The 458,467-nt window shown below is 58.9% G+C and carries 425 protein-coding genes, 2 pseudogenes and 1 riboswitch (1 of these 428 cut by a window edge); of the genes and pseudogenes, 218 read left to right on the top strand and 209 right to left on the bottom strand.

Annotated elements, in window-relative coordinates; all coding sequences use genetic code 11:
- The 3 genes in view from AC1Q5O_RS17265 to AC1Q5O_RS17255 are tightly spaced (each overlapping or abutting the next) and all read left to right on the top strand, a layout consistent with a single transcriptional unit that may run on beyond the window.
- Window positions 1–1,444 carry the 3' portion of a glycosyltransferase family 4 protein gene (locus tag AC1Q5O_RS17265; protein WP_492564574.1) on the top strand. It extends 878 nt beyond the left edge of the window, so 1,444 of the gene's 2,322 nt are visible here — the last part of the coding sequence; the start codon falls outside the window, past its left edge; its stop codon occupies window positions 1,442–1,444.
- Window positions 1,422–2,402: a hypothetical protein gene (locus AC1Q5O_RS17260; protein ID WP_492564572.1), complete on the top strand. Its 981-nt coding sequence runs from the start codon at window positions 1,422–1,424 to the stop codon at window positions 2,400–2,402. Before AC1Q5O_RS17265 ends, AC1Q5O_RS17260 begins: the two co-directional genes overlap by 23 nt.
- On the top strand, window positions 2,399–3,238 hold the full coding sequence (locus AC1Q5O_RS17255; RefSeq protein WP_492564570.1) for a tetratricopeptide repeat protein: 840 nt from the start codon (window positions 2,399–2,401) through the stop codon (window positions 3,236–3,238). Before AC1Q5O_RS17260 ends, AC1Q5O_RS17255 begins: the two co-directional genes overlap by 4 nt.
- Before the next feature lie 30 nt (window positions 3,239–3,268).
- Here AC1Q5O_RS17255 and AC1Q5O_RS17250 read toward each other — a convergent pair whose 3' ends face one another.
- Window positions 3,269–4,330: a KpsE/RkpR family capsule polysaccharide export protein gene (locus AC1Q5O_RS17250; protein WP_492564568.1), complete on the bottom strand. Its 1,062-nt coding sequence runs from the start codon at window positions 4,328–4,330 to the stop codon at window positions 3,269–3,271.
- Window positions 4,331–4,604: 274 nt separating this feature from the next.
- Here AC1Q5O_RS17250 and AC1Q5O_RS17245 point away from each other — a divergent pair, with 274 nt between their 5' ends.
- Both AC1Q5O_RS17245 and AC1Q5O_RS17240 read left to right on the top strand, forming a co-directional pair.
- The gene (locus AC1Q5O_RS17245; protein WP_492564565.1) at window positions 4,605–5,414 is read left to right on the top strand and encodes an ABC transporter permease; all 810 of its coding nucleotides are present in this window, start codon (window positions 4,605–4,607) and stop codon (window positions 5,412–5,414) included.
- A 52-nt stretch (window positions 5,415–5,466) separates the two neighbouring features.
- A complete protein-coding gene (locus AC1Q5O_RS17240) occupies window positions 5,467–6,225 on the top strand; it encodes a class I SAM-dependent methyltransferase (protein ID WP_492564563.1) in 759 nt (252 codons plus the stop codon).
- A 17-nt stretch (window positions 6,226–6,242) separates the two neighbouring features.
- Here AC1Q5O_RS17240 and AC1Q5O_RS17235 read toward each other — a convergent pair whose 3' ends face one another.
- Entirely contained in the window at window positions 6,243–6,989 is a 747-nt protein-coding gene (locus tag AC1Q5O_RS17235) for an ABC transporter ATP-binding protein (protein ID WP_492564561.1), read from the bottom strand.
- Window positions 6,986–8,188 carry a KpsE/RkpR family capsule polysaccharide export protein gene (locus AC1Q5O_RS17230; RefSeq protein WP_492564559.1) on the bottom strand — a complete coding sequence of 401 codons (1,203 nt, stop codon included), beginning with the start codon at window positions 8,186–8,188 and terminating at the stop codon, window positions 6,986–6,988. The genes AC1Q5O_RS17235 and AC1Q5O_RS17230 overlap by 4 nt, the downstream gene beginning before the upstream one ends.
- Before the next feature lie 476 nt (window positions 8,189–8,664).
- On the opposite strand from AC1Q5O_RS17230, the gene AC1Q5O_RS17225 reads away from it, so the two are divergent.
- The 5 genes from AC1Q5O_RS17225 (at window position 8,665) to fae (ending at window position 14,911) form a co-directional block, all read left to right on the top strand.
- Window positions 8,665–9,912, top strand: coding sequence for a capsular polysaccharide export protein, LipB/KpsS family (locus AC1Q5O_RS17225; protein ID WP_492564557.1), 1,248 nt, complete (start codon window positions 8,665–8,667; stop codon window positions 9,910–9,912).
- Window positions 9,909–12,032: a capsule polysaccharide biogenesis protein gene (locus AC1Q5O_RS17220; protein WP_492564555.1), complete on the top strand. Its 2,124-nt coding sequence runs from the start codon at window positions 9,909–9,911 to the stop codon at window positions 12,030–12,032. Before AC1Q5O_RS17225 ends, AC1Q5O_RS17220 begins: the two co-directional genes overlap by 4 nt.
- An 11-nt stretch (window positions 12,033–12,043) precedes the next feature.
- Window positions 12,044–13,294: a glycosyltransferase family 4 protein gene (locus tag AC1Q5O_RS17215; protein WP_492564553.1), complete on the top strand. Its 1,251-nt coding sequence runs from the start codon at window positions 12,044–12,046 to the stop codon at window positions 13,292–13,294.
- Window positions 13,295–13,348: 54 nt separating this feature from the next.
- On the top strand, window positions 13,349–14,356 hold the full coding sequence (locus AC1Q5O_RS17210) for an FkbM family methyltransferase (RefSeq protein WP_492564551.1): 1,008 nt from the start codon (window positions 13,349–13,351) through the stop codon (window positions 14,354–14,356).
- Window positions 14,357–14,428: 72 nt separating this feature from the next.
- Complete coding sequence (fae, locus tag AC1Q5O_RS17205) at window positions 14,429–14,911, top strand: formaldehyde-activating enzyme (RefSeq protein WP_223614787.1); 483 nt, start codon at window positions 14,429–14,431, stop codon at window positions 14,909–14,911.
- Between the two features lie 14 nt (window positions 14,912–14,925).
- Here fae and AC1Q5O_RS17200 read toward each other — a convergent pair whose 3' ends face one another.
- The 4 genes from AC1Q5O_RS17200 to AC1Q5O_RS17185 all read right to left on the bottom strand — a co-directional run bounded on the left by AC1Q5O_RS17200 (window position 14,926) and on the right by AC1Q5O_RS17185 (window position 19,631).
- Window positions 14,926–16,032, bottom strand: a complete 1,107-nt coding sequence (locus AC1Q5O_RS17200) for a (5-formylfuran-3-yl)methyl phosphate synthase (protein WP_492564549.1) — start codon at window positions 16,030–16,032, stop codon at window positions 14,926–14,928.
- 102 nt (window positions 16,033–16,134) lie between these two features.
- Window positions 16,135–17,172, bottom strand: coding sequence for an L-threonine 3-dehydrogenase (gene tdh, locus AC1Q5O_RS17195; RefSeq protein WP_223614785.1), 1,038 nt, complete (start codon window positions 17,170–17,172; stop codon window positions 16,135–16,137).
- Window positions 17,173–17,182: 10 nt separating this feature from the next.
- Complete coding sequence (locus AC1Q5O_RS17190) at window positions 17,183–18,373, bottom strand: glycine C-acetyltransferase (RefSeq protein ID WP_492564547.1); 1,191 nt, start codon at window positions 18,371–18,373, stop codon at window positions 17,183–17,185.
- Between the two features lie 79 nt (window positions 18,374–18,452).
- Window positions 18,453–19,631, bottom strand: coding sequence for an ROK family protein (locus AC1Q5O_RS17185; protein WP_492564545.1), 1,179 nt, complete (start codon window positions 19,629–19,631; stop codon window positions 18,453–18,455).
- A gap of 124 nt (window positions 19,632–19,755) precedes the next feature.
- Between AC1Q5O_RS17185 and AC1Q5O_RS17180 the strand changes: the two genes are divergently transcribed.
- The 3 genes from AC1Q5O_RS17180 to AC1Q5O_RS17170 are packed head-to-tail and all read left to right on the top strand — an operon-like array spanning window position 19,756 to window position 22,736.
- On the top strand, window positions 19,756–20,493 hold the full coding sequence (locus tag AC1Q5O_RS17180; protein WP_492564543.1) for a glucosamine-6-phosphate deaminase: 738 nt from the start codon (window positions 19,756–19,758) through the stop codon (window positions 20,491–20,493).
- Entirely contained in the window at window positions 20,490–21,509 is a 1,020-nt protein-coding gene (locus AC1Q5O_RS17175) for an N-acetylglucosamine-6-phosphate deacetylase (protein ID WP_492564541.1), read from the top strand. The genes AC1Q5O_RS17180 and AC1Q5O_RS17175 overlap by 4 nt, the downstream gene beginning before the upstream one ends.
- A gap of 30 nt (window positions 21,510–21,539) precedes the next feature.
- Window positions 21,540–22,736 (top strand): ABC transporter substrate-binding protein, encoded by a 1,197-nt coding sequence (locus tag AC1Q5O_RS17170; RefSeq protein WP_492564539.1) that lies wholly within the window; start codon window positions 21,540–21,542, stop codon window positions 22,734–22,736.
- Between the two features lie 4 nt (window positions 22,737–22,740).
- On the opposite strand, the gene AC1Q5O_RS17165 is transcribed toward AC1Q5O_RS17170, so the two are convergent.
- Together AC1Q5O_RS17165 and AC1Q5O_RS17160 are read right to left on the bottom strand one after the other, a co-directional pair.
- A complete protein-coding gene (locus AC1Q5O_RS17165) occupies window positions 22,741–24,591 on the bottom strand; it encodes an ABC transporter ATP-binding protein (protein WP_492564538.1) in 1,851 nt (616 codons plus the stop codon).
- A gap of 40 nt (window positions 24,592–24,631) precedes the next feature.
- Window positions 24,632–25,843 (bottom strand): aminotransferase class V-fold PLP-dependent enzyme, encoded by a 1,212-nt coding sequence (locus AC1Q5O_RS17160; RefSeq protein ID WP_492564536.1) that lies wholly within the window; start codon window positions 25,841–25,843, stop codon window positions 24,632–24,634.
- A 113-nt stretch (window positions 25,844–25,956) separates the two neighbouring features.
- Here AC1Q5O_RS17160 and AC1Q5O_RS17155 point away from each other — a divergent pair, with 113 nt between their 5' ends.
- On the top strand, window positions 25,957–26,790 hold the full coding sequence (locus tag AC1Q5O_RS17155) for an IclR family transcriptional regulator (protein ID WP_374042759.1): 834 nt from the start codon (window positions 25,957–25,959) through the stop codon (window positions 26,788–26,790).
- A gap of 2 nt (window positions 26,791–26,792) precedes the next feature.
- Here the strand turns inward: AC1Q5O_RS17155 and AC1Q5O_RS17150 are convergent, their stop codons facing one another.
- From AC1Q5O_RS17150 to AC1Q5O_RS17120, 7 genes are all read right to left on the bottom strand, one after another.
- The gene (locus tag AC1Q5O_RS17150; protein ID WP_288194274.1) at window positions 26,793–27,290 is read right to left on the bottom strand and encodes a RidA family protein; all 498 of its coding nucleotides are present in this window, start codon (window positions 27,288–27,290) and stop codon (window positions 26,793–26,795) included.
- 9 nt (window positions 27,291–27,299) lie between these two features.
- Window positions 27,300–28,511 carry an amidohydrolase/deacetylase family metallohydrolase gene (locus tag AC1Q5O_RS17145; protein WP_492564533.1) on the bottom strand — a complete coding sequence of 404 codons (1,212 nt, stop codon included), beginning with the start codon at window positions 28,509–28,511 and terminating at the stop codon, window positions 27,300–27,302.
- A 2-nt stretch (window positions 28,512–28,513) separates the two neighbouring features.
- Window positions 28,514–29,383, bottom strand: a complete 870-nt coding sequence (locus AC1Q5O_RS17140; protein WP_105733398.1) for an ABC transporter permease — start codon at window positions 29,381–29,383, stop codon at window positions 28,514–28,516.
- Window positions 29,383–30,324: an ABC transporter permease gene (locus tag AC1Q5O_RS17135; RefSeq protein ID WP_492564530.1), complete on the bottom strand. Its 942-nt coding sequence runs from the start codon at window positions 30,322–30,324 to the stop codon at window positions 29,383–29,385. Before AC1Q5O_RS17135 ends, AC1Q5O_RS17140 begins: the two co-directional genes overlap by 1 nt.
- A gap of 87 nt (window positions 30,325–30,411) precedes the next feature.
- The gene (locus tag AC1Q5O_RS17130) at window positions 30,412–31,941 is read right to left on the bottom strand and encodes an ABC transporter substrate-binding protein (RefSeq protein WP_464664471.1); all 1,530 of its coding nucleotides are present in this window, start codon (window positions 31,939–31,941) and stop codon (window positions 30,412–30,414) included.
- 143 nt (window positions 31,942–32,084) lie between these two features.
- Window positions 32,085–33,377: an L-rhamnose catabolism isomerase gene (gene rhaI / locus AC1Q5O_RS17125; protein WP_492564527.1), complete on the bottom strand. Its 1,293-nt coding sequence runs from the start codon at window positions 33,375–33,377 to the stop codon at window positions 32,085–32,087.
- 22 nt (window positions 33,378–33,399) lie between these two features.
- On the bottom strand, window positions 33,400–35,490 hold the full coding sequence (locus AC1Q5O_RS17120; RefSeq protein WP_492564526.1) for a bifunctional rhamnulose-1-phosphate aldolase/short-chain dehydrogenase: 2,091 nt from the start codon (window positions 35,488–35,490) through the stop codon (window positions 33,400–33,402).
- Window positions 35,491–35,704: 214 nt separating this feature from the next.
- On the opposite strand from AC1Q5O_RS17120, the gene AC1Q5O_RS17115 reads away from it, so the two are divergent.
- The 7 genes from AC1Q5O_RS17115 to AC1Q5O_RS17085 all read left to right on the top strand — a co-directional run bounded on the left by AC1Q5O_RS17115 (window position 35,705) and on the right by AC1Q5O_RS17085 (window position 42,842).
- Window positions 35,705–36,517 carry a DeoR/GlpR family DNA-binding transcription regulator gene (locus tag AC1Q5O_RS17115; RefSeq protein ID WP_223614771.1) on the top strand — a complete coding sequence of 271 codons (813 nt, stop codon included), beginning with the start codon at window positions 35,705–35,707 and terminating at the stop codon, window positions 36,515–36,517.
- A 44-nt stretch (window positions 36,518–36,561) separates the two neighbouring features.
- A complete protein-coding gene (rhaS, locus tag AC1Q5O_RS17110; protein ID WP_223614770.1) occupies window positions 36,562–37,557 on the top strand; it encodes a rhamnose ABC transporter substrate-binding protein in 996 nt (331 codons plus the stop codon).
- A gap of 68 nt (window positions 37,558–37,625) precedes the next feature.
- On the top strand, window positions 37,626–39,146 hold the full coding sequence (locus AC1Q5O_RS17105) for a sugar ABC transporter ATP-binding protein (protein WP_492564523.1): 1,521 nt from the start codon (window positions 37,626–37,628) through the stop codon (window positions 39,144–39,146).
- A gap of 11 nt (window positions 39,147–39,157) precedes the next feature.
- Window positions 39,158–40,156 (top strand): ABC transporter permease, encoded by a 999-nt coding sequence (locus tag AC1Q5O_RS17100; RefSeq protein ID WP_492564791.1) that lies wholly within the window; start codon window positions 39,158–39,160, stop codon window positions 40,154–40,156.
- Window positions 40,153–41,154 carry an ABC transporter permease gene (locus AC1Q5O_RS17095; protein ID WP_492564521.1) on the top strand — a complete coding sequence of 334 codons (1,002 nt, stop codon included), beginning with the start codon at window positions 40,153–40,155 and terminating at the stop codon, window positions 41,152–41,154. Before AC1Q5O_RS17100 ends, AC1Q5O_RS17095 begins: the two co-directional genes overlap by 4 nt.
- The gene (gene rhaM, locus AC1Q5O_RS17090; RefSeq protein ID WP_492564519.1) at window positions 41,151–41,474 is read left to right on the top strand and encodes an L-rhamnose mutarotase; all 324 of its coding nucleotides are present in this window, start codon (window positions 41,151–41,153) and stop codon (window positions 41,472–41,474) included. The genes AC1Q5O_RS17095 and rhaM overlap by 4 nt, the downstream gene beginning before the upstream one ends.
- Window positions 41,475–41,480: 6 nt before the next feature.
- Window positions 41,481–42,842: an FGGY-family carbohydrate kinase gene (locus tag AC1Q5O_RS17085; protein ID WP_492564517.1), complete on the top strand. Its 1,362-nt coding sequence runs from the start codon at window positions 41,481–41,483 to the stop codon at window positions 42,840–42,842.
- A 49-nt stretch (window positions 42,843–42,891) separates the two neighbouring features.
- On the opposite strand, the gene AC1Q5O_RS17080 is transcribed toward AC1Q5O_RS17085, so the two are convergent.
- Window positions 42,892–44,217, bottom strand: a complete 1,326-nt coding sequence (locus tag AC1Q5O_RS17080; protein ID WP_223614765.1) for a dicarboxylate/amino acid:cation symporter — start codon at window positions 44,215–44,217, stop codon at window positions 42,892–42,894.
- A 232-nt stretch (window positions 44,218–44,449) separates the two neighbouring features.
- On the opposite strand from AC1Q5O_RS17080, the gene AC1Q5O_RS17075 reads away from it, so the two are divergent.
- On the top strand, window positions 44,450–46,321 hold the full coding sequence (locus tag AC1Q5O_RS17075; RefSeq protein WP_492564514.1) for a sensor histidine kinase: 1,872 nt from the start codon (window positions 44,450–44,452) through the stop codon (window positions 46,319–46,321).
- Between the two features lie 2 nt (window positions 46,322–46,323).
- Complete coding sequence (locus AC1Q5O_RS17070) at window positions 46,324–47,688, top strand: sigma-54-dependent transcriptional regulator (RefSeq protein ID WP_492564512.1); 1,365 nt, start codon at window positions 46,324–46,326, stop codon at window positions 47,686–47,688.
- Here the strand turns inward: AC1Q5O_RS17070 and AC1Q5O_RS17065 are convergent.
- Window positions 47,657–48,808, bottom strand: coding sequence for a LacI family DNA-binding transcriptional regulator (locus AC1Q5O_RS17065; protein WP_492564510.1), 1,152 nt, complete (start codon window positions 48,806–48,808; stop codon window positions 47,657–47,659). The genes AC1Q5O_RS17070 and AC1Q5O_RS17065 overlap by 32 nt on opposite strands.
- Window positions 48,809–48,984: 176 nt before the next feature.
- On the opposite strand from AC1Q5O_RS17065, the gene AC1Q5O_RS17060 reads away from it, so the two are divergent.
- From AC1Q5O_RS17060 to AC1Q5O_RS17030, 7 genes are all read left to right on the top strand, one after another.
- Window positions 48,985–49,965, top strand: a complete 981-nt coding sequence (locus tag AC1Q5O_RS17060; protein WP_403182079.1) for an ABC transporter substrate-binding protein — start codon at window positions 48,985–48,987, stop codon at window positions 49,963–49,965.
- Window positions 49,966–50,068: 103 nt separating this feature from the next.
- Window positions 50,069–51,607 carry a sugar ABC transporter ATP-binding protein gene (locus tag AC1Q5O_RS17055; protein ID WP_492564509.1) on the top strand — a complete coding sequence of 513 codons (1,539 nt, stop codon included), beginning with the start codon at window positions 50,069–50,071 and terminating at the stop codon, window positions 51,605–51,607.
- Entirely contained in the window at window positions 51,604–52,605 is a 1,002-nt protein-coding gene (locus tag AC1Q5O_RS17050) for an ABC transporter permease (protein WP_492564507.1), read from the top strand. The genes AC1Q5O_RS17055 and AC1Q5O_RS17050 overlap by 4 nt, the downstream gene beginning before the upstream one ends.
- Window positions 52,602–53,579 carry an ABC transporter permease gene (locus tag AC1Q5O_RS17045; RefSeq protein WP_492564505.1) on the top strand — a complete coding sequence of 326 codons (978 nt, stop codon included), beginning with the start codon at window positions 52,602–52,604 and terminating at the stop codon, window positions 53,577–53,579. The genes AC1Q5O_RS17050 and AC1Q5O_RS17045 overlap by 4 nt, the downstream gene beginning before the upstream one ends.
- Before the next feature lie 2 nt (window positions 53,580–53,581).
- Window positions 53,582–54,604, top strand: coding sequence for an aldose epimerase family protein (locus tag AC1Q5O_RS17040; RefSeq protein WP_492564503.1), 1,023 nt, complete (start codon window positions 53,582–53,584; stop codon window positions 54,602–54,604).
- A 68-nt stretch (window positions 54,605–54,672) separates the two neighbouring features.
- Window positions 54,673–55,989, top strand: coding sequence for an NAD(P)H-dependent oxidoreductase (locus tag AC1Q5O_RS17035; RefSeq protein ID WP_492564501.1), 1,317 nt, complete (start codon window positions 54,673–54,675; stop codon window positions 55,987–55,989).
- A gap of 243 nt (window positions 55,990–56,232) precedes the next feature.
- Entirely contained in the window at window positions 56,233–56,592 is a 360-nt protein-coding gene (locus tag AC1Q5O_RS17030) for a hypothetical protein (RefSeq protein WP_464664832.1), read from the top strand.
- Window positions 56,593–56,604: 12 nt separating this feature from the next.
- Here AC1Q5O_RS17030 and kynA read toward each other — a convergent pair whose 3' ends face one another.
- The 3 genes from kynA to AC1Q5O_RS17015 are packed head-to-tail and all read right to left on the bottom strand — an operon-like array spanning window position 56,605 to window position 59,442.
- Complete coding sequence (kynA, locus tag AC1Q5O_RS17025; protein ID WP_223614756.1) at window positions 56,605–57,444, bottom strand: tryptophan 2,3-dioxygenase; 840 nt, start codon at window positions 57,442–57,444, stop codon at window positions 56,605–56,607.
- Entirely contained in the window at window positions 57,441–58,676 is a 1,236-nt protein-coding gene (kynU, locus tag AC1Q5O_RS17020; RefSeq protein WP_492564498.1) for a kynureninase, read from the bottom strand. Before kynU ends, kynA begins: the two co-directional genes overlap by 4 nt.
- Before the next feature lie 22 nt (window positions 58,677–58,698).
- Window positions 58,699–59,442 carry a GntR family transcriptional regulator gene (locus AC1Q5O_RS17015; protein WP_492564496.1) on the bottom strand — a complete coding sequence of 248 codons (744 nt, stop codon included), beginning with the start codon at window positions 59,440–59,442 and terminating at the stop codon, window positions 58,699–58,701.
- 117 nt (window positions 59,443–59,559) lie between these two features.
- Here AC1Q5O_RS17015 and AC1Q5O_RS17010 point away from each other — a divergent pair, with 117 nt between their 5' ends.
- The 4 genes from AC1Q5O_RS17010 (at window position 59,560) to AC1Q5O_RS16995 (ending at window position 63,255) form a co-directional block, all read left to right on the top strand.
- A complete protein-coding gene (locus tag AC1Q5O_RS17010; RefSeq protein ID WP_346305364.1) occupies window positions 59,560–60,534 on the top strand; it encodes an ABC transporter substrate-binding protein in 975 nt (324 codons plus the stop codon).
- 110 nt (window positions 60,535–60,644) lie between these two features.
- Window positions 60,645–61,427 carry an ABC transporter ATP-binding protein gene (locus AC1Q5O_RS17005; RefSeq protein ID WP_346305367.1) on the top strand — a complete coding sequence of 261 codons (783 nt, stop codon included), beginning with the start codon at window positions 60,645–60,647 and terminating at the stop codon, window positions 61,425–61,427.
- A gap of 5 nt (window positions 61,428–61,432) precedes the next feature.
- Window positions 61,433–62,347, top strand: a complete 915-nt coding sequence (locus AC1Q5O_RS17000; RefSeq protein WP_346305363.1) for an ABC transporter permease — start codon at window positions 61,433–61,435, stop codon at window positions 62,345–62,347.
- 83 nt (window positions 62,348–62,430) lie between these two features.
- On the top strand, window positions 62,431–63,255 hold the full coding sequence (locus tag AC1Q5O_RS16995) for a hormone-sensitive lipase (protein WP_492564493.1): 825 nt from the start codon (window positions 62,431–62,433) through the stop codon (window positions 63,253–63,255).
- An 89-nt stretch (window positions 63,256–63,344) separates the two neighbouring features.
- Here AC1Q5O_RS16995 and AC1Q5O_RS16990 read toward each other — a convergent pair whose 3' ends face one another.
- A complete protein-coding gene (locus AC1Q5O_RS16990; RefSeq protein WP_105733374.1) occupies window positions 63,345–63,611 on the bottom strand; it encodes a helix-turn-helix domain-containing protein in 267 nt (88 codons plus the stop codon).
- Between the two features lie 265 nt (window positions 63,612–63,876).
- Here AC1Q5O_RS16990 and AC1Q5O_RS16985 point away from each other — a divergent pair, with 265 nt between their 5' ends.
- Window positions 63,877–64,062 (top strand): hypothetical protein, encoded by a 186-nt coding sequence (locus tag AC1Q5O_RS16985; protein ID WP_223614750.1) that lies wholly within the window; start codon window positions 63,877–63,879, stop codon window positions 64,060–64,062.
- 412 nt (window positions 64,063–64,474) lie between these two features.
- Complete coding sequence (locus AC1Q5O_RS16980) at window positions 64,475–65,107, top strand: outer membrane protein (protein WP_492564490.1); 633 nt, start codon at window positions 64,475–64,477, stop codon at window positions 65,105–65,107.
- Between the two features lie 252 nt (window positions 65,108–65,359).
- Here AC1Q5O_RS16980 and AC1Q5O_RS16975 read toward each other — a convergent pair whose 3' ends face one another.
- The 5 genes from AC1Q5O_RS16975 to AC1Q5O_RS16955 form a co-directional block, all read right to left on the bottom strand.
- Window positions 65,360–66,559: an ABC transporter permease gene (locus tag AC1Q5O_RS16975; RefSeq protein WP_223614748.1), complete on the bottom strand. Its 1,200-nt coding sequence runs from the start codon at window positions 66,557–66,559 to the stop codon at window positions 65,360–65,362.
- Window positions 66,560–66,561: 2 nt separating this feature from the next.
- Window positions 66,562–67,281, bottom strand: a complete 720-nt coding sequence (locus AC1Q5O_RS16970) for an ABC transporter ATP-binding protein (RefSeq protein WP_492564487.1) — start codon at window positions 67,279–67,281, stop codon at window positions 66,562–66,564.
- Window positions 67,278–68,486 carry an efflux RND transporter periplasmic adaptor subunit gene (locus tag AC1Q5O_RS16965; protein WP_492564485.1) on the bottom strand — a complete coding sequence of 403 codons (1,209 nt, stop codon included), beginning with the start codon at window positions 68,484–68,486 and terminating at the stop codon, window positions 67,278–67,280. Before AC1Q5O_RS16965 ends, AC1Q5O_RS16970 begins: the two co-directional genes overlap by 4 nt.
- 330 nt (window positions 68,487–68,816) lie before the next feature.
- Window positions 68,817–69,458, bottom strand: coding sequence for a 3-oxoacid CoA-transferase subunit B (locus tag AC1Q5O_RS16960; RefSeq protein WP_492564483.1), 642 nt, complete (start codon window positions 69,456–69,458; stop codon window positions 68,817–68,819).
- Window position 69,459: 1 nt separating this feature from the next.
- Window positions 69,460–70,206, bottom strand: a complete 747-nt coding sequence (locus tag AC1Q5O_RS16955) for a CoA transferase subunit A (RefSeq protein ID WP_472460017.1) — start codon at window positions 70,204–70,206, stop codon at window positions 69,460–69,462.
- A gap of 82 nt (window positions 70,207–70,288) precedes the next feature.
- Between AC1Q5O_RS16955 and AC1Q5O_RS16950 the strand changes: the two genes are divergently transcribed.
- A complete protein-coding gene (locus AC1Q5O_RS16950; RefSeq protein ID WP_223614743.1) occupies window positions 70,289–70,876 on the top strand; it encodes a LuxR C-terminal-related transcriptional regulator in 588 nt (195 codons plus the stop codon).
- On the opposite strand, the gene AC1Q5O_RS16945 is transcribed toward AC1Q5O_RS16950, so the two are convergent.
- Window positions 70,877–71,425 (bottom strand): cupin domain-containing protein, encoded by a 549-nt coding sequence (locus tag AC1Q5O_RS16945; RefSeq protein ID WP_223614742.1) that lies wholly within the window; start codon window positions 71,423–71,425, stop codon window positions 70,877–70,879.
- Window positions 71,426–71,575: 150 nt separating this feature from the next.
- Here AC1Q5O_RS16945 and aptA point away from each other — a divergent pair, with 150 nt between their 5' ends.
- On the top strand, window positions 71,576–72,904 hold the full coding sequence (gene aptA / locus AC1Q5O_RS16940) for an omega-aminotransferase AptA (protein ID WP_288192075.1): 1,329 nt from the start codon (window positions 71,576–71,578) through the stop codon (window positions 72,902–72,904).
- On the opposite strand, the gene AC1Q5O_RS16935 is transcribed toward aptA, so the two are convergent.
- Window positions 72,905–74,119: an ROK family protein gene (locus tag AC1Q5O_RS16935; RefSeq protein WP_492564478.1), complete on the bottom strand. Its 1,215-nt coding sequence runs from the start codon at window positions 74,117–74,119 to the stop codon at window positions 72,905–72,907.
- A gap of 222 nt (window positions 74,120–74,341) precedes the next feature.
- Between AC1Q5O_RS16935 and AC1Q5O_RS16930 the strand changes: the two genes are divergently transcribed.
- The 6 genes from AC1Q5O_RS16930 (at window position 74,342) to AC1Q5O_RS16905 (ending at window position 80,554) form a co-directional block, all read left to right on the top strand.
- A complete protein-coding gene (locus AC1Q5O_RS16930) occupies window positions 74,342–75,580 on the top strand; it encodes an extracellular solute-binding protein (RefSeq protein WP_492564476.1) in 1,239 nt (412 codons plus the stop codon).
- A 215-nt stretch (window positions 75,581–75,795) separates the two neighbouring features.
- On the top strand, window positions 75,796–76,677 hold the full coding sequence (locus AC1Q5O_RS16925) for a carbohydrate ABC transporter permease (protein WP_464664817.1): 882 nt from the start codon (window positions 75,796–75,798) through the stop codon (window positions 76,675–76,677).
- Window positions 76,677–77,522 (top strand): carbohydrate ABC transporter permease, encoded by an 846-nt coding sequence (locus AC1Q5O_RS16920; RefSeq protein WP_492564473.1) that lies wholly within the window; start codon window positions 76,677–76,679, stop codon window positions 77,520–77,522. Before AC1Q5O_RS16925 ends, AC1Q5O_RS16920 begins: the two co-directional genes overlap by 1 nt.
- Complete coding sequence (locus AC1Q5O_RS16915; protein WP_492564471.1) at window positions 77,519–78,541, top strand: SIS domain-containing protein; 1,023 nt, start codon at window positions 77,519–77,521, stop codon at window positions 78,539–78,541. Before AC1Q5O_RS16920 ends, AC1Q5O_RS16915 begins: the two co-directional genes overlap by 4 nt.
- 4 nt (window positions 78,542–78,545) lie before the next feature.
- On the top strand, window positions 78,546–79,481 hold the full coding sequence (locus tag AC1Q5O_RS16910; RefSeq protein WP_492564469.1) for a PfkB family carbohydrate kinase: 936 nt from the start codon (window positions 78,546–78,548) through the stop codon (window positions 79,479–79,481).
- Complete coding sequence (locus AC1Q5O_RS16905; RefSeq protein WP_492564467.1) at window positions 79,478–80,554, top strand: ABC transporter ATP-binding protein; 1,077 nt, start codon at window positions 79,478–79,480, stop codon at window positions 80,552–80,554. The genes AC1Q5O_RS16910 and AC1Q5O_RS16905 overlap by 4 nt, the downstream gene beginning before the upstream one ends.
- Here the strand turns inward: AC1Q5O_RS16905 and AC1Q5O_RS16900 are convergent.
- From AC1Q5O_RS16900 to AC1Q5O_RS16840, 13 genes are all read right to left on the bottom strand, one after another.
- Complete coding sequence (locus AC1Q5O_RS16900; protein WP_492564464.1) at window positions 80,551–81,453, bottom strand: AraC family transcriptional regulator; 903 nt, start codon at window positions 81,451–81,453, stop codon at window positions 80,551–80,553. The genes AC1Q5O_RS16905 and AC1Q5O_RS16900 overlap by 4 nt on opposite strands.
- Window positions 81,454–81,589: 136 nt before the next feature.
- Window positions 81,590–82,516 carry an ABC transporter ATP-binding protein gene (locus AC1Q5O_RS16895; protein WP_492564462.1) on the bottom strand — a complete coding sequence of 309 codons (927 nt, stop codon included), beginning with the start codon at window positions 82,514–82,516 and terminating at the stop codon, window positions 81,590–81,592.
- Window positions 82,513–83,328 (bottom strand): ABC transporter ATP-binding protein, encoded by an 816-nt coding sequence (locus AC1Q5O_RS16890; protein WP_492564460.1) that lies wholly within the window; start codon window positions 83,326–83,328, stop codon window positions 82,513–82,515. The genes AC1Q5O_RS16895 and AC1Q5O_RS16890 overlap by 4 nt, the downstream gene beginning before the upstream one ends.
- Complete coding sequence (locus AC1Q5O_RS16885; RefSeq protein WP_492564789.1) at window positions 83,325–84,203, bottom strand: ABC transporter permease; 879 nt, start codon at window positions 84,201–84,203, stop codon at window positions 83,325–83,327. The genes AC1Q5O_RS16890 and AC1Q5O_RS16885 overlap by 4 nt, the downstream gene beginning before the upstream one ends.
- A 15-nt stretch (window positions 84,204–84,218) precedes the next feature.
- Complete coding sequence (locus AC1Q5O_RS16880; RefSeq protein WP_105733352.1) at window positions 84,219–85,196, bottom strand: ABC transporter permease; 978 nt, start codon at window positions 85,194–85,196, stop codon at window positions 84,219–84,221.
- 55 nt (window positions 85,197–85,251) lie between these two features.
- Window positions 85,252–86,904 carry an ABC transporter substrate-binding protein gene (locus tag AC1Q5O_RS16875; RefSeq protein WP_492564457.1) on the bottom strand — a complete coding sequence of 551 codons (1,653 nt, stop codon included), beginning with the start codon at window positions 86,902–86,904 and terminating at the stop codon, window positions 85,252–85,254.
- A 33-nt stretch (window positions 86,905–86,937) separates the two neighbouring features.
- Window positions 86,938–87,963, bottom strand: coding sequence for a glycoside hydrolase family 3 N-terminal domain-containing protein (locus AC1Q5O_RS16870; protein WP_492564455.1), 1,026 nt, complete (start codon window positions 87,961–87,963; stop codon window positions 86,938–86,940).
- Window positions 87,964–88,002: 39 nt separating this feature from the next.
- Window positions 88,003–88,482: a GNAT family N-acetyltransferase gene (locus AC1Q5O_RS16865; RefSeq protein WP_346307991.1), complete on the bottom strand. Its 480-nt coding sequence runs from the start codon at window positions 88,480–88,482 to the stop codon at window positions 88,003–88,005.
- 251 nt (window positions 88,483–88,733) lie between these two features.
- A complete protein-coding gene (locus tag AC1Q5O_RS16860) occupies window positions 88,734–89,105 on the bottom strand; it encodes a YbaN family protein (RefSeq protein WP_492564453.1) in 372 nt (123 codons plus the stop codon).
- Between the two features lie 95 nt (window positions 89,106–89,200).
- A complete protein-coding gene (locus AC1Q5O_RS16855; protein WP_223614728.1) occupies window positions 89,201–89,626 on the bottom strand; it encodes a hypothetical protein in 426 nt (141 codons plus the stop codon).
- A gap of 166 nt (window positions 89,627–89,792) precedes the next feature.
- The gene (locus AC1Q5O_RS16850) at window positions 89,793–90,491 is read right to left on the bottom strand and encodes a hypothetical protein (RefSeq protein WP_403181982.1); all 699 of its coding nucleotides are present in this window, start codon (window positions 90,489–90,491) and stop codon (window positions 89,793–89,795) included.
- A gap of 414 nt (window positions 90,492–90,905) precedes the next feature.
- A complete protein-coding gene (locus AC1Q5O_RS16845) occupies window positions 90,906–91,952 on the bottom strand; it encodes a glutamine synthetase beta-grasp domain-containing protein (RefSeq protein ID WP_464664804.1) in 1,047 nt (348 codons plus the stop codon).
- 364 nt (window positions 91,953–92,316) lie between these two features.
- Window positions 92,317–92,571 (bottom strand): hypothetical protein, encoded by a 255-nt coding sequence (locus AC1Q5O_RS16840; protein ID WP_492564450.1) that lies wholly within the window; start codon window positions 92,569–92,571, stop codon window positions 92,317–92,319.
- A 238-nt stretch (window positions 92,572–92,809) separates the two neighbouring features.
- Here AC1Q5O_RS16840 and AC1Q5O_RS16835 point away from each other — a divergent pair, with 238 nt between their 5' ends.
- From AC1Q5O_RS16835 to AC1Q5O_RS16820, 4 genes are all read left to right on the top strand, one after another.
- The gene (locus tag AC1Q5O_RS16835; RefSeq protein ID WP_492564448.1) at window positions 92,810–93,367 is read left to right on the top strand and encodes a TetR/AcrR family transcriptional regulator; all 558 of its coding nucleotides are present in this window, start codon (window positions 92,810–92,812) and stop codon (window positions 93,365–93,367) included.
- Between the two features lie 298 nt (window positions 93,368–93,665).
- Window positions 93,666–94,598, top strand: a complete 933-nt coding sequence (locus tag AC1Q5O_RS16830; RefSeq protein ID WP_223614723.1) for a helix-turn-helix domain-containing protein — start codon at window positions 93,666–93,668, stop codon at window positions 94,596–94,598.
- 117 nt (window positions 94,599–94,715) lie between these two features.
- The gene (locus AC1Q5O_RS16825; protein ID WP_492564445.1) at window positions 94,716–94,976 is read left to right on the top strand and encodes a hypothetical protein; all 261 of its coding nucleotides are present in this window, start codon (window positions 94,716–94,718) and stop codon (window positions 94,974–94,976) included.
- A gap of 215 nt (window positions 94,977–95,191) precedes the next feature.
- Window positions 95,192–96,280, top strand: a complete 1,089-nt coding sequence (locus AC1Q5O_RS16820; protein WP_223614722.1) for a porin — start codon at window positions 95,192–95,194, stop codon at window positions 96,278–96,280.
- A gap of 82 nt (window positions 96,281–96,362) precedes the next feature.
- Here the strand turns inward: AC1Q5O_RS16820 and AC1Q5O_RS16815 are convergent, their stop codons facing one another.
- From AC1Q5O_RS16815 to AC1Q5O_RS16805, 3 genes are read right to left on the bottom strand one after another with little or no spacing between them, the layout of a single operon-like run.
- Window positions 96,363–99,452: an efflux RND transporter permease subunit gene (locus AC1Q5O_RS16815; protein ID WP_492564443.1), complete on the bottom strand. Its 3,090-nt coding sequence runs from the start codon at window positions 99,450–99,452 to the stop codon at window positions 96,363–96,365.
- On the bottom strand, window positions 99,449–100,534 hold the full coding sequence (locus AC1Q5O_RS16810) for an efflux RND transporter periplasmic adaptor subunit (RefSeq protein WP_492564441.1): 1,086 nt from the start codon (window positions 100,532–100,534) through the stop codon (window positions 99,449–99,451). Before AC1Q5O_RS16810 ends, AC1Q5O_RS16815 begins: the two co-directional genes overlap by 4 nt.
- Entirely contained in the window at window positions 100,531–101,676 is a 1,146-nt protein-coding gene (locus AC1Q5O_RS16805; RefSeq protein WP_492564439.1) for an efflux RND transporter periplasmic adaptor subunit, read from the bottom strand. The genes AC1Q5O_RS16810 and AC1Q5O_RS16805 overlap by 4 nt, the downstream gene beginning before the upstream one ends.
- 103 nt (window positions 101,677–101,779) lie before the next feature.
- Here AC1Q5O_RS16805 and AC1Q5O_RS16800 point away from each other — a divergent pair, with 103 nt between their 5' ends.
- Window positions 101,780–102,439, top strand: a complete 660-nt coding sequence (locus tag AC1Q5O_RS16800; protein WP_464664799.1) for a TetR/AcrR family transcriptional regulator — start codon at window positions 101,780–101,782, stop codon at window positions 102,437–102,439.
- A gap of 32 nt (window positions 102,440–102,471) precedes the next feature.
- On the opposite strand, the gene AC1Q5O_RS16795 is transcribed toward AC1Q5O_RS16800, so the two are convergent.
- From AC1Q5O_RS16795 to AC1Q5O_RS16770, 6 genes are all read right to left on the bottom strand, one after another.
- Entirely contained in the window at window positions 102,472–103,446 is a 975-nt protein-coding gene (locus AC1Q5O_RS16795) for a beta-ketoacyl-ACP synthase III (protein ID WP_492564436.1), read from the bottom strand.
- Window positions 103,443–104,723, bottom strand: a complete 1,281-nt coding sequence (locus tag AC1Q5O_RS16790) for an adenosylmethionine--8-amino-7-oxononanoate transaminase (protein WP_492564434.1) — start codon at window positions 104,721–104,723, stop codon at window positions 103,443–103,445. Before AC1Q5O_RS16790 ends, AC1Q5O_RS16795 begins: the two co-directional genes overlap by 4 nt.
- Window positions 104,720–105,358 (bottom strand): dethiobiotin synthase, encoded by a 639-nt coding sequence (gene bioD, locus AC1Q5O_RS16785; protein WP_492564433.1) that lies wholly within the window; start codon window positions 105,356–105,358, stop codon window positions 104,720–104,722. Before bioD ends, AC1Q5O_RS16790 begins: the two co-directional genes overlap by 4 nt.
- Entirely contained in the window at window positions 105,355–106,497 is a 1,143-nt protein-coding gene (locus AC1Q5O_RS16780; protein WP_492564431.1) for an 8-amino-7-oxononanoate synthase, read from the bottom strand. The genes bioD and AC1Q5O_RS16780 overlap by 4 nt, the downstream gene beginning before the upstream one ends.
- Window positions 106,497–107,501, bottom strand: coding sequence for a biotin synthase BioB (bioB, locus tag AC1Q5O_RS16775; protein ID WP_492564430.1), 1,005 nt, complete (start codon window positions 107,499–107,501; stop codon window positions 106,497–106,499). Before bioB ends, AC1Q5O_RS16780 begins: the two co-directional genes overlap by 1 nt.
- 172 nt (window positions 107,502–107,673) lie before the next feature.
- Window positions 107,674–108,342, bottom strand: a complete 669-nt coding sequence (locus AC1Q5O_RS16770) for a GntR family transcriptional regulator (protein WP_223614712.1) — start codon at window positions 108,340–108,342, stop codon at window positions 107,674–107,676.
- Window positions 108,343–108,634: 292 nt separating this feature from the next.
- On the opposite strand from AC1Q5O_RS16770, the gene AC1Q5O_RS16765 reads away from it, so the two are divergent.
- Complete coding sequence (locus tag AC1Q5O_RS16765) at window positions 108,635–109,711, top strand: porin (RefSeq protein ID WP_492564429.1); 1,077 nt, start codon at window positions 108,635–108,637, stop codon at window positions 109,709–109,711.
- A gap of 120 nt (window positions 109,712–109,831) precedes the next feature.
- Here the strand turns inward: AC1Q5O_RS16765 and AC1Q5O_RS16760 are convergent, their stop codons facing one another.
- The 3 genes from AC1Q5O_RS16760 to AC1Q5O_RS16750 are packed head-to-tail and all read right to left on the bottom strand — an operon-like array spanning window position 109,832 to window position 115,846.
- Complete coding sequence (locus tag AC1Q5O_RS16760) at window positions 109,832–111,373, bottom strand: efflux transporter outer membrane subunit (RefSeq protein WP_492564428.1); 1,542 nt, start codon at window positions 111,371–111,373, stop codon at window positions 109,832–109,834.
- A 34-nt stretch (window positions 111,374–111,407) separates the two neighbouring features.
- Window positions 111,408–114,566 (bottom strand): efflux RND transporter permease subunit, encoded by a 3,159-nt coding sequence (locus AC1Q5O_RS16755; protein ID WP_492564427.1) that lies wholly within the window; start codon window positions 114,564–114,566, stop codon window positions 111,408–111,410.
- Window positions 114,567–114,574: 8 nt separating this feature from the next.
- Complete coding sequence (locus AC1Q5O_RS16750; RefSeq protein ID WP_492564425.1) at window positions 114,575–115,846, bottom strand: efflux RND transporter periplasmic adaptor subunit; 1,272 nt, start codon at window positions 115,844–115,846, stop codon at window positions 114,575–114,577.
- A gap of 335 nt (window positions 115,847–116,181) precedes the next feature.
- Here AC1Q5O_RS16750 and AC1Q5O_RS16745 point away from each other — a divergent pair, with 335 nt between their 5' ends.
- Both AC1Q5O_RS16745 and AC1Q5O_RS16740 read left to right on the top strand, forming a co-directional pair.
- A complete protein-coding gene (locus AC1Q5O_RS16745; protein WP_492564423.1) occupies window positions 116,182–116,871 on the top strand; it encodes a response regulator in 690 nt (229 codons plus the stop codon).
- The gene (locus AC1Q5O_RS16740) at window positions 116,871–118,163 is read left to right on the top strand and encodes a HAMP domain-containing sensor histidine kinase (RefSeq protein ID WP_492564422.1); all 1,293 of its coding nucleotides are present in this window, start codon (window positions 116,871–116,873) and stop codon (window positions 118,161–118,163) included. The genes AC1Q5O_RS16745 and AC1Q5O_RS16740 overlap by 1 nt, the downstream gene beginning before the upstream one ends.
- A gap of 72 nt (window positions 118,164–118,235) precedes the next feature.
- Here the strand turns inward: AC1Q5O_RS16740 and AC1Q5O_RS16735 are convergent, their stop codons facing one another.
- The 15 genes from AC1Q5O_RS16735 to AC1Q5O_RS16665 all read right to left on the bottom strand — a co-directional run bounded on the left by AC1Q5O_RS16735 (window position 118,236) and on the right by AC1Q5O_RS16665 (window position 133,709).
- Window positions 118,236–120,386, bottom strand: a complete 2,151-nt coding sequence (locus tag AC1Q5O_RS16735; protein WP_492564421.1) for a carboxy terminal-processing peptidase — start codon at window positions 120,384–120,386, stop codon at window positions 118,236–118,238.
- A 195-nt stretch (window positions 120,387–120,581) separates the two neighbouring features.
- The gene (locus AC1Q5O_RS16730; RefSeq protein WP_492564420.1) at window positions 120,582–121,481 is read right to left on the bottom strand and encodes a ribokinase; all 900 of its coding nucleotides are present in this window, start codon (window positions 121,479–121,481) and stop codon (window positions 120,582–120,584) included.
- A gap of 18 nt (window positions 121,482–121,499) precedes the next feature.
- Window positions 121,500–122,147, bottom strand: coding sequence for a TenA family protein (locus AC1Q5O_RS16725; protein ID WP_492564419.1), 648 nt, complete (start codon window positions 122,145–122,147; stop codon window positions 121,500–121,502).
- Window positions 122,148–122,151: 4 nt separating this feature from the next.
- Complete coding sequence (locus AC1Q5O_RS16720; protein WP_464664787.1) at window positions 122,152–122,994, bottom strand: BtpA/SgcQ family protein; 843 nt, start codon at window positions 122,992–122,994, stop codon at window positions 122,152–122,154.
- A gap of 53 nt (window positions 122,995–123,047) precedes the next feature.
- Window positions 123,048–123,812 (bottom strand): glutamine amidotransferase, encoded by a 765-nt coding sequence (locus AC1Q5O_RS16715; protein WP_472460040.1) that lies wholly within the window; start codon window positions 123,810–123,812, stop codon window positions 123,048–123,050.
- 42 nt (window positions 123,813–123,854) lie between these two features.
- A complete protein-coding gene (locus AC1Q5O_RS16710) occupies window positions 123,855–124,877 on the bottom strand; it encodes a phosphotriesterase family protein (RefSeq protein WP_492564787.1) in 1,023 nt (340 codons plus the stop codon).
- A 50-nt stretch (window positions 124,878–124,927) separates the two neighbouring features.
- On the bottom strand, window positions 124,928–125,932 hold the full coding sequence (locus tag AC1Q5O_RS16705) for an ABC transporter permease (protein ID WP_223614700.1): 1,005 nt from the start codon (window positions 125,930–125,932) through the stop codon (window positions 124,928–124,930).
- Complete coding sequence (locus tag AC1Q5O_RS16700) at window positions 125,929–126,744, bottom strand: ATP-binding cassette domain-containing protein (protein WP_492564416.1); 816 nt, start codon at window positions 126,742–126,744, stop codon at window positions 125,929–125,931. The genes AC1Q5O_RS16705 and AC1Q5O_RS16700 overlap by 4 nt, the downstream gene beginning before the upstream one ends.
- Window positions 126,741–127,694: an ABC transporter substrate-binding protein gene (locus AC1Q5O_RS16695; protein ID WP_492564414.1), complete on the bottom strand. Its 954-nt coding sequence runs from the start codon at window positions 127,692–127,694 to the stop codon at window positions 126,741–126,743. The genes AC1Q5O_RS16700 and AC1Q5O_RS16695 overlap by 4 nt, the downstream gene beginning before the upstream one ends.
- Window positions 127,695–127,733: 39 nt before the next feature.
- Window positions 127,734–128,756 carry a LacI family DNA-binding transcriptional regulator gene (locus tag AC1Q5O_RS16690; protein ID WP_492564412.1) on the bottom strand — a complete coding sequence of 341 codons (1,023 nt, stop codon included), beginning with the start codon at window positions 128,754–128,756 and terminating at the stop codon, window positions 127,734–127,736.
- A 185-nt stretch (window positions 128,757–128,941) separates the two neighbouring features.
- Window positions 128,942–129,439, bottom strand: a complete 498-nt coding sequence (locus tag AC1Q5O_RS16685) for a GAF domain-containing protein (RefSeq protein ID WP_403181894.1) — start codon at window positions 129,437–129,439, stop codon at window positions 128,942–128,944.
- A 179-nt stretch (window positions 129,440–129,618) separates the two neighbouring features.
- Window positions 129,619–130,791, bottom strand: coding sequence for an ABC transporter permease (locus tag AC1Q5O_RS16680; RefSeq protein ID WP_492564409.1), 1,173 nt, complete (start codon window positions 130,789–130,791; stop codon window positions 129,619–129,621).
- A 197-nt stretch (window positions 130,792–130,988) separates the two neighbouring features.
- Entirely contained in the window at window positions 130,989–132,008 is a 1,020-nt protein-coding gene (locus tag AC1Q5O_RS16675; protein WP_288192113.1) for an ABC transporter substrate-binding protein, read from the bottom strand.
- Between the two features lie 43 nt (window positions 132,009–132,051).
- Window positions 132,052–132,918 carry an ABC transporter permease gene (locus AC1Q5O_RS16670; RefSeq protein WP_223614693.1) on the bottom strand — a complete coding sequence of 289 codons (867 nt, stop codon included), beginning with the start codon at window positions 132,916–132,918 and terminating at the stop codon, window positions 132,052–132,054.
- 14 nt (window positions 132,919–132,932) lie between these two features.
- Window positions 132,933–133,709: an ABC transporter ATP-binding protein gene (locus AC1Q5O_RS16665; RefSeq protein ID WP_105733316.1), complete on the bottom strand. Its 777-nt coding sequence runs from the start codon at window positions 133,707–133,709 to the stop codon at window positions 132,933–132,935.
- 115 nt (window positions 133,710–133,824) lie between these two features.
- Between AC1Q5O_RS16665 and AC1Q5O_RS16660 the strand changes: the two genes are divergently transcribed.
- The 4 genes from AC1Q5O_RS16660 to AC1Q5O_RS16645 are packed head-to-tail and all read left to right on the top strand — an operon-like array spanning window position 133,825 to window position 137,378.
- On the top strand, window positions 133,825–134,490 hold the full coding sequence (locus tag AC1Q5O_RS16660) for a response regulator transcription factor (RefSeq protein WP_403181881.1): 666 nt from the start codon (window positions 133,825–133,827) through the stop codon (window positions 134,488–134,490).
- The gene (locus AC1Q5O_RS16655; RefSeq protein ID WP_492564405.1) at window positions 134,477–135,868 is read left to right on the top strand and encodes a sensor histidine kinase; all 1,392 of its coding nucleotides are present in this window, start codon (window positions 134,477–134,479) and stop codon (window positions 135,866–135,868) included. The genes AC1Q5O_RS16660 and AC1Q5O_RS16655 overlap by 14 nt, the downstream gene beginning before the upstream one ends.
- Before the next feature lie 18 nt (window positions 135,869–135,886).
- Window positions 135,887–136,423: a DUF1003 domain-containing protein gene (locus AC1Q5O_RS16650; RefSeq protein ID WP_464664781.1), complete on the top strand. Its 537-nt coding sequence runs from the start codon at window positions 135,887–135,889 to the stop codon at window positions 136,421–136,423.
- Between the two features lie 19 nt (window positions 136,424–136,442).
- Entirely contained in the window at window positions 136,443–137,378 is a 936-nt protein-coding gene (locus tag AC1Q5O_RS16645; protein ID WP_492564402.1) for an alpha/beta hydrolase, read from the top strand.
- A gap of 22 nt (window positions 137,379–137,400) precedes the next feature.
- On the opposite strand, the gene AC1Q5O_RS16640 is transcribed toward AC1Q5O_RS16645, so the two are convergent.
- Window positions 137,401–139,701 carry an FdhF/YdeP family oxidoreductase gene (locus AC1Q5O_RS16640; protein ID WP_492564400.1) on the bottom strand — a complete coding sequence of 767 codons (2,301 nt, stop codon included), beginning with the start codon at window positions 139,699–139,701 and terminating at the stop codon, window positions 137,401–137,403.
- A gap of 260 nt (window positions 139,702–139,961) precedes the next feature.
- Window positions 139,962–140,480, bottom strand: coding sequence for a DUF992 domain-containing protein (locus AC1Q5O_RS16635; protein WP_223614686.1), 519 nt, complete (start codon window positions 140,478–140,480; stop codon window positions 139,962–139,964).
- 301 nt (window positions 140,481–140,781) lie between these two features.
- Between AC1Q5O_RS16635 and AC1Q5O_RS16630 the strand changes: the two genes are divergently transcribed.
- The 9 genes from AC1Q5O_RS16630 to AC1Q5O_RS16590 all read left to right on the top strand — a co-directional run bounded on the left by AC1Q5O_RS16630 (window position 140,782) and on the right by AC1Q5O_RS16590 (window position 150,655).
- On the top strand, window positions 140,782–141,690 hold the full coding sequence (locus AC1Q5O_RS16630; RefSeq protein WP_492564397.1) for a LysR family transcriptional regulator: 909 nt from the start codon (window positions 140,782–140,784) through the stop codon (window positions 141,688–141,690).
- Window positions 141,691–141,874: 184 nt separating this feature from the next.
- Complete coding sequence (locus tag AC1Q5O_RS16625; protein WP_223614684.1) at window positions 141,875–142,819, top strand: ABC transporter permease; 945 nt, start codon at window positions 141,875–141,877, stop codon at window positions 142,817–142,819.
- The gene (locus AC1Q5O_RS16620) at window positions 142,816–143,634 is read left to right on the top strand and encodes an ABC transporter permease (RefSeq protein WP_492564395.1); all 819 of its coding nucleotides are present in this window, start codon (window positions 142,816–142,818) and stop codon (window positions 143,632–143,634) included. The genes AC1Q5O_RS16625 and AC1Q5O_RS16620 overlap by 4 nt, the downstream gene beginning before the upstream one ends.
- Window positions 143,631–145,262, top strand: coding sequence for an ABC transporter ATP-binding protein (locus tag AC1Q5O_RS16615; protein WP_492564393.1), 1,632 nt, complete (start codon window positions 143,631–143,633; stop codon window positions 145,260–145,262). The genes AC1Q5O_RS16620 and AC1Q5O_RS16615 overlap by 4 nt, the downstream gene beginning before the upstream one ends.
- Before the next feature lie 22 nt (window positions 145,263–145,284).
- Entirely contained in the window at window positions 145,285–146,829 is a 1,545-nt protein-coding gene (locus AC1Q5O_RS16610) for an ABC transporter substrate-binding protein (protein WP_492564391.1), read from the top strand.
- 60 nt (window positions 146,830–146,889) lie between these two features.
- A complete protein-coding gene (locus tag AC1Q5O_RS16605) occupies window positions 146,890–148,338 on the top strand; it encodes a M20 family metallopeptidase (protein ID WP_492564389.1) in 1,449 nt (482 codons plus the stop codon).
- 180 nt (window positions 148,339–148,518) lie between these two features.
- Window positions 148,519–149,148 carry a DedA family protein gene (locus AC1Q5O_RS16600; protein WP_464664774.1) on the top strand — a complete coding sequence of 210 codons (630 nt, stop codon included), beginning with the start codon at window positions 148,519–148,521 and terminating at the stop codon, window positions 149,146–149,148.
- 66 nt (window positions 149,149–149,214) lie between these two features.
- Complete coding sequence (locus AC1Q5O_RS16595) at window positions 149,215–149,877, top strand: GntR family transcriptional regulator (protein WP_492564387.1); 663 nt, start codon at window positions 149,215–149,217, stop codon at window positions 149,875–149,877.
- Window positions 149,878–149,965: 88 nt separating this feature from the next.
- On the top strand, window positions 149,966–150,655 hold the full coding sequence (locus AC1Q5O_RS16590) for a nitroreductase family protein (protein WP_492564385.1): 690 nt from the start codon (window positions 149,966–149,968) through the stop codon (window positions 150,653–150,655).
- Window positions 150,656–150,671: 16 nt separating this feature from the next.
- Here AC1Q5O_RS16590 and AC1Q5O_RS16585 read toward each other — a convergent pair whose 3' ends face one another.
- Window positions 150,672–150,938 (bottom strand): HigA family addiction module antitoxin, encoded by a 267-nt coding sequence (locus AC1Q5O_RS16585; RefSeq protein WP_223614676.1) that lies wholly within the window; start codon window positions 150,936–150,938, stop codon window positions 150,672–150,674.
- 259 nt (window positions 150,939–151,197) lie between these two features.
- Between AC1Q5O_RS16585 and AC1Q5O_RS16580 the strand changes: the two genes are divergently transcribed.
- From AC1Q5O_RS16580 to AC1Q5O_RS16550, 7 genes are all read left to right on the top strand, one after another.
- Window positions 151,198–151,920, top strand: a complete 723-nt coding sequence (locus AC1Q5O_RS16580) for a FadR/GntR family transcriptional regulator (RefSeq protein ID WP_492564382.1) — start codon at window positions 151,198–151,200, stop codon at window positions 151,918–151,920.
- Window positions 151,921–152,028: 108 nt separating this feature from the next.
- Entirely contained in the window at window positions 152,029–153,534 is a 1,506-nt protein-coding gene (locus tag AC1Q5O_RS16575) for an ABC transporter substrate-binding protein (RefSeq protein ID WP_492564380.1), read from the top strand.
- 72 nt (window positions 153,535–153,606) lie between these two features.
- The gene (locus tag AC1Q5O_RS16570) at window positions 153,607–154,554 is read left to right on the top strand and encodes an ABC transporter permease (protein WP_492564378.1); all 948 of its coding nucleotides are present in this window, start codon (window positions 153,607–153,609) and stop codon (window positions 154,552–154,554) included.
- A complete protein-coding gene (locus AC1Q5O_RS16565) occupies window positions 154,551–155,426 on the top strand; it encodes an ABC transporter permease (RefSeq protein WP_492564376.1) in 876 nt (291 codons plus the stop codon). Before AC1Q5O_RS16570 ends, AC1Q5O_RS16565 begins: the two co-directional genes overlap by 4 nt.
- A gap of 19 nt (window positions 155,427–155,445) precedes the next feature.
- Window positions 155,446–157,227 (top strand): gamma-glutamyltransferase family protein, encoded by a 1,782-nt coding sequence (locus AC1Q5O_RS16560; protein ID WP_492564374.1) that lies wholly within the window; start codon window positions 155,446–155,448, stop codon window positions 157,225–157,227.
- 4 nt (window positions 157,228–157,231) lie between these two features.
- Complete coding sequence (locus AC1Q5O_RS16555) at window positions 157,232–159,088, top strand: ABC transporter ATP-binding protein (RefSeq protein WP_492564372.1); 1,857 nt, start codon at window positions 157,232–157,234, stop codon at window positions 159,086–159,088.
- A gap of 529 nt (window positions 159,089–159,617) precedes the next feature.
- Complete coding sequence (locus tag AC1Q5O_RS16550; RefSeq protein ID WP_492564370.1) at window positions 159,618–160,517, top strand: recombinase family protein; 900 nt, start codon at window positions 159,618–159,620, stop codon at window positions 160,515–160,517.
- A gap of 97 nt (window positions 160,518–160,614) precedes the next feature.
- Here the strand turns inward: AC1Q5O_RS16550 and AC1Q5O_RS16545 are convergent, their stop codons facing one another.
- Together AC1Q5O_RS16545 and AC1Q5O_RS16540 are read right to left on the bottom strand one after the other, a co-directional pair.
- The gene (locus tag AC1Q5O_RS16545) at window positions 160,615–161,319 is read right to left on the bottom strand and encodes a L,D-transpeptidase (protein ID WP_223614934.1); all 705 of its coding nucleotides are present in this window, start codon (window positions 161,317–161,319) and stop codon (window positions 160,615–160,617) included.
- A 322-nt stretch (window positions 161,320–161,641) separates the two neighbouring features.
- Complete coding sequence (locus AC1Q5O_RS16540) at window positions 161,642–163,009, bottom strand: dicarboxylate/amino acid:cation symporter (protein WP_492564368.1); 1,368 nt, start codon at window positions 163,007–163,009, stop codon at window positions 161,642–161,644.
- Window positions 163,010–163,323: 314 nt separating this feature from the next.
- Here AC1Q5O_RS16540 and AC1Q5O_RS16535 point away from each other — a divergent pair, with 314 nt between their 5' ends.
- A complete protein-coding gene (locus tag AC1Q5O_RS16535; protein WP_492564366.1) occupies window positions 163,324–164,307 on the top strand; it encodes a helix-turn-helix transcriptional regulator in 984 nt (327 codons plus the stop codon).
- Window positions 164,308–164,345: 38 nt separating this feature from the next.
- Complete coding sequence (locus AC1Q5O_RS16530; protein ID WP_492564363.1) at window positions 164,346–165,635, top strand: Hint domain-containing protein; 1,290 nt, start codon at window positions 164,346–164,348, stop codon at window positions 165,633–165,635.
- A 46-nt stretch (window positions 165,636–165,681) separates the two neighbouring features.
- Here AC1Q5O_RS16530 and AC1Q5O_RS16525 read toward each other — a convergent pair whose 3' ends face one another.
- From AC1Q5O_RS16525 to AC1Q5O_RS16500, 6 genes are all read right to left on the bottom strand, one after another.
- Window positions 165,682–166,455, bottom strand: a complete 774-nt coding sequence (locus AC1Q5O_RS16525) for a phosphodiesterase (protein ID WP_492564361.1) — start codon at window positions 166,453–166,455, stop codon at window positions 165,682–165,684.
- A 17-nt stretch (window positions 166,456–166,472) separates the two neighbouring features.
- Window positions 166,473–167,519 carry a LacI family DNA-binding transcriptional regulator gene (locus AC1Q5O_RS16520; protein ID WP_492564359.1) on the bottom strand — a complete coding sequence of 349 codons (1,047 nt, stop codon included), beginning with the start codon at window positions 167,517–167,519 and terminating at the stop codon, window positions 166,473–166,475.
- Between the two features lie 10 nt (window positions 167,520–167,529).
- A complete protein-coding gene (locus tag AC1Q5O_RS16515) occupies window positions 167,530–168,342 on the bottom strand; it encodes an ABC transporter permease (RefSeq protein WP_492564357.1) in 813 nt (270 codons plus the stop codon).
- A complete protein-coding gene (locus AC1Q5O_RS16510; protein WP_130272636.1) occupies window positions 168,339–169,160 on the bottom strand; it encodes an ABC transporter permease in 822 nt (273 codons plus the stop codon). The genes AC1Q5O_RS16515 and AC1Q5O_RS16510 overlap by 4 nt, the downstream gene beginning before the upstream one ends.
- 65 nt (window positions 169,161–169,225) lie before the next feature.
- Window positions 169,226–170,362, bottom strand: a complete 1,137-nt coding sequence (locus tag AC1Q5O_RS16505; RefSeq protein WP_346306329.1) for an ABC transporter substrate-binding protein — start codon at window positions 170,360–170,362, stop codon at window positions 169,226–169,228.
- Window positions 170,363–170,438: 76 nt separating this feature from the next.
- On the bottom strand, window positions 170,439–171,548 hold the full coding sequence (locus tag AC1Q5O_RS16500; protein WP_492564355.1) for an ABC transporter ATP-binding protein: 1,110 nt from the start codon (window positions 171,546–171,548) through the stop codon (window positions 170,439–170,441).
- Between the two features lie 235 nt (window positions 171,549–171,783).
- Here AC1Q5O_RS16500 and AC1Q5O_RS16495 point away from each other — a divergent pair, with 235 nt between their 5' ends.
- Together AC1Q5O_RS16495 and AC1Q5O_RS16490 are read left to right on the top strand one after the other, a co-directional pair.
- Complete coding sequence (locus AC1Q5O_RS16495) at window positions 171,784–172,758, top strand: ABC transporter substrate-binding protein (RefSeq protein WP_492564353.1); 975 nt, start codon at window positions 171,784–171,786, stop codon at window positions 172,756–172,758.
- Window positions 172,759–172,872: 114 nt separating this feature from the next.
- Window positions 172,873–174,516 (top strand): ABC transporter permease, encoded by a 1,644-nt coding sequence (locus tag AC1Q5O_RS16490; RefSeq protein WP_492564784.1) that lies wholly within the window; start codon window positions 172,873–172,875, stop codon window positions 174,514–174,516.
- Between the two features lies 1 nt (window position 174,517).
- On the opposite strand, the gene AC1Q5O_RS16485 is transcribed toward AC1Q5O_RS16490, so the two are convergent.
- Together AC1Q5O_RS16485 and AC1Q5O_RS16480 are read right to left on the bottom strand one after the other, a co-directional pair.
- Window positions 174,518–175,555: an ABC transporter ATP-binding protein gene (locus AC1Q5O_RS16485; RefSeq protein ID WP_492564351.1), complete on the bottom strand. Its 1,038-nt coding sequence runs from the start codon at window positions 175,553–175,555 to the stop codon at window positions 174,518–174,520.
- A 108-nt stretch (window positions 175,556–175,663) separates the two neighbouring features.
- Window positions 175,664–176,569 carry a LysR family transcriptional regulator gene (locus tag AC1Q5O_RS16480; protein ID WP_492564349.1) on the bottom strand — a complete coding sequence of 302 codons (906 nt, stop codon included), beginning with the start codon at window positions 176,567–176,569 and terminating at the stop codon, window positions 175,664–175,666.
- A 113-nt stretch (window positions 176,570–176,682) separates the two neighbouring features.
- Between AC1Q5O_RS16480 and AC1Q5O_RS16475 the strand changes: the two genes are divergently transcribed.
- From AC1Q5O_RS16475 to AC1Q5O_RS16445, 7 genes are all read left to right on the top strand, one after another.
- Entirely contained in the window at window positions 176,683–177,513 is an 831-nt protein-coding gene (locus AC1Q5O_RS16475; protein WP_492564347.1) for an SDR family NAD(P)-dependent oxidoreductase, read from the top strand.
- A gap of 240 nt (window positions 177,514–177,753) precedes the next feature.
- Window positions 177,754–178,770 (top strand): LacI family DNA-binding transcriptional regulator, encoded by a 1,017-nt coding sequence (locus tag AC1Q5O_RS16470; protein ID WP_492564782.1) that lies wholly within the window; start codon window positions 177,754–177,756, stop codon window positions 178,768–178,770.
- Between the two features lie 57 nt (window positions 178,771–178,827).
- A complete protein-coding gene (locus tag AC1Q5O_RS16465) occupies window positions 178,828–179,883 on the top strand; it encodes a sugar phosphate isomerase/epimerase family protein (protein WP_492564345.1) in 1,056 nt (351 codons plus the stop codon).
- A gap of 18 nt (window positions 179,884–179,901) precedes the next feature.
- On the top strand, window positions 179,902–181,074 hold the full coding sequence (locus AC1Q5O_RS16460) for a Gfo/Idh/MocA family protein (RefSeq protein ID WP_492564343.1): 1,173 nt from the start codon (window positions 179,902–179,904) through the stop codon (window positions 181,072–181,074).
- Window positions 181,074–182,624, top strand: coding sequence for a sugar ABC transporter ATP-binding protein (locus tag AC1Q5O_RS16455; RefSeq protein ID WP_492564341.1), 1,551 nt, complete (start codon window positions 181,074–181,076; stop codon window positions 182,622–182,624). The genes AC1Q5O_RS16460 and AC1Q5O_RS16455 overlap by 1 nt, the downstream gene beginning before the upstream one ends.
- On the top strand, window positions 182,621–183,631 hold the full coding sequence (locus AC1Q5O_RS16450; protein WP_288192149.1) for an ABC transporter permease: 1,011 nt from the start codon (window positions 182,621–182,623) through the stop codon (window positions 183,629–183,631). Before AC1Q5O_RS16455 ends, AC1Q5O_RS16450 begins: the two co-directional genes overlap by 4 nt.
- 82 nt (window positions 183,632–183,713) lie before the next feature.
- Window positions 183,714–184,658 (top strand): substrate-binding domain-containing protein, encoded by a 945-nt coding sequence (locus AC1Q5O_RS16445; protein WP_492564339.1) that lies wholly within the window; start codon window positions 183,714–183,716, stop codon window positions 184,656–184,658.
- Window positions 184,659–184,678: 20 nt separating this feature from the next.
- On the opposite strand, the gene AC1Q5O_RS16440 is transcribed toward AC1Q5O_RS16445, so the two are convergent.
- Window positions 184,679–184,948, bottom strand: coding sequence for a hypothetical protein (locus AC1Q5O_RS16440; protein WP_492564338.1), 270 nt, complete (start codon window positions 184,946–184,948; stop codon window positions 184,679–184,681).
- Window positions 184,949–185,136: 188 nt separating this feature from the next.
- Between AC1Q5O_RS16440 and hemP the strand changes: the two genes are divergently transcribed.
- The 9 genes from hemP (at window position 185,137) to AC1Q5O_RS16395 (ending at window position 199,954) form a co-directional block, all read left to right on the top strand.
- Window positions 185,137–185,277, top strand: a complete 141-nt coding sequence (gene hemP / locus AC1Q5O_RS16435) for a hemin uptake protein HemP (protein WP_223614931.1) — start codon at window positions 185,137–185,139, stop codon at window positions 185,275–185,277.
- Between the two features lie 24 nt (window positions 185,278–185,301).
- Window positions 185,302–186,360: a hemin-degrading factor gene (locus AC1Q5O_RS16430; RefSeq protein ID WP_492564337.1), complete on the top strand. Its 1,059-nt coding sequence runs from the start codon at window positions 185,302–185,304 to the stop codon at window positions 186,358–186,360.
- Between the two features lie 10 nt (window positions 186,361–186,370).
- Complete coding sequence (locus tag AC1Q5O_RS16425; protein WP_492564336.1) at window positions 186,371–187,282, top strand: heme/hemin ABC transporter substrate-binding protein; 912 nt, start codon at window positions 186,371–186,373, stop codon at window positions 187,280–187,282.
- A complete protein-coding gene (locus AC1Q5O_RS16420; RefSeq protein WP_492564334.1) occupies window positions 187,279–188,400 on the top strand; it encodes a FecCD family ABC transporter permease in 1,122 nt (373 codons plus the stop codon). Before AC1Q5O_RS16425 ends, AC1Q5O_RS16420 begins: the two co-directional genes overlap by 4 nt.
- A 2-nt stretch (window positions 188,401–188,402) precedes the next feature.
- Window positions 188,403–189,194, top strand: coding sequence for a heme ABC transporter ATP-binding protein (locus AC1Q5O_RS16415; RefSeq protein ID WP_492564332.1), 792 nt, complete (start codon window positions 188,403–188,405; stop codon window positions 189,192–189,194).
- 50 nt (window positions 189,195–189,244) lie between these two features.
- A riboswitch (cobalamin riboswitch) is annotated at window positions 189,245–189,455 on the top strand.
- A gap of 108 nt (window positions 189,456–189,563) precedes the next feature.
- Window positions 189,564–192,443 (top strand): ribonucleoside-diphosphate reductase subunit alpha, encoded by a 2,880-nt coding sequence (locus tag AC1Q5O_RS16410; protein WP_492564331.1) that lies wholly within the window; start codon window positions 189,564–189,566, stop codon window positions 192,441–192,443.
- 53 nt (window positions 192,444–192,496) lie between these two features.
- A complete protein-coding gene (locus AC1Q5O_RS16405) occupies window positions 192,497–193,636 on the top strand; it encodes a ribonucleotide-diphosphate reductase subunit beta (protein WP_492564329.1) in 1,140 nt (379 codons plus the stop codon).
- Window positions 193,637–193,827: 191 nt separating this feature from the next.
- Complete coding sequence (metH, locus tag AC1Q5O_RS16400) at window positions 193,828–197,604, top strand: methionine synthase (RefSeq protein WP_492564327.1); 3,777 nt, start codon at window positions 193,828–193,830, stop codon at window positions 197,602–197,604.
- A 247-nt stretch (window positions 197,605–197,851) separates the two neighbouring features.
- A complete protein-coding gene (locus AC1Q5O_RS16395; RefSeq protein ID WP_492564325.1) occupies window positions 197,852–199,954 on the top strand; it encodes a ricin-type beta-trefoil lectin domain protein in 2,103 nt (700 codons plus the stop codon).
- Between the two features lie 59 nt (window positions 199,955–200,013).
- Here the strand turns inward: AC1Q5O_RS16395 and AC1Q5O_RS16390 are convergent, their stop codons facing one another.
- Window positions 200,014–200,841: an AraC family transcriptional regulator gene (locus AC1Q5O_RS16390; protein ID WP_223614644.1), complete on the bottom strand. Its 828-nt coding sequence runs from the start codon at window positions 200,839–200,841 to the stop codon at window positions 200,014–200,016.
- Window positions 200,842–200,972: 131 nt separating this feature from the next.
- Here AC1Q5O_RS16390 and AC1Q5O_RS16385 point away from each other — a divergent pair, with 131 nt between their 5' ends.
- The 5 genes from AC1Q5O_RS16385 (at window position 200,973) to AC1Q5O_RS16365 (ending at window position 207,576) form a co-directional block, all read left to right on the top strand.
- Window positions 200,973–202,199, top strand: a complete 1,227-nt coding sequence (locus AC1Q5O_RS16385; RefSeq protein WP_492564322.1) for an MFS transporter — start codon at window positions 200,973–200,975, stop codon at window positions 202,197–202,199.
- A gap of 227 nt (window positions 202,200–202,426) precedes the next feature.
- Window positions 202,427–203,308 carry a helix-turn-helix domain-containing protein gene (locus AC1Q5O_RS16380; protein ID WP_492564320.1) on the top strand — a complete coding sequence of 294 codons (882 nt, stop codon included), beginning with the start codon at window positions 202,427–202,429 and terminating at the stop codon, window positions 203,306–203,308.
- 171 nt (window positions 203,309–203,479) lie between these two features.
- Entirely contained in the window at window positions 203,480–205,669 is a 2,190-nt protein-coding gene (locus AC1Q5O_RS16375; RefSeq protein WP_492564318.1) for a TonB-dependent siderophore receptor, read from the top strand.
- Between the two features lie 222 nt (window positions 205,670–205,891).
- Entirely contained in the window at window positions 205,892–206,818 is a 927-nt protein-coding gene (locus AC1Q5O_RS16370) for an ABC transporter ATP-binding protein (RefSeq protein ID WP_346306191.1), read from the top strand.
- Window positions 206,815–207,576 (top strand): ABC transporter permease, encoded by a 762-nt coding sequence (locus AC1Q5O_RS16365; RefSeq protein WP_288192161.1) that lies wholly within the window; start codon window positions 206,815–206,817, stop codon window positions 207,574–207,576. Before AC1Q5O_RS16370 ends, AC1Q5O_RS16365 begins: the two co-directional genes overlap by 4 nt.
- 2 nt (window positions 207,577–207,578) lie before the next feature.
- Here the strand turns inward: AC1Q5O_RS16365 and AC1Q5O_RS16360 are convergent, their stop codons facing one another.
- Both AC1Q5O_RS16360 and AC1Q5O_RS16355 read right to left on the bottom strand, forming a co-directional pair.
- The gene (locus AC1Q5O_RS16360; RefSeq protein ID WP_492564316.1) at window positions 207,579–207,773 is read right to left on the bottom strand and encodes a hypothetical protein; all 195 of its coding nucleotides are present in this window, start codon (window positions 207,771–207,773) and stop codon (window positions 207,579–207,581) included.
- A gap of 76 nt (window positions 207,774–207,849) precedes the next feature.
- Complete coding sequence (locus AC1Q5O_RS16355; RefSeq protein ID WP_464664741.1) at window positions 207,850–208,272, bottom strand: hypothetical protein; 423 nt, start codon at window positions 208,270–208,272, stop codon at window positions 207,850–207,852.
- A 349-nt stretch (window positions 208,273–208,621) separates the two neighbouring features.
- Here AC1Q5O_RS16355 and AC1Q5O_RS16350 point away from each other — a divergent pair, with 349 nt between their 5' ends.
- The gene (locus AC1Q5O_RS16350) at window positions 208,622–209,329 is read left to right on the top strand and encodes a DUF3053 family protein (protein ID WP_492564313.1); all 708 of its coding nucleotides are present in this window, start codon (window positions 208,622–208,624) and stop codon (window positions 209,327–209,329) included.
- Here the strand turns inward: AC1Q5O_RS16350 and AC1Q5O_RS16345 are convergent.
- Genes AC1Q5O_RS16345 through AC1Q5O_RS16330 form a run of 4 tightly spaced genes read right to left on the bottom strand, consistent with a single transcriptional unit; the run spans window position 209,326 to window position 213,131 of the window.
- Window positions 209,326–210,384: a D-TA family PLP-dependent enzyme gene (locus AC1Q5O_RS16345; RefSeq protein ID WP_492564311.1), complete on the bottom strand. Its 1,059-nt coding sequence runs from the start codon at window positions 210,382–210,384 to the stop codon at window positions 209,326–209,328. The two genes, AC1Q5O_RS16350 and AC1Q5O_RS16345, sit on opposite strands and share 4 nt — an antisense overlap.
- 3 nt (window positions 210,385–210,387) lie before the next feature.
- Window positions 210,388–211,269 (bottom strand): MurR/RpiR family transcriptional regulator, encoded by an 882-nt coding sequence (locus AC1Q5O_RS16340; protein WP_346306186.1) that lies wholly within the window; start codon window positions 211,267–211,269, stop codon window positions 210,388–210,390.
- Window position 211,270: 1 nt separating this feature from the next.
- On the bottom strand, window positions 211,271–212,338 hold the full coding sequence (locus AC1Q5O_RS16335) for an ABC transporter ATP-binding protein (protein ID WP_492564309.1): 1,068 nt from the start codon (window positions 212,336–212,338) through the stop codon (window positions 211,271–211,273).
- A 1-nt stretch (window position 212,339) separates the two neighbouring features.
- Window positions 212,340–213,131, bottom strand: a complete 792-nt coding sequence (locus tag AC1Q5O_RS16330; protein ID WP_492564307.1) for an SDR family oxidoreductase — start codon at window positions 213,129–213,131, stop codon at window positions 212,340–212,342.
- Window positions 213,132–213,412: 281 nt separating this feature from the next.
- On the opposite strand from AC1Q5O_RS16330, the gene AC1Q5O_RS16325 reads away from it, so the two are divergent.
- The 5 genes from AC1Q5O_RS16325 to AC1Q5O_RS16305 all read left to right on the top strand — a co-directional run bounded on the left by AC1Q5O_RS16325 (window position 213,413) and on the right by AC1Q5O_RS16305 (window position 218,312).
- A complete protein-coding gene (locus AC1Q5O_RS16325) occupies window positions 213,413–214,642 on the top strand; it encodes an ABC transporter substrate-binding protein (RefSeq protein WP_403181714.1) in 1,230 nt (409 codons plus the stop codon).
- Window positions 214,643–214,738: 96 nt separating this feature from the next.
- On the top strand, window positions 214,739–215,608 hold the full coding sequence (locus tag AC1Q5O_RS16320; protein ID WP_403181708.1) for a carbohydrate ABC transporter permease: 870 nt from the start codon (window positions 214,739–214,741) through the stop codon (window positions 215,606–215,608).
- Window positions 215,605–216,432, top strand: coding sequence for a carbohydrate ABC transporter permease (locus AC1Q5O_RS16315; RefSeq protein ID WP_288192171.1), 828 nt, complete (start codon window positions 215,605–215,607; stop codon window positions 216,430–216,432). The genes AC1Q5O_RS16320 and AC1Q5O_RS16315 overlap by 4 nt, the downstream gene beginning before the upstream one ends.
- 19 nt (window positions 216,433–216,451) lie before the next feature.
- Entirely contained in the window at window positions 216,452–216,820 is a 369-nt protein-coding gene (locus tag AC1Q5O_RS16310) for a RidA family protein (protein WP_463012862.1), read from the top strand.
- Window positions 216,821–216,842: 22 nt separating this feature from the next.
- Window positions 216,843–218,312 (top strand): M81 family metallopeptidase, encoded by a 1,470-nt coding sequence (locus AC1Q5O_RS16305; RefSeq protein WP_492564304.1) that lies wholly within the window; start codon window positions 216,843–216,845, stop codon window positions 218,310–218,312.
- 18 nt (window positions 218,313–218,330) lie between these two features.
- On the opposite strand, the gene AC1Q5O_RS16300 is transcribed toward AC1Q5O_RS16305, so the two are convergent.
- A complete protein-coding gene (locus AC1Q5O_RS16300; RefSeq protein WP_492564302.1) occupies window positions 218,331–218,798 on the bottom strand; it encodes a MarR family winged helix-turn-helix transcriptional regulator in 468 nt (155 codons plus the stop codon).
- Between the two features lie 74 nt (window positions 218,799–218,872).
- On the opposite strand from AC1Q5O_RS16300, the gene hmgA reads away from it, so the two are divergent.
- The 5 genes from hmgA to mazF all read left to right on the top strand — a co-directional run bounded on the left by hmgA (window position 218,873) and on the right by mazF (window position 222,494).
- Window positions 218,873–220,189: a homogentisate 1,2-dioxygenase gene (hmgA, locus tag AC1Q5O_RS16295; protein ID WP_492564300.1), complete on the top strand. Its 1,317-nt coding sequence runs from the start codon at window positions 218,873–218,875 to the stop codon at window positions 220,187–220,189.
- Window positions 220,186–221,208 carry a fumarylacetoacetate hydrolase family protein gene (locus tag AC1Q5O_RS16290; RefSeq protein WP_492564298.1) on the top strand — a complete coding sequence of 341 codons (1,023 nt, stop codon included), beginning with the start codon at window positions 220,186–220,188 and terminating at the stop codon, window positions 221,206–221,208. The genes hmgA and AC1Q5O_RS16290 overlap by 4 nt, the downstream gene beginning before the upstream one ends.
- Complete coding sequence (gene maiA / locus AC1Q5O_RS16285; protein ID WP_492564296.1) at window positions 221,208–221,852, top strand: maleylacetoacetate isomerase; 645 nt, start codon at window positions 221,208–221,210, stop codon at window positions 221,850–221,852. Before AC1Q5O_RS16290 ends, maiA begins: the two co-directional genes overlap by 1 nt.
- Before the next feature lie 64 nt (window positions 221,853–221,916).
- A complete protein-coding gene (locus AC1Q5O_RS16280; RefSeq protein WP_223614623.1) occupies window positions 221,917–222,159 on the top strand; it encodes an AbrB/MazE/SpoVT family DNA-binding domain-containing protein in 243 nt (80 codons plus the stop codon).
- Window positions 222,159–222,494, top strand: coding sequence for an endoribonuclease MazF (gene mazF / locus AC1Q5O_RS16275; protein WP_492564293.1), 336 nt, complete (start codon window positions 222,159–222,161; stop codon window positions 222,492–222,494). Before AC1Q5O_RS16280 ends, mazF begins: the two co-directional genes overlap by 1 nt.
- Window positions 222,495–222,503: 9 nt before the next feature.
- Here the strand turns inward: mazF and AC1Q5O_RS16270 are convergent, their stop codons facing one another.
- From AC1Q5O_RS16270 to hppD, 3 genes are read right to left on the bottom strand one after another with little or no spacing between them, the layout of a single operon-like run.
- Window positions 222,504–223,223, bottom strand: a complete 720-nt coding sequence (locus AC1Q5O_RS16270; protein WP_492564291.1) for a nucleotidyl transferase AbiEii/AbiGii toxin family protein — start codon at window positions 223,221–223,223, stop codon at window positions 222,504–222,506.
- A 59-nt stretch (window positions 223,224–223,282) separates the two neighbouring features.
- A complete protein-coding gene (locus tag AC1Q5O_RS16265) occupies window positions 223,283–223,507 on the bottom strand; it encodes a hypothetical protein (protein ID WP_492564290.1) in 225 nt (74 codons plus the stop codon).
- A 55-nt stretch (window positions 223,508–223,562) separates the two neighbouring features.
- Window positions 223,563–224,675 (bottom strand): 4-hydroxyphenylpyruvate dioxygenase, encoded by a 1,113-nt coding sequence (gene hppD, locus AC1Q5O_RS16260; RefSeq protein WP_492564288.1) that lies wholly within the window; start codon window positions 224,673–224,675, stop codon window positions 223,563–223,565.
- 120 nt (window positions 224,676–224,795) lie between these two features.
- Here hppD and AC1Q5O_RS16255 point away from each other — a divergent pair, with 120 nt between their 5' ends.
- The gene (locus AC1Q5O_RS16255) at window positions 224,796–225,257 is read left to right on the top strand and encodes an Lrp/AsnC family transcriptional regulator (RefSeq protein ID WP_105733708.1); all 462 of its coding nucleotides are present in this window, start codon (window positions 224,796–224,798) and stop codon (window positions 225,255–225,257) included.
- A 20-nt stretch (window positions 225,258–225,277) separates the two neighbouring features.
- Here AC1Q5O_RS16255 and AC1Q5O_RS16250 read toward each other — a convergent pair whose 3' ends face one another.
- From AC1Q5O_RS16250 to AC1Q5O_RS16235, 4 genes are all read right to left on the bottom strand, one after another.
- A complete protein-coding gene (locus tag AC1Q5O_RS16250; RefSeq protein WP_492564285.1) occupies window positions 225,278–225,616 on the bottom strand; it encodes a type II toxin-antitoxin system PemK/MazF family toxin in 339 nt (112 codons plus the stop codon).
- Complete coding sequence (locus AC1Q5O_RS16245) at window positions 225,603–225,821, bottom strand: type II toxin-antitoxin system PrlF family antitoxin (protein WP_492564283.1); 219 nt, start codon at window positions 225,819–225,821, stop codon at window positions 225,603–225,605. The genes AC1Q5O_RS16250 and AC1Q5O_RS16245 overlap by 14 nt, the downstream gene beginning before the upstream one ends.
- Before the next feature lie 71 nt (window positions 225,822–225,892).
- The gene (gene pdeM, locus AC1Q5O_RS16240) at window positions 225,893–226,579 is read right to left on the bottom strand and encodes a ligase-associated DNA damage response endonuclease PdeM (protein WP_492564779.1); all 687 of its coding nucleotides are present in this window, start codon (window positions 226,577–226,579) and stop codon (window positions 225,893–225,895) included.
- Between the two features lie 26 nt (window positions 226,580–226,605).
- Window positions 226,606–229,125, bottom strand: a complete 2,520-nt coding sequence (locus tag AC1Q5O_RS16235; protein ID WP_492564281.1) for a ligase-associated DNA damage response DEXH box helicase — start codon at window positions 229,123–229,125, stop codon at window positions 226,606–226,608.
- A 114-nt stretch (window positions 229,126–229,239) separates the two neighbouring features.
- On the opposite strand from AC1Q5O_RS16235, the gene AC1Q5O_RS16230 reads away from it, so the two are divergent.
- Window positions 229,240–230,256 carry a ligase-associated DNA damage response exonuclease gene (locus tag AC1Q5O_RS16230; protein WP_492564279.1) on the top strand — a complete coding sequence of 339 codons (1,017 nt, stop codon included), beginning with the start codon at window positions 229,240–229,242 and terminating at the stop codon, window positions 230,254–230,256.
- Window positions 230,256–231,881 carry a cisplatin damage response ATP-dependent DNA ligase gene (locus AC1Q5O_RS16225; protein WP_492564278.1) on the top strand — a complete coding sequence of 542 codons (1,626 nt, stop codon included), beginning with the start codon at window positions 230,256–230,258 and terminating at the stop codon, window positions 231,879–231,881. The genes AC1Q5O_RS16230 and AC1Q5O_RS16225 overlap by 1 nt, the downstream gene beginning before the upstream one ends.
- A gap of 50 nt (window positions 231,882–231,931) precedes the next feature.
- Here the strand turns inward: AC1Q5O_RS16225 and AC1Q5O_RS16220 are convergent, their stop codons facing one another.
- Entirely contained in the window at window positions 231,932–232,729 is a 798-nt protein-coding gene (locus tag AC1Q5O_RS16220; RefSeq protein WP_492564276.1) for a DUF1295 domain-containing protein, read from the bottom strand.
- Window positions 232,730–233,365: 636 nt separating this feature from the next.
- Between AC1Q5O_RS16220 and AC1Q5O_RS16215 the strand changes: the two genes are divergently transcribed.
- The 5 genes from AC1Q5O_RS16215 (at window position 233,366) to AC1Q5O_RS16195 (ending at window position 240,486) form a co-directional block, all read left to right on the top strand.
- Window positions 233,366–234,961, top strand: coding sequence for a peptide ABC transporter substrate-binding protein (locus tag AC1Q5O_RS16215; RefSeq protein ID WP_403181662.1), 1,596 nt, complete (start codon window positions 233,366–233,368; stop codon window positions 234,959–234,961).
- A 191-nt stretch (window positions 234,962–235,152) separates the two neighbouring features.
- Complete coding sequence (locus AC1Q5O_RS16210; protein ID WP_492564273.1) at window positions 235,153–236,754, top strand: peptide ABC transporter substrate-binding protein; 1,602 nt, start codon at window positions 235,153–235,155, stop codon at window positions 236,752–236,754.
- A 79-nt stretch (window positions 236,755–236,833) separates the two neighbouring features.
- On the top strand, window positions 236,834–237,757 hold the full coding sequence (gene oppB, locus AC1Q5O_RS16205; protein WP_105733698.1) for an oligopeptide ABC transporter permease OppB: 924 nt from the start codon (window positions 236,834–236,836) through the stop codon (window positions 237,755–237,757).
- The gene (locus AC1Q5O_RS16200) at window positions 237,750–238,880 is read left to right on the top strand and encodes an ABC transporter permease subunit (RefSeq protein ID WP_223614611.1); all 1,131 of its coding nucleotides are present in this window, start codon (window positions 237,750–237,752) and stop codon (window positions 238,878–238,880) included. Before oppB ends, AC1Q5O_RS16200 begins: the two co-directional genes overlap by 8 nt.
- Window position 238,881: 1 nt before the next feature.
- A complete protein-coding gene (locus tag AC1Q5O_RS16195; protein ID WP_223614610.1) occupies window positions 238,882–240,486 on the top strand; it encodes an ABC transporter ATP-binding protein in 1,605 nt (534 codons plus the stop codon).
- 73 nt (window positions 240,487–240,559) lie between these two features.
- On the opposite strand, the gene AC1Q5O_RS16190 is transcribed toward AC1Q5O_RS16195, so the two are convergent.
- From AC1Q5O_RS16190 to AC1Q5O_RS16180, 3 genes are read right to left on the bottom strand one after another with little or no spacing between them, the layout of a single operon-like run.
- The gene (locus tag AC1Q5O_RS16190; protein WP_492564270.1) at window positions 240,560–241,492 is read right to left on the bottom strand and encodes a carbohydrate kinase family protein; all 933 of its coding nucleotides are present in this window, start codon (window positions 241,490–241,492) and stop codon (window positions 240,560–240,562) included.
- Window positions 241,489–241,935, bottom strand: a complete 447-nt coding sequence (locus AC1Q5O_RS16185) for an RbsD/FucU family protein (protein ID WP_492564778.1) — start codon at window positions 241,933–241,935, stop codon at window positions 241,489–241,491. Before AC1Q5O_RS16185 ends, AC1Q5O_RS16190 begins: the two co-directional genes overlap by 4 nt.
- A gap of 2 nt (window positions 241,936–241,937) precedes the next feature.
- A complete protein-coding gene (locus tag AC1Q5O_RS16180; RefSeq protein ID WP_223614608.1) occupies window positions 241,938–243,086 on the bottom strand; it encodes an ROK family transcriptional regulator in 1,149 nt (382 codons plus the stop codon).
- A gap of 313 nt (window positions 243,087–243,399) precedes the next feature.
- Here AC1Q5O_RS16180 and AC1Q5O_RS16175 point away from each other — a divergent pair, with 313 nt between their 5' ends.
- The 6 genes from AC1Q5O_RS16175 (at window position 243,400) to AC1Q5O_RS16150 (ending at window position 248,929) form a co-directional block, all read left to right on the top strand.
- Window positions 243,400–244,416, top strand: coding sequence for a sugar ABC transporter substrate-binding protein (locus AC1Q5O_RS16175; RefSeq protein ID WP_464664867.1), 1,017 nt, complete (start codon window positions 243,400–243,402; stop codon window positions 244,414–244,416).
- A 94-nt stretch (window positions 244,417–244,510) separates the two neighbouring features.
- Entirely contained in the window at window positions 244,511–245,593 is a 1,083-nt protein-coding gene (locus AC1Q5O_RS16170; RefSeq protein ID WP_492564269.1) for an ABC transporter permease, read from the top strand.
- On the top strand, window positions 245,593–246,372 hold the full coding sequence (locus AC1Q5O_RS16165; RefSeq protein WP_105733692.1) for an ATP-binding cassette domain-containing protein: 780 nt from the start codon (window positions 245,593–245,595) through the stop codon (window positions 246,370–246,372). Before AC1Q5O_RS16170 ends, AC1Q5O_RS16165 begins: the two co-directional genes overlap by 1 nt.
- 16 nt (window positions 246,373–246,388) lie before the next feature.
- Entirely contained in the window at window positions 246,389–247,078 is a 690-nt protein-coding gene (locus AC1Q5O_RS16160) for a D-lyxose/D-mannose family sugar isomerase (RefSeq protein WP_492564266.1), read from the top strand.
- 20 nt (window positions 247,079–247,098) lie between these two features.
- The gene (locus AC1Q5O_RS16155) at window positions 247,099–247,725 is read left to right on the top strand and encodes a nucleoside/nucleotide kinase family protein (protein WP_492564265.1); all 627 of its coding nucleotides are present in this window, start codon (window positions 247,099–247,101) and stop codon (window positions 247,723–247,725) included.
- 85 nt (window positions 247,726–247,810) lie between these two features.
- Window positions 247,811–248,929, top strand: a complete 1,119-nt coding sequence (locus AC1Q5O_RS16150; RefSeq protein WP_492564775.1) for an alpha/beta fold hydrolase — start codon at window positions 247,811–247,813, stop codon at window positions 248,927–248,929.
- Window positions 248,930–248,942: 13 nt separating this feature from the next.
- Here the strand turns inward: AC1Q5O_RS16150 and AC1Q5O_RS16145 are convergent, their stop codons facing one another.
- Entirely contained in the window at window positions 248,943–249,725 is a 783-nt protein-coding gene (locus AC1Q5O_RS16145; RefSeq protein ID WP_492564264.1) for an IclR family transcriptional regulator, read from the bottom strand.
- Between the two features lie 99 nt (window positions 249,726–249,824).
- On the opposite strand from AC1Q5O_RS16145, the gene AC1Q5O_RS16140 reads away from it, so the two are divergent.
- The 4 genes from AC1Q5O_RS16140 to AC1Q5O_RS16125 are packed head-to-tail and all read left to right on the top strand — an operon-like array spanning window position 249,825 to window position 253,046.
- Window positions 249,825–250,592, top strand: a complete 768-nt coding sequence (locus AC1Q5O_RS16140) for an SDR family NAD(P)-dependent oxidoreductase (RefSeq protein ID WP_492564263.1) — start codon at window positions 249,825–249,827, stop codon at window positions 250,590–250,592.
- Entirely contained in the window at window positions 250,589–251,518 is a 930-nt protein-coding gene (locus AC1Q5O_RS16135) for a 2-dehydro-3-deoxygalactonokinase (RefSeq protein WP_492564262.1), read from the top strand. The genes AC1Q5O_RS16140 and AC1Q5O_RS16135 overlap by 4 nt, the downstream gene beginning before the upstream one ends.
- A gap of 5 nt (window positions 251,519–251,523) precedes the next feature.
- On the top strand, window positions 251,524–252,168 hold the full coding sequence (locus AC1Q5O_RS16130; protein WP_492564261.1) for a 2-dehydro-3-deoxy-6-phosphogalactonate aldolase: 645 nt from the start codon (window positions 251,524–251,526) through the stop codon (window positions 252,166–252,168).
- 2 nt (window positions 252,169–252,170) lie between these two features.
- Window positions 252,171–253,046 carry an SMP-30/gluconolactonase/LRE family protein gene (locus AC1Q5O_RS16125; RefSeq protein ID WP_492564260.1) on the top strand — a complete coding sequence of 292 codons (876 nt, stop codon included), beginning with the start codon at window positions 252,171–252,173 and terminating at the stop codon, window positions 253,044–253,046.
- A gap of 15 nt (window positions 253,047–253,061) precedes the next feature.
- On the opposite strand, the gene AC1Q5O_RS16120 is transcribed toward AC1Q5O_RS16125, so the two are convergent.
- Entirely contained in the window at window positions 253,062–254,294 is a 1,233-nt protein-coding gene (locus tag AC1Q5O_RS16120) for an MFS transporter (protein ID WP_492564259.1), read from the bottom strand.
- Between the two features lie 401 nt (window positions 254,295–254,695).
- Here AC1Q5O_RS16120 and AC1Q5O_RS16115 point away from each other — a divergent pair, with 401 nt between their 5' ends.
- Window positions 254,696–256,177, top strand: coding sequence for a sensor domain-containing diguanylate cyclase (locus AC1Q5O_RS16115; RefSeq protein ID WP_492564257.1), 1,482 nt, complete (start codon window positions 254,696–254,698; stop codon window positions 256,175–256,177).
- A gap of 117 nt (window positions 256,178–256,294) precedes the next feature.
- Here the strand turns inward: AC1Q5O_RS16115 and AC1Q5O_RS16110 are convergent, their stop codons facing one another.
- The 10 genes from AC1Q5O_RS16110 to AC1Q5O_RS16065 all read right to left on the bottom strand — a co-directional run bounded on the left by AC1Q5O_RS16110 (window position 256,295) and on the right by AC1Q5O_RS16065 (window position 266,987).
- Entirely contained in the window at window positions 256,295–257,065 is a 771-nt protein-coding gene (locus tag AC1Q5O_RS16110; protein WP_223616076.1) for an amino acid ABC transporter ATP-binding protein, read from the bottom strand.
- On the bottom strand, window positions 257,065–257,745 hold the full coding sequence (locus AC1Q5O_RS16105; RefSeq protein ID WP_223616072.1) for an amino acid ABC transporter permease: 681 nt from the start codon (window positions 257,743–257,745) through the stop codon (window positions 257,065–257,067). Before AC1Q5O_RS16105 ends, AC1Q5O_RS16110 begins: the two co-directional genes overlap by 1 nt.
- 84 nt (window positions 257,746–257,829) lie before the next feature.
- Window positions 257,830–258,615 carry an amino acid ABC transporter substrate-binding protein gene (locus tag AC1Q5O_RS16100; protein WP_492564254.1) on the bottom strand — a complete coding sequence of 262 codons (786 nt, stop codon included), beginning with the start codon at window positions 258,613–258,615 and terminating at the stop codon, window positions 257,830–257,832.
- 185 nt (window positions 258,616–258,800) lie between these two features.
- Window positions 258,801–259,880: an ABC transporter ATP-binding protein gene (locus tag AC1Q5O_RS16095; protein ID WP_492564252.1), complete on the bottom strand. Its 1,080-nt coding sequence runs from the start codon at window positions 259,878–259,880 to the stop codon at window positions 258,801–258,803.
- 17 nt (window positions 259,881–259,897) lie between these two features.
- Window positions 259,898–260,746 (bottom strand): carbohydrate ABC transporter permease, encoded by an 849-nt coding sequence (locus AC1Q5O_RS16090; RefSeq protein ID WP_492564250.1) that lies wholly within the window; start codon window positions 260,744–260,746, stop codon window positions 259,898–259,900.
- Window positions 260,746–261,672 carry a carbohydrate ABC transporter permease gene (locus tag AC1Q5O_RS16085; RefSeq protein WP_374042717.1) on the bottom strand — a complete coding sequence of 309 codons (927 nt, stop codon included), beginning with the start codon at window positions 261,670–261,672 and terminating at the stop codon, window positions 260,746–260,748. Before AC1Q5O_RS16085 ends, AC1Q5O_RS16090 begins: the two co-directional genes overlap by 1 nt.
- Before the next feature lie 121 nt (window positions 261,673–261,793).
- Entirely contained in the window at window positions 261,794–263,077 is a 1,284-nt protein-coding gene (locus tag AC1Q5O_RS16080; protein ID WP_492564248.1) for an ABC transporter substrate-binding protein, read from the bottom strand.
- A gap of 25 nt (window positions 263,078–263,102) precedes the next feature.
- Window positions 263,103–264,290, bottom strand: coding sequence for a PLP-dependent transferase (locus AC1Q5O_RS16075; RefSeq protein WP_492564246.1), 1,188 nt, complete (start codon window positions 264,288–264,290; stop codon window positions 263,103–263,105).
- Complete coding sequence (locus AC1Q5O_RS16070) at window positions 264,287–265,021, bottom strand: FadR/GntR family transcriptional regulator (RefSeq protein ID WP_492564244.1); 735 nt, start codon at window positions 265,019–265,021, stop codon at window positions 264,287–264,289. Before AC1Q5O_RS16070 ends, AC1Q5O_RS16075 begins: the two co-directional genes overlap by 4 nt.
- 169 nt (window positions 265,022–265,190) lie before the next feature.
- A complete protein-coding gene (locus AC1Q5O_RS16065) occupies window positions 265,191–266,987 on the bottom strand; it encodes an acetolactate synthase 3 large subunit (protein ID WP_492564242.1) in 1,797 nt (598 codons plus the stop codon).
- A gap of 449 nt (window positions 266,988–267,436) precedes the next feature.
- Between AC1Q5O_RS16065 and AC1Q5O_RS16060 the strand changes: the two genes are divergently transcribed.
- From AC1Q5O_RS16060 to AC1Q5O_RS16030, 7 genes are read left to right on the top strand one after another with little or no spacing between them, the layout of a single operon-like run.
- Window positions 267,437–268,201, top strand: coding sequence for a GntR family transcriptional regulator (locus AC1Q5O_RS16060; RefSeq protein ID WP_464664706.1), 765 nt, complete (start codon window positions 267,437–267,439; stop codon window positions 268,199–268,201).
- 42 nt (window positions 268,202–268,243) lie between these two features.
- Window positions 268,244–269,080: a 5-dehydro-4-deoxy-D-glucuronate isomerase gene (kduI, locus tag AC1Q5O_RS16055; RefSeq protein WP_492564240.1), complete on the top strand. Its 837-nt coding sequence runs from the start codon at window positions 268,244–268,246 to the stop codon at window positions 269,078–269,080.
- Window positions 269,081–269,085: 5 nt separating this feature from the next.
- Window positions 269,086–269,841 carry a 2-dehydro-3-deoxy-D-gluconate 5-dehydrogenase KduD gene (kduD, locus tag AC1Q5O_RS16050; RefSeq protein WP_492564239.1) on the top strand — a complete coding sequence of 252 codons (756 nt, stop codon included), beginning with the start codon at window positions 269,086–269,088 and terminating at the stop codon, window positions 269,839–269,841.
- Window positions 269,842–269,856: 15 nt separating this feature from the next.
- A complete protein-coding gene (locus AC1Q5O_RS16045) occupies window positions 269,857–270,540 on the top strand; it encodes an amino acid ABC transporter permease (RefSeq protein WP_492564237.1) in 684 nt (227 codons plus the stop codon).
- A 10-nt stretch (window positions 270,541–270,550) separates the two neighbouring features.
- Window positions 270,551–271,204: an amino acid ABC transporter permease gene (locus tag AC1Q5O_RS16040; RefSeq protein WP_492564235.1), complete on the top strand. Its 654-nt coding sequence runs from the start codon at window positions 270,551–270,553 to the stop codon at window positions 271,202–271,204.
- Window positions 271,188–271,916 (top strand): amino acid ABC transporter ATP-binding protein, encoded by a 729-nt coding sequence (locus AC1Q5O_RS16035; protein ID WP_223616060.1) that lies wholly within the window; start codon window positions 271,188–271,190, stop codon window positions 271,914–271,916. The genes AC1Q5O_RS16040 and AC1Q5O_RS16035 overlap by 17 nt, the downstream gene beginning before the upstream one ends.
- Window positions 271,917–271,966: 50 nt before the next feature.
- On the top strand, window positions 271,967–272,752 hold the full coding sequence (locus tag AC1Q5O_RS16030; RefSeq protein WP_492564232.1) for a transporter substrate-binding domain-containing protein: 786 nt from the start codon (window positions 271,967–271,969) through the stop codon (window positions 272,750–272,752).
- A gap of 59 nt (window positions 272,753–272,811) precedes the next feature.
- Here AC1Q5O_RS16030 and repC read toward each other — a convergent pair whose 3' ends face one another.
- From repC to AC1Q5O_RS15995, 7 genes are all read right to left on the bottom strand, one after another.
- Window positions 272,812–274,158, bottom strand: coding sequence for a plasmid replication protein RepC (gene repC / locus AC1Q5O_RS16025; RefSeq protein ID WP_492564230.1), 1,347 nt, complete (start codon window positions 274,156–274,158; stop codon window positions 272,812–272,814).
- A gap of 207 nt (window positions 274,159–274,365) precedes the next feature.
- Complete coding sequence (repB, locus tag AC1Q5O_RS16020) at window positions 274,366–275,433, bottom strand: plasmid partitioning protein RepB (RefSeq protein ID WP_492564228.1); 1,068 nt, start codon at window positions 275,431–275,433, stop codon at window positions 274,366–274,368.
- 9 nt (window positions 275,434–275,442) lie between these two features.
- Window positions 275,443–276,726: a plasmid partitioning protein RepA gene (gene repA, locus AC1Q5O_RS16015; RefSeq protein WP_404928898.1), complete on the bottom strand. Its 1,284-nt coding sequence runs from the start codon at window positions 276,724–276,726 to the stop codon at window positions 275,443–275,445.
- Between the two features lie 978 nt (window positions 276,727–277,704).
- Window positions 277,705–278,199, bottom strand: a complete 495-nt coding sequence (locus AC1Q5O_RS16010; RefSeq protein WP_492564225.1) for a hypothetical protein — start codon at window positions 278,197–278,199, stop codon at window positions 277,705–277,707.
- An 824-nt stretch (window positions 278,200–279,023) separates the two neighbouring features.
- Complete coding sequence (locus AC1Q5O_RS16005; protein WP_492564772.1) at window positions 279,024–279,254, bottom strand: RidA family protein; 231 nt, start codon at window positions 279,252–279,254, stop codon at window positions 279,024–279,026.
- A complete protein-coding gene (locus AC1Q5O_RS16000) occupies window positions 279,251–279,445 on the bottom strand; it encodes a hypothetical protein (protein ID WP_492564223.1) in 195 nt (64 codons plus the stop codon). The genes AC1Q5O_RS16005 and AC1Q5O_RS16000 overlap by 4 nt, the downstream gene beginning before the upstream one ends.
- Before the next feature lie 76 nt (window positions 279,446–279,521).
- Window positions 279,522–280,076, bottom strand: a complete 555-nt coding sequence (locus AC1Q5O_RS15995) for a DUF2165 family protein (protein ID WP_492564222.1) — start codon at window positions 280,074–280,076, stop codon at window positions 279,522–279,524.
- A 378-nt stretch (window positions 280,077–280,454) separates the two neighbouring features.
- Here AC1Q5O_RS15995 and AC1Q5O_RS15990 point away from each other — a divergent pair, with 378 nt between their 5' ends.
- The 12 genes from AC1Q5O_RS15990 (at window position 280,455) to AC1Q5O_RS15935 (ending at window position 291,663) form a co-directional block, all read left to right on the top strand.
- The gene (locus AC1Q5O_RS15990; RefSeq protein ID WP_492564219.1) at window positions 280,455–280,748 is read left to right on the top strand and encodes a putative quinol monooxygenase; all 294 of its coding nucleotides are present in this window, start codon (window positions 280,455–280,457) and stop codon (window positions 280,746–280,748) included.
- Between the two features lie 541 nt (window positions 280,749–281,289).
- Window positions 281,290–281,526 (top strand): hypothetical protein, encoded by a 237-nt coding sequence (locus tag AC1Q5O_RS15985; protein WP_492564217.1) that lies wholly within the window; start codon window positions 281,290–281,292, stop codon window positions 281,524–281,526.
- Window positions 281,526–281,834 (top strand): NUDIX hydrolase, encoded by a 309-nt coding sequence (locus AC1Q5O_RS15980; RefSeq protein WP_492564215.1) that lies wholly within the window; start codon window positions 281,526–281,528, stop codon window positions 281,832–281,834. Before AC1Q5O_RS15985 ends, AC1Q5O_RS15980 begins: the two co-directional genes overlap by 1 nt.
- Window positions 281,835–282,456: 622 nt before the next feature.
- Window positions 282,457–283,047 (top strand): TetR/AcrR family transcriptional regulator, encoded by a 591-nt coding sequence (locus AC1Q5O_RS15975; RefSeq protein WP_492564213.1) that lies wholly within the window; start codon window positions 282,457–282,459, stop codon window positions 283,045–283,047.
- 43 nt (window positions 283,048–283,090) lie between these two features.
- Window positions 283,091–283,573, top strand: coding sequence for a Rid family hydrolase (locus AC1Q5O_RS15970; protein WP_492564210.1), 483 nt, complete (start codon window positions 283,091–283,093; stop codon window positions 283,571–283,573).
- A gap of 70 nt (window positions 283,574–283,643) precedes the next feature.
- Complete coding sequence (locus tag AC1Q5O_RS15965) at window positions 283,644–284,783, top strand: serine hydrolase domain-containing protein (RefSeq protein ID WP_492564209.1); 1,140 nt, start codon at window positions 283,644–283,646, stop codon at window positions 284,781–284,783.
- Between the two features lie 250 nt (window positions 284,784–285,033).
- Window positions 285,034–286,080 carry a LacI family DNA-binding transcriptional regulator gene (locus tag AC1Q5O_RS15960; RefSeq protein ID WP_492564206.1) on the top strand — a complete coding sequence of 349 codons (1,047 nt, stop codon included), beginning with the start codon at window positions 285,034–285,036 and terminating at the stop codon, window positions 286,078–286,080.
- A gap of 3 nt (window positions 286,081–286,083) precedes the next feature.
- The gene (locus tag AC1Q5O_RS15955; protein WP_492564204.1) at window positions 286,084–287,037 is read left to right on the top strand and encodes an ABC transporter permease; all 954 of its coding nucleotides are present in this window, start codon (window positions 286,084–286,086) and stop codon (window positions 287,035–287,037) included.
- Window positions 287,037–287,933, top strand: coding sequence for a carbohydrate ABC transporter permease (locus AC1Q5O_RS15950; protein ID WP_492564202.1), 897 nt, complete (start codon window positions 287,037–287,039; stop codon window positions 287,931–287,933). Before AC1Q5O_RS15955 ends, AC1Q5O_RS15950 begins: the two co-directional genes overlap by 1 nt.
- Complete coding sequence (locus tag AC1Q5O_RS15945; protein ID WP_492564200.1) at window positions 287,917–289,401, top strand: extracellular solute-binding protein; 1,485 nt, start codon at window positions 287,917–287,919, stop codon at window positions 289,399–289,401. The genes AC1Q5O_RS15950 and AC1Q5O_RS15945 overlap by 17 nt, the downstream gene beginning before the upstream one ends.
- Window positions 289,370–290,572, top strand: a complete 1,203-nt coding sequence (locus AC1Q5O_RS15940) for an ADP-ribosylglycohydrolase family protein (protein ID WP_492564770.1) — start codon at window positions 289,370–289,372, stop codon at window positions 290,570–290,572. Before AC1Q5O_RS15945 ends, AC1Q5O_RS15940 begins: the two co-directional genes overlap by 32 nt.
- Window positions 290,573–290,607: 35 nt before the next feature.
- Window positions 290,608–291,663, top strand: coding sequence for an ABC transporter ATP-binding protein (locus tag AC1Q5O_RS15935; protein WP_492564199.1), 1,056 nt, complete (start codon window positions 290,608–290,610; stop codon window positions 291,661–291,663).
- A 339-nt stretch (window positions 291,664–292,002) separates the two neighbouring features.
- Here AC1Q5O_RS15935 and AC1Q5O_RS15930 read toward each other — a convergent pair whose 3' ends face one another.
- Together AC1Q5O_RS15930 and AC1Q5O_RS15925 are read right to left on the bottom strand one after the other, a co-directional pair.
- Entirely contained in the window at window positions 292,003–293,889 is a 1,887-nt protein-coding gene (locus AC1Q5O_RS15930; protein WP_492564197.1) for a bifunctional sugar phosphate isomerase/epimerase/4-hydroxyphenylpyruvate dioxygenase family protein, read from the bottom strand.
- A complete protein-coding gene (locus AC1Q5O_RS15925; RefSeq protein WP_492564195.1) occupies window positions 293,886–294,728 on the bottom strand; it encodes a 3-oxoadipate:acetyl-CoA acetyltransferase in 843 nt (280 codons plus the stop codon). The genes AC1Q5O_RS15930 and AC1Q5O_RS15925 overlap by 4 nt, the downstream gene beginning before the upstream one ends.
- Window positions 294,729–294,956: 228 nt before the next feature.
- Between AC1Q5O_RS15925 and aroQ the strand changes: the two genes are divergently transcribed.
- Genes aroQ through AC1Q5O_RS15910 form a run of 3 tightly spaced genes read left to right on the top strand, consistent with a single transcriptional unit; the run spans window position 294,957 to window position 297,653 of the window.
- On the top strand, window positions 294,957–295,412 hold the full coding sequence (gene aroQ, locus AC1Q5O_RS15920; protein ID WP_492564193.1) for a type II 3-dehydroquinate dehydratase: 456 nt from the start codon (window positions 294,957–294,959) through the stop codon (window positions 295,410–295,412).
- Window positions 295,409–296,299 (top strand): shikimate dehydrogenase, encoded by an 891-nt coding sequence (locus AC1Q5O_RS15915; RefSeq protein ID WP_492564191.1) that lies wholly within the window; start codon window positions 295,409–295,411, stop codon window positions 296,297–296,299. Before aroQ ends, AC1Q5O_RS15915 begins: the two co-directional genes overlap by 4 nt.
- Before the next feature lie 40 nt (window positions 296,300–296,339).
- Window positions 296,340–297,653, top strand: coding sequence for an MFS transporter (locus tag AC1Q5O_RS15910; RefSeq protein ID WP_492564189.1), 1,314 nt, complete (start codon window positions 296,340–296,342; stop codon window positions 297,651–297,653).
- Window positions 297,654–297,689: 36 nt separating this feature from the next.
- Here AC1Q5O_RS15910 and AC1Q5O_RS15905 read toward each other — a convergent pair whose 3' ends face one another.
- Window positions 297,690–298,355 carry a TetR/AcrR family transcriptional regulator gene (locus AC1Q5O_RS15905; protein ID WP_464665233.1) on the bottom strand — a complete coding sequence of 222 codons (666 nt, stop codon included), beginning with the start codon at window positions 298,353–298,355 and terminating at the stop codon, window positions 297,690–297,692.
- Window positions 298,356–298,551: 196 nt separating this feature from the next.
- Between AC1Q5O_RS15905 and AC1Q5O_RS15900 the strand changes: the two are divergent.
- Window positions 298,552–298,786, top strand: a pseudogene (locus AC1Q5O_RS15900) (Tn3 family transposase); the annotation flags it as partial.
- Between the two features lie 24 nt (window positions 298,787–298,810).
- On the top strand, window positions 298,811–299,275 hold the full coding sequence (locus AC1Q5O_RS15895) for an autotransporter outer membrane beta-barrel domain-containing protein (protein ID WP_492564768.1): 465 nt from the start codon (window positions 298,811–298,813) through the stop codon (window positions 299,273–299,275).
- Window positions 299,276–299,619: 344 nt separating this feature from the next.
- On the opposite strand, the gene AC1Q5O_RS15890 is transcribed toward AC1Q5O_RS15895, so the two are convergent.
- From AC1Q5O_RS15890 to AC1Q5O_RS15860, 7 genes are read right to left on the bottom strand one after another with little or no spacing between them, the layout of a single operon-like run.
- Window positions 299,620–301,044 carry a M20 family metallopeptidase gene (locus AC1Q5O_RS15890; protein WP_492564186.1) on the bottom strand — a complete coding sequence of 475 codons (1,425 nt, stop codon included), beginning with the start codon at window positions 301,042–301,044 and terminating at the stop codon, window positions 299,620–299,622.
- A 19-nt stretch (window positions 301,045–301,063) separates the two neighbouring features.
- Window positions 301,064–301,936 (bottom strand): alpha/beta hydrolase-fold protein, encoded by an 873-nt coding sequence (locus tag AC1Q5O_RS15885; protein ID WP_492564184.1) that lies wholly within the window; start codon window positions 301,934–301,936, stop codon window positions 301,064–301,066.
- Complete coding sequence (locus AC1Q5O_RS15880) at window positions 301,933–302,937, bottom strand: ABC transporter ATP-binding protein (RefSeq protein ID WP_492564182.1); 1,005 nt, start codon at window positions 302,935–302,937, stop codon at window positions 301,933–301,935. Before AC1Q5O_RS15880 ends, AC1Q5O_RS15885 begins: the two co-directional genes overlap by 4 nt.
- On the bottom strand, window positions 302,934–303,935 hold the full coding sequence (locus AC1Q5O_RS15875; RefSeq protein ID WP_492564181.1) for an ABC transporter ATP-binding protein: 1,002 nt from the start codon (window positions 303,933–303,935) through the stop codon (window positions 302,934–302,936). The genes AC1Q5O_RS15880 and AC1Q5O_RS15875 overlap by 4 nt, the downstream gene beginning before the upstream one ends.
- Window positions 303,935–304,834 (bottom strand): ABC transporter permease, encoded by a 900-nt coding sequence (locus AC1Q5O_RS15870; protein ID WP_492564179.1) that lies wholly within the window; start codon window positions 304,832–304,834, stop codon window positions 303,935–303,937. The genes AC1Q5O_RS15875 and AC1Q5O_RS15870 overlap by 1 nt, the downstream gene beginning before the upstream one ends.
- On the bottom strand, window positions 304,831–305,808 hold the full coding sequence (locus AC1Q5O_RS15865; protein WP_492564177.1) for an ABC transporter permease: 978 nt from the start codon (window positions 305,806–305,808) through the stop codon (window positions 304,831–304,833). Before AC1Q5O_RS15865 ends, AC1Q5O_RS15870 begins: the two co-directional genes overlap by 4 nt.
- A 33-nt stretch (window positions 305,809–305,841) precedes the next feature.
- Window positions 305,842–307,452 carry an ABC transporter substrate-binding protein gene (locus AC1Q5O_RS15860; RefSeq protein WP_492564175.1) on the bottom strand — a complete coding sequence of 537 codons (1,611 nt, stop codon included), beginning with the start codon at window positions 307,450–307,452 and terminating at the stop codon, window positions 305,842–305,844.
- 97 nt (window positions 307,453–307,549) lie between these two features.
- Here AC1Q5O_RS15860 and AC1Q5O_RS15855 point away from each other — a divergent pair, with 97 nt between their 5' ends.
- Window positions 307,550–308,413: a MurR/RpiR family transcriptional regulator gene (locus tag AC1Q5O_RS15855; protein ID WP_492564173.1), complete on the top strand. Its 864-nt coding sequence runs from the start codon at window positions 307,550–307,552 to the stop codon at window positions 308,411–308,413.
- Between the two features lie 3 nt (window positions 308,414–308,416).
- Here AC1Q5O_RS15855 and AC1Q5O_RS15850 read toward each other — a convergent pair whose 3' ends face one another.
- From AC1Q5O_RS15850 to AC1Q5O_RS15840, 3 genes are all read right to left on the bottom strand, one after another.
- The gene (locus tag AC1Q5O_RS15850; protein WP_492564171.1) at window positions 308,417–308,614 is read right to left on the bottom strand and encodes an anti-sigma factor family protein; all 198 of its coding nucleotides are present in this window, start codon (window positions 308,612–308,614) and stop codon (window positions 308,417–308,419) included.
- Between the two features lie 95 nt (window positions 308,615–308,709).
- Entirely contained in the window at window positions 308,710–309,468 is a 759-nt protein-coding gene (locus AC1Q5O_RS15845; protein ID WP_492564169.1) for a slipin family protein, read from the bottom strand.
- A 14-nt stretch (window positions 309,469–309,482) separates the two neighbouring features.
- On the bottom strand, window positions 309,483–310,871 hold the full coding sequence (locus tag AC1Q5O_RS15840) for an NfeD family protein (RefSeq protein ID WP_492564766.1): 1,389 nt from the start codon (window positions 310,869–310,871) through the stop codon (window positions 309,483–309,485).
- Between the two features lie 305 nt (window positions 310,872–311,176).
- On the opposite strand from AC1Q5O_RS15840, the pseudogene AC1Q5O_RS15835 reads away from it, so the two are divergent.
- A pseudogene (locus AC1Q5O_RS15835) lies at window positions 311,177–311,686 on the top strand (integrase core domain-containing protein); the annotation flags it as partial.
- Window positions 311,611–312,927: an alpha/beta hydrolase family protein gene (locus AC1Q5O_RS15830; RefSeq protein WP_492564168.1), complete on the top strand. Its 1,317-nt coding sequence runs from the start codon at window positions 311,611–311,613 to the stop codon at window positions 312,925–312,927. The pseudogene AC1Q5O_RS15835 and the gene AC1Q5O_RS15830, both read left to right, overlap by 76 nt.
- Before the next feature lie 160 nt (window positions 312,928–313,087).
- On the opposite strand, the gene wrbA is transcribed toward AC1Q5O_RS15830, so the two are convergent.
- From wrbA to AC1Q5O_RS15810, 4 genes are all read right to left on the bottom strand, one after another.
- Window positions 313,088–313,687 (bottom strand): NAD(P)H:quinone oxidoreductase, encoded by a 600-nt coding sequence (gene wrbA, locus AC1Q5O_RS15825; RefSeq protein ID WP_492564166.1) that lies wholly within the window; start codon window positions 313,685–313,687, stop codon window positions 313,088–313,090.
- Between the two features lie 198 nt (window positions 313,688–313,885).
- Window positions 313,886–314,380, bottom strand: coding sequence for an SRPBCC family protein (locus AC1Q5O_RS15820; RefSeq protein WP_492564163.1), 495 nt, complete (start codon window positions 314,378–314,380; stop codon window positions 313,886–313,888).
- Window positions 314,346–314,696 carry an ArsR/SmtB family transcription factor gene (locus AC1Q5O_RS15815; RefSeq protein WP_492564161.1) on the bottom strand — a complete coding sequence of 117 codons (351 nt, stop codon included), beginning with the start codon at window positions 314,694–314,696 and terminating at the stop codon, window positions 314,346–314,348. The genes AC1Q5O_RS15820 and AC1Q5O_RS15815 overlap by 35 nt, the downstream gene beginning before the upstream one ends.
- Window positions 314,697–314,892: 196 nt before the next feature.
- Window positions 314,893–315,627, bottom strand: a complete 735-nt coding sequence (locus tag AC1Q5O_RS15810) for an SDR family oxidoreductase (RefSeq protein ID WP_492564159.1) — start codon at window positions 315,625–315,627, stop codon at window positions 314,893–314,895.
- A gap of 104 nt (window positions 315,628–315,731) precedes the next feature.
- On the opposite strand from AC1Q5O_RS15810, the gene AC1Q5O_RS15805 reads away from it, so the two are divergent.
- The gene (locus tag AC1Q5O_RS15805; protein ID WP_492564157.1) at window positions 315,732–316,658 is read left to right on the top strand and encodes a LysR family transcriptional regulator; all 927 of its coding nucleotides are present in this window, start codon (window positions 315,732–315,734) and stop codon (window positions 316,656–316,658) included.
- A 12-nt stretch (window positions 316,659–316,670) separates the two neighbouring features.
- Here AC1Q5O_RS15805 and AC1Q5O_RS15800 read toward each other — a convergent pair whose 3' ends face one another.
- On the bottom strand, window positions 316,671–316,919 hold the full coding sequence (locus AC1Q5O_RS15800) for a hypothetical protein (protein WP_492564155.1): 249 nt from the start codon (window positions 316,917–316,919) through the stop codon (window positions 316,671–316,673).
- Between the two features lie 466 nt (window positions 316,920–317,385).
- Between AC1Q5O_RS15800 and AC1Q5O_RS15795 the strand changes: the two genes are divergently transcribed.
- Both AC1Q5O_RS15795 and AC1Q5O_RS15790 read left to right on the top strand, forming a co-directional pair.
- Window positions 317,386–317,637, top strand: coding sequence for a TniB family NTP-binding protein (locus tag AC1Q5O_RS15795; RefSeq protein WP_492564153.1), 252 nt, complete (start codon window positions 317,386–317,388; stop codon window positions 317,635–317,637).
- A gap of 715 nt (window positions 317,638–318,352) precedes the next feature.
- Window positions 318,353–318,766, top strand: a complete 414-nt coding sequence (locus AC1Q5O_RS15790; protein ID WP_492564151.1) for a hypothetical protein — start codon at window positions 318,353–318,355, stop codon at window positions 318,764–318,766.
- Window positions 318,767–318,990: 224 nt separating this feature from the next.
- Here AC1Q5O_RS15790 and AC1Q5O_RS15785 read toward each other — a convergent pair whose 3' ends face one another.
- From AC1Q5O_RS15785 to AC1Q5O_RS15755, 7 genes are all read right to left on the bottom strand, one after another.
- Window positions 318,991–321,645 (bottom strand): FtsX-like permease family protein, encoded by a 2,655-nt coding sequence (locus AC1Q5O_RS15785; protein ID WP_492564149.1) that lies wholly within the window; start codon window positions 321,643–321,645, stop codon window positions 318,991–318,993.
- Window position 321,646: 1 nt separating this feature from the next.
- Complete coding sequence (locus tag AC1Q5O_RS15780; protein ID WP_492564147.1) at window positions 321,647–322,333, bottom strand: ABC transporter ATP-binding protein; 687 nt, start codon at window positions 322,331–322,333, stop codon at window positions 321,647–321,649.
- A complete protein-coding gene (locus tag AC1Q5O_RS15775; protein ID WP_492564145.1) occupies window positions 322,326–322,988 on the bottom strand; it encodes an ABC transporter ATP-binding protein in 663 nt (220 codons plus the stop codon). Before AC1Q5O_RS15775 ends, AC1Q5O_RS15780 begins: the two co-directional genes overlap by 8 nt.
- Before the next feature lies 1 nt (window position 322,989).
- Entirely contained in the window at window positions 322,990–323,592 is a 603-nt protein-coding gene (locus AC1Q5O_RS15770; protein ID WP_492564143.1) for a hypothetical protein, read from the bottom strand.
- Window positions 323,593–323,927: 335 nt separating this feature from the next.
- Window positions 323,928–324,623, bottom strand: a complete 696-nt coding sequence (locus AC1Q5O_RS15765; protein ID WP_492564142.1) for an HAD hydrolase-like protein — start codon at window positions 324,621–324,623, stop codon at window positions 323,928–323,930.
- Between the two features lie 83 nt (window positions 324,624–324,706).
- Window positions 324,707–325,588 (bottom strand): DMT family transporter, encoded by an 882-nt coding sequence (locus tag AC1Q5O_RS15760; protein ID WP_492564141.1) that lies wholly within the window; start codon window positions 325,586–325,588, stop codon window positions 324,707–324,709.
- A complete protein-coding gene (locus AC1Q5O_RS15755; protein ID WP_492564140.1) occupies window positions 325,585–325,779 on the bottom strand; it encodes a hypothetical protein in 195 nt (64 codons plus the stop codon). The genes AC1Q5O_RS15760 and AC1Q5O_RS15755 overlap by 4 nt, the downstream gene beginning before the upstream one ends.
- Window positions 325,780–325,801: 22 nt before the next feature.
- Here AC1Q5O_RS15755 and AC1Q5O_RS15750 point away from each other — a divergent pair, with 22 nt between their 5' ends.
- Window positions 325,802–326,608 carry a YdcF family protein gene (locus AC1Q5O_RS15750; RefSeq protein ID WP_492564139.1) on the top strand — a complete coding sequence of 269 codons (807 nt, stop codon included), beginning with the start codon at window positions 325,802–325,804 and terminating at the stop codon, window positions 326,606–326,608.
- Between the two features lie 144 nt (window positions 326,609–326,752).
- Here AC1Q5O_RS15750 and AC1Q5O_RS15745 read toward each other — a convergent pair whose 3' ends face one another.
- Entirely contained in the window at window positions 326,753–327,262 is a 510-nt protein-coding gene (locus tag AC1Q5O_RS15745; RefSeq protein ID WP_492564138.1) for an Lrp/AsnC family transcriptional regulator, read from the bottom strand.
- A 135-nt stretch (window positions 327,263–327,397) separates the two neighbouring features.
- Between AC1Q5O_RS15745 and AC1Q5O_RS15740 the strand changes: the two genes are divergently transcribed.
- The 5 genes from AC1Q5O_RS15740 (at window position 327,398) to AC1Q5O_RS15720 (ending at window position 331,824) form a co-directional block, all read left to right on the top strand.
- Window positions 327,398–328,858, top strand: a complete 1,461-nt coding sequence (locus AC1Q5O_RS15740) for an aminotransferase class V-fold PLP-dependent enzyme (RefSeq protein ID WP_492564136.1) — start codon at window positions 327,398–327,400, stop codon at window positions 328,856–328,858.
- Entirely contained in the window at window positions 328,851–329,729 is an 879-nt protein-coding gene (locus AC1Q5O_RS15735; protein WP_492564135.1) for an MBL fold metallo-hydrolase, read from the top strand. The genes AC1Q5O_RS15740 and AC1Q5O_RS15735 overlap by 8 nt, the downstream gene beginning before the upstream one ends.
- 356 nt (window positions 329,730–330,085) lie before the next feature.
- On the top strand, window positions 330,086–330,625 hold the full coding sequence (locus AC1Q5O_RS15730; RefSeq protein ID WP_492564133.1) for a hypothetical protein: 540 nt from the start codon (window positions 330,086–330,088) through the stop codon (window positions 330,623–330,625).
- On the top strand, window positions 330,625–331,260 hold the full coding sequence (locus AC1Q5O_RS15725) for a LysE family translocator (RefSeq protein ID WP_492564132.1): 636 nt from the start codon (window positions 330,625–330,627) through the stop codon (window positions 331,258–331,260). Before AC1Q5O_RS15730 ends, AC1Q5O_RS15725 begins: the two co-directional genes overlap by 1 nt.
- 147 nt (window positions 331,261–331,407) lie before the next feature.
- The gene (locus tag AC1Q5O_RS15720) at window positions 331,408–331,824 is read left to right on the top strand and encodes a hypothetical protein (RefSeq protein ID WP_223616054.1); all 417 of its coding nucleotides are present in this window, start codon (window positions 331,408–331,410) and stop codon (window positions 331,822–331,824) included.
- A 190-nt stretch (window positions 331,825–332,014) separates the two neighbouring features.
- Here the strand turns inward: AC1Q5O_RS15720 and AC1Q5O_RS15715 are convergent, their stop codons facing one another.
- A complete protein-coding gene (locus AC1Q5O_RS15715) occupies window positions 332,015–332,830 on the bottom strand; it encodes a DUF2950 domain-containing protein (protein ID WP_464664686.1) in 816 nt (271 codons plus the stop codon).
- A gap of 150 nt (window positions 332,831–332,980) precedes the next feature.
- The gene (locus tag AC1Q5O_RS15710) at window positions 332,981–334,288 is read right to left on the bottom strand and encodes a DUF3300 domain-containing protein (RefSeq protein WP_492564128.1); all 1,308 of its coding nucleotides are present in this window, start codon (window positions 334,286–334,288) and stop codon (window positions 332,981–332,983) included.
- 317 nt (window positions 334,289–334,605) lie between these two features.
- On the opposite strand from AC1Q5O_RS15710, the gene AC1Q5O_RS15705 reads away from it, so the two are divergent.
- The 3 genes from AC1Q5O_RS15705 (at window position 334,606) to AC1Q5O_RS15695 (ending at window position 337,804) form a co-directional block, all read left to right on the top strand.
- Window positions 334,606–335,238: a response regulator gene (locus tag AC1Q5O_RS15705; RefSeq protein WP_472460130.1), complete on the top strand. Its 633-nt coding sequence runs from the start codon at window positions 334,606–334,608 to the stop codon at window positions 335,236–335,238.
- A gap of 143 nt (window positions 335,239–335,381) precedes the next feature.
- The gene (locus AC1Q5O_RS15700) at window positions 335,382–336,614 is read left to right on the top strand and encodes an alpha/beta hydrolase (RefSeq protein ID WP_492564126.1); all 1,233 of its coding nucleotides are present in this window, start codon (window positions 335,382–335,384) and stop codon (window positions 336,612–336,614) included.
- An 8-nt stretch (window positions 336,615–336,622) separates the two neighbouring features.
- Complete coding sequence (locus AC1Q5O_RS15695) at window positions 336,623–337,804, top strand: hypothetical protein (protein WP_492564124.1); 1,182 nt, start codon at window positions 336,623–336,625, stop codon at window positions 337,802–337,804.
- A 13-nt stretch (window positions 337,805–337,817) separates the two neighbouring features.
- Here the strand turns inward: AC1Q5O_RS15695 and AC1Q5O_RS15690 are convergent, their stop codons facing one another.
- The 8 genes from AC1Q5O_RS15690 to AC1Q5O_RS15655 all read right to left on the bottom strand — a co-directional run bounded on the left by AC1Q5O_RS15690 (window position 337,818) and on the right by AC1Q5O_RS15655 (window position 348,504).
- Window positions 337,818–339,329 carry an MltF family protein gene (locus tag AC1Q5O_RS15690; RefSeq protein ID WP_492564122.1) on the bottom strand — a complete coding sequence of 504 codons (1,512 nt, stop codon included), beginning with the start codon at window positions 339,327–339,329 and terminating at the stop codon, window positions 337,818–337,820.
- Window positions 339,304–341,427 carry a mechanosensitive ion channel family protein gene (locus AC1Q5O_RS15685; RefSeq protein ID WP_492564120.1) on the bottom strand — a complete coding sequence of 708 codons (2,124 nt, stop codon included), beginning with the start codon at window positions 341,425–341,427 and terminating at the stop codon, window positions 339,304–339,306. Before AC1Q5O_RS15685 ends, AC1Q5O_RS15690 begins: the two co-directional genes overlap by 26 nt.
- Before the next feature lie 690 nt (window positions 341,428–342,117).
- Window positions 342,118–342,546, bottom strand: a complete 429-nt coding sequence (locus tag AC1Q5O_RS15680) for a transporter (protein WP_492564118.1) — start codon at window positions 342,544–342,546, stop codon at window positions 342,118–342,120.
- Window positions 342,474–343,028: a transporter gene (locus AC1Q5O_RS15675; protein ID WP_492564117.1), complete on the bottom strand. Its 555-nt coding sequence runs from the start codon at window positions 343,026–343,028 to the stop codon at window positions 342,474–342,476. The genes AC1Q5O_RS15680 and AC1Q5O_RS15675 overlap by 73 nt, the downstream gene beginning before the upstream one ends.
- A gap of 112 nt (window positions 343,029–343,140) precedes the next feature.
- The gene (locus AC1Q5O_RS15670) at window positions 343,141–344,502 is read right to left on the bottom strand and encodes a DUF1254 domain-containing protein (protein ID WP_492564115.1); all 1,362 of its coding nucleotides are present in this window, start codon (window positions 344,500–344,502) and stop codon (window positions 343,141–343,143) included.
- A 95-nt stretch (window positions 344,503–344,597) separates the two neighbouring features.
- Complete coding sequence (locus AC1Q5O_RS15665; protein ID WP_492564113.1) at window positions 344,598–345,950, bottom strand: DUF1254 domain-containing protein; 1,353 nt, start codon at window positions 345,948–345,950, stop codon at window positions 344,598–344,600.
- A 149-nt stretch (window positions 345,951–346,099) separates the two neighbouring features.
- The gene (locus tag AC1Q5O_RS15660; RefSeq protein ID WP_492564111.1) at window positions 346,100–347,887 is read right to left on the bottom strand and encodes a hypothetical protein; all 1,788 of its coding nucleotides are present in this window, start codon (window positions 347,885–347,887) and stop codon (window positions 346,100–346,102) included.
- A gap of 197 nt (window positions 347,888–348,084) precedes the next feature.
- The gene (locus tag AC1Q5O_RS15655; protein WP_492564110.1) at window positions 348,085–348,504 is read right to left on the bottom strand and encodes a hypothetical protein; all 420 of its coding nucleotides are present in this window, start codon (window positions 348,502–348,504) and stop codon (window positions 348,085–348,087) included.
- A 314-nt stretch (window positions 348,505–348,818) separates the two neighbouring features.
- On the opposite strand from AC1Q5O_RS15655, the gene AC1Q5O_RS15650 reads away from it, so the two are divergent.
- From AC1Q5O_RS15650 to AC1Q5O_RS15635, 4 genes are read left to right on the top strand one after another with little or no spacing between them, the layout of a single operon-like run.
- Window positions 348,819–349,787, top strand: coding sequence for a formylglycine-generating enzyme family protein (locus AC1Q5O_RS15650; protein WP_492564108.1), 969 nt, complete (start codon window positions 348,819–348,821; stop codon window positions 349,785–349,787).
- Between the two features lie 9 nt (window positions 349,788–349,796).
- Window positions 349,797–350,804, top strand: coding sequence for an HAD family hydrolase (locus AC1Q5O_RS15645; RefSeq protein ID WP_492564105.1), 1,008 nt, complete (start codon window positions 349,797–349,799; stop codon window positions 350,802–350,804).
- A gap of 54 nt (window positions 350,805–350,858) precedes the next feature.
- Complete coding sequence (gene aspT, locus AC1Q5O_RS15640) at window positions 350,859–352,550, top strand: aspartate-alanine antiporter (protein ID WP_472459811.1); 1,692 nt, start codon at window positions 350,859–350,861, stop codon at window positions 352,548–352,550.
- Window positions 352,551–352,560: 10 nt separating this feature from the next.
- The gene (locus AC1Q5O_RS15635) at window positions 352,561–354,159 is read left to right on the top strand and encodes a bifunctional aspartate transaminase/aspartate 4-decarboxylase (protein ID WP_472459812.1); all 1,599 of its coding nucleotides are present in this window, start codon (window positions 352,561–352,563) and stop codon (window positions 354,157–354,159) included.
- A 28-nt stretch (window positions 354,160–354,187) separates the two neighbouring features.
- Here the strand turns inward: AC1Q5O_RS15635 and AC1Q5O_RS15630 are convergent, their stop codons facing one another.
- The 4 genes from AC1Q5O_RS15630 to AC1Q5O_RS15615 all read right to left on the bottom strand — a co-directional run bounded on the left by AC1Q5O_RS15630 (window position 354,188) and on the right by AC1Q5O_RS15615 (window position 358,419).
- Window positions 354,188–355,900, bottom strand: a complete 1,713-nt coding sequence (locus AC1Q5O_RS15630; protein WP_492564103.1) for a cache domain-containing sensor histidine kinase — start codon at window positions 355,898–355,900, stop codon at window positions 354,188–354,190.
- 408 nt (window positions 355,901–356,308) lie between these two features.
- Window positions 356,309–356,890, bottom strand: coding sequence for an OmpA family protein (locus AC1Q5O_RS15625; protein WP_472459814.1), 582 nt, complete (start codon window positions 356,888–356,890; stop codon window positions 356,309–356,311).
- A gap of 27 nt (window positions 356,891–356,917) precedes the next feature.
- Window positions 356,918–357,343: a cysteine rich repeat-containing protein gene (locus AC1Q5O_RS15620; protein ID WP_492564102.1), complete on the bottom strand. Its 426-nt coding sequence runs from the start codon at window positions 357,341–357,343 to the stop codon at window positions 356,918–356,920.
- A gap of 299 nt (window positions 357,344–357,642) precedes the next feature.
- Window positions 357,643–358,419: a transporter gene (locus AC1Q5O_RS15615; RefSeq protein ID WP_492564101.1), complete on the bottom strand. Its 777-nt coding sequence runs from the start codon at window positions 358,417–358,419 to the stop codon at window positions 357,643–357,645.
- 247 nt (window positions 358,420–358,666) lie between these two features.
- Between AC1Q5O_RS15615 and AC1Q5O_RS15610 the strand changes: the two genes are divergently transcribed.
- Window positions 358,667–359,473, top strand: coding sequence for a hypothetical protein (locus AC1Q5O_RS15610; RefSeq protein ID WP_492564100.1), 807 nt, complete (start codon window positions 358,667–358,669; stop codon window positions 359,471–359,473).
- Window positions 359,474–359,591: 118 nt separating this feature from the next.
- On the opposite strand, the gene AC1Q5O_RS15605 is transcribed toward AC1Q5O_RS15610, so the two are convergent.
- Window positions 359,592–359,852: a hypothetical protein gene (locus AC1Q5O_RS15605; RefSeq protein WP_492564098.1), complete on the bottom strand. Its 261-nt coding sequence runs from the start codon at window positions 359,850–359,852 to the stop codon at window positions 359,592–359,594.
- A 228-nt stretch (window positions 359,853–360,080) separates the two neighbouring features.
- Between AC1Q5O_RS15605 and AC1Q5O_RS15600 the strand changes: the two genes are divergently transcribed.
- From AC1Q5O_RS15600 to AC1Q5O_RS15555, 10 genes are all read left to right on the top strand, one after another.
- Window positions 360,081–360,854 (top strand): hypothetical protein, encoded by a 774-nt coding sequence (locus AC1Q5O_RS15600; RefSeq protein WP_464664865.1) that lies wholly within the window; start codon window positions 360,081–360,083, stop codon window positions 360,852–360,854.
- Window positions 360,855–361,068: 214 nt separating this feature from the next.
- On the top strand, window positions 361,069–362,739 hold the full coding sequence (locus tag AC1Q5O_RS15595; protein ID WP_492564096.1) for an arylsulfatase: 1,671 nt from the start codon (window positions 361,069–361,071) through the stop codon (window positions 362,737–362,739).
- 57 nt (window positions 362,740–362,796) lie between these two features.
- The gene (locus AC1Q5O_RS15590; protein ID WP_492564094.1) at window positions 362,797–365,343 is read left to right on the top strand and encodes a fused MFS/spermidine synthase; all 2,547 of its coding nucleotides are present in this window, start codon (window positions 362,797–362,799) and stop codon (window positions 365,341–365,343) included.
- The gene (locus AC1Q5O_RS15585; RefSeq protein WP_492564092.1) at window positions 365,340–366,311 is read left to right on the top strand and encodes an AAA family ATPase; all 972 of its coding nucleotides are present in this window, start codon (window positions 365,340–365,342) and stop codon (window positions 366,309–366,311) included. Before AC1Q5O_RS15590 ends, AC1Q5O_RS15585 begins: the two co-directional genes overlap by 4 nt.
- A 5-nt stretch (window positions 366,312–366,316) precedes the next feature.
- Window positions 366,317–367,282 carry a DUF58 domain-containing protein gene (locus AC1Q5O_RS15580; RefSeq protein WP_492564091.1) on the top strand — a complete coding sequence of 322 codons (966 nt, stop codon included), beginning with the start codon at window positions 366,317–366,319 and terminating at the stop codon, window positions 367,280–367,282.
- Window position 367,283: 1 nt separating this feature from the next.
- Entirely contained in the window at window positions 367,284–367,778 is a 495-nt protein-coding gene (locus AC1Q5O_RS15575; RefSeq protein ID WP_464664660.1) for a DUF4381 domain-containing protein, read from the top strand.
- Window positions 367,765–368,772, top strand: coding sequence for a vWA domain-containing protein (locus AC1Q5O_RS15570; protein ID WP_492564088.1), 1,008 nt, complete (start codon window positions 367,765–367,767; stop codon window positions 368,770–368,772). The genes AC1Q5O_RS15575 and AC1Q5O_RS15570 overlap by 14 nt, the downstream gene beginning before the upstream one ends.
- Window positions 368,769–370,331, top strand: coding sequence for a VWA domain-containing protein (locus AC1Q5O_RS15565; RefSeq protein WP_492564086.1), 1,563 nt, complete (start codon window positions 368,769–368,771; stop codon window positions 370,329–370,331). Before AC1Q5O_RS15570 ends, AC1Q5O_RS15565 begins: the two co-directional genes overlap by 4 nt.
- A complete protein-coding gene (locus tag AC1Q5O_RS15560) occupies window positions 370,328–371,644 on the top strand; it encodes a BatD family protein (RefSeq protein WP_492564084.1) in 1,317 nt (438 codons plus the stop codon). The genes AC1Q5O_RS15565 and AC1Q5O_RS15560 overlap by 4 nt, the downstream gene beginning before the upstream one ends.
- 171 nt (window positions 371,645–371,815) lie before the next feature.
- Complete coding sequence (locus AC1Q5O_RS15555) at window positions 371,816–372,226, top strand: DUF2177 family protein (RefSeq protein WP_492564082.1); 411 nt, start codon at window positions 371,816–371,818, stop codon at window positions 372,224–372,226.
- Window positions 372,227–372,294: 68 nt separating this feature from the next.
- Here the strand turns inward: AC1Q5O_RS15555 and AC1Q5O_RS15550 are convergent, their stop codons facing one another.
- From AC1Q5O_RS15550 to AC1Q5O_RS15540, 3 genes are read right to left on the bottom strand one after another with little or no spacing between them, the layout of a single operon-like run.
- Window positions 372,295–373,155, bottom strand: coding sequence for an alpha/beta hydrolase (locus tag AC1Q5O_RS15550; protein ID WP_492564080.1), 861 nt, complete (start codon window positions 373,153–373,155; stop codon window positions 372,295–372,297).
- Window position 373,156: 1 nt separating this feature from the next.
- Entirely contained in the window at window positions 373,157–373,804 is a 648-nt protein-coding gene (locus AC1Q5O_RS15545; protein ID WP_492564079.1) for a ChrR family anti-sigma-E factor, read from the bottom strand.
- 6 nt (window positions 373,805–373,810) lie between these two features.
- On the bottom strand, window positions 373,811–374,356 hold the full coding sequence (locus AC1Q5O_RS15540) for a sigma-70 family RNA polymerase sigma factor (RefSeq protein WP_288194554.1): 546 nt from the start codon (window positions 374,354–374,356) through the stop codon (window positions 373,811–373,813).
- 272 nt (window positions 374,357–374,628) lie between these two features.
- Here AC1Q5O_RS15540 and AC1Q5O_RS15535 point away from each other — a divergent pair, with 272 nt between their 5' ends.
- The 3 genes from AC1Q5O_RS15535 to AC1Q5O_RS15525 are packed head-to-tail and all read left to right on the top strand — an operon-like array spanning window position 374,629 to window position 378,266.
- Window positions 374,629–375,960, top strand: coding sequence for an NAD(P)/FAD-dependent oxidoreductase (locus tag AC1Q5O_RS15535; RefSeq protein ID WP_492564076.1), 1,332 nt, complete (start codon window positions 374,629–374,631; stop codon window positions 375,958–375,960).
- Complete coding sequence (locus tag AC1Q5O_RS15530; RefSeq protein WP_492564074.1) at window positions 375,957–376,781, top strand: DUF1365 domain-containing protein; 825 nt, start codon at window positions 375,957–375,959, stop codon at window positions 376,779–376,781. The genes AC1Q5O_RS15535 and AC1Q5O_RS15530 overlap by 4 nt, the downstream gene beginning before the upstream one ends.
- Before the next feature lie 9 nt (window positions 376,782–376,790).
- The gene (locus AC1Q5O_RS15525; RefSeq protein ID WP_492564072.1) at window positions 376,791–378,266 is read left to right on the top strand and encodes a cryptochrome/photolyase family protein; all 1,476 of its coding nucleotides are present in this window, start codon (window positions 376,791–376,793) and stop codon (window positions 378,264–378,266) included.
- 59 nt (window positions 378,267–378,325) lie between these two features.
- Here AC1Q5O_RS15525 and AC1Q5O_RS15520 read toward each other — a convergent pair whose 3' ends face one another.
- Both AC1Q5O_RS15520 and AC1Q5O_RS15515 read right to left on the bottom strand, forming a co-directional pair.
- On the bottom strand, window positions 378,326–379,255 hold the full coding sequence (locus tag AC1Q5O_RS15520; RefSeq protein WP_492564070.1) for an RNA polymerase sigma factor: 930 nt from the start codon (window positions 379,253–379,255) through the stop codon (window positions 378,326–378,328).
- Window positions 379,248–380,195 carry an alpha/beta hydrolase gene (locus AC1Q5O_RS15515; protein ID WP_492564068.1) on the bottom strand — a complete coding sequence of 316 codons (948 nt, stop codon included), beginning with the start codon at window positions 380,193–380,195 and terminating at the stop codon, window positions 379,248–379,250. Before AC1Q5O_RS15515 ends, AC1Q5O_RS15520 begins: the two co-directional genes overlap by 8 nt.
- A 216-nt stretch (window positions 380,196–380,411) precedes the next feature.
- On the opposite strand from AC1Q5O_RS15515, the gene AC1Q5O_RS15510 reads away from it, so the two are divergent.
- The 3 genes from AC1Q5O_RS15510 to AC1Q5O_RS15500 all read left to right on the top strand — a co-directional run bounded on the left by AC1Q5O_RS15510 (window position 380,412) and on the right by AC1Q5O_RS15500 (window position 382,219).
- Entirely contained in the window at window positions 380,412–380,963 is a 552-nt protein-coding gene (locus AC1Q5O_RS15510; protein ID WP_223615792.1) for a fasciclin domain-containing protein, read from the top strand.
- A gap of 102 nt (window positions 380,964–381,065) precedes the next feature.
- On the top strand, window positions 381,066–381,371 hold the full coding sequence (locus AC1Q5O_RS15505; protein ID WP_288194560.1) for a putative quinol monooxygenase: 306 nt from the start codon (window positions 381,066–381,068) through the stop codon (window positions 381,369–381,371).
- Between the two features lie 185 nt (window positions 381,372–381,556).
- Window positions 381,557–382,219 carry a histidine phosphatase family protein gene (locus tag AC1Q5O_RS15500; RefSeq protein ID WP_492564065.1) on the top strand — a complete coding sequence of 221 codons (663 nt, stop codon included), beginning with the start codon at window positions 381,557–381,559 and terminating at the stop codon, window positions 382,217–382,219.
- Window positions 382,220–382,283: 64 nt separating this feature from the next.
- On the opposite strand, the gene AC1Q5O_RS15495 is transcribed toward AC1Q5O_RS15500, so the two are convergent.
- The 7 genes from AC1Q5O_RS15495 to AC1Q5O_RS15465 all read right to left on the bottom strand — a co-directional run bounded on the left by AC1Q5O_RS15495 (window position 382,284) and on the right by AC1Q5O_RS15465 (window position 386,254).
- Window positions 382,284–382,601, bottom strand: coding sequence for a cupredoxin domain-containing protein (locus AC1Q5O_RS15495; RefSeq protein ID WP_492564064.1), 318 nt, complete (start codon window positions 382,599–382,601; stop codon window positions 382,284–382,286).
- 9 nt (window positions 382,602–382,610) lie between these two features.
- On the bottom strand, window positions 382,611–383,135 hold the full coding sequence (locus AC1Q5O_RS15490; RefSeq protein ID WP_346307777.1) for a DUF4142 domain-containing protein: 525 nt from the start codon (window positions 383,133–383,135) through the stop codon (window positions 382,611–382,613).
- An 87-nt stretch (window positions 383,136–383,222) separates the two neighbouring features.
- Complete coding sequence (locus AC1Q5O_RS15485) at window positions 383,223–383,915, bottom strand: RNA polymerase sigma factor (RefSeq protein ID WP_492564061.1); 693 nt, start codon at window positions 383,913–383,915, stop codon at window positions 383,223–383,225.
- A gap of 164 nt (window positions 383,916–384,079) precedes the next feature.
- A complete protein-coding gene (gene arsH, locus AC1Q5O_RS15480) occupies window positions 384,080–384,781 on the bottom strand; it encodes an arsenical resistance protein ArsH (RefSeq protein ID WP_492564763.1) in 702 nt (233 codons plus the stop codon).
- A gap of 1 nt (window position 384,782) precedes the next feature.
- Entirely contained in the window at window positions 384,783–385,205 is a 423-nt protein-coding gene (arsC, locus tag AC1Q5O_RS15475) for an arsenate reductase (glutaredoxin) (protein ID WP_492564060.1), read from the bottom strand.
- Window positions 385,205–385,609 (bottom strand): ArsR/SmtB family transcription factor, encoded by a 405-nt coding sequence (locus AC1Q5O_RS15470; protein WP_492564761.1) that lies wholly within the window; start codon window positions 385,607–385,609, stop codon window positions 385,205–385,207. Before AC1Q5O_RS15470 ends, arsC begins: the two co-directional genes overlap by 1 nt.
- 123 nt (window positions 385,610–385,732) lie before the next feature.
- Window positions 385,733–386,254: a hypothetical protein gene (locus AC1Q5O_RS15465; RefSeq protein WP_403181397.1), complete on the bottom strand. Its 522-nt coding sequence runs from the start codon at window positions 386,252–386,254 to the stop codon at window positions 385,733–385,735.
- Between the two features lie 221 nt (window positions 386,255–386,475).
- On the opposite strand from AC1Q5O_RS15465, the gene AC1Q5O_RS15460 reads away from it, so the two are divergent.
- Window positions 386,476–386,907: a Ros/MucR family transcriptional regulator gene (locus tag AC1Q5O_RS15460; protein ID WP_492564058.1), complete on the top strand. Its 432-nt coding sequence runs from the start codon at window positions 386,476–386,478 to the stop codon at window positions 386,905–386,907.
- Between the two features lie 254 nt (window positions 386,908–387,161).
- Here the strand turns inward: AC1Q5O_RS15460 and AC1Q5O_RS15455 are convergent, their stop codons facing one another.
- The 6 genes from AC1Q5O_RS15455 to AC1Q5O_RS15430 form a co-directional block, all read right to left on the bottom strand.
- Window positions 387,162–387,920: a FadR/GntR family transcriptional regulator gene (locus AC1Q5O_RS15455; protein WP_472459840.1), complete on the bottom strand. Its 759-nt coding sequence runs from the start codon at window positions 387,918–387,920 to the stop codon at window positions 387,162–387,164.
- A gap of 1 nt (window position 387,921) precedes the next feature.
- On the bottom strand, window positions 387,922–388,899 hold the full coding sequence (yjfF, locus tag AC1Q5O_RS15450; RefSeq protein ID WP_223615809.1) for a galactofuranose ABC transporter, permease protein YjfF: 978 nt from the start codon (window positions 388,897–388,899) through the stop codon (window positions 387,922–387,924).
- Window positions 388,896–389,912, bottom strand: a complete 1,017-nt coding sequence (locus AC1Q5O_RS15445) for an ABC transporter permease (RefSeq protein ID WP_492564055.1) — start codon at window positions 389,910–389,912, stop codon at window positions 388,896–388,898. The genes yjfF and AC1Q5O_RS15445 overlap by 4 nt, the downstream gene beginning before the upstream one ends.
- The gene (locus AC1Q5O_RS15440) at window positions 389,909–391,426 is read right to left on the bottom strand and encodes a sugar ABC transporter ATP-binding protein (RefSeq protein WP_492564054.1); all 1,518 of its coding nucleotides are present in this window, start codon (window positions 391,424–391,426) and stop codon (window positions 389,909–389,911) included. Before AC1Q5O_RS15440 ends, AC1Q5O_RS15445 begins: the two co-directional genes overlap by 4 nt.
- Window positions 391,427–391,502: 76 nt before the next feature.
- Window positions 391,503–392,459 carry a galactofuranose ABC transporter, galactofuranose-binding protein YtfQ gene (ytfQ, locus tag AC1Q5O_RS15435; RefSeq protein ID WP_426137275.1) on the bottom strand — a complete coding sequence of 319 codons (957 nt, stop codon included), beginning with the start codon at window positions 392,457–392,459 and terminating at the stop codon, window positions 391,503–391,505.
- Between the two features lie 248 nt (window positions 392,460–392,707).
- Window positions 392,708–393,988 carry an O-antigen ligase family protein gene (locus AC1Q5O_RS15430; RefSeq protein ID WP_492564053.1) on the bottom strand — a complete coding sequence of 427 codons (1,281 nt, stop codon included), beginning with the start codon at window positions 393,986–393,988 and terminating at the stop codon, window positions 392,708–392,710.
- A 339-nt stretch (window positions 393,989–394,327) separates the two neighbouring features.
- Between AC1Q5O_RS15430 and AC1Q5O_RS15425 the strand changes: the two genes are divergently transcribed.
- Window positions 394,328–394,582 carry a hypothetical protein gene (locus AC1Q5O_RS15425; protein ID WP_492564051.1) on the top strand — a complete coding sequence of 85 codons (255 nt, stop codon included), beginning with the start codon at window positions 394,328–394,330 and terminating at the stop codon, window positions 394,580–394,582.
- A gap of 21 nt (window positions 394,583–394,603) precedes the next feature.
- Here the strand turns inward: AC1Q5O_RS15425 and cysE are convergent, their stop codons facing one another.
- The 5 genes from cysE to AC1Q5O_RS15400 all read right to left on the bottom strand — a co-directional run bounded on the left by cysE (window position 394,604) and on the right by AC1Q5O_RS15400 (window position 400,753).
- Window positions 394,604–395,413, bottom strand: coding sequence for a serine O-acetyltransferase (cysE, locus tag AC1Q5O_RS15420; RefSeq protein WP_492564050.1), 810 nt, complete (start codon window positions 395,411–395,413; stop codon window positions 394,604–394,606).
- A gap of 12 nt (window positions 395,414–395,425) precedes the next feature.
- Complete coding sequence (locus AC1Q5O_RS15415; protein WP_492564048.1) at window positions 395,426–396,757, bottom strand: NAD(P)/FAD-dependent oxidoreductase; 1,332 nt, start codon at window positions 396,755–396,757, stop codon at window positions 395,426–395,428.
- A 248-nt stretch (window positions 396,758–397,005) separates the two neighbouring features.
- Complete coding sequence (locus tag AC1Q5O_RS15410) at window positions 397,006–399,300, bottom strand: xanthine dehydrogenase family protein molybdopterin-binding subunit (protein WP_492564046.1); 2,295 nt, start codon at window positions 399,298–399,300, stop codon at window positions 397,006–397,008.
- Window positions 399,297–400,280 (bottom strand): FAD binding domain-containing protein, encoded by a 984-nt coding sequence (locus AC1Q5O_RS15405; protein ID WP_492564044.1) that lies wholly within the window; start codon window positions 400,278–400,280, stop codon window positions 399,297–399,299. Before AC1Q5O_RS15405 ends, AC1Q5O_RS15410 begins: the two co-directional genes overlap by 4 nt.
- The gene (locus tag AC1Q5O_RS15400; RefSeq protein WP_346305374.1) at window positions 400,277–400,753 is read right to left on the bottom strand and encodes a (2Fe-2S)-binding protein; all 477 of its coding nucleotides are present in this window, start codon (window positions 400,751–400,753) and stop codon (window positions 400,277–400,279) included. The genes AC1Q5O_RS15405 and AC1Q5O_RS15400 overlap by 4 nt, the downstream gene beginning before the upstream one ends.
- 212 nt (window positions 400,754–400,965) lie before the next feature.
- On the opposite strand from AC1Q5O_RS15400, the gene AC1Q5O_RS15395 reads away from it, so the two are divergent.
- The 5 genes from AC1Q5O_RS15395 to AC1Q5O_RS15375 all read left to right on the top strand — a co-directional run bounded on the left by AC1Q5O_RS15395 (window position 400,966) and on the right by AC1Q5O_RS15375 (window position 406,048).
- Window positions 400,966–401,598 (top strand): TetR/AcrR family transcriptional regulator, encoded by a 633-nt coding sequence (locus AC1Q5O_RS15395; RefSeq protein WP_472460136.1) that lies wholly within the window; start codon window positions 400,966–400,968, stop codon window positions 401,596–401,598.
- A 261-nt stretch (window positions 401,599–401,859) separates the two neighbouring features.
- Window positions 401,860–403,266 (top strand): efflux transporter outer membrane subunit, encoded by a 1,407-nt coding sequence (locus AC1Q5O_RS15390; protein WP_492564041.1) that lies wholly within the window; start codon window positions 401,860–401,862, stop codon window positions 403,264–403,266.
- A gap of 4 nt (window positions 403,267–403,270) precedes the next feature.
- Window positions 403,271–404,404 carry an ABC transporter permease gene (locus AC1Q5O_RS15385; protein ID WP_492564039.1) on the top strand — a complete coding sequence of 378 codons (1,134 nt, stop codon included), beginning with the start codon at window positions 403,271–403,273 and terminating at the stop codon, window positions 404,402–404,404.
- Window positions 404,405–404,409: 5 nt separating this feature from the next.
- Window positions 404,410–405,141, top strand: coding sequence for an ABC transporter ATP-binding protein (locus AC1Q5O_RS15380; RefSeq protein WP_472459850.1), 732 nt, complete (start codon window positions 404,410–404,412; stop codon window positions 405,139–405,141).
- On the top strand, window positions 405,128–406,048 hold the full coding sequence (locus AC1Q5O_RS15375; protein ID WP_492564037.1) for an HlyD family secretion protein: 921 nt from the start codon (window positions 405,128–405,130) through the stop codon (window positions 406,046–406,048). Before AC1Q5O_RS15380 ends, AC1Q5O_RS15375 begins: the two co-directional genes overlap by 14 nt.
- 50 nt (window positions 406,049–406,098) lie before the next feature.
- Here AC1Q5O_RS15375 and AC1Q5O_RS15370 read toward each other — a convergent pair whose 3' ends face one another.
- Complete coding sequence (locus tag AC1Q5O_RS15370; RefSeq protein WP_492564759.1) at window positions 406,099–406,962, bottom strand: AraC family transcriptional regulator; 864 nt, start codon at window positions 406,960–406,962, stop codon at window positions 406,099–406,101.
- A gap of 245 nt (window positions 406,963–407,207) precedes the next feature.
- On the opposite strand from AC1Q5O_RS15370, the gene AC1Q5O_RS15365 reads away from it, so the two are divergent.
- The 8 genes from AC1Q5O_RS15365 to pepT all read left to right on the top strand — a co-directional run bounded on the left by AC1Q5O_RS15365 (window position 407,208) and on the right by pepT (window position 417,580).
- Window positions 407,208–408,680, top strand: coding sequence for an alpha-glucosidase/alpha-galactosidase (locus tag AC1Q5O_RS15365; RefSeq protein WP_492564035.1), 1,473 nt, complete (start codon window positions 407,208–407,210; stop codon window positions 408,678–408,680).
- A gap of 77 nt (window positions 408,681–408,757) precedes the next feature.
- Window positions 408,758–410,833, top strand: a complete 2,076-nt coding sequence (locus AC1Q5O_RS15360; RefSeq protein ID WP_492564033.1) for an ABC transporter substrate-binding protein — start codon at window positions 408,758–408,760, stop codon at window positions 410,831–410,833.
- 126 nt (window positions 410,834–410,959) lie between these two features.
- Window positions 410,960–411,970 (top strand): ABC transporter permease, encoded by a 1,011-nt coding sequence (locus AC1Q5O_RS15355; RefSeq protein WP_223615826.1) that lies wholly within the window; start codon window positions 410,960–410,962, stop codon window positions 411,968–411,970.
- A complete protein-coding gene (locus AC1Q5O_RS15350) occupies window positions 411,970–413,097 on the top strand; it encodes an ABC transporter permease (protein WP_492564030.1) in 1,128 nt (375 codons plus the stop codon). The genes AC1Q5O_RS15355 and AC1Q5O_RS15350 overlap by 1 nt, the downstream gene beginning before the upstream one ends.
- Before the next feature lie 35 nt (window positions 413,098–413,132).
- Entirely contained in the window at window positions 413,133–414,779 is a 1,647-nt protein-coding gene (locus AC1Q5O_RS15345; protein WP_492564028.1) for an ABC transporter ATP-binding protein, read from the top strand.
- A 17-nt stretch (window positions 414,780–414,796) separates the two neighbouring features.
- Entirely contained in the window at window positions 414,797–416,170 is a 1,374-nt protein-coding gene (locus AC1Q5O_RS15340) for an alpha-glucosidase/alpha-galactosidase (RefSeq protein WP_492564027.1), read from the top strand.
- An 8-nt stretch (window positions 416,171–416,178) separates the two neighbouring features.
- Window positions 416,179–416,343: a hypothetical protein gene (locus tag AC1Q5O_RS15335; protein ID WP_426137272.1), complete on the top strand. Its 165-nt coding sequence runs from the start codon at window positions 416,179–416,181 to the stop codon at window positions 416,341–416,343.
- Between the two features lie 4 nt (window positions 416,344–416,347).
- Entirely contained in the window at window positions 416,348–417,580 is a 1,233-nt protein-coding gene (gene pepT / locus AC1Q5O_RS15330; protein ID WP_492564024.1) for a peptidase T, read from the top strand.
- A gap of 13 nt (window positions 417,581–417,593) precedes the next feature.
- On the opposite strand, the gene AC1Q5O_RS15325 is transcribed toward pepT, so the two are convergent.
- The 4 genes from AC1Q5O_RS15325 to AC1Q5O_RS15310 all read right to left on the bottom strand — a co-directional run bounded on the left by AC1Q5O_RS15325 (window position 417,594) and on the right by AC1Q5O_RS15310 (window position 421,738).
- Complete coding sequence (locus AC1Q5O_RS15325; protein ID WP_492564022.1) at window positions 417,594–418,271, bottom strand: Pr6Pr family membrane protein; 678 nt, start codon at window positions 418,269–418,271, stop codon at window positions 417,594–417,596.
- Window positions 418,272–418,370: 99 nt separating this feature from the next.
- Complete coding sequence (locus AC1Q5O_RS15320; RefSeq protein ID WP_492564020.1) at window positions 418,371–419,990, bottom strand: ABC transporter substrate-binding protein; 1,620 nt, start codon at window positions 419,988–419,990, stop codon at window positions 418,371–418,373.
- 77 nt (window positions 419,991–420,067) lie between these two features.
- Window positions 420,068–420,859, bottom strand: coding sequence for a creatininase family protein (locus tag AC1Q5O_RS15315; RefSeq protein ID WP_492564017.1), 792 nt, complete (start codon window positions 420,857–420,859; stop codon window positions 420,068–420,070).
- Window positions 420,860–420,913: 54 nt separating this feature from the next.
- Entirely contained in the window at window positions 420,914–421,738 is an 825-nt protein-coding gene (locus AC1Q5O_RS15310) for a M55 family metallopeptidase (RefSeq protein ID WP_288194366.1), read from the bottom strand.
- 109 nt (window positions 421,739–421,847) lie between these two features.
- Here AC1Q5O_RS15310 and AC1Q5O_RS15305 point away from each other — a divergent pair, with 109 nt between their 5' ends.
- Window positions 421,848–423,314 carry a M81 family metallopeptidase gene (locus AC1Q5O_RS15305; protein ID WP_492564015.1) on the top strand — a complete coding sequence of 489 codons (1,467 nt, stop codon included), beginning with the start codon at window positions 421,848–421,850 and terminating at the stop codon, window positions 423,312–423,314.
- Window positions 423,315–423,361: 47 nt separating this feature from the next.
- Here the strand turns inward: AC1Q5O_RS15305 and AC1Q5O_RS15300 are convergent, their stop codons facing one another.
- The 6 genes from AC1Q5O_RS15300 to AC1Q5O_RS15275 form a co-directional block, all read right to left on the bottom strand.
- On the bottom strand, window positions 423,362–424,357 hold the full coding sequence (locus AC1Q5O_RS15300; protein WP_492564013.1) for an ABC transporter ATP-binding protein: 996 nt from the start codon (window positions 424,355–424,357) through the stop codon (window positions 423,362–423,364).
- The gene (locus AC1Q5O_RS15295) at window positions 424,354–425,373 is read right to left on the bottom strand and encodes an ABC transporter ATP-binding protein (RefSeq protein ID WP_492564011.1); all 1,020 of its coding nucleotides are present in this window, start codon (window positions 425,371–425,373) and stop codon (window positions 424,354–424,356) included. Before AC1Q5O_RS15295 ends, AC1Q5O_RS15300 begins: the two co-directional genes overlap by 4 nt.
- Entirely contained in the window at window positions 425,373–426,266 is an 894-nt protein-coding gene (gene ddpC / locus AC1Q5O_RS15290; RefSeq protein ID WP_492564009.1) for a D,D-dipeptide ABC transporter permease, read from the bottom strand. Before ddpC ends, AC1Q5O_RS15295 begins: the two co-directional genes overlap by 1 nt.
- A complete protein-coding gene (locus AC1Q5O_RS15285) occupies window positions 426,266–427,282 on the bottom strand; it encodes an ABC transporter permease (RefSeq protein ID WP_223615839.1) in 1,017 nt (338 codons plus the stop codon). Before AC1Q5O_RS15285 ends, ddpC begins: the two co-directional genes overlap by 1 nt.
- Window positions 427,283–427,460: 178 nt before the next feature.
- Window positions 427,461–429,002, bottom strand: a complete 1,542-nt coding sequence (locus AC1Q5O_RS15280; protein ID WP_426137270.1) for an ABC transporter substrate-binding protein — start codon at window positions 429,000–429,002, stop codon at window positions 427,461–427,463.
- Window positions 429,003–429,098: 96 nt separating this feature from the next.
- Window positions 429,099–429,773, bottom strand: a complete 675-nt coding sequence (locus tag AC1Q5O_RS15275; RefSeq protein ID WP_472459866.1) for a helix-turn-helix domain-containing protein — start codon at window positions 429,771–429,773, stop codon at window positions 429,099–429,101.
- Window positions 429,774–429,901: 128 nt separating this feature from the next.
- Between AC1Q5O_RS15275 and AC1Q5O_RS15270 the strand changes: the two genes are divergently transcribed.
- Both AC1Q5O_RS15270 and AC1Q5O_RS15265 read left to right on the top strand, forming a co-directional pair.
- Window positions 429,902–431,047 carry an NAD(P)/FAD-dependent oxidoreductase gene (locus tag AC1Q5O_RS15270; RefSeq protein ID WP_492564005.1) on the top strand — a complete coding sequence of 382 codons (1,146 nt, stop codon included), beginning with the start codon at window positions 429,902–429,904 and terminating at the stop codon, window positions 431,045–431,047.
- Window positions 431,048–431,075: 28 nt separating this feature from the next.
- Complete coding sequence (locus tag AC1Q5O_RS15265; RefSeq protein ID WP_492564004.1) at window positions 431,076–432,338, top strand: amino acid deaminase; 1,263 nt, start codon at window positions 431,076–431,078, stop codon at window positions 432,336–432,338.
- A gap of 20 nt (window positions 432,339–432,358) precedes the next feature.
- Here the strand turns inward: AC1Q5O_RS15265 and AC1Q5O_RS15260 are convergent, their stop codons facing one another.
- Together AC1Q5O_RS15260 and AC1Q5O_RS15255 are read right to left on the bottom strand one after the other, a co-directional pair.
- Window positions 432,359–433,720 carry a sensor histidine kinase gene (locus AC1Q5O_RS15260; RefSeq protein WP_492564002.1) on the bottom strand — a complete coding sequence of 454 codons (1,362 nt, stop codon included), beginning with the start codon at window positions 433,718–433,720 and terminating at the stop codon, window positions 432,359–432,361.
- The gene (locus AC1Q5O_RS15255) at window positions 433,717–434,391 is read right to left on the bottom strand and encodes a response regulator transcription factor (RefSeq protein ID WP_223615845.1); all 675 of its coding nucleotides are present in this window, start codon (window positions 434,389–434,391) and stop codon (window positions 433,717–433,719) included. Before AC1Q5O_RS15255 ends, AC1Q5O_RS15260 begins: the two co-directional genes overlap by 4 nt.
- 267 nt (window positions 434,392–434,658) lie before the next feature.
- On the opposite strand from AC1Q5O_RS15255, the gene AC1Q5O_RS15250 reads away from it, so the two are divergent.
- Together AC1Q5O_RS15250 and AC1Q5O_RS15245 are read left to right on the top strand one after the other, a co-directional pair.
- Complete coding sequence (locus AC1Q5O_RS15250) at window positions 434,659–435,258, top strand: class I SAM-dependent methyltransferase (protein WP_463012844.1); 600 nt, start codon at window positions 434,659–434,661, stop codon at window positions 435,256–435,258.
- Window positions 435,251–435,889, top strand: a complete 639-nt coding sequence (locus AC1Q5O_RS15245; RefSeq protein WP_492563999.1) for a DedA family protein — start codon at window positions 435,251–435,253, stop codon at window positions 435,887–435,889. The genes AC1Q5O_RS15250 and AC1Q5O_RS15245 overlap by 8 nt, the downstream gene beginning before the upstream one ends.
- A 47-nt stretch (window positions 435,890–435,936) precedes the next feature.
- Here AC1Q5O_RS15245 and AC1Q5O_RS15240 read toward each other — a convergent pair whose 3' ends face one another.
- Both AC1Q5O_RS15240 and AC1Q5O_RS15235 read right to left on the bottom strand, forming a co-directional pair.
- Complete coding sequence (locus AC1Q5O_RS15240) at window positions 435,937–436,725, bottom strand: COG4705 family protein (RefSeq protein WP_492563997.1); 789 nt, start codon at window positions 436,723–436,725, stop codon at window positions 435,937–435,939.
- Window positions 436,726–436,758: 33 nt separating this feature from the next.
- Window positions 436,759–437,019: a hypothetical protein gene (locus AC1Q5O_RS15235; protein ID WP_492563995.1), complete on the bottom strand. Its 261-nt coding sequence runs from the start codon at window positions 437,017–437,019 to the stop codon at window positions 436,759–436,761.
- Window positions 437,020–437,476: 457 nt separating this feature from the next.
- Between AC1Q5O_RS15235 and AC1Q5O_RS15230 the strand changes: the two genes are divergently transcribed.
- Genes AC1Q5O_RS15230 through AC1Q5O_RS15215 form a run of 4 tightly spaced genes read left to right on the top strand, consistent with a single transcriptional unit; the run spans window position 437,477 to window position 440,995 of the window.
- A complete protein-coding gene (locus AC1Q5O_RS15230; RefSeq protein WP_492563994.1) occupies window positions 437,477–438,154 on the top strand; it encodes a winged helix-turn-helix domain-containing protein in 678 nt (225 codons plus the stop codon).
- Window positions 438,141–439,589 carry a HAMP domain-containing sensor histidine kinase gene (locus AC1Q5O_RS15225; protein WP_492563992.1) on the top strand — a complete coding sequence of 483 codons (1,449 nt, stop codon included), beginning with the start codon at window positions 438,141–438,143 and terminating at the stop codon, window positions 439,587–439,589. Before AC1Q5O_RS15230 ends, AC1Q5O_RS15225 begins: the two co-directional genes overlap by 14 nt.
- Entirely contained in the window at window positions 439,586–440,185 is a 600-nt protein-coding gene (locus AC1Q5O_RS15220; protein WP_464664603.1) for a tyrosine-protein phosphatase, read from the top strand. Before AC1Q5O_RS15225 ends, AC1Q5O_RS15220 begins: the two co-directional genes overlap by 4 nt.
- 24 nt (window positions 440,186–440,209) lie before the next feature.
- The gene (locus tag AC1Q5O_RS15215) at window positions 440,210–440,995 is read left to right on the top strand and encodes an undecaprenyl-diphosphate phosphatase (RefSeq protein WP_492563989.1); all 786 of its coding nucleotides are present in this window, start codon (window positions 440,210–440,212) and stop codon (window positions 440,993–440,995) included.
- Here AC1Q5O_RS15215 and AC1Q5O_RS15210 read toward each other — a convergent pair.
- Window positions 440,981–441,889 carry a MurR/RpiR family transcriptional regulator gene (locus AC1Q5O_RS15210; protein WP_492563987.1) on the bottom strand — a complete coding sequence of 303 codons (909 nt, stop codon included), beginning with the start codon at window positions 441,887–441,889 and terminating at the stop codon, window positions 440,981–440,983. The genes AC1Q5O_RS15215 and AC1Q5O_RS15210 overlap by 15 nt on opposite strands.
- Window positions 441,890–441,968: 79 nt before the next feature.
- On the opposite strand from AC1Q5O_RS15210, the gene AC1Q5O_RS15205 reads away from it, so the two are divergent.
- Together AC1Q5O_RS15205 and AC1Q5O_RS15200 are read left to right on the top strand one after the other, a co-directional pair.
- Entirely contained in the window at window positions 441,969–442,724 is a 756-nt protein-coding gene (locus AC1Q5O_RS15205) for a COG4280 domain-containing protein (protein WP_288194381.1), read from the top strand.
- Window positions 442,721–442,942, top strand: coding sequence for a hypothetical protein (locus AC1Q5O_RS15200; RefSeq protein WP_492563984.1), 222 nt, complete (start codon window positions 442,721–442,723; stop codon window positions 442,940–442,942). The genes AC1Q5O_RS15205 and AC1Q5O_RS15200 overlap by 4 nt, the downstream gene beginning before the upstream one ends.
- Window positions 442,943–442,986: 44 nt before the next feature.
- Here the strand turns inward: AC1Q5O_RS15200 and AC1Q5O_RS15195 are convergent, their stop codons facing one another.
- From AC1Q5O_RS15195 to AC1Q5O_RS15185, 3 genes are all read right to left on the bottom strand, one after another.
- A complete protein-coding gene (locus AC1Q5O_RS15195) occupies window positions 442,987–443,826 on the bottom strand; it encodes a bifunctional allantoicase/(S)-ureidoglycine aminohydrolase (RefSeq protein ID WP_492563982.1) in 840 nt (279 codons plus the stop codon).
- Between the two features lie 237 nt (window positions 443,827–444,063).
- The gene (locus tag AC1Q5O_RS15190; protein ID WP_492563980.1) at window positions 444,064–444,870 is read right to left on the bottom strand and encodes an inositol monophosphatase family protein; all 807 of its coding nucleotides are present in this window, start codon (window positions 444,868–444,870) and stop codon (window positions 444,064–444,066) included.
- An 8-nt stretch (window positions 444,871–444,878) separates the two neighbouring features.
- A complete protein-coding gene (locus tag AC1Q5O_RS15185; protein WP_403181239.1) occupies window positions 444,879–445,706 on the bottom strand; it encodes an IclR family transcriptional regulator in 828 nt (275 codons plus the stop codon).
- 129 nt (window positions 445,707–445,835) lie between these two features.
- Between AC1Q5O_RS15185 and AC1Q5O_RS15180 the strand changes: the two genes are divergently transcribed.
- The 5 genes from AC1Q5O_RS15180 (at window position 445,836) to AC1Q5O_RS15160 (ending at window position 451,306) form a co-directional block, all read left to right on the top strand.
- On the top strand, window positions 445,836–446,588 hold the full coding sequence (locus AC1Q5O_RS15180) for an MBL fold metallo-hydrolase (RefSeq protein WP_492563977.1): 753 nt from the start codon (window positions 445,836–445,838) through the stop codon (window positions 446,586–446,588).
- Window positions 446,589–446,599: 11 nt separating this feature from the next.
- Window positions 446,600–447,433, top strand: coding sequence for an ABC transporter permease (locus AC1Q5O_RS15175; protein ID WP_492563975.1), 834 nt, complete (start codon window positions 446,600–446,602; stop codon window positions 447,431–447,433).
- On the top strand, window positions 447,430–448,242 hold the full coding sequence (locus tag AC1Q5O_RS15170; RefSeq protein ID WP_492563973.1) for an ABC transporter permease: 813 nt from the start codon (window positions 447,430–447,432) through the stop codon (window positions 448,240–448,242). Before AC1Q5O_RS15175 ends, AC1Q5O_RS15170 begins: the two co-directional genes overlap by 4 nt.
- Window positions 448,243–448,313: 71 nt before the next feature.
- On the top strand, window positions 448,314–449,351 hold the full coding sequence (locus AC1Q5O_RS15165) for an ABC transporter substrate-binding protein (RefSeq protein WP_492563971.1): 1,038 nt from the start codon (window positions 448,314–448,316) through the stop codon (window positions 449,349–449,351).
- A 476-nt stretch (window positions 449,352–449,827) separates the two neighbouring features.
- On the top strand, window positions 449,828–451,306 hold the full coding sequence (locus tag AC1Q5O_RS15160) for an MDR family MFS transporter (RefSeq protein WP_492563968.1): 1,479 nt from the start codon (window positions 449,828–449,830) through the stop codon (window positions 451,304–451,306).
- A gap of 5 nt (window positions 451,307–451,311) precedes the next feature.
- On the opposite strand, the gene ptsP is transcribed toward AC1Q5O_RS15160, so the two are convergent.
- The 5 genes from ptsP to glpK all read right to left on the bottom strand — a co-directional run bounded on the left by ptsP (window position 451,312) and on the right by glpK (window position 457,844).
- Window positions 451,312–453,786 carry a phosphoenolpyruvate--protein phosphotransferase gene (gene ptsP / locus AC1Q5O_RS15155; protein ID WP_492563966.1) on the bottom strand — a complete coding sequence of 825 codons (2,475 nt, stop codon included), beginning with the start codon at window positions 453,784–453,786 and terminating at the stop codon, window positions 451,312–451,314.
- Complete coding sequence (gene dhaL, locus AC1Q5O_RS15150) at window positions 453,783–454,412, bottom strand: dihydroxyacetone kinase subunit DhaL (RefSeq protein WP_346305878.1); 630 nt, start codon at window positions 454,410–454,412, stop codon at window positions 453,783–453,785. Before dhaL ends, ptsP begins: the two co-directional genes overlap by 4 nt.
- 111 nt (window positions 454,413–454,523) lie before the next feature.
- Window positions 454,524–455,525 carry a dihydroxyacetone kinase subunit DhaK gene (gene dhaK / locus AC1Q5O_RS15145; protein WP_223615867.1) on the bottom strand — a complete coding sequence of 334 codons (1,002 nt, stop codon included), beginning with the start codon at window positions 455,523–455,525 and terminating at the stop codon, window positions 454,524–454,526.
- Between the two features lie 15 nt (window positions 455,526–455,540).
- Window positions 455,541–456,266, bottom strand: a complete 726-nt coding sequence (locus AC1Q5O_RS15140) for an MIP/aquaporin family protein (protein WP_223615868.1) — start codon at window positions 456,264–456,266, stop codon at window positions 455,541–455,543.
- 78 nt (window positions 456,267–456,344) lie between these two features.
- Window positions 456,345–457,844 (bottom strand): glycerol kinase GlpK, encoded by a 1,500-nt coding sequence (gene glpK / locus AC1Q5O_RS15135; protein ID WP_346305877.1) that lies wholly within the window; start codon window positions 457,842–457,844, stop codon window positions 456,345–456,347.
- Between the last annotated feature and the right edge of the window lie 623 nt (window positions 457,845–458,467).

The raw sequence follows: 458,467 nt of genomic DNA, 5'->3' as shown, positions 1-458,467 counted from the left end.
CCTGGGAATCCCCGTCGTAACCACGGGCTACAGCGGCCAGATGGATTTCTGCACCGCTTCCACCGCATGGCTGGTCGACTATCACATGGCGCCGTCGCTGGCCCATGTATCGGGTTCATTGAGCTTGTGGGCCGAGCCTTCCACCCCGCATCTTGGCGCGCAAATGCGCGCAGCGCTCGACAATGAGGAGGAGGCGCGCATGCGCAGCAAAAATGCGCAACGTTTTCTGGACGCTCATACCGGATGGAATTCGGTGGCTGCCAGGGTTCTTGCGGCCATCGCCAAACCGGTAAAACTGATCGTCTCCCCCAAGCGGCCGTGGACTGTCGACCTCGTTTCGTCGTGGCAACAGCAGTGTGGCCTTGCGACCTATGCCGGGCACCTGTTTTCCACCCCGGCACTGGCCGGCCGTTTCTCGCATATCTATGCGCGCCGCATTCTCGATGACGCCTTGCCGGACAGCGCAGCCGCCAGGACCGCCGAAACCGCGGATATCACATCGCGGCCGTGGGGCTATGATCTCACCTCGCTCATGCGGTTCATCGCGGAAATCGAGGAGGCAAAGGGCGACGTCCTGTGGATGCAGCATCATCCCGGCCACTTCTCAACATCAGACATGGAACTGCTGTTGAAAACCCTGCTGCAGATCAACCACAAGCTGCGCGTGATAACCATGCACAGCGTGAAGGAAACGCTGCGCGGCGGCAATCTGGACTGGACGAAGAGTTTCGATATCGTGTTTGTCCATTCGGCAGAGGACGCGGGGCTCCTGGCCAAGGCGGGACATCCCAACGCCATTGTTGTTCCCCACGGGGTGCGCGAGGCGACGGGCGGGGGTGCGCAACCCGATCCATCCGCATTCACCATCGGTTCGTTCGGTTTTTTGATGCCACACAAGAACATCGACGTCCTGGTGCAGGGATTTGCAAAAGCGCGGCTTTTCGAACCGCGACTGCGCCTCAAACTGCTCAATTGCATGGTTCCGAACGATGAATCCCGGGCATCCCGGGTGCTGATCGAGAATCTCCTGACTCATTTTGACCTGCATGACGTTGCAACAGCCCGCTTTGATTTTATCGACGAGAATGAGCTGAGCGACGAGCTGGCCCAATGCAATCTGCTGGCCTTTCTCTATGGCGCCTCGACCGAGACGGCGACCGGCGCCGCGCGGATTGCCATGACGGCGGATCGCCCCCTCCTGTGCTCCCGTTCATCGGTATTGCGGGACATGTGGCCCATCAGCCATGTCGTGCGCTCGGTGGACGTGGATTGCGTTGCCGAAGCTCTGGTCAGTCTCGCCCAGAACCCGGACCTTCTGGGTTTGCGTGACGCCGACCGCCGGCAGGCGGCGGAATGGAACTCCTATCCGCGCGTGGCTGCGCGGCACGTTGTGATGATCGAACAGATGTTGGGACGCAAACATGACAATCGCCGAGCTGCATAAGATACCGCTGCAAGCCCTGCCCAAGGATGTCTTTTCCTTGCCGGCCGACGCTTTTGTCGACGCCTGGGCCACCGCCTTCAACCTGGCCGAAACGGATCTGAGCGCGGACGACCGGCATGATCTGGCGCAGGCCATTCGCAATGGAACCAACAGGATGAAAGTCATCGACGCCCTTCGGTCCGTTGCCCCCGAGACCACCGAGAAGATTGGCGACTTCTCGGCACAGGTCATACGCCGGCCCGCCGATCAGTTCGCGCTGATTGAAAATTTTGCCCGTTTTGCACCTGACAGCGACGTGGCATTTCTGCGGTACGGTTTTTCCAAGATTCTCGGGCGCGAGCCCACCGACAAGGAGCGGCTCGCATTCGAGTTCGACCTGCGGCGGGGCACGATGGCGCGCGAGGAGGTCGTCAAGACGATTGTTGGAATTGCCCGCCGCGAAGGCCGGGTGTCGCTTTGGGATACGCTGGCGGAACCGGGCCAGGCGCAAGGCGTGCAGGACGACAGCAGTGCCGCGCGGAGCATGCCGGCTGGCCTCTCCTATGATTTGAACGGTCAGGAGACGCTGATTTTCGTGCGCGAGGTGCCGGGGTCCGGCTGGATGATCGGGCCGGACCTGTTGCGCCAGCCGGTCAATGTTGTCGACAATGGATGGAAGGTCAGCCCTGGCTGGCTGCTCGTCGGGCCGAAGCGCAGCTTTCAGACGGGGTCGTGGCGTATCCAGGTCGATCTGGTGCAGGAAATGAATGCCAAGCTGGCCATACAGCTGGTTGCCAATTCCGGCCTCGATATTCTTCAGGAAGTGACGATAGCAGGCTCTTTCTCCGGCAATCTTTCAACCGAGATCCGTGCCGAACACCGCTTCGTTGAACTGCGTGTAAAGGTTGTCGATACACACAGCGAGACGTCGTGGGTGCGGCTGCGCGATCTATCGATGGTTCGCGAGGCACAGTCATGATCCGCCTGCCATTCTCCGGGCAAGCAGCCAAACGCCAGCCGAAACCGGCAGACAACGGTGCTGCGGTTGAGACACAGCTGTCCGCCGGGGCACAGGCGGATGCCGCCCGCAATCGCGGTGACTGGCAAAGCGCAGTCACCTTTTACCGGCGCGCCGTTGCCGATAGCCCGGCACGCACGGACTTGCTCGTGCAGCTTGGCCACGCCGAAAAGGAACTCGGGAACTACGATCGCGCAGAAACGGCCTACCGCAAATATCAGGGCCTGCATCCCCGCAATGTCGATATTCACGTTCAGCTCGGCCACCTCTTCAACCGCAAGGGCGACATGAAGGCTGCGTTCACCTGGTATGAAAAAGCCCTTCAGCTCGCACCCGATGACCGGGAAATCGCCCGCCACGTCAATATCGCGCGCAACGGTTCCAGCCGCCCCGGCCTCGACCAGAGCCGCCGTGATGCCATGCGGCTCGTGGAGGAAAACAAATGGTCACAGGCCCGCGCCGCCCTGCATGCACTGGTCGTCGACAATGGCCAGACCGACATGATTGCCGTCTTCGCCAATGTCACGAAGGAAGACGGAGATTTCGACGCGGCGCTGAAGCTCTATGGCCAGTACCGCGATTATGCCAATGCCTTCAACCCTGACAGCCTGGAAGATGTGGAGGTTCAGCTCGGGCATCTGCACAAGATTGCCGGCGACTATCGAACAGCGCTCACCCACTACATCAGGGCGCGGAACCATCACTTCAAACGTTCCGGCTACGTTGACGCAACCTCATCGCATGAGCGCGAAATTCAAGCCTGCATCAGCGAGATATACACCTGCTTCTCCGCGTGAATGATGGCAGGCGGTTCAGCCCAATACACCCTAGTTGCTGTGATCCCGGATTGCGGTGAGCAGCAGCCAGGCGAGCAGGTAGCCGATGGACGTGACCAGCAGAACAATCGTGATGTTCCGTATGGCCGTCGGCAGTTCCGCCTTGTCAGGACGATTGGCAGGCACGACAACCTCCAGGTAAAGCTGCTGCCGCCTGGCATCCGCCCTTGCTGTCTTCAGCGAATCGAGCGCGGACAGGAGTGCCTTGTTGGAAAATTCCCGCTGCAGGATCAGCCCTTCATAATCCGCAATTCTGGGGGCGATGGAGCTGTCCGTCCCCGCAACTTTTTGCTGCTCGAGTTTGAGCTGCTCTTCCAGGGCGCTGATACGGCTGGTGATGAAAGGGATCGAACTGGAATCCGGCGCCGTTTCCCGCGTCTCGGCAAGACTGGCGCGCGAAGCGGCGAGTTCGGCGCTCAGCCGGCTCATCAGTTCAACCAGCGATACGGAGTTCTGCCCCGGATCGATCATCAATTCCCTGTTGCGGAAAAGCGTGATTGCTTTCTGCGCATCGATCATGCGCTGCTCGGCATTGCCCACCTCGGCGGTGGCGAAGCGAATGGCATCGCCGCGCGCCCGCTCATTCATTTTCAGAAGGCGCTCGCTGCCGAGTTCAAGCAGCTTCTGGTTCATCTCATAGGCATCGTCCGGCCGGAACGCCGATGTCCTGAGAACGGTGATGCCGGTTGTGTCGTTGTGAATGACCTGCACCCGCTGCGAGAAATACCGGTAGAGCTCTTCGAACAGGCCGGTTTGCCACGGTGCCGGGAAGCGCGCAAAAACATCCGCCTCCGGACGATCGAAATAGGTGCGGATGGGCAGGTCGTCACTCATCCGCTGCAAGGCGTCCCGCGACCGGATGTATTCCTGCGCGGAGAATGTGTCGTCCTGGGATCGGGTAATGCCGCTGTTCTGCAGCAGGTTGCCGAAACTTGACGACGAGGGTGGTGCCGAAACACGCACGACAAAAGACGATTGTGAAACATAAATCGGCGCCGCGATAAATGCGTAGTAGACGCTGACCAACAGAACGGGAAGCACGATGACGACCAAGGGCAGCCGTATCTGCCAGAGCCTGGCAAATACACCCCATTTTCTTCCTCTTGAGGACGGAACAAAAGAATTATGCGCCAGACTATTTATGATTTTAATCCTTTGCAGCAGAGAAATTGAATATTGCACGCCCCATTTCATTCAAACTGAAACAAAAAGAGTATATGTCTAAAATATATGACTTGTGAAGTATTTAGATCGCTCTTGCACTGATGAAAAGAACGTATAAATTTTCATTTGACGTTCAGTGGATACAACTTGAAGAAGACATTCAATGAAAGCTGTCTTGCCTCAATACAACACGAGATCTCGCTTTTTTACTGGCCTGCACGCGCAGGGGCGTGTTTTGGGCGCATTGGTCATGCGGGAGATGATAACCCGCTATGGACGCGAAAATATCGGCTTCCTCTGGCTGATACTTGAACCGATGATTCTGACATGCGGCGTCATGTTGATGTGGACCCTGATGCGTCATGAAGCGCACGGGCTGACAGTCATTGCCTTCGTTCTGAGCGGCTATATGCCCCTGACCCTGTGGCGGCACGTGTCGTCCTACATGGTGAGCTGCATCCGTCAGAATCTGCCTTTGATGTACCACCGGCAGATCGGCTTGGCCGATGCGCTGATGTCCCGGGCTTTGCTGGAGATCGGCGGAACCACTTTCGCCCTGCTGGTTGTCTATCACGGCGCCTATCTGGCAGGATTTATCGAACCGTTTGCCGATCTTGGCCTCGTCCTGGCCGGCTGGCTGTTCATGGCATGGTTTGCCTTTTCCGTCGGGCTCGTTCTGGCAGCGCTGGCGGAAATATTTGAGGTTGTTGAAAAGCTGGTCGCGCCGCTTCAGTATCTGATGCTGCCTATCTCCGGCATGTTCTTCATGGTGTCCTGGCTGCCCCACGAAGCCCAGAAACTGGCGCTCTACGTGCCGACAGTGCATTGTTACGAGATGTTCCGGGCAGGCACCTTTGGCAATACGATCAAGCCCTTTTATGATGTCTCATACGTTTTTTCGGCTTGTCTGCTCACAAATGCCGTGGGCTTTTACCTCATTGAACGCGTCAAAGGGCACGTCAAGTTTGAATGAGAGCAAAGGCTGCCGTTTACCAACCCTCGGACCAGCAACAGCGGAGGATCCCATGCGCGATACAAATGAAGATTGGGAAAAACTGGCGCAAGACAATGCCTATTGGGCGGTTCTAACCGAGGACGAGTTCAAATCAAAGAAACTGACCAAAAAACATCTGCAGACGTTTTTCGCCACGGGCCGCGCCGATGTAGCGAACCTCCGGGCAAAGATCAAAAGTCTTATTCCCGGTTTTTCGACGCCAACGGAATCCGTCATCGATTTTGGCTGCGGCGTCGGCAGGCTGCTCATTCCGCTGGCAGAGCAGGCCAAGAACGCCATCGGCATCGACATATCGGAAACCATGCGCTCCATCACCCTGCAGAACGTTGCCCGCCACGGCCTTGATAACGTCCGATGTGTTGAAAGTGCTGAAACGCTCGTCAAGGAAGGCGTCAAAGTCGATTGGCTGAACAGCTACATCGTGTTGCAGCACATCGAGCCGCGTCGCGGCTATTTCATCATCAACGACCTGTTGCAATGTGTGAAAAGCGGGGGGATCGCCTCACTGCACATCCCGCTGTTCAAGACGGCAAACAAGGCCGAGTATTACAATGACCGGGTCATGTATTTTCGCAACGACTACTACAAGAACGAAACAGTCTTCGTTGACCGGGATAATTACAGCCATCCGGACATTCAGATGTATGACTATGATGCGAATACGGTTTTGGCTCTGTTCCACAAGAACCAGATGACGAATGTCCATCTTCTCCACGATCAGTCGGCAACGGGTATTCATGCCTATTACTTCATCGCCAGGCGCGATTGAACCAGCGCCCGCACCATCTACAACGAAGCGTAAATACTGAACGCAAACTTGACGTCGTCGAAGACCCGGCCCCTTCCGCTTTTCAGGACAAGCGCCGATTTGCACTGGTCGGCGATGATATCAAGGGTATGGCCAACGATAATCATCGCGCGATCCCTGCGCTTCACAAACAGCTCGTCAAATGACCGGCGCTGAAAGCGCTGGTCGCCGACGGCAATGACTTCATCGATCAGGTAGCAGTCGAAATCGATCGCAAGGGACAGGCCGAACGAGAGGCGCGCGCGCATCCCGGAGGAATAGGTTTTGATCGGCATCTGCAGATATTTGCCGAGATCGCTGAAGGTCTCGACACTGTCGCGTATCTCATCGAGCGGCCTGTCATAGATGCGTGACAGAAACCGCATGCAGTCATATCCGGTCATCGATCCACCAAAGCCACCGCTCAAGGCGATGGGCCATGAAAGCGACATGGAGCGCACGACCCGGCCGGCCGTTGGTTTTTCAATGCCCGCAATCAACCGGACCAGCGTGGATTTGCCCGCACCATTGTGGCCGAGTATCGCGATCTTCTCTCCGGGGCGCACTTCGAACGTGATATCGTCGAGCACGCGCCGGGTTCCGCCGTGGACCGGATATTCCTTGACCAGGTTATATACGCCGATGGTGCCGTCTTTCGGCAATCCGTCGGGTGACGGGATGTTCGCGGTGAATGCAGGCGGAGCACCACCGGGATAGGTGAACGTCAGTGTGTCCGAATTGCTCATGTCTCTGCGTGCTCGTAAATCTGGTTGAGCATGAAACGGACGATCCAGAATGCGGCAAAGCACATCACGAAGGTCAGCAGGATCGACCACAGGCGCCTTGGATACAAGGCATGGTCAGGGCGATTGGGATTGACGATCCGCTCGAGATAAAGCTGCTGCCGTTGCGCCTCGATCTTTGCATTCTCGAGCGACGTCGATGACGATTCCAGCATCCGCATGCCGAGTTCGCGCTGCAGGAGCAATTGCTCATACTGAGCAATCAATGGCGCCATGGAAGCATCCCCGCCAACGACCCGGGCTCGCTCCATGCTGATCTGCGTCTCCATGGCATCGATGCTGCTGCGAAGCGACTGTATCCGCGGGCTTTGCGGCGCCTGCTGGATGAGCGCCGTATACTGGGCCTTGTTCTTCGCCACCTCGTCCGACAACTTCGCAATCATGTCGAGCATGACCGCCGACTGCTTGCCGGGGTCGATCATTGCGACCTTGTTGCGGAATTCCGTCAGCGACTTCTGCACCTCCGCCATCCGGTTTTCGCTGTCGGCAACCTCGAGCTTGGCGTAGCGTATGGCGTCCTGGCGCGCCCGCTCATTGAGCTGGTTGATCAGCGCTTCTGCACCGTCGAGCAGCACTTCCGTCAGTTTTTGCGCGTCCTCAGGCCGTGCCGCGCGCACTTCAAGGGTGGTGATGCCGCCGCCCGAATCCGTGCCGACTTTCATGATTTTGAGATAGTGCTTGTAAAGCGCCTCTTCCGTCGCATCGCCCCAGATGCGGGGAAAGCGCGTCAGAAAATCGATGTCGGGCCGGGACAGTATCGCGCGCAGATCGGTTTTCGCTTCCAGTGTGGCAACGGCGGCGCGCGATTCAATATATTCCATCACCACATAGCTGTCGTCCTGGGCGCGAACGAAGCCTGTACTTTGCAAAAATCCGCTGAGCAGGCCCGCTGCATTTCTGTTTGGGCTGCGCACCACAAAGCGCGTTTCCGATACATATTGAGGCGAGGCAATGACCCCGTAATACACCGTGGCAAGCGTCGTCGGGAGAATGACCATCAGGATAAGCAGCACATGCCGGCGCAACAGCGCCATCAGGCGTATCGTCCAATGGTCTTTGCGCGCTTTCCCAGCTTCGGACTGGCTGAGATCAACCAGCGTCAGGTAGTCGATGAATTCGTCGTTGGGACTAAGCCGCGTCATGCCAAGACATGCCCGGTTGTCGCGGCATCGGGTTCAGAATGTTTGCCGGATAATGCCAAACTCATATTCATCTCCGCCAGCGGCCTGATGCCATCCACTACAACGCCAAGATACAATGAAACTAAATATTCTGCAATTACAACTGAATATAACTATTGATATAATCAAATATGATAAAATACAAATGTTCATCAACAACAATGAAAAGACAAATACACATCTTATTGTCGTAAATATACTTGTTCTGGCGGAATTAGTATAGCGCCGCAAAAATCCGAATGAAATAACTACCTGAAATTGCGTTTGTTTTGGGTTCTGCTGACATAACGTCAATGCGGAACCGATTGCGAGGGGCTTGACGACCTGTGGAGGAGAAATCCGGGCAATCTGGCACAATCGTTCCTTTTCCGATCCGCGGACGGGCAAACCGTTGCATCTCCTCGCAAAAGCCCCTTGTCCTGTTGCTTCAGGGCCCCGTGGGCCCATTCTTTCGCATCCTCTCCGGCACATTCGAAACACAGGGCTTTGATGTCCTCAAGATCAACTTCAACGGCGGAGACTGGCTGTTTTCGCACGGTCCAGGCACGCTCAACTTCTGCGGTTCCATGGATGCCTGGTCAGATTGGCTGGACGCGTTCATACGCAGCAGGCGGCCGGAGGCAATCATCCTGTTCGGCGACAGCCGGCCCTACCACCGCCAGGCGATCATGGTTGCGCTGCGTGCCGGCGTGCCCGTCTCCTGCTTTGAGGAAGGCTATATCCGCCCCAATTTCATTACCTGCGAATGGGATGGCAACAATGCGCTGTCGCCCCTTCGCAGGCCCCAGCCGGCGCGGCCTGCATCGTCGTCGCTCCCGATAGAACCGGTCAAGGGCAACCTTTTCCGCGCCATGACCCTGTTTGCCGTCCGCTACTACCTGGCAAAGACGGCTGGCGCCGTTTTCTTTCGCGGCAACGTCCATCATCGCAGCCGCGGCATTCTGTCGGAAGCTGTTCTCTGGACGCGGAATTTCTGCCGGAAAATACGCCACTATCCCGCGAACAACGCCATGATGCTCAATCTGATCGAGAATCTGGAGAACCAGTATTTCGTCATTGCATTGCAGGTGCACGACGACCAGCAGTTGCTGCGGCATGGCCGCGGCTGGACAATGGAAAAGCTCATCACCGAAAGCATCCGCTCATTCCGGCGGCATGCCGCCCCGGTGCACCATCTGGTGATCAAGGTGCATCCGATGGACCGCGGCCACAAGAGCTACCGGCCATTTGCCATGGAACTGGCGCGGATCGCCGGCTGCGCGGAGCGGGTCCATGTCGTCGATGATGGCTCCATCGGCTTGCTGATACGGCACTCCCTGGGGCTGATAACGGTCAACAGCACCTCGGGATTGCTGGCCCTGAACCACGGCAAACCCGTGCTTTCCCTCGGCGAAGCAATCTACAACAAGCGCGATCTGGTTTGGGGCCGCCGACATGGCGGCGAGCCGGGTGACACCGCTGGAATGGATGGCTTCTGGACATCGCCGGTTCCGCCGCGCCGCGACGCCGTCAAGGCATTCAATGCGCGCATGCACGAGGAAAGCCTCGTCAACGGCAGTTTCTACCTGCGCAACCTGACCGAAGCCACAAGCAAACGTGTCGTGCAACGCATCCAGCGGGACCTGAAGATGATTGCGGTCAATATTCCCGCGCTGTCGCCCGACGTTCCGAACGGAACGCCATGAGTTTCGCCCGATCACTCCCCCTTCAGGCAACAGGCCCGGCAAACGCCGGCGCGGCGGCTATTGGAGCGGCAGAGCAGGCGAATTGGCTGCCGCCGCAGGGCGCCGAGCTGCTGGCATTTCTGCCGACGAGGCTGCGGTTTCCCCTCATTGGACCAGCGCTCGGCGCCATCGCGATAAGGTCGGCGGAAATGGCCTGGAACCGCGCCGACGGTGTTGTCGGCTGGGGTGAAAAGCCGCTTGCCCGGCTGGGAAAGGGGTTGGCCGCCATGCGCGGCATTCCCTATTGGTCGCTGGAAGACGGCTTTCTCCGGTCGGTTGGGCTTGGCAAGGCCGGGGCGCCGCCGGTTTCGATGGTGGCTGACGATCTCGGCATCTATTTCAATGCCGCCAGGCCATCGCGCCTGGAAGAATTGCTGCAGTGGGGTGCCGACAAGCCGGACCTCGCCCGCGCCCGCACGCTGCGCGCCATGATCGTTGAACACCGGCTGACGAAGTACAATCATTTCCCGGACCGGCCGGTCGCCCTGCCCGCAACCCATGGCCGGCGGATCCTGCTCATCGATCAGGTGGTCGGCGATCATTCGGTGAGGGGAGCGGGTGCCGGTGAACACGCGTTTCGGCATATGGCCAATGAAGCCTGCGCCGTGCCCGGGGCAACGGTCCTGGTCAAAAGCCATCCGGATAGTGTTGCCGGTTATGCCAGGGGGTATCTCAGCCATCTCGCGGGAAGGCCCAACATCCGCTTTATCGACGAGAACGTATCGCCGCATGCCTTGCTCGATGTCGTCGATGAAGTCTGGACGGTATCCAGCCAGTTCGGTTTCGACGCGCTGTTGCGGTCAATCCCCGTCACGACGTTTGGCGTTCCGTTTTATGCTGGCTGGGGTCTGACGCGGGACTGGGCCGACGGCCCGGTTGCCAATGCCGCTTTGAACCGCCGCACACACCGGGTGAGTCTCGATGCTTTTGTCGCGGCAACATTGCTTCAGTACGCCCTCTATGTTGACCCCGTGACAAAGCGGCAAACGACAGCCGAAAAGGCCATCGACCGGCTTGTCGCCTGGCGGCACCACGCGCTGGAACGGCGCGGCAACTATCTCTGCGTGGGCTTCTCGCGCCATAAGCGGCCGACAATCCGGCGTCTGCTGCAGGGGCCCTGGTCCAGCGTCAGTTTCTGCGGTGAGGTGCCGACGAAAAAACAGCTGGCACAGGCCGACTGTCTCGTGCGCTGGGGTCAGAATGCCGACGCACCCCATCGGGGGAATGCCCTCTCCGCACCGTTGCCGGTTCTGTACATCGAAGATGGTTTCATCCGGTCTGCGGGGCTGGGCGCCAACCTGACACCCGCCTCCTCGCTTTGTATCGACCGGGAGGCGCTCTACTACGACGCCACCCGCGAAAGCGATCTGGAGAGGCTGCTGCGCACGGCATCGTTCGATCCATTGCTGCTCGCCCGGGCGGCCCGCCTGCGCCAGCGGATCATTCAGTGCGGGATCAGCAAATACAATCTCGACGCCACCCCGTCGCCCGACTACCGCACGCTCGCCGCCGGCCGCCGCATCGTCACCGTTGCCGGACAGGTGCCGGACGATGCCTCCCTGCGACTTGGCCTCACCGGCGGCATCTCGAACCTCCAATTGCTGCAGATGGTGCGCACGCGCCGCCCGGATGCCTTCGTGGTGTACAAGGAACATCCCGATCTGCTGGCGGGAAAGCGGCAGGGCCTTTGCGATGCCGCTGCACTTGGCAAGCTGGCCGACCTTGTCGTCGGCAATGTCGCGCTCGACACCCTGCTTGATGCGAGTGACGAGGTGCATGTCGCCACGTCGCAACTGGGCTTCGAGGCCCTGATCCGGCAACGGCCGGTGTGGTGCTACGGATTGCCGTTTTATGCGGGTTGGGGCCTGACCCATGACGCCGTCCCGCCGCTTCGCCCGCGCCGCACGCTACCGCTCGATGCGCTTATGGCAGGCGTTCTCATTCTCTATCCCCGCTATCTCTCCGGGAACACCGGTCTGCCCTGCGAGGTGGAAGACGTTATCGATGAAATTCACGCAACGCGACACAACAAGACCGGCCTGCTGCGCCGGTCATTACGCCGGATTGGGTGGGCACGATGAATGCAATAGCCATGGACATCTCCCGCCTGATCGGGCGCGCGCATTATTCGACGCCGACGGGGATTGATCGCTTTGAACTGCAATACGCCCATTGGGCCAGGGAACGCAGTTCGCTTTTTGTCGAAATGGGGCGGAACAAGCCGATTGCGATCAATGAGGGCCGTGCAGCGGGATTGATAACCGACCTGAGTGCGCGCTGGTCCGGCACGGCGCTGAGCCCGAGGCAGTCTGCCGAGCTGGAAGAGATCTATGCGGCCATCGATGGCCGGATATCCTGGTGTAATATCAGGCCCGCTCCGGCCGGATCAAAGCCGGCAAAGGTGAAACAATGGGGTCTGGTCGCCGGAAAGGCCCTGCGGACCCTGTTTCCGGCCGGGCCGATGGCGCGGAACACCCCTTTCGTCCATGTCTCCCATACGAACCTCGACAGGCCTGCCGCCTTTTCATGGCTTGACGGAAAGCGCCGCAGCGGCGTTTTCTACGTCCACGACCTCATCCCTGTCACCCATCCCGAATTTGTCCGCAGGAAGGAGCCCCAGCGCCACCTGCAGCGGATGGAGACGGTGCTGCGGCATGCCGGTCTTATCCTGTGCAATTCCCAGACAACGGCGCGTTCGCTGCGGTCATTTGCCGACGAACGCGGACGCGTGGCACCGCCCATGGCGATTCTGCCTCCGGGCATCGAGAACAGCTTTCGCCAGGTCCGCCGCACGGGCAGGCCCCGCACCCAAAACCCCTATTTCGTCATTGTCGGAACCATTGAACCACGCAAGAACCACATCCTGCTCCTGCAATTGTGGCGCTGGTTCGTCGAGCGCGATGGCGACAGCGCGCCGCGCCTGGTGATCGCGGGCAAGCGCGGCTGGGAAAACGCGCAGGTCTTTGCCACGTTGGACCGGTGCCCCCAGCTGCGCAACATGGTGCTCGAAGTGCCGGATCTGGGCGATGCCGCTTTGGCCGATCTGATGTCCGGTGCCGCCGCCCTGCTCGCCCCCTCCTTCGTCGAGGGATATGGCATGCCGGTTGCCGAAGCCATGGCGACGGGAACGCCTGTCATCGCGTCGGACATTCCGTCCCATAAGGAAATTGTCGGCGACCAGGCAACGCTGCTCGATCCCTGCGACGGCCTTGGCTGGCGGGCGGCAATCGAAGCGCATGCCGGCGAATACAGAAGTAAATCACGACATACATCGCAAGATTGGAGCGGTCATTTCCAAGTATTGGATGAATTGCTAGCAAGTGCTGTTCAGACTGCACGCTAGCAGGCCGAATTTCTATCTCCGTAGCAGGTCAATTCGAATGAATGTGAAGGCGTCATGACGAGTTACAATGACATTATGAGTTGCTACAAATTCATCCTTGGACGCGAAGCAAATGCTGAAGAGATAAAACTAATTTCCGAGAATTTGCTCGATGTCTCGGATATATCGCTTGAAGAGCACCGGCGGCGCTTCCTCTCATCCCCGGAGTTTCACCACAGGCATGCGGATGTTGTTTTCGAGAATTTCGTGCGCGAAAGTGTGGAGGTACTCTACGAAACAAAAAATAACTTCAAGATATATTTAGACCTTCGCCAGTATTACATGAGCTTCGGCATTTTCAGCGGCCAGCACAAGAAATTCGACGTCGAGATCATCAAGGCGATTACGCCCGATGATGGCATATTCGTCGATGTGGGCGCCAACGTCGGATATTATTCATTGTCGCTGGCCACCAAACCCGGCTTCCGCGGCAAGATCGTCGCGTTTGAACCGCTGCCCTATCTGTGGGATCTGTTCAACAAATCGATTGCCGAAAACAGGCTCGCAAAAACCATAAAGCTGCACAAACTCGCGCTGGCCGATGCGTCGGGCACCATGCAGCTGAACAGCGCCGAATACACGATCAATGCCGGAGCGACGAGTCTCGTCCCCGGCTCCGGTGGCGCGCTTTGCGAGCGCAGCACCAAGGTTGAAACGCTCGATGCCCTGGCAAAGAAGCTGAAACCCGACTCCATCAAGCTCGATATCGAGGGAGCCGAAGGGTTGTTTCTCATCGGCGCGGCGGCCACAATTCGCGCGTCAAAGCCAACGATCGTCGTCGAGATCAATCGCGAGCTCCTTGCCAATCTGTCAAAGACAACACCCGGCAAGATTTTCGAACACCTGGCCGATTGGGGTTACGACATGTGGGAGGTCCTCCCCGGGGCACTCAGGCCGTTGACGACCGCTCATGCCACAAGCATGGCCTTTCCGGCTGGCCATGTGGCGAACATCCTGGCCGTCCACCGCGACCGCAAACAGGACGTCGCGCAACGGCTGAAAGCGCTCGATCTGACACTTTGACGGGCCGCAGAATACAATTCTTTCCCCGGTTCCGCATCTTGGGCTATAGCTGCGCGAGATGGAGGAATCGGCATGCAGATCATCAACAGAGTCATGGTGGGAGAATCCCTGGTCGGCGAAGGCAATGAGGTTGCCCATATCGACCTGTTGATCGGCCCGCGCGGCAGCGCGGTGGAAACCGCGTTCTGCAACGCCCTGACCAACAACAAGGACGGTTTTACCTCGGTTCTGGCTGTCATCGAGCCGAACCTGCCCTGCAAGCCCAATACGGTGATGTACAACAAGGTCACGATCCGCGGATCCGGTCAGGCCATGCAGCTGTTCGGGCCGGCGCAATCGGGTATTGCCAAGGCAGTGCGCGATTGCGTGGCGGAAGGCGTGATCCCGCTCGAGGAAGCCGACAACCTGTTTATCTGCGTCGGTGTTTTCATTCACTGGCAGGCGCGCGACGACAGCAGGATACACGACTACAACTATCAGGCGACAAAAGAGGCCATTCAGCGCGCGGTTACCGGACGGCCGACGGCCGCGGAGATACTCGGCCTGAAATCATAACCGCCGCCCGATGATCAGTGATCGCGCCTGCGATGCGATACGGGTGCGTTGGCAGGCAGGACCGGCGCGATCTGAGTCTCGCGCCTGCGCTCGATCTCGACGCCCACGCCCCCCGGCCCCAGTTCCAGCTTTTCCGCCCGCACCACCACGCGGGTGACGCGCGGATTCTCGAGGATGAACGCGGCAATGCGCTCGGCCAGCGTTTCCGACAGCTCGATATGGCCGCGCGCGACGATGGCGCGAATACCGTCCATGATCAGGTCATAGGACACGATGTGGCGCATGTCCTCGGGATTGCGGGTGACCCGCAGGACATCGGCGGTGACGTCGAAACGCATCTTCTGGGCAATGCCGTGCTCGAAACTGTACGCGCCGATATGGACGGGCAGGACGAAATCACGGACGAAAATCTTGTCCGTCCCAAGCCCTTCTTCGGCCGGATCGGGGAAATAGCCGCGCGCCGCCAGCAATTGATAATCGACACCGGGCGCAAGACTGTCCCGCCGCTCTGGAGGAATGAGCTCGCGGATTTGCGAAGCCGCCTCAACGTTGATCGTGCCCGCATGGGCATTCTCGAAAAATGCCTGCCTGAAACCCAGAATATCCAGCTGAAAACTGAGAAGACGCGGGATATCCGGCGTTTCAAGCGCACCGGCGATGCCGACCAGGATCGAAAGCGCGTGGCACTCCCGGACATAGGCATCGATTCGGGCGAGCGACACATGGTTCAACAGCCGCGATCCGTTGCTCGTATCCAGCATGATCACGGCAAAGCCCTGGGACGACAGGCTGGACACGTCGGGCAACGCGCTCATCAGGTCCACATGAACGACCGCCATCCACTTTGCCGGAGCGGGCAAGCCGGGGAGGGCGTGAAGCGGCGTGGACGTTTCGACCGGAATGCCGATGAACCCAAGCCCTGCACCCGCCAGTTCCCCGGCACGGGATGCGAGCGCCGCCTCCGGCAATGTTGCGGACAGCGCGGCCTTGCCGCGCGCGGCTTTTGCATAGGGCTGCAACGCTTGCAGATCAGATGCCGGTACATCAATGATGTCGGCGCCGCACTGAAGGACGATGTCCGCCTCTTCAGGACTGCGGACAATGGCAAGCATCTTGGTCATGGGCAAAAACCTCCGGATGCACCATGAACTACATGTATCGGCGCATGTCCGCGCCGATCATGACGCCATGAAATGGCGTCATTGCGAAACAGGGCACCTATTTCAGTGCCAGCTCAGAACAACCTTGCCCGAGCTTCCCGAGCGCATGGCGTCGAAGCCCGCCTGGAAATCATCGATCGGCAGGCGGTGGGTGATGATCCGGCTCAGATCGAGCCCCCCTTGCACGAAGGCAATCATCTTGTACCAGGTCTCGAACATTTCCCGGCCGTAAATGCCCTTCAGGTTGAGCATCTTGAAAATGACCTTGTTCCAGTCGATCTCGAAGCCGGTCGGCGCAATGCCGAGAATGGCAATCTTGCCGCCATTGTTCATCTTGTCGATCATGTCGCGGAAGGCCGGCGCGGCGCCGGACATTTCGAGGCCGACGTCAAAACCTTCGGTCATGCCGATCTGGCGCATGACATCTGCAAGGTTTTCCTTCGACGCATCGACCACGTGATCGATGCCCAGCTGCTTGGCAAGCGCAAGGCGGGACGGGTTGATGTCGGTGATGACGACCTTGCGGGCGCCCGAGCGCTTGGCAACCAGCGCGCCCATGATGCCGATGGGCCCGGCGCCCGTGACCAGCACGTCCTCGCCCACCAGATCGAAACTCAGCGCGGTGTGAACCGCATTGCCGAACGGATCGAAAATCGCGGCGATCTCATCGGAAATATCGTCGGGAATCGGCACGACATTGTATTCCGGAATGCACACATACTCGCCGAACGAGCCGGGACGATGCACCCCGACGCCCAGCGTGTTGCGGCAGAGATGCCCCCTGCCCGCCCGGCAGTTGCGGCAGGTGCCGCAGACAATATGCCCCTCGCCGGAAACCCGCTGCCCGACCTTGTATTTGGTGACCGCCGAGCCGATATCGGCAATCTCGCCGCAGAACTCATGCCCGACAACCATCGGCACGGGAATCGTCGCCTGCGCCCACTGATCCCAATTGTAGATGTGAACGTCGGTGCCGCAGATCGCGGATTTCTTCACGCGGATCAGCACATCGTTGGGACCGGGCTCCGGCACGGGAACATGTTCCATCCAGATGCCGGGTTCCGCCTTGGCCTTTACCAGTGCCTTCATCATGTTCGACATGGTGTTTTTCCTATTTGATGATGCCGAGATCACGCCCGACTTCGGCAAAGACGTCTATAGCGCGGGCGACATCTTCCGTGGTGTGGGCAGCAGACATTTGGGTGCGGATGCGCGCCTGGCCTTTCGGCACGACCGGGAAGGCAAAACCGATGACATAGACGCCCTTGTCCAGCATGCGCGCCGCCATTTCCTGCGCCAGCGATGCGTCGCCCAGCATGACCGGGATGATTGGATGATCGGCACCGGCAAGCGTGAAGCCGAGCTTGCTCATATCCCTGCGGAAATGCGCGGCATTGGCGCTGAGGCGCGCCCGCAGGTCGGCACCCCGGTCGATCAGGTCGAAGACCTTCAGCGAGGCTGCCGCGATGACCGGCGCCAGCGTGTTGGAGAACAGATAGGGCCGCGACCGCTGGCGCAGCCAGTCGATCACTTCGGCCTTCCCGGAGGTGTAACCGCCGGAGGCGCCGCCCAGTGCCTTGCCCAGCGTGCCGGTGATGATATCAACCCGGCCTTCCACACCGCAATGTTCGGCCGAACCGCGGCCATGCTTGCCGACAAAGCCGACCGCATGGCTGTCGTCGACCATGACCATGGCGCCGTATTTTTCGGCGAGATCGCAGACGCCGCCGAGATTGGCGATAATGCCGTCCATGGAAAAGACGCCATCGGTGGCGATCAGCTTGAACCGGCTGCCTTCGGCTTTCTTCAGTTCTTCCTCCAGCGCCGCCATATCGTTGTTGGCATAGCGGAAGCGCTTTGCCTTCGACAGGCGCACGCCGTCAATGATCGAGGCATGGTTCAGCGCATCGGAAATGATCGCATCCTCTTCGCCCAAAAGGGTCTCGAACAGGCCGCCATTGGCATCGAAGCAGCTGGAATAGAGGATCGTGTCTTCCAGCCCGAGAAAGCTGGAGATGCGCGACTCAAGCTGCTTGTGCTCTTCCTGCGTGCCGCAGATGAAACGGACCGAAGCCATGCCATAGCCGTAACGGTCGAGTGCGGCTTTTCCGGCTTCCGCCAGCTCCGCATTGTCGGCAAGACCGAGATAATTGTTGGCGCAGAAATTCAGGACCCTGGCACCGCCGGAGACCTCGATTTGCCCGGCCTGCTTGGAGGTGATGACACGTTCGGACTTGTAAAGCCCGGACTCCTTCAAGCCTTTCAGCTCGCTCGTGAGGTGATCGATGAATTGCTGGGTCATGATCGGTATGGTGTCCTGCTGTGTTCTTCCGGCGGGGCCGTGGCGTTGGTGCAATCGGATATTCGCAGGCTGTGTCATCTCACGATCGGATGAATGTCTCAAGCCCCAGATTGAACAGCGGCCGGACGGCACCGAGAATGGCGAACTCCTCGCTTGATTTGTCCGCGATCAGAACCGGCAGTTCCAGCGTTCCGATCAGGCCTTCCGCCTGAAAGGCCTGCTCAAACGCCTGCCAGACATCCGCATTGGCAATGAACGGCCCTGTCACGATAACCCGCTTGGGAAAAAGCAGGCGGCAGACATTGGCGAGGGATCGCGCCATGAGCTCGACCCCGGTGCGCATATCTTCCATGTCGAGCAGGGGCCGCCGGGCCATTTGCCCGGCCAGCACTTCCTCGTTCTCGGACAGGGACGGCCATTGTTCGAGCATCCGGGGCAGCAGCGCCCAGAGCGACGCTGCTGTTTCAAGACAGCCGTGATTGCCGCAGCCGCAGGGGCGGTCTTCCAGCAGGTTGAAACGCCAATGGCCGATTTCGCCGAACGGTCCGCCCGCACGGATGAACGGATCGCCATTCACGCTATAGGCCAGGCCGATGCCCCAGCCCCAGTGCAGGAGCAATGTATTGTCGGTGCCGTAAACCGGGTCCTGCAGCATGCGGGCATTGAGTTCGGCATCGAGGTGCCGGCAGACCAGAACCTCCGGGGTGACCGGCGCCAGCGCCGCCGCCAGGTCGAAATCACGGATCTTCGGCCAGCGCGAGGTGAGCAGCCAGGTGCGGCTTTCGACATCGACAACGCCGGATACGGACACGGATGTCCCGATATGCTGCATTCCCGCCGGACACTTGTCCGCCAGAAGCGTGACCAGATCCTGCATGGCGGCCGTCATCTGGCCGCAGTCGGCGTCGGCCCGCATATCGAGACTGAAGCGTTCCAGCGTCCGGCCGCCGAAATCCACCAGCGTGCCGCGCAGGGAACGGCTCGACACGTGAATGACCGTTGCGGCAAAACGCTGCGTGTTGAGGCCGATCCGGATGGCGGGGCGGCCCCGCCCGCTTTTTTCGCCTGCCGTTTCCACCAGCAGGCCGCGGGCGATCAGATCCCCCACCACTTTTGACGTGGTGGTCGAGGTCATGTCGAGCGCTTCGGCAATGCCAGGGCGGGAATGCTGACCGCCGTCGGAGACAAGCGCCACGACCCGGGCGCAGTCACGCTGGTGGGCATCGTCATAATGTGTCTCGTCAACCGTCAGAATCATGCGGAAACGCCCTCGTTCTTATTTTTGAATAATATTATTCTAAAATACCTTGCAGTGCCATGGACAGCTATGCTTACAATGGCGGCCACGGTGAAAAGCATATGCAAGAAGGTTGGTAAAGCCCATGGTCGATACGCGTATTTTATCTGACAAGCAGGTCCTTGGCGCGACCGGCGCTGCGCTTGGCGCGGCGGCGATCCGCCAGGCGATCGCGCAAAAGGGCAAGGCGTCGATCATTGTCGCCACGGGCGCCAGCCAATTCGAACTCCTGCAAAATCTCGTTGCAGCGGAGGACATTGACTGGTCGCGGGTTACGGCGTTCCATCTCGATGAGTATGTCGGCATGGACATCACCCACCCCGCCAGCTTCCGCAAATATCTGCAGGAGCGGTTCGTTGCGCCGCTCGGTGGCAATGTAACGTTTCATCCGGTCAATGCCGAGGGCAATCCGCAGGCCGAAGCAAAGCGGCTCAGCGCGGTGATCGCCGAACACGATATCGATGTCTGCTTTGCCGGTATCGGCGAAAACTGCCATCTGGCCTTCAACGATCCGCCCGCCGATTTCGATACGGAAGAGCCCTACATCGTCGTGACGCTGGACGAAGCCTGCCGCAGGCAGCAGATGGGTGAAGGCTGGTTCCCGTCGCTGGACGCCGTGCCTGAGCAGGCCATCTCGATGAGCATCCGGCAAATCCTCAAAAGCCGCCTCATCATCCTTTCCGTGCCCGACGCGCGCAAGGCGCAGGCCGTCAAGGACGCGCTGGAAGGTCCGGTCGACCCACGTCATCCCGCCTCGATCGTCCAGACCCATCCGCAGACAATCCTGCTGCTCGATCCGGACTCGGCGTCGAAACTGTCATGATCACATCTGGCCTCGTCGATATCCAGGTCAACGGGTTTGCCGGGGTGGATTTCAACGCCGCCAGCCTGACGCCGGAGGCGCTGGACCGCGCCCTGGAGGCCATGCTGGCAACGGGCGTCACCACATGCCTGCCGACGATCATCACCGCCTATCCCGATGAACTGGAGGCACGCTTTACCGCGCTCGACCGCTGTGTCAGCGCCAGCCGTCTCGGCCCGCTGATGTGTCCGGGATACCATCTGGAGGGGCCGTTTCTCAATCCGGCGCAGGGTTTTTCCGGGTGCCATCCCGCACAGGCCATGATATCGGCTGATCCCGCGCTGGTCACGCGTCTGCAAGACGCGATCAAGCGGCCGATTCTTCTCGTGACCGTCGCGCCGGAGATATCCGGCGGCCTCGATTTCATCCGGGCCATGGCGGCGCGGGATATTCTGGTTGCAATCGGCCATTCCGCTGCGGATTTCGCCATGGTCGAGGCTGCGGCGCTGGCCGGTGCGAGCCTGTCGACGCATCTCGGCAACGGCCTGCCGCAGATCATGCCCAAGCTCGACAATCCGCTCTTTGCCCAGCTTGGCGAAGACCGGCTGCTGGCGACCTTCATTGCCGACGGCATTCATCTTCCACCCAAGGCGCTGAAATCGCTGATGCGGGCCAAGGGTTTCGAACGCTGCGCCCTGGTGACCGACGCCGTCGCCGCCGCAGCCGTTCCCGCAGGCACCTATGATTTCGCCGGCATGCGTATCGAGCGCACCGCAGACGGCACCGTGCGCCTGCCCGGAACGACGGGGCTGGCCGGATCGTCCCTTTGTCTCGATGACGCGGTGCGCAACCTTGTCCGTTGGGGCATCGCGTCCTTCGAACAGGCCGTTGAAATGGCCTCGACGCGATTGCTGGTTGCGCTGGCACCGGCCTTGCACGCCCGCAACATCGCCCTGCCGCATGCGGAAATCGACTGGTCGGACAGCATGGCCATCCGCAGCGTCCGCATCGGCGACGAGATCAGAAACTGCAACTGAAACATCCAAGAACAATAAAGGGGAATGCAAATGGGAAATGACCAGTTTCGAATGAGCCGCCGGGCGCTGCTGGGCGGCATGACCGCATCGGCAATGGCGGGCGCGATGCCCGCCTGGGCCAAGACGCCCGCTCTGCCCTCCGCGCCTGTCGTGATCACCGTGATGGACGTGGGCGGTGCGCTGGCGCTGATCCAGCCCGCATTCGAGGAATATGCCAAGACCTATCCGGAACGGGCATCGCGGATCATCTTCACCAAGGCGCCGGTGACGGAGCTCGCCGGCAAGCTCAAGGCGCAGCAGAGCGCGGGCCGCGTCGATATCGATATCGTTCTGACCGGCAGCGACGGATTGGCGGCCGGGCTTGCCAATGAAACATGGCTGAAAATCCTGCCGGATTTCGCCGACAAATTTCCGGGAATCGAGGAAAACTACGAACCCGCCGCGCTCGCCCTGCACAAGGCGCAGGGCGACGGCTACGGCGTCGTCGTCAATTATTACCCCTCGGGCCCGCTGATCGAATATGATCCGGAACGGGTCAAGAAGGTTCCGACCAGCGCGGAAGAACTTCTGGCCTATGCCAAGGAAAACCCCGGCCGCTTCATGTATGCCCGCCCGACCAATTCCGGTCCCGGCCGCACCTTCATGATGGGACTGCCCTATATTCTCGGCGACAAGGACCCGCAGGACCCGGTCAATGGCTGGGACAAGACCTGGGCCTATCTCGCCGATCTCGGCCAGTATATCGACTATTACCCCGCTGGAACCGGCGCGACGATGAAGGAATTCGGCGAAGGATCGCGCGACATCATCATCAGCACCACCGGCTGGGACATCAATCCGCGCGCGCTCGGCATCGTGCCCGAAACGGCAAAGATCGGCACCCTCAAGGGTTTCCACTGGGTTTCCGACGCCTTCTTCATGTGCATGCCCAAGGGCATCGCCGACGACAAGGCGGCTGTCGTCCTTGACCTGATGGCCTTCCTGCTTACACCCAAGGCGCAGGCCTATTCCTATGACGAGGGCTATCTCTATCCGGGTCCGGCGGTGAAGAACGTGCCGCTGTCCATGGCACCGCAGCACAGCCAGGACGTGATCAAGCAGTTCGGCCGGGAGGAATATGCCGGGCTGATCGCCAACAACCCGATCGAACTGCCGCTGAAGCCGGACAAGATGGTCATCGCCTTCCGCAAATGGGACGAACTGGTCGGTTCCAAGAAAGCGAAGTAACGGCCTACTGCACCTGAACCAGGTGCCCCGCCGAGACTTCATTGTATTGCCGCACGGGTACAATGAAGTCCGGCGTGCGCACCGGGCTCTTGATCTCGTCATTGGAGACCGGCCGCTTGATGCCACGCCGCGACGGATCGGGCACCGGCACGGCTGAAATGAGCTTGCGCGTATAGGGATGCTGCGGGTTCTCGAAAATGGCTTCGCGCGATCCGATCTCGACGATTTCACCGAGATACATCACCGCGATGCGATGGCTGACCCGTTCCACCACGGCGATATCGTGCGAGATGAAGAGATAGGCGAGGTTGAGGCTCGCCTGCAGATCGAGCAAAAGGTTGATGACCTGCGCCTTGATCGACACGTCCAGCGCCGAGACGGATTCATCGGCGACGATCAGTTTCGGATCGAGTGCGAGTGCGCGGGCAATGCACACGCGCTGCCTTTGACCGCCGGAAAATTCATGCGGATAGCGGCTTGCCATATCCGCCGTCAGCCCGACCCGCTCGAGGAGATCGGCAACACGCTCTTTTGCCTGCGCGCGCGTTCCCAGCTTGTGTTCGAGATAGGGTTCGGCAATCGCCGCGCCGACGGTGATGCGCGGGTTGAGACTGGCGAACGGGTCCTGAAAGATCATCTGCATGGTGCGGCGCATATCGCGCAGCCGCTTCGGCTCCATGGTCAGCACGTCTTCCCCGTTGAGCAGCACCTCGCCGCTGAGCGGCTGCACCAAACGCATGATCGAGCGTCCGGTCGTCGACTTGCCGCAACCGGATTCACCGACGAGCGACAGCGTTTCGCCCGGCTGCAGGGTGAAGGACAGATTCTCCACCGCATGCACGCGGCCTTCCAGTTGTCCGAACATCCCCGAGTGAATATTGAAGCGGGTGGTGAGGTTCTTCACCTCGAGCAGTGGCTTTACCTGCGATTTGACGGTGTCGGCGGCCTCGACAGGCACATCCGACGTGCCGGTTGCCCGATCCACCACCGGAAACCGCAAAGGACGCTTGTGTCCCTTCATCGAGCCGAGAATGGGAACAGCGGAAAGAAGCGAGCGGGTATAGGGATGCTGCGGACGGGCAAAGATGTCCTCGGTCCTGCCGGTTTCCACCGCCTCGCCATTGTACATGACGACGGTGCGGTCGGCGATCTCGGCGACAACACCCATATCGTGGGTGATGAAGAGGACGGATGTGCCCTCCTCTTCCTGCAGCAGCTTGATCAGATCAAGAATCTGGCCCTGGATCGTCACGTCTAGCGCCGTCGTCGGCTCATCCGCTATCAGCAGCTTCGGCTTGCTCGCCAGCGCCATGGCAATCATCACGCGCTGGCGCATGCCGCCGGAGAAGCGGTGCGGATACTCGTCGAAGCGCGATTGCGCGGCGGGAATGCGCACCTTCTCCAGAAGCCGGATCGTTTCGGCCTTGGCTTCCGCCCGCGACATGGCGGAATGGCAGAGCAGGGCTTCGCTGATCTGCCGGCCCACGGTGAACAGCGGATTGAGCGAGGTCATCGGCTCCTGAAAGATCATGGCGACGTCATTGCCGCGCACCGCCCGCATCTGGCTCTCGGGAAGCGCAAGAATGTCCTTGCCGTCCAGCATGATGCGGCCTTCGATGCGGCTCTTGTCCTTCTGCAACAGCCGCATGATCGACAGCGATGTCACGCTCTTGCCCGAACCGGATTCGCCGACGATGGCCACCGTCTCCCCCGGCGCCACGTCGAACGAGACATTGCGCACAACCGGCCGCCATCTACCGTCGGACTGGAAGGATGTCGTCAGATTGGAGACCGACAGGACCGGAGCAAGTGCATTGCTCCCCTTGTCAGAAGGAGAAGGCTGACGGTTTTCCATGCTTATAAATCCTTTCCGTTGGCAGATGGCGATGCGCTGATCAATCGGGCCAGCGCATGAGACCGGCCATGCGGCGGGTGTAGCGGTTTTCAACCGGGGTCGAGATGATCGCGTTGGACGCGCGCGCCTTGCCGAGCTCTTCCGTCAGACGGCTGGCCACAATGGTTTCTTCTCCCGGATGCAGATTGCACGGGTCCATATAGAAATAACCGTGTTCAACCTCGTGGTCCCGGACGATCACCGGGCGCGCGCCCTGTGCCAGTGCATCGGCGAGATCCCAGGCGGAGATATGGGCGGCCTGCGGTTCGATGGTGACGCGCAGGCGGTCGAGCGGGTTATGTGTCGGATCGGGCTCGATGACTGCCGTGACGCCCGGCTTGCCTGCAAGCGTCTGCTGCCAGAGGTTGAGATAGCCGGTTTCCCGCTCGCGGATACCCGCATGGTCGCGCTTTTCCCAGGCTTCCAGCGCAGCGATGGTTCCAAGGATGCTCTCCTTGCCCACTTTCATGCCGCGGCCGATGCCCATGTTCTGCAGGAAGGTGTTGCGGACGAAATCCTTGGTGCCGGCAACGATACCGCCGGTCGGACCGCCCAAAAACTTGTGTGCGGAATAGAGCGCGATGTCGGCCCCCTGCTCCAGGAAAATCTTCAGATCATATTCGGACGCCGCATCGACGATGACTGGCACGCCGCGGGCGTGGCAGACTTCGGCAAATTTCTGCAGGGCAACGAGGCCGTACTGAACCGTGTGATGCGAGACAACAAAGACGGCAGCGGCGGTGCGTTCGTTGATTGCCCCATCGAGATGATAGGGGTAGCAGGATGTCGCCTGACCGACCAGAACGGCCTTGGCACCGGCGAGCCGGATACCCTGATCGACCGGCGCGCCATAGCTGACCACTTGGCCCATCTGGATGATCACCTCATCCTTCAGGCCCGTGGTGTCGGGCAGGCGTTCGATGGCGGCAAGATCGTTCCCCGTCATGGCCGCAGCGACCGCAAGACTGATGCCGGCGGAACAGGACGCCGTGACAAAGCCGGCCTCGCCGCCCGTCAGCCGGGCAATCACCGGGCTCGCCTTCTTCTGCAGGTCGTTGACCTCGACGAACTGCGGCAGGATTGCCGTCATGGCGGCGACCGCTTGCGGAACCACGATCGACGCCCCCAGCGAGGTCATCGTGCCGGACACGTTGATAACGGGTCGCAACCCGAGCGTTTCGCGAATATCGTCGGGGTTGTGAGAGTCTGTCATGCTAATCTCCTCGAAATGTTGCCGCTTGCAACACATTCCATTTTCTAGGCATATATGCCATTATAATGTAATAAACTGTTTGAACATCAATCGAGCCTGCCAGGAGCCTGAACGTGGACGCAAAGACATCAGACATGGGCGCTGCCCCCGGTCTTGAGACAACCGAACAACCGGAAGCGACGGGCCGCCGTTCCCGTGTCAGCGGCATCGACCGTGCCTTGCAGGTCCTGGACTATCTCTACGAAACCGGCAGTCCGGCCGGTGTCTACGGTATTGCCAAAGCCATCGGCGCGCCGCTGTCCACCGTCTATGTCATCATTGACGATCTGGTCGAGAAGAACCTTCTTTCCCGCAACAATGACGGCTCCGTCTGGCTGGGTGCACGGCTTTACCACTACGGTCTCGCCTATGCCCGCTCGCTGGATTTTCTCGACGTCGCCAACCACGAAATGCACAATCTCAGCCGCGTATCGGGTGAAACGGTGCAGGTTTGCGGCCGCGACGGCGATCATATGATGGTTCTGGCCATGGCCGATGGTCCCGGCCATTTCCATGTCACGTCGCGCGTCGGTACGCGCGTACCGCTGAACTGGACCGCATCCGGCCGCCTGCTTGTCGGCCATCTGCCCGAAGCCGAACGGCTTGATCTGTTCAAGCGCTGCGCCAAATCTTCGCCCACCGGCCGCGCCGTCATCGAACCGGCAGCGCTGTCGAAAGCCGCTGCCGAGGCGCTGCAATCGCGCATTTCCATCCAGGCGGGCGAATCCGACTACGCCGTCGCCTGTGTTGCCTCGCCCGTATGCGACGACAAGGGCACCTGCGTTGCCACCATCTCCATCGTTCTGCCCGAGCAGAAGATTGCCGATGACCCCGAGCGCTACACGGCCGAGGTCAAGGCATCTGCCGAACGGATCGAAACGGTGATGGGCTGGCGCAGTCATTCCTGATCCTAGTCCCTCAAGGCGATGATCGCCTCGATCTCCACGGTGATGTTGCCCGGCAGTGAGCCGAAGCCCACGGCCGAGCGGGCATGCTGTCCCGCATCGCCGAACACGTCGATCAGCAGATCGGAGCATCCGTTGATAACAAGCGGATGATCGGCAAAGTCAGGCACGGCATTGACCATGCCGAGCAACTTGACCACCTGCTTGACGCGGCCAAGATCGCCCAGGGCGGAATGCAGGACCGCCAGCAGGTTGATACCGGTCAGCCGGGCATGGGCATAGGCGTCCTCGACGCTGACGTTATCGCCCACCTTGCCCGTATGCATGAAGCCGTCATCCTCGCGCGGGCCCTGGCCCGAGAGGTACAGCATGTTGCCTTCCTGAATGTGGGTAACGAAATTGGCAATCGGACGCGGTGCCGGCGGCAGCACGATGCCCAGCGCCTTCAGCCTGGTGTAAGGAGATGTGCCGGCGTCGACAGCCGGACTGGATGAAGGATTCACGCGAGCTCCTTAGCGGTATGAATGGGTATGGCGGTGATTGACCAGCTCGGGCTTCACCGGTTGATAGCGGCTCGCCGCGATGGTTTCGGTGCCCAGAACCACCATGCGCGGTTCGAACAGTTTGTGCAGCGTCGCTTCATAGCCCAGCGAATCGATGACGCTGAGATCTGAATCGACCAGTTCAAAGATGGTGAACTCGGCCGGCTTGCCGACGGCGAGGAGATTGTCGGTCGGCAGGCCGATGGCCGATGCCGGCGAGAGCGTGACGGCCTCGACAACTTTGTCGAACGGCATGCCGACGCTCAGCAGCTTCGACATCGTCGTTCCCAGATCCCACACGGAATAGTTCAGACTGTGCAGGTGGATGTCCGTCGAGATGGAGAAAGGCAGCAGGCCGCGGCTGATGGCGACTTCCGCCACGCGGAACGAGAACGACGCGCCGCCATGGCCGATATCGAGCCGGATACCTTCACCGGCGCAGCGTTCCGCCAGTTCGAACAGATCCTCGTCTTCGATGATGCTGGCGCCGACCTTGCCGTTGAAGCAATGGGTGATGATATCGCCCGGTCCCAGGATCTCCAGCACTTCGTCATAGAGCGCAGGCGGTTCGCCCACATGCACCATCATCGGCAGTTTCAGAATCTTTGCCACCTTCTTGCCGACCTTGACCGGCGTCACGCCCCAGGAGCCGGTGATGACATGGCTGGCGCGCACCTTCAGGCCGACAATGTGGTCGCGGTTCTCGTTGACGCAGGCGACCGTGCGGTCGAGATCGATGGAGCGGATATCGCTGAGTTCGCTGACGCGGTTGCAGGCGACAAGACCAATCGAGCCGAGATTGAGGAAAGCCTTGATGCGCTCCTTTGCCGGTTCGATGATGTATTCGCGCAGGCCGTGGAAATTCGCCTCGCCGGCCGAGCCCGCATCGACGATGGTCGTCACGCCGCGCTCGACACCACAGATTTGCGGGCGAACCGAGATATCGGTTCCGCCATGCCAGACATGGGCATGCAGGTCGGTCCAGCCGGGCGAAATCCAGGCGCCCTTCATGTCAATGCGCCTGGCATCGCCGGCGACGTTCAGGGAGGGGCCGAATTCGGCGATTTTTCCATCCGCACCGATCAGGATATCGATGGTGCCGGAAGGTGTATTGGGGCCAAAGGCAACCGGCTTGACATTGGTCAGCAGCAAACGGCCGTCGGTTGCGGAGGGGGCGGGCATGATCAGAGATCCTTTCTGAGGCGGGGGTCTAGGAGGTCGCGGAAGCCGTCGCCAACCATCTGCAGGGAGAGAACGGAGAGGACGATGGCGATACCAGGAAACAGGGTCATCCAGTCGGCCTGACCGACATATTGCCGGCCGGCGGCAATCATCGTGCCCCAGGTCGGCACCTCGGGGCTGACGCCGAGACCGAGGAAGGACAGGCCGGCTTCCGCCAGCATGGCATGGGCAAACAGGAACGTTCCCTGGACGAGGATGGGCGAGAGCAGATTGCGCAGGATGTGGCGCGTCAGGATATGCGGCGTCGAAATGCCAAGCGCATGGGCGGCTTCCACATAGGGCAGTTCGCGGATGACCAGTGTCGAGGCCCGCACCACGCGAGCCAGCCGCGGCGCGTAGACGATGCTGAGCGCGATGATCACCGTCGTCAGCGACGGACCGAGCGCCGCAACCAGCGCAATGGCAAGCAGGATGTCGGGGAATGCCATCATCGCATCGATCAGCCGGGTGATCGGCGCATCAAGCTTGTGGAAGAAACCGGCGAGAATACCAAGGGTCACGCCGATGAGCGAGGCGAGCACCACCACGGCAAAACCAACGAGCAGAGACAGCCGGGCGGAATAGATCGTGCGGGAAAACACGTCGCGTCCGAATTCATCGGTGCCGAATATCCATTGGGCGCTCGGCGGCTTCAGCCGGTTGACGATCGACAGCTTGTTCGGCGCATAGGGGGCAATGAGCGGCGCGAGAATGGCAAGCGTGATGAAGATTGCCAGAACGATCAGGCCGAACAGGACGGTCTTGCGGCGCAGGAGAACGCGCAGGAATTTGCTGCGCTCGCTGGCGGGAACGGGTGAAACGATATCGGTCATCAGTAGCGCACCCTTGGATCAACGACGAGGTAAAGCATGTCGATGGCGAAATTGATGAGGACATAGAGCCCGGCGATGATGAGGAGTGCGCCCTGAATGACCGGGTAATCGCGGCGCAGCACGGCCGAGACGACGAGATTGCCGACACCGGGCAGGCCGAACACCGTCTCCGTCACCACCGCGCCGGAGATCAGCACGGCGGCGGTCAGGCCGACGACGGTGATGATCGGGATCAGCGCATTCTTGAAGGCGTGCTTGAGCACGACGTTGCGCTCGACGACGCCCTTGGCCCGGGCGGTGCGGATGTAGTCATCCCCCAGCACATCCAGCATCGAAGCGCGGGTAAACCGCATGATCAGCGCCGATGAAACGATTCCCAGCGCAAAAGCCGGCAAAACGAGATGATACAGCCGCTCGCCCAGCGTCGTGTCCGGCCCGCCATAACCCGAGACCGGGAAAATACCGAAGCGGACGGCAAACACCTGCATCAGGATCAGGCCGAGCCAGAAACTGGGAATGCTGGCGGCCAGCATGGCAAGCGCCGTTGCGGCCTGATCGAAGACCGATCCGCGCCGGTACGCGGCATAAACCCCGATGGGGATCGCAATGACACTGGCGATGAGGATCGAGAAAACCGTGAGGAAAAATGTCGGCTCGGCGCGCTGCGCCAATGCCGTCAGCACGGGCTGGTCGAGAAAGATCGACCGTCCGAGATCGCCCTGCAGCAACTGGCCGATGAAATAGACGTACTGGACGAGGATGGAGCGGTCGAGCCCGAGGGCTGCCCGCAACTGCGCGATATCGGCAGCGGTCGCTTCCGGTCCGAGCATGACGGCTGCCGGATCGCCGGGCGTGACGCGGACGATGATGAACACGATGGTCACCACCAGAAACATCACGACAATCATGCCGATAAAGCGTTGGAAGATGTAACGGAGCATGGGCCGGTCGGATCCTGCTGCGGGAGCTACGATACGAAGGAACGGGCGGCAGGCGGCTTGCGGCCACCCGCGCCCGAACGCTTCAGATTACTGCTTGAGCGACACGTTCCAGAAATAGGGCCAGGGCGCCGGGGTAAAGTGCTCCAGCTTGGGCGATTTGGCCGACAGCGCGTTGAAATCGCCGATCTTGATGATCGGTGCTTCCGCGTAGATCACCTTCTGAACGTCCGCCCACAGCGCGATACGCTTCTTCGGGTCCGTTTCGGCATTGAAGGCATCCACCGCCACCTTGCGGGCCGGTGTATCCCAATTGCCCGGCGCACTGGTCGACAAGGCGCCGATCAGCGCGGGTTCCGGCAGGAACGGGCTGTGGCTGATATAGATATCCCAGAGTGCCGGGTCGGCGCGGCGCTGGGTCAGCGTTGCCCAGTCGACCACCTGCAGATCGACATTGATCCCGGCGGCCTTCAGATATTCCGCCGCGACCTGTGCCATCTTGTAGTGGAACTCATACTGGCGGCTGGTGAGAATGCGCACCGGCTTGCCGTCGTAATTGGCTTGCTTCAGAAGCGTCGCCGCTTTTTCGGGATCGCCGATATTATAGCCGTCCTTGACGCCCGCATCGCTGGCCCAGCTATAGGATGCCGGATAGAACGATCCATTGAGCGCATAGAAGTCCTTGCTGCCGAAAGCGGCGGCCAGCATGTCTTCCACGTTGAGTGCAGCACGGATCGCCAGGCGCATATCCTGGTTCTTGGTCAGGCCCTGCGCCGTGTTCAGCACGAAGACCGGCCAGCCGAAGGGCTTCAGCAGCACCGGCTCGGTGACCTTCTGGCCCTTCAGGCGGTCATAGGCCTCGACAGGCAGACTGTCGGCATAGTCGAACTGGCCGGAAATCGCGCCTTCGACCCGGGTATTGGCATCGGGGACAGGAACGAAACGGATTTCGTCGAGATACTGATGGCGGGCGCCGCCATAACCATTCTCGCGCCCTTCCGGAGACTTGTAGCCGTCGAAGCGGACGAGCTGGATATACTGGTCGGCCTTGCGCTCCTTCAGCTTGTAGGGGCCCGTGCCGACCGGGTCGGTCATCGGGTTCTGCTGCTTTTCACTTGGGAGGATGATCGCCGCGGCATTGTTGAACGCCAGCAGCGACAGCAGCGGTGCATGCGGGGCATTGAGCGTGATGCGGACGGTCGAGGCATCCACCGCGTCAATGGATGTGATGAGAGGCGCGACCTGCTTGCCGCGCGAGGCGATCTGGGTCCAGCGCTTCAGCGAAGCGACGACATCTGCGGAATCCATGTCGGTGCCGTCATGGAACTTGACGCCGGTGCGCAGCTTGATCGTGTAGATTTTGCCATCCGCCGAAATCTCCGGCAGGCTTGCCGCCAGCAGCGGGGTCGGGTTCCAGTTTTCATCGAAGGTGTAGAGTGTCTCGAAAATGTGCTGGGAAACAATGCCGACCAGATCGGCCGTCGATGCCATGGCGTCAAGTGTCGGCGGTTCGCCGATGGTCGCGACATTGATGACGCCGCCCTTGGTCTGGGCAAAGGCCGCAGGGCTGAGGGCAACCAGCGCCGAACCCAACAGGAGTGCGAGTTTCAGTGATTTCATGACAGTTCCCTTTGTTATTCTATTATTATGTTATATAATGTTTTATAGTAGAATAAGACCAAATGTATCAGGCGCTGTCAAACAAAAAAGAAAAGGCAGCGCGAGGGGCGCTGCCTTGATCATGCAACCGGCCGGCAATCCGTTCAGATAATGCCGCCGCTGCCGCCCGTGCTGGCCGGCCGGATTTTCCCGACCTTTTGCCGGTAGCCGCTGGCCCGGTAGGCGGCGATGGGATCGATGGCGCCCCCCGCCCGGCGGCGGGCTTCGGCGAGTATCGGCTCGACATCCGTCCGGTAGGCGCGCTTCAGCGCATCCGATGCCATCAGCGCATCATTGCCGTCCTGATAGCCATCCAGAGCTGCCCGGTCGACCAGCAGGGCCTGCGCATAGGCGCGGCGGATTTCATTGGCACTCGAGATCAGGCTTTCAATCGGATCGGTCACATTGTGCGACTGATCGATCATGTGCGCGGGATGGAAATTCTCGACGCCGCGCTCTTCCGCATCGACCAACTCATTGAACACAAGGAACAGCCGGTACGGATCGATGGAACCCGCATCCAGATCGTCATCGCCATATTTCGAATCGTTGAAGTGGAAGCCGCCCAGTTTCTTGAACTGGATCAGCCGCGACACGATCATCTCGATATTGGTGTTCGGCGCGTGATGGCCGAGATCCACGAGGCAGAAGGCTTTCGGCCCCAGTGTCTGGGCGATCAGATAGTTGCTGCCCCAGTCCTGCACCACGGTCGAATAGAAGGCCGGCTCGAACATCTTGTGTTCGGAGAAAATGCGCCAGCCATCCGGCAGCGCCTTGTAAACCTGCGCCATGGCATCGAGATAGCGCTCGAACGACCGGGCAAAATGGCTCTGGCCGGGAAAATTCGAGCCGTCGCCGATCCACACCGTCAGGGCCTTCGAGCCGATGGCGTCGCCGATTTCGATGCACTCGATATTGTGCGCGATGGCCTGCTTGCGCGTCGCCGCATCCACATGGCTGAGCGAGCCGTATTTGTAGGAATGCGCCTGATCCGGCGCATCGGAAAAGGTGTTGGAATTCATCGCGTCGAAGCCGAGGCCGAGCGCCTCCGCATGGGCTTTGAGCTGTTTCGGATCCGCCTTGTCCCAGGGGATGTGCAGCGAGACGGTCGGCGTCGCGCGGCTCAGCTGGTGGATGACCGCGCAGTCATCGAGCTTGTCGAAAATGCCGCGCGGCTCACCCTGCCCCGGAAACCGGGCAAAGCGCGTACCGCCGGTACCGACGCCCCAGGAGGGAACCGCGACGAAGAAATCGGCCACCTTGGCGGTGATCGCCTCGATATCGATGTTGCGGCGGGCAAGATGTGCGCCCAGCGCCTCGAAATCGCTGTTGTGCGCCGCACCGCGCTTGTCGTTCTCGGATGCGATCAGATCGCCGGAAATATGCTGTTCAGCCATGTTGTCCTCCCCCGGACTGCCTTTATCGCGTGAAGCTCTGCACGTTGCCAGCGTCAACATTGATGATATTGCCCGTTGATTTGGCGGACGCATCGGAGGCAAGGAAATAGATCGCCTCGGCGATGTCTTCCGGCAGCACGTTGAGCTTGAGCAGCGACCGCTTGCGGTAATGCTCTTCGAGCTCGTCGACCTGCAGGTTGGACGAGGCGGCACGCTGTTCGCGCCATTCGCCGTTCCAGATTTTCGAGCCGCGCAGCACGGCATCGGGATTGACGGTGTTGACGCGGATACCGGCTTCCGCTCCCTCCAGCGCGAGGCAGCGGGCGAGATGGATTTCCGCAGCCTTGGCGGCACAGTACGCGCTGGCATTGGGCGAGGCGGCAAGCCCGTTCTTCGATGCGACGAAGACCACGTTGCCGCCGATCTTCTGGCGCCGGAACAGGCGGAAGGCTTCGCGCGACACGAGGAAATAGCCTGTCGCCAGAATGTCCATATTGCGGTTCCACATGGCAAGCTCGGTCACCTCTATCGGGGCAGACGAGGCGATGCCGGCATTGGAAACAAGAATATCGATGCCACCGAATTCAATCGAGGCCTCGGCGAAGCTGGCGATCACGGCAGCCTCATCCGTCACATTGAGCTGCACGCCGCGTACTGCATCGGCGCTGTACCGCCCGGCAAAATCCTGATGGGCGGTCTTCAGGGCCTCCGCATCGATATCCGCAAGGACGACACAGGCGCCCTGCCCGAGCAGCCGTTCCGCCGTGGCGCGGCCAATGCCGCCGGCACCGCCGGTGACAAAGGCCACGCGGCCCGCCAGGGATTTCGGTTTCGGCATGCGCTGCAGCTTGGCTTCCTCGAGCAGCCAGTATTCGATATCGAAGGCCTCCTGTTCCGGCAGTCCCTGATAGTCCGAAACGGACGATGCGCCGCGCATCACATTGATGGCGTTGACATAGAATTCCCCGGCGATACGCGCCGTTGCCTTGTCCTTGGCAAAGGACAGCATGCCGACGCCGGGAATGAGGAAGATCACCGGGTTGGGATCGCGCATGGCTGGCGAGTTGTCATGTTTGCAGGCGTTGTAATAGCGGGCATAGTCGGTGCGGTAGGCTTCCAGCGCCGCGTCGAGCGCTTCGACAGCGGCATCCGGATTGGCCGCATCGACATCCAGCACCAGCGGGCGAATTTTCGTGCGCAGGAAATGATCGGGGCAGCTGGTCCCGAGTGCCGCCAGCGGATGCAGGTTGCGGGAATTGACGAATTCCAGCACCGCCGGCTGATCGTCGAAATGGCCGAGCTTGCGTTCGGCTACACCGATCTTGCCGCGGATTTCCGGCATCAGCCGCGCGGCGATGGCGCGGCGCGCCGATGCGTCGAGGCTCGCCGTTGCCTCCCCGCCGAATGCGGGTTTGCCCGCCGTCTTGGCGTCGAACCAGACAATCGCCCTGTTGATGATATCGAGCGTCAGCTCGTAGCATTCCTTGGCGTCATCAGCCCATGTGAACAGGCCATGGCTTTCCAGCACGACGCCCTTTGAATTGGGATGCGCCGCCGCATAGGCGCCAAGATCGAGGCCGAGCTGAAAGCCCGGACGGCGCCAGGGCAACCAGCCGATTTCGTCGCCAAACACCTCTTTCGTCAGCGCGCGTGAGTTCTTCGAGGCAGCAATGGCGATGATCGCATCGGGGTGCATGTGATCCACATGTCTGAACGGCACGAAACCGTGCAGGGGCGTATCGATCGATGCGGCGCGGCTGTTGAGATTGAAGGTGCAATGGGGCAGGAAGCCCACCATGCGGTCTTCGTCCGCAACACCTTTGTAGATGGACTTCAGCGATTCCAGCTTGTCCATATAAAGCGTGGCGAAACCGTCGAGCTTGATCGTGCCGACATCGCCGCCCGATCCCTTCACCCACAGCACCTCCACCGGCGTACCGGTGAGCGGATCGGTTTCCGTCACTTTCGCCGAGGTGTTGCCGCCGCCGTAATTGGTGATGCGCTTGTCGGCACCCAGCAGATTGGAGCGGTAAAGCAGCTTGCCGGGCTCATCCAGCGCGACCGCCTTCTGATCATCCCAACGATTATCCAGAAGTTGGACCTTGTTCGCCATGCTTGCCTCCCGAAGACGATCTGATGGCCTGACAACACGCCGCAGCCATGTGAATTTTCTCTAGCTATGAAGCAGGGAGTGATTTGCTGTCAATCATAAATGATCAAATTCAATCATAAAATTGCAATTGTGCAGTGCAGTATGAATAATTTTGACTGATGTTGATTGACAGCATCGTGTTATTTGCGCAATGTTCGCAGCAGTGGAGGGAAAAATGCACGAACGTGAGCGCCAACGAATTATCCTGAGTGCCGTTCAGGAAAAGCCGTTCATCACCATTCAGGACATTGCCGAACTGACGGAAGCGTCGGAAGCAACGATCCGTCGTGACATCGCCTCCATGCATGTCCAGGGCAAGCTGCGCCGGGTGCGCGGCGGCGCGGAAGCCATTCACCCGCCGCAGCAGACCGCGCTTGCCGGCCGGCCATTTCGCGTCTCGGAAGCCGAGAACATCGACAAGAAGCGGGCGATTGCCCGCGAAGCCGTGGGCCTGTGCAACGAGGGCGACGCCATCATTCTCAACGGCGGCACCACGACATTCCAGATGGTGCACTATCTCGCCACGCGCCGCCTGCAGATCATGACCAATTCCTTCGCCATCGCCGAACACCTGGTGAAGAACTCCAAGAGCACGGTCATTATTCCCGGCGGCATGATCTATCGCGAGCAGAGCATGATCCTCTCGCCGTTCGACAATGACGTGACCCGCAATTTCTACGGCAAGCGCATGTTCATGGGCGCCGTCGGGGTCGGTCCGTTCGGCGCGATGGAATCGGACCCGCTGATCATTCAGGGCGAGCAGAAGCTGATCAATCAGGCGGATGAACTGGTGCTGCTGGTGGATTCCAGCAAGTTCGAGCGCCGGTCGAGCCTGATCCTGTGCCCGTTGCAGCGGGTTGCAACAATCATCACCGATGACGGCATTGCGGATGCCGACCGGAAGATGGTGGAGGACGCCGGGGTCGAGCTCATCGTCGCAAAGGTGGGAGCTCAGGACAAATCAAGGGATTCCGCTTCGATCGCATAAAAACCAGGCGCCGAAGCGGCGTATTTCAATCTAGGGAGGATGAAATGAAACTGTTGAAGAAACTCGCACTGGGATCGGCCTTGGCCCTTGCCATGCTCGCATCGCATGCACAGGCGGAAACGATCAAGATCGGTCTCGTCGCCAAATCACTCGGCAACGGCTTCTTTGAAGCAGCCAACAAGGGCGCGCAGGAAGCCGCCAAGGAGTTGGGCGGCGTCGAAGTCATCTATACCGGACCGACATCGACGACGGCCGAAGGCCAGATCGAGGTCATCAATGCGCTGATCGCGCAGAACGTCAATGCCATCGCCATTTCCGCCAACGACCCGGACGCTGTCGTCCCGGCTCTGAAGAAGGCCATGGCGCGCGGCATCAAGGTGATCTCGTGGGATTCCGCCGTGGCCAAGGACGGCCGCATCGTCCACCTCAACCCGTCGTCGAACGAGCTGATCGGCAAGATGTGCCTGCAGCTTGCCGCTGCCCATCTGCCTGATGGCAAGGGCGACTTCGCCATCCTCTCGGCCACGACCACATCGACAAACCAGAACACCTGGATTGCCGAGATGAAAAAGCAGCTGCCGAATTTCCCCGGCCTCAATCTCGTCACGACAGTCTATGGCGATGACCTCGCCGACAAGAGCTACCGCGAAGCGCAGGGCCTCCTGACCTCGCAGCCGAATGTGAAGGTCATTGTCGCGCCGACCACGGTGGGCGTATTGGCGGCATCCCAGGCGGTATCCGATGCCAAGAAGATCGGCACGGTTTACGTGACCGGCCTCGGTCTGCCGTCGGAGATGGCCGGCGCCATCAAATCAGGCGCCACCAAGGAATTTGCCATCTGGAATCCGATCGATCTCGGCTACTCCGCCACGCAGATCGCCTATCACCTCGTCAAGGGTGATACCGACGGCAAACCCGGCAGCGACATCAGCGCCGGCCGCATGGGCAAGATCAAGATCGGCGACAATGGCGAAGCGGCCATGGCTGATCCCTTCGTCTATGACGCGAAGAACATCGATCAGTTCTCCAAGATTTTCTGATCCGGCAATCGCGCCGCAAAGCCCGGCAGGCCTTCTGCCGGGCATTTTTTAACCCTTCGGTATTGCCCATGATGACCGCAGCCCTCGCTGACTTACCCCTTTCAACCCCCATTCTGGAAATGCGGGCCATCTCCAAGACCTTTCCGGGTGTGAAAGCCCTGAATGACGTCAACATCGCCCTGTTTCCCGGCGAGGTGACAGCGCTCATCGGCGAGAACGGTGCAGGCAAATCCACGCTCGTCAAGATTCTGACCGGTATCTACCAGTCCGACGAAGGCGAGATCCATATCGACGGCAAGCCCGTCACCTTCGGCAATGCGCAGGATGCCATCGATCACGGCGTGACCGCCATTCATCAGGAAACGGTGCTGTTTGACGAGCTCTCGGTCGCCGAGAACATTTTCATCGGCCATGCGCCGAAGACATCGCTGGGTCTGGTCAACTGGAAGGGCGTCAACGCCAGGGCGCTGGCCCTCCTCCATTCGCTCGAAAGCAATATCGATCCGCGCACGCGGCTGAAGGACCTGTCCATCGCCCAGCGCCATCTTGTTGCCATTGCCCGCGCGCTGTCGGTCGACGCGCGTATCGTCATCATGGACGAGCCGACCGCCGCCCTGTCGCGCAAGGAGGTGGACGACCTCTTCCAGATCGTCAAGCGGCTGAAGGCGCAGGGCAAGGCCATTCTCTTCATCAGCCACAAGTTCGACGAGGTCTACGAGATCGCCGACAATTATGCCGTGTTCCGCGACGGCAAGGCCGTGGGCAGCGGGGTTCTCGCCGAGATCAGCCAGAACGATATTGTCCGCCTCATGGTCGGCCGTTCCATCGAGCATGCCTTTCCGAAAGTCGACATCCCGCTCGGCGAAACGGTGCTCAAAGTCGAGAACTACAGCCATCCCACCGAATTCCGCGACATTTCCTTTGCCCTCAGGAAGGGTGAAATCCTCGGCATCTACGGGCTGGTCGGCGCCGGCCGCTCGGAAATCTGCCAGTCCCTGTTCGGCGTGACCCGGCCGTCCGGCGGCAGGCTGGAACTGGACGGCAAGGAGATCCACATCCGCTCGCCCGGCGATGCAATCCATGCGGGCATCGTCTATGTGCCGGAGGAGCGCGGCCGCCACGGTGCCGTGCTGCAACTGCCGATCTACCAGAACATTTCATTGCCGTCGCTTGGACGGACATCCCTTTCGGGTTTCCTGCGCGCCGCCGAAGAACTGGCGCTGGCGCGAAAATACGCCGAACGCTTCGACCTCAGGGCCGCCGCGCTTTCCGTGCCGGTCGGCACGCTTTCCGGCGGCAACCAGCAGAAAGTCGTCATCGGCAAGTGGCTCGCCACGCAACCGAAAATCCTCATTCTGGATGAACCGACCAAGGGCATCGACATCGGCTCGAAGGCGGCGGTCCACGCCTTCATCAGCGAACTTGCCGGCGAAGGCCTCAGCATCATCATGGTATCGTCGGAACTGCCGGAAATCCTTGGCATGTCGGACCGCGTGCTGGTGATGCGCGAAGGCCTGTCCGCCGGTCTCTTCGAGCGCGCTGACATGAGCGCCGAGACGCTGGTTCGCGCCGCAACGGGCAACGCGTGAGGATCGGGATGATCAAGCAACTGTTCAAATTTCGCGAAATGCTGCTGGTGGTGATCATCGCCGTGCTGCTTGGCGTTTTCTCCTCCCGCTCGCCCGGCTTTGCCAGCCCGTCGAACCTCTCGAATATTTTCAACGACACGTCGATCCTGATCATTCTGGCCCTCGGGCAGATGACCGTCATCCTGACAAAGTCCATCGACCTCTCCGTTGCGGCCAATGTGGCCTTTACCGGCATGGCCGTCGCCATGCTCAACGCCGCGCATCCCGGCCTGCCGCTGGCACTGATCGTTGTCATCGCGCTTGGCATCGGCGCGATCCTCGGGGCCATCAACGGCCTGTTCGTGTGGAAGCTCGGCATTCCCTCGATTGTCGTCACGCTCGGCACGCTTACCATCTATCGCGGCATGGCCTTCGTTCTGTCCGGCGGCGGCTGGGTCAATGCCCACCAGATGACCGAGCCTTTCCTGCAGACGCCGCGCCAGCTTTTCCTCGGCCTGCCCGTGCTCGGCTGGACGGCCATCGTCATCGTCGCCGTCATCTATATCGTGATGTCGCGCACCTTCCTCGGCCGGGCAATCTACGCCTCCGGCGGCAACCCGACGGCAGCGGTCTATGCGGGTATCGATGTCGGGCGCACGCGCTTTTTCGCCTTTGTCATATCGGGCACGCTCGCCGGGCTCTGCGGCTACCTCTGGGTATCGCGCTATGCGGTGGCCTATGTGGATATCGCCGCAGGCTTCGAACTCGACAGCGTCGCCGCCTGCGTCATCGGCGGCATTTCGACCCTTGGCGGCATCGGTTCGGTGGCCGGAGCGGTGCTGGGTTCGCTGTTTCTCGGCGTCATCAAGAATGCCCTGCCGGTCATCAACATTTCGCCGTTCTCGCAAATGGCAATTTCGGGCGGCGTGATCATCGCCGCCGTGATCTTCAATGCGCGGCAGGAACGGCGGCGCGGCCGCATCATCCTGCGTGACCGTGGGGCATCGGAAACAATCGAGGGCATCGCATGAGTGTGGTCAGCGAAAAACGTCATATCCCGGACCGGCTCGGCACCTCCGCAACGCGGCTGTTTGCCAGCTGGGAAGCGCTGCTGCTGGTTGTCGCGATCCTGATCTTCATCGCCAACTCCTTTGCATCGCCCTACTTCCTCAATGCATGGAACCTGTCCGACGCCACGTTCAACTTCACCGAGAAGGCAATGGTGGCCTTCGCCATGGCGCTCCTGATCATCGCCGGTGAAATCGACCTGTCCGTCGCGGCGATCATTGCGCTTGCCTCGACGGCCATGGGCGCCGCGGCCCAGATGGGCGTGGGCACGCCGGGCCTTGTTGCCATCGGCCTTGGGGTCGGCATCGGCTGCGGCGTGATCAACGGCATTCTCGTCGCCGGGCTGCGCCTGCCGTCAATTGTCGTGACCATCGGCACGATGAGCCTGTTTCGCGGCATCGCCTATATCGTCCTCGGCGACAAGGCCTATGGCGGCTATCCCGCCTCCTTCGCCTATTTCGGCCAGGGCTATGTCTTCTGGGTCATTTCGTTTGAATTCGCCCTGTTCGCCGTCCTGGCCATTCTCTTTGCCATTCTCCTGCATGCGACCAATTTCGGCCGGCGCGTCTATGCCATCGGCAACAACGAGTTTGCCGCGCGTTTTTCGGGCATCCGCGTCGAGCGCATCAAGTTCACGCTGTTCCTGATGACAGGGCTGATGTCGGGCATCGCCGCGGTCTGTCTCACGTCACGCCTCGGCTCGACACGGCCGTCCATCGCGCAAGGCTGGGAGCTCGAAATCGTCACCGTGGTGGTTCTCGGCGGCATCTCCATCCTCGGCGGCTCGGGAACCATCGGCGGCGTGGTCATCGCCGCCTTTGTCATGGGGCTGGTGACGTTCGGCCTCGGGCTGCTCAACGTGCCCGGTATCGTCATGTCGATCTTCATCGGCCTGCTGCTGATCATCACCATCACCCTGCCGATCATCATCCGCCGCTTCAGGCACAGGAAACACGCATGAGCACCCGGGAAACCTATGCGTTCAAGATGACCCTCCATCCGGGCATGGAAGAGGAATACCGCCGGCGGCACGATGCCATCTGGCCGGAACTTGCCGATCTCCTGCACGGCGCGGGCGTGCAGAACTATTCAATCCACCTTGATCGTGACACCCACACGCTGTTCGGTGTCCTGACCCGCCCGAAGGAACACGGGATGGCTGATCTTCCCGATCATCCCGTCATGAAAAAATGGTGGACGCACATGGCCGACATCATGGTGACGAACCCCGACAATTCACCGGTGCAGACCGATCTGGTCTGCCTGTTCCATCTGGCCTGAGCCGGCATGACCAAGCCAGGCCATATCGCTGTCATCGACGTCGGCAAGACCAACGCCAAAGTCGTTGTCGTTGACGCGGCGAGCGGCGTAGAACTTGCCGTGCGCAGCACGCCCAACCGCGTGGTCACGAAAGGACCCTATCCGCACTACAATGTGGATGCACTCTGGACTTTCTTTCTCGCCTCCCTGACAGAACTCGCCGCAACACCCGGCTTCGATGCGATATCCGTCACGGCCCATGGCGCAGCGGCAGCCTTGCTCGGCGACGAAGGTCTGGCCATGCCCGTCATCGACTATGAACACAGCTATCCCGAAGCGGTACGCCAATCCTATGCGGGCCTGCGGCCGGACTTTGCCGAGACCGCCTCGCCCTATCTGGCCGGCGGACTGAATGTCGGCGCGCAAATCCATTACCAGAAGACGCTGTTTCCCGAACGGTTCCGGGATGTCAGAACCATCCTGACCTATGCGCAATATTGGGTGTGGCGGCTGACCGGCATTGCGGTCAATGAAGTGACGTCACTCGGCTGCCATACGGATCTGTGGAACCCGCGGGAAGGTGATTATTCCGGCCTTGTCGACACGCTGGACCTGCGCCCGTTGCTGCCGCCGATCCGCCCAGCCTTCGATCACATCGGCGATTTGCTGCCCCCTCTTCAGCATCAGCTGGGCATCAAAAATCCTGTGCCGGTCTTCTGCGGCATTCACGATTCCAATGCATCGCTGCTGCCGCATCTGATGACGCGCAGCTCGCCATTTTCCGTCGTCTCGACGGGCACGTGGGTGGTGCTGTTTACTGTGGGCGGGCGGCTGGACAGGCTCGATCAGGAGCGCGATACGCTTGCCAATGTCGATGCCTATGGCAAGCCGGTGCCGTCGGCCCGGTTCATGGGCGGCCGGGAGTTTGATCTTTTGACCGGCGGCAATGCCGCCGCGCCCGATACCGCAACGCTCGACCGGGTCATCCGCGATCACATCATGCTGCTGCCCAGTCTTGTCAAGGGGACGGGCCCCTTTCCGCACCGGGAGGCTGTATGGCCGAACGGCGAGGCCCGGACACCGGCCGAACACACAGCCGCAGCCTCGCTCTATGCCGCGCTGATGACCCATGTCAGCCTCGGGCTGATCGGAGCTGAGGGCAGCACGATTGTCGAAGGTCCCTTCGCCCGCAATGCGGTGTATCTGTCTGCCCTGCGCAGCCTGACGGCGCGTGACGTGGCCGCCCTGCCCGGTTCAACCGGAACCAGCCTTGGCGCGGCGATTCTGGCGGGCGCGACAATCCCCGTGCAGGCAAAGACCGGAAACGTGCAGCCGCTCGATGCCGCATTCGACACATATGCGGCGATATGGCGGGACCACCTCGCATGAAAAAGGCGGGCTGAAAAGCCCGCCTATCCCCTTCAGTCGTTAGCCGTTATCAGCCGGCATAGGCTAGGGCTTCGTCTTCGCTGACGCCGCCATGCAGCGCGCGGTCAAGCTGCCCCTTGTCCAGTTCGCCTTCCCAGCGGGCGACAACGATTGTCGCCACCGCATTGCCGACGAGGTTGGTCAGGGCACGGCATTCCGACATGAAGCGGTCGATGCCGAGGATCAGCGCCATGCCGGCGACCGGCACGGCCGGAACCACGGACAGCGTTGCCGCCAGCGTGATGAAGCCGGCACCGGTGATACCGGCAGCGCCCTTGGAGCTGAGCATGGCCACCAGCAGCAGCAGAACCTGATCCGTCAGGGTCAGCGGCGTGTTGGTTGCCTGGGCAATGAACAGCGCAGCCAATGTCATGTAGATATTGGTGCCGTCCAGGTTGAAGGAATAGCCGGTCGGGATGACGAGGCCGACAACGGACTTCTTGCAGCCCGCCTTTTCCATTTTCGCCATCAGCGTCGGCAGGGCGGCTTCCGATGAGCTGGTGCCGAGAACGAGCAGCAGTTCTTCCTTGATGTAACGGATCAGGGCGAAAATCGAGAAGCCGTTGTAGCGGGCGACGGCACCGAGGATGATCACCACGAAGAGGATCGACGTCAGGTAGAAGGTTCCGATGAGGAACAGCAGGTTGGCAACCGACGAAATGCCATACTTGCCGATGGTGAACGCCATGGCACCGAAGGCACCGATGGGAGCAGCCTTCATCAGAATGGCGACCAGCTTGAACACCGGTGCGGACAGCACATGCAGGAAGTTGGTGACCGGCGCGGCGCGCTCGCCAACCATGGCCAGCGATACACCGAACAGAACCGAGAAGAACAGCACCTGAAGAATATCGCCGGAAGCAAAGGCACCGACGATGGTCGTCGGAATGATGTTCTGCAGGAAGCCGATGACGCTCTGTTCATGCGCCTGCTGCGTGTAGGTCGCGACCGAGGCCGGATCAAGCGTTGCCGGATTGATGTTCATGCCGGCACCGGGCTGCACGACATTCGCAACGATAAGGCCGACGATCAGCGCCAGTGTCGAGAAGGTGAGGAAGTAGATCATCGCCTTGCCGGCGACGCGGCCGACTTTCTGCAGATCGCTCATGCCGGCGATACCGGTCGTCACGGTCAGGAAAATGACCGGAGCAATGATCATCTTCACCAGCTTGATGAAGGCATCGCCGAGCGGCTTCATGCTGGTGCCGACATCGGGATAATAGTGGCCAAGCGCGATGCCGATGGTGATGGCAACGATGACCTGGAAATACAGATGGGTGTAGATAGGTTTCTTGACGCGCGGCTGCGGTGCTGCGCTGATGGTCACAGGACTCATGTCTTCCTCCATGGTGCGAGCCGCGTCTGGCAGAAACCCTGTCAGCCTCCCGGGCCCTTCTTGTTCTCGAGAACAACGCATGCGTTCTCTGGTAAGGCATAAGCAAGCACCGTGCCAATCTTGATTTATTTGATAATATATTGATTTTATTGCATATTATTTTTAGCCTTCGGGCGCGGGATATAAAACCGTGCGGAATTTCGCACAAACAGATTGTCAATCGTGCGGATATATGCACAAATCAGCCATGGACCGCCCCCTGCCAAACGATGCCGATATGCTGCCCCGGACCGGGGGATTCAGCACCATGGGCAAAATCGTCTATGGCGCCCTGGCCGTTTTCATCATTCTCGGCGCCCTGCTGGCCGCCAATGATTACGGCCGCAACCGTGCCTATGTCGCGCTGGAAACCCGGGCCAGAAGCGCGGCGGAACTCAATGCCGTCCTGCTGCGGACCGTGCTGGAGAAGCAACGCTCCCTGCCCTTCGTCCTCTCGCAGGACCGCGACCTCATCAGCGCGCTCTCATCCCGCAGCGAAAGCATGCTGCATCTTGTCGACCGCAAGCTGGAAAGCCTGATCGAAGGCACGCACGCGTCCGTCATCTACCTCCTCGATGCGAAGGGCAAGGCCCTGTCGGCCAGCAACTGGCAGGAACCGACCAGCTTTGTCGGCGTCGACTACAGTTTCCGCCCCTATTATCTGCGCGCACTCGCCAATGGCAGCGCCGAGCACTATGCGCTCGGCACGATCAGCAAACGGCCGGGCCTGTATATTTCGCGGCGCATCGACGGTCCGAACGGCCTGCTTGGCGTGATTGTCGTCAAGGTCGAGTTCGACGAACTGGAGGCCGACTGGCGCCGGAGCAGCGACCCGTCCTATGTCCTTGATCCGCGCGGCATCGTGCTGATCACCAGCTTTCCAGAATGGCGGTTCATGGCGCAGGCACCGATCCCGGCCGAACAGCTCGGCCCGATCCGGGAAAGCCTGCAGTTCGGTAATGCGCCACTCGAACCTTTGAGCGTCGCGCCTGCCTTGACAACCGCGACGCCGGACAGGGTAACCGCCCAATTGCCGGGCTCCAGCCAGGACGCGGAGTATGTCCGGGTCCGCGTTCCCGTGCCCACAACAAGCTGGACGCTGCAATTGCTGACACCGGCCGGCGCGGCGGTGAGCGAGGCCATCCGTGCCGCGCAGCTCGCGGCGCTGGCGGTCATTGCGCCTGTCCTCGGCTTCACCGCGTTCTTCCTGCATCGCCGCGGCCTGGCGCTGCAGCGCCTGCAGGAGCAGGAACTGGCGCGCCGCGAGCTGGAGCGCCGTGTGGCGGAACGCACCGAAGCGCTGAGCACCGCGCATGCCGAACTGGTGATGCAGGCGGAGGAGCGGCAGAAAACCGAAAACAAGCTGCAGACCGTGCAGCAGGAACTGGTGCAGGCCAACCGCCTTGCCATTCTCGGGCAGGTGACGGCGGGCGTTGCGCATGAGATCAACCAGCCCGTGGCGGCCATCCGCGCCTATGCCGACAATGCCGGGACGTTTCTGTCGCGCAATCAGGTCGAACCGGCCAGGGAAAACCTGTCGGCCATCGCGGGCCTGACCGAACGCATCGGCAGCATCACCGATGAACTGCGCACCTTCTCGCGCAAGGGCACCGGCGATGCCGGTCCGGCTGACGTCAGCGACGTCATCGAAGGCGCGCTGCTGCTGCTCGGCAGCCGTTTCCGCCAGACCGTGGGCAAGATCACGACTGAGACGCCGCCGGCCGGGCTGAAGGTGCATGGCAACCGCATCCGGCTCGAACAGGTGCTGATCAATCTGATGCAGAACGCGCTGGAGGCAACCGAAGGCGGGCCATCCAGCCGGATCAGCGTCGGCTATGCCGTCGCCGATGACGAGGTGCAGCTGACCGTGGCCGATAACGGCCCCGGCATTCCCGATGACATCATGCAGGCGCTGTTTACCCCCTTCAACACCTCCAAGGACCGCGGGCTCGGGCTTGGCCTGGTCATCTGCCATGACATCGTCGCCGAGTATGGCGGGCGCATCGAAGTGGACAGCAGCAGCGCCGGAACCCGATTCACCGTCCATCTCAAGAGGGTTGCCTGACCATGGGATTCCAGCCGCAAATCGCCTTTGTCGACGATGATGACGACCTGCGCAACGCCAACAGGCAGACGCTGGAACTTGCCGGGTTCAGCGTGATTCCGTTCGCCGATGCCATGAGTGCCCTGCGCTTCCTGACACCGGAATTCGCCGGCGTCGTCATCAGCGATGTCCGCATGCCGCATGTGGACGGGCTGGAATTTTTCCGGCGCCTGCGCGCGATGGACGCGGATCTGCCCGTCATCCTGATCACCGGGCATGGCGATATCGAAATGGCCGTCGAGGCCATGCAGGAAGGCGCCTACGATTTCATCGCCAAACCCTATCCGGCCGAGCGCCTCGTCCAGAGCATCCGCCGCGCCGCAGACAAGCGCCAGCTTGTCATGGAAAACCGCCAGCTACGGCAATTCATGGAGGCCTCCGACGAAACGGTGCCGCTGATCGGCCAGACATCCGTGATGCAGAATCTGCGCAAGACGCTGCGTCATGTGGCCAATGCCGATGTGGATGTGCTGATCGCCGGCGAGACCGGCAGCGGCAAGGACGTGGCCGCCGGTCTCCTGCATGAATGGAGCCGCCGCAGGCAGGGCAATTTCGTTGCGCTCAATTGCGGCGCCCTGCCGGAATCGGTGATCGAGAGCGAGCTGTTCGGCCACGAGGCCGGAGCCTTCACCGGCGCGCAGAACAAGCGTATCGGGCGGATCGAACACGCCAGCGGCGGTACATTGTTCCTCGACGAGATCGAAAGCATGCCGCTGGCCACCCAGGTCAAACTGCTGCGCGTTCTGGAAATGCGGGAAATCACGCCGCTTGGCACCAATGAGCACAGGCCCGTGGACCTGCGCGTCGTCGCCGCCGCCAAGGTGGATCTCGGCAGCCCCGAACAGCGGGCGAATTTCCGCGAGGATCTGTTCTACCGTCTCAATGTCGTCACGGTCTCGATCCCGCCCTTGCGTGAGCGAAAGGAGGATATTCCGCTGCTGTTCACGCATTTCCTGCACCGCGCCGCCATCCGCTTCAAGACGGAACCGCAGGACATAAACGCGGCGATGCGCGCGCGGCTGATGGATCATGACTGGCCCGGCAATGTGCGCGAACTCGCGCATTTTGCCGAGCGGGTTGCGCTGGGTCTGGATGAAATGACCAGTGAGCACACGCCGTCGCAGACCAGCACGCTCACCCTGCCCGAAGCCATGGAACGCCATGAGGCAAGACTCATCCGCGAGGCCCTGACGGGCAACAATGGCGATGTGAGGACGACGATCGAGGCCCTGGGCATTCCGCGCAAGACATTCTACGACAAGCTGCAGCGCCACGGCATCGACCGGGCTGATTATGTCAAAGGAAAGTTACCCCCGGACCAGATCTAGCACTGTTCACCCCGGCGTGCGCCGCCACCGAGAGACGCTCGACCAGCGGGCATTCGAGCTTGGTGATGGGATAGCGCGTTCCGCTCCCCGGGGCATAGCTGTCGAGCTGTTCGATGGCCCAGCGGCCCATGGCCCGGTGCGGCAGGACGGATGTGGTCAATTGCGGGTGCAGGTGCCGTGAAATTTCTTCATCGTCATAGCCGATGACCGAAATATCCTCCGGGATGCGGATGCCCGCTTCCTTCAGCGCTTCGTAGCAGCCGATGGCGGTCCGGTCATTCTGGCAGAAAATGGCAGTGGGCCTGTCCTTCAGCGCCAGCAGCGTCTTCGTCGCCTTGTAGCCCGCGCTTGCCGACCAGTCGCCCTCGATCACCAGTTCCGGATCGAAGGGGATATCGGCGGTCGCCAGTGCCCGGCGATAGCCGCGCAGCCGGTCCTTCGCCGCCTCCATCCACGGCTCGCCGGTGATGATGCCGATGCGCCGGTGGCCATGCTGGATCAGGTGGCGGGTCGAGTGCTGGCCGCCGGCAATCTCGCTCGGAACGACCGCGGGAAAAGCATAGTCGGCGGTATAGCAGTTGAGGAGCACCAGCGGGATATCGAGATTGTAGAGATAGTCCGGCAACGTCACCTCGCGGGTAAAGATCGCCATATAGATCAGCGCGGAAATCCCCTGCTCGCGCAGGGCGCGGATGGTGCGCGGCTCCATCTCGGGATCATTCAATGTCTGGGCAACCAGAATGATGTTGCCCGCATTCCACGAGGCCTGCCGCGCGCCCTCAATGGCAACGACCGCTTCGGGACTGGTTGCCAGCTGGTCGACCACGAAGCCGATCTTGCCGTCGACCGCAGGCGCATAGGCATCATGGCTGTCCAGGTGAGCAAAGTTGGGCGCGGCATAGCCGAGCGAGCGGGCAGCCTCGATCACGCGTTCGCGCGTTTCCGCCGCCAGCTTGATGCCCGGCGTCTTGTTGAGCACGAAGGAAACCGTTGCCTGCGAACAGCCGGCGATGCGCGCGATATCGGTCATCGTCACGCGCTTGTTGACGCGTTTGCGCCGGGCCGCGACCCGGGCGGGCTTTTTCTTTTCAGTGGTCACATCATCCACTGTGTCATTCATTCGAAAACAGCCCTTTGCCACATGCGCGCACGGCTGAATCAATCAAACCGCGTGGGAATGATTATGCAGCGAAACACCGGCTAATCAACATAAATAATTATTGACTAATTTTTATAAATGAAGATGATCAGACCAGTGGAATTTCCACGCTCTGAATTTCTGGGAGGAAAATTCGTATGTCCATCACCCGTCGTACCCTATTGCTCACCTCGGCCGCCGGCCTCGTCGCCGCCATGGCTGCAGGCAGTGTTTTCGCCGCGTCGCCGCCGCTGAAGAAGAAAGACACCTACAAGGTCGGCTTCGCCCAGACGGAAAGCAACAATCCGTGGCGTCTGGCCCAGACGGCCAGCATGCAGGAAGAGGCCAAGAAGCGCGGCTGGCAGCTTGTCTACACGGATGCGGCAAGCTCCGCGGCCAAGCAGGTCGCCGACGTCAATTCGATGATCGCACAGGGCGTCGACCTGATTTTCCTGGCCCCGCGCGAGGAAAAGCCGCTGATTCCGGCGATCAAGGCCGCCAAGAGCGCCGGCATTCCGGTTATCCTGCTTGACCGCAGCGTCGATCCGTCCCTCGCCAAGGCTGGCGACGACTATGTGACCTTCATCGGCTCCAACTTCATCGAAGAGGGCCAGCGCATCGGCGAATGGCTCGTGGCCAATGCCAAGGGCAAGACCAAGATCATCGAACTGGAAGGCACGACAGGCTCGTCGCCGGCCAACGACCGCAAGAAGGGCTTTGACGACGTCATCGCCAAGCATTCGGATTTCTCGATCGTTGCCTCGCAGACCGGCGATTTTGCCCGTGACAAGGGCCGCCAGGTCGCCGAAACCCTGCTGCAGGCGCATCCCGACGCCAATGTCATCTACGCCCACAATGACGAGATGGCGATCGGCGCGATTTCCGCCATTGAAGCGGCAGGCAAGGTGCCCGGCAAGGACATCCTCGTCCTGTCGATCGATGGCGGCAAGGAAGCGGTCCAGGCCGTGGTCGACGGCAAGATTGCCGCGGTGGTCGAATGCAATCCGCGCTTCGGCCCCAAGGCCTACGATACGGCAGCCGCCTATGCCGCCGGGGAGAAAATCGCCCCGAAGATCATCAATCCGGACCAGTTCTACGATGCCGGCAATGCGGCAAAATTGTTGAGCTCCGCCTATTGATATCTGATCAAGCCAGCGCTTCCATGGAGCGCTGGCTTTTTCATGTCTGGTGCAACCATGCATCCAGGCAAAAGCTCCGGATGATTTCAGAAACGGCTTTGCAATGGACACCGATATTCTTCTGTCGATGACAGGCATCGACAAGCGCTTTGCGGGTATCCCTGCCCTTTCCGCCGCCTCGTTCACCGTGGCCCGCGGCGAGGTGCATGCGCTGATCGGCCAGAACGGCGCGGGAAAATCGACGCTCATCAAGGTGCTGACCGGCTATCACCGGCGGGACGCCGGCGACGTGACGTTCGACGGCAAGCCGTTTGAAGTCGCCTCGCCGCAGCAGGCGCAGGCGAACGGCATCAGCACCATCTATCAGGAAATCAATCTGGTGCCCTACCGTTCCCTGACGGAGAACATCTGCCTTGGACGGGAGAAACGCCGCTTCGGCCTGCTCGACTGGGCGAGCATGCACCGGGAGGCTGAAAACCTGTTGCAGCGCTTCAATATCCGCGCCGATGTCCGCCGCCCCCTGATGGAATTCAACACGGCAACCCAGCAGATGGTGGCCATTGCCCGCGCCATCGGCTTTTCCGCCAAACTCGTCATCATGGATGAGCCGACCTCCTCGCTGGACGAGCGCGAAGTCCGTGTCCTCTTCAATGTCATCCGCCAGTTGAAACAGGACGGTGTTTCCGTGGTGTTCGTCAGCCACAAATTGGATGAACTCTATGCGGTGTGCGACCGCGTGACGATCATGCGCGATGGCCGGACGATCAGGACCGCCCGCATGGATGGAATTGAAAAGATCGAGCTCGTCTCGTCCATGCTGGGGCGCAGCATTGAAAAGACTGAGGGCCACGCCACCGCCTTCACCGCGCGCGATGAAAAGAACATCGGCAAGGTCCTGCTGTCCGCCGACAATCTCGCCGTGGGGCAGATCGTCCAGGACGTCTCCTTCACCATCCGCAGCGGCGAGATTGCCGGCTTTGCCGGACTGCTCGGCGCGGGCCGCACCGAAACGGCGCGGCTGGTCTTCGGCATCGACCGCCTGAAGGCGGGTGCCATGACCTATGGCGACAAGACGTTCGAACCGCGGCGGCCCTCCGACGCCATCGCCGCAGGCATGGGTTTCTGCACCGAAGACCGCAAGAGCGAAGGCATCGTGCCCGATATGAGCGTCGCGGAAAACATGATGCTGGCGCTGATGCCGAAACTCGCCAAATCCGGGGTTATCGACGAGAAGGCGCAGCAGGAGATCGTGAAACGTTTCATCAAGCAGCTCGGCATCAAATGCTCCGGACCGGACCAGAAGGTGCGCGAGCTTTCCGGCGGCAACCAGCAGAAGGTCCTGCTTGGCCGCTGGCTGGCGATGAATCCGCGCCTGCTCATTCTCGACGAACCGACGCGCGGCATCGATGTCGGCGCCAAGGGCGAAATCCAGTCGCTGATCAAATCGCTCGCGGACCAGGGACTGGCCGTGCTGATGATCTCCTCCGAGCTGGAAGAGGTCATCGAGGGTGCTGATCGGGTATTCGTCCTGCGCGACGGCATCAGTGTCGCCGAATTCGGCCGCGCCGCCGCCACCGAAGATGCGCTCATGGGCGCCATGGCCCATGGCAATGCGCCCGTTGTCGAGGAGGCCCTGATATGACCGGCACACCCCAAGTGGCGCGCACGACAGTCCGGCGTTTCGATCCCTTCGATTTCCTCGCGCGCTACGGCACGCTGATCGCACTGCTGCTGCTGATCCTGTTCAACCTGGCGTTCACCCGCAATTTTGCAACGATACAGACCCTGAATGTGAACCTCACCCAGGTCTGCACCATCGTCATCGTCGCGGTCGGCATGACGCTGGTCATTGCCACCGGCGGCATCGACCTCTCCGTCGGTTCGCTCATGGCCATCTCCGGCGCTCTGGCGCCGATGATCTTCCTCGGCAAGATCATGCCCATCGGCAATATCTATCTCGCCGTTGCCGCTGCCATGCTCGTTTCCATCGCCGTTGCCGGGCTGTTCGGCCTGTTCAATGGCTGGCTCATCTCCGCCTTCCGCATCCAGCCCATCGTTGCCACGCTTGTTTTGTTCATCGCCGGGCGCGGCATCGCGCAGGTCATGACCAACGGCAATCTGCAGACATTCCGCGTGCCGCAGTTCCAGTTCATCGGGCTTGGCCGGGTCCTCGGCATTCCGGTGCAGGTGATCCTGATGCTGCTGATCGTCCTCGCCGCCGCATGGATGCTGAAGCGGACGGTGTTTGGCCGCCAGATCATCGCCATCGGCGGCAATGAGCGGGCGGCAGAACTGTCCGGCATTGCCGTCGCCAGGGTCAAGCTGCTGGTCTACGCCATCAGCGGCCTGTGCGCCGGACTGGCCGGGCTCGTCGTCATCGCCATCAACTCCTCCAGCGATGCCAATCTGGTCGGACTCGGCATGGAGCTTGACGCCATTGCCGCGGTCGCCGTCGGCGGCACGCTGCTGAGCGGCGGCAAGGCCACCATCATCGGCACGCTGATCGGCGCCATGACGATCCAGCTGGTGCGCTACACGCTGCTCGCCAATGGCGTGCCCGATGCCGCCGCACTGGTGGTCAAGGCGGGGATCATCATCCTGGCCGTCTGGATCCAGCAGCAAGGCAGGGCGCACGCATGACCCGGACACGATGGATATCCCTGCTCGGCAGGTACGGCGTGGTGGTCGCGTTGCTGCTGCTGGTCCTGTTCGGCTGGCTGCGCTACGATTATTTCCTCGGCTTTTTCAACATATCGAGCGTGCTGCGCTACAATTCGATGTTCGCGCTGGTGGCGCTTGGCATGTGCTTCGTCATCATGACCGGCGGCATCGACCTCTCCGTGGGATCGACCGCAGCGCTCGGCAGCGTGGTCGCCGCGCTCTTCAGCCCGCAGGGCGCATGGATCGGGCTTGGTGCCGGCGTCGGTGCCGGGCTCTGCGTCGGCCTCGTCAATGCCGCGCTGGTAACCCGGCTGAAGATCATGCCGTTCATCGCCACGCTCGCAACCATGCTGGCGGCCAGCGGCAGCGCCCTGCTGCTCGCCGACAACCAGTCGGTTTCGGTCTCCTATGACAGCGGCTTTACCAGCATCGGCCAGGACAACTTTTTCGGCTTCCCCATCCCGGCATGGATAGCGCTTGCCGCCTATGTCGCCGGCTGGATCATCCTCAACTTCACCAGCACCGGACGCGGCGTTCTGGCCGTCGGCGGCAATGAGGATGCGACGCGGATGATGGGCCTGCCGGTCGGCCGGATCAAGTTTCTGGTTTACCTCGCCAGCGGCGGGCTTGCCGGCCTGGCCGGCGTCATCCTCGCCTCGCAGTTCGGCGCGGGCCAGCCGATTGAGGGCGTCGGCTGGGAGCTCTTTGCCATTGCCGCCGTGGTCGTCGGCGGCACCCTTTTGACCGGCGGCGTCGGTTCGGTCGGGGCAACGCTGGCCGGCGTGCTGCTCCTCGGCATTCTCTTCAACGTTCTCAATTTCGAGAACGGCAAAGGCTGGATTTCGCTCTCCGCCTACTGGCAGTCGGTCATTCGCGGCCTGTTTCTGCTTATCGTCGTTGTCCTGCAGGCGAAGCTCGCCGCGCGCGGCAATGCAGCCGTGCGGGACCACTGAGCGTGCGCGCGCTGCTCGGCCCCCAGCCCTTCGGAATGTTCGCCGGGGAACCGGTGTTCCAGGCGACGATCCAGTCGCCATCCGGTGCGCTGGCGCATGTGCTGAACTGGGGCGCGGTCATCCGCGACCTGCACATCCCCCTGGCGGATGGCACTCCGCAAAGGGTGGTGCTCGGCTTCGACCACTTCGATCCTTATCCCGTCCAGTCGCCCTATTTCGGCGCGCTGGTCGGGCGCTACGCCAACAGGATTGCCCACGGCCGCTTCACTCTTGACGGCAGCGAGTACCAGCTCGACCGCAATGAAGGCGGGAAACAGACCCTGCATGGCGGCGCCATGGGGATGTCGCAGCGCCTGTGGACCATCGCCGACTGGAGCGCCTCGTCGGTCACGCTCGCCTTGCGGCTGCCCGACGGCGATCAGGGTTTCCCGGGGGCAATGGACGTGCGCTGCACCTACCGCTTCACCGCGGATTCGACGCTGTGCATGGACATCACAGCGACCACCGATGCGCCGACGGTCGCCGGTTTCGCCCAGCACAGCTATTTCAATCTCGACGCGTCCGACGATATCCGCAGTCACCGGTTGCAGATTTTCGCCGACAGCTATACGCCGGTCGCCGACGACCTCATTCCGACCGGCGACATCCTGCCGGTCGACGCAACGCCCTTCGAATTTCGCGCGTCGCGCCTGATCGGCGCACACCCGCCCGCGGCCTATGACCACAATTTTGTGCTGAGCGGCGCACTCAGGGACGGCCTGCGCCATGCCGCGTCGCTTGCCGCGGATAATGGCCTTGAATTGCAGGTTCATACCAGCGAACCCGGCCTGCAATTCTACGACGGCCAGATGATCGCCCCCGGACTGACCGGCCTTGGCGGCAGGCGCTACGGGCCGCATGCGGGCCTGTGCCTGGAAGCCCAGCACTTTCCCGACAGCCCCAACCAGCCGCATTTCCCCGGCACCGTGCTGCGGCCCGGCGAGACCTACCGGCAGCAGACGGAATTCCGCTTCCTGCAGATCTAGCCTGTTGCCAAGCGCCCGCTCCCGTCCTATGCCGGAACGCAAAGCAGCCGGATGAGGAGCGTTTTGGTATGGCGAGCAATGTGGCATTGACGGGATTGGCGCGGGACATGCAGGCACGGGCGGATGCGGGCCGTCCGATCCGCATCGGGCTGATCGGCTCGGGCGAGATGGGCACGGACATCGTCACGCGGGTGGCGCATATGCCGGGCGTCGAGATCGGCGCGATTTCCGAACTGAACCTGCCCAATGCGCTGAAAGCCGTCGATATCGCCTACCGCGAACCCGGGCATGCGCAGGAAGTGACCACCGGCTCGGCCCTGACCGCGGCGATGGAGGGCGGCCGGATCGCCGTCACCGGCAATGCCGACCTCATCCTCGAAAATGACCTGATCGACGTGGTGATCGATGCGACCGGCGTTCCGGCGGTCGGGGCCGAGATCGGCCTCAGAGCCATGGAGCACGGCAAGCACCTCGTCATGATGAATGTCGAGGCGGATGTGACCATCGGGGCGTATCTGAAAAGCGAGGCGGACCGCCTTGGCGTCACCTATTCGCTGGGCGCCGGCGACGAGCCGTCCTCCTGCATGGAGCTGATCGAGTTCGTCTCGGCCATGGGCCATCCGATCGTGGCCGCCGGCAAGGGCAAGAACAACCCGCTCAACATCGACGCCATTCCCGACGATTATGCGGAAGAGGCGGCGCGGCGCCACATGAATGTGCGCATGCTGGTGGAATTCGTCGACGGCTCGAAGACCATGGTGGAAATGGCGGCGATCGCCAATGCCACGGGGCTGGTGCCCGACAAGGCGGGCATGCATGGCCCCGCCGCCACGCTGGACCAGCTCAACAAGACGCTGATCCCGCAGAGGGATGGCGGGCTGTTGTCGCGCGTCGGTGTGGTCGACTATTCCATCGGCAAGGGCGTGGCGCCGGGCGTGTTCGTGGTTGCCGACATGTCGCATCCGCGCATTTCGGAGCGGATGGAGGATCTGAAGATGGGCAAGGGCCCCTATTTCACCTTCCACCGGCCCTATCACCTGACCTCGCTGGAAGTGCCGCTGACCTGCGCGCGCGTCGTGCTCTACGGCAAGGCGGACATGGTGCCGCTGGCGAAACCGGTGGCGGAAGTCTGCGCGGTGGCGAAAAAGGACCTGAAGGTCGGCGACACGCTCGATGCGATCGGCGAATACTGCTACCGCGCCTGGATCATGACGGCGCCGGAAGCGCGCGCCGCCGGAGCCATTCCCTGCGGCCTGCTGCAGGGCGGCACGGTGACGGCGCCCATCGCCAAGGGCGCGCTTATCACCAGCGCCAATGCCGCCCCCATCCCCGGCTCGAAGATCGTCGAGCTCAGGCAGCGGCAGGACAAGCTCGTCTATGGCTGATTCGCGTCAAGCCGATTGACGCCACATTTGCGCCGTTCTGCCCCGGAGGGCGGGACGGCTTTTTATTTCGGCTATGGAACAAAATCACTTTATCTTTTGAAAACAAATATTTGGCTAATGAGCGGGTGATGAAAACCACCCGCAAATAAACCTGTATAAAACCTGCATCTCCTTGAAAAAGCCGTGTCAAGTGCCAATATTAATAAATGGTTAACGACTGAGTCTTTGGTGCAGGAGAATGAAGTGCCAGCGTATCAAGTCAAATTTGCCTATCTGACCAAATACAAACAGACACGTCATCTGTTTCATCAGCTTGTCATTGCCGAAGACGAGGCCACGGCGCTTACCGAAGGCCGCAAGATGATGAACAGGCGCTCCCCCAATGCCCGAATCATGCATGAGTCCTGCGTGCTGCGCCCTGACAGCCAGGACGTCGAAAGCGCCACCGCCCAGGGCTGGGTGCTCAACGACAACTGGTGGTCACGGCCGATCAAGCCGGACGACGATCTGGCAGCCATTGCCAGGCACGGCTTTGCGCACAGCAACCACATTCACGCCAAGTCGGCGATGGACTGCGTCGCCATCGACAAATACGCCGCCTGATGCAATGCGGACCTAAAGTTCGGTCCGCATGCTCCACAATTCCGGAAACAGCACGACATCGAGCATCTTGCGCAGGTAATTGACGCCGGATGTTCCGCCCGTGCCGGTCTTGAAGCCGATGATGCGTTCCACCGTGGTGACATGGTTGAACCGCCATCGGCGGAAGTAATCCTCGAAATCCACCAGCTTTTCCGCCAGTTCATACAGCGGCCAGTGGGCCTCCGGCGAGCGGTAGACCACCAGCCAGGCATCGCGCACGCTGTCATTGGCCTCGTAGGGCAGCGCGCAATCCCGCTCCAGCACCGCCGCGTCGATGGCAAAGCCCTTGCGGGCGAGCAGACGGATCGACTGGTCGTAAATGCTGGGCGCGCGCAGGATACCCTCCAGCCACGCATGAATATCGGGTCTGTGCGCATGCGGGCGCATCATGGCGGCATTCTTGTTGCCGGCCAGAAATTCGATGGCGCGGTACTGGAACGACTGGAAACCCGATGACATGCCGAGCGCCTCGCGGAAGGTCGTATACTCGCTCGGCGTCATCGTTCTCAATACGTCCCAGGCGGAGTTCAGCTGGTCGAGAATGCGCGAGACGCGGCTGAGCATCTTGAACGACGGCGCAAGATCGTCTTTGGCAATGTGTTCGCAGACCGACATCAGCTCATGGATGACCAGCCGCATCCAGATTTCCGACGCCTGGTGCTGCACGATGAACAGCATTTCGTCATGGGCATCCGAGAGCGGTGCCTGTGCCGTCAGTATCTTGTCGAGGCGCAGGTAGTCGCCATAGGACATGCGCCCGTCGAAGGACATCTGCGCGCCTTCCGTCTCCGGATTGTAGGGTGTGCGGCTCATGTGACGGCCTCCCTCACCTTGTATTTCGGCGCATCCCAGGCCCGTGTCGACAGAATGTCCCGCAGGATGGCAACCGCTTCGGACACTTCGGCAAAGCTGAGATAAAGCGGCGTAAAGCCGAAGCGGATGATATCGGGCGCGCGGAAATCGCCGATGACGCCGCGGGCGATCAGCGCCTGCATGATGGCATAGCCATTGTCGCAGGAATAGGAAACCTGGCTGCCGCGCTGATCGGGGTTGCGCGGCGTGACCAGCGTCAGGCCGAATTCTCCGGCAAAACCATCGACTTCCTGAATGAAGAAATCGCACAGCGCCACGGACTTGGCCCGCAGCGCATCCATGTCCACGTCGTCCCAGAGCGCCAGCGCCTCATCCATCGCCACCATGCCAAGCACCGAGGGCGTGCCGCACAGATACTGGTCAATACTGTTCGACGGCGCATAGGATGATTCGAAGGCGAAGGGCGCGCGATGCCCGAACCAGCCGGACAGCGGCTGGCGAAAGCCGCCGTGATGGCGCGGATTGACATAGAGAAACGCCGGGGCGCCGGGGCCGCCATTGAGATATTTATAGCCGCAGCCGATGGCAAAATCCGCGTCCGCTCCGGTGAGATCAATCGCCATGGCACCGGCGGAATGGGCGAGATCCCAGATGACGAGAATGCCCTTGTCATGCGCCGCTTTGGTGATCGCGGCCATGTCGTGCCTATAGCCCGTGCGATAGTTCACATGGGTGAGCATGAGAACGGCGACATCGTCCGCCAGCATCGCCGGGATATCGGCAGGCTTGTCAGCCAGCACCAACCGGTGGCCCTGACCGATCTGCCTGGCGACACCCTCGGCGATATAGAGATCGGTCGGAAAATTCTCCCGTTCCGAGACAATCTTGCTGCGGCCCGGATTGAGGCCGAGCGCGGCGGACAGCACCTTGAACAGATTGATGGAGGTGCTGTCGGCCGACACGACGGTGCCCTCCTGCGCCCCGATCAGGCGGCCGATCCGGCCGCCGACCTTTTGCGGCAGATGCACCCAGCCCGCCGTATTCCAGCTGCGGATGAGCTGATTGCCCCATTCCTCGCTGATGGTGTGGGCCACGCGGGCTTTCACCGTCTTCGGCAGAGCGCCCAGTGAATTGCCGTCGAGGTAAATCACCCCATCCGGCAGATCGAACCGCTCGCGGAAATGGCGCAGGGTATCCGTCTCATCCGAATGTGTTGCATTGATCCGTGTCATCGTCACTCTTCTCTTTGATCTGTCAGGCGGCCGTATCAAAACCGGCGATGCCGCTGGCTTTGGCAAGTTTCAGAAAGGCGTCCTTGGCAAGCCGCACGTGGTCCAGCATCAGGGCCGCCGCCCTGGCCTTGTCACGGGCGAGCGCCGCTTCCATCAGGGCGGTGTGGGCATCGATCCCCAGCGCTTCGCGCGACAGGTTGCCGAGCGACTTGTCGCTGTTTTCCTGCGCGACACGGGTCAGGTGATCGATCCGCAGGATGATGTGGCGGCGATAGCGGTGCAGCTGGGCATGCAACTGTTGGGCAAAGTTGAGCAGCCACTTGGATGACGCCCCGGCGATGAGCGCCATGTGAAATTCGGTGTGGGCGATGTCCCAGACATCGATTGCCTCGAACTGCGAAAAGGAATTGGGCACTTCGCAGGTTGACAGCCGGTAATGCGCCCCGACGAGATTGGCCTCCCAGTCCCGGTCGCCGTTCTCGATGGAACTGACGAGGAGCTGGGTTTCGATGACGGACCGCGCCGCTTCGAGATCCTGCAGTTCCTCCAGGGTGACGATGGCCACGCGAAAGCCCTTGTTGGCCTCGGTGGTTACAAAGCTCTCCGCCTGCAGCCGGTTCAGCGCCTCCCGGACCGGCGTGGCACTGCTGCCGAGTTCGGCGGCGAGCGTGCGCAACCGCAGGGATTGCCCTGGTTGCAGGTCGCCGTTCAGGATGCGCGAGCGCAACGCTGTATAGAGGTTTTCCGACTTGATGCTTTCGGCCATTGCGTTCCCTCGGCCTTTGCCATTTTCTGTTTGTATATCATTTCACGTTTGTTATATTATTTTCAAGCCTGAGGAGGCGAGGCCAACAAAAAGCCAACAAAAAATGGAGAACAATCGATGATCGGTGCAAAATACGTCGTGCGGACAGCGCTTGCTGCAGCACTGGGAATGGGGCTTGGGCTCAGCGCAGCCTATGCGGAAACGAAGATCGGCATTGCGCAGTTCGGCAAGCATCCGCAGCTGGACGAAACCGTCACCGCCTTCAAGGCCGAACTGGTCAAGCTCGGCATTGCCGATGCGGTTTTCGATGAGCTGCAGGTGAATTTCGATGCAACGCTCATCCCGCAAATGGTGACGAAACTGGCTTCGGCCAATCCGAAACTGATCCTCGCCGTCACCACGCCGGTGGCACAGGGCGCCCGCCAGATCGTCGGCAACACCGGTACGCCGGTTGTTTTCGCCGCCGTGACCGATCCGGTCGTCGCCAAGCTGACACCCTCCTGGGAAGCCGGCGACAAGAACATGACCGGTGCGTCCGACCTGCAGGACGTCAACTCCGTCGTCAAGTTCATCAAGCAGCTGCTGCCGGATGCCAAGCGTCTCGCCTATCTCTACAATCCGGGTGAAGACAATGACGTTGCCGTGCTGAAGCTGGTCAAGGAAGCTGCCGCAGCGCAGGGCCTGACCGTCGTGGAAGTCGGTCTCGACAATACCAATGACATTCCGATGCGCGTGAGCTCGCTCGCCGGCAAGGCCGATGTCATTTACGTACCGGCCTCGAACCTGGTGCAGCCGGCCGTTCCCGCTGTTGCCGCCGCAGCGCTCAGCATCAATATCCCGATCGTCAATGCCTCGGCCCAGGCCGTGCGTGACGGCCTTGTCGCCGCTGCCTTCGAAGTATCCTACACCAAGGTTGGCCAGAACGCCGCCAAGCTTGCTGCCGAGATCATTGCCGGAAAGTCCGCTGCCAGCCTCGCACCGATCAAGCCGTCCTATGCGGATCACGCGGCGCTGATCAACGAGAAGGTCCTGGAGAAAACCGGGCATAAAGCCCCGGACTCCCTCAAGGATTGCGGCTGTTTCGTCAAATAAGCCTTCTCCTATCGTCTGCAAACATATAGTTCCTGCGCCATCACAGGCGCAGGAACTTTTGACACGGGGCGCTTCGTCCTGGTTTGAGGGGCTCAAACATGACTACCAACATGCTTGCCGTAACGGGCGGCACAAAGATTTTCTATCGCGGCACACTGGATGAACGCCGGGCGCTTGATGGCTTGAACATCGCGCTCAAACCGGCCGACTTCTGCATCGTCATCGGCAGCAATGGCGCGGGCAAGTCCAGTTTTCTCAATGCCGTTTCCGGCAAACTGCCGCTCGATGCCGGACGGATCACGATTGACAGCCAGGATGTCACCAAGCTGAACGCGCATCGCCGTGCGCAGTTCATTGCCCGCGTGTTCCAGGACCCGATGATCGGCACCGCGCCGACCATGACCATCGGCGAGAACATGCTGCTGGCCGAATTGCGCGGCAAGCCGCGCGGCTTCTCCTACGGACTGACCGCGCCGCGCAAGGCCAAATATCGCGAACAGCTCGCGGAACTCAATCTCGGCCTGGAAAACCGGCTGGACATGCCGGTCGGGCTTTTGTCCGGCGGCCAGCGCCAGTCGCTATCGCTGGTGATGGCGGTGTCGACCCGGCCCAAACTGCTGCTGCTCGACGAGCATACGGCCGCGCTCGATCCGCGCACCGCCAAGCTGGTGATGGACACGACCGTGCGGGCCGTCGAGGAACTGAAGCTGACCACGCTGATGGTCACGCACAATATGGAACATGCGATCAAGTACGGCAACAAGATCGTCATGATGGATGCAGGCAAGGTTCTGCTTGAGATCGGACAGGAGGAGAAACGCGGCATTACCGTACCCGACCTGATTGACCGGTTTCACACCAAATCCGACGCCATCGCATTGCAGGGGAGTTGAGCAGCATGCTGGACATTCTTACCAGTTTCTACGGTCTCATTCCCGTCACGATAGCGCAGAGCCTGATCGTCGCCTTCGTGGTGCTCGGCGTGATGCTGCCGTTCCGCATCCTGAATTTCCCGGATCTGACATCGGAAGGCGCCTTTCCGCTCGGCGGCTGCGTCTGCGGCACGCTGATCAGCATGGGCGTCAATCCGTTTCTGGCCTGCGGCGTCGCGCTTGTCTGCGGCTTTCTCGCCGGCTGCACCACGGCATTCATCCACCTGCGCTTCAAGATCAACACGCTGCTCGCCGGCATCCTGGTCATGACGATGCTCTACAGCATCAACCTGCGCATCATGGGCCGCACCAACATTCCGCTCTTCACCTATGACACGGTCTTCACCATTCTTGCCGGCCCGTCGGCGAACGTTCCCTGGGTGAAAATCCTGATCGTCGGCGCCCTGATTGCCCTGGTTGTCGGCCTGATGCTGTATTTCTTCATGTCGGAAAAGGGCACGTCGATGCGCGCCGTCGGCGCGAGCCCTGACATGGCAGAAGCACAGGGCATCAATGTCGGCATCGCCACCATCATGGGCGTCGGCGTTGCCAGTGCGCTTTCGGCAACCGGCGGCAGCATCATGGTGCAGACGCAAGGCTTCGTCGACGTCAACATGGGCTTCGGCATCCTGATCAACGGCCTTGCGGCGCTGATCATCGGCGAAGCGATCACCGGACGGCAAACCATCCTGCGCCAGGTCATGGCGCCGGTGGTCGGTTCGATCGTCTATTACCAGCTGATTTCCTTCTGCCTGACGCTTGGTCTGGCCCCGGCCGATCTGAAATTCGCCACCGGCGCATTCGTTCTGCTGATGCTGGCCTTGCCCAACCTGCGCAAATCGGGTTCCGGTACGCAGATTCGCGAAAAGATACGGGAATAGACAACCCGCAGGACGAACCAGGCATTTTGCGCCGGGTTCGTCCTCTGGTAGTCTTGGGCAACGGCATCGATGGGGGAACCGTCATGAGCGCGAAATTCGACTGGGACGCCGCCTATTCCAATGGCGCCTACATCCCCGGAGGAAATGATTTTCCACCGAAATGGAAGGCGCTTGCCGCGGACTTTCGGACGGAAATGACGACCGCCGGCCGGCTGAGGGCCGATATCGGCTACGGTCCGCATGAACGCAATGTCCTCGATCTCTTCATGCCGCGCGGCGAGGCGAAGGGCCTCGTCGTGTTCGTGCACGGCGGATTCTGGATGAGTTTCGACAAGTCGGCATGGTCGCATCTGGCAAAGGGGCCGCTCACACACGGGTTTGCCGTCGCCATCCCATCCTACGTGCTGTGCCCGCAGGCCCGCATCAGCGACATCACCGTGCAGATTGGCACCGCCATTACCCATGCCGCGGCAGAAGTCCCCGGGCCGGTTCACCTGACGGGCCATTCGGCGGGCGGGCATCTCGTCGCGCGGATGGTGTCGTCCACCTCGCCTCTCGGGCAGCCGATTCGCCATCGCATCCGCAAAACGGTGCCCATATCGGCGCTCGGCGACCTGCGTCCCCTGATGAAGACGCGGATGAATGAAACGTTTCATCTCGATGCTGTCGAGGCGCGGCTGGAGAGCCCCGCCCTGCTCGAACCGCAGGAAGGCATTGATGTGACAGCCTGGGTCGGCGGCGCGGAACGGCCGGAATTCGTGCGCCAGAGCACACTGCTGGCCAATATCTGGTCAGGCTTCGAGTGTCACGCGGATGTGGTGGAAGAGGCGGGAAAGCATCATTTCGATGTGATTGACGGTCTGGCCGATGGCGAGCACCCGCTCACGCGTACCCTGCTCTGCCTGTAGCCAGGGAATCACCAGAATCAAAAGACTGCCAGAGTTGGGATTTGGCTCTGGCAGTCTTTTGGATTTCTTGATTTAAAAAATCAGTTATTTCATGCGCTTAGACGTTTTGAGACGTCAGGCGTCATGGCATTTGCCGGCAGCCCGAGGGCATGGGCAATGCGTTCCAATTTCGTCGGGTCGGAATTCTGCCCGCTTTCAATTGTATCAATTTCAAGAGTTGTAAGACCGCACGCAACGGCCAAATCCTCTACGGAATATCCGAATTGTTCGCGGAACGCCCTAACAATGTTTGTACCATTGGCTATCGCCGTGGAAATGGCTTCTGGCAATGAATAGTCGCCGACGGTTGTGCTCATCGCTTTGCTCCTAACGTGAATGGTTGGTTAACAAATCGGAAGGCAGAACTTATACGTCCATCGTCTTCGATCAAGCCTTTTATCAGCGATCACCAAAAACGTGATCGCAAAGCTCCGTCCGAACATGCCTTATTTAGGCACCAGATGTCAGTAGAATACTGTAATTCGCGGAATGTTAATTCGACCAATTCCTAAAGAATATCAGTGGATTGTTACGCCACTGTGTCACTTGTGACAGGCTATATATAGGAAAGATGCGGCGGAAATGAACCATCACCCCCTGAAATATTTCAAACCGGTATTTTTGACGCTGGCCGCAGGCCTTCCCCTGCTGACGGGATGCGCAGGCGGTGTCTATTACGATACGTTCCGGTATGACGCGACCTGCGTCGACACGGATTCGCGCCATCCGGAGCGGGGTCCGGTCTGCGTGGTGGAAAAGACCCGCTAAGCCCTTCCGGGGACAACAGCCCCGCCGGACCGGCATACCGGCGAACAGCGTCTGACGCGCCACATGCCGTTTTTGCTTAAGAAACCGTAAACAAAAACGCTATAAATTATTGAAATATATAATAAAATTTCTCATTTTCCCAAACTGTGCAATGTGGATGCAATCTTCAATTGCAAAATAAACCATGTCTTCCGGCGCAATAGGTATTGCCGGAAGTGGGGTGGTCGATTGCAGGGGTTTTGCGTCAGTTTCGGTGGCCATTTCACGGATCGGGCGATCATCGCGCCGGAAGACATCTGTACCAGAGCGTGATCAACCCAAGTGTATCAGGCTCTCAGGAGTTGAACCCGCGCATCAACATGTCGCCGGACAGTTCGGTGGATCATGCGCTTGTATGTTTGGAGTAATGCGAATGTCCTCTCAGAGAAAGACTGTCTTGCTCGCCGGCGCCTTTGCGCTGGCAGCCTTATCAACCGGGACGGCGATGGCCGCCGATCTCTACAATTCCGCACCGGCCTATAGTGACCCGCCCGCCTCCCAGTGGAGCGGCGCGTATATCGGCGCCCATGGCGGAACCGCCTTTACCAAGTTTCCCAACCCCTTCGCCGACAGAAACGGCTGGAGCGGCGGTATCCAGGGCGGCTACAACTACCAGATGGGACCGGCTGTCCTCGGTGCCGAACTGGAAGGCTCCTATCTCGGCGGTGCCGAGCACAAGGTCCTTGGCGGCAAGGTCGAAGAAAAATGGCGCGCCGCCGCCAAGGCCAAGGCGGGCCTGACCTTCAACCAGACGCTTGTCTTCGGAACGGCCGGCGTGGCGATGACCAAATTCGATTCAGGCGACAAGGTGCGCGACACCAGCGGCTGGAAGACCGGTTATCTCGTCGGCGCCGGCGTTGAACAGGCCTTTGCCGGCGGCCTGTCGGCCAAGATTGAATACAACTACATCCACACGCCCAATGTGAAGGCAACGTCGGCTCTCGGCCGCAGCGAGACCGACATTGGCAGTCATGAGCTTAAAGCCGGTCTCAACTACCGGTTCTGACGACGACGCATGATCCCGGTGGCGCAAAGGCCGCTGGGATCATGTGCGACCGCACTCCGCAGCGCCGTGGATTTCAGTCCCGTCCACGCACTTGCGGTGTAGAAGTGCCTATCCATCATGGGCACTGTTCGGAGAGAGAATGGTCAAGGCACTTGCAGGGATCCCGCCCATCAGTCCCTGCCGCCAAGACTGTTTTCTCTCCGTTCTGTTTAGGGGTCTTTCCTGCTCAAACAGAACACAGGGCTACCGGCGCTACTCATAGCGCAGTGCGTCGATGGGATTCATCCGCGCGGCACGGCGTGCCGGGAAATAGCCGAACACCACGCCGATCAGGGCGGAGAAGCCGAAGGCGATGAGGACGATCGACGGATCGAAGACGAACGGCACCCCCATCAATGTCACCGCGGTAAAGGCAAGCGCCAGGCCGATCACCGTGCCGATCAGGCCGCCGAACAGGCAAAGCACGATGGCCTCGACCAGAAACTGTGTCAGCACCTGCCCTTCCGTGGCGCCGATGGCCAGGCGCACGCCGATCTCGCGGGTGCGCTCGGTGACGGAGACCAGCATGATGTTCATGATGCCGATGCCACCGACCAGCAGGCTGACGGCAGCGATGGACGACAGGAGCCCGGTCAGGATCACGGTGGTCATGGAAACGATGCCAAGAATCTGGCTGAGATCGGTCACCTCGAAATCCCGGTCGCCCGACTGGCGGATTTTGCGGCGCTCCTTGAACAGGTCCTCTAGCGCTGTCTTGACCGGCGCCGTTGCCCCATCCCTGGCCGAAACTGTTATCAGGGAGACATCGGTCGACCCGGCAATACGCCGCTGGAACATGCGGAACGGGATGAGGACCATATTGTCCTGATCCTGTCCGTCGATTGCCTTGCCCTTGGAGACCAGCGTACCGATGACTTCGCAGGAAATGCGGTTGACGCGGATGCGCTCGCCATCCGGAATGCTGTTGCCGAACAGGACCCTTTGCACCGTCGCACCGATGATGCAGACGGAGCGGCCGCTGCGCTCCTCCGATTCAAGAAAATTGCGGCCCGTGGCGAGCTGCCAGTTCATGGTGGTGAAGTAATCGTTGGTGGAACCGACGATCGATGCCGTCCGGCTGTTGCCCTCGCGGATGGCGGTGCCCGAGACCTGGCCGAGCGGCGCCACAGCGGCCACGCCCGGCACCTGGTCGCGGATCGCATCGACATCCCGGATGTCGAATGTGCGCGGCGGCAGGGTCGACCGGCGCTCCGGATTGCCGGGCGATACGAACAGCAGATTGGTGCCGAGCTTGGAGATTTCGCCGGTCACTCTCTGGCGCGTGCCATTGCCGACGGTGACCATGGCGATCACCGCGCCGACGCCGATGACAATGCCCAGCATCGTCAGGAAGGAGCGCATCATGTTGCGCGACATGGAGTGCAGTGCCAGCCGGAACGCTTCAAGCAGCATGGTTATATGTCCTGTCTGCGTTCGTCGCTCTGGATGTGGCCATCGACAAAGCGGATGATGCGCTTGGCATAGGCTGCGATATCCGGCTCGTGCGTGACCATGATCACGGTGATGCCGTTGTCGCGGTTAAAGCCGGAGATCAGTTCCATGATCTCCACACTCGTCTTCGTGTCGAGATTTCCGGTCGGCTCGTCGGCGAGCAGCACCTGCGGGTTGGTGACGATGGCGCGGGCAATCGCCACACGCTGCTGCTGGCCGCCCGACAATTCCGAAGGGACGTGATTGGCGCGTGCCGCCAGCCCCACCTGCCGCAATGCGTCCAGTGCGCGTTTGCGCCGCTCCGCAGCGCCCATGCCGCGATAGATGAGGGGCAGCTCCACATTCTCCACGGCGGATGTGCGGCGCAGGAGATTGAACCCCTGGAAGACGAATCCCAGCAATTCGCGCCGCAGCGTCGTCTGCTGATGCCGGTCGAGCTGGTCGATACCGGTGCCGCCGAACAGATACTGCCCGGTGCTTGGCCGGTCGAGACAGCCGATCAGGTTCATCGCCGTCGACTTGCCGGAACCCGACGGCCCCATGATGGCAACGAAATCGCCCCGTTCGATGGCAAAGTCCACCCCGGCCAGGGCGTGGACCGCCGCCTCGCCCGCTCCATAACTCTTGGTGATCCGGCGGAATTCGATCAGCGGCACGGCTTTTTGCACGGACTGGATGGTCATTTGGGCGGCGCGCTCGCTGCCACAATGACCTCGTCGCCTTCCTTGACGCCGCCCGAGAGCACGATCGTGTTGCGCCCGTCCGTCGCCCCGGCGCGCACCTCGATTTTTTCCGGCTTGCCGGCACGAAGCACCCAGACGGACCGCTGCACGCCGGCTTCCTTCTTCACCGTGTCGGGGATGCTTGCCGTCTGCTCGGGGCTTTCGGCTGCCTCGGTTTTCGCCGGCGCGTTGGGCGGCGCAAAACGCAGGGCGGCGTTCGGCACCAGCAGGGCATCTTTGACCTCCCTGACCTTGACATAGGCTGTCGCCGTCATGCCGGGACGCAGGGCAAGGTCGTCATTCTCGACGGCCAGCATCGCCTTGTAGGTCACGACATTCGATACGGTTTCCGGCTGGAACCGGATATTGACGATCTTTGCCGGGAATGTCCGGTCCGGATAGGCATCGACGTTGAAGGTCGCGTCCTGCTGCGGCTTGACCAGACCGACATCGGCTTCGTCGACATTGACCTGCAGCTGCATCTTCTTCAGGTTGCCGGCGAGCTTGAACAGCACGGGCGCCTGGAAGGCGGCGGCCACCGTTGCCCCCGGATCGACCGAGCGGCTGAGCACGACGCCGTCGATCGGCGAAACGATCTTGGATTTGCGCAGGGAGGTCTCGTTGACCTGCAGTTCCGCTTCCGAAACGGCTACCTCGGCATTGGCGACGTCAAGCGCGGCGACGGCCGAGTCATATTCCGACTTGGCCACATCCAGCTCGCGCACCGATGAAACCTTGCTGTCCTGCAGCGATGTCATGCGCTCGAACGCGTTCTTCTTGGCCTCAAGCGTCGCCTGCGACTGCACGACCCGCGCACGCGATGCCAGAAGTTTTGACTTCGAGCTCTCGATGTTGGTCCTGATCGTGTCGATATCCAGCGTTGCCAGCACGTCGCCCTTGGCGACAAAACTGTTGTAGTCGACCAGAACGGTGCGCACGGTGCCGGAGAGCTCGCTGGACACATCCACCTGTTCGGTCGGCTGAACGGTTCCGGTCGCCGATACGGTGATGGAAAGCGTGCCCCTGGTCAACGGCTTCTGGGTGTAGTCATAGTGGGTCCCGCGCGAAAACCAGCTCACCACCGCCAAAGCCAGGATGACGAGAAGCCCGCCGCCAAACAGAAAGGGATGCCTGCGAAAGACGTTCCGCCGGCGCTTATTGTCCACAATGGAAGCCAGAGTCTTGCTCAGATCGGGTTGGTTTGTTGAAGAATCCACGCCGTTACGCCATTCGCTTGATCGGTTGCATGATACGCCAAAGCGCTTCGGGTGAGATAAGCGCACAAAAAACAGACTTCAATGCGATGGCCTTTTTACTATTGACCGCCTGCACGGGCGGTCGTCATTCATCCTGGCCTGATCATCGCAGGACGAGATTGCGTCAGCATTGCAGACCAATTGCCGATAAAACGGGGGGAAAATGGCCGCGCCCCCGCCGAAAAGCAGCGAGCCGGCAGAGGATCACACTCTGCCGGCTCGCACGAGACGTAAAATATCTTACAGGGCGACGTCGAATGCCGCCTGTGTCTTTGCCTTGATTTCATCGACCGTCACACCGGGCGCTATCTCGATGAGCGTCATCTTCGGTTCGCCGCGCCGCTCGATCGTGAAAACGCCAAGATCGGTGATGACGAGATCGGTGACGCGCTGTCCGGTGAGCGGAAGCGTGCATTCTTCCAGAAGCTTGGCCTCACCCTTGGCCTCATGCTCCATGACAACGACGACCTTCTTGACACCGGCCACCAGGTCCATGGCGCCGCCCATGCCCTTGACCATCTTGCCCGGAACCATCCAGTTGGCCAGATCGCCATTGCGCGCCACCTGCATGGCACCAAGGATCGACAGGTCGATATGACCGCCGCGGATCATGCCGAAACTGTCGGCGCCGGAGAAATAGCTGGTTGTCGACAGTTCGGTGATGGTCTGCTTGCCCGCATTGATGAGGTCGGCATCCTCCTCGCCCTCATAGGGGAACGGGCCCATGCCGAGCATGCCGTTCTCGCTCTGCAGCTGGACGCTCATGCCGGTCGGGATGTAGTTGGCGACAAGGGTTGGAATACCGATGCCGAGATTGACGTAGAAACCGTCCTGCAGCTCTTTCGCGGCCCGTTCGGCCATCTGATCACGTGTCCAGGCCATCTCAGTTCACCTCGCTTGCAGCGACAAGACGCGGACGGGTCGTCCGTTGTTCGATATGTTTGACAGGGTTCGGCACATGCACGATGCGCTTGACGAAAATGCCCGGCGTATGGATATGGTCGCCGTCGATCTTGCCGGCATCGACCAGGTTTTCAACCTCGGCAATCGTCACCTTGGCGGCTGTCGCCATGATCGGATTGAAATTGCGGGCGGTCTTGCGGTAGACGAGATTGCCTTCGGTATCGCCCTTGAAGGCGTGAACGATGGACAGGTCGGCAAACAGGCCGCGTTCCATCACATAGGACTCGCCGTCGAATTCGCGCACGTCCTTGCCGTCGGCAATGATGGTGCCGACGCCGGTCTTGGTGAAGAACGCCGGAATACCCGCGCCGCCGGCGCGGATGCGTTCGGCCAGCGTGCCCTGCGGATTGAATTCCAGCTCCAGTTCGCCGGAAAGATACTGCTGGGCGAACAGTTTGTTCTCGCCGACATAGGACGAGATCATCTTGCGGATCTGCCTGGTTTCCAGAAGCACGCCAAGGCCAATGCCGTCAACGCCCGCATTGTTGGAGATGACCGTCAGATTCTTCACGCCGGAATCGCGGATCGCATAGATCAGGGCTTCCGGAATGCCGCACAGGCCAAAGCCTCCCGCCATGATCGTCATGCCGTCAAACAGCACGCCATCCAGCGCATCGCTTACATTTGATCGTACTTTTTTCAAGAACACTCTCCCATTGTTCTGCATCCTCTGCGGCAGGGTCTGAACGCTGCCGTTGCCGCAACGGTATGGCTTGTCTTGATGGCACAGGTAGTCGTATTAATACTGCATGACCACAGCCGAGTTTCCTATCTCCGACATTGCCGTTTCAGGAAGCGCAAAACGCTTCGTGCTGACCGACATGCCGGTGCCGATGGTCTATGCGACACACCGTATCATACGCGATTGCAATTTCGAATTCGCCGAGACCTTCGGCTATGAACGCGGCGAACTGATCGACCAGAGCTTCAGCCGGCTCTATCCCAAGATCACCGACTTCGTGCGTACAGGAGAAATGTGGCGAACGAATTTCGCCGGCGGGCGCGTCTATTACGACGAGCGGGTGATGCGGCGGCGCGACGGCGCCAGCTTCTGGTGCCGGGTGCGCGGACGCAGCGGCAACCACGCCGATCCCTTCGCCGAAGCGCTCTACTGCTTCGAGCCGATGAACCGGACGGTGGCAGGCAATGCCAGCCTCATTTCCGACAGGCAGAAGCAGGTGCTGACGCTTGTTTCCCAAGGCAAGACCAATGCGCAGATAGCCCTGGAAATCGGCCTGTCGAAACGCACCATCGAGGCGCACCGCGCCCGCATCATGCGCGCGTTCGGGCTGCACAACAGCGCCGAACTCATCGCCTGGTTTTCATCCCTGCGCTGATCAGAATGTCGGCGGCGTGCAGGCACTGACGACCTCGCAGGGATTGGGGCCGACACAGCGGAAGCGGTGCGGCTGGCGGCTTTCGAAATAATAGGCGTCGCCCGGGCCGAGAATGCGGCGCTGGTCGTCGACGGTCACTTCAATCCGCCCGCTGATGACGACACCGCCCTCTTCCCCCTCGTGCACGAGCATGACCCGGCCCGTATCGCCGCCGGGTTCATAGCGCTCTTTCAGGATCTGCAGGGCGCGGCCGAACAGGTTCTCGCCGATTTGCAGGTAGGAGATGTTGCCCTTGCCGATTTCGACCAGTTCACCCGCCTCGTAGAACACCTTCTGCTTGCGGTCCGGTTCAAGGGCGAAGAATTCGGACAGGCCGATGGGAATGCCATCAAGAATGCGCTTGAGCGCACCGACCGAGGGATTGGTCTGATTGGACTCGATCAGCGAGATGGTGGAGTTGGTCACGCCCGCCCGCTTGGCCAGTTCGCGCTGCGACAGGTTGTGCCTTTGCCGCAGGAAACGCAGACGCCCGCCCAGATCAATTTGCATCGGATGCCCCTCTGGCTGTTCTACATGTTCGATATAATGAATTTATGAATGACGTATTCAGTAAAATCAATGCTTTATGTGAACATAGAAAAGGACTTGTTGGTGAATAGAAAGCATGGCTCCCTGTGATGAGAAGAGGAGTCGCCCCACATGCTCATGAGCAATACACCGTCACTCGAAAATTATTGGATGCCCTTCACGGCGAACCGGCAGTTCAAGGCAGCGCCGCGCCTGCTCGCCTCCGCCAAGGGCATGTACTACACCGATGTCGATGGCGGACAGGTGCTGGATGGCACCGCTGGCCTCTGGTGCGTCAATGCCGGGCACGGGCGCGAAAAGATCGCCGACGCCGTGGCGCGCCAGTTGATCACCATGGACTACGCGCCGTCGTTCCAGATGGGCCACCCCCTCGCCTTCGACTTTGCCGAAAAACTTGCGGCGCACGCGCCGGGCGGCAAGAAGGCCGGTCTGACAAAAGTATTCTTCACCGGCTCCGGCTCGGAATCCGTCGATACCGCGCTGAAGATCGCCATCGCCTATCAGCGCGCCATCGGACAGGGCACGCGCACCCGGGTCATCGGCCGTGAGCGCGGCTATCACGGTGTCGGCTTCGGCGGCATTTCCGTCGGCGGCCTTGTCAACAACCGCCGCGTCTTCCCGCTCCTGCCGGGCACCGACCATATCCGCCACACGCACGATCCCGTCCGCAACGCCTTTGTCAAAGGCCTGCCCGAACACGGCGCGGATCTGGCCGACGATCTGGAGCGGCTGGTTGCGCTGCACGGCGCCGAAACCATCGCCGCAGTCATCGTCGAACCGGTTGCCGGGTCAACCGGGGTTCTCCTGCCGCCGAAAGGCTATCTCGAGCGCTTGCGCGCGCTTAGCCAGAAGCATGGCATCCTGCTGATTTTCGATGAGGTCATCACCGGCTTCGGCCGCCTCGGCACCCCGTTTGCCGTCGACTACTTCGGCGTGGTGCCCGATCTCGTCACCACCGCCAAGGGCCTGACCAACGGTGCGGTTCCCATGGGCGCGGTGTTTGCCAGCGAAACCATTTACGACGCGCTGATGCATGGTCCCGAGAGCCAGATCGAGCTTTTCCACGGCTATACCTATTCCGGGCATCCCGTCGCCTGCGCGGCCGGTCTGGCCACGCTGGAAGTCTACGAGGAGGAAGGGCTTCTGACCCGCGCCGCTGATGTGGCAGAGCACTGGCAGGATGCGATCCACAGCCTCAAGGGCCTGCCCGGTATTGTCGACATCCGCACCATCGGCCTGGTTGCCGGCATAGAACTCGCCTCGCGTCCCGACGCCGTGGGTGCTCGCGGCTACGATGTCTTCACCGACTGCTTCAAGAAAGGCCTGCTGGTGCGCGTGACCGGCGATATCATCGCCCTGTCGCCACCATTGATCGTCGAGAAGGAACAGATCGACACCATCGTGTCGATGCTGGGCGACGCCATCAAAAACGCCGCCTGATCAGGGCGTTTTCAGAATTGCCGAGAAGCGCGGGTCAAAGGCCCGCGCGATCGGCTCCGCTGCCGCTCCCAAGGCGACTGACCAAGGATCAGCGAGCCCTGCCTGAAGGCGGGGCTCGGGGTAGCGGAGAGCCCGGTCCGCTATCGACGGCATCAGGGGCCCCATCCGCTCGATCAGGCGGTCAATCAGCGCTTTCGGCGCGCCGCCGCACAGAATGGTGGTTTGCGGATCGAAGATCGATTCCAGCATCTGAACGGTGCGGCGCAGCCGGTCCGCCGCGTTGTCGATCCAGCGCTCCACTTCGGGACCGCCATTGACCACCGCATCGGTGACCAGCGCGAAAAGCCGGGGGTCCGAAGGGTCGATACCCAGCACGTTGCACAGCGAGGCCATGGATGTGTAGTGCTCCAGCGGCTCGACACTCGCATCGTCGCCGGGAGCCAGCGCCAGCATCATGCCGATCTCGCCGGCATTGGAGTAGGCGCCGCCGTAGATCTCGCCATTGAGGATCAGTCCGGCGCCAAGACCATAGCCGAGATAAATGCACACGACATGGTCAAGGCCATGGGCGGCGCCCAGCAGCCTTTCCGCCGTTGCCGCCGCCGAGGCATCGTTCTGCAGGGCAACTTCGAGACCGGTGCCTTCCGCTATCCGTTCGGCCAGCGGAAAGTTCTGCCAGGCCGTCATCATCCATGGATCGTCGTAGAGCTCATTGATGCCGAAGGGGCCGGGCATGGCAAGGCCGAGCCCGACGAGCTTTCTCGCCGCATGCGGGAATTGCGCTGTCAGCGCTTCACAGGCCTTTTTGACGATATCGAGAATGACAAGAACCCCTTCCGCCGGGCCGCCGGAGGGCAATTTGGATTCCGTCTGCACCAGCACGTCGCCAACCAGATTGACGATGACGGTGCGCGTGACATGCCGGTCGATCTGCAAGCCGACGGCGAAAGCGCCATCGGGCACCAGATGATACGGTGTGGCAGGCTGGCCCCGGCCCTTGCGGACACTGGCCTGCGACTGCACGAGCCCGTCGCGGGCCAGTTCCTCGATGATGTTGGACACGGTCTGCGGGGTCAGTCCGGTGGCACGGGCAAGGTCAGCGCGGGACAAGGCGCCATTGACCCGCAGCGCATCGATCATGATGCGACGGTTGTGCGCGCTCGCACCACCCAGATTGGTTCCGCTCTTGGCCCGGATCGATTTTCTCGCGTCCATTCCGCCCCCTCTTGACACCAGATCAATATTGATCAAGAAATAAGTCAAAACAATTGATTTAATCAAAAGACCGCAAGAGTCTTGGGGAACGTGAGCACTGGCTGGACGTAGGCACGTCGTGGACAGTCCTGAATGACAAAAGCTCCCGCGCATAATGACCACCAACCGGCACCCGTTCATCACGGACAGGTTCCGGGCCACAAGAGCCAAATAGGAGGTACCATGTTGAAATCCATCCAGACCGCGCTGCTTGGCGCAACACTTCTGGGAGCAGCGCTCGCCTCTCCCGCCCATGCAGAAACCAAGATCAACGCGCTTTTCATGGCGCAGGCTGCCTATAGCGAAGCCGATGTCCGCGCGATGAGCGAGGCCTTCACCAAGGCCAATCCGGATGTCACCGTCAACCTCGAATTCGTGCCCTATGAAGGCCTGCACGACAAGACCGTCCTGGCCCAGGGCTCGGGCGGCGGTTACGACGTGGTTCTGTTCGATGTGATCTGGCCGGCGGAATACGCCACCAACAAGGTGCTGCTTGACGTCTCGGACAAGATTACCGGCGACATGAAGACCGGCGTGCTTCCCGGTGCATGGACCACGGTGGAGTATCAGGGCAAGCGCTATGGCATGCCATGGATTCTCGACACGAAGTACCTGTTCTACAACAAGGAAATTCTTGAAAAGGCCGGCATCAAGAACCCGCCGAAAACCTGGGCGGAACTGACCGAGCAGGCCAAGACCATCAAGGACAAGGGCCTCCTGGCAACACCGATCGCCTGGAGCTGGTCGCAGGCGGAAGCCGCGATCTGCGATTACGCCACGCTGGTCAGTGCCTATGGCGGCAGCTTCATCAAGGACGGCAAGCCCGTCTTCCAGTCGGGCGGCGGCCTCGATGCCCTCAACTACATGGTCGACAGCTACAAGTCCGGCCTGACCAACCCCAACTCCAAGGAATTCCTGGAGGAGGACGTGCGCCGCATATTCCAGAACGGCGAAGCCGCCTTCGCGCTCAACTGGACCTACATGTACAACATGGCCAATGATCCGAAGGACAGCAAGGTTGCCGGCAAGGTCGGCGTTGTTCCCGCTCCGGGTATCGACGGCAAGAGCGCCGTCTCCGCCGTCAACGGCTCGATGGGCCTCGGCATCACCTCCACCAGCAAGCATGCTGATGAGGCCTGGAAGTATATTGCATTCATGACCTCGCAGCAGACACAGAACCAGTATGCCAAGCTGAGCCTGCCGATCTGGACATCATCCTATGCGGACCCCGCGGTCTCAAAGGGCCAGGAAGAGCTGATTGCCGCCGCCAAGCAGAGCCTTGCGGTGATGTATCCGCGCCCGACGACGCCAAAATATCAGGAGCTGTCGACCGCCCTGCAGCAGGCAGTGCAGGAATCGCTGCTCGGCCAGGCCAAGCCGGAAGATGCGCTCAAGACAGCCGCCGCAAACAGCGGCCTGTGATACCGCGACGTGCTGCTTCACCCCCCTCTGTCCTGCCGGGCATCTCCCCCACAAGGGGGGAGATCACATCGACATGAAGCTCTTGAGCGATTTGTCATGGTGAAGTGTGCTTGATGTCGCTTAAGCTGGCTGATCTCCCCCCTTGTGGGGGAGATGGGCGGCAGCCCAGAGGGGGGTGAATTGACACCACGAATTGATGAAACAGGCATTCCTTCATGACGAGCAATTGGATTACGACACGCGCGTGGCTCCTGATGCTGCCACTTCTCATCGTCATGATTGCGATTATCGGCTGGCCGCTGGTCGATACCGTGCGCCTTTCCTTCACCGATGCCAAACTGGTCGGCACGGCTGGCAGCTTCGTTGGCCTCGACAACTATGTGAAAATGCTGTCCGGCTCGAATTTTCAGCGGACCCTCGTTACCACCACGCTGTTCGCCGTGCTTTCGGTCGCAGCCGAAATGGTGATCGGCGTTCTCGCCGCGCTGCTCCTGAACCAGCAGTTCTATGGCCGCTCCGTCTTGCGGGCGCTGATGATCCTGCCATGGGCCCTCCCCACGGTGGTCAATGCCACCCTGTGGCGGCTGATCTACAACCCGGAATATGGCGCGCTCAATGCCGCTCTCACGCAGATCGGCCTTCTCGACACCTATCGCTCATGGCTCGGCGAGCCCGGCACGGCGCTGACCGCCCTCATCGTTGCCGACTGCTGGAAGAATTTTCCGCTGGTGGCGCTGATCGCGCTCGCCGCGCTGCAGGCCGTGCCGCGCGATATCACCGCAGCGTCGATGGTGGACGGTGCCGGCGCCTGGTCCCGGTTCCGTTTCGTCATCATGCCCTATCTCGCCGGCCCGCTGATGGTAGCGCTGGTCCTGCGCACCATCGAAGCATTCAAGGTCTTTGACCTCATCTGGGTGATGACGCGCGGCGGCCCGGCCAACAGCACCCGCACGCTGTCCATCCTCGTATATCAGGAAGCCTTCTCGTTTCAGCGCGCAGGGTCCGGAGCGTCGCTTGCCCTGATCGTCACGCTTCTCGTCACCGTTCTTGCCGTCGCCTATGCCGCCTTGATCCGCAAAAGCGCAGGAGCCTCCTGATGGAACGCCGCAGCCTGACAGCCACGATTCTTGTCCATGCCGCAGCGCTCCTGCTGGCGGCGGTCATCCTTGCGCCGGTGGTCTGGCTGTTCATCATGAGCATTTCGTCGACCACCGACCTCATCACCAAGCCGCTGCGCTGGTGGCCCGAAACCATCGACCTCTCACGCTATGGCGTTCTCCTGTCGAGCGTTGCCAACAGCGCCGGGGAGGCATTCGTCGCCTCGCTTTTCAACAGTCTCAAAGTGGCGGGCATGGCAACAGCGGCGGCACTTGTTGTCGCCATACCCTCGGCCTGGGCGGTGTCGCGCACGCCAAGCGTCGGCTGGTCCCTCTATGCGGTCATCGCCACCTACATGCTGCCGCCGGTTGCTCTCGCCGTTCCACTCTATATAGCGCTGTCGGCCCTCGGTCTTCTCAACAATGTTTTCGGACTGGCCCTGGTGTATCTGACCATCCTTGCGCCCTTCACCACATGGCTGATGAAATCCGGCTTCGATTCCATTCCGCGCGAAATCGAAAGCGCCGCAACGGTCGATGGTGCGCGGCTTGACCAGATTCTGCGCCTGATCACCCTGCCATTGGCCGCACCGGTCATGGCAACGGCGGCGCTCTTTGCCTTCCTGCTCGCCTGGGATGAATTCTTCTATGCCCTGCTGTTCACCTCCGACCAGCGGGCCAAGACCCTCACCGTCGCCATCGCCGATCTTGCAGGCGGCCGGGTCTCCGATTACGGACTGATCGCCACAGCGGGTGTGCTGGCCGCCCTGCCGCCGCTGATCATCGGTCTGTTCATGCAGCGTGCCCTGATTTCGGGCCTGACCAATGGCGGCGTCAAGGGATGAGCATGACATCTGACCAGAACCGGCCCGCCGGCCTTGTGGCGATCGAAAAGGAAATGGCGCGGCAGAATGCCGATGCGATCGCTTCCTTCGAAGCGGCAAAGCCGCTTGCCGCGACAATCGCCCAGTCGTTGCGCAAGACCGGACGCCTCCTTCTGCTCGGCATGGGCGGCTCCCACGCGGTCAGCCGGGCCGTCGAGCCGCTCTATCGCAGCCTGGGGATTGATGCGGTGGCGCTGCCCCTGTCGGAACAGCTCGGGCAGCCGGTGCCGATAAGCGGCAAGACAGTGCTTGTAACGTCCCAGTCCGGTGAAAGCGCCGAAGTGCTGCGCTGGTTTGCCGAGGCGGGCGTGGCGCCCGATACGTTCGGCCTGACGCTCGAAGGCGGATCGACGCTGGCCCGCACCGTGCCCTCGCTCGTGGGTGCCGGCGGCACCGAAAACGCCTTTGCCGCCACCCGCAGCCTGACCGTCAGTTTTGCGCTGCATCTTGCTGTTTTGACAGCGCTGGGCGACGATCCCTCGGCAGCGCTCGAGCGCCTTCAACGCGGCAGCACAGCGCAGATTGATGCGGCCGTCAAAGCCCTCTCCGATGTTTCCTCGGTGGTTACATCGGGGCGCCGGCTGCAGGGCGTCGCCGAAGCCATTGCGCTCGGCCTCACCGAACTGTCGCGCATCCCCTGCTTCTCCCTGGAAGGCGGGCAACTGCGGCATGGGCCGATGGAAATGCTCGGGCCAAAGGTCGGTGTGGTGCTGTTCCGCGGCAAGGATGCCACCGCCGTGCTGGTTGCCGGAATGGCCGTGTCCGCGTGCGAAGCAGGCTCGCCCGTGGTGGTGTTCGACGCCTCGGGCGAAAAGCCGATTGATGGCGTTACCACCGTCAATGCCGGTGAAGCCGCCGGGATCGCCGCCATTTTCGCGCTGCTGCCCGCCGCGCAGCATTTCATGATCGCCTTTGCCGGTGAACTGGTCGCCGATGTCGGAACGCCCGTGCGCTCCACCAAGATTACGCGGAGCGAATAGGATCATGCGCCCGCTGGCCGTCATTGGAAACGTGAACGTGGACCTGATCCTCGGCCCCGCCGACCCCTGGCCGACGCCCGGCACCGAGATCATGGTCGATTACGACGAACTGCGTGTCGGCGGTTCGGCCGGCAATTCGGCGTTGACCTGGGAAGGGCTCGGCATCGACTTCCAGATCGCCGCCAATGTCGGCAGCGACCGGTTCGGCCAATGGCTGCGCGAGGAATTCGGCGTGCGCGGCCAGCGCTGGCCTGTCGCCCCGATGGGAACAACCCTATCCGTCGGTATTACCCATCCCAATGGCGAGCGCACGTTCTTCACGACGCGTGGCCATCTCGGCGCCTTGTCCTGGCCGGATGTGCTCGCCATACTGGACACGCACCGGCTGCGCGGCGGCTATGTCCTCCTGTGCGGTTCATTCCTGACCGATGCGCTGGTTGCGCACTATGACGCGCTGTTTGACTGGGCCGATGCCAACGATATCCGCGTCGCGCTCGATACCGGCTGGCCAGCCGACGGCTGGAGCGACGCCAACCGTGCGGCGACCCGCCGATGGCTGTCGCGCTGTCACTGCGCCCTGTTCAACGAGGTGGAAACAACACGGCTTGCCAACAGCATCGAGCCCGCAGACGCGGCGCGCACGCTGAAGGCGCTGATGCCGGAAAATGCCATCGTCGTGGTCAAATGCGGATCGGACGGTGCCCTGGCCATCGGTCCGGACAATCAGCTGGTGACGACCGATGCACCGATGGTGTCCGTTGCCGACACGATCGGCGCCGGCGATGTTTTCAATGCGGCCTTCCTGGCCGCCCTTGCCCGAGAAATGCCCCTGCAACACTGCATCGCCGCCGGTGTCCATGTGGCGTCCAAAGCCATCTCGACCGTACCCCGCCGCTATGACAGCCATGACCTCGACACCACGCCGGAGAATGCGCAATGAGCGCCCTTGAACTCATCGACATCAGGAAACGCTACGGCGTCATCGAAACCCTGAGAGGTATTGACCTGTCGCTTGCCAGCGGCGAGTTCCTGGTGCTGCTCGGCTCCTCCGGTTGCGGCAAGTCCACGCTCCTCAACATCATTGCGGGGCTGGCGGAAGCAACGGAAGGCGACGTGCGCATCGGCGACCGCTCCGTGACCGGCGTACATCCGAAGGACCGGGACATCGCCATGGTGTTCCAGTCCTACGCGCTCTATCCGAACATGTCGGTGGCGCGCAACATCGGCTTCGGGCTGGAAATGCGCAAGGTTCCGGCGGCCGAACGCACGGACGCCGTGCGCAAGACCGCAAAAATCCTGCAGATCGAAAACCTGCTTGAACGCAAGCCTTCCGAACTTTCCGGCGGCCAGCGCCAGCGCGTCGCCATCGGCCGGGCTCTGGTGCGCGATCCGCAAATTTTCCTGTTCGACGAGCCGCTGTCGAACCTCGATGCGAAACTGCGCATGGAAATGCGCACCGAACTGAAGCGCCTGCACCTAATGCTGGGGACGACGATTGTCTATGTCACCCATGACCAGATCGAAGCGATGACGCTGGCAACCCGCATCGCCGTGATGCGCGACGGCCAGATCGAGCAATTGGCAACGCCTGATGAGATCTACAACCGCCCGGCCACCCGTTATGTCGCCAGCTTCGTCGGCTCGCCGCCGATGAACATGCTGGAAGCCACTGTGGCCGAGGGTATCGCCCATATCGACGGATCGCTGAGCGGCTTTGCGCTTCCCGCCGATATCCGGGAAAAGGCCGGTCAGGCACGCGATGTCGTCATCGGCATCCGCCCCGAAAGCCTGAGCCTTGCTCCGGCGGGTGACGCAGCACTTGGCATCGATGCCATGGTCGAGGTGGTGGAGCTGACCGGCCCGGAACTGGTGGTCACATCGACCATCGGCAGCCAGCGCCTGACCGCCAGCCTGCCGCCGAAATCGGCAGTGACAGCCGGGATGGCCCAGCGCTTTGCCATCGATGCCGGTGCCCTGCACATTTTCGACAAGGCGACCGGTAGGCGGCTCTAGCCTTCCAGCAGATAGTCCGGCATGTCCTTCAGCCGGGCGATATCGCGCAGCGGCGGCTGGCCGAACAGGCGCGCATATTCGCGGCTGAACTGCGACGGACTGTCATAACCCACCGCATGGCCCGCCGTTGCCGCGTCCAGCGACTGGCTGAGGATCAGCCGCCGCGCTTCCTGCAGCCGCAGTTGCTTCTGGTATTGCAGCGGGCTCATCGACGTCACCGCCTTGAAATGCTGATGGAAGGAGGACGGGCTCATATTGGCTTCGGAGGCCACATGCTCGATGCGCAGCGTCTTGCGGAAATTGCGCTTGATCAGTCCGATGGCCTTGTTCACCTGATGCAGGCGGCTTTCCGACTGGGCGATCTGGCGCAGGCGGCCGGACTGTTCGCCCGTCAGGAGCCGGTAGAGCAGTTCACGCTCGGTCAGCGGCGCCAGCATGGAAATGTCCTTCGGCGTATCGAGAAGGCGGACAAGCCGCACGACATTGTCGAGCAGGTCCGACCCCATCGGATTGAGCGACATGCCGCGGTCGGGCAGCTGGTTGCTGAAACTTTCCTTCGGCGCTTCCAGCAGCAATGCACTGAGCATGGTGGGATCAAGGTCAAGGCGCAGCGACAGATAGGGCTCGTCTTCCGACGCTTCGATGACATGACCCACAATCGGCAGATCAACGGAAACGGTCAGATAGGTCGCCTTGTCGTAATAATACACCTCGTCACCCAGCATGGTGCGCTTGCGGCCCTGGGCGATCACACAGACCGCCGGTTCATGCACCACATGGTTCGGCTCGGTCGGTGCCGTGGCACGGGCGAGGTTCAGGCGCGGAATATCCGTCGAAAACAACCCATCGGCGCCCGTGTGCTTTTCGATCAATTGTGCAAGCTCGGTAATTTTGTCCACGGCAGCTCTCCTCGGGTAATGCCCACCCTATCTAGGTGTCATCACGCGCGCGAACCAGAGCCGAACCGCCAGCTTTGATCCGCTTTGGAGGATTGTGCAATCATCCGGCAGTTTTGGTCAATCGCGACGGCGCGCTCTACGCCGCCCTACCGCTTGCGATCTGGCGGATGAAATGGCCGGGCTCGACAGCGACGATGCGATCCTGCGGCACCGCTGACAACCGCCGGACTTCGTCGACATCGGCCGCCTTCAATTGCGCCTTCGGATCGTCGAACCGCATCTGCGGATCGGGCACCGCCGACAGGAGAAGCCGGGTGTAGGGATGCTGCGGGTTGTCGATGACCTTGTTGACATTGCCCCATTCGACGATCTGGCCGGCATACATGACGACAATGTCCTCGGCGACGTAGCGGGCAGTGGCGATGTCATGGGTGATATAAAGCAGCGCAAGCTTCATGTCCCGCTTCATCTCGTTGAGCAGGTTGAGCACGCCGAGACGCACCGACACATCGAGCATCGAGGTCGGCTCGTCCGCCACGATCACTTCGGCGCCGACCGCCAGCGTGCGGGCGATGTTGACGCGCTGGCGCTGTCCGCCCGACAGTTCATGCGGGTGTTTGCGCGCGACGATTTTCGGGTCGAGCTTGACCCGGGTCAGCAGTTCCTCAATGGCATCATCGAGCTGTTTTCCCTTGAGGTCACGCCGGTGCAGCTGCAGCGGGCGGCGCAGGTGATAGTCGATGGTATGGGCCGGATTGAGCGAGGAAAACGGATCCTGGAAGATCATCTGCACCGAGCGGCGATAGGCGGCGAGCGCCCTGGCGTTGTCGGTCGCGACAGGTTTGCCCTTGAACAGCAGCTGGCCTTCGCTTGGCATGTATTCCCGCATCACCAGCCGGGCGCAGGTGGTCTTGCCGCTGCCGGATTCACCGACAAGCGCAAGGGTCCGGCCGGCATGCAGCTCGAAGGAAACCGACTGCGCCGCATTCACCTTGAACGGCGCCGTGCCGAAGGACTTCGACACGCGGTCGAGCGCAAGGATAGCGGTTTGCGGATCGCTCATATCGATACCTTCTCCATCACCGGTTCTCCGTGCAGCGACGGGAAGGAAGCCCAGAGCTTTTTGGTGTAGTCGTGCTGTGGCGCGCCATAAATGTTTTCCGCGGTGTTCTGCTCCACGAGCCTGCCCGCCAGCATGATGCCGATGCGGTCGCAGAACTGCACCATCAGGCCCAGATCATGGGTGATGAACAGCACGGAAAAACCGAAGGTGCGGCGCAATTCGTTGATGCGCTGCAGGATTTCGCGCTGCACTACCACATCGAGCGCGGTGGTCGGCTCGTCCATCACGACGATCTTCGGATTGAGCGCAAGGCAGATGGCAATGACGATACGCTGGCGCATACCACCGGAAAACTGGTGCGGATAATCCTTCATCCGGTCCGGCGGAATATCGACAAGGCGCAGCATCTCCGCCGTCCGCTCGCGCGCCTGCACCCGGTTCATCTTCTGATGCGTGCGCAGCACGTCATAAAACTGTTCCTGGACGCGCAGCACGGGATTGAGCGAATTCATGGCGCTCTGGAACACCATGGCCACTTCGCGCCAGCGGAAATCCCGCAACTGTGCCGGGTTGAGATCAAGCACATCCCTGTCCTCGAGCAGTATCCGGCCGGAGCGGATCAATGCCGGCGGCTTGTGCAGACGGCTGATGGCAAAGGCGATGGTGCTCTTGCCGCAACCGGATTCTCCGGCAAGGCCGAAGACTTCCCCGCGGGCGACATCGAAGCTGACGTCGTCCACTGCGCGGAAATCCGTGCTATCGCCGATATAGTCGATGGTGAGGTTTTTCACCTGAAGCAGTGGTGCGGTCACAGGCGGCCCTCCCCGGAGCGGATCAGTGCCGACCAGCGGCTCATGCTGTTTCCCGTGCGAAGGCGCGGATTGGCGATCTCATCGACGGCAAAGTTCAGCAGCGACAGGCCGATCCCCAGCAGCGCGAGAGCAAAACACGGGGTCAGGATATCCCACCAGGCGCCGACGGACAGGGCTGACGCTTTTTGCGCGTTGTACAGCATCATGCCCCAGGACACCGTCTTGGGATCGCCAAGGCCAAGGAACTCCAGCGTTGCTTCCGTGATGATCGCAAAAATCACACTGCCGATGAAATTGATGCCGACGATGGAAATCAGATTGGGGAAGATTTCAAAGGTCATGATACGCCAGCGCGGCTCGCCCATCATTTCGGCCGATTTGACAAAATCCTTGTGCTTGACCGACAGGGTTTCGGCGCGGGTAACGCGCGCGCCCCAGGCCCAGGATGTGCAGCCGAGGATGATGGCAATGACCAGCGGGCTGGCCTGACCGATAAAGGAGGCAAGCACCAGCAGCAGCGGCAGGTTGGGCACCACCAGCACCATATTGGTGAAGAAGCTGATGACTTCATCCGTCTTGCCGCCGCGATACCCGGCAATGATGCCGAGCGCCGTGCCCAGCACCGTAATCAGGAGCCCGGCGCCGAAACCGACGGCAAGCGATGTCCGCGCCCCGTAGATCAACCGGGCAAAGACATCCTGGCCGATGCGTGTGGTGCCGAGCCAATGCTCGGCCGATGGCGGCTGGTGCGGCCGACCGACGCGCGCTGCCGGATTATACTCTGTCAGCAGCGGTGCCGCGAGGGCGATCAAGACGATGATCAGAAGAATGATCATGCCGACCAGGGCTTTGCGGTTGCGGACAAGTCCGGCGATGAGAGGTTGCATGGCTCATGTCCTCCGCAGGCGCGGATCGAGCAGCACATAGCTGATATCCACGATGAAATTGGCGACAAGCATGGCGATGGTCATGATCAGGAGCTGGCCCTGAATGACGGGATAGTCGCGGGCGAGAATGGCCTGATAGAGGATATTGCCGAGGCCGGGATAATTGAACACGACTTCGGTCACCAGTGAGCCGCCGAGCACGGTGCCGATGGCGATGGCAAGACTGCTGACCGTCGGCAGCAGTGCATTGCGCGCTGCATACCAGATCATCACCCGGCTGTCGGAAAGCCCCTTGGCCCGCCCCATGACGATATAATCCTCGCCAAGAAGATTGATCATGTTGTTGCGCATGGTGACGGCAAAACCACCGGTCAGCACCGTACACAGGGTCAGCATCGGCAGGATGCCGTGATAGAGCACGCTGAGGATATAGGTCAGGGAGAACGCGGGATCGAGCGCCGGATCGGCGGAATAGCCGGTCGGGAACCAGTTGAGCGTGAAGCCGAAGAAGAAAAGCACGATCAGCGACGTAACCACCGCCGGGACGGAGGTGGCAAAGATCGCGCCGACGGACACGACGACGTCGAAAACACTGCCGCGCCGCCAGGCGGCGAGAATGCCGAGAAAGGTCCCGAGCGTGAAACTGATCAGCGTAGCGGTTCCCATCAGCGCCACGGTCCAGATCAGGGCGTGGCCGAGAACCTCCGTCACCGGCAGCGGGAAATATTTGATCGACCGGCCGAGGTCGCCGGTAAAAATGCTCTTGAGATAGGTGAGGTATTGCTGCCAGAGCGGCCCATCGACAAAGCCAAAGGTCAGCTTCAGCGACGCGAGATTTTCCGCCGACAGTTCCGTGCCGGTGCTGGAAAACATGATCTGGATCGGATCCCCCGGCATCAGGCGCGGCAGGAAGAAATTGATCGTTGCAGCCGCAATGAAGGCAGCCAGATAGAATCCGAGGCGTCGAAGCAAAAAAGCCATATGCATCTCCCATCGCGGCGGGGACAGGTTTCACCCGTCCCCGCCTGTGCGATGCCTATTTGACCGGCTCAAGCGCCAGGAGGTGGATGAGACGCGCCGGGTTGTTGCGGGTGATCGACGGATTGACGAAGGGGTGCTCCTTTGTCGACCAGCCAGTGAACCGCTTGGTGTTGTACTGATACCAGTTCGGATTGTTGAACACCGGCATCATCGGCAGGTTTTCCGCAACAATGCGCTGGGCCTTGTTCATCACAGTCTTCTGTTCAGCCGGATCAGCGGTCCGCGTGAAATCCACCAGCAGCTTGTTAAGATCAGGATTGAACCAGCGCTGCGCGGTAAAGCGGGTCTTGCCCTTGTCCTGCTCGTTATAGGCACGCTGATAGGGATAGTAAGGCGAGGCCGCCGCCGGCAGGCTGTTGATGGCCATGTCGAAATTGCCATTGATCAGATTACCCGACCAGACGGCTTCTTCCGGCGTTGCGATCTTCACATCGAGCCCGGCCGCCTGCATGCCTTCGATGGCGATCTGCACCGTATCGATCCAGTCCGTCCAGGCGTTGGGCACGATCAGCGAGAACGACAGCTTGGTGCCATCGGGGTTGTCGCGGAAGCCGTCGCCGTCCTTGTCGACATAGCCCGCCTCATCGAGCAGGGCCTTGGCCGCGTCCGTGTCATATTTGCCGTATTTGCCGAAGTCGGTGAGCACAGACGGATCGGACCAGTTCTTGTACAGTTCGCCCATGCCCGAAGGATCGTCGTTCAGCGTGGGATAGCCGTAACCGGCTACGTCGATCATGCCCTTGCGGTCCAGCGCCATGCTGACCGCGCGGCGGAATTTCACGTCGTTGAAGGCCTTGCGGTTGTTGGCATTGGCCGTTTCCAGATTGAACAGGAAAGCAACCATGCTGCCCGGCGTGTACCAGTAGTGGAAGTTCTTCGGGTCCTTTGCCACATAGGTGTTCTCGATATCCGGCAGGAACGACACACCCCAATCAAGCGTACCATTGGCGGTTGCGGTCAGGATCTGGTTGTTATCGGCCAATTGCGGGAAGCGCATGCAGTCGATCTTGAGGTCCTTGGCATCCCAGTAGTTTGGATTGCGGCACTGGTCGTAGGTCTGGCCGGTGAACCGGGCAATCTCGGTCATCGGGCCGCTGCCGACCGGATTCTCGTTGGCGAAAGTCACCGGATCGGCAATGTCCTTCCAGACATGTTCCGGAATGATCGGAACCTGCACCAGCTGGTCGGCGGCCAGCGAGCTTGGATTGACCAGCGTGAACCGAACGGTCTGCGCATCGACAACCTCGACGCCGCTGATGAATTTCCAGATGCTGACGAAATCCAGCGCCGGGAACTTCTGCAGATAGTCATAGGTGAATTTGACGTCGGCCGAGGTCAGCGGCTTACCATCCGACCATTTCATGTCCGGCCGCAGCTTGAACTCGATGCTCTTCAGATCGTCCGCCAGCTTGAAACTTTCGGCGAGGCGATAGTTCGGCTTGTTGTTATCGAAGCGGTTGAAGACGACGAGCGGCTCATAAATGAAATCAAGCGTGCTCTGACGGGCCGACGTCTGGTTGAACGGATTGAAATTGCGCACCCAGGTGGTGGCCGGCTCGATGTTGACGGTCAGCACCGTCTGCGCCATGGCAGGCGCAGACAGGAGCATCATTGCAGAAGCTGCTGCAAACAGACGGTTTCTCGACATGCGTATTCCCCTGTTTTTATTGATTAAAGACGATCAGCTGACCAGTGCACCTGCAAACATGTCTTCCACTTCCGCATGCACCGCCTTGACATCGACTTTCAGCGATCCAAGCCGGGCATTGGCGGCGGCGATGCGGCGGGCGGCGTCTGCGGTCAGCGGGCGGGATGCCTTCGCCGCCGCTTCGCTGTCCGCGAGGTCGCCATGGCTGTGCAGCGCAATATCGAAGCCCGCGTCGAGAACCTGCGCGACGCGTTCCGGCATGGTGCCAGTCAGAGAATTCATGAAAATGCAGTCGGAAATGAGCACGCCGTCATACCCCAGGTCCTTGCGGATGACATCCAGCATGACGGGAGAGACGGAAGCGGGCTGCTCCTTGTCATAGGCCGAATAGACCACGTGCGCCACCATCGCCCAGGGCGTATCCTTGAGATCGATGAAGGGCCTGAAATCCGTGGCAAGGAGGGTTTCCTTGCTCGCATCGACGACCGGCCGCTCCTTGTGGGAATCCAGCGTGGCGCGGCCGTGGCCCGGGATGTGCTTCATGACCGGCATGTTGCCCGTCTCCAGCAAACCATCGATGACCTCGCGGCCGAGCAGCGTCACGAGTTCCGGATCAGCCCCGAACGACCGGGCGCCGATGACGTCGCTTGTGGTATCGAACACCAGATCGAGTACCGGCGAGCAGCCGCTGGACAGTCCAAGCTCGGTCATCATGGTGCCCATGGCACGGGAAGAGAGCCGCAGCGCCTTTCGCGCCAGCTCAAGATCATGCCGTGCGAGGCGGGCAAACTCGCCAAAACTGCGGAACAGCGGCCACGGACCGGCGTCGAGATGCTGAACGCGGCCGCCCTCCTGGTCGGTGAAGACCGGCGCATCGGCACGCCCGACAGCCTCGCGGAAACTTTCGATCAATGCCTTGACCTGCTCGGGCTCGCGCTGGTTGCGGCGGCCGACAAAGAGGCCGAGCGGGTTGGTCTCGCGAAACAGCGCGATCTCATCGGGTGACAGAACCGGGTTGGGAATGCCGACGAACAAGGCGAGAGGCAATTGGCTGGACACTGTATTCACTCCATGGGAACTGTGATGGGGGGATAGGCTTCAGGTTCGCTTGGCGCGCAACATGCCCTGATAGATGCCTTTGTTTTCGGACGGGATTTCGATGGCGCCGGCGGCCTTCACGTAGAAGTCCACCGGTCCGGCATCACCGATGAACGCATAGGCATGGCCGAGCGTTTTCATGGTTTGCAAGGCGGCTGAAAAGAGGGCAAGGCCGAAACCCTTTCCCTGCTTGTCGGGATGGACGCCTGTCGGGCCGAAAAAGCCGCGCGCTATCGCGTCGTAGCAGGCAAATCCTGCAAGCGCGCCATCCTCGATGGCGATGAGACAGGCCGAGGGCTGGCGGGTGATGGCAACCGTGACTTCGCTGGCCCAATTGGCACTGAAATGTTCGCGGACCCAGTCCGTGACCAGTTGCGCCTCGGGCGCAAGCACCGGACGGATGGTCACAGCAACGCCGTCAGCCTTGGTCTTCAGTTCGGCCAGCTTGTCGGTGTACAAGCTTACAAGTAAATCAGACACCGCTGCTCCTCATCCAAATAATTCCATTGTAATGGAATATATCCCCTTTTAATGTAATAGAGTTGGATTTTTGCGCGCGCTTGTCAACTGTTTTTCGGGGCGGCATCTCTCCCGCGCGCCCGCTGTCCACCCGATTCCTGCAACTTCCGGGTTTGCGCGATCCCGTTTATCCGCAGGACGGAACCTCCCCGCATCGCCGACGGGACGTCAATGGCCTTGAATGGGCGTTTCGATTCGCACGAGGTCGCCCGTCATTTTCCGGTCGGGCGGGAAACGACATAAATGGCGCAGGCGATGAAGAACAACATGACGACACCGCCGAGAAGCGGCGTCGGCCGGGCAAAATACCAGAAGGAGCCATAGCCGAACGCCATGCCGCCGCAGGCGATCCATTTCACCCGGAGCGGAATGGCGCCATGGTGCTGCCACTGCACCAGGGTCGGGCCGAAGACCGGGTGTTCCAGCAGCCATTTCTCGAAACGCGGCGAAGAACGGCCGAAACACCAGGCGGCGATGATCAGGAAAATGGTGGTGGGCATGACCGGAAGGAGCGCGCCGATAAAGCCGAGCGCCACCATCACCCAGCCAAGCGCGAAGTAAAACGCGCGTCGCGTTCCGTTCATCCTGCCCGCTCCTTCGCTAGCCCCTGGCGATACGAGAAGCGGTTTATCCGGTGGCGATGCGCTTGTCAGCCGGCAACCGCATCAACCCCATTGCTTCAGAGACCAAAATGCCCCTTCAGGCCGGGAACCGACGCAACGATCTTGTCGACCAGCTGCGGATCGGCGGATTGCTTGGCATGGGCGATCACGGCGGTACCCGCCTGCTGAATCTGCTCCACCGTCAAGCCGCTGGCCTTGAGCGCCGCCATGCCATTGACAAGCGCGCCGACTTTTTCACCCGCAGCGCCGCTGAGAAAACCGGTTATGCTCGAGATGAGCCCGCCCGACTGATTGCCAGCAGCCATGACGTCGAAACTCTGCGCCAACTGGGCCGCGCCCGGCATCTTGGCAAAGAGGCTGGCTGCCTGTTCCGGAGCTTCATGCTGGAGCACGGACAGCACGGTTCCTGCCGCCTTTTCCGCTGCCTGCGGATCGAGATTGGCTTGGGTGGCTATGGTGTTCACCAGATCCTGGATCGGCATGGCATTCTCCTGTTTGCGAGCGCAGAGCCGGATATTATACCGCCTCTGTGAGCGTTGGATGACGCCAGAAAAGCCACGACGTTGCAAGCAGAAACGCCCGGACAGGCAATTGGCCGTCCGGGCGTGCTTGGAATTCAATCGCGGCCTGCCGAATGGCAGGTTGTTCCTATTCAGACTTCAGGCGGGTGTTGCATGCACTCCAATATTGCGGCCATGTCTGGCCGGCGACCTTGTTGGCAGCCTTTGCCTTCTGCCACTCATCGCCGCATTCGCGAATGCGGGAACGGAATGCGATTTCACCGGCAGACAAAGGTTTGCCGTTGGCGGCGGTTTCGGTGGCTGCGCCCGCTTTGCCGGCGGTCGCCTTGGCTGGCGCGGCGGCCGGTTCCGGCGGCGTTGCCGCATCGGACTTGTCTGCCTTGAGGCTGTCGCTGCACGCCGACAGGAATTGCGGCCACTTCTGGTCCTTCAATGTACCGGCGGTTTTGGCAGCCTGATACTGGGTGCTGCATTCCTTGGTCACCGCTTTGGCCGACATGGTTCCGGCTGCTGCCGGCGCTGCTGCCATTGCCGGCGTCTTGGCCGGCTTGGTGGCATCCTGAGCCTGCTTGACCGCCGGTGCCGTTGCCGCAGGAGCCGGTGCCGCAGCATCGGTCTTCAGGCTCGCACTGCAGGTCGACAGGAACTGCGGCCATTTCTGGCCATTGAGCGTACCGGCCTGCTTGGCCGCATTGTACTTCGTGCTGCACTCCTTGGTGACAGACTGGGCAGCGGTGCTCGCTGCGGATGCAGGGAGGGCAAATAGTGTCAATCCGGCGCCGACAATCACCGATGCGGCGAGCGTATGTGTCAGAAACTGGTTCATCTTCACATGTTCCTTGCGATCTGGTTCGCGTTTCCCCCGGGCACGCACCATGCGTTCCGGTTTAACAATGCCTTGATGCCTCCCGTCCCTGGGGAGTGAAGCGCATTTTCAACGCACCACTCGAAGTCATCAAGTGGAATCTGCACGTCGATTGTGGCTGAAAATGTCTCGCTTCCAGGAATATTTGCAGGTGAATTGCGCATCAGCATGACCCGGCATGATTGATCCATGGCATTGCAAACACAGCATGATCTTCTCACTTACTGATTGCAAGTGAGTTCATATTCTACCGGAGGTATGGCAAAGGGTTGGCTGCGAACAGGCCTGCAGACGGCTTCGGATCTCGATCGATTGGCATCGCTCATCCGAGGGGAGCGGCATGGCGCGGGAAAACCCGCGCCATGCCGGAACAACTTAAGCGACGGCAGCGAGCCTGTCTTCGACCGGCTCCGGAACCGATGCGATCGTGCGCAGAATCTGCGACGCGATCTGGTAGGGATCGCCCTGGGAATTCGGACGGCGATCTTCGAGGTAGCCCCGGTAGCCATTGGCGACAAAGCTGTGCGGCACGCGGATCGACGCACCGCGATCGGCAACGCCATAGCTGAACTGATGGATGGACTGCGTCTCGTGCTTGCCGGTCAGGCGCAGATGGTTGTCCGGTCCGTAGACGGCAATATGCTCGTCGCAGGCGGTTTCGAACGCAGCCATGACCTGTTCGAAATAATCCTTGCCGCCGACTTCGCGCATATAGTCCGTCGAGAAGTTGGCATGCATGCCGGAACCATTCCAATCGGTATCACCGAGCGGCTTGCAATGGTATTCGACATCGATACCGTACTTTTCGCACAGACGCTGCAGGAGATAGCGCGCCATCCAGATTTCGTCCGCGGCCTTCTTGGAGCCCTTGCCGAAAATCTGGAATTCCCACTGTCCCTTGGCCACTTCGGCATTGATGCCTTCGTGGTTCAGACCGGCAGCAAGACAGATATCGAGATGTTCTTCGACGATCTTGCGGGCGACATCGCCGACATTGCTGTAGCCGACGCCCGTATAATAGGGGCCCTGGGGCGCAGGGAAGCCGGCCTCGGGGAAGCCGAGCGGGCGGCCGTTCTTGTAGAGGAAATATTCCTGTTCGAACCCGAACCATGCGCCTTCATCGTCATTGATGCTTGCACGCGTATTGGAAGGATGCGGTGTCTTGCCATCGGGCATCATCACTTCGCACATCACGAGAACGCCATTCTTGCGCTCGCTGTCCGGATAGACGGCAACCGGCTTCAAAACACAGTCCGAACTTCTGCCCTCGGCCTGCATCGTCGAACTTCCGTCAAAGTTCCAGAGAGGCAGCTGTTCCAGTTTGGGGAAAGCATCGAATTCCTTGACCTGCGTCTTGCCGCGAAGGTTGGGGACCGGCGTGTAACCGTCGAGCCAGATGTATTCGAGTTTGTATTTTGTCATTATGGCTTCTCTCATAGGTAGTTGTGCGTGCTGATCCTTTTTGCGGGTGCTGCGCCCAATCGTGCGCCATCACCTGCGGATACACTAGCCAAAGCAATTTGCGTGCCACTTTCGACGGAGGCTTAATTGCGGCCCCGCCGGGAGGCGTAAAAACAGCAAATGATAGCTTGCCAGCAAACAAAACCGGGCCGTCAAGGCCGACAGCCGCGCTCAACAATTGCACATTGTCTGCCGATATTTTGTGCAACTGCGAAAATCCTGTGCAGCATCGCTTGCTGCAAAACAAAACCGGCAGCTCCCATGGGAACTGCCGGCGATCATTTGCATTGGCAATCCGTGGACTGCCCGAACTCCAACCCCAACGCTAAACGGACCCTTCGCAGCAGGCCGAGCGAACGCGCGCGCCCATGGCTAGCAGGCTCTTGGATACTGCGGGTTGATCCACCGTAAACGGGCGCTGCCAATTGTTGGATACGACAGCCTCGATATTTTTTCGCGCCACAGATTTCATAAGGAGTTCAAGCTCGCTGCGGGTCACATGGTCAGCGCGCATGACGGCGTTGATCATGGGATCTGATAAAGCTTCAGCAAGGGTAAGATCGGCATATGTCTGTGGCATGATGCTCTCCTTCTGCGCGGCAACGGCGCCGCAATAACGAATAGAATGGTAAATCAGTACTTTTGTAAGGCGTCGGCCCGAACACCAATTTGAAAAATTGACATGAGAACCAAATGCGTGTTACCGGTAAGTAACAACTCATAGTTACTGGACGGTAACATCTATGTCAAGCGCGCCTACGCAGGAAATTTCGAAACCTCACGATACTGTTATATCAGGGGAATCCGACGGCAGCCGAATGCCGCCGCGCGCCCGCATCGTGGCCAGTGCCATCGAGCTGTTTCGCCAGCAGGGTATCAAGGGCGTTGGTGTCGACGCGATTGCCGAGGCCGCCGATTCCAACAAGATGACGCTGTATCGCCATTTCGGATCGAAGGACGATCTGATCTGCGAGTGCCTCAAACAGGTTTCCGCACGGCGCGAACAGATCTGGCGCGATCTGGAAACGGCATTTCCGGATGATCCGCTGGCGCAGATACGCGGCTGGATTCATGAAGCCGCCGAATGCGTGTTCAGTGACCCGCGCGGCTGCGACCTGGCCAATGCCGCCATTGAACTCAAGGAAGCGAATCACCCCGCTTTCAAAGTGATCGTCGATGCCAAGAAAGTGCACAAGCAGCGCCTGATCGATCTTTGCCGCATGGCAGGGGTCATACAGGCCGAACAATTGGCGGATGCGCTTGTGCTGCTTGTCGAGGGGGCCCGCGTGTGCGGCCAAAGTGCTGGCGTGGAAGGCCCTCAGCAACAGTTGAAGCGGGCGTGCGACGCCATGATTGCCGCCTATTCCGCCAAGTGACGGCTAGAGACGCCCTGTCTTTACCGTCCCTTACCTGACCATCCAGCCGAGACCAGTCGCGCGACAGGCAAGACCGCTTGCGTGGGGGTGGAGGCAATTTCTGTACCCGGGGAAGCCAGACCACACGCAAGGCATGCCGTTTGATTCACGCACTTGTTATCAGCGTTCATCGCAGGAGCATGTACATTGCGTGATCAGGACAGGGCTCCCCGACACCCGCCGAACCAACTGCCCGCAAAGGGCAAAACGACACTGGTGCAAATCCAGACGGAGTGGCAATCGAATGGGAATAGCCTTCATGAACGACCGGATGCCCGAAACCCTTCCCTTCATAAGTCATGAAACACGTTCCGAGTGGCTGCTGCAGCGCGTCGCGATCCTGCGTCAGCATCCCAATTTCAGCGAAGCAGCGGCGGACTATGCGGACGACGCCGTCGGAATTTTTGAAGGCCGTTACATGGCCAACAAGGTCATGGCGAATGTCGCCCGGCAAGTCATCTGCATGTCGATTCTCGCACTGCATTTCACCCGCGACAATGGACATCACGGCGCAACCATTTCCAGCATCCAGAACATAACGTCGAGCCTGAAGCTCTGCAGCAAGAACACCACCTCGGCGACAATCGATCTTCTGGAGAATATCGGGCTCGTCAGCCGCGTGCTCGACGAAACCGACCACCGGAACCATCTGATCCAGCCGACGGACAAGCTGATATCCGGCATGCGCAGGATTGTCGGCGTTGCCATCGCTGCGGCCGACAAATTGTTTCCTTCGAGACATTACAAGCAATTGATCGACGGCACGGACGGCTTCCTCGAACGCTATTTCGCCTCCAGCTTGCATTCGCTGCTCAATGTCAGCACCATGATTTCCAACCTGCACAGTTCCCAACTCTTCGCCATCAGCGATGGCGGCGGCGTCCTGCTCTGCAAGCTGATGACAATGAAGGAACAGCAACCGGCAGACCGGGAGAATATCGTCAGCTTTCCCTATGATGAAATCGGCAATCTTTTCGGTGTGTCACGCACCCATATTCGCCGGCTTATGAAACGAGCCGAAGCGGAAGGGCTGGTGCGTTTGCTGGAAGACGGCGGCCGGCAGATCGAGATATTGCCGACCCTGAATGACGTCTTCGAAAACATGGTCGCCGCCCATATAGCCCGCGCCCAATTCGACATTCATCTTGCCAACGGGGATTACGATCTGTTGCCCATAGATCGCAACGCCTGAAGACCTTCGCTTGCGGAAAGCGCACGCGCCGCGCCACCCGATCTCGACTATCATGCTCAAAAGAAATGACCCTGCCCCTTGGAAAGGCAGGGTCGTTGAGCATTGACTGGAGATCAATTGAACTCATTTGCCTTCCTGTTCAACGCAGTCTTGCCGCGTGAACGAGAATTTGCCGGTTCACGTTGCATCCGATTTTCCAGGCAGTCAAAGGATAAAACTGGTGGCTTTTTGCTACCAACTTTGCGCCGCCAAATTGCGCCGAATGCGGCTTTCCCGCGACATTTGCGGAAAATTGCGGCTTTCCTGAACGGGATTCGTCGGCGTCCTCTGGCAGGACCCGGACCTTACAAAGATTTGATTTGCATCGAAAAACAGTAAGCCGGCTGGGCGTTTCGCGCAGCCGGAAAGACAAGACCGACACGCCATGACGGCATTTTACAGCTGGGCGACTGGTGCAAATTGGCAACATTGCGCCTGGTAGCAATATACTACCAGTTATGTCCTTTGACCAAAAGGGTACCAAAGTAAGACATAAGTGAGGCACTGCGAATTTGGCTTGCCCCTAGAACAATGATCCTTCACTGGAGATCGACATGAATATCAAAACTCTTCTTCTCGGCTCTGCCGCTGCACTTGTTGCAGTATCGGGAGCTCGCGCTGCAGATGCAGTTGTTGTCGCTGAACCAGAAGCCGTCGAGTACGTCAAAGTGTGTGACGCATATGGTGCCGGCTTCTTCTATATCCCCGGCACCGAGACATGCCTGAAGATCGGCGGTTACATGCGCTACGATGCCGGCGGCGGTGACGACCCATACAAGGGCGGACACATGGGCGGCCAGAACGACACCTATTACAAGCGTGCCCGTGCCGAGGTGCGTTTTGATGCCCGGACGGAAACTGAACTTGGCACATTGCGCTCCTACATCCAGACGCGTTTCCAGTATACCGATGGCAATCAGGATGGCGCGTCCATTCCGCAGGCCTTTATCGAACTGGGCGGCTTCCGCGTCGGCGTGGCCGACGAAATCTTCGGTTCATGGGTCGGATATGCCGGTAACATCATCAATGACGACGTGATCCAGTACAACAGCTTTGCCAGCAACCAGATAAGCTACACATACAACGCCGGAAATGGCTTCTCGGCGATCATCGCCGCCGAGCAGGGCGAAGTGGATCAGGGTTACGATTACCGCATCGATGACTACATGCCCCACGTGCTCGTGGGTGCCAAGTACGAACAGGGCTGGGGAACGATCTCCGGTATCGCCGGTTATGACTCCGCCGTGGAAGAATGGGGCTTCAAGGCTCGTCTGGATGTCAAGTTCACCGACACGGTTTCCGCCTGGGTGATGGGTGCCTACCAGACCAACTATGACGACCAGTCCTTCAACACCAATGTCAACCGCAACTGGTTCGGCACATGGGAAGGCGACTACGCCATCTGGGGCGGCCTGGCTGCCAAGGTTACCGACAAGGCAACCGTCAATGCGCAGGTTGCTTACGAAGAACAGGGCACGATTGCTGCCGCTTTGAACGTGGCTTACGAGCTTGTTCCCGGCTTCACGATCACACCGGAACTCAACTACACCAAGTTTGACGGCGCGCGTAAGGACTACTCCCTTGCCCATGGCGGCAACGACGATGCCTTCGGTGGTATCATCCGCTTCCAGCGCAATTTCTAGTCAGCGCAAAAGCTGATTGTCCGGGGCCGCAAGGCCCCGGCTTTTTTATGGGCGGAAAGCTTGCTCCGCCCGCCTCAAGCAATCATGCATTCACGCTTGCCGGTTCCTGATGCCCTGCGGGCGGAACAGTATTATCAGGCGCCTTGATGCGGAACCACGCGATGTAGAGTGCAGGCAGGAACAGAAGCGTCAGCACCGTACCCACGATAATGCCGCCCATCATGGCATAGGCCATCGGCCCCCAGAATATTTCCCGGGCAATCGGGATCAGCGCAAGGCTGGCCGCCGCTGCCGTCAGCATGATCGGCCGCATGCGATGCTCCGTCGCTTCGACCACAGCACTCCACGGATCCTTACCTTCCCGCCGGAGATCCTCGATCTGCACGACAAGGATCACGGAATTGCGGATCAGAATGCCGATCAACGCCAGGACGCCCAGCAACGCCACGAAGCCAAGCGGAGAATTGCTGGAGAGCAACGCGGCAACGACGCCGATGATGGCCAGAGGCGCAACCGCAAAGACCAGGAACAGCCGCTGGAAGCTTTGCAGCTGGATCATCAAAAGGGTTACCATGGCAAACAGCATGAGCGGAGCAACGGCTGCGATGGGCGCCTGGGCCTTGCCGCTTTCTTCCACAGCACCGCCCACGACAACACCGTAACCCGGCGGCAGCTTGCCTGCGAACTCGGCGACCTTGGGCGCCAGCTGCGTCACCACTGTTGCGGGTTGAAGGTCGCCGACGATACCGGCCTTGAGCGTTATGGTGGGTTGGCGCGCGCGACGCCATACCACCGACTGCTCCAGCTCGTAGCGGAAGTTCGCAACGGCCGCAGCCGGCACGGACTGGCCGTTGCTGGTCGTCAGCTGGATATTGCGGAGCTGGTCGATCGAGCCGCGTTCATCGGCGCGGGCGCGCACGACCACATTGATCAGATAGATGGAATCCCTGACTTGCGTGATCGTCGAACCGCCGACAACGGCATTGAGCGACGAGGCAATCGATTCCGAGGTGATCCCGAGCTGACGCGCCTTGTCCTGCAGCACGTCGACCTTGATGACGCGGGAGGGTTCGTTCCAATCGAAGGTGATGTCGCCGATGGATGGATTTCCGGCAACCAGATTGGCCATATCATGGGCGTAATCGCGCACCTTCTGCACATCCGGCCCGCTGACACGGTACTGGACCGGACGGCCGACCGGCGGTCCGATATCCAGCAGATGGACAAAGGCGTCGGTGCTTGGAAACTCGTTCTTCAGCCATGCCTGCAACGTCGTCCGCAGCCGGTCGCGTGCCTCCAGGCTCTTCGTCACGATCACCGTCTGCCCGAAGAACGGATTTGACGGCTGCACGTCGAATGACAGGAGGAAGCGGATGGCACCCTGCCCGACATAGGAGCTCCAATGATCGATATCGGCGTTGCCGGCCAGTTGCTCCGCCTCGAACTTGTCCATCTGCGCCTTGGTTTCAAGGATCGAGGCATTCTGCGGCAAATTCCAGTCGACAATCAGCTCATGACGGTCGGAGTTAGGAAAGAACTGCTGCTGGACGTGACCCATTCCGTACAGGGAAACCGCGAAAATCACGACGGTCGCAGCAATGGTCACCCAGCGGAACCGCATGCAGAGCAGGAGAATACGCTGGAACCACACGGTAAACCGGCCGGGGTTCTCGTGCTTGTTCTTCATGGTCTTCGGCAGCAGCGTCACGCCGAGCAACGGCGTGAAGATGACTGCCACGATCCACGAAACAACCAGCGATACGGCGATCACGACGAACAGCGTGTAGGTGAATTCACCCGCCGCACTGCTGTTGAGGCCAACGGGAATGAAGCCGGATACCGTCACCAGCGTACCGGTCAGCATCGGAAAGGCCGTGTGCGTGTATACATAGGTGGCGGCTTTGCGCAGATTGTCCCCTGCCTCAAGCCGCGCCACCATCATCTCGACGGCGATCATCGCGTCATCGACGAGCAAGCCCAGTGCGATGATCAGCGCGCCCAGTGAAATACGCTGGAGCGAGATGCCCATATATTCCATCACCATGAAGGTGATCGCCAGGACCAGCGGTATGGCCAGCGCAACCACGAAACCGGCACGCATGCCCAGGCTGACAAAGCTGACCGCCAGCACGATGGCGACGGCTTCAAACAGGGCGCGCGTGAAGCCGGATACAGCCTCCTCGACGATTTGCGGCTGGTCCGAAACCAGATTGACGCCAACGCCCACAGGCAGATCCGCCGTAATCTGCTGCATCTGCGCCTTGAGGTGTTCGCCAAACTTCAGGAGGTTGCCGTTCGGCTTCATGCCGATGGCAAGACCGATGGCCTCCTTGCCGTTCACGCGGAACAGGCTGGTCGGCGGATCGATATAGCCGCGGGTAACCCGCGCGACATCGCTCAACCGGAAGAAGCGGTCATTGACGCGAAGATTGATGGCCTGCAGGCTCTTCTCCGACACGAACTGGCCGTTCACCCGGATCATCACCCGTTCAGGGCCGGTTTCGATGACGCCCGACGGGGTGATTGCATTCTGCGCCTGCAGGGTGCTGATGATGGCCTGCTGGTCCAATCCCAGGGCCGCGACCTGCTTGGGCGAGAACTCCAGATAGATCGCCTCGTCCTGCGCACCCACGAGCTCGACCTTGCCGACGTCGGGAACCGTCAGGATTTTCCGCCTGACGTCTTCGACGTAATCCCGCAGTTGCCGCCGGCTCAGCCCATCGGAGGTAAAGCCGTAGACATTGCCATAAACATCGCCGAACTGGTCATTGAAGAACGGACCGACGACCCCTTGCGGAAACTGCGGGGAAATATCGCGGATCATGTTGCGGACGCGGATCCAGGTTTGCGTGACGGCATCCCCGCGCACCGTGTCCTTGAGGTTGAGGAAAATCGTCGTCGATCCCGGCGAACTGACACTGCGGGTGTAGTCCAGCGTATCGAGTTCCTCGAGCTTCTTTTCAATCCGCTCGGTGACCTGTGTCGTCGTGTCCTCGACCGAGGCTCCCGGCCATTGGGCCGAGATCACCATGGTCTTGATGGTGAAGTTCGGGTCTTCCTCGCGGCCGAGATTGAGATAGGAGAAAATCCCGGCAATCGTGAAAACGATCATGAAGTACCAGACGAGAGACCGGTGATCGAGCGCCCATTCCGAGAGGTTGAACTTCTTCATAGCGGATTCCCGTCAGTCATCTTGATTTTCTGGCCTTCGGCCAGGCTATGCGCCCCGGCCGTGGCGATCCGGTCACCGTCGGTCAGTCCGGACACGACAATGGCGTCCGCATTGGTGCGGTCTTCCAGCTTGACTTCCCTGGCCGAAACCGCCGCCTGCTTTTCATCGATCAGCCACACGAACGTCTTGCCATCCTTGTCGAGGATTGCCGTTGCCGGAATGCGGATGCGCGGATCCGCTGCGGTGGTGAGATAAGCCGTCACCGTGGTCCCCAAGCGGAACCCTTCCGGCGGCTGCTGCAACGTGATGCGGGTTCGGCGCGTGCGCGTGGCTTCATCCGCCTGCGGTGCGATTTCCCTGACAACACCTGCCGTCTGTATTGTCGGATCGGTCTGCAGGGAGACACCGAACCTGCTTCCCGCCTCGATCGCGCCAGCCACCGTTTCGGGAATATCGACCACCGCCTCACGGACATCAGGGCGTGCAACGACGGCCACGAGCTGGCCGGCAGTCACGGTCTGTCCGACATCGGCCTGCAGGGACGTCACCACGCCGTCGAAATCGGACCGCAACACCGCATAGCCGAGCTCTTCACGCGCCTTCGTCAGGTCAGCTTCCGAACGCACAACCGAGGCGACGGCGGCTTCGTAGGCCTGCTGCGCCTGATCGACGACGGCTTCCGTCGCCGAATTCTGGCTGAGGAGCGCCTTCTGCCGGTCGGCCGTCGACGCGGCGTTGGCAAGCTGGGCCTTGGTGGACGACAGGTTCGCCTGCGCCGCCTGCACCGCCAGTTCCAGCGCGAGCGGATCGATTGCCGCGATCTCCTGCCCGTTCGAAACCTGGTCTCCGACGGACACGTCACGGCGCACGATGCGCCCGAGGGTGCGGAAGCCGAGCTGGGTTTCAAAACGCGGTTCTATCTTGCCGGCAAATCCCCGGACCTGCAGGGTTTGCGATTTGACGACGGTCGACAGAACCGGACGCACGACATCCGGCTGCTTGGCCTCGCCTTCCCTCTGGCAGGCGCTGAGAGCGATACCGAGACTGACAAGGCTTGCGCCATAAACGAGAACACGCCTCATGACGGATCACCACTCTTGATTGCTACAATCTCGGTTGGCCGCAACCGGGTTCCGCCTGTCGTCACCACCTGTTCGCCGGCCTGCAATCCGCCGCCGATCGCGACAGACAGCGACTCGTACGCCGTCACGGTCACGTCGCGCAGATCGACGGCGTTTGTTTGCGGATCGACGACCCAAACGGCCGGCTTGCCATTGTCCGAGGTCAAGACCGACGATGGCAAGACAGCCGCCTTGACGGCCGGCAATTTGACCGTTCCGATCACCACGGAACCAAGAGCCATCTGAGGCGTCGGGTTTTGCACCGCGACCTTGACCCGCACGGTGCCGGAGGCATCGTCCACCGTCGGAGAGACTTCGCGGATAATGCCTGTGGCCGTTATGGCGGGGTTGTCGAACAGAACAATCTGGATCTGCTGATCGCCGATGCTGCGCGTGACCAGTCCCTCATAGACATTGAAAATCGCGTCGCGCGGACCATCCACCGCCACCGTGAACGCAGTCGATGCGATCTGCGTCACCTGCCCCACCTCGATATTGCGCGCGGTAACCACGCCGGAAGCGTCGGCTTTCAACTCGGTATAGGACAGAGTTTCGCGCGATGTCTGCAATTGCGCCCTGGCTGCATCGAGCGAACCCTGTGCCGTGCGCTGGGCTTCCTCGGCGCTGTCATAGGCGCTCCTCGTGGTGAAACCCTGTGCGAGCAGCGCTTTTTGCCGGTCGAAGGCGGAGGTGGTCTGACGTAACTGCGCCTCGGCGGAACGGACCGCCGCGTCGGACGCGGCAACGTCGGCCTGCTGCTGGGTCGGGTCGATGCGCGCAAGGACGTCGCCGGCAGCGACATGGTCACCCACGTCCACAAGCCGTTCGGTCACCTTCCCGCTCACCCGGAACGAAAGATTGCTGTCGATCTTTGCCCGTATTTCACCGGTTACCGAAACACTCTGCGCATAATCCGTGAACACGATCTTGGCGACATTCACCTGGGCCGGCGGCTTCTGTTCAGCCGCTTTTTTCGGCTGGCAACCGGCCAGCAGGGCAAGCCCTAAAATCATCACCAGCAGCCTGGGCACGGCAGACACATCATACCGTTGCCGCTGGCGCTCAACCACAAATCCGGAGGAGAAAAAGTCAGGCCGCATCATTCAACCAATCCATGAAAAGGTGTGACGGGTATAATATTGACTGATCGTTCAGTCAATGTATAATGTTGTCCAAGTCGACTTCAAGGCTCCATTGGATGAAATCATGGCCGAAATAAAAAATGCGTCAAGCACAACCGGGCCGGACACCGCCCCCGGCGTGCGGGCGCGCCGCAAGGCACAGCGCCCGCAGGAGATCCTGCATGCGGCTTTCGACGAGTTCGTCGAGCGCGGCTATACCGCCACGCGCATCGAAGATGTGGCGCGGCGGGCAGGCGTTACCAAAGGCACGATCTATCTGTATTTCCAGAACAAGGAAGAGTTGTTTCACGATGTCGTGCGCAAGCTCTCGCAGCCGATTTTCAACGAAGAGCAGTTCCTGAGCGAGCATCAGAACCGCCCGCCGCATGAGCTCATCCGGCTTTTCCTCGATACGGTTTACGAGCACATGACCGTCAATCCCTACTCGCGGGAAATCCTGCGTTTTCTGATTTCCGACGGCCGGAGTTTTCCCGAACTGACAATGGCTCACTACAATGAGTTTGTCCTGCCCATGCTGACCATGTTTCAGAACCTCATTGAAAAGGGCGTCCGGGAAGGTGTTTTCCGGCCGGGAGCCGCGACCAGCGAGAGCAGCCATATCCTGCTCAGCCCGGCACTGACATTGACGATCGACAAACTGCTGGACTGCCAGACCAACCTGCCGCAACTCGACGACTATGTGAACGCGCATTACGACATGATCATGCGCAACATTCAGAAATAGCACCGCTCAAGGCGGCTCATTCGGACACCTGTCTAAGTGCCCCAGACAACGGCGCCGCCGGTCAGGCCCGCACCGGCAGCCGTCAGCAACAGCCGTTCACCCCGCAAGAATCGCCGGTCACGCTGCGCCAGCGATAGGGACAGCGGAATGGTGGCTGCCGAGGAATTGCCATAGGCCGCTATGGTGCGGACCGTCCGCGCGGCATCAATGCCAAGATTGCCGCTGACAAGATCAAAAATACGCGCATTGGCCTGATGCGGCACGAACCGGCTGACGTCCCGAGCGCCAATACGCGCATCCGCCATTGCCCGTTCGGCGCAGCGCGTCATCATGTGCACGGCCTGCGCAAACATTTCCTTGCCGTTGCGCATGGTCATCAGGCAGTCCGCCGCCGCCATGTCGGGCGAAAAAGGCGTCTTCGAACCGCCGGCGGGAATGGAGATCAAATCATAATGGCTGCCATCGGCGGCCAGATCCACACCGAGCAGGCCCGTACCCGGCTCTGCCGATGGCGCCAGAATGACAGCACCTGCCGCATCGGCAAAGAGGACGGCACTGGCCCGTTCCGCCGGGTTGATGCGGCGGCTTAAGATGTTGGCGGCAACCACGAGAACCGGCCGCTTCTGCGTGCGCACGAAACCGTCTGCCAGTGTCAGCGCATAGAGGAAACCCGAGCAGGCGCCGGCAAGATCCAGGGCACCCGAATTGACAAGCTTGAGCCGATGCGCAAGCAGCGGCGCCGACGGTGGCAGCAGATGGTCGGGCGTTGACGTGGCCAGCAGCGTCAAGGCGATATCGGCCGGCTGCAGCCCGGCGTCATCAAGTGCCGACTGTCCGGCCTTTGCGGCGAGATCGGTGAGCAGTTCGCCATCCCTTGCCCAGTACCGGGTGCGGATACCCGTTCTTCGCTCGATCCAGCCGGGCTCGAGCCCAAGGTTGACCTCTATCTCCGCGTTTTCCACGCGGCGCTCCGGAACGTAGTGACCCAAACCAATGATACGGCTCATCGCCTGCCCGCCGCAAACAGGTCCGCTGCCTCGTCAATCGCGTCATAGGCACGATCAAGATCGCCCTCCTCCACGCCATAGGGCGGCATCAGATAGATGATGTTGCCAAGCGGGCGGATCAGCAGGTTTCGGGAGCGGAAGAACGCCCGCAGTTTTGGTCCGGCATCCGAGAGATAGCCCGATGCGGGAACGTCCAGATCAAGCGCTGCAATCGTACCCGCCTGCCGCACATTGCTGAATCGGCTATCTGCGGCGAACCGTTTGAGTTTCCCGCGATGCATGGCTTCCAGCGCTTGAATACGCGCCTCGATGGGCTCGTTTTCCCACACGGCAAGGTTTGCGAGGGCCGCTGCGCAGGCAATCGGATTCGCGGTGTAGGAACTCGAATGGAAGAACATCCGGCTGCGGTCTGTCGACAGATGCGCATCGAAGACCGGCGCTGTGCACAGCGTGGCGGCCAGCGGCAGGGCACCGCCTGTCAGGCCCTTTGACGTGCACAGTATGTCCGGCGCGATGCCAGCCTGATTGCAGGCAAAGAGCGTCCCCGTACGCCCCCAGCCCGTCATCACCTCGTCGGCGATGAGCAACGTGCCATGCCGCTCGGCAATCCGCTTCAGTTCGGCCAGCACAAAGGCCGGGTACATCCGCATGCCCCCTGCCCCGAGCACCAAAGGCTCGACCAGCAATGCCGCGACCTGACCGCTCAGGCACAGCCTTTCAAATTCATCGAGCGTGGCCTGTTCGTGGCCGGGCGAGGGAAACGGCAAACGGTCGACGCTGAACAACAGCGACTGGTAGGCTGCGTTGAAGACGCCGCGCTCCCCCGCCGACATGGTTCCAATCGTGTCGCCGTGATAGCCGTCCTCCATGACGACAATGCGCGAGCGCGGCGCACCGGTATTATGGAAGAAGCCGAGCGCCATCTTCAGCGCCACTTCCACGCAGGTCGACCCGCTGTCCGAATAGAACACGTGGGCGAGGCCCGCAGGTGCCACGGCCAGCAGGCCGCGCGCCAGCTTCTCCGCCGGTTCATGGGTGAATTCGGCGAAGATGATCTGGTCGTAGCTGTCGCAGGCGGTGCGGATCGCCTCCATGATCAGTGGGTGCCGGTGCCCGTGCGTGATGACCCACCAGGAGGAAATCGCATCAAGGATGGCATTGCCTTCCGCATCGAACAGCCAGGCTCCCTCCGTTCTGACAATGCGTTTCATCGCGGGTTCAAGCGCATGCTGCGTGAATGGATGCCAGATCGGCGACGATATGAGGGAGCCGGTCATGCGGCTACCGTCCGGAAATGCGCCATGTCGAAATGATCGCGAAAGGCTTGGCGCAGCGCTTCTGGTGTCACGGCTTCAAGCAGTGGCAGCCGCCCAAGGCAGCGGACCCGTCCCAGCTCGCCGATGATATGCTGGGTATCCGCAACTTCATCGCCAATGAAGACGACACCGAAAACCGGCACCGACCGCTGCCGCAAAGCCTCCAGCGACAGCAAGGTATGGTTGATTGTCCCCAATCCCGTGCGGGCGCACAGAATGACCGGTATCCGCCAGCGGGAGAAGACATCGGCAAACACCACGGTTTCCGTCAGCGGAACCATGACACCGCCGGCACCCTCGATAATCAGCGGCGCCTCGATCGAGGGCGGGGTCAGCAATTCCGGTTGTATCTCGACATTGTCCAGCCGGGCGGCGCGATGTGGAGAGGCAGGCGCGCGCAGGCGCCATGCCTCGGGAATGATCCTTCCGGCCGGTATCCCGCCGAGACGCATGACAGCCTCGCTGTCCGTTTCCCCCTCAAGACCGGCCTGGACCGGTTTCCAGTAACAAGCGCCGAGCGCATCGGCCAATGCGGCGGAAAAGACCGTCTTGCCGATATTGGTATCTGTTCCTGTCACGACAAAACGCTGCGTCATGCGGCCTCCTCGGCAAGGGCTATTTTCAGGCAATCCAGCATCCGGGAAATCGCGGTCTCATCGACATTCAACGTGATCGCAATCCTCAATCGCGCGGTGCCTTCGGGTACCGTCGGCGGGCGGATCGCGCGGACGTCGAACCCTTCAGCGCGCATGCGTTCGGCGATACGCAATGCGCGGATCGTACTGCCGATCATGATGGGCAGTATGTGCGAGCCGCTGCCGCTCATGCCGATTGTTTCTGCCAGATATGACCGGGCAAATGCCGAAAGGCGGCGCAGGTCCAGCCGGCGCCGGGGTTCCCCGGCAAGCATTTTCAGCGCCTCGCGCACCCCTGCGGCCATGAGCGGGGACGGGGCGGTGGAATAGATGAAGGAACGGGCGCGGTTCAGGAGGTAATCGCAGACGACCGCATTTGCCCCCAGGAGCGCACCGGATACCCCCAGCGCCTTGCCGCATGTATGCAGGAGGACAACATTGTCGCGCCGTTCCAGCCCGGTGGCGAGACCACGGCCATTGTCGCCGAACACGCCGGTGGCGTGCGCTTCGTCGATGACAAGAAAGCTGTCATAGCGGTCCGCAAGTGCTGCAAGTTCAGCAAGCGGCGCGCGATCCCCATCCATGGAGTAGAGGCTTTCCACTGCGATCCAGGCATGGCCGCTTCCGCCCGCCTTGCGCCACTTGGCCAATTCATTTTCGAAGCTCCCGACATCATTGTGCCGCGCCGCCACCGCCTGCGCGCGGCTCGCGGCAATGCCTTCATGTGCGCTTGCATGGATGAGCGCATCGTGGACGATGAGATCGCCGCGCTGCGGCAGGGTTGAAAACAGCGCGGCGTTGGCCGCGTAACCGGTCGAAAAGTACAGCATCCGCTGTGAGCCGAAAAAGGCCGCCGCCTCTTCTTCCAGCAATGCATGTTCCGGATGATTTCCGCGCAGGAGACGCGAGCCGCCCGATCCGGCCGGGACGCCGCGCTCCATCGCGGCGGCGATGGCGCTTCTGATACGATGCGAATGGGCAAAGCCGAGATAGTCGTTGGAGGTAAAATCGATCCCGCCATTCGGCATGAGGGAACGTCGCCTTCCCCTCCGTTCCAGCCCGGCCAGGGTTTTGCCGTAGCCGGCGAGAAAGCCGGACATCACTCCGACGCACCCAGCGGCATGGCCTTCAGCCCCAACCGGCGGAACAAGGCGGCATCGTGGTCCTCGCCGGGGTTTTCGGTGGTGAGCAGCGTGTCGCCGACAAAGATCGAATTGGCGCCGGCGAGGAAACACAAGGCCTGCATCTCGTCGCTCATGTCCGAGCGACCGGCAGAGAGACGAACATGGGTTTCGGGCATCAGGATACGGGCAAGGGCAATGGCGCGGACAAATTCGATGGGGTCCACCGGGGCAGCGTCGGCCAGCTTCGATCCTGGAATGGGGATCAGCATGTTGATCGGCACGCTCTCGGGCGGCACGGGCAGGTTCGCCAGCGTAACCAGCATGGCGATATGGTCATCCACCGTCTCGCCCATGCCAAGAATACCGCCAGAGCAAACCTTGATCCCGGCATCGCGCACATGCGCCAGCGTTTCGAGGCGATCGGCGAAGCTGCGGGTGCTGATGATCGCGCTGTAGAAGCGCTCCGACGTATCGATGTTGTGATTGTAATAGTCGAGACCGGCGTCGGCGAGCCTTGCGGCCTGTTCCGGCGAGAGCATGCCCAGTGTCATGCAGGTTTCCATGCCAAGCGCGCGGACACCTTCGACCATGGCAACGATCATGCCGATGTCGCGGTCCTTGGGGCCTCGCCATGCCGCGCCCATGCAATATCGCGTTGCGCCGCTGTCACGCGCCTTGCGCGCTTCCGCGACGACCTTTTCGACCTGCAGGAGCTTTGAGGCCTTGAGCCCGGTGGGGTAATGCGCCGATTGGCTGCAATAGCCGCAATCTTCAGGGCATCCGCCGGTTTTGATCGACAGCAGCTTGCTCAACTGGACGGCATTGGGATCGAAGCACCGCCTGTGCACCGTCTGTGCTTCGAACAGCAGATCATTGAACGGCAAATTATAGATTTTTTTGGCTTCATCAACGCTCCATCGCTCCTCCACATCAATAGCGGACGTAAAATCTTCTGGCTTCTGCGGGGAAACTTTCAACATTTGCGTGCGGCCTCGTATGTTCTGCGCCATCTGATGGCTTATTATAGATAGAATCATAAATTATCTATAATTTTATAAGGCGCACACAAAAATGCAACCGCCGTGAACGGCCGGCACAAGCGGAAGTGTTTGTCTGCTCAAAAATCGAAACGCAGGCGACGTACTGTCCTGGTCAGCCGACGATGGCGAAAACGTCGCGGGTCGAACCCGTCGGGCTTTTGACCGGCTTTTGCCCGATCCACTGCACGTGCCGCTCGAGGACTGCAACGGCATTCTCGATATTGCCCTGGCGCAGGAAACCCAGGATCGCCCTGTGATCATGATCGGTTCGAACTTCCCACTCCGATCGCCACGCGGAAAACAGAAAGCGCGCGCTCACCGAATGAAGGTCATCGATGGCGGCCAGGAGACGCGGCATCGCACATGGCGTGAGAATCAGGCGATGGAAACGCCGGTTGGCCTCTTCCCAGGAGCGCACGTCGCGGGAATTATCGCCGGCAACAGTGGCCTGTTCGGCCTCTTCCAGAATGGACGATGTCAGGTGCGGCGCAGCCTGCCGGAGCGCCAGCCCCTCAAGCTCGGCGCGCATCAAAGCGACTTCGCGCACCTCGGCCAGGTCAAACGACGCAACGCGCACGCCCCGGCGCGGCTCACTGACGGCAAGGCCCTGTGCTTCCAGTTTGCGGAAGGCTTCCCTGACCGGGACATGACTTGCGCCGAATTCTTCCGCCACATGATCCTGCCGCAGCTTTGCGCCCGGCTCCAATTGGCCGGTCACAATCCTGTCCGCAAGGATGCGGCTAATGCGATTGGCGATGGTGTCTTCGTTGGCTGCGGTCATGGTTCATAGTTATTTTGCTTCATATCCCCTGTCGAGCCCGCGGCCGCGTTTTACCGGCGCAATCAAACAGTTCTCATCGCAAATGAGCGGCTTCTGACTGTTGCAGGAATAGCACACGGGTCAAGGCAAGACGTGGTTTTTACAAGAAACCACCTTGGCTCACTCGCCCACACCGGTTGCGTGATAAAACCGTTACAAATCTCCATTACGGACGGTACAGACAGCGATTTCATCTGTTCGTTGCAAGGCAATGCGGCTGAGCAACCCATTCAATAGAGTATGGAGATCCCCCATGTCAATCAAGAGCTTCCTTCTCGGCTCGGCTGCAGCGCTCGTTGCAGTAACCGGTGCACGCGCTGCCGACGCAGTCGTCGTTGCCGAACCAGAAGCCGTTGAATATGTTCGCGTTTGCGACACCTACGGCAAAGGCTTTTTCTATATCCCCGGCACGGAAACCTGCCTGAAAATCGGCGGTTATCTGCGTTATGACGCCAAGGGCGGCGATAATGTCTACAAGGGCGGAGAATTCGGAACCTGGCAGAAGAAGACGCGCGCCACGCTCCGTTTCGATGCCCGCACGGAAACCGAACTCGGCACGTTGCGCTCCTATATCGAGACGCGTTTCCAGTACAATAATGGTGCCAATGATACGTCCATACCGAATGCCTATATCGAACTCGGTGGCTTTCGTATCGGCGTGGCCGATGAAATCTTCGGCTCGTTCACCGGTTATGCCGGCAATATCATCAACGACGACGTGATCAACTATCAGTCGGACCACAGCAACCAGGTCAGCTATACGTTCAATGCGGGCAATGGCTTCTCCGCCATGATCGGCGCCGAACAGGGCGAAAGCGTCGGCAACAACTACTACAGCTACGACTATCGTATCGACGACTACATGCCTCACGTGCTGGCCGGCGCAAAGTACGAACAGTCCTGGGGCAAGATTTCCGGCATCGTCGGCTACGACTCCAAGGCCGAGGAATGGGCCGGCAAGCTGCGTCTGGACGTGAAGTTCACCGACACGGTATCCGCATGGGTCATGGGCGGTTACCAGACCAACTATGATGATGCACCGCTCGGCCGCCGCAACTGGTTCGGCACCTGGGAAGGTGACTATGCCATCTGGGGTGGTCTGGCTGCCAAGGTTTCGGACAAGGCCACTATCAACGCACAGCTTGCCTATGAATCCGAAGGCACGCTGGCAGGTGCTTTGAACGTTGCCTATGAAATCGTTCCCGGCTTCACGATCACGCCTGAATTCAACTACACCAAGTTCGACGGTGCCCGTAAGGATTATTCGCTTGCCCATGGCGGCAACGACGATGCCTTCGGTGGCGCGATCCGCTTCCAGCGCAACTTCTAATACCCGATGCAAGAAATTTGGCGATGCTGACATTCAAGCAGCATCGCCAAGTGGCAAAGTTGATACGATCTCCAGTCAAATCCTTTGCACAGAACGGCGGGCCTTACGGGCTCGCCGTTTTTATTTCTGCCGGTTCGTCATCTGCTGTCGGTTGCTTACGATGTGCGGACCCGTATTGATATCCTTCACTTCAGGTTTGCCGGTGTCGAGCAAACCGCTCCATCCGCCGCCAAGCGCTTTGTTGAGGGCGATGTAATCGGCCGCGATTGCCACGCGGCTTTGCAGCAGGGCGTCTTCCGCCGAATACAGCGAACGTTCCGCGTCAAGCACATCAAGGAAGCTCGATGTTCCGCTCTGGTAGAGAGAGCGGGACAGGCTGGCCGCATCGCGGTAGTGCTTGGCCGATGCGGCCAGCTTTCCATTCCTGATGCGTTCCTGTGCCAGCGATACGATGGCATTTTCGACATCTTCGAGCGCTGTGAGGATCGACGACCGGTAGGCAACAAAATACTGGTCGCGCTGTGCCTGGGCGACTTCCACCGCGGCTTTCTTCTGGCCGCCGCTGAAGATCGGCACGCTCAATGTCGGGCCGAAGGACCAGCCGATGGTGGAATTCTTGCCGAGATCGCCAATGTTCATGGCCGTGGTGTCGATATTGCCGGTCAGGCTGACGCTGGGATAACGGGCAGCTTCAGCCTGCCCGATCTTTGCGGTGTACTGCGCGTATTGGCGCTCCGCCATCCTCACGTCCGGCCGCGTGCGCAGAATATCGGCCGGAACCCCTATCGGGACTGGCAGGCGCGGCGTCGGAATGGGCGTGCCGCGCTTCAGCCTGTCCGTAAGGGCTGCGGGCGTCCTGCCCGTCAGGACGGAAAGCCGGTGCACCGCTTCCGCATAACTTGTCTCCAGGGATGGTATGTTGGCTTCCGTGCTGTTGGCCAGGCCGGCGGCATTGGCGACATCGAGGGCCGAGGATGACCCGGCCTCGAACTTGGTGCGCGTGAGCGCCGCCGTCTCCCTCTGCGAGGCTGCCGTACGGTGGGCCAGCGCGATGCGTGCCTGATAGCCGCGCGCCTGGGAATAGTTGGAGGTGACATCGCCGATCAAAGTCAGCAATGTGGACCGCAGATCTTCGCCGGCTGCATCCAGACCATACTTTGCTGCTTCAACGCTGCGTTTGTTGGCACCGAAAAGATCGAGCTCCCAGCTCGCGTCAAATCCCGTCTGGAACTGGCTCGACGTCTCCGCGGAGGTCCCCGCGCTGGTGGCACTCACCCTGTTGCGGGTTGCCGATGCGGACCCGTCAAGTGATGGCAGAAGCGTGCCTGCGGTCTGCCGGTATGTCGCGCGCGCTTCACGGATTTTCGCCTTTGCAGTGGCAACATCCAGATTGCCTGCGACCGCTTCGTCGACAAGTGCATCCAGCTCTGGATCACGCAGCCGCTTCCACCAGTTAGACAGCTCCGCCGGCTTGGGTGCCTTTACCTGCTTGCTGCTTCCCCACTGGCCGGGCATAGCAATCAACGGCTTCTGATAGTCCGGCCCGACGACGCATCCGGCAAGGCTTGAGATCAACAGAAGAAACCCGAGCAATTGACCGAGGCGGAAATGATGCTTCCCGCGAGAAGCCGGATCAGGTGAGGCTGGTATTGTGATTGTCATTGCGTCCATCTTGCTCATTATCTCGCCCCATGCCTCAGTTCGAACCGGCTGTTGCCGTTTCACTGTTGTCGGGAACCTTGCCATCGGCGCTCTTCCGGCGCCGGAACAACCGGCTGACCGCAACAAAAAGCAGGGGCACAAAAAACACTCCGAGAACGGTTGCCGCGATCATGCCGCCCATGACGCCGATACCGATGGAATTCTGGGCGCCGGAACCGGCGCCGCTTGCAGTTGCCAGCGGCGCCACGCCAAGGATGAACGCAAAGGACGTCATCAGGATCGGACGCAACCGCTGGCGCGCGGCTTCGAGCGTGGCCTCGACCAGCCCCATGCCGGCGGTCTGCCGTTCGATGGCGAACTCCACGATGAGAATTGCGTTCTTCGCCGCAAGGCCCACGGTGGTCAGCAGGCCGACCTTGAAATAGACGTCATTGGTCTGGCCAAACAGGCTCGCCGCAAGCAGCGCCCCGAAAATGCCGATCGGGACCGAGAGCATGACCGCAAACGGAATCGACCAGCTTTCGTAAAGCGCTGCCAGACAGAGGAACACGACCAGGACTGATATTGCATAGAGCGATGCGGCCTGATTGCCCGACAGTTTTTCCTGTGCCGAAAGGCCCGTCCATTCGTGCGAATAACCCGCCGGCAACTGGCTCATCAGCTTGTCGATTTCGTCCATCGCCGCGCCCGAGCTGACACCGGCAGCAGCGGCGCCCTGAATGTCGACGGCAGCAGAGCCGTTGAACCGCTCCAGCCGCGGTGAGCCGAATGTCCAGTGGCTGGAGGCGAAGGATGAAAACGGCACCATGGCCCCCGAGGCATTGCGGACATGCCATTTGTCGAGGTCTGCCGGCTGCATGCGGAAATCCTTGTCCGACTGCAGATAGACCGGCTTCACCCTGCCGCGATCGATGAAATCGTTGACGTAATCGCTGCCCCACGCCGTCGACAAGGTGTTGTTGATATCGGACAGGGCGACACCCAGCGCGCTGGCCTTCTCCTGATCGATATCGATGGCGAACTGCGGCTCGTCTTCCTGGCCGTTCGGGCGCACATTCGCCAGAAGCTTGCTTTGTCCGGCGAGCCCAAGCAGTTGGTTGCGGGTCTGCATCAAGGCATCGTGGCCTGCGCCATTGACATCCTGCAGATAGAACTCAAAACCGTTGGAATTGCCCATGCCCTGGATAGCAGGCGGGTTGAAGGAGAACACACGGGCATCCCTGATCTTGGAAAAGACACCCATGGTGGCCCGGCCAGACACCGCATTGGCCGAAAGTTGCGGCGACTGGCGCGACGCAAAGTCCTTGAGCCTGACAAACGCTATGCCGACATTCTGACCGGACCCGCCAAAGCCGAAACCGGCCGTCGTGAACACACCGTCCACCGCATCCTTTTCATCGTTGAGGAAATGGTCCGACACCTGCTTCAAAACACGCAATGTCCGGTCCTGCGTCGCCCCCACCGGCAGTTGCACGCTGGTGATCAAAATGCCCTGGTCTTCTTCGGGAAGGAACGAGCTTGGCAGACGCACAAACATCCAGCCCATGGCAATCGCAATCGCCAGGAAAATCACCAGAAACCGTTTGCTTCGCTGAATGATGCCTTGCGCGCCGTTGCGATAGGCCGTCGTGCTGCGGTCGAAAGTCCGGTTGAACCAACCGAAGATGCCCTTGCGCTCCGCATGGCCTGCGGCAGGAGCGCGAAGAATGGTTGCGCACAGAGCCGGCGTCAGCACCAGTGCAACCACGACGGAGAGCACCATGGCCGCGACGATGGTGACGGAGAACTGGCGATAGATGATGCCGGTAGAGCCACCGAAGAAAGCCATGGGCACGAAGACAGCGGACAACACCGTGGCGATGCCGATGAGAGCCCCGGTGATTTCCTTCATGGACTTTTGCGTTGCTTCTTTCGGTGGAAGTTTTTCTTCCTGCATCACCCGTTCGACGTTTTCGACAACCACGATCGCATCGTCCACGAGAAGCCCGATGGCCAGCACCATGGCGAACATCGTCAGGGTATTGATCGAATAGCCTGCAACCGCGAGCACGCCAAACGTCCCAAGCAGCACCACGGGCACTGCGATGGACGGGATGAGCGTTGCCCTGATGTTTTGCAGAAACACGAACATGACGACGAAGACGAGAATGATGGCCTCGATCAGCGTCTTGACCACCTCTTCTATCGAGAGAAGAACGAAGGGCGTCGTGTCATATGGATAGTAAACCTGGACCCCTTCCGGGAAAGTCGTGGAAAGGCGCGCAATGGCCGACTGGACGGCTTCCGCCGCGCTGATGGCATTGGCGCCCGTGGCCAGGTTGATGGCAAGACCCGCCGCCGGCATGCCGTTGTAGGCAGCACTTGTCGTATAGCTTTCCGCGCCGACTTCCACGCGCGCCACGTCGTTGAGCCGGACCAGCGAGCCATCGGTGGCGCTCTTGAGAATAATATTGCGAAACTGCTCCGGCGTCTGAAGCCGGCTTCTGGCTGTCACCGTCGCATTGAGCTGCTGTCCCTGCCGTGCGGGCATGGCCCCGAGCTGCCCGGCGGAAACCTGCGTGTTCTGCGCCTGTATTGCCGTGGACACATCGCTCGGCATGAGCGCATATTTGGCAAGCTTGTCGGGGTCGAGCCATATCCGCATGGAATAGCCCGAGCCAAACAACTGGGTTGATCCGACACCCTCAACCCGCTTCAGCGTGTCGTTCAGGGTGCTGTCGACATAATCGGCCAGATCGGTCGACGTCATTTTGCCGTCGGTCGAAACGAATGCGACAACCATGAGAAAGCCGGTCGAGGATTTCGTCACCGTCAGGCCGTTGCTCTGCACGATCTGCGGCAGTTGCGACGTGACAAGCTGCAGCTTGTTCTGAACCTGCATCTGGGCAACATCGGGATCGGCGGCACTGGTAAAGGTCAGGGAGATGCTGGTGCTGCCCGTCGAACTCGATGTGGAGGTCATGTAGTCGAGATTGTCGATACCCGTCATGCCCTGTTCGATGACTTTCGTCACTGAATTCTCGACGGTCTGCGCATCCGCACCCGGATAGGAACCGCTGATACTCACCGTGGTCGGTGCGATCTGGGGATAGCGCGATATGGACAATGAATTGACCGCCAGCAAACCGCCAAGCATGATGACGATGGCGATCACCCAGGCAAAGATCGGACGGTTGATGAAAAAGCCGGACATTGGAACCCTCAGTTCTTGGCCGAGGCGTCAGACGCCGGCTTCTGTTCATGATTGGCGGCTTCCGCAAGGTCAGACTGAGGCAATGCGGCCTGTTTGCGCTCCTTGATCTCCCCGGTCACGTCATCGATCGTCACCTCCACCGGCGTCGCACTCTGGCCCGCGCGCACGAATTGCGAGCCTTCCACGACCACGCGATCGCCGTCGACTATCCCGGTCTCGACCAGCCAGTTGTTCCCGACGCTGCTGCGCACGCCAAGTGCGCGCTCCCCGACTTTTCCATCCGCATCGACGACGAGGGCCGTTGCCTCTCCCTTGGCGTTACGGGTCACCGCACGCTGGGGCACGACAAAGCTGTTTTGTGCAACGCCTTCCTCGACAACCGCACGCACATACATGCCCGGCAGCAGCAACCGGTCCGGGTTGGGAAATTGCGCGCGCAACGCGAACGTGCCTGTGGTCTGATCCACATTGGCCTCGGCAAATTCCATTTTCCCCGCGTGCGTATAGGTCGTTCCGTTGTCGAGTTTGAGCTTCACGCTCACATTCGTCCCGCTCAGCTTCACCCTGCCGTCCGCAATCGCCTGACGCAGATTGAGCAGGTTGGTGCTCGACTGGGAAACATCCACATTGATTGGATCGAGTGTCCGGATGGTGGCAAGTGCCGTGTCCTGGCTTGCGGTGACAAGTGCACCCGGTGTCAGGGACGACTTGCCGATACGGCCCGAAATCGGGGCCGTGATCTTTGTGTAGTCGAGATTGATGCGGGCGGTATCGGCGCTGGCCTTTGCCGAAGCAACATCGGCCTTTGCCTGGGCAAGCGATGCAACCGCATCATCAAGATCCTGCTTGCTGACCGCATTCTGCTTGATCAAGCCCTGATAGCGCTCCACTTTGGCCTGTGCGCTTGGCACCGCCGCATCCGCCTTCTGCTGCGCTGCGATCGCGCTGTCATAGGTGGCCTGGTAACTCGCCGGATCGATCTGGTACAAGGCCTGCCCGGCCTTTACTTCGCCGCCCTCGTCAAACAGCCGCGACTGGATGATGCCGCCCACTTGCGGACGCACATCCGCGCTGAGGGAGGCGGTTGTCCGCCCCGACAATTCGGCGGTGACGGCAACCGATTGCGGATGCAGCGTTACGACACCAACCTGGGGACGCGCCGCTGCAGCAGGAGGTTTGCCCTGTTGCGCGTTACAACCAGCCAGCAACAGAAATAGGGCCAGCAGGCCGAAAGACCGAACGCGAAATCCTGTAACATTTTGATCTGATTGCCCTGGCATTTCTCAACTACACTCTTTCCGTTAAAGCCTGCGGACCCGACCTGGCCCCGGCACGGCTTCGCCGGCACGCGCCATCTTCCCGAGGGAAGACCAGAGGCGATCCGGGCTTGCAATTGTCGTTGGCAAGGAAGGGATGAAAGACCACACTCAAGGGGTGGCGGAGCAGGGATGTGAGCACGATTCAGGCCTTCTTACAAAAACGCTCTCCCCACCAGGCCTCTATAAATGGTTCGGTGTGAAGTAGCGTTAAGTTTGTGTAAAGTTATGTAAAATCGGCCCCGGGGCACAGCTTGACCGGCTATAGGAAAGTTTGATTTCAGAGTGCGAGGCGGACCATGACCAAAGTCTTGCTGGTTGACGACGACATAGAACTGACCAGTCTCCTTTCGGAATATCTGAGGGAAGAAGGGCTGGATGCGAGCGCTGTTCATGACGGGAAACGCGGCATCGAAGAGGGTGTCTCGGGGTCTTATGATCTGGTGGTCCTGGATATCATGATGCCCCACCTCAACGGCATCGAGGTGATGCAGCGGATAAGGCGATTCAGCGATATTCCAATCCTGATGCTGAGCGCGCGCGGCGACAACATCGACCGGATCACCGGACTGAACCTTGGCGCGGACGACTATCTGGCAAAGCCCTGTTCGCCGAGTGAGCTTGTCGCCCGGATTCGCGCCATTCTTCGCCGGACCGGACGGCACAGGCAGGAGCAGGAGGAACACCTCCTGCAATCCGGCACCCTGAAACTGTTCCCGCGCTCGCGTACCGCGGAGTGGCAAGGCCACCAGCTGGAATTGACCGGAACGGAGTTCAATCTGCTCGAGGTGCTGGTGCGAAGCGCCGGCCAGATGGTCTCGAAACAGGACCTGTCCAAGGGCGCATTCGGACGTCCGCTGACCGCCTTCGACCGCCGGATTGACGTGCACATCAGCAGTATCCGGCAAAAGCTTGGCAAGGCTGCCGACGGGCAGTCATGGATTCGCTCGATACGCGGCATGGGCTATCAGCTCGTCGAGGGGCAGTAATGGGCAGCGTCTTCTGGCGATTTTTCTGGACGCTCGCCCTCACCATAGCCGGGGTCATCCTTGTCGTGGTGGCAATCAGCACGATATTCGGACTGTCGCCGCCCAAGGGCGCCGCGCAAGACCTCATCGAGACGGCGATCCTGGACTCGGCCGCCACGGTATTGAAAGACTCGGGCACAGGCGCCCTGGCCAGGTTCGCCGCAGCGGCCGCATCCTTCAACCGGCCCGTTGATCTTGTTGTCGCCAATGCCGATCCGGCCGACTGCCAATCCGGCCCCGCAGCTACCGCGATATCGCGATTGGTCCAGACGCCCGACGGCTGCATCAGCATCACGGCCAAACGAATGCGCTATTCCATTGTCGCAAAAATACTCGGGTTCTGGCCGATTATCTTTGCGGGCATCATCACCAGCCTTGCTTCAGCGCTTTGGCTGGCCAGATATCTGCTCTGGCCGCTGGAGACGCTTCAATCCGGTTTACGCTCGCTGGCAAAGGGCGATTTTCATGTCCGCATCGGCAAGACATTCGGCCATCGCAAGGATGAGATAACCGCCGTCGGGCATGATTTTGACATCGCTGCCGCCAAGCTTGACGATTTTCACCTCAGCCAGCAGCGGCTGTTCCACGATGTGTCGCACGAGTTGCGCTCACCCTTGTCACGGCTGCAAGCGGCAGCCGGAATTCTCAAACAGAATCCCGCACGCCTGCCGGATCTGCTTCTGCGCATCAACCGCGAGATCGACCGGCTTGACGGGCTGGTGGAAGAAATACTGACGCTCGCGCAGCTTGAGTCCGGTGAGCCGTACCAGTTCGACAAGCAGCCCGTTGATCTCGTGGAGCTCGTCAACGCCATCGTGGAGGACGGCGCGTTTGAAGGGCAAGCGCACGGGGTTATTCTCGAGGTCATCGGCGTCGATACCGCCGTGTCCCATGTCAATGGCGAATTGATTTACCGTGCCATCGAAAACGTCATTCGCAACGCCATCAAATACAGCGAACCGGGCGGCAAGGTCGTGATACGCACCGCCATCCTCGCCGGCGGGAAAGCGCTGCAGATCCGGGTGGAGGACACGGGGCCCGGCCTTCCGGACTCTCAGATGGAAGCAATCTTCAGGCCTTTTGTGCGGGCTGAAAGCACGGGCGATGCGCGCGCGGGCGTCGGCCTCGGCCTGGCCATCACCCGGCAGGCCATCGAGCTGCATGGCGGATCGGTCAGAGCCCACAAGGCGCAACCGAGAGGTCTCATCGTCGAGATTATCGTGCCGCTCACATCGGACCGGCCGCAGAGGTAACCGGTTCGCCAAAGTGCCCCACCCGGGGTTAACCGGGTGGAGCATATTATCCGGTCAAAGCCGGCGCAGCCCCTATTTGCCGTTGGTATTGGCCGGCTGCTGAACTGCAAGTTTCGGAATTCCCGCCAGCAAATCCGCTTCATCACCGAGAATGTGCGCTGCTTCGTCGAGCAATACATCCTTGGCGCTCTTGCGGGCTTTCTCGATGGCTATGTCCGCGCTCAGGCTGCGCTCATTGGCCTGCAGGCCGTCATCCTGGGTCGACGCATCGGCTGAATCGTCATCGTCACCGGCGCCTGCCCCGTCATTCACCTTCTCGCGCGACTTGATGCGGCTGGCCTGCGCCGCCATCTCATTGCGGCGTTCGGTTTCATTGAGCGAGACAACCCGCTTTTCCCGCTGCGCTTTCAGGTAGGCCATATCTTCCACAAAGCGCTGGAAGTCCGGGTCCTTTTGCACCCGCGCATCGTGCAGGCTCTGCAGTTGCGGCAGCAATGCCTTCACATCGCCGATTGGCGTGTATTCCGCCGGTTTGACCTGCGCCCACGGCAAAGCATTGTCGTAGCTCGACTCGCCGAAACTCTTGGGATCGGAGAAGCCGGGCAGGGTGATATCCGGCGTCACGCCGCGCAACTGGGTCGTGCCGCCGTTCACCCGGAAGAACTGTGCAACCGTCATCTTCAGCTCGCCGAATTTCGGCTTGCTGTTGCGGGCGATCTGATCGAGGTTGACGACGGTCTGCACCGTGCCTTTGCCGAAACTGGGCTCACCGACGATGACGCCCCGGCCATAATCCTGTATCGCCGCCGCAAAAATCTCGGATGCGGATGCGGAACCGCGATTGATCAGGACCGCAAGCGGGCCGGTCCAGGCGGGCGCGGGAAGATTGTCCTTCTCGACATTGACCTCGCCGCCGGCATTGCGCTCCTGCACGATCGGCCCCTTGCCGACGAACAGGCCGGTCAAATCGATGGCCTCGGCCAGCGAACCGCCGCCATTGTTACGCAGATCGATGAGAACGTTATCGATCTTGTCCTTCTTCAGTTCGGCCAGAAGCCTGGCCACGTCGCGGCTTGCACTCCGATAATTCTTGTCGCCCTTGCGGCGCGCTTCAAAATCCTCGTAGAAGGCCGGCAGCGTGATGACGCCGATCTTGCGCGTGGCATCACCATCCTTGATCGACAGGATGGTCTTCTTGGCTGCCTGCTTGTCGAGGCTGATCTTGTCACGCACGAGGCTGATCACCCGGTGCTTGCCGTCCGGACCGGCATCGGCAGGCAGGATATCCAGCCTGACAACGGAATCCTTCGCGCCGCGGATCATCTTGACGACTTCGTCGAGGCGCGTACCGACCACTTCCTTTATCGGACCACGTTCGCCCTGACCCACGCCGGTGATGCGATCACCGACAGCCAGTTTGCCGGACAGTTGTGCAGGACCGCCGGCCATCAGCTCGCGAATGGTCGTGTAGTCTTCCCGCTCCTGCAGGACCGCGCCGATGCCAACCAGCGAAAGCTTCATCGAGATATCGAATTCGGCTGATGCCGTCGCTCCGAAATAATCCGTATGCGGTTCGATCGATGTGGTGTAGGCATCCATGAAAATCTGGAATACGTCGTCGCTCTTGTACTTGTAAGCGCGTTCCAGCGAGTTCTGATACCGCTTGTCGAGCGTGTCGCGGATGGCAGCGTCCGTCTTGCCTGCAAGCTTCAGGCGGAGCCAGTCATTCTTGACCCGCTTGCGCCAAAGCTCGTCGCTCTCCGCTTCGGATTTCGGCCAGGGCTCCTTGTCCCGGATAAAGGGATAATCTTCCTTCACACTGAAATCGAAATTCTGCTTGAGCAGCGAGCGGGCATAGGTGAGGCGTTCGACAACGCGCTGCTCATAGATGTTGAAAATGGAAAAAGGGATGCGCAAATCTTCCTGGTTGATCGCGTCATCGATCTTCGTGCTGTCGGCCATGAACTTGTCGATATCGGCCTGAACGAAGAGGAACCTGTCGGGATCGAGTGCCTTGAGAAAGCGGTCCATGATTTTGGCGGACAGGGCATCGTCAAGCGCAACGGGCTTGTAGTGATAGCGCGACAGAAACTCAGCGCTCAAGCGGGCGGCTTGCGCCTGCTGCTGCAGCGGCGCCAGCACCGGCGGTGAACCTGCATCCAGTGCGTAAGCCGGAGGGGCAAACGCCAGAAACACACTGAGCAAACCATATTGTATACGCATTAAAGCTTCGATCCGATTTCAACGTTTCAGTTTCGCTGTTTAATGTTGGTGGAACAATTATGGTTTTTTGGCAACCAGACAGCGGATTATTCGTGCTGTCATCCCGATAAATTCTGTTTCAGCCCGCAGGTGCAGCCAAATTATCTGGCGCAAAAGCGGCGCTGACAATTCACAACGGCTTGAGGCCGCCGATTCTCAGGACGATGCCAGCAAGGCTTCCAATTCCGACGCTGTCGGAAAGGCCGAATGGGTTCCGCGTCTGGATACGGTTATGGCGGCGCCCCGCACCGCATGCTCGATTGCCAGCCTGTCCAGGCGGCAATGGCGCCGGGCCGACGATGCGAGGGCCACGGACATGAACGTATCTCCGGCCCCGGTCGTATCAACCACGACGGAGGGTTGCGCCGGCACTGCGATAATCTCCTGTCCATTCGCAAGAATGGCGCCTTCACGCCCCAATGTCAGCACGACATCCCGGACACCGCGTTCCAAGAGATGGTGCGCGGCAGCATTTCCACTGGCTCCAGTCAAAGCCAAGGCTTCACCCTGGTTGAGAAACACAATGTCCACCAGCGCCCAGAGATCCGAGAAATAGGGGCGCAAAGGCGACGGGTTGAACGCAGTCACCATCCGAAGACCCTTGGCCTGCTCAAGGATTTCACGTGTTGCCTGATGCGAGAGGTTCCCCTGCAGGATAGCCAGATCACCCGGTTCAGCGGCGTGTAGCTTCACAGCAACATCGGCTGAACTCAGGTTCTGCGCTGCGTCCGTTGTTGTGACAATCGCATTTTCACCGTCGGGCAGCCGGAAGATGATGGAGGTATCACTCGACTTTCCATCCAGCTCGACCAGTTCTGTCACGAGGGGCTCATTCTGCAAGCGCTGGCGGATCGCTGCCGCGCGTGCATCATTTCCAACCGGCGCGACCAGTGTCGTGGGCAGCCCGCACCGGGCCATGACGACAGCCTGGTTCGTTCCCTTGCCGCCCAGATCGTGCGCTCCAACCTCGCCGAGGATGGAGGCCCCGGAGGTTGGCAGGGCGTCCACGATAATCGTTTCGTCGATGGTGACATTGCCGATTACATAGGCGCGCATCGGGAGGCCTTTGGAAAGTTAGAGGTATGGCGCGTCATGAAAATCGATTTCGAGCTGCATGGCATGGCCGAAAATGCTGCTGAGCCGGACACACATCTGCTCGGAAAGACTCGGCCCCGCCAGATCAAGCTGATGCTTAAGCCACAATGCCTGTTCGGCAAACCCCTGACTCACATGCAGATCAACCCACTCCTTGAGAAGCGGATCGCTGATGCGATGCATCGAGGCCTCCTTCGACCACGTCCAGTACATCCATTCCGCCGCGAACATGGCGGCCACGATGTCGAGGAACCCGCCTTCGGCAGCAATGCAGAGCATTCCTGACCGGAAGGCCTCGACTGCTGGAATCGTAACGTCAAATGCGGCAGGATCGATTGCGCGGCGCGCGAAGGTGCGCTCGAAATAGACGATCTGCTCATTGGCAAGCGCGTCGAGCACGGCGATGAGCCAGCGCTTCTGCTCGATGGTTTGCGCCGTTGCCGCCGCATAGGCGAAGATGGAAATCGCCGTGTCGACAAAAGCGCCTTCATAGACGAGATAGCGGTCAAAGGCGTCCCTGCTCAGCGCGTCATGCTTTATGTCCCTGACAAAACGATGGTCCAGCATCGTTTGCAGAACAGTCGCATTTTCTCGAAGGATGCGGTCGGAGAGACTTTCGTTTTCCATCCTCTCAGTGCTCCAGCCCCGGTTCTGCAGCGGCGCGGAATGCCTTGACCCGCTCGATGTCCACCGGGTTCCACCACACCCCGCCCTGCTTCAACGAGGATGCAACGATGACACCGTTGGTCCGCTTGAGTATTTCGACGATGTTGTCGCTGTTGACACCCGATCCGACCAGAAGCGGCAGATGCGTTGCCGAGCCGATCTCCTCGATCTCCTCGATGGTGGCGACGTTGCCCGTGCGCTGACCCGTGGCGATGACACCGTCGGCATCAAAGAAAGCGAGATCGCGGGTCAGCTCTTCGATCGTCCGGTCCGCAACGATGGCGTGGCTGCCATGCTTCACATGGCTATCGGCAAAGACCTTGATGTGCTCGGCGCGCAGCATCGACCGATAGCGCATTGCCTCAGCCGCCCTGCCTTCCATGAAGCCTTCATTCGCGACATAGGCATTGGCCCACTGATTGACGCGAATGAATTTGGCACCGCCGGCCATGGCAATGGCAAAAGCCGGAATGGGCGCATTGGCAAGCACATTGATCCCGAGCGGGATACCGATGGCCCGGGCAATGCGATCCGTGACAACGGACATGAACCCGGTTGTTTCGGGCCCGATATCGTCCGGCTTGCAAAAGGGGATATCGCCATGGTTTTCGATGACCAGGCCATGCAATCCCCCTTCCACGCAGGCTTCCGCGTCGCGCATGCAGGCATCATAGATCGTATCCATATCCGCCCCCCTGTAGCGGGGTGCCCCGGGGAAGGCCGGGCAATGGATCATTCCAATGAGCACCTTGTTGGTGCCGAATATCTCCTGCACCGCGTTGGAGCTACGATCCGATATTTCCTGCATGTCGTTCCCTTTCATAGGTTTTTTGAGATAGCGGCTTGCGCGCGTCGAGAAAATCAGCGCGTCAGCCAGGCCAGAATGTTTTTCCAGAGCTTGCCGTAGCCTTCCCACTCGCAGAAGGCCGGGGACAGCCAATGCGGCCCGATATCGGAGGTCCAGACGGCCGTGTTGCCCTTGCCATGGCGCCCGAGAACCAGCAGCGGATGGCCGCCCTGATCGTCCGGCAGCGTCGCAACCACTTCGACATCCGCTCCGTCACGCACTTCGACCTCATTGACCCCGAGAAGCACCGGCCATTCGCCGCCGAGACCAGCCATCACAGGATGATCCGGCATGACGATCTTCGCTGTCGTACCCTCGGGAATTTCAACGCGGTCATCATAGGGAAGGCAGGTCACCGGAAGCACATCTTCCACGGGGGTCCGCCGCCAGCGCGCCTTGCCATCGATACCCTGGAACGAGAAGTACCCGCCCACCATCAGCAGCGCGCCGCCCTTTTCAACCCAGGCCTTGATCAGTTTCAGCCGGTTGGGCACGGTGCGCGAATGCAGCCAAACATCAGGCGGCAGCAGCAGCGAGTTCGCGCCGATATCCGACAGGATGATGACGTCATAGGCATCCAGCCCTGCCATGTCATAGGGGAATTTTTCGACCGCTTCATGCGCGGGCATGTAGGTCAGCTCGAACGCGCTGCCCGCGAGCGCCTTGACCAGCGGCTCTGCACCCAGATGAAACGTTACACTGCCGAACTGATCGAAACCTTTGTAGTGCGTGGCCGAACTGACCCAGCTTTCGCCAACGAGAAGGACTTTCTTTGTCATGGGATCACCAAACTTTCGTAAATATCAAAATAGGGGTTAGCTTCAGGCTCCAGCCTGAAAAACAGCGCGCGGATTGGCCCGCATCATCTGATCAAGAGCCGTTTCATCGAGGCCATGCCGCTTGAGGCGCGGCAGGAAATGGCGCAGCACATAGGCGTAGCCATTGCCGCCATAGCGGGTCAGCATCATCTTCAGAAACACGTCGTGCGACAGCAGAACCCGGTCGAGATAACCGGCCTCGGCCAGGCGCACGATGGCGCGGGCGGCTTCTTCGTCGCTCGGGCACTGCACCTGCTGATCCGCGTAGAAGAAATCCATGCCGATCATGTCGTATTCAATGAATGCACCGCGGGCGGCGAGTTCACTCTGATAGCTGAAATCATCGTGGGAGGGGTTCATGTGGCAAAGAACCGTGTGCCTGATATCGGCACCCTCCTGCGCCACGACATCGAGCACGCGGTGGCCGAGCCGGAACCAGCCCGGCAAGTGCACCATGAGGGGAAGGCCCGTCCGCACCTGTGCCTGAGCCGCACCGCGCAACGACTTCTCCTCCTCAGCGGTGAAATCCGACGAGACGCCGATTTCACCGATCAGCCCGATTTTGACGTCGGTGCCATCGACACCTTCCACCGCTTCCCGCACGATCTCGTTGGCGATGTCGACCACGGTCATATCAGCGACTTCGGCCGGATGGGAGGAACCGAGATAGTAGCCGGCGCCCATCACCACATTCAGACCCGCGGCTTTGGCGATGCGCCGGAGAGCCAGCGGATTGCGGCCAATGCCCCGGCATGTCGGCTCCACCACGGTCTGACCACCGGCATTGGCAAAGGCGCGCAGTTCTGAAATCGCCAGCGGTTCGTCATCGAGCGTAATGTTGTGCTTGTTGACGAAGGGGTCCTGCTTGAGTTCGCCTAATATTTCCATGCAGACGAAACCACCGGCAAGGTACTGCCGTTCCGGCGTTTTCGGCGCATGCCACCAGCAGCGGCAATCGTTGAGGATGTGCTCATGCATCAACGTTACGCCGAGCGCTTCCGCTGCAATGGGGCCATTGACCGTCATCACCTTGCCGGAGCGGATATGTGCTTCTGACAGATCGCTGTTCACAGGACTCACCTCTTCTTGCCGCTGCCGAAGCGGAAGTTTGCCGTGAATATCCGTGTGTTCAGCCAGATGGCGATCAGGATGATCGCACCGGTGACGATCTGGGTGAAGAATGGCGAGATGTGCATCAGGATCAGCCCGTTGCCGATCACCGCGATGGTCAGCGTGCCGAGAACCGTTCCGAGGATGGTGCCCCGGCCCCCCATGAGGGATGTGCCGCCGAGGACAACGGCCGCGATCACCTGGAGTTCAAAACCGACCGCAGCATTGGACGATCCGGACCCCAGTCGCGCTGCAATCAGCAACCCGGCCACGGCGCAGGCCACGCCGGAAATGAGATAGACCGAAGCGATGATCCATTTGGCCGGCATGCCGACCCGGCGCGCGGCTTCCGCATTGGAACCGACCGCCACGACCTGACGGCCATATTTGGTCGATGTTATCGCCACATAGCCCAGAACGGCAACGACGGCGGCGATGATGGCCGGAACAGGGACCCCGCCAATGACGCCGCGACCCAGCGCAAAGAAACCCGGCGCATCCTGAATGGGGATCGAATAGCCCTGCGTCAGATAGAGTGCGAATCCCCGCAGGATGGAAAGACCGGCAAGCGTAACGATGAACGCCGGAATCCCCTGGTAGGCGATGAACCAGCCCTGGACGAAACCAAGGCCGCCGCCGAGCACGATCATTGCAACCACGACCAATGGCCAGGGATATCCCATCGCCATGACGACAGCCGCAACCGCATTGATAAGGGCGACTTGCGAGCCCACAGACAAATCGATGCCGCCGGTGATGATGACGAAGGTCATGGTGATCGCAACGATCAGCAGCGGAGCCGCCTGCCGCACGATATTGAGAATATTGCCAAGGGTCAGGAACGTATCGCTGCCGATCGAGAAAAAGACCATGCAGGCGACAAAAAACACGGCGATCGACAGAACCTGCGCGTGCTCGCCGAAAAAATCGGCAAGGCGCGATCCGTGACCGCGTTCGGTGTAAACGGTCATTGCTTTGCTCCTTCGCCAACGATCAGTTTGACCAGATCCTCGAGATTGGTGCCGCCGATCTGGCGTTCTGCGACCTTCGTGCCCTCATACATCACCGCGATACGGTCGCAGACGCGGAAAAGGTCCTGAAGACGGTGCGTGATGAGGATGACCGAAACACCATTGGCCTTCACGCGATTGATCAGGGCAAGCACCGCTTCGACTTCGGCCACGGCGAGTGCCGATGTCGGCTCATCCATGATCAGGACGTTCGGCTTGAACGACGCTGCCCGGGCAATCGCGATGGCTTGCCGCTGGCCGCCGGAGAGGTGGGCAACCTTGCTGGTCAGTTTGGGAATACGGATTTCCAGCGCATCCAGCATTTTGCGCGCTTCGGCCAGCATTGCCTTGCTGTCAAGGAACATGCCCTTGCTGAGCTCGCGCCCGAGAAAGAGATTGCCGACTACATCGATCTCATCGCAAAGGCTCAGATCCTGGAAGACCATTTCGATATGTCTGTTGCGCGCATCGCCCGGGCCGGTGAGATGAATGTCCTCGCCCTCGATGGACATGGTGCCGCCGTCCGGAATGTAGGTACCGGAAATGATCTTTGTCAGCGTCGACTTGCCCGCGGCATTGTCACCGACAAGCCCAAGGCATTCACCGGGATAAATGTCGAGGTCAACACCACGCAACGCCTGGTGCGAGCCGAATGATTTGCGTATGCCGCGCAAGGAAATACGCGGGGCGGCATGTGCGTCGCCGGCAGATCCGGAGGGAATACCCCCTCCGGAACCGATGGCAGCAGATCGTTGCTGACCGACCTCGATCATTTGAAGACGGCCCTGTATGGGTCAACATTCGCCTTGGTGACGATGGTGACGGGAACAGCGATGTTCTTCTCGACGGTCTGGCCGGCCGCAACCTTCTGCAACGCATTCACGGCGGCGGCACCCATTGCCGACGGGTCCTGCTGGATAACCGCGGCAACGAATCCGGCATCGATGCCGGCAATGGCTTCCGCCGTCAGATCCCAGCCGAACACCTTGATGGTGCCCTGCTTGCCCTGGCTCTGCACGGCAGCGATGGCGCCCATCAGGGCAGGCTCGCCGGTTGCATAGATGGCTGTCAGGTCCGGGTTGCCGGTAATCAGGTTCTCGGCTGCCGCAAGCGCGTTGTCCTGCACATTCTGGCCATCGACGACGCCGGCAACTACAACACCGTCAACACCCTTGATGGTCTTTTCAAAGCCTTCCTGCCGGACATTCTGGATATAGGAGTTCAGCGCACCGACAACACCGATCTTGGCCTTGCCGCCCATATTGGCTTTGACGTAGTCAAGGAAGAACTTGCCCATGTCGGCACCGGCCTTGGCATTGTCGACGCCGATCTGGGCTTTCTGCGGACCTTCGGGAAGGATCGCGTCGATGGCGACAACCGGGATACCCGCGTCGGCGGCCTGCTTGACGGCTGGCATCAGGCCGTTGACGTCGATGGCGACGACCGCAAGACCCGATACCTTTTCCTGAATATAGGTCTCCACGGCACTGTTCTGCGCCGTCGGTTCATTGTTGGAATTGAAGATAACCAGCTTGACACCGGCGGCGTCGGCTGCCTTCTGCGCGCCCTGGTTCATCTGGTTGAAGAAAAGCGCCTGCTGGTTGATCTGCACCAGCGCGATTGTCTTCTTTTCCTGTGCGATCGCAGTCGACGAGGCGGCGCAGCTCAATGCCGTGAAGCCAGCCAATGCAATCAATGTTCTCCTGCTCAAATTCAAAGTCATGTTCTCATCCTCTGTTGGTTTTCTTACCGTTACGTCTTGTTATTTCGCCGGCGGGGCAACGGAGTTCCGCACGACGATTTCGACTGGCAGCAGTTCTTCCGAAGCGGAAGGTTTCCACTCCTGCCAGTTTGTTTCCAGAAGCAGTTCGAGCGCCCGGCGCCCGAGTTGCCGGACCGGCTGACGAATGACGGTCAGCGGCGGTGCAAAGAGATGCAGCGGCCCGACATCATCGAAACCGATGATCGACACATCGTCGGGAACCGACACATTCCGGTCCTTGAAGACCTCGATCAGGCCGATGGCAATTTCATCGGAGCTAGCAAAGATGGCCGTTGCCGCGTGCTGCTCTTCCAGATAGCGGACGGCCGCTTTACGCCCATAATCGATGGTGTATTCACCGGCGTAACGATCAACCTTCGCCGTATCGCCATGCTGTTCGCGCAGCGCGCGCATCAGGCCATCGAAACGGCGACGCGCGCTGATCATGCGTTCGTCGCCGCCTATGAACAGAACATGGCTGTGCCCCTGTTGCGCCAGGTGAAGACCGGCGAGATAACCGCCATGATCATTGTCGCAGAACAGCTTCGGCGCTTTCGAACCCGGAACGTCTTCGTCGACGATGATGACCTTGCCCGAACGGTTGATAAGGCTTGCAAGCGCACCGTCATCCGGGTGGTTGGTGATGAAGATCAGCCCGTCGACATGATTGCGTTCGATTAGCTGCAGGTATTCGATTTCGCGCCCTGCCCGGTTGAGCGTCGCATGCAGCGAGACCGCCAGCTTGCGCTCGTCGGCTGCCTGCTCGACGGCGGCGACCAGGGTTGAAAAGAACGGGTTGGCAATTTCAGGAACAACCAGACCAATGGTGTCCGAACGTCCCATGCTCAAACGCCGCGCATGCGGATTGGGTATGTAGTTCAGCGATTTGATTGCATCTTCGATGCGCTTCTTGGTGTGATACGGCAGATCAAGACTGCCATTGACCAGGCGCGATACTGTCGTAACCGACACGCCAGCTGCGGCGGCAACATCTTTCAGACTGGGCGTCGTCTTCTTGATCACAAGCGCTTTCCCCATTGTAAAGCGGTTTAGTAAATCGCTTTACAAGACAAACGCACTTCATGGTTCTTGTCAACTGGGATTCAGAACCGACAGAACAATCCTGTGAGATTCCCTGTCGAAGCCAATCCGAAAATCAGAAAATATGGAATTTTAACAAGGTGTTGGCCGGCGCGAAAATTTATCGCTCAATCGTCCCAATTGCATGCGGCAACATAGATTGCGGCAAGTTTTTCCATGCCGAACTGATCGATGCTGTCAAACCGGCCGGGTATCGGACTGTCCAGATCGAGAACACCCAGAATGCGTCCCTCATGGAAAAGCGGCACGACAAGCTCCGAACGGGATGCGGCATCACAGGCGATATGTCCGGGAAAGGCGTGGACATCCTCGACGAGAATCGAGGTTCCCTGCGCAACAGCCGTTCCGCAGACGCCATTGCCAACGGCGATACGCACGCAGGCCGGCTTTCCCTGGAAGGGGCCGACAACGAGTTCGTCTTCGGAATAAAGGAAATAGAAGCCTGCCCAATTGAGATCGGGCACCATCTGGAAGATCAGCGCCGAGGTGTTGGCGGCATTGGCGATGGCATCGTTTTCATCAGCGAGAAGGCCGCTCAACTGAGCGCAGAGTTCGCGATAAAACTCGGTCTTGTCAGTGTGATTCATCGTCTTTGCCGCAAACATCGGACGCCTATCCTTTTCGTGCCAATCGTCGTGGCCGCCACCAGCCGCCTCTCCTGCGAGAACGGCTATCGTGACAGAGATACAGCGCGAATCTCACCTCTGCAACCGCACCGCTTCCGAGACGGCGGGAAGGCCTGCGCTTCCATGGCGAGCCAGGCACGAAGATGAACGGGCGGGTATCAGAAATTGATGGATGCGTAGAAGATGGCAAACACACCATCGAGGACGATGACGATGAAGATCGACTTGACCACCGATGCCGTCACGCGCAGACCCAGCGACTCCGCGCTTCCGCCAACCTTCATCCCTTCGACCGCCGCGATGGTACCGATGATCATGGCCATGAAGGGAGCCTTGATCAGGCCCGCCAGGAAATACTGGACCGTGATCGCATCGCGCAGATTGGCGATATAGATGCCGGGTGATACGTCCGAATAAAGCCATAGCGCGACGGCCCCGCCCGCAAGCCCGGCAAAATCCGCGATAATCGTCAGAAGCGGCAGCGAAATGCTCAGTGCGACCAGACGGGGAAACACCAGAACGCTGATCGGATTGAGACCGATGACGTGCAGCGCATCGACTTCCTCGCGCATCTTCATCGACCCGAGTTCTGCCGTGATGGCGCTCCCTGAGCGCCCCGCGATCATGATCGCGGTCAACAGGACGCCGGTCTCCCGCAGCACCAGCACGCCGACGAGATTCACCGCATAGGTCTCGGCACCATAGGTGCTGAGCATATAGGCGCCCTGCTGTGCAACAATGGCACCCATAATGAATGAAATCAGCACCACGACCGGGATTGCCCCGACGCCCAGCCGATCGATCTGGTGAAAGAATGCCGGATACCGGATCGGGCTTCCCTTGCCGCCGCGCATCTGGGAACCGGTGACAACAGCACCCAGCACATGCATGGATTTGATGAAATCATCGCCGAAATTGATCACTGTCCGGCCAATTGTATCGAGAAACTGAATTCCAAGATTCGGCTTGTGCAGCGGCGGGTTTGCAGCGGCCGCAACAGATGCGGTTTTCCCGACGGCATCAAAAAGCGTTTCCCAGTGCTGCTTCAGCCCGCGTATCTCGACCTGTTTGCCGGCAGCTTCCAGCGCAACGCGCATGCGGTCGACCAGCCAGGCCCCCGCCGTATCCAATGCGTCGACGCCGGACAGATCGATGACGGCGTTGGAAAAATCCTTCCTATGCTCGATCTTGCGCATTTGCGCATTCACACGGCCGACATAGCGTGTAATCCAGGAGCCTGCCAGGACAACCATTGCCTGATCATTTTCGGTGTTGAAGCTGACGTTGAGCGGCTGGCCGGACATGCCGTGTTCGTGTGTCGCATCAACCATAGCCGAAATACTTTCGCTTTTTGCAGTCGCTGCTTTATCCCCCGGCTGGTCGATTCTGGCAAGTAAAACTCAAAACAAGCGCCCTGCGGGTCATCACGCGCCCTCGACCACCGGCAGCAAGCAAAAACCGGCTGCTATCGATGATAACAACCGGCTCATGCTCGTTATATCAGAATACCCGGGATAGCAGCCTTCCCTTAACTCCCGCTGCGCGCGTGAAGTTGCGGGATAAACAGGTCCGTCCAGCTTGCGGGCTTGACCTTGATCGTACCGGCCAGATGCATGAACTCGGCAAACTGCATGACACCGTTCGGCGTCGTCGAGAACTGTGAATCCTTGTCATTGAGCATTTCAAGAACTTCCTCAACCGACACTTTCACCTTCGAACTCTTGGCGAAAATCTCAGCGGCAGCTTGCTTGTTGCCGGCGATGAAAGCGTTTGCTTCGTCCAGAGCCGCCAGGAAAGCTTCCGTGGTTTTCGGATTGGCGTCGACGAACTTCTTCGGCGCAAAGGTCACATCAAGCGTGATATTGCCGATGACATCGACAGAATTGACAACCCGGTGCACTTTCGGGTCTTTCAATTCCAGATAGGAAAACGGTGGCGAGGTGAAGTGGGCGGTGATCTCGGTCTGGCCGCTTGTCACCGCTGCCAGGGCTTCCGGATGCGGCAGGCTGACCGTCAACGGGTCGAGCTTCGCATAGTTCTCGCGTCCGAATTCGTGCGCCGCCATCATCTGCAGGACGACCGCCGACAGCGACGTCTTGATCCCCGGCAAGGCAATTTTATCCTTGGGTGTCAGATCCTTCAGCGTCTTGATCTCGGGATTGTTCGAATTCAGCCACAGCGATGTGGCGCTGAGACCGCTGATGCCGACAACTTCGACATTCGGAATGCCCTTGGCCTTGGCCCAGAGGGTGACAAAGCCCGGCGCCCCGGTTCCGGCAAAGTCGAGCGAACCGGCCATCATCGCGTCATTGATGACGTTGCCGCCATCGAGCATAAGCCATGTCACCTTGACATCGCCCAGACCGGCTTTGGCGGCCTGCTTTTCCATCAGCTTCTGGTTTTCCATGACGATCAGCGGCAGATAGAGAATACCGTATCCCTTGGAAATCCGCACTTCGCTGACTTCGGCGCGGGCGGCACCCGTTGCACCTGCCAATCCAAGGCCGATGCCGAGCACGGCGGCACAGAGCTGTTTCATCATTTTCATTGTAGTCCTCCCTTTATACATACCGGTTCCCGGCGGTTCAAACTCAGGCCTGCATTCCCCAGCGGCGAATGGTTTTCTTTTCAATCGTGGCAAAGATCAGGTTCTCGACGGCAAGGCCGATCAAAATAACCGTGAACAAGCCTGCAAAGACGTTGGCGGTTTCCAGCTGGTTGCGGTTCTCGAAGATGAACCAGCCGAGGCCGCCGGAGCCGGACGATACGCCAAACACCAGTTCAGCGGCGATCAGCGTGCGCCATGCGAAGGCCCAACCGACTTTCAAACCCGTCAGAATGGACGGAAAGGCGGCGGGTATCAGGATATGGCGGACCAGTTTGAGACCGCGCAGGCCGTAATTCAGGCCGACCATCCGCATCGTGTTGGAAACCGACCGGAAACCGGCATGGGTATTCAAGGCGATGGCCCACAGTACCGAGTGCACCAGCACGAAGATCACGCTTCCCTGCCCCAAACCAAACCAGATCAGCGCCAACGGCAGCAAAGCAATCGCCGGGAGCGGATTGAACATGGAGGTCAGTGTTTCCAGCAGGTCGGCACCAATGCGCGACCCGATGGCGAGCGTGGTCAGGAGCGAGGCCAGCACGATGCCGATGCCATAGCCGATGAGCAGCGTTTTGATGGATGCCAGCGCTCTGGCCGGAATGGTTCCGTCGGCAATATTGGAGCTGAAAGCCGCGAAGGTCTGGGAAAAGCTGGGAAACAGCAATGGATTGCCCAGCCAGCGCCCGTAAATTTCCCAGGCGGCAGCAAGAACGAACAGGATAAAGGCTTTGCGCACCGCGCCGATGCGATAGATGCGTTCAAAGGCAGAGAGCGTCTTCTCGACCTGCAGGAAATCCTTCTTGCCGTCGCCGCGCACAATCTCCGGACGTGTGTAGAGAACTTCAGTCATCGAATCTTCCAATCTCAACTGGCGAACAACATGTCGTTGATGCGGGTTTCGAGTGCCGCCTGCGTACCGGTTCCAAGCTCGCTGGGCGGTATGCTGTTCAGCTCGGCCTTTACCTGCCCCGGATGGGGTGAAAGGAGCAGAATGCGCGTGCCGATGCGGATGGCCTCCTCGATGGAGTGGGTCACGAACAGGACTGTAAAATGCGTATCGTCCCAGAGTTGCAGCAATTCATCCTGCATCTTGCGGCGCGTCAGCGCGTCGAGCGCAGCGAAGGGTTCATCCATCAGAAGCACATCGGGCTCCATGGCCATGCCGCGCGCGATGGCCACACGCTGCTTCATGCCGCCGGACAGCATATGGGGGTAGCTGTCGATGAATTTGGTCAGGCCAACCTTGTCGATGTAGCTGCGGGCGCGTTCACGTGCCTCTGCCGGCTTTGCCCGCCCGCTGGCGGTGAGGGCGAAGACGACATTTTCACCGACCGTCTTCCACGGCAGAAGCTGGTCGAATTCCTGGAAGACCATCATCCGGTCAGGGCCGGGTTCGGTGACTTCCTTGCCCTTGAGCGTGATCTGCCCTTCGGTCGGTGTGAGATAGCCGCCGATGGCCTTGAGCAAGGTCGACTTGCCGCAGCCTGACGGCCCGAGAAGAACAAAGCGGTCGGATTGAAAAACCTGAAAATCGACGCGATGCGTGGCGGTCACCAGCGCATCTTCCGTCTTGTATTGCAGTGTGACGCCCTCGACGCTCAATAATGCGCCGCGAGCATCAAAGGACTGATGCAAAGTCATACTTCCTCCCAATGCGTCGTCTCTTTTGCGCAACGCCGTAACGTTGACAAAACTCCCACCTCGACTGTACTTGCGGTAACTGACACATACCTGACTCACGTTTCGGGGGCACGATTTGCGCATTCTTGTCGTGGAAGACATGCCCGATATCGCCAAGGCGATTGCCCAGCGCTTTGAAAAAATCGGCCATGCCGTTGATTGCGAAACCGATGGCCGGACCGCCAGCGAAGTGCTGCGGGTGCAGGATTATGATCTCATCATCCTCGACATGATGCTGCCCGGCGCCGATGGTTTCGAGATTCTCAAAGGACTGCGCGGCCGCAAGGACAAGACGCCCGTTCTGGTCCTGACCGCACGATCGGCGGTCGATGACCGCGTCGACGTCCTTGATCTCGGTGCGGACGATTATCTGACCAAGCCGTTCGATTTTCGCGAGCTGGAAGCACGTGCCCGCGCACTGCTGCGTCGGAGCGCCGGCATGTCCGACAATGCCCTGCGCTTCGGGGACCTCGTCATCGATCGGGCCGGGCGCACGGCCAGCGTTGCCGATACCGCTCTTGACCTGACCCGGCGTGAATTGATTGTTCTCGAGATTTTGGCGGCACGGCCCAAGCGCTTCGTCTCCAAGGAGGAATTGGTGGAGCAGCTTTTCAACTTCGATCAGGAGCCGAGCGCCAACGCCGTCGAGCAATATGTGACGCGGCTGCGGCGCAAGCTGGCGGATACTTCAATCGAAATTCGCACCTCGCGCGGGCTGGGCTATCAACTTGCAAGCAAATGATATCCGCTACTCCCTGCACATCCGGATCATCGTCTTCATTGCGCTCATTCTGGGTGTCGGTGCGGTCGTCCTCGCTCTTGCCGCCTGGCAATATGCCGGCATTGCCGCGCGTGATGCCTATGACAAGCTTTTGATTGGCGGGACAATACAGGTTGCGGAAAACGTCTACATGCAGGGTGGGGTTGTAACCCTCGACCCGCCAGCGGCCGCATTTGCGACACTGTCGGCCTATGATCTGGTCTTTTACCGGGTGACCGATCCGCGCGGCGTCGTTGTCGCCGGTTATGGCGATCTCGCGCCGAAAATTTCGTCGGAAAACATCCGCAAGGGCGTGGTCCTTGCCGACGACACCTATCAGGGGCAGCCGGTCCGCGTTGCGGCGATCGGCAAGCAGATTGATACCGGCTCCGGCAATGGCTGGGTGGAAATCGTCGTGGCACAAACCTTACGGGCGCGGGAGTCCCTCGCCTGGGATCTTGCCGGCAAGGCTGTCGGCATGATCGCGATCATGAGCCTTCTTGCCCTGATCGCCGGCGCCATTTCCGTGCGTATTGCTTTGAAGCCGCTGACGCGTATCGAACGGGAAATCGCAGCGCGCAAGCCCGACGATCTGCGCGCCATACGCGTTACGCCGCCCTATGAAATCCGGGCATTGGTCAGCGTCCTTGATGACTTCATGCGCCGACTTGCCGATCGCATAGCGCTGATGCAGCGTTTTATCGCCGACGCCGCCCATCAGATGCGCACGCCTTTGGCCGAACTCAATGCACAGGTGGAAATCCTGACCAACGATGCCGACCCGAGACTGCAGGATCAGATTCAGAAACTCGGCGCAAAAGTGAACGCGCTCGGCAATCTCACCGGCCAGCTTCTCGACCACGCCATGGTCATTCACCGTGCCGGCACCGTTGGCTTCACGACGATCGATCTGAATGCATTGGCGAAAACTACGCTGGCTCAGGCCGTCCCGCTGTCACTGGAACGGGAAGTGACAATTGCCTTCTTACCCTGCCCGGCAGAGCTTCATATCCAGGGCGATATGATCAGCATCCGCGAGGCGCTAACCAATCTGATCCAGAATGCCCTGATCCATGGCGCATCAACGCGCCTTTCTGTGGAGCTCGGCCGAGATGAAAGCAAGGCATGGATCAACGTGATTGACGACGGTCCCGGCATTTCGAGCACAGAACAGGCACGGCTGCTTGAACCCTTCGAGGTCGGGTCCGGTCCCGCACGCGGGTCCGGCCTGGGTCTGGCGATTGCGGCGGAGGTTGCCAAGGCGCATGGCGGAGAACTCACCTTCCCCGCCGTCGAAAACGGTTTCTGCGTGCAACTGGCGTTGCCTGGACAGCGTTTGTTAGGCAGTGTCACCTCATGAGCCACAAGGAACGACGCGATGACACACACGGACACTGAACACAGAGGCCTATGGGAAACCGAACGGGCGTTGCTGCATCATTTGCGAACGGTCCGCCGCCGGGACAGGGGCCTCAAGCCGGAAAAACCGGGCGACGGGCTGACCAGCGGCCAGAGAATTGCCGATCAGGTGGCTGCGACGATGGGCTCATGGTCATTTATCATCATCCAGTCCACGATCCTGTTCTTCTGGATAATACTGAACGTCACCGCCTATATCCAGCATTGGGACCCCTACCCGTTCATTCTCCTCAATCTTGCGCTCTCTTTTCAGGCGGCCTATGCGGCGCCCTTCATCATGATGAGCCAGAACCGGCAGCAGGATATCGACCGGAAAGAAGCCGAGCATGATTACCGCATCAACATCAAAGCCGAGCTGGAAATCGAATTGCTGCACGAGAAGATGGAGCTGCTTCACCAGAAGATCGATCTTCTCAAGGACAAGGAAGTTCTGGCTTTAACGGAGTCGATCCAGAGGCTTTGCGACCAGGGTCAGGCACCAAAGGCTCAAACGTGAATTTGCAGGGAAGCAAATGATGGTGACCCGTCGAACGGTATTGGCTGCACTTGGTATCGCCGCATACCCGGCAAAACTCTTTGCCAGCACAGCCGACACAGTCATTCCGCTCTGGCCCGCAACGCCGCCCGGCGGCGGCGGTCCGGCAGGACCGATCACTATCAGTGCCAAAGGGGCGGTCAGCAACATCGCAGCCCCGTCGATGGAGGTTTTCCAGCCGGCAAAGCCGAACGGCGCAGCGGTTCTCGTAGCGGCGGGTGGCGGCTACAAACGCATCGAAATGAAGAAGGAGGCTCTTTCGGCAGCCCGCTGGCTGATCGACCGGGGCTTTACCGTCTTCACCCTGACCTACAGGCTGCCCGGAGAAGGGTGGAATGCCGGTCCGCTGGCACCGTTGCAGGATGCGCAACGTGCATTGCGCTTGATCCGTCAGAACGCCAGCCGCTTCGAAGTCGATCCGGAACGCCTTGGCGTGCTCGGGTTTTCTGCAGGCGGGCATCTGCTTGGAATGGCTTCCGTCCGCTCGGCTTTCCCTTCCTATGAGCAGAACGATGCGGCGGACGGCCTGTCTGCCCGGCCGTCGTTTTCAGCACTGATCTATCCCATCATTACGCTGGAGCCGCCCTACGACCACACCTCGACACGGCGCATCCTGATTGGCACGCATCCAAGCCCGGAACGGAGTGCGGACTGGTCGGTTCAAACCCATGTTCGCAGCGGATGCCCTCCCGTGTTCCTTGTTCAGGCGCAGGATGACCCCATTTCCGACCCGGCAAATACCCGCATCATGGCTGACGCCTGCAAGCGGGCGGGCGTACCCGTGGAACTGCACCAATTGGCCAGCGGTGGTCACGGTTTTGGCATGGGCGAGAAGGATACGCCGACCGGCGTGTGGCCGGACTATTTTTCTGCCTGGCTGACAACTGTCGCCTCAGCGGCGTCCGCGCGCCGCTGACGTATCGCGCCCTGCCCGTCGATCACGCGGCGCGGGTGATCCGGATGGGAATCGATTTGAAAGACGGCGTTCCCGACTGCTGGTCATAGTGGGACAGGGCGACCAGCGTGTTCAGTTCGGGATAGTACCCGGCAGCAGAGCCGCGGGGAATATTATACGCCACGGCGGTCAACCGCTTGACCCGGCGCGGCCTGTCATCAGGATCGGCGTGATCGCGCGCTGCTTCAACATCGAGCGTATCACCATCGGCCAAGCCGCGTTCGGCCAGATCCTTCGCATTCAGAAAAATCACATCCCGCCGCCCGAACACGCCACGATACCGGTCATCCATGCCATAGATCGTCGTGTTATACTGGTCATGGCTGCGGATTGTCGTCAGCGTCAGTACATTGGGTTCCAGAACACGCGGATCCTCGCTCAAGCCCTTCGCCACCAGGAAACAGGCTTTCTGGTTCGGTGTTTTCCATTCGCGATGCGCGGCGGGTACGCTCAGGCGAAACCCGCCCGGCTCCCGGATACGCGCATTGAAATCCTTGAAGTCAGGGAAAACAACTTCAATCTTGTCGCGGATCCGGCTGTAATCCGCGATCATGGCGTCCCATTCAATGCCGTAACGGTCGCCCAAAGTCGCCTTTGCCATGCCCGCGATGATAGCGGGTTCCGACCGCAGATCGCCGCTGGGCGGATTGAGAAAGCCGCGCGAGGCATGCACCATCGACATGGAATCTTCAACGGTCACGGATTGCCGGCCTGTGGCCTGAACATCGGCGTCGGTGCGCCCGAGAACGGGCAGGACGATGGTGGTCCTGGCCGTCAGCAGATGCGAACGATTGAACTTGGTCGTCAGATGCACGGCAAGATCAAGTTTGCGCATCCCTGCAAACGTTGCATCGGGATCAGACATGGCGACAGCCAGATTTCCGCCGAGACAGACGAGCGCCTTGGACCTGCCATCGATGATTGCCTCTATCGCTTCGATGGCATTGTGCCCCTTGGCGGCGGACGGCCGGAAACCGAACGCCCGCTCCATGCCGTCGATGAGGGCGGCATTGGGAATTTCGGTAATGCCGACCGTACGGTCGCCCTGCACGTTGGAATGACCGCGCAAAGGGCATATGCCTGCGCCTTCCCGGCCGATATTGCCGCGCAGCATCAGGAAGTTGGCAATCTGCTGAACGTTTGCCGTGCCATTCCGGTGCTGGGTGATGCCCATGCCGTAGCAAAGGATGACATTTTTGGATTTTGCATAGACATCGCCCGCACTTTCGATCGCGCTGCGGGTAAGGCCCGACATGATCTCGATATCTTCCCAGCGCGTCGCGTCGATATCCTCTCTCAGTGCCTCGATGCCTGACGTATGTTCGGCAATAAAATCGCGGTCGAGGATTCCCTTTCCACTGCGCTCCAGATCGCGCCGGTCAAGCTCGAAAACCCTTTTCATCATGCCCTTGAGCACAGCGACGTCGCCGCCAATGCGAACCTGATGATAAGCTGACGCAATATCCGTCGAACCGAGCGTGGCCATTTCGACCGGGCTTTGCGGCGAGGCAAAGCGTTCGAGCGCCCGCTCCTTCAGCGGGTTGAAAACGATGATGGGCGCACCGCGCCGCGCCACATCGCGCAAGGTCGCCATCATGCGCGGATGGTTGGTGCCGGGATTGTGGCCAAAGCTGAAGATGGCATCGGCATGATCAAAATCTTCCAGGGTGACGGTTCCCTTGCCAACGCCGATCGAGTGCGGCAGGCCAACACTTGTCGCCTCGTGGCACATGTTCGAGCAGTCGGGAAAATTATTGGTCCCATAGGCCCTCACGAACAGCTGGAACAGGAACGCGGCCTCGTTCGAGGCTCTGCCGGAGGTATAAAACTCGGCCATATCGGGATCAGGCAGAGCGTTCAATTCGGCTCCGATAAGCGCGAAAGCCCTGTCCCATTCAATGGGCACATAGGTGTCAGCCGCCGCATCGTAAATCAGCGGGTCGGTCAAGCGCCCCTCATCTTCCAGATCATGATCCGACCAGTTCCACAATTCCGAAACCGTATGCGATGCAAAGAAGATGGGCCCGATACGCTTGGCGGTCGATTCCCAGGTGACGGCCTTTGCACCGTTTTCGCAGAATTCGAAAGAAGAGGTGTGTTTCGGGTCCGGCCAGGCACAACCGGGACAATCAAACCCATCCGGCTGGTTGGCTTTCAGCAGGGTCGCCGCTCCCTGGGCAACAATCTGCTGCCGGGCAAGACTCTCCGCCACCGCCTTCAATGCACCCCAACCGCCTGCCGGTGCATTGTAGCGTTCGATACCCTCCGGTCTCTTCCTGGGCATGTCGTACTCCTTAGAACCTGGTCAACGATGGAAAGATCGGCCGCGTGTCATTGTAACAGATAAGTGCGATGCCGCATGCTGTTCTTCCGATGATACGACGCTTTCCCGCGCGAAACCGGAAAGCGCCGGAATTTCATGATGGGCGGCGGGAGGCAGGTTTCAGCGGCTCCCCAAACGGAAATGGGCACCGCCGAAACCTGTTCGGCGGTGCCCACTCCAATGCAACCCTCGCACCGCGGCGCGAGGAAAACCAGCCGGTCTTAGTTGGCCGAGGCAAGCGTCATCGACGTGCCGGTGGCAGCAACGTTCAGACCGATCTGGCCCGTGACGCTGATTGCCTGCAGGTGAACGGAGCCTGCGGTACCGCCGAACAGCACATTGGTGCCGATACCGGCGCCGAGTGTGGCTTCCGCTGTTGCACCGCGATAAACGCCGCTCAGCGAACCCTGGTGATAACCAGCGGTCGGTGCAAACACAGCCCAGACGAGGCGGCTGCGTGTTGTAAACCCGAGATCGACACCCAGCTTCTTGATCGCGCCGGTATAATGATCCGAACGCTCACGGCCGACTGTGGAACGGAAGACACAATCGACTTCCTTGGCCGAACCAAGCACGTAGCCGACGCCGCCATCGATATCGCAGGTGAGATAGCCGATCCTCACGCCGTTGCGCGCGTCTGGCTCCTGATAGGTCGCCGGCATATCGGCTGCAACAGCGACCGTTGCACCAGCAATTGCCAACGACGTGGTCGCAAGTGCCATAGCAAGTGTCTTCTTCATCATACTCTCCTTCTCAAATTGTGACCGGTGCACCGCAATCGATCCTCCAGCCCACAAATTCAGCAACAGGTTACAGAAGGTATCGCAGGGCGATCTCATTCGATATACCTGAAGCAACACATGTGAAGGCGTGCCGGAATGCGCAAGTGACAGACCATTCACAATTCGCCTCCCAATGGGACATTTTGAAGGCACGTGACGGATTGTTTACGCAAAATTAACAGTTTAGCTTCGACGGGGCTCGGCCTATTCCATCGAATCGAGACACAATCGCCCCGACCATGAGATCTGTGAGAACCCAATGAATGTCCGGCAGCTCGAAGTCCTGCGCACCCTGCTCGTTACCGGCTCCACAATTGCAACGGCGCGGGCCATGGGCCTGAGCCAGTCGGGCGTCAGCCGCCTGCTGCAGCAGCTCGAGGCCAACCTTTCAATGCAGCTGTTTGCACGGGACAAAGGCCGGCTGATCCCGACACCGGAGGCGGAAAAGCTCGCCTATGACGCCGAACTTGTCCTTGCCGGAATAGACCGCTTCACCAACCTTGCGCAGGACCTGCGCAGCGGGGCCGTCGGGCCGGAATCGGTGCGCATCGCCCTGCCCAACAGCCTTGCCGACCAGTTTACCCCGGATCTTCTCGCGGATTTCGACAGGGATTTTCCGCGGGTGCGCATAGAAACGTTCTTCGACACGTCGGGCGCCATCACCCGCCTTATCGAACAGCGCATCGTGGATTTCGGTTTCCTGCGCTATGAAGGACAGCAGAGCACCAGCGTCGAGCTCGAGGTGGTCGTGAGCGGCCGAAAGGTATGCGTCATTCCCGCAGAACACCCCCTTGCCGCGCTGGACATCGTCACACCCAGGGATTTACGCAACATTCCGTTGATCCTGACCGGCCGCAACCGGCCCACCCGCATGAAACTCGATGAGATTTTTCGCCAGGCCGGCGTGACGCAGACCGTCAAGATTGAAACGCACAGCAACAATTCCGCCTTTTCCTATGCAGCGCATGGGCTTGGGATAGCCATCATCAGCAGCTTCTTCGCGCACCTGACCAAGGATACAAGGATCGTCATACGGCCCTTCGATCCGCCGCTCACGCAGAGTTTCGGCCTTGCCAAGGCGGCTGGCGTTCCGCTCTCCATCGCTGCCGAAGCGCTCAGCAGGCGGATGAAGCAAAGGCTTCTCAACGTCGAGGGCCCGCAAAACTGAACATATGGCTTTCCGCCCTATATGGATGGTCCCGACACCCCGCAGCAAGTACCCGCTTGCATAGCACTATGACATTTACTCATAATATTGCGCATGGTTTTCACATATGCTCATAGTCCGGCACACAATGGCCAGATGACTGCGGGGAACTTCCGCGCAGCCAAAAGAGCAGAATGGGAACCACGTGATCAAATTTATACTCGGCCGAATGCTGATGGCTGTGCCCACGATTGTCATCGTGGCAGTGGCAGTGTTCACCCTTATCCGTCTCATCCCAGGCGATCCGGCAGCTCTCATGCTTGGGGATCTTGCCGAACCGCAGCAGATCGCCGCCTTGCGTTCCACGCTGGGGCTCGACCAGAGCATTCCGGTGCAGTTCATGATCTGGGTGGGGCATTTGTTCAACGGCGACTTCGGCAAGTCCATCGTTACCGGTGAACCCGTCCTGCACCTCGTGCTCTCGCGTTTTTTCATCAGCGCGCAAATCGTTGTTCTGGCGGTTCTGATTGCAAGCGTGATCGCCGTCCCGGCCGGTGTTATCGCGGCATGGAAACAGAACAGCCTCACCGATCTCGCGCTGGTCGGCACGGCAACGGTTCTCCTGTCCATTCCCACATTCTGGCTCGGACTGCTGCTGCTGCTTTTCTTCGGGCTGAAACTCGGCTGGGTGCCGGTGCTCGGCTACGTCTCGGTGACGACGGACTGGAAGGCCGGGCTTATCTACATGGCCCTGCCAGTTGCGACCCTCTTTATCCACGAGATGGGTGTGATCATCCGCATGGCCCGCGCATCCACGCTGGAAGTCTTGCGCCTTGACTACATCACCCATGCCCGTGCCAAGGGCCTGTCGGAACAGGCAGTTCTGTGGCGTCACGCCTTCAAGAACGCCTTCGGTCCGACCTGGACCATGATCGGCCTGATTCTTGGCAATCTGCTCGGCGGTATTGCCGTTATTGAAACCGTATTCTCCATACCCGGCCTCGGCCGCCTGCTCGTCGACAGTATTTTCCAGCGCGATTATCCCGTCATTCAGGGCTGTCTCCTGCTGGTTGCGGTTGCCTATGTCCTGGTCAACCTCGTCGTGGATCTTCTCTATCCACTCTTTGATCCACGGGTGGTGGCGGAATGAAAAAGCTTACATTCAACGGGGTGATCGGTGGCACCATCATCACCCTCCTCTTTATCATCGCGGCCATCGGCATGCTCTGGACGCCGTTCGATCCGATGAAGCTCAGTTTTTCCGCACGTCTGGCCGCACCGAGCGCAGCGCATCTTCTCGGCACCGACGAGTTCGGACGGGATGTCCTGAGCCGGCTGATGGTCGGGGCACAGGCCAGTGTCTGGATCGGCTTTGCCACAGTCTGTTTTGCCGTGTTCTTCGGCACCCTTATCGGCCTGATCAGCGGTTATGCACGTGGCTGGGTCGACGGCGTCATCATGGCGTTCAACAATGCCCTGCTGGCCTTTCCCGGTATTCTTCTCGCCCTCGGACTGCTCGCGGTTTTCGGCGCCAACCAGTACGGCATCATCTTCGCACTTGGGATCGCCTATACCCCGTCGATGGCGCGTATCGTGCGCGGTGCCGTCCTGTCCCTGCGCGAACGGGAATTCATCGAAGCCTCCAAGGTCATGGGCAACAGCGAAATCTATACGATTCTCCGCCACATCCTGCCCAATTGCCTGGCACCGATTACGGTTCTGGGGACATCCATGTTCGGCTGGGCGATCCTTTCGGAAAGTGCACTCAGCTTCCTCGGCCTTGGCGTTCCGCCACCCGCACCCACCTGGGGCAACATGCTTGCCGCCGGCCGGCCGTTCATCGAACAGGCAGCCTGGCTCGGCTTCTTCCCCGGCCTTTGCATCGCGCTGACCCTTCTCGGCATCAACCTGCTTGGAGATGCCCTGCGTGACAAGCTCGATCCCCGCATGAGAGGTTTGAAATGAGCAATCAAAACGCGCTTCTCAGCGTTCGCGGGCTGACACTCGAAGTCATCCACAATGGCGGCGCCGTCGTCAAAGATGTCAGCTTCGATGTCTCCCCCGGAGAGATCGTCGGTATTGTCGGCGAATCCGGGTCGGGCAAGACGCTGGCGACACGGTCGATCATCGGACTGATTGCGCCAGGCATCCGGCATGCCAGCGGTTCGATCGTTTACAAGGGTCAGGATACGCTTCAGGCCAGCGACCGCACGTTGCGGCGTTTGCGTGGCGGCGAAATCGGCGTCGTCTTTCAGGAACCGATGACCTCCCTCAATCCGTCGATGACCATTGGCCGCCAGTTGGAAGAAGGGCTGATTCTCCACACCAAACAGACACCCGAGATGCGCCGGACCAACATCCTGCACATGCTGACCCGTGTCGGCCTGAAGGACCCGGCCGGCGCATTGACCGCCTATCCGCACGAATTTTCCGGCGGCATGCGCCAGCGCATCATGCTGGCCTCGGTCATGCTCCTGAAACCGGCCCTGCTGATTGCCGACGAGCCGACAACCGCGCTCGATGCCGTCGTGCAGCGCGATGTCATGGAACTGATGGTGGAACTGACCAAGGAGCAAGGGACCGCCGTCCTCCTGATCAGCCACGATCTGCCGATGGTTGCCCGCTACACCCATCGTTTTGTCGTGATGGAACGGGGTGTGGTGGTCGAGCAGGGGACGACGGAAGAAATCCTCTCAGGACCGAAGCATCCCTATACGCGCAAGCTGCTGTCCTCCCTGCCGTTCCGCGGTGACGTGCGTGTCATCGACACGAGCGTCAGCCCGATCGTTTCAGCCCGCGACATCGTCGTTGATTATGCCGGACGCAAAAGCCTGTTCAAGAAAGGCATTGCCAAACGCGCCCTTCATGGCATCAGCATCGATATCCATCCCGGAGAGGTGGTGGCTTTGGTCGGCGGCTCGGGCTCGGGGAAGACCACGCTCGGCCGCACCATCGCCGGACTGATCAAGGAAACCAGCGGCGAAATCCTGTTCCACGGCAAGCGCCGTGACAACGATTGGTTCAACTACCGCATGAACTGCCAGATGGTTTTTCAGGATCCCTATTCGTCGCTCGACCCGCGCATGACCATCATGGCACTTGTCGAGGAAGCGTTGCGACTTATCCCCGACCTGACGGCGGCGGAAAAAAAGCAGCGTGCTGCCGAGACACTCGAAGAGGTCGGCCTCGGCAAGGCTTTTGCCGATCGCTATCCGCACCAGCTTTCCGGCGGTCAGCGCCAGCGCGTTGCCATCGCCCGGGCGATCGCGCGCCGACCCAAATTCCTCATCGCCGACGAACCGGTATCGGCCCTGGACGTGACGGTGCGCGCGCAGGTTCTCGAGCTCTTTTCAAACCTGCAGAAGCGTTATGGCTTTTCCTGCCTCTTCATCAGCCACGATCTCGGCGTTGTCGAGCAGATCGCCGACCGGGTGATCGTGATGCAGGATGGCCGGATCATCGAGCAGGGCGACAGGAACGCGATCTTCGATACCCCGAGGGAAGCCTATACGCGCAAACTGCTTTCAGCCATTCCCGCACTGGATCTCAACGACAATGGCGGCGTCAAACTCAAATGGCGGCTGGACGCCTGAACCTATGGAAAAAGAGTGGAACATGAAAAAGATACTTCTCGCAGGAACAATCCTGATGACGGCCGGCGGCCTCGCTCAGGCCCGTGACATCAACGTCGCGCAAAGCTCGGATATTCGCAGCAACGTCCCCGGCGTCAACCGCGACGGCAACACCGACTCCGTCATATTTCATCTGGTGGAAGGGCTGGTGGGCTATACGGAGAACGGCGATGTGAAGCCGCTTCTCGCCCAATCCGTCAATGTGTCGGCGGACGGTCTGACCTATACATTCCCGTTGCGCAACAATGTAAAGTTCCACAATGGTGACCCGCTGACCGCCGCCGATGTCGTGTGGAACTGGAACCGCTATATGGCAGAGGACACCAAGTGGACCTGCCGCGCCGATTTCGACGGCAGCCGAACCGTCAAGGTCACTGGCATCGAGGCCGTCGACGCCCATACCGTCGCCGTGAAGATCGCATCGCCTTCGGCGGTATTCCTCGGCCTGATGGCACGGCCGGAATGCGGCTACACCGGCATCATCAGCCCGAAGTCGGTGGCGGCCGACGGCAGTTTCGTCGCTCCCATCGGCACAGGGCCGTTCAAGTGGGGTGAATGGAAGCGCGGCGAATATGTCCGTCTGGCAAAGTTCGACCAGTATGTATCGCCGCCGAACGACGGCAAGCCGGATGGCATGGTTGGTTCCAAGCGCCCCCTGGTGGACGGCGTAAAATTCACGGCGGTTCCCGATGCGTCCACGGTCAAGGCAGGCCTGCTGTCAGGCGCGCTGGATGCGGCGGAAGTGCCCGCCGATCTCGTCCCGGAACTGAAGGACAACGGTGCGATCCAGCTGATCATGAAGCGCAACAACGGCAAGAACCTTCTTTATATCCAGACCCGCGATCCGGTGCTGAGCAAAGCGGGCGTTCGCCGCGCCATGGCCGCAGCCCTCGATCTCGACGATCTGGTCGGGGCCGTTTCCAACGGCACCGGCGCTGCCAATGCCTCCATGGTGTCGCTGGACTCGATCTACTATTCCGACGTGCAGAAGAAGCGGATTGCCCCCGATCTTGAAAAGGCCAAGAAAGAGCTCGCCGAGTCCGGTTACAAGGGCGAAGTCATCAAGATCATTGCCAACAAGCGCGGCAATGTTCCAAGCTATCCCGTCGCCGTGGTTGCCCAGGCCATGATGCAACAGGTTGGCCTCAACGTGCAGATTGAAGTTCTGGATTACGCCACCCAGGTCGACCGCCGTCGTAGCGGCAACTACCAGGTGATCTCGCAGTCGGTGACGCCGCGCCTCGATCCCGCGCTGATGTACAGTTTTTATGTCGGCAACAAGGATAAGAACGCCTCCCTCATGTGGGACAATCCCAAGGCGATCGAGCTGATGGATGCGGCCTACCGGGAAGCCGACCAAGGCAAGCGTCAGATCATCTTCGACCAGTTTCACGAGCTCATGCTGCAGGATGTGCCGGGTATTTTCCTCTATGACCTGATGGATCTCTGGGGCGCATCGAAGAAAGTGCACGGCACGCCCGTATGGCAGTCGAATGCACGGGTTTGGGAAGTATCGCTCGACGATTAATTCGAAGGTTTGTTTGCGGGCGTTCGTGCCCGGACATTGAACAACCAAAGGGAAGACATGATGACCACCAAGCAAACTGTTGCAGCCATTGCTGCAACTGTCGACCGGTTGCAGCCTGAATTTGCTGCAATGAGCGACGCCATCTGGGACAATGCCGAGTTGAGCTTTTCGGAACACCAGTCTGCTCAGACGCAGATTGCCATGCTGGAGAAGCACGGCTTTCGCATCGAGCGTGAGATCGCCGATATCGAAACCGCCTTCATCGGCGAGTCCGGCCACGGCAAGCCGGTCATCGCCTTTCTCGGTGAGTTCGACGCCCTTGCCGGATTGAGCCAGAAGGCGGGTATCGCCGTCGAGCAACCGGAGAAATCCGGGGGCACGGGGCATGGATGCGGGCATAACCTGCTCGGCACCGGTTCGATGCTGGCCGCAGTCGCCCTGGCGAAGCACCTGGCGGACAACAAATTGCCGGGCACCATCCGCTATTACGGCTGCCCCGGCGAAGAGGGCGGCTCGGGAAAAACATTCATGGCCCGCGCCGGTGCCTTCGATGATGTGGACACCGCGCTGACGTGGCATCCTGCGCCGTTCAACGGTGTGCGCTCCACCAACAATCTGGCGGTGCTGGAGATCTACTATCGTTTCAAGGGTGTGGCCGCGCACGCGTCCAATGGCGCCCATCTCGGCCGCAGCGCGCTCGATGCGCTGGAACTGATGAATGTCGGCGTCAATTTCCTGCGCGAGCACATGCCGCAGGACTGCCGTGTCCACTACGCCATCACGGACGCCGGCGGGAAAGCCGCCAACGTGGTTCAATCCCGCACTGAAGCGCTCTATCTCGTGCGCGCGCCGGAACTGCCTGTGGCGCTTGATCTGGCGGCGCGCGTTGACCGGATCGCCAAAGGCGCAGCGATGATGACGGATACCGAGGTCGAAATCGTGTTCGACCGGGCGGCAACAAACCTTCTGCCGAACATCACCCTCGAAAGTGCGATCCACGCCAATATGGTCGATCTTGGTCCTGTGCCGTTTGACGACAAGGATGTCGCCTTTGCCCAGGAAATACAGAACACGCTGACACCGGAGGCCATCAAAAGCAGCGTCCGGCTCTATCAGATCAAGAAGGACGTGTTCCTCAACGGCAAGGTTGACGGTTCCAGCCCGCTGCATCTCGGGCTGCGCGACTTTGAAGGCGAATCGCATTTCCGCGCCGGTTCGACCGACGTCGGCGACGTCAGCTGGGTCACGCCGACCGCGCAGTGCTGGGCCCCTGCATGGGCCATCGGCACCGCCCCGCACACCTGGCAGGTGGTGGCTCAGGGCAAAAGCCCGGCAGCGCACAAGGCTTTTGCCCATGCGGCAAAGTCCCTGGCTTCGACCGGCCTTGATCTCATTCTCAATCCCGGCCTTCTGGCCCAGGCTAAGGCGGAGTGGCTGGAAAAAACCGAAGGACGCCCCTATCAATGCCCGATTCCGGCGCATATCGGGCCGAAGATCGACCGTCCCTAGAACCCCATCCATGGCTGTTTGGCGGGGACACTCCGTGGCCTCGTGTCACCGCCAATACATTGCTCTGGAAGTTATGCTACAATTGCCGTAGAGGTTCTGGCGCAACAGGGCCTTTCACAGGCCCGTGTTGGAGGAAAGACACTACACCGCCGACCTCGGCATAAAAGATCGTGAACTTGAATGCCTGCAGCCGATATAGCCGCCGAAGCGCCCGCAACCATCGCGACACTCCTGAGCTTTGGTCTCGTTGGTTTTGGGTCTCTGGCATTGCTTGAGAAGTTCATCCCGGTCATCCCCTCCTATGTCCTCTTCATGCTTCTGGGAATGACAGTGCCCGATGGCAGCGGCCTGGGTCTGGCGATTCTGGTCACGACAATCGGCTCCGCTGCCGGGGCATTGGGCTGGTTTGCCCTAGGATGGCTGCTCGGGCCGGAGCGAGCAAAGGCTATCGTCGCACGTTACGGCCGATATGTTTTCCTTAAACCTGCCTTCTACGAACGGTTGACCAATTCGTATCGCAGCAATCATTTCTGGGTAACGTTGACCGGACAGGTCATTCCCACAGTCCGTATTTACCTCGCGCTTCCCGCGGGCGTTCTGCGGCTGGATCCGCGCGCGTTCACCCTGGCAACAGCGGTCGGCACGTTCCTGTGGAACACGCCGTTTCTCTGCCTTGGCTATGCGCTGCGCGGGACCCCCTACGACCCCATTCATGTCGGCTTCTGGGCATCCGTCGTCTTGTTCATTGCCGAGGGCTCGATCATCCTGTTTTTCAGCCTTCGCCGAAAGCGCCGCACCAGCCAAAGTTAGGATCTGGTCCCGATGCGCTCCGGCACAGGCTCGGTACAGACAACGACATGAGGGCAACATCGTACCATGCGTGACCATGCACACGCTTCCACCGTTGAAACCGTGGTCACCGCCATTACCGCGCGCGTCCGCTCAGGCAATCTGGCACCGGGTCAGCGCCTGACGGAAAGCGAATTCACCCAGCGCCTCGGTGTATCGAGGTCGACGGTCCGGGAAGCCTTTCAGCGCCTGGCTTCCGACGGACTCCTCGCCTTCGAGCCCAATCGCGGGGTCACGGTCAGACAATTGTCGCGCAAGGGCGTGGATCAGCTGTTTCAGGTTCGCGGGGCGCTCGAGGTCCTGGCGGTTCGTCTGGCCGCTCCGGTCATCCTGGCAGAGCCGGCAAAACTCCAGACCTTGCAGATGCGGCTGGACGATGCGGTTTCCGGCGGCGATATGCAGCGATTCTCGGATCTGAACCAAGAGTTTCACGGCTTGTTCGTGGCACGCGCCGGCAATGCGCTTCTGGCGGAAACCCTGCGACGCCTCAACAACTCCATCTACTGGCTGCAGTTCCGCATGCTGGTTCACCGCCAGGAGGTGTTGAACTCCAATGCCCAGCATCAGGCATTGGTGAGGGCCATTCTTGACGGACAGGTGCAGCGCGCAGAGGCCATCATGCTCGACCATATCGAGGCGTCGCGCGCACTCATACAGTCGCTGACCGACGACCATTTCACCGCTGACTAGGAATAAAGGTCAGCCTCCTAGACGAAGAGGGATTGCTTCGCGAGAATTGTCTGACAATATAAGCGGACAATATGCGAGGATTTTTACCATGAGCCAAGCCAAGCCCACGGCCTACCAACCCATTCCCCTGCCGGACTATCAGGAATTGCCCGTCGACCTCATGCGCCGCAATGCGCTTGATTTCTACGAGGAAATTCGCCGTCGTCATACCGTGCGGGATTTCGATACAAGGCCAGTGCCCCGGGATATCATCGAAAGCTGCCTGCTTGCGGCGGGAACGGCACCCAATGGTGCCAATCATCAGCCATGGCATTTTGCGGTCATCGGCAATCCCGACATCAAGCGGCAGATTCGCGTTGCTGCGGAAGAAGAGGAGCAGGCCTTCTATGCCGGTCGCGCCGGCGAAGAATGGCTCGAAGCCCTCGCACCGCTGGGAACCGACAGCAGCAAACCCTTTCTCGAAGACGCTCCCTGGCTTATCTGCATATTTGGCGAGCGAAGGAGCCGCTCTGCCGACGGGGTATTGCGCAAGAATTATTACGTGCCGGAATCGGTCAACATCGCAACCGGCTTTCTCATCGCAGCGCTGCACAAGGCCGGGTTGGCCATGCTGACCCACACACCCAATCCCATGGGGTTCCTGAACGAGATTTGCGGTCGTCCCGCACAGGACAAGCCCTATATCATGCTGGTTGTCGGCTATCCCCGTCCGGGCGCGACCATTCCGGCGCATGCGACGGAAAAACGGCGGCTGGAGGATATCGCAACTTTTCTATGATCCCATTCGGATCGGGCTAGGACGCCTTCTGCTGGCGATGCCATTTTGACTGCAGAATGAACCAGAGATCGGGCATGATGCCGAGCGAACGCTCGATGCGCACGGCGATGTCGAGCGTGATGGGGTGCTGGCCGGCGATGATCGCGTCGATGGTTTCCACGGGAATGTCGGCGGCCCGGGCGAATCTCTCGCGTGAAAGCCCATGCGATCCGATACAGGCCGCCAGATGCTCGCCGGGATGGACGGCCCAGTGCGGATTCCATTGATCAGTTGTGGCGCGCATTTTCGTCACCGATTCCGTTTCGCTTCGGTGAAGGATTCCTACCAGCGCCTCATGTCAGACCGATGTAAAAAACATGGCTTCAAAGTGGCAAGTTGTGAACAAAAGTTTCAGCCGCAACACGTCTGATTCCAAGGGCTTAGCCCGTACGCACATGCCCACAATTTGAGCAGAAACATAAATGCTCAAAATACCATCTTGACGTCATCGGAAAAATACCGTCGACTGAACCAATATCACAATTGGTCCGGACCAATACCGCATGGCAAGCAACCAGTCCCAGGAAAACTCGAACTACGCGCTTGACCGGTTGCGCCGGCTTCTCGCATCCGACGAATTCGGAAAAGACGGCAAATTGCCAACCGAACGCGCGCTGTCGGAATCACTCGGCGTCAGCCGCCGCTCGGTCCGGCGGGCACTGGAAGTGCTGGAGGCTGAAGGCCGGATATGGCGCAGGCAGGGTCATGGCACATTTGCCGGGCGCGAACCTGATAGCTGGGGCGAGCATGTCGACACCATCATCGCCGGCACGAACTTCATGGAAATCATGGAGGTCCGCTTGAGGATAGAACCGCAGCTGGCACAGCTCGCGGCCATGCGGGCCAAGAAAACCGATATCGACCGCATGCGTGAACTGGCGCTGAAATCGCGCGAAAGCCAGGATGCCGACTCGCATGAGCTGTGGGATGGATCGCTGCATCGGCAAATTGCCCAGAGTGCCGGCAACCAGTTTTTTCTGACCATCTTCGACGTGGTCAACCGGGTGCGCCAGGATGAAGCCTGGCAGATCATCCGTGAGCGCGCGCGCAGCGGCAACAACGCCGCGGTGACATCCTTTGACCACCACTCAGCCATCATCGATGCGATCGAATCCCGCGACCCGCTGAGGGCGGGCGAAGCCATGCGCCAGCACTTGCTGATGCTGCAGGAATGGCTGATCCGCCTGACATCGCTGGACGGATTCGAAACGAAACAGCCCAGATAAGTGCCGCAAGCACAGACCACCATCGCGATAAGGACCGGAAGATAACCGGCCATCAACACGGAACAAACAAGCGGATTTGACCGCTCTGATGAAAAGAGGAGAACTTCAATGCAAAAGACCAGACTTCTTGCAAGCCTGCTAGCCGGTATTCTCATTGCTGTGCCTGCGGGTGCCAGCGAATTGCGTATCGGCCTCCAGGACGATGCCGATGTCCTCGACCCGGCACAGTCGCGCACTTTCGTCGGCCGTATCGTCTATACGGCCCTGTGCGACAAGCTGGTCGATGTCAGCCCGACACTCGAGATCGTGCCGCAGCTGGCGACGGACTGGAAATGGTCGGATGACGGTTCCGAATTGACCATGAACCTGCGCAAGGACGTGGTTTTCCACGACGAGACGCCGTTCAATGCCGCGGCCGTCGTCGCCAACATCCAGCGCTCGCAGACATTGCCGGAATCCCGCCGCAAGAGCGAATTGTCTTCCGTGAAGAGTGTTGAGGCAACGGGCGACTATCAGGTCAAGTTCACCCTCAAAAGCCCTGATGCATCCCTGCTTGCCCAGCTGTCGGATCGCAGCGGCATGATGGTTTCGCCAAAGGCCGCGGCGGAACTGGGGGCAAACCTCGGCAGCAAGCCGGTCTGTTCCGGTCCCTTCAAGTTTGTCGAGCGCGTGCAGCAGGATCGCATCGTGCTCGAAAAATTCCCGCACTACTGGAATGCAGCCAACGTTTTCATCGACAAGGTGACGTTCCTGCCGATCCCGGACTCGACCGTGCGTCTTGCCAACCTGCAGTCCGGCGATCTCGACATGCTGGAACGGCTCGCCGCCACGGACGCTGCGGCGGTGAAAGCGGATTCGAAACTCACCTATGCCGATGCGATCGGTGTCGGATATCTGGCCATGATCGCCAATGTGGGCAATGGGCCGCTTGCCGACAATCCGTTCGGCAAGGACAAGCGGTTGCGGCAGGCCTTCTCGCTCGCCATTGACCGCGAAGCTGTCAATCAGGTTGTTTATGAAGGCACGTCGGTTGCCGGGAACCAGCCCTTCCCGCCCAACAGCCCCTGGTATGACAAGGACATTCCTGTACCGGCCCGGGATGTCGAAAAGGCCAAGGCTCTGATGAAAGAGGCTGGGTTTGCAACGCTCGACATAGAATTTGCAACCCCGAACAATCCTGTGACCATGCAGAGAATGCAGGTCATCCAATCGATGGTTGCGGAGGCCGGGTTTAACGTCAAACTGAAGGCAACGGAGTTCGCAACGCTCCAGTCAGAACTACCCGCCGGAAAATTCCAGTTTGGCCATGCCGATTGGTCCGGACGTGTTGATCCCGATGGCAATCTGCGTGAGTTTGTCACCTGCAAGGGTGCCATCAATGATGCCAAGTACTGCAATCCTGAAGTGGACACCCTTCTCAATGCGGCCCGCAGTTCCACGGATAACGCCGCGCGCAAGCAGAAATACGATGCGGCGGCGCGGATTCTCAATGACGATCTGCCCATCATCTATCTTGGTCATCAGGCATGGATCTGGGCTCTCAAGAAGAACGTCACAGGCTTTGTCCCCTCCCCTGACGGCATGATCCGCCTGCAGGGCGTCAAGAAGAGCTAACGAAACGGCTTGAAGCGAAGCTGCAATGTTCTGCAGCTTCGCCGCCAGGCGATGCGTCAGGATTTTCAGCCCATGTATACCTACATCGGAAAGCGGCTTCTGCTGGCCATACCGACACTGATCATCATATCGATCTTTGCATTTTCGCTGCAAAAGCTGCTGCCTGGTGACCCGATCCTGGCCATGGCCGGTGAAGAACGCGATCCGCAGGTGCTTGAACTCCTGCGCGCCAAGTACCGCCTGAACGACCCAGTCATCGTCCAGTATTTCTATTGGGTCGGCTCCGCCCTCAAGGGCGATTTCGGCATATCCCTGCGGACCAACCAGCCTGTCCTGTCCCTGATTGCCGAAAAGCTGCCGGTGACCATCCAGCTGGCTGTCATGGCCATGACGTTCGCCTTGGCCATCGGCGTACCCATCGGAATAATAGCGGCGGTCAGGAAGAATACTGCCGTCGACTACATCGCCAATGTCGTCGCGCTCTCCGGCCTGTCCGTACCCAATTTCTGGATGGGCATCATGCTCATCCTGCTCGTGTCGGTGAAACTGGGCTGGCTTCCCGCATCGGGCTACGAACCGTTCTTCAAGGACCCGCTGCGGTCGCTGCAGACAATGATCATGCCGGCCTTCGTTCTCGGGCTGGCACTGGCAGCAACTCTCATGCGCCACACCCGGTCGTCCATGCTGACGGTCCTGAGTGCCGATTACATCCGCACGGCCCGGGCCAAGGGCGTTTCCGAACGATCCGTTATCCTGAGGCACACCTTCCGTAATGCGCTTCTTCCCATCATCACCATGACCGCGCTTCTCTTTGGTGAGCTGCTGGCGGGCGCCGTGCTGACGGAACAGATCTTTACCATTCCCGGTTTCGGCAAACTGATCGTCGATGCGGTTTTCAACCGGGATTACGCGGTTGTCCAGGGCGTTGTCCTGTGTACCGGGGCAGGCTTCATCCTGATGAATCTCGTCGCCGACGTGCTCTCCATCCTGCTCAACCCGAGAATGAGGGCCACGCTATGACGATGCAGCAGACAATGCCGGCAACGCCCCAGCAAAGCCGTTCAGGCAACCGTGCATGGAAGAAACTGAAGGCGAACAGGAGCGCCCTCGCCGGGCTTCTGATTATCAGCGTTTTCCTGGTCCTCGCCGTCACGGCGCCGCTCTTGCCCATAGCGGATCCCGTCGCCACCAGCTGGTCGGCCATCCGCAAGGCTCCCTCCGCCGCGCACTGGCTGGGAACCGACGATATCGGACGGGACATTCTTTCGCGCATGATCTGGGGCGCCCGCGCCTCGCTGATGGCCGGCGTATTCTCGGTGGGCATCGCCGTTGCCGTCGGCGTGCCGCTCGGACTGATATCCGGTTACTTCGGCGGCTGGATCGACATCATCATTTCGCGCATCACCGAGGCATTTCTTGCCATGCCGTTCCTCATCACGGCCATTGCGCTGGCCGCCTTTCTCGGACCAAGCCTTGGCAATGCGATGATCGCCATCGGATTTTCCGCCATGCCGCTTTTCGTCCGGCTGACCCGCGGACAGGTGCTGACCGTGAAAACCGAAGACTATGTGGAAGGGGCGCGCTCCGTCGGGCTCGGGCACTACCGGATCATCACCCGCTACATCCTGCCAAACGTATTCTCGCCGCTGCTCGTACAGGCGAGCCTGACCATCGCGACCGCCATCATTGCCGAGGCCAGCCTGTCCTTCCTCGGACTTGGGCAACAGCCCCCCGCGCCCAGCTGGGGTTCGATGCTCAATGTCGCCAAGAACTTCCTCTCCCAGGCACCCTGGATGGCCATGTGGCCGGGTGCCGCCATCTTTCTCGTTGTTATCGGTTTCAATCTTCTTGGCGACGGCCTGCGCGACGCCCTCGATCCGCGCGAAGCATAATATCTGAAAGGACAATGCAATGACCCGTTTCACCACCCGACCCGAGATTCTTGGAACCTTTGGCGTTGTGACATCGACCCACTGGATCGCCACCGCCGTTGGCATGAGCATTCTGGAAAAAGGCGGCAATGCGTTTGATGCGGCCGTGGCGACAGGCATGGTTCTGCAGGTGGTGGAGCCGCATCTGAACGGCGCAGGCGGTGACATGCCGGCAGTCTTCTACTCAAAGAAGAAGAACAAGGTCGAAGTCATCTGCGCACAGGGACCGGCGCCGGCAGGCGCGACAATCGACCATTACAAGCGTGAAGGTCTGGACCTCATCCCCGGCGATGGCCTGCTGGCCACCGTCATACCCGGCGCATTCGATGGCTGGATGCTGATGCTGCGCGACTATGGCACGATGTCGGTACGGGACGTGCTGGAACCGGCGATCTACTACGCCGAGAATGGTCATCCGGTTCTGCCGCGTGTCGCCGCGACCATCAGCGGTTTGGGCGAATTCTTCCGCAAGGAATGGCCGACCTCCTTCGCCACATGGCTGCCGGGCGGCACGGCACCGGCGCCGCACTCCAATTTCAGGAACCCGGTCCTTGCAGCAACCTGGAAACGCATCATTGCCGAAGCCGAAAGCAGGACGGAACGCGAAAGCCAGATCGAGGCAGCGCGCGATGCGTTTTATCGCGGCTTCGTTGCCGAGCATATTGCAGACTATCTGCACAGCGCCGAAGTCATGGACGCCAGCGGCAGTCGCCACAGGGGAGTCCTGACCGCCGACGATATGGTGAACTGGCGCGCGACGATCGAAGCACCGCAAACCTACGATTACCACGGCTGGACCGTTGCCAAGACAGGCCCATGGGGCCAGGGACCCGCCCTGCTGCAATCGCTTGCGCTGCTGAAAGGTTTTGACATTGCGGCCATGGACCCAAATGGCGCGGAGTTCGTGCACACGGTGGTCGAGGCGATGAAACTCGCCTATGCGGACCGAGAAGTCTACTACGGCGATCCAAAGCATGCCGATGTGCCGATAGACCATCTTCTGTCTGATGCCTACACGGATGAACGCCGCAAGCTGATCACGGGAGAAGCCTCCCGCACGCTTCAACCCGGCAGGATACCCGGCTTTGATGCGCAGTATGACCTGACCATGCACATGTTGAAAGGCATGGGCGGCGGCGTTGTCTATGAGCCGACCATGGCGCACCTGTCGGAAAAGCGCGGGGATACGGTCCATATCGACGTGATCGACCGCGAGGGCAATCTGGTCTCCGTCACCCCGTCCGGCGGCTGGCTGCAATCTTCGCCCATCATTCCCGGTCTCGGCTTCTGTCTCAACTCGCGCGCGCAGATGTTCTGGCTGCGGGAGGGCCTGCCGACATCGCTTGCGCCCGGCAAGCGGCCCCGCACGACGCTTACCCCCACCATCGCCCTTTTCGAAGGACGGCCGGCCATGGCCTTCGGCACCCCCGGCGGCGACCAGCAGGATCAATGGCAGCTGCCGTTCTTCCTGCGCCACATCCATCACGGCCTCAACCTGCAGGAAGCAATCGACCAGCCGCTGTTCCACACGGCGCATTTCCCAAGCTCCTTCTATCCGCGCACGAGCGAGCTTGGAAACATCACCATCGAGACCAGTATCGGAGCCGATGCGTTGAACGCACTCAAGCAGAAGGGCCACCTGATCACCCCCGCAGACCCGTGGACCGTGGGCCGCCTGACCGCGGCAAAACGCGAAGCGGACGGGCTGTTGCGTGCCGCTGCCACCCCGCGCCTGATGCAGGCCTATGCGGCAGGACGCTGACAGGATGACGGTGAACCCTGTGACGGCTCCTTCAACCAACCACTCTTCCGGAGAGACAGCCAAACCGGTGCTGTCTGTCGAAGGGCTCACCACATCCTTCCTCGTCGACGGCAGCTGGAAAAGCGTGGTGCGCGACGTGTCCTTCGGGGTCATGCCGGGCGAGACCGTCGCCATTGTCGGTGAATCCGGTTCCGGGAAAAGCGTTACATCGCTCTCCGTCATGCGTCTGCTGGCAAAGGCAACCAGCCGCATCGAGGGCAATATCGTTCTCAACGGCAAGAACCTTCTTTCACGCTCCGACCGGCAGATGCGCGATATCCGCGGCAACGATGTTGCGATGATCTTTCAGGAGCCGATGACCAGCCTCAATCCGATTTTCACCATCGGGCGGCAGATCTCGGAAGCCTTGACCTGTCACCGCGCGATGACACCGGCGGAGGCGCGGGCCGAAACGATACGCCTGCTGGAAAAGGTCCGCATTCCCAATGCCGCAGCGCGCTTCGACGAATATCCGCACCAGTTCTCCGGCGGGATGCGCCAGCGGGTTATGATTGCGATGGCGCTTGCAAGCCGCCCCAAGCTCCTCATTGCCGACGAACCGACGACGGCTCTCGATGTGACGATCCAGGGACAGATCCTCGATCTGATCAAGGTGCTGCAGGAAGAGGAAGGCATGGCGGTCCTCTTCATCACCCATGACATGGGTGTGGTCGCTGAAATCTCGGATCGCACCATTGTGATGTATCGCGGCGAAGCGGTCGAGAGCGGCCTCACCGCCGATATCTTCCATCGCGGCAAGCATCCCTATACGCGGGCGCTGCTTTCAGCCGTGCCTCGCCTCGGTTCAATGAAAGGGCAGCACTGGCCACTGCGCTTCCCTATTGTCGACATTCAAACCGGCGAGACCACCGTTCCAGCCCCGGTGGCCGATACGGTCGACAAGCGCAAAACGCCGATCCTTGAAGTCAGGAACCTGACCACCCGTTTCGATATCCGTTCAGGCTTGTTCTCGCGCAAGACCGGCGCGGTTCACGCGGTCGAGAACGTGTCATTTGACCTGTTCCAGGGCGAGACACTGTCCCTTGTCGGTGAATCCGGTTGCGGGAAGTCAACCACCGGCCGGTCCATCACCCGTCTCGTGCAGCCCAACAGCGGCGAGGTGATCCTCGACGGTACCAATGTCCTCAACCTTGACCAGATCGCCCTGCGCACCATGCGCAAGAGCATCCAGATGATCTTTCAGGATCCCTTCGCCAGCCTCAACCCGCGCATGAGCGTCGGTGCGACCATCGCAGAGCCGTTCATCGTCCATCGGCTGGGAACCCAGAAACAGGCCCGCGAGAAAGCCGTGGATCTGCTTGAGCGCGTTGGCCTGTCCGCCGACATGTTCTCCCGCTATCCGCACGAATTTTCCGGCGGGCAGCGCCAGCGCATCGCCATTGCCCGGGCACTTTCGCTCGACCCCAAAGTCATCGTTGCGGACGAGTCCGTTTCCGCGCTCGACGTGTCGATCAAGGCGCAGGTGGTCAATCTGCTCCTCGACCTGCAGCAGGATTTCAACCTGTCATTCCTGTTTATTTCGCATGACATGGCGGTCGTCGAACGGGTGAGCCACCGCGTGGCCGTCATGTATCTGGGCGAGATTGTAGAGATCGGGCCGCGCGCGGCGGTTTTCGATAATCCCCAACACGCCTATACGAAGACATTGATGAATGCCGTTCCCGTGCCTGATCCGGCGCGGCGGGCCATCAAACGCAACACCGTAATCAGTGAGTTGAAAAGTCCGGTGCGCCCGGTTGGCTACAAAGTACCGCAGCGTGACTACGTGGAAGTGACGAAAGGCCATTTTGTTCAGCGGTGAGCGAATGTCTTGCCTCGTTGCCGCTGGTCGTCTTGCTGTACTTACGTCAAAATCGGTGCAACGACCCAAACTGGCTCATCTATCCTTCAAGAAGGCCTCTGCAGGGACTCGATTTCAGTATCGGGCCAACCTTGTCGAAAAACTGTTTGAAGACGCGTCAAACCATGAGAATATGGGGCCAACGCGAGAGCTGTCATGCTCCGGAATGCGCATGGTACTATAGATGCCATTTGAGCGAATATCATTGTATTTATTGAATAATATTATCAAAAGCGCAGGCAAAGCAGATTTAATTTCTGCATGATGGACTAGCACGGCGCTCCTGGCGGCCGATCCAGCAGGAATTATAGCAGACCCGGAGTGTACGTGGATAAGTTATTTGCCTTTTCCACCCCCTCCCCTTGCATGGATGGCATGCCCCGGCGCCCATCATGAGGGCCTCCCGGCACTCCCATTTGCGGGATGGGAGTACCGCCCAATCCCCTCGTCTGGCATTGCAAGTTGCAGGATGATTGCTAGGATCGCGGCCATGACCGCAGCATCCAGACCCATCTTGATTGGCTACGCCCGCGTCTCGACGGAAGAACAGGCCAATGATGCCCAGCTTTTGGAACTGAGGGCCGCGGGCTGCGGCACCATCTTCGAAGAGCATGGCTCGGGTGCATCGCGCGCCCGCCCCGTCCTCGCCCGCCTCCTGCGGGAGATCAAGCGCGGTGACGTGCTGGTCGTAGTACGCCTCGACCGGCTGGCCCGGTCCGTCAGTCATCTCCTGACCGTCATCGAACAGTTGGAGGAAAAGGGTGCGCATTTCCGGTCGCTGCATGACCCCATCGATACTTCGACGCCGCAAGGCATGTTTTCCCTGCAGGTTCTCGGCGCCGTGGCCCAGCTGGAACGCGCCCTGATTTCCGAACGTACCAAGGCGGGGATCAATGCCGCCCGTGCGCGGGGCAGGCTTCCCGGCAATCCCGGCCTACGTGAGAAGCAGCCAGAGGCATTGGCAAAGCTCTCCGCGGCGCGCAGGCGTGGCCATCTGGCGGACCTGACGGCTGGGATGTCATCCTGGCTGCCCATCGTGCGGCGCATGCGTCCCGAACACCCCTGGGACGAGGTGGCTCGCAGCCTGCGCCATCAGACCGGACAAATCTGGAATGCCGATCGCTTGCGCCGCTCGGTACGACTGCTCGTCAATGAGGGGCTTGCGGATGCGCGCCTGATAGCCCCCTCCCCTCGCCGCACGCCGGAGGATCGGCTGATGATGCTGGTGACCGGCATTGCCAATGCCAACCCGGATTTGACCTTGCGCGATATCGCCGGTCAGCTTGAAGCCATGCACGAGCGGACGCCGCGCGGCGCGGCCCGCTGGGCGGCATCATCGGTCAAGAACCTCATGGACAGAGCACGCAAGCTCGGGCTCATCCGCGCCTGAACCCCACGCGCACAGGCATGCCCATGAAAGCGATCAGGCCGGAGACGATAGGTCCCGGCCTGATATCCAGTTCTGCAATGATCCCTGGGTGTTTCCCCTACCCCACGACAACCGTGGCTTTGCCAGGCACGCGACTATAGAGATCGATAATATCCTGATTGATGAGACGCACGCAGCCGGATGACATGGACTTTCCGATCGACCACCATTCCGGCGATCCATGGATGCGATAGCCTGTATCGACACCATCCTTGTAGATGTAGAGCGCGCGCGCACCCAACGGATTCTGCGGTCCGGGTTCCATGCCGTTTTCGAACTTCACCAGTTCGGGCTTACGCTGGATCATCTCGCGCGGCGGCGTCCACCGCGGCCATTCCTTCTTATACTGGATGTTGGCGCGGCCGCTCCACAGGAACCCGGCCTTGCCAATGCCAACGCCGTAGCGGATGGCATCACCGCCCGGCTGTACCAGATAGAGGAAGCGCTCCTGCAAGCGCACGACGATTGTCCCCGGCTGCTCGCCTGTCGGATCAACGACGATCTGCCGCCGGAACTCGGCCGGAACCTTCTGATAGGGAATCGCCGGGAGCGAATACGGCCCCTCCTGCACCGCGGCGTACATAACGTCGGGAACCGTGATGGATTTATCCACGCTGATCTGCGGCCGAATACTGCCGGTCGACATGGTGTCAACGCTCATATCGGGAAGCTCGAATGTCTGCGAGCATCCGGATACGCCGAGAACTGCGAGGGAGCCAGCGCCCAGCAAGAGATGGCGCCGGGAGATGGCGGGAGTGTGCAGACTATGGTTGACTGCCTGATTACGCTTGGACAACTCGGTACTCGCTTACAACTGTGGCAATTGCGTAAAACTCTATGGAAGTGTGGTTTACAAAGAGTGAATCGCCCGCGATGTATTTTAACCATAAGGCGCGCGTGTAGGGATTCAACGGGTTGACAGCTGTCAACTGATTCCAGAATCACCCTGCAACTGGCATGGTCGGTGCGCGTTCACAACCATGTGCTGTCCAACCGCTACCCCGAATCGGGAGGCAGTTGACAGCTGTCAACGCCAAAAAGAAAGCGCGGCATCGCTGCCGCGCCTTGTCCAACTACAGATATCCTCAGGCTGCAGCGGGCATGGCGGCCGGATCAATGACGTCAATCGTCGTCGTGCTGTCATAACGGTCCTGATCGAGAATTCCCTGTCGCTTGGCGACGATCGTCGGAATCAATGCCTGCCCCGCAACATTCACCGCCGTGCGGCCCATATCCAAAATCGGATCAACCGCCAGCAAAAGCCCGACACCCTGCAAGGGCAAACCCAGCGTGGAGAGCGTCAATGTCAGCATGACAATCGCGCCGGTCAGCCCGGCGGTCGCCGCGGAACCGATGACCGATACAAAGGCGATCAGAAGATACTCCTGAACACCCAGCGGTACGTTGTAGAACTGCGCAACGAAGATTGCGGCGATGGCCGGATAGATGGCAGCACAGCCATCCATTTTTGTCGTCGCTCCCAGCGGCACGGCAAACGCCGCATACTCCCGCGGCACCCCAAGATTGCCTTCCGTCACGGCTTCGGTGACCGGCAGGGTTCCGATCGATGAGCGGGAGACAAAACCAAGCTGGATCGCCGGCCAGGCTCCCGCGAAAAACCGGGCCGGATTGAGACCGTTGGCCAGAAGCACGATCGGATAGACCACAAAAAGCACCAGTCCAAGACCGATGTAGACCGCAGCGGAAAACCAACCCAACTGTGCCAGCGTTTCCCAGCCATACTGCGCCACCGCCGTGCCGAGAAGCCCGATCGTTCCGATTGGCGTCAAGCGGATCACCCACCAGAGAATCTTCCGCACCACAGCCAGCAACGCGCGATTGAAATCAAGGAATGGCTCAGCCACCGATCCGACGCGCAGCGCCGCGACCCCAACCACAATGGAGATGATGACGATCTGCAGTACGTTGAACGACAGATACGTGCTCGCCGAACCGCCGGTCACTTTGGTCGACGCCTGCAGACCGAGCATGTTGGCAGGAACGAGCCCTTTCAGGAAATCGAGCCACGAGCCTGTCGACGACGGAACGGATGCGGCAGAGGCAAGGACGCTGGAATTGATTCCGGACTGGATAACAAGTCCAAGCGCAATGCCGATCACCACCGACACGAGCGCCGTAATGGCGAACCACAGCAGCGTTTGCCAGACAAGAGCGGCTGCATTGTTGAGGGCGCGCAGGTTGCTGATGCTCGCCACGATCGCGGTGAAAATCAGCGCCGGAACCAGTGCCCGCAGGAGTTGCACGAAGATTGATCCGACGGTCTGCAGCGTTACGCTGAGCCAATTCGGATTGCCTGCTGCATCGGGGCCAAGATTACGGGCGACGAGGCCGAGCAGGAGCCCGATGATCATCGCGGCAATAACCTGAAAACCAAATGAACGGTAAAAGGGCTTTGGACCGGCCGGTATAGGACCAGAAGATGGCTTGCTCATTTCAACTATCTCGCTAAGGGGAACACAAGGAATCGGGTCGCCTCGGCGACTCCTGCAAAGGGCGCCAACCTATCATCAATCAAAGACCCCGCAGAACAATCAGTTCCTGAATTCAGGTGCTCTTCAACTGTTTCTTTCCAGAAACAGTGCGATTCATGGCAAATAATTCCCTTGTACTAAAGTTGCATTTACGCGGCAGCGATCCCTAGCTAACAATACAACCTAAAATTACGTATGAAATATATTCTATTTAAAATTGTATTTTGTCTGACGCATCGATTTCAATCACCATCTGTTTTTCAAGGATTGAAGCAATGTTCGATACAATTCGGAATGACAATCCTGCTCGCGACCGCCTGCCCCATTCTCCGGCACAAATGCCCGCCACGGGAACACCGGTTGCCGAGAGACCCGCAATGTTTCCTCGTTTACCCCTGGACGAGATCTACCGCCTCAATGAGACACAGGTCCTGAAAGGTTCGACCTCCCATCCGATGGAAATCGTTTCGGACGGAAAGGCAGACCACCTCCTTTATGTTTTTGTGCTCAGCGGTGTGATCGAATGCGGCAACACCAGATCGCGCCTCGCGTCGCTCATCCCGGACGGCTGCACCGGAGCCATCATCAACGACCCTGCCGCTTCGCTCAAAATGACCAAGGGGTGTCGCTGGCTCGCATTCCAGATTCCACTCTCCCTGTTGCGCAATCAGTTTGGCCTGTGGTCGGGACAATTTTGCTTTCATGAGCCCCGGTTTGCGGCTGTCGCCGATTTCCGCAGGCACGCCGTGTCCAGCCTGTACCGCACGCTCAATCATCTGCTTTTCAGGAAAGGGGAGGGGGAGACGCCGCCGCTGGTCATGAGCTACGAGCAATTGCTGATCGCTCAGCTCTATGCGTCAGCGCCGCACAATCTTTGCCATGGCGATCCTTCCACACGGCAGCCATGCCCAAGACAGCTTCGCCGTGCCGAGGAATTCATCCGCAACAATCTCTACGTTCCGGTAACGGTCGATCATATCGCGGGTGCCGCGGGGTGCAGTACGCGAACACTGCAGCGAATATTCCGACATTTCCGTGACGCAACGCCAATCCAAATTCTGTCGCATTACCGCATCGCAGAGGCGCATGACCTGATCAAGATGGGCAAGGCGAGAACCGTCACCGATGTCGCGAGCAGTCTGCAGTTTTCAAACCCGGCGCGCTTCGCCGCCACCTATCGCGAAATTTACGGACAGAAGCCGTCCATCGACCTCCGCGCTCATCTCCGCGCCGGAGCGGAAAGAGCCACGCCCGTTTGATTTTCATCACCAGTCCATTGTCAGAAGGAAACAGAAGCATGGTCAATCAACCGACGCCTATTCCATTACCCGACTGGCTGATACCAATCGCGGATCATCACTATGCTATTGACGGCGGCAATCAAACGCTGGACAGCCATACTGTGGATATCAAGGCTCTTGCCAACGCAAGAATTGACCTCGTCGACGGCGCCCATCTGACGGTAAACCCAGCCGGACTTGATGTGAAAGCGCTCGGACACATCACCTATGGAATAGGAAAAGACTGTACACTCACCCTCAGTGCGCCGCCTGCCGCCGTTAACCTTGCGAACTCGACGATCGTCGATTTTGGCTATTCAGACGGCACTGGCACATTCGAATACCAGCCCGGCAATCTCGGTATCAACGTGGCCAGCCCCATCGAAATCATCAATCTCCACGGAGGCGACAAGATCAAAGTGGATGGCGCAACCTCCGCCGAACTGAAGGGTGACACACTTCTCTTCAAGACGGGAAAGACCACCGAGCCTGCGCCTGCGCAAAAAACCGACCTTCTGTCGAAGGTTGTGAAGACGGTTACAACGGCAGTCAAAGATGTCACTGACACAGTCGGAACAGTGCTCGGTGCGGGCGCAAAGTTCATAATCGATCCCGCTGCCAAATTCGACTTTGCCCGGGTGGATAATGACGGTCAGATCACTATCACAACACCCTGTTTTGTCGCGGGAACGCTGATCTCCACACCGGCAGGGGAGATAGCCGTTGAAAGGCTCCGGATCGGCAATCTGGTCTATACGATGAACGGCGAAGCCGTACCCATCATCTGGATCGGAAGCCGCAGGATCGATCCCAGAACCATCGACAAGCTGCGCGATCATGCACCTATCCGCATCCGTCCGGGCGCGCTTGGTCGCGGCGCACCGAACCGCGACCTCCATGTGTCGCCGGATCATTGCCTGTTTCTGAATGGGTCGCTTGTCCCGGCAAAGTTCCTCATCAACGGCACGTCCATCACGCAGAACGCAACGCTCGAACCATTCATTTATTACCATATCGAATTGGAGCGGCATGGCGTGCTGATCGCGGAAGGCGCCTATGCGGAAAGCTACCTCGATCTTGGCAACCGGGTCACGTTCCTGGAACCCGGAACCCTCATGTTCACATCACCGGAACGTGCGGTAAATTCGTCTCACTGCTATCCTCCGGTCTATTGCGGCCCGATCCTCGACGGGATCAGAGAAGAACTCGACCAGCGCGCGCAAGCATTGGGCTACTGCTTCTGCAAGAAACCGGAACCTGCCGAAAATATATCCAATATATTTCCTTTTTACAAACGAATACAATAGCATAGGAGAAATCCTCCCGCGCGGCGGGCAGCCGACCGGCGACCCCCTAGCGATAGGCGGCCGTGCGATCGAGAAAATCGTGAAAATGGGCGATCACGGTATCCTGATCGACAAACACAACGGCATAGGCCGGCGGCTCGAGCGTCGTCATGATCCTGTCGGGTGAAAAATCCAGTGCCGTCTGGTGATTGGTGCCGCGTATGACGCTCACAGGAATGCCGCGCCAGCTGCCCGCCACCGGCCTGTGCGCATGGCCGACAAAAATATGCCTGACATTGCCATGCTCGCGCAGCAAGGCATGAAGCGCTTCCGATTCGACAAGTCCGAGCCCATCGAGGAGCGGCAGGAAAATAGGGAAGGGGGGATGGTGCAGGAAGAGGAACACCGGCCGGCCGGCCGCCTCGGCCAGACGCCGTTTCAGCCAGGCCTGCCGGGTTTCATCCAGACGCCCTTCAACAAAACCTTCCGATAGGGTGTCGAGCAGGATCAGGCGCCCCTCCGCCGTATCGACCACGCTTTGGACGAAACCGTCCTCCGGCGTGACGGAATCGAAAACCCGCAGAAATGCGCTGCGGTTGTCGTGATTGCCGAGAAGCAGTTTATACGACGGAATGAGCTTCTCCAGTTCACCCGCCAATGCCTGGTAGCTGTCCTCATGACCGTTATCGCTGAGATCGCCGGTGAAAATCACCAGTTCTGCATCCGCATGGTTCTCGTTGATGTCGGCGATGCAGGCCTGAAGATTCTTCAGCGGATCACGCTCACACAGAATATCGCCCGGCGTGACGAGATGCAGATCGGTAACCTGGATAATTTTCATGGAATGTCTCGGACGTATCAGGGCTTGAATGAATGGGGGATGCGGGCACTGCCACGCACAACAATGTGCGTGTTCAGCCGGTCGTGCATGGGCGGGCAATCCGGCTCGGCCTGCCGCTGGTCGAGCAGGGCCACGGCGTGTGCAGCCATGACAGCCGGGTCTTGGCGGAAGGTCGTGAGATTGTAGGTTTCCCAAGCCGCTTCCGGTATGTCGTCAAACCCGATGACGGACAGGTCCTCCGGAATCCTCAGGCTTGTGTGCCGCCGCACATGATCGATAAGACCAAAGGCAACCAGATCGTTGACGCAGAATACGGCCTGCGGGTGTTCGCTGCCGGCAAAAAGCTGCCGCGCCGCTTCCTGCCCGCCCGCATAATCGGAATTGCCGCCATGCCCCATGATGACGGTCGCACCATGCGCAGCCGCTTCCTGGCAGAAGCCGTTCTCGCGTTCGACGGTCGTCGGCGTACGGGACACGGTTCCGGCAAAGCCCAATGCCGTCAATCCATTGGCAAGGAAAACCCGGGCAGCCTCGCGGCCTGCGCCTTCGTTGTCGATATTGACGTCATCGGCCCCGGTTTCAGACCGCCCGAGCACGATGAGCGGCTGACCGTTGCGCCGCGCCAGCTCGACGAAAGAGGAGGGGGGAGAACCGGACAGAATGATCGTTGCCTCGGCGCGGTAGCCGAACAGCGTTTTTTGCGCCGCGACAAGTTCCTCTTCCGTGCGGCCTGTATTGATGACGATGGGTACGCTGCCGCGATGGATCAGCGCCTTGGTCAAGGCTGCGACGAGATGCGAGCGGTAGCCCAGTTCCGGATTGGTAACGACAAGGCCGACCAGCCGGCTTGTTCTTGCCAAAAGACCCCGTGCCAGATCGTTGACCTGATAGCCGAGCTCCTCGGCGGCAGCCATGATCTTTTCGCGTTTCTTGGCAGAAACACTGGCACCGGGTGTGAACGCCCGCGACACCGCAGAGCGGGACACGCCAGCCTTTCTTGCCACCTCGACGGCACTGACATAGTGCTGGGTCTTCTTCGGTAGATCGTCGCCGTTCGAATCCATGCTTCTTCCTCTAGTGTCCCACCTTGGACAGCACATCGGCGCGCAAGAATCGCTCCACCACCAGCATAAAGCCGATAGACGGGATGAGTAGCAGCAGCGCGGTGATCGATGCAATCTGATAGTTGCCGCCAGACCCTGCCGTATAGAGCAATAGCGGCAGCGTGTTCACATCGGGCGCGCCGACGAAATAGCTGCCGGTAAACTCATCCAGAGACTCCAGAAACACAAAAATAGCACTGGCGAGAAGCCCGGGCGCCGCAAGAGGCAGGGTCACGTCACGAAAGGCGCGCAGGGGACCGGCACCAATGGACCGAGCGGCTTCCTCCAGATCGATCTGCACGGCGGAGAACGCTGCCGTGGCAATCCACACCGCATAGACGAGACCATGGGTGACATGCACCAGCACCACGCCCATGATCGTGCCGTTCAGGCCAATCTGGTAGAAGAACCGCGCGATGTTCACATAGACGGGCAGATTGGGGAAAGCCTGCGGAATGAGGAAGGCGAGCAGGATCAGGCTGCGGAACGGCAGTTTCAGCCGCGACAGCGCGTAACCGGCGGGAACGGCCAGTGCGAGGGCCACCACCACGGTCAGGCTGGCCACGACAATGCTCGTCACCAGCGATTCCATGGCATTGCCGCGCGTCGAGAACACCCGCTGCCAGAAGCTGAAACCATATTCCAGCGGCAGCATATGCGGAAAATACCATTTCTCCGCGACGGTCCACAGCAGGAGATTGGTCAGCGGCCCGAAAATCACAAAGGCGAGCAGGCCAAGGACGAGCGCGCGGGGAACCCACCAAAAATCGATCCGGGTCATCATGAACGCTCCTTCACTGACTGGCGCAGATAGACCAGTGCGACACCGGCCGTCAGCAGCAGCGATATCATGCCGAGCGCATTGGCAACGCCATAGTCGCCATGGGCATTGATGCGGAATGCAATATCGGCGGTCAGCATGGTGGGGGATTGCGCATTGATCATCAGTGGCACCGAAAGCACCGACATCATGGTGACAAAGGAGAGGATAAGACCGACCAGCAGGGTTCCCGCGATTTGCGGGACAATGATTTCGATGAGGATGCGCAGCCGCGAGGCGCCAAGATTGCGCGCGGCTTCAATGGTGCTGCGGTCGAGCGAGGCCATCGCGCCCGCAACCAGCAGCGTCACAAATGGTGTCTGCTTCCAGACGAAGGCGATGACAATGCCGCGCCAGTCAAGAAAGCCAACCGTTTGAAGCGGCGTCAGCACGCCCAGGCTGACAAGGATATTGTTCATCAGACCATTCTTGGCAAGGAATGTGCGCAGGATCTGACCCACGACGATAAATGGAATGAACATGGGCCAGCGGTAGAGCCAGCGCAGTACGGCGACAGCACGCGGATTCTCGCCCAGCGTGAGATAGCCGCCGATGGCGATCGAGAAAAAGCCGATCAGCAGGGTGGAAACGCCGACGATCAGCAGCGTGAAAATCATGTCGCTGGAGTAAAGCTCGAAGGATTTGGAAAAATTCCCGATGCCGTAGCTATCGCCGACAACGAAGGCACCGACAATCGACGCGCCAAGCGGCACGATGAAAAACAGCACGATCATGACCAGTGCCGGGATCACGAGAAGAATGGCGAGAAGGCGTTTCTGCATCGGCATATTCCAGAAGAGGGGAGGGGACCACCGGTGTGGGCCGGTGGTCCGAAGGGCACGCGCTATTAGTTGGCTACGTTGCGCTCATATGCTTCGAGAATTGCCGAATTGTACTTAGCAATCGGGAAGGGCTTGGCCTTGGTGGCAAGATCTTCCGGGGAAATATCGACGAAGAGCTTGTCCCAGCTGGCTTTGTCAAGTTCCGGCTGCACATATTTCGCATCGATGCCAGGATACCAGTTGAAGCGCTTGACGATGCCTTCAGCCTGAACCTTCGGGCTGGTGGCAAGGGCAACAAACTTTTCAGCCAGAGCTGTGTTCGGGCTCTTGGCAGGGATGACATAGTGCATCGGCTGACCGGGCATGCCGGGAGCAGGCAGGAACAGCTTCATTTCCGGTGGAAGCTTGCCGTCTGCCTTCCAGGAATAGAACATATCCACCCAGACCGGGCCCATGGCGATTTCGCCGCGGCTCAGCATGTCGAGCGTTCCGGCATTGCCCGGCGTCAGGGTGGCGTTGGTGGTGAAATCTTTCAGACCGGCAAATGCCTTGTCCCACTTCTTGGTTTCCGCTTCTTCGAACGGACCGTTCATCAGCTTCTTGGCATCGCCATCGCCGAAGGCATAAATCCAGCCCATGACGAAGCTGACGCCCGAGGCACCGCCCTTGATGCCGTTGTAACCGAACTGCTTCGGGTTCTTCTTGGCCCAGGCAACCAGCTCTTCATAGCTCTTCGGCGGGTTGGGGATCAGCGCAGGGTTGTAGGCGATAGCCGTCTGGCTGGAGAACATCGGCATGACATAACCGTCGACATTGGCGCCCAGCGCCATTTTTGCCTTGTCGCTTGTCACCATGACGCCGGAAGGAATCTTTGCACGGTAGGATTCCAGATAGCCTTCCTTGACCATGGGACCGGCGAACTTCTCGTGGACGACGGCCACGTCAGCATCCCATTTTTCCGTGTTGGCCTTGGCTTGCGCGTCGAACCGCTCGACGATCTTCTGCGAACCGGCATCGCCGGGGCCCGTGCCGACAACACGCACCTTGGTGCCCGGATTTTCCTTTTCGAAGATCGGGGCGAGGTAATCATTGACGTAATCGACCATGTTCTGGTCACCCGCCGTCAACACGGTGAGGTCACCGGCAGCCGCAGGTGTGGCCGCCAGTCCGAGGATAAGTGAAGCCTGTAGTAACGTTTTCATCGTGAACTCCCGTTGAGCATGGATGTTTTGTTTTGGCAGTCTATGGGGCAGGGACCAGCGGACCGGCCACCTGTCCTCAATGGGCATGTGCGGCCGCAGCAACCTGCGGCGCGTTGAAAATGAAAAGCGAATGCGCTGGGATATGCACCTTGACGGTTTCTCCCTCGGCAAAGGCGGTATCCGCATCGACTAGGATTTCGTCATTGCCCAGCCGCACGGCATGGCGCCAGTGACCGCCGGGATAGCTGACGCTGGCAATCCGGCCGCGCAGTTCGAGCGCACCTGGCTCGGCAGAAACCGTATCGCCGCTGCCGGCAAGGCGGGCGGCTTCGGCACGAAAACGCAGCTGCACCGGCCCGCTGGCAAGCGCACGACCAGACAATGCCGTGACCGTCGAGGGATTGAACGCGCCTTCCGCCAGTTCAATCTGCGCGCCGTTGACGCGCGCCTGCATGGACAGAACATTTTCCGCGCCCATGAACGCAGCAACGAACAGCGATGCAGGCTTGTTGTAGACGTCTTCAGGCGTTCCCTGCTGTTCGATCCGGCCGGCATTCATGATGACGATACGATCAGCCATCACCATGGCTTCCTCGCGGTCATGCGTGACGTGAATGGCGGTGATGCCAAGCCGCTTTTGCAGCGACCGGATCTCGTGGCGTACCGTCAGGCGGATACGGGCATCGAGGTTGGAAAGCGGCTCGTCCAGCAGCAGGATTTCCGGATCGATGGCCAGCGCCCGGCCGAGCGCCACGCGCTGGCGCTGCCCGCCGGAAAGCTGAGCCGGCTTGCGGGCGCCGAGACCGCCAAGGCCAAGCAGGTTCTGCATCTCGTTGACCCGCGCGTCGATGACATCCTTGGAGCGCTTCTGCAGCTTCAGCCCATAGCCGATATTCTGGGCAACGGTCATGTGCGGCCACAGCGCATAGGACTGGAACACCAGCGCCATGCCGCGCTTGTCCGGCGGCATCTGGGTGACATCGCGGTTCGCAACCTGGATGGAACCGCTGAACGGCTTGGAAAAGCCGGCGATCGTCCGCAGAAGCGTTGTCTTGCCGCAACCGGACGAGCCGAGAAGCGCCACGAATTCACCCTTGTGAATGTCGAGGTCTAGATTGTCGAGTACTGTCGTCGGGCCATACCCCACGCTCATTCGCTCGACTTTGAGGAAAGCAGGTTCAGTCATTTTCCATCCCATTGCGCAGCTGTGCAATTTTTTTCTTTGTACTGTCTGTTTATAACAGCGGGATGACAAGTAAAAAATTTTGACGGGGTTTTCCGGGCCAATTCGCTCGATGAAAACCTTACAACTTTTGTCTAGATGTCATAGAACCGTTATCCGGCTTGTATAGGGGTGACCGATCATTATGAGCCTGCAAAAATCAAAGCGGGTTCGTCTCGTCCTGACAAAAGGGGTTATCATGCGCCGCATTCTCATCGCTTCCGTTTTGCTTGCCGCCGGTCTTCAGCCGGTGTTTGCCGCAGATGGCAAACTTGTCCTTTATACCAGCCAGCCCAACACCGATGCGCAGCAAACCGCCGATGCATTCATGGCAAAGAACCCCGGTATCAAGGTTGAATGGGTGCGCGACGGAACGCCCAAGATCATGGCCAAGCTGCGCGCCGAAATCGAAGCCGGCCAGCCGCAGCCCGACGTTCTGCTGATTGCCGATGTGGTGACGATGGAAGGCTTGAAGAAGGAAGGCCGCCTGCTGCCCTTCAAGGACGCAAAGACTTCGGGTATCGACGCCGCGCTCATTGACAAGGACGGCACCTACTTCTCCACCAAGCTGATCACGACAGGCATTGTCTACAACACCAAGGCACCGTTTGTGCCGACGAGCTGGGCCGATCTCGCCAAACCGGAAGCCAAAGGTCTTGTCACCATGCCAAGTCCGCTGACATCGGGTGCCGCCCTGATCCACACCGTTACGCTCACCGAAAATCTCAAACAGGGTTGGGACTATTATGCCGAGCTGGCCAAGAATGGTGCGCAGGCTGCGGGCGGCAATGGCGATATCCTTAAAGCCGTCAGCGGCGGCGACAAGCTCTATGGCATGATCGTCGACTACATGCCGATCCGCGAGAAGGCCAAGGGCGCTCCGGTCGAGTTCGTGTTCCCGAAGGAAGGCGTTTCGGCTGTCACCGAGCCGGCCGGCATCCTGTCGACGGCGAAAAATCCGGAAGCGGCAAAGGCCTTCATCAACTTCCTCCTGTCGAAGGACGGTCAGGAGCTCGCAGCCAAGATGGGCTATATCCCCGCGAGTGCCGACGTTGCCTTGCCGGCGGGCTATCCGGACCGCGCCTCGATCAGGGTCATGAAGTTCGATGCCGCCGGCGCGCTCGCCAACGAGACCAAGAACAAGGAAAAGTTCAGCGAAGTGATGGGGCAGTAAACGCCTTTGGCCATTACACATTCCATAGACAATGCCGGACCCGCATCCACACATGCGGGTTCCCCGGCATACCGGTTGTGGCGTTATTTCCGGCGGGATGGCGGATTGTCCGCCGTGCTGGTTCTCGCCATCATCTTTGCTTTGAGCTTTTTGCCGATGCTGCGACTGCTGGTGACAGCCGTCGCGCCCGGCGGCGAGATTGATCTTGCCGCCATGGCCGGACGGCTTTCCAGTGCCTCGGTCATGCGGGCCACGCTCAACACCCTGGATACGGCCTTCTTCGGCGCGCTGCTTGCCCTCGTGGTTGGCGCGCCTTTTGCCATCGGCATCGCCATGACCGACCTGCCGGGGCGCAAGACCCTCGGTTTCCTGCTGCTGCTGCCATTGATGATTGCGCCACAGGTGATGGCCCTGTCATGGCTGCACCTGTTCGGGCCATCCAGCACGCTGCTTGGTGCTTTCGGTCTTGCACCGCCGCCGGGCACGTCCAATCCGCTGCTCGGCCGCAATGGCATCATCCTGCTCTATGCCATCCAGCATGCACCCATTGTTTTCATCACCTTGCGGGCAGGGCTCACCCGCGTTCCGCGCGATCTGGTCGAGGCGGCGCGTTCTTCCGGGTCATCGCCGCTGCGCGTGCTCCTGACGGTCATCCTGCCGATGGTACGGCCCTATCTCGTTGCGGCCACGGCGCTTGCCTTCGTGTCCGGTGTTGGCAATTTCGGCATTCCGGCTCTGCTTGGCATGCCGGTCAACTATCTCACCCTGACGACGATGATCTACCTGCGCATCGCCAGTGTTGGCCCGAGCGTGCTGCCGCAGGTTGCCGCGCTCTCGGTCCTTATTGCCATGCTCGCCTTGCTTGGTGTCGTCCTGCAGGCCCTGGCACTCAAGAAGGTCAACCACCGATTTACGGCAGGCACACCGGCACGATTCACCCTTGGCCGCTACCGCTGGCTGTTTGCCGCCCTTGGCTGGGTCGCCATCCTGTTCATGCTGATCCTGCCGGTGCTTGCCCTGATAACCACGGCATTGATCCCGTCTTTCGGCGTCCCGCTCAACTGGTCCACCCTGACATTCTCCAATTTCGAGGAAGTCCTGTTCCGGCAGGCTTCCACCAGCCGCGCCTTCTGGAACTCGGCCATTCTCGCCGGAAGTGCTGCTCTTATCCTCGCCATTGGCTCCATTCCGGTCGCCGTGGGCCTGGAGCGCTTCTCGCGCCTGTCGCAACGCGTCCTGCATGGCGCAATCGAACTGCCCTATGCCTTGCCGGGTATCGTGCTGGCCATCGCCTGCATCCTGTTATTCCTGCGGCCGCTGCCATTGATCGGCAGCCTCTACGGCACCGCTTGGATTATCCTGGTTGCCTATCTCATGCGCTTCTTCGCCCTGGCCATGAAACCCGTCACAACGGCAATCGGGCAGCTATCGCGCGATCTCAATGAAGCGGCCGCTGTGTCCGGTGCAGGTCCGCTGCGCCGTCTCATGACAATCACCGGTCCATTGACGGCACCCGCGGCGGTTGCAGGCGCTTTGCTTGTCTTCATGAGCGCATTCAACGAATTGACGGTCTCGGCACTGCTTTGGTCAAGCGGGCATGAAACACTCGGCGTCGTGTTGTTCAGCCTCGAAGAGGCTGGGCTTGGTACCCATGCGGCGGCCATTGCCGTGACGACAATCCTGATTGTCGTGGTACTGTTGGCAATTCTCGACCGTCTCGGCAAAAAGCTCCCGCCTGGTGTATTGCCCTGGCGGTAGATCAGCCGGGAATGATCCAGGCGTCGGCAATGGCGACATGCACGGTTTCACCAATGCGCAGCGCCGAGGGACTGTCGAGCGTCAGGCGCTCGCCGTTGGCCAGTTCAAGCCGGGTTTCGTAGACGGCACCGCGATAGGTGCTTTCCTGTACTGTGGCAGCAAGCCCGTCATCGGCGAGACGGAGAGCTTCGGGGCGCAGCAGCAGCTTGATCGCGTCGGAGCCATCGGCAACGCCCCGCGCTGCAAGACGATACCCCGCCACGTCAACGAGAGCCGATGACGCCCGCCTCTCGACAACCGTGCCGGAAACCGGCGTGCCGCGGCCGATAAATCCGGCCACGCGCTGATCCGCAGGGGAGTGATAGACCTCCACCGGTGCAGCGATCTGCAGGATGTTGCCGGCATTCATCACCGCGATGCGGTCGGAGAGCGCCAGCGCTTCCGACTGGTCATGCGTGACATAAACGATCGTCGCGCGGGTGCGCCGATGAATATCCCGAAAAGCCTCGATCATCGAAGCACGCAAATGCATGTCGAGATTGGCAAGCGGCTCATCGAAAAGGATGATTTTCGCGTCGGCAACCAGACAGCGGGCGAGGGCGACGCGTTGCCGCTGGCCGCCCGAAAGTTCCTCGATCCGCCGATCGGCGAAACTGCCGAGACTGACGCTTTCCAGCACCGCTTTGACGCGCTGCGCGATTTCACTCTTGGCAACTTTCCGGGTCTTCAGCGGGTAGGCGACGTTCTCGGCCACATTCATATGCGGCCACAGGGCATAGGACTGGAAGACCACGCCGACACCGCGCTCCTCCGGCATTTTCTGGCGGCGCATATCGGCGATCCGCTCGTCGCCAAAATCGATGGCGCCATCGTCGGGTGCTTCGAACCCGGCAATCAGACGCAGGAGAGTGGTCTTGCCGCAACCGGAGGGTCCCAGCAGCGAGGTAAACGACCCTGCGGGGAAATTGATGGAGATATTTCTGAGAGCAACCGTCTCGCCGAAGCGCTTGGTCAGATTCTGGATGTGAATGTCGGTCATGCGCCGCTTTTACAATGCTTTTCGATCTTTGGCACCGCCTATGCGCCAATCGCGTTACAACCATGTGACGGGGCGGTGGTATGCGGACCGCTGGCAGAAACCGAGCATTCAGGCGCCAGCACGCACGGCATCGATGAAAACCCGCAGCGCAGGTGCCATATGACGCTGCCTGGGATAGCACAGGAATAGCCCTGGAAACGGAGCGCACCAGGGATCCAGCAGGCTGACGAGCCTGCCTTCGGCAATGTGATCGACAACGGTGTCCTCGATCGGAAAACCGATCCCGATTCCTTTGAGAGTGGCACCCAGTGCCATTTCCTTGTCACTGAAGATCAACGGACCTTCGACAGAGACACTGAACCAGGTTTCATTCTCGAAGAACTCCCAGGCGTAGGGCGTAGCCCGGCCCGGCCAGCGCCAACGTATGCAACGATGACTGACGAGATCGCGCGGATGCTCCGGATGTCCATGACGCGCCAGGTAATCAGGCGTCGCAACCACTACCTGCCGAAGCTCGGATCCCAGACGAACGGCGATCATGTCGCGTTCAATTACCTCCCCTATGCGCAAGCCCACGTCAAAACCGCCTGCGACGATGTCAATGACCTCGTCATCCACCGTGATGTCGAGCAGCACTTCGGGATAGCGCTGGGCAAAGCTGGCAAGAATCGGTTCGATGTGCTTTCGGGCTGCGGATCGGAATGAATGCACCTTTACCGTGCCGGCAGGGTGCTCGCCTGAACGGCGAGCCTGTGCGACGGCGCTTCCGAGTTCGAATGCCGCAGGCCTGACCCGTTGGAGTAAATTTTCACCAGCCTCCGTCAGTGACACATTTCGCGTCGTCCGGTGGAGGAGGCGCATCTCCACCCGTTCCTCGAAACTGCGTACCATCTGGCTCAACGCTGAAGGGGAGACGCCGAGGCTGTCGGCAGCCCGGGAGAAGCTCAGAAATTCGGCGACGGCAATGAAGGCGCGAAGCTGATTGTAGTCATGTCCGGCGAGCAGGATATCCATTTCAGCATCATACATTACTTAGCTGAGCTAACAAGCGCTGTAATTTCTTAGCGCATTATAAAGGCGCAGCCTTTCTGCCATTTTCTCTTTGCTTCATTGAAAAGGATAAAGAAATGACAACTTGGTTCATCACAGGAATTTCGCGCGGCCTGGGCAAGGCACTTGCCGCGGCAGCACTGGCAGAGGGAGACACTGTGATTGGGACAGTTCGTACGGGGTCGTTCGAACTTGATCATGATCGCGGCACGTTGCATTTGCTGAATGTTGATCTGGTCGACGGCCAGGCAGCAGCTGCCAGCATAGCAAAAGCTTTTGAAATTGCGGGCGAGATCGACGTCATCGTAAACAATGCAGGATACGGGCTGCTGGGTGCATTGGAGAAGGCATCGGATGCGGATGTCGAGAGACTGTTTGCAGTCGATGTTTTTGCACCGTTCCGGATCATTCGGACGGCATTGCCTTACCTCCGCGCGCAGCGCCGCGGTCACATCATCAACATCACCTCGATTGCCGGGCGCGCGCCAACCACCGGATCGGCCGTTTACGCTGCCGCCAAATATGCGCTTGAAGGCCTTTCATCAGCATTGGCTTTGGAGATCGCACCGCTTGGTATCAAAGTAACGGCCATCGCCCCCGGCGCATTCAGGACGGACTTCCTTTCGTCTCACTCAATCCGCAAAAGCGACGCCGAAGACGCTGCCTATGCCGAGACGATTGGACGGAGTTCTGCCGCCTTCGATTCCGTCGCGGGTCGACAGCTGGGCAATCCAGATCTCGCAGCACAGGTCATCATCAGCCTGGTTCGTGCCGACAATCCACCTCTTCATCTGCTGCTCGGCAGTGATGCGCTGCGCCGTGCCCGTAGCAAACTGGATCAGATTGTTGATGAGATCGATGCCTGGGAAACCATCACCCGCAGCACCGATTTCGAGAAAGGCGAATAATTTAGACAGTCAAACTCCGCATCAATCGGACAATTCGGGCAAGGTCACTGTCGTGAGACGGTGACCTTGCTCAAGGCATGCGTTGCTCACATCGTCGCCAGCGATCAACACCACGACACGCAAGTTGCAGCAGGGCAACATTGCGTCCATCAAAATTCCCATCAAAACCCGTCAAAAAGAGTTGCACACCTCATTTCGCCGAACTAGTATATCAAGCGGAGGAGAATTCTCGTGGTAAAGATGACGCTTGAAGACGTCGCCCGAGAAGCCGGTGTCAGTCTTGCAACGGTTGATCGTGTTGTGAACGGGCGGAATGGTGTGCATGCGCGCACCATCGAACGCGTCAACGCGGCCATCAAGCTGCTTGGATTTCATCCGGATCAGCACGCATCGCGGCTTGCGCGCGGACGGGACTATGATTTCCGGATTATCCTGCCGACCGGCGAAAACGAATTCATGCAGGCGCTGGATGCGGAGTTTCGTGCAACCCGCGAACGCCAGCTGCAGGAACGCGTGCGGCTTTCCATTCAATATGTCGATACTTTCGACGGCGAGGCTTTGGCGGCGGCACTCGAACGGCTGCCCTCCAGCATCGACGGCGTCGCTGTCGTCGCGCTCGACCATCCCGCCGTGACAGAAGCCATCAACGCCCTTGCCGACAGGGGTGTGGTTGTCCTGACACTGGTTTCCGATGTGCCGAACTCACGCCGCGCCCATTTTGTCGGCATCGACAATTACGCCGCCGGGCGCACCGCGGCTTCGCTGATTGGCCGCTTTGTCGGACCGCGCAAGGGCAAGGTCGGCATGATTGCCGGATCGCTGGCCCTGCGCGACCACGTGGAGCGGCAGTTCGGTTTCGAACAGGTCATTTCCCGTGAATACGCCAATCTTGAAGTTCTGCCCGTCCGGGAAGCGCGCGACGAGAACGCGCGCGTTGAGACGGTCGCCCGCGCGCTGCTGCGCGATCACCCCGATCTGGTCGCCATCTACAACGCCGGCGGTGGACAGGCGGGTGTCGTCGCTGCGCTCGAAGCAACCGGCCGTGTCTCCGACGTGATTTTCGTGGCGCATGAACTCACCGCCTCGACCCGCCGCCATCTGGTGCGCGGCACCGTGGATGCGCTCATCAATCAGGATGTCGGGCATATGGCGCGCAGCACCGCGCGCATTCTCACTGCCCTGCGCGAAGGCCGTCCCATCGTACCGGGGCAGGAACATATCCGCATCGATATTTTTCTCAGGGACAACATGCCCTGAACAGAAACCGGAGGGGTGCCTGCCCGAGGCGCCCGCATGAATTGGAGGAGACGAGACATGAAGACGATCAAGGGACCAGCCATTTTTCTCGCGCAGTTTGCGGGCGATGCGGCACCGTTCAACTCATTCGACGCGATCTGCCAATGGGCAGCATCCCTCGGCTACAAGGGTGTTCAAATTCCCACCTGGGATGCGCGGCTGTTCGATCTCAAGAAGGCCTCGGACTCCAAGACCTATTGCGATGAAGTCGCTGGCATTGCCCATGCGCATGGCCTCACCATCACCGAGCTTTCAACCCATCTGCAGGGCCAGCTCGTCGCCGTTCATCCGGTCTACGATGAACTAATGGACGGTTTTGCGGTGCCTGAAGTGCATGGCAACCCCAAGGCCCGCCAGGAATGGGCTGTCGATCAGGTCAAGCGCGCCGCGCGTGCCTCCAAACACCTTGGCCTCAAGGTGATGCCGACATTCTCGGGCGCACTGGCCTGGCCATTCCTCTACCCCTTTCCGCAGCGGCCTGCCGGTCTCGTCGAAGCGGCATTCGACGAACTGGCCAAGCGCTGGACACCGATCCTCAACTATCTCGATGAACAGGATGTCGATGCGGCCTATGAAATCCATCCGGGCGAAGACCTGCATGACGGGATCACCTACGAGATGTTCCTGGAGCGCGTGAACAATCATCCGCGCGCCAACCTGCTCTATGATCCCTCGCATTTCGTGCTGCAGCAGCTCGATTATCTCGACTACATCGACATCTATCACGAGCGCATCAAGGCGTTCCACGTCAAGGACGCCGAATTCAATCCGACCGGCCGTCAGGGTGTCTATGGCGGTTTCCAGTCCTGGGTGAATCGTGCCGGACGCTTCCGTTCGCTCGGTGACGGACAGGTGGATTTTGGCGCCGTCTTTTCCAAGCTGACGGCTTATGACTTCGATGGCTGGGCGGTGCTGGAATGGGAATGCGCACTCAAGCATCCGGAAGACGGTGCACGTGAAGGCGCTGAATTCATCAACGCACATCTGATCCGCGTGACCGAAAGGGCATTCGATGATTTCGCTGGCGCAGGAACCGACGACGCGGCCAACCGCCGTATCCTTGGTCTGGTATAAGAACGGAAGGAAGCGGCAATGGCTATTGAAGCAAGCAGAGAAAAAGCGGCAACCCGGCGCATTCGCATCGGCATGGTCGGAGGAGGGCAGGGCGCCTTCATCGGCGCCGTGCATCGCATCGCCATGCGCATCGACGATCAGTACGAGCTCGTCGCCGGAGCCCTGTCTTCCGATCCGGCGCGCGCCAAGGCCTCGGCGAAGGAGCTCGGCATTGCGGAAGACCGTGCCTATGGTTCTTTCGAAGAGATGGCGAAAGCGGAAGCCAAGCGCCCGGACGGGATCGAGGCGGTGGCGATCGTTACCCCGAACCATATGCATGCACCTGCCGCAAAAGCGTTTCTGAGAGCGGGCATCCATGTGATCTGCGACAAGCCGCTCACCACCACTGTCAAGGATGCCAAGGAACTCGTGGCACTGGTGAAGAAGACCGGCAAGATTTTTGCCGTGACTCACAATTACACCGGTTACCCCATGATCCGGCAGGCCCGTGCCATGGTCGAAAAGGGTGTCCTTGGCAAGATCCGTCTGGTGCAGGCCGAATACCCGCAGGATTGGCTGACCGAAAGGGCGGAGGACTCAGGATCGAAGCAGGCGGAATGGCGCACCGATCCGGCGCGTTCCGGTGCAGGCGGCGCCATCGGCGATATCGGCACGCACGCCTATAACCTCGCCTGTTTTGTTTCCGGCCTGACGCTGAAGCAGCTGTGCGCCGAACTCACCAGCTTTGTCGAAGGCCGCAAGCTCGATGACGACGTGCAGATCCTGATGCGCTTCGACGGCGGCGCCAAGGGCATGCTGTGGGCAAGCCAGGTGGCGCCAGGACACGAGAACGGCCTGAAACTGCGCGTCTACGGCACCAAGGGCGGGCTGGAATGGACCCAGGCCGATCCGAACTATCTCTGGTACACGCCGTTCGGCAAACCCAAGCAATTGCTGACCCGCGGCGGAGCCGGCGCGTCGCCGGAAGCCGCCCGTGTCACACGCGTTCCCGGTGGTCATCCGGAAGGCTATCTTGAAGGTTTTGCCAATATCTATACGGAAGCCGCACAGGCGATCATTGCCGCCCGGACGGGCAAGAAGACACCGAAGGATGTGATATATCCGACGGTCGAGGATGGACTTGCCGGCATGGAGTTCATCGATGCGGCGGTGAAGTCGTCCAAAGCCGGCGGCGTGTGGACGAAGGTGTGATGAACAGCGACCAACCCCATCGCAACAACGGAGCGCCCGTGCTTGAAGCCCGGGGCATCGCCAAGGCTTTCGGGCCGGTGGAGGTGCTGACCGATATCAGCCTCACCATCCAGCCCGGCGAGGTGCATGCAATCATCGGCGAGAACGGTGCCGGCAAGTCGACGCTGATGAAGCTTCTGAGCGGCCATCTGCAGCCGACCCGCGGCTCGGTTGCGATGGATGGGGAGGACGTGACCCTCGCCGGTCCCGTCGATGCGGAACATCGCGGTCTTGTACTTGTGCACCAGGAAATCCTGCTCGCACCGCACTTGACGGTCGCGCAGAATATTTTCATGGGCCGCGAGTTGAAACGCGGTCTCATGGTCAATGACCGCGAGATGAACCGGCTGGCTGCGGAAGCCGTGCGCAAGCTCGGTGCTGATATTGATCCGACAACACCTGTGTCGCGGCTATCCATTGCGCGGCGCCAGCTCGTGCAGATTGCCCGCGCGCTGCAGGTGCCGCACCGCGTCGTGATTTTCGATGAACCCACGGCATCCCTCACGCCCTATGAGACGGAAGCGCTGCTCAAGGTGATCCGCAACCTGCGCGACCAGAATGTGGCGGTTCTCTATATTTCCCATCGCCTGCCGGAAGTCGCCGCCATTGCCGACCGCATCACCGTGCTGCGCGACGGCAAGCTCATCGCGACCCGCAATGCCTCGGAATTGCAGCCCGTTGACATGGCAAAGCTGATGGTCGGACGCGATATGTCAAAACTCTATCCCGAACGGGAAGAGACCGCGACGCGCGAGACGATCCTTGATGTGAGCAATTTCGACGTTCCGGGTTATGCCCGCAGCGCCTCGTTCGCCTTGCGCAAAGGTGAAATTCTTGGCTTTGCCGGGCTGATCGGCGCCGGAAGGACTGAACTGTTCGAAGGCATTGTCGGGCTGCGTGCCGGACATGGGCAGGTCAAATTGAACGGCAAGCCGGTGCGGTTTCACAGCGTGCGTGACAGCATGGCCGCCGGGATTGTCTACCTGAGCGAAGACCGCAAGGGCAAGGGACTGCTTCTGGCACAGAACCTGCGGACGAACCTCACGCTGGCCTCATTGGAAAAATTCACCAAAGGCCCGCTCATCGAGCGCAAGCAGGAAGAACAGGGGCTGGACAAGGCGATTGCCGAATTCGACATCCGGGCCCGGCGACGCGATCTGCTGGCGGGCCAGTTGTCCGGCGGCAATCAGCAAAAGCTGTTGCTCGCCAAGATGATGCTGCTTGATCCGAGCATCGTCATCATCGATGAGCCGACCCGCGGCATCGATATCGGCACCAAGGAACAGATCTACAGATTCATCGCCGATCTCGCCAAGTCAGGAAAATCGGTCATCGTCATCTCGTCCGAGATGCAGGAGCTGATCGGCATCTGTCACCGCATCCTTGTCATGCGCTCCGCGCGCATTGTCGGCGAGGTCTCGGGTGACGCGATGACGGAAGATGAAATCGTCGTCTACGCCACCGGCGTCAAAACAAACGAAGCAGAACTATACGCAACGGGGTCCGCATGAGCGATACGCAAGCAAACACCGACACGCGCGGCCTTGGCCGCAAGCTGGCGGATATCGACAAGACGGCGGTTGCGCCATTCCTGGCGCTTGCCGCGCTTTTCGTTCTGGGCGCCCTGGTCAATCCAAGCTTCATCGGCATCGACAATATATTGAACGTGCTGACCCGCTCGTCCTTCATCGCCATCATCGCGGTTGGAGCGACCTTCGTGATTTCGGCTGGCGGGCTTGATCTGTCGGTGGGATCGATGGCTGCGCTTGTCGCCGGCATCATGATCCTGTTCCTGAATTCTGCCGCCATCGACGGCAATTTCGCCATGCTGGCCGCCGGTGTCGTCATCGCCATCGGCGTCGGGGCAGGCGCCGGGCTGGTCAACGGCGCCGTCACGACGCTTGGGCGGATCGAACCGTTTATCGTGACGCTTGGAACAATGGCCATCTACCGCTCCGTCACGGTCTGGCTGGCCAATGGCGGATCGATTGCCATGAAATCCAGCGAAATGCGCAACCTGTTCCGGCCGGTCTATACCGGCACGTTCCTCGGCTTGCCGATACCGGTCTGGATCATCATCGCCGTCGGTTTGCTCGGTGCCTTCATCCTCTACAAGACCTCCTTTGGCCGGCACGTCATCGCGGTCGGTTCCAACGAAGACGTCGCGCGGTATTCCGGCATCCACGTCAATCGTGTCCGCGCCATGACCTATGTCATTCAAGGGATTTGCGTGGCGATAGCCGTAGTGGTCTACGTCCCGCGGCTTGGGGCGGCAACCACGACCACCGGCATGCTGTGGGAATTGCAGGCCATTACGGCGGTCGTCATTGGCGGCACGGCGCTGAAAGGCGGCGTAGGGCGCATCTGGGGCACGATCTGCGGCGCCTTCATGCTGGAGATCGTCGGCAACATCATGGTCCTGTCCAACTTCGTCAGTGAATATCTGATCGGTGCGGTTCAGGGTGTCATCATCATCATCGCCATGCTGGTGCAGCGGACACTGCAGCGCAAGGGATAACGGCGATAAAAGTTTGGGAGGGGGAGAATGGGCCACCCGCCGACCTCGACACAAAGGCCCGTAGAATATTTGGGAGAGAAATATGCGTAAACTCATCGTGGGACTTGCCGGCGCGCTGCTCGCGTCAAGCATGGTCCTGGCTCACGCCGCGGACAAGAAAGTCAATATCGCCGTTTCCATTCCGGCTGCCGATCACGGCTGGACCGGCGGCGTCGTCTATCACGCCGAACGGGCGGCCAAGATTCTCGAGGCCAACCATCCCGGCCTCAAGATCACCATCAAGACATCACCCGATGGTGCTTCCCAGGCCAATGCGCTCGAAGACCTGACCACGCAGGGGATCGATGCCCTCGTCACCCTGCCGCATAATTCCGACGAACTGACCGACCCGATCCGTCAGGTCAAGGCAAAGGGCGTATTCGTCACGGTTGTTGACCGCGCCCTGTCCGATCAGAGCATTCAGGATCTGTATGTCGCCGGTAACAATCCGGAGCTCGGCCGTGTCGCCGGCAAATATCTGAAGGACAAGCTTGGCACTGCCAATGTTGTGGTCATTCGCGGCCTGCCTATCGTCATTGACGAAGAACGCCAGAAGGGTTTTGACGAAGCCATCGCCGGCAGCGGTATCAAGGTGCTCGACAAGCAGTTCGGCAACTGGTCACGCGATGACGCCTTCAAGGTCATGCAGGACTATCTGACCAAGTTCCCGAAGATCGATGCCGTCTGGTGCCAGGATGACGACATGGCTGTCGGCGTGCTCGAAGCCATCAGCCAGGCCAAGCGCACCGACATCAAGATGGTCATCGGCGGTGCCGGCATGAAGGACATGATCAAGCGCGTCAGCGATGGCGATGCCATGACACCGATCAATGTTCTCTATCCGCCGTCCATGATCGCAACGGCACTCGAACTGACGGTTGCCAATTTCTACGATCAGGTTCCTGTACGCGGCAAATACATCCTGGATGCCACCCTGGTCACCAAGGACAATGCCAAGGAATTCTACTTCCCTGATTCGCCGTTCTGATCTCCACGATCAGGGCATGATCAGTCTGCACATGGAAAAGGCCCTTGCGGGCCTTTTTCTTTTGTCAGGGTTGGCGCCGGGGAGGACTCGTACCCCGACGCCTTCCCTGTTGCAGCAGGCTTCATCATGGCGGGAGCAGCGGTCATGCTCAAACCATTTCCTGCCGCAAATTGCGCGTCGCATGCCGAAATTTCCAGCCGTTGCGCTTGCTGGGATAGCTCGAACTTAAAGAATTTTTGCAGGCTCGCGGTCAGCGCGCTTGCAATTTTGTGATGTTTTTCAAGCGCCAACTAACTTGACTCGTTGACTCCTCTTTATGTTGAGTAATAAATATGATCATACGAGTCAAGTTTGAACTATCCGTTGCCGGATCATTCCGGCAGCGACAGCACGAAAAGGCTGGCCAGCAATGTCACGACGCCAAATCATCGATCTTCAAGTCCGGCTTCCGAGGCTGGCCCCGCTCGCACGCGAAATCATGCCGGTCCGGCAAACGGATATGCGCGTTTACGGCAGCGAAATCCTGTTCGACGGCTCCAACGAAGTCGGCATCGAACATGCCGGCTCGCTTTACCGCCTGAAAATCACCCGCCAGGGCAAACTCATTCTCAACAAGTAACGCATTGATAGGCATCCGAAGACAATGACTGATACGCACAAGCCAGCACCCCAGGACATCCGGCAAGCTCGGGCAGACAACCCCAAAATGCGCGAGCGCGATCTTGCCCAGCAGCTTGGCATCACCGAGGCTGATCTGGTTGCAGCCTTTTGCGGCCTCAATGTCATTCGCATCACCCCGCGCATCGAGACCTTCCTGACCGAGATACAGACCCTCGGCGAGGTGATGGCGCTGACGCGCAACGAAAGCGCCGTGCACGAAAAGATCGGCGTCTACGACAAGCCCATCGTCGGCAAGAACGCCTCCATGCTGCTGGGCGAGCAGATCGATCTGCGGCTGTTTCCCGACAGCTGGGCGCACGGCTTTGCAGTGGAAAAGCAGGACGGCGAATTCATCCGCCGCAGTCTCCAGTTCTTCGATGCCGCCGGTGAGGCAATCCACAAAATCCATCTGCGCCCCGCTTCGGATCTCGACGCCTACCACGCACTTGTCGCCAAGCTGCGCCTCGACGACCAGTCGCAGAGTATCGAACTGACTGCCTTGCCGAAGCCCGAGGAGAAGACTGCGGAAATTCATGAACTCGATGCGGATGGCCTGCGGGACCGCTGGACCCAGATGAAGGATGTGCATGAGTTCTTCGGCATTCTGCGTTCACTGAAGATGACGCGCCATCAGGCGGTGCAGGTAATCGGGCAGGACTATGCCTGGGCACTGGATCGCGACGCCTTGAGCGCCATGATGCAGCATGCGGCGCAGGAGCAGATACCGATCATGTGCTTTGTCGGCAATCGTGGCTGCATCCAGATTCATTCGGGCCCGATTGCGAACATCAAGGCGATGGGGCCTTGGCTCAATATCCTCGATGAAACCTTTCATATGCATCTGCGCCTCGACCACATTGCCGAGTTGTGGGCTGTGCGCAAACCGACCAAGGACGGTCATGTGACATCGCTCGAAGCCTACGGCGCCGAAGGGGAAATGATCATTCAGTTCTTTGGCAAGCGTCATGAAGGCTCGGGCGAACGGGAAGATTGGCGCCAGCTTGTCGAAAACCTGCCGCGCATCCTGCGTTCGGCCGCGTAAGGAAATGACCATGTTCGCTAAACGCCAGAGCAAGCCGGCAAGGCTACATCTCACCGCTTCGCTCGCCGGGCTGATGGCATTGCTTTTCGCACAAGCCATGGCTTCTGCAGAAGAAGTCACCGGGCGTCTTCCCGATGCCAGCCGGGTGGTATCCATCGGCGACTCCATCACGGAGATCGTCTATGCGCTCGAAGAGGAGCAGCACCTCGTCGGTCGTGACCAGACGAGTACCTACCCGCAAGCGGCGCAGAAGCTGCCCGATGTCGGCTACATGCGCGCGCTGTCCCCCGAAGGGGTTCTGTCCATCAACCCGACAGCCATCATTGCCGTGGAAGGCAGCGGCCCGAAGGAAACCATCGATGTCCTGAAGAAGGCCAGCGTGCCCTTCGTTTTTGTGCCGGAAGATTACACCGGAAAGAGTATCGCGGCGAAAATACGCGTGGTGGGCACAGCCCTCGGTGTTGATGAGAAAGCCGAAAAGCTGGCATCGCAGGTCGAGAAGGATTTGCAGGCGGCTGAAGATGCAACGAAAAACATCAAGAACCGCAAGCGGATCCTGTTTGTCCTCAGCGCGCAGGGCGGCAAGATCATGGCCTCCGGCACCAAAACGGCAGCCAATGGGATCATTGCACTGGCCGGTGCCGACAATGCGATCACGGAATACCCCGGATACAAGCCATTGACGGACGAAGCAATCATCACGGCCAAACCCGACGTCATTCTGGTCATGGACCGCGGTGGTGACCATGCGTCCGACAATGCCGACCTTCTTGCCAATGCGGCGATTGCCGCAACGCCCGCCGGCAAGGACAAGAAGATCATCCGCATGAGTGGTCAGTATCTGCTGGGCTTCGGGCCGCGTGCGCCCAAGGCAATTCACGAGCTGGCAGAAGCCATTTACGGCAACGAACTCGGCAAATGAGTGAGACCGTCTTGAGAAAACCTGCCGTCCTTGCTTCCGCACAGGGCGGCAGCAGACTGCGCCCGGATGGTGACCGGTCGGCGTTTGCGCGCATGGTCATTGCCTGCCTGTGCGTGGCGCTCGTTGCCACAGTCCTTTTCAGCCTTGCCTTTGGTGCATCCGATGCATCGGTCCTCTCCGTCGTGAAGTCCCTGATTGCCGGATCCGATACCACAGACAATGCGCTCTCCGTCCGCGACCGCATCATCATTTACGATATCCGCCTGCCGCGCGTCATTCTCGGGGCGCTGATCGGCGCGTCCCTTGCCGTATCGGGTGCAGTCATGCAGGGATTGTTCCGCAATCCGCTGGCCGACCCCGGCATCGTCGGCGTCTCGGCGGGCGCCGGGCTTGGCGCGGTCAGCATCATCGTTCTCGGCGGAACCTTCCTCGCCCCGGTGATCGCCCTGTTCAGTCTCTATGCCTTGCCGCTCGCCGCTTTCTTCGGCGCCCTCATCTTCACGCTCGTCCTCTACCACGTCGCGACACGGCGCGGGCAGACATCCATCGCCACCATGCTGCTCGCCGGTATTGCGCTCGGCGCCATGGCCGCCGCCTATATCGGTGTCCTGGTCTATGTCACCGACGACAAACAGTTGCGCGATCTGACATTCTGGGGGCTGGGATCGCTGGCGGGAGCCAATTGGGTCAAGATCGCCGCATCAGGCCCGCTCATTGCGCTCGCCCTCGTCATTTCACCGTTCCTCGCCCGCGGCCTCAACGGGCTCGCCCTCGGGGAAGCATCGGCCAGCCATCTCGGCATCCCGGTACAGCGGTTCAAACGCATCGCCATTGTCACCGTCGCTGCCGCCACCGGCGCATCGGTTGCGGTCAGCGGCGGCATCGGTTTTGTCGGCGTCGTCGTTCCGCATCTGCTGCGCCTCGTGATCGGCCCCGATCATCGCTATCTCCTGCCTGCCGCCGCCCTCCTTGGCGCCAGCCTGCTGCTGATTGCCGATGCGGTCAGCCGCACCATCGTTGCACCGTCCGAACTGCCGATCGGCATCGTCACGGCGGCCGTCGGCGCACCGTTCTTCCTGTGGATATTGCTGCGCCGCCGCGGCATTCTGGACCTCTGACCATGATCCGTGTTTCCAATGTCTCCGTATCCCTCGGCCGAAACAGAATTGTCGAGGACGTATCCTTTGATGCGCAGGCCGGCGCATTCACAGTTATCGTCGGACCCAACGGGTCAGGTAAAACGACCCTGATGCGCGCACTCTCCGGTGATCTGCCACATGAGGGCGTCATCAGCATCAACGGCACGCCGATCGACCGGCTGAAGCTCTGGCAGATGGCAACCATGCGGGCGATCCTGCCGCAATCCACCTCGCTGTCCTTTCCGTTTACCGTGCGTGAGATCGTCAAGCTGGGCATGACCAGCGGCCGCTCCGGTGCTTCGCGCCACAACGTCGACACACTGCCCGATGAAGCGCTTGAGCGCGTTGACCTCGCGGGTTTCGGCGGGCGGTTCTATCAGGAACTCTCCGGCGGCGAGCAGCAGCGGGTGCAACTGGCGCGCGTCCTCTGCCAGGTCTGGCAGCCGGTGCTCGACGGCCAGCCGCGCTTTCTGTTTCTCGATGAGCCGGTGTCGAGCCTCGATATCAAACATCAGCTGATCATCATGCAGATTGCCCGCGACTTTGCCGATCGCGGTGGCGGGGTCATCGCTATCCTGCATGACCTCAACCTCACCTCCATGTTTGCCGACAGGGTCGTGGTCATGCACAGGGGGAGGGCCGATTCTGTGGGCACCCCCACGGAGGTCTTGACGGATGACCGCATCCTGCGCGTCTATGAATGTGCGCTCAAGGTAGGCGGTCTGCCCGGAAAATCCGTGCCGTTCGTCTTGCCGCAATCCGCAGTGCTCTGAGCACGCGAAGATGCCACCATCCACCTATTGACTAAAAATGGCGATTTGATACTAAATATAGATGTTATGGTTCTCCCCGAGTCGCAAGACCGGGAGCTAAGAGGGAAGCCGGTGAAATGTCCTGGACATTGAGGCCGGCGCTGCCCCCGCAACTGTAAACAGCGAGTTGTTGTCGACAATGCCACTGGAGCCGCGCTTCGGGAAGGCCGACACCAGCGCCGACCTGTGAGCCAGGAGACCTGCCATGACATGATGAACGTCCACGGGCGGGGTGTCCCGGTGTGTCGCTTGCAATGGTCGGCCGCAAGCTGATCGGATTCTTGCACGCGTGCGCTCGACCTTTGCCCCCAACATTTGGGGTATAAGCACATGTCTCTTTCTCTTCAAACCACCCGCGTCGACGGTCAGTCGCCGGTTCGTCCCGCCGAATTGCTGCCATTATCCAGCGAGCCCGGCTATCGCGTCATTCGCCGCAATGGCTCGGTCACACCCTTCGACCCGCTGAAAATCACCGTTGCTCTCACCAAAGCCTTCCTCGCCGTCGAAGGCAACGTCGCTGCCGGTTCGCGCCGTGTGCACGATGTCGTCGAAGGCTTGACCGCCGACATCGTGACAACATTGAAGCGCCGCAGCAGCGAAGGACGTCTGTTCCACATCGAGGATGTGCAGGATCAGGTCGAACTTGCCCTCATGCGCAGCGAAAACCACAAGGTTGCGCGTGCTTACGTGCTCTACCGGGAAGAACGCGCGAGAGAACGCGCAAAACTGGTGGAACCCGTGGCCGCAACCGGCCCGTCCCTCAACGTCACCCTGCCTGATGGGACCAGGGCACCGCTCGATGCGGCGCGCCTCGCCCGCATCATCGATGAAGCCTGCGAAGGACTTGAGGGGGTCAGCGCCGCGCCGATCCTGAGCGAAACCCAGCGCAATCTCTATGACGGTATCACCCTCGACGAACTATCGCTTGCACCCATTCTGGCGGCACGCACACTCGTTGAAACCGAACCGAACTACTCATTTGTCACTGCCCGGCTGCTTCTCGACAAGCTGCGCCGCGAAGCCTTGAGCTTTGTCTTCGGCAGGCCCGAACAGGCGACCCAGCATGAAATGGCAGAACGCTATGCCGATTATTTCCCCGCCTATGTGAAGGCCGGCATTGAAGCCGAACTGCTCGATCCGGAACTCGCCCGCTTCGACCTGCGGAAAATATCAGCAGCCCTGAAGCCGGAACGCGACCTGCAGTTCCAGTATCTTGGCCTGCAGACATTGTATGATCGTTATCTCCAGCAGACACGTGGTATCCGGTTCGAACTGCCACAGGCCTTCCTGATGCGCGTTGCCATGGGCCTCGCCACCCGTGAGATCGACCGGGAAGCGCGCGCCATCGAATTCTACGACCTGCTGTCGTCGTTCGACTTCATGGCTTCCACCCCGACCTTGTTCAATTCGGGCACGCTGCGCCCGCAGCTTTCCTCCTGCTTCCTGACCACCGTCGCCGACGATCTCGATGGCATCTTCAAGGCGGTGAAGGACAATGCGCTCCTGGCAAAATATTCCGGTGGCCTCGGCAATGACTGGACGCCAGTGCGTGGCCTTGGAGCCCATATCAAGGGAACCAACGGCGAAAGCCAAGGCGTTGTACCGTTCCTGAAAGTGGCCAACGATACGGCCATCGCGGTCAATCAGGGCGGCAAGCGCAAGGGCGCGGTCTGCGCCTATCTCGAAACCTGGCATGTCGACATCGAGGAGTTCCTCGATCTGCGCAAGAATACCGGTGACGACCGCCGCCGCACCCACGACATGAACACCGCCAACTGGGTGCCTGACCTGTTCATGAGCCGCGTCGAGGCGGACGAGTCATGGACCCTGTTCTCACCCGACGAGATGCCGGATTTGCACGACCTCTATGGCGCGGCATTCAAATCCGCCTACGAGGCCTGTGAAGCCAAGGCCGCACGCGGGGAAATCCGTGTCTTCCGCACCGTGCGGGCACTGGATCTCTGGCGCCGGATTTTGACGATGCTGTTCGAGACCGGCCACCCATGGGTCACGTTCAAGGACCCCTGCAATATTCGCTCGCCGCAGGGTCATGTCGGCGTGGTGCATTCCTCGAACCTGTGCACGGAAATTACCCTCAACACATCGAAGGATGAGGTTGCGGTGTGCAACCTCGGCTCGATCAATCTTGCCAATCACATTGCAGCCGAAGGTCTCGACCTCAAGCGTCTGGCGCGCACTGTGGCAACGGCCATGCGCATGCTCGACAATGTCATCGACATCAACTTCTACACGATCCCGGAAGCGCGCCATTCCAACCTGCGTCACCGTCCGGTCGGCCTCGGGCTGATGGGCTTCCAGGATGCATTGCAGGCTCTGCGTATTCCCTATGCCTCCAACGAGGCCGTGGCTTTCGCCGATCTCAGCATGGAAGCCATTTCCTATCACGCCATTTCGGCATCGGTTGACCTCGCCAGCGAACGTGGCAGCTATCCGAGCTTCAGCGGTTCGCTCTGGTCAAAAGGCATTCTCCCGATCGATTCCATTGAACTGCTCGATCAGGCCCGCATGGCGGCGGGTGCCAGGCTTTCGATGGATCGCAGCACCACCCTTGACTGGGAAGCCCTGCGCAAGCGGGTGACGACAACCGGAATGCGCAATTCCAACACCATGGCGATTGCACCCACCGCAACGATTTCTAACATTTGCGGCGTCGCCCAGTCTATCGAGCCCGCCTACCAGAACCTCTTCGTCAAATCCAACATGTCGGGCGACTTCACCGTCGTGAATGCCGCGCTGGTGCATGACCTGAAGCAGCGCGGGCTGTGGGACGAGGTGATGATTTCGGACCTGAAATATTTCGACGGCTCGGTGGGTGAGATCGACCGCATCCCTGCCGACCTCAAGGCGCTCTATGCCACGGCGTTCGAAATCGACAGCGCATGGCTGATTGCAGCGGCCTCGCGCCGGCAGAAATGGATCGATCAGGCGCAATCCCTCAACCTCTATATCGCCAATCCAAGCGGCAAGAAACTGGACGAACTCTATCGCCTCGCCTGGAACAGCGGCCTGAAGACGACCTATTACCTCCGCTCGCGCTCGGCCTCGCACGTGGAAAAGTCCACGCTGAAAGGCACGGATGGCAAGCTCAACGCTGTCGCCGCCAAGCCGGTTGCCGAACCGATCATCCTGTCGGAACCGGCCGGCAATGCCTGCTCGATCAATGATCCTGACTGTGAAGCCTGCCAGTAAGCGCGCAACCGCGCCTGCCACACATGCTTTGCAACGAATTGAAGGAAAAGACCATGCTTGAATGGACCAACACCGAAGCTGCCGCCAATGCGGCCCGCGCCATCCACCCCGCCCTTGCACCGGATCAGGCACCCGCCGCCGATGCCACGGGTCTTGGCGATATCGTGCGCGGCGGTGGCCGTGTGCGCGTCGACGACAAGGCGATGATCAACTCACGTGCCGACGTCAACCAGCTCCTGCCACTCAAATATCATTGGGCCTGGGAGAAGTACCTCAATGGCTGCAACAATCACTGGATGCCGACGGAGGTATCGATGCAGGCGGATATCGCACTGTGGAAATCCAGGGACGGACTGACCGACGACGAACGCCGCATGATCAAGCGCAATCTCGGTTTCTTCGCGGCATCCGAGTCGCTTGTTGCCAACAATATTGTCCTTGCCATCTACCGGCATCTGACCAATCCGGAATGCCGCCAGTACCTACTGCGTCAGGCCTTCGAGGAAGCCGTCCATACCCATACATTCCAGTATATCGTCGAAAGTCTCGGGCTGGACGAGGGCGAACTCTTCAACATGTATCGCGAAGTGCCATCGATCACCGACAAGGCGGCATGGGCGCTCAAGCACACGCAAAATCTCGACAACCCGGATTTCAAGACCGGCACGCCGGAGATGGATCAGCAATTCCTGCGCGATCTCGTGGCTTTCTACGTCATTTTCGAGGGCATGTGGTTCTACACGGGCTTTGCCCAGATCCTGTCGCTTGGCAGGCGCAACAAGATGGTCGGCATTGCCGAACAGTATCAGTACATCCTGCGCGACGAGAGCATCCACATGAATTTCGGCATCGACGTGATCAACCAGATCCGTCACGAGAATCCGCATCTGTGGACGAAAGCCTTCACCGAAGAACTGCGCGGGATGATCAGGGATGCAGCAGAGCTCGAGGCGTCCTATGGCCGCGATACGATGCCGCGCGGTTTCCTCGGACTGAATGCTGCGCTTTGCGAAAGCTATATGCACTTCATCGCCAACCGCCGCTGCGCCCAGCTCGGTCTCACACAGGTCTTTCCCGACACGGACAATCCATTCCCGTGGATGTCGGAAGCCATGGATCTGAAGAAGGAAAAGAATTTTTTCGAAACCCGGGTCATCGAATACCAGAATGGCGGAGCGCTGGCATGGGACTGATGTGTACGATGCTGGCTCTCGAGGACATTTTCGTCGCGTGACCGCGCTTGATGCGGCATCACGGCTGCGGCGGGACAGGACGCCGCAGCTGCGACAGAATCTGCCGCCAATGGAATTGATTTGTTGACATAAAGATATCTTTATGTGAGTTTACGCCTCTCATCCCAAGATGGCCAAGAGGCGTTTGAGTCATGAATATTGCAGTCGATAATCTGTTCGGTCCCATGGGCGCTCCACGGGATGGCTCGGAGGTGTTTGAAGCGCTGACCAAGGCGGCGCGCGAACGCATCCTGATTCTCGACGGGGCCATGGGCACGCAGATTCAGGGCCTCAGCCTGAACGAGGACGATTTCCGCGGCGAACGCTTCGCCGACTGCTCCTGTCACCTGCAGGGCAATAACGACCTTCTGATTCTCACGCAGCCCCAGGCCATCGAGGACATCCACTACGCCTATGCCATGGCCGGTGCGGACATTCTCGAAACCAACACCTTCTCTTCCACGACCATTGCCCAGGCTGACTACAGCATGGAAGAGGTTGTCTATGAGCTGAACCGCGATGGCGCCCGCCTTGCCCGCCGGGCCGCGATCAAGGCCGAACAGAAGGACGGCAAGCGCCGTTTCGTGGCCGGGGCGCTCGGACCGACAAACCGCACCGCCTCCATTTCGCCTGACGTGAACAATCCCGGCTATCGCGCTGTCACCTTCGACGATCTGCGTATTGCCTATGCGGATCAGGTGCGCGGCCTGATGGATGGCGGCGCCGATATCATCCTCATCGAAACGATCTTCGACACGCTGAACGCCAAGGCGGCGGTGTTCGCCACGCAGGAAGTGTTCGAGGAAAAGGGCATTACCCTGCCCATCATGATTTCGGGCACGATCACCGATCTCTCAGGCCGGACCTTGTCCGGTCAGACACCGACGGCATTCTGGCATTCCGTGCGTCATGCGGAACCCTTCACCATCGGCCTGAACTGCGCGCTTGGCGCCAATGCGATGCGCGCCCATCTGGCTGAAATCTCCGGCGTTGCCGATACATTTGTCTGCGCCTATCCCAATGCAGGTCTGCCCAATGAATTCGGCCAGTATGACGAAAGCGCCGAAGCGATGGCCGAGCAGCTGGAAGGCTTTGCCAGTGAAGGCCTGCTGAACATCGTCGGCGGCTGCTGCGGTTCGACGCCCGATCACATCCGGGCGATTGCCGAGGCGGTCAGCAAATATCCGCCGCGCCAGATCCCGGAAATTTCCACGCATATGCGCCTGTCCGGCCTTGAGCCGTTCACGCTGACCAAGGACATTCCGTTTGTGAATGTCGGCGAGCGCACGAACATCACCGGCTCGGCCAAGTTCCGCAAGCTGATCACCGCCGGCGACTTTGCCACGGCGCTGGATGTGGCGCGCGATCAGGTTGCCAATGGCGCACAGATCATCGACATCAATATGGATGAAGGCCTGATCGACAGCGAGAAGGCGATGGTCGAGTTCCTCAACCTGATTGCTGCCGAGCCCGATATCGCCCGCGTGCCCGTCATGATCGACAGTTCCAAGTGGGATGTCATCGAGGCCGGATTGAAATGCGTGCAGGGCAAGCCGCTCGTCAACTCCATCTCGATGAAGGAGGGGGAGGAGGCTTTCCTGCACCATGCCAAACGCGTGCGCGCCTATGGCGCGGCCGTCGTGGTCATGGCCTTCGACACGGAGGGTCAGGCCGATACGCTGGAGCGCAAGGTCGAGATCTGCACCCGCGCCTACGAACTCCTGACCAAGGAAGCCGGGTTCCCGCCCGAAGACATCATCTTCGATCCGAACGTGTTCGCGGTTGCCACTGGCATCGAGGAACACAACGGCTATGGCGTTGCCTTTATCGAGGCGACACGCCAGATCACCGAAACGCTGCCGCATGTCCACATCTCCGGCGGCATCTCGAACCTGTCCTTTTCGTTCCGCGGCAACGAGCCTGTGCGCGAAGCCATGCACGCGGTGTTCCTTTATCATGCGATCCAGGTCGGCATGGACATGGGCATCGTCAACGCCGGACAGCTGGCGGTTTATGAATCCATCGATCCGGAACTGCGCGAAGCCTGCGAAGACGTCGTACTCAACCGCCGCGACGATGCGACGGAACGGCTGCTGGATCTGGCCGAGCGTTACAAGGGATCGGCCGGCAAGGAAGCGCGCGAGCGTGACCTCGCCTGGCGCGAATGGAGCGTGGCGGAGCGCATTTCCCATGCGCTCGTCAATGGCATTACCGAATTCATCGACGTCGACACGGAAGAGGCGCGGCTTGCGGCCGAACGGCCGCTGCATGTGATCGAAGGTCCGCTGATGGCGGGCATGAATGTCGTCGGCGATCTCTTCGGTGCGGGAAAGATGTTCCTGCCGCAGGTGGTCAAATCCGCCCGCGTGATGAAGCAGGCCGTGGCCTTGCTCCTGCCGCACATGGAGGCGGAGAAGCTGGCCAATGGCGGCACGGGCGAACGCGAAAGCGCCGGCAAGGTGCTGATGGCTACTGTCAAGGGCGATGTGCATGATATCGGCAAGAACATTGTCGGCGTCGTTCTCGCCTGCAACAATTACGAGATCATCGATCTCGGCGTGATGGTGCCCGCCACCAAGATTCTGCAAACGGCAAAAGAGCTGAATGTCGATATCATTGGCCTCTCCGGCCTGATCACGCCGTCGCTCGACGAAATGGTGCATGTGGCGTCCGAGATGGAGCGCGAAGGGTTCAATATTCCGCTTCTGATCGGAGGGGCAACAACCAGCCGCGTGCACACGGCGGTGAAGATCAATCCGCGCTATCACAAGGGCCAGACGGTTTATGTCACCGATGCGAGCCGTGCGGTCGGCGTCGTCTCCCAACTTCTCTCGCCGGATACCAAGGGCGGCTTTGTCGATAACATCCGTAGCGAATATACCAGGGTTGCCGAGACCCATGCCCGCAACGAAGCGGACAAGCAGCGGCTGTCACTGGAAAAGGCCCGCGCCAATGCCCACAGAATCGACTGGTCGGGCTATGAACCGCCGAAGCCGTCCTTCCTTGGAACGCGGGTGTTCGAAAATTACGACCTTGCCGAACTGTCGCGCTACATCGACTGGACACCATTCTTCCAGACATGGGAGCTGAAGGGCCGCTATCCCGCCATTCTCGAAGACGAACATCAGGGCGCGGCGGCGCGGCAGTTGTTTGCCGACGCGCAGGCCATGCTGGCCAAGATCATCGATGAAAAGTGGTTCAATCCGAAGGCCGTCATCGGCTTCTGGCCGGCGGGAACCGTCGGCGATGATATCCGCCTGTTCACCGACGAGGGGCGCCAGAAAGAGCTGGCCACACTCTATACATTGCGCCAGCAGCTGTCGAAGCGCGATGGCCGGCCGAATGTCGCCCTGTCGGATTTCGTCGCACCTGTTGCCAGCGGCAAAGGGGATTACATCGGCGGTTTCGTCGTGACGGCAGGCATAGAAGAAATCGCCATTGCCGAACGGTTCGAGCGGGCGAATGACGACTATTCGTCCATTCTGGTGAAGGCCCTTGCCGACCGGTTTGCCGAAGCCTTTGCCGAATTGATGCATGAACGGGTGCGTAAGGAATTCTGGGGCTATGCGCCGGATGAAACTTTGAAGCCAGATGAACTGATCGGCGAGCCCTATCGCGGCATCCGCCCGGCACCCGGCTATCCCGCGCAACCCGATCACACGGAAAAGGATACTCTGTTCAGCCTGCTCGACGCGGAAAGGCAGATCAACGTGCGCCTCACTGAAAGCTACGCCATGTGGCCGGGCTCGTCGGTTTCGGGCGTCTATCTCGCCCACCCGGAATCCTACTACTTTGGCGTCGCCAAGGTGGAGCGCGACCAGGTCGAGGATTATTCGGAGCGCAAGGCAATGCCTGTCGATGAAGTCGAGCGCTGGCTCGGTCCGATCCTCAACTATGTTCCGGCCCCGCGGGTTCAGGCGGCGGAATAATCCTGCAATACGCCGATGATTATCATCATTGTGGTGATATGCGGTCGTTCACAGCAATATCCGAACGGCCGCTCTACGACATTAGTATATGTTGCAAAATTACATTTCTAAGTTAAGTTTCTTCTGTAGTTGAAAATTAGCTACATTCCTCGACTTTTGGTATCGATTTTCACGGTTTCAATCTCTCTCACCAGACGATTTTTATTCAACCTTTTTACATCTGATCCAATTGAAGAACGGAAACATAATGAAAAACATTTCACCTCACATGTCGGTGCTTCTACTTTGTTCGGTTCTATCTGGGCACATTGCCGATCAGGCTGCCGCACAACAATCGGTATCCGGCAGCACTCATATATCGCCAGTCACTAAACTCGCGGCCAAACCACCCATGGGATTCACGACCTGGTCGCGTTTCAAATGCAACGCGCAGGACAAACTCGATAATTCGCCGGAACTTAAGCCAATTAAAGATATCTCTGCTCCTTTGAAAGATATTTCTGCTCCGTTGAATGACGACCTCAAATCAGAAACTTATTCCTTCCAGCACTTCATGCTGGATCAGGCGCGCGCCATAAAGGATTCCGGGCTGCTGGCTGCAGGTTATCAATATGTCAATGTTGACGATTGTTGGATGAACCGGGCAAGGGACAAGAATGGAGCTCTACAAGGCGCGTCGGGCTGGACTTATGGCAATTGGCCTGACGGCTTACATAAAGGTTTTGATACTGATCTCAGCCAATACGTTCAATATTTACATTCCATGGGGTTTAAAGCCGGGCTCTACAGCAGTTCCGGATTACGGACCTGTCAAATCTATCCCGCATCGGCGGGACACGAAAAGCAGGATGCCGCTGCTTTCGCAAAATGGGGTATCGACTATCTGAAGTACGATAACTGCGACTATACCAAGAAAGACGGTCCGTCCGACTATTCGTATTGGCCATTAGAAGAACGACCCAGTAAAATTGTCACCGAGTCTAAAAAAGAACTCTTCAAAACGATGTCAGATGCTTTGGCAGAAGCCACAAAAAACAACGTTCGTAAAATCATTTTTGAAGAATCTGCACCGGCTTCGATGTACAATAATTACTCCGAAAAATACACAATCATGGATTGGGTTCGCCCGCTCGGCCAGATGTGGCGCGTTGGGGGTGACATTAAGAACTACACATATGATTTAAAAAGCAGGAAGCCGATCAATCCCTGGTCATCCAGTGCAGGAGCGAGTGACAATGACAAGGGTGTCTATCCGAGTTTCTATATCGCCGTGGCACTTTCCCGTTACGTCGCGCCAGGCAGCTGGAATGACCCGGATCAGTTGCTCATCGGCGACAACGGCATGAACACCGATGAGGAAAAGAGCCAGTTTGCGTTATGGTCCATCATGGGGGCTCCGCTTCTTCTCAGTACCGATGTACGGCGCTTGACGGAATACTATCAACAGAAGGGAAGGGATGATGCCGGCGTAACCCTTGCGCATCTCAGGGATTCCCTCAAAATTCTGACAAACAAGGATATCATCGCCGTTGATCAGGATGAACTCGGTATCGGCGGCTATATCGCATATCAAACGAATCCTGCACCAGACACAGGCATGGACGTTGTCGTTAAGCCGCTCAGCAATGACCGTCTTGCCGTTGTCGTTCTCAACAAAAGCAATACCGAGCTTCAGCCGCAGAAAATCAATCTGCGGTTCATAGGCCTCAACCTTCCGGAGCAAAAAAACTGCACGGTTTCCGCAAAAAATCTCTGGGATAGTGAACCGGAAGGCGCCCTACCCAATAATGAGTTGTGGACCAGACCTATTCCGGCTCATGGGAATGCCATGTTCTGGCTCGCAGCGAAATGCAATGGCAAAGCGGTCAAAGTCATACCCACCGGTCAGATCTATTCCGTGGCCAGTAGCGGCAAAGCGGGGTTTTGTCTCACAGTGTCGTCCAAGGACACGGCAACTGCCAAATTTGCCATCAGCGCATGCAATGGATCCGACCTGCAAATCTGGTCGCGTGATATCGCCACGCATCGCATCAAACTGGCAGCAGATACGGATCTGTGTTTATCCATGGCTGCAGGTAACACGTTCGGCCTTGCTAAGTGCAAGATCGGCGAAAACGACAGTATATATTATCATACTGATGATCAGGACTTCTCGTACTACTTGAACGGTTCCCTTGCCAATGAGGCCTTGGAGCCATCTGACGCGGTGCTTAGCCCAAATGCGACGCGACAGTGTGTGGACATTTATGGTGGCCCATTTGTCGAGAACAACCCGGTAGCTCCTTATCAGTGTGCCGGATCGAAAAATCACGTCAACCAAATCTGGTCAGCACCGGGCGCTCCGGGATAATCCAAGTCTCCCTGAGCGCCATCGGAAAGATGGCGCTCAGGAAATGCTGGTGCATGCAATCACGCCGCCGAATGAAGATAATTACGGGGAGGGGCGCCCAGCATGCGTTTGAACATGGTGGTAAAGGCGGGAACGCTGTTGTAACCGAGATCGAGCGCAACGCTGGTTACCGCTTCACCTCCGGACAGACGCGGCAAGGCGGACAGCAGGCATGCCTGCTGGCGCCAGGTCGACAGGCTCAAACCCGTCTCGCGCCGGAAAAAACGCGTAAAGGTGCGGCGGCTCATGCCGAGGCGATCGGCCCAGTTGTCGATATTGGTGCGGGGCGAAGGGTCTTGCAGAAAACCCCGGCACAGCGCCGCCAGCCTGGTATCATCGGGGAAGGGCAGGCCGAGCGGGCGCTCTTCCAGCTTGGGAATCTCGTGCAGCAGCAATCCCATCATGAATGTGGTGCGCGGGCTCGCCTGCTCGTCGGACGGAGAAGCGACAACCTCCCGGATCAGCGTATCCATGAGCGGGGTCAGAGCAACCACGTGCAGATGGTTCTTCAATCCTTCAACGGCATCGGGACGGACATAGATCGAATGCATGGCGACATCGCCGTGCATATCCACCGCATGCCGCACGCCCGCCGGCAGCCATAGCGCATGATGCGGCGGCACCATCCAGCGGCCGAACTTGGTGGAGACCATGACAACCCCGGTCATCGCGTGCAGAAGTTGCGACAGGCTGTGCTGATGCTCCGGAACATGGCACCCCGTGGGATAGTGCGCCAATCCGGCAACCACATCGCCCTTCGATTGCTCAAGCCATTCCAGCCGCTGCAGATGCACACGCCCCAAATCCCTGGCGTGGAAACTCATCTCGGGAAATTTCAGATAGAGCATCGGCTTGGCCCACTTGCGAAAGAAATAGACCAAACCACGAAGGCAGGTTTTGTGCAACAGGTATATCAGGGAAGGGAAGGGTGACGCGAAGCACGCAATCAACACCCTCATTTTCCGATGGAACGCCCGATATGACCGATACATCCCTGCCCGCACAGCGCTCTTCCGCTGAAATAACTGCCTTCGGCATCATCTTTGCCGTGAGCTTCTGCCATCTGCTCAACGACATGATGCAGTCCATGCTCTCGGCCATCTATCCGATGCTCAAGACCAACTACGGACTCGACTTCAAGCAGATCGGCCTGCTGACGCTCACCTTTCAGGTTACAGCGTCCCTGCTGCAGCCTGTCGTCGGCACCTATACCGACAAGCGCCCGATGCCCTACTCCCTGCCGGTCGGCATGGGCTTTTCGCTGGTTGGCCTCGGCCTCTTGTCGATCGCCACGCACTATTCGATGCTGCTGATCGGCGCCGCTTTCATCGGCATTGGCTCGTCCATCTTCCATCCGGAGTCTTCGCGCGTCGCGCGCCTGGCATCCGGCGGACGTCATGGCCTCGCCCAGTCGCTGTTCCAGGTCGGTGGCAATTTCGGCACGGCGCTCGGACCTTTGCTTGCAGCGTTCATCATCCTGCCACACGGCCAGCAGAGCATCGCCTGGTTCTCGGCGGCGGCACTGATCGGCATGATCGTCCTCTATCAGGTCGGCAACTGGTACCAGCGCTATCGCGCCGCCAATGCGAAAAAGCCGCCGGTCAGCCGCACGCTGAAACTGCCGCGCCGCAAGGTAACGATGTCGCTGATCATTCTCACACTGCTGGTGTTCAGCAAGAACATCTATCTCGCCAGCATCTCCAGCTACTACACCTTCTACGTGATTCACAAATTTGGCATCACCGTACAGCAGTCGCAGCTGATGCTGTTCCTGTTCCTCGGCGCTGCTGCTGTCGGCATCATCGGCGGCGGACTGGTCGGGGACAAGGTCGGCGTCAAGACCGTCATCTGGTTCTCGATCCTGGGCGTCCTGCCGTTCACACTGCTGATGCCCTATGCGAACCTGTTCTGGACCGGCGTGCTGACCGTGTTCATCGGCCTCATCCTGTCCTCGGCATTCCCGGCCATCGTGGTGTTCGCACAGGAGCTTGTGCCGGGTCGGGTCGGCATGATCGCCGGCATCTTCTTCGGCTTCGCCTTCGGCATGGCCGGAATTGCAGCCGCGGTTCTCGGGGTCGTTGCCGACAACAAGGGGATCGACTTTGTCTATATGGTCTGTTCCTACCTGCCATTCCTCGGCCTGTTGACCATCTTTCTGCCGAGCATGCGCGAGGTGAAGGGCGAGCCCGTGGCAGCCCCGGCATAAACAGGCGGCAGCATTGTTGCCATCCGGCGACAGTCGCTGAAATAACAGCCCTCTGTCGTAACGGGTCCGGAACGCGCGTGTTCCGGGCCCGTTTTCAATTGGCTCAACGATTTCAATGGTTAAAGATGATTTCTTTGCTCATATTATAGAAGCTGATGCAAAACCTTCTGGAAGCGTTCCAAATCATTGGCGTTGCCTGATATTTCCAATGGTTTTAAGCCAATCGAATGACGTTTCAACCGCAGATGAATACCAAGATAAACGGCTTTTCCGTCGTCGGGGGCTTGCAGCAGCGCGCCTGGGACGGTGTTGTCGCCGATCTATTCAGCGTGAATTGCGCGCCCGACGCCAGCGGTCAGTATGAGGCGAGGGATCCCCGGCTTTTCATCGTTCTCGACGGTCTGAACACCGGCACGTTCAACGTGCGGCTGGACCCGCAGAGCAAGGATCTCGGCAGCGATGGCGTTGCCAATCCGATGTGCTATGTCCCGGCGGGAATGCCGCTCTGGTCCCGCCTCCGCGAGGTCAAGCATATCCGCCACATCGATCTGCACTTCAACGTCCAAACACTGGTCAAACGCTTTGGCGACAGGATTGATCTTGGCGCGGTCACGCGGCCACGCCTGATGTTTTCCGATCCGCGCATTCTGGCGCTGGCCAATCTCATGGCGGGGGAGTGTGCCAATCCCGATCCGCTGCACCCGCTCTATGGCGAGAGCCTGGCAATCTCGGTCTTCACGCTGCTGTTCGACATCAAGGCCAAAGCAGAGCGCAAGCGCAGCAAACTCGCGCCTTGGCAGCTGCGCCGTGTCACCAACTATCTCGGTGAAAACTGGATGCGTGCGGTCCGCCTGCAGGAACTGGCTGATCTGACCGGATTGTCGCAATCGCATTTCAGTCATGCCTTCAAGGCTTCGACCGGCATGCCGCCGCACCAGTGGCAGATGCGCGCGCGCGTGCGCCGCATCGAAGAAATGCTGCTGCGGACCGGCCACAGTCTCAACCACATCGCGGAACTTGCAGGCTTTGCCGATCAGGCGCATTTCACCCGCGTGTTCCGCCAGCACACCGGCCTCACGCCGGCCGCCTGGCAACGCAGCCGGAAATAAGCATTACCGCCAAGCGACTTTAGCCCAAAAACATTCAACGGCCGTGATTTCGGACAAGACCCGCATTTATAGTTGAGTTAAATAGTCATAATATTTCAGGCATACGATGATACTGGCGCGGGCGCAGCGGCGTGCGGTGTCATTGTTCTTTGGGTTTTTTTGGGGCGACACATGACAAGACATAACCGGACACGGCGGGCAGGGCTTCTGTTTGCCGGCACAACCCTCAGCATTGCGCTTCTGCCAATCGCAGCCATGGCGGAAGAATCCATCGTCCTCAAGGAAATCGTCATCGATGGCGGCAACGGCACGGCGACCGGCCCCGTCAACGGCTACGTCGCCAAGAAGACCACCGCCGGTTCGAAATCCGCCCTGCCGATCACCGCCATTCCCCAGTCCGTTTCCGTGGTAGGCCAGCAGGAACTGCAGGATCGCGGCGTCAAGAAAGTCGATGAAGCCCTGCGCTATACCGCAGGCATCACCGCAGCGCCCTTCGGCGAAGATCCCGACACGGACTGGATTTTCATTCGCGGCTTCCAGGCCACGCAAAGCGGCGTTTTCCTCGATGGCCTGCCGCTCTTCGGTTATGGCTTCGGCGGATTCCAGATCGATCCCTTCATGCTTGAGCGGGTTGAAGTCCTCAAGGGCCCCGCTTCGGTTCTCTATGGTGGTGCCAATCCCGGCGGCATCGTCAATATGGTGAGCAAACGTCCGGAAAAGGATCGCTTCGGCCGGATCGAGACGGGTGTCAACCAGTACGGCAATGCCTATCTCGGCGTCGATGTCGGCGACAAGCTCGATGAAAACGGCATCTGGACCTACCGCTTCACCGGTCGGATCGCAGGCGGCGAACAGCAGACGGATTTCGCCAAGGATTTCCGCGGCTCGCTGATGCCACAGATCACCTATGCGCCATCAGCCGACACAAAAGTCACCGTGTTCGGCCAGTTCTCCGCCCTCGACCAGACCCATGCGGGCGGCGGGTTCCTGCCTTATTACGGCACCGTCAAGGACGCGGCATTCGGCAAGATCAGCCGCAAGGCGAACTTCACCGAACCAGGTATCGATGACGGCCAGAACCGCCAATATCTGTTTGGCTACGAAGCGGAACACACATTCGACAATGGCTGGAAGCTCAGCCAGAATGTACGCTACGGCCACCAGAACAAGAAGGAAACCAGCCCCTATCCCTATGGCTATGTTGATCCGGCCTTCCCCTATGGCGGCGGTCTGAAGCCGACAACACCCGACAATCTCCTCTACCGGATCGGCTTCAACCACGATACGAAGGTCGACACGTTCCTGATGGACAACCGGGCCGAGAAGCAATTCACCACCGGCGCGCTCGAACACAATTTCCTGTTCGGCGTCGACTACAAATATTTCAAGATCGACCAGGTGCAGGCATCGGGCGGTGCAACGCCGATCAGCGCCAGCAATCCGGTCTATGGTGCCCCGCAGGGCCCGACCAGCGTCTATCTCGATCAGGTGTTGAAGATGAACCAGATTGGCGTCTACACGCAGGATCAGATGCGGTTCGGCGATGGCTGGCTGATGACCCTGAACGGCCGCTATGACTACGTCAACATCGCGTCGGATTCCGCCGAAGGCCCGTTCTTCCCGCTTGGCCCGACCTATGACTACAACAAGAGCGCCGTCAGCGGCCGCGTCGGGCTCGGCTATGAATTCTCCAACGGCGTGACGCCCTATGTCAGCGCGGCAACCTTCTTCAATCCGGTGATTGGCGTCACCCTTGGCGAACCGCTGAAGCCGGAAGAGGGCTATCAGTTCGAAGCGGGTGTCAAATACGCCCCGGATTTCGTTGACGGCTTGCTGACGGCATCCGTGTTCCAGATCACCAAGCAGAATGCGCTTTCACGCATTCCCGGCACCTTTATCGACACGCAGCTGGGCGAGGTCAAATCGACCGGGCTGGAACTGGAAGGCAAGGTCAACATCGACCAGAACTGGATGGCCCTGGCATCGCTGACCGTGCTCGATATGGAGATCACCAAGGACGAGGACCCGGCATTGATCGGCAACTGGCCGACAATCGTCCCGAAAGTGTCCGCCGCGTTCTGGCTGGATTACACGGTTGACCAGGGACCGCTGCAAGGGGTCAATCTCGGGGCAGGGGTCCGCTATCAGGGCGAGTCCTACGCCAACAAGGCCAACACGCTGAAGGTTCCCGGCGCCACCTTGTTCGATGCCGCTATCCGCTACGAAAAGGACAGCTGGGGCGTCGCTCTCAATGTCACCAATCTTTTCGACAAGGCCTATGTCAAGGGCTGCGACGGCGAGGCGGTCTGCGGTTATGGCGACGGCCGGACGATCACGCTTTCAGCCCACACCAAATGGTAGTTGCACAGCCCTTGTAGAAAACGGCCCATCCGGACACCCGCCATGCATGTCGCATGGCGGGTGTTTTGTTTGATGGGCCTCCTGACTCGTTTTGTCAGGAGGTGGTTTGAAAACCAGTTTGGATCACCATATAAGGAAAACCATTCTTCCAATGACGGTTCAGGCCTCCTGTTTCATTCTACCGGAGACGTCGCAACCGAAAATTCCGTCCGGATAGACCCCATGTCCTCAGCCATATCTGTTTCCAATCTGCATAAAACCTATGATTCCGGGTTTGAAGCACTCAAGAACATCAATCTCGACATTCATCACGGTGAAATCTTTGCCTTGCTCGGCCCCAACGGCGCCGGCAAGACGACGCTGATCAGCACCATCTGCGGCATCGTCAATCCGACATCCGGCACGATCCTTGCCGATGGGCATGACATCCAGAAGGAATATCGTGCGGCGCGCACCAAGATCGGCCTGGTGCCGCAGGAATTGACGACTGATGCCTTCGAGACGGTATGGAACACGGTGAGTTTCAGCCGCGGTCTGTTCGGAAAGCCGTCCAAACCCAGCCATGTCGAGAAGATCCTGAAAGACCTTTCGCTCTGGGACAAGAAAGACAACAAGATCATCACCTTGTCCGGCGGCATGAAGCGCCGCGTCATGATTGCCAAGGCTCTGTCGCACGAACCGGAGATCCTGTTCCTCGACGAGCCAACCGCCGGTGTCGACGTCGAGCTGCGCCGCGACATGTGGAATGTTGTGCGCGCTTTGCGCGAGTCCGGCGTGACCATCATCCTGACGACCCATTACATCGAGGAAGCCGAACAGATGGCGGACCGCATCGGCGTCATCAGCAAAGGCGAGATCATCCTGGTCGAAGAAAAGCACGAACTGATGCGCTCGCTGGGCAAGAAGCAGCTGCGCCTGCATTTGCAGGAAGAGCATTCTGCCGTACCCGACACCCTGGCCAAGTACGGGCTCGAACTGGCCGCCAGCGGCAGCGAGCTGATCTACAGCTACGATGCGCATGAGGACAAAACCGGCATTGCCTCCCTGCTCAAGGATCTGGACAAGGCAGGCATAGGGTTCAACGACATTCAGACGAAGCAAAGCTCTCTCGAGGAAATCTTCGTCAATCTGGTGAGGGAACGCAAATGAACCTTTACGCGATCCGTGCGATCTATCTCTTTGAAATGCATCGTACATGGCGCACGATCATGCAGAGCATCATCTCGCCTGTCATTTCCACCAGCCTGTACTTTGTCGTCTTCGGTTCGGCCATTGGCGGGCGCATTCCCGAGATCAATGGCGTCAGCTACGGTGCGTTCATCGTACCGGGACTGGTCATGCTGTCGCTGCTGACGCAGAGCATTTCCAACGCGTCCTTCGGTATCTACTTTCCCAAATTCACCGGGACCATCTATGAATTGCTGTCGGCACCGGTGTCCTATTTCGAGATTGTCATCGCCTATGTCGGCGCGGCGGCGTCGAAATCAATCATTCTCGGCGTGATCATTCTGGCAACGGCCGCCTTGTTCGTGCCGTTGCGGATCGAGCATCCCTTTGTCATGGTGCTGTTTCTCGTGCTCACTGCGGTGACATTCAGTCTGTTCGGCTTCATCATCGGCATATGGGCCGACGGCTTTGAAAAGCTGCAGCTGGTGCCGCTGATGATCGTCACGCCGCTGACGTTCCTGGGCGGCAGCTTCTACTCCATCGACATGCTTCCGCCGTTCTGGCGCACGGTCACCCTGTTCAATCCCGTCGTTTATCTCATCAGCGGCTTTCGCTGGAGTTTTTACGGCTTGTCCGATGTGCACATCGGAACCAGTCTTGCCATGACATTGGTGTTCCTCATCGTCTGCATTCTGATTGTGCGCTGGATGTTCAAAACGGGGTACAGGCTGAAAAGCTAGGCCTATTCTTCCCAGCGCTGGAAGGGATCGCGATCATCCGTCGTATGATTGCGCTCCTCGGCGCAAAGGAAGGCCGCCGGGATTTCTTCCGGCTTCAGCACGGCAAAGCGGGCCGGATCAGGCTCGACGACATCTGCCGGGCCGCTTGGTAAAACAGGCTGCTTGAACAACACCTTTACAGTTGGCCCCATACGCATTCCCCGTGTCCCGCACGCATAAGCTCTGGCGAAGGCCTGCATGATGCAGGAAAGACCCGCCGGGAGTCGAGTCCCTTCAGTGCCCCCAGAATCCATAGACAACGAGTGCCACGAACAGGGTGACAAACGCGGCAAAGGCGATATGCAATTTCACCAGAACGCTCTTGGTTCCTGATATTCTGGCCTGCAACGGCCGCGTCTTTTCCGGACGGGACCGCAGCCGCATCCGCGCCAGCATGTCGTCCAGGGCCTTGCACCCGTCCAGTTCATCCTCATGCGAGGCGATGAAGCGAAACAGAGCGGCATCAAACAGGAGGTAGCCGGTGAGCAACAGGGTGATGAGCCCGCCCATCATCATCAGGGGCCACAGGCCGGCAAGCACAGCGCCGCCCTTGTCGGCGATGAGCGACGTTGCCACCATAAGAACGCAGGTCAGGACCCCATAGGTTACTGCGCGATGTCGCAAACGATGAGCAAACTCAGCAGCATCTTCCTCCATGACAATTCCTTCCTCCGGCCCTAACGCATGGCATTCTATGGCCAATCGGAAGCGGCCACAATCGGAGCCTTGAACGATCGGTCCGCCACGCAAGATGGTTCGGCCCCGGCCTCACGCAGTTTCCATTGCTTCTGGAAAACATGCCTGACGGCGCCCGTCACGGTTGTGCAACATATCTTTCTGCACTAGGCCCTACCCAGCGATCCGATCAATTTTGAGGGAAATGCCACTCTTCCCATGCTGGCGCCCAATTTCTGCAGCACCACAGGGAGCAACAAGGCCGACAGGCCCTATCGTTCAGGCCGCTTGCCTGAGCGGACGTCAAGAAGAAGAAAAGGAAAATAACAAAATGCCAGGATTCCGTTTTGCCATTGCGGCTGTGATGACCGTGTTCATGGCCTTCTCGATCTCCGCCTGTTCGGACAACGAGGCCACCCAGCGCAAGGCATTCATCGACTTTCTGCAGACGCGCATTGTCGACAAGAAGGGCGTGAGCGTCCCGCAATTGACCACGGAAGAAACCAAGTCTCTTGGCAGTTATGCAGCACAATACAAGATCATCACCGATTTTCATGCGGCGATGAACGAAAAGATCAGCAAACCCATGGAAGCGCTTGCTGCCAAAGGCGCAATCACCTCCATCGACGATGCCATGAACCGCAAGGATGATATCAAGTCCGCCTATGCCGGCCTCAGCATGCTGCGCACGACCATGGATGAAGAACAGAGCGTCGCCGACAGGGCCCATGCGGCGCTGAAGCAGCCGGAAGACCTCAAGCCCGTCTTCGACAAGGCCTATGAAAAGACCGTGAGCAATCTCGCCAACACCTACAAGGAAATCTTTCCGGCCACAAGCGAGACCTTCGACATCCTCCTGAAGGTTGTCGATTTCGTCGATCAGAACAGGGACAAGATCACCATCTCCGGCTCGATGTTCGAAGTGTCGGATCCCACCATCCAGGCGCAGTTGAACATCCTGCTCGATCAGGTCAATGCCAAGGGGCAGGCGATGTCCGACGCGCAGCGGAAAATGCGCGCGGCCATCTACGGAAACTAGCCGACCCGGCCCCGCGCGGCGACGGGGGTAATGTCGACAACCTCGTCGCCTGATATCAGCACCACGCTGTCGAACAGATTGGAGACCACGCAGGCGTGATTGGGAATGATCCGCACCCGGTCACCGATCTGCGGCTTGGGTTTGCACGCCGACACGTCGATCGTCCCGTGCTCCTCGCTAAGCGAGGTGATCACCGCATCGGGAAATTCGACAATCCGCCCGAACCCTTCCATGCCGAACGTATCGCTCGACAGCGATTTTGAGCCGGCATCGATGACCGCGCGATTGTCCGTCGGGCGGCTGACCACGGTTGCCAGAACGGTGAGGGCGCAATCGTCCCAGGTGCCGGCATTCTTTGCCACCTGAAACCGGTCCATATAGATATATGTGCCGGGCCGATGTTCGGTGGCCGCCGTCACCTCGTGAGCGCGCCACATATCGGGCGAACCGCCGTTGGAGATGATGCGCGGATCAAGTCCCGCATCGACCGCTTTCTGCTTTGCCGCTGCCAGCCATGCCTGGTTCTCCTGCACGCCACCCGCTTTCGGATAGGTCATGAAACCGGCAAAGCGAAGACCGTCGGCGGCGGCGATCACTTTCGCCAGCGCAACCGCGTCATCGGGTGTCTGCACGCCGCAGCGACCCATGCCCGTATCGCATTCCACCAGAACCTCGAGCGGCTTCGCCGAGCCGGCAAAGGCCGCGGCAAGACCGCTGACGGTTGCGGCGCTGTCCGCCGTCACCGCAAGCGTGATCCGTCCGTGCAGGGCAACGAGCCGGTCGAGCTTGGCTTTGCCGATGATATTGTAGGGAATGAAAATGTCGGTCAAACCGGCATCGGCCATCACCTCGGCCTCGCCCAGCTTCTGGCAGGTGATGCCGACAGCGCCAAGTTCCACCTGCCGTTTGGCAAAACGCGGCAGCTTGTGCGTCTTGATATGCGGGCGCACGCGCAGCCCATGCGCATCGGCATAGGCCTGGAAGCGCTGCAGGTTGGCATCGGCCCGGTCCACATCGATCAGGACGGCAGGCGTATCAAGGTCGGACAGTTTCAATTCTCAGTCTCCAAGCGGAAGGTTGGGTGCATCGCTCTTTTGCATGCCCTGAAGATTCTTGATCCGGCGCATGCGTTCCACTGCGGGCGCGCCGATTTTTTCCGCCACGCTCATGGCCAGCATATCGGTGAGGGCAAGCAGGGCATAGCGGGCAGGTGAGGGCCGGTAGACATTCGTGCCTTCTTCGATGTGAAAAGGCAAGACCAGTTGCGCCGCGGCCGCGAGGGACGACTTAGCCGCCGTGAAGGCAATTGTCTTTGCCCCGTAGCGCCCGGCAATGGTCACCGCGTCGATGACCGGCTTGACTTCGCCGGACAGGGAATAGGCGACGATGACCGTATCCCTGTTGCTGGTAGCAGCGGTCATCTGCTGCATTTCACCATCGATATGGGAGGAGGCCGGAAGACCCAACCGGAACAACCGGTTTTCGAGTTCGGTCGCGGCCATCGACGAGGCACCGCCCGACCCGTAGGCACGAACCATGCCGGCACCGGCAACGATAGCCGCGGCGCGGTCGAGACTTGCCCGGTCGATGAGATTGGTCACCGTTTCAATCGCACTGACGGCACTGGTTGCTATGATGGACGGAATGCCATGGCTCGCCGAACCATCGGCGGCATTGACCGAGATGAACCGCCCGGCAACCGCCAGGGACTGGGCAAGTCCCACCTTGAAATCGCGGGTGCCTTCGAAGCCGAGCGAGCGGCAGAAACGGGTAATCGTCGGCTCGCTGACCCCGGCCTTTTCCGCCAGCTTTTCGATGGACGCATGGGTGGCAAAATCCGCATCCGCCAGAACGGCGGCCGCCACCCTTTGATCGGAGCGCTGGCCATTCTCGGCGATCTCGCGCAACCGGGCAACGATGTCAAAAAGCGGCGAAGCCATGTCAGATCCGGTTTCCGGTTTTCCCGTCGAAGACGTGCACCTTGCCGGGATCAACCGTCAGCATCATCTGGCTGCCCGGCTCCGGCGCGATGCGATCACGGAACACCGCGCGCACATCCACGTTGGCAATCGTGCCGAAAAGATGCGTTTCCGAGCCGGTCGGCTCGATCACGGCAACTTTATAAGGGAAACCCTGACCGCTGGCCGCCAGGCGGTAATGTTCCGGACGGATGCCCACCTCAATCGGCTGACCGGAAGCGGCCGTCGTATCACCAACCGGGATCGCGAAACCGTCCGATGTCCGCATCCGCACCATCCCGTCACCCCGCTCCAGCGTACCGGGAATGAAGCTCATGGCGGGCGAGCCAAGGAAACCGGCGACGAATTTGTTGGCGGGCTGGTCATACAGTTCGAGCGGCGAGCCGATCTGTTCGATGCGGCCGCCATTCATCACCACGATCCGGTCCGCCATGGTCATGGCCTCGATCTGGTCGTGCGTCACATAGACGATGGTTGTCTTGAGCTGCTGATGCAGCGCCTTGATTTCCGTGCGCATCTGCACGCGCAGTTTTGCATCCAGATTGGACAGCGGTTCATCGAACAGAAACAGGTCGGGTTCCCGCACGATGGTCCGGCCCATGGCAACGCGCTGGCGCTGGCCGCCCGAAAGCTGGCGCGGCAGCCGGTCGAGATAGTTGTGCAGGTTGAGCGTTTCCGCTGCCTTGTTCACCTTGGCATCGATAACGCTTCCCGCCTCGCGCCGGATTTTCGGGCCAAAGCCGATATTCTTGCGCGTCGTCATATGCGGGAACAGCGCATAGCTCTGGAAGACCATTGAAATGTTGCGCTGCTGCGGCGCGAGGCCATTGGTCAGGCGATCGCCGATCCATAGCTCCCCCGAAGAAATATCGTCGAGACCGGCAATCATGCGCAGAAGCGTGGACTTGCCGCAGCCGGAAGGGCCGATGAGAACGAGGAACTCGCCGTCACGCACCTCAAGATCGATGCCATGCAGAACGCTCATGGCTCCGTAGGATTTGACGAGTTGTTTGATCTGAAGTCCGGCCATGTCAGTCTTCTCCCGCAAGAACGTCGTTGATGAAGCGCAGATTGCCTGACGTCAACCCGGCATCCACGGCCAGCGCCGTGCCTGTTATTCCAGATGCTGCCGAGGAAGCCAGAAACAGGACGGCATGTGCCACTTCTTCCGGTGTCACCATGCGCCCGAGCGGATAGTGCGGCAAGACTTTCGCCAGGAGTTCCGGCTGACTGGCGAGGCGATGATCCCATGCGGGTGTGCGCACCGAGCCGGGGCAGACCGCATTGGCTCGGATGCCATACCGTCCGCGCTCCACGGCCAGCGCCTTCACATAGGAGATAAGCCCGGCCTTGGCAGCCGAATAGGCCGGGTTGCCGAAATGCAACAGGCCATTGACCGACGATATGAACACCACATTGCCGCTGCCGCGTCTGGCCATGGCTTCGACGACCGGCGCCGTCACATGAAAGGCACCATTTAGGTTGACCGCAATCTCGCGATCCCAGACGTCGCCATCCACCTGATCCAGTGTTTCGCCGCGGGTGAAGCCGGCATTGTTGACCAGCACGTCAGGCGCACCGTTCTCGCCGATGAAATCACCGACGGCCTTTGCGATGCCGGCGCGGTCCGTGAGTTCAAAAACAAGACGATGGGCGAGGGGCAGGTTTTCCAATGCCGCATCCGTCCTGTCGGCACCCGAGACGACGGCCCCCGCAGCGGTGAAGGCTGCAATCAATGCCTGGCCGATACCGCCTCCGGCACCGGTGATCAGCACCTGCCTGCCTTTTAGTCCATAGAAATCATGCAAATTGGGTGAGGTCATTGCGCGTTCATCTGTTCCCGTATCATTGGCCCGCTTCTGCGGACAATCTCTCGCGGATTCTACCGCCTGTTGCCCAGCTAATGGCGATGCGTGAAAAAAAGCAACATAAAAATACATCAAAACGATGCAAAATTCGCTTGCATGAAATTAAATTACATTTGAAGATAGAGAGGCTGGTTGGAAGAAGCGGCTTGCGGGAGGCGAAGGAGCCTACCCGCCGAAGACGGTTCGCGGACACAAACAAACGCCGTGTGACTGCGGCGATAACAAGGGGAATGACAATGACGTTCAAACAGAAACTATGCCTTCTTGCCGGAGCAAGCATCGTTGCCTTCAGCAGCAGCGCCTTTGCCGCAAGCACCGTGCGTGTCACCATCGCCGAATACAGCAAGGGCACGGGCCCTTATTTCCAGGAAGCGGCCAAGGCGTTTGAAGCCGCCAATCCCGATGTCAAAATCCAGATCGAGGTCGTGCCGTGGGACAGCCTGCAGCAGAAGCTGACCACCGATATTTCGGCCGGCGCCAATGCCGATCTTTCCATCATCGGCACACGCTGGCTGCTCGACTATGTGTCGGAAGGCATCGTTGCGCCGCTTGACGAGCACATCAAACCGGACTTCAAGGCCCGCTTCATCGACACGTTCCTGACGCCGTCGGTCATGAACGGCAAGGTCTACGGCCTGCCGGTCGCCGCCTCGGCGCGCGCGATGTACTACAACAAGGATATTTTCGCCAAGGCCGGCATCAGCGCGCCGCCCGCGACGTGGGCTGACTTCAAGACCGATGCGGAAAAGATCAAGAAGCTCGGCGGCGAGACCTATGGTTTCGGTCTGCAGGGCAAGGAAATCGAGACGGACGTCTATTTCTACTACGGCATGTGGTCGAATGGCGGCGAAATCGTCAAGGGTGGCAAATCCGGCCTCGATTCAAAGGCGGCCATCGACACCGCCAAGCTTTACAAGAGCTTCATCGATGAGGGCCTGACCCAGCCGGGCGTGACCTCCTATTCGCGTGAAGATGTGCAGAACCTGTTCAAGCAGGGCAAGGTGGCAACGGTCATCACCGCACCGTTCCTCTCCGGCCAGATCAAGACCGAAGCGCCGAAGCTCAACTATGGCGTGGCACCCATCCCGGCGGGTCCGGGCGGCGACAAGGGCACCTATGGCGTAACCGACTCCATCGTTCTGTTCGAGAATTCCAAGAACAAGGAAGCGGCCTGGAAGTTCCTTGACTTCATCTTCACCAAGGAACAGCGCACCAAGTTCGACAAGATCGAAGGCTTCCTGCCGGTCAACGCGGAAGAAGCGAAGGACCCTTATTTCGCCGATAATGCCGATCTGAAGGTCTTCACCTCGCTGCTGCCAAATGCCCGGTTTGCACCGGTCATTCCGGGCTGGGAGGACATCGCCAAGACAACGTCCAATGCCGTGCAGAAGATCTATCTTGGCCAGGGCGAGGCCGAGGCAACGCTGAAGGAAGCGGCTGCCAAGATCAACGCGACGCTGAAATAAGCCGGCCGCGGGAGAGCGGCCTAGCCGCTTTCCCGCTCCGTCCTTCAGACGCCATATTCTCCGGTCCCATATTCTCCGGTCAAGGAACGCACGCTTATGCAACGGGCAACGGCCCCCTATTTTCTCATCCTGCCCAGCTTCATTCTGGCAGCCGCCATCATCCTCTGGCCGCTGAAGGAAATCGTCTCGCTGTCGCTGCACGACGTGAACCGTTTCGGCATGCTGCGCGAGTTCGTCGGGCTTGAGCATTTCCGCGTGCTGTTCGCCGATCCGGATTTCATCGCCGCAACCTGGCGCACGCTGGTCTGGACCGTTTGCGTCGTGCTTGGCACGCTGATCGTATCGGTCCCCATCGCGCTGATCCTCAACGAGGATTTCTATGGGCGCGGCATTGCCCGCATCCTCATCATGCTGCCCTGGGCGATCTCGCTGACCATGACCGCCGTGGTCTGGCGCTGGGCTCTCAACGGCGAAAGCGGCATGCTGAATTCGGCGCTGCGTGATCTCGGCCTGATCGGCAGCAATATCCAGTGGCTGGCCGAGGCGTCCACCGCCTTTCCGATGCAGATCCTGATCGGCATCCTCGTGTCAGTGCCGTTTACGGTGACCATCTTCCTCGGCGGCCTGTCGTCGGTTCCCGATGATCTCTATGAGGCGGCGGCCACGGAAGGGGCAGGGCGCTGGGACCAGTTCCGACTGATCACGCTTCCCCTGTTACGGCCCTTCATCAATATCGCGTTCGTGCTCAACACGATCTACGTCTTCAACTCTTTCCCGATCATCTGGGTGACCACGCAGGGCGGGCCTGCCAATTCGACCCATATTCTCGTGACCTATCTCTACGAGCTCGGCTTCCGCCTGGGGCGCCTCGGCGAGGCAGCGGCGATCTCGCTGATCATGTTCGCCATCCTTCTGGTCTTCACGCTCATCTATGTGCGGCTGGCCATGCGCGAGGAGAAGGCATGATGAACAGCAAGCTCAAGCGCTCCCTCCTGTTCTGGCTGTTCCTGTCGCCGATCGTCGTGGTGATCCTCTTTCCCTATGTCGTCATGACGATCACCTCGCTCAAATCGGCAACGGAAGTGCTCAACCCAACCTGGTGGCCGGAAGAGCTGCACTGGCAGAACTTTTCGGAGATGTGGCAGACCTCCGGCATTGCGTCGGCGCTCGCCAATTCGCTCTATGTATCGACGCTGTCGACCTTGCTGACCATCGTCGTCTCCATTCCCGCCGCCTATGCCCTCAGCCGCTACCAGTTTGCCGGCCGCAACGCCTACCGGCAATTTCTGCTCGTCTCGCAGATGCTGTCGCCCATCGTGCTGGTCATCGGCCTGTTCCGGCTCGTGGCCAATGCCGGGATGATCGACAACCTGAATGTGCTTGTCATCATTTATACGGGCTTCAACATCGCCTTCTGCGTGTGGATGCTGCAGAGCTATTTCTCCACAATTCCACGCGATCTCGAAGAAGCCGCATGGATGGAAGGGGCAAACCGCTGGCGCACACTGCGCAGCGTCTTCCTGCCGCTCGCCGTCCCGGCAATGGTCGTCACCGCCATCTTCACCTTCATCAATGCCTGGAACGAGTTCGTCATCGCGCTCACCATGCTGCGCAAGGAAGAGAACTACACCCTGCCGATCCGCGTGCTGTCGCTTGTCGCCGGCCGCTACACGGTCGACTGGCACTACGTCATGGCTGCGGCATTTGTGGCATCCGTTCCGGTCGCCATTCTCTTTGCGTGGCTGCAGCGCTATCTGGTGCGCGGGCTTTCCATCGGCGCCGTCAAGTAACCAAGCACAGGAATTGAACATCATGACAAAACAGCATTTCGGATCATCGCATGTGCCGCTGTCACCGGCCGTCCGCGCCGGGGATTTCATCTACATTTCCGGCCAGGTCCCGGTCGGCGCCGATGGCACCGTCATCACCGGCGGCATCGAAGCACAGACAAAGCAGGTGATGGAGAATATCAGGACAGCGCTGGCGCTGGCCGGTGCGGATCTGTCCGATGTGGTGAAGACCTTCGTCATTCTCGAAGATGCGCGCGAGTTTGCCGCCTTCAACAAGACCTACGCGACCTATTTTCCGCAGAACCCGCCAGCCCGCACCACGATTGAATCGCGCCTGATGATCGACATCAAGATCGAAATCGAAGCCATTGCCTACAAGCCCCTCTGATACATAAAGAACAGGCATTTCCATGCGCATCTTCACCGCCTCCTTCGCGACGGAAACCAATACGTTTTCGCCGGTTCCAACCGACCGCGCCAGTTTTGAAATGGCCTTCTATGCGGGTCCCGGCGAACACCCGGAAACACCGACGCTGTGCTCGGCTCCCATGGTGGTTCTGCGCCGCCGCGCACGGGAGGAAGGCTTTGAACTCATCGAGGGCACCGCGACCTGGGCCGAACCCGGCGGGCTTTTGCAGCAGCGGGCCTATGAGGAATTGCGCGACGAAATTCTCGGCCAGCTGCAAGCGGCTTTGCCTGTCGACGCGGTCATTCTTGGCCTGCACGGGGCCATGGTCGCCCAGGGCTATGATGATTGCGAAGGCGATCTGCTCGAGCGCATCCGCGCGATTGTCGGCCCTGACGTGCTCATTGCATCGGAACTTGATCCGCACAGCCATCTGACACGCAAACGCGTGGAAAATTCCAACATTCTCGCCGCCTTCCTAGAATTCCCGCATACGGATTTCTACGAGCGCGGCGAACACGTCGTCGATCTCGCGCTGCGCACGCTGCGCGGCGAGATCAAGCCGGTCATCTCCACCTTCGATTGCCGCATGATCGGGGTTTTCCCGACGAGCCGCGAACCGATGCGTTCCTTCGTCGACCGTATTCAAGCCTTGCAGGGCAAGAACAATATTCTCTCCATCTCACTGATCCATGGCTTCATGGCGGGCGACGTGCCGGAATTGGGCACACAGGTCATGGTCGTCACCGACAATGATGCACCGCGTGGCGAGGCATTGGCTGAATCCCTCGGCATGGAAATTTTCGGCATGCGCGGCCGCACCGCCATGCCGATGCTCGATACGGAAGCCGGGCTCGACAAAGCTGTGGCTCTGGCTGCGCAAAGGACCGGAAAGCCGGTGGTTGTCGCCGATGTCTGGGACAATCCGGGCGGCGGTGTTGCCGGAGATGGCACGCTGATCCTGCGCCGCATCATCGAACGCGGCATCGATAACGTGGCCGTGGCAACGATCTGGGATCCGATTGCCGTCACGTTCTGTCTCGCAGCCGGCGAGGGCGCACGGATTCAGCTGCGCTTCGGCGGCAAGGCGGGGCCGGATGGCGGCGCACCGCTGGATGCCCGGGTGGAAGTCGTGAAGGCCGTGCAGGAAGGCTGGCAGAGTTTTGGCAAAAGCCGGGTCACCCTTGGACCGGCCGCCGTCATTCGTCTCGAAGGCACGGATATCGAGGTCATCCTCAATACCAATCGCACCCAGACATTCGAGCCTGACATTTTTTCCAATCTTGGCATCGAACCCGCTGCCAAGGATATCCTGCTGGTCAAGTCGACCAACCATTTCCATGCGGGTTTCGAGCCGGTCGCAGCCGAGATCATCTATATCGATGCGGGCGCGCCCTATCCATCGAACCCGAAGAAGACCGATTACCGGAAATTGTCCCGCGAAATCTGGCCGCGGATCGACATGCCATTCTGATCGGCATGCAACCTGCTGCTACCGGCCCTGCCGGTAGTAGGCTTCCAGCGCCGCCAATCCCGCCTTCAGTTCTTTGGCGCCGCGTTCGCCGAGCCTGGCAAAGAGCTCGGCCTCATAATCGTGCGCCATCGTCGCCAGATGCTGATACGCCTTGCGTCCCGCAGGCGTCAGTTCCAGATGTTCCGTGCGGCGGTCGGCGTCGTCGCGCTTGCGCTTGAGCCAATGGCGCTGCTCCAGTGAAAACACCGCCCGGCTGACCTTTGTCTTGTGCATGGATGAATGTGCACCGATGGCCGTCGCCGACAGCGCCCCGAATTGACCAAGCGTTGCCAGCGTGCGCCATTCCGGCCGCGTCAGGCCATATTCATCACGGTACTGGCTGGCAAAGCGCTGGCTGATCGCCTCCGCTGCCTTGTTCAGCCGGTAGGGAATGAAATCCTCCAGCACCAGCGGCGACATTGCCGCCTCATTCTGTTTCCCGGTCATTTGATCTCCTTTGCCGTTGATAGTTACAAAAAAGATCGTCACAAATGCAACTAAATAGATCGGGAGGATTGATCATGACCCTTCACTACATACCGGGCTTCGGCAATGACTTTGAAACCGAATCGCTCCCCGGCGCGCTGCCGCAGGGGCAGAACTCGCCGCAGCGCTGTGCCTATGGTCTCTACGCGGAACAGCTCTCCGGCTCGCCCTTCACCGCGCCGCGCGGCATCAACGAACGCTCCTGGCTGTACCGCATCCGGCCGTCAGTCAAACATTCGGGACGTTTCACGCCCACGTCGCGCAAGGACTGGAAGACTGCGCCCAATCTTGACGATCACGAGCTGCCCATCGGCCAGCTGCGCTGGAATCCGACACCCATGCCGCAGGAGCCGGTGAATTTCATCGACGGCATCCGCACCATGACCACGGCCGGCGACGTGCACGGCCAGACCGGCATGGCCGCCCATGTCTATGCGTTCAATCGCGACATGGAGGACGACTACTTCTTCAATGCCGATGGCGAAATGCTGCTGGTGCCGGAAAAGGGCCGCCTGCGGGTATTCACCGAGATGGGCATCATCGAGATCGAGCCCTCGGAAATCTGCATCATCCCACGCGGCATGGTGTTCAAGGTCGCTGCCCTTGACGGCGAAGCCCGCGGCTATATCTGCGAAAACTACGGGGCGAAATTCGCGCTGCCGGATCGCGGGCCGATCGGCGCCAATTGCCTCGCCAACCCGCGCGATTTCAAGACGCCCGTTGCCGCCTATGAGGACAAGGAAACCCCGTGCCGCCTGCATGTGAAATGGTGCGGCAAGTTCTATCGGACGGATCTCGGCCATTCCCCGCTCGACGTGGTGGCATGGCATGGCAATTACGCGCCGTATAAGTACGACCTGCGCACCTTTTCGCCGGTGGGCGCCATCCTCTTCGACCATCCCGATCCGTCGATCTTTACGGTACTGACCGCGCCATCCGGCGAGGAAGGCACCGCCAATGTGGATTTCGTCATTTTCCCGCCGCGCTGGCTGGTTGCCGAACACAGCTTCCGCCCGCCATGGTATCATCGCAACATCATGTCGGAATTCATGGGATTGGTTTATGGTCAGTACGACGCCAAGGAGGAGGGGTTCGTTCCGGGAGGCATGAGCCTGCACAACATGATGCTGCCGCACGGGCCGGATACGATGGGCTTCAACAAGGCATCGACTGTGGAACTGAAGCCGCACAAGCTGGAGAATACCCTGGCCTTCATGTTCGAAACCCGTTTCCCGCAGCATCTCACGCGGTTTGCGGCGGAACTGGACTCGCTGCAGGACAATTATGCCGATTGCTGGACGGACCTGAAGAAGCGGTTCAACGGCACACCCGAAGGAGACTGGTCCGAATGAAACTTGCATCTTTGAACAATGGAACGCGGGACGGCAGGCTCGTCATCGTGTCCAGGGATTTGACCCGTTTCACCGATGCGTCGTTTCTCACACCCACCCTGCAATCCGCACTCGACAACTGGGCGCGCATTGCACCGCATCTGGAAGCGCTGGCCGAAAGCCTCGACCACGGGGCCGTCCCTTCCGAGCGTTTTCATGAGCACGAGGTGCTGTCACCATTGCCGCGCGCCTTTCAATGGGCGGATGGATCGGCCTACGTCAACCATGTCGAACTGGTACGCAAGGCCCGCGGGGCGGAGATGCCCGAGAGCTTCTGGACCGATCCGCTGATCTATCAGGGAGGCTCCGACAGTTTTCTCAGCCCCCGCGCGCCGATCGTCATGGCCGACGAAGCCTATGGCATCGACATGGAAGGCGAAGTGGCTGTCATTGTCGACGATGTGCCTATGGGTGCGACGCCCGATCAGGCACGCAGTGCCATCCGCCTCATCATGCTGGTCAACGATGTCAGCCTGCGCGGGCTGATCCCGGCGGAACTCGCCAAAGGTTTCGGTTTCTTCCAGTCGAAACCCTCTTCGGCTTTCTCGCCGGTTGCGGTCACGCCGGATGAACTGGGCGAGGCGTGGGACGGCGGCAAGGTGCATCTGCCGCTCAGTGTCGACTACAATGGCAAGCCGTTCGGCCGGGCCAATGCGGGCCTCGATATGACCTTCGATTTCCCGGTTCTGATTGCCCACGCGGCCAAAACCCGTCCGCTGTCGGCGGGTACGATCATCGGTTCCGGCACCGTTTCCAACAAGCTGGATGGTGGACCGGGCAAACCCGTCGCGGAGGGCGGGGCAGGCTATTCCTGCATCGCGGAAATCCGCATGATCGAGACGATCAATCACGGCGCCCCGAAGACGGCATTCATGCAGTTTGGCGACACGGTGCGCATTGAAATGAAAGACAATGCCGGCCATTCCGTTTTCGGCGCCATCGAGCAGCAGGTGACACGCTATCAAACGGACTCCGAGTGATGAACGGGCTCGTCCTCTTTGACTATTGGCGCTCGTCGGCAAGCTACCGGGTGCGGATTGCCCTGCAAAGCCTCAAGCTGAACTATGAAACCGTTCCGGTTAATCTGCTGAAGGGCGAGCACAAACAACCGGACAATCTGAGCCGCAACCCGCAAGGCCTCGTTCCGACGCTGGCCATGGACGGCAGGATGATGACACAGTCTCTGGCCATCATCGAATATCTCGATGAGATTTATCCTGATGCGGCGTTTCTCCCGCCCGATCCGGCAGGCAGGCAACGCGTGCGGGCGCTGTCCTATGCCATTGCCATGGATATTCACCCGGTCTGCAATATGGGTGTGACCGCGCATGTCATGGATATCACCGGGGGCGGCGATGCAGCGCGCGGCGCCTGGATGCAGAAGTTCATCGCACAAGGACTGGAAGCCTTCGAACGGCTCCTCGACAATCCGGATACCGGCAAGTTCTGCCATGCCGACAAGCCGGGCATGGCCGATTTCTGTCTTGTGCCGCAGGTCTACAATGCCCGCCGCTGGGGCGCTGATATCTCAGGGTTGAAACGGGTCAATGCCATCTCCAGTCGCTGCGAAAAACTCAAGGCGTTCGTGGCAGCACATCCGGATAAAGCCAAGCCTGACGTATAGACATTGTTGACACATTAAGCGGAACCCGTCATTGTATCGACAATGATGATACAAGGAGTTGACTATGCGTGTGACCGTGAAGAAATGGGGGAACAGTGCTTCGGTGCGCATCCCGGCCGCTGTCATGGTTGCAGCGCGGCTGCAACTCGACACGGTGGTTGATGTGCGTGAAGAAGATGGCCTGATCATCATCGAGCCGGTCCGTCAGGCCGAATATGACCTGGATCAGCTGATCGAGGGCGTCACATCCGAGAACATGCATTCCGAAGCCGACTTTGGCACTGCCGTCGGCAAGGAATCCTTTTGATGCCGGCCTACGTACCCGATGCCGGTGACATCGTGTGGCTGCATTTCAATCCCCAGGCTGGTCATGAACAGGCCGGACATCGTCCCGCCGTCGTGCTCAGCCCTGCCAGTTATAATGGCAAGACCGGGCTCATGCTGTGCTGCCCCATGACCACGCAGATCAAAGGGTATCCGTTCGAAGTGCTGATCGCAGGTGAACGGCCAGGCGTAGTCCTCGCCGATCAGATCAAGAGTCTCGACTGGCGCGTTCGGCGCGCAATGCACAAGGGTAGCGTGTTGGCAGCAGAACTTGCCGAAATCCGCAGCAAGGCCGCCGCATTGATCGGCAAGCGCTAGAGACAACGCCTATTCGGCTTCTACACGGCCTTCCGGCCAAATGCGGGCCACTTCGCTTTTCAGTGCAGCAATGCCTTCGAAAACATCGCTCATATCCATCTGCAGAACATCAGCAGCATAGTGCAATTCCTTGCCATCCTGGAGCCGGTTTACAACCCATCCAAGTTTGCGTTCGATGTCCTGACCATAGGCCTTTGTGGTCTTTTGGACAGCTGCATCGGGAATAGACCCATAACGTCGAACCAACATTCCAAGATCGATCGCATCACGATATGCAATCGACCGGTCGTGGCAGCGATCTGCATTCGCCAGGAGCTTTTCGGCGAACATGTCCGCGACAACAAGAGTGGAGATGCCGATCTGCTCATCGAAATGGCCCTGCACGTCGATGCGCGCTTCGCGGATAATCTCAAATTTTATGGTCTGGCCATGCAACAGCAAGGCGGCCCGCAGGCCATACTGGTCAATCTTGAAGCTGCGCAAGGATTCAACCGGTTCCGGGAAAAACGCCCGCAATCCCTTTTCCACCGCGGCTGAACGCAGCTCACGGTATCCATCCGCATCGGAGCAGAGAAAATCAACGTCCAGGGATTGCCGGTATTCGCCAAGTTTGAGAACAATTGCCGTGCCACCACCAAACCAGCAATGATTGGCAGACAGGAATGCATGATCCATCAGCCCAAGCGCTTCAACGATGACGCGATGTTCCTGTCTCTTGAATTCCCGCATGACTTTCCGATCACGTTTTCCCGTCCTGCACTATGCAGGAACCGCTATGGATGGAAAAGTCAGGAAATCAGCAATACACCATTACCGAAAACCCGCGTCAGCTCCTGAATGAGTTTGGCTTCACGGGTGGTCAGGTGCTCGGCATCAACAAAGCGCCAGTTGCGCTCATAGAGCTCAAACGCTTCTTCCGCTGGAATTGGATGCGCAACGTCCCTGTTCCACGCGAGCAGTTTCAGCTCGGGGAAATCAGCGGGAACAATAGGGGCTACAAAAGCTGCGTTCATCATGCACTCAATATAATGCACAACGAACCTGATTTATAGCCCGCTCCGTTGTGCGTTATTCCGCAGCAGCCACCTTGATCACGCCACGGCGGATCTGGTCTTCTTCGATCGACTCAAACAGAGCGCGGAAATTGCCCTCGCCAAAGCCTTCATCGCCCTTGCGCTGGATGAACTCGAAGAAGATCGGGCCGATAACGGTCTTGGAGAAAATCTGCAGCAGGATTTTTGTCATGCCGCCGTCGATCACGCCTTCGCCATCGATGAGAATGCCGTGCTTCTTCATCCGCTCGATCGGCTCGTCATGACCATGCACGCGCTCATGCGACATGTCGTAATAGGTCTCGGGCGGGCCGGGCATGAATTTGAGTCCATTGTCCGCGAGCTTGTCCGTCGCGTCGTAGATGGCTTCCGTCCCGACGGCGATGTGCTGGATGCCTTCGCCCTTGTACTTGCGCAGATATTCCTCGATCTGGCTCTTGTCATCCGTCGATTCATTCAACGGAATGCGGATCTTGCCGCAGGGGGAGGTGATGGCGCGGGAAACGAGGCCCGTCAGCTTGCCGGCGATGTCGAAGAAGTGAATCTGCTTGAAGCCGAACAGTTCCCGGTAGAACGCCCACCACTTGTCCATGTTGCCGCGATAGACATTATGGGTCAGGTGATCGAGATAATAAAAACCGACACCTTCCGGTTTCGGGTCGCGTTCGCCCAACCACTCGAACTCGTCCTCATAGACCGAGCCTTTCTCGCCATATTTTTCGATAAAATAGAGCATTGATCCGCCGATACCGACAATGGCGGGAACATCGATGGTCTTGTCATCGCCGGTATAGGGTGTCGCACCCTTGGCAACCGCATGATCGAAGGCATGCTTGGCATCCACCACGCGCCAGGCCATGGATGGCGCACACGGGCCATGCTCACCGACGAATTTCGTCGCATGGGAATTGGGTTCAGCATTGAGGATGTAGTTGATGTCGCCCTGACGCCACAACGTTATGTTCTTGGTGCGATGCCGGGCAACGGGCTTGTAGCCCATGCGAGTGAAGAGCTCTTCCAGCTTTTCCGGCTCCGGATGCGAGAACTCGACAAACTCGAAACCATCCGTCCCGGCAGGATTTTCCTTGCTGATCGTGGCAACCGGTGCGTCGTGCGGAAATGGGCCCATGGCATCCTCCTCTGATTATCCGCATTATCGCGCAAATGGCATGCAAAGTGTTTGCATTTCAGCGCTCCACGGAGGCATAATGCGCACATTTCGTGCATAGAACTATCAAAGAGAGCATGAATGGAGCAACTTGACGCGTTTGACCGCAAAATACTGTCTTCCTTGCAGGAGGATGGACGACTCACGAACAACGAGCTTTCCGAGCGGATCAATCTGTCCGCCTCGCAATGCTCGCGCCGCCGCTCCCGGCTGGAGGAGGAGGGATTCATTCGCGGCTACAGGGCGGAAATCGATCGCGAAAAACTGGGTCTCGGCATCGTCAACATCATCTCGGTCACACTTGCGACCCATAACAGGGACAACGCCCGCCGCTTTTCCGACCTCATTTCAAAGCTGCCGGAAGTCATGGAGGCCCATGCGCTGACGGGGGAAATGGATTATTTCATCAAGGTGGTCACACCGGATTTGCGCGCGCTCTCGGCCTTCGTCAACGACGTGCTGCTGCCGCACGAGTCCGTGCAGAACGTCAAGACCGCCATCGTGCTGGACACATTGAAGGAAGATGGCAGGCTGCCGATTTGAATGGCGAACTGACAGAATTGCTATCTGCTCAAGACTGAGGCAACCACACGCCTGACATCATCCAGTGTTTCCGTTGCAACCTGTCCCAGCTTGTCCGCATGAGCCGCTTCGATGGTCGCAATCTTGAGCGGCCGGATGACGGAGGCGACCGGAAGACCAGTTTTCGCATGACGGGGAATGGAAACATCTCCCACCCAGGATTTATTTTCAGCACTGGTAATCATCAGCACCCAAAGAAGGTTGGCATCTTCACCCACGGCGCCATCCGAGATGACGAGCGCAGGCCGGTGCTGGCGCGTGTTGCGGTCCGTGTATGGAAACGGTACGCGGACGATATCGCCGGATTTAAAGGTCTGCATAGGCTTTTCTGTCGGCAGGGCTGTCCCACTCCACGAATGTTGCAAAGGGATCATCGCCTTGAGCACCGGCTTCCACTCGCATGAGGATGACCCGCCCCTCTTCAATCCGATAGGCAATTTCATCGCCTGGATTCAGTTTCAGCGCCACACGTACCGCCTGCGGTATGGTCGTCTGAGCTTTACTCGTCATTTTGCTGGTGATCATGGGTTACTCCTTCGCATGGCCCATATGTAAGGAATTTCCTTACCGGCTGCAAGAACAACCATGCGGATATCTCATGGATACAGCGTCTTGCGCAGCATGGGGTAAACCCTGGCATGGCCGAGCATATAGGCCTTGAGGCTGTTGCTGTCGAACAGGCCATGGAAGGCCCGGCCGAGAATATTGAGCCCGCCGGTATAGGCACCGAAGGCGGGCATGATCATGCGGGTATGGTCGGTGACGAAGCAGCGTCGCTGCACCGACTGGCCGCGCCTTACCACCTTGGCGGCTGGATGCAGATGTCCGGCGATTTCGCCGCGCGATGCGGTTTTTGAAGGCTCGTGGCGGAACACCAGCGCCCCGAAAGCCAGTTCGGTGTAGGTTTCACCGGGCAGGTCGGCCGGATGCTCCGGATCGTGATTGCCCGTGATCCAGATCCAGTCGCGACCATGCATCAATGTCGCCAGCTGCTCGGCATAGATGGCGGGCAGGCGCGCGGCGGCATCACCATCGTGAAAACTGTCGCCGAGGCTGATGACACAGGCCGGCTGATAGCGGGCAATGCTCGCCGCCAGTGCCTTCAATGTGGAGGCGGTATCATAGGGCGGCAGCATCATGCCGCGCCGGGCGAAGGACGAGCCCTTTTCGAAATGCAGGTCCGAGACGATCAGGATGCGATCGGCCTCCAGATAAAGCGCACCGGACGGGTCACATATGGCTGCATGGCCGGCAATATCGGTCTCGACCGCGCCGTGCAGCATTGTCCGTGTCGTGTGAACCGCCAGATTCATGTCCGTTCCATCATCTCGCGGGTCAGTTCGTCGGCAATCTCTTCGAGCAGCGTTTCGTGGGCTTCGCCCGGAACACGCTCCTTGCCGATTTCCATCATCACGGGAACGGCGAGCGGCGATATCCGGTCGAGCTCCTTGTGGATGATGTGACCCTTGATTCGTGCCAGCATATCGGCAAGGCGGCGAATGTCGAGCAGTCCGGTGGCGGCATCGGCCCGCGTGGCCTGGATGAGAATGTGGTCGGGTTCATGCGTGCGCAGGACGTCATAGATGAGATCGGTGGAGACGGTCACCTGCCGTCCAGTCTTTTCCTGTCCCGGATGCCGCTTCTCGACAAGGCCGGAGATCAGCGCGCAATTGCGGAACGTACGCTTCAGCATCCAGCTTTCCGACAGCCATGCCTCGAGATCGTCGCCCAGCATGTCTTCGTCGAAAAATTCGGAAAGCGGCAGTTCACCCTTCCCAAACATCCGGCCCATGTCGCGCAGGCCCCAGATCGACAGCGCGTAATCCGTGGCGACAAAGCCGAGGGGCCGCGCCTTGGCCCGCTCCAGCCGCCGCGTCAGCAGCATGCCAAGGGTCTGATGCGCCAGCCGCCCCTCAAAGGGATAGATCACCATGTAATAGCGTTCACCGCGCGGGAAGGTTTCGACCAGCAGGCTGCCGGGATCGGGCAGCACCGATTTCTCCTTCTGGATTCTCAGCCAGTCGCTGACCTGATCGGGCAGGGCACCCCAGCGATCCGGATCAGCCAGCATGGCGCGCACCTGATCGGCGAGATAGGTGGTCAGCGGGAATTTTCCACCGGCATAGGCAGGGATTTTGGCGTCGAACCCTTCCGCATTGGAAACAAGGCATTCGTTCTCGCGAATGCCTTCAAAACGCAGCACGCGCCCGGAGAAGAAGAACGTGTCGCCCGGCGACAGGGCTTCGAGAAACGACTCCTCCACTTTCCCGAGCACCGGGCCGCCACGCGCATTGCCACCCTTGCCGCGCTGGCGGGTGAGCCGCACATTGAGGCTGGGCGCTTCGATGATGGTGCCGACATTCAGCCGGTATTGCTGGGCAATGCGCGGATGCGTCACGCGCCATGTCCCGTCGGCGGTCTGGCGGATTTTGGCAAAGCGTTCATAGCTTTTCAGGGCATAACCGCCGGTGGCGACGAAATCGACGATCCGGTGAAACGTTTCACGCAGCAAGCCCGCATAGGGCAGCGCCGTCGTAATCTCCTCGAAAAGTGCATCCGCATGAAACGGTTCAGCGCAGGCCATGCCGAGGACATGCTGGGCCAGCACATCCAGCGAACCCTCGCCGAGCGGCGGCGTATCCTGGGCACCGAGATAGTTGGCATCGAGCGCCGCCTGGCATTCCATCACCTCGAACCGGTTGGCCGGAACCAGGATGGCACGCGAAGGCTCGTCCATGCGGTGGTTGGAACGGCCGATGCGCTGCGCCAGCCGGCTCGCCCCCTTCGGCGCGCCCACATGGATGACAAGATCGACGTCGCCCCAATCGATGCCCAGATCAAGCGTCGATGTGGCAACGACCGCGCGCAGGGCATTGCTGGCCATCGCCTGCTCGACCTTGCGCCGCTTGCTGACATCGAGCGAGCCGTGATGCAAGGCAATCGGCAGATTGTCATCATTGGCCATCCACAGATCGTGGAACAGGCGCTCCGCCTGGCTGCGGGTGTTGACGAAAATGAGGGTGGTCCGGTGCCGTTTGATCGCCTCGTAAATGCCCGGCAGGGCATAAACGGCGGAATGGCCGGCCCAGGGAATGCGGTCGGATGTTTCAAGAATGGTGATATGGGGTTTGGCACCGCCTTCGACCTTGACAAGACTGGCCATGGGCCTGCCTTCCAATTGCGGCAGCAACCAGCGCCGCAGGGCATCCGGATCGGCAACGGTTGCAGAAAGACCGATAGTCTGCACGCCGGGCTGCAACTTGCGCAACCGCGCCAGCCCCAGCGACAGCAGGTGTCCGCGCTTGGACGTCACCAGCGAATGCAGCTCGTCAAAGATGACATAGCGCAAATCCGCGAAAAACCGCCCGGCGTCCTTGTTGGCGATCAAAAGGGCAAGCTGCTCCGGCGTGGTCAGGAGGATATCCGGCGGAACAAGCTTCTGCCGCTGCCGCTTGTAGGCGGGTGTATCGCCGGTGCGGGTTTCGATGGTGATATCGAGCCCGATCTCCTCGATGGGCCTGGCCAGATTGCGCTCGATGTCGACAGCCAGCGCCTTGAGCGGCGAGATGTAGAGCGTGTGAATGCCACGGCTGGCGTTGTTGCTTTTGCCGCGTGTCGCCAGATCGACCAGCGCCGGCAGAAAACCCGCCAGCGTCTTGCCCGCACCTGTCGGCGCGATGAGCAGGGTCGAACGGCCGGCTTGCGCTTCCTCCAGCAATTCCAGCTGATGCGCGCGCGGCGACCATCCCTTGGCCTGAAACCAGTCCAGGAAAGGTTTTGGCAGGAGAGAACTGCCTTCGATAAAAAGGGGCTTTGTCTTGGTGCTCACAAGAGCGAATGTAATGGTGTGCAAGGAAAGCGCCAAGTTTTCTTTCGCGGTTTTCGGCATTTGCGTGGAGCCGAACACTGCCTATCTTCGTTGGTGCAGAAAGGTGGAAGAACAATGCTGACCCGTCCGGAGGCACTTTTGCGATCAACGCCAGCGGGTCTCTATTCCCCGGCGGGGGATTTTCATATCGATCCCGTCAGCCCGGTGGAGCGCGCCCTGATCACCCATGGCCATGCCGACCACGCCAGACCCGGCCACCAGCATGTCATGGCGACGCAGCAGACACTCGACATCATGGGGATACGCTATGGCGACAATTTTGCCGGAACGACCCAGGCGGCAGAGCTCGGAACCGTCAGCGACATCAATGGCGTCAAGGTCAGCTTTCACCCGGCGGGTCACGTTCTGGGATCGGCACAGATTGCCGTCGAGAAGGATGGCATGCGCATCGTCTGTTCGGGTGACTACAAGCGGGCGGCGGATCCCACCTGCATCGGGTTTGAACCCGTTCCCTGCGACGTGTTCATAACCGAGGCGACCTTCGCCCTGCCGGTGTTCCGGCATCCCGATGCCAGGGACGAAATCGCCAAGCTGATAAAATCCATCGAACAGTTTCCGGAACGCTCGCATCTTGTCGGCGCCTATGCGCTGGGCAAGGCGCAGCGGGTCATCCGCATGCTGCGCGATGCCGGCTATGACAGGACGATCTACATCCATGGTGCCCTGACAAAACTCTGCGACTATTACCAGTCGCAGGGCATCGATCTTGGCCCCCTGTCCCCGGCGACGTTGGAAACAGGTGCGCCACAGGATTTTGCCGGCAGTGTCGTTGTCGGACCGCCTTCCTCCTTTCAGGACCGCTGGGCCTGGCGCTTTCCCGATCCTGTTTCATGCTTTGCCTCGGGCTGGATGCGCATCCGCCAGCGCGCGCGTCAGCAGGGCGTGGAACTGCCGATCATCCTGTCCGATCACTGCGATTGGGATGAGCTGACCGGTACGATCAGGGAACTGGCCCCATCGCAGATCTGGGTGACCCACGGCCGCGAGGAGGCGCTTGTCCGATGGTGCGATCTCAACGGGTTTGCCGCACGGCCGCTGCATCTCGTCGGCTATGAAGACGAGGGGGACTGATGCGGGAATTTGCAGCCCTACTCGACAGGTTGGTGCTTACGCCGCAGCGCAACGGCAAGATCAGGCTGCTCGTCGATTATTTCCGGCAGACACCGGACCCCGACCGCGGCCTTGCCCTTGCCGCCATCACGCGGGACCTCGACATCGCGAATGTCAAACCCGCCATGCTGCGCGCGCTCGTCGCCGAGCGTATGGACGAGCAGCTTTTTGCCTATTCCTATGACTATGTCGGCGATCTCGCTGAAACGATTTCCCTGGTCTGGTCAGCCCAGGAGCCATCGCGTGTCAACGCCATTCCCACCCTTGGCGACGTCGTTGCCTCGCTCGCGCGCGCCTCGCGCAGCGACGCCATCAGGCTCGTGGAGAAATGGCTCGACCAGCTGGATGCTTCGGCCCGCTACGCCCTGCTGAAACTGGTGACCGGCGGCCTGCGCATCGGCGTTTCGGCACGACTGGCCAAGCAGGCACTTGCGGATTTCGGCGCAGTGGACGTCGGCGAGATCGAGGAGCTCTGGCACGGGCTGAAGCCGCCCTATCAATCCCTGTTCGCCTGGCTGGAAGGCAAGACGGAAAAGCCTGCGAGCCTTGCCGCCGCGCCGTTTCGGCCTGTCATGCTTTCAACGCCGCTCGAAGAGCCGGATTACGCCAGGATCGTCGCGGAAGATTATGCGGCGGAGTGGAAGTGGGACGGCATCCGCGTGCAGTTGACGGCTGAAGCCGGCCAGCGGCGCATCTATTCGCGGACGGGTGACGATATCTCCCACGCCTTTCCCGATATTGCCGATGCCATGCATTTCGCGGGAACGCTGGATGGCGAACTGCTCGTTGCCCGCAGCACGGCCGAAAGCGTCGAAATCGGTGCCTTCGGCGATCTGCAGCAGCGGCTCAACCGGAAAGCGGTCTCAGCCAGACAGATGGAAAGTCATCCGGCGTTCGTGCGGCTGTACGATCTGCTGATTGACGGCGACGAAGACATCCGGACTTTGCCTTTTGCTGAACGGAGGCAAAGACTTGAGCGCTTTGTCTCCGATCTTGATTCCACGCGTTTCGATCTGTCGCCTCTCGTGCCGTATTCCACCTTCGAAGACCTTGTCGCAATGCGCCGGAACCCGCCGCACCCCGTTATCGAAGGGCTGATGCTGAAACAGTGGGATTCTACCTACGTGCCCGGACGCCCGAAGGGACCGTGGTTCAAGTGGAAACGCGATCCCTTCACCATCGATGCCGTGCTTGTCTATGCCCAGCGCGGTCATGGCAAAAGGTCGAGCTTCTATTCGGATTATACATTTGCCGTGTGGACCGGCCCGGAAGACGACCCGCATCTGGTGCCGGTGGGCAAGGCCTATTTCGGCTTTACCGACGAAGAGTTGAAACAGCTCGATGCCTATGTACGCAACAACACCACCGAACGCTTCGGGCCGGTGCGTTCCGTGCGGGCGGAGCCGGGTCATGGCCTTGTGCTTGAAGTGGCCTTCGAAGGATTGAACCAGTCGAAACGGCACAAATCCGGCGTCGCCATGCGCTTTCCCCGCATCGCCCGCCTGCGCTGGGACAAACCGCCGATCGAGGCGGACAGGCTGGAAACCCTGGAAGCTCTGCTGCGTGATTCCGATGCCATCGACTGACACGATGGATATTATCCATACTTCAATAGGTTAATACCTGTTTTCTCACCTTATTCTTGAGGCGGCTTGGGAAAGAAGATGCTCGTGCGCCGTTGATAGTCCCGGAAAGCCTGGCCGCGCGAGGCGAGCATGTGCTCCTCCAGCGGCGGGACGCCGGAGACATGGCGCAGCAGCACATACATCAGAACCGGCGCGGCAAGCGTGAGCCAGCCATGCACATAGTCGCCGTCGAAATCGGCGGCGATCAGCACATAGGCTACCCAGCCCAGCCATTCGAAGAAGTAATTCGGATGGCGTGACCAGCGCCAGAAACCCGTATCGCAGATCTTGCCGCGATTGGCCGGGTTTCGCGAAAACCGCTTGAGCTGCCAGTCCGCAATCGCTTCGCCGGCAAGCGCAGCAAGCGCCACCACGAGCCCGAGATAATCGGGAAATTCCAGCTCGACATCCGGCCGGGCGGCGGCAATGTAAACGCTGACGACGAGGAGAATGCCGGCAAAGGCCTGCGTTTGCAGAAAGAAGAACATCTGCGAATTGGCAGAGGCACCCCATTGCCTGCGCAACCGCGCGTAGCGCGGATCATCCTCGCTGTTGAGTGTGCGCAGCAGAATATGCCCGCCCAGCCGCAGCGACCATAGCGCAAGCAGGATAATCACCAGCCATTTTCGGGCCGGCGAGACCATATCGCTGGAAAACAGGATGGAAAGAATGCCGATTGCCCCAACACCGAACGACCAGAAGGCATCCGCCCAGCCGCTGTTCCCGGTCTGGCGCTGCACAAGAAAGGCACAGGCCATCACGCCGCAGAGCGCGACAGCTGCGATAGTAAGAATGACGAGAGCTGTCATGCACGTTTACCTGTTGTTCACCGGGGATGTCAGGGTCAGAACTCATTGATCTGGTCGAAATGGTGTGAGGCCAGATCAATGAGTTCTGACCCTAGGCTGATGTTCAAAGGGCGGGGCACTGCAGCATACAGGATTTTCTCGATCAGCAAATCATAACCCGCTTAAGACCTATTCTTGTCCGGCTGTCCAAGGATAAAATTGGGGGTATTGCGCGGTGTGGCAACAGCAAAGGGCGACTATGGTCCTCAGCCCTTGCCCGGCCACGAGGCTGCGGGCGCTCATCGCCTGCGCGGGCACCCGCACGGTGCCGGAAAGGCCTTGCTAACCAAATTTCCATTTCGGGGAAAAATATCAAAACAGACACCGTGAAACGCGCCAGAGCGGCGATTTTGGAGCAAAAAGTGACGAGAATGGGCCCGATGGTCCACATCGTGCACAATTTTTTTGACGTTTTCGTAAAATTTGCTTGCAGGCCAAACAGCCTGAAAATGCTGCTCTATCCTGAGTTTAACTCGATTTAGGCCGTTTCGTCGACTCGCATATTTCGCATAATTCGCAGAATCGACGGCTTGCGTTTGGCAAAATTTTGGCTTTTGTTCATGCCTTCATAATTCTTCAAAGGGGAAGGACCAAAAAATGTCATTTATGAAACTCAACCTCCGCGCGGCGCTGCTGCTTGGATCGCTGATGATCGGCGCAAGCCCGGCACTGGCAGAAGCCGTGCTGCATCGCGGCAACAGCGGCGAACCGCAGACCCTTGATCAGTCACAGACCTCGATCGATATCGAAGCATTCATCGTCAAGGATCTCTACGAGGGCCTGACGATCTATGACGCCATGGGCAAGATTGTTCCGGGCACCGCGGAAAGCTGGAAGGTTTCCGATGACGGCACCGTCTACACGTTCAAGCTGCGCGACAATGCGAACTGGTCGGATGGCACGCCGGTAACGGCGGAAGATTTTGTCTTCTCGATGCGCCGCGTCGAAGACCCGAAGACAGCCGCCGGCTACGCCAATATCCTTTATCCCATCAAGAATGCCGAAGCCGTCAACAAGAGCAAGGCCAAGGTGGAAGAACTCGGCGTAAAGGCCATCGATGCCAAGACGCTGGAAATCACCCTCGAACGTCCGACCCCTTTCTTCATCGAGCTGCTGTCGCACCAGACAGCGCTGCCGATCAACAAGGCCAGCTTTGAAAAGAATGGCGCCGATTTCGTCAAACCGGGCAAACTGGTGGGCAATGGCGCATTCAAGCTGCTTGAGCACGTGCCGAACGACCATCTGACCGTTGCCAAGAACGAACATTACTGGGACGCGGCGAACGTCAAGCTCGACAAGGTCATCTTCTATCCCCTGGAAGACCAGGCTGCAGCCGTCCGACGATACGAAGCCGGTGAACTGGACCTCGTCTACAACTTCTCCTCCGACCAGATCGAGCGCATGCGCGCCGCCAATGCCAAGCAGGTCCACGTGACCCCGGCCATGGCAACCTACTACTACCCCTTCGATACGCGCACCGAACCGTTCAACGATGTGCGCGTGCGCCGTGCCCTTTCGATGGCCGTCGATCGCGATTTCCTTGCCAAGGACATCTACAACGGTACCAAACTGCCGGTTTACTCCCTGGTTCCTCCGGGCATGCAAAACTACGGCGAACCGTCCAAGGCCGATTTTGCCGACAAGTCACAGCTTGACCGTGAAGATGAAGCGCTCAAGCTCATGAAGGAAGCGGGCTATGGCGAAGGCGGCAAGCCTTTGAACATCGAAATCCGCTACAACACCAACCCGAACCACGAGCGTGTGGCGACGGCTGTTGCCGACATGTGGAAAAAGGCCTTCGGCGCCAAGGTCACGCTGATGAACCTCGATATTTCATCGCACTACGCCTACCTGCAGGAAGGCGGCAAGTTCAACGTTGCCCGCGCCGGCTGGACGGCAGACTATGCCGATCCGGAAAACTTCCTGAACCTCAATGTCAGCACCAACAAGACCTTCAATTACGGGCATTATTCCAATCCGGAATTTGATGCCCTGATGAAGAAGTCCTACGAAGAGCGCAATCCTGCGGAACGCGCCAAGATCCTGCACCAGGCAGAAGCATTGATCATGCGCGACCAGCCGATCGCGCCGCTGATGAATGATGCGAACCTCTGGCTCGTGGCCGACAAGGTCAAGGGCTGGGGTGACAACGCCAACAACGAGCACCTGAGCAAATATCTCAGCGTTGAATAGCAAAATCTGACGCGCAACCCGCACCTGCGGGTTGCGCGTCACGCTTTTGCCCGGCTCGCTATGTGCCAGCTACCGACCGCAAATCGACAAACGGACATGACCCGGCACGGCCCTTTCGAAAGGACCGTGAACGGATGGATATTGCCATTTCATGCCAAACACCGACCAGTAAACGGCGAGGGAACAGCCAGATGACGCTTGCGAAGTTGAATATGACCGCCGCCCTGCTTACCGGTTCGCTTTTACTGGCGGCAGCTCCGGCGCTTGCCGAAGCAGTTCTGCACCGCGGCAATTCCGGCGAGCCGCAAACGCTGGATCCGTCCCAGACCTCGCTTGAAATCGAGGCATTCATCCTGAAAGACCTCTATGAAGGTCTGACCAGCTATGATCCCGCCGGCAAGATCGTGCCGGGCGCGGCCGAGAGCTGGACTGTCTCCGACGACGGCACGGTCTATACCTTCAAGATCCGCGCCAATGCCAACTGGTCGGACGGCTCGCCCGTCACCGCGGACGATTTCATTTTCTCCTTCAAGCGTGTCGAAGAGCCGAAGACAGCCGCCGGCTATGCCAACATGCTTTACCCCATCAAGAATGCCGAGAAGATCAACAAGGGCGAACTTCCTGTCGACCAGATCGGCATGAAGGCGATTGATGCCAAGACGCTCGAAATCACCCTGGAGCGCGCCACGCCGTTCTTCGTCGAACTGCTGGCGCACCAGACCGCCCTGCCAGTCAACAGGGCAAGCCTTGAAAAGAACGGCGCCGACTTCATCAAGCCGGGCAAACTCGTCTCCAATGGCGCCTTCGAGCTTGTCGAACACGTGCAGAACGATCATCTGACCGCCGCCAGGAACCCTGATTACTGGGGTGCCGGGGATGTGAAACTCGACAAGGTCATCTTCTACCCGACCGAGGATCAGGCGGCCGCCGTGCGCCGCTTCGAGGCCAGGGAAATGGACCTCGTCTACAATTTCTCGGCCGACCAGATCGAGCGCCTGCGTGCATCCATGGGCGATCAGGTGCGCATCACCCCGGCGCTGTCGACCTATTTCTATTCCTTCGACACCCGCGTCGAACCGTTCAGCGACGTGCGCGTGCGCCGGGCGCTGTCCATGGCGATCGACCGCGACTTCCTGTCGAATGAAATCTACAAGGGTGCGCAGCTGCCGGCCTATTCGCTCGTGCCGCTTGGCATTGCCAATTACGGCGAACCGGCCAAGCCCGATTTTGCCGACATGTCGCAGCTCGACCGCGACGACAAGGCGGTGGCGCTGATGAAGGAGGCGGGCTATGGCGCGGGCGGCAAGCCGCTCACCATCGAGATCCGCTACAACACCAATCCCAATCACGAACGGGTCGCCATCGCCGTTGCCGATATGTGGAAAAAGGCCTTCGGCGCCAATGTGACGCTGCTGCAGAACGATATCAGCGCCCACTACGCCTATCTGAAGGAGGGCGGCAAGTTCAACGTGGCGCGGGCCGGCTGGACCGCGGATTATGCCGATGCCGAGAACTTCATGGTGATCAATCTGAGCACCAACACCACCTTCAATTATGGTCGCTGGAACAATCCGGACTTCGATGCCCTGGTCAAGAAATCCTACGACGAAAAAGACCCCGCGGCCCGCGCCAAGATTCTGCATGAAGCCGAAGCACTGGTCCTGCAGGAACAGCCCGTCGCGCCGATGATGAATTTCGGGCAGCTCTGGCTCGTGTCCAACCGCGTCAAGGGCTGGAAGGACAACGGCACCAATGACCATCTGAGCAAATATCTGAGCCTTGCGGAACAATGACCGGTTTGAACGCAACGGTCTAATTGAGTGAGTGGGTGCAGCTGCTACGAAAGCTGCACAGAAGAGAGAGTATATCTCCATGTTTCATTTCGTCCTTCGCCGACTGGCGAGTGCAGTGCCGACATTGTTCATTGTCGTCACCATTTCGTTCTTCCTGATGCGGTTTGCACCGGGCGGTCCCTTCAACCTTGAAAGACCGCTGCCGCCGGCGACGATGGAAAACCTGATGAAGGCCTACCATCTCGATCAACCGCTCTGGAACCAGTACCTGCAGTATCTCAAGAATGCAGTGACCGGCGATTTCGGCCCGAGCTACATCTACAAGGACAACACGATTGCCGAGCTGATCGGCAAGGGCCTGCCTTACTCGGTGGAACTTGGATTCTATGCCTTGCTCCTTGCACTCTTCGGCGGGGTCATTGTCGGAACGATCGCGGCTTTGCGCCAGAACAGTTTCCTCGATTTCCTCATCATGTCCGTCGCGACAATCGGTGTGACGGTACCCAATTTCGTCGTGGGCCCGGTGCTCACGCTGATTTTCGCGGTGCTGTTGTCCCTTCTGCCCGCGGGTGGCTGGGGTGACGGATCGTGGCGCTTCCTGATATTGCCGATGATTGCGCTGGCGCTGCCGCAGCTGGCCGTCTTTGCCCGTCTCACGCGCGGCTCGATGATCGAAGGCCTGCATACCGATCACATCCGCACGGCACGCGCCTACGGATTGCCGCCAAGGACCGTCGTCATCACCCATGCCATGCGCGGGGCACTCCTGCCGGTTGTCTCCTATCTCGCGCCCTGCGCCGCCGCGCTGCTGACCGGTTCCGCCGTGGTCGAAACCATCTTCACCATTCCCGGCGTCGGCCGCTACTTCGTGCTGGGTGCCATCAATCGCGATTACACGCTCGTGATGGGAACGGTCGTTCTCGTGGCGATTTTCGTCATCGTTTTCAATCTTGTGGTCGATATTCTGTACGGCCTTCTTGATCCGAGGGTTCGCCATGACTGATATATCGACAACAAACATCCCCGAGAAGGAAACCCAGGGGCGCAGCCTGTTTCAGCTGGCAACGCTCCGCTTCCGCCGCAACCGTGCGGCGATGGCCGGCTGCGTGGTGCTGTTCTTCATCACCCTGTTTTCCTTCTTCGGACCCTATTTCCTCAGTCATACCTACGATCAGGTATTCCCGTCCTACGTCACCATCCCGCCGAGCCTTGAAGCCCTGCCGAAGGCCGATACCCTCGGCGACGTGATGGCAGGCGTGGCAAGCCGTGCCCGGGTGCAGTTGAAGGAATTTGCCGTCGACGGCAACACGTTCACCGCAACCATTCATTCGGACCAGCCAATCGATCCGCGGGCGACCCGCTATTTCGACCGGGCGAACGAGTTTCAGGGTACGAAGGTGGCGGCCACGGAAGACGATGGCAAAACCCTGAAGCTGTCGGGCAATGTCAATCGCGAATACTTCTTCTTCGGCACCGACGCCAACGGCCGCGACATGCTGGCCCGCATCATGCTTGGCGGGCAGATTTCGCTGGCCGTCGGGTTCCTCGCCAGTCTTGTTTCACTGGCTGTCGGCGTAACCTACGGCGCCATCTCCGGTTACATCGGCGGGCGCGTCGACAATGTGATGATGCGCCTGATCGAGATTCTCTATTCCCTGCCGTTCGTGTTTCTCGTGGTGGTGCTCGTCGTCTTCTTCGGGCGCAGTTTTATCCTGATCTTTCTGGTGATCGGTGCCGTGGAATGGCTTGATATGGCACGCATTGTGCGCGGTCAGACCCTTGCCCTGAAACGCCGCGAATTCATCGGCGCGGCGCAGGCCCTGGGGTTGACCGACTGGCAGATCATCCGCCGGCACATCATTCCCAATACGATTGGTCCCGTCATCGTCTTCGTCACGGTCGTGGTTCCGAAAGTCATCCTTCTGGAAAGCTTCCTGTCCTTCCTCGGTCTCGGTGTTCAGGCGCCGCTGACCAGTTGGGGCGCGCTGATTTCCGAAGGTGCAAACAAGATGCAATCTGCACCATGGCTGCTGATTTTCCCTGCCATTTTCTTTGTCGTCACCCTGTTCTCGCTGAACTTCATCGGTGACGGCCTGCGTGATGCACTCGACCCGAAGGACCGCTGAAATGACGGACAACAAAGATGCAGTATTGTCCGTGCGCGGACTGAAAGTCGACTTCACCACGCCGGACGGCGATGTCAATGCCGTCAAGGGCATTGATCTCGATGTTCTTCCCGGCGAAACACTGGCCGTCGTTGGTGAATCCGGCTCCGGCAAGAGCCAGACCATGATGGGCATCATGGGTCTCCTGGCGCAGAACGGCCGCGTGGCCGGCTCGGCAAAATATCGTGGCAAGGAACTTGTCGGCCTGTCGACCAAGGCGCTCAACGAGGTGCGCGGCTCGAAAATCACCATGATTTTCCAGGAGCCCATGACCTCGCTCGACCCGCTCTACACGATCGGGCGACAGATTGCCGAGCCCATCGTCCACCACAAGGGTGTCAGCTTCAAGCAGGCGAAGGTGCGCGTGCTCGAACTGTTGAAGCTTGTCGGCATTCCCGAACCGGAACGGCGCATCAACAGCTACCCGCACGAAATGTCCGGAGGTCAGCGTCAGCGCGTCATGATTGCCATGGCGCTTGCCAACGAACCGGATCTTCTGATTGCCGATGAGCCGACCACCGCGCTCGACGTGACGATCCAGGCCCAGATTCTTGATCTCCTGCGCGATTTGCAGAAGCGGTTCGGCATGGCCATCGTGCTGATCACCCATGATCTTGGCGTGGTCAAACATTTTGCCGAGCGCGTCGTTGTCATGCGGCGCGGCGAGGTCGTCGAAAAAGGGACGATCAAGGACATCTTTGAACGCCCGCAGGAAGACTATACCAAGATGCTGCTGGCCGCAGAGCCCAGCGGCAGCAAGTCGGCGCCGGAAGACAAGGCGCCGATCATGCTGGAAGGGCGCAATGTCACGGTCGACTTCGCCATCGGCGGCGGTTTCTTCACCAGCGCACACACGCGCTTCCGCGCCGTGGACGGCGTAACGGTCCGGCTCAAGCAGCGGCAAACCATCGGCATTGTGGGTGAATCCGGCTCCGGAAAGTCAACGCTCGGCCGGGCACTCCTGCGTCTTCTGCCGAGCAATGGCCAGTATCATTTTGAAAACAAGAACATTTCCGGCTTTGATCGCGCTGCCATGCGGCCGCTGCGCCGGGAATTGCAGCTGGTGTTCCAGGATCCCTACGGTTCGCTTTCGCCGCGCCAGACAGTGGGTGAAATCATCACCGAAGGCCTGCTCATCCACGAGCCGCAACTGTCGCGCGCCGACCGCGACAAGCGGGCCATAGCCGCATTGAAAGAAGTGGGGCTCGATCCGGGTGCGCGCAACCGCTATCCGCACGAGTTTTCCGGGGGACAACGGCAACGCATCGCCATCGCGCGCGCCATGATCCTCAAGCCGAAAGTCGTCATTCTCGATGAACCGACCTCGGCGCTCGACCGGTCGGTGCAGGGGCAGGTGATCGAACTGCTGCGCGACCTGCAGGCCAAGCACGATCTGTCCTATATCTTCATCAGTCACGATCTCGCAGTGATCAAGGCGATGTCCGACTATGTGATCGTGATGAAGAGCGGCAAGATCGTCGAGGAAGGCCAGACTGATGATATTTTCGATGCGCCGCAGCACGATTATACCAAGACGCTGATCGGCGCTGCGTTCGATTTGGATTGAAGACGAGCTTGTTTAACGCAAAACGCCATTCTGTGCACTGTCATAGAACGGCGTTTTGCAGAGCGCGAAACAATTAGAGTTCAGACCGCCAAGGCGGATTTGCTCCGGCGCGCGATACGGTGACCGCAGACGCCTTGACACCGAGCAGCAGGGCCGCGCGGATTTGCTCTTCCTCAAGCGATGTCAGCGCAGCTTTGGCCAGAAGGCCGGCTTCCTGCAGCGAGGTCAGGACGCCCGCCGTGAACGTATCGCCAGCCCCCACCGTATCGACAACCGCAACCCTCTGCGCCGCCACGTGCACGGCCAGCTCGGATGTATAGCCGGTCACGCCATCCGCACCATGGGTGACGAGGATGAGCTTCGGGCCATGCTGCGACACCGGGACAATCCAGCGCCGTGCAATCTCTTCCATCGTGCCGCTTTCACCGAACCAGCGCATATCTTCATCGGAAATCTTGACGATATCGCTCATGGCGATCATGCGGCGCATGCGCGCCAGATGCTTTTCCTTGTCCGGGATGAAGCCCGGCCGGATGTTGGGGTCGAGAACGATGACGCGTTTTTCGTGCTCGCGCGCCATCAGCGCTTCATAGGTCGAGCCGCAGGGTTCCGGAATAAGGCTGATCGCGCCGAACTGCAGCGTCGTGACATTGTCCTCCAGCGCCGGCAGATCGCCGAGGGCGAGTGAACGCCCGGCACTGTTCTCGTCGTAGAAGGTGTAGCTGGCCTGGCCGTCGGTCAGGCGCACGAAGGCAAGCGTCGTGGGCTGCGGCGAAATATGCGCGTAGCGCGTGCCGACATGGTTGGCCGCCAGGCTTTCGCGCAGCATCTGTCCGAAGAAATCCGAGGAAACGCCCGAATAGAATTCGGTCGGCACGCCGAGGCGGCCCAAGGCAATGGCTGTATTGAAAACCGCGCCGCCGACATAGGGCGCAAAAGCCGGTTCACCCGCCTCGCTCGTGCGCGGCAACATGTCGATCAGCGCTTCACCACAACATAGGATCATTTGTCAGTTTCTTTCGATGGATAGATGACGCCCTTGCGGACGATGATATTGCCGTAAAGCCTTGGTTCGCTTGTCGCGATGATGGTGTGGGCATCCTTCACCCGTGTGTAGAACGCATCGCCGACCAGCGGCAAGAGCGAAAATCCGGGGGCGCGGCGCGCGCAAACTTGGCTCATTTCCTCGTGCACCGGATCAAGGAGATCGGGATTTCCCTTCACCGTCGCGCGGAACAGCGCGTGCGGCACGAAATCATCCACCGGCATGACCTGCAGGATCGCATCGAGGATCGGAATCAGCGGCAGGCCATCGGCCCGGATCAGCCGCCGGGCATGTTCCAGCGCCGGATAATTGCCGTCGACCAGCGCGATTTCGTCGCCATGGCCCATGGCACGCAAGGTCGCGAGAAGCTCCGGGCCCAGGATGGGCGGAATACCAATCAGCACGTTCAATCGACCTTTCTGAATATTTTCTGTCCGATGAGGAACCGGTCCGACAGGGCAAGACTCGCGGCCCCGAGGGCCCTGGCATGAATGCCGACCGAGCCTTCGACAATGACGGGCAGCTCGATCCCCTCCAGATCGAATGTTCCGACATGGGTGCGCACGGCATCGACGATCCGGGCACGCACGTGCGCGGGCATCCAGCCATCGATAACGGCCGCTTCAAAATCGACAACCGACGCGGCGGCAATTACAGCCTGCGCAATGGCCTTGCCCGAACGGTCGATCCAACCATCCAATTCCTCACCCATCGGGCCCCAATCATCGGGCGAGGTCCACAGCGGGGAGGGGTCACGGCCAAGGCCGGTGACGATGCGCTCCAGCGCGGTGATCGATGCAATGTCGATCAACTGCTGCGTGGTCCCGTCGGGACCGGGCACCGGCATGGAACCGAGCGCGCCGGCATTGCCGCTGCGCCCCGCATAGAGGCTGCCATTGATGACGATACCGCCGCCGATGAACGAGCCGATATAGAAATAGACGAAATCATTGAGGTCTTTTGTCTCGCCGAAGACAAGCTCCGCACCGCAGGCCGCCGTGATGTCATTCTGCAGATAGACCGGGAAATCGCAGATGGCGGCAATCGATGCCTTGATATCGGACTGGCGCCATTGATCGAGGATTTCCTGCGGCGCCCCGACTGTATCGGCCCATTTCCACAGTTCGAACGGCGCGGCGATGCCAAGACCGGCCACCTTCGAACGCTGCTTCGCGTCAAGGCCATCCAGCATCGTCGCGATGCCATCCCTGGTGAAAGCCAGGACCGAATCCGGCGTCGGATAGGCATAGGGCATATGCAGCATGGACCGGATACGCCCGACAAAATCGATCAGCACCAGATCCGCGCTGCGCCGCCCGATCTTGAGGCCGAGGAAGAAGGCACCCTCCGGATTGAGCGACATGGGAATCAGCGGCTGGCCGATGCGGCCGCGCAGCGGCTCTTCACGCGAAAGCAGCTCGTCGGCTTCCAGCATGCGCATGATGATCGAGATCGTCTGCGCCGAAAGTCCTGTCATCCGCGCAATGGCTGTTTTGGCAAGGCTGCCATGCTGGCGCAACAGCGAAAGCACGACCCGCTCATTGTGGTCGCGCATGCCGCTCTGGTTTGTTCCCTGATGAAGCGGCGGCCGTGTTCCTCCCGGACCGTGGCGCTCCGATAGTCTGATGCCCAAAAGGACGTCCTCCCTGATATCGGCGCGACAATGGAGCCATCAGGCAAACCTGTCAATAATAAATAAGAGTGATTTATTAATGTTGACAGCTTGGCGAGGCTGGTATTTCCTAGGGCAGCACTTGGCCGGGAGGATAACTGTCCGAGGTGTTCATGCGAAAGTAGGGCTGCCCACCGGCAGCGCGTCGCATTACGATCAAACTCTGGGAGGTAGTGACATGCGCAAAAGCATTTATCTGAAATCAACCATTCTTGGTGCCGCCGTTGTGGCCATCGCCGCCTTTGCTGCTCCGGCACAGGCTGCAGGCGTCGGTGCCTGCCTGATCACAAAGACGGACACCAATCCGTTCTTCGTCAAGATGAAGGAGGGCGCCGTTGCCAAGGCAAAGGAACTCGGCGTCGACCTGAAGACCTATGCCGGCAAGATCGACGGCGACAGCGAAAGCCAGGTGGCAGCGATTGAAACCTGCATCGCCGATGGTGCCAAGGGCATCCTGATCACCGCATCCGACACGGCCGGCATTGTTTCGTCGGTCAAGCAGGCCCGCGATGCCGGCGTTCTCGTCATTGCACTCGATACGACGCTTGATCCGATCGACGCTGCAGATGCGACATTTGCCACGGACAACCTTCTGGCAGGCGAACTCGTCGGCAAGTGGGCTGCCGGAACCTTGGGTGACAAGGCCAAGGATGCAAAAATTGCCTTCCTTGACCTGACACCGTCGCAGCCATCCGTGGATGTCCAGCGCGACCAGGGTTTCATGAAGGGCTTTGGCATTGACGTGGGCGACATCAACAAGATCGGCGACGAAAAAGACCCGCGCATTGTCGGCCATGACGTTACCAACGGCAATGAAGAAGGCGGCCGCAAGGCGATGGAAAACCTTCTGCAGAAAGACCCGGGCGTCAACGTCGTTTATACGATCAACGAACCGGCCGCTGCGGGTGCTCACGAAGCACTGAAGGCATTCGGCAAGGACAAGGGCGTCCTTCTCGTGTCCATCGACGGCGGCTGCCCGGGCGTGAAGAATGTCGAAGCCGGCATCATCGGCGCAACCTCGCAGCAATATCCGCTGATGATGGCTTCGCTCGGCATCGAGGCAATCAAGAAGTTCGCCGATACCGGCGAAAAGCCGAAGCCGACGGCAGGCAAGAGCTTCTTTGATACGGGCGTTTCCCTTGTGACGGACAAGCCGGTCAAGGGCGTCGAGTCCATCGACGTGAAAAGCGGCCTTGCCAAGTGCTGGGGCTGATCACGCCCTGATTTGACAGAAAAGCCAGCAAACAGCGAGAGGACGGTGTAAAACCGTCCTCTCCAAGCTGCGCAAATTTTGGGGGAGCCAACCCATGAACGAAGCCAATCCGGGATCACAACCCAAGCAGGAATTCGAGCGCGTTCTGACACAGAGCGCCACAGCCATCGCCAGTTTCGACGGCGAGCAGAAAAGCCTGGTCGAGCGGACGCGCCATTTTCTTCATTCGAGCCCGGCAGCGGTACCGCTGATCGTTCTCGTTCTGTCGCTGGCGGTTTTCGCCATTATTGTCGGTTCGCGCTTTTTCACACCCTTTGCCCTGTCGCTGATCCTGCAACAGGTCGCGATCGTCGGTATTGTCGGCGCAGCCCAGACCTTGGTGATCCTGACCGCCGGTATCGACCTTTCCGTCGGCGCGATCATGGTCCTTACATCGGTTGTCATGGGCCAGTTCACCTTCCGTTACGGACTGCCTGTCGAACTTTCCGTCCTGTGCGGCGTGGCCCTCGGCGGATTGTGCGGTCTCATCAACGGCATTCTCATCGCCTATGTGAAACTGCCTCCCTTCATCGTCACGCTCGGCACCTGGCAGATTTTCCTGGCCACGACCTATATCTACTCGGCCAATGAAACGATCCGGGCGCAGGATATCGAAGCGAAGGCGCGCACGCTGCAGTTCTTCGGCGAAAAAATCCAGATCGGCAGCGCCACCTTCACCTACGGCGTATTCGCCATGATCCTTCTGATCGCCGTTCTCTGGTACGTGCTGAACCACACCGCCTGGGGCCGCCATCTCTATGCGATCGGCGACGATCCGGAAGCGGCGGAACTGGCGGGTGTCCGGACCAAGCGCGTGCTGATTTCCGTCTACGTGCTGGCCGGTTTCATCTGTGCGCTCGCCGGTTGGGCCCAAATCGGCCGCAACGGGTCGGTGTCACCGCAGGTCGGCCAGTTCGCCAATATCGAATCCATCACCGCGGTGGTTATCGGCGGCATGTCGCTCTTCGGCGGACGCGGTTCCATCCTCGGCATGCTGTTCGGCGCGCTGATCGTCGGCGTCTTCTCCTTCGGCATGCGCATGTACGGCACGGATGTCCAATGGACCTATCTGATGATCGGCGTCCTGATCATCACGGCCGTGGCAATCGATCAGTGGATCAGAAAGGTAGCAGGCTGATGACACAGCAACCCATTCTCACCGCCCGCGGCCTGGTCAAGCGTTACGGCCGTGTCACCGCTCTCGATCATGCGGATTTCGATCTTTATGCCGGCGAAGTCCTCGCCGTCATCGGCGACAACGGCGCGGGAAAATCCTCGCTGATCAAGGCGATTTCCGGTGCGGTTCACCCCGACGAGGGCGAGATCACGCTCGATGGCAAGCCGATCCATTTCCGCTCTCCCATGGAGGCGCGCGATGCCGGGATCGAAACCGTCTATCAGAACCTTGCCCTGTCGCCGGCACTCTCCATCGCCGACAACATGTTTCTCGGCCGCGAAATCCGCAAGCCAGGCATTCTGGGCAGCTGGCTGCGCATGCTCGACCGCAAGACCATGGAGAAGCAGGCCCGTGACAAGCTGACCGAGCTTGGCCTGATGACCATTCAGAACATCAGCCAGGCTGTGGAAACGCTCTCCGGCGGCCAGCGGCAGGGCGTCGCCGTGGCGCGCGCGGCGGCCTTCGGCTCCAAGGTCGTGATCATGGACGAACCGACGGCGGCGCTCGGCGTCAAGGAGTCACGCCGCGTTCTCGAGCTCATCCAGGATGTGAAAAAGCGCGGATTGCCGATTGTGCTGATCTCGCACAATATGCCACATGTTTTCGAAGTGGCGGACCGCATCCACATTCACCGGCTTGGCAAACGCCTTTGTGTCATCGACCCGAAGGAATACAGCATGTCGGATGCCGTGGCATTCATGACCGGCGCCAAGGAACCACCCGCCAGTCTTGCTGCATGAAGGACAGAATTGAAAAATGAAACGCTCAGAAGTCAACGCGATCATCCGTGAAAGCGACAAGTTCATCCGCTCCTTCGGCTATGTCATGCCGCCTTTCGCCTACTGGTCGCCGGAAGAGCTGAAGGCCCGCACGTCAAGCGATTCCAGGGCCATTCTCGATGCCAGGCTCGGCTGGGATATCACCGACTATGGCCAGGGCAAGTTCGATGAACTCGGCCTGTTCCTCTTCACCACCCGCAACGGCAATCAGGCAGACCTGAAAAAGGGCGGCGGCATGCTCTATGCGGAAAAGATCATGATCTCCCGCGAAAAGCAGCTCTCGCCGATGCACCGCCACATCGTCAAGGCCGAGGACATCATCAACCGCGGCGGCGGCACGCTCGTGCTCGAACTGTTCAACTCGAATGCCGATGGCAGCGTCGACGAGAAGACGGATGTGGAAGTGGCAACAGACGGCCGTATCGTCACGCTGAAGGCCGGCGGCCTGCTGAAGCTGCAGCCGGGCGAAAGCGTCACGCTGCTGCCGGGAAACTGGCACGCATTCTGGGGCGAGGGAGGCGACGTCCTGATCGGCGAGGTTTCCACGGTCAATGACGACCTGACCGACAATATCTTCCGCGAGCCGATCGGCCGCTTCTCTTCGATTGAAGAGGACGAGGCACCGGCGCATCTTCTGGTTTCCGATTATGACAAATGGCTTGCCTGAGCCATCCCGCGGACAGCACAATGATTATAGCGATCGATGACCTGGTGACGGCCATTCTGGCCCGCGCCGCCGAAACCAAACGTTTGATCGTTGCCATTGCCGGCCCTCCCGGGGCCGGCAAATCCACCGTTTCCGCCGCTATCTCCGCGGCAATCAACGCGCGCGAAGCCAATGCGGCCGTCGTGGTTCCCATGGACGGATTCCATCTCGACAATGCCATCCTCGATGCGCGCGACCAGCGCAAGCGCAAGGGATCGCCGCCAACCTTCGATTGTGCCGGCCTGGAAGTGCTGTTGAAACGGCTCAGGGCAGGGGAAGACAATGTCGTCATTCCCCTTTTTGACCGCAAGCTCGATCTCGCCCGGGCGGGTGCCGCCGTGGTCAGCGGCGATCAGCGCATTCTTCTGGTCGAGGGGAACTATCTTCTTCTGAACCAGTCGCCCTGGGACCGGCTGGCTCCGCTGTTCGACCTCACCGTATTTCTGCAGGTGGATCGTGTCGAAATGGAAAATCGCCTGGTGCAGCGGTGGCTGGGCTATGGCTACAATGTCGGCTCGGCACAGCAGCGTGCCCTGTCGAACGACATTCCCAATGCCGACCTCGTGCTCTCCGCCTCGCGCCCCGCTGATTACACGGTCGTCAACTAAAGCCATTGTCATTTGACTGTAACAGGGAAAGGCAATGAGCTGTCCTTCCCCGGCGAGAGAAGATTCGCCACATGCAGGCACGATGATGAACAGCCTCTATCCAGAGATTGTACCTTATGACCACGGCATGCTCGCCGTCGGTGATGGCAACGAAATCCATTGGGAAACCTGCGGCAATCCGCAGGGAATTCCGGCTCTTGTCCTGCACGGCGGTCCGGGTTCCGGCTCGTCCACAAGTGCGCGGCGTTTCTTCGATCCAGAGCGCTACCGCATCATCCTGTTCGATCAGCGGGGCTGCGGACGCAGCATACCGCATGCCAGCGATCCCCAGGCCGATATGTCCGTGAACACGACGGAACATTTGTTGAGGGACATCGAATGTTTGCGCGCCCATCTTGATATCGGGCGTTGGCTTCTGTTCGGCATATCATGGGGCTGTACGCTCGGGCTTGCCTATGCCGAGGCCTATCCGGAGCGTGTCCTGGCTTTGGTGCTGGCAGGGGTGACAACGACGCGGCGATCCGAGATCGATTGGCTCTATCGCGGCATCGCTCCGCTGTTTCCCGAGCAATGGGCGCATTTCCGGCGCGGCGCTGAGCTTGATAATGCCCGGCATGTCTCGGGTGCGTGGTTCGACAAGCTCACCATGAGGGGATTGAGTGCCCTGCAGAAACAAGACCTCCCTCATGGTGAGCTTGTCGAACCACGCACTCAATCAATGCAGCAAGACTTGGCCAAAAACACCGATGACGATCTTGTCGCTGCCTATTATCACCTGCTCAACGATGTGGATCCCACCATCCGTTTGCAGGCGGCACGCGACTGGCATGCATGGGAGTCCGCATCCATCCTTGTCGATCCCGCGGCAAAACTGTCACCGAAATGGTCGGATGATCGCTATATCCTGGCACGCGCCCGCATCATAACCCACTATTTCCATCACAATGCCTGGCTGGAAGACCGCATTTTATTGAACCAAGCCAGTCTGTTGAAGGGAATTCCTGGTGTCATGATTCAGGGCCGTTTCGACCTTGAAGCCCCGCTTGTCACCGCGTGGGAGTTATCGAAGGCCTGGCCGGATGGCATGCTTGTCATCGTGCCCAATGCCGGTCATTCCCCAACCAGTCCCGGCATGACGGACGCCATTATCGCCGCAACGGACCGGTTTGCACGCGGGCCATCAAATGACGCGGTCGGCATTTGATGCAACCGAAAGCCTATGCGCGGGGTGAAAGGCGTGTGGCCATGTTTGCCATGATCGCGGCAGCCGCAGCGCGGGTAATGCCGGCCCAGGACTGCAAGACGTCCGGAGTTATGCGGTAGGCGGGGCCGGTGACGGAAATGCCCGCAACGAAGTGCCGGTTATTGGCATGTATCGGCGCGGCAACGCAGCAAATGTCCGCCTCGTGTTCTTCCCGGTCATAGGCATTGCCTTCCACCCGGATCTGCTCGATTTCCTGCCGCAGCGCCTTGGCATCGGGCAGCGTGCTCGGAGTAAAACGCCGAAACGCGATCTGGGCAATGCGCGCCTGAAGCTCATCGTCGGGCAGGGCCGACAGGGCTGCCTTGCCGACGCCGGTGCAATAGACCGGGGCGGTATTGCCGATCTGCGAATACATGCGCACGCTCTGCCGGCTTTCGACCTTGTCGAGATAGATCACCTCGATGCCCCGCAAAACGCCCAAATGAACCGTTTCACCGGTCTGTTCGTGCAGTCTCTGCAGATGCGGTTCGGCAATGGTGCGAAAATCATTGCTGGCCCAGGCCCTGGAGGCAAATTCCAGCAGGCGCAGCCCGAGACCGTAGGAGTGATCCCGGTTCTGGTCGAGAAGTCCTTCCTCGATCAGATTGGATATTTGCCGGTGCAACGTACCACGCGGCTGGTCGGACAATTTGAGCACATCGGTGAAGCGAAGCGGCACGGGCGATGACGCAATGATGTGCACGACTTCAAGCGCCTTTCCGAGCGTCCCCGTTGAATTTTCCCGTGCCTTGCCCATTGAATCGCAACCGCCTCTTGACTTTCGGCACCATAGGATGACTATTCTATATAGTCAAATCAAGTTCCAAATATTGGAACATTGCAGCGAGATTTTCTCATGATGCCCTCGGCGATTTTCCCTGACCTGAAAGATCGTTCTGTCCTGATCACCGGGGGAGGGTCCGGGATCGGCGCAGCATTGACGGAGGGGTTCGTGCGCCAGGGTTCACGCGTTGCCTTCATCGACATTGCGGATGAGGCCTCGCAATCACTGGCGGAGCGCCTCGACCGCGAATATGGCAACCGGCCGCTCTATCTCAATACGGACCTGCGCGATGTCGAAGCGCTGCGTACCTCAATCGGCCGCGCCATTGAGGCCCACGGCCCGGTGACGGTGCTTGTGAACAATGCCGCCTGGGACGACAGGCACGACATCGATAATGTGACCGTCGAGTACTGGGACAAGAACCAGTCGGTCAATCTGCGTCCGCAGTTCTTTGCCGCGCAGGCGGTTGTGCCGGGCATGCGGCAGGCGGGAGGCGGTTCCATTGTCAATTTCACCTCGACATCCTTCATGATCAATCAGGGCAACTTTCCCTCCTATACCGCTGCAAAGGCTGGGATTATCGGCCTGACCAAAGGCCTTGCCGGACGCCTCGGGCCGGAGAAAATCCGCGTCAACGCGATCGCGCCGGGATGGGTCATCACCGACCGCCAGCGCGAACTCTGGGTGACGGAAGACGGTTTGAAGTCCCACATCGACAAGCAGGTCCTCAAGGAAGAAATCCAGCCCGGCGACATGGTCGGCCCCTGCCTGTTTCTCGCCTCCGACGCCGCCCGCATGCTCACCGCCCAGACATTGATTGTCGATGGAGGCTATCTGTGACCACCGCTGCAACCTATGCCATTGCCGACTGGGGAACGAGCCGTTTCCGTCTCTGGCTTCTCGACCGTGAAGGCCATGTCGTCGCCGAGCGGCGTTCGGACGATGGTCTGGATACGTCCCGCGCGCGCGGGTTCGCTGAAACGCTCGAGGATCATCTCGCCAGCCTGCGCGCACCGGTGGATTTGCCGGTCATCATCTGCGGCATGGCGGGTTCGCGTCAGGGCTGGGTGGAAGCCAATTACGTCCCGGTTCCGGCGGATCTCACCGCCATACTTTCCGGGGCGGTGAAGATTGCCGGTATCAGGCGCGATGTGCGTATCATTCCCGGCCTGTCGCAGTCGGGCAGCGCGCCCAATGTCATGCGGGGCGAGGAAACCCAGCTGCTGGGTGCCATGCTGGCGCGCAACCTGCGCAGCGGCCTCGTGGCGATGCCCGGCACACATTCGAAATGGGTCGAGCTGGACGAGGGCAGGGCAACGTCATTTTCCACCTTCCTGACCGGCGAGCTCTATGCGCTTCTGGCCGGGCATTCGATCCTGCGGCATTCCATCGGCAACGCCGCGGAAGCGGTGACACCGGACCACCCCCAATTCACCGCGGGGCTTGAATTGATGCTCGGCGGCAACCGGCGCATGCTGGGCGAGCTCTTCGGCATCCGCGCGGCGATGCTGCTGGATAATCTGCCGCCGGACGGTGCCGCGTCGCGGCTGTCCGGTCTGCTCATCGGAACGGAAATTGCCGGGGCCCGGGAAAAATTCGGCACCTCGGCCACCATTGCACTCGTCGCATCCGGCGCGATGGCCACGCTTTATGCCAAAGCCATGACCGTTGCCGGCCTGAACTTCGATATCGTCGACGCCGATGAAGCGGTACGCAAGGGCCTGTTCGTTGCCGCGTCACAGCTTTGGCCTGCCATACAAGGATAATTCCAATGCCCCAATCGTCCGCTCCCTGGCCGAAACTGAAGCGCGATCTCATCGCGATCCTGCGCGGCGTCAAGCCGGATGAAGTGCTGGCCATCGGCGAAGAACTGGTGAAAGCCGGTATCGATGTCATCGAGGTGCCGCTGAATTCACCCGAACCATTCCAGTCCATCGAGCTGCTGGCAAAGACACTGCCGTCCCATGTCCTGATCGGGGCAGGCACCGTGCTTGATCCCGCCGACATTGCACGCCTCGATGCAGCCGGGGGCCGCCTGATGATCAGCCCCAATGTCGATGCCGCCGTGCTGACCGCCGCCGCCCGGGCCGGCATGGTCACCATGCCCGGCGTGTTCACGCCGACGGAAGCGCTGGCCGCCTTGCAGGCCGGGGCCTCGGGCCTCAAGTTTTTCCCGGCAAGCGTCCTGGGGCCGGACGGCATCAAGGCGATCAGCGCCATCCTGCCGAGGGGAACAGCCATCGGCGCCGTCGGCGGCGTCGACGAGAACGGCTTTGCCGCCTACGCCAAGGTCGGGGTTCGCACCTTCGGCCTGGGTTCCAGCCTGTACAAGGTCGGCGCATCCGCTTCCCACGTCGCTGAACGGGCAAGGGCCACGGTTGAAGCCTATGACCGCATCTTCCCAGCCGGAGCCTGACCATGGATCAGCCGAAGATCAGCATCCTGCACGACGACCCATGTGAACTTGGCGAAGGCCCCGGTTACGATCCGCTGACAAGCACGATCTGGTGGTTCGATATCGTCACCGGCCGGCTTTTCGAGAAGCCGCGCGCCGGGGGTCCGGCCGCAATCCATCCGCTCGGCCAGATGGCGAGTGCGCTTGCGGTGATCGATGCGGGGCGCCAGCTGATCGCGACGGAAACAGGTCTGTTCATCCGCGACCGCAAGAGCGGACACACGGTCATGCACCAGCCCATCGAGGCGGATAATCCGGTGACCCGCTCGAACGATGCCCGCGTCCATCCGGCGGGCGCCTTCTGGATCGGCACCATGGGCAAGAAATCGCAGAAGGGGGCAGGATCGATCTATTGGTACCGGGAAGGGCAGCTGCGCACCCTTTTCACCGGCATTTCGATCACCAATTCGATCTGCTTCTCGCCGGACGGGCGCATCAGCTATTTCGCCGATACCACCCGCAATATCATCTGGCGGGTCGATACGGATCCGCAGACCGGCCTGCCCATCGGCGAGCCCGCGGTCTTTTACCAGCACAAGGACGCCGGCGGCATCGACGGCTCCGTCGTTGACCGCGACGGCAATCTCTGGAATGCGTGCTGGGGCCGTTCGCATATCGATGTCTATTCGCCCGATGGCAGACGCATCCGTTCGATCGCAACCCCGGTACGGCAACCATCCTGCCCGGCGTTCATCGACGCCGACTCCGCAGCCCTGGTGGTAACGACTGCCTATCATGACATGACGGAAGCGGAGCAAAAATCCGATCCCAATGCCGGCAAGACATTCCTGATCGAACTGGCCGGGAAGGGGCGTTTCGATCCGCCCGTGAGATTGTGACGATCTCGCCTCCCGTCAACGCGAAAGGTCGCGTGCCAGATATGCTTGCTTGCCGAATAGGACCATGATGATGAAGCCGGTGGCTGAAAAGACAATGGCCAGAAGCAGCCAGCCCGGCAAACCCCAGCCAACCAGCAGCGCCGTGAGCAGAATGGGGCCGAACATTTCGGCGGCCGCAGAACTGGTATTGAAGAAACCCTGATATTCACCCTCCTGTCCCGGTGGCGCCAGTCGGAAGCTCAGATCCCAAGCTCCGGCCATGTGCATCATCTCACCCAATACATGCAGCAAGGCCGCCAGCAGAGCGAACACCACCGTCAGCCATACCGTCGACGGCACAGCCATTGCTGCAAAAAGGAAACAGGCCGCAGACAACAGAAGGGTGGCGAAGACGATCGACCTGCGCGCCTCGCATGCATTGGTGACCCGGCGTGCCAGCCGCACCTGCATCAACATAACACTTACAGTATTCAGGCCATAGAGGACCGAAGCGATCCAAAGCGGGGCGTTGGTGTGCAGGGCAATCCACAGGGGCAGCGCCATGTTGAGCAGAGGAATATAGAGGAGAATGACCGTATTGAGCAGCGTCAGGATCATATAGGGCCGGTCTCCCAGCACGGTGAGCGGAGAACCTTTCCGGACGGTGGCAAGCCCCGGCACCACGCGCGGCAGCAAACGATAAGCCGCAGCAGCAACGAGGAAAATTGCCCCGCCAAGGGCAAAGGCCAGCCGATAGCCAGTCAAACTGTCGAAATACAATGCCAGGCCGCCGATCATAGCACCGGCCGATAGGCCGCAATTGCCGAGCGCACGCAGATACGCGCTCGTTTGCGTGCGCTGGCTGGCATCAATAAGGGTCGCAATCATCGCCATGCGCGCGGTCATGGCGCCACGCAGACATGCGGCAAAGCAACAGGCGGTTATGACAAAGGCCGTGACCTCGCTAACCAACAGGAAAATCCAGTCGCTGACGCCGGCCCCAACGGTCAGCCACGCCGCAATGTTGCGCGCGTTCCAGCGATCGGCAAGAATGCCGATGGGCAATGGCACAAGCAAGCCAACCAATCCAGCTACCGTCAGGCCAAGGCCGATTTCGAGCGGCGCCAAACCGGATGCTCTCGAAAAGAACAAGGCAGAACTGGAAAAATATACACCGGCGGCGACGGCACCCATCGTCTGGGCAATGGCAAGCCCGCGAACTGTCCTGTCCTCGGGCAGGATGGACGATGGGAAAGCGCAGCGTTTCAACCGATTTTCTGGCTATCGCCATACAGCGAGATGACTTCGGGCGACCAAGACACCGAAGTGCAACCAGCGGTTATGGCTACCGGAGCCTCTCCATCGGCTGTCGCAATTGCATATACTGGGTTTGTCATAATCATCCTCCGTTAGATTACCCCCCTGCACAAAGACCTACATCAGATCGAAATGACTGAAAATTAGACCAACGGACTAGAGGTGGCAGGGAAGGGTGTCTGGCTTTCCCTCGCAGCGGAAAAAGGCCACGCCGATGCGTGTTTCCGGACACATGTCCGGGAGAACCGGTGCAATTTGCAGTGAACGCAACTTGGAGTAGTTGACAATAGCGTCAAAGCTGCCAATCAGGCTGGAATATTAACCATATTCCTCCGGCCGGGAGACATAATCCGATGGACAAGCTGAATTTGCATCAGGACGAAATAGACGCATTTGATCTTGCTCCCATTTCCCTCTGGCTGGAAGATTTCAGCGATGTCCGGAAATTCTTCGATTCCCTCCGGCAGGCCGGTGTCGACGACATCACATCCTATCTGCGCGAGGATGAAAACCGGGTGCGCGACTGCGCAAGGCTCATCCGCGTCATCAAGGTCAACAAGAAGACACTGTCGCTGTTTGAAGCCGCTGATTTCAGCGAACTCGTCGCCAATCTCGGCGCCATTTTCCGCGACGACATGCTGCAGACGCATGTGCAGGAGCTGGCGCAGCTTTGGCAAGGTAAGGGCGAGTTCTCCAGCGATACCGTGAACTATTCGCTGTCCGGCAAGCGGCTCGATATCCAGCTGCGCGGCAAGGTTCTGCCCGGCTATGAAACAAGCTGGGAAAAGGTTCTTATCTCCATCGAGGACGTGACCGACCGGGAAGAAGCGAGACGGCAGCACGCGGCAAGCCAGCGCTATGCCGAGGGTCTCTTCGAGCATTCTCCCGTATCCCTATGGGTCGAGGATTTCAGCAAGATCAAGAAGCTGCTTGACGGGCTGCGCAACCGCGGCATCGAAGACTTCCGGGTTTTCACCGATGTTCATCCGGAATTCGTCCAGCAATGCGCCAGCGAAATCCGTGTCATCGACGTGAATCGCGAAACGCTCAAGCTGTTCCAGGCGCCGGACGCCATGACCTTGCTGCGCCGTTTGCCCGACGTGTTCAAGGACGAGATGAACGTGCATTTCCGCGAACAGCTGATCGACCTGTGGAACGGCAAGCTGTTCCATCAGCGGGAGACGGTCAATTACGCGCTCGACGGCTCCGAACGCCATGTCCTTCTGCAGTTTTCCGTGCTGCCCGGGCATGAAACAGACTGGTCGCTGGTTCAGATATCGCTGACCGATATCACCGCGCGCAAGAAGGCCGAAGCCTATCTTGAATATCTCGGCAAGCATGACGTGCTGACGCGTCTGCACAACCGTGCCTTCTACGTCGATGAGTTGAACCGGCTGGAACGCCGCGAGTTCTTTCCGGTCTCCATCGTCATTCTCGATCTCAACGGACTGAAGACCACGAACGATCAATGGGGCCACGGTGTCGGCGATGGATTGTTGCGCCGGGCCGGCGAAATCCTCAGCGAAGCCGTGAAGCCGCCGCACTATGCCGCGCGGATCGGCGGCGATGAATTTGCCGTGCTTCTGCCGGCAGTCGATGAAGCCGGTGCGGTGGCGGTCGTCGAGGAAATCGTCAGCCTGATCGAGATCAACAACCAGTACTATTCCAATATTCCGCTGAGTTTTTCGATCGGCTGGGCCACCAGTGCAGCCAGCGAGAAACTGGAAGCCGTGGCAAAGCGCGCCGACCTGCAGATGTACCAGGACAAGCGGCTGCGCTATTCGACCGGCGAAACCGGCTGGCGCAGCGGTACGACCGTGCGCGAACAGGGCTGATCGCCTTGGCTGTTGCCGGGACATGTCTGTATCCCGGCAACAAAGCGTAGTTCCATAACTACTCTTATGCGATCTTAATGGCGATCTTGGTGGGTTCTATTTCAAACGGCTTTACCCTCAGATACCCTCGCCATGCATATGACCCTCATGGGTCAGCGTCGCGATAAAGCGCTTGGTGCGTTCCTGCTTCGGCTGGGTGAAGATATCGTGCGACGTGCCGGTCTCCACGATTACGCCGCCGTCGAGCACGATGGCCTGATTGGCAATGCGCGAGGCCAGGCGCAGATCATGCGTTGCCATGACCATGGTCGTTCCCTCGCGTGCGAGCTGGGCAAGCACGTCGACGACTTCACCCGAAAGTTCGGGGTCGAGCGCCGATGTCGGCTCGTCGCAGAGCAGGATTTTCGGCGATGGCGCCAATGCGCGCGCAATCGCGACCCGCTGCTGTTGCCCGCCGGAGAGGGTTGACGGCCATACCTCTGCCTTGTGGGCAAGGCCAACCTTGTCGAGCAGCGCCATGGCCCGCTCCCGCGCCTTCTCCTTCGGCCATTTCAGAACGGTCGTCAGCCCTTCCGTGACATTCTCGATCACGGTGCGATGCGGAAACAGCTGAAAGTTCTGGAACACCATGCCCGAATGCCGGCGCACCAGCTGGATGGACTTGGTGGTCACCTTGACACCGGGCTGGAAATCCAGCCGGTCACCGTCAATTTCCACGGAACCGGAGGTGGGAATCTCCAGGAGATTCATGCAGCGCAGCAAGGTGCTCTTGCCACCGCCGGAGGGTCCGACAAGTGCCATGACCGAGCCTTCGGCAATGCTCAGAGACACATTCTTGAGGACCGTCAGATCGCCGAAACGCTTCTCGATATGCTTCAGTTCAATCATCATGACCGTGCCTCCAGAAATCCGCCATAACGATTGAGACGCTGTTCGAGCCGCGCCTGCAGCGAAGAAAGGACAGAGCTCAGGATCAGATAGATGATCGCTGCCTCCACATAGAGGATCAACGGCTCATAGGTGGTGGCAACGATGCGCTGCGCTGCCTGAAACATCTCCGGAACGGTGATGGCAGCGGCCAACGATGTATCCTTGACGAGGGAAATGAAGGTGTTCGACAGCGGCGGCACCGCCACACGCGCCGCCTGCGGCAGGATGGTGCGGCGCATGGCCTGCGACCAGGTCATCCCGATGGAATAGGCTGCCTCCCACTGCCCGCGCGGCACGGATGAAATCACGGCCCGCAGGATTTCCGAGGTATAGGCGCCGATATTGAGGGTGAAGCCGATCAGTGCGGCGGTGAAAGCGTCGAGCACGATGCCGGCACTGGGGAGCCCGTAGAAAATCAGGAACAGCTGCACCAGCAGCGGCGTGCCGCGAATGATCCAGACATAGAACTTGACGACAGCCACGAAGGGCCAGGCCGCAAACAGCCGGACGAGTGCCGCGATCAAACCGACGGTCAGCCCGAGCACAAAGGACAAGAGCGTCAACGGAATGGTGAAAATCAGCCCGGCCCACAGGAGCGGCCCGAGCGATTCAAGCATCAGTGTCAGCCAATGGGACAAGGCTGCATCTCCCTCAAAAGAAAAGGCAGGGAGTGTGATCCCCCTGCCCTGTTAGAGCGTACTTTTTTCCGGGCGTAAACAGCCTTACTTCGAAACGTCCTGGCCGAAATACTTGTCGGCGATCTGCTTGTAGGTCCCGTCGGCCTTGATGGTTACAAGCGCCTTGTTGATGGCGGCAAGCAGGTCCGGTTCACCCTTGCGGATGATGATGCCGGAGAAATCGGCATTGTCCTGGGTTGCTGCGATTTTCACATTGGCGTCCGGCTTGTGCTTCTTGAAATCGAGGAAAGACAGGCTGTCATTGACCGTCGCATCGGCACGGCCGCTGAGCAGGAGCTGGATCGACTGGTCAAAGCCATCGGTGCCGACAAGCTCCGCGCCATTGCTCTGGGCGATCTTGCCGAAATTGCTCGACAGCGACTGGGCGGACTTCTTGCCCTTCAGATCGGCAAAAGACTTGATGTCCGTGTTGTCACCCTTGGTGATCAGCACGGCCTTGGAGGCGATGTAAGGCTCGGAAAAATCATACTTCGCCTTGCGCGCTTCGGTGATGCCGACCTGGTTGATGACCGTGTCGTAGCGCTTGGCATCGAGGCCGGCGATCAGGCCGTCCCACTTGCCTTCGAGAAACTCGGCTTTCACGCCAAGGTTCTTGGCAATGGCTTCGCCGATTTCCACATCGAAGCCAACCAGCTTGCCCGCGGTGTTGTGATAGGTGAACGGCGCATAGGTGCCTTCCGTGCCGATCTTGAGCACGCCGGCCGTCTTGATCTGTTCAAGGTTGGATTGCGCCTGCGCCTGGGTTTGCATCGGCACAATTGCCAGAGCCTGCAGAGCGCCAACGACGAGTAGGGATTTGAGCCAGTTCATTTTTTGTTTCCATCCTGAGTTTCCAAGCCTTTCGGCGGATGATTGGAAAATGTCACTTTGTCCTAAGCATGCACAGGCACTATTCGCTGTCATCAAACGCGAATTTGTGAATTTAATACCACGAATACCCGATACAAGGAAAAATAATTCCTCGCCTGAAAGACCGGCAGAGCCATGTTTGCACGTCAGGCCGACGGATCGATCCTTTGCCCTGTTGCCGGGTTGAAAACGTGCACGTCGCTGGCCCGGATTCCGATGCGCATGGTGTCCCCCGGCTTGCGGTCCGTCCGGCCCATCGCATAGATGCAAACCTGCACATCAGCCAGGATCGTGTAGAACTGTGTCGACAGCCCCAAAGGTTCGATAACCTGGATCTTGACTTCCAACGCGTCCGAACTGCCGACTTCGATGTTTTCCGGGCGGATGCCAAGGGTTATCCGCTCGCCGTCCTCGATGGGCAGTTTTGCATTGAGGGCAATGGTCTGGCCATCACCGAGGCGCGCCTCAACCGTGGCATCGCTGCGGTTGACCACTGCCGGCAGGAAGTTCATGCCGGGCGATCCGATGAAGCCCGCCACAAAGAGGTTGGCTGGATGGTCGTACAGTTCGAGCGGTGTGCCGACCTGCTGGATCACCCCGTCATGCATCACCACGATGCGGTCGGCCATGGTCATGGCCTCCACCTGATCGTGGGTGACATAGACGGATGTCGTCTTCAGCTGCTGATGCAGCGCCTTGATTTCCGTGCGCATGTGCACGCGCAATTTTGCGTCAAGGTTGGACAATGGCTCATCGAAGAGAAACACCTGGGGATCGCGCACGATCGCGCGGCCCATGGCCACGCGCTGGCGCTGGCCGCCGGAGAGCTGGCGCGGCAGGCGCTGCAGGAAGACGTCGAGACCGAGTCGCTTGGCAGCCGCGCCGACGCGGTCGAAAACCAAATCCTTGGCGGTTTTGCGCAACAGCAGGCTGAAACCCATGTTGGATGCCACATCCATATGCGGATAGAGCGCATAGGACTGAAACACCATGGCGATATCGCGATCCTTCGGTGCGACATCATTGACGACACGCTCGCCGATACGGATTTCCCCGGCGGAGATTTCCTCCAGCCCGGCGATCATGCGCAGCAGGGTCGACTTGCCGCATCCGGACGGGCCGACGAGCACCACGAACTCGCCATCGGCAATGGAAAGGTCCACCGCTGACAACACATTCATCGCGCCATAGTTTTTCTGAACATTGGTAATGGTGACGGAAGCCATGAGCTTATCTCTTTCGATTATCCCTTGACGGCACCGGCGGTCAGGCCGGTCACGAGGTAGCGTTGCAAGAAGCCGAAGAACAGGCAGGCCGGTATGAGCGCCAGCACCGAGGCGGCCATCATCTGTCCCCAGTCGACGGCAAACTTGCCGATGAAGGTGAGCAGGCCGACGGCAAAGGTTTTCTGGCTGTCGCTGCTGATCAGCATGAGAGCGAAGAGCAGTTCACTCCACGCAGCGGTGAAAACAAAGCCGAGCGTCGCGCCCATGCCCGGCAGGGTGAGCGGAATGATGACCCGGCGCAGCGCCTGGCTGCGGCTGCAGCCATCGATCATCGCAGCCTCCTCCAGGTCCTTGGGGATGCCATCAAAGAACGACTGCATCAGGAAGGTGGCGAAGGCGATGTTGAACGCCGTGTAGATGATGATCAGACCGGTCAGACTGTTGGTCAGCCCGAGCTCACCCATGATGCGATAGATCGGCGGAATGACCATCACCAGCGGGAATGTCTGCGTGAGCAGCAGGGTCACGGCCACGGTGGTTTTGCCGCGGAATGAGAAGCGTGACATGGCATAGCCTGCCGCAGAGGCAATGACGGTGACGAGCACCGCCGTCACGACGGAAACGATGACGCTGTTGAGGAAGTAACGCGGAAAATCAGTCGCCCGCAGCACGGTCTTGTAATTCTCCCAGGTCGCCGACGACGGCCACAGCGTGATGCCTTCCGAATACAGGAGTGATTGCGGGGTGACGGAAATCTTCAGCGTCCAGAACAGCGGAAACAGCGCGAAAATGACGTAGGCGGCAACAGCGCCATAAAGGCCGATGCTTCCTAAAATTCGGGCTTTGCGGGAACGACCGGCAATCATCAGGAATACCTCACAAGCGAGCGGCGGATGCGGATGAGCACAACCGCATAGAGGATGAGAAGCGCCAGTAGCAGCACGGCGACAGCCGAAGCATAGCCTTTGTCCAGGGTCTTGAAGGCGCTGACATAGATGTAGGTCGCAACCGTATTGGTCGAACCGGCCGGGCCACCCTCCGTCATGACGTAGATGAGATCGGCGAAGGTGGCGATCCAGATCGTCCGCAGCATGACGGTGATGGCGATGGTCGGCGCCAGGAACGGCAGCGTTACCCTGGTGAAACGCTGCCACGGGTTTGCACCATCAATCGCCGCCGCTTCATGCAGCTCCGATGGAATGGATTTCAGCGCCGCCAGCAGGGTAATGGCGAAAAACGGCACGCCAAACCAGACATTGGCGATAATCGGGCCCCACATGGCGGTGGCGGGATCGGAAAGAATATTCGTGGGCTCGGACTTGAGGCCAAGCGCAAAAAGCCAGTGCGGCAACGGGCCGACAATGGGATTGAACAGCCAGGCCCAGGTCAGGCCGGACAGGAAAGACGGTACTGCCCACGGCAGGAAGACAATCGCTTGCACGACCTTCTTGCCGAAAAACGGCCGGTCGAGCAGGAGAGCCAGCCCCAGCCCGAGAAAGAACTGCAGGAACAGGCTGGCAACCGTCCACCACAACGTGTTCATCAGGGCCTGTCCGAGAACCGGATCGGATAACAGCGCCTTGTACTGGGCCAGCCCGACATAGTCCGACTTGAACGCCGAGAACTTGCGGAAGGAATAGCTGACGCCGAAGATCAGCGGAACCACCAGAACGACAAGCAGCAGGACAAGCGCCGGACTGAGATAAAACCACGGCTCGAAAGCAGCGCTGAAGCGGCGCTTGCTGCTTGCCCTTCTCTCCTGTTGCGGCGTCAGTGCCGCGGTGGATTGCATTGCCATGTTTCTGGCCCCTCTTTTGCAAACAGTTCCCCGTCCCTCGCCACCGGATTCCCGGATTGGCGAAAGTCATGAGAAAAATGCCCTGGCGTTGTTGGCGCCAGGGCATCCGGTCGAGTTATTTCTTGTTCTTGGCCATCCAGGCCTGCTGCTGCTCGGTCAGGAATGCAGACCAGTCATCCGCAACCTGCTTGGCTGTCTTCTGGCCAAGCAGCACTTCCTGGAAATTCTTCACCGATACGGAATCGTAGAAGTTGCCGAGATTTTCCAGATGGGTCGGCGGTGTCACGAACTCGAACGTCTTCGGATCGCTCAGCTCCTGGAACCAGCCCTTGAAGCTTTCCGAGCCGAAATAGGGATCCTTGTCCGCACCGTTGTGGATCGGCAAGACGCCGACATTCTTGGCGAATTCCAGATTGTCTTCCGGTGCCAGCAGCGTGCCCATCAGCTTCCAGGCGTCATCCTTGACCTTGGAGTTGGCAAACATGGCCCATCCGGCATAACCGAGTGTCGGATAGGACTTGCCGCTCGGTCCGGTCGGCATCGGCGCCACGCCGAAATCTTCCTTCTTCATCTTCTCGGCAATACCGATCAGGGCATCCGGGTCCTGGTCGAGCATGGCGCAGGTGCCGGAGTAGAAGCCGGTGACGATTTCGTTGAAACCCCAGCTGACACTGTCCTTCGGCGCATAGCCCTTCTTGTAGATATCGGCGAGCATTTCGAGACCTTTGACCGAGCCCGGCTCGTTCAACGTCGCCGTGCCATCGGCATTGAAGTACGCGCCCTTGCCATTGGCAATGTTCATGAACATCTGGACGCCATTAAAGCCGCCGGGACCGCCGCGCAGGCAGTAGCCATACTTGCCCTTGATCGCGGAAATCTTCTTGTTGGCTTCCATGAACTCATCGAGCGTCTTTGGCGCCTCCTTGAGCCCGGCTTCGGCAAACAGCTTCTTGTTCCAAAACATGGCGCGGACATAATAGCCGTAGGGGATCATGTACTGCTTGTGGTCGACTACGGAACCGAACTGCTTCGCACGCTCGCCGAGCGTACCGCCGTCCTTCCATTTCGCAACATAGGCTCCAAGATCTTCGAGCTGGCCATTGTTGGCATAGAGCCCGAGCCAGCGTTCCGGCATTTCGACGATATCGGGCGTATCGCCCGCCTGAACCATCGTCAGGAATTTTTCGAAAGCCTGTCCCCAAGGCAGCGAGACCAGTTCCACCTTGACTCCCGGATTGGCCTTCTCGAAGCCCGCGATCTGCTTTTTCAGCAGTTCCGTGCGCGGCGGACTGGTGATCACTTCGACCATCTTGATGGTTGTGTCAGCAAAGGCTGACGATACGGTCATGGCCAGTGCCGCCATGGCACCGGCGAGAAATGTTCCCATTCTTTTTTGCATTTTATGCTCCCACTTGGTTTTCTGATTAGCGTTTTGCTTTGTCCAGGGCATTCACAAGGTCGGCCCAGAGCTCCTCTACATTTTCAAGTCCCACATGCAGACGGATGGTTCGCGGGCTGACACCGAAGCGCCCGATGGAATTGGCGTCCGGCGTCTGCTGCAACGAGGCCATTGCCGGAACGACAAGACTCTCGTGACCGCCCCAGCTGACGCCGATGCGAAACAGCTTCAACGCATCGACAAACGCCGGCACGTCGACATCCTCGGTCACCTCGAAGGAAAACAGCCCGGTGTATCCCGTAAGCGTTGCCTTACCAGGATGGTTGGAATAGGCCGGGTGAATGACGCGCTCGACATCATCCCGCCCTTTCAGCCGTTCCGCGATGGTCAGGCCGCTCTTCATGTGGTGCGGCAGGCGCAAGGTCAGCGTGCGCAACCCGCGCAGCAACAGCCATGCCTCGAAGGGCGAAAGCTTTGCGCCGAGATAGGAATAGGTGCGGCCGTTGATGCGGTCGATCATTTCACGCGATCCGGCCACCACGCCGGCCACGGTATCGCTGTGCCCGCCCAGATATTTCGAGGCGGAATGCAGAACAAGATCAATGCCATGGCTGATCGGCTTCTGGAACAGCGGCGTCGCATAGGAATTGTCGATGGTGGTGACGACACCATGCTGCTTTGCCAGTTGCGCGTAATGCGCAATATCCTGCAGCTCGAACATCATGGAGCTGGGGCTTTCCAGATAGAGCAGCCGGGCACCGGGAAGCGCTGCGGCAACCGCATCCGGATCGGAACCGTCGACATAATCGACCTTGATGCCGAGATGCGGCAACAGGCGCTCGAACAGGCGGTAGGCGTCGCCATAACAGTTGCGCACGGCGACGATCCGGTCGCCTGCCCCGACAAAGGCCAGCACGGTGGCGCTGATCGCGCCCATGCCGCTGGAGAATGCCCGGGCGGCCTCCGCGCCTTCCAGCGCCGCGATCTTGCTTTCAAATTCCATGACTGTCGGATTGTCGCCGCGTGAATAGATCGGCTGGCGTTTGCGACCGGCAAAGGTATCGGCCATATCCGCATAGTTCTCGAAGGTGAACAGCGATGTCTGATAGATGGGCGGAACGACAGACCCGCCGGGAAATGGCGCGTCATGGGCAAGCAGCGTCGCCGCCTCTGCCATCAGGTCCTGATCATAGAAAAAGGGATTGTCGTTCATGTCTTGCTCTGTTTCCTGAGATTTGCAGCGCCGCGTCGAAGGTCATCTTCAACCGTGGCGATCAGTTTCAATGCCTCGGCGCGCGCGCCCACGGGATCACGGGCCGCGATGCAGTTGAAAAGGGTACGATGATAGGGAAAGCTGGCATGACCAAAGTCGCGCACGCCAAGTGGATGCTCCCAGAACCGGTGAAACATTTCATACATCGCGGCAATGATCTGTTCGAACAGCGGATTCCCCGATGTCTGGAAGATCGCCAGATGGAAATCCCAGTCTTCCTCCGAAGACATACCGGCGCGGGCATGAAAGGCTTCTTCCATGACGACCAGTTTTTTCTCGATAAAGGCGATGTCGTCATCGCTTGCCCGCTCGGCGCACAGAACGGCCGCTTCCGCCTCGAGCCCGCGGCGAATTTCCAGCGTGTGCATCAGGCTGTTGAAATCGTTGCCGGACGGCAATGTCAGCGGCATGTGCAGCATGTTGCGGGTCACGGCCGAGCGCAGATAGGTTCCGCTGCCCTGCCGCCGCTCGACAAGTCCGAGTTCCTGCCAGCGTGTCAGCGCTTCGCGCACGGTCGTCCGGCTGACTTTCAGATATTCCGCCAGCACCCGCTCCGTCGGCAGGCGGTCTCCCGGCTTCAACCCTTCGCTGGCAACGAAATCCACCAATGCATTCAGCACCGCGTCGTCGCGGGATGATGTCTGCACCGGTGAAAGAATCGGGTTGATCACGAAATGCCCTGCTTAATTGGTTGGACCATTGTGCCAATTCAGCATGGAAGCGCGCCCTTGTCAAATGGCGGTTCGAATTTTTTTGAACGCTATGGCCGCGAGGCGGCAACGGGAAAAGACGCAACGCCCGCGGCGCTGCGTCTTTGCTCCCGAACGATAACCGAAGCGGCTATACCAAGCTCTGGCCGGCTGGATCGACTGGCCCGCGGAAGGACGCGCCGGTGATCTCATCCGGCAACAGCATGTCATTGTGCGCGCGGCCGGGCCGGATCATCGGGAAACAGTTTTCCAGTCTGGCGACCCGGCAATCAAGCAGCACCGGCCGTTTGACGTCGATCATTTCCTGGATCGCATCATCCAGCGCATCGGGTGTGTCGCAGCGCAGGCCGACGGCGCCAAACGCTTCGGCCACCTTCACGAAATCGGGCAAGGCTGCCGAATAGGAGTGCGCGAGACGGTTGCCGTGCAAGATCTCCTGCGATTGCCGGACCAGCCCCATATACTCGTTGTTCAAAATGAATACCTTGACCGGTGCGTCGTACTGGATCGCCGTCGACAACTCCTTCATGGTCATCTGGATCGATGCATCCCCGGCAATATCGATCACGAGACTTTCGGGGTGAGCAATCTGCACGCCGATTGCCGCCGGCAGGCCATAGCCCATCGTGCCAAGCCCGCCCGACGTCATCCAGCGGTTGGGGCTCTCCACGCCGTAAAACTGCGCCGCCCACATCTGATGCTGCCCCACTTCCGTGGTGATGTAGGTATCGCGATCCCTGGTCAGCGCATGAAGACGCTCGAGCGCGTATTGCGGCATGATGGCTGCATGGTCCATCGCATAGGAGAAGGATTCTCGGGCCCGCCACCGGTTGATCATCTGCCACCAGCCCCGCAGCCGCCGCTGATCCGGCTGAACCGGCAGAGCCCGCCACAGACGCAGCATCTCGCTGAGAACACGGCCGACGTCGCCCCGAATGGCAATGTCGGCAGTGACGATCTTGTTGAGGGACGCAGGATCAATATCGATGTGGATTTTCTTCGATTTCGGCGAAAAACCGTCGATACGCGCTGTTACGCGGTCATCAAAACGCGCACCGATGCACAGCATGACATCACAATCGTGCATGGCCATATTGGCCTCATAGGAGCCGTGCAGGCCCGGCATCTTCAGCCAGTTCGACCCCGATGCCGGATATGCGCCAAGCCCCATCAGCGTCGAGGTGACGGGAAAGCCGGTCAGCTCGGCAAACGCACGCAGCGAGACTGATGCCGCCGGTCCGGATCCGATCACGCCGCCGCCCGTATAAATGACGGGCTTGCGGGCTTTCGTCAGAAGCGCGAGTGCTGCCTGTATCTGCGCATCATCACCCGCTGTCGTCGGACGATAGCTCTCCCTCTCCTCGACCGCAGATCGGGCGGTGTAATAACCGCTGGCAAGCAGGATATCCTTCGGCATATCCACCAGCACCGGCCCGGGACGCCCTGATCGCGCGATGCGGAAGGCCTCGTGGATGGTGGCGGCCAGATCGTTGACGTCGGTGACCAGCCAGTTGTGCTTCGTGCATGGCCGCGTGATGCCGACAGTGTCGCATTCCTGGAACGCATCGGAGCCGATCAGCGTGGTCGCCACCTGCCCGGACAGGCAAACGATGGGAATGGAATCCATCAGGGCATCCTGCAGAGGTGTAACGGAATTGGTCACGCCCGGCCCCGATGTGACCAGCATGACGCCAACCCTGCCCGTTGAACGGGCATAACCTTCCGCAGCATGACCGGCGCCCTGCTCATGGCGCACCAGTATGTGCCTGATCGCGCTTTGCTGGAAGATCTCGTCATAGATGGGCAGCACCGCTGCTCCCGGATAGCCGAAAATATGTTCGACCGCGTTATCACGCAGTGCCTTGAGAACGATCTCTGCCCCGGTCATGGGCGCACGCGCGGATTCATGGGTGTATTTGCCTGTCATGGCAGTTCCTTGTTGCAATGGTTGGAAAGGGCGGGTTCGACGGGGCTGCCGGTGAAATTCGGGCGTAAAAAAAGGCCCCGTCAGGAGCCTGTTTGCCGCGCATGGGTGCTTAACGCCGGATGGTCAAACCATCCTGCCCATGCGCGATCGCACCACCACGAGAACCATTGCAATTTTCATAACCAATTTCACTAAACGGTAATGGACGGGCCGTCAACGCCGCTATCGGGCACATGCAGTCTGGGTGCATACAACCTGGGCGCATGCCACCGCTGCGGGCCTGCCCTGTGCACAACCGGTTTTCCGAGTCTTGTCAAAACTGAAATATTAGAATATTTATATTTCAATTGAGATTTTGGCTTGCGAAACGCCAGGGGAAATCCGTCAATACGAATGGGATAATTGCCAGAAGCGACGGGCGACAACCGCAGGACAAAAGGACAGGCAGCATGCTCACGGACGACAGAAAAACCAATGACACCGATAGAAAGCGCGACCGGACGCATCCGCTTTCATCCTCGCAGACCGCCTATGTGCAACAGCGCGCGGCGACACCGCGTGCGGCAACCCATATCTACAAGGAACTGCTCGAGGATATCATTTCCCTCCGCCGCAAACCGATGGAGCCTGTCTCCGAGAAGGACATCGCGGCGCATTTCGGCGTCAGCCGCACACCCGTCCATCAGGCTGTTCTGCGGCTCGCCGATGACGGCCTGATCGATATTTTTCCGCAATCGGGAACGTTCGTGGCGCGCATTCCGCGCCGCGCCCTCTACGAAGCCATTCTCATCCGCAAATCGCTGGAAGAGACGACCGTAAGGCTTGCTGCCGAACAGGCCGACGCCGCCGATATCAAGCGTCTTGAGGCCAGCATCACCGAACTGACCCTGGCTGAAGCCGTCCCTGACAATGAGCTTTTCCATCAGGCCGATACGAGTTTTCATTTGCAGATCAATGCCATAGCTGGGTTTCCTGGCATATGGAATGTCATCCAGCAGGTGAAGATGCAGATCGACCGCTACCGGCGTCTGACCCTGCCGCAACGCGGCCGCCTGACCCGCGTCATTGTCGAGCACGAAGCCATTCTCGACGGTATCCGCCGGCACGACACCGCGCATGCGGTCGAAGCCATGGGCTTTCATCTCGGGCAAATGCTCAACGAGGTGAAGGAGATGCGCAATATCAATCCCAGTTACTTCATCGACGACGAATGATGCGCGGACGGGCGCAATACAGAAAACACACAAAGGTAAGACATGAAAATCGAAGTCAGACAGGTTTCCCATCCCGACGCCGTGCGTGCCTACGGCACGGACGATTTGCGCCGCCACTTTCTGATTGAAAGCATTTTTGAAACCGATGAAATCGTACTGACCTACAGTCATGTCGACCGTCTCGTCATTGGCGGCGCCCTGCCCGCCAGCAAACCGCTGACATTGACGGCACCGACGCCGATCGGCCAGGAATTCTTCCTTGCCCAGCGCGAAATGGGTGTCATCAACATTGGCGGCAGCGGCCGTGTGACACTGGATGGCGCCGTTCACACCCTCGATCCGCGGGACTGCCTCTATATCGGCAAAGGCGTGGCGGAGGTGGTGTTCGAAAGCGTCGATCCGGCGAACCCGGCAAAATTCTATCTGCTCTCGACCCCGGCCCACGCCGCCCATCCGAGCACGCTCATCAGGCCGGAACGGGCGAAGCATATCCAGTTGGGTGACCAACTGACCTCAAATAAACGCACGATATTCCAGTACATTCATCCCGAGGTCTGCGACAGCTGCCAGCTGGTGATGGGCCTGACCCAGCTTGATCCCGGCAATATGTGGAACACAATGCCCGCGCACACCCACGACCGGCGCTCCGAAGCCTATCTCTATTTCGATCTCGCCAACGATCAGCGCGTATTCCACATGATGGGAGACCCTTCCGAAACGCGTCATCTCGTCGTTGCCAATGAGCAGGCGATCATCTCGCCCGGCTGGTCCATCCATTCCGGCGTCGGCACCTCCAATTACGCATTCATCTGGGCCATGGGCGGCGACAACAAGAGCTTCACGGATATGGATCATATCCCCATCGGCGCGCTGCGGTGACATCGGTGACACAGCTTTTTGATCTTTCCGGCAAAATTGCCATCGTTACCGGCGCCAATACCGGCATCGGCCAGGCCATCGCGGTCGCGCTTGCCGAGGCAGGTGCATCCATCGCCGCGGTTGGCCGCTCATCCATGGACGAAACCCGTTCCTTCGTTGAGAAAGCAGGCGCAGGTTTCCATGAAATAAGAGCCGATCTCGGCACCATCGCGCCGGTCGCCGCCATCGTCGAGGAAACACACAAAGCCTTCGGGCGATTGGATATCCTCGTCAACAACGCCGGTATCATCCGCCGCAATGACGCCGTCGACTTCACCGAAGCCGATTGGGACGCCGTCATGGGCACCAATCTCAAATCGGCTTTCTTCCTCGCCCAGGCCGCCGGCCGGCACATGATTGCCGCCGGACAGGGCAAGATCATCAATATTGCATCGCTTCTGTCGTTTCAGGGCGGTATCCGCATCCCCTCCTACACCGCTTCCAAGAGCGGGCTGGCCGGAATCACCAGGCTCCTGGCATGCGAATGGGCTGCGAAGGGCGTCAACGTCAATGCCATCGCCCCCGGCTATTTCGTCACCAATAACACGACAGCGCTCCGGGACGATCAGGACCGCAGCGCCCAGATTCTGGCCAGAATCCCGGCTGGCCGCTGGGGTAATCCCTCGGATATTGGCGGTGCGGCGGTGTTTTTGGCTTCCCGTGCCTCCGATTACGTCCACGGAACCGTGCTGCCCGTCGACGGCGGCTGGCTGGCACGATAGAGCGGGAAGAGTGCCATGAATTACCAGTTTGATTTCGAAGCGCTCCTCCCCTACTGGCAAAGCTTTCTTCAGGGCGCGGTCACGACAATCGAGATGACGGTTGTCGCGGTGGCCATCGGGCTCGTCATCGGGGTGCTTTGCGCCATCGCGCGGCGCAGCGCCTATCCCTGGTTGCGTCTCGCCGTGGGCATCTACATCGAGATCGTCCGCAACACACCGTTCATCGTCCAGATATTCTTTATTTTCTTCGGATTGTCGTCGATCGGCCTGACCATGCCGGTGTTTTTCGCCTCGGTTTTCGCCATGGTGATCAATGTCGGAGCCTATACCGCCGAAATCGTGCGGGCGGGCATGGAGGCGGTGCACCCCGGCCAGATCGAAGCGGCGGAGGCGCTTGGGCTCTCCCGTTTCCAGATTTATCGCGACATCATCCTCATGCCGTCGATTGAACGCGTCTATCCCGCCCTGACCAGCCAGTTCATCCTGATGATGCTGTCAACGTCGATCACGTCACAGATATCGGCGGAGGATCTGACGGGTGTCGCCAACAATATCCAGTCCTACACCTTCCGCTCGTTCGAGACCTACATCGTCATCGCCGTGATCTATCTCGTCATCACCTATCTGCTGCGCTTCGGATTTCACGCGATAGCACTCGCGATCTTTCCGCGCCGCCGCAAGCTGGGAACACCCCTGTGAGGACGCTGCCATGACCGACGGTTTCACCGTAAATCATCTCGTTTACCTGCTGCACGGGCTCGTCTGGACCGTGGTCCTTTCCGCACTCGCTTTTGCGCTCGGCGGCGTCGCGGGGTTCTTTGTCATGCTCGCACGCACGTCAACGATGCGCTGGCTGCGACGGCTGTCCCTCATCTATGTCCAGATCATTCAGGGAACGCCGCTTCTCATCCTGATGTTCGTCATCTATTTCGGCCTCGGCGTCATTGGCATTGAATTGCCGCCGCTGATGGCTGCCGGTGTCGGCATGATGATCTATTCCAGCGCCTATCTCGGCGAAATCTGGCGCGGATGCGTCGAATCCGTGCCACGCACCCAGTTCGAAGCCGCCGAATGCCTCGCCCTGACCCGGTGGCAGGTGCTTGTGGATGTCATCCTGCCGCAGGCCATGCGCATCGCCACGCCGCCAACCGTCGGTTTCATGGTCCAGCTCGTCAAGAATACCTCGCTTGCCTCCGTTGTCGGCTTTGTCGAGCTGACCCGCGCCGCGCAAGTCATCAACAATTCGCTTTTCCAGCCCTTTCTCATCTTTGGCATCGCCGCAGCCTTCTACTTCTGCGTCTGCTATCCGCTGTCGGTCTGGAGCCGTTCTCTCGAGAGGAAACTGAATGTCGGCCGCCGTTAAACTCCATGAAGTGATCAAGCGTTTCGGCTCCGTCGAAGTTCTGAAAGGCGTATCCTTCGATGTGGCACCGGGAGAAGTGGTGGCGCTTATCGGGCAATCCGGCTCGGGCAAGAGCACCGCGCTGCGCTGTATCAACCGGCTTGAATCCATTCAGGGCGGGAGTATCGAAGTCTGCGGGCACCGCGTGGAATCGCCGGAGCTGAATATCCGGACGTTGCGCCAGGACGTGGGCATGGTGTTTCAGAGCTACAATCTGTTTCCGCACATGAACGTGGCGGAAAACATCATGCTCGCGCTGCGCCGCGTCAAGAATATCGGCCGTGCCGAGGCGTTCGAGACGGCAAAATCCGTTCTCGCCAAGGTTGGACTGATCGAGAAAATCGAAGCCTATCCCGAACAATTGTCCGGCGGCCAGCAGCAGCGCGTGGCAATTGCCCGATCGCTCGCCATGCAACCCAAAGTGATGCTGTTCGACGAGGTGACTTCGGCGCTCGATCCGCAACTGACGGGCGAAGTTCTGCGTGTGATGGAAGATCTGGCCAAGGGTGGAATGACCATGATCGTTGTCACCCATGAAATGGCCTTTGCCCGCAAGGTCGCCAACCGCGTCATTTACATGAATACCGGCCGGGTCTGGGAGACCGGTACCGGTGACATGCTCGTACGGCCGGAAACGCAGGAATTGAAGGAGTTCCTGGCAAACGGCCTGTGACTGCAAATCCGGTCAAAACCGGCGTGACTGAATCAACTGGGAGAGAGAACATGAAGACGATGATGAAAGTGGCAGCCGCCGCCGCGGCACTCATGATAGCGGCAACGATGGCGCAAGCCGATGTGCTGGAAAATATCAAGAAATCCGGAAAGGTGCGCATTGCTGTCGCCATGGGCAGCCCCGAATATTCCTATGTCGACAGCGATCTGAAGGCGACAGGCTCCGATGTCGAGACCGCCCGCCTCATTGCCAAGGACCTCGGCGTCAAACTGGATCTGGTCGAGATTACCAATGCCGCCCGTGTACCGACCGTCCAGACCGGAAAGGCGGATATGGTCGTCTCCGCACTCGGCATTACCGAGGAGCGCAAGAAGGCCATCGACTATTCCGTTCCCTATGCCACGCTCAGCCTGATTGTCGCCGCGCCCAAGAATGTCGAGATCAAGAATTACGCCGATCTCGCCGGCAAGCGCATCGGTGTTACCCGCGCCACGACAAATGACATGGACATCACCCAGAACGCGCCCGGTGCGCAAATCGTACGCTTCGAAGACGATGCGACCCTGATCACCGCCGCCGTATCCGGTCAGGTCGACATCATCTCCAGCCAGTCAGCTGTGCTGGGCGGCCTGAACAAGAAACGCACCAGCAATCCGCTTGAACTCAAATTCACCCAGAAGGAAACCAATCTGGGTATCGCTCTGCCGAAGGGTGAAAAACCGTTGCAGGATTGGCTCAACAACTGGGTAAAGACCAATTTCGCCAATGGAACGCTGCGGACTGTTTTCAAGGAGTTCCACAACCGCGATTTGCCTGACGATCTCACCTCTCGTTGATCTGAGGCGCAAAAATGCTGGATCAGGGGTGCTCGCGCGCCCCTTTTCGCTGTCCGCGCCTATGCCCGCCCCTCCCCATTGAGCGCCTTGATCACCGGAATGACCGAATACTGGCCAATTTCGGCCCTGTCGGTCAGCGCGCGCAGATATCCGCCGGGTGAGCGAATTTCGCCGGCCCGCTCCAATATTGCGGCAATGGTGATGGAAGCGTTGATATCCCCCATGGTTTCACGCGCCCTTTCCCAGGCATCCGGCGAAATACCGAGCATGGAGCGGACCAGACCGGCGGTCTGCATCAGATCACGCCAATCCCCGATGTCATTGCGGGCATAATCCCGGATTTGCGGGCAGGCTTCCAGGACGGCGCCCAACGGCAGCGCCGCGGTCTTCACCGGCCCGGCGGCCAAATCCCCCGGCCGGGTATCGCTGTGCTGCGCCCGTTTCAGTTTGGCGTCCAGCAACCGCTGGCGCATTTTTGACATTGCCTGGTTGCGCCCGGCTTCTGCCTTGTCGTTCTCTTCCGCGTCAGCATTCCCGTTACCTGCAGTTTCAGGCGCTGCCGTTCGTTTCTGGCTTTTTTCGGAAGCCCTTTCAAAATGGTGGTCTATATTTGAATTCTGAATATGGTGCTCAGAAGAAGAGTCAGTGCCGCTCATTTCTTCGTTTGAAAGTGTATCGAGATAGGCTTTTTCGACCTTGCTGCGCAGATCCGCAAGCGCATCCCGCCTTGTTTTCATGGTCTCCAATGGCAGATGCCGGCTGACGCGCCCCGAGAGGGCTGCCAGTTCATCCGCATAGGCTTCCCACGCGCCTGGACGTTCCTCGCTCAGTCCAGCGTCAATGGTCTTGGAGACATCGCGCAGATGGATGGTGATTTCGCTGCGGACGCGATGAATGGCGCGCTCCATGTCCCGCGCCGCGGCCGCATGTTCCCTGATTTCATCGGCGCGCAGTGCCAAGGGCGACAGGTCGAACCCGAATGCGTGCTCGATTTCCCCGCCTTCCCCGCGCCGGGCATAGCGTTTGCCGTTTGGGCTGTCGCGCCGGATGATCAATCCCGCTTCCACCAGCGCGGCAAGATGCCGGCGAATGGTCGCGGACGACATGCCACGCGTGCGCATGGATAGCTCCGCATTGGACGGAAACACGACCAGCGGTGCGCTTCCGTCAAGCAAGGTCTCGGGATAGAAGCTCAGAAGCGCCTCCAGCACGGCAATGGTGCGATCCGACAGGAAGAAAGCCGCGCGCGCCTGCGTCAATTCCCGCAGCAGCGCCCATTTTTCCGGGTGATTGGTATCGCTACCGGCCAGCTTTTCACGCGCACGGGCCGTCTTTTCCTGCACCGCGAACATGGCATGCGACAGCGATCGCCCGCCAAACGGCGTCGTTGCAAAACGATCAGTCATTTTCTCTACCTCAAATTGAGGCAAGGGAAAGGTGTTGCCGGAACGCGTCCAACGCTTGACAAGTCAGGTAGGAAGTGATTCTCTAAAATTGCTACATTGAAGAGGGCTTCCGGAGCGGTAACGTTCTGGGGGCCTTTTTTCTTGCCGTTGTTCCTTCTCTTTGTTCTTTCCGTTCAACGCTTACTCAAAACCAGAATAACGCCCGTCTCAGGCTTTTTGCCCGCTCCTGTAGCGCTGCAAAAGCCCGTCTAGCTCGCCAGCCACAAACTCCACGAACCCCTCGGGAACCGTGTCGGCAAAACTGATCGACCGCTCCTTTTTGCTGTTCAGAAGCTGGGCGATGAAATCACCATTGCCGTCGCGTATATGCCTTGCCGCTGCAGAATCGGCTTTGGCTGCCGCAGCTGGCCTGTTGAGCTCCAGCAGCCGCTCGAATACCGCTTCAAAGCGGCCGTCACTGCCCTGCAGCTTGAAATGGTCCTGCTGCACAATCGCCTGCGCTGCCGTTCGGCCATCCGGCTTCTTCAACAGATCAGCCAGTTTGACCCAGCGCGGCCGGCCGATTTTGGGTGCGGGGCCAATGGCCTGCAAAATCGGTTTCGGAATGGCATCCACGACCTGGAGGTAGCGGGTCATCTCGGCTTTGTGCAAAGCCAGGGCATCCTGTACCACCGACCGGCTGAAACCGCGGTCAATCAGGTTGCGGGCAAAGAAAGCCCGTTCGATGAACGAGAGATCGCGCCGTTCGGCATTTTCCTTGCCCTGCGCCACCACAAGCTGGGCATCGCTCAGCTCACGGACGATCGCCTGCACCGGCAGCTTGAGTTCCGCCGCCGCCCGCAGACGGCGATGGCCGTAGGCGGTCTGGTAGTACCCCCTCCGCTCCGGATGCGGCCGGACGAGAATGGGAACCTGCTGGCCATTCAGCTTGATGCTCTCGACCAGTTCCCTGAACGTCTCGTCAAGGCCGAAATTGTGGCTCAGCCGGTCTTCGACAAAAGAATACTCAATAAGCTGGGGATCAATCTCGATGACCCGTTCCGCTCCCTCGAGACTTTCTCTAATCTTGCGGGCATCCTCCAGCTCACGCGAGATACCGCCGAGCGAAAGGCCCATAGCCTTGATGGCACCGGACGCCGTGCGCTGCTTCGGTTGCTCAGAAGGAGGAGTGTTGTCCATCGGAGCCGTATTGAGCGGCGTCGGCTCCGGCTGGGGAGCCGTATCCACCGTTCCGAAAAGCGCTTTGAGTTGATCCCTGCGGTTCTTGTCAGTCATTTGCTTGCCTCACACAGGCCGGTTCCAGGCCTTGAAAATCAGGCCCTGGATTTCAGCATTGACGGAGGACAGCGATTCAATGGCCCGGTCATAGGTTGCCCGGGTGAAACTGTCGCGTGAAACTTCATAAAGCGTCTGCTTGGTGAGGCCGGCGTCGGAAAACGCCGTCGATTTCACCACGGCCGATGTCAGCACGCGATCACCGAAGAGCGAGCGCAGGAAGCCGGCAATCTGCTGCTGCGGCGCGTCATTGGGCTCAAAGCGGGTGATGAGATAGCGCATGAAATCGAAATTGAGTTCGCCGCCCGCCTCGCGCACCACGGCCAGAAGATCCGCCGTCATGAACAGGAACTGGCTCATGGACGCCACATCGAGCATCTGCGGATGCACCGTGACGAGAACCGACGTGGCGGCGCAAAGCGCCGACAGCGTCAAAAAGCCGAGCTGCGGCGGGCAATCGATGACGACCACGTCGTAATCATCCGAGATCGTATCCAGCGCCGCCTGTACCCGGGCAAAGAACAGCTGCTGTTCGATGCTCTGCTGCGCGCCATGCTGGCGGTCGGCGAGCATTTGCGGTGTGGTGTGCTCGAATTCCTGCAGCTCGAGATTGCCGGGAATAAGATCGAGCCCGTCAAAATAGGTCTTGCGGATGATGTCGCGCATCAGGCGCCGTTCACCGTCATAGCGAATGGCCCCGTAGAGTGTGTCATTGCCGGTCAGATCCAGCTCCGGCTGGTAGCCGAACAGCGCCGACATCGATGCCTGAGGGTCAAGATCGACTGCAAGGACGCGAAACCCGGCCATGGCGAGGTGCTGGGCCAGATGCGCGCTCGTCGTGGTCTTGCCGGAACCGCCCTTGAAATTGGTGACCGCGATCACCTGCATGTGTTCGTTGGCCGAGGGATCGCGATGCGGCAAATAGGTTCTGGCCTTTGGGCCGCCGGCGTCAGCGAGATGATGGCGCAGCGCATTGATCTCGGCGAGCGAGTAAAGCCGGCGTCCATTGGCACCGGTTTCCGGCTGGGGCCCCTCGCCGGCAATGGAAAGCTGGCGCAGATAGCCGTCGGAAACACCGATGAGCTTTGCCGCCTCGCCGCTGGTGAATTTGCGCAGGGCCTTCTGGGCTGTAGGCGGAAACAGTCGGTTGCGCATCGCCTGTAGCTGCGCCGACAGCATTTCTGCGTCGGCAGCGATGGCCCGGTCTGCGGTCAGGGCAGCGGATGGCTGTGGCACAGCCGCCAATTGCGCGCCATCCGGTTGAGTTGTCTGTACCGCATTCATCATAGTCACGTATCGTTCCTGTGCGCCTGTTCAATAGAATCGCATCAGCGCAGGATGAGGATGCGCCGATTCGACAGAAATACCAAAGAGGGTAACGCTGGCTGGTGATTTAACGCTGTTAAACAGCACTAACATTCAGATTTACGTGTAACGCTTATATCGCAGGATACCCCTTAAAACCGTAAGTAAACTGCTGAAAGAACCGAGTCGCGTCAAGCACTTTATAGTTAACGCAAATTAACCATTAAGGCAGCACCCCGTTTGAAAGCACGGATCACTTGTTTCGGCGCTTAACGAGAGTCCCAAATAGCCCTTAATTTGGCGTTCTGGCACTTAACGGGAGTCCTAAATCGATTGTAGCTAAATTTATTACCGGATCCTGGGCGAAATGAATGGTCGGCTTTTACAAGGAGTTCCAACGGAATATTGACAAGCGCTTTAAGCCGTTAAGCGATGACCCCTTTGGGTTTCTTACATTCCAGGCGCAAATTTCATGGGGAGATAAAAAATCCGATGGGATTGAAAGAAGTCGCATCTTCTTAAGAGTTAAAACTAGGCGCAGCTGCGCGTCCTCACCTCAATACATGCAATTTAGCCGAATCGCGAATTTGGAATTTCTGCTTCGATGCCTCTGGGAATTGCCCGAAGAAGCACCGCACTGTCCTTCACACACTAGCATGATTGCGCCGGCAAACGTGCGCGACCATGATCAATAATGATCTGAGGAGATTCCGATGTTGCAAGATTTACGGAATTAGGTGGCAAAAACCACCAGATTTGAAATCCTGCGTGCAACAGCCTTGATCGAGAAGATCAGGAGATATTTCTTCGTGAGAAAGCACACGACACCAGTGAAGGACGCTCGATCCAGGTAACTGAATTATTGATTTGATTGACAGCATCGCAAACATATATTGAGCGTTCGGTTCACAGAATCCGTACGTCGCATCTACGAGGCGAGGTCGCAATTCAAAGCGCTCGGCCGTGCTATTTTTGCCTACTCTTCATGTCGCCGAACACCTTCTTGATGTCAGCCATTTGTTCATCCGCTAATTTGTCGACTCCCTCGGAGATGAATCTGGTAATATCCAGATTGAGCTTTTCCGTGAATATGACACCGGATTCCTTGAAGACATCTTGGCCACAATCGGCGTTGAGGGCTGCCACCGAACTGTAGGCAGGGCCGATAGATTCAACATAAGAAGCAGTGGCAACGGTGACATCAGCCTGTCTGCTTGCCAAATCGATGTTCATCTTTCCGATCCTGCTGGAATAACGTGCCGATGCCATGAGTTGGGTTGCCCTATCCAAGGAAAACTTCGCCCGTTTATATTCCTTGATCGCGCTCTCAAGCCTCTTGATGAGGTCGCTGCAGACAGGCGTAGCCGTCGGCGCGCTCGGATCAGTGTTTTGAGCCAGCGCACTCGACAACGTTGAAACAAGCGCCATCGTCAAAACGACGGCAGGGCTGAGTTTCCTCATTCAACCTTTCCTTAGCTGTGCGAGCAATCCATATGATAGCATCATTCATCCGGAACCCAAGATGGGTGATGACAGGCAAGCTTTACGCCTGTCCACTTGTTCGTTGGAGAGATGTTCGACGGAGGAAGAACTATTCGCTACACGTAGGCACGGAAGAACTCGAACTCGGCTAGAGTAACCAAAGTTTTCTTAATACCGATTTTCTCGAAGCTGGAAGATCGACTGCAAGGATGTCGAACGCGGGCATCGGTCTACCAACTCGGAACGTTCGGAACGGCCCGCAAGGAACTAAAAGCTTTGGTTTCGAACCCTTGAGAAGAGACTCAGGAGTTAATAACGAACGGACTATTCCTAGCTGTATCAGGCGGTTAATAGGCCATTGGTGGTCCTTGCTACCTAATTCAGGTTTTTTACATCGCCCTAACGGCCGTGATACGCGCTTTGGGAATGTTACAAGTCGCGCCGTTGATCTCCTCGTCACCGCCATTTTTGGGCCAATATCAGCAAGAGATCTCAGCAGGCTCGTTGTACACACTAGAAAGTCGCGAGAAAATGAACAATTATGGGCACCTTCGATTGGAATGTGGACGGAGATGACGAACAACGCGATCTAGCAATCGCGGCCGCGATCGGGCAGGTACGATCAACCTCATATTAATGCGCGCACACTCAGTCGGCCAAATAGCCCCGAAGCTGCGCTCTTCCACACCCTTAGCGATGCCGGCCGCGGCATAGCCTGCGTCCAGCTCGGCAGCGCCAACATTAAAGTCGACGCGCTCGACCTGCCGATCGAACCGAGACAGGTATACGTCTCGACCGCGTGTTCATCGCAACGCCGCTATCGCCTCGATTTCGAACAACATTCCATCCAATGCCAGCTTTGGCACGGGAATTAACGTGCAGGTTGGCTTCAGGCCGCCGCCAAATGCAACTTCGAACTCAGCACCGAGAACATGCAGTTTCTCCTGAGAGTGATCGACAATCAGCACGGTAACCTTGGCGACGTCGCTCATTTCAGCCCCCACTGCGGAGAGAGCGACGCGAAGATTGTTCAGTGCTTGGCGTACTTGCGGCTGGAAACCCGGTTCAAGCGCGCCCCGTTCATTCCCCCTCCCTGCCCCGCGATAAAGACGAGCCGCGCTCCCGCTTCAACAGCAGCAACATGGGAATAGCCATTGGCGGAAGGATCATAGAGCCCACGCAGATTAATAAGAGTGACGGTTGATTTTGGCGAATGTTCGGACATTGCATTTCCTTTCAGGAGGTCTTTGTAATTGTTCGCGGGATCCATCCGCTTGCGAAATTTGACATTGAAGGCCAGATCAGGAGCCCGGCATATTCATCAGCACGGCGCTAGCAACGCCGATGCCGATCAGCACAAAATGGGTAATCTGCGTGCCCTCCTGCCGGATGTAGTAGGCAAACCACGCACCACCCAACAGCATGACCATCGCCATTGCGACGAATGCGGAGAGGGCCAAATTTGCCCATTGAACTGCATCGATATCTGTCCCGCCAGCAAGCACGCCGATATAGGCGAAGGCCGCACGGATGAGGAGTACGGCAACAGCCACCTCAATGAGTAGAATGAAAACATAGACGGCTTGATGCCAGCTTGCGCTCTTGACCCGCCGCGACAACAGCGGCGAATCGATTGCCGGATTCTGATCAAACAGCTGCATGCCCATCAAAGCGCCGATGGAGCGCACGCCGTTTCGAAAGGCAATGACATTGTTGACGACAATCACCACAAGCCAGAGCGCTAGTCCAGAAAGCAGAACAGTTTTAAAAAGGGCAAGTGAAGTTAGTTGCGTCATATCGATATCACCGAAACAGGAGTTGAAAGAGGCGGAACAATTTACGCCGGATAACCTCAAGACGATCCATGAACCCCAATTGTGACACGGTCCATGAATTTTCTTGGGCCCGACCCTGCGGGTGAAGGGGTGTCAAATTTGCCACCTCCGAAACCGCGGGGATCATGATCACGTTTAGGGGCACATGTTGAAGAGGCGCAATAACCTTGGATTTGATCCGTCTTGAGCTCGGCGCAAGTAACGCGTGACATTTCGATGATGGGCATCAAATTTTCGAATAGGGCCGCAATGCCTTATCCGAGGCGGATTTTATGGGAGCGCAGGTTTGTGGACGGCCGTTGCGCCGTCCCTCGGCTTCTATCATATTCGGTAACGGCGGATAAAAAGACAGCCGTGGCAGGGCAAGTGAAGCGCAGCCCTTAAATTGAAAGGTGTAGTATGGATAACAGAATAGGGGCGGTTAGACTCTCCGGTTTCCTGCGTTGCTCATCGATAGGGGATATTGACTTGGTTAAACAGTATCTTCCCGATCATCTTCGTCTTACCAGGGCGGAGCCGGGTTGCATTTCCTTTGATGTGTCGCAAACCGATGATGCTCTGGTGTGGCGGGTCGAAGAGCTGTTTGTCGATCGTACCGCCTTCGATTTTCATCAGCAACGCACCCGCGCGTCCGCGTGGTTCGCTGCCACGTCCACCATTCCGCGGGACTACAATGTCACGGCACCCGAGTAGCGTTCGTGAAGAACCGCATTTTGCACACAGCCGGCAAGATGAACGAAATTCGCCATCGGCAAGTAGGTGGAAGAGCAATATGACGACATACCAGCCATAGATTTGCATGGAACTCCTGCGGTCACCCGAGGAAGTTCATATTTGGCTCAGTATTTCGAAAAAGGCAGCTCTGAAGCTTCAAAAGCCACTGAGCGCTATTGATCTGATTGTGTTGCCTCAATGAGCTGGGTTAGAAACATCCTCGCAACGCGGAAAGACGCAACCGAGCAAGAAGGTAGCGAAAGACCATATATAATGGATGAATTGTTGAAGCGCTCCAGTTGGAAAATTCTCGGCTGATATTTCGTGAGCATGATGGCGGTTGCGGTGATAGTCGCAATTATCTGCGATGATTACCTATCGTTTTGGGTGACACTGGTATTGGCCGGTGGTTTTGTTGTCCCTGGTCAAACTCTCATCAAAGATAAGTTTGTTACGAGCCGCGGGATCGCACCTCCTGTATCGGAAAACAAAGTGGAATATCCACCCCAGGAACACTCTAGTGAAAATCACCGGACCTGAAGCACCAGGCAATTACCCTGATCGGTTCGAAGACTGCCAGACGGCAATCGTAGAAGTGTTCGTTCAGCTGGTTGTCGAAGCGACACGCGCCGGATGGCATCATGAAGAAGTCTTAGCCGCTATCACATCGGTTACCGACATCACCGCACTTGCCCTGGATACCAAGGGAAAGACAGACGTTGAGATTCGCCTGACGAAATTGATCAAGAAGAAATAATGACAATCGACAGTGATCGGATGCTCGAAGTTCTTGAAACCGAGATGGTTTACGAGAACCCGTTTCTTACCGTGAAACGTGTTCGACAACATATGATACAAGGACACACCGCAAACTTATTCATACGTGAAGAGGCCCACGCAGCGGTTTTCCTACCTGTGAAGCCGGTTGGACAGTTTGTTATGCTGAAAGAGTTGCGTGTGGGGCCAGGAAAATTCCTAATGGAAATACCCGGCGGCGGCGCAGACAAGAACGAAAATCCTGAACATGCGGCCTGCAGGAAGACCATCAAGGATGGTTGGCTATGATGGTGAGCTGGTCTACTTAGCGTCAACCTTCGTCTCTGCGTATTCATCTGCACGCAAGCACATTTATCTCATCCTGAATGCGGTGTGGGTCCGGTCGGACAAGATGGGCACAGATGGCGAGTGACACCCCAAAGCACGCCGACCCGGCAACGCCGGTAATGATGCGCGGTGACTGTGATGCCGTAGGAGATGGCGATAGCAGCGACGATTCCCCCTATCGTGTAGACGGCAAGCAAGCAAAGCAGTGCACGTTTGTTTGCAACACCGGCTTGAGAAGAGCAGTCGTTAGTAGCGGCCCGCCAACCACCCTCCTCGCTGCATAGATCGAGATCAAATATCCAACCTCGGCAATCGGCACGCTAAATGCAACTGACAACAACGGCATCATCCCGGCAATCGTGAACTCCGAAGTCGTCAGCGAAAGATCGTCAATCCCAGGACAGACCACAAGAGGTATCTTCTGCCTCGCCGGCATTTCTGTTGAAGCTCTCAAAGGAGCGTTAGGATCAACGACGTTCATCGTTCGCAATCATTTTCTATAATTTACACTACATAATTCGGCATCCAGCTTGTCTAGTTTGCTCAAGCGATTTATATAATTTTCACTATAGAAAGGAACGCCATGGCAATTCGAGGCCGACCGCGCAGTTTTGACCGCGATGATGCGCTGCAGCGCATAATGGAAGTGTTCTGGGCCAAGGGGTATGAGGGCACTCAGCTCAATGACCTGACGGCAGCGATCGGAATTACCCCTCCAAGTTTTTATGCAGCCTTCGGCTCCAAGGAAACGGCGTTTCGCGAGGCGGTCGATCTCTACGTAGCAACCGTTGGGTCTGGCACCCTGCGTGCACTCGATGAAGGCGCGACCACGCGTGAATCGATACGCGCCATGCTTTTGAGCAGCATCCATACAGCCCTCAGCGCACCGCAATCGGGCGGCTGCCTGCTGATCCTCGGTGTCGTCAACTGCCAGATTGAAACCGAACCCTTACGTCAACTGCTCCGGCGCATTCGCAAAGATACCGAAGCGCACATCTATGCCCGGCTGCAACGCGGCATGGCGGAGGGTGACCTGCCGAACCCGAGCAACATCCGGGTGCTGGCCAACTACTACAGCGCCGTGATGCAAAGCCTTTCGATGCAGGCCCGCGATGGTGCCACAAGAGATGAACTGGAGGCTCTCATCGATCCGTCAATGACGGCCATATCATAAACGGCCATCGCCGAACGATTACTCCAGGAGCCGAAAGAAAACAATGCAAGATAAGACTGCTAACTCCGTCGACCACCATGCCACATCCACCGGAAAGGTCGTGGTACCTCCAGCGCTGCGAGCCGACGTCGAACAGTTTCACTATGCCCCAGCCCGGCGCGCTGGAGATTTCGTCTTTTTGTCCGGCGTGGTGGCCAGCAACGGGCAATCGGCACCGATGAACGCCGAGAGCTTTAGTCGCGAACTGCGCCGTGTCTTCACATTGATGGAGCAATTGCTGCATGCCTGCCAGGCACGCATGGAAGATGTGGTGGAACTGCAGATGTTTCACGTGTTCGGCAGTGACCGCCTGGCATTGGATAAAACTGAACAGCTGACGGTAATTGCACAGATTCGGGACGAGTTCTTTCCTGCTCCCTACCCTGCCTGTGTGGAGCTGGCAGTCGCTGACCTCAATCCCGAAGGCGGCTTGGTGGAAATTAAGGCGACAGCATTTGCACCGTTGGTGCCGCACCGTGATATCTAGCCTGTCGAGGGCTCGGTGATGCTGGCGTACAGTCTTGAATTATCAACGACAAACACGACTTGGAGTGGTCATGATCAAAGTTGAAAAGGCCTTGGCAGCTGCGGCTGCCCTGCAACCGGGCGCGATTGTTGCTGTTCTCAATGACAAATCATCACTGCTGACAGCGGGCTATGTTGACACGGAGCATTCCTCGAAGCTGAAGCCGGACGCAATTTTCCGTATCTCGTCCATGACCAAGCCAATCACGGCTTTTGCACTCATCATGCTGATCGAGAAGCTTCAGATTGGCTTGTCCGATCCGGTGGCCAGGTGGCTGCCGGAATTGAGCAACCCGAATGTGCTGGTTGATTTGAATGGTGATTTGGACCGAACAGTCCGCGCCAATCGCGAAATCACCGTTGAGGATATCCTTACTTCGCGACTAGGCACCGGCATTGTACCCGCTGCGCCCAACAGTACACCAATCCAGAGAGAGATAGAACGCCAGCAACTTGTCGGTTTTGGGCCGCCAAACCCTGCAACGCCCATGGATCAAGATGAGTGGATCAGGAGGCTGGGCAGACTGCCTCTGTTGGCGCAGCCCGGTGAGCGATGGTTTTATTCGGTGGCATCCAATGTGCAGGGAGTGCTGATCTCCCGTCTCGCGAAAATGCCATTGTCGAAATTCTTGCAAGAGCATATTTTTGAGCCATTGGGCATGATTGACACGGGCTTCTACGTCAGGCCGGAAAAACTGGCTCGACTGACGCCGGCATATTCAAGTGACTTGGGCCTGTCCGATAGCCAGAAGGACAGCGCCTGGTCAAAGCCTCCAGCATTCGAAGGTGGAGAAGGCGGCTTGGTCTCAACCGCCGCCGACTACATGGCCTTTGTCAGAATGTTGCATGCACAGGGCAAGACACCCCGAGGACAATTGGTCGGCAAGGAATGGATCAGTCGCATGTTCACTGATCATCTCACCCGCGACCAGCGAACCGACGCAGCCTATTTCCTGGACGGTCGTGGCTGGGGATACGGCGTCTCGGTCGATGCGGGCCGCTCTTCCGCTGAAGCCATGCATGGAACGATCGGTTGGGCGGGTGGATTGGGAAGCTCCTGGCTCAGTGACCTCAACAATAAAAAAGCCGTGGTGGTTCTCTGCTCCAGGGCTCTCGATGATCCCGAGGTCTATTCAAGTCACCAAGCTCTGCAGGATGTAGTGCTTGGTTAACCGGCATTGCTGTTCGATCCCAGCCTGGGTTCAGCGTCACAGGTGAGGAAGTTGCCACTTCAATGGCTCGGCCCACTGCCGTCAATGACATCAACGTGCCGTAGCAAAACGGCGGAGAGGATGGTGACGCCCGTCCTTAGTACGCTATTCACACGGCCTTAGCGCAGCTCAGTTGCTCACACTGTTTGCCGACTTGCGCCGACGACAATCTCGTGGTAACGTTCCCACACAACAGCAAAGCAGAGCGCCCATGCAACGGAAGCGTCCGACAATAATCGATGTGGCAAAGAAGGCAGGCGTATCAAAGAGTACGGCTGCCCGAGCGCTTTCCGGTGCGTCCAACATTACCGATGATGCGCGGGAACGGGTACGAAACGCTGCGAAAGCCTTGGGTTATGAACGCAACGATCTGGCAGTCGGCATGCGATCGGGGAAAACTGGACTGTTGGGTCTTGTTGTTCCCGATATTGCCAATGCTTTTTGGGCGGAGGTTGCCCGCGGCGCTCAGGACCGAGCGTTTGAAGCAGGATCTTCACTGCTTGTCTTTTCTTCTGATTGGCAACTGAACCGGGAAGAGAACCATTTGCGGGCGCTACGTCAAGTGCGGGCGGATGGAGCAATCCTCAATCCGATCTCCGATAGCGTGAGCGATCTGGATCGCACTGCCTTGCCCTTTGTACTGATAGGATCAAGCGCCGAGCGCATTCCTGATGTTTCCAGTGTTGGGTCCGATATTCATCAGGCGGTGACGATCGGATTGGATTATTTTGTTTCAATGGGGCACTTTTCACCTTGCCTCATCCTCGGTCCGCACTCGCGGATAGCAAGAGCCCGTTTCCTGCGTGCAGTCTACGACCATTGCCTGGCACGCGATTTCGACCCTGCCTTGCTCGAAATAGAAGATGGGGAATATACGGTCGACGGCGGTTATCAGGCGATGACGCGGCTGATGGCGTCCAAGCGGACTGGCCATCTCTCGATCTTTGCTGCCAACGACCTGATGGCACTCGGTGCATTGCTGGCCGCACGTCATGCGGGCCTGCGTTGCCCGGAAGATGTTTCCATCATTGGTTTTGACGGCATCCCGGCAGGAGCATATTCCGACCCGGGACTTACCACCATCGAGAAGCCAGGCAGAGCAATAGGCCGTCAGGCCGTCAACTCCTTGTTTGATGAGATCGAAGGGCGTCCTGATCGCGGTCGCATCCATTTGCCTTGCCGCCTCATTGAACGCAGCAGTGTGCGCGATCTTTTGCCGCCTGCCACTAAGGTGTTTACCGCTACGGGAGGAGCGTAAGACATGCACGCATCATCAAAAGCCAGATCAACTGTGCAAAATTTTGGGAACGTTCCCATATCCAATTCGTTCAAACACGGCTTTCGGCGTTGGTGGCCCTTTTATCTTATGATGGCACCTGGCATCGTGTTCTTTTTCGTCTTCCATTACTTGCCTATCTGGGAAGCACGCATCGCGTTCGAACAGGTCAGGATCATTCCCCCCAATATCTGGGTTGGGATGAAACATTTTCTCCTGTTGTTTTCTTCACCCATCTTTTGGCAGGTCCTGGTCAATACCCTCATCATCTCGACCATGAAGATGGCGTTCTTCTTCCCAGTGCCAATTCTGGTCGCACTTCTCCTCAATGAGGTTCGCGGTGGCAGTCTGCGAAAGTTCATCCAATCGGCCATTTATCTCCCGCACTTTCTCTCCTGGGTCGTAATCGCCGGCGTCTTTATCGCAGCACTTTCGCCAACCGACGGTGCGGTCAACAATCTGCTCGGGATGGCCGGTATTGCGCCGAGGCCCTTCATGACCGACACCGGTTCCATCCGCTGGGTGCTTGTGTTCACTGAGATCTGGCGCTCTGCCGGCTGGGACAGCCTGCTCTATCTTGCCGCCATTATCGCGATCGACCAGCAATTATACGATGCCGCGGAAATCGATGGTGCCAATCGCTGGCAGAAGATCAGGCACGTCACCCTGCCCGGCATTGCGCCGACGATTGCCACGCTCTTTATCCTCAATGCCGGCATGTTCCTGAATGCCGACCTCAATCAGGTCATTAATCTTTCCAACGACGTTGTCCGCACGAAGATCGACATCGTGGACACCTATGTCTACCGGATCGGACTTCTGGGCGGCGAATACTCGCTGGCAACTGCGGCTGGCCTGTTCAAGGCGGTCCTTGGCACGATCATGATCACAGCAGCTCACTTTGTATCCAAGCACCTTACTGGCAAGGGAGTCTGGTAATGGCCCTATCGCGCAAGACTCCGCTCGAACGTATCGAATATGCGTTGATTGTTTCCACATTGCTGCTGCTCGTTGTTGTAACGGTGCAGCCCCTGCTTAATCTCTTGGCTATTTCGTTTTCCGAGCCGGCAAAGGTGCCGGGAATGAATGGCCTAACAATTGTTCCAAGCGGCCTTTCATTCGATGTATGGAGTGTATTGCTGCAACACCCCAATGTGCTGCGCGGGATTTTCAACTCCATATTCATAACGGCTTCAAGTACCCTGATTGGCGTCGTCGGTACGGCACTGATGGCCTGGGGCCTATCGCGACCCGGCCTCCCAGGAAGACGGACATTGTTCGTTCTGGTGCTTGTCACCATCGTCTTTGAACCCGGCATCATCCCCGATTATTTCATCAACAAGCGCCTGGGGTTACTCGACAGCTACTGGTCAGTGATACTCTACAAGGCGGTGAACGCCTGGTATCTCATTATCCTTGTGCGGTTCTTTGAGGAAATTCCGGCCGAGCTTCTGGAGGCAGCAGAACTCGACGGCGCAAATGCCTTTCAGGTCTTTTGGTATCTGGTTTTACCAATTGCCAAACCGGCATTGGCAACGATCTCCCTGTTCTACCTTGTCTTCCATTGGAACGAGTTTTTCCACGCCATGATCTATCTGAACGACCAGAGCAAGTGGCCTCTGCAGGTGGTGCTGCGCCAGTTCGTTATCGATGGAGACAAGCTCGCCATCGTCGGCCTCGATAAGGCCACCAGCAATACCGGTTCCGGGCAAATGGATTTGAGGTCTCTGAAGGCAGGCATGATCATTCTGACGATCGTGCCAATCCTGGCAATCTACCCGCTGATCCTCAAGTTCTTCACCAAAGGCACCATGAGCGGTGCGCTCAAAGGTTGAAGCAGGAATACCCAACAAACGAGAAAAACAAGGAGGAGAATACATGCAACGTATGATTACTTTAATGGCAACAACAGCCCTGACCGTGAGCCTCTTCGTCTCTGCCCCGGCAATGGCAGACCCGGTCAAGATCCGCATCGTGGCCAAGGATTTTGTGCCATCCAACCCCGATGACGTGAAGCACGTTCAACGCATTGAGGACGCACTCAAGGCGCAAGGGGTCGACGTTGATATTGAACTCGTCAATCTGCCCTCGTCCGGTTACGCCGACAAGCTATCGGTGATGCTTCTCTCGGGCAATATTCCCGATCTGATCTATTTCCAGGGCGGCGATACCAAGATGGTCGAACAAGGGATTTTGACAGATCTGGGCCCGCTCGTTGCCGATACAAAGTATCTCAAAAATGCCTTGTGGCCGCAAAATATCGAACGTCTGAAGAATTATCCGTACCTGCTTTATGTCTTTCCGGCGCGCGCTCCACAACCGCTCATTCGCAAGGACTGGTTGGATAAGAGCGGTCTTAAGGCACCGGAAACTGTCGACGACTACGTCACGCTGTTCAAAGCTTTGCACGACAGCGATCTGGACGGTAATGGCGTCAAGGATACCTACGGCGTGACGATGGCCGAGAACACCAATGATCTGGATTCAATCTTCAATCAGGCGTTCGGTGTCACCGGTAGCTGGATGAAGAACGCGGCCGGTGACTGGGTCAGTTCACGCGTAACAGTGCAGGAACAGAACAAGATCGCGTTTTACGCCTCGTTGCGGGCGCAGGGCCTTCTCGATCCGGAATACATCACCAACAAATTCGATGTGAAGGAAGACAAATTCTACACCGGCAAGGCTGGTGTGATCTTCTCGTCTTCGGCGGAAAATGTCGATGTCTATCGCGGTAAGATGCGTCAAGTACATCCCGGTACCGAACTTGCCCTGCTTCCTATTCCGAAGGGCTCGGGCGGCACGGGTTTGGCTGCTGTCGATGTTTCGAGGGAATCGCGGGGATTTGCGATCTCGGCGCTTTCGGAACACAAAACCGAGGTGATGAAATTCCTCGACTTCATGGCGAGCCCCGAAGGCCAGATGTTCGATCGCATGGGCTTTGAAGGAAAGGAATACACCAGGGACGGTGCCGCCTTCAAAGTGACTGACAAGATATCAACCTGGTATTCGCGCATCATGGCGGCAGCCAACTGGCAACCGCCAGTCATTTGGCAATCCGAAGCCGCCCAGCAGTGGCTGGCTAATATCAAGACATTCTACAAGCCTGACAACGCCTTTGTCTGGCCTGCCGAATACGCACCCGATCTCGATGCAACCGAGAGCGTGTATCGCGCCTGGGTTTACAAGTTCATCTCCGGCCAGGCCAAGATGGATCAATGGGATCAATATGTCGCCGAATGGGAAAACGCAGGCGGTGCGCGTCTCAACGAATATGCAAGGACCATGCTCAATGCAGCCAAGTAATATAGAACCACTTTCTCTGAATGGCCGCATCCGCGCGCTTCTTCACGGTATCGCGTTGGGCGACGCTCTGGGAGCGCCCGTTGAAAAACTCTCGGCCGATGAGATTGCCGTGCGTTACGGACGAGTATCATTGCTTGATACGGATTGGCACAAGATGGCACTCGATGCCACGGCAAGGAATGGCAGAGTACGCGGCAATGGCATTGTCACGGACGACACGCTGATGACGCTATGCCTCATGGATATCTACAGCGAGACACGCCGGCATTTGGATGCTTGGGACATGGCAGACGGCATGGTGCGCCAGATAGCGTGGGTCCCACGTTATGTGCCTGAACTGCAGCGCGAAGCAATGTTGATAGAGCGGCTGTTTTATCCGGAAAAATGGATATTTCAGCGTCATCAGCTTGCCTCGTGCGACCCTCGTCAAGGGGGGATCGGCAACATGGTCAATTGTGGTGCAGCCATGTACGTTGCCCCAATTGGGGTTGTGAACGCCTGTGACCCCAAAGGGGCATATGACGAGGCCATAGCTTTTGCCTCGGGCCATCAGGAAAGTTTTGGCCTCGAGGCGGCAGGCGTGATGGCTGCAGCTGTTGCCGCAGCCTTTGTACCCGGCACAACGATTGAAGCTGTCATCAATGCGGTTTTGTCTCTTGCCAAGGACGGCACCGCAAAGGCGATTGCCGATATTGCCGACGTGGCGCGCCGGCAGAAATTGGCCGGTGCAGACTATCAAACCCTTGTCGCTGCGTTTCACGCGGCAATGGCCCCCTATTCGCCCATGGGCGACGACGTAAATCACACGCCCGACAAGGCTGGCCGTTTAACGGGTGCCTATCAGCCAAACCGTTTGGGTGCCGTCGAGGAATTGCCGCTGGCATTGGGTTTTTGTCTCTTCAATAATGGCCATTTCCGCAGATCGATTGAAGACGGAATCAACTCCGGACGGGACACGGATTCTATCGGCGTAATGGCAGGCGCAATTCTTGGTGCCATGCACGGCGAAAACGTCATCGACGCCGCCGATCGCCTGCAAATAGACACGATCAATCGGCTGGACCTCAACGCCGCTGCTGACGCGTTCACGGAAACCGTCCGGATTATCCACGCCGCCGATCAGTCGGTGAGTGACGCGCGTGCCAGGGATCGAGCGGTCCTGAGCGTATAATTACGAACTTTAAAAGCTGCCGGGAGGAACGGTGCATGTCGGAAATTGAACTTAGAAACGTAGCCAAGGCATATGGCAGCGTGCCCATTCTGGACGATGTTTCGCTTGGTATGAGCGAGGGCGAATTTGTCGTGCTTGTCGGCCCGTCAGGCTGTGGAAAATCCACATTGCTGCGCATGATCGCCGGACTGGAGGATATTACTTCCGGCGAAATCACCATCGGTGGCAGGATCGTCAATGACATCCCGGCGAAGGAACGGGATATCGCCATGGTCTTCCAGAGCTATGCGCTTTATCCGCACATGAAAGTGGCAGACAATATGAGTTTTGCACTGAAGCTTGCCGGCGCTTCAAAGGCCGAGATCAGCAAGCGCGTGGCCGAAGCCGCGGAGATACTCGGGCTTGACAAGCTTCTCGATCGTTTGCCGCGCGAACTTTCCGGCGGGCAACGGCAACGCGTGGCCATGGGACGAGCCATCGTTCGTGATCCGCGCGCATTCCTTTTTGATGAGCCCCTGTCCAACCTTGACGCCAAGCTTCGCGTAAAGATGCGCGGTGAAATCAAAAAATTACATCAACGGCTTGGTAAAACGATGGTGTATGTAACTCATGATCAGACAGAAGCCATGACCATGGCCGACAAAATCGTGGTGCTCAACGGCGGAAAGATAGAGCAGGTTGGCGCGCCGCTTGAGCTTTACGAAAATCCATCCAACCTCTTTGTTGCCGGATTTATCGGTTCTCCGGAAATAAATCTGTTGCAAGGAAAGGTCGACGGGCGGTTTGTACGGCTAAGGGACGATCTGCTGCTGCCGCTACCGATCGGCATTGCTGTTCCTCAAGATACAAGCATCGTCTATGGGGTACGCCCGCAGCATATCTATCCGGATGGCAATGGCTTCGCCGCCGAGGTTGTTTTGGTGGAACCAACAGGCGACGCGCAAGAAGTCCGGATGCGGTTTGGGATAACAGACGTCACAATGGTTTTGCATGAAGCAACACCCATGCGAACAGGTGCGCAGGTCAATGCCAGCTTTGATACGGCAAAAGTGTTGTTGTTTGACGTTGAGACTGGCAACCGCATCAAGTGATGCGGTATCACAATAACTGCAGAGAAGGTGGAATTGGGATCATAACCAGCCACACCGTGAATTTGGTGTGGAGAGAGGAGTAGCCTTCTCTCACCCGTATTTGATCACGTCCTCCCAGAATTGAGAAGTGCTTCTGTCGATCCAGATTACGACAATCAACGTTCGAATTTTATGGAGTTTTCTTGCCCACAGCAATTTGAACCCAGCCCCTTCTTCTTACTACGCACTTGCCAAAGTTTGTAGCGGAGCCGCCTGAGCCCTGTGGGTTCCGTTGCAAATGAAGAAGCTGGGTCAGGTTATTATTCTGAATATGTAATATTCTAGCATCTATGCCAGCAGTTACTTTGGCATGCCTTGCGGGCGAATATGGCGTTTCTGGGCAGCGATGCGAAAAATGGCATTCGGTCCTCCATATCCCCTGTAACCGCGCCGCTCGACGATCTCGAAGAAGAAACCCTCGCCATAATTGGGACTATAGAGCTGGAAATATTCGCCATGCTCATCACGGTCATAGAGGATATTGGCCGCTTTCAGCCTGTCCGACAGATCGGGATCGAGCCCAAAGCGTGCTTCAATATCGTCGTAATAGTTCGGCGAGATTTCCAGTGGCGTGAAACCATTGGCCCTTAACACTTCAGCCGTCCTGAAAATATCGTCCGTTTCGAATGCAAGGTGCTGCATGCTGGAGCCGAATTTTTCCGCGAGGAAATGGCCCGCAAGCGTCCGGCGATTTTCCGCGCCGTTCATGGTGATACGCAGCGAGCCTGCCTCGTTCTCGACGACCTGGCTGCGAACGATGCCCGAGGGATCGATGATATCGACCACCGGCGTCTTCTTCGCCTTCAGAATCGAGGTGTAGAACAGAAGCCAAGTGAGCATTTCATCGAAATTCATGGTTTGCGCCACATGGTCGAAACGCAGCAACCCGGCACCCCCCGATGCCCCGGCGTCATCGACCGGGTCGAACTCCTCGTCCCAAATGCCGGCAAGCCCGGGCTTGTTGTCGACGAAATAGAGAATATCCCCGCCGACACCGCGCACCGCCGGCATGCTGATCCCGGACGGTCCCGCGGGCTGTTCAAAGGGCGCCGCCCCGAGGGCAAGCGCACGTTCAAACGCCGCATGCGCGTCGGCGACATCAAGACCAAGCGCATAGGCTGACATGCCGTGGACCGCATGGGAGGAATGGGCAAAACCCTGCCGCTCCGTGTTGATTACGAGATTGATCGCGCCCTGGCTGTAGCGGTCGACGCGCTTGGTTCTGTGTTTGCCGGTCTTGCGAAAGCCCAGCACCCGTAGAAGCGAGGCAAGGTCCTCTGCCTCATCCGCGCTCGCTGCAAATTCCACAAACGCAACACCGTTCACCTCGACCGAATCGGGCATGGGCGGAACGGTCATGGCAACATCCGGTTCACGCCGCACCACCTGATCGCCGAGATAGACCAGCGAGCGGTGCCCGTCGATGGCTATGGATTTCGGCGAGCCGCCGCGGAACTGGTCATTGAAGATTTCAAGGGACAGATAGCCATCATATCCCGTTGCCGCCACCGCGCGCATGAAGTCCAGAACGGGAAGATCGCCCTCGCCCGGCATGTTGCGGTAGTGGCGGCTCCAATGGAGAAGGTCCATGCTGATCAGCGGCGCGTCGGCGAGTTGGATGATAAAGATTTTCTCCTTGGGGATCGAGCGGATCGAGCCGACATCGATCTTGCGCGCCAGCGTGTGAAAACTGTCAAGAATCAGACCGATATTGGCGTGACCGGCACGCCGCACGATCTCCCAGGCATCGCGGTGATCGTTGATATGCCGCCCCCAGGCCAGCGCCTCATAGCCGACGCGCAGGCCGCGTTTGGCCACCCGCTCGCCCAGCTCATGGAAATCCGCCGCCGCACGGTCAAGGCCGCCGAGCGCCACCGGCGAGACATTCGAACACACCAGCACCAGGTCGGTGCCCAGTTCCTGCATCACGTCGAATTTGCGCTCCGCCCGGTCGAAGGTGCGTGACCGCTGCGGTTCCGGCATGCCTTCAAAATCGCGAAACGGCTGGAAAAGCGTGATTTCCAGCCCGTGATCCCGGACCATCCTGCCCACATCGCTCGCGCTGCCGTCAAAAGCAAGAAAATCATTCTCGAATATTTCGACACCGTCAAAGCCGGCCCTGGCGATCGCGCTGAGTTTTTCCGGCAGTTCGCCGCTGAGCGAAACGGTTGCAATCGATGTTTTCATAGGGCACCTCCGTGCGGTGACAGTGACAGGATCGCGCGTGCTTCCGGGCAGTTTGCCGCCCGGCGTCCGTGACGCAGGACCGTCTCGACAGCCATCTCCACCAGTTCGGCGTTGCTGCGGGCCAGCCGCTCCCTCGTGATGCGGATATTGTCTTCAAGACCCGTGCGCACAGCGTGCGCCCCGCGGCGCAGGGCCCATTCCATGACGCTTGCCTGATGACGGCCAATTCCCGCTGCCGTCCATGTTGCCTTCGGCAGAACCCGCCGCAACTCCTCCAGCAGGATGTCAAGCAGGTGTTCATCGGCCGGCAGGGCATTTTCGACACCCATGACGAACTGCACATGCGGGCGGTCATCCATCAATCCGGCATCAATCAGCCGCCGCGCGCCGTGCAGGTGCGAGAGGTCAAAAATCTCGATCTCCGGCCGGATGGCATGCTGCTGCATCCGGCCGGCAAGATCATGCACAAGCGTGGTGTGGTTCTCGTAAACGATGGAGGGAAAATTGACCGAGCCCGTCGACAGCGATGCCATATCCGGCCTGAGATAAAGCGATGAACCGCGCAGCCCCGGATCGCGTCCGCGCCCTCCGGTGGAAAATTGAACGATCATGCCCGGACAATGCCTGACGACGCCATCCTGCACTTCGGCAAATTTCTCCGGCGACGAGGATGGGCTCTCGTCGTGATTGCGCACATGGATATGCACCAGCGATGCTCCGGCCTCATAGGCCTCGTGCGTTGATTCAATCTGTTCGGACGGACTGACCGGTACGGCCGGATTGTCCTTCTTGCGCGGCACCGATCCGGTGATCGCAACTGCAATGACGACTGGGTTCATTCGGGCCCCTCCCTTGGCCGTATTGAAATCACCGCACAGGACCGCTTTTGCACCCCTTCGAGCAGCGGTTCCGCGCTCTCTTGACATGAACGTACCAGTTCGTACATTATACGTCAATCGCAGACCGAACCACCGGTGACGTCGCGATGGGGAGAAGATGGGAGGAACCATGCAGCCGAACCGCGCCTATGCGCAGCTTTGTCCGCCGTTGAACCGGGATGCAGCGCCATGACGCGTGCACACCCGATTCTGGTCCTTAACGGGCCCAACCTCAACCTTTTGGGAAAGCGCCAGCCGGAAATCTACGGCAAGGAGACGCTTGACGATGTCGAGGCGGACTGCGTGCACCATGCCACCAAGCTCGGGCTCTCCGTTGATTTTCGCCAGAGCAATGCCGAGCACGAACTGATCGCGTGGATCCACGAGGCGCGCGAACGCGTCGCGGGCATTGTCATCAATCCTGCCGGCTATTCCCACACCTCCGTCGCGCTCATGGATGCGCTGGCCGCATGTCCCTGCCCGATCATCGAGGTTCACATCTCCAACATTCACCGGCGCGAGGCATTTCGCCATCACAGCTACATATCCCATGTGGCAACCGGGGTGATCTGCGGTTGCGGCACGCAGGGCTACACCCTTGCCCTGACCTGCCTTGCCGCACATCTGGAAAAGGCCAACCGATGACGCCATCGCCATCCCCGCATTTTCTTCTGGGCCTGATCGGATCAGGCATTCAGCAATCGCGCACGCCCGCCCTGCATGAGCGTGAAGGAGACGAACAGGGCCTGCGGCTGCTGTATCAGACCATCGACCTGGAGCGAATTGGCGTTGGTCCCGAAGCCCTGCCAGACCTGCTGATCGCCGCGGAACGCATGGGCTTTGCAGGGCTGAATGTGACCCATCCCTGCAAACAGGCGATCATTCCCCATCTCGACGAACTTTCTCCCGACGCTGCAGCGCTTGGGGCGGTCAATACGGTTGTCCTGCAAGGCGGCCGCCGCATCGGTCACAACACCGACTGGTGGGGGTTTTCGGAAAGCTTCAAACGCGGCCTGCCCGGTGCGCCCCTGTCATCGGCGGTACAGCTTGGCGCGGGCGGTGCCGGCGCTGCGGTTGCGCATGCGCTTCTGACCCTTGGCGTTGGCGAACTCATCCTGATGGACAAGGATCCGTCACGTGCGGAAGAAACCGCGGCAGCGCTCAACCAGCGCTTCGAGCGTTTCGGCAACAGCCGCGTGCGCGTGTCGCGCGATTTGGCCGCCGATATGGCAACGGCCGACGGGCTGGTGCACTGCACCCCGACAGGGATGGACAAATATCCCGGAACACCACTGCCCGTCGAACTGCTGCACCCGCAACTCTGGGTCGCGGAAATCGTCTATTTTCCACTCGAAACCGCCCTGCTGCGCGCCGCGCGCCATCGCGGCTGCCGCACGCTTGATGGCGGCGGCATGGCGGTGTTCCAGGCTGTCGAAGCGTTTCGTCTGTTTACCGGGGTGAGGCCCGATCACGAGCGCATGCTGCGCCACTTTATCCAACTCGGTTCCGGAGCGAAGGAGGCCGCAGCCTGAGCCGGGCACCCATGAAAGCCTTGAGGAGGAGGAGACTTCCATGCATCAACCAACAGGTGTCAAAGCACCCAGAAAAGCGGCACTTGCCAGCTGGATCGGCAGCGCCGTCGAGTATTATGATTTTTTCATCTACGGAACGGCGGCCGCGCTGATCTTTCCAAAGATTTTCTTTTCGGCCGCCAATCCGCAGGCAGCCGCCATCGCATCATTTGCCACCTTCGGCGTTGCCTATATCGCCCGGCCGTTCGGGGCCGTCATTCTCGGTCACATCGGCGACAAATTCGGCCGCAAGAAAGTCCTGACCTTCACATTGCTGCTGATGGGCTTTTCGACCTTCATAATCGGATGCCTGCCCACCTATGATCACGTCGGCATTCTCGCACCGATCCTGCTGGTCGTCGCGCGGCTGCTGCAGGGTATCTCGGCTGCAGGCGAACAGGCCGGGGCAAACTCGATGACCCTCGAACACGCACCGCCCAACCGGCGGGCGTTCTTTACAAGCTTCACCCTCAGCGGGACGCAGGCCGGGCTCATCCTGGCAACCCTCGTCTTCATTCCGCTCACCCGCCTGCCCGAGGCAGACCTGTTGTCCTGGGCCTGGCGTATTCCGTTCTTCCTGAGCCTCGTTGTCGTCGTCGTCGGTTTCTGGGTACGCCGCTCATTGCCGGAAACACCGGTCTTCATCGAAGAGGCGAAGAAGCACGAGACGTCGAAACTGCCGTTCATAACCCTGTTCAAACACAACTGGGACGATGTGCTGCGCATTGTTTTTGCGGCGCTCATTTCCGTCGTCAGCACGATCTTCAGCGTCTTCACGCTGTCCTATGCGGTCAACACCATGCAGATCGACCGCTCGACCATGCTGACGGTGCTGGTGCTCGCCAACATTGTCGCTCTCGGAGCGATCCCGGCCTGGGCCATGCTGGCCGACCGCATCGGGCGCAAACCGGTGTTCATTTTCGGCGCTGTCGGCTGCGCCGTGCTGATCTGGCCCTATATCTGGGCGATCAGCCAGGCAAACCTGACACTGATTTTTGTTCTCGGCATCCTTTTGTCCGGCGTCGTCTACAGCGCCGCGAACGGCGTATGGCCGGCCCTCTACGGCGAAATGTTCGATACACGGGTGCGGCTCTCGGGCATGGCAATCGGCACGCAGATCGGTTTTGCCCTGGGTGGTTTTGCACCGACCATCAGCGCAGCACTGCTCGGGACCGGCCCCAATGGCTGGATACCCGTGGCGGCGTTCACGACGATAACGGCGATGATCGCCGCAATTTCCGCCGCAACCGCGACGGAGACCTTTCGGACGCCGATGGAAGATCTCGGCAAGAAACCGGTCACCATTGCGGCCTGACTACCAACCAGACAGGCGGGAGCATGCTCCCGCCTGTCATTTCTGCTGGAGCAGGCCGATCACTGCATCGGCAATCATCTGTTTGTGTTTCTGCCTGCGGCCGGGCTCGGACAGGTCGATGCGGTGGATCGCACCGAAGGTATGACGATTTGCGACCCGGAAAAAGCAGAAGGCGCTGATCATCATATGCACGTCCACCGGCTCAAGGTCGGCACGGAACAATCCCTGCGCGCGCCCTCTCTCCAGGATCGCGTCAATGATCTGGATGATCCGCAGGTTGATTTCGCGGATTGTTGTCGCCTCTGCGAGGTGTTTGCCCTGATTGATGTTCTCGATGGTGACGAGCCGCACGAAATCCGTATGGCTGTCGTCATTCTCGAATGTCTGGTCGATCACCCGCCGCAATGCCGCGACAGGATCGAGCAGATCCAGTTCCAGGGCAGATTCGATGGCCCTGATATCCGCATAGGCCTTTTCAAGCACGGCGAGGTAGAGCCCATCCTTACCGCCAAAATAGTAGTAGATCATGCGTTTGGAGGTCTGGGTCCGCTCGGCAATCGCATCGACCCGCGCACCGCTCAGGCCGAAGGTGGCGAACTCCTCAGTTGCCACGGCAAGAATATCGGCCTTGGTCCGCTCTGGATCGTTGGTTCGGCTGCGCTCGGGTCCTGACCGTTTGCTCGAAGGAAGATGGTTTGGCATGCTGGATCAATCTGTCTGCTGCAATAAACGATACCGCATAATGGGCGAACCCGTACGTACATGGCAATAGAGTGTTGAACTGAGCTGTCTTTGGCTGACAGGGCCAGGCGTCCTGGAGAACAGCATTTGTCCCAACCTCCATTAGATCAATCAACGACCGAAACGGTTTTTCCAATTGGCCCGAGCAGCACAACCGAATCTCATTTCGATTTCCCCGATCGAAAGCGAGGCTGTTTATGTACTCGATGGCCTGTTCGATCACGACACAATTCTGGAGATTGATGAGCATTTCACCGATACCGATGGTGCGAACGATCATGTTTTTGCGTTATTCGCCCTGGCCACCCCGGCCGCGCAATATCAAGGATCAGAGGTTCCACACCTTCGAGCAGGCTGATGCATATCCGGCGCTGACCGCGGGCTACGGCGCGCGGACGGCATAGGCCTTCGGTGATCTGGGATACAGTGTCAATGTCGGCAAGACGGCACTTGGGACCATCTCGCTGGAACCTTACGCTAATCTTGCCCATGTTCATCTCCGCACCTCGGGCTTCACCGATTACGGGGGGATAGCTGCCTTGTCCGGAAAGTCCAGCAGCTTTGACCAAACCTTCTCGACGCTTGGCCTTCGCGCCCAGTCCGAATTTGAATTGGATAACGGGACGAAGATCACGGCTCGCGGAGCGGTCGGCTGGCGTCGTGCCTTCAACGCCCAAACTCCCAAGGCAAAACTCAATTTTGCCGGAGGAAATGTGTTCGACATTGCAGGTGTTCCGATGACCCGGGACTCTCTCGTGCTTGAAGCGGGCTTGGATGCCAAGGTTTCGAAATCGATGACGATCGGTGCATCCTATGTGGGGCAGATATCCGGCTCCCAGCAGGCGCACGGCTTCAAGGCGAGCCTAAACTGGAAATTCTAGCTGCCCCTCACTGAAAATGCGGCACTTCGGTTCCGCCAGGAGTTGGCCCGGTCGCGGCGGGCCAACTTTCGCCATGTCAGTCCCCGCTTATGTCAACAAATCTACACGCGGACGGCCTTCCGTTTCGGCATGGGATTCGACACACAAACGGCACCCACCCGCCAGAGCTTCCCAGGTACAGACATACACAACCGTCAACGCCTGGATCTTCTACCTGTTTGTGAGTTGATACCGGCCTTGTCCTGCATCATCAGCTCGACAAGCTAGTGCCAGGCGCCTTCAGACTGATGGCCAATCTCGTGCAGCCGGCCTGACATTCCAGGCCGGCGGTTCAATCGCTCCATTCAACCCTTCGACATATCCAGCGGCGGCTCGACGCCAGCCTTGAGCGGGCTGACATAGGGTGTACGGGCCGTCTGCTGGGCGAGCGCATGTTTGGAATCCTCAAGCAGAACCGGGTTGGTGAGAACCGCCAGGCCGAGTGCCGCCATGGCCTTGGCCGCATGCACCATGGCTTTGTGCGCAGCCGGTGCCTTGCCCTGTGCAACCACCTGCCATGTATGGAAAGGCGTGCCGATAGCGACCGTCGGCGCATGCACCTGCACCGTGGGAACGACCCAGCTGACATCCGCAATATCGGTAGAGCCGATGAAAGGTCTGCGCACTGTATCAAAGGGCACAAGAAACTCCGCCAGCGGCGCATCGGTAACCGGCATGCCGATCGCTTGATAGACCGACGCTATCTCCTGCTCTGACAGAGTTTCACGAATCCGCCGGGCAAAATTGCGGTCATTGTCATCAAAAGCCGGGGCACCGAGTTCTTCCATCGCGCGGTACAGCGCCTGTTCGAGCGGCTTGTTGCCCAGCGTGTTGGAGACGGCGCTGATGATTTTCATGTCAACGCGCGTCTCGGTCATCATCGCCGCACCCTGCGCGATCTTGTGAACCCGCTCCACCAGATCGAGCATGCCCGGCAAATCCATGGCGCGAATGGAGTAACGCACTCGCGCATGGGCCTGCACCACATTGGGTGCTATCCCGCCGGTATCGAGCACGGCGGAATGCACCCGCGCATCGGAAGGCATATGCTCGCGCATGTAGTTGACGCCGACGCTCATCAGTTCCACCGCGTCCAAGGCACTGCGTCCGAGATGCGGGGAGGCTGCCGCATGGGCCGCCCGCCCGGTGAAAACAAAGTCGGCACGGGTATTAGCCAATGACAGGGCAGGCGCGACTTCCCAGAAACTGTAGGGATGCCACGAGATTGCAACATCCACATCATCGAAGATCCCGGCCCGCACCATGAAGGCCTTTGCCGCGCCACCCTCTTCGGCCGGGCAGCCATAATAGCGCACCCGTCCGGCAATTCCCTTCTCGGCCAGAAAGTTTTTCAGCCCCACTGCCGCCAGCAAAGCGCCCGCTCCCAGAAGGTTGTGGCCGCAACCGTGTCCGTTGCCGCCAGCTTCAACAGCGCTGTATTGCGTCATCCCGGCCTCCTGAGACAGGCCCGGCAAGGCATCATATTCCCCGAGGAAGGCAATGACCGGTCCGCCGTCTCCGGCCTCTCCGACGACGGATGTGGGAATACCCGCCACACCTTCCGTGATGCGGAACCCGTGATGCAGCAACTCCACCTTGTGTTCGGCAACCGACCGGACTTCCGTGTAGCATACTTCCGGCATGCCCCAGACGCGGTCGCTCATTTCAATGAGCCGCTGCTTTTCGTCCTCGACCTTTTGCCACAACCCCTGACGGTAATTCGTGCTCATCTGCTTGTTCCTTTATCTCTCAGAGTTGTGCCGCATCATCGAAAACCAGCGCGGAAGCCGGTGGAACGGCGCCTTCAAACCAGAATGCCGCAGCGGCACGCGACATGGCAGCGCCGTCATGGCCTACCCCTTCAACCCTGACAAGCCTCCAGTTGAATTCCATCCCAAGACGTTTCGCCTCGCGCTCGGCAAATCCATAGACGAAATGTGCGCGCGCATAACGTGAACGCCCCTGTGCAAGCGCCTCCGGCTGGGAGGGCAGGTTCGGGTCATCCTCGGCTATGTCCTGATCGCCGGCGAAAATATGCATCGGATAGGCAAGCCAGCGCGCAAGCTCGGTCTCGGACAGCCCGATCCCGCCTGTCCCCTCGGGAAATTGCCGTTGCAGGTCCGGCAATGTGTACCAGCCGGGATTGGCGGCAATGACAGCGGAAAAGACACTGGGATTCTGTGTCGCCAGCAGGCGATGCGCAAACTGGCCGCCGGCGGAATGTCCGAACAGGCGGGCCTGCGCCAGCCGGGTTACACCACTGGCCTGAAGCGCGGCAAAGATGCGGGCCGGAACGCCATAGAGCCATTCCTCTCGCTTGCGCGCCTCACCGTTTGCGTCCATGACAAGGCCGTTATTGTAGCTTTCGGCCTCCGGAAACTGCGCATCGGAAAATGTCGGGGCAACAATCAGCAGCTTGTGTTTCTCAGCCGCCGGTATCCAGAAATCCCGATACTCGTCGCCATTGCGCAGCATGCCGTGCTGGACAATGACTACGGGATCGTCAGGGCCATGGGCTTGCGGCCGGTAGAAATGAACGGTCAGCGGCCGGTCAGGATGGAACCTGTCAATGTGGGGTATCGCGCTGCTTCCAGTCGCGGGAATGAGGTGGACGGACGTCATGCTATCTCCGAGTTATGCAAATGGCAGGCCGCACTCTGCCCTGGAGCGACGTCCCTGAGTTCGGGGCGGCGTTCACGGCATACCGGCATCGCCTGGCCGCAGCGCGGATGAAACGGACAGCCGGTTGGTGGGTCGAGCGGCGATGGCAAGTCTCCCTTGAGCGGCTCAAAACTGCGCTTGCGCCGGCTGATGGACGGGCTGGCATGGATCAGCGAGGCACTGTAGGGATGTGCCGGCTTGCTGAAGATTGCCGCAGCGGAGCCGATCTCGACGATGCGTCCGAGATACATGATCGCTATGCGGTCGCTGATATGCCGGACGATACCCAAATCATGGCTGACAAACAGATAGGTCAGCCCGTAACGCTCGCGCAAATCCATGAACAGATTGATGACCTGCGCCTGGATGGACACGTCAAGTGCAGACACCGGTTCGTCACAGACCAGAAAATCAGGCTTCACCGCGAGCGCGCGAGCAATACCGATGCGCTGGCGCTGTCCGCCGGAAAACTGGTGCGGATACCGATCCCGGTAGGCCAGATCAAGGCCGACTTCCTCCAGTGCCTGATTGACGGCACCGGTAATTTCGCTCTTGGGCATCAGTCCGTGCACTTTAAGGGCTTCCCCGACGATCTGGCTGACACGCATGCGCGGATCAAGCGAGGCATAGGGATCCTGGAAGATCATCTGCACCTTGAGCAGGAAGTTCAGCCGTTCCTTGCCCTTGAGTTTGCCGACAGGCTGCCGGTCATAGATCACCTCACCGGCGCTTGGCTGGTGAATGCCCGTCGCCATGCGCGACAAGGTGGATTTGCCGCATCCCGATTCCCCGACGAGGCCCAGAACCTCGCCGCGCTGGATGCTCAGGTCTACCCCGTCAACGGCACGCAGGACACGTGGCGGCGCAGCCTGGCCGGCGAGGGCCAAAATACGTTCGGCCATGGAGGATTTGGCGTGGAAGTGTTTCTCGACACCCCGCATTTCAAAGAAAGGTTCAGTCACGGCCTGGCCTCCTGAACTGGCGCGGGATGGGCTGCCTGCGGCACGGGATCATGGCAGCGCAAACCCCGGCCATCGATCATCCGCAGGACCGGATAGCTCTGGGAACAGACCGGCTGCACCCGTTCACAGCGCGGCCGGAACGGGCATCCGCCCGGGCGGGCGTCGATCCGCGGTGCATTGCCGTCAATCTGATGCAAGCGCTCGCCCGGCCTGACCATGCCGGTGGATGAATTCAGCAAACCAAGCGTATAGGGATGCAAGGGCCGGTCGAGCACGTCATCAACCGTACCGGTTTCCACAATCTGGCCCGCATACATCACGGCCACACGGTCGGCAAGTTCAGCCACCACCGCCAGATCATGAGTGATCCAGAGCACGGCAGTACCGGTTTCACGCACCAATTTCTGCACTTCATAGAGAATCTGGCTCTGAATAGTCACGTCCAGCGCCGTTGTCGGCTCGTCGGCAATGATCAGGTCCGGATTATTGAGAAGCGCCATGGCAATGGCCACGCGCTGGCGCATGCCACCGGAAAATTCGTGCGGATATTGTTTCAGCCGCACTTCCGGCGAGGAAATCCCGACGCGCCCGAGGGCTGCCACCGCTTCTCTCGCCGCCTGGGCCTGACCGCAGGCACGATGTTCGAGGATCGCCTCGCACATCTGCTCGCCAATGGTCAGCACAGGATTGAGTGTTGACAGCGGGTCCTGAAAGATCATGGCGATGCGATCGCCGCGCAAATTGCGCAGGCGTTCGCCGGAAGCGCCGCGCAGGTTCTCGCCATTGAACAGCACGTCGCCCGCGACGATTTCACCTGGCGGATCGATGAGCTGCACCAGCGAGAAACCGGTAACCGATTTGCCCGAACCGGATTCACCGACCAGACACAATACTTCGCCGCGCTCGACCGTCAGGTCAATGCCATCCACCGCAGGCCATGCGCCGCCGAGCAGATGAAAGACGGTTTTGAGGCCGCGTACTTCCAATAGAGGCGCCATCACCCACCCTTTACGTTAAAGCTGCGGCGCAGGCGGTCGCCGACAAAGTTGAGCGACATGATCAGCAGCACGAGCGCGAGACCGGGGAAGACAGCAATCCAGTATTCGCCGGAAAGCAGGTAGTCGAACCCGTTGGCAATCAGCAATCCGAGGGATGGCTGGGTCACGGGAACCCCTACCCCAAGAAACGACAACGTGGCTTCCAGCGTGATTGCGCTGGCAATATTGATCGTGGAAACGACGAGGACCGCGCCAATCGAATTGGGCAGCAGATGTGCCAGCATGATGTAGGGTGTCGGCAGCCCGAAATTGACGGCTGCCTCGATGTATTCCTTGCGGCGCTCCACCAATGCCGATGCCCGCATCAGGCGCGCATATTGCGCCCATTGCACCAGCATAATGGCGAAAATCACCTTGTCCACGCCGCGTCCCACCGATGCCAGCAGGACGAGGGCAACAAGAATGGACGGAAAACCCAGCATGAAATCGACGATGCGCATGATCAGTGCATCCACCATGCCGCCCAGCTGGGCGGCAAGCAGGCCTGCCGCAACCCCGATCGTCAACGCGCCCAGCGTTGAAAGCAGGCCAACCAGGAGGCTGGTGCGCAGCCCAAATAGGATGGCGCTGACCATATCGCGGCCTTGCGCATCGGTTCCCAGCCAGTAGACCGAACCGCTCATGCTCGCGGCCCCGGGCGCCAGCCGGTTGTCCATGACGCTGAGCGTGGCAAGATCATAGGGGTTTTGCGGGGCAATCAGCGGGGCAAAGACCGCAAGCAGAACGAGGCAGGCCAGCAATATGCCGGCACCGCGTGTCGTCGGCTTTTTGCGGATGCCGCGCAAGACTTTGCGGCGCAGCGGCGTCGCCGTATCATCCGGAATGATCGGCTTGTTCATACCATGTCTCCGGACAGTTTCACGCGCGGATCAAGAACCGCATAGAGTACGTCGACAATGAAATTGACGGCCACGAACAAAAGCGTTGCCAGCATCACATAGGCAACGACGACAGGGCGATCGAGCTGATAGATGCTGTCGATCAGCAATTTGCCCATGCCCGGCCAGGAAAAGACTGTTTCCGTGATCGTGGAGAAAGCCACAAGGCTGCCAAACTCAATACCGACCACGGTGACGACGGGGATGAGGATGTTGCGCAGCACGTGCCTGCCGACGATACGCCGGCGCCTCACGCCCTTTGCCCGGGCAAATTTCACATAATCCTGCGTCATGGCTTCCGTCGTGCCGGCAGCCACCAGACGGATCATCAGCGCCATGTTCGGTATGGCGAGATTGAGCGAAGGCAGAATCAGATGCCGCAAACCATCCGTGGTAAACAGGCTGGTCTGCATGCCGAGAAATGCAACCGTTTCGCCCCGTCCGGCGGTCGGCAGCCAGCCCAGCGCCACGCTGAACAACAGAACCAGCATCATTCCCTTCCAGAAACTGGGCAGGGAAAAGCCGATCACAGTACCCGTCATAATCACCCGCGACGCGCGGCTATCGGGATTGAGGCCCGCCAGCAGACCCAGCGGAATGCCGATCACGGCGGCTCCCGTCATCGACAGGAGCACCAGTTCGAAGGTCGCTGGCAATCGGGCGAGGATCAGGGAAACGACCGGCACGCCGTGCACGAAGGAAGTGCCGAGGTCGCCCTTCATGGCATTGAGCAGAAAGGTGAAATATTGCTGCCACACCGGCAGATCCAGTCCAAGCCGCTTGATCAGCGCCAGCCTTTCGGCGGCGCTGACCTGCGGCGGAACCAGCAGTTCAACAGGATCACCAATGCCATAGACGGCGAAGAACACAGCGACGGATACTGCAACAAGAACCAGAGCACTCTGGATCAGCCGCTGAAGAATATAAGCTGTCATGGCATATCACTCAGATTTCTGTCCCGCGCCGGCTTATTTCGCCGGCTTGACGGACATCGCCAAAGTGAACTGGTCTGAGCGGCCCGTGTAGGTGAGGTTGGCCTTGTGTGCCCACACAGCGCTTTCGAAATGCAGCGGGATGAACGCGAAATCCTTCATCATTTCGGTCTGTGCCTGCTGCAGCAGGGATGAACGTTTGGCATCGTCCAGCGTCGAAATCGCCTCCAGGATCAGCTTGTCAAAAGCGGGGTTGGAATAACCACCATAGTTGGAACCGCCGACCGTGCCCTCCTTGTTGGGTGTTGCCGGCCACTGACGCAGGAAGGATGAGGCCTCACCGCTGGTCGATCCCCACCCGCCGATTGCTACACTCAACTCCTTCTTCGAACGGCGCGGGAAGTAGATGGCGCGGGTCATGGCGTCAACATCAGCCTTGATGCCGACCTGCGTCAAATATTGCGCCACGGCCTGCGTGATCTGACTGTCGTTGATGTAGCGGTCATTGGTGGTGGAAAGCGTCAGCTGAAAGCCGTTTGTATAGCCTGCTTCAGCAAGAAGTTTCTTGGCTTCAGCCGGGTCATAACGCAGCTCCGGCGGATTGGGCAGCGTGCCGAACATGCCGGTTGGCAGAAACTGGTAGGCGGGTTCAGCTGCACCATCCATCAGGCGCGCAACGATTGCCTTGCGGTCGATGGCGAGCGACATCGCCTGGCGCACACGCACATCCTGCAGCGGATTCTTGCCGTCGGCAGCCTTGACAAAGGGACTCGCATCGCGACCGACATCAAGCTGGTAATAGATCACGCGCGTCGTCGGCGTAATCACATAACCGAAGCGCTTGTCATCCTTGATACGGGCCAGGTCGCGGGCGGCCGGATTTTCAATCACGTCATAGTCGCCGGCCAGAAGACCGGCCAGACGCGGCGCTGCATTGGGCACCGGCAGAAAGCGGACGCTTTCCCACGGTTCGGCATCGCCCCAATATTTGTCATTGCGGTCGAGATCGATGGCGGAGCCCCGTACATAGCTTTTCAATTTGTAGGGGCCTGTTCCGATGGCGAGCTTGCCGTCATTGAAATCCCCGACCACCGGCCAGGCCCCGGTAACGCCGCAATTCTTGCCAATATCGAAACTGAGCTTGTCGTGCTTGACGATGGAAGAGCTCAAAACACCGACGGTGCCGAGGAATGTCGGCAGCAGCGGTTCAGGCGCCTTGGTGGTAATGACCACGGTGTGCGCGTCCGGCGTTGCGACGGATTCGAAATTGCCGGTAATGTCGGCGAATGAACCGGCAATCGCGGTTTCGTTCTTCAGTGTACGGCAGAACGTAAAGACCACGTCATCGGCGGTGAAAGGCGAACCGTCCGAGAATGTGACGCCCTCACGCAGCTTGAAAGTCCAGGTGTTCTTTCCGTCATTTTCCCACGAGGTTGCGAGCGCCGGATGCAGTTTCTGTTTTTCATCCTGCCGAGTCAGCCCTTCAAAGATGTGGGCCGTTAGGGCATTATTCGGTGTAAGATCGTGATAATGCGGGTCGATCGCGGTCGGCTCGGAGCCAAGGGCAATGCGTAAAGGCTGTGCATGAGCAGAGCCGGCGAAAAGACATGTTGTCAGTAGGCATGCCAATAGTGTCTGTTTATGCATAAAGTTCTCCGTTCCCCAACGTCTCGTCATTTTTGACATGTTTATTTTCAAAAATAACGTATATGAAAATTTTATGCCGTCAACACCGGAAACGCGTATGTCAAAAACGTTGAACCCAAACTCCGATTTCTCCAACCGCATGTCTGCCGCTTACCCTGCCCTGAGCAAATCGCACCGCAGGATTGCCGACTTCGTGCTGGCAAGGCCGCTTGATGTTGTCGCGATGTCCATCGAAGGCCTGGCCCAGTCAAGCGGCAGCTCCACGGCCACCATCACCCGCTTCGTTCGCGCGGCCGGCTACAGCGGCTATGCCGAGTTCCGCGAGAAAATCGTTTCAGATTTTCAGTTTGTGCCGGAAGAAATCCTTGCCGTTGACGATACGGGCAAGGAGACAGGCCAACGGATTTTGTCATTGCACAGCCTGCTGGCGGACAATGCGGACAACATCAGGGATACGATAGCCAATATCGACAACGCCACGTCTTCCGGTTTCATCGCGGCGCTGATCAACGCAAAGCGGATCATCATTCTGGGCACCGGTGCAAGCCACTACGCCGCAACGTTTCTGGAAGAAGGCCTGGCGCTCTACACGGAAAAAAGCGTCTCGAACATTCTGTCCAGAGGCGCCTCCGAATATTCCAACAATTTCGTGCGGTCCGTGGACGAAGGCGACGTCGTCATTGCCGTCTCCATGCCGCGCTATTCAAACAATACCGTGCAGCTGTCGAAAGCGGCCAAAGAGAAGGGCGCTTTGATTCTGGCAATCACCGACAGCCCGACCTCGCCCCTGGTTCCCGTCGCTGACATCATCCTGTTTGCACCCGCCCGCAACCGTCTCTTGCCGAATTCACCCGCAGCGATTTTCGCACTCGCGGACGCCATTGTCACTGCCGTCGCAGCCCGCCGTCCGGATATTGTCGCCTCGACGATCGGCGTCCCGCCCGAAGACCTGTTCCTGTGATACCTACTTCTCGACAGTCGCGACAAAATCCGCGCGGAAGGCCGCAAGATCAGCAACGCTGACATCCGACACCGCCCAGAATGTCGGGCCGCCGCTGGACCATTCGGCAAAATTACAGCCCTCTCGTGTCCTGCTTGCCGCCGCAATGGGAGATGCCGGCCAGACGAACACATTGATGACGTGACCGTGCCGGCGGTACACCAGATCCGGTCAGAGTAACCGCTTCTCCAGCTGTTTCTTCTAAAAAATGAGATGAGGGAAGAAGCCCCTCTCCTGTTCGGTATGGTGATACCGAGTTATTTGGCTTTATTCGTCACCGTCTTGACGAACTCGCCAAGTTCCATCGGGAACGGGAACACAATTGTTGAAGTTTTCTCATTTGCGATCACGTTCAGCGTACTGAGATAACGTAGCTGCATTGCTTCCGGCCGTTGGCTGAGGATTTGAGCGGCCTCCAGCAGCTTTTGCGCGGCCTGTTGCTCACCTTCGGCATTAATGACTTTGGCCCGCCGTTCGCGTTCGGCCTCAGCCTGCCGGGCGATGGCGCGGATCATGGTTTCGTTGAGATCAACACGTTTGATCTCGACATTTGCAACCTTGATGCCCCAGGCGTCAGTCTGTGCGTCGAGAATTTCCTGAATATCGCTGTTGAGCTTGTCGCGCTCGGCCAGCATCTCGTCGAGATCGTGCTTGCCGAGGACGGAGCGCAACGTCGTCTGAGCAAGCTGGCTCGTCGCCATCATGAAGTCCTCGACCTGGATCATCGCTCGCTCGGCGTCGATCACACGGAAATAGAGGACAGCGTTGACGCTCACCGAAACATTGTCCCGCGAGATTACATCTTGGCTTGGCACATCAAGCACGACCGTCCGCAAATCGACACGCAACATCTGCTGAATGAAAGGGATGAGGATGACCAGACCCGGGCCCTTGACGCCGGTGAAACGGCCGAGCGTGAATACGACGCCGCGTTGATATTCCCGCAATATCTTGATCGAGGCAGCCAGGAGCATCAGCAGGATGATGATGATCGGAACAAAAATGGCGATAAACATTGGAAAATCCTCCACTAGCTCTCCTCCGGTTGATCGGGTTCGACCCTAAGGGTGAGGGCTTCGAGACCGGCTATACGAACCTTCTGCCCTGTTTTCAGGGGTACCTCGGACATTGCTGCCCATCGTTCACCATGGGCAAGGACATGGCCACGACCCTCGTGCCAGTCCAGCACCGTCCCTTGGGTTCTCATCATCTCCTCGCTGCCCGTAACAACCGGACGTTTGTGAGAAGAAAAGGCCAGACGGACCACAATTAAAGAAAGCACCAGACCGGCAAGGGAAACCCCGCCAATTACCGGCCAAGAAATGCGAAAGGCCGGAATGTCGGTGTCGATCAATATCGTAGCGCCGAATATGAAAGCGATGACGCCACCAACGCCCAAAACGCCAAAAGTCGGGTTCATCGCTTCTGCAGCCATCAACGCAAGACCAAGGATGATGAGACCAAGGCCGGCAAAATTCACAGGCAATACAGCGAGTGCGTACAAGCCGATCAGAAGGCTGATCGCACCGATCGTCCCGGGAAAATACGAACCGGGAGCCATGAATTCGAAGATCAATCCGTAGACGCCGATCATCATCAGGATCAACGCGACGTTCGGGTTTGTGATCACCATCAACAACTGAGTGCGCCAGTCCGGTTTGATCTGCTCATAGGCAAGGCCTCTGGTGTTGAGCGAAATCCTGTTTCCGCCGACGTTTACGCTACGGCCATCTACCTGCGCTAGAAGATCATCCACACTCGTTGCGAGGATATCGATCACATTTTCCTTGAGTGCTGCGTTCGAGGAAAGGCTCAACGCCTCGCGCACCGCTTTTTCAGCCCAATCTACATTCCGTCCGCGCAATTCGGCGAGCGAGCGGATATAGGCCGTAGCATCGTTGATCGCCTTTGCCTCCATCGGCGTGTGCGGCATCGCCGAGGTCGTGGCATCTTCACGTTCTTTCTTGGTCTTGGTGTCTTGATCCTCGTCCTTCTTTCCTTCGCCGCCGCCCGGAATGGGCAAATCAGTAATCTGGACCGGCGTCGCAGCGCCAAGATTGGTCCCCGGCGCCATCGCCGCTATATGGCTGGCATAAAGAATATAGGTGCCTGCGCTCGCCGCGCGCGCGCCGCTTGGGCTGACATATGTGGCCACGGGCACGGGCGAAGCAAGGATAGCGCGAATGATAGCGCGCATCGAAACATCCAAACCACCGGGGGTGTCCATTTGCAGAATAACGAGAGGCGCGTTGCGCTCGGCCGCGGTTCGCAAGCCCCGCAATATATAGTCGGATAGCGCCGGACCAATGATCCCTTCGACCTGCAGCACAAGTGCGTTATGGGCGGCCAGAGGGGTCTGTGCATTGTTCGGCAAGACCGACAACAGGATGCCAAGTAACGCTACGGTAATGGAAAGCACGGCACGATTATACGCAAACCATTCTCCGATGATTTTCCTCATCAGTTCCATGGTTTAGTTTACATCAGAACATAAGGTTCTGCTACATGACTACCTGAGTTTGCGTTGGGCTCAGGGATTTGCGCAGTGCTGAACGTGCGATGGTTGTATGATGCCGACCAGTCCCGATCGAGGGCAAGGCATTTGCGCGGAGCCGGTATTAGCCACTCGCAAATGGTCTTCAAACCGAAGCTGTTGCCGGCTCGCACGCACAATGAAAGGAAACTTCGCATGCTCCGCACCAAACGCCTTGCGTTTGCTCCTATGTGATTGATGAATTCACGCGGGACTGCATCGCCATCAGGGTCGACAGAAAGCTGAAGGCGACGGATGTCATCGACGTTCTGTCTGATCTGTTTATCCTGTGCGGCATTCCTGGACACATCCGATCTGACAATGGTCCTGAATTCATCGCTAAGGCCTTGAGGGATTGGATTGCGGCCGTCGGTGCCAAAACCACCTACATCATGCCGGGCAGCTCATTGGGGTGGGACCGTTAAACAATCGATCCAGTGAACCGATTGTAGGTCGAACGGCTATTGCGAGAGCTTCAACTCAAAGCTCCGGGATGAACTGCTGAACGGAGAAATCTTCTACACATTGAAGGAGGCACAAATCGTCATCGAGAATTGGCGACGGCATTACAATACAATCCGACCAAGTCTGCACTAACAATAAACCCGGATCACCCCATGGGGGCATGGCCACTCATGACCAGCTCTGTCGACTCAAATCCGAGCTGCCGATACTATTACGCGCAATGTGGGTTACAGTGACGGCGCCGATGCTTAAAGCGAGTTCGATCACACAGATGCTGAGAGGAATTGGCATCCTGGCGATGTCGGGGGTGCTTGGAGTGGCAATTTTTCTCGGGCTTCTCTGGAATGAGCACAATACCGTCACTCGCCTGCCCGCTCCGACAGGCCCTTATGCGGTCGGCCGCACGATTTACACGTGGAGTGCTGCTTCCCAGACAGACAAATTGGCACCCCTTCTGGGAACAACGCGAGAGCTGATTGCTTGGATCTGGTACCCGGCGGCAAACAATCAGCCAGATTTTAGGACTGAATATCTTCCAGCTCAATGGCGTGCCGCGGTTGAGCGCGAACGGGGAATGCTGAACAGCAAGTTCATAACGCGTGATTTATCGCTTGTACACGTTCACAGCACGCAGGATGCTAATCTGTCCCCTGCACTGCAAACCTATCCCGTCGTGATTATGCGGGCTGGGTTGGCTGCATTGACAGTGGAATACTCCACCCTTGCGGAAGATCTTGCCAGCCATGGTTATGTCGTCGTGGGTTTCGACGCGCCGTTGCGAACGGCAGTGGTCGTGTTTTCCGACGGGCGGGTGGTCACAAGAACACCAGAGAATGATCCTGAGGTCGCCTCCGGCCCTGAACGCGACCGTATAATCGGGAATTTGTTGGCTGCATGGTCATCAGACATGGCCTTCGCCCTTGATCAGTTGGGGCAAATGAACACCGGGAGCGCCCCCGGCAGATTTACGGGACGACTGGATTTACGACATATTGGAGTCGTCGGGCATTCATTGGGAGGCGCAACCGCCGCGCAATTCTGCCACGAGGATGCACGATGCAGGGCAGGCATCGACGTGGACGGCGCGCCTTATGGAAGCGTTATCCGCGATGGCATGTCTAAGCCCTTCATGTTTCTGGTGAGCGATCATGGTCCCGCATCCGATCCCGACATACGACGCGTCAGCGCTGACATTCAATCCATCTATGATTGGCTTCCGCCAGAAGGACGATTGTGGATTGCCATCAAGGGTGCCAACCATTTCGGATTCAGCGATGGGCTCCTGATAAAGAACCAGCAACTGCTGTGGCTGCTTCGCTTGCTCGGTATTACCAATATCGATCCACGCCAGCAACTCGCCGCAACAGCTTATTCCATTCATACCTTCTTCGATATTTATCTAAAAGCTGCACCGACCTCGACGCTGCATGACCTCTCGGTTGCCTATCCGGAGATCCAGGTTGTTCGACAACCATGAGAACAGCGCTGCTCCAGGAATCAACATATGCAAAGCACGAAGCGTGCTGCACACCTGCTCTTGCAGAGCGGACCAGAATAGCAAGAACACTTGTTGGGTCGCCATGCATCGCGTCAACTGCAGAAATAGCATCCGACTCTTCATGATCCCGCATCGCCAGCTACCCGAACAGCCGGTTGGCAATTTGCGCAACGTGACGGCCATGATACCTGGCACCGTCAAGCTCAATCGGGCTGGGGTTACGGCTCCCGTCTGCATCTGCAATGGTGCTCGCGCCATAGGGCGTACCACCATGCACCTCTTTGATCTCGCGTAATCCACTAAAATCATAGGGTAGGCCGACAATCATCATCCCGAAATGCAGCAGGTTGGTGATTGCAGAGAACAGTGTGGTTTCCTGCCCCCCGTGCTGACTGGCAGTAGAAGTGAAGGCAGCGCCGATCTTGCCCGTCAGTGCACCGCTCACTACCAGACCGCCCGCTTGATCGAGAAAGGCGGCCATTTGCGAAGGCATCCGCCCGTATCGTGTCGGAATTCCGAGAATGAGCCCATCATATTCGGCGAGTTCGGCAATCGTGGCTGTCGGTGCAATTTGATCCAACTTGAAGCCGGATGCCCGGGCGATCTCAAGCGGAGCGGTCTCCGGCACCCGCTTAATATCTACCTTGGCGCCAGCTATGCGGGCGCCCTCCGCAATCGCTTGCGCCATTTCCTCAATATGTCCATAGCTCGAATAATAGAGAACCAATAACCTGCTCATCGTTACCACTCCATGCTTGATGCGGTTGTTACTGTGATTTGGAAGGGCTGTCAGATTTAGGGACATCGGCTCAGCAATCGCCATAAGAGAAGCCGCCGAGGTTCAAGCACAACTGTCCGTCTGGCAGCGCGTCAGCCTCTGCCATTCAAATTTTTTGGAGCCTTCTTTTTCCTTGGTAAACTCTACCTTTAACCAGTATCAGGCAGATCGGCGATCCGCAGGCCAATTGCTCGAACTTTTGAGCGAAGCACCTGTTTCCATAAGCGTTTTCAGGCTAGACAGCAGCAACGGCCATCCGCGGGCCATGATGCCGATCGTGTCGCCAGCCCCTTGATCGGACTCCTGGGCAACGGTCAGCTTTACCATTTCGCCGAGCTGCTTTATTTCAAAGCTGACGCGTGTATGTCCCTCCGCTTTCAGCCTCGGCATGAATTCATGGCGCCAGGCCAGAACGAGCTTATCAGGGGGATTTACTTCTAGAACGTGCCCGGTATGGGCCGCTGTTCCGTTCGGCGTCAAAAGTCGCCACGTTGACCCTTGTTGCCAATCGCATTCAACGGAAAGTCCGTACCAGAACTGCTCGGTGAATTGTCGCTCGGTTAGGGCCTGCCACAACCTCTGAGGTGTTGTCCGGATATAGGTAACATAGACGAAGCGCTCACCGGCCGGAATAATCTGATTTTGATCGTTCATCATTCTCTCCTTCGAGCCTCTCCCTGAGCGAAGCCATGGCATCGAGACGGGCATTTTCATATTTGCCAATCCATCGCGCAAAAACGTGATGGATTGGCACGGGATTGAGGAAATGCAATTTCTCGCGCCCGCTCATCTGACAAACCACAAGATTACAGTCTTCCAGAATAGAAAGATGCTGGGTAACGGCTTGCCGGGTCATCCCCAGATCATCGCACAGTCCGGAAAGTGTCTGCCCATTGCGTTCGAACAGCCGATCCAGAAGTTGCCGGCGTGTCGAGTGCGCGAGAGCACGAAAGGTTTCGTCGATATCCATAAACGTAATATGCAAGCATTTACTTGCATGTCAATATGCGTGTTCAGGAATTCGAAAAACCCATGGAAACACGTCGTCTGGATGGGCCGGCCCAACGCACGGTGAGCGAATGTGTAAACGAGGACGTCTTCTCAAAGCGCCCGGCATTATCCCGCTGAACAAGCGAGAATCCCGGCTGTACACGCCAATGGGGTCCTCAGACAAAGCGGCCGCCGCCGTCGATGTGCAAAATCTCTGCGTTCATGTAGTGGTTCGTCAGCAGGAAAACGATCGCCTCGCCCACCTCATCCGGACGTCCAACCCGACCACCTGGCAACGCCGCTGCCACTTGCTTCAATACCGCTGCAGCGCCATCCGGACCGAAAGCATCAAACAACGGCGTCTCAATGAAGCCGGGAGAGATAACATTGACGCGGATCGGCTTCAGCTCAAGGGCAAGTGACCGGGCGAGCGCTTCCACACCTCTGACTGCAGCCGCAATGACCGAGGTTCCGTTGCCAGACGGACGGTCAGAAAACTGCCCCCCAGTCAAGACAATTGACCCTGTTGACGGCATCAATGGCAAAGCGGACCTGATGGCATAGAGCGGACCTCCAATACGTTCCTGAACCGCAGTCAGCAGGAGATCCGGATCTGAATCGGCCAACTTGCCGATAGATAATCCGCCGGCGGTTATCACGAGGTGATCAACGCACGCCATGCCCTTAAACACACCTTCGACGGCCATTCTGTCTGCAATATCGGCGACAGCCAACTTTGCGCCCCCTATCTCGTGCGCAGCAGCCTCGAGCTTTGTGAGAGTTCGCCCTACCAGCGTGACACTTGCTCCCTTGGCTTTGGCCGCGGCAGCAGTTGCCAAGCCGAGACCCGAGCTTCCGCCGAATACAACAACATGTGCGTTATGAAGAGACGTTTGCCTTGAAATGTTCATGTCTTTTCCTGGATGAAGGAGTGAAATTGAGCAAACACTATGGTATTCCCAAAAGCGCGGGAATGCATGAAAACTGCATATAGCTTATGCCATAGGGGAATGACTTGGATTCATTGCGGTCGATGCAATTGTTTGCGCGTGCTGTCGAGTTGGGCAGCTTTTCAGCCGTTGCTCGTGAAGAGAACACGAGCCAGCCAACAATGAGCAAAATCATTGCAGCGCTGGAGCGAAACCTGGGCGTTCGGCTACTCGAAAGAACGACGACCAGTTTGACCCTGACCGAGGAAGGCAAGCGGTTTTACCAGCGGAGCAAGCGCGTGATCGAGGAATACGCCGACGCGGTGGCGGATGCCCGGGGGCAGACACAAAAAGTTGTCGGAGCATTGCGGATCAATGCGCCGCTGGGACTGGGTGAACTGCGTCTCAACACATTGATCCTTGAATTCCTTGCGAGATATCCCGAGGTTGAGGTAGAGCTGATCCTCAATGACCGGGTGATTGACCTGGTCGAGGAAGGCGTGGATGTGGCCATACGGCTCGGTGGCAACCTTCCACCCAACGTCATTGCACGCAATATCGCCCTGTCACCGCGTGTGCTTGTGGCAACACCCGACTACATCGAGCGCATGCCAAAAATCAGCCGCCCTGAGGATTTGGTCGGGCACGAATATATCCGGTTTGCCGGGATAGCCTCCGGCAGTGACGTGGAATTTTTCAACGACGCCGAAAGGGTCATTGTCCAGACCAAAGGACGCTACCGCGTCAACAGCTCCCTGGCCCTGCGCCAATGTTTCCTGGAGGGGGCAGGATTAGGGTCTTCTCCCGCATGGCTTGTGCAGGATCTGATCAACACCGGTGCATTGATTCACCTGCTCCCCCAGTGGCAAATGGTTCCTCAGCTGGTGCACCTCGTTTATCCCTCGCGCCGTTACCAGCCGCTGAGGACTAAGGCCATGTTGCAATTCATGGCCGAAAGAATACCCAACCTTCCTGGCTTTCTTCAACCAGAAAGCGGTGACCGCCATCGCTGACGGATGATTGGGTTACCCTGACATGGATTTCGGAATGGCTAGGCTAACAAGGGCATCTATGAGACCCTCTTCATGCGCATCATTATATGAACCACGATGAAACAACACATCTGACCTGATATTGTCACCGTTCACAGCCTCATTCACACGGTGAGAGATCGTCGCTGCCGCAGAGGTGGCGGCGTTGTACGTCTCAACGGCAGTAAAGTCGGTGCCGCGAGCAACAAGCGCAATCAATTGTCCTTTCTGGCGAATGATCATACCTGGAAGCACTGCTTTTATTGGCCTGCTTAACTGCACGAACAGCGGTGAACGAAGAGCATGGCGCGGTAACGCCCTAAGCCCTAAGCACTCAACTCCAACCGAACGGGCTTCCCCGCGACAGGACACCGATCAAACCCGTAAGTGACGTTCGATGTCGGGCCGTCATTTTCGTATTTTTACAATCTCCTCGCGGCCCCTCCTCATACTCTCATCCCATCAGCCAAGCACAGAGATGAGAGATGAACCGTCGAGATTTTTCCAAAGCCCTCGCCGCCTCAGCTTTCCTGTCGGGCTTTCCCAAAAACGCAGCCCATTCACAGGAGACCGCCACTGTGACCGGCCCTAAAGCTTTCGAAATCGCCATTCCTCAGTCGCAGCTCGCAGACCTCAAGTATCGGCTCCAGCACACCCGCTGGCCCGATCAGCCGGCGGACGCCGGCTGGGCTATCCCGTCTTCAAAAATTTGCAAGAAAATGAAACCTGGGACCTTTTCAAAGACCAACTCCGCCAAAAGCGAGGTCTGTTCCTCCATATCGATGAAATGCAGCACATTATGCGAGGCGGAACCCACAAGGAGATCCAGCACATTGCCGACTCCATCAAAAGCCTGACGCAAATTCCTGGATGGCCGCTTCACCTCATTTTGTCTGGCGTGCCGTCGCTTGCCAAATTTGTTCATCACGAAACGCAGGTCAAAAATCGAAAAATGGGTTAGCCCGCCTCTCGTGGAATATGACGTGGTGGCCCGGTGGTTTTTCACGACGGTACGAAATATCGAAGCCTTGGCTAACACGCGCTATTTCACTAGCCAGGCTAGCCTGGGCATTCATAAGAGCGAACGTCAGAAAATTTTCGTGAAAGAGTTGAGGGATTTCTCTGCGACGTTTGAAGCAATCTCGAAACTTGGGCGCGACCGTAATCAGAGTGTGAGAAGTCTGCGAAAACACTTTGAAACTCTTAAAGTCAAACCAGCGTTCACCCTGCCTACCGGCTAAGCTTCTATAACAAATCCGATCTTTAAAACTGCGCCGTTTGCAATTCAAAGCCCTGCTATGCGGGGCTTTTTTTGTCTTAAGTTGATCGAATTAGCTATTTGGGACTTCGCTAAGCGCCGCATGACTCTTTTTAAGTGCGCACTTCTTGTCATTCTCATAACAAAATCAATTAGTTAGGCTCTAAAAAGGGACATTCTCTCGGTCCTCATCATCACTGTTATGTGTGGATCGGCGTGCAAAAATTGGACGCCGATCGGGGACAGTTTTGGAAGCCGTTTGACACCCTGACGATGGACATGGAGGATCACGTCAAAAGGCTGATTGTGTCGCTGTGGCTCCATGGACAAACCCTGCCCTCGCATTCTACTGTGGCCGCCACGGGCACGCACCACATGAGTCGGACGCGGGCCGCGGTTTCAGTCCAAAGGGAAAAACATGCGCATTCGGTCGATGATGATGGGGGCAGCTGCCTTGGTGGCGGTTGGAGCGTTCGCTGTGCACGCGCAGGCAGAAGGGTTCGAAAACATCGTGCTGTCCGCAAGCAAGGACGCGAACGAGACTCAGGCGACATTTGCACCGGATACGGCCAAGATTTTCCTCTCCGCCGACCTGACCGACGAGGTGGCCTCGGGATCAAAGCTAACCGTGAGCTGGATTTCGGTGGATTCGGGCGGTGTCGCGCCGGCGAACTACAAGATCGACGAGGCCAGCTTCGAAATCGGCAAGATCGAAAACCATATCGACGCCTCGATTTCCAAGCCGGACGCCGGCTGGCCGGTCGGCACTTATCAGGTGCAGATCGCCGTTGACGGCACGATGAAGGAAGAGGTCGACTTTTCCGTGAAGTGACCCGCGCGCCAGGTGGCCCTACTCCACGAGTAGGGCGTCGCCGCCCGCCATCGACTGCAGCGCGAGAAGAACGCGCTTCGGATTTACTTTCAATGCGGGCAAGCCATACTGGTCCAGCCCATTGAAGACAGTGTGTATTATTAATTACGATTGCGGTCCCGAGTTGGGCTTGTTCTCATCCTGCGCAGCAAGCTCAACCTCATCCGAAACTGGGCACGAAGAGCTTATATTTGTCGCCAGAATGCCTGGGACGCCTGTCTGCGGCGGCGTTCGGTAAACGCCACGGCAAGAATGACCGAGGCGATTGTGGCGGCACCAACTGCGAGCAGGTAAAGCCACGGCACCGACATGGTTTCCGGCGGCGGATCAAAAACACCCGTCAGCATCCTGATGAGAATACCAGCCGTTGTCACGCCCGTAACAAGACCGAATGTCAAACCTCCAAGCAGAATGATGGCGGCCTCGCTCCACAGGAATGCCGCGAGCTGGGCTGGCTTGACCCCGATTGCGTTGAGAATGGCATAGTCGCGACTTCGGTCAATGAAACCGAGGGCAAGCATGAGCCCAGCCGAGACAATCGCCATGATGAGCGCGAACACCAGTTCAATCGCTGTCAAGCCGCGAAGGTCGACGGCGGTAAGGCTGGAGCCAATCAAACGGCTGACCGAGCCAATATCCACAATTTTCAACGATGGGAACGAGCCTAGTGATACGCTGGCCGCGCGCGCGACAGCTGCCGGATCGATACTTGTACGCAGCAGCACATATTCGGCCGTCGCGTCGCCGGTAATTTTTGAAACATAGTCCATGTTTGCGACCAAAAACGAATCTTTCGGCGCAGTGGGAAACTCCGTTACCACTCCGATGAATTTAAACGGGTAGGCATGATATTGATGGTCGGCAGCGTTTTGCAGGCGCAGGTTTATCGTGTCACCCGCTTTGAGCTGAAAGTCCCTTACCGTTTCCTCTGACACGAGAACCCCGTCTGGCGTTTTCAGGAGGCCGGCCAGATTGTCGGCGGCAGTTCCCGCAGAGAAAAAGGCGTCGGACAGTTTCGTTGCAGCCTGAATGCGTGCGGGATCGATTCCGTATAAATCCTGCAAATCCATGCCGACATAGGCGAAGCGATGCTGCATGGGACGCGCCACCATGACGCCTGGAATGGATTCCAATTGCGACAATTGGCTCCCTGCCGGTTGCAATGTCGTGCCAAAAACCGTGACGTCGGAGCCGTTCGTCAGTTCGGCATCCACATGCGCCTGATCGTTGAAGGTGCGATTGAAAACCGCCGTGGAGGTTGCAAACGACACCGCCATTGCGACCATGGCAATTGCGAGCGTCAATCGCCCGGCTTGTCGTGAAAGCGAGGACGATACAACCTTCGTCATCGACCCGCTCACAGGCATGACCATCGCGCGCAATATTGCACCATTTCCACGAATGATGAAGCCGCAGATGCGAACACAGAAAAGCGCAGATCCAAGCCAGAACAGGATCGGAGCGGCGAATGCCGTATAATCGACGGCAGTCGCTGCAACTCCTTCCGTTGCCAGAACGACCTGGTAGCCATGTGCCGCCGAATGCCAGAAAATAGCTGCTGCCGACAAAATCAGCACGACATCTGCATAGAATTGCTGCCAAAGCGGCATCGCAGCGGGTTCGACTGCTTTTCGGGCAAGCTGAACGGTTCGAAGCCGGGCCGCATTCCAGGCAGGAAGAATGACCGCTGCCAGGGATAGCAGCATGCCAAAAGCCGCCAGAGCCGCGAACAGAAACACGTGCGATAAGCTCAGCGGCACATTTCCCAAGAACGTTCTGGTCAATAGGAATGCCAGGATCACTCCGCCGATGACACCCAATGGACCAACAACAAACGCCTCCATCGCCGTCAACCAGAGGATTTGACGCATTGATGCACCGCGAACGCGCATTTGAGCTTGTTCACGTTTTCTGCGGCCGGCACCTGAAGCGGTAATGGCAAAAGTCAGCATCACCGAAAGCAGTATTCCCGGCACTCCAAGAAACAGAAACAAAACGCGGGCATAGAGGGCATCGCCTCGCACCGCATCCAGCCGTGCTCCAAGATTGTTGGCGAGCAATGCCGAGCCTGCGACCCGGGCTTCAAGATGACGGCCGGCACCAGTGACGTAAGCATAGGCGGCATCAGGGTTTGCAGGTAATTCTGCGTGCGAAAGCTTCGCATGGAACTGCAACTTGATGCTACCGGGAGAAGCTTCTTCCTGTTGTCCGAAAGTATCTTTCCAAATATTCAAGGGAAGTATCAAGACATTGTCGGGTGGTGCCTGTGGGGCCGATTGGGGAGGCAAACCTATTGATTGGAAAAGTGAATCCGCGTCAGGAAAATCGACAATGCGGTCGATTTTTAGCGTCGCGGGCGACAAACCGATGCGATGGATCGTAACAACATCACCTGGCTTAACGTGGAGGTTTGATGCTGTCTGCTGGGTTATCATCACACCGCCATTTGGCGCTGACAATGAGCGGATTTCGGCAGGGAAGCTTTGGAGATAGGCGGCGTCAAATGCGAGCACCTTGCCCGGCCCGGTGGTTTGGGTGGTTCCGTCACTCGTAGCTTCCAGGCCGGTCACACTTGCAAAATGCGCCTCCCCCATAGCGGCAACCCTTGCGGATTCAGCAATCGCTTTCTTTATCTCTGCTTTATCGGCTGTAGCCAGAACTTCGACCTGCCAGTCAATCGGAACGCCTGCAATCGCTCTCCTGGTCATCGTTTGGCCGCTGGAAGAAAGAAAGATGCCGAGACACGCGATCAAGCCGACTGTCCCTGCAATGCCTGCAGCGGTTCCCAAAAGCTGCAGGGGGCGGCGCGTGACAAGACCGTATACCCAAAGACCCATCATTTCACAGCACCAATTCGGCAAGAGACGGATTGTCGGTGGTCAGCGTGCCGTGTCGCATCGACCATTGTTTCTCCATGCGCTCGGCGACCCTCAGATCGTGCGTCGCGATAATAAGCGCAGTTGACGTGCCATCGATCTGTCTGAGAAGCACGTCGATCAATGTCCTGGCCGTTGCCACGTCAAGCTGGCCGGTCGGCTCGTCCGCAAGGATCAATCGCGGTTGCGTTACAAGTGCTCTTGCCAAAGCGACGCGTTGGGCCTGCCCGCCCGACAACTCTTCCGGAAGCTTCCCCGCCAACCCGTCGAGCTGGAATTCAGCGAGCAAGGCCATCGCGCGTTGATCAGGCAGGTCCTGCCCGCCTGAAACGATCAATGGCAAGGCTACGTTTTCAAGAACCGTCAGAGCGGGAAACAAACTTTGTGATTGAAAAACATAGGTAATTTTCTCAGGCCGCAGGGTATCTCCGGCACCGAGCGCCGGCCAGGTGACAATCCCTCGGGTGGGCCGGTCAAGGCCGCCCAGCAGATAGAGGAGCGTAGACTTACCACTTCCGGAGGGGCCCGTAAGCGCAATCCGATCCCCGGATACAATCCGGCACGATGACGGCTGCAGGACCGTGCTCATGCCGGATGTTCCGTCGGGAAAGTCCCTTGCAACATCTTTTGCATCGACCAGACATTCAGTCATGGACCACCTTCCCGTCCCTCAATCTGAGAACACGATCCGCGATACCGGACATCGCATCGCTATGGGTCGCAACGAGCGTCGATTTGCCGGCCTGTCGCCGCTTTTTGAAATGCTCGATCAGGTGCGATTCAGTTTTTCTGTCAACTTCAGCTGTGGGCTCGTCGGCGACGAGCAGCACCGGGTCTGCCGCAAGCGCGACAGCCAACCCTGCGCGAGCCGCCTCCCCCCCGGACAGCTCATTCGGATAACCATAGGCACGATGCCGCAGATCGACAGTCGAAAGCAGCATTTCGATGCTGTTCATGTTTGCCATGCCTGCCAGGTGCATCTGAAGTTCGATGTTTTCGGTCACGGTGAGGTGCGCAAGAAGGTTCGGCACCTGTTGCAAAATGCCCAAACGCGTCGCCCTTACGGATGCTCGAAACGCTTCGGAGCGCCGCGTGATCCTCTCACCGGCAATGATGACGTAACCGCCGTCCGGTTCTTCAAGGCCTGTCAGACATGACAGCAAGGTCGATTTACCGCTGCCCGACGGTCCGGTAATCGCAACTATCTCGCCATGCCCAACCTGAAGGCTGACGCCACGCAGTGCCGCCGTTTCATCATCCCCGTTATGGTAAAATCGGTACAATTCATGGGCTTCGATGAGCGGCATATCATTGCCAGCGAAACGATTGGGACATCATGCGCCATTGATCTGCATTGTCCGCTCCAAATGGTGCATACAGATCGAGCTCGGCAAGTTTTCCATTCCTGAAGTAAAGGTAGCGTCTGTTCTCAAGCCGAACCTGTTTGTTCGTGACCGCGTTTGGCTCGGAATCTGAAGTGTATGAAATCAGGATGGCATTGCCACCAGATACCTTTACGGCGCGAACGCCAGCAACCTTGACCGCTTTTCCAGCGGCCTCCATTTTGAGAACATAGTCCCGCTTTACGGATTCTACCGAGGGCGGCGAAGCGGCGGCGGAAACCATAACCACCACACCGTCCAATTTGTCAGTAAAGCTGACGCCGTCCGGTCCGTCCTTCCTTGCCCATCCTTCGGGAACTTTCAAAGAAAAGCCGAGAGCGGAGCGATACTCGATAAAGACTTGGGTATCGGGGATGTCTCCGGGCGGATTCTTTTCCGTCGCAGAATCCTCAACCTGAGGTATCGATGCCGAATGCGCTGCCGGCAATGTTAAACAAGATGATGTGACAGCGGCTCCGAGCACCAAGGCGATCGTGACCGCGGGGTGTTTTTCGAGATACTTGTTCATGGTCATTCCTTCGTGCGCGCCACCATGCGCCATCGAAGACCATAAACATCCAACTTTACGACCGCTTCACCGCTACCATACGGTTCTGTAAGGCGATCGCCCGTACGCACAGCCGGGATGGCGCTCTTCTCGGTGGTCCCGATCAGGCGAGAATTGTATTTGAAAAGCGATATCCGGGCGCTTTTGAGATTTGCGGAAAAAGGACCGATGTAAGGTCGTCCGCCAATATCATCGTGGAGAATTCCGACTTCGCGAATCCCAAATTGACATTGCGAAGAGTGCAATCGCACCCACCGACCGCTGATGGAAGGAAACGCCGCTTTGTTGAAGGGTTTTCAGGCGGCCGTTGCTCGCAGTAAGTTCAGTATCGCATTTTTGAGCTCTGCAGGGCCGTTGATCAGCATATCGGCACCTGTCAAGTCGAGTTCCTCTCGGCTGCCGTAACCCCAGGTCACGCCAATCGCTTTCATATTGTTCGCATGCGCCCCAGATACATCGAATTTACGATCGCCCACCATCACGCATCTGTTCGGGTTCAGTTGGTTCTCTGCCAGAATATGCGCGATCAACTCCGGCTTGTGATCTGTCACAACACCAGGTTCTGAACCGTAAATTCCGGCGAACAAGCGGTTCTGTTCAAGATTTTCCAGAATTCTTCGAGCAAAGAAGACACGCTTTGATGTCGCCAGAAACAGGTTGATTCCCTCATTGCGAAGGGAATTCAGTGCGGAAGGTATTCCGTCATAAAGCGTACTCATCAGGAGTCCCCGAGCGCCGTAGTCGCTGCGATAGGCATCGACCGCGTCAGAGATGCGATTGTCGCCGTAGGGTTCGAGCAGATAGCGCATCACCTCCTCGATCGGAGGTCCGATCAATGATTCAATATCCATAACCTCGGGCGGCTCGTGTCCGAGTGCACGCAGGGCGGCACGACAGCTGGACACAATGCCGGGTTGCGAGTCGATCAGTGTGCCGTCGAGGTCCAGAAGAACGGAAAGATCAGAATTCGGCACTTGGATTGGATTTCCCATCGCTTTGACTTCTTGTATCTGCAACGGACCCCGGTCGTCACCCCCAATTCCGATCCGCTTGGCAGCAACAGTAGTTCGAGATTTCAGAATACGGCAGGTTCAAGTTGCGTTTTTCGTCTGAGTGTTCCGGCAATTAGGTGCACGCACACCGCAGTAAAGACAATCAGCGCGCCAATGATCGTGCTTGCACCGGGTGTTTCCTTGAATGCGAGCCAAACCCAGAGCGGCGCCAGCGGAGCGTCCAACGATCCGATCAAGGCCGTCTCGATTGCCGGAAGATGCCGGGCACCCAGTGTGAACAGCGCAAAACCAACGGCTGAATTAACAACACCAAACAGAGCCAGGATCAAAAGCTCATGACTGGTAATGGCAAGCGGATCACCGAGCGGCCAACACACCAAACCACTGAGCAAAGCCGACAGACAGGCGGCCGGCATGATCGGGATATTCTGATACCGCCGCGCGATAACCATCATGATGGCCATACAGACGGTCATTCCAAATGCCAGGACATCGCCCAACAGTCCGCCTTCCACGCCCAGCCCCATCATCAGCGCCACACCGGCAAGGGCAAACAGACTTGCAATGATGGCGCTGCGTGTGGGTTGTTCATTCAGAACGAGCCAACTCAAACCCGCGGCAACGAACGGAACCGTGGCGTAAATGACCGCGCCATGCGCAACCGTTGTATGCCTGAGCGACGTGATGAAAAAGATCATTCCGATCGCGGATACGGCCGCGAACATCCATCCCGGCAAACCCATCGTTCGAAACGCCAGCCAACTCTTTCGACCTTCCAAAGCGAAAATCACCAATGCAATTGCAATCGCGCCGAAGATGCCGCGCCACGCCAGCATCGTCCAGCTATCCAGCGGAATAAGCCGGGTGAAAAATCCTGCCGTGCTCCAAGCCACCGCAGAGCCTGTAACAAACACCAGTCCCAGTCGATATCCCGCCGCACTCATCGATCCGCCTTTGATTGAACAGAAACAATATAGGCCCACTGCTGACATCCTGGTGTCAGGAAACAATGAGATTTGAAATTGGATTTCTCGTTGCCCAATATGGCTTCCTCTTGCTCCGTATCGATCACCTTCGTTCCATTGGACAATAAGCGCATGATGCTGCACACATCATCACGCACATAAGCAATCATGCCGTGAACACCGGGGCCTTAAATGTTCTTCCTGATCTCCAAAGTGGCGGGCTACGTGGTCCTGCCGTCCAATATCATCGGGCTTCTCGGTATTTTGGGCGTGTTCGCCCTGATCCTAGGGTTTCGCAGGACAGGTCTGTCATTTCTCGTGATGTCAGTTGCGCTACTTGCAATCCTTGGCTGGTCTCCGGCAGGACCAGCAGCCCTACTGCTTCTTGAGAACCGCTTTCCACAACCCAGCATTACAGGGCCAGTTGCCGGTATCATCATGCTCGGAGGCGCTGTCGACACGCACATAACAGCCGAACGTCATAGCCCCGCTTTGAACGAGGCAGCCGAAAGACTGACGGCAACGGCTGAACTCGCCCGGCTTCATCCTGATGCGCGCGTATTGCTGTCCGGCGGTGCCAATCATCTTGTACACGACAACTCCCCGACGGAATCGCAGATTGCCAAAGATGTGCTTGTCTCTATCGGTCTACCTGAAACCCGCATCCGCATTGAGGAGCTTTCGCGCAACACGTGCGAAAACGGATCGGAAACCGCCGCAGCGTTTCAAGCCAAGCCAGGGGAACAGTGGCTGCTGGTGACTTCGGCAAGCCACATGCCACGGGCCGTTGCGTGTTTTCGTGCGGCCGGTATGAACATAACTCCCTATCCCGTGGATTATCGCACCCGCGGGGGCGCAGATTGGCTCAGACCCGTTTCGACCATTGCGACAGGTCTTGCCGCATCTGATCTTGCGATGCATGAATGGCTGGGATTGTTCGTTTATCGTGTCCTTGGTTTGACCGAGGAGTTATTTCCGTCGCCTCGGAACCCGGTGTAGATCCGATCTCGGTCTCGATTGGCTGTGATAGAGGGACCTATGCTTCCGCGCCCGTTTTCCCAGCTTCAAGCTGATGGGCCTTGAACGAAAGTGCTTCGCGGGGCGGTTTTTCCAGATTATCCAATGTATAGCTCACTGGATGCTTTACGGAATTAAACGACTCTTGTCGGTTTGGCGAACACGAGTTAGATCAACTGCTCGATTGTTGATAATGGCTTCCATCGAAAAATAGCCCGTTACGGTTGCCAGATCGAAGTTTGTAATAAGTTTCTGATAAAAAGCGTCATAGCCTGACATGCCACGGGTTGCGACCTTGATCAAATAGTCCCAATCCCCGCCAATTCGGTAAAAATCGATAACCTCTGGCAACTGGTCGACGTGTTTGCGAAAATCATCAGACCATTCCTTGGAGTGGTGGCGCGTGCGGATCATGACAATCACGATCAGATCGAAACCAAGCACCTCCAGATTGATGTCAGCGTGTGCGCCTCGCACCATGCCGATGGCGTGAAGCCGTTGGAGTCTCCGCCAACATGCATTTTGCGATAGCCCCACCTGGTCGGCCAAATCGCGTTGCGATGCGACCGCGTTTCGTTGAAGGCAAGTCAGAATTTTCAGATCAAAATCATCAATTTTCTCGGATTTATCGATCATTTTACCCGTACTAGCTCCAAGTTGTCAAAAAATCGGTGAGGATTTGAAGAGTGAGGGGGAATATAATCTCTGTCAAATCCTATCTGGAGACCGCCAGTGCAAGAGCCAGCCAATACCCGCCAATCAGCAGTTCCAATGGCAGTTCTCGCCAAATTCCGAAGCAGCCTCGATGTGGCCGATCCCATCGTCATGCTACGCGAGGGTCTCATTGGTTCGCAGGCCAAAGTCGACGGGCCGTTCGGCTTGAAAGATCTCGTCTATGCCGATTACGTCGCTTCCGGACGGGCACTCACACAGGTCGAGCATTTTATCCTCGAAGAGGTGTTGCCCTATTATGCAAACAGCCATACCGAGGCCTCCTACTGCGGCGGCATGATGACACGCCTGCGCCGGGCTGCGCGCGCAGTGATCGCGGAATGCTGCGACGCGGACCACAACCACGCAGTCATCTTTGCAGGGTCCGGTGCAACTGCGGGCATCAATCGGCTTGTCAACTTGCTTGGTGTCTCCAAGGCCGTTGCGTCGGGCCAGCGGGTTTGTGTGATCATCGGACCTTATGAGCATCACTCGAATATTCTGCCCTGGCGAGAAAGCGGCGCGGAGATCATAGAAATCGCCGAAGGTGTCGACGGCGGCCCGGATCCCATGCTTCTGACAGAAGCGCTGGAGAGCGCCACCGCAGATCTGAAAGTCTGCTCTTTTTCGGCCGCGTCCAACGTGACAGGGATCATGACCGATGTCGCGGCAATCACGAAGATCGCCAAATCGGCAGGCGCAAAGATCGTCTGGGACTATGCCGGTGCCGGACCTTACCTGCCAATCTCAATGCGCCCCGAAACGAACGTCGAGATAGACGCGATTGTCGTATCGCTGCATAAATTTATTGGTGGGCCGGGAGCAACAGGTATCCTGATTGTTCGTCACGATGCCGTTACCGCAAGCAAGCCCTCTTGGCCAGGTGGCGGCACCGTGAAATTCGTTTCGCCAACGGGCCATGATTACAGCGACAGCCTTGAAGCACGCGAGGAAGCGGGCACGCCCAACGTCATCGGTGACATTCGAGCGGCACTTGCTTTTCTGGTCAAACAGGCGATCGGATTGGATGACATCAAGCGGCTCAACGATGAGCTGACGCAAAAGGCATTTGCGGCATGGCAGAACGTTCCGGAGATCGAACTGCTCGGCTCCTGCCTCCTACCACGGCTTCCGATATTCTCGTTCCGAATCAGAAACGCCAAAGGCGGGTATGTCCACCAGCAATTGATCACGCGGTTGCTGAGCGATCGGTTCGGCATCCAGGCCCGGGGAGGTTGTGCCTGCGCGGGGCCCTATGTGCACCGATTGCTGTCGATTGATGCCGAAGCCTCGCAACGTATGCGGCTGGCGATCCTCAGTGGCAACGAGATCGAGAAGCCCGGATTTACCAGACTCAATCTGAGCGTCCTGTTGTCAGATGAAAAAGTCTCGTTCATCCTGCAATCTGTCGCTCAGTTGGCGCGCGATGCTCCTTCATTTGAAGCGCTCTACACATTCGATCCGGCACGCGCGATTTTCTCGCCGCGTGTTTCGGACTTTAAGGACGCTGTCCATGCATAGGCCCGACGTTACCGCCTTCTTTGACCCGCGCACATTTTCGGTTCAATACGTAGTCAGCGATCCGAAGACCAGGGCTTGCGCCATCATTGATCCGGTCCTCGACTTCGATGAGAAGTCAGGCACGACAGCGACATACAATGCCGATCTGCTGCTCGACTTTGTCCGTGAGCAGGATCTGCATGTTCAGTGGATTCTCGATACCCATCCGCATGCCGACCACATGTCGGCTGCAGCCTATCTCAAAGGGATCACGGGTGCGCCAATCGCCATTGGCGCAAGAATTGTCGATGTCCAGAAGATCTGGTCGCAGATCTACAATTGGCCGGATTTGCGCATCGATGGAAGTCAGTGGGACCGGCTGTTCGTTGACGGCGACACCTTCTCCATCGGCAGCATCGCAGCCGGCGTCATGTTCTCGCCGGGCCACACGCTTGCATCGATAACCTATTCGATCGGCGACGCGGCGTTTGTGCACGATACGATTTTCATGCCCGACAGCGGCACAGCCCGTGCGGACTTTCCAGGCGGAAGCGCCAGCACGCTATGGGCGAGCATCCAGAAAATCCTCGCCCTGCCCGGAGACACGCGCATATTTGTCGGACATGACTATCAGCCCGGTGGACGGGAACCCCTATGGGAAAGCACGGTCGACCGGCAGAAAGCTGAGAATGTCCATCTCAAAGGCTCACCAAACAAAGAGGACTTTGTCTTGATGCGCGAGAACCGAGACCGGACGCTGCCAATGCCAAAACTCATCCTGCACGCCTTGCAGGTCAACATCAACGGCAGCCGGCTTCCAGAGTTGGAAGAAAACGGCATACGCTATCTCAAGCTGCCGATGAATGCGTTTCAAGGCACACCATGGGGCTGACTTCCATCTCAAGCCCAGCACAATATCGCATGGTATTCGCGGCGCTCAGCTATCCTGATGCAGAACCTCTTGCCGTCATCGCGACCGCAGGGTTACCGGAAATTGCGACCTATACTTTAGGACTCATGTTATCTGCCTGAACGCATTTTAAAATGCCCATTCTTCAAAAATGCACCGGAATCATTAGATAATTTCCAATTTCTGGGACACTTGTTAAAGGCCTATCCATCACTTGATTTACCGTATCGTACTTCCCTTCCGGCCCTGGTTGCGCACTATCTGAAATGAGGCAACGGCGATGTCGGGAGCCGACAAATGCCAATCCGACGGTAACCGGTTTCGATCAGGAGGCCACCATGCCAATCAGCGCCAGTTTGATTATCACCCGACTGAAGAGCGACTTGCTGCAATTCGCCGTTCTTGCGGTTTATCTCTACGTTTGCCTGAGTGCCATCATCCTCTACAAGATCACGATTGTCGGCAGTTCCGGTGATGGGTTCTGGCCGTTCGGGCTCCCTGCCCTCAAGGCCTTGCTGTTGGCCAAGTTCATCCTGCTGGGGCACGCCGTCCATCTGGGCGATCGTTATAGCGATCGCCGGATCATCAATGTCATTGCCTCCAAGGCCCTGCTCTATCTGGCGCTGCTGATCGCGCTCTCGATACTCGAGGAGGTTGTCGTGGGGCTCATCCATGGAACGACCGCCGCCGCATCGCTTTCCGACCTTCTTGGCAAGGCGCCGCAGATACTCGCCACCAGCTTCATCATGCTGCTTGTCCTGATCCCCTATCTCGCATCACGAGAGATCAGCTCCGCATTCGAGGGCGGCCTCTGGCGCAAATTGCTCGAGAAGCGCAGCGGATTGCAATCCCGAAATGCCAGCCGTGGCAACACATGATGAGCGCCCTGGCATTGTACGAACTGCCCGTAAGCACATTGTTTTCGTTCGCCGCAACGTCGCTGATCATTGAGCTGACGCCAGGGCCGAATATGGCTTACCTGGCTGTTATCGCCGCGAGCGATGGTCGCCGATCTGGATTTGCCACCGTGGCTGGAATTACGCTCGGTCTTGCCGTGGTGGGACTCGCGGCATCATTGGGTCTGGCGGAAATCGTAACGCAATCTCCCGGCCTCTACGCGGCCCTGCGTTGGGCAGGTATTGTTTTCCTGCTTTATCTCGCTGTCGACGCTTGGCGGGACAGCTCAACTGAGGTTGGTCCCGTGGCAGAACCGGCAAGCAAACATTTTGCGCGCGGCCTCATGACCAACCTCCTCAACCCGAAGGCGGCGGTCTTTTACATTGCTGTCTTACCAACCTTCCTCGACGACGTCGCCCCCACGCTCAGCCAAACCTTGGTGCTCACAACCATCTACCTCTTGGTCGCAACGGCAATTCACTGCGCCATCGTGATACTTGCAGGCTCGCTGGGAGCGGTCCTGAACGAGCCATCCCGCGAGCGTTTCATCCGCCGCTTCCTGGCAATTGTCCTTGCCGTTGTCGCTGTCTGGTTCGCATGGACGACACGAAGATGAAATTGATCCGATGATCGCTGGAGGTCAGCTTATCGCCATCGGCCATCGGCACATTTACCGTATCGAATCTGTATATTCGAGCGGACCGTGTTTTCGTTGGATTGCCGTTGTCCTAGTCTTCAGACGAAATGAACATGGAGAACTTCGATGTCAGGCAAAACCGGTAAAATCCTTCTCTTGAGCGGACTGATAGGCCTTGGTTTAACATCCGGCGTCATCGCGGCTTCGATGAAGGAATTGCAAGGTGCGTGGACCATGAACGGTACCGACTGCGCTGATACGTTCAAGAAAGTCGGCAAAAAGATTGAGTTCAAGGACCGCGGCGCCTCAACGACAACCGGCTTGCTGATCGTCGGAAGCAAGGTATCCGGGCCGATGGCGATATGCACAACCCAAAGCGTGCGCAAACAGAAAGACCGTTTGTCCGCGCGGCTTTCATGCACCGATTCAATGATCCAGAGCGATGTCACGGCTACTTTTAAAATCGTCGGCCCCGAAGAATTTCAGCGCTTCGACCCGTTTGGCGACAACATGTATGTCACCTATCACAAGTGCAGCATGTAAGGATCTTAAGAGCCGACGTTTCCGGATTCCACCATTCCTGTTAAGTCTTTGCTTCTCAGGAGAACGGTTGGTCGTCGGGAGGCAATAATAAAATCAGAGCCGGATGAAGCCATGCTCGCTCCACCCGGCTCTGATTGTGTGTTGCCTTCCGACAGTTAATATCTGCCCTGGATATCCCGCGGACCCACGATCAGTCCTCAACAGGCTCCCACGTTTTGTCAGGATTGAACGAGGTTATTGTTTTGACGATCTTCGCGGTGTCCGGACCAAGGTCCTTTTGATAAACGGTACCGTGGTGACTGACGACAAAGGTCATGATCCCGGTCTCACCATAGACTGCCGGTGAAGCAATCATGGCATGTCCCGCAATCATGTGGCCGTTGATAACGAAATTGTACTTCCCGCCGGCAATATTGCTGCCTTGCGACGTGAGGATTCGGAATCGATAACCGAAATAACCGTGGTCCGAGCCGGCACTGGCTTCGATTTTGGCGGCATCCCCCAGATTGCCGGCAGGGCTCTCTTCGCCTCCAGCCGATTTCCAATAGAGCCCGTTTTGCTTGCCTTCGTCGCTTATGATTTTCTGGGCGAACTCGAGCACGCCATCGCCCTCGTGGTCCACTTGTGCGTAAGCCGCCTGCGCGAGGATTTCATTGCGGCATATGTCGATTGCCTCAAGTTCGTTCTCGCCGATACGACGCGCCAGGACCTCCTCAAGGCCCGCAAGCGTATCGAACCGCCAGCCGCTGTCGTGCTTCACCAGGGGAAACGGGAATGGCCAGGCGAGATTTCCCAGGACCACTTCCTTGCCACCGTCCTCGCGGTCCTCCATTGCGGTTTGTTCCTTGGACGCCTGCTGAAGTTCAGTCAGGCGCGCGTCGAAATCGTCCGATTTCTTTGCCTCTTCCGGGTTAAGACCCAGCAATTTTGCCAGTGCGCCGACATCCTTTGTCTCAAGATCCTTCTTGAGGGCATCCACCGCTTCGCCGGCGTCCTTGAAGGTCAAGGGTTCAGCGCCAACGAAGCGTTGCAATGACGGTTCGGCTGCGAACGACGGTACAGCCATCGAGATGAGCGTTGATGCAAAAAGTGCTTTCAGAACGTGTCTGGACATTTTTCAAAATCCTTCAAAGGAAACTGCGGTGGTTCTTCATGGTCAACGGCGATGGAAACGACCGCCGCCGCCAAATCCATGCCTCACGCCTCCACCACCCGCGCCAAGCCTGTCGCCGCCACCGAAGTCACGGCTGAAATTGCCACGCTGGGAGAATTGCCTGACTTCATGGCCCGGAGCATAATTGCCGAATGCACTTGGCTGTCTTGGACGATGGTCGGCACGAGCCGCCATTGTTTGCCTGGGCCGGGTGTTGCCTGCAATATTGCCTTTGGCCGGGTTGGGACGGGCGATATTGTTGTTGGCAGGCCGCGTGGCCGCCCGGTTCGCGCGGTCATTTGCAACGTTCCCGCCAACCCGTTCCTTCAAGCCGCTCTGCACGTCGCGGCGAACGTCCGCACTGCCAACTCTCGAGCCGGCGCCGGCGAAACCGGACGTATTTCCGATGCGGTCGCCGCCCTTCACATCGAGGCGGTTTCCGTTGTTCTGACGGATATTGTTGGTGATGGAATTCCGGTCGAAATTGAATTTGCCGCTGTCAAAATTGAGGTTGCTGATATTGTTCTTGTCAAAGTGGAAATCATTGCGGTTGAAATTGTTGACATTCACATTGACGTCATTCCCTCCCCACGAATGCCAGTTGTTCCAGTCCACGGCAGCGCCAAAGGCAACACCGGTAACGAAACCTGCCCAGTAAGGCGCATATGGGTAGTAATAGGACGGATACGGACTCCCGTAGACGATCGGCGCCGCTGCGACGTAAGTCGGGCTCGTCAGGATAATCGGATCGTACTCCGGAACGTAGGTCACCTCCTTTTTGACAGGACGGATGACAACATTGCTCTTTTGCTTTTCCACGATGATCTTGTCATTGGACTTGATCACCCCTTGGGAAACGGCCTTGTCCCTCAACTGCTGTACGGCAACGAGGACATCCTTCTGCTGGTCAACCACGGCAGTGCCGAGTTGCTGGGTCCAGTTCAGGTCGTCATTCATCATTTTGACAACGGTCGGATAATTGAGCAGCGAGACGATGCTGCCATCCCAAGACTTATCCGGCTTTTGATCCGGCTTGGACTTGGCTTCTTCGAGGAAGCGCTCGGCCTGCACGATTTGCAGCGGATTAAGCGCAGCGGACAGCACCAGAGCCACCAGGTCATCCGGATAAAGCGCAATGCGTGCGACAAGCGTTTGCAGTTCGGTATTCGAAAGCAGCTTGGGTGCCTCAGCGACCGCGGCGGCAGGCGGGGCCGCAGCCGTTTGTGCCTGAGACCACACGGGCGTGATGCTGCCGCAGAACAGCAAAATCGCCGAAGCTGCGATGGCCATCGCCTTTGGATATAGTGACATACTTGCTTCTCCTCAATGAATTGTGTTCGGAGTCCAGGCGTTGATATCAATCGGCGACGGCAACCTCGCGACACGAATCGGCACACCTGTGCAACGATGGTGCGACAGTGCGGTTCCGTGTGATTGACCGTTGCATTGTGCGCAGCGCTCCCATTGGTTATTGGGGAGCATTAGCGTTCAACGGCTCTGTCGGCGTAAGTACGTAACTGTTAATTTTTGCCGAATTTCAGTTTCCGATGTAGGGCTGAGGTAATCCGCAAGCTTGTTCCACGTCGGCGAACTGAGCTTGCGGACCAGACGTCAACCGGGGAGTGAATATGACACGGATTCTCATCGCGGACGACCATGAGATCGTTCGGCAAGGCGTCAGAGCAATTCTCTCTACGCGGGAACGCTGGGAAATCGTTGCCGAGGCTGAGAACGGGCGCGATGCGGTTGAGCAGGCTCGTCTTACCGACCCCGAAATTGCCATCCTGGATTATGCTTTGCCGTATATCAATGGCGTCGAAGCTGCCCGTCAGATCCGCCTCCACAACCCTAAAACCGAAATCCTTATCTTTACCCAGCACGACAATGAAGCTTTGCTTCGCAACATTCTCGAAGCGGGCGTTCGGGGATACTTGCTGAAGTCTGATGCAACCCACCATCTGATCCAGGCTGTGGAGGCGCTGGAACATCGTCAACCGTTCTTTACCAAGGCGGTCTCGGACATACTCGTATCCTCTTACCTCGCAAAATCTGATGCATCGCCCAGCATCCTGACGTCGCGGGAAACGGCAGTCGTCAAACTTATTGCCGAAGGACACAGCAACAAGGAGACGGCAGCGGTCCTCGGACTGAGCGAAAAGACTGTTGAAAGCCACCGCTCCGCTGCCATGCGTAAACTGGATGCCAAGTCCACGGCAGCGCTTGTCCGCTTTGCCATACGAAACCGGCTCATTGAAGCATGAATTCAGGCATGCCCTTCCGGGTGCGCCACAGGTTCTCGAGGAAACACCCGATGCCAAATGCTCTATCCAACCATGCGTCTTCCAGGCGAAACAAGTTGCCGAACGACGCGCGCCCAATAGGACAGCGCGCCGCAACTGGTCTGATGCGATTGTCATCTCCTCTGACAATCCTGTTGGCCTGCGTGGTCGTATTGGGGGGATGTGCCGGCCATCCCAAGGGCGTCATGTCCCCTGTCGCGGTTTCCAACAAAACCGGAGGTTCGAATGTGGACATGCTTGTCGTGACGAGCCGGGTTCCATCCGACGATCCAGCCACGCTGTTCACGGGAGAGCGCAGCCCGCACCCCTACCTGACGGATATCTCGGTTTCGATCCCATCGGACAGCAAACGCAAGGCTGGCACGGTTCAATGGCCCAAGAAACTGCCGCCCAATCCCGATACGGATTTTGCCGTTACGCGTGTCCAGCAGCTCAAATCCGTCGATCAGGCCCGAACCTGGTTCCGGGCGCATGTCGTCGGCGGGCACGCGCTGGTCTTCGTGCATGGATTCAACAACCGCTATGAGGATTCGGTCTTTCGTTTTGCCCAGATCATCCATGACTCGGGCGCCAAAGTGATACCGATCCTCTTCACCTGGCCGTCCAGGGCCAGTCTCTTCGATTACAATTATGACAAGGAAAGCACCAATTATTCGAGAGTGGCTTTCGAGCAAACATTGCGCACGCTTGCCAATGATCCGAACGTCAAAGACATCACCGTCATGGCTCATTCGATGGGGACATGGCTGGCCATGGAGTCCTTGCGACAGATGGCTATCCGTGATGGCCGCGTTGCCGCAAAGATCGACAACGTGATCCTGGCTTCACCGGATATCGATGTCGATGTCTTCGCACGCCAATGGACGGAAATGGGTGAAAAGCGACCCAAATTCACGATATTCGTCTCCCAGGACGATCGTGCGCTCGCAGCCTCCCGCTTCATCTCGGGTGATGTGCAACGGCTCGGGGCCATCAATCCCGCCGACGAGCCCTACCGCAGCAAACTCGAACAAGCCGGAATTACGGTCATCGACCTGACCAAGGTCAAAGGCGGGGACAGCCTCAACCATGGCAAATTCGCAGAGAGCCCGCAGATCGTGCAGTTGATCGGCCAGCGCCTGGTAACCGGACAGACCCTTACCGATTCCAACGTATCACTCGGTCAAGGTGTAACGGCGGTGATAGCTGGAGGTGTCAATGTCGTCGGCAAGGTCGCGGCGACAACCGTAAGCACGCCGATCAACATTCTGGAAGGCCAAAAGCGCGCTCCGGTCAAATCGGATAAATTCCATGAAACACTGCAGGACAAGGCGCAGTCCCGCGAGCTGAGCTATTGAGCCAACCCATGGCACATGAACGGGAGAACGACCCACCATTCCTCATCTTTCACGGCGGCCCGTTCTATCAGCTGCAGCTGGATGCTGGTATCGCGCGGACGGATGATCTCAATTCCGCGGTTCGCGCCATCATGTTCGTGGCCGCCGCGTGGGGCGTGCCCCTTCTGCTCGCTGTGGTGGCCGGAACCGCTCTGGGTCCTCTGGAGCTGCGGCCCTATCTCCTCGATCCCGGCGTGTGGGCAAGGTCCTTCCTGGCGATCGGGTTCCTCATTCTGGCTGAAACTCAGGTAGAGAATCAGCTCCGGGACGGCGTGAAGCAGTTCTTCGCGGGGCAGCTCGTCACCGAAAACGCGCTTGGCGCTGCCCGATCAGCGATGGTGAAAGCGCTTGAGCGCCGAAACTCGATGTGGGCTGAACTCATCTGTCTGTTGTTTGCCGTCACGGCATCGCTGCTCCTGCTTTCGAACACGCAGAACCAGACAGCCTCCTCCTGGGCAGTCACGGTTGCCAATGCCCAAAGGTCGCTGAGCGCTGCAGCGTGGTGGTCGGTCATTGTCAGCAACACGCTTTTCTGGTTTCTTTTATCGCGCAGCGTGTGGCGGCACGTTATCTGGTCACTCTTGCTTCTGGCCTTGTCGCGGCTGGAAACACGATTGGTTGCAACCCATCCGGACGGTCATGCCGGTCTGGCCTTCGTCGGCCGCTATCCCAATGCCTACATGCTGTTCACAGTCGCAGTCAGCAGCGTCGTATCTGCCGCCGTCACCCACCAGATCTTGCACAGCACAATAACGGCTTCAGCACTTGGAGCCGTCATGGCACTGTCGCTGATCGCCTTATCCGCATATTTCGGAATACCGCTGCTTTGTTTTGTTCGGCAGATACTTGACCTGAAGAAGCGGACGCTGCTTGCTGCATCCACAGTGGCCACCAATTATCAAAGACAGGTGGAACGCGGCATCCTTGGCAAGAACGTCGTTGCCGACGACGACAATGCCGACGTGCATGAGGAACTTGCCGACCCCGGGAAATTGTTCGAGGCCGCAAAGAAGCTGTCACCGATGCTGGTGACGCGATCGACTCTCATCCCGGTTTTCGCAGCAGCACTGCTACCGTTCGTTCTGGTCGGGCTCACGCAACTTCCCTTCAAGGAACTTCTGCCCATCGTGAAACGCCTGCTGCTGCTTTGAAAAACGTTATGGACTAGCCACCCTTTTTGCCCGAGCTCACGGCATCAGCGTTTTCCTGGAGCCGCTCTGCCAGCATCGTGTAGGCAACGTAATATTTGTAGATGTTGCCGACATATTGCACCGTTTCCCGGCCAACGATGTCCGCGGCCGAATTCTCCACATTGCCGAACCAGATATTCGGATTAAGACCAAGGTCTACGGCCCTCTTCCTAAACTTCTTCAGGTTTCCCGGGCCGGCGTTGTAGGCGGCAAAGGCAAGCAATTCGCGTTCACGCGCATTCAGCCCCGGTTCGTCCAGATAGGTATCCATAAGATAGCGCAAATATTTTGAACCGGCTTCGATGTTGCGGTCTTCGTCCTTATCAATACCAGCAATGGCAACGACCTTATCCCTTGCGGTGGCAGGGAGCAGTTGCATGATGCCGACTGCGCCGCGTGGACTGCGTTTCGATTGGTCGAGCTTGGATTCCTGATAGCCTTGCGCCATCAGCATCAGGTAATCGAAGGAATAGGTCGTTCCGTGCTTGCGGAAGAGTGTGACCAGTTGCTTGAATTTTTCGACATCGTCGCTTGAGTAAGCGCGCTGAAGAATTTTATCGCTCTTGAAATACGTATTTTTCAGAATATTGCCAAAGGTCGTTCCGACGCGATGCGTCGCCACGAAACGGTCGAGCTCTTTCTTCAACAATGGACTGTTCTTGCGGATCGCCCAGGCGATCTGGCCGTTACCGGAAATTTCGATATCCGGACGAACGACAACATCCTTGAAAATAGACGACCAGATTGCGGCTTTGTATTTGTCGACGACGGTGTAGGCCAGAAGATCCGCATTCACCATTTCAAGAAGATCTTCATCCTCGAGATTTTCGTCCATAATCCGAATGCTTATCTCGGTCTTTCCGCGCGATTTCAAATCGGCATTCAGTTTTGAAAGATGTTCGAAATAGCTGCTCGTCTCCCGCACGGCGACCTGTCTGCCCGAAAGGTCATCGAGATCGGCAACGCTTTCGGCAGAAGGCCCCGTCACCAGAATTTCGCTTGCTTTGTCGTAAACGGGAACGGTGAAATCGACCTGCTCGAGCCGGGCTGGTGTTATTGTGAGGTTTGCCATCACCACGTCACCCAGTCCGTCATTCAACGCATGAATCAGTTCGTTGCGGCCAACCGGAATGAACGCGATGCGCACGCGATCGAGCTCTCTCTTGGCTCCGACATTGAGCGTCGTCTCAAGCGCAGTGCCAAACTCGACTGCAGTGCCATACTGTTTGCCCTGATCAATGAAATAAATTGTCTTGCTATAAGGGACAAGAATTCGAATGAGCCGCCTCTGCTTCATCCCGTCCAGATCAAGAATGTGGCTTGAGAGGAACTTTGAGTCGGCCAGGGCCGGCGCGGCGATGGACAAACAAGCGATCCCGATGAGCCCCAGAACAAGCCGGTTCAATGCGTTGCTGAATGCCATTGCTACCCCGCCCTTATCAGAAGTCATTGACTTTGGTTCAACTTTCCCCGGCTTTCGCGGCATCCGCCGCCTTCTTGCGGTGGATCGCATCGTTCGTGGCCGCTGCGGCGACACTGCCTGAATGATCGTCACCCGCAACCTGCACGGTCGGCGAGGCAAATTCGATACCGGTCGCCGTAAATGCATCGCGTATCATGGCGTAAGCCCGTCGCCTGATGGTTGATTGATGCCCGGGTTTGGTCATCATGGCGAAGCTCAGATTAATGCCATAGTCGCCAAATGCCTCGACGCCCTTCATCTTCACCGTCTCGATGATTTGCGGACCAAATTCCGGATCTTCCAGGAGCGTCGCGCCCACGGTCTTGACCACCTTTTTGACCTGCGCAATGTCGGTGTTGTAGCTGACTGAAATCAGGAACTTGTCGATGACCCAGTCGCGGCTCATATTCTGGACCGCACCGAGCATGCCGAACGGAACCGTGAAGATCGGGCCACGGTGATGGCGCAGCTTGACCGAACGGATGCTGAAGGACTCTACGGTGCCCTTATAGCTCCCGCTCTGGATATATTCGCCGACGCGAAACGCATCGTCCATCATGTAGAACACGCCGCTGATGACATCCTTGACGAGCGTTTGGGAGCCAAAACCTATTGCAACACCAAAAATTCCTGCACCGGCAATCAGCGGGCCGACCTCGACACCGAGCCCCGAGAGCACCATCATGATGGCAATAACCGCGATGAGTACCGCGAGGAAATTGCGCAGGATCGGCAATAGGGTCAGCAGTCTGCCGCTGCGCGCCAGTTCCGCGGCATCGCCGCTCGCTTGCCGGGCCCTCTCAAGCCGATGGTTTATGGAGCTTTTGGCGACGTGCCACAGCATGTCCGCAACAAGGAGAATAATAACACCGCTGAGGACGCCGCGGATCGCTTTGCTGGCCGCGGCATCTTCGGTCAGAACTGTCGGATGCAGGCGCACAACCATGGCGAGCCAAATTACGGCGAGCGTTATGATGAGGGCCCGCGCACCGCGATCGACCAAAACTTCGAAAACCGGTTTGCTCTCATCCGCACGATACTGGTCAAACACGGTTTTAACGATTGCACTGGTCGCTCTCAATATGCCGGGCAGGACTATCGCGTAGATGCCGAGCCACAGCAGAATGTTCATGCCCGCGATCCAGAAGAACCACAAAATGCAGAAGGAAGCGACGAGCAGCCAGCCTCCCGTGCCCATATCCCTGGCGTCACGACGCGGCCCGGGGCGATGCCAAACGGCTTCCACCGCCACGGCCAGCAATCCGATACCAATGCAATAGACGATCAGGCTCTTTGTGTCGGCCGGTATCGCCAGCGCCGTCAGAACGCCGGCTGCAGCCCATCCGGCGAACAATATGATTGTAAAAGCGCTGGTGCGACGGCTCCAGAACCGCGCAGAGATATCCTCCATCGGAAGAAGCCGGATGTGGCCCTCGCCTTTGCCGGGCGCAAGCAGGAGTTCGCTCAGGCAAATGATCATCCGGCATCCGATCAGCGCCAGCAAAAGCGGGATGACGAGAGCATTGAACAGAGGCGGCAATGCCAGGATCAGAAAAACGCCAAAGCTCGCAATGCTGAAAACTGCAATCGGGGCAATTTTTACAAAGGCCGCCTGTGCCAAGTCTTCGTGAAAGATCACCTTGTCATCCGGCGGCTGGTTTGCGATCAATCCGGCGGTATTTTTTACCCATTTCCTGAAAAGAACCTCCAGGCCTATCCCGCAGAAAATGGGTATCAGAAGCAAAAACGCTGCGGACCAGAATCCATATTCGTTGACCTTGGCAGCCAGGATTCTGCCTGCGTTCAGCAGATCGCCGGGGAGAGCCGGAACGGCACGAATCACCGCACGAAGATGTTCACGTATGCCATTGGTCCAAAGCGTAAAACCGCTTGGAGCGCCATTGATGGCAGGCGCAGGCACTGTCTTCGGTTTGGTGGCAAGCCATGCACGGATTTCCGGATCGTCGAGCAATTTGATCAGTTGCTGGACCTTTTCAGGTGGCATTGCCGCCGCCGCGGGCTGTGCGGCACTGTTCGACCCGGAGGCAAACCATGCGGCGACCATCAATCCGACGATCAGACAGAGATGGATGGCAGTCTTTTGAATTGCAATGATGTGCATCACCACCACTCCGGCCGTGCGTCGCGGACAGTTGCCGCAACTGCCTTCGCCATTTGTAAAAGCGGATATACACCTGAACCGACCATTGCCGCCCCCAACTGCGCCAGATTCCCTGGCTTGATGCCCATCGGCTCAGAACGGCACGTCCCCAAGGTAATACGTGGAAAGTTGCGGACGCACAGGTCGTTCTAGGTCATTGGGATCAAACATTGGCCCGGCGGAACGCGCGAACCAATTCCGTCTGGATTGTTGGGATAAATCAGAGGCCACGTCAAAGTTGTTACAGTTACATTGTTGCATTGCCGGAGTGCTCAAAGCATCTTCTTATCAGTAACTTATGCGAGGTAACGGATGAAACGTATAGCCCAGGGCCTTTGTCTCCTCGTCGCTCTGACAGACGTTGCTGCCGCACAGTCATTGCAAGTGCGCATACTTGAGCGCCAGACGGCGCGCGCAATACGGGCGGCAGGATTCTGGTGCAACCAGATCAGCGACGCAAGAATCGATCACGTCCTGTCGGCAGCAGGCCCCACGATTGTGCTGGTAACATGTGACGACAAGACAAGGTTCGCCCAATACAAATTGACAATGACCGCAGACGACAAAATCGCAAAGATCGAGGTTTGGAACTGATATCTGCCGCCATATTTCCAGCGGCATTAACACACAAGTTGCTTCCGCCCGGCACCATTAACGCAGCGCCGGTCCAGGCGCTCGGCCGTCGGGGATAATACCGGGTTCAGGACACATCGCCAGCAATGTGCCCTTACCCGGTTGCGAAGCGAGCGCCCCCCTTATTCGGCGGCCGCCAAGTACCGCGCCGCTATCGCCCGATATCTGGTCATAATAATATCCGGTCAAACCTGCGGAGAACTTCGGCGTGAAGGTTTTGGAAACTGCCCATTCAATGTGAAGCTCGTCACCCGTACGATAATTCGTTGCGGGGTTTTCAGCGTTGAATGTAACACCTATCGCGCCGGAGATGTCGATTCCCGACATGGGATCGATCCAGGATGCCGCGGCATAGCCATCAGCGCCCCCGTTGGTTAAACGAGAGATTTGCCAGCGCCATCGTGATAATCGCCGATCGGGATATTGACCATGATGCCTGTTTGCCAATGAAAATTACCGTGGTGCCATCCGATCATTCCGCTGACAATTGGATCGCCAATGGTGAATATGTCGTCAGATTGGCCCCGTTGGATTGCAGTGCCAAATCGCGGACTGACAATGTCAAGCTTTGCTGACGCGCTCTTGTATCCAACCGGCACAGTTGCCGAAAGGCCGAAGTTCCCGCCCAAGATTCCCCGGGGTGTCACCCATATTCCAGTCGGCAGTTCAACAGCCACCGACCCATCGACATCATCGACGATCTTGTCGCCCTTCGGCAAACCACGGCCGCCGCCGAGGCTTCCGGAGTATATGTAAACGTCATTCTGGAAATAGACCCCGGGAGGCGGAAACGCGCCGGCGGCAGGGCCGCAAGAACCGAGAAGGTAGAAGCCTGCCCCGCCTTCGGCCGCAAACGCCGCGCCTGCGAAAGCCAGCGAGAGCGTTGCTGAAACCGCGACGATCCGCTTCAATTTATGGTGCGACCACATGGGCAACTCCTCCGAAATTCCTGCCGGCCGTTGGCGGCGTTTTCCATGTTGATGGGCTCAAGCAGCAAGCTTTGAAAATCAGAGTAAGGTAATCTCTCCATCACCTGAGCGATCACTTGTCTGCCTGGATATCAGGCAGTTTCCAGGATTTGCTGAAGTAAGGCTCAAGCGGTCCGTACAATCGGAAATAGGCAAACCATGCCTTTCCCGGCAGCGTCGGAATCCAGTTCTTCTCCTTGCCAGCGGGTGCACTCGGCCCGAAATACAAATCGTATGAACCGTCGGCATTTTTCACGATATCCGAGCGGGACGATTTGTCGGCAACCTGTTGTGTATTGTCGATGAGGACCCGAGTGAGCGAGTCATACACGGTGACTGACCAGAACAGCTTCGCCGGCGCATTTGCCGGAACATTGAGCGTGTAGGATTTGCTGCCGTCGAACCAGTTGCCGTTGGCATCCTGGTGCGCCGCAAGATAGGCCTGCCCCACACCGGGGGTCTTGGTGACCATTCCCTTGGTTGTCGTCACGGCCTCGTAGAAGTACTTGGCGCGCTGATCAAGCTGAGTGTACGAAGCGGCCTCCTGGAACGGATCGAACATGATCACGTAGTCCCAGTGGGTATCCGGTCGATAGCGCGCATCTTTTTCGCGCGTGGCAAAGGAATTCGCCTGGGCCATCAATTCCCCGGTTACAGCGCCGTCCGTCAGAATTTTCTTTTGGCGCTCGTCCGGTTCAAAGGGCTTTCCCTTTTCAATACCCAATGGACGCAGCATCGCCATGACCATGCGGTCGCGCTCCATCACAGGCTCGCGTTGCACGATATCGTTCAGTCGCTCCCAGTAGGCGAGGCCCCGAGGCGGAACCTGGCTCCACCGGCGTCCTTCCGGCCTGATGAGTTTCGTCGGTTTGGGCTTGTCGCGTTCGGCAAACGGATAAATCTTGACAGCCTTGATGAGGGCTTCCGCCTTCTTTGGATCCGGATCGAGCACGCGAAATGCGAAAAACACGTTGTTGGTTGGCGATTGTATGACCGTGTAACCCTTGACCTTCGGGGCCACCTGCTTCGGGGCAAGCAGAAGATATTTCGCTCCCTTACCTCTATCTGGGCCTGTTTCACCCATGTCGGTGAGCGGTCGCTGCCAGAAATCGCCGACGCCTCCAGCTGTTGCGCCTGCGGGATAATCGATCACAAGCGGACCGGTGACGGACAAGTCCGGGAAGCCCCCGATGTAGGGGGTTGTGGCATTGGCCGTCAGGATACCGAGCTTGTCTTTGACACTCTCATATAAAACCAGATCGGTACCGCTCGCCCCCAAATCCTTGCTCGTCGAGGCTTGCCACTCTGCAAAACCGACGATTGGCAGCGCCCAGATATAGGCTTGTGTCGCCCGTTGATAATCAAGCTCGTCATAGAGCTGCTTGATGGCATTGGCGTCCGCAGGCAAACCCAAATTGGTCGAAACCTCGCCCATTGGCGTGTTGACCGGGATACTATCCGCCTGTGCCGCGGCAGAACCAGCCGCAAGCAGCGCAAGACACACCGTGATGGCGAAGATGCTTTGTGCAGTCATTTCGACGGCTCCAATACTGGCAGTTTCCATGATCCGTCGATTGCTTTGGGTTCCGGCCCGTAAATGCGTGCCACGAGACTGTATTTGCCCTCGGGCGTCGGCAACCAGTTGGCTTCCTTGTCAGGGCCGGGAGACTCATGACCGAGGTAAATCGTGAGCGATTTGTCGGCTCCAAACACCAAGCCCTTGCTGCGATCGCCAATGGAATAGCGATTGATCGGGTTGGCAAAGAGGAAGCGATCGGGGAGCGTATAGAGCGTCAACGACCAGAAGAACTGCGCAGGAGGCAGTTCGCCGGCCTTGAAATGCAACTGAGACGGTTTGGCTCCGTCGCCTATGAAGCCGCCGTACCACGCCTCCTCTATGGAGTTACCGTACAGTCCCATTTCAGCCCCCATGGCGCGGGTCATGTAGTCACCATGCATGAAGTCGCGGGTCCCGAACAATCCGTTGGAGCTCAGCGTCTTCTTTGTCGTTTCGGCCATCAGTGCCTGCGCGTCGGCCACGCCTTCGTCAATGGCAGCCAACAAAGCAGGATCCGCTTTTCTGGCGTCCCACGCCTTGCCTGCACCGATGCCAATCTTGGCAAAGCGTTCCATCAAGTCCTTTTCAGCCGGCACGGTTGGCTGCGCGAACTGCAACAGGAAATTGATGTAGCCGATGAAGTCGTGGCTTGTTGCCTTGGCCTTGTCGTAAGGAGGAAACTGGATTGCAGGAGCGGTTGGCGCGGCCGCCTTCCCCAGAAATGCACTCAGCGGCTGCAGCTTGTATTGAGCCTGAATAGCCTTCACGTTCTCCACGTCTTCGGGTCCATTCAGGGACGTGCGGCCGAGAATCCCGACGATATCGGTTTCGGCCGGGATAACTTGCTTGATCCCTTCGGGCTTTTCACCGCTCCAATTCGGTCCCGCGATCATGTAGCTGCCGGCATCGAACCCGGTCGCCCGCACCCCGACATAACCGAAATTGTAGGTAAAAAGGTCGATAAGCTGCATGACATAATAGCGGTCTTTCGGGACTTTCGGAACACTGAGGACTATAGGTTCGGCCCTCAGGTCCAGCCAGGCCCATGAATAGGGCGTGTCATTGTTTGGGGTAACCACATCCTTGTTGTCTGGCGTGAATGTCTGGGCGTAGTGACGAAAGACATTGAAGCCGCCGACATATTCGGGCGCATTTGGTTCTGTGGCTTGCTTTACCCAGGTTTGATAATTGGCTATCGGAGCAAATGCATAGACATAAGCGTCCCTTGCTATGAGGCGCATCTCATCTTGCTGAGTCTGCTGCGCCTGGGCGACTGTAATTGCGGCAAACAACAGAGCGCCGACGGCAAGAAGAATCGTCGCCAAATGTTTTAACAAGTTTCCTGGTGAACTATGCCACCGGCTACACATAGAGCACTTGGACGATAGGTGTCTCATTGTTATCCTAACAATTGCTGGTGCCGTTCATGGATGCATGAGCGGTCGCGCAAGCCGCAAGGGCAAGTACGTAACTGTTAATTTGTCGAGCTAACGAGAGGAGACGTTGCGTCCAGTGCTCCCCCTTGGGGCCATTGCGGCAGCGCCAGTCCGGCCTTCATCAGGCCGGCACCAAGGGTGTCTACAAGGACAGGCGCGTACTGGCGGGCGGCCATTTCCGCGCGAAAGGTCGTCCAGAATTGCCGGTTGCGCGATTTGAGCCGGGTGACAACCTCGCCAACCGTTTCCGTATCACCGACTTGCGCTGCGGCTGCCAACTCAAGAATATTGGCGACATAATCGTCCGAACGGCCCATTTGCTGCACGCGCAAAAGCGCTTCCGCAAATTCACCCCGCCGATATGCGTCAAGGGCCAGGGTCAGACCGGCGTCGCTGTGCGGAACCTCGTCGATCAGGCCTGCCTTGATCGCCAGTCCAGAACCCTCAGCCCACCGTCCCGCGGCAAAGAGCATTGCGCCCAATCGGGCCGGGATGACGCTATTCTGCGGATTAAGCGCCATTGCCCGATAACCGGAGACGAAGGCCGCTTCCGTCTGGCCATTGCGGAATTGTGCCAGCATGTGCGCGTAGTTGCTCAGATCCGACATCGGCGCAAGCGAGACGGATTTGTTTGCAAGAACAAGTGCACGTTCTGTCGCATCATTGGCAATGTCAGGCGCGGTCGACTCCAGCAGAAGAACCGCCAATTGGGCATTCACATCAGCATCGTTCGGGGCAACATTGAGCGTGGCTTCAAGGCAGGTCCTGGCTTCCCACATTTCATTGCCGCTGTGCCGCTCTATGGCGACAGCGGCGCGAAGCAGACACCCGTTCCCGATGGTCGGCGCCGCCAGTTCCCGCGTCAGTTCCGTGCTGTTGATCACGCCCCGCGCACCGGCAAAGCGATTGGCCAGATTGGTCACAAGTTCGCGGCGCAAATCTTCATTGGTTTTATTGCCGACAAGAATCTTCTCCACCCCGGATCGCAAAGCCTCGCCGGTGGCCGGATTGACAACCTGCCACCAGACCGTGCGTTCGCTCGCGGTGGAATGATATTTCAGCTTCACATGGCAGCGGTTCATTCGCCGGTCCGACGTAAGGAAGGTCACATCTGCCGTCGGCTTCGAAACGTCGCGGCCCATGGCCTGCGGCTGGTCAGGCGCGGACAGTTTGAGCGTATGAAACTGCGACAGGGCAATCATCAGGTAGTCGCGAATGAAAACGGCCTCGCTATCGGAGGGATCACCGGCAAGTTTCATCTCGATCGCAACATTCGGCTTATCGGAATAGATAGCCCCCCGCGCCAGGAAAGCCCAAAGGCCAAGGCATCCGGCAGCGATCGGCAAACCGAACAGCAGGAGATTTCGCAGGGAAACGATGTTCGCGGATTTCACGACATGGCGTGCATCGTCTTTGACTGCGGCATCCTCTGCCGGACTGACGCCGCTCGCCAGCTCCGCTATTCTTGAGAAAACGGGAATGTACCGACCCCGCGGCAATTCAATGTGCACGCTTCCAACGTCCGTGCGCGCCTCGTAATACTGAACCAGCGACGCACGAAGGCGCGTGGCTTCTATTCTGACGATGGGATCGGTGGAGGGATCGAAACTGGACGGACGGCCGAAAACATCAACGGCGATGGTATAGGCCTTCACCGAGGCTGAGTTGCCTTCGAAAACCGCGTCGGCAACGTATCTTAGAAAGTTCCTGTTGCGCTCCGTGGAATGAAACTGTGCATCCGAAAGAAGCCGTTCCAGCTCCACTTTGGCATCTTCATCGGTTACGCCTGTGAGTTTCCGCGCGTCGACCATCTCGTCAACGTTCATTGCACTCATCCCCCATGAAAGACAACAAAGTACAGTTAGAGTGTATTTTACACTTGCGGTATAGGGGGAAACCCTTGGTTTAAACAGTGAATTCCCTTAATATTCACACCAAACAATATAATTCTTAATTACAGCATACGCTGCCTAATCATTTATAATTACTTATCGCCAATTTCAGCTGCAAAACCAAGATCACATCACTTCTGATTCACTGCGATGCACATCTTGATAACTTCTTCTTCAAGTTCCCTGCAAATATCTTGGTACTCCGCAATCAATTTGATATCGCTTGATCCATTCCTTCGCAACAGATCCAGCATCGAGCTCGCGTCGTTGTATGCCTCGCATAAACTCAGCAATGTGGCGTTTCGAGCACTGAGAACCTGGAGCTCGCCGCGCAACACGGGCAGCTTGAGCATCAGTTTCCACAGTCCCCGCCGTTCTGATACCTCCGACATGGCTTTGTCTGATTTCGCTCCCTTTGATGACCCTCCAACTATCGTATCCGGATGAGACTTCGAAGCAGCCCGTTGTTTTCCGGGGGCTTTGTCGTCCAATGCGATGAGGAGTGGCAATGCGTGGTGGTCAACACCTCGGTCGTGTTTCGCCGGCGTCAATTACCGGCCTGCTCTTGGCAAATGCTTGAAGCCATCTTCGATACCCTGGAGCAATCAGCTAAGTACGTAACGGTTACAAAGCCGCGGTGTCTCACTTGCCTTTGCCGCTGCGGCATCACCTTCGATACACCTGTGAGTGTCAGACCTCGTCTTCCGAACGGCGCAATGGTCAACATCCTCCATCGCATTGATAGGCGCATATCCGCGATTTTTGTGTTCGCAAACGCCCGGATCGGGATTTGTTACTGTAACGTACTTCAGTCAGCCGTTCTTCTTCTTGATGCTGCGCTCGATGCATGTGGAGGCGAGACAGGATGACCGTGGCAGTTCAACGGGAAGATGCAAGCGAGCCGTCGATATCCGAGGACGGTCTTGTCTGGATAGCTGGCAAGACCTTCACCATGGGTTCCGACAAGCACTATGCCGAAGAAGCTCCTAGCCACCCTGTCCGGGTTGACAGCTTCTGGATCGACGCCACGCCTGTCACCAACAGGCAGTTCGGGGAGTTCGTTGCAGCGACCTCCTATGTTACGCTTGCTGAAAAGGCGCCAGACCCGAAGGACTATCCCGGGGCGTTGCCGCACATGCTCAAGGCAGGGTCGCTCATGTTCGACCCTCCCAGCGAACCGGTCACCAGCTCGGACATAAACCAATGGTGGACCTTCAAATTCGGCGCCGACTGGCGACATCCGTACGGGCGTAAGAGCGATTTGAAACGGAAACTCGATCATCCGGTCGTTCACGTTGCCTGGTGCGATGCCAAGGCCTACGCCGACTGGGCCGGCATGGATCTGCCGACTGAGGCTGAATGGGAACTTGCCGCGCGCGGCGGGCTTGACGACGCTGAATTTGCCTGGGGCGACGAACTTGCACCTGACGGCCGACTGATGGCGAACACCTGGCAAGGTATTTTTCCCCACCACAACCTTCGCTCCAAAGGCAACGACCGGACCTCCCCCGTCACAAGCTTTCCGCCGAACGGCTATGGTGTCTACGACATGATCGGCAATGTTTGGGAATGGACGAGCGATTTCTGGTCGACGCGCCATCCCGAACCTGCAGCCAAGGCGTGCTGCATCCCTGTTAATCCCCACGGTGGTGCGATCGAAATGAGCTTTGATCCGCGGCAGCCTGCAATCCGGATACCGCGAAGAGTTCTCAAGGGTGGTTCGCACCTTTGTGCTCCGAATTATTGCAGGCGTTACCGTCCGGCGGCCAGACACGCCGAGCCGGAAGACACTTCCACCAGCCATGTTGGCTTCCGGTGCGTTAAACGCCCTTAATCGCCTAGAATGGAGCATTCCGTGACCAGACTTGCCAGGCTCGCCGGGCTGTTCGCAGCCATTCTGATTACCGCTGTTCCGACACTGGCGCTCAGCCAGGATGCGCTGCCTTCGTGGCGCGAGGGCCGTGCGAAAGCTGCAATCGTCGCATTCGTTCAAAAGGTGACAACGGAGGGATCGGGTTTCGTTCCGGTTGCGGATCGCATTGCCGTTTTCGATAATGACGGAACCCTATGGTCCGAGCAGCCATTCTATTTCCAGCTCGGTTTCATGATCGATCGCGTCAAGGTTCTCGCTCCGGAACATCCGGAATGGAAGGAAAAGGAACCATTCAAATCCATTCTGGAAGGCAATCTTGCAGGCCTGGCCAGCGCGGGCGAAAAAGGCATTGTCGAACTGGGAATGGCAACGCATGCGGGGATGACGACGGACGAATTCTCCAAGATCGTTACCGATTGGTTCGCGACGGCAAGACACCCAAAGTTCAAGCGCCCTTACAATGAAATCACGTTCCTGCCGATGCGCGAACTTCTCGACTATCTGCGGGACAATGGTTTCAAAACCTACATCGTCTCTGGCGGCGGTGTCGAATTCATGCGTCCGATGACCCAGAAGATGTACGGAATTCCGCCGGAACAGGTGATCGGCAGCAGTATCGAAACCAAGTACCTTCTGGAGGGCGACACGCCCGTCCTCACGCGTGAACCGAAAATCGACTTCATCGACGATGGCGCAGGCAAACCCGTCGGCATCAACAAGTTCATCGGTCACCGCCCGATCTTCGTCGCGGGGAATTCCGACGGCGACTACGAGATGCTGCGTTGGGCAACGGCAGGCGACGGTCCACGCTTCGGGATGATCGTGCACCACACCGACGCAGAGAGGGAATATGCCTATGATCGCGACTCCCACTTCGGCAAACTCGACAAGGCTTTGACAGAAGCCGGCACCCGCAACTGGCTGCTCGTCGATATGAAGACCGATTGGGGCAGGATTTACAGCTTCGAAGATCGATGATCTATTTCGGCACGGAAAACGTCAGCAACCCGCGGCATCTACTGGAGGGAATTGATGAACTGGATTCATGAAGTTTTTCGCCAATCACCTGAAATCGCGCTTTTCCTGTCACTGGCCGGCGGCTACGCGATTGGTAAGATCCAGTTCGGCAAGTTCCAGTTGGGCGGCGTTGCAGGATCTCTGCTCGTCGCGGTTTTGATCAGCCAGGTTGGAGTCTCGGTTGACAACGGGGTCAAGTCGGTACTCTTCGCACTGTTTATCTATGCGGTCGGCTTTGAAAGCGGCCCGCAATTCTTTCGCTCGTTAGGCCGCCAATCCTTGCGCGAAATTGCCATGGCTGTCGTTCTCGCCGTCAGCGGTCTTGTTACCGTTGTGGTGCTTGCGCGAATGTTTGGTCTCGATAAGGGGCTGGCAGCGGGCATCGCATCCGGAGCACTCACGCAATCCGCTATTATCGGCACGGCAAGCGCAGCCATCGGCAAGCTTGGTCTGGCAGCAGACGAGGTGCAGAGACTGCAAGGCAACGTGGCCGTCGGATATGCGGTCACCTACATCTTCGGTTCTTTCGGCGCCATCATCGTCTGCGTCAATATTCTTCCAAAGCTCATGGGCCGCAGCATCAGGGACGATGCGATCAAAGCTCAGGCCGCGCTGCTGGCTGGCGCGCAGATGTATGGACCGGGAGAACACCCGGCTGCACCCGATCTCGTTGGCCGCATCTATCGTGTTGGCAAGGCAGCAGGGCAGACAGTTGTCGAGGTTGAGAATGCCGGCGCGAGCGACGCGGCGTTTACCATCGAACGGATCAAGCGCGCCGGCGCACTGATCGGCGTGCAACCCAATCTGACGCTTCTGGCCGACGATATCATCCTTGTTGTTGGCAGACGGGCCGGCGTCGTCAATGCGGCCGAAGCCATCGGAACCGAATTGCAATCGTCCGAGGGCATGGATATCGTTGTCGTCACACGCGACGTGACAATCAACAGCCCGGCATTCATCGGCAAGACTGTGGCCGAGATCAAGAAGGCCGCGACCGCGGATCTGCGCCACGGCATCTATGTGACGGGTATCAAACGTGCCGACAAACCCCTGCCGCTTGATCCCGACACCAGAATTGAGCCGGGCGATGTCGTCACGCTCTATGGCACGGATCAGGATTTACAACGCGCGGCCAGATCGATCGGCACGGTCATTCTGCCGAGCGATAAGACGGATTTCGTCTTCCATGGATTGGGCCTGGTAGCCGGCTTGCTTGTCGGCCTGATTGTCCTTCGTATCGGCTCCATACCATTGACGCTTGGCAGCGGCGGCGGCGCTTTGCTGTCAGGTCTTCTCTTCGGCTGGTATCGCAGCCGAAACCTCGCGATCGGCAATATGCCGACCGGCGCATCGACGCTTCTGCGCGATCTCGGGCTGGCAGGTTTTGTTGCGGTCGTGGGACTTCAATCCGGCCTGCAGGCGGTGCAAACGATCGCGACGAGCGGCCTTTCCATTTTCCTCATCGGCGTCGTTGTGACGATCCTGCCGTTGATCATCACCATGCTGTTTGGCCGCTATGTCCTGAAATATGACAACACGGCTATTTTCGCCGGTGCCCTTTCCGGCTCGCGCAGCGCCAACCCGGCCTTCGGGGAAATTCTCGACAAGGCCGGGAATTCCATTCCCACGGCACCCTTCGCCATAACCTACGCCCTTGCCAACGTGTTCCTGACCCTGCTCGGCCCTCTGGTCGTCGCATTTGCTTGAGGAGACAATCATGCCCCGCACCGATTACAGCCAATACGCCAAGCTCAGCCCCTTCGAATTGAAGGATGCCCTTATCAAAGTTGCCTCAGCGCGGGAAAACCGGTTGATCCTCAATGCCGGCCGCGGCAATCCGAACTTCCTTGCAACTTTGCCGCGGCGCGCCTTTTTCCGCCTCGGCTTGTTTGCGGTTGCTGAAGCAGAACTGTCCTTTTCCTATATGCAGAATGGCGTCGGCGGTCTGCCGAAGATTGAAGGGATCGAAGCCCGTTTCGAGCGGTTCATTTCCGAACATCGCGCGCAGCCCGGCGTGGTTTTCCTGGGACGCGCCCTCAGCTATGTGCGTGACCAGCTTGGCCTTTCAGCCTCCGACTTCCTGCACGAGGCTGTCGAGGGGATTCTCGGCAGCAACTATCCGGTACCGCCGCGCATGCTTCGAATGAGCGAAGAGATCGTCAAGCACTATATCGTCAAGGAAATGATCGGCGGTTTCCTGACCTCAAGCGATATCGATCTGTTCGCAACCGAGGGTGGAACGGCTGCGATGACGTACATCTTCAACTCGCTGAAACAGAACAAGCTCATTGCGGCCGGCGATAAAGTCGCTATCGGCATGCCCGCCTTCACCCCCTACATCGAAATACCTGAGCTGAACGATTATCGGCTGAAGCAGGTTCACATCAATGCCGATCCCGCTGCGGGGTGGCAGTATCCCGATGAAGAACTGGACAAGCTTCTCGACAAGGACATCAAGATCTTCTTCTGCATCAATCCAAGCAATCCCCCATCGGTCAAGCTCGACACCCGGAGCCTGGAACGGATCACAAAGATCGTCGCGGAAAAGCGCCCCGATCTGATGATCCTTACGGATGATGTTTACGGCACCTTTGCCGATGATTTTAAATCTCTCTTTGCCACCTGCCCGGCCAACACGCTGCTGGTTTATTCTTTCTCCAAATATTTCGGTGCAACGGGTTGGCGTCTTGGCGTCATTGCGGCACAGCAGGGAAATATCTTTGATGCAAAATTGAAGGATCTGCCAAAATCGGACCGCAAGGAACTGGAAGAACGGTATTCGACACTGGTGCCTGACGTGTCGAAGCTCAATTTCCTCGACCGGCTGGTCGCCGACAGCCGCACCGTGGCGCTGAACCACACCGCCGGCTTGTCGACGCCCCAGCAGATCCAGATGGTCCTGTTCTCGCTCTTCGCGCTCATGGACGAGAGTGATGGCTATAAGGCGGAGCTGAAGAAACTCATCCGCCGCCGCGAGGCCGCGCTTTATCGTGAACTCGGCCTGTCGCCTCAACCGGACGAGAACGCGGTCGATTATTACACATTGCTCGATCTCGAAGACATTACCAGAAGACTATATGGCGATGCCTTTGCGGATTGGGTTAAAAAGAATGTCGCGCCCACCGAGCTCCTGTTCCGCATTGCCAACGATACCGGCATTGTCCTTCTTCCGGGCAGCGGTTTTGGCACGCGTCAACCCGCGGGGCGTGTATCGCTCGCCAATCTCAATGAATATGAGTACGCCAATATTGGACGATCACTCCGCCAAATGGCTGATCAGATTTACGCGGACTACGCGAAAAAACTGAAGAAATAGACCCTGTACAGCAAACGGCGATCTCGCTCTAGCCAGATACCTGTACCGAGATCGTCGTACCCTGTTTGCTTGTCGAGATATCGAGCGTGCCGTTCAGCGGTCGAAGACGCGCCTCCATGCCGGACAGGCCAACACCTATGCTGACGCGCTTGCGTCGTTCGATGCCGACACCATTGTCCCTCACCGTCAAGGAAAGACGCGAATCTGTCGTCGAGCTGTTCCGGACGAGCCTGATGACAGCTTTTGTCGCTTTGGAATGCCGGTAGATGTTGGTCAGGGCTTCCTGCACAATTCGAAAAAGGGCAAGTTCGACACCGGCCGGCGGCCGTTTTACGCCAAGAACGGGATCGACCCGCAGTTCGATATCCATGCCACTTCGTTCCTCAAATCCTGCGATGAGGAGTTCCAAAGCATTCGGCAGCCCGGATTCATCCAGCATGGGAGGATGCAGCAGATAGGAAAGCGTCCTCAATTCATTGTTGCTGAGCGTAATCAACTGGGCCGTGCGGGACAATGCCGACGACGATTCCGCGTTAAGCTCTGGCAGATTGGATCGAAGATTTTCCAGTTCCATGGCCGCGCCTATCAGATGCTGACCTGTCGAATCGTGCAGGTCTCTTGCAATGGAACGCCGCTCTTCATCCTGCGAAACGAGAAGCTTTTCGCCAACCTCCCGGAGCGACTGGTTTGAGCGCAGCAAGGCGATTGAACGACTGCGCGCGAACCATGCCGTCGTTATAAAGGCAGCCAATGCCGTCCCCAATACCAGGCTGTAGATGCGAACCGATTGCCGCCAGCCCTCCATCAGGGCATTCTCATCGATTCCGTATGTCACATAAAACGGGAAGTCGAGAACTTTTCGATAAGCGACGATGCGGTCGATTCCTTCCGATGACGTAACACGATGAACTTCGCCCGACTCCGGGTTCCTGGCAATTGCCGCCGCAAACCATGCCGGCGCGGCTGCACTCCCCTCCCAGAACGGAACATTCACCACGACATTGCCGTTCACACGCAGCAATTGGGTGGCATCCGTTTGGGAGGCAGCGCCATTGAACAATCTTGAGAAATAATCGATGGGCATTGTGATCAATATCAAGCCATCGAACTTGCCGCCGGGACGGCGAAGCGCTTTGCTCATGGTCAAAGACGGCTTTCCATACACACGCCCAATCAATGGCTCGCCCATGAACGTCGCGTCCGATGTATCGTCGCGATGGAAACGAAAGTAATCCCTGTCGGATACATTCAGGGACTTTGCCGGAAAGCCTTCGCTGTAGGATACAAGCAAACCCTCCGCATTAACCAACGCAATAACGCCCGAGTGTTTCAAATACTGCTTCTGGGTTGCCAAATGTTCTGAAACCCGCTCTGAAGCGGCAATTTCAGCCCAGGGGATCGCACCGACTTCAGCTGCAAGGTCGTTCAGCACCATGTCATTGGCTTCCAGAATCTTGCCGACATAGGCCTCAAGCAAAGCTGTTTTCTGCCGCAACTCGATTTCCGCCTGGGAGATCATTCTTCCCCGGCTTTCAAAAGCGCCGACGACGAAAACCATGACGATAACAAAAACGCTTAGCAGCATAAAAAAGCCGTAAGACGACAGCGGCAATCCCGACGCATCGGCGTGATTGCCGTTCGAGAGTGCGTTTCCGCGTGGCGCTATCAAGCCGCAACGTCGAAGCAGATCGGGTATCAGTTTAATGCCCCAGCGGTCGCCATGTCTGCGTAATATCCTCAATTGTCATATCCGAACAAAATCATGGGAGCTTTCGTGATTCGATGTCCCTTGCTGGATCTATAAAGTAGATCTATCCGTATATGAAAATATTACATTATAAAGCGGCGGTGTTGATCAGCACAAAATTTATTATGCAGTCTATACATAATTCAGCTGATAACCCTTACTGGTGAAACTGCGACATCCTCCAATAAATACAAACCAATACAAATTGAAGAATACTGTCGCAGCGACAATACTCCCAATTGTGAATCGGCAGGAATCCGTACTGTCTTCCCACCTCCGGAGCGATATGGATTATCTTCATGCATCAACCGGCTTCCAGCTCTCGTCGGGAACCAAGGTCAAGACGCCGGCCATTTGCCGGACGCGCTGCGAATGATCGCAATCACCCGCAGCGCGCATCTGCTATTTCTTCACGGCGGTAAAAGTCCCGAGGTTGAAGAGCTGGACCCGGCGGTTGTCTGCCGCTGTCGGATTGGACCCTTCGATCGGATATTCCTGTCCGACACCGACCGCAAACAGCCGTCCGGGCTCGATTGCAAACGTCGTTGCAAGGGCGTCCTTGATGGCGTCCGCTCGCTCCTGGCTGAGCTGAAGATTGTGCTTGGCGTCACCGGTCGAACTCGTATGTCCGACAATGAGGAACTTGTACTTCAACAGGTTGGGATGGTGGAGCGCATCGGCGAGCAGTCCGATTGTCCGGTAGGAGCGCGGCTCGATCGCAACGGAGTTGTTGTCGAAATTGAGCTCGACGAGCATCTGCGGAAGTTTGCTGACCTTGTTCCAGTTCGGCAGCGTTTGCAGGTTCTGTCCGGGGTTGCCAAGCGCCTCCTGCCGAAGCAGTTCGACATCGATGATTGGAGCGGCTTTCGTGACCTTGCCAAGGCTGGCGGTGATCCGCTGCTGGGTCACTTCCTGCGCAGAGGCGCCGATGGGCTGGAACATGATACCGGCTGCGATGATGATGCCAAGTCGACGAGCGAACATTGTCTTTTCTCCTGTGGGGCGCATGGTTCACCGCCATCCGGCGTTGGTGATTGCCTGATTGCATTCGCCGCTGACGATCTTCTGTGTCTTGATCAGGCAGGACAGCTGGTAGCCGTCGCCCTTGATACCGCGGCAATGCCGGGCGATGTCGCCTTTGCAGACGTTGAAGTAGGCGGTCTGGGCTTCCCGGCGCTGCCCGATGGAACCAGCCACCGCGTTGAACGATGACGTGCATTTCGGCGAAATCTTCGCAGCGTTCTTCGCAAGACAGTTTGCAATGACCCCATTGCCAAGGTTCAGGCCGGCACAGAACTTTTTGATATCCGGACCGCAGTCATTGGCAAGTGTCGTGACGGCATCGCCATAGCTGATGGTCTCGGCACGCCCGGCGGCGCTCAGTGCAAGAAGGGCGATGATGGCCGCCCCACCCAAAACGATAAATCTGTTTGACATGTCTCGATCCTATCCACTCAGTTTCACGTGCAGTCCATGGGTTGATCCGGTGCTCCGGTTCATCGGCTGGCCGTAGCGATGATGGCGGCGACATGGCTTCCAACGATCACCAGCAGCTTCAGATATTCCAAGCTGAACGAAGCAAAATCACGCGATGTGCGAAAGTACGTAACCGTAACAGCAAGCGTAGGTGAGAGATTGCATCGGGTGCGAAGCGATCTCCTTCCCACTTCCATCTGCGAACAGCGTCAATCCGGTTATGTCCAAGCTGCATCCCGCAACACAGGCGGATCTTGAGGCTATGGCTTCGTCCGGCCACTGGGGAACAGGAAGGTAATTCCCGATTTTATGCCCCACTCCGGTGACTGATCCGGTCCTTCAATCCAATATTTTCCGCCGATCGAAAGGCTCACCGTCTGCTCGCCGATCTTGACAATCTTGGAAAAGGATACGGAGGCCGGGAGGCTCCAGTTCCCGCCGGTCCAGTCATAGGACGCGTCCAGGCTGGCGGATATCGTCCGGCCCTTTCCGATGTGCCATGCGATGAAAGGCTGGACTTCCGACTGGTTGACATCGGGTCTTCCAGATGACCCGAAGAGCGACCACATGTGATCGAAGGACGCTCCGGTCGTCACATTCTCGGTTTGAAGCAGCAGCAGTCCGGACGGCCCCGCCGAAAACTTGCCGGAGCCGAACATCGTATTGGTCGCAGTCGGGAACGACAACTGCGGTCCAAATGCCCAGATAAACGCTCCGTGCGATGACGGCGTGAACGACAGGTTCTGGCTTATGTCCCCCAGCCCGAAACGGCCAGCGTCAGGTCCTGCCGGGTCGGAATAGGCAAATGGTATGTCCGTGTGCGAGATGAGATTCCAGTCCGCATTGAGCGAAAACGGGATCACGGGCTCGATGTCCAAGGTCTGATAGAAGCCGTGACCGGCACTGCTGTTCGCAAAATCACTGTCACTGTGAACCGGAACACTGATCATGAACGAAGCGGGATTTGACACCTTTTTCGCCAGTTCGTCAGCGTCATCGGCATAGGCACTGACCTGGGCCGTGACAAATCCGGACACCAGCAGAACTGCTGCTGACAAAGAATATCGAACACGCATCGTTATCAGCCTTGCTTCTGAATCCTGGGAGAGCCCTCTTTTCATGGTTCAGGATGCCATCCGTCCGCCCCCGGTGAGAAGTACGTTACGGTTACGCCCAAATCCCGAGCGCCACGGTTCAGTTGAATGTGTAACCGTAACGTACTTTAGAGGCTCATGCCTGCTGCACTAGGTTGTCCTGACGATCCGCCAACTGAAGGCCAGCCTCATGAAATCAGCCGCCGTACTGAATCTCACTCTGCTCGCTGCGATGCAATGTACTGCAGCAACGGCGCAACAGGTTTCCAGCGACGAGCTAAACAAATCCAACAATCCTCTGAATCCTGCCATAACGCTCAATTTTCATAACTATTATTACCCGCCGACCAGCGGACCGGTCAGCGTCGATGGCAATGCATTCTGGCTGCGCGGCATGGTGCCCGCGATGATCTTCGATACCCCCAATCTTTTCCGGTTTTCCATGCCGTACATCACGGAGCCCACGCTTGGCGGCGGACACACATCCGGTTGGGGTGATCTCGTCGTGTTCGACATTCCGGTTTTCGAGCAGAAGGGCTGGGCGTTCGGTGTCGGTCCCCTGTTCAGTTTTCCCACCGCAAGCGAGGACCGTTTCGGCAGCGGCAAATGGCAGGCAGGTGCGGCGGGCGCGTTTGTCGTACCGCGCGACTGGGGGCTTATCGGCGGCCTGGGCACCTATCAGAAATCATTCGCGGGAGATGAGGACCGGGCTGATGTCGAACTGGCTGAGTTTCAGCCGTTCATTTTTTATAACCTGCCCAACGGTTTCTATCTGCAGTCGACAGCGTCGTGGACGTACAATTTCGAGAATGACAATTGGGCAATTCCCGTTGGTCTTGGCGTTGGAAAGATGTTTCAGCTGACCGATGATCTGAAAATGAACGCGTTTGTTGAGCCGCAATATACCGTAGCCAGTGAAGGTATCGCGCCGGACTGGAAGGTCTTCTTCGGGCTGACGTTCTCCTATTCACTGGATAAGTTCATCAAGAAGCAATAGCGGCTGCCACAGGGCGCAGGTCGGCTTGGAAAACCCGCCAGCCGGGAGCCGGCGGGAACCCCTGCCCGATCCACGAAGCTGGGGCGTTAAGGTCCGCCCCTGAACAGCATACTTTCCGCTAAATGGACCGGCTTTTCAGATTTATACATAAATCAATGACTTCGCTCTCGATTTCGGAGCAAATGGTTTCATACTCCTTGATCAGGTCTGCATTTGACCTTGGATCACGGTTCAGTTGGTCAAGGGCAGTTGTCGCATCGTCAAACGCGTCGCACAGTCCCATGAGTGCCTTGTTTTTCGCGCTCTCCATTTGCAGCTGCCCCCGCAGCGCAGGCAGCTTCAGCATCAACTTCCAAAGTCCTCGCTGTGCCGACGCCATCTGAATCACTTTCGTCTGACCCGCCCCGTATCGGTCTGGCATGCTCCAGCGAGCAGCCAGCCTGATACATGATGTATCGGCAAAAATAATATGGCAGTACGTTACGGTTACTTATCCGGACAATACACATTGGGTGAATGTAACAGTTACGTACTCACATCCGGACAAGGTCGTGAATATCCTTCCGCAATCAAACGCGGAGAGTCATTCATGAAATTTATCACCCTTATGACAGCCGTTGCGGCCAGTATTCTCTCCGCCACCTGTTCTTTTGCCCAACAACATGAGGATGTGAATGCTGCCAACAACCCGCTCACGCCCAAGATAACCATCAATTTGCATGACTACTACGTGCCCGAGCTTTCCGGGTTGCCGGGCAACCGGTATGCCAATCAGTTCCTGCTGCGCGGCCTGATACCATCAGACATGTTCGGTGCTCCGCAGCTGCTCCGGTTCACGCTGCCTGTCGCGACAGCGCCGGAATTTCCGGCGGGGTACAGCACAGGGCTCGGCGATCTCACCCTGATGGACCTCTTTCTGGTTCCCGGAAAAAAGGTGTCTTTCGGTTTAGGCCCTCTCGTCGTGCTGCCGACGGCGACGGATGACGTGCTTGGATCGGGCAAATGGCAGGTCGGTGCCGCTGGTGTGGTTGTCGCTCCCCAGACCTGGGGATTGATCGCCGGATTGGCCACCTATCAAACCTCGTTTGCCGGCCCGGAGAGCCGCGAGGATGTTTCCCTTGCAACATTCCAGCCGATCGTCAATTTCAATCTGAAAGATGGCTTCTATCTCCGCTCCACGGCCACCTGGAACTTTGATCTGGAAAGCGGAAACTACTCGATCCCTGTCGGGCTCGGCGTCGGCAAAGTGTTCCAAGTCAACGACAAGGTTACGATGAATGCGTTCGTCGAGCCTCAGTATACGGTGTTCGACCATGGCGCCGGCAATCCCGAGTGGCAGGTGTTCGCCGGGGTCAATTTTCAGTTTGCGCTCGGGAAGTAAATTCCACCCGTCACTTCACACGTGTCAGCCGCTTTACAGTCGCAAGCCACGATTGGTCGCGCTCTGAACCTCATTCGTAACAGTAACGTACTTCCGGCAACTTCAAGGGTACGAAACGATACTTCCACCCGCGCTTTGCGGCCGGTCCACCAACCCTACCGGGAGACCACGAAGTGAGCCACACCTACAATCTGCAACAGGAGGTTGAATCATCATGACAGCTGACCCCAAGCACAAGCGAGCGTCCTTGTGGAGCGCCTGCATACCGCGAGGAATCAGAGCCAAGACAGTGCTTTTGGCAACCGCGGCGGCTTTCACCGCCATCTCGTTCTCTCAATGGCAGGGCACTCAGCCTGCCTATGCGCAAGAGGCGGTCAAACCCAATATTCTTGTCATATTCGGCGATGATATCGGCCAGTCCAATATCAGTGCTTATACACGCGGGCTCATGGGCTATCAGACCCCGAATATCGACCGCATCGCCAAGGAAGGCATGATGTTCACGGACTATTATGCCGAGAACAGCTGCACCGCAGGCCGCTCGTCATTCATCACCGGCCAATCACCCTTGCGCACCGGCCTCTCCAAAGTTGGCGCGCCCGGCGCTCCAGTCGGCCTGCAGGATCGGGATATCACTATTGCCCAGGCCCTCAAGCCGCTCGGCTACAACACGGCCCAGTTCGGCAAGAACCATCTTGGTGACAAGGACCAGTATCTTCCGACGAACCACGGCTTCGACGAATTCTTCGGCAATCTTTATCACCTGAATGCTGAGGAGGAGCCGGAACGCCCGTACTGGCCCAAGGACCCGAACGATCCGTTCGTGAAAAACTTCTCACCGCGCGGCGTGCTGAAAGCGACCGCTGACGGCAAAATCGAAGACTCCGGCGCGCTCACCACCAAACGTATGGAGACGATTGACGACGAAACGACGGGTGCTGCAATCGACTACATCAAGAAGCACGGCAAGGAAGACAAGCCGTTCTTTGTGTGGATGAATACCACCCGTATGCACGTCTTTACCCACGTTCGCGAAGAATACCGCGGCAAAAGCGGTATGCCCGGCAACGAATATGCCGACGGCATGTGGGAGCATGACCAGGATGTTGGCAAGCTCTTGAAGACACTGGATGACGAAGGCCTTACCAAGAATACGATCGTTGTCTATGCCACCGACAACGGCCCCAACATGTTCTCGTGGCCGGATGCCGCGATGACCCCCTTCAGAAGTGAAAAGGATTCCAACTGGGAAGGCGCGTTCCGCGTCCCGGCGATGATCCGCTGGCCCGGCAAAATCAAGCCAGACAGTGTCAGCAACGAGATGTTCTCCGGGCTGGACTGGTTTCCGACACTTCTTGCTGCGGCTGGCGATAAAGACATCAAGGATCGCCTGCTGAAAGGCACGGACGTTGGCGGAAAGACATTCAAGGTGCATCTCGACGGGTACAATCAGTTGCCGTACCTGGAGGGGCAACAACCCAAGGGCGCGCGCAACGAATTCTTCTATTTCGACGACGATGCGAAACTCGTCGCCATGCGTTGGGACAACTGGAAGGCCGTCTTCTGCGAGCAGCGCGCACCCGGTAATCTCAACATCTGGCAGGATCCACTGGTTTGCCTGCGGTTGCCGAAGATCTTCAATCTGCGCATGGATCCTTACGAGCGCGCCGATATCACCTCCGATCAATATAATGATTGGCTGGTAAAGAATGCTTATCTCGTTGCCATTGCCACCATGAAGGCAACGGTATTCCTCGAGACTTTCGTCGAATATCCGCCGAGTCAGAAGCCAGCGAGCTTCTCGGTCGACCAGGTGGAAGAGTCTGTCCACAAAAAGATCGACGAAGCTCTCGAGAAAGCTGCGGAACAAAAGAAAGCCAAATAATCCTGGAGAGGCCGCCTCTGGCGGCCTCTTCCTCTCACTATGCAAGGAGGCTTCCTGATGACCGCCAATGCGGACCTGCAGCCGAATAGGCACTTTCGCGACAATGCAAGCGACATGGCTGAGAGCCACGCTGCCGTCGGCGCATCGCTGTCTATCGCCATATTGCTGCTGTTTCTCTCCGGATTCTCGTCTCTGGTATTCCAGGTCGTATGGATCAGGCAGTTGTCGCTTGTGGTCGGCGTGGATGTTTATGCCGTGACCGCGGGAGTGGCAGCATTCATGGGAGGGTTGGCGCTTGGCGGCATTGCATTCGGCAGGCAGGCTGACAGGTTCGCAAACCCGCTTGCTCTCTATGCCGGGCTCGAAGCGGCAGTGGCATTCTGCGGCATTGGTTTAACAATATTACTTTCACATTATGCCCTGCCGTTCGTGAAGCTCGAAACGTTCTCGCCGGTTATCGCCTGGTCGACCGTCTTCATTCTCATCGGAACTCCGGCGGTTCTCATGGGCGGCACACTGCCGGCTCTGATGCGCTCGGTGACATCGATCAGCAACAATATCGGTTCGGCGGGCGGTCGCCTCTACGCCGCCAACACCGCCGGTGCGATTGCGGGCACGCTCGCTGCCGCGTTCATACTGATCCCCTCATTGGGTATTTCAGGTGCAGCCTATGTCGCCGCCGCTTGCAGCATTGTCGCTGCCGCAGGATCGTGGGCCATTCCCCGACGCGCCCCTCCCGCGGGGCAGACCGTCCAGAATTCCCAGCCCCACAGCGGCGATGTGCGTCTCGCACTCGCGCTTTATACTGTCGCAGGCGCGGTAGCTCTCGGCTATGAGGTTGTATGGACCCAGTCCATTGTTCAATTCATGAGCACCCGAAGCTTTGCCTTCGCCATCGTATTGGCGACGTATCTGTTCGGGCTTTCCCTCGGTTCTGCTGTGATGGCAGGCAAAATCGATCGTTTGAAAAACCTGTGGAGCATGCTGGGTCTTCTTCTTTCCGGAGCCGGGCTTGCCGCCCTGATCTCGACAGCACTGTTGGGAAACTGGATCGTTACGGCACAATCGCTGGCCGAATACTGGGTTCTGAACCTCACCGGTAGCCAGCTCGCCGGAATGTCCGCCAGGTTCACGATAGCTGCATTCACGACCGTGCTGCCCGCCACCGTCCTCCTGGGTGCGGCATTTCCGGTCGTATTGAAAATTGTGGCACGGGATGGCCGCACAGGCCGCAGCGTGGGACTTGTCAGTGCCTGGAACACCCTGGGAAGCATAGTTGGAACTGCGCTGACAGGATTTTTTCTGATCCCCAGCTTTGGCTTTATCGGCTCGCTCGGGCTTCTCGCTGTCATTGCGACGGCAATTGGTATCATCGCCGTCTACCGGAACATCGCTGCCGTTGCCTGGCATCGCGCGGCAGCACTGGCGTTCTGCGCCATCGCCGTGGCCCTCACCTTTCTGCTCCCCTCGACACGCTTTGCGGATCTCCTGGCCCAATCGCGCGGCGGCAAGCTGGTGTTTTACGAAGAAGGCCTCGGCGCGGCGGTGGCTGTCCTCGAGCAGGGAGGCGACAAGAAATTCAGGAGACTTTACATTCAGGGCGTTTCCAACACCGGGGATTCACTGCCGTCACTGCGCTACATGCGGCTTCAGGCGCTGATACCTTTAATCAGCATGCAGCAGCAGCCGCAATCGGCTCTTGTCATCGGGTTGGGCACCGGCATCACGGCGGGTGCCGTGCTGACTTATCACGGCCTCGAACGGAGGGTCGCAGCCGAACTTCTGCCAGCCGTCACGCGGGCGACAAACCTGTTCGCCGGAAACAATCATGCCGCATCCGATCCACGACTGGATATCCGTCTGCGCGACGGAAGGCGCGAACTGCTTGCAAGCTCCGACAGGTACGACCTGATAACGCTCGAACCCCCGCCCCCGTCAGCAGCGGGCGTGGCAAATCTCTACTCGACAGACTTCTATCGCCTCGCGTCTTCCAGGCTGCGAAGCGGCGGGCTGGTGGCGCAATGGTTGCCCCTTCCCACCCAGAATGACGAGGACACCCGGTCCCTGGTGCGCAGTTTCCTCGACGTGTTTCCGCATGCCGGGCTCTGGACCACCGAACTTCATGAAATGATGCTGGTCGGCTCGCAGGAACCGCTGCGTTTCGACCTCCCGCGCATGCAGGCCCGGTTCGACCAGCCCGATGTCAAACAGGCCCTCGCGGAAGTGGGCGTGAATTCCCTTGCCGGACTGATGGCGACGTGGGTAACCGACCGGGCGGCACTTGAGACGTACGCCGGCGATGCGGTGGCGGTTACCGACGACTACCCTCGCATCGAGTATGGCTCCTGGGTGCGCCCTGACTCGTTCGCGGTCACGCTTCCCAAACTCATGGACCTTGCAAAGGAGCCCGTCATCGATGGCGCAAGCGCCGATTTCACCAAGGCGATGCAGGAGGAGCGCGGCAAACTCCACACATTCTACAGGACGGGCCTGAGCGCCTATAACGGCGACCGGGCGGGGTGGCAGCGCAATGCCGCGCAGTTGCGCGGAAGCGTCGCCGGGAATGCATATTACTCATGGTTTTTCGGCGGAGCGACGGAATGACCGCACGTAACGACATTACACTCCTTGGCAAGCACATTGGCGAGTCCATCATTGGCCAGCATGCGATGGTTGAACGCCTGTTGCTTGGCCTCCTGGCCAACGGACATCTTCTTGTCGAAGGCCTGCCGGGACTGGCAAAAACAAGAGCAATCAAAAGCCTGGCGAAGAATCTTGATGCTTCACTGTCGCGTGTGCAGTTCACGCCAGATCTGCTGCCGGCCGACATAACAGGATCGGAAATCTATTTCAGCGAAGGCGGCAAGGGCGAGTTCAAATTTCAGCAGGGCCCCATCTTCGCCAACCTTATCCTCGCCGATGAAATCAACCGCGCACCCGCCAAGGTCCAGTCGGCCCTGCTCGAGGGGATGGAAGAGCGCCAGGTGACGGTGGGAGGCAAGAGCTATCCCCTTCCCGACCTTTTCATGGTGATGGCGACGCAAAATCCGATCGAACAGGAAGGCACCTATCCTCTTCCGGAAGCCCAGCTTGACCGCTTTCTCATGCATATCGAAGTCGGATATCCGGATGAGGCGTCCGAAGCAGCGATCATGCGACTGGTGCGAAGCGAGGAGAATGCACAGGCGAAATCAGCCAAATCCGCCCGGAAAATCAGTGCCTCCGCAGTATTCGATGCCCGCAAGGCGATCGGCACTGTAACCGTGGCCAAGGCCGTCGAGGATTATATGGTGGCCCTTGTCTTTGCCACGCGCTATCCGCTGAAGCTGGACAAGGATCTGGCCAAGTGGCTGCAGGTTGGCGTGAGCCCGCGCGGGGTGATCGGACTGGACAAGGTTTCGCGCTCATACGCCTGGCTCAAGGGGCGCGACTATGTCACGCCCGACGACGTCAAAGCCGTCGTTCACGATGTATTCCGGCATCGGCTCATCCTTTCCTACGACGCGCACGCCGCACGTATATCACCTGATGCAGTGATCGACCGGATCGTCGAACTCGTGGCTGTGGCTTGAATGCCATGGTCACGCGTCCCGCCCATGTGCAGAAAACCGCAAGCGGCGTTTATGTCAGCGTAGACGATCTGGCCAAGCTGGAGATGGTGGCCCGCAACCTGACATTTCTGCAGAAGACCACGGTGCAGCAGTCTTTGGTCGGACGGCACAACTCAAAAATGCGCGGCCGCGGTCTGACTTTTGAAGAATTGCGTGAATATCACGCGGGCGACGATATCCGCACCATCGACTGGCGGGTTACGGCCCGGACGGGAAAGCCGTTCGTGCGGATTTACGGCGAGGAGAAGGAGCGTCCGGCGCTTATTGTCGTTGATCAGAGGACGAACATGTTCTTCGGCAGCCGCCGCTCGATGAAATCCGTGACTGCGGCGGAAGCCGCGGCGCTTTGCGCATGGCGCATATTCGGTTCCGGAGACCGTGTCGGCGGTTTTGTCTTCAACGACGAGAGAATTGATGAACTGCGGCCTCACCGCAGCCGCGAAGCCATTTTCGCCCTGTCGACCGGAATATCCGCGATGAATCAGGAATTGATGGCGGATACGCCGGCAAGACGGTCCAGTGGACAGCTCAATGCCGCGCTCCAGGCGGTCGCCAGCGTAGCGGATCACGATCATCTGATTGTCATCGTCAGTGATTTCGACGGCCATACCGATGCGACCAAGGACATGCTGCTGCGGCTCGCGACGCACAACGATGTGCTGGCAATCCTGGTCTACGATCCTTTTCTGCTTCAACTCCCGACCAGCGGCGGGATCGTCGTCAGCGGAGGCTCCACGCAAGCCGAACTGGCATTCCAGCGGCCCCAGATGCGAAGCGCGATCGGTGAATTCGCGCGTCAACGCGGACGCAACCTTCTCGCCTGGCAGGTCGAACTCGGACTGCCGATGCTGCCGGTTTCATCCGCCCAGGAAACCGCGCCGCAATTGCGCAGTCTGCTTGCGCAGGCGGCATGGCGACAGCGGAGACGGTGAAATGGCCGAACTCGCGCCAATGCCCGATGACCTCACGGAAACTGCGCTGAAAACGCTCGCAGACATTGCGCTCCCCCCTGACGTGTCGTGGATGCCGCAAACCTGGGGTTGGGCCGTGCTTGCCGGTGCCATTTGCCTTGCCCTTGGATGGAGCATTTGGCGATCGGCAAGGCGGTGGCGGAGGAACCGTTACCGCAGGGAAGCGATCAGCTGCATACGGCAGATGAGCACGGCCGACCTTCCCGGAAGTGTGCCGGTCATCTTGAAAAGGACCGCGCTTGCCGCATGGCCGCGCGAACAGGTGGCCTCGCTGACGGGAAAGGAGTGGGTGGCTTTCCTGGAGCGCACGGCACCCAACCACAGCCTGGACCCCGAGCTTGCCCGTTTCATTGCGGAACTGGAATATGTGTCCGCGAATGCGGCATCGGGCCCGGATGCTTCGCAGTTGAGGCAAGCAGCCATCCGCTGGATCGGAAAGCATCATGTATCAACTTGATTATCCCTGGCTGCTTGTCCTGCTTCCCGTACCGCTGCTGATCTGGTGGATCGTGCCGCCTTACAAGGAGCAGACCACTGCGGTCCGCATTCCCTTCTTCGAAGAAGTCGCCCGCGCGGCTGGCGTTGTTCCGACCACGGGATCGCTGGTTTCGCAACGGTCCGTCCTGCAGACTCTATCCGCAAGCCTTGCCTGGATACTGATCGTCCTTGCGCTTGCCCGTCCGCAGTTTATCGAGCCGCCGCTGCAGAAGACGCAACCGCAGCGGGATCTCATGCTTGCTATCGATTTATCCCAATCCATGGACACGAAGGATTTCCGCGAACCAAACGGCACCCTCGTGCCGCGTGTCGAGGCAGTGCGCAAAGTTGTGGCTGATTTCGTATCGAAACGGCAGGGCGACCGGATCGGTTTGATTGCTTTCGGCGACGCGCCCTACCCGCTTGCCCCGTTCACGATGGACCATGCCACGGTTCAGACGATGATATCGGATGCGCTTCCCGGGATGGCTGGGCCGAGAACAGCTCTCGGCGATGCGATTGGGCTCGCCATCAAAATGTTCAATGATCCGAACATTCCGGAAAAGGTGCTTGTGCTTTTGACCGACGGGAATGATACCGCGAGCAAAATGCCTCCTGCAAAAGCTGCCGATATCGCCAAAGGAGCTAAGATCACCGTCCATACAATCGGAATTGGCGACATGAATGCGGTTGGCGAGGACAAACTGGACGTGGCCATGCTGCAGAAGATCGCCGAGGTCACCGGTGGCCGCTATTTCTTCGGGCAGGATTTGAAAAGCCTGGAAAACGTCTATGCGACCTTGGACCGGATAACGCCTGCCACGCAGAAAATTCTGTCCTGGCAGCCGCGGACCGAGCTCTTTGTCTATCCGCTCAGCGCTGCTCTGGTTCTCCTAGTGGTATTTCATGCACTGGCATGGTTGGGAACGGCATTCAGGAGGCGCCGGGAATTGCCCGGCGGTGCGCAGCCATGATCGCCGACTTCCACTTCCTGCGACCGTGGTGGTTGACCGGCATTCCGGCGGCGATGCTGTTCCTTTGGCTGGCCTCGCGGCAAGGTGACATGAGAATAAAGTGGCGCGGCATGATTGCACCGCAGTTGCTCGATCATCTGATTTCCGGCAGGGAGCACCGCGGCGGCATCCGCCCCTATCATGGGATGGCAATGCTGATGGCCCTATCGGCGATCGCGCTGTCGGGGCCGACCTGGCAAAAGGAACTGCCGCCGTTTGTGCAGGATGCCGCCGCTCTTGTTGTCGCAATCGACCTCTCGCGGACAATGGATGCGATTGACGTGACACCATCGCGGCTGGAAAGGGCCAAGCTGAAGATTGACGACATATTGGCATTGCGTCCGGCGGCCAAGACCGCTGTGATCGCCTATGCCGGATCGGCTCATCTCGTGCTGCCGCTGACGGAGGACGCTTCGCTTATCCGGACCTATGTGAATTCCCTGGTCACGCCCATCATGCCGGTCGGCGGCCGGAACACTGCGGCCGCATTGGAACTGGCAGAAAAAACGCTGGCCGATGACGAGGCATCCGGAACGATCCTTTTATTGACCGACGGTATCGATTCCGGCTCGCTCGCAGCTGTTCAATCGAAGCGGCAAAGCGGCCTCGTGGTGCTCGGCATCGGCACTGCGCAGGGCGGTCCGGTCAAGACCGCCGACGGCAGCTTTGCCAATGATGCCAATGGCAACCGCATCTTTGCCAAACTCGACATTGATGCTTTGAGAGAGTTGCGCAACAGCGAAACCAGCGTCGCCACCTACACGGCGGACGACAGCGACGTGCATTGGATTGCCCAACACATCCGGACGCATTTTGAACAGCGGTCGGATGCCGGCCAAACCCGGTGGCGGGATTTCGGCTGGTGGCTGACGATCCCGATCGCGCTGCTTGCCGCTTTCACTTTCCGGCGTGGCGGGGGCATCCGATGGACGGGGGCCATCCTTGCCTTCCATATGATCACCAGCGCGGATACGGCTCGTGCCGCTGACAACTGGTTTGCGGACGCTTGGCTCACCCGAGACCAACAGGGCCGCCTTGCCTACCAACGCGGGGATTTTCCGGACGCTGCCGACACGTTCGCCGATCCGGCCTGGAAGGGAGCGTCGCTATATCGTGCCGGGAAATTTGACGAAGCGATAAACGCATTTGCACGCGACAACACGCCCGAAAGCTGGTTCAATCAAGGCAATTGTCTCATGCAGCTTGGGAAATATGACGCGGCTGTTGCCGCATATGAAAAAGCGCTGGCCGTGCGCAAGGACTGGATAGCGGCCAAGGACAATCTTGCCGTTGCCGAGCGGCTTGCAGCGCGCAAAAAGAAGGATGAGAGCGAGGAGCCGCGGGATCCGGATGACGATCCGGATCAGATCCAATTCGATGAAAAGGGCAAACAGGGGAAAGAGGGAGAGGTCGATGTCGCGGAACAGGCGGCGGATATCTGGATGAAGAACATTGCGGTCAGCCCGGCACAGCTGCTGGCCCGGAAATTTGCACTCGAGGCGGCGCGGGGTGCGAAATGAGAATCCTTGCTGCAGCCTTGCTGGTGTTGTTCTGGCATCATACCGCTTTCGCCGCCGACCCTTTTGCTGAAGCGACCGTTGCCACGAAGGGTACCCTGGTCGCCGGTCAACAGATCCAGATCGACATCGATGTCTTCGTGCCGAATTATTTCACCACACCGCCACAATTTCCCGCGGTCGATCTTCCAAATGCGATTGTCACACTCTCCGACGGGCGCGCCCAGAACCTCAACGTCGTCAAGGACGGAGCGCAGTACTCGGGAATCCGCCGTACGTATCTCGTCATTCCACAATTAACGGGCGACTATGCATTGCCGACCGCAGACATAGAATTCGGCTACGCCGCCGTGCCGGGTCAGTCGGTCACGGCGAAAGTGTCGCTTCCGCCCGCGAGGTTTCATGTGAATGAAGTGCCCGGCAGCGGCAACGCCGGACCCATCCTTGCCGCGACCAGTCTCGAGCTGTCACAGACCTTGGACAGCGACCCCGGCAAACTGACAGTCGGGGACACCCTGGTGCGGACCGTGTCGCAGGCTGCCGGGGGAACGCAGGCAATGATGTTGCCGCAACCGCATTTTGAAGCGCCAGCTGGCATCAGGATGTACGTCAAACCGCCGCGTTTGGAAAACGGCGTCAAAGGAGCCGGTGGCGGATCGGGCAGCAGGCGAACCGACAGCATCACATACGTCGTAGAGCGCGAAGGCAGCCTGATCATTCCGGGCCTTTCCATTGACTGGTACGATACGGGCAAAGCCAGTCGCCAGCAGGCCAAGCTTTCCACCATTACGCTCACCGTGAAGGCGGCTCCCGCGACGACGAATGCAATCATTCCGGATACGCCGGCACAACCGCAATCGTCGCGTGCACCTTCGCTGCATACAATGGTGCTTGCAGGGATAATCCTGTCTGCAGCGGTTTTGGCCGCCTGGTTGTGCTGGATCGCATTGCCGCGCCTGTTCAAATGGATGGATGCGCGCCAGAAGATGCTTGAACGATCAGAACCCGCCAAGTTCCGGCAGCTGTATCTCGCCTTGAACTCGGACGATCCGTCAGCGGCCTATGCGGCTCTCGAAACCTGGACGGCAAGTGCCGGATACAAAAGCATTGCGGCCTGGGCGGCCGCTACCCAGGATCAGGAAATTCTGAATGCACTTGAAGCTTTTGAAGCGGATTTATACCGTTCGCATATCGCAGCGAACTCCAAAATCACCATGAACAAACTGGCTTCCGCCATTTTCTCGTGGCGTGACGGCAATGGCAAGCGGCTTGACGTGAAGCACGAGAAGCCAGCACTGCCGCCGCTCAACCCCTGACACGCGAAACTCTTCGCCTCAGTTGGAATCCCATCATTCTCATTTGTTGCGTTCACACGAAATGCGGCCATCCCTGATCACCATTGTGACGATGAAGACGCAGCTCGCTTTATCCCGACATGGATGATCCATCCAAAGGGCGCCAGCGTATGAGGCAGAAAGGAATCTTTCATGCTCAAATACGTCATCGCCTATCTCTCGACAGCGGCACTGTTCCTTGCGGTCGATTTTGTCTGGCTCAGCATCATGGCAAACGGCTTCTACCGCAGCCGGATTCCCGATGTCATTGGCACACAGGCCAACTATCCCGCGGCAATAGCCTTCTATCTGATCTTTGTCGCGGGTATTGTGATCTTCGCGGTCAGCCCCGCATTGGAAAACGGCCGCTGGACAACCGCTCTCGTCTATGGGGCGCTTTTCGGCTTCATGGCCTATGCGACCTATGATCTGACCAATCAGGCGACACTCAAACAGTGGTCCACGATGGTGACGATTGTCGATATGGGCTGGGGCACCTTCGCATCGGCTCTATGCGCAACCCTCAGTCTTCTGTTCACGCGGTGGTGGCTGGTCACGGTTTGACAGGTCGACCGATGTCCCCGCACTCCGCCATTGAAGTCACGATGCCGGAAAGTCTGACGGCGCGCCGGTCATGATCTGTCGTTCCCCCCATGCCCAAGAATGAAATCAACGGTATCGCGCAGTGTCGGCGCAACGAAGCGGATCGGCGATCCCATCGCTCCGATAATGCCGATGTGACCGACACCCGGATAAAGCTTCGTCTGGACCGGAGACCCGACAGACCGCAGCTTCTTGTCAAGCGCCATGCTGTTGCGCGGATAGACAACTTCATCGCTCTGCCCGTGCAGCAGGAGTACCGGCGGATTGCCGGGTCGAACCTGATTGACCGGCTGCGTTGATTCTGGTGTCCGCGCCGGGCTGAAAATATCGGCCACGGTTTTATCGTCGAACGGCAGAAAATCGTACGGTCCGGAAATACCGACAAACCCCTTCAGATCACGCGCCGGATCAAGCCTTTGCTCGCCGAGCCACCTCTTGTCCAATGCCAGCATGGCGGCGATGTAGGCGCCGGCCGAATGCCCGATGAGATAGATTTTGTTGGGGTCTCCGCCATAGCTCTTACCGTGATCCTTCGCCCAGCCGACCACGGCAGCCCCATCCTGCAGGAAGGCCGGATAACGCACGTCAGGATACAGCCGGTAATCCGGAACCACCGTAACGATACCTCTGGCGGCAAGCGCAGAAGCCACAAAAGCGTATGTTGCCTTATCTCCGCTTTGCCAGGTGCCGCCGTAAAAGAAAATTGCCATGGGCGCAGCGCTGGTGTTTTTGGGCGCATAGATATCCAGAGCCTGCCGCTGATCCCCGCCATAGGCAATGTTCCGGGTAACAGAAGCCCCGCCGGATGAGGTCGTGATATCGAGCATCTTTCCGGCCGAACATCCAACCAGCGTTACAACCGTCAAAAGTGTCAGCAGCTGACGCAACACGTTAAAATCCAAGCAATGGTTGAACGAGGCGGCCGAGCACACTCTTCAATTGCAAACGCCCATCCACGACGGCCAGACAGATGCATTCTTCGTCGGGCCCCGCCTTGGGCTCATGTTCAAGACTGGCATCAGCGACAACAAGATCGCCCGGATAATAATCACCCAGTGCATCGTGCAACGTCCCCTTGAGCACCAGCGTATATTCGACACCTCTATGGGTGTGTTCCGGCAGCACCATTCCGGGCTTCGCGCGCAGCAGCATCGGCCGATTGCGGGGCGCACCACCTCTGCCAATCGAGCTCCACTGCACGCCCGGCGCCAGGAACTTCCATTTGCCGATGTCATATTGCTCCAGCGGTGACGGCAGAACCAGACCATCCGGCATGGCGGCGAGATGCCGGACCTGCGGCATGACCTGCAAGGATGATGGCGTATCAAGACGCGCAAGAACCTGTTCCAGGGCATCAGCTGCCATTTCCGCAATGGGCACATCCTCCAGCGCAATACCACCCACCGCCTCGAACTGCCGCACGCGGTCGGCGCTGTCCGGGCAGAGCGACAAATGTGCCGCGACAACGAGCGCCGGTCCCTGGGCAAGGCTGCCTGCGGCATAGGCCATCAGAATGTCATCGGAAGGGCGATGGGTCATGTCAGCTCATTCCTCGCCCAGCAGGTTTCTGAGATGCTGCATCGCCAGACGCAACCGGGATTTGACGGTTCCCAGCGGCAAATCCAGCGTCCGGGCGATCTCACTGTGCGGCTTGTCGTCAAAATAGTGCAGTTGGATGACGCTCATCTGTTCTGGCGACAATTTCTGCATGGCCGTGCGCACCAGCGTTTCGCCTTCCAGCCGCAGCAGCATCTCTGACGGAGAAGGTTCAAAATCCGGTTCATGTTCTTCCATGAGATGCGCCGCGGGATAACGCTCGCGCCGGATCGCATCGACCCTCAGGTTTCGTGCAATCGTGAAAATCCAGGTGGAAGCCGACGCTTTGGCAGGATCGAACAGATACGCCTTGCGCCAGAGCATCAGCATGGTTTCCTGCGCCAGTTCCTCGGCCTGCCCCGGCGCCATGCCGCCGCGCATGAAAAACCCTTTGATACGCGGCGCATAATAGCCGAAAAGTTCGGCGAAAGCCGCCTTGTCACTGCGCTGCGCGATACGAAGGATTTTTGCGGAATAATCGGCGGGTCCAGTCATTGTCTGAACGGTACGCCTGATTGCCGGGTTTGTTCCGGCAACCGAAAACCGACCGCGTCCAAAACGCTGCCATATCCTGTGGAAATCGCCGAAAGGTAGGGTTGCGAGGCCATTCATACCGCTCAGTACGCAGATGCGCCGCAATCGGATCAGCACCGAAACTAATCCTGATCCAATTCCGTATTTCCACCGTATGCACTGATGCTGCAAGAAACAACGTCTGATCATCCCGATCCGTGTTGTTTCCACATGATGAGTACGGGAGAACATCGTTGAAAATTGCTGTCATAGGATCGGGTATTGCGGGCATGTCCGCCGCATGGCTTCTTTCCGGGAATCATGATGTGACCGTTTTCGAACGGGAGCTGCGCGTGGGTGGTCACAGCAATACATTCCTCGTCGACCAGACAGACAGAAGCCCCATTCCGGTTGATACCGGTTTCATCGTTTTCAATGAACATACCTATCCGAATCTGACTGCCCTGCTCGACCATCTCGGCGTGCAAACAGCGGCATCGGACATGTCCTTTGCGGTATCGCTCGACGACGGCAAGCTGGAGTATTCGGGCACCGGATTCAGCGGCCTGTTTGCCCAGCAGCGCAACCTGTTCAATCCGCGTTTCTGGATGATGCTGCGCGATCTCCTGCGCTTCTATCGCGAAACTCCGGCCCACGCGGGCAAACTCGGCCTGCTCGCTCTGGGTGAATTTCTGGAACGGGAAGGATATGGCCGCGCCTTCCGCGACGATCACCTCCTGCCCATGGCAGCCGCCATCTGGTCGGCGCCGGAATCGGCATTGCTCGAGTACCCCGCAGAGGCGTTCATCCGCTTTTGCGATAATCACGGCCTGCTGAAACTCGCCAACCGGCCGCTATGGCGCACCGTCAAGGGCGGTAGCCGCGCCTATGTCGATCGCCTCACGGCAGGTTACAGGGACCGCATCCAGAGCGGATGTGCCGCCGCATCCATCCGTCGCGGCAGAGACAGCGCCGCCGTGACCGATATCCATGGCGTTACCCGGGTTTTCGATCACGTCGTCCTGGCCGGCCACGCCGATGAATCGCTGGCGCTGCTGTCCGACCCGACGCCCTTGGAAGCCAACCTACTTTCCGCTTTCCGCTATTCGGTGAACCATGCTGTTCTGCATGAAGACGACACACTCATGCCCAAACGGCGGGCCGTCTGGTCCAGCTGGAACTATCTGGGACAGCGCCGGGAAGCCGCCGGTCCGGGCAACCAGCTGTGTGTGACCTACTGGATGAACCGATTGCAGCCGCTTGAAACCGACCGTCAGTTCTTCGTCACGCTCAATCCGCAGCATCAGCCGGATGCGCAAAAAATCCTGCACCGGGAAACCTATACCCACCCGATTTTTGACGGCGCGGCGATGCAGGCACAAAAACAGCTCTGGCAGATGCAGGGACAGCGCAGCACCTGGTACTGCGGCGCCTATTTTGGCGCGGGCTTCCACGAAGACGGATTGCAAGCGGGCCTTGCGGTGGCGGAAGATCTCGGCGGCGCGCGCAGACCCTGGCAGGTTGCCGATGAATCCGGGCGCATCTATCGCCAGAACCGCCCCGAACCAATCGGGGTCGCGGCATGAATGCCTTCCGCTCGGCGATCTACACTGGCAGGGTCACCCATAGGCGCCTGCGCCCCAAACAGCATTTTCTGCGTTACCGCATGTTCTACATGCTGCTCGATATTGACGAGATCGAAGGTATCGCGCGCGCCAGCCGGTTGTTCTCCCACAACCGGTTCAATCTCTTCGGTTTCTTCGATGGCGACCACGGCTCCAAGTTTGATGCGGCAGCGCGGTGTCCGGACCTGCGCGGTTATGTGGAGGACCATCTGCGGGATGCCGGCATGGTGCCCGATGGTGGGCCCATCAAGCTGATGACCATGCCCAGAATACTTGGCTATGTGTTCAACCCGCTAAGCGTCTATTTCTGCCATGATAGGAACGGCAGGCTGAAGGCACTGATCTACGAGGTCAACAACACGTTCGGCCAGCGTCACAGCTACGTTTTTCCGCTGGGCGATACGGACAACGGCAAGCCGTTGCATCAGGAATGCGGCAAGGAATTCTACGTTTCGCCCTTCATGGAGATGGCGCTGGACTATGATTTCACCATCACCCGACCAGCCGATACAGCATCGGTTGTCATCAACGCGAGCGACAAGGACGGGCTCATCATCGCAACAGCCTTTTCAGGCAAGCGGCAGGAATTCAGCGACCGCCAGTTGCTAAAGCTGTTTCTCGGCTATCCCCTGCTGACTCTCAAGGTCATTGCAGGCATCCATTGGGAAGCCCTATGGATCTGGGTCAAGGGTGTCAAATGCAGCCCCCGGCCGCGGACGCCTGTTCAAACCCGGACAATCATTGCGCGCCGAACGGAATCGGATACGCAGTTCTCAAAATAACAGGCATACATGACTGAACAGCAATCATCGGCCACCCGTTTCCCCGTCATTGTCCTCTTCAGACACGATCTGCGGATCAGCGACAATCGTGCCCTGTACGCAGCCGCAAACACAGGCAAGCCAGTCATTCCCGTATTCATTTGGGATGAGTGGAACACCGAAGCATCACGGCCTGTTGGCGGGGCGCGCCAATGGTGGCTGCACCACTCACTGGTTGCGCTTTCAGCGTCGCTCGGGGTTCTTGGCGCGAACCTTGTTCTCAAACGCGGGGCGACGCAGACCATTGTTGATCGGTTGCTGGACGACACAGGCGCCGACATGGTTCTGTGGAACAGGCGGTACGATCCCCCCGGCGTCAGGACAGACACAAGCCTCAAATCCGAACTCACCCGCCGAGGCATATCGGCAGAAAGCTTTGACGGGCATCTCCTGCATGAGCCGTTCTTGTTCAAAACCGGCACTGGCGGGTTCTATCGCGTCTATTCGCCGTTCTGGCGGGCTTTGACGGCAGGTCCGGAACCACGTGACCCGGTTCCAGCACCGCGAACGCTGGAGCCATATCATGAATCGATGGGTTCGGAGTGCCTGAACGACTGGGCGCTTCTGCCTGAGAAACCCGACTGGGCGAACGACTTTGCCAAGGATTGGACGCCGGGGGAAAACGGCGCACAGGAAAAGCTAGCCGCCTTTCTCGGCGGCGCTATTGGCGACTACGATCATGATCGGGACAAGCCTGCCATCGAAGCAACGTCAAGGCTTTCCCCACATCTCGCCCACGGTGAGATCACACCGTTTCAGATATGGCATGCCCTGAAATCACCGAGCCTTGCGCGGGAAGGCAAGGATGTGGATAAATTCCGCAGGGAGATCGGCTGGCGGGAATTTTCCTATCATCTCCTGTTCAACAATCCCGCGCTTGCGACCAAGAACTACAATGCATCGTTTGATGGCTTCGCTTGGCAGAACAAGGCCGATGATCTCAAGGCATGGCAACAGGGCCGGACGGGTTATCCGATCGTCGATGCCGGCATGCGCCAACTCTGGAAAACAGGCTGGATGCATAATCGGGTCCGTATGATCACCGCATCATTTCTGATCAAGCACCTGCGCATCGACTGGCGCAAGGGCGAAGCGTGGTTCTGGGATACGCTTGTGGATGCCGACCCCGCCAGCAATGCCGCCAGTTGGCAATGGGTTGCAGGATCGGGGGCAGATGCCGCGCCTTATTTCCGGATTTTCAATCCTATGTTGCAGGGCGCCAAGTTCGATTCATTGGGCGCCTATGTGCGGGAATTTGTTCCGGAGCTGAAAAATCTCTCCGACAAATATCTGCACGCACCTTGGCTCGCACCCGAGAACATTTTGAACGCGGCGGGCGTTGTTCTGGGCCAGAATTACCCTCATCCCATCGTTGACCATCAAGCAGCGCGACAACAGGCGCTGGTTGCCTATGCGAGCACCCGTAAAGATTCTCCCGGCCATTAGCCCTCAACGGCCATGGATTGGTGACTGTCCATCGCCGGCCCTCCTGTGCACCGCCTCCGTCATGCTCCCTGCAAGACGGCGGACCCGGCCATGAGTTGCAGGTCGGCCTCCGAGGCGTTTCCAATGACCCACGGGCAGGCATAATAATCTTCGATGCGGTCGATGACCCGACCGGCGACACGGACGCGAACCGGCCACGCGACCTGCCACCGGTCGCCTCGCTGAAAGAGCACGAGCAGGACAGGTTCTCCGTCGATCGCCCCGAACTCCATGGTCCAGGCGTCCGGGTTTCGCTCGTATTCGGCGAAATAGGGAGAGTTTCTGAGCAGGCCGTCAAAGCAGTCTGCGACCCGCAACCGCGCATCGGCGCTGGTGAGGCTGCGCACGCCATCCCAGTCGTGGCGGTTGAAGAGGTCAACATAGTACTGCAAGATCCGCGCGGTGTCGGGATCAAGCGGACTGCTCGGTTCGCCGGCAGGTTCCGCCGGCAAGTCGGCGAGCTTCGCCCGCCCGCGGGAGAGCGCGGATTTGACGCCGCCAACCGTCGAGTCCACGAGCTCTGCGGTCTCTTCCAGCGAATAGTCGAATACATCCTTCAGGAGGACGCAGGCGCGCTCCTTGGGCGGCAGGTGGCCAACCAGCCGTTCGATGGCGCGATGTGCACCGGTCGTCGCCGGCTCTGCAGCGACGACACCAATATCGTCCGAATAGGCGCTTTCCGCGCGCTCGCGCGCATCGCGCCGCCGCAGAAAGTCAATGCAGCGATTGTGAGCGATGCGAAAGAGCCAGGGTTTTAGCTTGCTGGCATCGTCGAGGGTCTCGATCTTCGTGTAGGCCTCGAACAGCGTCTCCTGCATGAGATCCTCACCGTCGAGCCGTGAACCGGTCATGCGGGCGCAGTAACGATGCAGTTGGGCGCGGACGTCCGATACCGTCTCGAGGAAGGCTCGATACTGCGCGTCGAATAAGCCGTTCGGTCGCTCAGGCATGTCCCTCACCCGCCCCATCTTGGCTTTCACCGGGTGTTGCTGCGGTTCCGGTCAGGCCGAGCTTGGGGCGAACCCATTGTGCGAACCGCTCTATCGCGTCGTCGGCTTCGGGCGCGCGGCCAGCCATCATCTGGAACGAGTGCAGCATACCCGGAAATATCTCCAAGCGCACCTCGACACCGGCGTCCTTCGCGCGGTCGGCGAGCGCCCGGCTGTCGTCGAGCAGGGTTTCGTCTCCGCCCACCTGCAGATAGATCGGCGGCAGGCTCATGAGATCGGCAAAGATTGGGCTGGCGAATGGATGCCGTGCATCAGCCCCTCCAAGGACTTGCGATGCCAGCATATCCACGGTCGCCTTCTGGAAGAAGACGTCCTTCTCGCGGTTCGCTTCATAAGAAAGCCCGCTTGCCGACAGATCATGCCAGCCTGAGATACTGAGGATCGCGGCCGGCAAGGGACGTCCCGCATCACGGAGTCTCATCGCGGCGGCAATGATCAGGCCCGCGCCAGCGGAATCGCCCGCACCTATAGTATGCTTTGGCCTGATACCCTGCTCGCCCAGCCACTCGAACGCGGTCACGGCCTGCTCGATTTGGCGCGGGAACTTGCTCTGAAACGCATAGTCGTAAGTGGCAAGCAAAGCGTAACAGCCAATCGCCTTGGCGAGGTGCCCGACCATCTTGCGATGGGTCCAGATCGATCCGCCGACATAGCCACCGCCGTGCAGGTAGAGCATGACCCGATCCTTGGCCGCCCGTTTTGGCTGAACCCACAGCGCTGTCTTGTCGCCGAGGTTCGTCTCGATGTAATCGACGCCGCCCGGTTCCGCCGTCAACACAGACCATTCGGAGACTTCAGGCGGCAATTCGCGACCGCTGCGCCAAGCCTCCGCGAGCTTTTCGTAGTGTATCTTGTTTGCCAGGCTCTGCTTGCTCTCCATGGTAACGCTCCAATTCGTTTGGGAGGGCGATGTCGAGGATGACAGCCCGTCAACAGCCAAGACGGACGAACCCGGCAAAAGGATACGCCGCCGCCGGATCGGGCACGCGTCTTCCCGGTGTGTGTCCCCTTATTCGATCCCTGCTGAAACTAATTTGAAAAGCCGCTCGTAACTCCGCCGCTTCCCAATCAAAGGGAAAAAACAGTGGAGAGAGAAATGTTCACCAATTCCATTCGCCTGGTTGCACTCGCATCTGTGTTGATTTCGGGAGCCGCGTTTGCGGAGAATCCCATGGTCGGCGGTGCACCCATGTACGAAAATAAAAACATTATTGAAAACGCCGTGAACTCCAAAGATCACACCACACTCGTCGCAGCCGTCAAGGCAGCAGGCCTTGTCGAAACTTTGCAGGGCAAGGGTCCCTTCACCGTCTTTGCACCAACCAATGCAGCATTTGACGCGCTGCCCAAGGGCACGGTCGAAACCTTGCTGAAACCTGAAAACAAGGACAAGCTTACCAAGATCCTGACTTGCCATGTCGTCGCCGCTAATGCGGATTCGAAGGCCATCATGAAGATGGTCGATGATGACAAGGGCGCGCACCCGGTAAAGACCGTTGGCGGTTGCGTGTGGACCGCAAAATACAAGGGTGACAAGCTGACTTTGACCGATGAAAACGGCACGGTTGCCAATGTGACGATCGCCAACGTCAAACAGTCAAACGGTGTCATTCACGTCATCGACAAAGTTCTGTTGCCCAAGATGTAAATCCGTTTCCGGTTCCCGGTACGAAGGGAACAGTCGGCTGGCCCCTGCCAATATGATATGAATAGGGGCCAGTTTTAACGGACGGCAGGAAAGGACAATCCTATGGTAAAATACGGTCTCTATGTCTCGCTTGAAGCAAAAGCAGGCAAGGAAGATGATGTGGAGTCTTTCCTCATTGCAGGGCTGGCCATCGTCAACAAGGAGCGTGATACGGTATCGTGGTTTGCTGTGCGCAGCGGTCCATCGGCATTCGCGATCTTTGACACATTCAACACTGCCGGTGCGCGCGATGCGCACCTTGCCGGCGATCTCGCCAAGCTGCTGATGGGACGGGCTGACGAACTCTTTGCCACTCCGCCCGATATTCAGATGGTTGATATTCTGGCATCAAAACCGTCGGCCACCTGAAAATCGGTTCAGCCCCTATATCGCGCAAGTCTCTGCGCGCTCCAGTTGCAGGTCCAATGGGCACGAAGATGCTGTTCGGGCCATTCTGGCCGAACAGCATATGAAAACCTGATCGCAGCGCATAGAATGGAAAAACGGACAGGAGATGAGCCGCATCTTGAATGCGCCTAGCGAAGGAAACGACAATGCCCCAGGGAGTTTTCTCCATCATGCAGAACAAATACGCGAGGTGTCTGGCTCTGGTCATGACGATCCTGATCGGCTCGAACGCATTGCTCTGTGCCAGCGGATTTGCTTTCGAAGGCAAGACGGCCGGTCTCGCCGATGCGACAATTGCCATTATCCGCCATGGAGAAAAGCCGGACAGCGGAACAGGTCTCTCTCCGGCTGGTGAAAAACGGGCGCAGGCCTATAGCGCGTATTTTCAGCACCTGACGCTCGACGGCCATCCATTCCGGCCCGACACGCTGATTGCGACCGCAGATTCCAAGAACAGTGCCCGCGAACGGCTGACCCTGGAGCCACTGAGCCAAGCGCTGGGGCTGCCTATCGATCTGAGATTCGGCAACAAAGATCTGGCTGGCCTTACCAAGGCTTTGAGAACCGAGCCGCACGGCAAATCGGTGCTCATTGCCTGGCATCACGGCAAACTCTCGCAGCTCATCGAAGCATTGGGAGGTGATCCGTCGACGCTGTTACCCGGCGGGCAATGGCCCGACGATGTTTTCGATTACATGGTTGTGCTGCGTTTTGACCACAAGGGGAAACCGATAACCGGTTCTGCCGAGCTCATCCATGAGGACTTCGCCAATCCGCCCGGACAGATCGGCGCTATGACGTCTCATTGACCGGTTGTTCCCGGCGCCAAGGACCGCCGGGGTCCGTCCGGTTATTTTTCTGCAACCTCCAAAACTAGGGAGTCACAGCAATACGCCCCTTCATGTTGGGATGAAAGCGGCAATAGAAATCAACCGACCCTGCTTGCTCAAGCTGGAGCGTTGCCGCTTTGCCGGAGGAGATCACGACATCCCATCCGTCTTTCACTGTTGCCGTATGATCCACGATATCCTTGTTGATCCATTCGATCCTGTCGCCAACTTTTGCGGTGATGACGGCTGGGGTAAACACCATTTTCTCGATCGTGACCCGTATGGTTTCCGCCCTGGCAGGAATGGACCCCATACCCAGTATCAGGACAATCGAGATCCACGCCTTGAGTTGCGACGCCATCGGTCTGCCCTATTTGAGCCCGGCCGCGACATGTTCGGCGTGCTGCTCATGCCCCTGGAAGATCTTCAGTCCGGTTTCCAGCAGGCTTTTAAGCTCGGCATTTTTTGCTGAAGGAATGAGCAGGGTTTCAAGCGCGCCATTGACCTGCTTGTGATAGGTCACCTCGTTGGTTACATAGGCCTTGTCAAAGGCGGTACCATCGAACTTGTCCAGCTTGGCGCGTTCGGCGGTGGCCGCCTTGACGAGCGAACGGCTGGTGTCGTTGTCCTCGGGTGTGACCTTCAGCTTTTTGACCAGTGCGAGAGCTTGCGTGTTGACCGCTTCATGATCGCGCACCATGTCCCTGGCAAAGGCAACAACGTCCTTGTTTTTTGATTTGGCAATCGCCTGTTTCGCAGCTTCGATATCGATGATGCCTGCCGTATAGGCAATGTGCGCAATTTGCGGGTCGGTTGGCTTGTCTGCCGCATGAGCGAGCGAAGCGCTGCCCAACAGGGAAAGAACAGCCAGGGCCGTCATTGTTCGAGAGAACATAATACCTCCTTCACCCGGAGGAATGTCCGGGTCGTTTTTTCAACTGACAGCCATTTGATGTTGAACAGCGAAAAAGGTTCCCGGAGCTCACTCGAGAAAGCCGAGCTGTTTCATGACTGCGGCTGTCAAACGGGCGCAGCGCTGTCCAGCGAATGGAAAGGCATCCATCAAGACCGGGCCGATCTGGTCGTCCAACTGTTTGCGTACGAGCGCACGAGCGCGATGCAGACGCGTCTTGACCGTCTCCACTCTGATCCCGAGCACCTCCGCTGTCTCCTCCTGACTGAGCCCCTCGATCACGCGCGCGATAAAAACAGTCCTGTACACGTCGGGAAGAGCATCGGTTGCCCTTTCAACCATTTGTAAAATCTGCCGCTGTGCCATTAACCGCTCCGGGTCTTCACCTGTTTTGATGGGAAACGGGATGATCCGCGTGTCTGAATTCCGGCTCGCCGAAGTAGCAAGATCCGGCGCACGCCGCTTTTTGCGCAAACGTCCCAAAGCTTCATTGATGACAATGCGGGAAAGCCAGGTTGCCAGTGAGGATTCACCCCGGAACTGGTCGAGATGAGAGAAGGCAGAGCAATAGGCCTCCTGAACGATATCCTCGGCTTCGCTGTCATCCCGAATGACGCCGCGGGCAATTCGGTAAAGCCGGCGATTATGCGTCCGCATTATTATGCGGAAAGCATCGGCATCCCTGATCAGCGCCCGTCGAACAAGTTCGACATCGTCCCCATGACCGGATGGGGAAACTGTCTTTGCCGGTAATACCATCATCCTGAACTCCTCTGGCCATCATAGATGATATTTGCGGCAAAAGGTTCCCGGCGTCTTGGGCCTCAGATCAATATGGGCCGAGACATTGAGGAAGCCTGAATGCTTCCAGCACCGGCACGGAGCAAGGTATCGATGTGATGGACATCAGCCCGCCAGATGATGCGTTAAACCGCCGACTTCAGCGCGACTCTCTTTTCAAGCGCCGCCGCATCTTCCTTTCGCTCACTGTAGCGATCGGTGAGATAGCCGGAGATATCACGCGTCAGCAGCGTGAATTTGACCAACTCCTCCATCACGTCGACAACGCGGTCATAATAGGCGGACGGTTTCATGCGGCCGTTTTCGTCAAACTCCTGATAGGCCTTGGCGACTGACGACTGGTTGGGGATGGTGATCATGCGCATCCAGCGGCCGAGCACCCGCATCTGATTGACCGCATTGAATGATTGCGATCCGCCGGATACCTGCATGACCGCCAGCGTCCGCCCCTGCGTGGGACGGATCGCGCCCATGGCTAGGGGTATCCAGTCGATCTGCGATTTCATCACCCCGGTCATCGCACCGTGCCGTTCGGGACTGGTCCATACCTGCCCCTCCGACCACAGCGAGAGGTCGCGCAGCTCCTGAACTTTCGGATGATCAACCGGCGCATCGTCAGGCAAAGGCAGGCCAGCCGGATTGAAAATCCGGGTTTCGGCGCCGAAATGTTCCAGCAGGCGCGCTGCCTCCTGGGTCAGAAACCGGCTGTAGGACACTTTTCGGAGGGAGCCGTAAAGCAGAAGGATGCGCGGACGGTGTGCCGAGAATGGTGCAGACAGCCTTTCAGCGTCCGGAATATGCAGGACGCTCGACGCGACATTGGGCAAATCAGACAATGCGCTTTCCCTCACTGTCGATGACGATTTCGCCGTCTTCCTTGGCGAAGGCACCTTTTTGCGGGCTCGGCAGGATATCGAGGACTGCTTCGGATGGCCGGGCAAGACGCACGCCCTTTTTCGTAACGACAAAGGGACGATTGATCAGGATCGGATGGGCCTCCATCGCGTCCAACAGCTGCTCGTCATTCAAGGACAGGTCATCCAGCCCCAGTTCCGCATAAGGCGTTCCCTTTTCGCGGATGGCCTCGCGCACGGTCAGCCCTGCCCTGCGGATCAGGTCTTTCAGCTCCTGTCGGGCGGGCGGCGTCCTGAGATACTCGATGATGGTCGGCTCGATGCCCGCATTGCGTATCAACGCCAGGACGTTGCGGGACGTGCCACAGGATGGATTGTGATAAATGGTGACGGTCATCAGACGGTCCTTTCTGCTTTGACCATGATCGCATCAGACCGGGCGCGTTCAGGCATTGCGTTTTCCTCGGGCGGGCAACAGGGAACAATGTCGGCGATAAGCGGTGCGCAAATGTCCGGGTGCCCTGCGCAACAATCTTTCAGGAGATAACTGATGGCCGCACGCAGCTTGCCGAAATTGGCTCTGTAGATGATGGAACGGCTTTGGCGCACCGATGTGATCAACCCGGCGCGTGACAGGATCGCGAGATGTGTCGACATGGTATTCTGAGGAACGTCGAGAATACGGGCGATTTCCCCGGCAGCGATCCCCTCCGGCTCATGCATCACGATCAGCTTGAACGCATCCATGCGCGAGGGTTGAGCGAGAGCCGAAAAGGCCTCGATGGTGTTTTCTTTTTCCATATATCCAGATTTACAGATATATTGGATCACTGTCAAGAACAGTGACGTGCCACGCAGGAACTCCATCGCCCGACGAGGCCATGGCGTGCTTTAGCAATTCCCGCCGGAAAGGATCGTTCGATGTTACCGCGCGTCCCGCTTCGCTTGCGCTACCTTTGCCGCAGCCCGCTGCCGCCCGCGCTCCATTGGCCGAATCAAGCTTCCAACCTTGGAGTTTTCGATGACCCGCAAACCTTGATGCGCGTGACGCGTGTTCAGCTCAGCGGCATCTTTTCTTGCGCCTTGCTTCATGTTCAATGCTTTGCGCGCATTTTCAATCAGTTCGATACTTGCCGTCAGCCGACGGCGGCGTTCAATTTCATTGTTGAGACGACGCATCGCCATGGCGAGAACCGCAACCTTCAATTGAGAACCGTCGTCTTTGGTCGACGCTGTTGCACCCTTCGGCGCCGCTTTGCCACGCATTTCGCGGCGACGGCGATGCGCCTGCGTTTGGGCTTTGTCCCGCTGCCCGCGCAACAGCTTGACCAAATTGGCCAGTTCCGCGTCGTTCAAGTCCTGCAGCTCAGGATGGTGGGATTTGTCGACAAGGACTCGCTCTTCCGCACTCAAAGCGCGCGCTTCTTCCTTGCGTGAAATGGCCATGCTGTTTCCTCCCATTCTTATCGTTCGCATGAAGCGAACGTGTCGAAATGTGCAATCTTCGGATCAAATCAAAATACAAAACAACGCCGCCTTATAGTTGCATAAAGCCTCCTCGTTTCTGGAATATTTTTCACTTCAATCTTTAATTTTCACCCAATTCAATTTAATGTACTTCGACAAATACTTATATATCCGACAGACACAAAGTCAAAAGGATCATCGTGAAAGACGACCGGAATGACACATTGAAACATAATGTTCTGCTTGTCGAATTGTCAGCCAAATTGGCGGCGGCTTATGTTCGGCGCAGTTCGATACCCTGGACTGAATTGCCCAAGGTCATTACGGAAATTCACGCCGCGCTTGACAAAGTTGCGCTTGAACATGCGCCGCTTCCTGTTGCGCAAAAGGCGGCACCAGCCGTTAATCCGAACAAATCGATATTGGCCGACTACATCATATGCCTGGATGACGGAAAGAAGTTCAAAACGTTGAAACGTCATATTATGAACGAGTATGGATTGACGCCGGAAGCCTATCGCGAAAAATGGAGCCTGGACTCCTCTTACCCGATGGTTGCACCCAATTATTCGACCCGGCGCTCTGCTCTGGCAAAGGAAAATGGTCTTGGCCGAAAACGAATGGGCTTATAGTCGGGGCCCGCAGCTTTATCTGTCTGAAACGTGAATGCCAGAGCGCCAGCCACACCATTTTCTCCCGTCGAAACATAACTAAATATATGGCGCCGTGACTTAAGCCGCCGGAAATGGGACAATCGGGCGATATTATCGCTGAACATTCCGGCTCGAATCCTGATCGTCGAGGATGATCGCGGAACAACCCCATTCTGTGGCGATGCCGCCGGTGCCGTCATCAGGGGGGGGGTGGCCGGGAAGCACTGACAGCATCAATCGGCGTTCTGCACGCCCTTTGTCGCGGCAAGAACGCGTTCCGCACCGTCCTCGATAACCCCGCGCATGGCCTTTTTGGCAGCGCTCACATTGCGGTCCCTGATCGCATCAGCGATGGCCCTGTGGCGCGCCACCGAATAGCTGTGGCGCTCAGGGTTCGGGATCGGCGAGCTGATCGTGAACGTGGTCACCAACGCCACCTCGATGAGCGCGCTGATCGAGCGCATGAAGGGATTGTGAGACGCGTCGGCAATGGCGATATGAAATTGCAGATCGCTGTCAACGAAACTGGATGCGGCTTGGCCCGCCTCCCCCATTCTGTCGACCCATTTATAGAGTGTTTCGAGCTGCGCAGCCGTTCTGCGGCGCGCGGCGAGGCCCGCCGCTTCAGGTTCGAGCGCCAGACGCATTTCCAGAAGGCTCGACAGGAATTCCGGCGTGGGGCCGGCCTCGAAATGCCAGACCAGAATGTCCGGGTCGAACAGATTCCAATGCGATCGCTCGAGCACGCGCGTGCCAATCTTGGCGCGCGGCTGAATCAGGCCCTTGGCCGCCAGCGTCTTCAGTGCTTCGCGCAGCACCGTCCGCGATACGCCGAAGCGCTCGAACAGCTCGGCATCACCCGGCAGGATGCTGTTCTCCGCATAGTCACCGCTGATGATGCGCAAGCCGAGCGCGCGCATGACATGGCCGTGATGCGTGTGCGAATGGCCTGCCGTCCGGAAATCGTAATTTGAAAGGTCGTTGCGTGGCAAATCACCCCCCACTGGTCGCCGTTGTTCTCTTCAGTGACAGGAACACCAATATGCGTTGCAAGGCAATGAACGAGAAGAGAAGGACACCGACAACGATTTTTGTCCACCAACTGGACAGGGTTCCATCAAAGACGATGTAAGTCTGGATAATCCCCTGGATGATCACGCCGATGAACGTACCGGCGATATAACCAACACCCCCGGTCAGCAAGGTCCCGCCGATCACCACTGCCGCGATGGTATCGAGTTCGACGCCGACAGCGGCGAGCGAATAACCGGCAGAGGTGTAAAGCGAAAAGACAATTCCGGCGAGCCCCGACAGGAAGCCCGACATCGCATAGATGCCGATCGTGGTCCTGGCAACAGGCACGCCCATCAGCTCGGCCGACGTGCGGTTTCCGCCCACCGCATAGATGTAGGAACCGAACTTGCTGAAATGCGCGACGACGATACCGACCAAGAATACCAGCACCATAAGGCAACCGATGAAGGTCAGCCGTCCGCCGCCCGGCAACCGGTAGAACAGCCCCTGCAATGCCGTATAGAACGGGTGATCGATCGGGATTGAATCCGTTGTCATCACGAAGCACATGCCTCGTGCCAGAAACATGCCTGCCAGCGTGACGATGAAGGACGGCACTTCAAGGTAATGGATGATCGCGCCCATGCTTGCCCCGAAAGCCGTGGTGATCAAAAGCGCGATGGCAAAGGCAATCAGCGGATGAACGCCATAATGCGTGATGAGGACGGCCAGAAGCACGCCGGTAAAGGCAATCACCGATCCCACAGAGAGGTCAATGCCGCCGGAAAGAATGACGAACGTCATTCCGACAGCGGCAATTCCCAGAAAGGCATTGTCCGTCAGCAGATTGCCGGCAACACGGGTCGAGAACATCGCCGGAAACTGGAAAACACACGCAGCGTAGGCAATGAGGCAGATGAGCAGTGTGGCACAAAGGGGCAAAAGGCGTGTGTTCATTGTCTCTTTCCCCCCTTCGAGCGGAATTCCCCCCTGAGAAATGCCCATCCGCCCAGGGATGAAAATGACTGTGCCAGCAGGATGACAATGATGACCAGCGCTTTCAGGATGAGGTTGTATTCGGGCGGGAAGCCGGACAGCAATATCCCCGTGTTCATCGCCTGAATGATAACCGCGCCGAGCGCTGACATGAGAATGGAAAAGCGGCCGCCAAACAATGACGTCCCGCCGACGACAACCGCGAGAATTGCGTCCAGTTCCAGCCAGAGACCCGCATTGTTGGCATCGGCACCGCGAATATCCGCGGCAATGATGATCCCGGCCAGTGAAGCGCAAAACCCGCAAAACCCGTAGATGACGAGCAGCAGCAGTTTGCTGTTCAGTCCGGCATAGCTGCTCGCGCTTCGATTGATGCCGATCGATTCGATCAGCAGCCCGATTGCCGTGCGCCGGACCACGGCAATCGCCACGACGAGAAGCGAGACCGCGATCAGGATGGGCATGGGAATGCCGGCAAAGGAGCCTGTTCCGAAGAAGATCAGGCCGGGCTCGGTGAAGGTGACAATCGAACCCTCGGTGATCAGCTGCGCAATGCCGCGACCGGCCACCATGAGGATCAAGGTCGCCACGATGGGTTGCAGGTCGAAATAGGCGACGAGAATGCCGTTCCACAGGCCGCATGCCAGCCCCGTGCCGAGGGCGGCAACAATGACGACAGGCAGGGGATAACCGGCGACGGTCATCGTTGCAGCCAGCGCGCCCGAAACGGCCATGACGGCGCCGACCGAAAGATCGACACCGCGACTGGCGATGACAGCGGTCATGCCGATTGCCAGGATGATCACCGGGGCCCCGCGATTGAGGACATCGATCAGGCTGCCGAACAGCCGGCCGTCCTGAAGGCGTATTTCGAAAAATCCGGGAAATGCCAGATAATTGAGAAACAGTATGAGCATCAGCGAAAGCAGCTGCGGCATGGCTTTCGTCAACGCTGCAGTATTCAGACGGATCATGCAGGGGCCCCTTCAGATTCAGCAGCAATCATCTGCATGATGTTTGAGGTCGTGATATCGTCACCGGAAATTTCGCCGCGATGCGCGCGATCCCGCAGGACAACGACACGGGTGCTGTAGGCGACGATTTCCTCAATCTCCGATGAGATGACGAGCAGCGCCATGCCATCGTCGCAAAGCCGGTTGATCAGCGCGATGATCTCCGCATGTGCACCCACATCGATACCGCGCGTCGGCTCGTCGAGAATGAGAAACCGTGGATTGGTTGCAAGCCAGCGGGCAAGAATAACCTTCTGCTGGTTGCCGCCGGATAGAAATTTGATTGGCTTTTCAATATCCGTGGTGCGGATATCGAGCACCTTGACGAATGTGTCGGCCAGGCTGATCTGCTCACGGCTCGACAACCGGTTGAACCAGCCTTTCTGCGCCTGCAACGCCAGGCAAATATTCTCGCGCACGGAAAGGTCGCCTATGATTCCGTCGGACTTGCGATCTTCCGGGCACAGCCCGAACCCGCAGGCGACAGCGTCCTGCGGTGTACGGATGAGCACGGGATGTCCGTCTATGCGGATATGCCCCGTGTCCGCGGCGTCGATTCCGAACAGGATTTTGGCGGTCTCCGTGCGGCCCGATCCCAAAAGCCCCGCCATGCCGATCACTTCACCTTCACCGATATCGAGATCGAACGGCGCAATGCTGCGGCTGCGTCCAAGTCCCTTGAAGGAGAACGGCTTGATGGCGGGGACCGGCCGGTCATGGCGCGTATTGTGCGTTGCGACCGCCAATGCCCGTCCAAGCATCAGGGAAACCAGATCGATCTTTGGAAGTTCCGCAGTCAACGCGCTGCCAGCCAGCTTTCCGTTGCGCAGGACCGTGACCCGGTCACAGATTTCATAGACCTGATCGAGGAAATGCGTAATGAAAACAACACCAAAGCCGCGGGCGCGCAACTGGCGGAGTATGGCAAACAGGATCTCGGTCTCATGGCGATCAAGACTGGCGGTCGGTTCATCAAGAACAAGAACGCGCCCCGACATATCGACAGCGCGGGCGATTGCCACGAGTTGCTGCACAGCCACGGAGTAACGGGACAAATCGGACGAAACATCCAGATGCAGGTCATATTGCGCCAGCAATTCCCGCGCCTGTCTTTCCATCAGCTTGCGGTTGACAAAGCCGAACCGCATCGGCTGGCGCCCGATGAAGAGATTATCGGCAACGGACATATTGGGCAGCAGATTCACTTCCTGGTAAACCGTACCGATACCGAGATGTTGAGCATGCTGCGTATCGCGCATAGCCACCGGTTGCCCGTCGATTTTGATTACGCCGGCATCCGGCTGATGAACACCAGTCAGCACTTTGATCAGGGTTGATTTCCCCGCGCCATTTTCGCCGAGAAGCGCGTGGATTTCCCCCGGCCTGACGGTGAAATCAACGCCATCCAACGCTTTGAAACCAACAAATGATTTGGAAATGCCCTCTACCGCAAGAAGACCGGGTTTGTCCGTCATTGCGCCGTCTCCCCATCAGCAGATTTCCGATCAGTGACCAGCCGCCCGAACGGGACGGCTGGCACGGTGATCCTGATCAGTATCCCAGGCCCTTCTTTTCCTCGTAGACCTTCTTCGGGTCATCGGCCTGTGTGTAGAGCTTCGATTCCGTCTGTATCCACTTTGGCGGGGCTTTTCCGCTGTCCTTGAATGCCTTCAAGGCATCAAAGGCTGGTCCCGCCATGTTCGGGGTCAGTTCAACCGTTGCGTTCGCTTCCCCTTCAGACATCGCCTTGAAAATATCCGGCACCGCATCGACAGACACGACAAGAATATCCTTGCCCGGCTTCAACCCGGCTTCCTTGATTGCCTGGATCGCACCAACGGCCATATCGTCATTGTGCGCATAGAGAGCACAGATATTCTTGCCGCCGTTCTCCGCCTTGAGAAAGCCTTCCATGACTTCCTTGCCCTTGGAGCGGGTAAAGTCGCCGGTCTGGCTGCGGGTAATCTTGATGTTGGAGGCCGAGGCGATTCCGTCCTCGAAACCCTTCTTGCGGTTGATGGCAGGACTTGAACCAACCGTTCCCTGCAATTCAACAACCTTGCAGTCCTTGCCGGCCACCGCTTTGACGAGCCATTCGCCGGCAACCTTGCCTTCGTGGACGGTATCGGACGTAACCGCAGTCAAATAGAGACCGTCATTGGCTGTTTCGATGGTGCGGTCCAAAAGAATGACCGGGATCTTGGCTTCCTTGGCTTCGGCAAGAACAGTGTCCCACCCTGTCGCCACGACCGGGGCGATGAAGATGGCGTCGACACCTTGCGCAATGAAGCCGCGGATCGCCTTGATCTGGTTTTCCTGCTTCTGCTGGGCATCGGCAATTTTGAGATCGACGCCGCGTTTCTTGGCTTCGATCTTCGACACGGATGTTTCAGCCGCACGCCAGCCCGACTCCGAGCCGATCTGTGAAAAACCGACTGTCAAATCAGCCGCATGCGCAGCACCAGCGCACAACATGGCAACCGTGCTGGCAAGCAGAATTCTCTTCATGGAAATCATGACGTCTCCTCCCGAAATTGGTCAAATTTACAAGATCCTCCCAGACCTCCGGCGTATTACTATAATATAGTAATACAAATAACAAGACGGTTTTGAGCCACCACGAAGCGCGCGGTTGCGGTCAGCAGCCGAGGCAAATCAGTCGCGGAAGGATAGCGAGCATGCCAGGTGCCGAAGCGCGAGCGGGGACGCGTCAGCCCGACGGATTGTCATGAAACTCCATCTGCTATCGGGATGGTTTACGTGGGCTGCGCCGACAAGGAACCCGTTGCCACCCTTGGCACGGCACTCTCGATCATGTCCGACTTGGCCTGAAAACGCAGGCCAAAGACGGCGATGAGCAGCGCAAACCAGACCGGATTGCGATTCTGGAAGAAAAGGGTGTCCGTACAGCTCGCAAAAATCACGTAGAGCCAGATACGGGAGAAAAGGCGCGTCAGATGCGGGTTTCCTCCCTGTTCTTCTGCCCGCTCGATATAAAGGATCGGCAGAATTAACAGCCAGACGAAGATGAGTATGAGGCCGGGAATTCCGGCTGAAACGAGCGTATCAACATAGCCATTGTGGGCGGTTCCCGCGTTCAACGCTCCGCTTTCGATCTGGCCGCCGCCATAAATCAGTTCAGGAGCCCCCCAGAACACGTCAAAGCCGTATCCGGTGATCGGCTGGCGCGCCACGGCATTGATCGCAAGCCTCCAGATATCGGTGCGTGTCGTGAATGTCGGGTCTATTCCGACGGAGGACAGCAGCTCGCGCACCGGCTCGAGAAAAGCCGCGCCGACCGTGACGAAGTTGATGGCGATAATTCCGCCCAGGACGATGAGGAAACGCAGCGATCGCAAACGCTCGAACAGGGCTGCGAGAACAAGTGTGGCCGGCAAAGCTGCCGAGGAGGTTTTACCACCGGTCCTGAACAGGAAGTACGTTGACAGGACGACAATGACAACGGCTCTCAGGCGCAGATGGGATGACCATGCGTACAGGCCGAAGAAGACCGATATGACCATCACGCCCGCGGTGATATTCTTGTGCGAGAACTGACCGCGCCAATCGCCTGCCAGTTCCCGTTCGGCAAAATCACCGATATTGTGAATCGCATATTGCGGCCAGACCGTGACGCCCCAGTAGGCGAACCCCAGCATCACCAGGGTGGCCAAACTCAGAAGTGCCGCAAAATGCCGCTCCGATTTTGGCAGGAGCAGGAATATGCTCGCGTTCATGCAAACCAGCGCGCCAAGAATGGCCCTTTTCACGGCAACGTCCGGGTGAAGCGACAGGATTGAAACGAAGATATACCAGATGAAAATTGCCGAAAGCAGAGCGGCTGGCTGCAGGATCATTCGCCGGAGGGGGTGTCGCAAACCGAAGAAGAGCAGCATGGCGGAGAGGAGCAGCATCAACACCTGATAGAGCGCGTCGGAACGCGGATCGGCGGGATTGATGACAGCGCTCAAATCGGGAAATGGAGTCGTGGTAATCCAGAATAGAAAGAATATCCCCAGAAACACAAAGGTGCGCATCAGGGTCTGGCTGACCCGAATGGTGTTTTGCCCTGTATCGTCATGCCCGCCCCCACGTGCGGATGTTGATATTCACCAGCAATCGACCCGGTGTTTTTCCTTGGAACCATCCGCCTCCCGACTATGTTGCAGATTGCGCAATGGGGTCAAGTGCAATGAATAGGCATATTGCAATGGTGTTGTTCAAAAATGACGGGAGCGATCAACCGCCGTCTCTATGCTGGTCCAAGCACCGGTTTGACCTGTCCGAACGCAACGCGATTGTGGCGGTAATAATTTTCAATTCTTGCGCGACTTGAAGAAACCCATGTCCAGACACCCCGGCTGAAAAAGATTTCAATGGGAATCGTGATGCATGAACACGGCGACAACAAACCGATGCGTATCGAAGACATTCAAACAATGGCTCCATTGTCCGAATTCGAAATTCGCGAATTGTTCCGGAAAATGTTGAAACTCACCGAAGATGCCCGCGGTGCGACGCCCACCGGCCGTCATGAGCTGGATGTCGTGCAAAATGTCCTGAAATTCTCGATGGCGCGGCTGAAAGAACCTGACAGGCGCGGGATAGCCAACGACAACCCGACGGGATAATCCCATCATCTTCCGCAGAGTTCAGAGCCCGACATCATAAAGAATTTGGTTCATGGAACGGGCGGGCTCTCTTTCCTGCACGCCGCCGATGACCTTGGCGGGAACACCTGCCACCGTTTTCCTGTTTTCGACGGATTTCAGGACAACCGAACCGGCGCCGATCTTGGAATTGACGCCGATCTCGATATTGCCAAGAACGGTCGCACTGGCGCCGATGAGAACGCCATGGCGCACCTTGGGATGCCTGTCTCCGATGTCCTTGCCCGTACCGCCCAGCGTCACGCCCTGCAGAATGGAAACATTGTCTTCGATCACGGCCGTCTCGCCGACGACGATGCCGGTGGCATGATCAAAGAAGACACCCTTTCCCATGCGCACGGCGGGATGAATATCGACCTGCAGAACACGTGACGATCGCGATTGCAGGAAAGCAGCCATATCCTCCCGGCCGGTATTCCATAAATGATGGGCAAACCGGTGGACCTGGATCGCGTGGAACCCTTTGAGATAGAGCAGCACGTGCAATGCGCTCCTGGTGGCAGGATCGCGCTCAAGGACAGCGCTGACATCCGCCTCCATTCCGGACAATACCGCGCGGTTCTGCTTCAGCACGCCGCTGAACAGATCCCATAGTTTTTCGCTTGTCACGACCGGGCTGGCGAGAACATCCGCCAGCTGCTGGCACAGCGCATCCTCAGGATTGTCGAAGCGCAATACCGCGTGCTGCAGAAACGCGGAAAGCGTCGGTTCGCGCTCGCTCACCGTCGCTGCCTCTGTAAGAATACGCGACCACAGTGCGCGCTTTTTTGAAACTGCCGTTGCATTGGTCATTATGCACCACACTCAAAATCCGGTGATCGGCGTTATCTTGGACCCGTCACTGAAACGGGAAAACCGGAAAGCCGCCGCGTCCACCACCGGCGCGCGCCCGGTCACGATATCGGCCATCAAACGCCCGGCAGCCGGTCCTATGCCGAACCCATGGCCGGAAAAGCCCGTGGCGATGTGAAAGCCGGGGATTTCGTCGACGGCCGAAATGACAGGTATAGCATCAGGCGTGGCGTCGATATAGCCGGCCCAGCGCTGGGCAATCTCCGCCTGATTGAACACGGGAAATGCCGCTTTGAGGCTGTCGAAAAAGCGGTTCGACAGATCGAGCGATGGCTTGGGATCAAGGACCCGGTGATACTCGAACGGGCTCGCCTCATCCATTTTCCATTTGGCCGGGATGCGCGCCTCGTCAAAGAAACGACCGCCCAAGCGAAAGGACAGGGAATTCCATTCCAGTTTCAGTGCCGGCAGGAACTGCCGCGCATAGCGGAATGATTTCGGCACGATATCGACAATGTTCTCATGGCCGGAGGCAATGGTGTATCCCCCGTCCTGACGCTTGCGGATGGCAAAATCCTTGGACCAGAGCGCCGCTTCCGGGCCTCCCTGCAGCGGCTTGGTGCGGATGACGGTGTTCAGCACCTTGAGTTGCGGCAGGTCGATGCCATAGAGGCCGCAAAACAGATTGGACCACGCGCCGCCGGCGAGCACCACCGCGCTGCATCCGATTGTCCCCCGTTCCGTGACAACACCGGATATCTTGCCGCCGGTTGTTTCGATGCCCCGCACGGCGCATTCCGTGAGGATCGATGCGCCTTTGTCGCGCGCCGCTTCGGCGATGGCGGGCGCCGCCTTCTGCGGTTCAGCCCGCCCATCGACGGGCGTATACAGGGCACCTTTCAGGGGCAGATGTCCGCCCGGCAGAAGATCGTCGAGCTCCTTGCCGCTGATCATGCGGCTCTCCAGCTGATAACCCTCCAGATTCTGCAGCCAGCGCTCGTTTTCCTCGTAGGATTTGTCATCCGGCGCTGTGAACAGAATGCCGGCGCGCGTATACCCGGTATCGCGGCCAAGCCGCTGATCAAAACCAGACCACAGGCGCAGCGCCTCCGCCATCAGCGGCACTTCGCGCGGGTCACGGCGCGATATACGCACCCATCCCCAATTGCGGCTGGATTGCTCCTGGCCGATGCCGCCCTTTTCACACAGCGCCACCTTGAGGCCGCGTTCGGCCAGTTCGAGCGCTGTCGAGGCTCCTATGATACCGCCACCGACAACGACCACATCCACCTTTTGCGGAAGGTCTTCGTCACCATGAACGCGCACAACATAAGGGCCAGGCATTGAACAGGTTTCCTCTCACCAACAATCGATCATACAGGTCCACAAGCGTGGCGACGCCGTGGCAGATGCTTTCCAGCCATGCCATTACGCCGCCGCCGCTGCAAGGTAGAGAAGATCGGTTTCCAGAGGAGGCATTGTTTTGCCAATGACCGCCTATCTCCGCAGGAATATGCTCAAACGAGCGTGTTTCGCGCCATGCATGCGCGAAACACATATCGTCAGGTGGGCTTCCTGTTTGCGGACAGGCCTTACAGGAGCTTATCGAGAGTGATCGGCAGCTCCCGGATGCGTTTTCCCGTGGCATGAAAAACCGCGTTCGCTATGGCCGGGGCCACGCCGACGATCGGCAATTCTCCAACCGCCTTGCCACCGAGCACGGAAGCATGATGATCGGGGATACCCACGGAGATCACCTGCAGATCCGGGATATCCGCGTTGGTCGCCACGAGATAATCGCCGAGATTGTTGTTGATCACGCGGGCGTAGCGCGGATCGACGACGCCCTCCTCCAGCAGTGCCTGGCCGATGCCCATGATGATGCCGCCCCGCCATTGGCTTTCGGCCAGCTTGGGATTGTACAGGCGGCCCGAATCAAGCGCCGAAACCATGCGCGAGACACGCACGGTGCCGAAATCCGCATCAACCCGTACCTCGACAAAATGCGCGCACCAGCTGTGCAGGGAGTAGCCGCCTTCCGTCGGCGGCTTCATCGCCATCATGGTGGTGAAGTTGTTGTAGCGGTCCTGCGTGTTCTTCTTGTCCTCCGGCAGGGTATCGCGCAACGCCTCGACCTTTTCCTGCCCGATGACACGCATGAAATCGGCGATGGAAATATTGGGCTTTTCACTGCGCGGCGTCGAAATCACGCCATCGGCAATGGTCAGGGTATTGGTCTGCTGATCGAGAAAAGGCGAACTCGGATGATTGAGCGCAAGACCGATCAGCTCATCGCGTGCCGCGTGGGCTGCCTTGTGGACAGCGCCCGTCATCAGGTTGGCAAGTTGCGAGCCGCCGGCAACCGGAGCCCGGGGCAAGGCGGAGTCTCCAAGCTTCACGCGAACCCGGTCAACCGGAATACCCAGAACCTCAGCGGCGGTCTGGGCAAGGATCGTATAGGTTCCCTGCCCCATATCGATGCTGCTGCTCGCGACCTCCGCCGTGCCATCGGCGAGAATGCGGACCAGCGCTTCACCGGGTGTGCGCCGCACCGGATAGGTCCCTGCCGCGACACCCCAGCCGATCAGCTGGTTGCCTTCGCGCATCGAACGCGGCGCCGGCGAGCGCTTTGACCAGCCGAAGGCTTCCGCACCTGCCGCGAACGCCTCCCGCAGCCGGCGCGTCGACCAGGGAATTTTCGCCTCCGGATCTTCCTCGGCATAGTTCAGCAGGCGGATCTGCAGGGGATCGATGCCCACTTCATAGGCAAGCTCATCGATCGCCGATTCAATGCCGAACGCGCTGGGATTTTCTCCCGGCGCCCGCAGGGCACCCGGGGTGACCGTGTTGAGCGGAATGACATTCTGCCGCGAGCTGAAATTGGGCACCGCATACATGATCGCGGTGACAGAACCGAGGGGCTCGACCGCAACGCCGAGCATCGATGTCTCGTTGACGCCGCGCTGCACGATGGAAAGGAGTTTGCCCTCCCTGGTTGCCCCGAGGGCCAATGTCTGACGGGTGGCGGGACGGCCGCCATAGGCCGTGAAGGTTTGCGGACGCGTGACCACAAGCTTCACCGGTTTGCCAAGCATCCGCGCAGCGATCGCTGCAACGGCGCCATGCGGCAGCGACAGCGCTTTCGAGCCGAAGCCGCCGCCGATATAGGGCGAGATCATGCGGACATTCTCGAACGGTATGTCGAACCATTCGGCGTAAGAACGGGCCATGCCGTCGATCCATTGGCTTGGCTCCCATAGCGTGAGGCTGTCTGCCTCCCACTGCGCGATGATGCCGTGCGGTTCGATGGCAACATTGTATTCGCGCGGCGTCCGGTATTCCTGTTCGATCCGCACCGGAGCCTCGGCCAGTGCCTTCTCGGCATCGCCCCGCGACATCGTCATGCGCTCGATCGGCACCCCGTCCCCGGCCTTGGGGTCGTCAAGGCCGTAAACATGCTCCTTTTCCTCATAGGTGACCCTGATGAGGGCGGCCGCGGCCGTGGCCTGCTCCAGGGTTTCGGCCACAACGGCCGCGATGTGCTGGCCATTGAAGCTCACAATCTTCGGCAGCGCCAGAAACGGACCTTCCGGGCCGGGCGTACCGGCCCATGTCGTCGCTGATTTCAGCGGCATGATATTGTCGGGCGTCAACACCAGGAGCACACCCGGCGATGCTTCCGCAGCCCTGGCATCGACGGATGTTACGATACCGGCCGCAATCGTGCTCTGTACCGTTACGGCATAGACCAGCCCGTCGATCTGATGTTCGACCGCGTAGGTCGCACTGCCGGTGATTTTGGCGGGACCATCGAGTCTGGACAGGCGTCCGCCGAGATTGCCGTCGGATGCATCGCCGTGCTTGGCCTTTGGATTGATGAAAGTCATGCCAGACCTCCCAGTTGCAGGACAGCGCGCGTGATCACACGCGGGGCAAGATCGATCTTGTAGTGGTTCGCGCCATGATCAGCCGCGCCTTGCATGGACAGCAGACTGGCCTGACGGACCAGCTCCGGTTCCAGCACCTTGCCGATCAATGCCGCCTCCACCGTGCGGGCCCGCCACGGCTTCGTTGCAACGCCCCCAAGGGCTATGCGCACATCGCGAACCGTCCTTCCGTCGGCAGCCAGTTCCAGCCCGACAGCGGCGCTGGCGGCAGCGAACTCATAGGACTGCCGGTCGCGGACCTTGAGGTAAGTGGAGCGCCGTGTGGCGGCTGATAGCGGTATTGTTACGGAGGTGATGATTTCGCCGCGCTCCATGGCGTGTTCGCGATCCGGATGATTGCCGGGCAGCAGGAAGAAGTCATCGATCGGTATCTCGCGGCTTCCCAGATGCACAACCGCATCAAAGGCAACCAGCGCAACAGCCAGATCGCCCGGATAGGTGGCAATGCAGGCGTCGCTTGTTCCCAGAACCGCGTGATTGCGGGTCACGCCGCCAAGGGCAGTGCACCCGGAGCCGGGACTGCGCTTGTTGCAGGCGGGAAATACGGCCGCATCACGGAAATAGGGACAGCGCGTGCGCTGCAGCAGGTTGCCGCCGATGGTCGCCATGTTGCGGATTTGCGCGGAAGCTGCCAGCGCCAGCGATTGCGTGACGGCCGGAAAGGCGTCCTGCATTGCGGGATGATCGGCCACCTCACTCATGCGGGCAAGCGATCCGATCGATGCCCGGTTCCCGTCGACCTCTATGCGGTCAAGGCCAGTGAGATGCGTGATATCGACGACGGTTTCCGGTTCGGCAACCCCGCATTTGGCAAGATCAAGCAATGTGGTGCCGCCGGCCAGGATCATGCTCCCGGCAAGCGCGGCGGCCGTGCGCGCCTCGTCCGCCGAACCTGCACGCAGATAGGTGAAATTCTTCATGATGCGGCCTCCGCAGCTTCACGGACAGCAGCCACGATATGGGAATAGGCCCCGCACCGGCAGAGGTTGCCCGACATGTATTCACGAATCTCGTTGTCTGATCCCGCATGTCCTTCGCGAATGCAGGCAACCGCCGACATGATCTGTCCCGGCGTGCAATAACCGCACTGAAAGGCATCATGCTCGAGAAAGGCTGCCTGGACAGGATGCAATTCGCCATCTTCTGCCGCGATGCCTTCAATTGTGGTGATCGCGCGGCCCTCGGCCTGGGCGGCAAGTGTCAGGCAGGCGAGCACGCGTTTGCCATCGATATGAACGGTGCAGGCGCCGCACTGTCCCTGATCGCAGCCCTTCTTGGTTCCGGTCAGACCAATATGCTCGCGCAGGGCGTCCAGCAGCGTCACGCGCGGCTCGACGGCAAGCGTCTGCTCCCTGCCATTGATGTTCAGCTTCAAGTCGATTGTTCCGGTCATTCTATTGCTCCTGCTGTAGCGGATGCAGATTCAGTCGGCGGCCCGGGATGCGGACACCTGCCGCCTGCCAGAAAGTTCAAAACCAGCCTATGTGTATGAGAGACATGACACCGGCACCGATTCTGCGATAAGAAGGCAAACGGACTCCACTTAAACGGAGGGGCCTCCGCTTATCTTAAGACCTTGTTGCTCGTGGTCAAGCCCCCATGAGCATGGAGCAGATTTTGGTTGCCAAGCCGCCAGAAAATTCCGAACCAACCCCGTCGGCAGCCAAGGGCATGCGCGCCGATGCGCGACGCAACCGGGAAAAGCTGCTTGAAGTCGCGGCAGCGGTTTTCTCGGAACGCGGCATTGAAGGCTCCCTCGAAGACATCGCGCGGCGCGCCGGTGTTGGCATCGGCACACTCTACCGTCATTTCCCGACGCGCGAACATCTCGTCGAAGTGGTTTACCGCCGCGAAGTCGAGAGTCTCTGTGCGGCAGCGGGCGAATTGTCCCTGAGCCATGCGCCGGATGTGGCTCTCGAGGAGTGGATGCAGCGGTTTGTCGGCTATATCGCCGCGAAAAGAGGCATGGCAAACAGCCTGCGCATGCTGGTCAACACGAACTCCGAACTTTTTGCCGAGAGTTCCGGCATGGTCTCCGTCGCCCTGCGCAATCTCGTGGAAGCGGCGGCACATCAGAATCTCATCCGGCGGGACATCGACAGCACCGACCTGCTGCATGCCCTCTTCACCATCTATTCTATTCCAGACGCTCCCGACTGGCATGAGCGTTCCCGCCGTCTGGTGAAACTGCTGATGGATGGCCTGCGGTGGGGTGCCGGGGCGAAACACGCCCCCTGAAACGGCAGTTTTTCAAGCCTTAATCCGCGCCTCGACAACCGCTCCATCATGTTCCCGCAATCCTCGCATGCAACGATGCGCGGACAATTGGATGTGAGAAGCAATGCCTGCAGTTACAACACCGAGCGCGATTGGGAAGAACGTTCGTTCCCGCGGCTTCCACGACCATGACTGTGCCCGAAATACCGGGTGCCGGGTCCAAGGTCGCGTGCGTGAGATTTGACATTGCCCCTTGCCCCATTGCTCTGTCGCCATGCGTGCGTGAAGACCATCTGCGTCCTTGCCGGTGCGGCGATGCTGACCGCTTGCCAGAATGATGCATCAGGCTTGGCTCTCTCGGCGCCCAGCCTGCCGGCGCGCTATGCGACCGCCGCGAAGATGCCTGCTGGCCGACAGCGCGACCTGCGCGACTGGTGGCAGGTCTTCGGCGATCCGGTCCTGAGCGGGCTCGTCGTGCGTTCGCTTGGACAGAACCTCACCATCGTCCAGGCGAAACAGCAGCTTGTCGCCGCCCGAACGATGGCGCGGACATCAAGAACGCTTTTCATGCCCACCGCCGATGTATCGGGCACAGCCAATGCCGGAACGGGTTCGACCAAATCGCAGGAACTGCTGCGCCGTCCGGTTCAGCTCAACCTTGAAGTGGGCTGGGAGCTTGGCCTGTTTGGCTTGAGCGAGAACACACAGCGGGCGGCCAAGGCATCCGCCGACATGGTCGCCGAGGACGTCGAAGCGGCACGCATCGCTGTTGCCGCCGAAATTGCCAGCGCTTACGTGCGCCTGCGCGCGCTGCAGGAGCGCGAGGCGATCGCCCGCGCCTCCCTTGCCCTGATCGAGCGCGATGGCAGGCTTGCCGCGGTCAAATACCGTTCCGGCCTCGCCGCCGCATCGGACGCGGAGGAATCCAGGATAAGCTTTGGCGATGCGAAGGCGGAGCAGGCCCGGTTCCAGATGCAGATCGACATCACCCTGCAGCAGATTGCCACCCTTCTCGGGACCACGCAGATCGACACCTCCCTGCAGCACACAAAACCTCAGCCCGTCGCCCGGCTCGACCCCGTCACAGGCCGTCCGGCGGACCTCCTGCGCGCCCGTCCGGATGTCCGGCGGGCCGAACTTGCAACCGTGCGTGCCGCCGCCGATATCGGCATCGCCCAGGCCGACCTCTATCCAAAACTCCGCCTGAGCGGCATTGTCGGCGTTGGCGGGCCGTCCAACGGTTCGCCGTTCGGCATCATGGGCGGGCCGTCGGTTCAAATTCCGGTTTTCGATCAGGGACGGCGGCGCGACGTCGTTGCGGCACGGCAGGCTCAGTTCGACGAAGCTGTTGCGGCCTACCGGCAGAGTGTTCTCGTTGCCTATGAGGAAGCATCATCCGCGCTGCGGGCATGGTCGGCCGTTCATGCCACCACCCGGCAACTGAATGCGAATCTGGCATCCGCGCAAAAAATGCGCTCCGCAACCACGGTCCTCGAACGCGAAGGCCTGAGCGACGGATCCAAGTCGATTGGTTCGGCGATGCGTGTCCTGGCACAGCGCAAGCAACTGGCCGAGGCGCAGGAAGCTGAAGCGCTTGCCCTGATCACATTCTACAAGGCCATCGGCGGCGCTTCGCCCCTGACGACCAGCATGCAAGACGCCGCCCCCGCCCGGCAACGGAAGGGGTAACAAGATGTCCGTTTCGATAGCACGCAAAACATTGGTCCATGAATGGCGGCGGTTTCTGCCGGCGATTGTGGCCGTGGGCTTTTCCGGCGTTCTCATGATCGTTCAGGGCGCCCTGCTTCTCGGCATCATCGGGTCCAATGCGCTTTACGTCACACAGTCCACCGCGCAGTACTGGGTGGGTTTTCCCGGCACGCAAAGCGTGGATCTCGGGCGGCTGATCAGCGCCGGCATCGCAACCAGCCTGTACATGGAACCGAACATTTCCCATGTTGAACGCTTCCTGCTCGGCTCCGGTGACTGGCGCGGCGCACGCGGCGGCGGCACCAGCATCAATATTGTCGGCATTGACGCGCGCCCTCGCAGCATCGGCCTCTCCACGGTTGTTCCCCCGGCAATGCGCAACCTGCTGCAGCAACCCGGAACAGCGCTGGTGGATGCAACCGACAGGCACAAGCTGGCCGTCGATGTCGGCGATACCGCCGAGGTCAATGGCCGCCGCATTCACATTGTCGGTTTGATCGAGGGCCTGCGAGGGCTGGGCGGCGTGAACGTCGTCACGTCGATAGAAACTGCCCGGACTCTGGACAATGCGCTTGGGGCAACGGACGACGTGACCTATTTCCTTTACACCGTGACAAAGTTCGGACCAGCGGAAGCCATTCGCGAGCGTTTGAACAATCCGGCGGGAATCCCGCGCTTTCACGTGTGGTCCGCCCCTGAACTGGCGGGAATGTCGATACGGTACTGGCTTCTCGAATCCGGTGCCGGTATCGCCTTCATCTTCGCAACCATCATCGCCATGCTCGTCGGCGCTCTCGTCACCAGCCAGACACTGATGGCCGCCGTGGCCGGATCCATTCCGCAATATGCAACGTTGCGGGCCCTTGGCGTATCATTCAAGGGACTGCGGGCCATCGTCATCGAACAGGCCGCCTGGGTCGGGGTTCTCGGCTTGGTTGTCGGCGCCGTCTTCAGCACCGCCGCCGCTCTCATAGCCCGCATCTACAGCGTGCCCTTTGAACTGCGGACCAGCATCGTTCTGGCAGCATCCACCGTTGTGCTCACCGTGGCGTTCGCTGCCGGCCTTTTCGCCCTGCGGCGTCTGCAGCACGCCGATCCAGCAACATTGCTCCGGTGACCGCCATGCAGCCAACGATTTCCGCGACCGGCATCAGCAAGGCATTTGTCGTCAAGCAAATCCGCACGATTGCATTGCAGGACGTATCCATCGATATCTTCCAGGGCGAACTGACCCTGATCATCGGGCCGTCCGGATGCGGCAAGAGCACGTTGCTGGCGACGTTGAGCGGTCTGACCATTCCCGATTCAGGCGCGATCAGAACGCTTGGAACCGATCTTGTGGCGGCAAGCGATGCCGAGCGCGATTCCTTTCGGCTGCATCATTGCGGTTTCGTCTTCCAGGGCTTCAACCTGTTCCCGGCCCTGACCGCCGTCGAACAGGTGCAGGTACCATTGGATTATCTCGGCGTTGCCGCTGAAGAGACGGCAGAGCGGGCGGAACGGGCGCTGGAACAGGTTGGTCTCGCCGCCCGGCGCCACCTGCACCCCGCCGAACTGTCCGGCGGCGAAAAGCAGCGGGTGGCCATCGCCCGCGCCATTGTGAAAAACCCCGCCATTCTCTTTGCCGATGAGCCGACCAGCGCGCTCGACAGCGTCAACGGCCAGATCGTCATCGAGATTCTTCACACGATTGCAAGACGAACCCGGGCCACGGTTCTGTGCGTGTCGCATGACCCGCGTCTTATTGCCCATGCGGACCGTGTCCTGCAGATGGAAGATGGCCGCATTCTTCGTGACTGGCGTCCCGCCGCCGGTGCAAAAGCGTCAGGAAATACCAGTCATGACTATGTTTAGCCGCACCTCTCTGCAGTATGCGATCGTTCTGGCAGCGCTGGGCGGTGCCGGTCTGGCGCTCTGGGCCATGTCGAGTGCGACGGAGGCCAATCAGGCGGAAATTGCCCAGGCCAGGCCAGGCATTATTGCGGCGGCGCGCGGTGTCGTGGATGTCGAGGGCGGCCTGCTGCGGCTCTCCACCCAGCGCGACGGGGTGATTCAGGATGTGCCGGTGAAGGAAGGACAGCGGGTCAAAGCCGGCGATATCCTCGCCGCGCTCGACAATCGCCGCGAACTGATCGCTGTTCGCACCGCCGAAGCCGAAGCACGCCAGTCCAAGGGCCAGCTGGACGCGTTGCAGACAAAACTGAGTGCCCAGACCCGTCAGGCGGCACGGCTGCGCCGGGCAGCGGCAGGGAATGCCGTTTCGGCCCAGGCGCTTGACGAAGCCGAGGCACAGTTGTCGGTAACCAAAGCCGAAGTGGTCATCGCCGAAGCCGCCTTGGCGGCAGCGGAAAGCCGTGCGGACAACAGCCGTCTCGAAGTCGAGATGCGGCTTGTCCGCGCCCCAATCGCAGCGCGCATCATCCGCCAGTCCGCCCGCGTTGGCGAAGTCGTATCGACGCAGGCCGTTACCCAACTTTTCACGCTTCTGCCGGAGGCACCGCGTATCGTCCGTGCCGAAATTCAGGAGCAGTTCGTCAAACTGGTCAAACCGGGCATGGATGTCGACATCATCGCGGAAAACGACGACACCGTTTCCATCCAGGGACGCGTCATCAGCATCCAGCATGTGCTCGAACAGCCCAAATCGCGGGATGCGCCAGGTGATCGCGTCGACATCCGCACGGCTGAGTGCATCATCAGCATTCAGCCCAAGTCACCATTCCTCATCGGGCAGCGCGTGATTGTCCGCTTCAAAACCTGACCGGATGATCGCAGCAGAGAGCGGCTTCGGTTCGCCGCCCGTCTGCCGCATCAGCTTTCACCCGATCCCGATGCGCGCGTTGAAAGACTGGCATACATGCCCGTGGTGCGGAATTCCGTCGGACTGGCGCCGTAGATGCGGCGGAACACTTTTGAAAAGTAATTGGCATCGTCGAAACCGGTCATGATCGCCACTTCCTTGACCGGAAGGAATGCGGCGTTGGTCAGAAGCTTTGTCGCCCGCTGCATCCGCTTCTGCAGCACGAACTCCGCCGGGGGCAGCCCCTCGCACTCGGCAAAGACCCGGGAGAAATGCGCCCGGCTCAACCCGGATACCCGTGCCAGTTCGTCAACGGGAAGCGGTTTGTCCAGATTGGCGCTGATGTGATCGATGACAGGCTGCATGACGGTCTTCTCGTGCTGATCGACGGGGTGTGAGCCGAACACGCCGTCATAGAGCGCCATGGCGGCCTCGTAGGCGATGGCTGAGGCGCGGCCGGCGGTCTCCGCATCCGCGATCAGGCGCAGGCTGCAATCGGCCAGATGCTCTATCGTCTCGCCCGGCAAGCGCAAAACCGGCCCCTGGGCGGCGAGCACCGAGCGGTGAATGCGCAGCGCTTCCTCGCCATTCATGGAAATCCAGAAATACTCCCAGTGATCGCCTTTCTCGAGCCAGTAGCGATGGTTATGCGGCACGAGGACCAGCAGAGTTTCACCCTCGTGCACCTTGTAGTTGCGGTTCTCATAGCGGAGCATGCCCGTTCCGCTGATCGTGTGCTGCAGGACGGTGAAGGGGGTCTGGCCGCGTTTTCGGCCGTCCCAATCATAGATTTCATCGCGCCGCACCTCATAACCGGTGCTGGTCGGCATGGTGTGCAGCGTATGGCGGCCCCGCGGCAGGGAAACCGTCTTCATGGTGTGCCCGGTATCGATCAGTTTCTGCAGCACAAAATTACCCTCAAAAGCATAATCCCTCTCTATTCGCTCCCACGAATATACGCATAATGCCAATCAAGAACAGCGGATGAACTGCGGGTAAGGAATAGAACAAGGGGAAAGACAGGAAAAACCTGGTCTTTGCAAAGCCCGGTGTTTTTCCGCCGGAGCTACCCTGCCCTGTTGCTTCCACCCGCATTGATGATGGGCAAGGTGAGGTCAGCATGAGCAGTTTCAAAATTGCCATTATCGGCGCGGGCAGCGTGGGTTTCACAAAGAAACTGTTTACGGACATTCTGTGCGTGCCGGAATTCAGGGACATCGAATTTGCCCTGACCGACATCAGCGAACACAACCTTGGAATGATCAGGTCCATTCTCGACCGCATTGTCGAGGCCAACCATCTGCCAACCCGGGTAACCGCCACAACCGACCGGCGCAAGGCCATCGAGGGTGCCCGCTACATCATCAGCTGCGTGCGGGTCGGCGGGCTCGAAGCCTATGCCGACGACATCCGCATTCCCCTGAAATATGGTATCGATCAATGCGTCGGCGATACGATCTGCGCCGGCGGCATCCTTTACGGACAGCGCAACATCCCCGTCATTCTTGACTTCTGCAAGGACATCCGCGAGGTTGCAGAACCCGGCGCAAAATTCCTCAACTACGCCAACCCGATGGCGATGAACACGTGGGCGGCCATTGAATATGGCAAGGTCGACACGGTCGGCCTATGCCACGGGGTTCAGCATGGGGCGGAGCAGATCGCGGAAGTTCTGGGTGCCCGGTCCAAGGACGAGCTCGACTATATCTGCTCGGGCATCAATCATCAGACCTGGTTTGTCGATATCCGCCTGCGCGGACGCAGGATCGGCAAGGAGGAACTCATTGCCGCATTCGAGGCGCATCCCGTCTTTTCCCAGCAGGAAAAGCTGCGCATCGATGTGCTGAAGCGCTTCGGCGTCTATTCCACCGAAAGCAACGGCCATCTCTCGGAATATCTGCCATGGTATCGCAAGCGTCCCGATGAAATCGCCAGATGGATCGACATGTCCAACTGGATCCATGGCGAGACCGGCGGCTATCTCCGGCACTCGACCGAAACCAGAAACTGGTTCGAGACCGAATTTCCGCAATTTCTCGAAGCGGCCGCCAAGCCGATCGATCCGGCACGCCGCTCCAACGAACATGCGAGCCATATACTGGAAGCGCTGGAAACCGGACGGGTCTACCGCGGCCATTTCAACACCCGCAACACCGGGATCATCACCAACCTTCCCGCCGATGCAATCATTGAATCGCCGGGCTTCGTCGACCGGTTCGGCATCAACATGGTCTCCGGCATCACATTGCCGGAAGCCTGTGCCGCAACCTGCGTGGCATCGATCAACGTGCAGCGCATGGCCGTCCACGCCGCCATCAGCGGCGACATCGATCTTCTGAAGCTTGCCGTCCTGCATGATCCGCTGGTCGGCGCCGTGTGCACGCCGGAAGAAGTCTGGCAGATGGTCGATGAGATGATCGTCGCGCAAGCACCCTGGCTGCCGCAATATGCCCATGCGATTGATGCGGCAAAGGAACGCCTGCGCCACAAGACCGTGGCAACGCGTGAATGGAAAGGGTCTGCCAGCCGTTCCGTGCGCTCGATCGAAGAATTGCGGGCAGAGAAAGCATTGATGACGCAGGCCGTGCATTAGCTTTCCAGCGGCTTTTCCCGGCTTGGAGGAGACGGGAATGGCCATACCGGCTGGATCACAATCGAGAGGGAGAGACGATGAGCCATCTGCGCTATTGGAGTACACTCGCCTTGGGTGTTTCGATGCTGGCCGTTCCGGCGGCGGCATCGGAGCCGACAGTTCCGCCTGAACCGCCATCCTTCAAAGCGCAAGCCAAAATCACCTACGTCCCGCGCGATGCGATCCTCGAATTCAAGACCCTGCCCGCCTATCATGAACCGGATTGGATGACCGAGAAATTCGTCAAGACCGGCAAGCTTCCGCCGGTCCAGGACCGGCTGCCCAAGCAGCCGCTCGTCTACAAGACGGCAAACATGCCCGATGGCATCGGTATCTATGGCGATACCTTGCGGCACGTCATCGGCGGCCGGCCGGAGGGCTGGAACTACAGCGGCGGCCAGTCGCAGGGTTATGGAGGCATCGACATCGGCCTGTCCGAATGCCTGACACGAACGGCACCGCTGTTCCAGGTCGAAGCGAGCGACGTCGAACCGCTGCCCAACCTCGCCAAGGGGTGGGACTGGTCACCGGATGGCCACACGCTGATCATGCATCTGGTCGAAGGCGCAAAATGGTCCGATGGTGCGCCATTCGATGCCGATGACGTCATGTTCTATTGGGAAGACAATGTCCTCGATCCCAATGTTTCACCGCTGAATGGTGCCACCCAGGAAACCTTTGGCGTTGGCACAACGCTGAAGAAAGTTGATGCCTATACGGTCCAGTGGACTTTCAAGGATGCATTCCCGCGCCAGTATCTCTATGCCATGGCCTATGGCACATTCTGCCCCGGCCCGGCGCATATCCTGAAGACGAAACATCCTAAATATGCCGGGACAACCTACGACCAATACAAGAATGCTTTCCCGCCGGAATATATGAACATGCCGGTCATGGGTGCCTGGGTACCGGTCGAATACCGCCCCGACGACATCATCGTGATGCGCCGCAACCCCTACTACTGGAAAGTCGACGAAGCCGGCAACCAGCTGCCCTATGTCAACGAGATGCACTACAAGCTTTCCACATGGGCCGACCGCGACGTCCAGACCGTGGCAGGGGCCGCCGATTTCTCCAATCTCGAACAGCCGGAAAACTTCGTGGAGTCGCTGAAACGCGCCGCGCAGGACAATGCGCCCGCCCGGCTTGCCTTCGGGCCCCGCCTGATCGGCTATAATCTCGACATGAACTTTTCCGCCAATGGCTGGGGCGCACCCGATGCACGCGGTCAGGCCGTGCGCGAACTCAATCGCAACGAGCATTTCCGCAAGGCCGTGACCATGGCTATCGATCGCAAGAAGCTCGGCGAAGCCCTTGTCAAAGGACCGTTCACGGCGATCTATCCCGGCGGGCTGTCATCGGCAACGAGCTTCTACGACCGGCAGTCTACCGTCTATTACCCCTTCGATCTGGAGGGCGCGAAGGCTGAACTGGCCAAGGCCGGCCTGAAGGACACCGACGGCAATGGCATCGTCAATTTCCCGCCGGACAAGGCTGGCGGAAAAGACGTCGAGATCACCCTTCTCGTGAACAATGCCTACAGCACCGACAAGAACCTTGCCGAGGGTGTCATCGCGCAGCTGGAAAAACTCGGACTGCGCGTCATCCTCAATGCCCTTGACGGCAACCAGCGGGATGCCGCCAACTACGGCGGCCGCTTTGACTGGATGATCCTGCGCAACAGGTCGGAACTCGCCTCCGTCGTGCAGAACACGGAACAGTTGGCGCCTGTCGGGCCACGCACAAGCTGGAACCACCGTGCCCCGGAAAACGGTGCGGTCGACCTGATGCCCTACGAGGAAGAGCTGGTGAAAATCGTCAGCGCATTCATCGCGAGCCAGGACAATGCCGAGCGGGCTGAACTGATGAAACGTTATCAGAAGGTTTACACCGCCAACGTCAACACGGTCGGGCTGACTGAATTTGCCGGTGCACTGGTCATCAACAAGCGTTTCTCCAACATCCCGTCCGGGGCGCCGATTTTCATGTTCAACTGGGCTGAAGACGCCGTCATCCGTGAACGCGTCTTCGTCAAGGCGGACAAGCAGGGCGACTATGAACTGTTCCCGCAGCAATTGCCGGGAAAACCCGGTGGACCCGGACCGATGAACTGAGCCTCCCAAGGCCTCTGACCCTGCCGGTCGCACCTCGTTGCGACCGGCGGGATGGACTGAAAAATCCAACGGCATGAATGCGTTCAAGCCAGTTTTGAAACCAACACAAGAAAAGCGAACCGGCCCATGCTACGATTCCTGCTTGTGCGTATCGCATCCGCCATTCCGGTGCTGTTTGTGCTGAGCGTGGTGACCTTTGCCATCATTCAGGCACCGCCCGGCGATTACTCCGACTACATCCGCTCACAGCTGATGAACCAGGGCGGCGCATCCTTCGAGGCAGCCGATGCACAGGCGCAGGCGTACCGGGTTGCCAATGGCCTCGACAAGCCGCTGCCCGTGCAATACGTCAACTGGATCGTCGGCATGGTGACCCGCGGGGATTTCGGTCACAGCATGTTCTACAACAAGCCGGTTGCCGATGTGGTTGGCGAGCGGTTGCCGCGCACGCTTCTTCTCGCCCTCACGTGCCATATCCTCGCCTCGATCATCGGGATCAGCTTCGGGATACTGGCCGCCACGCGGCAATATTCATGGGTGGACAGCCTGCTCTCCGGCATATCGTTCCTGGGCATGACCGTGCCGCGCTTCCTGATGGCGCTGATCATTGTCTACATCATGGTGTTTCACTTCAACGTTTCGGAGATCGGCAGCTTTTATTCCCCGCGCTATGGCGGCGCGCCGTGGTCGTGGGGCAAGTTCGTCGATCTGGTCCAGCATGTGTGGCCGGTCGTTGCCATCGCCACCTTTGGCGGGCTTGCCTACAATATGCGCGTGATGCGCGGCAATCTGCTCGACACGCTCAATGCCCAATATGTCGAGACGGCACGGGCCAAGGGTCTGAGCGAGGGTGCGGTCATCATGCGCCATGCGGTGCCGAATGCGCTGCATCCCCTCATCATGTATCAGGGCGTCGTCCTGCCCTACATGCTGACCGGCGAGATCGAAACCGCCATCATCTTCGCACTGCCGACGGTCGGACCCGCCATCGTCGGGTCCATGTGGATCGGAGACGTCTATGTCACGGCGACCTTCATGCTGGTGCTGTCGGCAACATTGATCGTCGGCAACATCATTGCAGACGTTCTGCTGGCGCTGATGGATCCACGCGTTCGCCAGTATGGGGAGGCGCGGTAATGCAAATCCAGATAAGACCACCCGTCGCCGCCGTGGAAATCCGCAAAGCCAACCGCGGCAATGAAAGCTATTCGGCTCTCGTGTGGCGGCGCCTCAAACGCTCCTGGACCGGCATGATCGGACTTGTCCTCGTCTGCCTGCTGCTTGTTATGGCCGTCTTCGCCGGTTTCTTTGCCCCCGTCGATCCCTCCCAGACGGAGATCGGCTTCGCACCGCCGGAAGCCGTGCGCTTCTTCGACAAGGATGGGCATTTCAATCTGCGCCCGCGCACCTATCCGGTCGCCGAGACCGAGGAACTCGATCCGGTGACATTCCAGCCGGTGGTCGGGCTGGACTATGGCAATCCCCGCCTGCTGGGGTTCTTCGTGAAGGGCTTTGAATACAAACTGCTTGGCATCATTCCGGCGGACCGGCATTTCTTCGGCACCCTCGACGGCAAGCCCGTGCATTTCCTTGGCACCGACAAGTTCGGCCGCGACGTACTCTCCAGAGCCATTTACGGCTCCCGCGTCTCGCTGATGATTGCGTTGATTGTCGTCTCCATCGTGACGGTTGTCGGCACGACCGTCGGGCTGGTCTCCGGCTATTTCGGCGGACGGTTCGATGCCTGGACACAGCGTTTCGTTGAACTGGTCCTGGCATTTCCGCAGCTTCCACTGTATCTCGCCCTCAGTTCGCTCATACCCGTCACAGCTCCGACGAGCATTTTCCTCGGTTTCGTCATCATCATCATGTCGGCACTTGGCTGGGCGCAGATGTCGCGCGAAGTGCGCGGCAAGACACTGGCACTTGCGCGCATCGAATATGTGCGTGCGGCGCTGGCGGTGGGCGCTTCGGACCGGCGCATCATTTTCCAGCACATCTTTCCCAATGTCATGAGCCACGTGATCGTTGCCGTCACCATCGCGATCCCGCACATTGTCCTTCTGGAATCCTTTCTGGGCTTCCTGGGGTTTGCGGTGAAGCCTCCCCTGATTTCCTGGGGGCTGATGCTGCAGGACACCGCCACCTATTCCGTCATCGGGTCCTACCCGTGGATTCTCACCCCCGTCGCCTTCGTGCTTGTCACCGTCTTTGCCTTCAATGCCCTGGGCGATGGTTTGCGCGATGCCGTCGATCCCTATTGAGGCCGGAAACCATGCACACGCAGGAACCAAGCATCATGGCACCCGAACAGCGGCTGGACAGTTCAGCCCATCGGGACAATCCGATCATCGATGCCCGCAATGTCGCCGTCCGCTTCACGGTGGAAGACGGAGTCGTGGAGGCCGTCAAGGATATCTCCTTCCAACTCTATCGCGGCGAGACGATTGCCATTGTCGGCGAATCCGGGTCGGGGAAATCGGTGACCGCCCGCACCATCATGGGACTCCTGACAAAGCGCGCCGTGGTCTCCCGGGAATCGAAGATTGCCTATGACGGCAAGGATATTCTCAAGTTCTCAAGCCGGGCCCGGCGTGCGCTGCGCGGTAATCGCATGTCCATGATCTTTCAGGAGCCCATGAGCTCGCTCAACCCGATCTATACGATCGGCAGCCAGATCGTCGAAGCCATCCGCGTGCATCAGCGCATCAGCCGGCGCGACGCCCGGCAACGCGCGCTGGACCTGTTGATACAGGTGCAAATTCCCGATCCGGAATCCCGGCTCAACCAATATCCGCACCAGCTCTCCGGCGGTCAGCGCCAGCGCGTGATGATTGCCATGGCGCTCGCCAACAATCCCGACGTGTTGATCGCCGACGAGCCGACCACCGCACTCGACGTGACGGTGCAGGCCCAGATCCTCAACCTCATCCGCGATCTGCAGAAGCGGCTTGGAATGGCGGTCATTCTCATCACCCATGACCTTACCGTCGTCCGGCAGTTTTCCGATTATGTCTATGTCATGCAGCATGGCGAGGTGAAGGAGCACAACACGACCGCAGCGCTCTTTGCCGCCCCCCGCCACCCCTATACATGCCATCTCCTCGGGTCCGAACCCAGAGGACAGGCCAATCCGATGCCGGCGGACTGCGAAGCCATTCTGGAGGGCAAGTCGGTGCGGGTGACCTACATGCTGAAGCGTGGAGGTTTCTTCAAGCCGCAATTGCACGAGCTTGTGGCTGTCGACAGTCTCAGCCTGAAACTCCACAGACACGAGACGCTCGGTATCGTCGGTGAATCCGGCTCCGGCAAGACCACCTTCGGACAGGCGCTCGTCAGGCTGGTGCATACGGATAGCGGCGAGATTTACTTCGACCGGCAGCCGATCCACGACAAGTCGCGGGCCGAAATGCGGCCGCTGCGTTCACGCATGCAGATCGTATTCCAGGACCCATTTTCCTCACTCAACCCGCGCATGTCGATCGGGCAGATCATCGAGGAAGGACTGGTTATCAACGGGATCGGCGTCAACCGGGCCGACCGTCTCGACCGTGTCCAGAACGCCCTGGCGAGTGCCGGGATGCCGCACAATATCCTGTCCCGCTTCCCGCACGAATTCTCCGGCGGCCAGCGCCAGCGCATCGCCATTGCACGCGCCATTGCGCTCGAACCGGAATTCATCCTTCTCGATGAACCGACCTCGGCACTCGACCTGTCTGTCCAGGCGCAGATCATCGACCTCTTGCGCAAGCTGCAGGATGAGCGCGGCCTCAGTTACCTCTTCATTTCCCACGACCTGAAAGTCGTTCGTGCTCTTTGCCATCGCGTCATGGTCATGCAGCACGGCAAGGTCGTCGAGGAAGGTCCCGTCAACGACGTTCTCTTTCATCCCAAGACCGCCTACACTGAACGGCTTGTCAAAGCCGCCTTCGAGGTAGCCGCATAATCCTCCCGGAGATTGCCATGTCAAAACAGCCCAAAGTCACCTTTATCGGAGCCGGATCGACCGTCTTCATGAAAAACATCATCGGCGATATTCTGCAGCGCCCGGCCCTGTCGGGCGCAAAAATCGCGCTGATGGACATCAATCCGCAGCGCCTCGCCGAGAGCGCCATCGTCGCCGGCAAGCTGGCAAAAACACTCGATGCCAAGGCCGTCATCGAAACGCATACGGACCGCCGGCGTGCACTCGAGAAGGCGGACTTCGTCGTGGTTGCGTTCCAGATCGGCGGATACGAGCCCTGCACCGTCACGGATTTCGAGGTTCCGAAGAAATACGGCCTGCGCCAGACCATTGCCGACACCCTTGGCGTCGGCGGCATCATGCGCGGCCTGCGGACCGTGCCGCATCTCTGGGCAATCTGCGAGGACATGCTGGCGGTCTGCCCGCAGGCCATCCTGCTGCAGTATGTGAATCCCATGGCCATCAACACCTGGGCAATCGCTGAAAAATACCCGACGATCCGTCAGGTGGGTCTCTGCCATTCCGTGCAGGGAACGGCGGGCGAACTGGCGCGCGACCTCGACATCCCAATCGGAGAAATCCGCTATCGCGCTGCAGGCATCAACCATATGGCCTTTTACCTGCAGTTCGAACACCAGCAGCCCGATGGCAGTTACCGCGACCTCTATCCGGATCTTGTCCGGGGCTATCGCGAAGGACGGTTGCCCAAGCCCAGCCACTGGAATCCGCGCTGCCCGAACAAGGTCCGCTACGAGATGCTGACGCGGCTCGGCTATTTCGTCACTGAAAGCTCCGAGCATTTTGCCGAGTACACGCCCTATTTCATCAAGGAAGGCCGTGACGATCTGATCGAAAAGTTCGGCATTCCGCTGGATGAATACCCCAAGCGCTGCATCGAGCAGATCGAGCGCTGGAAGGGACAGGCGGAAACCTATGCCAAGGCCGATAGGATCGAAGTGAGCGAAAGCCGCGAATATGCCTCGTCCATCATGAATTCCGTATGGACCGGCGAACCATCGGTCATTTACGGCAACGTGCGCAACAATGGTTGCATCACGTCCCTGCCCGCCAATTGCGCGGCGGAAGTGCCATGCCTTGTCGATGCGTCCGGCATTCAGCCAACCCATATCGGCGCGCTGCCGCCGCAGCTCACTGCCCTCATCCGCACCAATATCAATGTACAGGAACTGACCGTGCAGGCGCTGATGACCGAAAACCGGGATCACATCTACCATGCGGCGATGATGGACCCGCATACTGCCGCAGAATTGGATCTCGATCAGATATGGTCGCTCGTCGATGATCTTCTTGCTGCGCACGGCGATTGGCTTCCCGCCTGGGCCCGTGGTTCCCGGAAAGTGCAGGCCGCTTAGGCGGAGCGATGCATCGTATCAATTGCAGGGCGGTCACCCTGCAATTGAACACCGGCGGCATGCTTGCGGCGGAGGCGAATGGGAAAAAGCGGGGAGCAAGGCAAAAATCTGTTCACGATGCCGGCGGCAAAGGCTACAGCAGTGCATCACTGGCATGCAAAGGTTGGAGCTGAGCCCATGACCGATACCGTTACCGATCGTTTTCTTCGCTACGTCGTCATCGACACCCAATCGGATCCCAAATCGTCCGCGCAACCGTCCACCGAAAAGCAGAAGAATCTCGGCCATGTGCTGGTTGGGGAATTGCTCGCCATCGGCCTGTCCGATGCGCACATGGACGAGCACGGCTATGTCCACGCAACCATCCCGTCCAATGTCGACAAGCCGGTGCCGGTCATCTGTTTCTGCTCGCACATGGACACGGCCCCCGATTTTACCGGCACGAACGTCAAGCCGCGTATCCTGTATAATTATGGCGGCGGCGACATACAGCTGCCCGGCGATCCGCAGCAGGTCATCCGGGTCAGTGACCATCCCGTCCTGCTTGACCAGATCGGCAATGACATCATCACGACAGACGGAACCACCCTTCTCGGTGCCGATGACAAGGCCGGGCTGGCGGAAATCATCACGGCGGCACAGTTTCTCGTCGACAACCCGGATATCCGCCACGGCACGATCAAGCTGCTGCTCACCGTGGACGAGGAAATCGGGCGTGGCGTCGACAAGGTGGACGTAGCCAAGCTCGGCGCACAGTTCGCCTATACCGTCGACGGCGAAACCGCAGGCCATATCGAGGACGAGAGTTTCTCGGCCGACGGGGTCGACATCACCATCTCGGGCGTTGCTATTCATCCCGGCTTCGCCAAGGACAAGATGGAAAACGCCATCAAGATCGCCGGCGCCATCATCGACCGGCTGCCGCGGGATATTGCGCCCGAGACAACGGAGGGCAAAGACGGCTTCATTCATCCGACAGGTGTCACCGGATCGATGGAAAAGGCGGCGCTCAGCTTCATCATCCGTGATTTTACCGATGACGGCCTTGCCGCCAAGGAAGCCATGCTCGAAGCGCTGGTGAAGGAAGTCATGGCCGGTTATCCCGGTTCGTCCTACACGTTCACCGTCAGGCAGCAGTACCGCAACATGAAGTCCATCCTCGACCGCCACCCGGAGATCGTCGACAACGCGGTTGAAGCGGTCCGCCGGGCCGGCATGGTGCCGGTGCGCGGCAGCATCCGTGGCGGCACCGACGGTTCACGGCTGTCCTTCATGGGCTTGCCCTGCGCCAATATTTTTGCCGGCGGCCACGCCTTCCACTCACCGCTCGAATGGGTCAGCCGCCAGGACATGGAAAGAGCCGTCAAGACGCTGGTCGAGCTCGCAAAGATCTGGGAAGAACGCGCCTAGCGCAAAATTTGCTCTAGAGTGCCCGCGCGTTGCGGGCACCATATCTGCGGGTCAGGCGATCGACAGTGACGACCAGTGTTCCCAGCCCCAGAAAACCGGCAGTCATCCAGGCCATGTTCACCGCCGTTTCGTCGAGACCGATCTCCGGGACATCGATGAAGGGATAGGGATAGAACCCGGAGAAATAGCCGTGGATCAGGGTGTAGACCGCATAAACCGCCGGAAAAAGCAGCCACCACAAGGCATGGCGCCACAAGAGCGCGCCGCGCCTGACCCAGAACAGCCAGTCAATGAAGTAAAGCACCGGCACGGCGTAATGGAGAATCTGGTCGCCGCGCGCCTGCCATCCGGTTGGCCGCCACGCGGTCTGCAGGACAAGGGCATAAATGACGCTGGTCATGACCACGTATGACAACAGCGCCGACCTGACCGGAGGACATTGCGCCCATTGCCCCGGCCGGGACCGTGGTACCGCCAAGGAAAACACCAGGCCGAGAAAAACAAGCGTATTGGTCTGGATGGTGAAATAGCTGAAAAAGTTGGCCGTCAATCGGAGCCGGCTGACATGGGCGGCGGGTATGATGGCAAAATACGCGATGCCAATGCCCGCCAGCACGACCATTGCGAGCATGGAGCGGTAGATTCGAACGGCCGTGATATCCGATGTTTGAATGATTTGTGGTGATTTCACCGCCCCAGTTTCCTCCGATGGCCGGAGAATGCTCTAGCCATATCCGTCCGGAAACTGAAGCGGTTTTTGCCTAAATCGTCACTGCGCTGATCCTTTCAGCTATTCCGCCAGATCGACACCGTCGAAACGATGCGAGCCCAGCGGATCCAGCACATATCCGGACACTTTTTTCGACATCGGCATGACGACGGTCGAATGATCAAGGGCCGCGATCGGCGCCTCCTTCTTGATGATGAGCTGCGCTTCCTCATAAAGCTTGGTTCGCTCGGCCTGATCCGAAACCTGACGTGCCTTTTGCAGAAGCGTATCGAGCGGCTGGAAACACCAGTTGGAGTAATTGCTGGCACCGACGCTCGTACAGCTGAAGAAGAAACTCAAGAGGTTATCCGGATCGCCATTGTCGCTGGTCCCGCCGAGGATGACGGCTCCGTCCCGGTTCTTGTCGCGCGCCTTCTTGAGATATTCGCCCCATTCATAGGAAACGATCTCGACCGAGACGCCAACCTTGGCGAAATCGGCCTGGATCAATTCGGCGGCCCGGCGGGCATTGGGCATGTAGGGACGGCTGACCGGCATTGCCCAGATCTTCATCGCCAGATTGCTGACGCCCGCAGCCTGAAGCATCGATTTCGCTTTTTCCGGATCGTAGGGATCGTCCTTGACGGCATCGTTGTAGCCCCAGACTGCCGGCGGCAAGGGGTTCTTCGCGACCTGCCCCATACCCTGAAACACGGCTTCCACGATGGCCTGCTTGTTGATCGCCATGTTCAACGCCTGGCGCACCTCCGGCTTGTCGAAGGGCGGAACAAGCGTGTTGTAGGCGAGATAGGCGACATTCAGGCCCGGTTGTTCCAGCACCTTCAATTCGCTGTCGGCTTTCAGCACGGCGACATCGGCGGGCGACGGATAGGAGGCAACCTGGCACTCGCCTGCCCGCAGCTTCTGCATCCGCGTCGTCTGGTCGAGGGTAATGGAGAAAATCAGGTCATCGATCTTCTGCCTGCCGCCCCAGTAATCCGGATTGGCGGTGAAACGGACCACGGAATCCTGCTGGTAATTGACGAACTGATACGGTCCGGTCCCCACCGGCAGTTCGTTGAGCTGCGTCATCTTTCCATCCGCCTGCAGATGATCGGCATATTCCTTGGAAAGGATCGATGCAAAGTCCATGGCAAGGTTGGCAAGCACCGAAGCGCTCGGGGCCGCCAGAACGATCTTGACGGTCTTGTCGTCGACCTTGCTGATTTCCTTGATCATATCGGGAAGGCCCATGGCGGTTGTCATTTCCCAGGTGACGCCCGTGATATAGCTGTGCCAGGGACTGGTCTTGTCGAGCTGGCGTTGCAGCGAGAAAATAACGTCGTCAGCGTTGAGATCGCGGCTGGGCGTAAAATATTCTGTCGTATGGAATTTCACGTTGTTTCGAAGTTTGAACGTATAGGTGAGCTTGTCATCGGAAATCGTCCAGCTCTCGGCAAGACCGGGAATGACCGTCGTCGTTCCGTTCTGAAACTCCACAAGACGATTGTACACCGGCTTCGAGGAAGCATCCCATGTGCTGTTGGCGGAATAAAGCGCCGGGTCAAACCCTTCGGGCGAAGCCTCTGAACAGTAAACCAGTGTCTTGGCGCTGGCCGGTGATGCCAGGACCGGGAAAAGCGCGAGGGATAAAGCGGTGCAGGCAAGAGCTGCGGATTGCCGGGCAATACCGAAATTCATCAGATGTTCTCCTCTTTTGTTTTTATCGGCGGGGCCAGGACAACGCCCCGCCAGTCTTCCTTGCAAACCGAATCGGATTACGAAGCGGCCCAGACCGCCTGCGGCTTGGACCAGAGTTGTTCCAACCGGATCAGCGACACAAGCTCGTCCGCCTGAATCTGGAGGAAGCGCTCGCCCTTTTCTGCCGATGCCGATCGCGGGTCTCCCATGGTGCCGGTGACCGGGGCTCGTTCCGGGAAGGCATAAAAGCGGGAAATCCCGGATGGAACCGATATGGCGCCGTCATGCTTTTCCGCAGCTTCGGAGAACTTCTCCGTCTTCACCATATCCCCGGCGATGGCCAGCATCAGCGAGGATTCGCCTTCACAGGCATGGGTCGGGCCGGCATCCACCTCGAACACCGCGGCTAGCCTTTCCGGCGCGAGCATCCATGGTGTCGTGGCAACGATGGGCATGGCGTATTCCACCGCCAGCTCACGCACCGAAACCGCCAGCGGATCGATGTTGCCGCCATGGCCGTTGACGATGAGCAGCCTCTGGAAGCCGAGAACCTTGAGCGAGCGGACGATGCTCGTCAGCACGGCGCGATAGGCCGCATAGTCGAGGCTGATCGTGCCGCCGAAGGGAAAGTGATGTTCGCTCATGCCAAGCCAGAGGCCGGGCAGAACCGTCACCGGCATCTCGTCTGCAATCTGCCTGGCCGCCTGCAGCGACACGGCAACGGCACTGGCGGTATCGGTGATAACCGGAAGATGGGGGCCATGCTGCTCAAGCGAACCGACAGGCAGGATCACCAGCGCATTTGGACGCCCTGCCCGCTCCTTCAGTTCCGGGGCCGTCAAGCGGGCCCATTCTACTTCCCTTGTCATAGTTCCAATACTCCCGAAAATGCTCTGTCATCGCGGGTGACAGGCTCTGCGTGGCTAGAAGGTCAACTGCGAATTGAAGCCGAGAACGAACATGATGAACTTCGACACATCGACCATATCGTCTCCCTGATAGCGGATCGTATAGCCGTCGGTTCGCTCGACGAACTTCAGATAGGACAGGAATTCGGCGGGAAGCCGGTTGCGGAAGGTAATCTCCAGAACGGGTTTCTCAATCACCAGCGGCTGCGTCGAGCCAATCCGCGACAGGGCCGTCTTCACGCCCGCACGCAGTTTTTCATGGGCTGCATTGGGGGTGAGCGAGCGCGCCGAACGGGTGCCATAGGCCCATTTCACGGGAACGGTCACGATGTCCCCGAGATGTTCGCTGATCTCCTGCATCGCCACATCGTCTCCGGACGCCAGGATGACCGGAACGCCGAAATCACCGGCGGTCGCGGCATTGATACCGGCCTCGGGGACAACCTTGCCGTTGATGCGGATTTCGTGAAATGCCGTTCCGCCGATGGTATGGGAGAGCACCCCGCCCATATGGCTGGCCCCCGCATGGTAACCGATCAGCATGGCTCCGGCGAATGTTCCGACCTCGATCCCCTGCATCATCATCAGCGGCCGCGGCCAGCTGCGGACGATCTGAACATAATCGGGCAAGCGCTCGATCTTGATGCTCTGGCCATTGCCGTGCGAGTCGCTCAGCACGATTTCCTCGACGCCGTTTTCGTGCGCCTCCTCGCAGGCGGCGACAACCGTGTCCGTCATCCAATCGCGGGCACGTTCATACTCGAATCCCTCAGGCGTCAGATGATCGCGGCTGACCACACCAACGATCCCCTCAATATCGGCAGAAATGTAAAGGCGCATGTTTTCCTCCCAGCTCCAGATCATATGGCTTAATACGAGATTGACTTTCCGACAAGAAACATAATTTATCTATAGGAAAATTAATTTTCAAAAGTTTCGGAGGATGACCGTGAAGCTGTTCATTGCAGGCCTGGATACGGAGACAAATACCTTTTCTCCCATACCAACGGGCTATGAGGCATTCCGCGAAAATCTCATTGCCCACGGCGATGCCACGTCCAGGCCATTGAACTGCTGCTCGTCGCAGATGCATGTCTGGTCGAATGCGGCAGCCGCACGCGGCTGGAGCGTCGTCGAAAGCCTCTGCGCGGTGGCAGAGCCGGGCGGCACCACCACCCGGACGACCTATGAAGCGTTTCGTGCGGAAATTCTGGCCGACCTTCGAGCGGCAATGCCCGTTGATGGCGTACTGCTGGCGCTGCACGGCGCCTGCGTTGCCGAGGGTTATGACGATGTCGAAGGCGATCTTCTGTCCCATGTCCGCAAGATCGTGGGCCCGGATATACCGGTGGGTGCGGAATTGGACCTCCACTGCCATCTGACAAAGACCATGATCGACAACGCCACCATGCTGGTCGCCTACAAGGAATATCCGCATACGGACATAGAAGAGCGCGCGGAACATCTTTTCCAGCTGCTGGTCAAGGTGCTTGAGGACGGCTGCCGTCCGGTGATGGCCGATTTCGACTGCCGCATGATCGGCATGTTCCGCGTGCATCAGCAGCCGCTGCGCGGGCTGGTTGACCGGATGAAAGCGCTCGAGGGACGCGACGGCATCTTGTCTGTCTCCTTCTGCCACGGTTTCCCGTGGGGCGATGTTGCGGATGTCGGCGCAAAGATGCTGGTGGTGGCGGATCGCGACATCGGCAAGGCGCAGGCGCTGGCAACGGCGTTTGGCCAGGAAATATTCGCGCTGCGAAAGGAACTCAAACCGGAACACAGCAGCATTGACGAAGCGCTCGATCAGGCACTGGAGGTGTCGCACGGCACGGTTGTGCTTGCCGACGTATCGGACAATGCGGGTGGCGGTGCCCCCGGAGATTCGACATTCGTGCTCAGGCGCGTCATCGAACGGGGCATCAAGGACGTTGCCAGCTGCCTCTATTGGGATCCCATCGCCGTCCGGCTTTGCCACGAAGCCGGGGAAGGCGCGGTGCTTCCCTTGCGGATCGGCGGCAAGATTGGCGAGGCATCGGGCCAGCCGCTTGACCTGACGGTGACCGTACGGCGTCTTGCCTCCGGCATCACCCAGCGTTTCGGCATTGTACCGCTGTCCATCGGCGATGCCGCCTGGGTCAGTTGCGATGGGGTCGACATCATCCTCAACAGCCTGCGCACCCAGACGTTTCATCCGGAATGCATGACAGCGCTCGGGCTTGATCCCTCCACCCGGAAGATCGTCATCGTCAAATCAAGCAATCATTTCCGTGCCGGATTTGAGCCGATCGCCAGCAAAATTCTTTACATCGCCGCACCGGGCGCCTTGCAGCCGCATTTTGAAGACCTGCCCTATACAAAATTGAAGAACAGCTATTGGCCAAGGGTGGAAAACCCCTTTGCCACCGCCATGGCGTAGAGCGCCTGGAAACGCCGCAGATCAAAGCGACCTGCGGCGTGTCCAAGCTATGCCGGAATGTGCAGGTGGCAGCGCGCCTGATGAGGGGACGCCTTTTCCATATCGACCTTGCGCACAGTCAAAAGCGCTTGCGGCAATTCGCATCCCGGCACGGCGGACCGGCACCGTTCGCGATAGTAGCACCCGGCGGGCAGACGGCGGTTGTTCGGAAGCTCCCCGGTAAGACTGGCATCCACGTCAAGAAGAGAGTTTTTCAAACTGGGAACACTGGCAAGCAACGTCCGGGTATAGGGGTGTGCCGGATCGTCAAACACCGCCTCCGCCGTCCCCGTTTCGACGATCTGGCCAAGATACATGACAGCAACCCGGTCGCAGAAGTGACGGACCAGCGACACGTCATGCGAGATGAACAGATAGGAAAGCCCAAGCTCGCGCTGCAGCTTCAAGAGCAGATTGATGATCTGCGCCTGCACCGACACGTCCAGTGCCGATGTCGGCTCGTCGAGGATCAGAAGCTCGGGGTCGGTGCTCAGGGCCCGGGCAATGGCGATGCGCTGGCGCTGCCCCCCGGAAAACTCGTGCGGCAGGCGGTCGAGCTGGTCGCTTCTCAACCCGACGGAGATGGCAAGTTCTTCCGCCCGCGCCCGCAAGGCAGCCGTCGGCATGCCTCCCCTGATATGCAGCGGTTCCGTGATCAGGCGCCAGACCGGCAACCGCGGATCAAGCGACGATTGCGGGTCCTGAAAAACGATCTGCATCTTCTGCCGGAGATCGCGCTTGAGCGTGCCGTTGGCACCGGCAAAATCATGCCCGTCCACCAGCACTCTGCCGCTCGTCAGCCCTACAAGGCCGATCACCGCCTGAACGAGCGTGCTCTTGCCGCAGCCCGATTCCCCGACGATGCCGAGGCTTTCGCCCGGCAGCACGCAGAGATCCACATTGTTGACGGCATGGACCTGCGAGGTCACCCGCCCGTACCAGTTTGTTGCTCCGGGAAACCGGACGGTGAGATTTTCAACGCTGAGGAGAGGTGCTGCTTTCACGACGGAACCTCGCTCGACGGCAGGGATGGATGGCCGGCCCGTTGCCAGCAGGAGACGGCCTGCCCGCCCGGCAAGGCAGTTTCGTGCGGTTTCTCCATGCATCTCGTATCGGCCTCCGGGCATCGCGGCCGGTAAAAACATCCCGGCGGCGGATCGAGAAGATTCGGTACCGTGCCGGGAATGGACTCAAGCGGCTCCTTTGGCCGGACACGTTCGGGCAGGCAGCGCAGAAGCGCCCGGGTATAGGGGTGCCGCGGCCGGTCGAGGACCGCGCGGGTCGGCCCTGACTCCACGATGCGCCCGGCATACATGATGTAAAGCCGGTCGCAGATTTGCGATACCACGGCGATATTGTGGGATATGAACACCACCGATGTTCCGGTTCGCCTTGCCCGCCCCTGAATAAGTCGCAGGATCGCCGCCTGGACCGTGACGTCCAGAGCCGTTGTCGGTTCGTCGGCGATGATCAGGCCCGGATTGCACGAGAATGCCATGGCGATGAGCACGCGCTGGCGCATGCCGCCCGACAGTTCAAAGGGATAGGCCTGCATGATGCGGGCGGGCTCGGGGATGAGCATATCGGCCAGAATATTGACCGCCACCGCTTCCGCCGCCTTTCTGCCGAGCGCTTCGTGACGCCGAATGACGCTCACCAGCTGCTGGCCGATCCGGATCGTCGGGTTGAGCGCATTCATGGGCTCCTGGAAAATGGTCGAAACCAGTTTGCCGCGAACCTGCTGAAGCTCCTCTTCGTCCATCGCCATCGGATCGCGCCCGAACAGACGAATGCTCCCTTGCGTGATCTTATACCGGCCTTCCGGTAACAGGCGTGTTGCGGCCATTGTGCTGACGGACTTGCCGCAGCCAGACTCGCCCACCAGACCAACGATTTCGGCATTTCCCACTTTGATCGTCACGCCATCCAGCGCCTTGATGGCACCGGCATAGGTCGGAAATTCAAGCGAAAGGTTTTCAATGCTCAACGCGTGCGGACGCTGTACGCTGTGTGCCGTCATTATCTCGTCCCCAATCGCGGATCCAGCATGTCGCGGATGCCGTCACCCAGAAGATTGCAGCCCATAGCCGTCACAAGAATTGCCAGCCCCGGAAACGTGCCGTACCACCACTGATCGAGGATGAAACTCCGGCCGCTGCTGACGAGCGCCCCCCATTCCGCCGTTGGCGGCTGTGCGCCAAGGCCAATGAAACTGAGCGCCGCGGCGATAAGGACAATGCCGCCGAGATCGAGCGTTGCCTGCACGATCAGCGGCGAAAGTGCATTCGGCAGCATGTGCCAGCGCAGGATGTAGAGATTGGAGGCTCCGAACGTTCGGGATGCCTTGACGAAAACCCGCTCGCGCAGCGAGAGCGTCTGGCCGCGCGCCAGCCTGACATAGGCCGGTATGCGCACGATCGCCACCGCCAGCATCGAATTGAAAAGGCTTGGGCCGAGGGCAGCCGCCAAGGCCATGGCAAGCACCAGTGCGGGCAAGGCCAGGACGACGTCCATGACGCGCATCATGGCGCTGTCGAAAATTCCGCCGGCAATTCCCGACAGGCAACCCAGAAACACGCCGATACTCATGGAAATGAGCACGATCATGAAGGCCGCACCGCAGGACGCACGCGAGCCGTAGACAACCCGGGAGAACAGGTCCCTGCCGACTTCATCCGTGCCGAACCAATGGGCTGCGCTCGGCGGCATCAGCCGCGCCGACAGCATGACCTTGTTGGGGTCATACGGCGCGATGAAGGGTGCGCCGACGATCATGATGACAAGCAGCGTGATGATCAGCAGCCCGACCAGTGTCAGCGGGCTGCGCCGCGTCAGATACCAGAGAAAATGCAGTCGCGAGCGCTTCGACACGCGGCCTGCCGCGGTTTGATCTTCGGGATTGATAGCAACCATTATCCCACCTCCCGGATTTGCGGATCAGCAAGCATGTAAGCCAGGTCGATCACCAGATTGATGAGGACGTAGCCGATGGAGGCAACCACGGTGAATCCCATGATGGCCGGGAAATCCAGGGTCTGGATCGACGTCACCACGTAGGTACCCATGCCCGGCCAGGCGAAGATGGTTTCGGTGAGCACGGCCCCGTAGAGCAGATCACCCAAGGCGAGACCGAGCAGCGTGATCGAGGGTATCAACGCATTGCGCAAGGCATGATTGAAAATGACAACCCTGCGCCGCAGGCCGCTTGCCCGGGCGGTGCGGATATAGTCTTCCTGCAGCACGTCCAGCATCGACGCCCGGATCTGCCGCGTAATGACGCCGAGATTGGCGAAGGCCAGCACGAAGGTCGGCAGAATGAGATGCCGCACGGCACTCAGAAACGCGTCAAACCGGCCCTCAAGCAAGGTATCGATCAGGAAGAAGCCGGTGACGCGCTGCGGTACGGCAAAGGCCATGGCAAGCCTGCCGCTTCCCGGCAGAATCTGCAATTTGGCATAGAACAGGAGGATAACCACCATGCCGAACCAGAAGACCGGCATCGAAATACCGCACACCGAGATTGTGCGGGCAATCTGGTCGATCGGGCCATCCTTGTAGATCGCCGAGAAAACCCCGAGCGGCACGCCGATCAGGACCGCCAGCACGAGCGAGAGAATGCCAAGCTCCAGCGTGGCCGGCAGGAAGGTCGCGATGTCGGCGGCCACCGGCCGCCGCGTTCGCAGCGACGTTCCAAGATCGCCGTGCAGCAGGCTGCGCACATAGATGACGAACTGATCGGTGACCGGCCGGTCGAGCCCCAGGTCGCGCCGCACATTCTCCAGCGTTTCCGCACTCGCCCGGTCTCCGGCGATCAGGCGTGCGGGATCGCCGGGTATCAGATGCGAAATGGCGAAGGTAATGATGGCAACGCCGAAGACGACGAAGAACAACAGGATGAGGCGCGGAACGATAATTCGAGTGATTGTCATGAACATCAATCCTCATTTCGTGCAGGTTATGCTGAGTCACATCATGGAAATGCGCGCATCCCTTCCGTCCTGTTCGGACGGAACCCGATAGTCCTCCTGTCCCTCGCGTTGCGTGAACGCTCAGGGCAGGAGTTTCAACTGACGAAATATCAGGCCGGGTGGTCACGCCAGCGCCCGGCTATTCCTTCTTGGACATTGTCGCGAAGTTGTAGACCTGGATCAGCATCGGGTTATAGACATAACCCTGGACTGCGGCCCGGCGCGCAAAAATATCATTCTTCTGAATGAGATAGAGATAAGGCGCATCCTGCGTGGAAAGCGTCTGGGCTTCCAGATAGAGCTTTTCGCGCTTGGCCTGGTCAACCGTGCTGGCTGCCTCCTGCACGAGGCTTGTTACCTTGGCATTATTATAGAATGCGCGATTGCCTGGCCCGCCCATTTTCGCCGGGTCGAACCAATAGTTCATGAACATGTAGGGATCGGCAAAATCCGGTGTCCAGGCACCCGGGGCAAGGTCGTAATTGCCCTTGGCCGCCATTTCGCGCTTTGTCGTATCAGCCACCGCCTGCAGATCCAGCTTGATGCCGATTTCGGCAAGACTGGCCTGCAGGGCAAGGCCGACCGGCTCCCACGAGGTATCGGCCTGGGAGAACGTATAGGTCAGATGAACATTGGACTGGCCCGCTTCCTTCATCAGTGCCTGGGCTTTTTCGATGTTGTAGCTGTACTGGAAACCTGCGGGATCATGGCCCCACATTCCGTCGGGCACGGCCCCGCGCATTTGGACGGCCTGCCCCTGCATGATGCCATCCACGATGCCCTTATAGTCAACGGCATAGGAAATCGCCTGGCGGACGCGGACGTCATCCAGCGGCGGACGCTTGTTGTTGAGGTAGACGTAGCTGACATAGAGGCTCGGATTGCTCTCGACAACAATCGAGGGATCCTTCTTCAGGGCTTCCGCCTGATCGACGGGCACCTGCTCGATGATATCCGCGTCACCATTGACGAGTTGAAGGCGGCGGGCGGAAACTTCCCCCATGACCCGGATGACGACCTGCTTCAGGGCGGGTGCCGGCCCGGAAAAATGCGGATTGCGGTCAAGCACGATGCTCTGATTGCGCTCCCAGCTCGAAATCCGGTAGGCACCGCTCCCTGCAGAGTGCTCGACAAGCCAGGCCTTGGCCATGTCGCCGTTGACTTCGTGCTCCATCACCTTCGGATTGACAATCGCGGCACCCGAAACCGCAAGGGTCGACAGGAACGGAGCGAACGGCGACGACAACACGAATTTCAACGTCATCGGATCGACGACCTGCACTTCCTTCAGCACGGGAAATGAATCGGACGGTCCGGCCTTGAGCTTCATCAGGCGATCGAAACTGAATTTGACCGCCGCCGCATCAACGGCGGTGCCATCGTCGAACTTGTGGCCGGCGGCGAGCTTGATCGTCCACACCAGATTGGCGTCATCGACGGACCAACTCTCGGCAAGTTCGGGAACAACCTCGGTGGTCGCTCCCTTATACGCAACCAGATGTTCGTAGGCTGCGTAGATCAGCGTATAGCCGCTGTTGCTGATTTCCACGCCCGGGTCCGCAGTCGGCGGATCCTCGGCGCGCGCAAGAACCAGGACATCTGCGGCGGCCATGGCACTGCTGCTGACCGACGTGGCAAGCAGCAGGGCAAGCCCAATTTTTTTCCAATGTGAGAAAACCATTTTAGACCCTCTGAGGTTCGGCGGACTCGAACGGCGCCTTGTATCCGGCAATTTATCCGCACAATCAGAATAGGTAATGATTTTCCTAAGCGCAACTTATTTTCTTATCGTACTAGTCTTCCGCTGGTTCTTGGATTTCTTTTTCAAATTCGAAACCTCGCCATCGGCGCCGATCAGTGAGTTGATCAGATCCTTTTCAGAGGTCGAGCAAACACAGAGAATCCGTGCCGGAGTCTCGCTGACGGAGAGATAGGCGTGCCCCATGGAAGCATCGAAATAGACTGAATCACCGGCTTTCAACGTCGCGGGCTCATAGTGTTCCGTATGCAGTTCCAGCGCGCCTTCAACGACATAGGTATATTCCTGACCGTCATGGCGGACGAATTCACCAAATTCCTCCATTGTCCTGGCATGCAGGACAGCAAGGATCGGCACCATGGATTTCTTGGATATTTCCGTGCAAAGGTAGAGATAGTCATAGTTGCCGGTCTGGATCAGCCGCCCTTCCCCTTGCCGGCTTATGGCGCGGCGCCCCAAAAGATTGGGGGTGGAATCCACAGGCCTTGTGCCAAAAAGCTCAACAATATCGACGCCCAGCCCCGCTGCGAGTTGAACCAGACGATCATACGTCAAGGACATCTGATTGTTCTCGACCTTGGAAAGCGTCGACACCGCAAGCCCGGTCATTTCGCTCACTTCCAACAAAGTCCAATGCTTGCGAACGCGAATGTCCCGAAGAAAGTCACCCAAGCCAGTTTTCTGATCGGTCATTGTAATTCTATCATCCTACAATTTATCGCGATTTACGCTACTACAGCCCGCCTACCGACGCGATAAGGAAAATTTACTTGATCATTAGGAAAATTAAGTTTCTTATGCGCTAAATTCGGGAGCGATACATGTTCGATTTCATTATCATTGGCGGTGGCATTGCCGGCGCTTCGGCAGCCTACGAACTGGCCGCCAAGTCATCCGTGCTTCTTGTCGAGCGCGAGTCCCATTGTGGATATCACACCACGGGACGATCCGCAGCGCTCTTTTCCGAAACCTACGGCAATGCCGCCATCCGCGCGCTCACCCGGGCAAGCCGCAGCATGTATGAAGTGCCGCCGGAGGGTTTTGCCCAGAATGAACTGCTCAGCGCCCGCTCCGTCCTTTATATCGCCCGGGACGATCAGCGCGACGGTATCGCGGCCATGTCCGATATCCTCGGCTCCAGCGGAAAAACCTCTCCGGTCATGACACCTGCCGATATATGCAGGCGCGTATCGATCATCCGTCCTGACTATGTCGCCTGCGGGCTGCTGGACGAGAGCTCCCGGGATATCGACGTCCACGCCCTGCATCAGGGATATTTGAAAGGTGCGCGCGCCCGTGGCGCCAGCATCGCAACATCAGCGGATGTGCTTGCGCTGAAGCGGACCTCGACAGGCTGGGACGTTGCGACATCGACTGGTGCATTCCACGGCACAACGGTCATCAATGCTGCGGGGGCCTGGGCCGATGAGGTGGCAGCGGCGGCCGGTGCGGACCGGATCGGCCTGACGCCGCTGCGCCGGACGGCGATGATTTTGGATGCGCCGGACGGTGTCGATGTCTCCTCCTGGCCGCTCGTTCTCGATGTTGACGAGGAATTCTACTTCAAACCGGAAGCGGGCAAGCTGCTGGCATCTCCGGCGGATGAGACGCCGAGCGAACCCTGTGACGCGCAAGCCGACGAGATGGACGTGGCCATCGCCGTCGACCGCATCCAGCAGGCGGCCGATCTGCCGGTCCGTTCCATATCGCGGCGCTGGGCTGGCCTGCGGACTTTTGCCGCTGACAGAAGCCCGGTCGTTGGCTACGATCCCGCGCTCGCCAACTTTTTCTGGCTTGCCGGCCAAGGCGGTTATGGCATACAGACCGCTCCGGCGCTGGCAAAAGTGGCGGCGGCGCTTGCCTGTCACGAGGCCGTGCCGGACGCGATCCTTGAAGCCGGTTTCGACGCGGGATCCGTTTCCCCCGCGCGAAAGGAACTCCAATCACTCCAACGGCTGCAAGCCTGATATCTCGCGGCATCAAAGGGACCGGCTGATGACTTTCAACGTGGATTCGCTGGCATTTCTGATGCTGGACGACAGCTTCAAGAGTTTTCCATTCGGAAAGCGCATGCCGCTCAGCGATGTCGGCAAACAGCATTGGAACGTGCTTGCCGGCGATGTCCCGCTTCCTGCGGCGGTGATCCGTGCCGATGCGCTGGCGCACAATTCACGCTGGATGCAGCGGTTTGTCTCCGATCGCGGCGCGCTGATCGCGCCCCATGTCAAGACGACCATGTGCCCGCAGATCATGGCCCGCCAGATTGCGGATGGAGCCTGGGGATTGACGGTTGCCACGGTTCACCAGATGCGTGTTTGCCGCCAGTTCGGCGCGCAGAGGATCATCCTCGCCAACCAGGCCGTGGGTGCAGCCGAGCTCAATGCCATCGCCGAAATGCTGAAGGCGCCGGACCTCGACTTCATGATGATCGTCGACAGCGTCGAAGGCGTCACCGCCGTCGCCGAAGCCGCACGGCGCAACCGTCTTGCCCGGCCGGTCAAATTGCTTGTCGAGCGCGGATACAGCGGCGGGCGCACCGGCTGCCGAACCAACGACATCGCCACCGCACTTGCGCATCACATCCGCGCCACGCCGGACGTCTGCCTGGCTGGTATTGAAGCGTTCGAGGGCTTGATAAAGGCAAAATCCGGCGCACAGGAACAGGCCGTGACCGCCTTTGTCGCCGACGTCGCCGCCCTTGCGCAGTCGTTCCGGGAATTGGACCTGTTCGGAACAGAGCATCCCATCGTCACCGCCGGCGGCTCATCCTATTATCACATTGTCATCGAACAGCTGGCGAAGGCGGGAATGCGCGTCGTCACGCGCAGCGGCTGCTACGTGACCCACGATTCCGGCCTGTATCACAATCACCACAACCAGCTGAAATCCGTCATCGGAGAAGAAGATGGATTGAGGCGGGCGCTGGAAATCTGGGCCTATGTGCAATCCATCCCCGAACCCGGGCTTGCCCTGCTCACGGCGGGCCGCCGCGATTGCGGCACCGACGCCGGATTGCCGATACCGCTGCTAACGGCAACTGCGGAGACCGGCGTTCGGGACCTTCCCGAGGGATGTCAAATCATCGATATCAACGACCAGCATTGTTTCATGCGCTTTGATCCCGGCTTGCAGCTCGCCTACGGCGACCGTATCGGCCTGGGGATTTCACATCCGTGCACGACGTTCGACAAATGGGACATCATGTATCTCGTCGATGAGAATTATACGGTCCAGGATGTGTTCAAGACATTTTTCTAGCGGCCATAGACCTTCCGGGATCAAGCCGCAGCGCTGGAAAAGCGCATCGTGAAACAGGCGCCCTTGAGGGGGCCATTGCCGATCTCGATGGCTCCGTTGTGAAGCTGCATGATCTCCTTGACCAGGTTCAGGCCGAGGCCCGTTCCGGAACTCTGCGGCTGCAGGCGGTTGAAAGGTTCGAAAACCTCTTCGCGCTTCTCCCGCGAAATCCCTGCGCCTTCATCCGCCACGACAATGGCTTTCGTTTGCAGCACCTTGACCAGAATGGTGCCTGATCCGCCGCCATGATCGATCGCGTTCTGAACCAGATTGGTGAGAGCCCGCTCGATCGACATCGGATCGCCATTCACGACGACTTCACCGGCATCGGGTTCGAACGACATTTCATACCCCGCTGCAAAAGCCAGTGGCGCCAGATCGAGCACGACGCGTCCGGCAACACCCACCAGATCGACCGGAGTGAAAGCCACGGGTGCATGATTGAGCCGCTGCAGGTCGAGGAGTTGCCCGCTCAGGATGGCCAGCCTTGATATGTCCTGCAGGAGCTGAGTCTTCTCGGTACTTGCGGGCAATGCCGCAACGCGCGTGTTGAGGATCGCAATGGGCGTTCGAAGTTCATGCGCCGCCTGGGCCAGAAAGCGTTCATGCAGGGCATACCCCTTGTCCAGCCGGCTCAAGGCATCATTGACCGCATTGACGAGCGGACCGAGCTCCTCGGGAACTTCAGCCGTCGACAAACGCATGCCGCGCTTGTCGTAGGCGATTTGAGCGGCTTCGTCGGCAGCCTTTTTGACCCCCTTCAATGCAAACCGCACGACCAGCGGGGTTATGGCGAGGCTGGCCACGGCCATTGCCAGGAAGAGAGGGATGATGACCGTCATCATCCCGCCGGAGACGCCGGCGATCATGCGCTTGAACGACATGCGTCCCTGCGTTCCCGTGAATATCTGCACGTTGCCGGCGGCGGTATCCTGCCATTTGACGACGGCGTCGGGCCGTTTTGGACGCCCCGGTTCATCGGCCAGACGCGCATCCGCCAGATGATCGAGCAAGGCGCCTATCGGTGCGAATTCTGGAGGAATCTTTCCCTGCGACAGTTCACTTCCCGATTTGTCGCGGATGATAAACCAGAGATCGGCGACATCCCCGCGCAATTGCACCATATCGGGCGTATCCAGCAGAACCAGTTGACCCGCTTCATTCCGGGACAGGGCATCTTTCAGGACATCGAGATTGCCGCCCTCATAATCCTCGATCAGATAGCCGGAACTCCACAGGCCGCCGACTATGGCAACCAGCAGCGACAGGATGATCGCGGCTTCGAAAAGCAGCAGGCGACTGACGAGCCGCCATTTCAGCGACCGCGAACTCCACAATTTCATGCGGTCTCCCGCAGGAGATAGCCAAGACCGCGGACACCGTTGATGGTAACGCCTGCACCGGCATCGGTGAGTTTGCGGCGGACCCGCGAAATATGCGTATCGAGCGCATTCGAATCGATCTCGTCATTCATGCCGAAGACAGCTTCCATCAGCGTGGCGCGCTGCACCATGCGCCCCATGCGCCGCATCAAGGCTTCAAGCACAAGCACCTCCCGCCTTGGCATGTCGATGCGTTCGCCCTTGACCCAGGCCTCGCGGTGTCCGAAATCAAACGCGAGCTGGCCGATCTTCGCCACCTCCGGCACGAGGCTCGACGGCCGGCGCAGCAAGGCGCGGACCCGTGCCAGAAGCTCTTCATAGGCAAACGGCTTGCCAAGGTAGTCATCGGCGCCACTCTGCAACCCGGCAACACGGTCGTTGAGATCGCCTCGCGCCGTCAGGACCAGAACCGGAATGTTCTGCCCGTTTGCCCGCAAGCGCGGGACCAGCGACAGTCCGTCACCATCGGGCAACTGACGGTCGAGAACGAGCACGTCGTGCACATTGTCTCTCAGCATGAATTCCGCGGCAGCAATGGTGGAGACACTATCGACGATCATATTCTGACGGGTCAGGACGTTGCACAGCGCGGCAACCATCTCCTTCTCGTCCTCAACCAGCAACACCCGCATTCCAGTCCCCCATAAGCCTGTCCGCCAACAAGATGACACAAGATAGCGTGCGTACATTGAGGCTGGCTTGCATCGGAAATCGCTTTTTCCGGCGCAACGCCAAATCTGTTCACAAGCCCGGACATGACACGCTGCCTCAATGTAGAAGCTGCAACCGTTTCCCCGTCAACGACAATTCACGCGAGGAAACAATGAAATCAATTCGACGTCGCCGGTCATCGTACCGTCTGGCATGCCGCAACACCCTTTGCGCAAAAGGATCGCATCATGCCGATTGCTGATCTTCTCCCCTTTTTTCGCTCCTGGATACGCAATCCGCTGCGCACCGCCGCCATACTCCCGTCGGGAAACAGGATCTCCGCCCTGATGACCAAAGAAATCGATGCGGATATGGGTCCAGTTCTTGAGCTGGGCCCGGGAACCGGGCCGTTCACCCGGTCGCTGCTCCAAAGAGGCATACCGGAGGCAAGACTGACTCTGGTGGAGTACAGCACCGAATTCGCCAGGTTTCTGGGAAAAAGGTTTCCGCATGCGCGTATTCTGCGCATGGATGCCGCCCGGATCGGCGATTTCAACCTGTTCGAGCCCGGCACGGTCGGTGCGGTTGTCAGCGGGCTGGGTGTTCTGACGATGCCGCCGCGCCAGGTGAAGGGAATTCTCAGCGGCGCCTTCCGCTATCTTCGCCCGGATGGCGCATTTTACCAGATCACCTATGGTCCGCGCTGTCCTGTCCCGCAATACATTCTGGATCATCTGCAGCTGGAGGAAAGCTTTGTCGGCAAGACGATGCGCAATATCCCCCCGGCATCGGTTTACCGGATCAAACGCCGCGCCGCAGCCGTGGAACCGGACAGCGCCAATGGATGAGCTCGGCGCCGTTTCGTGGCTTCTGGGCTACGGATTCATCGGCCTCACAGGTCTCGCCGTAGTGGAAAAATTCATTCCGCTGTTTCCGTCCTATGTCCTGCTCATGCTGCTGGGCATGACGGTCGCGGAACCGCACAACCTGATTGCCACGATTGCAGCAACCACGTTAGGCTCGACCATCGGTGCCTGCTGCTGGTTTGGTATCGGCCGGACATTGGGGGGTGAACGCGTGGCCCGCAAGGTCAGCCAGTATGGCAGGTTCGTGTTTCTGTCCCCCCAGCTCTATGACCGCCTGACCAATGCCTACCGGCGCAATCATTTCTGGGTCACCGTGACGGGGCAAACCATCCCGACAGCGCGTGTTTATCTCGCGCTTCCCGCCGGGATACTGGGATTGGATTTCAAGATCTTTGGCGTCGCAACATTGCTTGGGAGCATGCTTTGGAACGCGCCTTTCCTCTGTCTGGGATATGTCCTTCGAACGTCTGACTATGACCCGTTTCAAGCCGCGTTCTGGGCAGCCGTTGGTCTTGTCGGGGTGGAGATGTCAATCCTTGCCATCGTTACAATCTGCAAACGCCGCATGTCCGGCAGCCCTTCCCGGCTGAAGCTTCCAGTGAAGCAGGAATAGCGATCCACTGGAAGCCTTGGCCAGGTCTGCGGGTGCGGAATGGGGCGCTAGGCGGCCTGGCTGGCGGCCTTGCGGTTTCCGCTGCGGAACATCACGGTCATGTAGACGACGATGGCGATGATGCACCCCAGGAAGATCAGGCTCGTGATGATCGTTCCAAAACCCAGGCCGCCATATTCCATGGGCTGCGAGAGAAAATCACCGAACGATGCGCCGAGCGGACGGGTGAAGATGTAGGCGAGCCAAAACGCCACCACCGCATTGAGGTGAAAGACAAAGTGACCAACGGCAACGAGTGCAATGATTGCCCCGAATATCAGCCCGGTGGCGGCAAACCCCAAGCCGAATTTTTCCGCGACCAGATCGCCCGCCGCAGTCCCCAGAGCGAATGTAAACAGGATCGCAAGCCAATAGAACGCTTCCCGCCGCGTTGTGAAAATCGAATGGATCGAGAGCGTCTTTTCATAGGCATACCAGACCGCAAACGTGGCGATCAGCGCCAGCGTGAAGACAATCGTGGTCACCTCCAGCGGAACATGGAAATTATCGACGAGATTGTCCGTAACGAGCGTGCCGACAATGCTGATGAGCACCACGGCTGTCCAATAGACCCAGGGAACATATTGACGCTGGCGGAACTGGAGGGCCAGCGCCAGGATCAGGACGGTGCTCATGATCAGGGAGGTGGCGGACAGGCCAAGACCCAGATTCACCGCCAGATAGTCGGCCGCGGTTTCTCCCATGGTGACAGCCATCAGTTTGATCAGCCAAAAATCGACTTTGACCTCGGGAACGCGGTTGAGCGCCCCATACGTTTCTTGCCTGGTGACATCCATTGTCAGGGTTCCTTCCGGTCGGTGAAAATCGGTTTATTTGCCTAGCAATTTCAAAGCTTGAGCAAAGAATTCGTCAGCGCGCTTGTCGTCGTCCGCATTGCATCGTTCGACGCCCTTGGCTTCAAGCTGGTCCACCTGCGCCTTGTCGGCGTCGTTCAGCTTCGCCGTGGCCTTGGCAGCACGGACATCCTTCAACATGTCTTCGCAAGGCGCGGGCCCGGCGGCAAAGCTTTGCGAGGTGACAAGATTGGTCGAGAGCACAAGCAGGCACAAAGGGAGGGCATATTTCTTCATCGTGAAAACTCCATTGAATGATCGGCGGGGGAAAAGGGCTGGCAAACCGAACGCAACACATGCCGGTTTGCTGCGCGTAATTGGGTTCGTAAGTGGCGGTGCGGCGGTTCCCTCAGGAGGGAACGGTCAGGAACGAGAGCAGCAGGGCCGCCAACAGCACGGCCCCGATAAACAGGGTGGGGTATTTCGCGAGATATCGATCCATAGGGCCTCTCCGGCATGGGTTGGTCGTTGCCGGAGAGTTTGAACGGCCATTCTTACGGGCACTTCGCCCCGTCCTTACCATTTCGTAAGCGCAGGCATGCGCCGGTTTCTTACCAAACTGTAAGGTGCCGGAAAGGTGGCCGTGACGAGAAACCTGTACGCCCCATGGCAGAGGACACGAATCCACATCAAGGCATCATGTGCTTTTGGTTTATGCTACAGTCGATCAACACGGATGAATTCGGGACGGGACATGCGCATACTGATCATCGAGGATGACCGGCAGACTTCGGACTACATTGCCAAAGGTTTTACCGAAGCCGGACACATCGCCGAGGTGATTTCAGATGGCAGAAGCGCGCTTTCCCATGCAGCCGGCACGGAATACGACATTCTCATTGTCGACAGGATGCTTCCGGGTCTTGATGGCCTCTCCATCGTCAAGGCGCTGCGCGTGGCCGGCGTGAAGACGCCGGTCCTGTTTCTCACATCGGTCGGCGGACTGGATGACCGCGTCGAGGGCCTGGAGGCGGGCGGCGACGATTATCTCGTCAAGCCATTCGCCTTTTCGGAACTGTCCGCCCGCGTCAACGCACTGCACCGGCGACCGCCCTTTCAAAGCGAGAGCAACACCGTCGCGGTCGCGGATCTGGAAGTTGATCTCATGCGCCGAACCGTAAGGCGCGGCGGCACCATCATCGATTTGCAGCCGCGGGAATTCAGACTGCTGGAAGTCCTCATCCGCAATGAAGGCCGGGTCTTGACCCGCACCATGCTGCTCGAGCGCGTCTGGGATTTCCACTTTGACCCGAAGACCAGCGTTGTCGAGACGCATATCAGCCGTCTCAGGGCAAAGATCGACAAGCCGTTTTCGTTTCCTCTGCTGCACACCATCCGAAACACCGGCTACAGCCTGCATGCGCCGCATTGACCTTCTCAAAAGCACGCCGTTCCGGCTGGCCATCATCTTTGCCACGCTCTTCATCATGTCGTTTGTCGTGGCGGGTTTCATCACGTTTCAATTGCTCAAACGGGAGCTTGCCGACCATCTGGACCAGACCATCCAGGATACCTATGCGATACTGACCGCCTCCTATGGAGAGGGCGATGCCTCCGAACTGTCCGAGACGGTCACCAGCCACGTCCTGTCTTCTTCGGGCCTCGGCCGTGTCTTCCTGTTGTCGTCGAAGGACGGGCAACGCCTGGCAGGCAACATAGAGAAGGCGGATGTGCCTTCCGGCTGGTCGACGGTCGAGGGTGGGCAACTGGGCTTGCCCAATGATGAACCCTATCGCGTCTATTCCGGCCAGGTGGACAAGCAGCCGCTGACTGTCGGAATGAGCTTTCGGGAAAACGAAGAATTTCTGCGGATTGTCTTCATCAGTTTTGCCTGGGCCAGCGTCATGGTTTTGATCCTTGCCGCAGCGGGCGGTGTTTTTCTGGCGTCGCGTGTGCAGAAGCGCCTGGAAACGGTTGCATCGACCATGCGCAAGGTCGGCTCCGGCAAGCTCGACGTGCGCATTCCGCTGGTCGGGAACGGCGACGATATCGACCGCCTTTCGGAGCAGGTCAACCAGGCCCTTGGCCGGGTAAGTTCGCTGGTGGAAGGCATGCGCCAGGTCAGCACCGACATCGCTCACGATCTCAAGACACCCCTCAACAGATTGTCCCTGACCATCAGCCAGGCCATCGACAGGGCGGGCCGGGGGTCGTCGATTGTCGCCGATCTCAAGCGGGCGCAGGACGAAAGCCATCACATCAACGCGACATTTGATGCCCTCCTGCGCATCGCGCAGATCGAGGCCGGATCGCGGCGGTCACGGTTTTCCGGGATCGACCTGCGGGAATGCCTTGAAACGATCATGGAGGTTTACGCCGATGTTGCCGATGATCGAAAACAGCAATTGCGGCTATCGCTCGAACCGGATGTTGTATTTACGATGACGGGCGACCGCGAGCTGCTTATTCAGCTCTTCGCCAATCTGGTTGAGAATTCGATACGCCACAGCCCGGAGGGGGCGAAAATCTGGATCAACGCAACCCGTTCGAACGCCGCGATCAATGTCGACGTTGCCGATAATGGCCCGGGAATCCCTGTTGAAGAACGCGACAAGGTCTTCCAACGGCTTTACCGTCTCGATAAAAGCCGGACGACACCCGGCACGGGGCTGGGTTTGAGTCTGGTCAAGGCTATTCTCGACCTCCACCAAGCGAGTATTGCGTTGCAAGACAATGCTCCGGGGCTGCGCGTAAAATTGTCGTTCCCGGTTGTTCCGCCTTACAACCGCCCTGATCTGGCTGCGACTACGGCCCGCGCGAAGCAATCATTCATGTCAAACCCATCTGCGGAGAACAACGGCCAATGAAGCAGCACTCGCATTCGGCTCGTCGCGGCAGTTGGCGAAAACTTCTCAAAGGCAGCGGCGCGGTGCTGCTTGTCGCAGTGCTGGGCGCCGGCGGCTATTACGGCACCATGCGGTGGCAGGGCAATTTCCATACAACAATCCCCGGCGAACTTTACAGGTCGGCCCAGCCGACACCATCACAGATCGCGTTCTACAAGAAGACCTATGGCATCAAGACCATCATCAATCTGCGCGGTGAAAATACCGGCACGGGCTGGTATGACAAGGAAGTGCTCGCCGCCAGGGATCTTGGGGTCAAGCATGTCGACTTCCGCATGTCGTCGCGGGAAATCCTCTCGCAGGATGACGCCGCAGCTTTGCTCGCCGTGATGAAGCAGGCCGAAAAGCCGGTGCTGATCCATTGCGAAGGCGGGGCCGACCGGACCGGGCTGGCCGCGGCCCTTTACATCGCGGCAATCTCGCACGGCGGCGAAGAACACGCGGAATCGCAGTTTTCTCCGCTGTTCGGTCATTTCTCGGTTTGGGGCAACCCTGCCTATGCGATGGACATCACGTTCGAAAAACTCGAACCTTGGCTTGGCTTCCCCGATTCGTAACCCTCTCATCTCTAGGCGCGCACAATGGATATTCTCAATTCAGTCATCCTGGGAATTATTGAAGGCATCACGGAGTTCCTCCCGATTTCCAGCACCGGCCATCTTCTGATCGCCGAGCATTGGCTGGGGCAAAGGTCGGACCTTTTCAACATCGTCATTCAGGCCGGTGCCATACTGGCGGTGACCATCGTGTACTGGCGGCGGATATGGTCCCTCGCATTCGGCCTCCATCTGCCGGAAAACCGCGCCTATGTCGGCAAGCTGCTTCTGGCATTTCTGATAACCGCCGCCTTGGGGCTCATCGCCAAGAAGCTGGGCTTCAGATTGCCGGACACCCTGCAGCCGGTCGCATGGGCGCTGATCATTGGCGGCCTGTGGATGCTGGTGGCCGAGTGGCTTGCGGCAAAACAGCCTGATCGGACCGAGGTGACATGGCTGGTTGCCATTCTCGTCGGTATCGCACAGATCGTGGCCGGCATATTCCCCGGCACCTCCCGGTCAGCCGCCACCATTTTTATCGCCATGCTGGCCGGAACCAGTAACCGCGCAGCGGCAACCGAGTTTGCATTTCTCGTGGGCATCCCGACGATGTATGCAGCCAGCGCCTATGAATTGTACGGCCAGTGGAAAACCGGTGGCGGCAATGAGGACTGGGGCGCCTTGGGCATAGCGTTCATCGTGTCGACCATCACCGCATTCATCGCGGTCAAATGGCTGCTCAATTACATACGTTCAAACCGCTTCACCGCTTTCGCGATCTACCGCATTCTCTTCGGGCTTGTCCTGCTCGGTGTCTCAGTGCTTGCCTGATCTGCCGCCTTTGTGGAGACGATGCATAAGCCTGACATCGTCTCCGGCCAGCTCCGAACGCAACAGATTGAGAAGTTCAAGCTTTTCAATCACCGCCTTCGGCTGAAAGGTCGCAAGGCCGACGATGATCGCCTCGATGAATGCCAGCGTCGCCGTGTGCATGCTGAAGGCATCGGTTTTTCCGCGGGGGATCGTGAGCGTCATATCAACTCTTGGGCCCAACTGGCTTTCCAGCGTATCCGTCACCAGTATTTTTCCGGCATTCACGCGGTCCGCATGATCGACGAGCACGTCGAGTTCCGAATAGACCCGCCCATAGGCCATGATGAAAAGCAAATCACCCTTCTCCATCGGCAGGAGCTGATCCGCCAGCAGAAGACCGGTCGCCGTCACTGCCCGCGCCCTCAAACCAAACCGCGTCAACTGGGTCGCGAAGTAAACGGCAAGCGCACTCGTGGGGCCGATGCCGAAAATGACGATCTCGCGCGCGCCGGCCAGCCTTGTCACCAGCGCAACGTAATCATCCACCGGCACATTCTCGCTGATCGCTTCGATAGCCTGGATGTGAGCCCTTTGCGTGTCTTCAAACGCCTTCTTCAGGTTTCCCCCGGTTTCCCTGATGGTCTGGGTGATCCGCTCTGCCGGGTTGTCCTGCGTCTTGAGATCATCGGCAATGGCGCGGCGCAGGGCGTCAAGCCCGTCGAAACCGAGAGCCTTGGCGGTGCGGATGACGGTCGCGTCACTGGTACCCAGAGTCCTGGCAAGTTCCATCGCGGACATGACCAGCACCTGATGCCTGTTCGCGGCGAAATAGGTTGCGACCCGCCGCTCCGTCTGGCTCAGCGGAAGAGAGCCGTCATGGACCGGCAGAAAGATGGAACGTGCTCCGGACAACGTGTTCTCCATTGACATTTGTCGTATTTACTACATTATCACGTGCAATGTAGTAAATACAACCAAGCGACTCATCATCATGGACAGTATCTCGTGGAGCATAGCGGGACCAGCAATCGGCGCGGCCTTCCTGGCCTCCGTTGTCGAGGTCGTTGAAGCGTTCACCATCGTTTTGGCGGTTGGTGTCCTCAGGGGCTGGCGCCCCGCCATCGCGGGCACCCTTGCGGGCCTGGCGGTCCTTGCAATCATCGTCGCCGGTCTGGGACCGCTGCTCGATCAGGTTCCGCTGCACGGCCTGCAGCTGGTCATCGGCGTTCTGCTCCTGTTGTTCGGCATGGGCTGGCTGCGCAAGGCCATCCTCCGGTCGGCGGGCATTGTTCCCCTGCACGATGAGCTTGCCGCATTTCAGGCGGAAAAAGCCAATCTCGACAAGGAGGCACAGACGCATGGCACCTCGCTCGATTGGATCGCCGGTATAACGGCATTCAAGGCCATTCTCCTCGAGGGGCTTGAAGTCGTGTTCATCGTGATCGCCGTTGGCTCCGGTCGCGGCCTCGTCGGCCCGGCTGCGCTTGGGGCACTGGCCGCGTGCGTACTCGTCTTGCTGGTGGGCGCCGTTGTCCACAAGCCCCTGTCGCGCGTTCCGGAAAATACCATGAAGTTCGGCGTCGGGGTCATGCTGTCCTCCTTCGGCGTGTTCTGGACCGGAGAAGGCCTGGGTATCGCCTGGCCGGGACAGGACCTGACATTGCTGCTCTTCGCCGCCCTCTTCCTGCTGACGGGAATCGCGATGTCCTACATCCTAAGCGCAAAGCGGCAGGAGATTTCCCGATGAATATTCTGAAGGAAGTGTTTGCGGAACTCTACAAGATGTTCCTCGGCGATGCCAAGCTGACGGCGGCCACCTGTGCCGTGGTGGCGGCGACGGCGGCCATCATCAAATGGGTGCCTGTCGTGAATACGGCCATCGCCGGATATCTGTTTCTGGCGGGATGCCTGGCGACGCTGATTATCGTCACGACCGCAGCCGCGGTCCGTTCACGCCGGCCATAACCGGACACGCTTTCCGGTGTCCGGCCGCTCCATTCAAATCCGCTTCAGCGCTGCCTGGGATGCAGCGTCAGTTTCATGTGGCGGTTGACATCCTTGTAGAGCAGGTAGCGGAAAGGCTGCGGGCCACCGGCATAGCAGGCCTGCGGGCAGAATGCGCGCAGCCACATGAAGTCGCCGGCTTCGACCTCGACCCAATCCTGATTGAGACGATAGACGGCCTTGCCTTCCAGCACATAGAGGCCATGTTCCATGACGTGCGTCTCGGCAAACGGGATAACGGCGCCTGGCAGCAGCGTGACAATGGTCACGTGCATGTCGTGCCGCACATCGGCCGGATCGACGAAACGCGTGGTCGCCCATCTGCCATCCGTGTCCGGCATGACCGATGGCGCAATGTCGTTTTCATTGAGCACGAGCGGCGTGGGCAGGTCGATGCCGTCGACGGCCTCGTAGGATTTGCGTATCCAGTGAAAACGCACGAACGTATCGGTCGTATTCAAAACAGACCAATCGGCTGCAGGCGGGATAAACGCATATCCACCCGGCTGCATGGTGTGGGTCTTGCCGGCAAGCGTCAGCTGCAGCGCGCCCTCGACGATGAACAGCACCCCTTCCGCGTCCGGGTCCAGTTCCGGGCGCGCGCTGCCGCCGCCGGGTGCGACTTCCATGATGTACTGCGAGAAGGTTTCCGCAAAGCCGGACAATGGTCGTGCCAGAACCCAGCACCGGGTCTTGTCCCAGAACGGCAGAACACTGGTGACGATATCCTGCATCACCCCCTTCGGCAGGACAGCATAGGCCTCGGTGAATACGGCACGGCCCGTCAGCAGCTGGCTTTGCGAGGGATGTCCGCCTTGGGGCGCATAATAGGTGTTTCGGGACATAGGAGACTCCTCAGCTTGTCCAATAATGTTTGAGCGCCAGATGCGCAATTCCGCGGGCCAGTGTTACCCGCTCCTATGAACCATCTTGCAATTGAAGCAAACTCCCAATCCCTAGCAGAATCCCATTGAAATCACATGGGTTGATCAGCGCTGCTCACGCGGCGATTCCGCCCATAGTAAATCAACCGGATGCGCAGCATTTTCAAAATGATATTGAAGATGTTTTGACGATTTCGTCTACGACATTTTGTCCAAGCGGCCGCTGGCGCCATTCATGGCTTCCCCCAACGGCCCAACGAGCCCGTATGTACAGGCACGGACCGGCAGCCCCTTCTGCCCATCGCCTTCAAGGGGAAACGGATCGGCATACCCGCCGGCTTCTTCCACAAGCAGCAAACCGGCAAGCACATCCCAGGCAAAGAGATGCGCCTCGACATAGCCGTCAATGCGCCCTGCGGCGACCTGAGCCAGGCCGCGCGCCGCTGAACCGAATTGCACGCACTCGCACCCCGCATCGAGCAGACGCGCCATCAAGGCCAGATATTCGCTTGACGGTGTCCTTCTGGAATAGCCCGCTTCAACCGCCGCCCGCCCCATCGTCGCGGTTGTGCTCACCCGCATGCGCTCGCCATTGCAGAACGCCCCACGGCCACGGCGCGCAACGAACAATTCCTCAGCCACGGGATCAAACATCACGCCGATCCGCGTATCGCCATTGAGGCAGAAAGCAATTGAGATGGCAAAGCCGGCGATGCCGCGGGCAAAATTCCCCGTGCCGTCGATGGGATCGACAACCCACACCTGCGCGCTGATGTCTCCCCCGGACTCCTCGGTCAGAATGCCGTCATCCGGAAATCGGCTTTGGATCGCATTGCGGATGAGAGCATCGATTGCGTGATCCGCTGTGGTGACCAGGTCCTGCGGCCCCTTCTCGATGATCCCGAGACCGTCTGCCCTGCGGAAGTGGCGCATGGCAACCGCACCCGCCTGCTGCGCCAATGAAACAGCGAAATCGTAACGTGCGGAAAGCGCCGCATCGCTCATGGAAACATTCATGGTTTTGCCGTGCCTGCCCGTGATTTCATGCGCCAGGCCGTGGCAGACGGCAGGCCGCCCAGTGCCGCGGCAATACGGTCGGCATGTTCGATGAGCGATCGCGCCATCGCCGGTACGGCGGCATCCGGCAGCAGCTGTTTCAAAGTCGTCACGCTGATCGCCCCCACGGCCGCTCCATCATGTCCGAAGACACCGGCAGCGACGCAGACCACGCCTTCGTGATCTTCCTCGTCATCAATCGCATAATGCCGCTCGGTCACGAGATCGAGCGCGGCGCTCAATGCCGGTATCGAGCTGAGCGTCTTGGCGGTGCGCGCGGGGTATCCGACACGCTCCAGAATGGTCACCGCATCTTCGCGCGCCATGGCCGCCAGAAAGATCTTGCCGACTGCCGAACAATGCGGCCGTTCGCGCCGGCCAAGCGCCGCTTCGAATCGAATGGCATCGGGCGCATCGGCCCTGCCGATCACCACGGCTGCGTCCTCGTCCCAGATGGCAACGCGCGAGGTGATGCCTATCGACTGTGTCAACTGGCGCAGTACCGGCATTGCAACGTCGGCGATCCCCGTTCCGCTGATGGCCAGATCCCCCAGGCGCACCAGGGCAAGGCCGAGCAGGTAGCGCCGCGTCATCCCCTCACCCACATCCGTCACGATGCCGCGTGCCTTCAGCGTCAGCAGAATGGCATAGGCCGCTGCTTTCGTGATGCCGACATCCCGCGCAAGGTCAGTCAGACGCGCGCCCTCCCGCCCCGAACCCGCAATCTTGTCGACGATATCGAGCGCTCGTCCCACGCTCTGTACCCGGTAGAGATCTTCAGCCATTGCGCACAATTCCTCCTACCTGTCATTAAACAGACACGTGTTAATAGTAAACACTGTTTCGTAATAAAAAACAAATCCTATCCAAGCAACCTCTTTGTGCCAAGGACAGGATGCTACCAGGAATGAATCATGCACGTGACAGTACTCGGAGCAGGCACCGTCCTTCCCTGCGCCAACCGCAGCCCATCCGGCTACCTCGTTGATATCGCCGAAGAGCGGCTGTTGTTTGATATGGGTGCGGGAACGCTGGCGCGCCTGCATTCGGCAGGGTTCAGCTACCGCGACCTCGACAAGGTTTTTATCTCCCACCTGCATTCCGACCATGTGCTCGATCTCATCGCCTTGCTGCAGGCATTCAATGCCACACCCGGATGGACCCGCACGACACCCCTCACCCTCATGGGCTGCAAGGGTTTGAGCGATTTCGTTGCCGGCATCATGAACCTGTTCGACGGCACGGTGCCGGAAAACTACGAACTGAATATCGTCGAATTGACTGCCGGCCGGCATGATTTTCCCGGCTTCGTCATCGAAACAGCCCTGACCGGCCATACGGACAACAGCCTGGCATTCCGGCTCGAAGCCAATGACCGGGTCTTTGTTTATTCCGGCGATGCAATCGAAAGCGCCGCTCTTGCCGGACTGGCCCCCAAGGCAGACCTTTTCGCCTGCGAGTGCTCCTTCCCCACAGGTTTTGTCACGGCGGATCATCTCACGGCCGATGGCGTTGGCCGCCTCGCAGCGTCTGCCGGGGTAAAACGCGTGCTGCTCACACATCTCTATCCGGATACGGATGACGACGAAGTGGCGCGGCAGGTTAGTTCCGTGTTTGACGGCGACGTCATCGTGGCGCGTGACGGCACGGTGGTGGTGCTGCCGTGAAGAGGATTGGGTTGGGAAACCTCAACCGCACCTGGTTGGGCCTTCTGCCGCTGCTGGCGTTCGTCAGCGCCTTCGAAATCCTGCCGGTCCTCATGCTGGTGAAATCGAGTTTGAGCGGGCCGGACGGCTTGCTGCTGGGCAATTTTGCGCGGGCATTGACGCCATCCATCGCCACAGCCTTCGCCAACAGCCTGCAATTGTCGCTCGCAACGGCCCTGGGCGGGACTCTTTTGGGGACGATCATCGCCTATGCCATTGCCACATCCTCCAACGCCACCGTCCGGCTGTCGCTGACCGCCCTTGCCAATGTCACGGCAAACTTCGGCGGTGCCCCGCTTGCCTTTGCCTTTGTCATCACGCTTGGCTCAACCGGCTTCATCACGATCCTCCTGGGCTATGCCGGTATCGACCTCTATCCCGGTTTCCGGATCTATTCGATCAGCGGCCTGGGTATTGCTTACCTCTATTTCCAGCTGCCACTGGCCATTTTGCTCGTCATCCCCGCGCTGAAGGGGCTGCGACGGGAGTGGCGGGAAGCAGCGGAATGCCTCGGCGCTTCCGGCCTGCAATATTGGACCGGCATCGGACTGCCCATTCTCGCGCCGGCCATGCTGGCAAGTTTTTTCCTGTTGTTCGCCAATGCCTTCGGCGCCTATGCGACCGCGTGGACCCTTACCGGTTCCGACGTCAATATCATCCCTGTGCAGATCGCCGCCCTCGTGCGCGGCGAGGTGAAGCTTGACCCGGCACTGGCTGATGCGCTTGCGGTTCTTTCGCTGCTTGTCATGGGAAGCTGCCTCGTTGCCTATCAGCATTTCATGCGCCGCATGAGGCACGCCGCATGACCATGAAATCCCTCACATGGCGGGCGCCGGTCATCGGTTCCTTCATCGCGTTCATGGTCGTCCCGGTCATCGCAACGGCACTGTTTTCCGTCGCAACCCGCTGGGACCGGACCCTGTGGCCGGAAGGACTGACGCTGAACTGGTGGATCAAGGTTTCATCGCGCTCGGCGTTCCTCGATACGCTGTTGAATTCGCTCTGGCTTTCCGCACTGTCCGTCCTGGTTTCGCTGATCCTTGTGGTGCCAGCGGCCTATCTGGTCCATGCGCGCATGCCGCGGGCCAAGCCATGGCTCGAATTTTTGTCGCTCGTACCCTTTTCCCTGTCGGGGGTGGTGCTGGCGCTTGCTCTCATCCGCCTCTATTCAAAGCTGCCGCTCCCCCTCATCAACACGCCCAATCTTCTGATCGCGGCCTATGTCATCATCACGCTGCCGTTCATGTACCGCGCGGTGATGAATGCCCTTGAAAGCGTGGACACGAACAGGCTTTCAGAGGCGGCCCAAAGCCTTGGTGCCAACCCCGCGCAGGTTTTGCTGCGGGTTATCGTGCCCAACATCGCGCCTGGCATTGTCAACGGCAGCCTGCTGGTCTTTTCCACGGCCTTCGCCGAGTTCGTCCTTGCCAATCTGCTGACCGGCACGCGCTTCAAGACCTTTCCGATCTATCTCGTCGAATTCACGCGTTCCGATGCCCGGCAGGCAAGCGCCCTTGCCTTCATGAGCTTTGCATTCGCCTGGCTCATTTCGCTTGCCATCCTGTGGAGTGCAACACGGGTTCGCCAGAACGCGAGAGCCGATACCCCGCACTGAACGCAAACACCGACATGCACGCCGCAAGCGGGAGCGGCGTGTATCGAACAAACCCGCCTCTGGAGAAAACCATGACCAAGAAACTCGTTACCATGATCATCGGCGCTGCCGTCTTCAACGCCCAGCTTCTGCCGGCGATGGCCGACGACAAGCTCGCCGCCGCCAAGAAGGAAGGCCAATATGTCAGCTATGGCATGTCGGACGACTGGGTCAATCTCGGTACCATCTTCGCCAATATTGAAAGCAAATACGCGCTCAAGCATGTCGATACCGACATGACATCGGCGGAACAGATAACGCACCTTCTCGCGGAGAAGGATGCACCGGTCATGGATATTGCCGATATCGGCTACGATTTCACCGCGCGTCTGCTGGAGAACGGCCTGGCAGCCAGTTACAAGAATACCTCGTGGGACAGCATAAAGCCGCAATACAAGGACCCCGAAGGCCGTTGGGCCGCATCCTATTGGGGCGCCATCGCTTTCCTCGTCAACACGGACAAGGTGAAGGAGCTGCCGCAGACCTGGAATGACCTGCTCAAGCCGCAATACAAAGACATGGTCTGCAGCCGCGATCCGCGCATCTCGACCTACGCAACAGCCTCCGTCCTTGCCGCAGCCTATGCCAATGGCGGCAGCGAGGCCAATGTGCAGCCCGGCCTCGACTGGTTCAAAACACTGCGCGACAGTGGCAACCTGCGCAACGGCGTTGTCCTGAATGTTGGCTCCGTGCAAAAGGGCGAATGCCCGATTTCCCTGGTCTACGACTTCGACGGCTTTGCCAAGCGCGATGCGACCGGCTTGCCGCTCAAGGTCATCATTCCCGCCGACGGTACCGTTGGAATGCTGTTTGCCCAGTACATCAGTTCGGTCGCGCCGCACCCGAACGCGGCAAAGGTTGCCATCGACTATCTGTTCTCCGATGAAGGACAGCTGCTCCTCGCCCAGGGCTATGCCCATCCGACCCGGGACATCGCGCTGCCAGACGACGTGAAGACGAAGATGCTGCCGGCCAGCGCCTATGAGAAAGTGCGTTTTCCAACCAATTTGACCAGCTTCTCCGGCGCGATCAAGGCGATTGCCGATGGCTGGGATAAACTCGCAAAATAGTTGGTTCCAGCACAAACGCGAACCGTGCGCTTACATTGGTAAGCGCACGGTTTCATTATTTAATTTATCATGAAAATGCGACATCTATTTAATATATCGCTATAATTTCAATTTCATTGGTGAAAATCAATTCCTAAAGCCGCACATGAAGACACACATATCCGCCGGAGGCGCGAAGCGGCTGGTTCGGGAATATGATATCAAATATTTATGTCTGTCAGAATTCGTTCTATTGCATTATGGGCAATCAAATGAGAATGCTTGTTCCCATGAGTCGCGTTTGAGTCCGCAAGGAATTTGTTCCGATGCCTCGTTCAATGCTGAGCCTCGCTTTGCCGATGTACATTTCACAATAATCCATCGCACCCGTCGAAATCTCCCGTGATGGTTCGTCATCACAGATGAGACGCATCAAGCGCTTCTGTTGCCGGACAAACCGGGCCTACCCAGATTCCATATCAAATCAAGGCAGCTCCATGACCCATGATACACCGACCTATGCCGATGGGACGTCGTCTGCGTCTCCCGCGCAAGACCATAGCGCCCGCAACAGGCTTGTCATTGCCTTGCTCCTGGTGTCGGCATTTGTCGTCATTCTCAATGAAACCATCATGGGCGTGGCGCTGCCGCATTTGATGGCGGACCTGAAGATAACCGCGAGTGCTGCCCAGTGGCTGACCACGGCGTTCATGCTGACCATGGCCGTGGTGATCCCGATCACCGGCTTTCTGCTGCAGCGGCTGCATACGCGGCAGGTGTTCATTCTGGCCATGTCGCTGTTCAGCACCGGCACATTGGTATGCGCGCTGGCGCCGGGTTTCCCCGAGCTGGTCGTCGGACGGATCGTCCAGGCGTCCGGCACCGCGGTGATGATGCCATTGCTCATGACCACGATCATGAATCTCGTGCCGCCGGAAACGCGAGGCAAGACCATGGGCAACATCTCCATTGTCATTTCCGTGGCCCCGGCCATCGGACCGACCATTTCCGGGCTGATCCTTTCCGCGCTCGACTGGCGCTGGCTGTTTCTGCTGGTCCTGCCGATCTCGCTGCTGGCGCTGGCCCTCGGCACCCTGCGCATGCGCAATGTAACGATTCCGATCAAGGCGCCGATCGATATCCTCTCCATCTTTCTCTCGGCCATCGGCTTCGGCAGTTTCGTCTATGGCCTCAGCGGTTTGGGTGAAGCCGCCATCCATACCCCGGCCGTATCGCCCTGGTTCCCGCTCGTGCTGGGAGCGGTGGTCATCGCAGTTTTCGTCCTGCGCCAGCTGCAGCTGCAAAAGCAGGAGCGGGCCCTGCTCGACCTGCGCACATTGACCATACCGACATTCGCGATTTCGACCGCGATGATGGCGATCCTGATGATGTCGATGTTCGGCGTTTTCATCCTGCTGCCGCTCTATCTGCAGAACGTCCTTGGGCTTTCCACGCTGGAGACCGGATTGCTGATGTTGCCGGGCGGCTTGATCATGGGTCTTTGCGCGCCCACTGTCGGCAGCCTCTTCGACAAGTACGGACCGAAACCGCTGATCATCCCCGGCGCCATCGTCTTGAGCCTGGTGCTGTGGGGTCTGGTCTTCGTGCAGCAGGACACGCCCTTCTGGGTCCTTTTGATTGCGCATATCGTGCTGAGCATCGGCCTCGCGCTCATGTTCACGCCGCTGTTCACGGTCAGCCTCGGTTCATTGCCGCCACAGCTTTATTCCCATGGCAGCGCCATGATCGGCACCACCCAGCAGGTGGCCGGCGCGGCGGGAACGGCGCTGTTTGTCGCCATCATGACCTTGCGTTCGGCGAGCCTTGCTGCGGGCGGGGCCGATATTCTGACCGCCACCACCAGCGGCATCAAAACCGCTTTTCTCTGCGGAGCGATTATCTCGCTGGGTGCCGTTGTCGCAGCGTTCTTCATCCGGAAACCTGAAACGAGCCAGGCTTCAGGCGGGCATCACTGAATGGTTCAAGCCCGTTTCGTCGAACGCTGATCGCCGGTTTCGCCATCCGAAAGGATCTGCCGCACATCGGCCGCTGAAGCAGCATCCTGCCAGCGGTCCCGCAGACCCCGCAGGTTTGCCTCTGTTCCGCGCAATCGCTTTGCCACACGCGGCAGGGATGCCGCCCCCATGCTGAGCTTGGTCACGCCGGACGCAACAAGAAGAAGGGCTGCATCGGGATCGCCTGCGGCTTCACCGCAGACGGAAACCGGAATATTGGTCGCTCCCGCCGCTTCGACAATATCGCGGATGAGCGAAAGCACGGCCGGATGGGCCGCATCGGCAAAGGTGCCAAGCCGTGGATTGCCCCGTTCCGCTGCAAGGGTGTACTGGGTCAGATCGTTGGTGCCGATGGAAAAGAAATCCGCCGCATGCGCAAACTGTTTCGCCGTCAGCGCGGCAGCCGGCACCTCAACCATGATGCCGAGATCAATCGGCCAGCGATGATCGATTTTTGCAGCATCGAGCGCCACATGTGCCTCGTCCAGTGCGCGGCGCGCCGCGTGCAGTTCGTCGACCTGCGTCACCATGGGCAGCATGATCCGCACATCGTGCCCGGCGGCAGCGCGCAGGATCGCACGCAGCTGCGTCTGGAAGATTGCCGGTTCCGCGAGGGAAAGACGCAGGCCACGCACACCGAGGAACGGATTGGCCTCTTCGGGCATGTTCATATAGGGAACCGGCTTGTCCCCTCCGGCGTCCAGCGTGCGCACGACAATCGGCTTGCCCGCGAATACGTCGAAGATCGCTTTGAGTTCGCGCATCTGCTCGATTTCACCGGGGGCCTCCTGCCGGTCCAGGAACATCATCTCCGTGCGCAGCAGACCGATGCCCAACGCACCGGCCTTCACTGCAGCCTTGGCATCGCCAACGCCGACAACATTGGCCCACAGCTCAATTCGGCGCCCGTCCCGCATTTCGATGCTGCCGTCAATCAGGGGGGAGCCGGAAGCATCCAGCTTTTCTTCATCGCGCGCCTTGACGAACGGTGCGCTTTGTTCGGGTGTCGGATCGAACAGAACAGCACCGGTGGCGCCATCGAATGCAACGGTTGCCGCATCCGCCGGAACAAGTGCCCCGGCATTGGCGATGGCCGGAATACCGGCTCCGCGCAACAGGATTGCCGCATGCGATGTCGCGCCGCCGCGCCGCTCGATCACACCCAGAACCTGAGCGGGATCGAGAACAAGGGCTACGGACGGCGGCAACTCGTCCGCAAGCAGGATGGCTGGCGGCCCGGCCGGCAGTTCAAACGCCGCACGGCCGAGCAACGCCGCGATAATTGTATCGCGCAGATCGAGCAGATCGGCTTCGCGCGCACGCAGATAGGCATCCTCAAGGCTGCGATATGCCAGTGCCGCCTTGTCAAAGACCGCCGAAACCGCCGCGGTTGCATTCAATTTTTCATCGGTGATTTTGGTCCGGGCCGCGGGAATGAGTCCAGGCTCGGCCAGAAGTCCGATTTGAACAGCCGCGATGTCTCCCGCCATGCCATGCGTCTTGCCCAGGGTTTCGCCGACGGAAGCAATGACAGCATCCAGACGGGCAATTTCGGCCTGCGGATCGGCAATGGATGCGTTCGACACCTCGAGCACGGGGCGCTTGAGAACAGTCAGCGGTCCAACGGCGATCCCCGGAGAAACGGGTGTCGCATTGCCTTTTGCAACGACTTGCGCCGGTGCTGCTGCAGGGTCGGCCTTGCCTGCCAGGCTCTGGATCAGGTCGCGCATGGCGGATACGGCCTCTTGTGCATCCGCACCGCTCGCCGTGATGATGAGGCGATCGCCTTGCCGCACGCCAAGCGTCATGAGGTCGATCATGCTGACCGCCGAAGCGGCTGATTTGTTGCCGTCCGCCCGGGCAATGCCGATCTGCGATTTGAATTTTGCAGCCAGTGCCGCAACCTGCGCGGCGGGGCGAGCATGCAGACCATGCGGATCCGGAATGACCGCCTCCGCCGTGGCATCGGGCGCGCCGGTATCTGCCGGTGCGGCCTCCGGCGCGGACGACACCTCACCGCCCAGCTGCTCGATCTTGGGCCGCAGCGCCTGCACCGCCTGACGTTCGACCTCCGCGCGCGGCAGGCCCTGCCCTGCTGCCACCGCAGCCGCGATGGCACCTTCGACAAACGGCGCCGCCGATAAAATCACACGCGTGCGCTGGTCGCCCTCGGTCAGGTCCAGCGCCATCTCCGCCGACAGAAGTGCGCTGCCGAGATCCATGAGCACGAGACAGCCTGCCGGATGGTCCGCCTCGGTCAAGGCTTCGAGAATTCGCATGGCGTCGGTGCCGATCTCGTCACCATTGTCACCCATTCCGGCGGCGCAGATGATCGTGACCGTATCCCCGGTCATCTGCCGCGCCAGCGCGGCGACACCCTCGGCAAGCATGCGGGAATGCGAAACGAGGATGAGCGCGACGTGATCAGACGCGCCGCTCATGCTGCGGCAACATCAGCGAGTGCTTTAAGCAGGTAATGGGTGGACGTCGCGCCGGGATCCTGATGCCCCACGCTGCGGTCTCCGAGATAACTCGCTCGGCCCTTGTGTGCCACGAGCGGAATGGTTGCCTTCATGCCGGTTTCGGCTGCCGCCGCGCTCAGGGCCAGCGCTTCGGCGAGCGGCTTGCCGGCGGCCTGCTTCAGCGCATCGGCGGCAGGAGACAGCGCATCGATCATGGTCTTGTCGCCCAGCGCCGCCTTGCCGCGCTGTACGATGCCGGCAAGGGCGGCTTCCAGGCAGGCCGTCCAGTCGGCAAGGGTGAGATCAGCCTTGCCCGTCGCCTTCACCGCAGCGCTGAGAAAAAATGTCGAATAGAGCGGACCGCTGGCGCCGCCTACGGTCGAGAGCAATGTCATCGCCGCCGTCTTGAAGACCGCAGCGGCATCCGGGAATGACTGATCCGCCAGTTTGGCTTTGACCGCGAGGAAGCCGCGGGCCATGTTCTCACCGTGATCGCTATCGCCAATCGGCGCATCGAGTTCCGTCAGATAGGCCTTTTCACGCTCATAGACATCGGCAGCACGGTTGATCCACGTGACAAGCGTTGCGACGGACAGCACATCCATTTGAGTATCTCCCGGATAGATTTTGACAACAATGGTCCCACCCCGCGAACGGGATGGGACTTGATTTCACAGCTTGGCCGAAGCCCGGACAGAGGGCTTCAGCCGATCATGTCAGGCGCCCCAGCGCAGCGATGGCGTGACCACCGGAGCGTCCCAGAACTTCACCATTTCATCGTCCAGCTTCAGCAGGGTGATCGAGCATCCCGCCATTTCCAGACTGGTGACATAGGACCCGACAAGATTGCGGACGACTTTCAGCCCGTGTTTCGCCGCGATCTCATATGCCTTGCGATAGACGATATACAGTTCGATCTGCGGCGTTCCCCCCATGCCATTGACGAAGAGAAGCACATTGTCGCCGCTCTTGAAAGGCAGGTCCTCGAGAATGGGCTCGAGCAGCATTTCCGCCACGCGATCCGCACTCTCCAGCTTCACCCGGTGCCGGCCCGGCTCGCCATGAATGCCGATACCGATTTCCATCTCATCCTCCTGCAGGATGAAGGATGGCTTGCCCGCATGCGGCACGGTGCAGGCCGACAATGCCATGCCCATGGAGCGGCCGTTGGCATTGACCCTGCGGCAAAGATCGGCCACCGGTGCGAGCGGCATCCTGGCTTCTGCGGCACCGCCGCATATCTTTTCCGCCAGAACCGTCGTGGCAACGCCGCGCCGGCCGGCGGTCCATGTCGAGTCCTTCACCGCCACGTCATCGTCGATGACAACACTCTCGACATCGATGCCTTCAGCCCGGGCAAGATCGGCGGCCATTTCGAAATTCATCACATCGCCGGTGTAGTTCTTGACGATGTGAAGAATGCCTGCGCCGCCGTTGACCGCCTTTGATGCTTCCAGCATCTGGTCCGGGGTCGGGCTGGTGAAGACCGCTCCCGGACACGCTGCATCGAGCATGCCCCGGCCGACAAAGCCGCCATGCATGGGTTCATGACCGCTGCCGCCCCCCGAAAGGAGGGCGGTTTTTCCCCGAACGGGCGCATCGGCCCGCGTGATGAAATTGGGGTTGCGGTGGACTCGGATCAGATCGCCATGGGCGGCAGTCATGCCGTCCAGAGCTTCCTCCACGACAGCGTCGGGAGCGTTGATCAGCTTTTTCATGCCAGCCTCCTTGGGTTAAATCAGGGCCTTGATGAAGAACGCAGCAATGATAGCACCAACGATAGGACCGACCACCGGAATCCACGAATAGCCCCAATCGGAGCCGCCCTTGCCGGAGATCGGCAGCACGGCGTGGGCAATACGCGGTCCAAGATCGCGGGCCGGATTGATGGCGTAACCGGTGGTTCCGCCGAGCGACAGGCCGATGGCCCAGACCAGCATGGCAACCATGTAAGGTCCGATGGCCGGGGTGATGCCGGCGCCTGCAACCGCTTTCGAGAAGATGGCGGCAATGACGAAGACCAGCACGAAGGTGCCGATGATTTCACTGATAAGGTTTGCCCCCGTATTCCGAATGGCCGGTCCCGTGCAGAAAACTGCAAGTTTCAGGCCGGCGTCCGATGTTTTCGCCCAATGCGGCAGATATTGCAGCCAGACGATGACCCCGCCGAGGAAAGCACCAATCAGCTGCGCCGGAATATAGGACGCGATCTTCGAATAATCGCCCGATACAACAGCAAAACCGATTGTCACTGCCGGATTGATGTGCGCGTCGGGGCTGCCTGTCGATGTGGCGACAAACACGCCCGCGAGCACCGCAAATGCCCAGCCAGCGGTGATTGCCACCCAGCCCGCATTCTGCGCCTTCGAACCCTGCAGCAAAACACCGGCAACGACGCCGTCGCCGAGAATGATGAGCATCATCGTCCCCAATAGTTCACCGATAAATGGTGTATGCATAGTCTCCTCCTCCTAAAAATGATGATGAACGGAACAAAGGGAGCTGCGACGAGCGCAGCTCCCCCAATTGACGATGTATTAATCCACCCAGTCAAGCGAACGGGTTACAGCCTTGTTCCAGGCAGCAAAGAGCTTGGTACGCTCGGCCTTTGACATGGCCGGATGCCAACGCTTGTCGACACCCCAGTTTTCCACGATGTCATTGGTGGATTTCCAGTAACCGACGGCGAGACCGGCCGCGTAGGCCGCACCCAAAGCCGTGGTCTCGATGACCTTCGGGCGCACGACCGGCACGTCGAGAATGTCCGACTGGAACTGCATCAGCAATTCATTGACGGTCATGCCGCCATCCGTGCGCAGTTCCTTGATCTCGACCTTGGAGTCCTTGACCATGGCGTCGAGCACTTCGCGCACCTGGTAGGCGCTGGCCTCGAGCGCCGCACGGGCAATGTGTCCCTTGTTGGCAAAACGTGTCAGGCCGGCAATGACGCCGCGGGCGCTGTCCTTCCAATGCGGCGCATAAAGACCGGAAAACGCCGGGACAAAATATACGTCGCCATTGTCTTCCACCGTCCGGGCCAAAGCTTCGACGTCGGGGCTTGTCTGAATGATGCCGAGGTTGTCACGCAGCCATTGCACGAGGGCGCCGGTGATGGCGATGGAACCTTCGAGGGCATAAACCGCCTTCTTGTCCCCGAGCTTGTAGCCGACCGTCGTCAGCAGGCCGAAGGTCGATGGAACGAGCTTTTCACCCGTATTCATCAGCATGAAGCAGCCGGTACCATAGGTATTCTTGGCTTCACCCGGATTGAGGCATGCCTGGCCGAACAATGCCGCCTGCTGATCGCCGAGAATGCCGGCGACGGGCACGCCCTGGAGCGGCGCAGCCTTGATCTCGCCATAGACTTCACTCGAAGAGCGGATGGTCGGCAGGCAGGCGCGCGGAATGTTGAAGAGCTTGAGAATCTCGTCATCCCAATCCAGGGTCTTGAGGTTCATCAGCTGCGTACGGGAGGCATTCGTCACATCCGTGATGTGAATGCCGCCATCGGCGCCGCCGGTGAGGTTCCAGACCAGCCAGGTATCGATATTGCCGAAAAGCACCTCTCCTGCCTCAGCCTTGGCGCGCGCGCCGGGCACGTTGTCGAGAAGCCAATGCAGCTTCAATCCGGAAAAATAGGTCGCAAGCGGCAGACCTGTCTTTTCGCGCAGCCGATCCTTGCCGCCGTCCTTCGCGTAGCGGCCGACGAGCTGGTCCGTACGGGTATCCATCCAGACCACGGCATTGTGCAGCGGCGCGCCTGTCTTCTTGTCCCAGAGAACACTTGTTTCGCGCTGGTTGGTGATACCGACCGAGACCAGATCCGATGCGGAAAGCTTGGCTTTCTTGAGCGCACCGGCAACGACGCTCATCGTGTTGCGCCAGATCTCGATCGCGTTGTGTTCAACCCAGCCGGGTTTGGGAAATATCTGCTCGTGTTCCTTTTGATCGACGGCAATAACAGTACCCTTTCGATCAAAGATGATGAAGCGGGAACTGGTTGTGCCCTGATCAATGGATCCAACATATTTCGTCATACTTTCCTCCTGTTTCTTCTCTTGCGTTCGGTGTGGTGTTTCGGCTCGGCCAGAGATCGCAACCGCAAGCCTCCCGGCTCCCCAGACGGATTGCGATCCCCTTGGTTTGGATGTCGGATGGTGAATTGAAAACAAGGTTTTGAACAGCCATTGCGCCGCGGCAAGCGGCGCGTTTTGGACTGGCGGCCATGCTCAAAAGAAGTGACGGCGTGCACGCTGGTCCGGCAGGCTCGCGATCGGAGAAACGCCAGATCCTGCTATCGGATACCCCGCAAAACGCCGTGTCCACGGCGGGCTGGGCAACGCCGCAGCCGTCGAGATCAACTCCGAAAACAATGAGCCCGTAAGGACGTGCTTGCACGTGCCACCCCAACTCTAGCGTTCCACCGGATACAGCCGCTGTCTAAGCGATCATTTGTCGTTGATGAAACGATAACCGAAACCAAACGCGAAGGCAAGGAATGTAAAGTGAAAATAAAACGCGCATTCACAACCGCTTACACGCCACTGAATGGGCTGGCCTCACGGCCAGCCGCCACCTGCTATTGCGCTCGGCGCAGGACGGTTTTGGCCATGAAGGTTTCGAGGGCGTCGGTTTCTGCGGCGGTGACATGCAGGCCGAC

This window comes from Phyllobacterium sp. MT110 (assembly GCF_058792715.1).
This window is presented reverse-complemented; position numbering and strand designations above follow the sequence as displayed.

Coding starts and splice junctions, on each gene's coding strand:
- AC1Q5O_RS16365 (WP_288192161.1), top strand. CDS start 206,815: ATGAACCTTTACGCGATCCGTGCGATCTATCTCTTTGAAATGCATCGT.
- AC1Q5O_RS17075 (WP_492564514.1), top strand. CDS start 44,450: ATGCACAAATCAGCCATGGACCGCCCCCTGCCAAACGATGCCGATATG.
- AC1Q5O_RS16630 (WP_492564397.1), top strand. CDS start 140,782: ATGAATGTCCGGCAGCTCGAAGTCCTGCGCACCCTGCTCGTTACCGGC.
- AC1Q5O_RS15560 (WP_492564084.1), top strand. CDS start 370,328: ATGAGAATCCTTGCTGCAGCCTTGCTGGTGTTGTTCTGGCATCATACC.
- AC1Q5O_RS15890 (WP_492564186.1), bottom strand. CDS start 301,044: ATGAGCACGAATTACCGTCAGGGGTTGTGGCAAAAGGTCGAGGACGAA.
- AC1Q5O_RS16945 (WP_223614742.1), bottom strand. CDS start 71,425: ATGCAAATTGATCTGGGCGGGCGTCTGCGTTTCCTGCGGCAAAGGCAC.
- AC1Q5O_RS15405 (WP_492564044.1), bottom strand. CDS start 400,280: ATGAAGAATTTCACCTATCTGCGTGCAGGTTCGGCGGACGAGGCGCGC.
- AC1Q5O_RS15255 (WP_223615845.1), bottom strand. CDS start 434,391: ATGCGGGTGTTGCTGGTTGAGGACGAGAAGGAGATGGTTGCCGCGCTG.
- AC1Q5O_RS16215 (WP_403181662.1), top strand. CDS start 233,366: ATGTCATTTATGAAACTCAACCTCCGCGCGGCGCTGCTGCTTGGATCG.
- AC1Q5O_RS15140 (WP_223615868.1), bottom strand. CDS start 456,266: ATGCATACACCATTTATCGGTGAACTATTGGGGACGATGATGCTCATC.
- AC1Q5O_RS15225 (WP_492563992.1), top strand. CDS start 438,141: ATGCGCCGCATTGACCTTCTCAAAAGCACGCCGTTCCGGCTGGCCATC.
- AC1Q5O_RS17245 (WP_492564565.1), top strand. CDS start 4,605: ATGAAAGCTGTCTTGCCTCAATACAACACGAGATCTCGCTTTTTTACT.
- AC1Q5O_RS16395 (WP_492564325.1), top strand. CDS start 197,852: ATGAAAAACATTTCACCTCACATGTCGGTGCTTCTACTTTGTTCGGTT.
- AC1Q5O_RS16535 (WP_492564366.1), top strand. CDS start 163,324: ATGTTCGATACAATTCGGAATGACAATCCTGCTCGCGACCGCCTGCCC.
- AC1Q5O_RS16845 (WP_464664804.1), bottom strand. CDS start 91,952: ATGACAAAATACAAACTCGAATACATCTGGCTCGACGGTTACACGCCG.
- AC1Q5O_RS16100 (WP_492564254.1), bottom strand. CDS start 258,615: ATGAACTGGCTCAAATCCCTACTCGTCGTTGGCGCTCTGCAGGCTCTG.
- AC1Q5O_RS16525 (WP_492564361.1), bottom strand. CDS start 166,455: ATGAAAATTATCCAGGTTACCGATCTGCATCTCGTCACGCCGGGCGAT.
- AC1Q5O_RS16410 (WP_492564331.1), top strand. CDS start 189,564: ATGTCTCTTTCTCTTCAAACCACCCGCGTCGACGGTCAGTCGCCGGTT.
- AC1Q5O_RS15990 (WP_492564219.1), top strand. CDS start 280,455: ATGGATAACAGAATAGGGGCGGTTAGACTCTCCGGTTTCCTGCGTTGC.
- AC1Q5O_RS16165 (WP_105733692.1), top strand. CDS start 245,593: ATGACACAGCAACCCATTCTCACCGCCCGCGGCCTGGTCAAGCGTTAC.
- ptsP (WP_492563966.1), bottom strand. CDS start 453,786: ATGAGCGGCGCGTCTGATCACGTCGCGCTCATCCTCGTTTCGCATTCC.
- AC1Q5O_RS15410 (WP_492564046.1), bottom strand. CDS start 399,300: ATGACTTTCATCAATCCAAAGGCCAAGCACGGCGATGCATCCGACGGC.
- AC1Q5O_RS16415 (WP_492564332.1), top strand. CDS start 188,403: ATGATCCGTGTTTCCAATGTCTCCGTATCCCTCGGCCGAAACAGAATT.
- AC1Q5O_RS15360 (WP_492564033.1), top strand. CDS start 408,758: ATGAGCCATCTGCGCTATTGGAGTACACTCGCCTTGGGTGTTTCGATG.
- AC1Q5O_RS16210 (WP_492564273.1), top strand. CDS start 235,153: ATGACGCTTGCGAAGTTGAATATGACCGCCGCCCTGCTTACCGGTTCG.
- AC1Q5O_RS17045 (WP_492564505.1), top strand. CDS start 52,602: ATGACCCGGACACGATGGATATCCCTGCTCGGCAGGTACGGCGTGGTG.
- AC1Q5O_RS15525 (WP_492564072.1), top strand. CDS start 376,791: ATGACTGAACAGCAATCATCGGCCACCCGTTTCCCCGTCATTGTCCTC.
- AC1Q5O_RS16000 (WP_492564223.1), bottom strand. CDS start 279,445: ATGTCCGAACATTCGCCAAAATCAACCGTCACTCTTATTAATCTGCGT.
- AC1Q5O_RS16720 (WP_464664787.1), bottom strand. CDS start 122,994: ATGCAGGAAATATCGGATCGTAGCTCCAACGCGGTGCAGGAGATATTC.
- AC1Q5O_RS15180 (WP_492563977.1), top strand. CDS start 445,836: ATGCACGTGACAGTACTCGGAGCAGGCACCGTCCTTCCCTGCGCCAAC.
- AC1Q5O_RS16555 (WP_492564372.1), top strand. CDS start 157,232: ATGACGGTGAACCCTGTGACGGCTCCTTCAACCAACCACTCTTCCGGA.
- AC1Q5O_RS16495 (WP_492564353.1), top strand. CDS start 171,784: ATGCGCCGCATTCTCATCGCTTCCGTTTTGCTTGCCGCCGGTCTTCAG.
- AC1Q5O_RS16315 (WP_288192171.1), top strand. CDS start 215,605: ATGATGAACAGCAAGCTCAAGCGCTCCCTCCTGTTCTGGCTGTTCCTG.
- AC1Q5O_RS15755 (WP_492564140.1), bottom strand. CDS start 325,779: ATGATTGCTTATGTGCGTGATGATGTGTGCAGCATCATGCGCTTATTG.
- AC1Q5O_RS16680 (WP_492564409.1), bottom strand. CDS start 130,791: ATGGTTGATGCGACACACGAACACGGCATGTCCGGCCAGCCGCTCAAC.
- AC1Q5O_RS15810 (WP_492564159.1), bottom strand. CDS start 315,627: ATGAACATTTCAAGGCAAACGTCTCTTCATAACGCACATGTTGTTGTA.
- AC1Q5O_RS17000 (WP_346305363.1), top strand. CDS start 61,433: ATGCTGGACATTCTTACCAGTTTCTACGGTCTCATTCCCGTCACGATA.
- AC1Q5O_RS15320 (WP_492564020.1), bottom strand. CDS start 419,990: ATGAATTTCGGTATTGCCCGGCAATCCGCAGCTCTTGCCTGCACCGCT.
- AC1Q5O_RS16180 (WP_223614608.1), bottom strand. CDS start 243,086: ATGCGCGACCACAATGAGCGGGTCGTGCTTTCGCTGTTGCGCCAGCAT.
- AC1Q5O_RS15865 (WP_492564177.1), bottom strand. CDS start 305,808: ATGACAGCTTATATTCTTCAGCGGCTGATCCAGAGTGCTCTGGTTCTT.
- AC1Q5O_RS16795 (WP_492564436.1), bottom strand. CDS start 103,446: ATGAGCCGTATCATTGGTTTGGGTCACTACGTTCCGGAGCGCCGCGTG.
- AC1Q5O_RS15505 (WP_288194560.1), top strand. CDS start 381,066: ATGGTAAAATACGGTCTCTATGTCTCGCTTGAAGCAAAAGCAGGCAAG.
- AC1Q5O_RS16765 (WP_492564429.1), top strand. CDS start 108,635: ATGTCAATCAAGAGCTTCCTTCTCGGCTCGGCTGCAGCGCTCGTTGCA.
- AC1Q5O_RS16960 (WP_492564483.1), bottom strand. CDS start 69,458: ATGGCCTGGACACGTGATCAGATGGCCGAACGGGCCGCGAAAGAGCTG.
- AC1Q5O_RS17035 (WP_492564501.1), top strand. CDS start 54,673: ATGGCGAGCAATGTGGCATTGACGGGATTGGCGCGGGACATGCAGGCA.
- AC1Q5O_RS15935 (WP_492564199.1), top strand. CDS start 290,608: ATGTCGGAAATTGAACTTAGAAACGTAGCCAAGGCATATGGCAGCGTG.
- AC1Q5O_RS16065 (WP_492564242.1), bottom strand. CDS start 266,987: ATGACAGGCAAATACACCCATGAATCCGCGCGTGCGCCCATGACCGGG.
- AC1Q5O_RS17165 (WP_492564538.1), bottom strand. CDS start 24,591: ATGGAAAACCGTCAGCCTTCTCCTTCTGACAAGGGGAGCAATGCACTT.
- AC1Q5O_RS16350 (WP_492564313.1), top strand. CDS start 208,622: ATGCCAGGATTCCGTTTTGCCATTGCGGCTGTGATGACCGTGTTCATG.
- AC1Q5O_RS15265 (WP_492564004.1), top strand. CDS start 431,076: ATGACTTTCAACGTGGATTCGCTGGCATTTCTGATGCTGGACGACAGC.
- AC1Q5O_RS16880 (WP_105733352.1), bottom strand. CDS start 85,196: ATGGCTTTTTTGCTTCGACGCCTCGGATTCTATCTGGCTGCCTTCATT.
- aptA (WP_288192075.1), top strand. CDS start 71,576: ATGCTCATGAGCAATACACCGTCACTCGAAAATTATTGGATGCCCTTC.
- AC1Q5O_RS17105 (WP_492564523.1), top strand. CDS start 37,626: ATGATGACCGCAGCCCTCGCTGACTTACCCCTTTCAACCCCCATTCTG.
- AC1Q5O_RS16565 (WP_492564376.1), top strand. CDS start 154,551: ATGACGATGCAGCAGACAATGCCGGCAACGCCCCAGCAAAGCCGTTCA.
- AC1Q5O_RS15625 (WP_472459814.1), bottom strand. CDS start 356,890: ATGTTCGCTCGTCGACTTGGCATCATCATCGCAGCCGGTATCATGTTC.
- AC1Q5O_RS15915 (WP_492564191.1), top strand. CDS start 295,409: ATGACGCCATCGCCATCCCCGCATTTTCTTCTGGGCCTGATCGGATCA.
- AC1Q5O_RS15370 (WP_492564759.1), bottom strand. CDS start 406,962: ATGAAGACGGTTTCCCTGCCGCGGGGCCGCCATACGCTGCACACCATG.
- AC1Q5O_RS16985 (WP_223614750.1), top strand. CDS start 63,877: ATGAACCATCACCCCCTGAAATATTTCAAACCGGTATTTTTGACGCTG.
- AC1Q5O_RS17255 (WP_492564570.1), top strand. CDS start 2,399: ATGATCCGCCTGCCATTCTCCGGGCAAGCAGCCAAACGCCAGCCGAAA.
- AC1Q5O_RS15380 (WP_472459850.1), top strand. CDS start 404,410: ATGCAGCCAACGATTTCCGCGACCGGCATCAGCAAGGCATTTGTCGTC.
- AC1Q5O_RS16425 (WP_492564336.1), top strand. CDS start 186,371: ATGTTCGCTAAACGCCAGAGCAAGCCGGCAAGGCTACATCTCACCGCT.
- AC1Q5O_RS16305 (WP_492564304.1), top strand. CDS start 216,843: ATGCGCATCTTCACCGCCTCCTTCGCGACGGAAACCAATACGTTTTCG.
- AC1Q5O_RS17140 (WP_105733398.1), bottom strand. CDS start 29,383: ATGACCGATATCGTTTCACCCGTTCCCGCCAGCGAGCGCAGCAAATTC.
- AC1Q5O_RS15540 (WP_288194554.1), bottom strand. CDS start 374,356: ATGACTGGACCCGCCGATTATTCCGCAAAAATCCTTCGTATCGCGCAG.
- AC1Q5O_RS16980 (WP_492564490.1), top strand. CDS start 64,475: ATGTCCTCTCAGAGAAAGACTGTCTTGCTCGCCGGCGCCTTTGCGCTG.
- AC1Q5O_RS16910 (WP_492564469.1), top strand. CDS start 78,546: ATGCGCCCGCTGGCCGTCATTGGAAACGTGAACGTGGACCTGATCCTC.
- AC1Q5O_RS15425 (WP_492564051.1), top strand. CDS start 394,328: ATGGGAATCGTGATGCATGAACACGGCGACAACAAACCGATGCGTATC.
- AC1Q5O_RS15580 (WP_492564091.1), top strand. CDS start 366,317: ATGGTCACGCGTCCCGCCCATGTGCAGAAAACCGCAAGCGGCGTTTAT.
- AC1Q5O_RS16930 (WP_492564476.1), top strand. CDS start 74,342: ATGTTGAAATCCATCCAGACCGCGCTGCTTGGCGCAACACTTCTGGGA.
- AC1Q5O_RS15400 (WP_346305374.1), bottom strand. CDS start 400,753: ATGACCGGAACAATCGACTTGAAGCTGAACATCAATGGCAGGGAGCAG.
- AC1Q5O_RS15530 (WP_492564074.1), top strand. CDS start 375,957: ATGAATGCCTTCCGCTCGGCGATCTACACTGGCAGGGTCACCCATAGG.
- AC1Q5O_RS16850 (WP_403181982.1), bottom strand. CDS start 90,491: ATGAACCAGTTTCTGACACATACGCTCGCCGCATCGGTGATTGTCGGC.
- aroQ (WP_492564193.1), top strand. CDS start 294,957: ATGACGCGTGCACACCCGATTCTGGTCCTTAACGGGCCCAACCTCAAC.
- AC1Q5O_RS16090 (WP_492564250.1), bottom strand. CDS start 260,746: ATGATTGCCGGTCGTTCCCGCAAAGCCCGAATTTTAGGAAGCATCGGC.
- AC1Q5O_RS15610 (WP_492564100.1), top strand. CDS start 358,667: ATGAAATCAGCCGCCGTACTGAATCTCACTCTGCTCGCTGCGATGCAA.
- AC1Q5O_RS17260 (WP_492564572.1), top strand. CDS start 1,422: ATGACAATCGCCGAGCTGCATAAGATACCGCTGCAAGCCCTGCCCAAG.
- AC1Q5O_RS16375 (WP_492564318.1), top strand. CDS start 203,480: ATGACAAGACATAACCGGACACGGCGGGCAGGGCTTCTGTTTGCCGGC.
- AC1Q5O_RS16370 (WP_346306191.1), top strand. CDS start 205,892: ATGTCCTCAGCCATATCTGTTTCCAATCTGCATAAAACCTATGATTCC.
- AC1Q5O_RS16600 (WP_464664774.1), top strand. CDS start 148,519: ATGCCTGCAGCCGATATAGCCGCCGAAGCGCCCGCAACCATCGCGACA.
- AC1Q5O_RS16455 (WP_492564341.1), top strand. CDS start 181,074: ATGAACAGCGACCAACCCCATCGCAACAACGGAGCGCCCGTGCTTGAA.
- AC1Q5O_RS15375 (WP_492564037.1), top strand. CDS start 405,128: ATGACTATGTTTAGCCGCACCTCTCTGCAGTATGCGATCGTTCTGGCA.
- AC1Q5O_RS16170 (WP_492564269.1), top strand. CDS start 244,511: ATGAACGAAGCCAATCCGGGATCACAACCCAAGCAGGAATTCGAGCGC.
- AC1Q5O_RS16290 (WP_492564298.1), top strand. CDS start 220,186: ATGAAACTTGCATCTTTGAACAATGGAACGCGGGACGGCAGGCTCGTC.
- AC1Q5O_RS15845 (WP_492564169.1), bottom strand. CDS start 309,468: ATGTTTATCGCCATTTTTGTTCCGATCATCATCATCCTGCTGATGCTC.
- AC1Q5O_RS17160 (WP_492564536.1), bottom strand. CDS start 25,843: ATGACAGACTCTCACAACCCCGACGATATTCGCGAAACGCTCGGGTTG.
- AC1Q5O_RS15395 (WP_472460136.1), top strand. CDS start 400,966: ATGGAGCAGATTTTGGTTGCCAAGCCGCCAGAAAATTCCGAACCAACC.
- AC1Q5O_RS15350 (WP_492564030.1), top strand. CDS start 411,970: ATGCAAATCCAGATAAGACCACCCGTCGCCGCCGTGGAAATCCGCAAA.
- AC1Q5O_RS17120 (WP_492564526.1), bottom strand. CDS start 35,490: ATGGCGAACAAGGTCCAACTTCTGGATAATCGTTGGGATGATCAGAAG.
- AC1Q5O_RS16320 (WP_403181708.1), top strand. CDS start 214,739: ATGCAACGGGCAACGGCCCCCTATTTTCTCATCCTGCCCAGCTTCATT.
- AC1Q5O_RS15955 (WP_492564204.1), top strand. CDS start 286,084: ATGCACGCATCATCAAAAGCCAGATCAACTGTGCAAAATTTTGGGAAC.
- AC1Q5O_RS17210 (WP_492564551.1), top strand. CDS start 13,349: ATGACGAGTTACAATGACATTATGAGTTGCTACAAATTCATCCTTGGA.
- AC1Q5O_RS15970 (WP_492564210.1), top strand. CDS start 283,091: ATGCAAGATAAGACTGCTAACTCCGTCGACCACCATGCCACATCCACC.
- AC1Q5O_RS16610 (WP_492564391.1), top strand. CDS start 145,285: ATGAAAAAGATACTTCTCGCAGGAACAATCCTGATGACGGCCGGCGGC.
- AC1Q5O_RS15165 (WP_492563971.1), top strand. CDS start 448,314: ATGACCAAGAAACTCGTTACCATGATCATCGGCGCTGCCGTCTTCAAC.
- AC1Q5O_RS15620 (WP_492564102.1), bottom strand. CDS start 357,343: ATGTCAAACAGATTTATCGTTTTGGGTGGGGCGGCCATCATCGCCCTT.
- AC1Q5O_RS16300 (WP_492564302.1), bottom strand. CDS start 218,798: ATGACCGGGAAACAGAATGAGGCGGCAATGTCGCCGCTGGTGCTGGAG.
- AC1Q5O_RS15780 (WP_492564147.1), bottom strand. CDS start 322,333: ATGACTGAATGTCTGGTCGATGCAAAAGATGTTGCAAGGGACTTTCCC.
- AC1Q5O_RS16705 (WP_223614700.1), bottom strand. CDS start 125,932: ATGACCGTTTACACCGAACGCGGTCACGGATCGCGCCTTGCCGATTTT.
- hemP (WP_223614931.1), top strand. CDS start 185,137: ATGCCGGTCCGGCAAACGGATATGCGCGTTTACGGCAGCGAAATCCTG.
- AC1Q5O_RS16740 (WP_492564422.1), top strand. CDS start 116,871: ATGGGCAGCGTCTTCTGGCGATTTTTCTGGACGCTCGCCCTCACCATA.
- AC1Q5O_RS15585 (WP_492564092.1), top strand. CDS start 365,340: ATGACCGCACGTAACGACATTACACTCCTTGGCAAGCACATTGGCGAG.
- AC1Q5O_RS16685 (WP_403181894.1), bottom strand. CDS start 129,439: ATGTTTGCGGCAAAGACGATGAATCACACTGACAAGACCGAGTTTTAT.
- AC1Q5O_RS16420 (WP_492564334.1), top strand. CDS start 187,279: ATGAGTGAGACCGTCTTGAGAAAACCTGCCGTCCTTGCTTCCGCACAG.
- AC1Q5O_RS16840 (WP_492564450.1), bottom strand. CDS start 92,571: ATGCCACAGACATATGCCGATCTTACCCTTGCTGAAGCTTTATCAGAT.
- AC1Q5O_RS16325 (WP_403181714.1), top strand. CDS start 213,413: ATGACGTTCAAACAGAAACTATGCCTTCTTGCCGGAGCAAGCATCGTT.
- AC1Q5O_RS16040 (WP_492564235.1), top strand. CDS start 270,551: ATGACCGACGGTTTCACCGTAAATCATCTCGTTTACCTGCTGCACGGG.
- AC1Q5O_RS16725 (WP_492564419.1), bottom strand. CDS start 122,147: ATGGAAAACGAAAGTCTCTCCGACCGCATCCTTCGAGAAAATGCGACT.
- AC1Q5O_RS17170 (WP_492564539.1), top strand. CDS start 21,540: ATGGGAAATGACCAGTTTCGAATGAGCCGCCGGGCGCTGCTGGGCGGC.
- AC1Q5O_RS16510 (WP_130272636.1), bottom strand. CDS start 169,160: ATGCAGAAACGCCTTCTCGCCATTCTTCTCGTGATCCCGGCACTGGTC.
- AC1Q5O_RS16520 (WP_492564359.1), bottom strand. CDS start 167,519: ATGGATTCGAACGGCGACGATCTACCGAAGAAGACCCAGCACTATGTC.
- AC1Q5O_RS16150 (WP_492564775.1), top strand. CDS start 247,811: ATGAACAGCCTCTATCCAGAGATTGTACCTTATGACCACGGCATGCTC.
- AC1Q5O_RS16095 (WP_492564252.1), bottom strand. CDS start 259,880: ATGGCTTCCGTCACCATTACCAATGTTCAGAAAAACTATGGCGCGATG.
- AC1Q5O_RS16245 (WP_492564283.1), bottom strand. CDS start 225,821: ATGATCACCAGCAAAATGACGAGTAAAGCTCAGACGACCATACCGCAG.
- AC1Q5O_RS16530 (WP_492564363.1), top strand. CDS start 164,346: ATGGTCAATCAACCGACGCCTATTCCATTACCCGACTGGCTGATACCA.
- AC1Q5O_RS15685 (WP_492564120.1), bottom strand. CDS start 341,427: ATGCACATCATTGCAATTCAAAAGACTGCCATCCATCTCTGTCTGATC.
- AC1Q5O_RS15590 (WP_492564094.1), top strand. CDS start 362,797: ATGACCGCCAATGCGGACCTGCAGCCGAATAGGCACTTTCGCGACAAT.
- AC1Q5O_RS16470 (WP_492564782.1), top strand. CDS start 177,754: ATGACGCTTGAAGACGTCGCCCGAGAAGCCGGTGTCAGTCTTGCAACG.
- AC1Q5O_RS16515 (WP_492564357.1), bottom strand. CDS start 168,342: ATGATGACCCGGATCGATTTTTGGTGGGTTCCCCGCGCGCTCGTCCTT.
- mazF (WP_492564293.1), top strand. CDS start 222,159: ATGCCGGCCTACGTACCCGATGCCGGTGACATCGTGTGGCTGCATTTC.
- AC1Q5O_RS16995 (WP_492564493.1), top strand. CDS start 62,431: ATGAGCGCGAAATTCGACTGGGACGCCGCCTATTCCAATGGCGCCTAC.
- AC1Q5O_RS16270 (WP_492564291.1), bottom strand. CDS start 223,223: ATGCGGGAATTCAAGAGACAGGAACATCGCGTCATCGTTGAAGCGCTT.
- AC1Q5O_RS15645 (WP_492564105.1), top strand. CDS start 349,797: ATGGAGCATTCCGTGACCAGACTTGCCAGGCTCGCCGGGCTGTTCGCA.
- AC1Q5O_RS15515 (WP_492564068.1), bottom strand. CDS start 380,195: ATGGAGAGCAAGCAGAGCCTGGCAAACAAGATACACTACGAAAAGCTC.
- AC1Q5O_RS15940 (WP_492564770.1), top strand. CDS start 289,370: ATGCAAGGACCATGCTCAATGCAGCCAAGTAATATAGAACCACTTTCT.
- AC1Q5O_RS15510 (WP_223615792.1), top strand. CDS start 380,412: ATGTTCACCAATTCCATTCGCCTGGTTGCACTCGCATCTGTGTTGATT.
- AC1Q5O_RS15875 (WP_492564181.1), bottom strand. CDS start 303,935: ATGGCGCCTCTATTGGAAGTACGCGGCCTCAAAACCGTCTTTCATCTG.
- AC1Q5O_RS17190 (WP_492564547.1), bottom strand. CDS start 18,373: ATGACCCAGCAATTCATCGATCACCTCACGAGCGAGCTGAAAGGCTTG.
- AC1Q5O_RS17180 (WP_492564543.1), top strand. CDS start 19,756: ATGGTCGATACGCGTATTTTATCTGACAAGCAGGTCCTTGGCGCGACC.
- AC1Q5O_RS15740 (WP_492564136.1), top strand. CDS start 327,398: ATGGCAGTTCTCGCCAAATTCCGAAGCAGCCTCGATGTGGCCGATCCC.
- repC (WP_492564230.1), bottom strand. CDS start 274,158: ATGACTGATCGTTTTGCAACGACGCCGTTTGGCGGGCGATCGCTGTCG.
- AC1Q5O_RS15385 (WP_492564039.1), top strand. CDS start 403,271: ATGTCCGTTTCGATAGCACGCAAAACATTGGTCCATGAATGGCGGCGG.
- AC1Q5O_RS16780 (WP_492564431.1), bottom strand. CDS start 106,497: ATGTCCGGCTTTCTCGCCGGCTACGGCAAAACCCTGGCCGGGCTGGAA.
- maiA (WP_492564296.1), top strand. CDS start 221,208: ATGAACGGGCTCGTCCTCTTTGACTATTGGCGCTCGTCGGCAAGCTAC.
- ddpC (WP_492564009.1), bottom strand. CDS start 426,266: ATGGTTGCTATCAATCCCGAAGATCAAACCGCGGCAGGCCGCGTGTCG.
- glpK (WP_346305877.1), bottom strand. CDS start 457,844: ATGACGAAATATGTTGGATCCATTGATCAGGGCACAACCAGTTCCCGC.
- AC1Q5O_RS16220 (WP_492564276.1), bottom strand. CDS start 232,729: ATGACAGCTCTCGTCATTCTTACTATCGCAGCTGTCGCGCTCTGCGGC.
- bioB (WP_492564430.1), bottom strand. CDS start 107,501: ATGTTGAAAGTTTCCCCGCAGAAGCCAGAAGATTTTACGTCCGCTATT.
- AC1Q5O_RS16835 (WP_492564448.1), top strand. CDS start 92,810: ATGCCGCCGCGCGCCCGCATCGTGGCCAGTGCCATCGAGCTGTTTCGC.
- AC1Q5O_RS16640 (WP_492564400.1), bottom strand. CDS start 139,701: ATGCCCAGGAAGAGACCGGAGGGTATCGAACGCTACAATGCACCGGCA.
- AC1Q5O_RS17060 (WP_403182079.1), top strand. CDS start 48,985: ATGTCCATCACCCGTCGTACCCTATTGCTCACCTCGGCCGCCGGCCTC.
- tdh (WP_223614785.1), bottom strand. CDS start 17,172: ATGTCGAACATGATGAAGGCACTGGTAAAGGCCAAGGCGGAACCCGGC.
- AC1Q5O_RS15275 (WP_472459866.1), bottom strand. CDS start 429,773: ATGACCGATCAGAAAACTGGCTTGGGTGACTTTCTTCGGGACATTCGC.
- kduI (WP_492564240.1), top strand. CDS start 268,244: ATGAAAATCGAAGTCAGACAGGTTTCCCATCCCGACGCCGTGCGTGCC.
- oppB (WP_105733698.1), top strand. CDS start 236,834: ATGTTTCATTTCGTCCTTCGCCGACTGGCGAGTGCAGTGCCGACATTG.
- cysE (WP_492564050.1), bottom strand. CDS start 395,413: ATGACCAATGCAACGGCAGTTTCAAAAAAGCGCGCACTGTGGTCGCGT.
- AC1Q5O_RS16145 (WP_492564264.1), bottom strand. CDS start 249,725: ATGGGCAAGGCACGGGAAAATTCAACGGGGACGCTCGGAAAGGCGCTT.
- AC1Q5O_RS15965 (WP_492564209.1), top strand. CDS start 283,644: ATGATCAAAGTTGAAAAGGCCTTGGCAGCTGCGGCTGCCCTGCAACCG.
- AC1Q5O_RS16335 (WP_492564309.1), bottom strand. CDS start 212,338: ATGGCCGGACTTCAGATCAAACAACTCGTCAAATCCTACGGAGCCATG.
- AC1Q5O_RS15495 (WP_492564064.1), bottom strand. CDS start 382,601: ATGGCGTCGCAACTCAAGGCGTGGATCTCGATTGTCCTGATACTGGGT.
- AC1Q5O_RS16895 (WP_492564462.1), bottom strand. CDS start 82,516: ATGAGCGATCCGCAAACCGCTATCCTTGCGCTCGACCGCGTGTCGAAG.
- AC1Q5O_RS16380 (WP_492564320.1), top strand. CDS start 202,427: ATGACGTTTCAACCGCAGATGAATACCAAGATAAACGGCTTTTCCGTC.
- AC1Q5O_RS17070 (WP_492564512.1), top strand. CDS start 46,324: ATGGGATTCCAGCCGCAAATCGCCTTTGTCGACGATGATGACGACCTG.
- AC1Q5O_RS15800 (WP_492564155.1), bottom strand. CDS start 316,919: ATGATCATTCGCCAGAAAGGACAATTGATTGCGCTTGTTGCTCGCGGC.
- AC1Q5O_RS15185 (WP_403181239.1), bottom strand. CDS start 445,706: ATGGCTGAAGATCTCTACCGGGTACAGAGCGTGGGACGAGCGCTCGAT.
- arsC (WP_492564060.1), bottom strand. CDS start 385,205: ATGACCGTCACCATTTATCACAATCCATCCTGTGGCACGTCCCGCAAC.
- AC1Q5O_RS15925 (WP_492564195.1), bottom strand. CDS start 294,728: ATGAACCCAGTCGTCATTGCAGTTGCGATCACCGGATCGGTGCCGCGC.
- AC1Q5O_RS16925 (WP_464664817.1), top strand. CDS start 75,796: ATGACGAGCAATTGGATTACGACACGCGCGTGGCTCCTGATGCTGCCA.
- AC1Q5O_RS16280 (WP_223614623.1), top strand. CDS start 221,917: ATGCGTGTGACCGTGAAGAAATGGGGGAACAGTGCTTCGGTGCGCATC.
- AC1Q5O_RS15725 (WP_492564132.1), top strand. CDS start 330,625: ATGAGCGCCCTGGCATTGTACGAACTGCCCGTAAGCACATTGTTTTCG.
- ytfQ (WP_426137275.1), bottom strand. CDS start 392,459: ATGAAGAGAATTCTGCTTGCCAGCACGGTTGCCATGTTGTGCGCTGGT.
- AC1Q5O_RS15660 (WP_492564111.1), bottom strand. CDS start 347,887: ATGAACGTTGACGAGATGGTCGACGCGCGGAAACTCACAGGCGTAACC.
- AC1Q5O_RS16585 (WP_223614676.1), bottom strand. CDS start 150,938: ATGCGCGCCACAACTGATCAATGGAATCCGCACTGGGCCGTCCATCCC.
- AC1Q5O_RS15595 (WP_492564096.1), top strand. CDS start 361,069: ATGACAGCTGACCCCAAGCACAAGCGAGCGTCCTTGTGGAGCGCCTGC.
- AC1Q5O_RS16830 (WP_223614723.1), top strand. CDS start 93,666: ATGAACGACCGGATGCCCGAAACCCTTCCCTTCATAAGTCATGAAACA.
- AC1Q5O_RS16820 (WP_223614722.1), top strand. CDS start 95,192: ATGAATATCAAAACTCTTCTTCTCGGCTCTGCCGCTGCACTTGTTGCA.
- AC1Q5O_RS16480 (WP_492564349.1), bottom strand. CDS start 176,569: ATGGATATCCTGCTCGCCGGACATGACTACAATCAGCTTCGCGCCTTC.
- AC1Q5O_RS16715 (WP_472460040.1), bottom strand. CDS start 123,812: ATGACAAAGAAAGTCCTTCTCGTTGGCGAAAGCTGGGTCAGTTCGGCC.
- rhaI (WP_492564527.1), bottom strand. CDS start 33,377: ATGGCTGAACAGCATATTTCCGGCGATCTGATCGCATCCGAGAACGAC.
- dhaL (WP_346305878.1), bottom strand. CDS start 454,412: ATGGATGTGCTGTCCGTCGCAACGCTTGTCACGTGGATCAACCGTGCT.
- AC1Q5O_RS16330 (WP_492564307.1), bottom strand. CDS start 213,131: ATGACCTCACCCAATTTGCATGATTTCTATGGACTAAAAGGCAGGCAG.
- AC1Q5O_RS17080 (WP_223614765.1), bottom strand. CDS start 44,217: ATGAGTCCTGTGACCATCAGCGCAGCACCGCAGCCGCGCGTCAAGAAA.
- AC1Q5O_RS15785 (WP_492564149.1), bottom strand. CDS start 321,645: ATGATGGGTCTTTGGGTATACGGTCTTGTCACGCGCCGCCCCCTGCAG.
- AC1Q5O_RS15365 (WP_492564035.1), top strand. CDS start 407,208: ATGAGCAGTTTCAAAATTGCCATTATCGGCGCGGGCAGCGTGGGTTTC.
- AC1Q5O_RS16860 (WP_492564453.1), bottom strand. CDS start 89,105: ATGAACGGAACGCGACGCGCGTTTTACTTCGCGCTTGGCTGGGTGATG.
- AC1Q5O_RS15600 (WP_464664865.1), top strand. CDS start 360,081: ATGACAGCCGTTGCGGCCAGTATTCTCTCCGCCACCTGTTCTTTTGCC.
- AC1Q5O_RS15770 (WP_492564143.1), bottom strand. CDS start 323,592: ATGAACAAGTATCTCGAAAAACACCCCGCGGTCACGATCGCCTTGGTG.
- AC1Q5O_RS15485 (WP_492564061.1), bottom strand. CDS start 383,915: ATGATGGTATTACCGGCAAAGACAGTTTCCCCATCCGGTCATGGGGAC.
- AC1Q5O_RS15975 (WP_492564213.1), top strand. CDS start 282,457: ATGGCAATTCGAGGCCGACCGCGCAGTTTTGACCGCGATGATGCGCTG.
- AC1Q5O_RS15710 (WP_492564128.1), bottom strand. CDS start 334,288: ATGTCACTATATCCAAAGGCGATGGCCATCGCAGCTTCGGCGATTTTG.
- AC1Q5O_RS16755 (WP_492564427.1), bottom strand. CDS start 114,566: ATGTCCGGCTTTTTCATCAACCGTCCGATCTTTGCCTGGGTGATCGCC.
- AC1Q5O_RS16355 (WP_464664741.1), bottom strand. CDS start 208,272: ATGGAGGAAGATGCTGCTGAGTTTGCTCATCGTTTGCGACATCGCGCA.
- AC1Q5O_RS15440 (WP_492564054.1), bottom strand. CDS start 391,426: ATGACGGACAAACCCGGTCTTCTTGCGGTAGAGGGCATTTCCAAATCA.
- AC1Q5O_RS16605 (WP_492564389.1), top strand. CDS start 146,890: ATGACCACCAAGCAAACTGTTGCAGCCATTGCTGCAACTGTCGACCGG.
- AC1Q5O_RS15555 (WP_492564082.1), top strand. CDS start 371,816: ATGCTCAAATACGTCATCGCCTATCTCTCGACAGCGGCACTGTTCCTT.
- AC1Q5O_RS15470 (WP_492564761.1), bottom strand. CDS start 385,609: ATGGAAAAAGAAAACACCATCGAGGCCTTTTCGGCTCTCGCTCAACCC.
- AC1Q5O_RS17235 (WP_492564561.1), bottom strand. CDS start 6,989: ATGAGCAATTCGGACACACTGACGTTCACCTATCCCGGTGGTGCTCCG.
- AC1Q5O_RS16505 (WP_346306329.1), bottom strand. CDS start 170,362: ATGAAAACGTTACTACAGGCTTCACTTATCCTCGGACTGGCGGCCACA.
- AC1Q5O_RS16485 (WP_492564351.1), bottom strand. CDS start 175,555: ATGACCGACATTCACATCCAGAATCTGACCAAGCGCTTCGGCGAGACG.
- hmgA (WP_492564300.1), top strand. CDS start 218,873: ATGACCCTTCACTACATACCGGGCTTCGGCAATGACTTTGAAACCGAA.
- AC1Q5O_RS17055 (WP_492564509.1), top strand. CDS start 50,069: ATGGACACCGATATTCTTCTGTCGATGACAGGCATCGACAAGCGCTTT.
- AC1Q5O_RS15430 (WP_492564053.1), bottom strand. CDS start 393,988: ATGCGCACCTTTGTGTTTCTGGGGATATTCTTTCTATTCTGGATTACC.
- AC1Q5O_RS16160 (WP_492564266.1), top strand. CDS start 246,389: ATGAAACGCTCAGAAGTCAACGCGATCATCCGTGAAAGCGACAAGTTC.
- yjfF (WP_223615809.1), bottom strand. CDS start 388,899: ATGAACACACGCCTTTTGCCCCTTTGTGCCACACTGCTCATCTGCCTC.
- AC1Q5O_RS16675 (WP_288192113.1), bottom strand. CDS start 132,008: ATGAAAATGATGAAACAGCTCTGTGCCGCCGTGCTCGGCATCGGCCTT.
- AC1Q5O_RS17065 (WP_492564510.1), bottom strand. CDS start 48,808: ATGAATGACACAGTGGATGATGTGACCACTGAAAAGAAAAAGCCCGCC.
- AC1Q5O_RS16805 (WP_492564439.1), bottom strand. CDS start 101,676: ATGATGCGGCCTGACTTTTTCTCCTCCGGATTTGTGGTTGAGCGCCAG.
- AC1Q5O_RS15340 (WP_492564027.1), top strand. CDS start 414,797: ATGTCAAAACAGCCCAAAGTCACCTTTATCGGAGCCGGATCGACCGTC.
- AC1Q5O_RS16045 (WP_492564237.1), top strand. CDS start 269,857: ATGAATTACCAGTTTGATTTCGAAGCGCTCCTCCCCTACTGGCAAAGC.
- AC1Q5O_RS16460 (WP_492564343.1), top strand. CDS start 179,902: ATGGCTATTGAAGCAAGCAGAGAAAAAGCGGCAACCCGGCGCATTCGC.
- AC1Q5O_RS17010 (WP_346305364.1), top strand. CDS start 59,560: ATGATCGGTGCAAAATACGTCGTGCGGACAGCGCTTGCTGCAGCACTG.
- AC1Q5O_RS15260 (WP_492564002.1), bottom strand. CDS start 433,720: ATGAAATTGTGGAGTTCGCGGTCGCTGAAATGGCGGCTCGTCAGTCGC.
- AC1Q5O_RS15285 (WP_223615839.1), bottom strand. CDS start 427,282: ATGACAATCACTCGAATTATCGTTCCGCGCCTCATCCTGTTGTTCTTC.
- AC1Q5O_RS15670 (WP_492564115.1), bottom strand. CDS start 344,502: ATGGGCGAGGTTTCGACCAATTTGGGTTTGCCTGCGGACGCCAATGCC.
- AC1Q5O_RS15295 (WP_492564011.1), bottom strand. CDS start 425,373: ATGACGGCACACAGCGTACAGCGTCCGCACGCGTTGAGCATTGAAAAC.
- AC1Q5O_RS16575 (WP_492564380.1), top strand. CDS start 152,029: ATGCAAAAGACCAGACTTCTTGCAAGCCTGCTAGCCGGTATTCTCATT.
- AC1Q5O_RS15790 (WP_492564151.1), top strand. CDS start 318,353: ATGCGCATTCGGTCGATGATGATGGGGGCAGCTGCCTTGGTGGCGGTT.
- AC1Q5O_RS15335 (WP_426137272.1), top strand. CDS start 416,179: ATGCATCGTATCAATTGCAGGGCGGTCACCCTGCAATTGAACACCGGC.
- AC1Q5O_RS17240 (WP_492564563.1), top strand. CDS start 5,467: ATGCGCGATACAAATGAAGATTGGGAAAAACTGGCGCAAGACAATGCC.
- AC1Q5O_RS15205 (WP_288194381.1), top strand. CDS start 441,969: ATGGACAGTATCTCGTGGAGCATAGCGGGACCAGCAATCGGCGCGGCC.
- pepT (WP_492564024.1), top strand. CDS start 416,348: ATGACCGATACCGTTACCGATCGTTTTCTTCGCTACGTCGTCATCGAC.
- aspT (WP_472459811.1), top strand. CDS start 350,859: ATGAACTGGATTCATGAAGTTTTTCGCCAATCACCTGAAATCGCGCTT.
- AC1Q5O_RS16595 (WP_492564387.1), top strand. CDS start 149,215: ATGCGTGACCATGCACACGCTTCCACCGTTGAAACCGTGGTCACCGCC.
- rhaS (WP_223614770.1), top strand. CDS start 36,562: ATGAAACTGTTGAAGAAACTCGCACTGGGATCGGCCTTGGCCCTTGCC.
- AC1Q5O_RS15885 (WP_492564184.1), bottom strand. CDS start 301,936: ATGACGTCCGTCCACCTCATTCCCGCGACTGGAAGCAGCGCGATACCC.
- bioD (WP_492564433.1), bottom strand. CDS start 105,358: ATGACGCAGCGTTTTGTCGTGACAGGAACAGATACCAATATCGGCAAG.
- AC1Q5O_RS16190 (WP_492564270.1), bottom strand. CDS start 241,492: ATGATCCTATGTTGTGGTGAAGCGCTGATCGACATGTTGCCGCGCACG.
- AC1Q5O_RS15860 (WP_492564175.1), bottom strand. CDS start 307,452: ATGCATAAACAGACACTATTGGCATGCCTACTGACAACATGTCTTTTC.
- AC1Q5O_RS16790 (WP_492564434.1), bottom strand. CDS start 104,723: ATGACCGGCTCCCTCATATCGTCGCCGATCTGGCATCCATTCACGCAG.
- AC1Q5O_RS16110 (WP_223616076.1), bottom strand. CDS start 257,065: ATGATTGAACTGAAGCATATCGAGAAGCGTTTCGGCGATCTGACGGTC.
- AC1Q5O_RS16085 (WP_374042717.1), bottom strand. CDS start 261,672: ATGCAATCCACCGCGGCACTGACGCCGCAACAGGAGAGAAGGGCAAGC.
- AC1Q5O_RS15235 (WP_492563995.1), bottom strand. CDS start 437,019: ATGAAGAAATATGCCCTCCCTTTGTGCCTGCTTGTGCTCTCGACCAAT.
- rhaM (WP_492564519.1), top strand. CDS start 41,151: ATGAGCACCCGGGAAACCTATGCGTTCAAGATGACCCTCCATCCGGGC.
- AC1Q5O_RS15745 (WP_492564138.1), bottom strand. CDS start 327,262: ATGATCGATAAATCCGAGAAAATTGATGATTTTGATCTGAAAATTCTG.
- AC1Q5O_RS15415 (WP_492564048.1), bottom strand. CDS start 396,757: ATGCCTGGCCCTTATGTTGTGCGCGTTCATGGTGACGAAGACCTTCCG.
- AC1Q5O_RS16915 (WP_492564471.1), top strand. CDS start 77,519: ATGAGCATGACATCTGACCAGAACCGGCCCGCCGGCCTTGTGGCGATC.
- AC1Q5O_RS16250 (WP_492564285.1), bottom strand. CDS start 225,616: ATGCAGACCTTTAAATCCGGCGATATCGTCCGCGTACCGTTTCCATAC.
- AC1Q5O_RS15500 (WP_492564065.1), top strand. CDS start 381,557: ATGCCCCAGGGAGTTTTCTCCATCATGCAGAACAAATACGCGAGGTGT.
- AC1Q5O_RS15270 (WP_492564005.1), top strand. CDS start 429,902: ATGTTCGATTTCATTATCATTGGCGGTGGCATTGCCGGCGCTTCGGCA.
- AC1Q5O_RS15910 (WP_492564189.1), top strand. CDS start 296,340: ATGCATCAACCAACAGGTGTCAAAGCACCCAGAAAAGCGGCACTTGCC.
- AC1Q5O_RS15730 (WP_492564133.1), top strand. CDS start 330,086: ATGCCAATCAGCGCCAGTTTGATTATCACCCGACTGAAGAGCGACTTG.
- AC1Q5O_RS16730 (WP_492564420.1), bottom strand. CDS start 121,481: ATGCGCGCCTATGTAATCGGCAATGTCACCATCGACGAAACGATTATC.
- AC1Q5O_RS15445 (WP_492564055.1), bottom strand. CDS start 389,912: ATGATCCGTCTGAATACTGCAGCGTTGACGAAAGCCATGCCGCAGCTG.
- AC1Q5O_RS15355 (WP_223615826.1), top strand. CDS start 410,960: ATGCTACGATTCCTGCTTGTGCGTATCGCATCCGCCATTCCGGTGCTG.
- AC1Q5O_RS17200 (WP_492564549.1), bottom strand. CDS start 16,032: ATGACCAAGATGCTTGCCATTGTCCGCAGTCCTGAAGAGGCGGACATC.
- AC1Q5O_RS16950 (WP_223614743.1), top strand. CDS start 70,289: ATGACCACAGCCGAGTTTCCTATCTCCGACATTGCCGTTTCAGGAAGC.
- AC1Q5O_RS16030 (WP_492564232.1), top strand. CDS start 271,967: ATGAAGACGATGATGAAAGTGGCAGCCGCCGCCGCGGCACTCATGATA.
- AC1Q5O_RS16140 (WP_492564263.1), top strand. CDS start 249,825: ATGATGCCCTCGGCGATTTTCCCTGACCTGAAAGATCGTTCTGTCCTG.
- AC1Q5O_RS15240 (WP_492563997.1), bottom strand. CDS start 436,725: ATGGATGTCACCAGGCAAGAAACGTATGGGGCGCTCAACCGCGTTCCC.
- AC1Q5O_RS15820 (WP_492564163.1), bottom strand. CDS start 314,380: ATGAACGATCAAAATCAGATTATTCCGGCCGGTGAGCGCTTCGTCTAT.
- pdeM (WP_492564779.1), bottom strand. CDS start 226,579: ATGCTGCACGGCGCGGTCGAGACCGATATTGCCGGCCATGCAGCCATA.
- AC1Q5O_RS15695 (WP_492564124.1), top strand. CDS start 336,623: ATGGCACATGAACGGGAGAACGACCCACCATTCCTCATCTTTCACGGC.
- AC1Q5O_RS16430 (WP_492564337.1), top strand. CDS start 185,302: ATGACTGATACGCACAAGCCAGCACCCCAGGACATCCGGCAAGCTCGG.
- AC1Q5O_RS15700 (WP_492564126.1), top strand. CDS start 335,382: ATGCGATTGTCATCTCCTCTGACAATCCTGTTGGCCTGCGTGGTCGTA.
- AC1Q5O_RS15765 (WP_492564142.1), bottom strand. CDS start 324,623: ATGGGAAATCCAATCCAAGTGCCGAATTCTGATCTTTCCGTTCTTCTG.
- AC1Q5O_RS16445 (WP_492564339.1), top strand. CDS start 183,714: ATGCGTAAACTCATCGTGGGACTTGCCGGCGCGCTGCTCGCGTCAAGC.
- AC1Q5O_RS16615 (WP_492564393.1), top strand. CDS start 143,631: ATGAGCAATCAAAACGCGCTTCTCAGCGTTCGCGGGCTGACACTCGAA.
- AC1Q5O_RS17085 (WP_492564517.1), top strand. CDS start 41,481: ATGACCAAGCCAGGCCATATCGCTGTCATCGACGTCGGCAAGACCAAC.
- AC1Q5O_RS16200 (WP_223614611.1), top strand. CDS start 237,750: ATGACTGATATATCGACAACAAACATCCCCGAGAAGGAAACCCAGGGG.
- AC1Q5O_RS15870 (WP_492564179.1), bottom strand. CDS start 304,834: ATGAACAAGCCGATCATTCCGGATGATACGGCGACGCCGCTGCGCCGC.
- AC1Q5O_RS16810 (WP_492564441.1), bottom strand. CDS start 100,534: ATGAGGCGTGTTCTCGTTTATGGCGCAAGCCTTGTCAGTCTCGGTATC.
- AC1Q5O_RS17115 (WP_223614771.1), top strand. CDS start 35,705: ATGCACGAACGTGAGCGCCAACGAATTATCCTGAGTGCCGTTCAGGAA.
- AC1Q5O_RS15650 (WP_492564108.1), top strand. CDS start 348,819: ATGACCGTGGCAGTTCAACGGGAAGATGCAAGCGAGCCGTCGATATCC.
- AC1Q5O_RS16750 (WP_492564425.1), bottom strand. CDS start 115,846: ATGCCAGGGCAATCAGATCAAAATGTTACAGGATTTCGCGTTCGGTCT.
- AC1Q5O_RS15855 (WP_492564173.1), top strand. CDS start 307,550: ATGTCAAAAACGTTGAACCCAAACTCCGATTTCTCCAACCGCATGTCT.
- AC1Q5O_RS16620 (WP_492564395.1), top strand. CDS start 142,816: ATGAAAAAGCTTACATTCAACGGGGTGATCGGTGGCACCATCATCACC.
- AC1Q5O_RS15830 (WP_492564168.1), top strand. CDS start 311,611: ATGGCCACTCATGACCAGCTCTGTCGACTCAAATCCGAGCTGCCGATA.
- AC1Q5O_RS17215 (WP_492564553.1), top strand. CDS start 12,044: ATGGACATCTCCCGCCTGATCGGGCGCGCGCATTATTCGACGCCGACG.
- AC1Q5O_RS15245 (WP_492563999.1), top strand. CDS start 435,251: ATGGATGAGCTCGGCGCCGTTTCGTGGCTTCTGGGCTACGGATTCATC.
- AC1Q5O_RS17130 (WP_464664471.1), bottom strand. CDS start 31,941: ATGAAATCACTGAAACTCGCACTCCTGTTGGGTTCGGCGCTGGTTGCC.
- AC1Q5O_RS17050 (WP_492564507.1), top strand. CDS start 51,604: ATGACCGGCACACCCCAAGTGGCGCGCACGACAGTCCGGCGTTTCGAT.
- AC1Q5O_RS15315 (WP_492564017.1), bottom strand. CDS start 420,859: ATGACAAGGGAAGTAGAATGGGCCCGCTTGACGGCCCCGGAACTGAAG.
- AC1Q5O_RS16670 (WP_223614693.1), bottom strand. CDS start 132,918: ATGACTGAAGTTCTCTACACACGTCCGGAGATTGTGCGCGGCGACGGC.
- AC1Q5O_RS16225 (WP_492564278.1), top strand. CDS start 230,256: ATGCGGGAATTTGCAGCCCTACTCGACAGGTTGGTGCTTACGCCGCAG.
- AC1Q5O_RS16405 (WP_492564329.1), top strand. CDS start 192,497: ATGCTTGAATGGACCAACACCGAAGCTGCCGCCAATGCGGCCCGCGCC.
- AC1Q5O_RS15310 (WP_288194366.1), bottom strand. CDS start 421,738: ATGCGCCTTTACATTTCTGCCGATATTGAGGGGATCGTTGGTGTGGTC.
- metH (WP_492564327.1), top strand. CDS start 193,828: ATGAATATTGCAGTCGATAATCTGTTCGGTCCCATGGGCGCTCCACGG.
- AC1Q5O_RS16010 (WP_492564225.1), bottom strand. CDS start 278,199: ATGAGGAAACTCAGCCCTGCCGTCGTTTTGACGATGGCGCTTGTTTCA.
- AC1Q5O_RS15190 (WP_492563980.1), bottom strand. CDS start 444,870: ATGAGCGATGCGGCGCTTTCCGCACGTTACGATTTCGCTGTTTCATTG.
- AC1Q5O_RS15950 (WP_492564202.1), top strand. CDS start 287,037: ATGGCCCTATCGCGCAAGACTCCGCTCGAACGTATCGAATATGCGTTG.
- AC1Q5O_RS16935 (WP_492564478.1), bottom strand. CDS start 74,119: ATGGACGCGAGAAAATCGATCCGGGCCAAGAGCGGAACCAATCTGGGT.
- AC1Q5O_RS15250 (WP_463012844.1), top strand. CDS start 434,659: ATGCCGATTGCTGATCTTCTCCCCTTTTTTCGCTCCTGGATACGCAAT.
- AC1Q5O_RS15605 (WP_492564098.1), bottom strand. CDS start 359,852: ATGGCGTCGGCACAGCGAGGACTTTGGAAGTTGATGCTGAAGCTGCCT.
- AC1Q5O_RS15520 (WP_492564070.1), bottom strand. CDS start 379,255: ATGCCTGAGCGACCGAACGGCTTATTCGACGCGCAGTATCGAGCCTTC.
- AC1Q5O_RS15720 (WP_223616054.1), top strand. CDS start 331,408: ATGTCAGGCAAAACCGGTAAAATCCTTCTCTTGAGCGGACTGATAGGC.
- AC1Q5O_RS15195 (WP_492563982.1), bottom strand. CDS start 443,826: ATGTCCCGAAACACCTATTATGCGCCCCAAGGCGGACATCCCTCGCAA.
- AC1Q5O_RS16855 (WP_223614728.1), bottom strand. CDS start 89,626: ATGCCGATCCAGGATCTGGTGAACACCATAGCCACCCAAGCCAATCTC.
- AC1Q5O_RS17175 (WP_492564541.1), top strand. CDS start 20,490: ATGATCACATCTGGCCTCGTCGATATCCAGGTCAACGGGTTTGCCGGG.
- AC1Q5O_RS15735 (WP_492564135.1), top strand. CDS start 328,851: ATGCATAGGCCCGACGTTACCGCCTTCTTTGACCCGCGCACATTTTCG.
- AC1Q5O_RS16580 (WP_492564382.1), top strand. CDS start 151,198: ATGGCAAGCAACCAGTCCCAGGAAAACTCGAACTACGCGCTTGACCGG.
- AC1Q5O_RS16390 (WP_223614644.1), bottom strand. CDS start 200,841: ATGCTCTATCTGAAATTTCCCGAGATGAGTTTCCACGCCAGGGATTTG.
- AC1Q5O_RS15960 (WP_492564206.1), top strand. CDS start 285,034: ATGCAACGGAAGCGTCCGACAATAATCGATGTGGCAAAGAAGGCAGGC.
- AC1Q5O_RS16710 (WP_492564787.1), bottom strand. CDS start 124,877: ATGACGGTCAATGGCCCCATTGCAGCGGAAGCGCTCGGCGTAACGTTG.
- AC1Q5O_RS16115 (WP_492564257.1), top strand. CDS start 254,696: ATGGACAAGCTGAATTTGCATCAGGACGAAATAGACGCATTTGATCTT.
- AC1Q5O_RS15345 (WP_492564028.1), top strand. CDS start 413,133: ATGGCACCCGAACAGCGGCTGGACAGTTCAGCCCATCGGGACAATCCG.
- AC1Q5O_RS15980 (WP_492564215.1), top strand. CDS start 281,526: ATGACAATCGACAGTGATCGGATGCTCGAAGTTCTTGAAACCGAGATG.
- AC1Q5O_RS16080 (WP_492564248.1), bottom strand. CDS start 263,077: ATGCAAAAAAGAATGGGAACATTTCTCGCCGGTGCCATGGCGGCACTG.
- AC1Q5O_RS15570 (WP_492564088.1), top strand. CDS start 367,765: ATGTATCAACTTGATTATCCCTGGCTGCTTGTCCTGCTTCCCGTACCG.
- AC1Q5O_RS16475 (WP_492564347.1), top strand. CDS start 176,683: ATGACAACTTGGTTCATCACAGGAATTTCGCGCGGCCTGGGCAAGGCA.
- AC1Q5O_RS16695 (WP_492564414.1), bottom strand. CDS start 127,694: ATGACTTTGAATTTGAGCAGGAGAACATTGATTGCATTGGCTGGCTTC.
- AC1Q5O_RS15465 (WP_403181397.1), bottom strand. CDS start 386,254: ATGGCCATTTCACGCAAGGAAGAAGCGCGCGCTTTGAGTGCGGAAGAG.
- AC1Q5O_RS15170 (WP_492563973.1), top strand. CDS start 447,430: ATGACCATGAAATCCCTCACATGGCGGGCGCCGGTCATCGGTTCCTTC.
- repB (WP_492564228.1), bottom strand. CDS start 275,433: ATGACTGACAAGAACCGCAGGGATCAACTCAAAGCGCTTTTCGGAACG.
- AC1Q5O_RS16385 (WP_492564322.1), top strand. CDS start 200,973: ATGACCGATACATCCCTGCCCGCACAGCGCTCTTCCGCTGAAATAACT.
- AC1Q5O_RS15775 (WP_492564145.1), bottom strand. CDS start 322,988: ATGCCGCTCATCGAAGCCCATGAATTGTACCGATTTTACCATAACGGG.
- AC1Q5O_RS15490 (WP_346307777.1), bottom strand. CDS start 383,135: ATGTTCTCTCGAACAATGACGGCCCTGGCTGTTCTTTCCCTGTTGGGC.
- AC1Q5O_RS17145 (WP_492564533.1), bottom strand. CDS start 28,511: ATGCCCGCCCCCTCCGCAACCGACGGCCGTTTGCTGCTGACCAATGTC.
- AC1Q5O_RS16990 (WP_105733374.1), bottom strand. CDS start 63,611: ATGAGCACAACCGTCGGCGACTATTCATTGCCAGAAGCCATTTCCACG.
- AC1Q5O_RS16155 (WP_492564265.1), top strand. CDS start 247,099: ATGATTATAGCGATCGATGACCTGGTGACGGCCATTCTGGCCCGCGCC.
- kynA (WP_223614756.1), bottom strand. CDS start 57,444: ATGAGCCGCACACCCTACAATCCGGAGACGGAAGGCGCGCAGATGTCC.
- AC1Q5O_RS16130 (WP_492564261.1), top strand. CDS start 251,524: ATGCCCCAATCGTCCGCTCCCTGGCCGAAACTGAAGCGCGATCTCATC.
- dhaK (WP_223615867.1), bottom strand. CDS start 455,525: ATGAAAAAGCTGATCAACGCTCCCGACGCTGTCGTGGAGGAAGCTCTG.
- AC1Q5O_RS16815 (WP_492564443.1), bottom strand. CDS start 99,452: ATGAAGAAGTTCAACCTCTCGGAATGGGCGCTCGATCACCGGTCTCTC.
- AC1Q5O_RS16975 (WP_223614748.1), bottom strand. CDS start 66,559: ATGCTGCTTGAAGCGTTCCGGCTGGCACTGCACTCCATGTCGCGCAAC.
- AC1Q5O_RS16905 (WP_492564467.1), top strand. CDS start 79,478: ATGAGCGCCCTTGAACTCATCGACATCAGGAAACGCTACGGCGTCATC.
- AC1Q5O_RS15760 (WP_492564141.1), bottom strand. CDS start 325,588: ATGAGTGCGGCGGGATATCGACTGGGACTGGTGTTTGTTACAGGCTCT.
- AC1Q5O_RS16570 (WP_492564378.1), top strand. CDS start 153,607: ATGTATACCTACATCGGAAAGCGGCTTCTGCTGGCCATACCGACACTG.
- AC1Q5O_RS16125 (WP_492564260.1), top strand. CDS start 252,171: ATGGATCAGCCGAAGATCAGCATCCTGCACGACGACCCATGTGAACTT.
- AC1Q5O_RS15200 (WP_492563984.1), top strand. CDS start 442,721: ATGAATATTCTGAAGGAAGTGTTTGCGGAACTCTACAAGATGTTCCTC.
- fae (WP_223614787.1), top strand. CDS start 14,429: ATGCAGATCATCAACAGAGTCATGGTGGGAGAATCCCTGGTCGGCGAA.
- wrbA (WP_492564166.1), bottom strand. CDS start 313,687: ATGAGCAGGTTATTGGTTCTCTATTATTCGAGCTATGGACATATTGAG.
- AC1Q5O_RS16635 (WP_223614686.1), bottom strand. CDS start 140,480: ATGAAGAAGACACTTGCTATGGCACTTGCGACCACGTCGTTGGCAATT.
- AC1Q5O_RS16760 (WP_492564428.1), bottom strand. CDS start 111,373: ATGACAATCACAATACCAGCCTCACCTGATCCGGCTTCTCGCGGGAAG.
- AC1Q5O_RS16770 (WP_223614712.1), bottom strand. CDS start 108,342: ATGACCGCAGCCAACGAAGACACCATCGCCAATCGCATTAGCCGCATC.
- AC1Q5O_RS16450 (WP_288192149.1), top strand. CDS start 182,621: ATGAGCGATACGCAAGCAAACACCGACACGCGCGGCCTTGGCCGCAAG.
- AC1Q5O_RS15705 (WP_472460130.1), top strand. CDS start 334,606: ATGACACGGATTCTCATCGCGGACGACCATGAGATCGTTCGGCAAGGC.
- AC1Q5O_RS16540 (WP_492564368.1), bottom strand. CDS start 163,009: ATGAGCAAGCCATCTTCTGGTCCTATACCGGCCGGTCCAAAGCCCTTT.
- AC1Q5O_RS15675 (WP_492564117.1), bottom strand. CDS start 343,028: ATGTGGTCGCACCATAAATTGAAGCGGATCGTCGCGGTTTCAGCAACG.
- AC1Q5O_RS16970 (WP_492564487.1), bottom strand. CDS start 67,281: ATGACCATCCAGTCCGTGCAAAAAGCCGTGCCGCTGATCGAATTCCGC.
- AC1Q5O_RS15690 (WP_492564122.1), bottom strand. CDS start 339,329: ATGCCGCGAAAGCCGGGGAAAGTTGAACCAAAGTCAATGACTTCTGAT.
- AC1Q5O_RS16195 (WP_223614610.1), top strand. CDS start 238,882: ATGACGGACAACAAAGATGCAGTATTGTCCGTGCGCGGACTGAAAGTC.
- AC1Q5O_RS15160 (WP_492563968.1), top strand. CDS start 449,828: ATGACCCATGATACACCGACCTATGCCGATGGGACGTCGTCTGCGTCT.
- AC1Q5O_RS16265 (WP_492564290.1), bottom strand. CDS start 223,507: ATGAACGCAGCTTTTGTAGCCCCTATTGTTCCCGCTGATTTCCCCGAG.
- AC1Q5O_RS15545 (WP_492564079.1), bottom strand. CDS start 373,804: ATGACCCATCGCCCTTCCGATGACATTCTGATGGCCTATGCCGCAGGC.
- AC1Q5O_RS16665 (WP_105733316.1), bottom strand. CDS start 133,709: ATGACTTTGCATCAGTCCTTTGATGCTCGCGGCGCATTATTGAGCGTC.
- AC1Q5O_RS15635 (WP_472459812.1), top strand. CDS start 352,561: ATGCCCCGCACCGATTACAGCCAATACGCCAAGCTCAGCCCCTTCGAA.
- AC1Q5O_RS16255 (WP_105733708.1), top strand. CDS start 224,796: ATGGAGCAACTTGACGCGTTTGACCGCAAAATACTGTCTTCCTTGCAG.
- AC1Q5O_RS16650 (WP_464664781.1), top strand. CDS start 135,887: ATGACACACACGGACACTGAACACAGAGGCCTATGGGAAACCGAACGG.
- AC1Q5O_RS15215 (WP_492563989.1), top strand. CDS start 440,210: ATGGATATTCTCAATTCAGTCATCCTGGGAATTATTGAAGGCATCACG.
- AC1Q5O_RS17005 (WP_346305367.1), top strand. CDS start 60,645: ATGCTTGCCGTAACGGGCGGCACAAAGATTTTCTATCGCGGCACACTG.
- AC1Q5O_RS15220 (WP_464664603.1), top strand. CDS start 439,586: ATGAAGCAGCACTCGCATTCGGCTCGTCGCGGCAGTTGGCGAAAACTT.
- AC1Q5O_RS17220 (WP_492564555.1), top strand. CDS start 9,909: ATGAGTTTCGCCCGATCACTCCCCCTTCAGGCAACAGGCCCGGCAAAC.
- AC1Q5O_RS16465 (WP_492564345.1), top strand. CDS start 178,828: ATGAAGACGATCAAGGGACCAGCCATTTTTCTCGCGCAGTTTGCGGGC.
- AC1Q5O_RS15230 (WP_492563994.1), top strand. CDS start 437,477: ATGCGCATACTGATCATCGAGGATGACCGGCAGACTTCGGACTACATT.
- AC1Q5O_RS16955 (WP_472460017.1), bottom strand. CDS start 70,206: ATGCAGAACAATGGGAGAGTGTTCTTGAAAAAAGTACGATCAAATGTA.
- AC1Q5O_RS16550 (WP_492564370.1), top strand. CDS start 159,618: ATGACCGCAGCATCCAGACCCATCTTGATTGGCTACGCCCGCGTCTCG.
- AC1Q5O_RS16560 (WP_492564374.1), top strand. CDS start 155,446: ATGACCCGTTTCACCACCCGACCCGAGATTCTTGGAACCTTTGGCGTT.
- AC1Q5O_RS16075 (WP_492564246.1), bottom strand. CDS start 264,290: ATGAACGACAATCCCTTTTTCTATGATCAGGACCTGATGGCAGAGGCG.
- AC1Q5O_RS17230 (WP_492564559.1), bottom strand. CDS start 8,188: ATGACGCGGCTTAGTCCCAACGACGAATTCATCGACTACCTGACGCTG.
- AC1Q5O_RS15575 (WP_464664660.1), top strand. CDS start 367,284: ATGGCCGAACTCGCGCCAATGCCCGATGACCTCACGGAAACTGCGCTG.
- AC1Q5O_RS15815 (WP_492564161.1), bottom strand. CDS start 314,696: ATGGATATCGACGAAACCTTTCGTGCTCTCGCGCACTCGACACGCCGG.
- hppD (WP_492564288.1), bottom strand. CDS start 224,675: ATGGGCCCATTTCCGCACGACGCACCGGTTGCCACGATCAGCAAGGAA.
- AC1Q5O_RS15930 (WP_492564197.1), bottom strand. CDS start 293,889: ATGAAAACATCGATTGCAACCGTTTCGCTCAGCGGCGAACTGCCGGAA.
- AC1Q5O_RS15565 (WP_492564086.1), top strand. CDS start 368,769: ATGATCGCCGACTTCCACTTCCTGCGACCGTGGTGGTTGACCGGCATT.
- AC1Q5O_RS16645 (WP_492564402.1), top strand. CDS start 136,443: ATGGTGACCCGTCGAACGGTATTGGCTGCACTTGGTATCGCCGCATAC.
- AC1Q5O_RS16360 (WP_492564316.1), bottom strand. CDS start 207,773: ATGCGTATGGGGCCAACTGTAAAGGTGTTGTTCAAGCAGCCTGTTTTA.
- AC1Q5O_RS16500 (WP_492564355.1), bottom strand. CDS start 171,548: ATGACTGAACCTGCTTTCCTCAAAGTCGAGCGAATGAGCGTGGGGTAT.
- AC1Q5O_RS16230 (WP_492564279.1), top strand. CDS start 229,240: ATGCTGACCCGTCCGGAGGCACTTTTGCGATCAACGCCAGCGGGTCTC.
- AC1Q5O_RS16060 (WP_464664706.1), top strand. CDS start 267,437: ATGCTCACGGACGACAGAAAAACCAATGACACCGATAGAAAGCGCGAC.
- AC1Q5O_RS17095 (WP_492564521.1), top strand. CDS start 40,153: ATGAGTGTGGTCAGCGAAAAACGTCATATCCCGGACCGGCTCGGCACC.
- AC1Q5O_RS16035 (WP_223616060.1), top strand. CDS start 271,188: ATGTCGGCCGCCGTTAAACTCCATGAAGTGATCAAGCGTTTCGGCTCC.
- AC1Q5O_RS16875 (WP_492564457.1), bottom strand. CDS start 86,904: ATGTCGAGAAACCGTCTGTTTGCAGCAGCTTCTGCAATGATGCTCCTG.
- AC1Q5O_RS16340 (WP_346306186.1), bottom strand. CDS start 211,269: ATGGCTTCGCCGCTTTTTGACATCGTTGCCCGGTTGCGCGAGATCGCC.
- AC1Q5O_RS16745 (WP_492564423.1), top strand. CDS start 116,182: ATGACCAAAGTCTTGCTGGTTGACGACGACATAGAACTGACCAGTCTC.
- AC1Q5O_RS16590 (WP_492564385.1), top strand. CDS start 149,966: ATGAGCCAAGCCAAGCCCACGGCCTACCAACCCATTCCCCTGCCGGAC.
- kynU (WP_492564498.1), bottom strand. CDS start 58,676: ATGACACGGATCAATGCAACACATTCGGATGAGACGGATACCCTGCGC.
- AC1Q5O_RS17135 (WP_492564530.1), bottom strand. CDS start 30,324: ATGCTCCGTTACATCTTCCAACGCTTTATCGGCATGATTGTCGTGATG.
- AC1Q5O_RS15905 (WP_464665233.1), bottom strand. CDS start 298,355: ATGCCAAACCATCTTCCTTCGAGCAAACGGTCAGGACCCGAGCGCAGC.
- AC1Q5O_RS15750 (WP_492564139.1), top strand. CDS start 325,802: ATGTTCTTCCTGATCTCCAAAGTGGCGGGCTACGTGGTCCTGCCGTCC.
- AC1Q5O_RS16700 (WP_492564416.1), bottom strand. CDS start 126,744: ATGATCGAGGTCGGTCAGCAACGATCTGCTGCCATCGGTTCCGGAGGG.
- AC1Q5O_RS16920 (WP_492564473.1), top strand. CDS start 76,677: ATGGAACGCCGCAGCCTGACAGCCACGATTCTTGTCCATGCCGCAGCG.
- AC1Q5O_RS17015 (WP_492564496.1), bottom strand. CDS start 59,442: ATGGCCGAAAGCATCAAGTCGGAAAACCTCTATACAGCGTTGCGCTCG.
- AC1Q5O_RS17185 (WP_492564545.1), bottom strand. CDS start 19,631: ATGATTCTGACGGTTGACGAGACACATTATGACGATGCCCACCAGCGT.
- AC1Q5O_RS15280 (WP_426137270.1), bottom strand. CDS start 429,002: ATGGTTTTCTCACATTGGAAAAAAATTGGGCTTGCCCTGCTGCTTGCC.
- AC1Q5O_RS16800 (WP_464664799.1), top strand. CDS start 101,780: ATGGCCGAAATAAAAAATGCGTCAAGCACAACCGGGCCGGACACCGCC.
- AC1Q5O_RS16735 (WP_492564421.1), bottom strand. CDS start 120,386: ATGCGTATACAATATGGTTTGCTCAGTGTGTTTCTGGCGTTTGCCCCT.